This window comes from Primorskyibacter marinus, assembly GCF_003313245.1.
Lineage (GTDB): Bacteria > Pseudomonadota > Alphaproteobacteria > Rhodobacterales > Rhodobacteraceae > Primorskyibacter > Primorskyibacter marinus.
Map to the genome: position 1 here is coordinate 55,468 of NZ_QJSD01000002.1, position 455,733 is coordinate 511,200.

Genomic DNA, 455,733 nt, shown 5'->3' on the forward strand with positions numbered 1-455,733 from the left:
GCCTCCGGACTTTGCATCGCGGATCGGTGCGAGCGCAAAATCCGGCTGCTTGCCCCCGATGAGTTCCAGATAGACCTCTGCCAGGATCTCGCTGTCCAGCAACGCGCCGTGAAGCGTACGGCTGGCATTGTCGATGCCAAACCGCCGACAAAGGGCATCCAGCGACGCCGGCGAGCCTGGGAATTTCTTTCGAGCAATCGCCAGCGTGTCTATCGCCTGCTCCCAGGGAAGCTGTGGCTTCTTGAGCCAGCGAAGCTCTGCGTTGAGAAACTTCATGTCAAAGCTGGCATTGTGGATCACCAGTTTGGAATCGCCCACAAATTCCAGAAACTCGTCTGCAATCTTCGCGAAGACCGGTTTGTCCCGCAAAAATTCGTCGCCAAGCCCATGCACTTCGAACGCGTCTTGCGGCATGCCCCGTTCGGGATTGATATACTGGTGATAGGTCCGTCCCGTTGGAACATGGTTCAACAGCTCCACGCCGCCAATCTCGACAATGCGGTCGCCGGTTTCGGGATCGAAACCGGTGGTTTCAGTGTCCATCACGATTTCACGCATCACGCATCCGCCTTTTGATGTCAGTGACCACATGCTGCACGTCCGCGCGAGCCTGGTCCATGGTCATCGTATCAACGACATAATCCGCGCGCGCAAGCTTGTCAGCGATCGGCAACTGTTGTGCCAGGATCATCTCAAACTGGCTGACGCTCATCGTCCCTCTGTCCAGCACACGCTGCCGCTGGGTCTCTGGCGAAACAGTCACGCAAGCCACGGCGTCAAATTCCGCCTGGCTGTTCGTTTCAAACAGCAAAGGGATGTCGAACACGCAAATCGTCGCTTTCGTGTCGGTGGAAAATTGTAACCGGTCTTCGCGCACAAGCGGATGGATGATGGATTCGATGCGTTTCAGCGCGGTGTTGTCGGCCGAGATAATCCGTTTCAACGCCTCTCGGGAAACTTCGCCGTTGATGATCGCATCAGGGAATTCTGCTTGCATCAACGGGACGGCCGCACCGGAATAGAGACGATGTACGGCAGCGTCGGCGTCCCATATATCACAGCCTTCCTCCGCGAACAGTCGCGCGGTGGTGGATTTACCCATCCCGATTGAGCCTGTCAGGCCAAGCCGAAAGGTCATGACCTGCCCAAAGTTTCACATGCGATCATTCTTCCACGACCCCGCTGATCGTCAGATACCCCAACAATTCCAGCAGCGGCAGCCCAAGGATCGTGAAATAGTCGCCCTCGACCCGCGCAAACAGACGTACCCCTTCTTCTTCCAACTTATATCCCCCTACGGAATGCTGAATGCTCTGCCAGTTTCGGTCGATGTAGCCATCAATATAGCTTTCGGAAAATGCGCGCATCGTCAGCCGGGCGGTCGATACATGACGCCATGTCGGCTTTCCGTCCTTATATATGACCGCCGCAGACAAAAGCTGATGCTTGCGATCCCGCAACAACATCAACTGGTCGCGCGCCTCCTGGGGTGTTGCGGGCTTGGAGATGATCTTTCGATCAACCGCCAGGACTTGATCACATCCCAGAACAAGGTGGTCAGGCGCCTTGCTGCTGGCTTTCTTTGCTTTCATTTCTGCCAAGGTATCCGCGACATCGCGTGGTGGCGCGCCTTCGGCCTCCAACGCGCGTCGTACGGAAATTTCATCAATTACCGCTGGCGCCACACGGATCTGTACGCCCGCGTTGCGTAAAAGCTGTGCCCGGATCGCAGAGCCTGACGCAAGAACCAGCTCAGTAGTCATGTGGATAAATCCGTGGGTTTGTTACGGGGTTTGTTAAGGAACATTACTGGGGAAAATCGATCCGCATTGCAAGCTGGGGAGATCTAGCAAGGTTTGGGATCTACGCAGCACAGTTGCACACGGTGGAAAAGCATAAGCGGCGCCTTGTGGATGCTCATGCCTGGTAAAGTACATGCCAGAACAATACCGAGTTTATCCACTTCTCGTAAATTTCTTAAATCATTGATTAATAATGATTAAGTTTCGCATAGGCATGTTCTTCCAACATCAATTGGGTCTCGTGACGACGACACTTATCCCATGCGGATAACTGCCGGCACAGATCATTGATCCACAGCAAAACGTGGCCCTACTTCTTAATCATCTTTTCTATATCTCTTTATTTAATTAAGAACTCTGCACCGTCCGAAGGAGATTGAGATGTCTGATATGCTCAGCTTGGCCTACCCATGGATCAAAGCCATTCATATCATGGCCGTGATCTCCTGGATGGCTGGTCTGTTCTACCTGCCCAGGTTGTTCGTCTATCACGCCGAGCGGACCAAGACAGGTGACGCGACAGACGCCACCTTTCAGATCATGGAGGTGAAGCTACTTCGCGCGATCATGCTGCCGTCAATGATCACGACATGGCTTTTTGGACTTGCGTTGGTTTTGACGCCTGGAATCGTCGACTGGACACAGGTTTGGCCGTGGAGCAAAGCGGCTGCTGTGCTTGGGATGACGTGGTTTCATCATTGGCTGGGTATGCGCCGCAAGAACTTCATGCGCGGCGAGAATGTTCTGTCCGGTCGACAATTTCGATTGATGAACGAGGTTCCCACGCTTTTGATGATCGTGATTGTGTTCTCCGTCGTAGTGAAATTCTGACGGGAATTGACTTCAATGTATAGTCTGCCTATGTAGCGTCAAACCGCCTCGTCCGAGGTGCGTATTCTCTGACACATTGCAGGATCGGTCGCTCGTTGGGGCGCGATCAAGGATATTCCCATGACCCAAGAATCACTGAACCTCGCGGATCTTAAAGCCAAGAGCCCCAAGGATCTTCTGGCGATGGCCGAAGAACTGGAGATCGAAAACGCCTCGACCATGCGGAAAGGTGAAATGATGTTCCAGATCTTGCGCGAGCGCGCGGATGAAGGGTGGGAAATCAGCGGTGATGGCGTCCTCGAAGTACTCCAGGACGGTTTTGGTTTCTTGCGCTCGCCAGAGGCGAACTATCTGCCGGGTCCGGACGACATCTATGTATCGCCAGATATGACCCGCAAGTTTTCTTTGCGTACAGGGGATACGATCGAAGGTACGATCAAGGCGCCCGAGGATTCCGAACGTTACTTTGCGTTGATGGATGTCTTGAAAATTAACTTTCAAGAACCGGAGAAGGCGCGACATAAAATTGCGTTTGATAACCTCACTCCGTTATATCCTGATGAACGGATGAAGATGGAAGTTGAAGATCCGACCATCAAGGACAAGTCTGCACGGATCATCGACCTTGTGGCGCCGATCGGCAAAGGTCAGAGATCTCTCATCGTCGCGCCGCCACGGACAGGTAAAACGGTTCTGTTGCAGAACATTGCCCGCTCGATCGAAGTGAATCATCCCGACGCTTACTTGATTGTTCTGCTGATCGACGAACGGCCCGAGGAGGTCACCGACATGCAGCGTTCCGTGAAAGGCGAGGTTATTTCTTCGACCTTTGATGAGCCTGCAACCCGGCACGTTGCCGTGTCCGAAATGGTGATTGAGAAAGCCAAGCGTCTGGTCGAGCATAAACGAGATGTTGTTATACTTCTTGACTCGATCACAAGACTTGGTAGGGCGTTCAACACCGTGGTGCCGTCGTCTGGTAAAGTCCTAACGGGTGGTGTGGATGCAAACGCCTTGCAACGGCCTAAGCGTTTCTTTGGCGCCGCGCGTAATATTGAAGAGGGCGGGTCCTTGACGATTATCGCCACGGCCCTGATCGACACAGGAAGTCGGATGGACGAAGTGATTTTTGAGGAATTCAAAGGAACAGGGAATTCCGAAATCGTCCTTGATCGGAAAGTTGCCGACAAACGTGTTTTCCCGTCTATGGATATCCTCAAGTCCGGAACCCGGAAAGAAGAGCTTCTGGTGGACAAGATTGATCTGCAAAAGACGTTTGTTCTGCGCCGTATCTTGAACCCGATGGGAACGACCGACGCGATTGAATTTCTGATTTCGAAGTTGAAGCAAACCAAGAGTAATTCAGAGTTCTTCGATTCCATGAACACCTGACGTTCCAGCTGAGAGGGTGTGTCATGGATACGATTTACGCTCTGGCCTCGGCTCAGGGAAAAGCGGGCGTCGCCGTTGTAAGAATTTCCGGTCCAGAAGCATTTGATGCTGCCACATCCCTGTGTGGTAGTTTGCCAGCCCCGCGACAGCACGCTGTTCGACGCATAAAGACCGCGTCTGGTGAATATCTCGACGAGGCGCTGGTTTTGGTTTTTCCAGAAGGCGCCAGCTTTACCGGCGAAGCCGTTGTTGAGCTTCATCTACATGGTAGTATTGCCGTGGTTTCAGCAGTGTTGCGGGAACTGTCCGAACTTCGTGGGCTGCGCTTGGCTGACCCAGGTGAGTTCACGCGGCGGGCGTTGGAAAACGGTCGCTTGGATTTAGCCCAGGTCGAAGGACTTGCAGATCTGATCGAAGCGGAAACCGAGGCGCAACGCGTTCAGGCGTTGAAGTCACTCTCGGGGGATCTTGGGCAGGTAGTTTCGGATTGGAGAACAAAGCTTATCCGAGCTTCAGCATTGCTCGAAGCTGTTATTGATTTTGCTGATGAAGACGTGCCCGAAGATGTCGGACCTGAAGTTCTAAGCTTGATAGCCGATATTACTCATTCACTCCAGATACAATTGGATGGCTTCAAATCAGCAGAACGCATTAGATCGGGCTTTGAGGTTGCAATAATTGGGGCGCCAAACGTCGGAAAGTCGACGCTTCTTAATGCCCTTGCCGGCCGAGACGCTGCAATTACATCAGAAGTCGCAGGCACAACGCGTGATGTTATTGAAGTTAGAATGGAGCTCGACGGGCTGCCTGTGACGCTATTGGACACAGCTGGTTTGCGCGAAACTGATGACATTGTCGAAAGCTTGGGAATTGAGCGTGCAATTCAAAGGGCCAGCGCCGCAGATCTGCGTGTTCTTTTGTTTGAAGACAGTGAGCCTTCGGATGTTGCGCTGAAAGATGATGATATTTCTGTTGCCTCTAAGGCTGACCACGATGGAGTCGGCGTTTCTGGACTCACGGGGCGTGGCGTTGATGCTCTTATCAAACGAATAACATCTATTTTGACGTTGCGCTCTAAGAGTGCTGGCCTTGCGACACGGGAACGACATCGCGTGGCAATGCGAGAGACGCTATCGGCTTTGAATTATGCTGAAACTCTGGTTAGCCAAAATAGTGAGCAATATGATATTGCAGCAGAAGAACTTCGTGTAGCGATTCGACATCTCGAAAAACTAATAGGTCGCGTTGATGTCGAAATGCTGCTAGACGAAATTTTCTCAAGTTTCTGCCTTGGTAAGTAGCGGAGTGTTTCACGTGAAACATCGGACCTTTGATGTTATTGTCATCGGCGGCGGGCATGCTGGAACAGAAGCCGCGCATGTGTCAGCCCGAATGGGTGCAAAAACTGCGCTCGTCACGTTAAAGCGTGAGGGAATCGGGGTGATGTCCTGTAATCCAGCGATCGGAGGGCTTGGAAAAGGCCATCTTGTTCGTGAAATTGATGCCTTTGATGGCGTCATGGGGCGTGTTGCCGACAAAGCGGGAATTCAATTCAGGCTATTGAACAAACGTAAGGGACCGGCGGTTCAAGGTCCTCGCGCACAAGCCGATCGTAAAGTCTACCGTCTTGCGATGCTTCAAGAAATGGAATTGGCCGAGAATCTCCAAATTATCGAAGGAGAAGCAACGGACTTTGTTATGCATTCCGGCGCAGTTCAAGGTATCACTCTTGAGGATGGATCAAAACTTTCCGCGGCGTCTGTTATCCTTACAACTGGAACGTTTTTGCGCGGCGTAATCCATATAGGCGATACTTCGCATCCCGGCGGCAGGATGGGGGATAAGCCTTCAGTACGACTTGCTGAACGCATTGATGAGTTTAATTTGCCGTTGGGGAGGTTGAAGACCGGAACTCCACCACGGCTGGATGCGCGGAGCATAAATTGGGATATTCTGGACGCCCAACTGGGGGATGAAGACCCGACGCTATTTTCGTTCATGTCTAAATCCGCTTCGTTGCGGCAAGTGACATGTGGCATTACGCATACGAACGCTGAAACTCACGAGATTATTCGAGATAATCTTGATAAATCTGCGATGTACGGCGGACGGATTGATGGCGTTGGTCCTCGCTATTGCCCTTCAATCGAAGACAAGGTTGTACGGTTTGCGGACAAGGAATCTCATCAAATATTTCTTGAGCCAGAAGGCCTTGATTCTAATACTATATATCCGAACGGTATATCGACATCTATGCCGCGCAAGGTACAGAACAGATATGTAAATTCCATTGTTGGCCTTGAGGCTGCGGAGATCGTACAGCCAGGTTACGCCATAGAATATGATTATGTAGATCCTCGATCTCTAAGCTCTACATTGCAGGTGAAAACTGTACCTGGTTTGTATTTGGCTGGTCAAATCAACGGGACCACGGGCTATGAAGAAGCTGCCGCGCAAGGATTGGTAGCCGGACTTAACGCCGCTGCCGCTTGTCGAGGTCAAGATCCAGTACATTTCAGTCGGTCTAATAGTTATATTGGGGTAATGATTGATGATTTAACGTCGAAGGGCGTGCAAGAGCCCTACCGCATGTTCACATCAAGGGCGGAGTTCAGGCTTTCCTTGAGGGCTGATAATGCGGATCAAAGATTAACACCGAAGGCGATCGATCTTGGGTGTGTTTCCGAAAAGCGAAAGCAGGCGTTTGAAACCAAATTGGACCGGCTCACATCCGCCAAGACATCTCTGTCGTCAAAAACTTTTACAACCCGTGATGTTGAAGCGGTTGGGATCACCATCAACCATGACGGTGCGCGCAGGACGGGTTACGAATTGCTCGCATTTGCAAATATAGATTTCGAGACGCTGATTAAGCTTGCTCCGGAATTTTCGATAATTGACAGGGTTTCTCGCGAACAGTTGGCGCGCGACGCGCTATATGTGCACTACATTGAACGACAAAAGCGAGATGTGGAGATGGTTCGGCGCGATGAAGCTCAGGTTATTCCTGAAGATTTTGCCTATGTAGACATTGATGGCCTTTCAAATGAGCTAAAATCAAAACTCTCTGCGGCGCGGCCTAAAAATCTTGCTGAAGCTGCAAAAATCGAAAGCATGACCCCCGCCGCACTTGTTCTGCTATTGGCAAAAATTCGTCAGTTAAAGCGGAGATCAGCTTGACTATGATGCGAGGCTTGAATGTTTCACGTGAAACATATGAAAAGCTGCAACGATACGTCGATCTCTTGTTGGTATGGACAACAAAGATCAACTTGATTTCGAAGAAATCTGTATCAGATGTATGGAACCGCCATATCATTGATTCAATACAGGTTTTTCAATCAATTGACCATCCTAACCGAACTTGGCTTGATCTGGGTAGCGGGGGCGGCCTTCCTGGTCTTGTCGTAGCGATTCTTGCTACGGAAGCGTCGCCTGAAATGAAGACAGTGCTTGTCGAATCTGATCTAAGAAAGGCCGCATTTCTCAGAACTATCATTCGAGAGCTTGATCTGCATGCGACCGTAATTTCAGCGCGAATTGAAAACTTGGATCCTTTGAATGCAGATATCATCAGCGCCAGGGCTCTTGCAGATCTGGATACGTTGCTGTCCTTCGCAGATTTGCATCTCGCATACCACGGCACTGCCATCTTTTCCAAAGGTGGAAACTGGCAAAAAGAGGTGGATAAGGCACGCGAGTCATGGCGATTTGATCTGGATGTGATACAAAGCAAAACAGACCCTATGGCCGCTATACTAAAAATCGGAGGCATCTCTCGTGTCTGATCTTGCCAGACCCGCTGGTCCAAAAATCATAGCCGTCGCCAATCAAAAGGGCGGGGTAGGGAAGACCACCACCACGATCAATCTGGGTGCCGCTCTGGCAGAACTTGGCTGTCGTGTGCTGGTCGTTGATCTCGATCCGCAGGGGAATGCGTCTACGGGGCTGGGAATAGAACCCGAAGACCGTGACCTCACCACCTACGAATTGCTTCTGGATGATACAGAGCTTCATGCAGTCGTTCAGAAAACCAGTGTCGAGCGCTTGATGATCATTCCTGCGACTGTAGATCTAAGCTCTGCCGATATAGAACTTATTGCTAACGAAAAACGTAGTTATTTGCTGCATGACGCTCTGCGGCAAGCTGCGATGGACGATTTTGCGCTGGACTTTATCCTGATTGATTGTCCTCCGTCGTTGAATCTTCTTACCGTAAACGCAATGGTCGCATCGCATTCAGTGCTGGTGCCACTCCAAAGTGAATTTTTTGCGCTCGAAGGCCTAAGCCAACTAATGCTTACAATTCGTGAGGTTCGTCAGACGGCAAACCCACATCTACGGATCGAAGGTGTGGTCATGACAATGTATGACGCACGAAATAACCTCTCACAGCAGGTGGAAAGTGACGCACGGGACAATCTTGGCGAACTGGTGTTCAACGCCGTCATACCGCGAAATGTTAGGGTCAGCGAAGCACCGTCCTATGCTCTGCCAGTCCTACAATATGATGGAAGTTCCAAAGGCGCTGCGGCCTATCGAGAGCTTGCGCGGGAACTGTTACATAAAAACGCAAAGATGGCCGCTTAAGCTATCGGAGGAAAGAAATGACAGAGAGTAAAGAGCGTCGTCGCGGATTGGGCCGTGGCCTGACCGCCCTGATGGCAGATGTGGACCCAACAGGGGAGCAGGGTGCCGACACATCGCCCAGGGCGGATCGCTCTATTCCGATTGAGCGGATTGTCCCAAATCCTGACCAGCCAAGGCGGCACTTTACGCCGGAACAGTTGGACGAGTTGGCGGCGTCCATACGAACGCGCGGCGTTATCCAGCCTTTGATCGTTCGTCCGAAACCTGGAGATAGCAATCTATACGAGATCGTTGCGGGGGAGCGGCGTTGGCGGGCTGCACAAATGGCCCAGCTTCACGAATTGCCGGTATTGGTGCGTGAGTTTTCCGACATCGAGGTGTTGGAAGTTGCGATTATCGAAAACATTCAACGCGCCGATCTCAATGCGATCGAAGAAGCTGCGGGATATCGGCAGCTGATGGACCGCTTTGGCCATACCCAGGAAAAGATGGCAGAGGCCCTTGGCAAAAGTCGCAGCCATATCGCCAATCTTCTCAGGCTTCTGAATTTGCCGGACGATGTGCAGAAGATGGTTGTGGGTGGCGATCTTTCAGCCGGGCATGCAAGGGCGCTTATTACCTCCGATAAATCTCTGGAGTTGGCCAAGCAGGCTGTTTCGGCCGGATGGTCGGTTCGTGATATTGAAAAAGCCGTCAAGAAAGCTGCACAGACTGATACTGCGTCCACTTCGGGGGCGAAGCCGAAGGGAGGTCGGGCTGAAAAGGACGCGGATACAAAAGCCCTTGAAGGCGATATTTCTGCTGCTCTGGGAATGTCGGTGAGTGTGGATCACAAGGCAGGCGGGGAATCCGGCCAATTGGTTATCCGCTACACGAATCTGGAGCAGTTGGACGATTTGTGCCGGATTTTAAGCGGCAATTGATCAGCCCAGTGGCATCAGCTCTTCAATAACGGCATTCAGGACAAGGCGCCCCCGCGCAGTGGCCCGCAACTTATGACCTCGGCGTTCAACCATGCCGAGGTCAATTAACCCGTCGATTTTAGCTTGATCAACAAATGATCCACCAAATCTAGCTAACCGATCAATACCTATACCTTCGTCTATTCGTAGACCCAACAGAAGGTATTCCTGCGCCTGTTCGAGCGCAGGCAAAACGTCCCGCTCTTTTGTTCCGTTGCCTTGCTCCGCAGTCGAAAGCCATTTGTCTGGCATTGACCATGCAACCGTTGCGTGACGGCGCCCATCCAGCGTCACGCGGCCATGAGCGCCAGGGCCAATTCCGATATAGTCACCGTATCTCCAGTAGATCAAGTTATGCCGTGATTCAGAACCTGCCCGGGCGTGGTTTGACACTTCGTAGGCGGCCATGCCGTACTCGCCACAAACGTCTTGGGTAATCTGGTACATATCCGCCGACAGGTCATCATTGGGTAGCCCGCGCAGGCCCCCTGCATTGAAGCGGTCGCCAAAAGCGGTCCCATTCTCGATGGTGAGTTGATAGAGTGACAAGTGATCCACGCTCATATCCAGCGCTTCGCGTAATTCGGCCTTCCACGCATTCAGTTGCTGATCCTGTCTTGCGTAGATCAAGTCAAAACTGACGCGGTCAAATTGATTTCGGGCAATATCGAAGGCCGCGCGGGCCTCCTTGACCGTGTGAATGCGGCCGAGCCGGCGCAGGTCCACATCGTTCAGCGCCTGAATGCCCATCGAGATGCGGTTTACGCCGGCCTGTGCATAGGCCTTGAAGTTCCCGGCATCGACAGAGCCGGGATTCGCTTCCAGGGTGATCTCAGGATCGTTCACCATCGGCCATGTGGCGCGTACACGGTCAAGAATTGCTGCGACGGTGTCCGGCGCCATCAGGGACGGCGTGCCGCCGCCAAAAAACACCGTATTCAGGATGCGGCCCTGCGTTTGCGCACCGGCGCGGTCGATCTCTGACAGGTAAGCGCGCGCCCAGCGGGCGTGGTCGATCTGCCGCGAGACATGGCTGTTGAAGTCGCAATAGGGGCATTTGGCGGCGCAGAACGGCCAATGGATATAAAGGCCGAAGCCGCCGTTCTGCCAGTCTTCAGTCAAAGCAGGCCGTGACAAACTTCCGGAAGGCATCTGCACGATGGCTTATCCTGTTCTTTTCCCAGCGATCCATCTCACCAAACGTGATCTCGTAGCCGTTAGGCTGAAAAATCGGGTCGTATCCATGACCTTGATCGCCACGCATTGGCCAAACGACCTGGCCGGGCATTTCGCCGGGGAATACCTCGTCATGTCCGTCGGGCCAGGCAAGGACCAGCGTGCAACAAAAACGGGCGGTGCGCGGGTAGGGCGCATTCCGCGCCTCAAGCGCGTCGTGGGCCTTGGTCATGGCCATAACAAAGTCCCGACCAGTCTCTGTTTCTGCCCAATCCGCGGTGTAGACGCCGGGCGCGCCATCCAATGCGTCAATCTCGATACCGCTGTCATCTGACAGGGCGGGCAACCCGGTCGCCTTAGCGGCTGCGTGGGCTTTGATACGGGCATTGCCTGCGAAAGTGGTCTCGGTTTCCTCCGGTTCAGGCAGATTCATCTCGGCGGCACCGACAACCTTTACGCCAAAGGGCGCGAGAAGATTTGTGATCTCCTCGAGTTTGCCTTTGTTGTGGGTGGCGACCAAAAGAGTGTCGCCAGAGAATTTACGGATCATGTGGTTGCGGCCTTTTGTGCTGCCATCAACTCGGCCGTGCCTTTTTCGGCAAGATCCATGAGTTGGTTCATCTGATCACGCGAGAATGTGGCACCTTCGGCCGACATCTGCACCTCGATGAGCCGACCATCGCCATGGATGATAAAGTTGCCGTCGACTCCGGCCTCGCTATCCTCGGGGTAATCCAGATCAAGAACGGCCTGACCTGCATAGATGCCGCAGGATACAGCGGCCACAGGGTCAACAAGCGGATCAGAGGTGACGTCACCCGCCTTCATCAGTTTGTTGACAGCCAAACGCAGCGCGACCCAGCCGCCGGTGATGGATGCGCAGCGCGTACCGCCGTCAGCCTGAATAACGTCACAATCAACGGTGATCTGTCGTTCGCCCAGTGCAACGCGGTCCACGCCGGCGCGCAGGCTGCGTCCGATCAAACGCTGAATCTCGACTGTGCGGCCGCCCTGTTTGCCGGCAGTCGCTTCACGACGCATCCGCGTGTTGGTTGCACGCGGCAGCATACCGTATTCGGCAGTGACCCAGCCCAACCCGGACCCCTTGATGAACGGTGGCACGCGGTCTTCGATGGTGGCCGTACATAACACATGAGTGTTGCCCATACGGATCAGGCACGATCCTTCTGCATGCATTGTGACGCCGGTTTCGATTGAAACTGTGCGCATTTCGCTTAGATCTCGTCCTGACGGTCGCATTCTGTATCCTTCCCAGATTTGCAGTCGGGATACAGGGCCAAAAGGGGCATGCGCAAGTCCGATTGACCTTTCCGCCCCAGCGTCTTTAATGGCCGTCCGCAGAATAGGTGCTGATCATGAATGACGGTCAGAAAATTCTAGGTGAGATGAATGAACGCTCGCGGGAGGTGTTCCGACGGGTTGTCGAAGGCTATCTGGACAGCGGAGAGCCTGTCGGCTCGCGCACCTTGACGCGCACGCTCAGTGAAAAGGTCAGCGCCGCGACAATCCGCAACGTCATGCAGGATCTCGAATTCCTTGGCCTTCTGGACAGTCCGCATGTCAGCGCCGGAAGAATCCCGACGCAAATCGGGTTAAGGATGTTCGTCGATGGCCTTTTGGAGGTCGGCGATCTTGGTGACGATGATCGTCAAAAACTGGACGCCACACTCACCAGTAACACCGATGATGTATCGAACGCGCTGGACCGCGTCAGCGCGGCCTTGTCCGGTGTAACGCGCGGCGCTTCGCTGGTCCTGACGCCGAAGCACGAAGCGCCGATCAAGCATATAGAGTTTGTCAGCCTTGGCCATGACCGCGCTTTGGTTGTTCTGGTTTTTGGCGATGGTCATGTCGAAAACCGCCTGTTCAGCCCGCCGCCGGGGCAAACGCCAAGCTCGATGCGCGAGGCGGCGAATTTCCTTAACGCCCTGATCGAAGGCAGAACGCTGTCGGATTTGCAGCGTGAAATGAAAACCGAAATTGATGCCCGCAGACAAGAGATTGATTCCCTTGCCCGTGAAATGGTCGATAGCGGTATCGCCGTCTGGACAGATGAGGGCCATCACCATGAACGTTTGATCGTCCGCGGGCGATCAAACCTGCTGGGCGGCGAGGCTGACGAAGCCGAACTTGATCGCATCCGATCGCTTTTCGATGATCTGGAACGCAAGCGTGACATCGCAGAGTTTCTGGAATTGGCAGAAGCGGGCGATGGTGTGCGTATTTTTATTGGCTCAGAGAACAAACTTTTCTCACTTTCGGGTTCCTCTCTGGTGGTCTCTCCATATATGAACTCGGATCGAAAGATAATTGGTGCGGTTGGCGTCATCGGACCCACGCGCCTGAACTATGGACGGATTGTCCCGATTGTGGACTACACGGCACAACTGGTCGGGAAGTTGATCTCGGACCGGAGCTAGAGGTGAAGAATGGCAGACCCGAAGGAAGAAGACTTCCTGGATGACATCGATTCGACTGAAGAAGACGAATATGCAGATGTGATGGCGGAAGATGATGACGAGGCGATAGAGCTGGACGCATTGCGGGCCGAGCGCGATGAGTTGCGCGACCGGTTCATGCGTGCGTTGGCCGATGCTGAAAATTCGCGCAAACGCTCCGAAAAGGACCGGCGCGAGGCAGAGCGGTACGGTGGCTCGAAACTGGCGCGCGACTTGTTGTCGGTTTACGACAACCTTCAGCGGGCCTTGGGCACATCCGAAGAGACGGCGGAAAAAAACACCGCTCTGATCGAAGGTGTTGAATTGACGCTCCGAGAGCTTCGCAACGTGTTCAAGAAGCACGGAATAGAGGTTGTCTCGCCAGAGGTTGGCGAGAAATTCGATCCCAAACTGCATGAGGCGATGTTTGAAGCACCTCTGCCGGGCACAAAATCCGGCGAGATCATTCAGGTCTCCGCAGAAGGGTTCCTTCTATACGACCGGCTATTGCGGCCGGCTCAGGTCGGCGTGTCGTCCTTCGCTGGATAACAGCGCCATGTGATAAAAAATGCCCCCGGATTGCCGGGGGCATTTTTCGTTCGGGGCATGACTGATATGGTTCAGTCCTTCTCCAGAAGATCCCGAAGTTCGTACAGAGCTTGCAGCGCGTCTCGTGGGCTTAACTCGTCTGGCATGATCTCTGCCAAACGCGCCTCGACCGCAGAGGTTTTTGTAACCTGTCTGGGGGCGGGCGATGCGGCGGCAAATAGTGGAAGATCGTCGATCAACGCTTTGGGGGAACTGCGTTCCCGCTCGCCTTTTTCCAAAGCGTCAAGAACTGTCCGCGCCCGGTCGATCACAGCACCCGGCAAACCCGCAAGCTGCGCAACCTGCACGCCGTAAGATCTGTCAGCGGCACCTTTGCGCACCTCGTGCAGGAAGATCACATCGCCTTTCCATTCCCTGACGGCAACGGTCGTGTTTCCCACGCCGGGAAGTTTTCCCGCCAACGCCGTAAGCTCGTGGTAATGCGTTGCGAACAGGGCACGCACTCGGTTCACGTCATGCAGGTATTCCAGCGTCGCCCAGGCAATGGACAGCCCGTCATAGGTCGCAGTCCCGCGCCCGATCTCGTCGAGGATCACCAGCGCCCGGTCGTCAGCCTGATTGAGGATTGCGGCCGTTTCGACCATCTCGACCATAAAGGTTGACCGTCCGCGCGCCAGATCATCCGAAGCACCCACCCGACTGAATATTTGGCTGACGATGCCAATTTGCGCCCGTTCCGCCGGAACATAGCTGCCCATCTGTGCGATAAGCGCGATCAGTGCATTTTGTCGTAGATAGGTGGATTTACCTGCCATGTTGGGGCCGGTCAGCAATTGGATCGACGGTGCCTCTGCCTCTGCCAGTAGCGCACAGTCATTGGCAACAAACGTATCGCCTTGCCGCGCGAGCGCGGCCTCCACCACCGGATGCCGGCCGCCGTCTATTTCAAACAGTCTTGAATTATCGACCGTTGGCCGGGTCCAGTTCTGCGCGGTTGCCAGATCGGCAAGTCCACAGGCCAGATCGAATTCTGCCAACGCCCGCGCGGTTGCGCTGATCTGTGCGGCACGCCCAAGAATTGCCTGTTTCAGGGTTTCATAGAGCCGCTTTTCAATCTCGATCGCCTGCCCGCCGGCGTTCAGAATGCGCGTTTCCAACTCGCTCAATTCGACCGTGGTGAAACGCACCTGATTTGCCGTGGTCTGGCGATGGATGAACTTATCCGACAGCGGGGCGGATAGCATCTTTTCTGCATGCGTTGCGGGTGTTTCAATGAAATAGCCAAGCACGTTGTTATGCTTGATCTTCAGGGCAGTAATGCCGGTCTGGGTCGCGTATTCCTGTTGCATGGCGGCAATCACGCTGCGCCCTTCGTCGCGCAGGGTGCGGGCCTCGTCCAGCTCTGGCGCATAGCCTTCTGCGATGAATCCGCCGTCACGAGACAGCAGCGGCGGTTCTGCGATCAATGCCTCATCAAGCAACTGCAAAAGATCCTGGTGGCCACCCAGATCACGCGCAGCATCGGTCAGTAGGTCAGGCAAACCGGCGGCCAAACTGTCTGCAATGGTATCGGCTTGCGTAAGGCCGTTTCGAATGGCGGCCAGATCTCTTGGGCCACCACGATCCAGCGCAAGCCGCGAAAGTGCGCGGTCCAGATCCGGAACACTCCGAAGCGTTTCGCGCAGGAACAGTCTCTGTTCTTCTGCTTCAACCGCCCAATCGACAGCATCCAGCCGATTGTGGATCGAGGTCAGGTCGCGCGAGGGGCTGGAGATCCGCCGTTCCAGCAATCGCGCCCCCGCAGCGGTCACAGTGCGGTCCATCACAGACAACAATGATCCGGCGCGCCCGCCAGACAGGGCATGGGTCAATTCCAGATTGCGGCGCGTGGCGGCATCAATCTGCATCAGGCCGGACAGGGCCTCGCGTTGTGGTGGCCGCAGCAGTGGCAGCCGACCCTTCTGGGTAATATCCAGATAATCGACCAGCGCCCCCATCGCTGACAGTTCCGCACGATCGAAATTGCCATAGGATTCCAGCGTTTTCACACCGAACAGTGCGCAAAGACGGCTTTCGGCCCCGGTGCTGTCAAAGCTGGCGCGCGACAGTTCTGTCGCGGGGATGCCAAGATCCTCGAACACAGACAGATCAGCACCGTCGCTCACCAACACCTCGGACGGCAACAGGCGCGCCATTTCAGGACCAATGCGGCTCTGTTCCAGCGGCATTACGTTAAACGCGCCGGTGGAAATGTCCGCCCAGGCCAAAGCCGCGCTTTCACGGATGATCGCCACGGCTGCGAGGTAATTGTGCCGCCGCGCCTCCAGCAGGCTTTCTTCGGTCAGCGTTCCGGGCGTCACAAGCCGCACGACATCGCGTTTGACCACCGATTTATAGCCGCGTTTCTTTGCCTCTGCCGGGCTTTCCATCTGCTCGCAAACGGCGACGCGAAACCCCTTGCGGATCAGCGTCAGCAAATAGCCTTCGGCGGCATGGACCGGAACGCCGCACATGGGGATGTCGTCACCCGCGTGCTTGCCGCGTTTGGTCAGCGCAATATCCAGTGCTTCGGCCGCCTGCTTGGCGTCCTCGAAGAACATCTCGTAAAAGTCGCCCATCCTGTAGAACAGCAGCGCATCCGGATATTGCGCCTTGATCTCCAGAAACTGTGCCATCATTGGCGTGACGGTGGCTTCGGCCGCACCCATGCGAACCCCCTTGATTTGAGACCGCGACCTTACAAAGCACGCCTTGCGGGTAAAAGCCGAAAACGAGGACAGTTGAGGCATGCTGCATGCTGCGTTAAGCACGAATAATCGTCCAGCAGGAGAGACAGGCGCATGGCCAAACAGAAATACACCCGCGAAGAGGCACTTGCATTCCATCTGGAACCCTCGCCCGGCAAGTTTGAGATCACTGCGACCGTACCGATGACCACGCAGCGTGACCTCAGCCTTGCCTATTCGCCGGGCGTCGCCGTTCCCTGTCTGGAAATCGCCGCCAATCCCGAAACGGCCTATGATTACACCAACAAGGGCAATCTGGTTGCCGTGATCTCCAACGGTACGGCGGTTCTGGGGCTGGGCAATCTTGGCGCGCTTGGTTCCAAGCCGGTGATGGAAGGCAAGGCGGTGCTGTTCAAGCGCTTCGCTGATGTCAATTCCATCGACATCGAGCTGGATACCGAAGACGCAGACGCGTTTTGCAATGCTGTTCGGCTGATGGGGCCGACATTTGGCGGCATCAACCTTGAGGACATAAAGGCGCCCGAATGTTTCATCATCGAGCAGCGCCTCAAGGAAGAAATGGACATCCCCGTCTTCCATGACGACCAACACGGGACTGCGGTGATCTGCGCGGCAGGCTTGATCAACGCGCTGCATATTTCCGGCAAGAAGATCGAAGACTGCAAGATCGTTTTGAACGGCGCCGGTGCTGCGGGGATTGCCTGCCTGGAGCTGGTCAAGTCGATGGGTGCCAAACACGAAAACTGCATCATGTGCGACACCAAGGGCGTGATCTATCAGGGCCGCACCGAAGGCATGAACCAGTGGAAATCTGCTCATGCGGTCAAGACAGAGGCGCGGTCTCTGGAAGAGGCGATGAAAGGCGCGGATGTGTTTCTCGGCGTGTCCGCCAAGGGTGCTGTAACGCAGGATATGGTTGCCGCGATGGCCGATGATCCGGTGATCTTTGCGATGGCCAACCCTGACCCAGAAATCACCCCCGAAGAGGCGCATGAGGTCCGTGCCGATGCCATCGTGGCAACGGGCCGGTCGGACTATCCCAATCAGGTGAACAATGTCCTGGGCTTTCCGTATCTGTTTCGCGGGGCGCTGGACATCCATGCGCGTGCGATCAATGACGAGATGAAGATCGCCTGCGCGCAGGCATTGGCCGAACTGGCCCGCGAGGATGTGCCCGACGAGGTCGCGATGGCCTATGGGCGCAACCTGTCTTTCGGGCGGGATTATATCATCCCGACGCCGTTCGATCCCCGGTTGATCCACCGGATTCCCCCTGCCGTTGCGCGTGCCGGAATGGACACCGGTGCCGCGCGGCGCCCCATTATCGACATGGATGCCTACGAGGCGTCGCTCAAGGCGCGGATGGATCCGACCTCTAACATCTTGCGGGGCATCAATGCGCGCGCCCGCGCCGCTCAGGCCCGTATGATCTTTGCCGAAGGGGATGATCCGCGCGTTTTGCGTGCTGCGGTCATGTATCAACGCAATGGGCTGGGCAAGGCGCTGGTTGTCGGCAGGCAAGATGACGTCAAGGCCAAGCTGGAGGCCGCCGGAATGGGCGACGCGGTGCGCGAGCTGGAAATCGTCAACGCGGCGAACACGCGCCACTTGCAGGCCTATAAGGAGTTTCTTTACGACAGGCTGCAACGCAAAGGCCATGACCGGCAGGACATACACCGCCTTGCCACGCGCGACCGGCATGTCTTTGCCGCGCTGATGCTGGCACATGGCCACGGCGACGGGCTGATCACCGGCGCGACCCGCAAATCTGCGCATGTGATGGAGTTGATAAACCACGTCTTTGACGCGGACGCACAGCACGGTGCGGTTGGCGTGACCGCGCTGCTTCACAAGGGCCGGATCGTGATGATCTCTGACACGTTGGTGCATGAATGGCCGGATGAAGAGGATCTTGCCACGATTGCCGAACGCAGTGCCGATGTTGCCCGGCATCTGGGGCTGGAGCCGCGCGTGGCATTTGTCAGCTTCTCGACCTTTGGCTATCCGGTGTCCGAGCGTGCCGAAAAGATGCATAAGGCGCCCAAAGTGCTTGATCGGCGCGGCGTCAGCTTTGAATACGAAGGCGAGATGACCGTGGATGTGGCGCTTAATACCCGGTCGCAAGAGAATTACCCGTTCTCGCGGCTGACCGGCCCTGCCAATATTCTGATCGTTCCGGCGCGGCACTCGGCGTCGATCTCGACAAAACTGATGCAGGAAATGGCGGGTGCCACTGTCATCGGGCCAATTCTGGCAGGGATCGGCGAGTCGATTCAGATCTGTTCGTCAGTATCAACCGCCAACGACATCTTGAACATGGCTGTACTGGCCGCCTGCAAAGTCGGATGAACCGCGCAGGTCTGACGACCAAAGCAGAAGGAGCGCGCCTGTGACGATTTTCAACTTGGGTTCTATCAACGCCGATATTGTCTATCGTGTGCCGCATCTGCCCAGCCCCGGCGAAACGCTGTCCTGCGGTTCGATGAGCCGCGGCCTGGGCGGCAAGGGCACGAACATGTCGGTGGCCGCGGCCCGCGCGGCGGCGCATGTGGTGCATATCGGTGCTGTCGGTCAGGATGGGGTCTGGGCGCGGGATCGCTTGCTGGAATACGGCGTCGACACGCGGGGCATTTCGGTTCTGGATCAGGACGCATCGGGCCACGCGATCATCTATGTCGATGATGCCGGCGAGAACACGATCATTCTGTATGCAGGCACAAACCGGCTGATTTCGACGCAGATGTTGGCGGACTCACTGGCCAAGGCAGGCCCCGACGACACGCTGTTGATGCAGAATGAAACCAATGCCCAGGTAGAGGCCGCAAGGCTTGCTGCGGACAAGGGCATGAAGGTCGCCTATGCCGCAGCGCCTTTTCAGGCGGAGGCGGTCGAAGCAGTGCTGAGCTTTTGTGACTTTCTCATTCTGAACGAGGTAGAGGCCGCCCAACTGCAAGACGCCACCGGGCTTGCCCCGGAAAGCTTGCCCGTGCGCGATGTGATCGTGACATTGGGTGCCAAGGGCAGCCGATGGCACCAGACCGAAACCGGCGAGTGCCGGGACTTTCCGGCGCTGCCCGTCGAGGTCGTCGATACAACAGGCGCTGGCGATACGTTTACCGGCTATGTTCTGGCGGGGCTGGACCGTGGCTTGCCAATGGCGCAGGCCATTTCTCAGGCAACCCGCGCCGCCGCGCTGCAAGTCACAAGGCTTGGCGCGGCGGATGTCATTCCAGACCTGAAGGATATTCAGGACGACGTGTCCTAGCGGCTATCCTGCAAATGGCGCAGCATCGCCCCAAAGCTGTTTGACACGCTCATCGCGCCCGCAGGCGTCGCGGTAGCGCTTATATGCCTTGGCTTGGCTCAACGGACCAAAGCGGGTCAGAACCAGGCTGGTCCCTTCGTAATAGCCCTGATGATAATCCTCGGCCTTGTAGAACGGCTTTGCATTCAGGATCGGCGTCACGATCTTCTTGCCAAGGACTGCCTGTGCGTCTGATTTAGCCTTTTTGGCAGCCGTGTTTTCGGCCTTGTCAGAGACGAAAATCGCGGTGCGATAGCTTTCGCCCCGGTCACAGAACTGCCCGCCTGCATCGGTGGGATCGATGCTGCGGAAGAACGCGGAAAGCAGGCTGTCCAGACTGACGCGGCCCGCATCATAGGTGATCTGCACGGCCTCGTAATGGCCGGTGCCACCGCGTGTGACCTGCTTGTAGGTCGGGTTTTTCACCGTACCGCCGGTATAGCCGGACACGGCGGAAATCACGCCGGGCACTTTTTCGAAATCAGCCTCGACGCACCAGAAGCAACCTCCGGCAAGGGTGATCGTCTTGTTCGGGCCAGCCTGCGCCTCTTGGCTTTGCAGGGTCAGGCCCGCAATGATCAGGATGGACAATAGCAAGGGTTTGAATTTTAAAAATAGGCTCATGGCAACGTACCTCCGTTGCACATAACCGTGCCAGCAGGGTGCCCCTCGCGTCCAGTCATTGTCATGGCTTGTCACGCATTGGTGACGCGACTTTACTGTCTTGGCTTTGCGCCCGCCCGCATCTAGCGTGGCCGCAAACAGCCGTTGGAGGTGTCATGAAAATTGCAATGTGGTCGGGGCCGCGCAACCTGTCGACGGCGATGATGTATGCGTTCGGGAACCGGTCCGATTTTGCCGCGGTGGACGAGCCGTTTTATGCGGCCTATCTGGCGCAGACCGGTCTGGCCCATCCGATGCGCGAGCATATCATCGCGTCGCAATCGACAGATCCGGCCAATGTCGTGCAGGGCTTGCTTGGGCCGAACCCGCACCATGCCCCTCATGTCTATCACAAGCATATGGCCCAGCACATGATTGAAGGCGTGCCGCGTGACTGGCTGGGCAAGGTCGCCAATGTCTTTCTGATCCGCCATCCGGCACGCGTTGTTGCCAGTTTTGCCGCGAAATACGAAAATCCAACTCTGGATGACATCGGTTTTGTCCAGCAGGCAGAATTGTTCGACGAAATCACCGCCATTGGACATCAGCCGCTGGTTTTGGACAGTGCCGATATTCGGGACAATCCCGAAGGCATGTTGCGCAAGCTTTGCGCCGAACTGGGGCTGAGCTTTGACCCCGCGATGCTGGAATGGCCGGCCGGGGCAAAACCCTTTGACGGCGTCTGGGCACCGGTCTGGTACGGCGCGGTACATGAATCAGTCGGTTTCGCGGGGCCCGAAGGGCCGCTTCCAGAGGTCACAGGCAGATTGGCCGCTTTGGTCGAGGCCGCCTTGCCCGCCTATGAAAAGATGCGCCGATACGCTTTGTAGGGATTTTTTTCAGCGGCGTGAAACTAATTGCGTGTCTGTCCGTGTCTAAGCCATACGCCGCAGCGTATTGCGGCGAAAACCAGACACGGAGTTAAAAATGAACAAGTTTCTGATCCTCGCCCCTGCCGCTATGCTTGCCGCCAGCACAGCCTTTGCCGCGTCGCATTCCATGGCGCCAATGGTTGAAGCGTCTGACCAAAGCGTTGCCAACGGCATCGTAAGCGCCGATATGGTTCAGGCCGCCGAAAACGGATGGCTGGTTGTTCACCGCACCGATGCCGACATGAAGCCCGGTCCGGTTGTGGGCCATGCGCCCCTGCGTGGCGGCGAGAATGTCGATGTGGCCGCGATTCTGACAGAGGACGTCAAATCAGGCGAGATGTTGATGCTTATGGTCCATTCCGAAGCGGGCGGAATGTCGACTGGCGTTTTTGAATACACTTTGGGCGCGACGGAAGATGGACCGATCAAGCCGGACGGAAACTTGGTAATGACGGTCGTCACGGCCGAATAAGCCAAATCGCGTTGATAACGAGTACACTTTGTAACCAGTAGAAACGAAGATGGCCGGCCCCGAAAGGGTCGGCCATGCTCGTTTCAACATGCGGGCTTTGTTAGCCCTTAAATCGCTTGTTCCGCGCCGCGAGCAGTTTCAGGCGCAGCGCATTCAGTTGAATGAACCCGGCCGCGTCCTTTTGATCGTAGGCTCCGGCATCATCCTCGAATGTCACATGCGCCTCGGAATACAGCGAATGATCGGACCAGCGGCCAACCGTGCGCGCAAGACCCTTGTACAGCTTCAGCCGGACGGTGCCGGTGACATGTTCCTGGCTCTTGTCGATCAGCGCCTGCAGCATTTCGCGTTCGGGCGAGAACCAGAAACCGTTATAGATGATCTCGGCATAGCGCGGCATCAACTCGTCTTTCAGATGCGCCGCGCCGCGGTCCAGCGTGATCTGTTCGATGCCGCGATGCGCCTCCAGCAGGATAGTGCCGCCGGGCGTTTCGTAGATGCCGCGCGACTTCATGCCCACGAAACGACCCTCGACCAGATCAAGACGGCCAATGCCATACTTGCCGCCATATTCGTTCAGCTTCGTCAGGATGGTCGCGGGCGACATCGCCTCACCATTGATCGCAACCGGATCGCCCTTTTCGAAGGTGATTTCGATGAATTCGGGCGTGTTGGGCGCATCCTCTGGATTGACGGTGCGCTGGTAGACGTAATCGGGCGCGTCCTGCGCGGGATCTTCCAGCACCTTGCCTTCGGACGAGGTGTGCAGCAGGTTCGCATCAACCGAGAACGGCGCCTCGCCGCGCTTGTCCTTGGCGATCGGGATTTGGTTTTCCTCGGCAAAGGCCAGCAGCTTGGTGCGCGAGCTGAGGTCCCATTCCCGCCAGGGTGCAATCACCTTGATGTCGGGGTTCAGCGCATAGGCGCAAAGCTCGAACCGGACCTGGTCGTTGCCCTTGCCGGTCGCACCATGGGCCACCGCATCGGCACCGGTGGCTTCTGCAATCTCGACCAGCCGCTTGGAAATCAGCGGCCGCGCAATCGACGTGCCCAGCAGGTACAGACCCTCATAAACCGCGTTGGCGCGGAACATCGGGAAGACGAAATCGCGCACGAATTCCTCGCGCACATCCTCGATAAAGATGTTTTCGGGCTTGATGCCCATCATCTCGGCCTTCTTGCGGGCGGGTTCCAGCTCTTCTCCCTGACCCAGATCGGCGGTGAAGGTGACAACCTCGCAGCCGTATTCGGTCTGCAACCATTTCAGGATGATCGAGGTATCGAGGCCACCGGAATAGGCCAGAACAACTTTCTTGGGCGCGGACATGGGCAGCACTTCCTTGTTCAGTATCGCGGGGCGGATAGCGGGTTTTGTTGCGCAGCACAAGATGGTGGCATTGGCGGCGGCAGGCTCGCGTGCTAGCACAAGCGCAAATGGTGCAGGAGTTTTCGATGTTGGGTTGGCAGATTTTCGTCCATTCGGTCCGCTTGGTGTTCAACAACCTTGGCGCAGCGTTCCGAATTTCCATGGTTCTGTACCTCGTGTCGGTCGCGGCCCAGGTGTATGGCTATCTCAATGCCGATATGGCCAGCGCGATCAACGACGGCACTTTCCCGACCGGGGCGGGGCAATTTGCTGTGATGACGATGGTCCTCAACATGCTCGGCCTCGTGGCAAGTCTTTGGATCGCTGTCGCCTGGCACCGTTTTGTCCTGGCAGAGGACTATCCCGAGGGGTATCTGCCCCGGATGCATGGCGGCAAGATGCTTGGCTATTTCGGGCGTTCGATATTGATCGGGATCATCGTCGCCGTCGGGGTTCTCATTGCCTCGATGCCACTTGCCATGATCGGTGCCATCGCACCGCCATTGACGGTGCTGATTATTCCGGTGGCCATTGGTCTTGCTTCGGTCCTGTTTTTCCGGTTCGGGTCGATCCTGCCGGCCTGCGCAATCGGCAAAAACCTGACCCTGGGCGAGGCATGGGCCGCGACGCGGGATCAGGCCCCGACCTTCGTGGTTCTGGGCGTTGTCGTCAGCGTCGCAACGCTGATCGTGGTGCTGCCAAGCCTGCTGAACAGTGATCCGGGGTCGACCATCAATTTGATCTATATTCTGGTGGTGAACTGGTTTGTGACAATCATCGGTATCTCGCTGCTGACCACAGTCTACGGTCATTTCATCGAAGGCCGCAGCATCGACTAGGCTTGCCTCGTTTGCCATCATGGGACACTGAACGAAGATGACTGATTTCATCAAAAAGGCGCGTGACGCCACCAGCGCAATGCGCGATGTCTTTCCGCCAACCCCGTTGTTGCTGAACGCGCATCTGTCGGAAACCTACGGGTGCGAGGTCTGGCTGAAACGCGAGGATCTGTCGCCGGTGCGCAGCTACAAGTTGCGCGGGGCGTTCAACGCGATGCGCAAGCAACCCGATGCGCCGGTTTTTGTCTGCGCCAGTGCCGGCAATCATGCGCAGGGTGTCGCGTTCATGTGTCGCCACTTTGGCAAGCGCGGTGTGATCTTCATGCCGGTGACGACGCCGCAACAGAAGATCCAGAAGACGCGGATGTTTGGTGGCGAAAACATCGAGATCCAGTTGACCGGCGATTATTTCGACGACACGCTTCGCGCCGCGCAAACCTATTGCACGGAGACCAACGGTCATTTCCTGTCGCCGTTTGACGATGAGGACGTGATCGAGGGTCAGGCCTCTGTCGCCGTCGAGATCGAGGAGCAGTTAGGCGGCAAGCCCGATCATCTGATGTTGCCGGTTGGCGGCGGCGGGCTGTCTTCCGGCGTGCTCAGCTATTTCGGAACGGATGTGCAATATACGTTTGTGGAACCGGCGGGCGGTGCCTGTTTGCATGCGGCCTTGCAGATGGGGCGGCCGGTAAAGCTCGACTCCGTCAATACCTTTGCAGATGGTGCCGCTGTCGGACAGATTGGCGAACGGACATTCGCCCGCCTGAAGGGTGTCGGTCTGGCCAATTCGCTGACCATCCCGGAAGACCGGCTTTGCGTCACCATGTTGGAAATGCTGAACGTCGAGGGGATCGTGCTGGAACCGGCAGGCGCTTTGGCCGTCGATGCGTTGCGCGATCTGGGCCATGCAATCCGCGGGCGTCGCGTGGTGTGCGTCACCTCCGGCGGAAATTTCGATTTCGAGCGTCTGCCCGAGGTCAAGGAGCGGGCACAGCGCCATCAGGGGTTGAAGAAATACTTTATCCTGCGCATGCCACAACGGCCCGGAGCGTTGAAAGAATTTCTGAACTTCCTTGGTCCCGAAGATGACATTGCCCGGTTCGAATATCTCAAGAAGTCTGCGCGGAATTTCGGCTCCGTTCTGATCGGGATCGAAACTCGCGATGCATCGAGTTTTGGCGCCTTTCTGGCCAAGCTGGACGCCGCAGGCTTCACCTATACGGACATCACCAACGACGAGACATTGGCACAATTCGTCATTTGATCCTGCGTTGAGCGGGCCGGATGCGATGGCGAAGGCAGCAAGCGGGCAGAGGTCACAGCAGATCAGGCCGTGACCTGTTGCAGAAACGCGTGGCGCGAGGCGTCATATAGCTGTCTGATCGCGTCGCGGTCTATCTCTTCCGGCCTGTCGGCGCGCGCTGCGGCTTCGCCTTCAAGACACCGGGTCGCAAATGCCTGAAACCCCAGGTTCAACGCGCTCCCCTTGAGCAGATGCAACATGGCCTCAAGCTCGGAATTTTGTGCGTTTGGCAAAGCCTCAAGCGTCTCTTCTACCTCTGCCAGAAACAGGTCGACCACCTCATCGAAATCGTCTGCGCCGATTTCGTCGCGTAGCTCAGATATGCGTTGCCAATCTATCATCGCGGCCTCCTGCCAGAACGGTATCGGACAAATACTAAGAAATTGTTGCGGGTTTTTAGGGGTGGGGATTCACTAAAGTTTAATCAGCGCTGGCCTAAACCCGAACGAATGAAATCGAACACGCAGATGAAGGGCGCTCCTGTGACCACGGCGGTGGATAATTCACTCAAGGCAATGGTGGGCAGTGCAACGCTGCGCATGGCTTTGGTGGTCGATGACAGCAGGCTCCAGCGAAAAATTATCACCAGCCTGTTGCGAAAATGGGGGCTGGAGGTGATCGAGGCCGCATCGGGGGATGAGGCAATCGTCCTGTGCGAGAACCACCAGCCAGACCTTGTATTGTCCGACTGGATGATGCCCGGCATGGATGGGCTGGAATTTTGTCGTCGATTCAGACAGATGGCGCGCGACAGCTATGGGTATTTCATCCTTCTGACATCCAAGGGCGAAAAAGATGAAATCGCACGGGGGCTGGATGCTGGTGCCGACGATTTTCTGACCAAGCCCGTGAATGCGGCAGAGTTTCGCGCCCGGATCACCGCCGGCGCGCGGATTATGCAGATGGAACGCGAGTTGAACCAGAAGAACCGCGTGATTTCGGAAACATTGGGGACATTGCAGACCCTGTATGACGCCATCGACAAGGATCTCAAACAGGCCCGCAAGATCCAGGACTCTCTGATGCCGGAAACCGTGCGCGATTTCGGGGCGTCGCGTGTCAGCCTTCTGCTCAAACCCTGTGGACATGTGGGCGGCGATCTTGTCGGCATGTTCAGCCCCGATGACATGCAGTTGGGATTCTACAGTATCGATGTGTCCGGTCACGGCATTACCTCTGCGATGATGACGGCGCGGGTGGCGGGCTATCTCAACAGTTCCTTTCCGGACCAGAACATCGCCATGGAGCGCGATACCGATGGCCATCTTAAACTGCGCCCACCCGAGGTTGTCGCCCGCATGTTGAACGACCGATTGAATGCGGATGCGGGCGTCGAGGAATATCTGACACTTCTCTACGTCGTGGTCGACCTTCGCACAGGTGTCGCGAAACTTGTTCAGGCCGGACATCCGCACCCATTGGTCATGCGGGCGGATGGCAGTGCTGAATTCATCGGATGCGGTGGTGTGCCCGTGGGGCTCGTAAATAACGTGACATATGACCAATCCGAGATCCGGCTTGCCCCCGGTGATCGGCTATTGCTTTATTCTGACGGGTTTTCGGAATGCGTGATGAAAAACGGGCAGATGCTGGATGATGACGGGCTGCACCGACTGGCAACTTCGACGCCGCACACTGGCAGTGGCGCCGACTATTTGCAGGATATGTTCTGGCGGCTTGCCGAAGATATGGCAACGCCGGGGCAGTTGACTGACGACGTGTCAGCCGCATTGCTTGAATTTGGATGCCCAGAGGTCAATCAGATCTCAGCGCAATCCTAGCATCCGGCGGACAAAATGCCGATCTCCGGCATTTGCCAGCTCGACCATCGCATCGCGTGGTTTCATCCAACAGGCCGTGTGATCCGGCTCTACAGGGTTCCCGCAACTGCGAACCGGGATCGCGAGATAGACGGTGCAGATCTTCTCTGCCCAGATATCGTAGTCCGGCATGAAGGTAAAACGCCGGAATACGCCCAGCCTGCGGGGCCGTGCAATCGTCCAGCCAGTCTCTTCCCAAACCTCGCGATGCAGCGCGCGCAATGGCGATTCGCCCGGATCAATGCCACCACCGGGCAGCTGAAACTCTGGTTCCGGTTGCGATTGAAAGGTCAATAACAAGCCGCGCTTGCCGGGCAGGATGGCGTAGACTCCGGGCCGGGCTACATAGTTTTGACCGGGCAGGGGGCTGTTGCCAAACCGTCTTGTCATTTGCCGCCCCCTTGGCCGATTGCTTGCCGTCCCTATATTGTCGCTGTATGCCAAGACGCCACGGCCAAGGAAACCCCCATGACACTCGGTTCTAAACTCGCCTGGGACGACACCGTCCTGCCCTTTCAACTTGACCGCTCGGATATTCGCGGCCGGGTCGCGCGGCTGGACGGCGTTCTGGACGGCATCCTGAAACAGCATGACTACCCGCCCCAGGTCGAGGCACTGGTGGCGGAGATGGCGTTGTTGACCGCGCTGATCGGGCAGACGATCAAGCTGCGCTGGAAACTGTCCTTGCAGGTTCAGTCCAAAGGCCCGGTGCGCATGATCGCGACCGATTTCTACGGCCCCACGAAAGAAGGCGAACCTGCCAAGATCCGCGCCTATGCCAGCTATGATGCCGACCGCCTGACAGACGGCCCGGCGCGTGACAATGTGGGCGAAGGCTATTTCGCGATCATGATCGACCAGGGCAAGGGCATGACGCCGTATCAGGGCATCACGCCGCTGACAGATGCCACGCTTTCCAACTGCGCAGAGACGTATTTCGCCCAGTCAGAGCAGTTGCCGACCCGGTTCGCGCTCAGCTTCGGACGGTCCACCGAACCGGGCGTGCCGGAACATTGGCGTGCCGGCGGGATCATGTTGCAGACGATGCCAAAGGCGTCCCCGGCAGCGGGCGGCGAAGGCGGCTCCGGCGAGGGTGGCCTGTTGGCGGCGGACGATATTCTGGATGACGACGCCAGCGAAAACTGGAACCGCGCCAATCTGCTGCTGGATACGGTTGAGGACATCGAACTGATCGGCCCCAGCCTGCCTGCGACCGATCTGCTGGTGCGGCTGTTTCACGAAGAAAACCCGCGCGTGTTCGATACACAGCCGGTTCGGTTCGGCTGCACCTGCTCGGAGGACCGCGTGCGTCAAAGCCTGTCGATCTATTCCGCCAGGGATATTGAGAAGATGACGACGGATCAGGGGACGGTCACGGCAGATTGCCAATTCTGTGGCGCGCATTATGTGCTCGATCCGTCGACTGTCGGTTTTGAAGCAAAGGGTGACGAGGGTGACAACTGACACCCTCAAACTGCTGCGTCGCGCGGTTGAGCCGTCGGGATCCGCTTCCTCGGATTTCGACCTCAATCCCGGCGTGGTTCTGCCTGAGGGCCGAAGGCTGCGGCCTGCCGGCGTACTTGTCCCGGTGCTTGAGGGGCCGGACGGGCCAGAAGTCATCCTTACGAAACGGTCCTCGGCGCTGAAGCATCATCCGGGTCAGATTTCCTTTCCCGGTGGCAAGCAGGATGACACCGATGCCGATGTCATCGCCGCCGCCCTGCGCGAGGCGCGCGAAGAGATCGGGCTGCCAACCGAACTGGTTGATGTGGTCGGCACATTGCCCACGCACGAAACAGTCACGTCCTTCACCATTACGCCGGTCATCGGGATCATTTCCCGACCCTTCGATCTGATCCCGGAACCCGGCGAGGTCGCCGAAGTCTTTCGCGTGCCGTTGCACCACCTTTTGGTGCCGGAAAACTACACTATTCAGGGGCGCCGCTGGCGCGGCCAGACCCGTCATTATTATATCGTGCCATTCGGACCCTACTATATCTGGGGGGCCACCGCGCGCATCCTGCGAGGTCTGGCAGAGCGGTTGTCGCGATGACCCGCCTCATCGGCACCTGGTTTCTTGCGCCCGAAACGCAGGCAGTCATGCAGATGCTGGAGGCAGGTGGCTATCTGGCCTATTTCGTTGGCGGTTGCGTGCGCAATGACCTGCTGGGCGTGGCGGTCAGTGATATGGATATTTCCACCAATGCCCTGCCACAGCAGGTGATGGCCCTCGCCGAAGGCGCTGGGCTGAAGACGGTCCCCACCGGCATTGAACATGGCACAGTTACGGTCATCTCGAACGGCGTCCCGCATGAAATCACCACGTTTCGCGCTGATGTAGAGACGGATGGCCGCCGCGCCGTGGTCGCCTTTTCGGGCGATATTGCCGAAGACGCCGTGCGCCGCGACCTGACGATGAACGCGCTTTATGCGGACCGGACCGGAGAAGTCATTGATCCGCTGGGCGGCCTGCCGGATTTACGCGCGCGGCGCGTCCGGTTCATCCTGAATGCGACTGACCGGATCCGCGAGGATTATCTGCGGTCGCTGCGCTTTTTCCGCTTTGCGGCATGGTATGGTGATCCCGATCAGGGCTTTGACGCCGAGGCGCTCTCGGCGATCGCGACAAATCTGGACGGTCTGCAAACATTGTCGAAAGAGCGTGTCGGGTCGGAAATGCTCAAGCTGCTGGCGGCCCCGGACCCGGCCCCGGCGATTGCGGCAATGGACCATACGGGCGTTTTGCGGGTGATCCTTCCCGGCGCGGTCTCAACGGCGCTGGCACCGCTTGTGCATCACGAAGACAGCCTGAACATTCCACCCGATCCTCTGCGCCGCCTCGCCGTTCTGGGGGTCCGCGACGGTGAATCCCTGCGCCTGTCAAAGGCACAACAAAAGCAACTTACGTTGCTGGGGGATCTGATCGGCAACATGGATAGCCCCGAAGCCCTGGGCTACCTTTATGGCGCCGACACTGCCCTTTCGGTTCTGATCTTGCGGGCGGCGTTGTTTGACTCTGTCCTTGACCCGCAATGGCTGCACACCGTCCCCGATGCAGCCGCCCAGAAATTTCCTATCAATGCCAGGGACTTGATGCCGGAATTGACCGGCCCTGCGCTGGGCGAAAAGCTGAAGGCGCTTGAAACGAAATGGATCGCATCTGGCTTCACCCTTGACCGCGATGCCCTGCTTGGCGACACCTGACTGGCCACAGAACCCAAGGCATGGTCTTTGGGCGTGAAATCGGTGACAGTGCGCCAACCCGATCAGATCAGAGCCTCGCCCGTGTTTCGTTTTTTTGAACGCCTTGTAGATCCCTATTGCGACTATCCGCGTCAGGACAGGCCGCCGACGAAGCTGTGGCCGTTCCTGCGCGGCTATTCCGTGCCGTTCAAACGCGTCTTTGCACTGACCGCGCTGGCTTCGGTCGTCGTGGCCACGGTCGAGATCGCATTGATCTGGGCGATGGGCTGGATTGTCGATGTGCTGAACGGCGACCCCGCGCAGGTCTGGGCGGACCATGGGACAAAGTTCATCCTGCTCGCGCTGTTCATCCTGTTCCTGCGGCCCGTGTTGCAGATGCTGGATGTGTTGTTGCTGAACAACGCGATCATGCCGAATTTCGGGACATTGATCCGCTGGCGCGCGCATGGGCATGTGCTGCGCCAGTCGGTCGGCTGGTTCGAGAATGACTTTGCCGGGCGCATCGCCAACCGCATCATGCAGACACCCCCCGCGGCGGGCGAGGCGGTGTTTCAGGTCTTTGACGCGATCACCTTTGCGCTTGCCTATGCTGTCGGCGCGCTGGTCATGCTGGGGCAGGGCGATGTGCGCCTGATGATCCCGCTGGTTCTGTGGCTTGCGCTATATGCCCTGCTGATGCGGTGGACCATCAAACGCGTCGGCCCCGCGTCCAAGGCGGCGTCGGACGCGCGCAGCCTTGTCACCGGGCGCGTCGTGGACAGCTATTCCAACATCCATTCGGTCAAGATGTTCGCCCATCACGACCGCGAGTTGGAGTTTGCCCGCGAAGCGATTGAAAAAGCGCGCCAAACTTTTGCCGCCGAGATGCGGATCTTCACGATCATGGATGTGACGCTTGTGGCGCTGAATGGTCTGCTGATCGTCGGGGTTGTTGGCTGGGGCTTGCTGCTCTGGACGCAGGGGCAGGCCTCGGTTGGTGTCGTGGCGGCCGCGACCGCGCTGACCTTGCGGCTGAACGCGATGACAGGCTGGATCATGTGGGCGCTGACCAGCCTGTTCCGAGAGCTTGGCGTCGTTGCCGAAGGGATGGAGACGATTGCCCAGCCGATTGATCTGGTGGATGGCCCGGATGCGCCGCCGCTTGTGCTGTCGGATGGGCGCATCTCGATTCAAAACTTGTCGCATCATTACGGCCGCGACGCTGGCGGGCTGGACGGGGTCACGCTGGACATCCGGCCGGGCGAAAAGGTCGGGCTTATCGGTCGTTCCGGCGCGGGCAAATCCACCCTGGTCAAGCTGCTCTTGCGGTTTTACGACGTCGAACAGGGCCGCATCCTGATCGACGGGCAGGACATCTGTGCCGTGACGCAGGACAGCCTGCGCAGCCAGATCGGGATGGTGCAGCAGGACAGCGCCTTGTTGCATCGCTCGGTCCGCGACAACATCCTCTACGGGCGGCCCGACGCAAGTGAGGCAGAGATGATCGCCGCCGCGCAAAAGGCCGAGGCGCATGAATTTATTCTCGATCTCAGGGATCCGCAGGGGCGCACGGGCTATGACGTGCAGGTCGGCGAACGCGGGGTGAAGCTGTCGGGTGGCCAGCGCCAGCGCGTCACACTGGCCCGCGTCATTCTGAAGGACGCGCCCATCCTGCTGCTGGACGAAGCGACAAGCGCCCTGGATTCCGAGGTCGAGGCCGCGATCCAGACAACCCTTTATGGCATGATGGAGGGCAAAACCGTGATCGCCATTGCGCATCGGCTGTCCACCATCGCGCATATGGACCGGATTCTGGTGATGGATCAGGGCCGGATTGTCGAGGAAGGCACCCATGACGCGCTTTTGGCGCAAGGCGGACTATATGCCGGGTTCTGGGCGCGCCAATCCGGCGGCTTCCTGACAACCGACGATGCTGACGAAACCGAGGCGACCGCATGAAACTTGCCGACTGGATCAACCATTTCGCACCCGCCGATGGCCCGCCGCCACGCACCCTGCTGGCGTTCTTTCGCTGGGGTCTGCGCGGGACCGGACGGGTGTTGGCTCTTGCCGGGGCGGTTTCCATCATCGCCGGCATAACCGAGGTGATCGCCGCATTGCTGCTGGGCCGGGTGATTGACGCGGCGCTGTCCTCGGACGCGCAATCGGTCTTTGCCGACCAAAGCGGCATCCTTTTATGGTCGCTCTTGTTCTTCATCCTTCTGCGCCCGGCTATTCTGGGCGTCGCGTCGGTGACGCAATCGGTCATGGTGCAGCCCAACGTGCTGAACCTGATCCTGTCGCGCCTGCACCGCTATACGCTGGGGCACGCCGTTACGTTCTTCGACAACGATTTTGCGGGCCGTATCGCGCAAAAGGAATGGCAAACCGCCCGCGCGATGAACGATTCCGTGGTCGAGATCCTGCATACGGTGCTGTTTGCGCTCGCCTCGGTGGTGGGCGCGGTGCTGATGCTGGGCACGGTGGATCTGCGCATCGCCGCCGGACTGGTGGTGTGGATGCTGGGCTATGGTTTTCTGATCCGTCATTTCATGCCCCGCATCCGCCAGCGGTCCAAGGCGCGGGCCGGCGCGCGGGCAATGACCACCGGCCAGATCGTCGATACCGTCACCAATATCAAAACCGTCAAGCTGTTCGCCCATGCCGATTACGAGGATCGCGCGGCTTTGGGCGCGATGCAGACCTATCGCGACCGGTCGGTGGAGTTTGGCTACATCTCTGTGGCGTTCCGGTTCTGGCTGATGGCGCTGGCGGGCATTCTGCCGGTGCTTCTGGTGGGCGGCGCGCTGTTTTACTGGAACCTTGGCCTTGTAAGCGCAGGCGACATCGCCGCAACGGGCGCCGTGGCGCTGCGGCTGGCGCAAATGACCGGCTGGGTCAGCTTCACCCTGATGGCGCTTTACGCCAATATCGGCGAGGTCGAGGACGGGATGCGCACGCTTACCCCGCCTCATACGCTGGTGGACAAGCCGGATGCGCAGGATCTGCAAGTGACGGATGCGCAGGTCGATTTCAAGGATGTCAGCTTTGCCTATGGGCGGCGCACTGGCGGGATCGAGAACGTGTCCCTGACCATTCATCCGGACGAAAAGCTGGGCATTGTCGGCGCGTCCGGGGCCGGCAAATCGACCCTCGTGGCGCTGCTCTTGCGGCTCTATGACACCGAAGGCGGCACCATCCGGATTGACGGGCAGGACATTGGCGGCGTGACGCAGGAATCCTTGCGGCGAAAAATCGGCATGGTCACGCAGGAAACCGCCATGTTCAACCGCTCGGCGCTGGACAACATTCGCTATGGCAGGCCCGAAGCCACCAAGGAAGAGGTGATTGCCGCCGCCAAACAGGCCGAGGCGCATGAGTTCATCCTGAAGATGCAGGACCATATGGGCCGCGAAGGCTATGGCGCGCATCTGGGCGAGCGTGGCGTCAAGCTGTCCGGCGGTCAGCGTCAACGGATCGCCCTGGCCCGTGCCATTCTGAAAGATGCGCCGATTCTGGTGTTGGACGAGGCGACAAGCGCGCTGGATTCCGAGGTCGAAGCCTCGATTCAAGAGGCGCTGGACCGGGTGATGCAAGGCAAGACCGTGCTGGCCATCGCGCACCGCCTGTCCACGATCTCCAGCATGGACCGGATCATCGTCATGGATGACGGTCGCATCGTCGAGACCGGCACGCATACGCAGCTTCTGGCGCGGGGTGGGCTTTACGCGCGCTACTGGGACCGGCAGTCGGGCGGCTTTATCGGATCGCAGGATGCCGCCGAATAGGCTGGATCGCGGCGCAGACTCGGGGTAGGGCCAGCCCATGACAATAGTGACAATAGAACGGCTGGGACATCACGGCGACGGCATTGCAGCCGGTCCGATCTACGTCCCGCGCACTCTGCCCGGCGAGGTGGTCGAAGGCGAGATCACGGGCGACGCAATGCCATTGCCCAGAATCGTGACGCCCTCGCCTGACCGGGTAAAAGCGCCCTGTCGGCATGCCGCGTCCTGTGGCGGGTGTCAGTTGCAGCATGTGTCGGACAGGTTTGTCGCGTATTGGAAGCTGGGCATCGTGACACACGCGCTGGCTGCACACGGGTTGGAGGTTCAGCCCCGCCGGATCCTGACCTCTCCGCCCTCTACCCGCCGCCGTGCCGGGTTTTCCGCGCGCCGCACCAAGAAGGGGGCGATGGCCGGGTTCCACAAACGCGGCGCCGATGTGATCGTCGAGGTGCCGGATTGCCTGTTGGTCGATCCCGCGATTGCCGCCGCCCTGCCCATGGTCGAGGCGCTGGCGATTGCCGGCACCAGCCGCAAGGCAGAGCTTTCGGTCATGGTCACCACCTCGCTTGGCGGGCTGGATGTCGCCGTGTCGGGCGGCAAGGAGGTCGATCCGCAACTGCAAATGCAGCTTGCCGCGATTGCCGAAAAGTTCGATCTGGCGCGCCTGACCTGGGAGGCGGACCTTGCCTTGACCCGCCGCATGCCGGAACAGCAGTTCGGGCTTGCGCGCGTAACGCCCCCCGCCGGTGCGTTCCTGCAAGCCACGCCCGAAGGCGAAGCGGCGCTTTTGTCTGCCGTGACCGAAGCCGTCGGAAGTGCTAGCCGCATCGTGGATCTTTTTGCCGGATGCGGCACGTTCGCCTTGCCGCTTGCGCAGGCGGCGGCGGTGCATGCGGTCGAAGGGGATGCGGCGATGATGCAGGCACTGGATGCCGGTTGGCGCAAGACGCCGCTGCTGCACGCCGTTACCCATGCCACGCGCGACCTGTTCCGCGCGCCGCTGGATGTCTCTGACCTGAAGGGGTTTGACGCCGCAGTGATCGACCCGCCCCGTGCCGGGGCACAGGCGCAGATCGCCGAGCTTGCCAAAAGCGGCATTCCGGTCATCGCGCATGTGTCATGCAATCCGGTGACATTTGCGCGGGATGCAAAGGTGCTGGTCGATGCCGGATACAGGATTGACTGGATTGACGTTGTCGATCAGTTCCGCTGGTCCACGCATGTCGAACTGGTCGCGGGCTTCACGTTGAACGCCTGAGGCGGATCGCCGCCGCAATCGGCGGTTCGTGTTGATAATCCCCCTACCTTCGTTGCCCGAAAAAATGTACCCTGTCACCTGAGGCAAATACAAAAACAGGCAGAAAAATGCGGGTATTCAGGTTTCTTGCAGTCGCCATGCTGATGATCGGCGTGTCGGGCTGCGCGAGCAAGTTCAAGACATATAATGGCCCCGAAGTGACTCAGGTGATCGTCAACAAGGGCGAGCGGCGGATGTATCTGCTGCACAACACCGAAGTGCTGGAGGCCTACGATATTGGCCTTGGCTTTGCGCCATCCGGTGACAAGAAGATCAGCGGCGACGGGCGCACACCCGAGGGCAACTATCTGATCGACCGGCGCAATCCGAACAGCGAATTCCACTTGTCGGTCGGAATCGATTATCCCAATGAGGCCGATCTCGCCGAGGCGATCGCGATGGGTGAATCGCCCGGAGGCGACATCTTCATTCACGGCAGGCCGCGGAAATACCGGGACGGCAAGCGTGACTGGACAGCAGGGTGCATCGCCGTGACGGACCGCGAGATCGAACAGATCTACGCCATGGTGAAAAACGGGACACCGATTTCAATCCAGCCTTAGGCGTGAGCGCAAGGCCCCGGATCAAGTCCGGGGCAGGTTGTGGTGGGGCGGGCCTAGTTGCCCATCACCATGGTCCACCAGATTTTGCCATTGTTTTCCTGGTGCCACGAAAACCCCATATTGCGGGCTTCGGCGCCGACGATCACGTTGCGGGTGGCGGGCGTTTCCATCCATGCGGCCAGGGTTTCGAGCTCTGTCTCGTAGGTTTCCGAGATGTTTTCGCCCATGAGTTCACCCGAATACCCGGCGCGGCGGACCCGGTCCAGCGGCGAAGAACCGTCGGACCCGAAATGCCACGGACGGTTCTGCGCCGCCATATCGCGCGAATGCGTGGCCGCCGCTGCGGTAAGCTGCGCATTCAGCTGGACCGGGGACACGCCTGCGGCCTGGCGCAGCGCGTTGACCGAATCGAGCATTCTGAACTGGATGCGCGACTCAGAGCCCGCGCTGATTCGGTAGACCTTTGGCGCCGGCCTGCCATCTGCCAGAACCGGGGTTGTGACCACGGGTGCAGGCGCACATGCCGAAAGCGCCAGCAGGGTCGAAATGGTCAAGAATATGGCACGCATCATGTGTCTGTCATCCGTTCATTGCACTGCATCAGGCATAACGGTGCTTAGGTTGCTATTCAAACCCACATCCGCGTGAGTCGGCCCAATGACGCCGGATTGAATTGCGACTGAGGCATTCCCGCAATAAATATGTTACCATAATTTCTGTTTTCATTATGGAGTTCCAAGATGACAAAGCCGATACCTCGGATTTTTGACCGTCGTGGCTTTTTGGCTGCTGGCGCTGCGTTCGCTGCAACGCCCGCCTTGGCACAGGATGTCAACGGTGCCGACACGGTCGAGATTGAACGTGACCTGTCGCAGGTTGTCCGCCGCAATATCTCCAGCTTTCGGGCGCTGGACTGGCAACCCTATTTCAGCTCTCTGGCCAATGGTGCGGTCCTCGTCGACATCACGTCGCGGGCCTTGCATTACTGGTCAGAGGATGGCGCGACCTACAAGCTTTATCCGTCCTCGGTGCCTTTGACAGAGGATCTGACCCGCCGTGGCCGCACCAGCGTGATCCGCAAGGTCGAGGGCCCCAGCTGGGCACCGACGCCCGCGATGAAAAAGCGCAATCCGGAATGGCCGGACTTTGTTGGTCCCGGCCCGGACAACCCGCTTGGCACGCATGCGCTGTATCTCAGCTGGCAGTATTACCGCATCCACGGCACCCATGACACCCGCAAGATCGGCCGTCGTTCTTCCAATGGTTGCATCGGTTTGTACAACGAACACATCCAGGAGCTGTTCAGGCTGACGAAGGTCGGAACACAAGTGTTGCTAATTTGACGACATTGGATCGGGGCTGCCTCGAAAGCGTCAAGGTTGCGTTTGCATTAGGCGAAAATAGCTGCTTAGAAAGAGTTACGAGGTAAGTCTTGGGTGCTTGCTGTTAGCCCTGCGTGGGAAACTGCAAGCGTATTACTGGAGGTATACAATGAAGAAACTCGCACTCGCCGCTGTCCTGACAGCCGCCGCTTCGACCGCAATGGCCGGTTCGTATGCAAAAGACGACGTAGTAATGGAGCCGGTTGTGGTTGTTGAAGAAGCAGCGACAAGCTCTTCTTCCGCTGGCCTGATCATTCCGCTGGTTCTGCTGGCAGTTATCGCAGCAGCCGCGTCCAACTAATTCCCCTACGGAATTAAAGAATTCGAAAAGGGCGGTGCGAAAGCGCCGCCCTTTTTACATGCGTGCTGGGTTTACACGCGTGCCGGCCGGGCCGGGGTCAGACCCAGCCCTGAAGATTCTGGTCAATGACGCCTGCCAGCGCCGCCACATGCGCCGGATCGTCGTTCAGGCAGGGGATATAGGTGAACTGTTCGCCGCCCGCCTCTTCAAAGCTTTCGCGGATCTCTTCGTTGATTTCTTCCAGCGTTTCGATGCAATCGGCGGAAAACGCGGGCGCAATCACCGCGATCTTCTTCTTGCCTTCTTCCTTTGCAAGCCGGGCGACCTCTTCCACCGTATAGGGTTTCAGCCATTCCTCGGGGCCAAAGACCGACTGGAACGTGGTGCGAATCTCTGTGTCGGCCCAGCCCAGCCGTTCCGTCAGCAGCCGGGTCGTTTTCTGGCATTGGCAATGATAGGGATCGCCCTGCATCAGATAGCGTTTCGGCATCCCGTGATAGGAACAGACCAGAATATCGGGCTTCTCGCTTAGCGCCGCATAGCCACGTTCCACCGATTGCGCCAACGCCTCGATATAAAGCGGCTGGTCGAAATACGGGTCGACCACACGCGCGGTAGGTTGCCAGGTTTCCTTCATCAGCGCGCGGAAGAACTGATCGTTCGCGGTGGCAGAGGTGGCACCGGCGTAATGCGGATAAAGCGGAAAAAACAGGATCTTGCGGCACCCGGCCTCGACCATCGCGCGGAGTTTCGATTCGGTTGAAGGGTTGCCGTAGCGCATACAGAAATCGACCATCACCTGATCGCCATGCCGCGCCTGCACCTCTGCCGCGATTGCCGCGGTCTGGTCGCGGGTGATCGTCATCAGCGGGCTTTCGTCCTTTTGTGTGTTCCAGATCGACCGATAGGCCGCGCCGGAACTGAAGGGACGCTTGCTCAGGATGATAAGCTGCAACAGCGGCTGCCATTTCCAGCGCGGGTAGTCGATCACCCGCTTGTCGGACAGAAATTCGTTCAGATAGCGCCGCATCGACCAGTAATCATGCCCGTCGGGCGTGCCCAGATTGGCAAGCAGTACGCCGATCTTCGGTTTGGCGATTTCCGGGTGGTCAGCAGGCGCATTTTCGGGACGGCTGGCAGAATGAGAAGCATCAAGCATGGGCGGGCATCCGTTCAGTAAGGTTAGATCCGACATATCGTGAATGACGCATAGGTCAATCTTTCAGCGGGGTTTCGCGCGTGCCAAGCGCGTCGGCAAGACGATGCGCCGCAGATCCGGGGCGCAAAGGTTTGGGCTGGCTGTCATGGGCCGCCCATCCGGTCAGAAAGATCATCTCGAATGTCGCGGGGATGCGCCCGTCGGCAGCGCCCCAGGTCTCGACATAGATCCGCGCGGCTTCTGCGATCACGTCGCGCCGGGTGAAACGGCGTAGGCGCGCGTCCAATGCGTTGCCCTCGCCCATCGCACGCAGGTCCTGCATCAGATGCAGCGGCGTGGCATAGCTGACCGTCAGGGGCAGGCTGTCCGCGACCGGCAGCGCAAACCCCGCCCGCTGTAACAGCGCCCCCAGATCGCGGATTTCGGCCATGGGCGCGACACGCGGCGACAGCCCGCCGGTGACGCTGCTTTCCGCCTGTGCCAGCGCGCTGCGCAACTGGTGCAGCGTCTGCCCGCCAAATGCCACCGACAGGTGCAGCCCGTCGGGGCGCAATGCGTGGCGACACTGGATCAACTGCCCCACCGGATCATTCGCCCAATGCAGGGCAAGCGCGTGGATCACCAGATCATGCGCGCCTTCGTTCAGCGCCAGCACATCGGTATCGGCCACGATCTTCGCACCGGGCAGGACATTTTCCCAGATTTCGGGGAAAGGCGTGACAATGGCGGGGTTGGTAAACTGCCTGTTAACCATCGAGAGACGATCCTCGACCTCGTCCCGCGCCGACTGGTGCAGGAACAGGGCAGGCGCACGGGTCGCACGGGCGCGGTTGCGGGCAAGCGCCGCAAGATCGGTCAGGGGCACAGCAGTCATGGGGCAGAGACATAAGGTGGCTTGGGCAGGTTTGCAAACGGCGCTCCAGTTGATCTATCCGCCGCGCTGCCTGACCTGCGGGGGCATGGTCGAAAGCGATTTCGGCCTTTGCGGACCTTGCTGGCGCGACACGCCTTTCATCGGCGGTCTGGTTTGCGATCTCTGCGGCACGCCTTTGCCGGGCGTGGATGACGGCGTGCCGGTACATTGCGATGATTGCATGACCACCGAACGCCCGTGGCAACAGGGGCGCGCCGCGCTGATCTACCGCGATGCCGGGCGCAGGCTGGTGCTGTCGCTCAAGCATGGGGACCGGCATGATGTGGTCCGCCCTGCCGCAAAGTGGATGGCGCAGGCCGCCAGACCCATGCTGCGCGAGGACTCGCTGATCGCCCCGGTGCCGCTGCATTGGTCGCGCATGGCGCGGCGCCGCTTCAACCAATCTGCCCTGCTGGCCGCCGCTTTGGCGCGTGAAACGGGGCGCAGGACCTGCCCGGACCTGTTGCTGCGGAGCACCCGGACCCGCTCGCTGGACGGGCTGACCCGCGACGCGCGCTTTGCCATGCTGAGCGGCAGCATCCGCGCCCACCCCCAGCGCACCGCCTTGATGGAGGGGCGCTCGGTGCTGCTGGTCGATGACGTGATGACCTCTGGTGCGACCTTGGCGGCGGCGGCAGAGGCCTGCCATGCGTCGCGGGCGCGTGAAGTTTGTGTCATCGCACTGGCGCGCGTTGCAAACCAGCCTTAAATCCCTGACAAACACGCCTGTCAGAAGGGACCAGACATGCAAGACGTTGAAATCTACACCTCGCCGCTTTGCGGCTTTTGTCACGCGGCCAAGCGGTTGCTGACCGAGAAAAATGTCACATTCACCGAGATTGACGTGCTGGCCAATCCAGCCCGCAAGCCGGAAATGATCCAACGCGCCAGTGGCGGACGTACCGTGCCACAGATCTTTGTCGGCGAAACCCATGTCGGCGGCTGTGACGAGCTTTATGCATTGGAGCGCGCCGGCAAGCTGGATCCGCTTTTGGCCGGCTGATGCGCACCGCCCTGCTGCAAATGACCTCGTCGGACGATCCGGTGCAGAACCTCGGCCATGTCCGGGGTCTTCTGCACGAGGCTGCCGCAGCAGGCGCAGGCTTTGCCTTGACGCCCGAGGTTACCAATTGCGTGTCGCTCAGCAGGACGCATCAGGCACAGGTGCTGCGCAATGAGGCACAGGATGCAACCCTCGCGGGCCTGCGCGACACCGCGGCAAAGCTTGGTATCTGGCTGCTGATCGGATCGCTTGCCGTAAAGTCCGACCCGCCGGAGGACCGCTTTGCCAACCGGTCTTTCCTGATTGCACCGGATGGCGAGATCCGCGCGCGTTATGACAAGATCCACATGTTCGACGTGGATGTGTCAGAAACCGAAAGCTACCGCGAATCCTCGGGCTACGCACCCGGAGACCGCGCCGTGGTCGCGCCGACGCCCTTCGGCACGCTTGGCCTCAGCATCTGCTACGACATCCGCTTCCCGCATCTTTACCGGGCATTGGCGCAGGCGGGCGCGCAAATCCTGACGGTGCCCTCGGCCTTTTCGCCTGTCACGGGGGCGGCCCATTGGGAAAGCCTGCTGCGCGCCCGCGCGATCGAGACCGGTGCCTGGGTCCTGGCCCCTGCGCAAACCGGCACGCACCCCGCCAGCACCGGCAAAAGCCGCAGCACCTACGGGCATTCGATGGTCATCTCACCCTGGGGAGAGGTCATCGCAGATGCGGGCACCGAACCGGGGCTGACCCTTGTCGATCTTGACCTGAATGCCGTAAGCAAAGCGCGGGCGCGGATTCCGTCCCTGACCCATACGCGCAGCTTTGAAAGCCCCTGATGTCGGATTCGATCAACGCCACCGCCGCCTTGTTGTTCAGCGAATTGCTGACCGCCGATCAGCTATTGCGCAACCGGTTGAACAAGGTGCTGCCGAACAAGATGGAGATTTCGCATTTCTCGGTGCTGAACCACCTTGCGCGTGCGACGGGCGAACGCAGCCCCGCGCAGCTTGCCCGCGCGTTTCACCTGACACGCGGTGCGATGACAAACACCCTGACCAAGCTGGAGAATGCGGGCTATGTCCATATCCGCCCGGATTGGGAGGATGCCCGCCGCAAGATGGTCGCGATCAGCCCCGCAGGCCTTGCCGCGCGCAACGCCGCCGTTGCAGCCATCACCCCGATGATCGCCGACCTTGTCGTCGATCTCGGCGATACCCGCGTCAAATCCGTCCTGCCGGTCCTGCGCGAACTGCGGCTGAAGCTGGAAACCGATCCTTAGCACGGGCCAGGGGCAGCAGTCCGACGCAACGCAGCTATCCCGCCACGCGACACATATCTGCTGACCCGGCCTATCGATAAAACAGGCACGGCTTGCCAGATTCGGATCGCGTCAGGACGCCCCCATGACCACCGTGATCAGGAACAGGATCGTTCCCGACAATATGGCAGCGGCCGGAACGGTGATGACCCAGGCCGCAATGATCGTCATGAAATGGGACCGGCGCACCAGCTTTCGCCGCCGCCGTTCAGCGGCGGGGTATGTGGGGCGGTCGGGCATGGTCAGGCGCGCCTTCTTGATGCGCCTTTCCGTATCCCATTCCCTGAAAAACCCAACGCCGAACACGCCGCCCACCGCGATATGGGTGGAACTGACCGGAATCCCCAGCCAGCTTGCCAGAATGACCGTGATGGCCGCGGACAGGGCAACGCAATAGGCCCGCATCGGGTTCAGCTTGGTGATCTGGCTTCCGACCATCCGGATCAGCTTTGGTCCGAACAGAAGCAGCCCGAAGGAAATGCCGAACGCCCCCAGCACCATGACCCAGAACGGAATGCTGACAGCATCGGTGAAGTTGCCCGATTGCGAGGCCTGCACGATCGCCGCAAGCGGTCCAACCGCGTTTGCGACATCATTCGCACCATGCGCAAAACTCAGCAGCGCGGCGGACACGACCAGCGGGATGCCGAACAGGGTCTTGAGCGATTTGTTGCGGTTCTCCAGCCCTTCGGATTTTCGCCGGATCACCGGGATCATCACGATCCAGGACAGGACACCCGCCACCGCACCGATCAGCAAGGTGGTTGTCAGATCGAACTGGATAACCTTCTTGAAGCCTTTCAGTGCCAGATAGGCAGAAAAGGCACCGGCCATGATGCCCACAAGAACCGGCACCCATTTGCGCGCGGCCGCGATCTTGTCGTCCCGGTAGATGATCCTGGATTTGATGAACCACAGGAACAGCGCCGCAATCGCACCGCCAAGAATCGGGGAAATCACCCAACTGGCGGCGATCTTGCTCATGGTGATCCAGTTCACGGCACCGAACCCTGCGGCGACGATGCCTGCGCCCATGACGCCGCCCACAACCGAATGCGTTGTCGATACCGGTGCCCCGACCCATGTCGCCAGATTGACCCAAAGTGCAGCGGACAAAAGCGCGGCCATCATTGCCCAGATGAACATTTCCGCCGTGGCCATGCTTTCCGGCGCGATGATCCCCTTGGCAATGGTCGAGACGACATCGCCCCCCGCAAGCAACGCACCCGCGCTTTCAAAGATGACAGCGATGGCAATCGCGCCGCCCATGCTCAGCGCGTTGGCCCCGACCGCCGGACCCATATTGTTGGCAACATCATTCGCGCCGATATTCAGCGCCATATAGGCACCAAGACAGGCGGCCACGATCACGATCAGCGAATTGTTGGTCTGTCCGAAGAAAAGTGCTGCGGTCAGGCCCGCCATAACGACAAAGACCAGCGAAATTGCGGGTCCGACCATCGGGCGCCCGACATAGCTTGTTGCGATCTCCAGACTGGAGAACCGCGCCAGATCGCGATCCAGAGTCTCAAGGTGGCGGGGATCGCCGTGCTCTTGTGTCATGTTATTCCCTCGGGACATTTGCCCCTCTCTAGACTCCAACTGCGGGAAAGATCAATCGGCGCATTGTCAGGATTGCGGGGTCGCCCCGACGGCAGAGGGCTTATGTACCGATCATCGGCACAAAAAGCACAAAAGGCCTCAAACGGACGGCCCCGGTTTCAGGCTGGCGGTGACGTAGTTCACGCTCAGGTCGCGGTCGGACAGGCGCCATTGCCAGGTGATCGGGTTGAAGACGAACCCCTTGCGATCCACCGGATCAAGCCCCGCCTTGCGCAACAGCTCGAACAGCTCTTCCGGTGTGATGAACTTGGCCCATTCATGCGTCCCCTTCGGCAGCCAGCGCATCACATATTCCGCGCCGACAATCGCCATGGCAAAGCTTTTGGGGTTGCGGTTGATCGTCGAACAGATGTGTAACCCGTTGGGTTTCAACAAGTCTTTGCAGGCCGTGAGATAGGCAAGCGGGTCGGCCACATGCTCGACCACTTCCATGTTCAGCACCACGTCGAACTGTTCTTCGGCTGCTGCCATCGCCTCGGCCGTGGTGTGGCGATAATCGATCTCCAGTCCCGATTGCTGCGCGTGAACCTGCGCGACGGGGATGTTACCTTCTGCCGCATCCGCACCGACCACCGTTGCGCCCAGCCGTGCCATCGGTTCGCATAAAAGCCCGCCACCACAGCCGATGTCCAGAATGCGCAGGCCTTCAAACGGCCTCAAGTCATTGAGATCGCGATCAAATTCTCCCGCGATCTGGTTGGTGATGTAATCCAGCCTGCACGGATTAAGCATGTGCAGCGGTTTGAATTTGCCGTTCGGATCCCACCATTCGGCGGCCATCGCTTCGAATTTGGCAATTTCCGACGGGTCGACCGTGGTCTGAGTTGCCTGCATCGCGAAGTTCCTGTGTTTTTTGTCAGCTTGTCCATATATAGATCGGTCATGGACAAATTCTCGGGCCAAAAGCGCGCAGTGCAGCATCTTTATCCACCCCTCGATCCGTTCGACCAACGCATGATGGAGGTCGGAGGCGGACACACGATCTATGTCGAGCAATGCGGCAATCCGGACGGGATTCCGGTGATCGTGCTGCATGGCGGTCCCGGCGGCGGGTGCAGCCCGACGATGCGGCGTTATTTCGACCCCAGGGTCTATCGTGTGGTGCTTTTCGATCAGCGCGGATGTGGTCGGTCGCGGCCTCATGCCAGCGTCATCAACAACACGACATGGGATCTGGTCGCCGATATTGAACAGATCCGCGAGGATTTGGGGGTCGAGAAATTCATCGTCTTCGGCGGCAGCTGGGGCGCGACGCTGGCGCTGATCTATGCCGAAACGCATCCCCGGCATGTCAGCAATCTGGTGCTGCGCGGCGTCTTCATGATGACGCAGGCGGAACTGGACTGGTTCTATGGTGGCGGTGCGGGATTGTTCTGGCCCGAACCCTGGGCGCGCTTCTCTGACCTGATCCCGGAAGAAGAACGGCACGACATGATCGGCGCCTATCACAAGCGATTGTTTTCGAATGATCTGCGGATCGAGACGCAATATGCAAAGGCTTGGTCTGCATGGGAAAATGCGTTGGCTTCGGTCTATTCCAGCGGATCGGGTGGCGATGCGCCGGGGGAATATGCGCGGGCCTTTGCGCGGTTGGAAAACCACTATTTCACCAATGCGGGCTTTCTGGATTTTGACGGTCAGATCCTCGCCCATGTTGACCGGATCGCGCATATTCCCGGCGTGATCGTGCAGGGCCGCTACGATATGATCTGCCCGCCGGAACGTGCCTGGCAACTGGCGAATGCGTGGCCAAATGCGGAACTGCGCATGATCCGCAACGCTGGTCACGCGTTGTCCGAACCCGGCATCAGCGCAGAGCTGGTCAAAATCATGGATCAACTCACCGGCCGCTAAAGCCGGACGCAACGTTCCTCGGCGCAGGGGTTTACTTAGATCCGTCAGCGGGTACGCTTAGCGCCGCCAGCAGAAACAACTGAAAGAGGTCAGGTGTCATCAGTCTTTCGCATCATCTTGCAGCGCATTGCGCTGGGTGTGCTGACCCTGTTCATCGTATCAATTGTTATCTTCACGGCGGTAAACATGCTGCCCGGCGATTTTGCGCAGGCGATCCTGGGGCAGGCCGCCACACCAGAGGCGATCGCCGCGATCCGGCAGGACCTTGGATTGGATCAACCTCCGGTAAGCCGCTATATCACCTGGCTTGCTGGCGCGGTGCAGGGGGATCTGGGGTCGTCCTTCGCGCAGGCAAACTTTGCCAGCTTCGTCGGCGAAAGCACCGGTGGCGGCGAAGTCACGGTTGCCACGCAGATCGCGCCACGATTTGCCAACACGATGTTTCTTGCCGGCGTCACGGCCTGCATTGCGGTGCCGTTTTCGATCTTTCTGGGCGTTCTGGCGGCGCTTTATCGCAATTCGGCTTTCGACAAGGCGGCGAATGTCTTCACGCTCAGTTCAATTTCCAGCCCCGAGTTTTTTCTGGCCTATGTGCTGATCCTGTTCCTTGCTGTGCTCAACCCGGTGCTGCCGTCCCTGTCAAATATCTATGAGGGCATGGGCTTTGGTGAACGTCTGCAAAAGACGCTGTTGCCCGCGTTGACGCTGACGCTGGTGGTCACGGCGCATATGATGCGCATGACGCGCGCGGCCATCATCAACCTGCTCGCCTCGCCCTATATCGAGATGGCGCGGCTGAAGGGCATCTCGCCCCTGCGGGTGATCGTCAGGCACGCTTTGCCCAATGCGCTGGCGCCGATCATCAACGTCGTCGCGCTGAACCTTGCCTATCTCATCACTGGCGTGGTCGTGGTGGAGGTGGTCTTTGTCTATCCCGGCATTGGGCAGTTGTTCGTGGACGGGGTCAAGAACCGCGACATCCCGCTTGTGCAGGCCTGCTGCCTGATTTTCGCGGCGGCCTATATCCTGCTGAACCTGACGGCGGATATCATGTCGCTCCTGTCCAATCCGCGCCTGAGGCACCCCAAATGAGCGTGATACCTTGGATCCTGCTGGTGGTGCTGGCGCTTGGATTTGCCGGGTGGGTATTCCGTCTGGCCGGGCAGCGGGTCACGCACAACAAGCCCGATTTCCGCGACATGCCGTTCGGCGTCGCTTTTGGCTATGCTCTGGCGGCAGGGGCGTTGCTTGGCGGGATTTGGCTGTGGTTTCAGCCCGGCGCGGCGTTCTTTCGCTGGGCGATCCAGGGTGTCGTGGCCCTCGCAATCGTCGCTTGGCTTTTCCGCCTGCTGGGCCGCGCGGTGGGGACGTTCGGCACACGCAAGCTGTTTCGCGAGATGCCTTTGACCGCCAGTTTCGGTATCCTCGTCATCCTGATCTATGCGGTCCTTGCGATTTTTGCCGGGGCCATCGCGCCGCATGGGCAGGAAGAGGTCTTCGCCCGCGTCAATATCCTGCCCGGTGGCAACCCTGAAACCGGGGGCGATCCGGCCTTTCCGCTTGGCACCGATCAGATCGGACGCGACCTGCTGTCCCGCCTGATTTACGGCGCGCAGAATACCGTGGGCATTGCGTTCGTCACGACCTGCCTTGCGTTCCTGCTTGGCGGGACGCTGGGGTTTTTGGCGGCGACTTTGCAAGGTTGGCTGGATCAGGTGCTCAGCCGCGCGGTGGATGTGCTGATGGCGATCCCATCGCTGATCTTTGCGTTGCTTCTGATGACCATTGCCAGCGCATGGGCGGGGTCCGAGAAATGGCTGCTGACCGTCTATATGATCGTCATCATTGCGGTGATCGATTCCACCCGCGTGTTCCGTCTGGCGCGCGCTGTCGGGCTGAACATCGTGGTGATGGATTACATCGAAGCGGCGAAACTGCGCGGCGAGGGGCTGGGATACCTGATCTTCAAGGAGATCCTGCCAAACGCCTACGCGCCCTTGCTGGCAGAGTTCGGGCTGCGGTTCTGTTTCGTCTTCCTGACCATTGCCTCGCTCAGCTTTCTGGGCGTCGGGATCCAGCCGCCGCTTGCAGATTGGGGCACAATGGTGCGGGATCTGTCGCAGTTCATCAATTTCGCCGCATTTTCGCCGCTGACTGCCGCGCTGCCGCTTCTGGCCGCGGGTGCGATTGCGCTGCTGACGGTCGCGGTGAACTTCGTGGTGGACTGGATGCTGCACCGGACCTCGGGGCTGAAGGATTGAACCGATGACAGACCTTCTGTTGAAAATTCGCGGCTTGAAGATCGAAGGCCGGGCGGACGAGATGTGGCAGCCGATCATCAACGGCGTGGATCTGGACCTGCACAAGGGCGAGGTTCTGGGCCTGATCGGTGAAAGCGGCGCGGGCAAATCCACCATCGGACTGGCCGGGATGGGCTTTACCCGCGACGGCGTGCGCATTTCCAGTGGTTCGGTTGAATTTGACGGCATTGATCTGGTCAAGGCGTCCGCCGAGACCAAGCGCAAGCTGCGGGGCACCCGCATCGCCTATGTCGCGCAATCGGCGGCTGCCAGCTTTAACCCCGCGCATAAGCTGATCGACCAACATACAGAGGCTCCGGTTCAGCATGGCGTCATGTCGCGCGGCGAAGGCGCTGCCGACGCGGTGGATCTGTATCGTCGCTTGCGTCTGCCCAACCCCGAGGAAATCGGCTTTCGCTACCCGCATCAGGTGTCCGGCGGACAGTTGCAGCGCGCGATGACGGCGATGGCGATGTCCTGCCGCCCGGATCTGATCATCTTTGACGAGCCGACGACAGCGCTGGATGTCACAACCCAGATCGAGGTTCTGGCTGCGATCCGAGATATCGTCGAGCAATTCGATACTGCCGCGATCTACATCACCCATGATCTGGCGGTGGTGGCGCAGATGGCCGACCGCATCAAGGTGCTGTTGCAGGGGGACGAGGTCGAAGAGGCCGAAACCCGCGAGATGCTGTCCCACCCGAAAGAGGACTACACCAAAAGCCTTTGGGCAGTGCGCGAATTCAAGCGCCCGCAAAAGCCTGCGGTGGATTCCGGCGCTGTGCCGGTTGTCTCTGTCCGCAAGGTGACCGCCGCTTACGGGCCAGTAAAGGTGCTGCGGAACGTCAGTTTCGACATCCATGAGGGGCGCACCGTGGCAGTTGTGGGCGAAAGCGGCTCTGGCAAATCCACTGCGGCGCGCTGCATCACCGGGTTGCTGCCGCCGCTGGCTGGGTCGATCATGGTCGACGGGGTCGAGATGCCCGCCGATTACCGTAAACGCAGCAAGGATCAGTTGCGTCAGGTGCAGATGATCTACCAGATGGCGGACACCGCGCTGAACCCGCGCAAGACCATCGGCGAGATCATCGGCCGGCCCGTGCAATTCTACATGGGTCTGCGCGGGCGTGATCGGCGCCGCCGCGTCGAACAGTTGCTGGATGAGATTGAACTGCCCGCCGATCAGTATTTCGACCGCCTGCCGTCAGAACTGTCTGGCGGTCAAAAGCAACGCATCGGCATTGCTCGTGCGCTTGCCGCCGAACCGCGGTTCATCATTTGTGACGAGGTCACGAGCGCGCTGGATCAATTGGTTGCCGAAGGCATCCTTAAACTGCTGGCGCGCCTTCAGGACGAATTGAAACTCAGCTATATGTTCATAACCCATGATCTTGCGACGGTGCGATCCATCGCCGACGAGGTGGTTGTGATGAAAGAGGGGCAGGTGATCGAACAGGGGCCAAAGGACGAGATGTTCCGCCCGCCGCATCACGCCTATACCGATCTGCTGCTCAGTTCCGTGCCGGAAATGGACCCGGATTGGCTGACAAACCTTCTTGCGGAACGTGGAGTTGATAACGTTGGCGACGCCGCAGTTGATAAGATGGGATGAGAATCACCAACGCCTCGGGGAGGGGTGAGGTGCAGGATTTGCGGAAGTTCCGCAAAAAACAAAAGTACAGGGAGACGACAAAATGGTACAGATTAGCAGACGAAGCCTGCTGAAAACCGGTGCAGCCGCCAGCGTTCTTGCAGCGACGGGCCTGCCTTTGCGCGCCGAGGCCAAGCGCGGCGGAACGCTGCGTCTGGGACTTGCGGGTGCCAACACATCTGACACCTGGGACGGCCGGACGCATTCAGATACCTACATGATCATGTGTGCCTTCGGTGCCGTGTTTGATTGCATGACCGAAGTGTCGGCCAGCGGTGAATTGATCGGCGAACTGGCCGAAAGCTGGGAAGCGTCGGCAGATGCAAAGACCTGGACGTTCAAGCTGCGTCAGGGCGTGACCTTCCACAACGGCAAGGCCTTTGGCGCAGATGACGTGATTGAATCGCTGAACATGCACACGGCAGAAGGGTCTAAATCAGCGGCCAAGCCGATTGTAGCGGCGATTTCGGAAATCAAGAAGGTCAGCGATCACGAGGTTGTCTTCACGCTTGAATCGGGCAATGCCGACTTCCCGTTCCTCTTGGCGGATTACCACCTGCTGATGTACCCGGCGGGCCAGATCGACGAAGCCATTGCCAAAGGCATCGGGACCGGCATGTATAAGGTCGAAGCGTTCGATCCGGGCGTGCGGACATTGCTGAGCCGCGTTGACAGCCATTACAAGGACGGCAAGGCGGGATGGTTCGACCAGATCGAAGTTATTGCGATCAATGATGCGTCGGCCCGAATGAACGCGCTGATGACGGGCCAGGTCGATGCCGTCAACCGTGTCGATTACAAGACCGAAGCGCTGCTGAAGGCAAATCCCAACGTCAACATCTTCGAGGTGACAGGCAACCGGCACTTCACCTTCCCGATGCTGACGGCGCTGGATCCGTTCAGCAATCTCAAGGTGCGGCAGGCGCTGAAACACGCGATCAACCGCGAAGAGATGGTCCAGAAAATCCTGTTGGGTCACGGGTCTGTTGCGAATGACCACCCGATCGGTCCCGCAAATCAGTATTATGCAGCCGATCTGCCGCAGAACAGCTATGATCCGGACAAGGCAAAGGCGCTGTTGAAAGAGGCGGGGCTTGAGGGGCTGAGCGTTGACTTGTCGGCCTCCAGCGCGGCATTTGCCGGTGCGGTTGACGCTGCACAGCTTTATCAGGCATCGGCCAAGGCCGCGGGCGTAAACATCAACGTGGTACAGGAGCCTGCGGATGGCTACTGGTCCAATGTCTGGCTGAAAAAACCGTGGTGCGCGTCCTATTGGTCGGGTCGTGCGACCGAGGACTGGATGTTCTCATCGGCTTACGCGTCCGGCGCGCCGTGGAACGACACTGGCTGGGAAAATGCCCGTTTTCAGGAATTGCTTCTGACCGCACGGGCAGAGTTGGACAGCAGCAAGCGTCGCGACATGTATACCGAGATGCAGATGCTGTGTTCGACGAATGGCGGCTCTGTCATTCCGATGTATGCCAACTATGTTGACGCACATTCCACCAAGTTGACGAATTCGGGAACGATCGGCAATTCCTTCCAGATGGACGGCAGCCGCTTTATCGAACGGTGGTGGTTCGCGTAATCTTCGTCATATCCAAACGACAAAAGCCCCGCAATTTGCGGGGCTTTTTATTGGCGAGAGCGCGGAAATGGTCGCGCCCACAGGTCGGTCAGGATTTCCCGAGCGTCACAGGACGTAGCGGCTGAGGTCGGTGGATTTTGTCAACTCACCCAGATGCTTGTCTACAAACTCCGCGTCAACGGTGACATCACTTCCGGATTGATCGGGGGCGTCAAAGCTGAGATCTTCGAAAACGCGTTCCATCACCGTGTACAGACGCCGCGCGCCGATATTTTCAACCGATTGGTTCACGTCGGCGGCAATCTTGGCCAAGGCCGCGATGCCGTCCTCGGTAAAGGTCACTTTGACCTCTTCGGTGGCCATCAGGGCGGTGTATTGCAGGGTCAGCGCATTGTCCGTCTCGGTGAGGATCCGCACGAAATCCGCCTCTGTCAGCGCGCGCAGGTTCACGCGGATCGGCAAGCGGCCCTGAAGTTCCGGCAACAGGTCCGAGGGTTTGGCAATGTGAAACGCGCCGCTCGCGATAAACAGGATATGGTCGGTCTTCACCGGGCCATGTTTGGTGCTGACGGTCGTACCCTCAATTAGCGGCAACAGATCGCGCTGCACGCCTTCGCGGCTGACATCGCCGCCGCGCGCATCGCTGCGGGCACAAACCTTGTCAATCTCGTCAAGGAACACGATGCCGTTCTGCTCTACCGCCTCGATCGCAGCGGTTTTTACGGTTTCGTCGTCCAAAAGCTTGTCCGCCTCTTCCGAGATCAGCGCCTCGTAGCTTTCGGCCACGGTCATGCGCTTGCGGGTCGTGCGGCCCTGAAATGCCTTTCCGAACAGATCGCCCAGATTCATCATGCCCATATTCGCACCCGGCTGTCCGGGAATGTCGAATGTCGGCATCGGGTTGGAGGTGTCGGCCAGGTCCAGTTCAATCTCCGTGCTGTCCAACTCTCCGGCCTTCAACTTCTTGCGGAACATCTCGCGCGTGCCTGCGCGGGCATCCTCGCCGGCGATGGCGGTGATGACGCGTTCCTCTGCGGCATGGTGCGCTGCGGATTTCACGTCCTCACGCATGTATTCGCGGGTCATGACGATGGCGGCATCGACAAGGTCACGCACGATCTGTTCCACATCGCGACCGACATAGCCGACTTCGGTGAATTTCGTGGCTTCCACCTTGATGAAGGGTGCGCGGGCAAGCTTGGCCAGACGGCGGCTGATCTCGGTCTTGCCGACACCTGTCGGGCCGATCATCAGAATGTTCTTGGGGTAAACCTCGTCGCGCAGATCATCTGCCAGTTGCTTGCGGCGCCAGCGGTTGCGCAGGGCAACGGCGACAGCACGTTTGGCATCTTTCTGGCCGATAATGAACCGGTCAAGCTCTGATACGATCTCGCGGGGGGTCAGGTCAGTCATAGCGGGTCCTTATGCAACGGTCACGTCGGGCGCACATCTTGAGGAAAAAGTTGGCAAGCCACTCAGGAGGCGTCGTTGCCGTCGATGGTTTCGACCGTGAGGTTTCCATTGGTGTAGACGCAAATATCCGCAGCAATGGCCATTGCCCGGCGCGCAATACTTTCAGCGTCAAGTTCGGTATCCATCAGCGCCCGGCCAGCGGCGAGCGCGTAATTGCCGCCAGAGCCGATCGCCGTGACATCATGTTCGGGCTCCAGCACGTCGCCCGCGCCGGTGATCACATACAGATCCGTGCCGTCGGTGACGATCAGCATCGCTTCGAGTTTTTGCAGGTATTTGTCGGTGCGCCAATCCTTGGCAAGTTCGACACTGGCGCGCTGAAGCTGGCCGGGCGTTGCCTCAAGTTTGGTTTCCAGTCGTTCCAGCAGCGTAAAGGCGTCGGCGGTGGATCCGGCAAAGCCGGCAACCACATCGTAGCCGCCCGGCGAAATCCGGCGCACCTTGCGGGCGGTGCCCTTGATCACTGTCTGGCCCAGGCTGACCTGTCCGTCGCCTGCAATCACCACGCGGCCGCCTTTGCGCACACCGATAATTGTGGTGCCGTGCCAACCGGGAAAGTCGTTTTCTGCCATGTGGTGCCTCCGTTTCCTTCCCGGCGTATATGGCGGGCGGGGTGGCGGGGTGCAAGGGCAGGCGCGTTTGCGCAGCTTGCAACCCCCAGCAAAAAGGGCACCGCGAGGGGTGCCCTTTCGATGTCTGTGGGTCGGACCGGCGCTTAGATCGATTCCTTGATCCAGCTTTCCAGCGCAGCTTTCGGCGCGGCACCTGCGCGGTTGGACACCACCTGACCGTCCTTGAAAATGAACAGCGCAGGGATGCCGCGCACGCCCATCGCTGCTGCGGAATTGGGGTTCTGGTCGACATCGACCTTGGCCACCTTGATCTGTCCATCCATCTCGGCGGACAGCTCTTCAAGGGCCGGGCCGATCTGCTTGCAAGGACCGCACCATTCGGCCCAGAAATCGACCACAACGGGGATATTGGAATTTTTCACTTCGGCGTCGAACGTGTCGTCGGTCACTGCCACGGTAGCCATTGGGGTTCTCCTAAAGAGATTCGAGGGGGGTTCATCTTGGGCATGAAACCTAGGAAGCCCGGCGCACGCCGTCAAGATGTGGCGGTCATGGACAGGGCGACACTCACCATATCGTTAGGTAACGCCATGTAGTGGGGCACCGCCGTCCATAATATGCCGGTTTCAATCTGGTGGTTGGGGTAGATCTCTTCAAGGGCTGCCGCGTAGGCACCCATCTGTCGTAGCAGGCCATCGGGGCAGTTTTCCGGGCTGTCGGGAACGGTGCGGTTGGTCTTGAAATCCACGGCGGTGATCTTTTGCGGGGTGATAATCAGCCTGTCGATGACTCCGTGGATGCGCCGACCGCCAAGCGCGTGCAGGGTTGCGGTGATCGGCACTTCGGCAAGCGTGCCCTCGCCGAAAAAATGCGCCAGTTCGGGGGTGTCCAGCAGGTACAGCGCCTCTTGCACCAGCCGACTGCGCTGTTCGGGCAAGAGAACCTCACCGGTGCGCGCCAGCAACCTGTCGGCGCGGGCAGCACGAAGATCCCTAGCCACGACCGGCAGGTGTTCCAGCAACAAATGCAAGGCGGACCCCAGCGCCTTGGCCGTTTCCTCGTCCAGCCCAGCCTCACCGGGCAGCGCCTTGGCACCGCCCAGATCAGACGGGCTAAGGGTTTCGGCGGGGGGGGTGACCAGCGGGGCCGGCTGGGACATGAATGAAGGCAGTGCCGCCGTTTCACTGACGGCGGGTGCCGGCGAAATCGGCGGAGGGCTTTCCCAATCGCCGGTCTGCATGCGCAATCCCGGTCCGGAGCCCAGTTCGCCAAAATCAAACCCGTGCGGGTCTGCGCCTGCATTCTCCATGCCGACGCGCACCCGGTCATGCCACGCTTCGCCATCCTTGCCCAATGCGCCGGCCGCAGCGACGATCAGCCACTTTTCGGCACGGGTCATGGCGACATACAGCAACCGGTCGCGTTCGTTGCGTTGCGCGGCGCGCTCTGCCTCCTGCGCTTCGGATTGCACGGCCGGGCTTTGTGCCGCAATCGCGGGCCAGATCACCGTATCGGCACATTTCAGCAAGCCTCGGGATGCTTTCTGGATACGCTGGCCGCTATCGGGCAGCATCACTATGGGGGCTTCCAGCCCTTTTGCGCCATGCACGGTCATCACCCGGATGCGTTTGCCCGCGCTGTCGGCCTGCCGCTTGATGACGAAATCGTCGGTCTGCATCCATTGCAGGAACCCGGTCAGGCTGGGAATATCCGACTGCTCATAGCCAAGCGCCTGGGACAGCAGCGCGTTGATACCATCCTCGGCCTCTTCCCCCAGCCGGGCCAAAAGTTTGCGGCGGCCGTCATGCCGGGTCAGGATACGTTCGATAAGGTCGTAGGGCCGCAGGAAATCGGTCTTGCCCATAAGGTCGTTCAGAACGGTCCAGACCTGCGGGAATTCATCACGGCGCTTGCGCAATGCGGCCCACAGAAACGGGCCGTCGCGACGATGCGCCAGATCAAAGACCTGCTGTTCCGTCCAGCCGAACAGCGGGGATTTCAGCGCCTCTGCAAGCGATAGGCTGTCCTCGGGCGTTGCCAGAACCTTGAGCACGGCCGCCAGATCGCGCACCGCCAATTCCGCCCCGACCTTGAGCCTGTCGGCACCGGCAATCGGCAGACCGCCGGCCTTGCAGGCGCGGATGATCTCCTGGAACAACGGCCCGCGCCGCTGCACAAGGATCAGAAAGTCGCCGGCATGGATCTGGCGCGTCTGATATTGCCCGGTATTGCCGATTTCTTCCGCGATGGGCTGGCCGATCTGGTCACGGATGAAGCCGGCAATGCGCCCTGCCAGCGTTACGGTGTGGTGCCGCGTGCCGGGACGGTCCAGCGGTTCATACCAAGGCGTTTCGTCCTTTTCGCTGTTGCGTTCGACCACCGGCCACAAATCCACCCGCCCTGGCATGTTGGACTTGAACGCGCGGTGCGCGGCCTCTTCGTCAAAGCCTGCGTCGTTGCGAGTTTCGAAGGTTTTGTCCACCAACTCAAGCACCGGGGTGGCGGAGCGGAAAGAGTATTGCAGGGTCAGGTTTTGCAGCGGCGTGGGCGACGTGGCAAGGCGCTCTTCGAACTCGTCGCGCATCCGGTCGAATTCGCGCGGGTCAGCGCCCTGGAACGAATAGATGGATTGCTTGCGATCGCCCACCACGAAAACGGTGCGGATGTGATCCGACCGCGCGCTGACGCCTGCGGTAAATTCCTGTGCCAATCGTTCGATGATCTGCCACTGCACCGGGCTGGTATCCTGCGCCTCATCGACAAGGATATGGTCGATGCCGCCATCCAGCTTGTACAGCACCCATGCCGCTACTTTCGGGTCGTTCAGAAGGGCACGGGCCTTGAAGATCAGATCGTCAAAGTCGAGCCAGCCCTTGCGTTGTTTTGCAGCGTCGAATTTGGGCAGGAACAGTGCCGCAAACCGGTGCAATGCATGCGTTTTTTCCGCTGCGAGCAGGGCAAGACGTTCTTCGCGGGCGCTTTCGACCCGGCGCATCAGATCCTCCAGCCAGGGCATCAGATGAGGGATGGATTTTTGCAGCCCCTTGGTCGGAAAGGTGCCGATCTTTGCCGTGAAGGGTTCTTTGGCTGTGGCACCGGTCAGGAACGCCGATTCCAGTGCCGGCAATGCGTCAAATTCCGGACGGTCGATCGCGGCAAGCGGCCCGACGGCCCGAAGATCCTGCGGGCCGCTGCCCCGGAGTGCAGGCACCAGTTCCGCCAGCAATTCCACCTCGCCGCCCAGAAAAACCGTTTGCGCGATACTACTGCGCGACGTTTCGGGAACAAGACCGTAAAGCGCCTTGATCTCGGGTTCGGCAAGTGGGTGCGACAAGGCCGTTCGGTGCTGCAAAATGTCCTTTGTCAGACTTTCCAGATCATCATCGGAGGAAAAATGCCAGGCGGCGGCGGTGACTTCGGCAGGATGAGAAAGCGCCAGCGCATCGACCACTTCGGCCTGAAGCAGGACGGCGGCGCGATCCTCCATTTCCTTGAATTGCGGGCTGATGCCGGCCTCCAGCGGGAACCGCCGCAAAAGCGCCGCGCAGAAGGAATGAATGGTCTGGATGCGCAACCCACCCGGCGTTTCGATCGCGCGGGCAAACAAGGTCCGCGCCTGTTGCAGAAACTCTTCGTCCAGCGCGGATTCGACGCCAAGCTGGTCCAGTTCGGAACTTAGCGCCGCATCGTCCAGCATCGCCCATTCACCCAGCCGCCGAAACAGCCGGTTCTGCATCTCGCTTGCGGCCGCTTTGGTGTAGGTCAGGCACAGAATATGCGAGGGCGACACTTTGTTGAGCAGCAACCGTGCTACACGGTCGGTCAGCACGCGGGTCTTGCCCGACCCTGCATTGGCCGAAAGCCAGGTGGATTGCGAAGGATGCGCGGCGCGGACCTGCGCCTCTGTCGCGTCGTCCCGGATCATTCCAGCACCTCGCGGGCGGCATCATCCGCGCCGTCCCATTCGCCAAACCGCGAAAGCTGATCATAGTTTGAAACGTGCTTGTCCTCCTGCATCGCGCGGCGGGCGGTAAATCCTTGCTCGGCCTGCTGATATGCGGCGATAAGCGCGGTGAACTCCTCCCAAATCTTTTCGGGCGGTTCCTTGTCCAGTGGGGCGGGAACCTCTTTGGGTGGGGCGGTCAGCCCGATATAAAGCGCCTGCGCGACCTCTGCGGCGGGCAGGCCCTCGAACGCGCCCTGAGTGGCCATCGCGGCCTCCAGCAGCAGTTGTTTGTCGAATTTCGCCTGTTCAGACGGGCTGGGCGGCGTGCCGGTCTTATAGTCGAAAATGTGCAATCTTCCCTCATCGTCGCGATCAATGCGGTCGGCCATGGCCGTCAGGGTGAACCCCAGCATCGGGATCTCTGCCCGCGCACGCGTCTCATGCGCGACCGGCGTTGCGGCACCTTGCCTGAGTGCCTCATTCGACACGAAACCACCTGCGGCCTTGTCAAGCCGCGCCTGCCAGATCCGTCTGGTCGAGGGCCAGGGCACATCGCCATCCAGCCTTTCGCGCGCAATGGCGGACAGGTGCTGCGGGGTCAGCAGCGACGGGTTCGCGGTGACGTCGCGCACAAAATGTTCGATCACGCTGTGTAACAGGATGCCGCGCAGCAAAGCATCCGGCGCGCGCTGCAAAGGATCAAGCGGTCGCAGCCGCAAGACATGACGGGCATAGATCGCATAAGGATCGCGGATAAGCCGTTTGATCTCGGTGACGGAGAGCTGTTTCGGGCGCGCCTCAACCGGAGGGCAGGGCGACGGGCGCAGGGCCGGGGCAACGGGTTCGGTCGCCTCCAATGCGCGCGCATGGGCCAGCCATTCTGCGCCACGGCCCTGCATTTGGCGCAGCGCTTTTGGCCCGTTGCGGCCCGGCAGGCCGTTCATCAGGTTGGTCAGTCGGTTCAGCCATCGACCGGCCACCGTTTCGGCGTCATCCGATCGCAAGGAGCGGGTCATCCAGACCTCGGGTGCGGCAACAGCCTGCTGGAAATCATGCGCGGCAAGGCCGATCCGCCTTTCGGGCAGCAACAGTCCCGCATCATGCCGCATCTTGCGGTTCAGCCACGGATCAGCGCCGGGCAGTTCCGGCCAACTGCCTTCGTTCAGCCCGCCAAGGATCATCAGATCCGCGCCTTGCACCCGCGCCTCCAGCGTGCCCCAGATCAGGATATGCGGATGCGGCGCATCCCGATCGCGCAACGGTTCCGCCGAAACCAGCACGCCGGAAACAAGCGAGTCGTAATCGGCCGCGTCCATCTCGCCGCCATGGGTCGCCTCGGCGGCGATCTGCTGCATCGCGGCTTTTGCAGAACGGCCGGCCGCCTGATCCCACAGGATGCCGCTGCCGGTGACGTTCGGCCCGGCACAGATCGCCTCGGCCCGCGCGAGATGGGTGTCTGCCCAGTCCGACAGGGGGCGCTTACCCTTTAGTGGATCGACCATGAAGCAGGCAGCCATCCAGCCAAGCCATTCCGCAGCGTCCTGTTTGTCTGCCCAACCCTGCAATGCCTCGACCGTCGGGAAAGGGATGCCCTGCCGACGGATGTAAAGCTCCAGCTCGCGGGTCAGGATCAGGTGCCGATTGCGGTCCTGCCCGCTATGGGTCAGCGGATGTTTCAGAAGTGTCAAAAGAGTTTCGGCGGTGCAGGGACGCTGAAAAAGGTCCAGCACATGCCGCAGGAAGCGGCCCGGCGGGGTCAGTTGCAAAGGCGTGCCCGCGCTGTCATCCGGCACGATGTCCCAGCGATCCAAGGCCGAAGTCACTTGACGGGTCAGCATCCGATCCGGCGTGATCAGTGCTGCGGTTTGACCGTCCTCTGCTGCCCTTCGCAGACGCATGGCGATGGCCAGCGCCTCATCGCGGCGGGTTGGTGCCTCCAGCAAGGTCACATCTTTGGTGGCGACCGTAAGATCCGGCAGGTTCGGCCCGTCCGTCAGCCATTGATCGGTGACCGGCGCAGGCCGCAGCGCAAGCGATACCAGACGATTTCGGTCCGTTGAGGGGGGCGGCGTGTCCGACCAGGGCTGCACTTGCGCGGGGTGCAGCTCCATCTGCTGCATCAACCGGGCGAAGCGATATTGGGGGTGATCCTCGCTGGTCAGCCCGTCGGTCAGCGCGTCCCAGACATGATCCGGCGTGTCATAGTCGAAGCCCGGCAGAACCACCGCGCCTTGCGGGAGCCGCGCCACGGCCCGCATCAACAGTGCCGTGGTGCCACGCGACCCGGTGGAGCCTGCAAGGATCACCGGATGATCGGGCGGCGACAGTTCCCAATCGCGGATCAGCCGAAGCGTTGCCAGCCGTTGCCAGGCCGCAGTGTCTGGCGACTCTGCATCCTCGTCGAAATAGGCTTGCACGATGCTGATAAAGCTTTGCGCGCGCTCCCAATGGCCGCTGAGATCAGACACATCCAGCGCGGAGATGGCGGATGGTGGCACGCCCTCGCCCTGCATCTCATCCATCAGCGCGGCAAGGCTGTCGGCAAGGTCGAACAGGGCCGTGCGCGGCGCAAGATCGGGTTGCTGGTCCAGCAGTCGGGCGATGAGTTGCGACAGCTCCAGCCTGCGCCGCAGGGCGGGCACTGGATCGGGCAGGTCGGGCATGTCCGCGGCGCTTGCCAGCGATGTCAGAAGACGCACGCGCGGCAAAAGCCGTGGGGGACCAGCATCAAAAATATCCCGGATCCGGCGGGACATGCGGCGGGTGTTTACGATCAGCTCGACCTGCGCCCAAGCCTCTGGCGGGGCATCAGCCATCCGCGTGCTCAGCCCGTCGATCAGGGCCGCCGGGAAGTCCACGCCGGGCGCAAGGCCAAAGAGACGTGGGGCAGGTGTGTCGCTAAACATGCAGCATATCCTCGGCCAGGGTGATGCCTTCGGGGTGGCCGACATCGCACCATTTACCATCATAGGGCAGCCCGTAAAGCCGCCCGTCAGCCGCGATCCGGTTCCACAGAAGGTTCAGCGAAAAGGCCGGATCTGGAATGTCCTGAAGCCCGTCCGTCCGGATAATCTGTACCCCGCTATAGACCAGCCCCGGACCGCGTTGCAGGCGGCCATCCGGTGCAATTGTGAAATCTCCATCGCCCTTGTGCCCGACAGCATTTTGCAATGGCACACACAGCAGCAGCGCATCCATGACCTTGGGTCGCCAGGCGTTTGCCAGCAACTGAAACGGATTCGGGCCGCGCCAGACCGCATCGGTATTCGTGGTGAAAACCGGATTGGATTGCAGCAACGGCAGCGCCTGCCGCAACCCGCCGCCCGTGTCGAGGATAGCGGGCGTCTCTTCGCTGAACAGAACATCGGTTGATGCCAGATGCGCGCGCAGAAGCTCTGACAGGTAGTGCAGGTTGACGACGCGGCGCAGATCCGGAAACGGCTTGGTCAGGTCCAGCGCATGGTCGATCAGCGCGCGACCTGCGACCTTGATCAGCGGTTTCGGGCGGTTTCGGGTCAAGTCCTTCATCCGCGTGCCAAAGCCCGCGGCGAAGATCATCACGGCTTGCGGGTCGGACACTGCGATTTCAGCCTTTCCAGAACGGCGGTTTCAGGAGGCGGCAGAAGCGGCGCAAGATGCCGCGCCAGATCTGCAAGCGCCGGATGCGCGAGGTTGGTTTGCAAATGTCCCCAGACGCGGGGGATCAGGTCGATGTAATGCGGCTTGCCCGTACCGATGCAAAGCCTCGTAAACACGCCAAGAATACGCAGGTTTCTTTGCGCACCCAGAACAGCGGCGGCGGCGGTGAATTGATCCGGGTCATGGCCGGTAAGTTCTAGGAAATAGGTTGTCGTGTCAGCGACGACAGAGGCAGGCACATCCCGGCGCGCGTCCTGTAAAAGTGACATGAGATCATAGGGTGCATGGCCCAGCATGGCGTCCTGAAAATCCAGAAGGCCGGCGCGTGCGCTACCCATGCGGTCCGGCAACCAAAGCAGATTTTCGGCGTGATAGTCCCGCAGGATCATCGCCGAGGGTGCGCCTGCATGGGCGTGCAACGCCTCCCTCATGGCATTGATCGCCGCAGATTTCGCATCAACCGCCACGGCTCGACCCGCATGTGCGGCATACCAATCGAAGGCGAGGTCGGTGGCCTGCGCCAGCATATCCGGCGTGGCGCCCGGCAGGTTGGCCGGAGGGGACAGGCGGTGGATCTGTGCCAAGACTTCGGCGGCGGTGCGGTATAGAAGCGGTTCCAGCGATGGGTTGTCTTCTGCCAGACGCGCAAACAGCGCATCGCCGAGATCTTCCAGCAGAAGCAAACCATTATCCGTGTCGGCGGCCAAGATGCGCGGTGCGCTCAGACCATTTTCGACCAGAAATTCCGAGAGGGTCTGAAACAGCAGCGTGTCACCCGCCGGGTCAATCATCAAGACTGCACTGCGCGCGCCATCGGTCAGACGCATGTAAGTGCGCGACGAGGCGTCACCGGCCAGCGGCACCCGGTCAGCGTCAGCCCAGCCCGACCGTGACAGAAAGTCATCCGGCGAAGTCATCCGGCTATTCCCTCAAGCCGGGATTGCCATTTCGCGTCGTGCCAATTCAATGACACTTCGCGGGCGTCTTCCAGAGCGGATTCGGAGAACCGGATGGTCAGCGCGTTTTCCGGCGTCAGCGAACCAAGCCTGTCGGGCCATTCGATCAGGCAGATCGCGGTTTCAAAAGCCTCTTCAAGACCCAGCTCGATGCTCTGCGCGGGGTCGGATAGACGGTACAGGTCGCAGTGCCAGATTTCGCCGGACATGCTGTCATAAACCTGCACAAGCGTGAATGTGGGCGAGGGAATGTCTTCAGGCTCTGTCAGCAACGACTGGATCAGCTGGCGCGCGAAAAAGGTCTTGCCTGCGCCGATACCACCTTCCAGCAGCACGCTGTCACCGGGTTGCAGCCGGGTGCCAAGAGCCTGCGCAAAGGCACAGGTCGCCTGTTCAGAATTTATGTGAAAGGTCGTTGATCCGCGTGACATGCGGCGACATTAACGCCCGTGCCTGCGGCTGCAAGCTGGTTCAGGCGCTCTGGGTGTCCAATTGCCGTATGGGCAGCGTCGGCGTTTCGCAGGCAAAGCTGACAAGCGTTGATCCGCCCGATACAGGGGTTATCTGACAAAGAATCTGACCGCCATTCCTGTGCGTTACTCGCATTTCCCAGGCCGCCCTGTCATGGCCCTGCACCACAAAATCCCTCAATTCGCCCCACATGGGTGATGGTTGACAAAGCTCTTGCCAATGACGCGTAGCATCGACGACCGTCATCTCGGCAAAGCTGCTATCGGGATCGGATTGCCAAAGCGTTCGGTACGCAGCATTGGAGAAGGTCAGGACGCCATTTTGTGAAAAGATCGCGATCGCGTCGTCCAGCGTGTCGATCACACATTGGCTGAGCTCAAGCTCTGACCGGAACCGGCGCGTCAACGAAATCTCGGCACTGATATCTTCGAACAAAAAGGCAATCGCGCCGTCGGGATGCGGCCGTCCGGTGACTTTGTAGGTCAGCCCCGAGGCAAGCGACCAGGTTTCGGAATAGCGGTCATCACTGGCGGCTGCGACAAGGTCCGCCATCTGCTCGCGCCAGCTGTTGTAGTTCTTGGGCTCCGGCATCATCCGGCCTTCGCGAAGCCGGTCGAAGAACGACAGCAGGTTTGGTCGGCCGGAAAGAAATTCTGCCGAAAGCTGCGTCAGGTCGATCAATGCCGGGTTGAAAAGCGCAAGCTGGCGATTGCGGTCGAAAATGGCGAGACCGATGGGCAGGTAGGCAAAGGTCTTTGTCAGGGTCTGGACAAAGTTGCGCTGTGCGATCTCTGCGCGCACCACAGCCGTTACGTCGATCCCGAAATGCAGCCATGACGCCCCGTGCTGCGCAGATGTGATATCGAACCACCGTTGTGCATCGCCGCGCGCGGATGTCAGGCAGGTGCGCCGGGTGCGCATATGCTCTAACCCGTTGGACGGCATCTCGAAAATAGGCGCGCCGGGCTGATAGCTTTCGACGCTCGCGGTCAGGGTGTCATAGGCTTTGTTGCTCCAGTCCGTGCGATTGGTGCTGTCGCTTTTCCAAATTGGATTGGGTGCCGTCCCCAAGGCGACACGCAGCAGGTCCAGTTCGGACTGAGCGCTGCGTAATTGATGCAGATCGGCCGAGCTGGCCGGTCGGTCGCACAGCGTCAGGCGCATCCGGCTGCCGATTTTATCAACCTCGATATAGCCGTCATCGTCGGGCTTGGCTGAGGAAAAAAGCTGCCGTTCACGGGGTACATGATCGGGCAGCGAAGGAAAGCGTGCCCGCAAACTGGCGACAAGACCCTGCCAAGTGACGTTTTTGCCCGCCATCAGATCTCGAGTCTCGGCCGTTGCGTCGACGATCATGCCGTCTTTGAGCAAGACCGAAATGGCGGGTTCAACATCCTGACGGGGATGGGGTCGTCCAGCCGGGCGATCGCTGCCGCGCGCCAAAACGAATAGCAGAATGATCGCGGCAATCGCTGCGGCAGTACACACCACCAGGAAGTCATACGTTTCGATCATGCCGGTCCAGCTTTGCTGTCAGATTCGGATATGCCGAGATTTCCTTAACAGCGTTAATAACCCCTTAATCGGAACAGTGCCCTAAACTTCAATCAAGGTGTTTTCGCCGATCGGGTGTCCTGACTTTCCCAGTTCCGTGACAATCTTGTTGCGGGGCCAAACCACCTCGACGATGGCACCGCACCTTTCGGACGTCATTGATTTCGGTAAAAACCCGTCCGACCCGTTGGCAAAATTCAGCTGCGCGCCGGTACGCTCCAGCAGAGTCTTGGCGATGAACAAGCCCAACCCCATGCCTTCGTATTCCGGACGCGCCTTGCGGTCACGATCCGTCCGGCGGTTGCGCACAAAAGGATCACCGATCCGCCCGAGTAGGTTCGGAGGATACCCGCGCCCGTCGTCGATGATCCGAATGGTGATTTTTGCTTCCGTCCATGTCGACTCGATCCAGACGGTAGTGCGGGAAAAATCCACGGCGTTCTGCACGAGGTTGCGCAGCCCGTGAATGATTTCCGGACGGCGCAGGATGTTGGGTTGTTCCGCCTCGCCACCCGGTCCGGGGCCTTCCTCGACAATGATTTTCTTACCGCGGTTTTCATGCGGTTCTGCCGCTTCCATGATGACCTGCACCAGCGGTGCCTGGCGCATGTGCAAATCTTCTTTGCCAGCGCGTCCCATCGAACGAAGGATGTCGCGACAGCGGTCGGCCTGCTCGCGGATCAGGCGGGCGTCTTCCTGCAACTCGGGTTGGTCATGCAGGTCTTCCATCAGCTCTGCCGAGGTCAGTTTTATCGTGGCCAGCGGTGTGCCAAGCTCATGCGCGGCCGCCGCGACCACGCCGCCAAGGTCGTTCAATTTCTGCGCGCGGGACAAGGCCATTTGCGTCGCGGCCAAAGCGTCGTCCATGGAGTGCATTTCGTTGGCGATACGGCGGGAATAGATCGACAGAAACAGCAGCGCGATGGTGATTGCGACCCAGTTTCCGTACAGAAACGTGTCCGGAACGCGCAGGATGAAGCCTTCTTCGGTCCGCAGCGGCAGGTGAAACCGGATCAGCAGCGACATCAGCACAAACGCGGTGATCCCCAGCAATGCAGTGGATCGCAGAGTCAGCACGGAGGCCGAAACCGTGACCGGCCCCAACACAAGCAGGGAGAACGGATTGTTCAGTCCGCCGGTCAGATACAGCAGAAAGGACAGTTGCAGCACATCAAACAGCACCATCAGAAAGTTCTCGGTCTCGCTGAGGCGCTTGTTTTCCGGAAAGACAAAAACCGCGATCAGGTTGCCGATAACAGAGACACCGACCGCCATAAAGCACAGGCCAAGCTCCAGCGTCAGATTGAACATGCGCTGGGCCACGAAGATCGCCACCAACTGCCCGATAATGGCAATCCAGCGGATCAGGATCATCGTGCGCAGACGGATCCAGTTGCCCCGGTTGCGGCCGCCGGCAAAAGGGGATTCAGAGGTGTTCATCTGCGGCCATTCGTTCCCTTGCAATCAATAAGCCAATTGTTAGGTGTGACCGGGTTCCGGATCAACTGGGTTCGGCGTAAAACACCTTGGTCCCCGGAGTACATAAAATGAAGAAGACCACTGTCCTTGCCGCTACTGCCGTAGGCGTCTTGTTGCTTGCCGGCGGGGTTTATTTCGCGACTACCAGCGGGTCTGATGATCGCTTTGCGCAGTGCCGTGCCTCCCAGGTTGCCGGCGGCGCGGGTCAGCTTGGCGGTCCGTTCACTCTGGTCGACGACACGGGCGCAACAGTCAGCGACACGGATGTGATCACAGAGCCGTCCTTGCTGTATTTCGGATATACATTCTGCCCGGATGTCTGTCCGCTGGATGTTGCGCGTAACGCCGAAGCGGTGGATATCCTGCAAGAACGTGGCGAGTCTGTGACGCCGGTCTTCATCTCGATTGACCCCAAGCGCGACACACCCGAAGTCGTTGGCGAGTTCGCGTCGAACATGCATGAGCGGATGATCGGGCTGACGGGATCCGAAGAGCAGGTCAAAGCCGCAAGCCAAGCCTACCGCACTTACTACAAGGCGCATGAGGACGGCAGCGACTATTACCTCGTGGATCACTCCACCTTCAGCTACCTGGTCTTGCCGGAATATGGATTTGTCGAATATTTCCGCCGCGATCTTGGCCCCGAGGATATGGCCGACCGGATTGCCTGCTTTGTGAACAACGCGTAATTGCATATGGTTTGACCGCCCCTTGACCTCGGGATAGGTATATTCGGACAACCGCACATCGTCCGAAGGAGAGTCGAGTGGCAGAACGCAAGCTACAGGATTTGGGAGAGGACAAGAGCCTCCTTCTTCTGGATGATGACGAGGCGTTTCTCAGGCGTCTGGCAAAGGCGATGGAAAAACGCGGGTTCGAGGTTGAGATCGCCGGTTCTGTAGCAGCGGGCAAGGCCATCGCGACGGCCCGCCCGCCCGCCTATGCGGTTTGCGATCTGCGGCTTGAGGACGGCAACGGGCTGGACGTGGTCGAGGTGCTGCGCGAGAAGCGGCCCGATTGCAAGGTCGTGGTGTTGACCGGCTATGGCGCGATTGCGACGGCGGTGGCCGCGGTGAAGATCGGGGCGACGGACTATCTGTCAAAGCCCGCCGATGCGACCGACATCACAAATGCACTGCTGGCCAATGACGACGACCTGCCACCCCCACCGGAAAACCCGATGAGCGCGGACCGGGTGCGTTGGGAGCATATCCAGCGTGTCTATGAGCTGTGCGACCGAAATGTTTCTGAAACGGCGCGCCGGTTGAACATGCACCGCCGGACTTTGCAGCGGATCCTTGCAAAGCGGTCCCCACGCTGAACCGGGTGTGGTCTGCCGCGTACGGTTGCGGCCCGACTGATCAGAGCGTGAAGCGTTTCATAATGCGCGGCGCGACGGGCGCGTCGTCCCAGGTTTTCCAATCCTCGAAACCCCGACTGCCGTAATAGGCCAATCCGCCAGTATTGTCGGCGCGAATGACCGCCGCGATATAGCGGTATCCCAGACCCCGCGCCGCGTGTTCGGTTGCGGAAAACAGCGCCGAACCGATGCCTGTGCCGCTCAGGCCTGTGCGAACAAAGGTGGCAATGTCGCAGGTGTCGGCCGGAAGCCCTGAATGCGGCTCGATCCACTGAAAGCCAAGCAGGCCGGTGTCATCTTCTGCGACGTGCCATGCATTGCGCCCGATATGCCGCGACCGCCAGTCGCACAGATCGCGCGAGGTCACTTCGGTGGTCAAGGCCGTGCTGTCGCCGGCGTGGATCAAAGGGTTGAGAATGGCGACCATTCCGGCCTCGTCCCCGTCGCGGGCGGCGCGAACAGCCGTCATGTCATCGCCCCGAGCAACGTCGCATGGCGATGCATGAACTCTGCCCGCGTCACTGCCGGTGGACGCAGCCGAATGGACAGATCGCGGATCAACCCCGGCTCAGGAGCGCCGAACAGGCGGTCCGCCTCGCTGCGCGAGAACCCGGCAATCTGAATGGCCTCCATCCACGCGCTGACCTTGTCGGCCTTCTTGATCAGTTTCTTGACCTTCACCGGGATCGTGGCGGGCAGGCCAAAGCGGATATGGATAGCCCCGGCCAACCGTTCGTCCAACGCACCGTAGCCCGGCCCGACCGCAGCCTTTACCGGCGAGATCATGTCCCCGATTACATATTCCGGCGCATCATGCAGCAGCGCGGCAAGCTGCCATTTCGCAGGCTCGTCCGGACAGATGCGGGTGAACAGCGTCTCGACCAGCAGCGAATGTTCGGCGACCGAATAGGCATGATCGCCACGCGTCTGGCCGTTCCAGCGGGCAACAAAGGCAAGCCCGTGTGCGATGTCCTCGATCTCGATATCGACGGGGGTGGGGTCCAGCAAGTCGAGCCTGCGCCCCGATAGCATTCGTTGCCATGCGCGTGGTTGTTTGGCCATCTCGCTTTCCTGATAAATCTGTGGCCCCTGAGTATGACGTCCGGTTTTCTGTGTAAATGCCGGGAACGTCGCGCAGGCCGCCGGAGTTTCCGGGGCCAGAGCCTAATTCAGGGTGACCGGTGTTGTCGCGTAGACAAAATTGCCGTGCAACTTTCCGATCTGTGTATAGTTCAAACCGCGAAATGTTCGGCTGATCCACTGCGCTTGGCCAAGATATTCGAGGATCAGGATCGGTTGCCAGCGGTGGATCAGGTGCCACGCGCCTTTCAGCGCCTGTTTCTCATGACCTTCGACATCCAGTTGCAGGATCGACAGCTTGCGGTCCAGCGGCACGACGTAGTCCAGCATCACCGCCTTGACCGGCTCGACGCCCGGACCATCCTCGGTCACGCATTTGCTCATCCCGCCCAATGAGCGCCCGTCCGCATCGCAGGTCTGAAACAAGACTTCGCCGTCACGACTGGAAAGTGCGGCATTGGTCAGCGTGACATTCGACAATCCGTTCATCGCCACGGTCTGGCGGGCGCAATGATGGTTGGCAGGGTTGGGTTCAAACGCCCATAGCCGCGATTCAGGGGCCAGAGCGGTGGACAGCGCCGGAATGAAGTCGCCGAAAAACGCGCCGGCATGGATGATGTCGCCATCACCTGCATGTTTGCGCATGAAGCGCAGCGTGTCGGGCTCATACAACTCGCCGGACAGGACGGCGCGTGATGCGGGGCGATGCTCCAGCCCGTCGGGGACGCAATAACAGCCAAATTCATTCCGGGGGACATCATTGACAGAGGCCGAAGCCTGATCGTTTGACATGTTTGAATTCCTGCCCTGACGTGGCCGCGTCACGCGGGCCTTGATCGTCGGAACCCTGATCTACGTTGCCCGAGAAATCAAGGGATGCTAGGGGCGTGGCAAACCTATCGGGAATTTCTGGAGAGCTGGCATGGCCACCGACTATATTGTCAAAGACATCAATCTTGCTGACTACGGGCGCAAGGAACTGAACATCGCCGAGACCGAGATGCCGGGCCTGATGGCGTTGCGCAAGGAATATGGCGAGTCCAAGCCGCTGAAAGGCGCGCGGATTGCCGGCAGCCTGCACATGACCATCCAGACCGCTGTACTGATCGAAACGCTGGTGGCGCTGGGCGCGGATGTGCGCTGGGCGTCCTGCAACATCTTCTCGACGCAGGATCACGCGGCAGCCGCCATTGCGCAAACCGGCACGCCGGTATTCGCCATCAAGGGCGAAACGCTGGAGGAATACTGGGACTACGCCGATCGCATCTTTATGTTCGAAGAGGGCGGGGCCAACCTGATCCTCGACGATGGCGGCGATGCCACGTTGTATATCCTGATCGGTGCGCGTGTCGAAGAAGGCGAAGAAGACCTGATCGCGACCCCGACATCCGAGGAAGAAGTCGCGCTGTTTGCCCAGATCCGCAAGCGGATCAAGGAAAGCCCCGGCTGGTTCGTCAAGCAGCGCCACATGTTGAAAGGTGTCAGCGAAGAGACCACAACAGGCGTGCATCGTCTGTACAAGATGATGGAGAAGGGTCACCTGCCTTTCCCGGCGATCAACGTCAATGACAGCGTTACAAAGTCGAAATTCGACAACAAATATGGCTGCAAGGAATCGCTGGTTGACGGTATCCGCCGCGCCACCGACACGATGATGGCCGGCAAGGTTGCCGTGGTCTGCGGCTACGGCGATGTGGGCAAAGGCTCTGCCGCCAGCCTGCGCGGCGCGGGCGCGCGCGTGAAGGTGACCGAGGTAGACCCGATCTGCGCGCTTCAGGCCGCGATGGACGGGTTCGAGGTTGTGTTGCTGGAAGACGAGGTCGCCAAGGCCGATATTTTCATCACCACCACCGGCAACAAGGACGTGATCCGCATCGAGCATATGCGCGAGATGAAGGACATGGCGATCGTCGGCAACATCGGCCATTTCGACAACGAGATCCAGATTGCCAACCTGAAAAACCACAAATGGACCAACATCAAGGATCAGGTCGATATGATCGAGATGCCCTCGGGCAACCGCATCATCCTGCTGTCCGAAGGCCGTTTGCTGAACCTTGGCAACGCCACCGGCCACCCGTCCTTCGTGATGTCGGCAAGCTTCACCAATCAGGTTCTGGCGCAGATCGAATTGTGGACCAGGGGCGACGCCTACAAGAACGAAGTCTATGTACTGCCCAAGCATCTGGACGAAAAGGTGGCGCGTCTGCATCTCGACCGGATTGGCGTGAAGCTGACAAAGCTGGATGACGAGCAGGCCGCCTATATCGGTGTAGGAGCTGACGGTCCGTTCAAGCCCGACCATTACCGCTACTGATCCGGAGCCGCGCCTTGTCGCAATTGGGGGATGTTCGGCCTTCGATTTGCGGAGCAAGAATTGCGGGCATTGCCCGTGGCGCACGGTTGCAGGCCATCGACCAGGGTGGCCTGCTACTGTTGTCCCTGCATGGGAATTCGGCTGTTTCGGTGGTCCGGCGTGGTGCCAGCCGAAGCCTGTTGTCCTATTGGCGGGGTCGTCTATCGCCGTTGCTTGCTTGGGGCCTCGTGTCTTTGAGCATCAGCGCGCGACAACAAGCGTGTAAAGGCGCAAAGCCGTGGCAAATGTCGCCGGATCATCTGACGCGGCCCCGTTTACCTGCGAGGTGACGCAAGGGTGACTTTCCGCTCAGGGGAAAATCCGTCCGGCTTTGCCATTGTCATACCAACATTTCCCGTTAACCTGTCGCCTGTGCTGAAACTGGGACAAGTCAAGCCAGGCACGAGACCTGACATTATTGGGAGAATACTATGGGACGACGCGACGAATTGATCGAGAAATATGCTGACGATCTGAGGACCAAATGCGGCATGGATCCTGATATGGACCTGCTTCGCAAAGTGACGATTGCCTGCGGACCGGCCATTTACAACGCCGACGCGTCGACAGTGGCGGGAAGCCAGCCAGACGAGCTTGAGACCGTCAAGAAGAATTTTCTGATGAAGAAGTTGGGCTTGCCTGATGGGGCGGAACTGGACGATGCGATCAAGTCTGTGATTGAGACGTACGGGCAGTCCGAGCGCAACAAGTATCGCGCCGTGATTTATTACATGCTGACCAAACATTTCCGCAAGGAATCCGTTTACGGCTGAGGCCGACTGGGGGCATGGCATCATGTCCCCGACTGATAAAGTACGCCAAAACGAGCTAAATTTTAGCTACAAGACGTTTGCCCCAAGCCGACGCTTGGGGTAGTCTCTATTTGTCTGGCTAGTATGGCTGGAACCTAATTCAGTTCGCGTGTGGTGTGTAGGGAGCACGTGGGGTGACGGAGGGTTCTGGCGCTATGTCCTGAACCCTCCGTTTTTATTTGTGGTACATCTTTTGGTGTCCGTCGCCTGTTGCATGCGTCATCGGAGTCACCACTTGCGTTGCCCGATCTAAAGTCGCGAAATGACCGTGTTGCATCCGCGCTGGGGACCGTTGACGCCGAAGCCTCCGATACCCGGTGCCGGTGAACATTATTGCCACAGAGCGGCTGGGTTCCCTCATGTGGCGACATGACATCTTTAAATTTGCCTCACTGGCGGCAGAAATATCCCTTATCCTGTTGTCGCGGCTTTGGTCGCCGCGCTGCGTTTTCCTTAAAAGGCCCCTGTCATGAGCCAGACCCGAAGCCACATTTTTCCCCGCCATTGCCACGCCAGCCTGCCAACGGCCGTAGGAGGTGACGGATGTTATCTGATCGACGCTGACGGCAAGCGTTACTTTGACGGGTCGGGTGGCGCGGCGGTGTCCTGTCTCGGCCACTCAAACGCGCGGGTGCGCGACGCGATCAAGGCGCAGGTCGATCAGTTGGCTTTTGCGCATACCGGCTTTTTCACCTCTGATCCGGCAGAGCAGTTGGCCGACCTGTTGATCGCAAACGCGCCGGGCGAGTTGGACCGGGTCTATTTCGTCTCGGGCGGTTCGGAGGCCGTGGAAAGTGCGATCAAGTTGGCCCGGCAGTATCATGTCGAGAATGGCGAACCTCAGCGGCGGCACCTGATTGCCCGGCGGCAAAGCTATCACGGCAATACCATTGGCGCGCTCTCCGCCGGCGGCAACGCGTGGCGGCGTCAGCAGTTTGCGCCGCTGCTGCTTGATATGAGCCATATCGCGCCCTGCTACGAATATGCCGAAGCCGCCGAAGGCGAAACGCCCGAGGCCTACGGCCAGCGCGTCGCCAACGAGCTTGAGGCCGAGATCCAGCGGCTTGGCGAAGACAGTGTCATTGCTTTCATCGCCGAACCGGTCGTCGGCGCGACGCTGGGCGCGGTGCCGTCGGTGCCGGGCTATTTCAAACGGGTGAGAGAGATTTGTGACCGCTATGGCGTCTTGCTGATCCTGGACGAGGTGATGTGCGGCATGGGCCGCACCGGGCATCTTTTTGCCTGTGATGCAGATGATGTTGCGCCCGATATTCTGTGTATCGCCAAAGGGCTGGGCGCGGGGTATCAGCCGATCGGCGCGATGCTGTGCTCTCGCGAGATCTACGACACGATCGCGCAAGGCACGGGGTTTTTCCAGCACGGACACACTTATATCGGTCATCCGGTCGCGGCAGCGGCGGGGCTTGCGGTTGTCTCGGAGCTGCTGGAGCGTGACTTGGTGCCACAGGTGCAGGCACGCGGCGCTTATCTGCAATCCGCGCTGACAGCGCGGTTCGCCCAACACGTCCATATTGGTGACATTCGCGGTCGTGGGCTGTTTCGGGGGCTGGAATTTGTCGCGGAGCGAGAGACAAAGGCACCTTTTGATCCGGCCTTGGGCCTCGCGGGCAAGCTCAAGAAAGCGGCCTTTGCCGAAGGTCTGATCTGCTATCCGATGCCGGGCACGCGGGACGGACGCCATGGCGATCACGTCCTTCTTGCGCCTCCCTTCATCGCGACCGAGGCCGAGCTGGACGAAATGGTGGATCGCCTGTCGCGTGCCGTTGACACAGTGATGGCTGACATTTGATCTGCGATGATGCGGCGGTGTGGCGTGAGGTCAGCGGAGGGACGACGTACGCCGCTCGGGCTGTCGCCCATCGCCCCGCCCGCCATCCCGCAAAAGGGCGCGCAGATTGAAGAATACCATGAGGGGGCCGCTTGGGCCCAGGGCACTTTGGCCGGGTTGAGCTGATTTTGAGTGCCGAATCGTTCGAGTGACCACGGTCGCTCTGCGGTAGAAGGCATGCCCGGTTTTTCGTATTGTGCGCGCCGCAGGCTGTATGGAAGGCAGTGTTGAGGAGAGGGGGGTTCAAAACTCCGAATCCGCGGTTTTGGCTGCAAGCCGATGATACAATTAATAAAATTTATAGACCTTAGATGATTGTCACGAAAACTTGAGTGCGATGCGCCGTTTCTATTGACTGGCGTCACCGCATCGCGTGGTTTTGTGAGGCTATAAAAAAAGAAAATCAGCATCTCGGGAGGAGACCACATGAAAAGATTTCTGGTGAGCGCGGCGATTGCGACCGCTTTGACAGCCACGGCGCAAACAGCGGTTGCAGCCTGTGATGATGGCGAGATTGTCATCAAGTTCAGCCATGTCACCAATTCTGACAAGCACCCCAAGGGGATTGCAGCCAGTCTGTTGATGGAGCGCGTGAACGAAGAGATGGATGGCAAGGCCTGCATGGAGGTCTTCCCGAACTCGACGCTTTATAATGACGATCAGGTGCTTGAGGCGATGCTTCAGGGCGACGTGCAGTTGGCCGCACCGTCGCTGTCGAAATTCGAACAGTTCACCAAAGTGTTCCGGATTTTCGATCTGCCTTTCATGTTCAAGAACATCAACGCCGTGGACGAGTTTCAGAACTCTGAAACAGGGCAGGCGATGAAGGAATCGATGTCTCGTCGTGGGTTGGTGGGTCTTGGATTCTGGCATAACGGCATGAAGCAGATGTCTGCGAGCAAGCCTTTGATCTTGCCCGGCGATGCGGCCGGGCTGAAATTCCGCGTGCAGCAATCGGACGTGTTGAAGGCGCAATTCGAGGCGCTGGACGCCAGCCCGCAACCGATGGCGTTTTCCGAAGTGTATGGTGCGCTGCAAACCGGTGTTGTCGATGGGCAGGAAAACACCTGGTCGAATATCTATGGGCAGAAGTTCTTTGAGGTACAGGACGGCACCACCGAGACCAATCACGGAGTGCTTGACTATATGCTCGTGACATCCATCGATTGGTGGGAAAGCCTGCCGGATGACGTCCGTGATCAGCTTGCGACCATCGTTGATGAGGTAACAACGGAACGGAACGCGGCCGTGAACGAAGTCGACATGGAGGCCCGTCAGGCCGTGGTTGATGCGGGCGGTGTCATCCGCGAGTTGGATGAGGATCAGCGCCAGGCCTGGGTCGATGCGATGAAGCCGGTCTGGGAGCAGTTCACAGCCGATGTCGGGCAGGAGAACATCGACGCTGCGCAAGAGATCAACGCCAAGCATTGATCCATCGTCACGACCTGTCCCCGCATATGACGTGCAGGGGCAGGCACCTTCAAGCGATAGGGGCGGAAAGGGCAGCTTTCCGGTCTGCGGCCCTTCAGGGGTGGTGGAGCCCGACTCCAACCAGACATATTTCGGAAGGGGAAACATGTCCGCTCACTATCAACCGCAAACGGCGCTTGGCCGTTTCGTGAACGAGATCGAGGAGACCGCGATTGCGCTTATCCTTGGCATAATGACGATCATCACATTCGTTAACGTCGTGCTGCGCTACGGCTTCAACACCGGGTTGGTCTGGGGGTTGGAGGCCGTGACGTTCCTGTTTGCATGGCTGGTGCTTTTCGGGGTCAGTTACGCCGTGAAGGTGACGGCCCATCTGGGCGTGGATGCGGTGATTAACCTGTTATCGCCCGCCACCCGCCTTGTTCTGGCGCTGCTCGCTGGTGCGCTTTGTGTTATCTACGCGGCGCTGCTGATGAAAGGTGCCTGGGATTACTGGGCCAATTTTGCCAACCTGCCACAGACCACGGGGCGCTGGTTCCCGACCGGGCTGGAGGAAATGAAGCGCACATCCTATCGCGGCTGGTACGAGGTGGTGGACATACGCTTTCCCGAATGGCTTCGCTGGATTGAGCCGATCATGAACGAGGGGGAGCATTACGAGAAACTGCCCCGCTTCATCCCCTATGTCATGCTGCCCTTCGGCATGGCGCTGCTGTTGTTTCGGTACATACAAGCCACCATTCGCCTTGCGACCGGCCGCTCCAAAAGCCTGATTGTCAGCCATGAGGCCGAAGACGCCATCGACGACGTCGCCCACATGAACCGCGAGGGCTGATCGCCATGGAAGTTATCTCACTTTTTGTCATGGTTATCGGTCTGATGCTGATCGGCGTGCCGATTGCCGTCAGTCTCGGCCTGTCATCCATCGTCTTCCTGCTGGTATTAAGCGATACGTCGCTGGCGTCCATCGCACAGACCTTCTTTCAGGCGATGGCCGGGCATTACACCCTGCTGGCGATCCCGTTTTTTATTCTTGCCTCCAGCTTCATGTCCACTGGCGGCGTGGCGAAGCGCATCATCCGGTTTTCCATTGCAATCGTCGGGCATCTGCCCGGCGGTCTGGCCATCGCCGGGGTTTTTGCCTGCATGCTTTTCGCGGCTTTGTCGGGGTCTTCGCCGGCGACGGTTGTGGCCATCGGGTCGATCGTGATCGCGGGCATGCGGCAGGTGGGCTATTCCAAGGACTTTGCCGCCGGTGTCATCGCCAATGCGGGCACGCTGGGCATCCTGATTCCGCCCTCCATCGTGATGGTGGTTTATGCGTCGGCCACGGATGTCTCTGTCGGGCGCATGTTTCTGGCCGGGGTGATACCGGGGCTGATGGCGGGCACGATGCTGATGCTGACGATTTTCATCATCGCGGTCGTCAGGAAACTGCCGAAAGGCGAATGGAAAGGCTGGGGAGAGGTGTTCCGCGCGGGTCGCGAAGCAGGCTGGGGTCTGTTCCTGATCGTCATCATCCTTGGCGGCATCTATGGGGGTATCTTCACCCCGACCGAGGCGGCGGCGGTGGCGGCCGTTTATGCGTTCTTCATTGCCAGTTTCGTTTACCGGGACATGGGGCCGCTGTCGCGCCCCGAGGGTCAGCGCAACCTGACCCTATTGGACAGGCCGATTGCGCTGATCACAGTGTTCTTCCACCGCGACACCCGTGATACGCTGTTCGAGGCTGGCAAACTGACGGTGATGTTGATGTTCATCATCGCCAACGCCCTGATCCTGAAACACGTCCTGACCGACGAGCAGATTCCGCAACAAATTGCCGGGGCGATGCTGTCTGCGGGCTTCGGCGCGGTGATGTTTCTGGTGATCGTGAACGTGATCCTGCTGATTGGCGGCCAGTTCATGGAGCCGTCGGGCCTGATCGTCATCGTCGCCCCGCTGGTCTTTCCCATTGCGATTCAGTTGGGCATCGACCCGATCCATCTGGGCATCATCATGGTGGTCAACATGGAGATCGGGATGATCACGCCGCCTGTCGGTCTGAACCTGTTCGTCACATCCGGCGTGGCCGGGATGCCGATGATGCGGGTCGTGCGTGCGTCGCTTCCGTTTCTGGCGGTGCTGTTCGTCTTCCTGATCATGGTGACCTACATCCCGATCCTGTCGACTTGGTTGCCGACAACCTTCATGGGGCCGGAGATCATCACCAACTAGATGCGACAAACCCGAACGCATCATTCGGTTTAAGAAGCATATCGGCCTTCCGGCTTTTCGAGCCGAGAGGGGCCGGACGCCAACGCAGATATATCGTGTCAAAACTGGCTGCATTTCATCGTCTGCTTGGACGAAACTTGTTTTGGAGTGCATGTTGAGCGGCGTGATGCTGAAAGGCCTTAACGGACTGACGGTTGTGCATCTCACTGGAAGGTGAGGAACTGTGTCAGAAAGGCGTGCCCCCTGGACCAGATACTGGCAATGTCCGAAGGCAGTGCCACCTGCGAACAAAGCTCTGCCATGGATTTCCCGGCTGCGTTCGTAGTGGGATTTTGTGCGATCATTTTGTCAGCGCATATCAACAATTCCTGCGGATCAAGGTAATATTCGAACAAGTTGTCCGCCGCGATCGCCAGCTTGCTGGATGTGCCGGGGCTGAACGCAACACCCTCGGCATTGCCCGAATAGCCTGTGATCGATTGTCGAACCCCGCCTTCATGTGCGTCCTGAACCTGTACGCCGCTTTGGGTGATGACAGCTATCCATTTCTCATTGGTTGCGCCGCGGTTGAACTGCCGTACGTCCAGCCCGCTTTTCCAGTCATATTGGTCAGTCCGGTCGGTCAGTTTGGACAGCTTGATCGTGGAATCGTCGCTGGCGCTGGCAAGTCGGCTGGCATCCTCGTTGAAGCTCAGGGCATTCACCGGCTGTTGGTGATGGGCCACGATCTTTGAGGTCGCGGTCGTCTTTGCGCCCTTGTCCAGCGTCCAAAGATAGACCCGGCCACTCCAATCACCGGTGGCAATACGAAGCGCGCCTGTCTTCGGGACACTGGCCGATTTGGGCGCGACTGCAAGCGACACGACAGGAGCGGTGTGTTCCAGCGTGTGCAGCGCACGTCCCATGGTGACGTCCCATAGCCGAACGGTCTTGTCCCAACTGGCGCTTGCCAAGATGTAATCGCCGTCGCTATCGGGTACAAATGCGAGGGCAGAGATGGCCGCATCATGTGCGTAGCGATGTATCAGCTTGCCCGACGATACGTCCCAGATCTTGACCATCTTGTCCCATCCGCCGCTGGCCAGCATGCCATCCTTGAACGCGAGCGCCGTGACGCCTTCGGTGTGACTTTCAAGCCGGTGAAGCAGCACGCCAGTGGCGGCATCCCAAAGCGCAAGCGTGCCGTCCCAACCCGCCGTAGCAAGCACGCGGGCATCCTCGCTGAAGGCAAGCTGAGTGACGCGACCATCTTGCCGTGGCAAGGCAATCCCGTTTGCCGTCCAGGACTTTCCAGAAATCGGTGTGACCACCACGGACCCATCGCGGCCCGCAACCGCTGTGCGGCTGCCATCGGGGGCCACGGAAATGGCCGTCACTTCGACCTGTTGTGGCATGACCGCTGACAGTTTCGGGCGGCCCGCAGGATTGGATATGTCATATAGGTCGACATTGCCGCCGGCCACCGCCGCGATGAAAAAGCCGCCGGACGGGCTGACTGCAAACTGCCGGACCCTGTCAGAAGCCAAATTGGGTGCGGGTGTTGCGCTGCACTGGCGCGTTGTGTCGTCCGGCACATTCCACGTCAGCACCGAGCGGTTTCGATCCCGCGAGATCATGCGCTGCATTGCGGTGTCGCCGTCGCCTGGCGGCGGAAGGAAGTGAACGTCGGTCACGGCATGTTTGTGACCTTTCAAGGTTTGCTGCCTCTGCGCAGCCTGCACCGCGCGGTTCAGCGCGCTCTGCGCGGCGGGCAGCACCAGCCCATCATGGGTTTGGGTCACGCAAACGGCTGTGCGCGCCGTGACCATGCTTTGCACCGGGTCCGTGCCCAGCTGGCCAAGCGCAGTCAGCGCCTGCTGCCGTGCCCAAGACATGCGTTCGGACATCTTGGCCTCGTGTTCCTTGACCAAAGCATATCCGAGAAACCCCAGAAGCACCGCAGTGACTGCCATCACGATATTGCGGCGCCTGCGGCCTTGGCGTTTTCGCATCGCCTCGCTTGCCTGCACAAACGCTTTGCCGGTCTTGTGTTCCGGCGTTCGCCCGTCAAAACCGCCGCGTTTGAGAAGTTCGACCGCCTGTTCGAGCCGTGACCCACGCCAGAGATGATCGGCGGGACGCCCGGCCTTGTCCCATGCGACAGAGGCTTGCCTGACCTGTTGTCGCAGCAGAAATTCCGCCCGGTGATCCTCGATCCAACTGCGCAGCGGTTTCCAAGTCCGAAACAGCGATTCATGCGCGACCTCCAGCACGCGTGTGCCACCCTCGGCGCGCGAAACCAGTAGCCGTCGCTCGACAAAACTATCAAGCAGGTCTTCCACGGGCCGCAAGTCCGGCGCATCCCAAGGCACGGGCTGGCGTGCAAACTGGCCGTCATCCGCAAGTCGCACCATTTGCAGAAACGCGCGGCGCAAGGCGGGTTCCTGATCGTTTTGGCGGGCGCGGGCAAGGATGGCGTCCGCCTCGCCTGCGATGGCACCGTCAAGACCGCCCAACGCCTTGTAGGCGTCCAGCGTCATTATCCCGGACTGATGACAATCGCGCCACATCAGCCAAAGGGTGAAGGACAGAAGCGGCAGCGCATCGGCCGTGCTGGCATCCTCAAGCAGCCGGTCGGCCAGTCCGGGCTCCAACTCTATCGCGCCCAGCTTGGCCGGCGCTTCGATCACCTGCCGCATGCCTTCCACCGCCATGGGACCAAGCGACAGCGTCTCGAAATCCATGCCAAGCTGCGCGTTCGCGTGCTGAAAGGATTCCAGAAAATCCGACCGCATCGTGACAAGCACGGTAATCGGTGAATCCTCGACATCCAGCGACGCGGCCAGAAGGTTCAGGAAATGCGCGGTCTGAGCATTGGTCCCGAGTTGGCCAAGAAGTTCCTCGAACTGGTCGATAACCACCAGCAGCTGCGCTTCGGGTTGACCAGCGCCGCGACGCAACTGATAGGCAAAATCAACGAGAGGGGTGGATCCGGGACGCATCGGCGCATCCTCGGGCTCTTGATTGCAGATCCGACGGAGGTCATCGAGGCTCCAGTCCAGAAATTCAAGCAGCGAGGCGTTTGCGTCGGAGGGCGGTTCGTGGCGCAGGGCCTCAAGCCTTGCCAGAAGATTGTGAAGACGTTCGTCTTCCTGTGGCTTTGTCTCTGCTGTCGGGGAATTTGGCTCCATTTGATGCGTCAGCAGCAGGGGCGGGGCTTCATGCCATGCCTGCAACCGGCGCTGGATGTTTTCGGGCTTGCGCGCATCGGGTGGTGCGTTGGGGGCGTAGCGCCGGAACGAATTACTGAGCGATTGCGCCAGTTCCGCAAACGGGTCGCGACCGGGGCGAAACGGATCGACGATCACCCAGTGTTTCGGTTCGCGTCGCAAGCGCGGCAGAATACCGGCGCGCGCGAGCGAGGATTTGCCGCTGCCGGATGCGCCCAGCACCATGATCAGCCCTGGTGCGCCACGGTCCAGCAATTCAACGCCTGCGCGCACCTCGTTTCCGCGGCCGAAAAATACCGGCGCATGTTCTTCGTGATACGCGTTCAGTCCAAGATAGGGCGATGATCTGGGGTCCCAATCGCCAACCGCGCCCAGCAGATCAAGCTCTGACAGCCCGTGCCACAGCCGCCTGTATCCGTCCTCCGGGTTCGCGCGCAGGTCAATGAATTGTTTTTCGGTGATGATCGAGGGCAGCTTGGCATCCGGCGCCAACGGATCGGCCAGAAGCGCCATGATCGGCTTGCCTTCCATCCGGGCCAGGGCAATTTCGGCAAAGCACCAATGCGATTGCAGATAGGATTCCGTGCAGATCGCAATCACAACCCGGCAGGCCCGTAATTTGCGGTAGAGTGTCCTTTCCCAACTGCGCCCCGCAACGATGCCCTTGGTCGGATCAAGATCAAGAAACACGCAGACATGGTTCTGCTGCCGCAGCCGCGCTTCAAGCTGCTTGGCCAGCGCGTTGTCGGCAGAACTGTGACTGATGAAGATCGTGCTCATACGGCGTCTGTTTCAATTTGCCGCCAGCTGCGTTTTGCCGGGACGGCCACGTTAACAATCTCCCGTGTAGAAGTTGCCTGTGGCGCGGGCAAAGGCCTCGTGGATGAAGGGGACGATCAGGCCGCGCCGCTCCAGCGCCGGTTGACATATATGGACCAGAAACTGCTTTGACGTCATCGTGCCCATCGGCGCGGCCCCGTCCAGGACCGACAAGGCTTCGCGGGCTGCGACCTCGCCCTGTTCGTAGGGTGACGCCGATACGCTGAGCATCGCGCCGTCCTGGCTGTTGGTCCAGCCCATGCCGACGATCGGCACGGTGGCGTTTGCCTCGGCCCATTTCATGACCTGACTGGCCGGACGAATGAAGGGTCCGCCCTCGCCGCCGCGGATCTGTTGATAGTTGGTCACGAGGATGAGGTCCGCATCCTGCCCGGCGCGCTGCACCGCCTGTTTCCATTCGTCGAACGTGTCCACTTGTACCGGGTCCAGCCACTCGAACGGTGCCCAGTCGATGCTGGTAAAATGCGGAATGTCGGCAGTGATGGATGCCGACCTGTCACCGATGAACACGATGCGCGGCTTGGCGATTGGTGCCTCGCCCTCGGCGACCTGCACCTGAAGTAGTGTAAGCGAAATGTCGCGGATCACCTCCATCGGTTTGCGTTCGAGGATGCCGCTGACATTTTCGCTATCGCCGTAATAGGCGGTGGGATCGCCATTGACCCCGCCAAACACCACTTTGATCGCCGGCTGCCCGTCATCGCGGTCCTTGAAAAACTTCTGACCCACCAACGTTTGCGCGGGGTCGTCGAACAGGATCAGCACGTCTGGCTGGGATTCCTCGACCACCCTGTTGGCCAGCTTTGCGGCTGTGCGCCGAAAGTCCTCACCCGTGTGGTTCTTCAGGTCCATGTAATGATAGCGGACCAAGATGCCGGGATGATCCTCTGTCGCGCGTTCGATGCCTTCGTTGATCGCCTCCACCCATGAGTAATCCGTATTGTAGCTGTGGATAATCAGGATCTGCTGGGCGCGGCTTTTCTGCCAGTAGACCAGCGCAAAAAACAGCCCCATGAAGACCAGCATGACAGCGATGCGCAGAGAGTTTCTGTTCATCAGATCAAGTCCAGCTTTTGCCAGTATATCAGCGAGCCGTAAATCGCGCCGATCCGCAGGGCCAGCATGACAATATTCGCGGTGATGATGCGCTGCTCGTCACAAACTTCGGCCATGCCGCGCGCTGCAAGATCGTTGCGAAGCTTCAGGAAATACGAGCTTTGATACGGAAAGATGAACGTATCGGCGACGGCAAGGATGACAAAGCCAATCAACCACAGTGACGTGCCCTGCGCGATGGCCAGCGGAAACAGCGCGGTCGCGAACAGCACCACGGTGACCCCGGTGGGCAAAGCCAGCCGGACCAGCAGGATCATGGCCGATAACATCAGGATAAAGAGCGGGAAGTCACTGCGCATATAGGCACCGAGCCATCCCAGATGGCTGACAATGAACGTGTCCAGCCCGATGCTGGCGGCGATGGGCACCCAGCCCACGATCGCCCCGATATAGACCAGCACCGGCCAGTCGATCTGGTTGCGCAACGCTTCGCGCTGAAGCGAACCGAACAGCATGAGCGTCACGAAAATGGCCAGCGCAACCCATGGCACGTCGATCCCGTGCAGTGCCTCTGTCAGGATGCCGAGGGTCATGGCGGATACCGCCAGAATTGCGATCCATTCCAGCCGTGCGATCGGGCCGAGGATGCGGCGTTGTTCCAGGATGGTCTGCCGCGGGATGGAGAACTGTCGGGCACCGCGGAAAAGCACCACAGAGACTGCGAAGTAGGACACCAGCACAAGCAGACCGAAAACCGAGGCTGCGTTGAACCATGACAGCCAGTCAAACGCGAATTGCGTTTGCGGATCAAGAAGTCCGTAGATCACCAGGTTGGGCACCGATGCCGTCAGAAACAGCGGCACGAAAATCGACACACCCGCCGTCAGGCTAAAGATCAGCCGGTTAGCAAAAACGTCTTTACGCCCGGCCTTGGAGATCTCGACCAGATCGACGAGAAAGGGCGAGATGATGGTCATGCGCCCCACCACCGACGGGATGATCGGCGACAGCAGCGATCCAAGGCCAAACAGGCTGAGGCTGTAACCCAAAGGTGTCGAAGGGACACGCGACAAGACCCACAATGAAAATCGGTAGGTCACGCCCGATGCAACCATCAACGCCCCGATGCCGAAGATGCTGAGACAGATGAAGAAGCTTTCGGAACGAAAGCCGGACAGCGCCTGTTCGGGCGGTGCGACATCCAACAAGATCACCGCAAGCGCGGCAAATAGCGGCGGCACATATTCCGGCACCAAGCCGAACAGCCACATGCAGACAGTGACAGAGATTATGGCAAGGAAATCGGTCGCGGCGTCGCTTAGGCCGATGGCGGGGCCGATGAAATACACCGCAACCGGCCAGACGATGGCTTGAAGCCAGCCGGCAATTGCAAGGAGTGTTGCATCGCCTGTTAGCGTCGTGGGGATCTGCGACGTCGCGGCATTGCCCGGATCATCGTAGCGGCTGGCGTAGGATTTGAAGAAAAGCTCACGCAGGGATCGGCTGATCGCGGCAATGTCTGCCAGGGCTACGGCCGGGATCGCCAGCACGTCGGAATCTTCCACCGCGATGGCGGCATCCGTATGGGTATCGATGCCCAGCAAGGCCTCTTCGCCAGCATAGCCTTCACTCCGCGTGACAAAGCGGCCGCTCGCGCATTCCAGGCGGATCGTGCCGCGCTGGATCATATAGACGGTCCGGGCGGCGTCGCCGGTCTGGTACAGATAAGCCCCCGCCGAGATCACGCGCGTCTCGATATGCGGCAACAGTTTTGATAGCTGGATCGCCGATAATTGCCCGAGGATCGGGTCGGACAGCAAACTGTCAGCAGAGAGGGCATTGGTCGCCATTGCTCAGGATGTCCCGCCGCCATTTTTGCGCGAAACGCGGTACAGCGGCCGGGGAAGCGGCCCGACATGAGTGACGAAGTGGCCAATCAGCTGAATATCAAGCGCGCCACAGGTCTCAAAAATTGCCAACTCTTCGTCCGGCAGATAAGTGTCCCATGTATAGCCGGGGGGCGGGATTTCGGATTTCAGCGCCAATTCGACAAACAGAACCGGAATGCGCTCCGTCAGCATCTGCATCATGCCCTGAACATGCTTTAACCCCTTGTTCTGCACGATGTGGTGGAGAATGCTGAAGAAAAACGCATAGTCGAAGTCTCCGGGCGCTATTTGCGCGCAGGTTTCAGCCGACAGCTCTTCTTGCGCGAATGTGGCGCTGCCGGGCGTGTAGCGCTGGATTTCCTGACACAGGCTGACATTGCGCGGGTCAATATCGGTGCCGTGCCCGATCATGCCGCGATCCACGAAATACAGCGTGTTATAGCCCAGTGAACAGCCCGCATCCCACAGCTTGCGTCCCTCTATATTGTCACGCATCGCCGCCTCGACCGCGCGGCAACGGTCCAAGCAGGGGCGCAGCGGCCCAATCGCGGGCTTGTGGGGGTAGTTGTAAAGCGGCTGATACACGTTTTTGCCTTGCACCAGCAGGGCGTCTACGCGCGCCTGTTTCTCTGCCTCGTTTGTCACGGTCATATAGTCTCTGCCTCTGTTCTGGCCTGCGATTGTGGCCGACGGACCCCCAGAAGATTTCTGTCAGGCCCGATTTCCAGCACCACATCGGCGATGCGTGCATTTGGCATGACCCATTGGGTGATGCTGGGTTGCAGGGCTTCGTTCCAGAACGCTTGCATTTGCTCTTCGGTGAACCCGGCCTGCCCATGTGTCTGCTTGCGGATTTTGCGCTCTCGGCCAAAACGCCATTGTTGCAATTGGGCTATCGGAGCGTCGAGGTAGATGAAGAAATCGCACCGATCTGCCAGTGTGTCATAGCCGGGGCAGCGCGCGCCGACCATCGCCCCGTCGAAAATGCAGATGTCGGGCGTGTCCGGCAGAACCTCGTCCGCCGCTGGCGTGTCGCGGCCCAGATCGTAGCGTGGAACGGTCAACGTCCCGCCCCGGCGATCAAGTGCCGAGACAAACGCGCAAAGCCGTTCGGTGTCATGTGATCCAGGCAGGGTCCGCCATTTGTGTCCCCGGCGCAAACGTTCTTCTTTCGGGAAATAGAAGTCGTCCAGCGAGAGGCTGAGACAGCGTTGCTTGGCAGACGCCATCATCGGCAGGCAGGCGGACAGGATCTTGGATTGCGTCGTTTTGCCCACCCCCGGCCCCCCGCCGATGCCAACCAGAAAGGTGCCAGCCGTTTCGGTCGCGCGTTGGCCCAGATACTGCGTAAGCGGCACGATGATCTCGAACAGGAAAGTCGCGCTGGGGTCAGGAATGCCCAAGCCTGCCATCGCCCGTTCATATTCCGGCGTCAGATCGCGGAACAGTCGCAAGCGGCGCTCGACGTGTTCTCCGTTCCATTTACCGCCGAACAAGGCAGTCTCCAGCGGGTTTCGGGACAGACGTTTCGCGATCAAGCGATACGCCTCTGTATCGCTTTGCAACGCGGCGGTTGCCAGCCGATCGACAGTCGGGTCGTTCAATTCGCGCGCCTCCATTCATCGAGTATTGTCAGGGCCGGGCGCGTCCAAACACTCTTTGAAATGGCTGATACTATCGAAAAAGAACGCTTCTGCCTGTTTTCTGGAGCAGTAGCTGCTGATGATGTCCGGGTCAGTATACAGGACATCCATATAGTGTGTGCGATTGAATTTCTGGAAACTCTCGGAATTGAAGGCTTGCTGGAACAACCAGTCCAGAAACTGTCGTCGTTCGGGCGGTATGCCCTGCTGCACGAAAAAACCCCGGAACCGGTAATAGGCGTGGCATTGTTCCCGGTCTGGCGTGGCGAAAGACGTGGTCGGCCCAAGGCGCGTGGTCAGCGCCTGGGTGACGTCCTCCTTTGGCAGCAACGTGAATATCGGCTTCAGAAAGCCGCCTTCGATCAGCCGCGCGATGTCGCCAGGCTGTTCGATCAGGGCATCGGCATAGCCATCCTTTCTGTCCGTCTTGTTGAACAGCGAAAAGTACCTTTCGGACCCGCTTTCATAGGCTTGGGACACAAAGGCGGGCGGGGTGGCAGGATCGTTGGGCGTGGTCGAAACCTCTTCGATCGCCGGTGCTTCGGCAGTCGTGTCGAGCGGGATCAAAAAGGTCTGCTCGAACTTCTCCAACAGGAAATTCTCAAGCCCAAGGTCGGTGTCATCGCCGCCGAAAATCGCGATTTTCAAGATCGAGGTGTCACCCGACGATGCGTGATCGACAAACCCGCCAAGATCCGAAAACCGGGCATCGTCCGTGCGGATGTAAAGCTGACTGAAGGTGATCTGCGCAATGTTCAGGGGGGTCAGGAATACGTCCTGATCGGGGGATGTGGCAAGCAGGCTGGCATAGGTGTCGTTAAGCTGTATGACGTTATAGCCGTTTGGCGGCAGCTCCGAGAAATACTCCAGCGCGACGTCCAGATTGCCACCGAACTTGAACAGAAGGTTCACCTCGATGTTCAGATCGTTGCCATCGGCGTCCTTGAGATTGCGGATGGCTTTTGCGATCTCGTCACTCAGCGGCAGCGATCCGGATGCGGTGCTGCGCGGAATGAAGATATTGATCGGCTGGTCCGGGAAGCCGGCGGGCATCGGCACAGGGTCAACATCACAGGTCTGGGCCAATGCGGGCATTGTTGCAATGACACCCATTATGGCCAGAAAAACCCATGCACGCAGACAACCAAAGACCGAACCCGCGGCGTGAAGAATGGTTCTGGCCAAGGTAATGCGTTTCCTGCGGTTCAGTTTCATCAGGTGTTCGTCAGGGGCAAGCGTATTCCAGCAGGCATGGTCCGGCCAAAATCTGTTGCCTTGGATACGCTGCCGTTAAAGATGTACGCATGTTTCCGTAATAGTAGTGCTACGTCAAGAGACATCGCCTTGTCAGCCACGCGACACAACCCTTGGGGTCGGGCAAGTTTACACTTATTTGCCATTGTTTTAAGGCTTATCGCCTGCAGCCTGATGTAGAGGAATGGTGTGTGTGACCGAAAATCCACATCTTATGATTTGCGAACTGGCGGTGCCAAGCAATGTTATCGGGGTTTACCTGATACAGTCTAAGGTTGCATAAGTAGCATATGTATAGGTGTACGCCGTGGTTGGCGCTGCTGTCTTTTTTCGGCAGGTATCCAAGCCATTCAGATTTGCCTTAGGTCGGGATCACATCCGACCGGCGGTTTCCAGAGCGTAATTTTTCCAGTTCCCAGCAAAGCAAGGCCATAGGGGCGCTTGCGCATATTGCCGATGACCGATCATTAACGGGCCACGGCGTCACGCAGAGGACAAGCGTCATGCTCTTGAAAAGACATTTATCAACGGTGACCCTGATGGTGGCGCTGGCATTTCCGATTTCGGCGATGGCCAATGGCTACCAGAACCTGCATCAAAGCGCGATGGGGCTGGGAACAGCCTATGCCGCGAATGGTGCGGGCATTGACGACGTATCGGCGATGTTTTCCAACCCTGCATCGCTGAGCCGGTTTCCGGGATGGAATGCGTCTGCCGGTGTGACGCTGATCCTGCCAACCGACACGTTTGAAGGGCTGTCTGCTACCACATCCGGCGGCGTGCCGATCACGGATGGCGACCCGTCAGAGCCGTCGCAATTCCTCGACACGACCTTTTCGGGGTTCTGGTATGTGAGCAAGCAACTGACGGACAAGCTGCATTTCGGGCTGGCGTTCAACGCGCCTTGGGCGACGGAATCGGACTACACTGACACAGCCGCCTCCCGATACACCGCGACCACGACAGAGCTGACAGCCTATAACCTCAGCCCGATCCTGTCTTATCAGGTCAATGAACAGCTTAGCGTCGGTGCCGGACTCAACATCCAGTATTATACCTCGAAATTCGCGACCAATATTTCGACAACGCCCGCTGCTCCGGCGCGCGCGACTGATGCCTTGGCAACGTTCGAGGGTGACAAACTGGCATTCGGGGCCACGGTCGGTCTGGAATATCAGGCCACGGATCAATGGCGGTTCGGCGTGTCCTACCGGTCAGCGATCAACCATGAATTCGACGGCGATGTTAAGATCGACGGTTCGACGGCAGCACTGGCCGCGCTGCCCGGCTTTGGCATATCGGACTCGGGGTCGGCAAAATACGATATTGCCACGCCCTGGATGTTGCAGCTTGGTGCGCATGGTCAGATCAACGACAGGCTGGAGGTTTACGGATCGGCCACACTCACCGGGTGGAGCAAGTTCAAAGACACGATCATCGAAACGTCGAACGGTCTGGGGACGCTCGAAGTCAAGAACGGCTGGCATGATGCGGTCTATGTCGCCGTCGGCGCAGGCTATCAGATCACCCCGAAAACCAAGATTTTCGGGGGGCTTGCCTATGATGAAACCCCCACGCCGACCAAGGTTCGCAACCCGCGCGCGCCCAATGCGCATCGCTACTATGTCGGCCTTGGCCTGTCACATGCGTTCTCACCGTCGCGGTCCATCAAGTTCGGCTATGCGCACACCTTCTTTGACGACGCACCGATCCGCCTGACCGAAGCCACCAATCCCGGACGAGGTTCGCTGAATGGCGACATCAAGATCGATGCGGATATTGTCATGGTTCAATATGTGCACAGCTTCTGACGCTTGGGCCGTCATGCCATGACCAGCGCCGAAACCGACTATCTGGAGCAGCGCCTAGATGGGCAGATTGAGTGGTACGACCGCAAAAGCGTGTTCAATCAGACCGCCTACAAGAAACTGCGGCTGATCGAGATTATCGCCGCCGCGTCAATCCCGCTTTTGGCCGGATATATCGACAAACACGTCTATGTCGGCATGGTGATCGGTGCTTTGGGGCTGATCGTGGCGGTCCTCGCCGGAGTCATCGGGCTGTACCGGTTCCAGGAAAACTGGGGCGAATACCGGGCTGTGTCAGAGTCTTTAAAGCAGGAGAAATTCCTCTTTCTCGCGCGGGCGGCACCGTATGACGATGAAAAGCCCTTTGAGCTGTTGGTCACGCGGGTTGAAACCATGCTGCGAAAGGAAACATCGGGCTGGACCCAGTCGATCCGGAAAGCAACCCAGTCCGATCAGGCAGAACGCGCGGGAACGGAGAAATCCTCGCCAGAAGACGGGTAGACCCGGATCAATGCAGTTCGGTCGGATCAATGATCGCCACCTTTGCCGCGATGCCCTCGACCCGGTGCGCGACATCGGCGGTGCCGCCGCCGCCGTCGCCGCCCTGTCCATTCCACAACAGCAGCAGATGAATCGGGCCGCCATCGGCACAGCTCTTTGCCGCAGAAATCATGCGGGAGTTATTCTTTGCAAACGGATTTTCAGATGCATCGTCGGCGCTGTCCGGCTCCGGCCACACCGCCGTGGACTGTCCAAGGATTTCTGCAAACCGGTCCTCCCAGCCAGAGTCGCAAGCGGGCGGAAGCCTGACCGACGCATCAAGAAATGCTTCTTGCTCCAACGGGAGGAACACCCACACCTGTGCGCCGCGGTCAAGACCGTGTTCCGCGAAAAGAATGTCCCCCCCGCGTGCGCCGCCACAGATGCAAATGTCGTTCTTGCCGACCCGCCAGCCTTCAAGAATTGCCGCGATCCGCGCGCTTGCCGCATCTTCCATCGATGCCGGAAAGCGCGGTGTGTCCCTGTCCGGGCTGTCGATCATATGGCCGCTGAACAAAATCACGCGTTGCATATCTTTACCCATCCTTCACAGATCAACGGCAGATAAGGGTCATCCGCCTTCGTGTCAGCCAGCTTCGTTCGTAATGGGTTTGTCGCCGGCGTCCTGCAAGCCGTAAAGAGCGACGAATTCGGCCTCTAAAACCGCGCTCAAGCCCGCGTGACTGTTGACTTATACATAGGGAAACGGCTCCAATAGACATGCGGTTCCGCAGCCTTCGCAATCAAAATGAAAACAAGCGTTTTTCCACTTGGCCCGTATCGACTTTGGTCCACCAATCCGCCGAAGTTGCGTGTCTGTCCCCTTTGTACCCTTCCGGACAGACCAATTTTTTCAAACACATGAATACATATCGGAGAGTTCCATCTCGCGATGCAAAGAAAGGTTAGCCAAATGTCAAAAGACCTGAACGCTCATTTGTTCGGACCAGGCCCAAAGCGAATTCTGGCATTGGACGGGGGCGGCATCCGCGGAATTCTGACCCTGCAAATGCTGGCCCGGATCGAAAAAATCCTGCGCAAACGGACCGGTGACGAAAACACGGTTCTATCGGATTATTTCGACCTGATTGGCGGTACGTCGACCGGCGCGATCATCGCGTCGGCGCTGGCACTTGGCTGGCCGGTCAGCCGGATCAACAAGCTGTACCTGGAATTTGGGAACGACATTTTCCAATCGTCTTTCTTCCGGATGGGGCTTTTGCGGCCGAAATTTTCCGCCAAGGCGGTCCGCGAAGGATTGAAGCGTGAATACGGAGATATCTGCCTTGGTGGGCCAGAGGTGAAAACCGGGCTGGGGATTGTCGTCAAACGCATCGACACCGGCAGCCCGTGGATTATCCATAACAACCCCAAGGGCATGTATTTCAACGAGATCGCAGGCAGCCGGTCAACGGCCAACAAGGATTATCTGCTGCGCCAGGTTGTTCGGGCAAGCTCGGCTGCGCCGACGTATTTTGAACCCGAATTGATCAACGTGACTTCCGACATGCAGGGTGCTTTCGTGGATGGCGGGGTCAGCCCCTACAACAACCCGGCGCTGCAACTGTTGATGCTCGCGGCGCTGAAAAACCACGGGCTGAACTGGCCGGTGGGCAGCGACAAGATTCAAATCGTGTCATTGGGCACCGGGACCAAGACACTGGCGATGGAGCAGGAAAAGGTCATGAAAATGTCCGCCGCAGAACTGGGCGTGCGCGGTTTGTCCTCGCTGATGGACGATAATGCCGCGTTGAACGAACAGTTGCTGCAATGGATGTCGGACAGCCCGACGGCGCGATCGATCGACAGCGAGGTGGGCGATCTAAGCTCCGACTTTCTGGGCGGCGGCACGCCACTTCTGACCTATCTGCGCTACAACGTCGAATTCGACACCGCATGGCTGAAAGACCACCTGAATGTCGACTACTCGATGGAACAACTGGAATCGATCGCGGAGATGGACAAGCCCCAAAACATGGACGATCTGACCGATATAGGTAAGGCGGCCTGTATCCTGATCAAGGAAGAGCATTTCGGTAAACAGTTCGATATCGGATGACGGATCCCAGGGACGGAGGGACATAAAATGCAGCAGGATGGGAATGAATCGTCAGACGCGAAGGGCGGGTCAGACCGGCAGCTGACATGCTTTGTGGTAACGGGTTTTGGCAAAAAGACCGACTATGTAACGGGCCGCGTGCTGAACCTTGACCAGACCTTTGAACAGTTGGTCCAGCCGGCCTGTGACAAGGTCAACGTCAATTGTTTTCGCGCCATTGATGCCAACCTGACCGGTCAGATTGATTCCATCATGTATCGCTGGCTGTTTGAGGCGGATCTGGTGATCGCGGATCTGTCGACTTTGAATGCCAACGTTTTTTATGAATTAGGCGTCAGACACGCGCAGCGCCCGAATACCACGGTTCTGATCGCCGAGGCGCTGTTGCTGGAACGTATTCCCTTTGATCTCAGCTCTTTCGTAATCCATCAATACGAACATGGCGGCGAAGACATCAGTGTCGATGAACAGGATCGGTTTATCGCGTATCTGTCCGATCTTCTGGCCAAGATCATCGACATCGAAAGGATCCGACAGGAAACTTCACCCGATGTGCCTGCGGAGGCCGATAGCCCGATTTACCGAAACCTGAAAAGCATGAGGCCGCCGGATTATACCCCTGAATCGTTCCTTGTGCCGCCCGCGTATATTGCGCCGGAAGCGCGGAACACTGCCGTGCCAGATGATGGCGCATCGCTTGCGAAGATGCTGCAAGCAGCTGAGGACGCGATGGCGGCGAAAGACTTCGAGACAGCCATGGATCTGCTGCGGCGGGCGATAGAGTTGCAAACAAAGGGGCGGCCCGACAGCAAACCGGACGTGTACATTGTGCAAAGGCTTGCACTTGCGACCTACAAGGCCGGCGAAAAGCGCGACATGAATGGCAAGATTGATCCCGATCTGGCAATGTCTTCGCTTTATCAGGCCGAGGACATCCTGGAGACATATTGCGCGCCGTTCATCACCAACGATCCCGAAACGCTTGGTCTGGCAGGGGCGATCAACAAACGCTTGTTCGATCTGACCGACCATGCGGAATATCTTGATCGCGCAATCCGGTTTTACGAACGCGGTTTCTACATCAAGCAGGATTATTACAACGGGATCAACGCCGCTTTCATGTACTCATTGCGGGCCACGCGGCTGGAAACGCGGTTTGACGCGATCGTCAATTTCGGACATGCCAACATGATCCGCGAAAAGGTTGCCCGGATCTGCGAGGATCTTATCAGTGACGAAGATGGCTTTGCCGGGCGTGGTGACCGAGAGTGGGTCTATCTAACGCTGGCCGAGGCCTATCATGGCTTGGGCCGTACTGCCGAAGCAGGCCGCCTGGAGCGCAAGATCGACACATATGCCAGTGATTTTGCGAAGAGCAGTTATAGTGAACAGAAAGCCAAACTGTCAGCGATCATAGCTGCCTTTGAAAACGGCGCGGACGCCGGCGAAGCAGTGCAATCGCGGCCCGTCCCTCAGGCGAATGCACAGCAGTCACCGGCACAGATGGATGCCGATGGGCAGATCACGTTTCGCCCGGATGTCGCGCCCGGCAGGAACGTCCGGTCCTTGGAAGTCACTTACCGCATTGAATACGACTAGACCCCGCCGCACTCAGGTGTCGAATTCAAGGTGGAAATGCTGCGGATGGGGCGTTGGCCCGGTGTCGATCTGACCGGCCGGTCCGGGGGCACGTCGCAGATTTTTCTGGGCCAGCAAAGGTTTCAGAATTGCCGGGATCACCGCCTTGTTGATCGCTGCGCCGAAACAGATATGCATCCCGTAACCCCAGATGATGTAGGTCTCGAACGGGCGGTTGACGCGAAATTCCTGCGGTGCCTCCACGGCGTAGCGGTCAAACATCGCCGAAACGGTCGCGGCAAAGACCATCTGGCCTTTCTTGACGTTCACTTGCCGGAACGAGGACCGCGCGACAACCGTATCGCGCGTCGCGCGGCGATAGATGACCGGGTTGTGGGGATAGAACCGCAGCGCTTCCCAGATGTAATTCTCGTAGGATGCGTCGTTCGTCAAAGCCGCACGATGCGCGCGCTCAAGCTCCTCCGGACGGTTCAGCAATTCGTCCATCGCGTAGCAACATGCCTTTGAGATTGTCGGAATCGCGCCGATCAACAGGCCAAGGATATTGTTGCGGATGCCAAGATCGCTCATCCCCGGCGTGTCGGCGCGTTGCAGGGCAAGGCAACGGTTCAGGATATCCTCGCCATCGGTCGGGTTGGCCTTGCGGTCAGCAATGGCCGCGTCAAGATAGTCGCGCAGCCCTGCGGCACAGGCCATCGCCTTGGCGTCCAGTTCGGGATCGGCGGGCAGATCCTCGAACAGATACCAGAACAGGGTGCTGGTCCAATCTTTCATGGTGGCCGCATCCGGCCCGCCGGTGCCGAAATAGGTGTTGGTCATATCCCACGGCACTTGCAAGGAAAGCTGCGCGGGCAGATCAATCTTGCCATGGCTGCGTTCGACAATATCGTTCGCCATCAACTGCGCGCGCGGCAGCACAATTTCAGGAACGTCGGTATGCCGTGCCGCCAACCGCATCGCAGAGGTATCGCGGGTGTAGTCCCAGCCCGGCTGCATTCCCAGAAAGAAGTTGTCGCCATCGGTCAGCTTGCGCATCCGGCTGCCATAGACGACTTCGAAATCCTCGTTGCGGGCCAGCACATCCAGACAATCGTTACTGCGGGTGACAATGACAGTGCCGGTATTGTCGTAGCTCTTCACCAGCTTTCGTTTTAGCGACGGGTTCGGCAGGAATGCCCGCAAAACCTCGAACACCTTGCGCTGGCCGGAAACAGTTTTCAGCTCTGCGCCAATATTCTGTTTCAGCCCGCCCTCGGCGCGGGATGCCTTGAAGGCGATCCCGGCCAACTGGCCTGCCGCTCGCACCCCTTCGCCCCATACCATCAGGACGGCGAGAATGGTTCCGCCAACATTGCGAACCGCTGAAATCATTGCCTGTCCTTTCGGCATTTTTGTGTCACGTCGCGTCGACAGTGCCCATGGCCATCATCCGCAAGGCGGTCATCGAGGGTATGAAAAAATAATCCCCGCCACGGCATTCGACAAAAGTCTTTAGCTTGCTCATCACATAGGGGTTCTTGCCGGATTTCGGGTCGGACGTGATCGTAAAGCGTTTGTGGCGGTCGTGATTGCCAAGCATCGGGCAGGTGTCATTGCCCTGATGGAAATCCAGCCCATATTGTATCCACTGCTGCTGCACGAACTCGAACTGACGCGACAGGCTGGCACACATGATGATCATGGTGACGCCCTGTTCGGTTTCGTCGGTCTTGGCTTCGCCGACACGCGGCCCGTAGGGCAGGCCACGCCGCAGGATACGGCGGCGTTTGTTCAAGGCCGAGGTCGCATTCTTATTCTTATACTGTTCGCCAGTCTCGGGATCGATCCCGATCTTGTTGAGCGGGTCGAGGTAGTCGCGCGTATTCATGCGCCGCAGATGAGATCCCACCGGGTTCTTGTACCCCATCATATCGTCGGCATAGACAAAGTTCGACGAGGCCGGCGACCGGAGATAAGCCACCTGATTTTGCAAGGCTTTCACGGGGTCCGCGTCGTTGAACCCCAACTTGTCGCCAAACGCGACCCATTCGTCATAGGTGGGCACGACCGAGATCGGAACACCGTCGGACCAACGCCCACACATCTTGGCATGCAGGGTTTCTCGGGCTTCGATTTCCGAGACGCCCTGATGCGCGGCGAATGTCTTGGCCTCCTCGCGCATCACCTCATCGAAGGTGCCGACGTTTTCGTGCAGCTTGCGATAGGCCATGAAGGTAGAGTTGTGCGTGAACTCCGGCGGGGCGGCGGCGGGGGGCAGCTCCTGGCTTTCATCGGGATGGCCCAGAATGAACTCGCCGGCCTCGATCGGTTCCCATCCGGCTTCGGGGCTCATGCGTTTGCCGCGACCGATCACGTTCTGCTTTTCGATCTCCGGAGGATACTGGCCCTTGTAGACCGGATCGCCGATGCCATCGGAAAAGCCGAAATGTTCCTTGGGGGTGGGCAGTTTGACGCCGTTCTTTTCCTGAAAGACGGCAGAGGAGGCCTGATATTCCTGATCGCCGTTCTTGCCGTTATTGGTCAGGATCCGGACGCCCTGATCCAGATCCTTGCAAAGATCCCTCAGCCATTGGGTCTGCTCTTCCAGGTCAGCGACGGGTTCATCCTGCCCCAGGGTCTGAAGCTGCGCATTCATCGAGATCCAGATATGAACGTTGTCGGTATCGTCGCCGTCGCCAACCCGGTTGCCTTGCCAGATCGGATCCCAGTGCCTGTCCCAGCCGACAGATTCCGCCTCTGTCTTGGTCACGTCGCGGTCGCCAAGGATGAACGCGCGGTTCTTCATGCCAGAGATGAAGTCCTCGGGCATGCCGCGCAGGGTCCGTTCGGGGATCTGCATTTTCAGAAGCCCCAGAAAGGTAAAGCCGATATTCATCGTCACCAGCGGCTTGCCGCCCTCGGGCCAGGTGGCCCCGGTGGTCACTTTCTGGCGCACCGCCTCGATGAATTTCCGTCCCTTGCCGCAATCAGAAATGTTGAGAAAGAAATAGCGTGCGAAAGGAAAGGAGTAGCGTCCATAGGCGCGGATCACATTGCCTTGTATGTCGTCCAGATTCAGGCTGCGTGTCATGTTTGAATTTCAATCCTAGCTTGAAAGGCCGCCCTCGGCCGCGATCGAGATTACACCGGGGTTTTGTGTCGGTGACATCTTGTCTTCCGGTTTGTGGGTTTTCAGAAAGGCCCCGAAATCCTCGTAAATCTTGTCCGCATCCGCGCCCTGATGGTCGATGGCGAAATCGGCAAAGGTCTGCTGGACGTAAAGCGCCTTCAGGACCGATGGCAGATCGTCATATTCGCCGGGCGGCAGGGGTTTGGCCCCATTGTTCAGCGCGTATCTGGCGCTTAGTACCGCAGCCACTGCGGCGATGATGAAACCAAGGACGAACAATAGCAGCGTGCTGATGCCCAACACGCTGGACATGCCGAACAGCCAAAGCACCAGCGCGAGCAGCCCGATCCCGGCTGGCACCAGGATCCCGGCCAGAAGTTTGGGGATCGACAGCTCGTTGAATTTTGGCAGTTTCAGATAATAGTCGTGGAAGGGCATCGTCGTTTCGACATGGCATCGATCGAGGTACTCAGCAAACCCATCGGCCGAGTTGACGCCATCGAACCCCACGCAATTGCGATAGATCTCTTCCAGTTCCGGACCCATCGTATCCCACAGTTTGCGGGCGTAGGATTTGCGTACTTCGGTCTGTTCTTCGGGGGTCAGGTTGTGAGGCAGCGCGGCACCGTCTTCCGTGACGGCATCAATATCGGCGCAAAACACCAGATAGGCCGCGTTCAGCTTGTCGATTTCCTGCGGTTCGACCGGATTGATCCCCATCGCCGTGGCCACGACCGGGTTTTGCGCGTTGCGCCCGTTATAAACGACATCGCTCAGTACAAACATGCGCGCCAGATGTGTGCGTTTGTTGCGCGAAAAGGGGCTGTTCAGCCCGGTATTCTGCGTCGCCGGCGACTGCAATGCTGCGGGCAGCATCGCCAGCGTTGCCCTGACCTTCTGCTCGCAAGAGGTGTTCGATCCGTCCCCGGCCTTTCCGGCCTTGATCGGTGCGAGGGTCGTCAGGAACAGGTGGCCTGTATCAAGATCCGGCATGAGGCAATCCTCGGGTGGTTTATGTTCGTTCACTATCGAAGGTTTGCTGGGCATTCCTGACATAAGCACCGCGATTGATATCCGCGCGCTCTGTATCAAGGCTGGCAACAGGGCCTATCCCCGGATCGCCAAGACAGCTTTGGACCTTGAACATCGTTTCTTTGTACGCTTTGGCAAACTCTTCGGGTGTTTGCGATCCGTGTGACTTGGCCAGTTGCAGGACGGCGTCATAGACACGCAGGCTGGATTTGATGTCACGCTGCGCCGATCCGGGCGTCGCGTTGTAATAGTAATCCGTATTGATCTGATTATAGGTGATGTATGTCTTGAACGTCGTCACCGGGATGGATTGCGGGTATTTCGTTGCCGAATACCAAAACAGGTTCAGGCCCTTCGGGATACCGTCTGAAAACGCATCAATATACTGGTCCCAGGTTCCGTTGAAATTGGAACAGAACAGCATGTAGTCGTTTTTTACGGTTTGCTTTCCTTGGCCAAGGTCGGGCCATTCGTTTGGTCGGATGATCACCCAGCGGGCAAAATGAATGATCGAGAGGCCAAGCAAGCCCATCAGGTTTTTCGGTAATCCACGAGATGCCATGAACAGCAGCCGATTGACCCAGGTAATTTTGGGATTGCTCGGCGTGACCACATTCATCGCATAGGCTTTGCCGCCTATGTTCGACATTAATGTATCCTTTTCGCAACGAAACTGCACCAAAAAGTGTAATCAGAAAATCGTAGAAGACCCCTGCGTTGTATTTGAACTGTCTGCACCCGTCAACGCTCATGCCGCGTCTTGTGACATGGTTGAACGCCACGGTGGTTAAAATTCGATCAAGCAGATCAGGGCCTTGACGCCTGAACATCGCGCTTTCAGGCGCGCTCATCGTCCGGATTGCGGCCTCTGGCCTCCGGCACCGCCGCGACGAAGGCACCCCCCTGTGACAAAGCGCGGAACGACCGACGCAAACGCCAATATGCTGAAGGCCAGCGCGCAGCGCGGCGTGACACCATCGCGACGCCGGCCATGGTGCCCGCTGCGTTTGTTTTACAATCAGGCGGCGGGGGCAGTCAGGTTCGCCATCAGTCGGAACGCGCCCGGCACCAGTCGGGCCATCTGATGCTGCAGGATAAGCGAGGTATGGGTGTGCCGACCCTTGCCGACCTCGGCGCTCAGCAATGCGCCTTTCAGCGCGGCTTCGCCGGGATCGTTCATCTCCAGCGGGGTGGCATAGGCCGGGTCCCAGCTTTTGGCGAAATATAGCCCCCGCTCCTTGTGCCAGCCTTTCCAATCCTCCGGGCCGATTTTGTTCGGGGACGACAAAAGCGGGTGATCCTGCGCCTGCGTAACGGGTGCTGCCTCGTCCGTGACACGCCAGCGCAGCGACGGCTGTCCGATCTCCAGCCGAAGCGGGGGCGTGGTTTCGGGCGCCCAGTTGTCCCAAGGCCGGTGGTACAGCGTCACCAGATGGCCGCCGGCCCGCACCCAGGCATGAAGGCGCGGCATCGCTTCCAGCAGACCGGGGCGAAAGCGCAGGGCAAAGATACCGATCACCACCGTATCAAATGGCGCGAGGGCGGCGTCACTGTCCAGATCGGTATCCGACAGGTCCGTCACATCCACGCCAAGCGCCTTCAGCCAATGCGCCACACGGTCATGGCCGCTGCCGATATAGGCGACACGAGCAGGTGGCAGATCGGCGTGCAGAACCCGGACCGACAGCGCGGCAGGACGGCTTTGCATCGTGGGGTCGATATGCGGGTGATCTATGCGCGTTTCGCTGGTTGCGGGCTGTCCGTCCAGAAGCAGCGGCAGGTGATAGAGGCCCTGGGGCGCGGTATTCGGCAGGCGGAGTGTCAGGCCGGTATCGCTGCGCTCGGCCTGCCAGCCGGTTGGCAGATCCAGCGATGGCTTGGCCTCCGATGGGTGTAAATCTGACAGGGCCACCGCGATCTGACGCCGTTGGGTGGCAAGGTTGACCACCTCTGTCTCCGGGTTCAGAGTGGCGGCGCGCGCGCTTAGAACCACCGCTGGCCGCTCGAACGGAACACGGATGCTGGCCCCGCCAATGTCCAGACGCAGTGCCGGGGCAGGCGGGTCGGCAGGGTCATATTCTGCGCGATGCCCATCGCTCGGCCTTGCTGCCGCGTCGATATGCAGGCTGTGACCATCCGCGTGCCAGCCATCGGGCAGATCGGGGGTGGCGGTCAAATCTGCGGCATCGCCGGGATCACATTCTACTTCCAGCTTCGTTTGCGCGCCGGGCCGCAGCCAGGTGCCTTCGGTGCGCGCGCGCGCCTCGATCCCCAAGGCCAGACGCAGGACGTGGCCAAGCTGCACACGTTTGGCGGCAAGCCTGTGCGCGATCAGCGGGGCAGCGTCCGGCGGACAGGCATGTTCGGCGGCTGCCACATGGTCATAGGCGGCGCGTGCCTTCACGGCGATTGTGGCAAAGTCCGGAAATCCGGCGATGGCCGCATCAATCGCCTTCTGCGCAGTGTGCAGGTCTGGACCGATTGCAGGTGCCAGCGACGCGAGATCCGCCAGGTTTTGTGGCAATCCGTCAGTGACGGCCAGATCGGGGCCAGAGACGTGGCTTTCCGCCAGATGCAGCGGCCAATCCTGTCCTGCACCGGCAGGCATCCAGCGCCCCATCCCCTGTGTCCGGTGCATTGCACGCGACATCTGTCCGATCCGGGCATAGGGCCAGCCGCTGACCGGATCGCGCCCTGTCGCGGGCACCTCCAGCGTGGCGGGGGGCGGCGGTTCGTCATCGTCATAAGCCTGCCCCGCGCCGGACCACGCGGGCAGGTAAAGCTTGGAGATCTGCCACGGGGGCAGTTCGCAGGCGAATTCCGGATCAGCGGCGGCCTGCATCACCTGATGCGCGGCGGCGGTCATGGCGCGGTGGTGGCCATGCTGACCGGGAATGTCGAGGAAGGTCGGGATCAGGATGTCAGGTCGCTCGGTTCGCACGATCTGGACGAACCGCGCCATCAGCGCGTCTTTGCCCCAGCGCCCCAGGGTTTCTTCGCCGCTTTTGGAAAAGCCGAAATCGGTGATCGGATCATCGGCAGTGACCCCATGCCAATACATCCGCATATTGAGGATATCGCAGGCGCGCTCCATCTCGCGGGTGCGCAGGGCACCAAGATCGCCCCCCGCTTCGATGCCGATGTCGTTCTGACCGCCTTCGCCCCGGGTCGAGCAGGCATAGGACAGGTTGACGCCGTCGCGCAGCCCAAGGGCGGCCAGCATTGACGACGTTTCGTCATCCGGGTGGGCCCCGGAATTCATCAGGCGCACCACGTTGGTCAGCGGGCGCAGCGCGAACCACAGATCAAGAATGCGCGGGTGCGCGCGGGCAGCGTCCAGGCGGGTCTGGTCTGGTGTGGGCATGGGGGCCTACCGGCTTGCGGCGATCATCGGGGTGAACGCCTGGTTGAGGACAAGGGCCGCGGCGCCAAGCGTGGCAGTCATCCGCCCCGACGTGCCGCGCATCAGCCGGGGCTGCGTGCGGTCGGCCCGGTTGGACACGGACCGGTCGGGCAGGCGCACCGCGTTGATTAGATGGTCGAGCAACGCATCGGGCATGGCGCCGCCAAGGATCACGACCTGTGGATCAAAGAGATTTTCGATAATGCCGATGGCGGCAGAAAAAGGCTGCGCAGCGGTATCGAGCCATTGCAACAGCGGCGGTGCGGATTGCGCGTAGAGCCGGCTCAGATCATCCATATCGCGCGCGTCGATCCCGTGGGCGCACAGATGTGCCTGCACCGACAGCCGACTGACACAGCTTTCCAGCGCGACGGGTACGCCCTGTGCGATCACCGGGATATGGCCGATCTCGCCCGCATTGCCAAACGCGCCAGAGACCAGCCTTCCGCCTTGCAGCAACCCCAGGCCCAGCCCCTGCCCGAAATAAAGGAAGGCAAACGTTTCCAACCCCTGCGCGACGCCCGAGATCCGTTCCGCCATGGCGCTGGCATTGGCGTCGTTTTCGACGAAAACCGGCAGGTGAAGCGCGTCCTCCAGCAAACCTTGCGGATCTATATCCTGCCAGCCCGGCAGGTCCGAGCCGCTGTTCTGGATACCCGTCGCGCCAAAGGGTCCGGGCATGACGACGCCCGCGCCCAGTACCGACGTCTCGCGCACGCCCGTGTCATGCAGCGCACGGACCTTATGTGCCGCGACCTCTGCCAGCACGGTTTTCGGCTGATTGTTTGTAAGTTCCGTCCGATGGCTGTGTTTGGTTGCTCCGGTCAGGTCGATCAGCGCCGAAAAGACAGCGTTGGGCCGGATCTCGATCCCCAGCCCGTATCCGCCCGTGGGGTTGATCGCATATTGCTGCACCGGCAGGCCGCGCCCGCCCGTGCGGCGGCCGTGTTCGCGCAGCATTCCGTCTGCCAACATATCGGCAATGATGTTGGACACTGCCTGTGTGGACAGGCCCGAAGCGCGCGCAATCTCTGCCCGTCCAATCGCACCGGCGGCGCGGACGCTTCCCAACACCATCTGCCGGTTGTGACTGCGGGTGCGTTCGGCGTTGACGCCCGGAATTTGGCGGTGAGATGCGCTCATGGGACTCAATTAACTCAATCTTCTTGAATACTCAAGCTAGTTGAGTTAAACGAAGGGAATGTCCGGACCTACGCCAGGCGCGGGTCACGGCCACGATAAAAACAGGGAGACTCCGATGGCATTTCCGACATTGAAGGCCTGGGCCGTGGCAACTGCCGCCGGTGCCGCGTCGCTGATCACCACCCCGGCTCAGGCGGTCGAGATCGAATATTGGCAGTACTTCTTCGACGCCCGCGTCGCTGCAATGGACCAGTTGATCGAGAAGTTCGAGGCCGCCAATCCCGACATCACCGTCACGATGACGCATTTTCCCTACGCGGATTATCGCACCAAGGTCGCTGCCGCGATTCCGGCGGGTGAAGGCCCGGATGTTGTGCAGCTGTTCTACGGATGGCTGAACGATTATGTCGATGCCGACCTGATCCAGCCGCTGCCCGGTGATGCGTTCCCGGTAGAGGCTATCGACGCAGAATTCTTCCCGATGGTGCAGGCGATGAAGGGCGATGGCCAGTATTGGGCACTGCCGACCGCCGTCCGCAGCCTTGCGCTGTTCTACAATGAACGCCTGATGGAAGAGGCCGGTGTCGAGCCGCCCACCAATCTCGACGAGCTGATCGCGGCGGCGCAGGCCATGACCAAGGTTGATGGCGCTGGCAACATCACTCAGGTGGGTCTGACAGCCGGGATGACGGCGCAGGATCACCACTGGTGGCGCGAAGTTCTGGTGCGTCAGTTCGGCGGAGAGCCTTACCTTGATGACTACAAGACAGTGAATTACGACACCGAGGCCGGACGCAAGGCGCTGGATTTTTATGTCGGACTGGCAACGGATGAAAACCCGGTCACCGCATTCAACTTCATGGATGAGCCGCAGGCCGCGTTCAAGGCTGGCCGCGCAGGCATGCATATCGACGGCTCGTTCCGGATCGGCGCGCTGGAAAGCACACGGGGCCTGAAATGGGGCGTGACCGAACTGCCCGCCAATGCGGATGGGATGCGGTCCAACTATTCGTCCTATTGGGTCAACGCGATCACAACCAAGGCCGAGGGCGAAAAATACGATGCCGCGGTCAAGTTCATGCAATACGTCACCTCGGACGAGGCGATGCAGGTCTGGTTGGACGTGGTCGGTGAACTGCCCGCCAAGCCGTCTGTCGGCATGACAGACGCCAATGCGAATGACCCGGTTTTTGGCCCGTTCATCCGTGGTCTGGAATATGCGCATACCACAAAGTTTGCGGATGAAAGCGGTCAGCGGCAGGCGATGGTGGAAATGGTCGAACGCATCACGCTTGAAGGCATGGACCCGGGCGAAAGCCTGACACTTGCCGCCGAAGCCGAGCAAAAAATCCTCGACGATTACTATAGCGGGAACTGAGCCTGTGTCTTCGGTCCCGGCGTGCCCTTGCGCGCCGGGATCAACCCGCCCGGCAAGTCCGGGGCGTAATTCCGGGGTCGTCCTGTCATGTATCGAAACCTGACCATCAAGCAAAAACAGATCGTCTGGGCCTGGGCATTTCTGGCGCTGCCGGTGCTGTTCTATTCGGTCATCCGGTTCTACCCGACCGGCAACGCGATGCTGATCAGCTTTCAGGACTGGAACCTGCTGGGCACGCGGACATGGACGGGACTGGACAATTACACCACGCTGCTGTCCGATCCGGTCTTCTGGCAGGTGTTCCGCAACACCTTCATCTATCTGCTGTTGGGCACGCCCGTCAGCCTGGTGGTGGCCTTTGCCATTGCCTACCATCTCGACAAGGTCCGGTTCATGCACGGCTTCCTGCGGATGCTGTATTTCCTGCCGTTTATGACCAGCGCGGTCGCCATGGCCTGGGTCTGGCGCTGGTTCTATCAGCCGGTGCCGGTGGGGCTGTTCAACAATGCGCTGGCCAGCCTGGGCATCCCGCAGGTCAACTTTCTGAACTCGACGACCAACGCGCTGCCCGCGATCCTTGCCCCCGCCGTCTGGGCCGGGCTGGGCTTTCAGGTGATCATCTTCATGGCCGGGCTGCGCGCCATTCCGCGCAGCTATTACGAGGCTGCCCGCATCGACGGTGTTTCAACCTGGACGGTGTTGTGGGAGATCACACTGCCGCTCTTGCGGCCGACAATCGTGTTTCTGGTGGTGTTCTCGTCCATCGGTTTCCTGCGGATCTTCGATCATGTCTTCAACATGACGACAAACAATCCCGGCGGGCCGCTCAATTCAACCAAGCCGTTGGTGCTGATGATCTATCAGACCGCGTTCAGTTCCTTCGATATGGGCTATGCGGCGGCGCAGACCGTGGTGCTGTTCATCGTGCTGTTGCTGGTCAGCCTGTTGCAACTCTGGATCATGAGGGACCGCTGAGCATGGGGACTCAAGCCGCTATTTCTTCCGCGAACAGCGTGTTTTTTCAAACCCGAAGGGGCACGTTCTAGATGGCCGTGACCGAAGAGATCCGCCCCAACGCAGATGCGCTGCTGCATGCCGCCCCTCCGCGACGACCCGCCAATATGGGCCAGATCCTGCGTTGGACGCTGCTGTTTCTGGGCGGCATCGCGATGGTCATGCCGATCGCCTACATGATCTCGACCTCGCTCAAATGGCCGCATGAGGTCTATAATCTGCAACTGATCCCCGACGAGCCGCATCTGGAAAACTACACCTATGTGCTGGAGGACGGGCGGTTCTACGGCTGGTTCATCAACTCCATCGTCATCGCCGTGGTCACCACCGTGTCGAATGTGCTGTTTGACAGTCTGGTCGGTTACACCCTGTGCAAATTCCGGTTTCCTGGCCGTTACATCGTGTTCATCGCGATCCTGTCCACGCTGATGATCCCGACCGAGATGCTGGTGATCCCGTGGTATCTGATGAGCCAGCAACTGGGTTGGCTGGACACCTATTGGGGCATCATGTTCCCCGGCCTGATGACCGCCTTCGGCACCTTCCTGATGAAACAGTTCTTTGAAACCGTGCCCGATGACTTCATCGAAGCCGCGCGCATCGACGGGCTGAACGAGTTGCAAATCTGGTGGACGGTGGCCATGCCGCTGGTCAAACCGGCGCTGGCCGCCTTGGCGATCTTTGTGTTCCTCGGCAACTGGACGGCCTTCATCTGGCCGCTGATCGTGACCAACTCGGTCGAGATGTACACGCTGCCGGTCGGGCTGTCCTCCTTCGGAGATGAGGCGGACGTCGCGTGGGAGCTGATCATGACGGGTGCCGCGATCTCGACCATTCCAACGCTGGTCGTGTTCCTGATCTTCCAACGCTACATCATCCAGGGCGTCGTCATGGCGGGGTTGAAGGGATGACGGATACCTCGCGTTTTCCCGATCCTGTCTATCGCGACACGGTGCTGGCACCGTTGTTCGAAGGGGTCAAAACCCATTACGCGGGCCATATGGGGGCGCTCAACCGGGCGCATCTGGTGATGCTGGCGGAAACCGGCATCCTGTCCGCCCCAGACGCCCGCGCCATCGCGGAGACTCTGACCACCATTGAGGCCGATACGGACATCGCGTCGCTGACCTATACCGGCGAACATGAGGATTACTTTTTCCTGGTCGAGGCAGAGTTGCGCGAACGGCTGGGCGATCTGGGCGGCGCGCTGCACACCGCACGGTCGCGCAATGACATGGACCACACCTTGTTCAAGCTGGCCCTGCGCAGCCGCACGGCGCATCTGATAGGGCGGGCGCTGGACCTGTCCGATGCGCTGATTGCCAAGGCACGGACCGAGGCCGCCACGCCGATTGTTGCCTATACCCACGGCCAGCCGGCCCAGCCCACCACCTTCGGCCATTACCTTGGCGCGGTGATAGAGGTCTTGCAGCGCGACATTGCCCGGCTTGACGCTGCCGCCGACGGGCTGGAGCATTGCCCGATGGGCGCGGCCGCGATCACCACCAGCGGTTTCCCCATCGACCGGCAGCGGGTTGCCGAGCTTCTGGGTTTCGAAGGCCCGCTGCTCAATTCCTACGGCTGCATCGCGGCGGTGGATTATGTGACCGGGCTGTATTCCGCGATCCGGCTGATGTTCCTGCATCTGGGCCGCGTCATTCAGGACATGCAGTTCTGGACGGCCTTCGAGGTCGGGCAGCTATATGTGCCCAACAGCCTTGTGCAGATCAGTTCCATCATGCCGCAAAAGCGCAACCCGGTGCCGATTGAGCATTTGCGCCACCTGTCCAGCGTCACCTGCGGGCAGTGCGAGGCCGTCATCAACACGATGCACAACACGCCGTTCACCGACATGAACGATTCCGAAGGCGAGGTGCAGGCCGCAGGCTATGCCGCGTTCGACCGGGGCGGGCGGGTGCTGTCGCTGCTGGGCACGCTGATCCCGGCGGTCTCGGTCAATGCGGACCGGGTGCGCGCCACCACGGATGCGGCCTGCATCACCATCACCGAACTGGCCGACACGCTGGTGCGCGACGAAGGGCTGAGTTTCCGGCAGGCGCATGAGATCGCCGCCGCCACGGCGCGGGCGGTGATCGCGGCGGGCGTTCCACTTGGGCAAGGGTTCGACGCCTTTTCCGACGCATTTGAACACGCCGCCGGACGAGCGCCGCAACTGGACAGTGCGGCATTTACCCATGCCGTCGCGCCTGAAACCTTCATCGCGCGGCGTGACCGTCCCGGCGGGCCTGCGCCTGCCGCTTTGAACGCAGCTTTGGACGGCTACGCCCAGACCGCGACCGCCCAACGCGCCGCGATGGATGCCCGCGCCACACGCCACAGAAATGCCAAGGCACGCCTTCAGGCCGCCTTCACGACGATCCTTGAGGGGTAAAGAATGGCCGATCTGTCGATCCGCGATCTGGTGAAACGCTATGACAAGACGCAAGTGCTGCACGGTATCAGCCTTGATGTGCAGGATGGCGAATTCGTGGTTTTTGTCGGGCCGTCAGGCTGTGGCAAGTCCACCACCTTGCGGATGATAGCGGGGCTTGAAGAGATCACCTCGGGCGAGGTGTCCATCGCGGGACGTGTGGTCAACAACCTCGAACCCAAAGAGCGCGACATCGCCATGGTGTTCCAGAATTACGCGATCTATCCGCATATGACGGTGCGCAAGAATATCGGCTTCGGGCTGCGGACCGCCAAGATGCCGCGCGCCGACAAGGAACGGCGGATCGACGAGGTTGCCGTGATCCTTGGCATGACCGACCTTCTGGACCGCAAACCCAGTCAGTTGTCAGGCGGTCAGCGCCAGCGCGTCGCCATCGGGCGGGCCATGGTGCGCGACCCGGCGGTGTTCCTGTTTGACGAACCGCTCAGCAATCTGGACGCACAACTGCGCACGCAGATGCGACTGGAGATCAAGAAGCTGCACCAGCGGGTCGGCAATACGATCATCTTCGTGACCCACGATCAGGTCGAGGCGATGACCATGGCCGACCGGATCGTCATCATGAAGGACGGGCATATCCAGCAGGTCGGCACGCCGTCGGACGTCTATCACCAACCGGCGAACACCTTTGTCGCGCGCTTCATCGGTGCGCCGTCGATGAACATGCTGCCCGGTGTGGTCGGCAATGGCGGTAAAATCCGGTTGGACAGCGGTGCCGAGGTCACGCTGGACACAGGTGCCACGCCGGGTCAGGCCGTGGTGGTTGGGGTGCGGCCAGAAGATCTTTACCCCAATGACGGCCCTGCGCTGGTGCGTGGTCCGGTGCTAGTGCGTGAGCCGCTTGGGGCCGAAACGCTGATCTATGTCGGGCGCGAAGGCGAAGAGGTGATCGCAAAGGCGGATGGGCGCACCCCGCCCGAGGTGGGCGAAGAGGTTACGCTGACAGCGGCATTGGGAAACCTGCATATTTTTGACGCCGAAACCGGCGAGGCTCTGCGGTGAGCCTTGAGGGCGCGGTGATCTGTGCAGGTCGTCTGTATTGCGACCTGATCTTCACCGGCGTGCCGCGCCTGCCCAGCCTGGGGACAGAGATCTACGCCGCTGGTCTGGGCCTTCACGCGGGCGGCGGAGCGTTCATCACAGCGGCGCATTTCGGGGCTTTGGGGCGACGCGCGGCGCTGGCGGCGACCTTGCCCGGCGCGCCGTTTGACACGATCGTTTCCGGTGATCTGGCACATGCCGGGTTGGACCTGAGCCTGTGCCGCGCAGCGCCCGACGGCAATGATCCGCAAATTACCGTGGTGTTGACCGGGGCCGAGGATCGCGCCTTTGTCACCCGCCGGTCCGGTCCCGCCCTGCCGCGCCTGACGGCCGGTGATCTGCGCGGGGGCCGGCATCTGCATATCGGAGAGTTGGCGACGCTTGTGGAATGCCCCTGGCTGATCGACGCCGCCCGCGATGCCGGGCTGACCCTGTCACTTGACTGCGCGTGGGACGAAACGCTGGACGCCAAAGGCGCGGTGCCGCTGATCGCACAGGTCGATGTTTTCCTGCCCAATGCTGTCGAGGCGCAACGCCTTGTCGCCGCAGGGCTGCCGCCGCCCTGGTCAAACCTTGACGTGATAAAGCGCGGGGCTGAAGGCGCGACTGCCGGGCATGGTGATACCGAAATTGCCGCGCCCGCCATCGCCGTGACTCCGGTTGACACGACCGGCGCGGGAGACGCGTTCAATGCCGGTTTTCTGAATGCCTGGCTTGACGGGGCAGGAACCGAGGCATCGCTTCGGCTGGGCAACGACCGTGCCGCGCGGGCGATTTCAGGGCGGGGCGGGTTCAACCCCGCAGAAACCGTGGCCGTGACGTGATTTCATCGCGGCCGACGTAAAACCGGCCTTGCAGCCACATCATACAACGTTCCGAGCAAGACTTGCGACCTCCACTGTGTCCAGGACAGTCAGGCGCGACATGACCGGTTCCGTCGCCAGTGTGGAAGTTCGGCCAAATCCCGCTAAACTCTGGCTATGCGAGGCAGTCCTATCCTTTCTGTTGCGGTGGCTCTGGTCCTTCTGTTCGCGGGGCAGGGGCGCGCTGCGGATCGGCAGAGCTTTCTTGAGCTGGCGCGCAGCGGCTGGAACTATCAGCTGCGTTCGACAATGCTGGGTCGGGATATGTCAATCCCGGTCCATATCAACGGGCGCGACCTGTCGGGCGCGGCGCTGTGCCTTGTCGGCGACCCGCCCACCGCGCAAACGCTGGCAGTGCTGGACACGTTCCGCGCGCTGGCCCGCCATGTCTTTGGCAAGCCGCTGCCGATGCGCTACGCAGGCAGGCACGCGCGGTCATGCGGGTCAGGACGGACCGCCATTCTGCGGCTTTATTCAGGGTTCCCCCCAAATCAGGCGCTGACGCAGGATATTGACTGGATGAATGACGCCTACGGGCTGGGACTGCTGCCCGGACGATTTTACGCGGCAAATTCCCCGGCCATGGCGCAGACCTTCTTTGGCAGGCGCGGGGCCACGACGCATCTGATGGTCCAGCAGGCCGTGTCCCCGCCGGGATCGCTGGAAGAGACCTATTATCGGTCCATCCTGATCGAGGAGTTGTTTCAAAGCTTCACCTTCGGAATGGATGTGCTGCTGTTGCGGCGCGACCCTGTTTTCCTGTCCAAACTTCAGGAAGTGCCGCTGAATACGCATCGCCTTCCCTGGGGGTCAAAAGCGTTCATGTCGGCACTGCTCCGGTCCAACCCGTCAAAGCTGTGCGAGTTTGACGTGTTTATGATGCATGCGGTTGCAAGCTCTGCCGTGGATCAGACGACAGAGCCCGCATTCATCGACTATATCGACGCCGAATTCGACAGGCTGGAAGCGTTGACAGCGGCCACGCGCGCCGATCCGCGGTTCTCGCTTATTCTTGATCCGGACTGCCGCGCCGCCACGCCATGATGCGACTTACGATGGTATAGTGCTGCATCAACCGATGTCCTAACATCACCGTAAAATGGCGCTGAAAAGGCGACGGGAGAGACGAAATGGACGCATTGCCAGACAGCCCGCCAGAGAAGATGCGATCTCTGCTTGGATACCTTGCGCAGGGCCTTGTCGGGCATGAACGGCTGATCGAGCGGCTGATGATTTCTTTGCTGACGGGCGGACATCTTTTGCTGGAAGGCCCGCCGGGCCTGGCCAAGACGCGGGCGGTCAAGTGGCTGTCAAATGCGGTCGAGGGCAGTTTTGCCCGGATCCAGTGTACGCCTGATCTGATGCCTGCTGACCTGACGGGGACGCCGGTGTTTCGTCCGCAAACCGGCACGTTTGAATTTGTGCCCGGTCCGGTCTTTCACAATCTGGTGCTGGTGGATGAAATCAACCGCGCGCCACCCAAGGTGCAATCGGCGCTTCTGGAGGCGATGGCCGAAGGGCAGGTAACGGCTGGCAACCAGACTCATGCCCTGCCGGACCCGTTTCTGGTCGTCGCAACGCAGAACCCGATTGAGCATGACGGCACGTTTCCATTGCCAGAGGCGCAGTTGGACCGGTTCCTGCTTTACGTCAATCTGGACCTGCCTGACGCACAGACCGAACGGCAGATCCTTGATCTGGTCGAAACCGAGGCTGCCCAGCCGCCCGTCGCAGCGGGGCAGATGCCGCTGGCGGCCCTGCAAGAGGCGCGGCGGCAGGCCATGGCGGTGCATCTGTCACCGGAACTGCGCGACTATATCGTCCGCCTTGTGACCGCGACGCGTCAGGGGGATCTCGCCGCCGAGATCGAACATGCTGTCTCGCCGCGCGGATCGCTGGCGTTGGCTGCGGCCTCCAAGGCGCGGGCCTATCTGCGGGGGCGGGATTATGCCTTGCCGGAGGATGTCGCCGATCTTGCCGGGGACACGATGGCGCACAGGATGGTTCTGTCATGGCGCGCCGTCGCCGAAGGCCGCAGCCAGCGCGACGTGGTTGCCACCATCCTTGGCGCGGTCGAGGCGCTGTGACCGCCGCGTTGAAGGCACCGGGCGTCACGCTGTCCGCGACAGAGCTGATCGCCTTGCGCCAAGTGGCCTTGCGTCCATTGGACGAACCGGTGCTCGCCGCGCTACCGGGCGGCTTTGCCATAAGGCGCAAGGGCCATGGTCAAGAGGTGGCCGATGTGCGCGAATATGTGGCGGGCGACGATATACGGCATCTCGACAAGGGTACAACGGCGCGCACCGGCGCATTGCATGTTCGCCAATTCCACGAGGAGCGCGACCGCGTATCGCTGCTGGTGGCGGATTTTCGACCTTCGATGCTGTGGGGAATTTCGCGCGCCTTCCGATCCGTCGCCGCGGCAGAGGCGCTGTGCCTGATTGGATGGCGCATCGTGGTCGAAGGCGGGCGCGTGGGATTGCTGGCCATGTTGCCGGATGGTCAGGTTGTCGTGGCACCGCGTGGCCGGGCGCGGGGAATGCTGGATGTCATAGGTGGTTTGGTGCGCGCGCATGACATGGCGCTGCAATCGGTGATAGACGGACATTCCGAAGATCGCACGCTGGACGAGGCCCTGTCGCGGACAGAGCGGCTTGTGTCCGCCGGGGCAGAGGTGCTTATCGCGTCCGGTTTTGACCATATGGGCGAGGGATTGGCCGCTAGGCTGTCATCTCTGGCGCGGCGTCGGGTGCCGCGTCTGATACGGGTGGTCGAGGGGGCCACCGACAACCTGCCAGCGGGGCGCTACCCTATTCGGTTGCCTGATGGTCTGCGGATACGCGTCGCGATGCACGATAAATCCGCGACGCCACTAGAGGTGGAAACCATTGCCGGGCGCCCCGCGCTGCTCGTGAATGCAGGCGCTGAAATCGTAGAAACCGCGCGCCGGCTGGCGACATCCCTGCCATCGGATCGCATACCATGAACGAAAGGGCGCTAAGCGAACACGCCTTGCAGGCCGGGCTGCGCGACATCCGGCTTCCGGCGGAAGCGGCGGGCGGGATGGGCGCAGAGCTTGCCGCCGCAATTGCTTTAGCGGCAATTGCGGCTTTGATGATTGGCCTGATCGCCCGGCAGTTTCTTGGTCGAAAGCCGCGCCCCGCCCCCGCCCGGCCCAATCTTGCCCGACGACTTGGCGAACTCGACGTATTGCCTGACGCCGAGCGGCGGATTGCCTTGCTTCATTTACTGAAATCATACGACCCTTCGCAGTTTTCCGCGCTGTGTGACGGCCTGTACCGTCCTGATGGCGGGCCGGACATCGCGACCCTGCGTGCGGCGTTGGCGCGCCATGCTTGAGCTGGCAACCCCCTGGGCCTTGGCCTTGCTGCCCTTGCCATTGCTGGCGGTGCGGTTCCTGCCACCGATCCTTGCGGGTGGCACGGCGCTGGCCGTGCCTGAACGCATCGGGGCGGCATTGATCAGGCGGTCCCGCGGGGCAGGATCAGACATGCCTGCGCGCCTGCAACGCGCCTTGCCGTGGCTGATCTGGGTTTTGACGGTGCTGGCCCTTTGCGGCCCCCGGATGCCAGAGCCGGTGGCTGCGCTGAAGGTCTCGGGCCGCGATCTGGCGATTGCGCTGGACCTGTCCGGATCGATGGTGCGGGACGACTTCTATCTCGACGGCGCACCAGTGACCCGGCTGGAGGCCGTCACCGCCGTCGGGTCCGCTTTCGCCCGTCGTCGGGCCGGGGACAGGGTGGCGCTGATCGTTTTCGGGTCCGAGGCGTATTACGCCACGCCGTTTACCTTCGACACCGAAGCGGTTGCCCGCCGGATCGCGGAGGCGACCATAGGCATTTCCGGCCGTGCGACCAATATTTCCGACGCGCTGGGGCTGGCCCTGAAGCGGCTGGAAGCGTCTGAGGCCGCCACGCGCGTGGTCATTCTGCTGTCGGACGGGGCCAATAATGCGGGTGCCACAAATCCGCAGGGTGTCGCGCAACTGGCCGCCGATATGGGTGTCCGTGTGCATACGATCGCGCTTGGCCCAAAGGATGAAACGACCGCAGAGGAAGGCGAACGCGGCGTGGTCGATGCGACGACCCTGCGGGCCATTTCGGACGTGTCGGGCGGGCAGAGCTTTCGCGTGCGGACGACCGAAGACCTTGTCGCCGTCACCGAAGCGCTGGACCGGCTGGAGGCGACGGATAGCGACGGGCTGTCGGCGGAAGTCTATGCCGAATACTGGATCTGGCCCGCAGCCTTGGCCATGCTGGGCTGCCTTGGCCTTGCATGGCGGGAACAGGCAGCATGATCGGCGATCTGACATTGCTGCGGCCGCTGTGGCTTCTGGCCTTGCCCGTCATCGCAGTGCTGGCGGTGTGGCTTTACCGGCATCAGGGCGGTATCGGTGGGTGGGAACGCGCCGTTCGGCCAGAGCTTTTGCGGGCAATGGCCGCGCTTGGGCGGGTTGAAACCCGGCGCGACAGATTGCCTTTGATGGCAGCACTCGGGGCGGCTTTCATCGCGGTGCTGGCCCTGTCCGGTCCGGCGGTGGAAAGACGCGATGCGGTGTCCTTTAGAAATCTCGACGGGGTTGTTCTTGTCGTTGACGCCTCGCCCAGTGTGACGGAAAGCCCCCGCTGGCAGGATCTGGTCACGATGGGCCGGTTTGGGATTGCGTCGCTCGGCTCGCGCCCCGGCGGGATGGTGGTGTTTGCCGGCGATGCCTATGTCGCCACGGACCTGACGGCGGACCACAAACAGTTGGGCCAGACCCTTTCGCTGATAGATCCCGAGACGGTGCCGGATCCCGGATCGCGCCCCGAACGGGGCCTGGACCTTGCAGATGTGTTGCTGACGGAGGCAGAGGTGCTTGCTGGCGACGTGGTCCTTTTCACCGATGGCGCAGGGCTGGGCCCTGACAGTCTGACCGTGGCAGAGCGGATCGCGGCGCAGGGCGCGCGGCTGTCGATTGTCGCTTTCGGCCCGTCAACGCCCGAAATGGAGGCACATGCCGCGATTGGTGGCGGCACGCTGATGTCGCTGGACGCGCCGGACGAACTATCCGATTGGGTGACGGGACAGGCGCGTGACCGGCTGGAGCAACAGTCCTATCCGCTTTTGTTCTGGCGCGACCTCGGGCGGGCGCTGTTGGCATTCGCACTGGTCCCGCTGTTGCTGTTGTTTCGCAGGCAGATGACATGAAGGCGCTGGCCTTAATTGCTGTCGTCGCGACCGCGTTGGCCTTGGTCTTGGGCGGGGCGTCAGGCTTTGGCCGCGTGCTATTGTCGGCAGGGATGCCTGCATTGGCGGCACCTCTGTTTCAGGATGCGCATTGGCGCGGGGTTGCGCTCTATCGCGCCGGGAAGCTGCCCGACGCGGCAGAGGCGTTTGCCGATGCGCGGGCCTTTTACAACCTTGGAACGGCGCAGGCGCGGGATGGCAAATATTCTGCGGCGCTGGAAGCCTATGATCGTGTGATCCCCGGCGGAGACGATGATGCACGGGCCAATTTTGATCTTATCGCCGCCTATTATGCATCGCTTGGGATCGACCCGGAGGTTCTTGGGCTGTTCGGAGAGCAAAAAGAAGGCGTAATAGAGGAATCCTTTGTCGCACAAGGCAGGGCGCGTGCCGCCGGAACAGGCGACGAGGTGACGAACGCCTCTGCCATGCTTGGCAATGTCGAGTTGCGCAGCAACGCGGCACAACAGGTGCGGCGCGTGTTCGACGATCGTTTCATGATGGCGGATGAACGCTGGCTACGGCAATTGGCAGATGTGCCGGGTGAATACCTCGCCGCGCGGATCTCGCAGGAACGCAAGCGGCGCAACGCCCTGGGGCTGGAGCCACCCACGCCGGAGGATCCGCGATGAGGATGGTCTGTCTGCTGATCACGATGCTTTTTGCGGGTCCGGTATTGGCACAATCGCGCAACGTCGATCCGCAGGATCTGCAACTGACAGTCACTGTTCTGGAGCAGGACGCGCAACCTTATGCCCGCGAGATGATCCCGATCCTGATCCGCGGGGTCTACCGTCGCCACATCACCCTTGAGAAACTGGAACAACCGGCGTTGGAGGGGTTCAACTGGACCCAGCTGGGCCCCGATAAATGGAGCGAGGAGCGCCTGAACGGCAAGACCGTCAAGGTGATGGAGCGCCGGATGGCGCTTTATCCCGAGGATGCAGGCACATTGACCATCGGGTCTTTCACCCATCACCTGACCTTGACCGACGAAGGCGACGACTGGTTTGCGCATGACATCACCTCGCCCCCCGTGACGGTAGAGGTTGCTGCCCCGCCGGACCTGCCGGAGGACAGTTGGTGGTTTCCCGCCAAGCGTGTCGAGATATCGGACCAGTGGTCAAACGCGCCGGACCGCTTGAAAGCGGGCGAAGGTGTCTTGCGGATCGTCCGCATCAAGGCGATCGGTGTGACACCGGAAATGGTGCCGCCGATGCCAGAGCTTCATTCGCCCTCGGGCATGGTTTTCGCCCATCCCGAAAAGCGCCTGATCGAACTTTCGCCGGAAGGCCCGGTCACTTTCGTTTTCTGGCGCTGGACGATCCGGCCGGGCAATGCCTATTCCACCATCGTGGAGCCGCTGAATTTACAGTTTTTCGATACTGATGCGCGGGTGATGCGCGATGTCACGATCTCGGCCCAGCGGGTCGCCTATGACGAAACGGCGCTGCCTCCGGTGCCACCGCCCGCGCAACCGTCTGTCCTGCCCGGTTGGCCGGTCGCCTTTGTCGCGCTGCTGATCTTCGGTGCCGGTCTGGGCTGGATGGTGTCTGGCAGACGCCCCGACGCCACGGCACTAAGGCGGCGGTTCAGGATCCTCGATCCGTTGGCGCGACAGATGGCGCGGGCGGCGCGTGCGGATGCGCCCGCGCAGGTCAGGCGCGCGGCATATGCCTTGGTGGGTCGGGACGGGGCCGGGCCGGAAGACGTCCGCCTTTTGGACGGGTTGGACCGGGCGATATTCGCGCCTGACTCCGACACCCCCGATTTGCGCGGCTTTGTCCGGTCCTTCCTGCAATCCCATGCCAGAGTTAAGACTAAGCGCTGAATTGCCAGACACGCCCGACAGGCAGAGGCTTGCGCACAGCGTTCGACACTGGACGCACTGCCTAAGGGAGGACACGACCATGGGATTATTGGACAATCTGTTCGGGGGTGGAAGCAATGACACTGCTGACACCACGCCCAAATACACGCATGTGAAAATTCATCCACAAGTTGACAGTGGCATTCCGCCGGAAAACCCGAATTTCGGCGGCGGTACGCTGCGGTGCCAATGCCAGTCCAATCCGGTGGTCGTGGAAATCTCTGGCCAGACTGCGCATAACCACGTTTGCGGCTGCACCAAATGCTGGAAGCCGAATGGCGCGATCTTCAGTCAGGTCGCCGTGACGCCGCGCAGCAATGTCAAAGTTACCGAAAATGCGGACAAACTGGGGATTGTTGACGAAAGCGCCGCGATCCAACGCCATGCCTGCCGGGATTGCGGAACGCATATGGTGGGGCGGATAGAGGATACCGGGCACCCGTTCCATGGGTTGGATTTCGTGCATACCGAACTGTCCGCGCAAAAGGGCTGGGCGGCGCCGACCTTCGCGGCGTTTGTCTCGTCGATCATCGAATCCGGGGTGGACCCGTCCCGCATGGACGAGATCCGCGGTCGCCTGACGGAACTGGGGCTTGAGCCATATGATTGCCTGTCCCCGCCCCTGATGGACCTGATTGCGACCCATGTCGCGAAACAAAAGGCCTGATGGCTGCGGACACGGGCGGAAAGTGATCTTAGATGCGTTGAAACGGTTGCAAAAAATCGCCGCTAAGCTAGCTTCTTGAACTGGGAGGCTACTGCTATGCAACACTTTGACGTTGCGGTTCCGGAAGAGGCGATCTCTTCGGTGCTGATTGTTGACGACCATCCGCTATACAGCGATGCGCTTGCGTCGGCCTTGGGCGGGGTCTTTGCGGACTGTCAGGTAGAAAAGGCCGGATCCTTGAAAGCGGCGCTCGCATTGCTGGAATCGGGATTTCACCCGGATCTGGTGATGTTTGATCTGGTCTTGCCGGATGTGAATGGCATCTCGGGGTTCATTTCGCTGCGGGCGCATGTGCCGGATATTCCGATTCTGGTCATCTCGTCGATGACCTCGCATGTGCTGGTAACCTCGTTGATGAACGAAGGTGCCGCCGGTTTTTTGCCGAAGGACACGCCTGCAAACGTGATCCAGACCGTGCTGGCAGAGATCGCGGCGGGGCGTAAATATGTGCCGAAGGATTATCGCCAGGCCCGGCCCGCCGAAACGCCCGAGGATTTGCTGGAGAATATTCACCCCAAGCTGGCCGCGTTGACGCCGCAGCAGCAGAGGGTGATGAAGCTGATATGCGAAGGCAAGCCGAACAAGCAGATCGCCTATGAGCTTGATCTGGCCGAGGCGACGGTCAAGGCGCATATCACGGCGTTGCTGCGTCGCCTTGGTGTCAGCAACCGCACACAGGCCGCCCTGCTGGTCGAGGCGGCACATGCCCAGGCTTTGGAATCGGTCGAGGAACCGGAGGCGCTTTCGTTCCTCTGCCGTTAGTAGGACAGATATGCGAGACACCGACCCCTGCTCTGGTCCGGAATTTGTGACGGTGGCGCAATCCACCGCCCCTGATGCCCGCGACGCCGTCGAGGAGGCCGCGACGGGTATCGACCTTGCGCAGACGTGTTTTGTGCTGGTGTTGGCACCGTCCGGATTGGACCCGGGCGTTCTGGCCGATGCTTTGGCTGACAGGCTGGACGGTGTACCGGTGTTTGGCTGCACCACGGCGGGACAGATCACGCCTGCTGGCTACGAGACAGACGCGTTGCTTCTGATCGCCTTTCACAAAGAGAATTTCCGCTGTTCCTCGATCCTGTTCAAGCCGCTGAAACCTCTGACCATTGCGCCGATTATCAGTCAGGTCAAACGTCAGAACAGCCAGTTTCTGCGCACGCCGGGCTGGAACCGGCTTGCCTTGGTTTTTGCCGACGGGCTGTCGAAACAAGAGGATCTGCTGGCCTCGGTTCTGGAAACCGTGCTGGAGGGTATTCCGGTTTTTGGCGGCTCTGCCGGGGACGGTCTGGCCTTTGGCGAAACGTTTATCCTGCATAACGGCACGTTCCACGGCAACGCGGCACTGCTGCTGATGGTCGAGACCAACCTGCAATTTCAGGGCCTCAGCTTTGACCACTTCCTGCCAAACGGCAAGCAACTGGTCATCACCGATGCCAACACCGAAGAGCGTCTTGTCCACGAGATCAACGGTGCCCCTGCGGCAAAGGAATATGCGCGATTGGTCGGCTGCGCAGTCGAGGATCTGTCGCCGCAGGTTTTTGCCGAAAATCCGATGCTGGTCTGCCATAACGAAAACCACTATGTCCGCGCGGTCTTTGCCCTGACGGATGGCCAGTCTCTGTCGTTTCTTGCCGCGATCGACGACGGGCTGGTGATGATGCTGGGCCGTGGCAAGAATATCATTGAGACATTGGAAGCAGAGCTGGATGTACGCGACCCGGCGGGGCAGGCACCGGATTTCATCCTTGCCTTCGATTGCGTGTTGCGAAAGCTGGAATTCGAAGAAAAACAGCTCGACAGGCAGGTCTCCAAACTCTTTCGTCGGCATCGCGTTCTCGGCTTCAACACCTATGGCGAGCAGCATTGCGGGCTGCATATGAACCAGACCTTTGTCGGTGTCGCGTTCTTTGAAAGCGACGGGGGGCACGGCCAATGGACCTGATCGACCCGTCCGAAGCACCAGATATTCAGGTTGCGCGTCAATCCAAGATCATCGCGGCACTGGTCAGGCGGGCGACCCGGCAGAACGAGGTCGGCACGACGGCTTACAGCGCCTTTCAATCGGCCATCGAGTTGCAGGCGCAGGTCGCCGCCAAGACCCGCGATCTGGAACGCGCGGCGACAGAGTTGGAAAGCGTCCAGTATGACCGCGAACGCACCCGTCGCAATCTGGACGAGGCGCTGTCGGCGATGGGTGACGGGCTGGCGCTGTTCACCGACAAGCAGCTGGATATTTGCAACGACCTTTTTCAGCACCTCTTGCAGGATGTTTCGGATCAGGTTGTTCCGGGGCTTGGCCTGACGGGATATTTCAGCCTTCTGACACAAAGCGCGCATGTCCTGTCACTGGATCGGCGGATCACGTCGGCGGATGTGGCCGCGCCTGCGCTGTCGGTCGTGATCGAGTTGACAGAGGACCGCTGGTATCGGCTGAACATGGAGCGGACCTCTGCCGGAACTCGCATTCTTTTGCTCACGGAGATCACGTCGATCGTGCGGCAAAACCGGATCGAGAAAGAGCGGCTGATCGACCGGCAGGCCGACTACCTTCAGGCGGTGTTCGAGAACATGACGTCGGGCGTGTGCACCTTTTCTTCGACGGGTCGGGTTATGATGCATAACCTTCCGTTCCGGCAATTGCTGGGCCTGCCCTACGGGGCTGTGGAAAAGGGCATGTCGCTTCACAGCCTGCTGGCCTTTCTCACGCGACGTGGGGTGATCGAAGGGGCCACGATTTCGATGGTCGAACAATGGCAGGCGCGACTGCTGCGCAGCGGGCGGTTCCGGCAGCGGGTGCGCAGTGTCACCGACAGGGTCTTCGATCTTCAGGCCAATATGCTGCCGGATGGCGGCTTTCTGGTCGAATTGAAGGACGTCACGCTGGAAGCGCGCGCAACCGAGATGCTGGAAAACCGTGTGCAGGAGCGCACCGCAGAGCTGACCCGCGCAAATGCGCGTCTGACGGAGCAATATGATGAAAAGGCGCGCGTCGAAGAAGAACTGCGCTTTGCCAAGGAACGCGCCGAGGCTGCGGTATCTTCCAAGACCCGTTTTCTGGCGGCTGCCAGCCATGACCTGTTGCAGCCCATCAACGCCGCCAAGCTGTTGATTGCGACATTGCAGCAAAACACTTTGGGGTCGCCGCATGCCGCCCTGACAGAGCGGCTAAAAGGGGCTTTCACGTCCATTGAGCAATTGTTGCATGCCCTGCTGGATATTTCTCGTCTGGACAGTATCGAGCAGGATGCGGTGACGGCGCGCACGTTGAACCTCGGCAATATCTTGCAGGGCGTCTACGAGGATCAGACCCCGTTGGCCGAACAAAAGGGCGCGAAGCTGGTGATGGTGCCGTGCAATCATCATGTCCGGTCCGATCCGGTCTATCTGCTGCGATCCATCCAGAACCTTGTGGTGAACGCGATCCAATATACAGAGCCGGGCGGGAAGGTTCTGTTCGGGTGCAGGCGGCGCGGTGACAAGGTCGAATTGCAGGTCTGGGACACCGGCATCGGTATCGGCGAAGAGGATCAAACCCGCATCTTCGAAGAATTTGCCCGCGCGGGAAATGTGCCTGTCGGTTCAGGCGTCGGGTTGGGCCTGTCGATTGTCGAACGGACGTGCCGCCATCTTGGGCACCGGCTGTGGATGTCGTCGGAACTGGGGGTCGGATCGGTCTTTTGTATAGAAATGGACCGCGTGGGCGATTCCATTGGTGAATCCGAACCCGTCAAGGCGGCGTTGAGCTTCGGTGACGTGCCACTGGATCATATCGCCTTGGTGGTAGAGAACGACGCGGATGTGCTGTTTGCCACGACACAGACCTTGCAGGGCTGGGGCGCAAGTGTCCTGCCGGCTGCCTCCACCGAAGAAGCCGTGAACTTTGTTCGGGATTTGGGAATGCCACCGGACATCATGCTGGTGGATTATCAATTGGACGGCGCGGATACCGGCCTGCGCACGATAGAGGCCATTCGCCGGGAAACCGGCACGAATGTGCCCGCAATCATGATCACCGCCGATCGGCGCGAAAGTCTGCTGCGGGCCGGGAAGCGGATGGATTTCACGGTCATGACCAAACCATTGCAGTTGTCGCGCCTGCGTCCACTGATCGAATGGAAGGTCCAGGAACACGCTGCCGGAGTGCAGCCGAAAGTCGGGCATGACACCGCCGGACAGGGGAATACTCTCGGCTGAGGGAGGAATCTTGATGATGCTGAAACAACTGGCCTTGGCGATTGCACTATTGGCGGCACCAGCCGTCGCGAATTCGGCGGACGGGACCAAAACCTACGACCTGCTGTTCCGCAATGGAACATTGGACGAGATCAGTCGGGACAAGACGCTGGTCTATCACCGCGAGGTCACCAACGCCCTGAAACCAGAAGCGGGCGAGCGAGACACCGGAGACATCGCGCTGAACTTTTCCGGCGACGAGGATGGAATGCTGAAAATCTCGTTCCACAAAGAGGACAAGATGCGCGGTATGGGGCAATTTCCGGCCAGCGTCGGTAATCCGATGATCATGGTCTTTTATGAATCGGTCATTCGCGACATGGCGGAATCGGCGGGTGGCAGCCCGTTTTACATCCGCAATCGGGTCAAGGACGCGCTGGTTCAGACCTCGGAGGTGATCGAGGGCGAGGCGCAGGTCGGCGGCCGCACGGTGGCCACCAAGACGGTCAGCCTTTTCCCGTTCAAGGACGATCCGAACCGCGACCGGATGCAAGGCTTCGGCGATCTGGAAATGCAGGTGGTGATGTCCGAGGATGTGCCCGGCTGGTATCTTAGCATGACGGCAGATGCGCCCGGTGCGGGCGACGGTCCGGTTTACCATTCGGAGATCACGTTTGATACGCTGGGGGAAACGAAATGAAGGGTTTGGCCTGCGCCCTCATTCTGGCAGTTGCACCGCTGGGGGCCAGCGCGCAAAGCGTTGCACAGCAATATAACGACTACCCGACAGCCGCTCGCGCGGATTATGTCTTTGCCTGCATGGCCACGAATGGGCGCAGCCGCGAGGTGCTGCAACAATGCGCCTGCTCAATAGATGAGATTGCCACGATCCTGCCCTATGAAAAATACGTTCAGGCGGAAACGGTCCTTTCGATGCGGCGCACGGGGGGCGAGCGCATGGCCGTTTTCAACAGCGCCGTCGTGGCCGAGACTTTGGTGGCCGACCTGCGCCGCGCGCAGGCCGAAGCAGAGATTATCTGTTTCTGAGGTTTCGGGCGGGGCCGATCAGCCCTGCGCCGCCTTGGGCAGGTCATGCGCAAAGCTGTTGCCTTCGGTATCCGTGGCTTTGACCGTCAGCATTTCAGAGCCGTTATCGGTATAGGCAAACCGAAAGACCGGGTTTTCGGAAATCGAGATGCCGCCATCGACAGTGAACAGCAGATCCTCGCCCTGCCAGACCTCCATATGGTCGATGAAATGTGCGGGAATGAAGAGTTGTGTCACCTGATCGCGTTGCAGACCGGAATAGTTCGGATGCCGGATCATGATTTGCGCTTCGCGGCGTGGGGTCGACATGGCCGGTTCGCCAAACTGGCGCAGTTTCATCTTGCCGATCCCGGCCAGTGCCTGTTCCGGATCCTTGGTTGCGGGGGCGGAACAACCGCCAGAGGCTTTCACATACCGGCCCGACATGGACAGACCTTGGGCGGTTTCTGCGATCACCCGGAGATTGGAGTATTGGTTCACCCGCACGCGCAGTTCGAAATCGAGCGGTGCCATTGCGTCGGAAAATTTCATGACAGCGGCCACGGGTGCCGGGTTTTCGTCAATCACCAGAGTCGCCTCTGTGATCGGTAGCGACGGGTCAAGCTGGCGCAGCACCACCGGAACTGTCGCGGCATCATGCGCGCGGTAAGGCGCATCGACGCTGAGGATGGCGGCCCCATCGGCAAGCGGGGCGTCCCCCAGAATATCCGGGCGCAGGTCGTTCCATGTTGCGCTTTCGGTCAACGGGTTGGTGATCGGGTCATCGGCGAAAGCGGGCGATGCGAACAAAGCAACAACGACCGCCGTGATAAAGGCTGGATTGGCCATGCCTCCTCCTCTTGCATGGGTACAAGGCGAATTATGACATAAATTCAGGTTTTCTGATATAGAGCGTTTGGTCGGTGCCGCACACGTTTCCGCGCGCGACCTGTGACCTGTCAGGAGGGGGGGGTGATGTTCGAAGCTGTCGTGTTGATCTGTCTGAATGCGGGACCGTGCCGCGAGATGCTGTTGCCGGGATTCGAGGCCGACAATCAACAGGCCTGCGAGGCGGCGCTGGCCGAGGCCCCGCCGAAAACGCCTGCGGGAACGGTCGCTTTTTGCCAACCGAAGGGCGCTGCACTGGCGGTGGAAGAGATCGCCGAAGGCGTTTTCGTCCATTCGGGTCTGATCGAGGAACCCGACGAGGCCAATCTTGGGGACGTGTCCAATCTGGGCTTTGTCATTGGCGACGCTTCTGTCGCGGTGATCGACAGCGGCTCTGCCCGCTGGATGGGCGAGGCGCTGTGGCGCAGCATCCGGCAGCGTACAGACAAGCCGGTAAGCCATGTGATCCTGACGCATATGCACCCCGACCATGTGTTCGGCGCGTCGCTCTTCGCGGATGCGGGGGCAGAGGTGGTCGGTCACGAACGGCTGCCGCGCGCGCTTGCCGACCGGCAGGCGAACTACCTTGAAAGCCTGCGGCGGTTGATTGGGGAAGAGGCGATGATCGGAACGGTCGCGCCGGACGTGACACACAGCGTTGAAGCCGATACCCGGATCGACCTTGGGAACCGGCGGCTGACTTTGACGGCCTGGCCCACAGCCCATACGCCCGCGGATCTCACGGTGTTCGATACAAAAAGCGGAACGCTATTCGCCGGCGACCTTGTGTTCGATCAGCACACGCCTGCGCTGGATGGCAGCGTTCTTGGCTGGCAGGATGTGATGGCGCGGATGACAGCGCAAGCGGCCCTGCGAGTCGTGCCCGGACATGGCGCAGTCTCTCTGCCCTGGCCGGAGGGTGCGGCACCTTTGGAACGCTACTTGCGCGCACTGGTCGCGGACACCCGCGCCGCGATTGCCGACGGCACGCGGCTGGGCAATGCGGTGCAGACCATCGCGGCCGATGAGGCAGAGCATTGGCACCTGTTCGAGGCGTATAATCCGCGCAACGCCACCGTTGCCTTTACAGAGCTTGAGTGGGAATAGGGCTCAGCTGTCCTTGACCTCTGCCTGAAGCATCTGGGCAATCCCGAACAGACGTTTTTCCAGCAGTGTCGGCGTTTCGCACAGATAGGTGATGTTCTTCTGCCTGTCCGAATAGATCAGCTGATCCCAGTCAAGTTGCTCTTCCAGCGCGTCCACCCTGTCAAAATCCGGGTCTTCGGTCGCCAGTTGCGTTGTCATCTCGCTCCGCGCGGCCTCGATCTTGTCGCTCAGCCCGATCTGGCTAAGCGAAAATTCCTCGATCCCGTGGATGATCCGGCCACGTCGGCGGGACAAACGGTCGAACACTTGCTTGAACACCAGACCCAAAGCGTCAGGATCGCCCTCAACCTGCGCACCAAAGGCGGCAATATCGGGGCGCAATGTCTCAAGCTCGATCCGCCTGACGGCCAATGTGTCGGCAAGCGTTTTCACGTCGTCCTGTATCGCATCCGGCACGCTGTCCGGGACCGGATGCGCCCACATCAGGCCAACGGACAATTGCCCCACCTTGCGCTGCACGCAGGGCCATGTCGGATCCGAAAAATCGGTGGCCAGGGCCGGGGTCGCAAGACACAGCCCGGCGAGCACTAGAATTCTGGCGTGAACCATCTGAAAATCCTCCCGGATAAAAGATGCCCGAGGGCGCAGGGCAAGTCTACGCTTCCCAATGCCCACCATAGTCTGCATTGTTTGGTATACTGCCCCCTACCATAATCCGTTAAAAATGCGTGGCCGGTAAAACGTGTCGGCGCGCAAAGGAAGGAAGAATACATATGCGAACTCGTGCTGCCGTGGCCGTTGAGGCAGGTAAACCACTGGAAATCATGGAAGTCGAACTGGACGGGCCCCGCAAGGGCGAAGTGCTGGTCGAGATCAAGGCCACGGGCCTGTGCCATACGGATGAATTTACCCGTTCCGGTGACGACCCCGAAGGCATCTTCCCGGCGATTCTGGGCCATGAGGGTGCGGGCGTCGTGATCGAGGTTGGCGAAGGCGTGACCTCACTTGAGGTGGGCGATCATGTGATTCCCCTTTACACGCCTGAATGCCGCGAATGCGAATACTGTCTGAACCCCAAGACCAACCTGTGCCAGAAGGTGCGCTCGACTCAAGGTCAGGGTCTTCTGCCCGATGGCACAACGCGCTTCAGGATGCTGGATGGCACGCCGATCCATCACTACATGGGCTGTTCGACCTTCGCCAACCACACGGTTGTGCCGGAAATCGCGCTGGCCAAGATCCGGAAGGACGCGCCGTTCGACAAGGTCTGCTATATCGGGTGCGGTGTTACCACCGGCATCGGGGCGGTCATCAACACCGCCAAGGTCGAGATTGGCAGCCGCGCGGTCGTCTTTGGTCTGGGCGGTATCGGCCTGAACGTGTTGCAGGGTCTGCGACTGGCGGGCTGCGATCAGATCGTTGGCGTGGATCTGAACGACGACAAGATTGAAATGGCCGAGCATTTCGGCATGACCGATTTCGTGAACCCCTCGAAGGTCGAGGGCGATCTGGTGGCGCATCTGGTCGAGCTGACGAAGGGTGGCGCGGATTACACCTTTGACGCGACCGGCAATGTGAACGTGATGCGCACGGCGCTGGAATGCGCGCATAAAGGCTGGGGCGAATCGATCATCATCGGCGTGGCACCTGCGGGGGCTGAAATCAGCACGCGACCTTTCCAACTGGTGACAGGACGTGTCTGGCGCGGAACCGCGTTTGGCGGGGCCAAGGGCCGGACGGATGTGCCGAAAATCGTCGACTGGTACATGGATGGCAAGATCGAGATCGACCCGATGATCACGCATAAGCTGACGCTGGACGAGATCAATCACGGCTTTGACCTGATGCATGAAGGCAAGTCGATCCGCGCCGTGGTGGAGTTCTGACCCGTTATGGAAACCCTTTCTGAAAACCGCAGCTTCGAAGGCGTACAGGGCGTTTACAAACACGCCTCGACCGCCTGCGGATGCGACATGACCTTCGCGGTCTATCTGCCGCCACAGGCAAAGATCCGGAAGGTGCCGGTTCTGTGGTATCTGTCGGGTCTGACCTGCACGCATGAAAACGCGATGGTGAAAGCCGGACTTCAAGAACATGCGGCAGAGCATGGGCTTGCGATCGTCTTTCCCGACACCTCGCCGCGCGGCGATGACGTGGCGGATGACGATGCCTATGATCTGGGGCAGGGGGCCGGCTTTTACGTCAATGCGACGCGCAACCCCTGGCGTCCGCATTTCCAGATGTATGACTACATCACCAGCGAATTGCGTGATCTGGTGCTGGCGAATTTCGCCATCCTCGACCGGCACGGGATAACCGGGCATTCGATGGGCGGGCATGGCGCGTTGACCATCGCGATGCGCAATCCTGACATGTACGATTCACTGTCCGCTTTCGCGCCGATTGCGAACCCCACCCAAAGCGATTGGGGACGAAAGCAGCTTAGCGCCTATCTTGGAGATGACGAATCAAGCTGGTGTCAGCACGACTCCGTGCTACTTATGGACGACAAGGGATGGAAAGGCGACCTGCTGATCGATCAAGGTGGTTCTGATCAGTTTCTGAACCTGCTCAAGCCGGAAACACTTGCCGAGGCCATGATGCGCAATCGGCAGCCAGGGGTGTTCCGGATGCAGGAAGGCTACGACCATTCGTATTTCTTTGTGAACTCCTTCGCAGGCGATCACGTTGCTTGGCACGCAGATCGTTTGCTTCAAGACCAGTAAGATAGAGGCTTAAAATGTTCAAAACAGTAATCTGCACAGCTTTTGCGACACTTCTTCCGCTTGCCGCCATGGCCGAAAGCCATTCGATGGCAGGTGATGCGGAAAAAGGCGAGAAAGTGTTCCGCAAATGCCAAGCTTGCCACGATGTGGGCGAGGACGCCAAAAGCAAGGTTGGGCCGATCCTGAACAACATTATGGGGCGGCAGATAGCCAGCGTGGAAGACTTCAAATACTCCAAGGTTCTGACGGAAATGGGCGAGGCAGGGGATGTCTGGACGCCCGAAGCACTGGCTGCCTTTCTGGAAAAGCCGCGCGATTTCGCAAAGGGCACGAAGATGTCCTTTGCCGGGCTTCGTAAAGAAGATGACCGCGCAGATGTGATTGCGTTTCTCGCGAGCCATTCTGACGAAACTGAGGAGGCTGAAGAAGGTTCGTGACATAAGAAATGTCTGCCCCGCCGGGAGGAGAGAGCTGGCGGGGCAGGCATAGCGGCAGATGGGCAATGCCCCGTTTTGCCATGAGGCGGCGAAAGCCGTGTATTTCGGGAGGACTGAAATGAAGACCGTTAGAATGTTAACCTCGGGCATCGCCCTTTGCTGCGCCAGTATGGCGATGGCGAATGACGATCTCATGACGCTGATGGACAACCCGACACAATGGGCGATCCAGACGGGCGATTACAAAAACCAGAGATATTCCAAACTCGATCAGATCAACGCCGAAAACGTCGGCGACCTTCAGGTTGCATGGACATTCTCCACCGGCGTGCTGCGCGGCCACGAAGGCTCGCCGCTGGTGATCGACAACATGATGTATGTTCACACGCCGTTCCCGAACATTGTCTATGCGCTTGATCTGGCACAGGACGGCAAGATCGTCTGGAAATACGAGCCAAAACAGGATCCGGATGTCATTCCGGTGATGTGCTGCGATACCGTGAACCGCGGTGTGGCATATGCCAATGGCAAGATCTTCCTTCATCAGGCCGACACGAAAGTGGTCGCGCTGGACGCCATGAGCGGCGAAGTGAAGTGGGAAGCACAGAACGGCGACGCGTCGATAGGCGAGACGAACACCGCGACGGTTCTACCGGTGAAAGACAAGATCATTGTCGGTATCTCGGGCGGTGAATTCGGTGTTCAGGGCCATGTCACGGCCTACAACATGGAAACCGGCGAACTTGAGTGGCGCGCCTATTCTGTCGGCACCGACGATCAACTGTTGGTGGACCCGGAAAAGACAACCCATCTGGGCGAGCCGATCGGCAAGGACAGCTCTATCAAGACATGGGAAGGCGATCAGTGGAAGATCGGCGGTGCCACGACGTGGGGCTGGTATTCCTACGACGAGGAGCTTGACCTCTTTTACTACGGCTCCGCCAACCCTTCGACCTGGAACCCTTCGCAACGTCCGGGCGACAACCGCTGGTCGATGACCATCATGGCGCGCGACCCCGATGACGGCATGGCCAAGTGGTTCTACCAGATGACCCCGCATGACGAGTGGGATTATGACGGCGTCAATGAAATGATCCTGACGGAGCAGGAAATTGATGGTGAAGAGCGCAAGCTGCTGACCCATTTCGACCGGAACGGTCTGGGCTACACGCTGGATCGGGAAACCGGCGAATTGCTGGTGGCGGAAAAGTTCGATCCTGCTGTGAACTGGACGACCGGTGTCGATATGGACCCCGAGTCCGAGACATATGGCCGTCCGGAAGTGGTCGCGCAGTACTCGACCGAGCAGAATGGCGAAGACGTCAACTCCACCGGCATCTGTCCGGCGGCGCTTGGGTCCAAGGACCAGCAGCCTGCGGCCTACTCGCCGAAGACAGAGCTGATGTATGTCCCGACCAACCACGTCTGCATGGACTACGAACCGTTCCGCGTGGCCTACACCGCTGGACAGCCCTATGTCGGCGCGACGCTGGCAATGTATCCGGCGCCCGACAGCCATGGCGGCATGGGTAACTTCATCGCCTGGGACAACACAGTGGGTGAGATCAAGTGGTCCATCCCCGAGCAGTTCTCGGTTTGGTCCGGCGCATTGGCAACCGCGGGAGACATCGTCTTCTACGGCACGCTTGAGGGGTATCTGAAGGCGATTGATGCGACAACAGGTGACGAATTGTACCGCTTCAAAACCCCTTCGGGCATCATCGGTAACGTGATGACCTACGAGTTTGAAGGCAAACAGTATGTCGGCATCTTGTCAGGTATTGGCGGCTGGGCCGGGATCGGTCTTGCGGCTGGTCTGACCAATCCGAATGATGGTCTGGGTGCCGTGGGTGGCTATGCCGCTCTGAGCGACTACACCGCGCTGGGTGGTCAGCTGACCGTGTTCGCACTGCCGGATTAAGGCACGATAACACTTCAAGAGCTGGGTCCGGCGCATCCGTGTGCCGGTCCTCCCCTAACGACTGTCCGAAAGGTGAACAGCCATGATGCGCACCGCATCCCGATTTTTCTTTGCCGCCGCCATATCGACGCTGCTTCCCCTTGCAGCCTTTGCCCAAGCCTCGAGCGATCAGCCGGTAAAGCCCGAAGAACACACTGATGAAGTCGCTGTCGCCTATGAGGACGATGGCATGTACTTCACCGAAGATGATATTCCTACCTACAAGGTGGCCGAGGATGGGACCGTCGATTGGATGACCTTCTCCGGCTTCCGTCGTTATCATTCGGAATGCCACGTCTGTCACGGCCCGGATGGCGAAGGGTCCACCTATGCACCAAAGATCAAGAATTCGGCCGTGCATATGGATTATTACGATTTTTATGATGTCGTGGTGAATGGGCGTCAGAATGGCAACTCGGTCATGCCGCATTTTGGCGATAATCCGAACGTAATGTGCTATCTCAATGACATCTATGTCTACCTCAAGGCGCGTGGCATGGATGCGGTGCCGCGCGGGCGCCCGGCCAAGAAAGAAGCCAAGTCCGATCTGATCCGCGAGATGGAAAATGGTTGCATGGGCTGATACGATGCGCACAGTCGCGTCAGGGTTTTTGGGATTGTTGCTTTGCGCCGGTCTGGCGCAGGCGCAGACCTCTGATCTTGTCTCGACGCACGCATTGAGGGTTTGCGCAGATCCAGCCAATGCCCCGATGTCCATGCAAGACGGATCTGGCTATGAAAACGCGCTGGCAGAACTGGTCGGCGAAAAGCTGGATCTGCCCGTTCGATATACCTGGTATCCGATGGCGACCGGATTTGTCCGCAACACGCTTAAAATCAAGAAATGCGACGTGATCATTGGTTATGCACAGGGCCATGAACTTGTGCTGAACACCAATCACTATCTGACATCGACATATGTGCTGATCGTTCCGAAGGACGGCCCTTTGACCGACGTCACCGTGCTGTCGGATGAGCGCTTGCAGGGGTTGAAGATCGGGGTCATCGCCGGAAGCCCGCCTGCAACCCATATGGCGCGCAACGGCTTGATAGCGAAGGCAAAAGCGTACCATCTGTTCGTGGACAGACGGTACGAAAGCCCTTCAGAGGACATGCTGGCCGATCTTGACAGCGGAGAGATCGACGCTGCCATCATTTGGGGGCCGATCGGCGGTCCTTTGGTCAAACAATTCCATCCGGGCATGAAAGTCATTCCGCTGATCAAGGAAACCCTGCCGCCCAAGCTTTACTACCGGATCACGATGGGCGTCCGACAGGGTGAAAAAGTTTGGCAGCGCAAGCTGAACTCGCTCATTCGACGCAATCAGGATGAAATCAACGCTCTGCTTGCTGATGCGGGCGTGCCTTTGGTCTCGGACCTTGGGGATATGGTTCTGGATCTGTCCCAATGATCCGGATGCTGGCGATCCTGTTTTTTGTGGGACTGCCGGTCAGTGTGGTGGCTGAAGCCGAACCCGTGGATTACCGGATGGACCGCTACCGGGGGCCGGTTCCGTCTACCCTGTCAGGTGGTACGGTCGTCGGGCCGGAGGCTGCGCATGACCTGTGGCAAGCGGGCCAGACCGCATTCATTGATGTTCTGCCGCAAGCCCCGAAACCCGCCAACCTGCCCGAAGGCACGATCTGGCGCGACAAACCGCGAGATTCCATCCCCGGTGCGATCTGGCTGCCCAATGTCGGCTACGGGGCGATTGCGGAGGTCACAGAAGGGTATTTCCGACGCGGCTTGGCCGATGTCACGAAAAATGACCGCACGCATCCCGTCCTGTTCTTCTGCCTTGCAGATTGCTGGATGAGCTGGAACGCCGCCAAACGCGCAATCGAATGGGGGTATAGCAATGTCTACTGGTTGCCCGAAGGGACTGATGGATGGCAGTTCTGGGACTATCCGCTGGAACGGATCACTCCGGAAGAACCGCAGCCCGGCGTTGAATAGTCAGACCGCCCAAAACCATAGAAAAGTTGAAACCCCGGCACAGTGATGTCCGGACCAGAGTGTCCCATGGCGATTGACGCCGCATCAAGGCTTGCCTAATGTCGCTTTCGCCGGGGGCGCTGCAAAGCTGAGACGTACCCTTTGAACCTGAACCGGATAATGCTGGCGGAGGGAGGTCACAGTCGCATTATACTTGCTGACAAAGTGCTCTTTTTCGCCAGAACCTGAAAGAGCCGCAATGACTGTGACAGATATTCTGACTCCGCTTCGTGCGCAAAGCCCGCTTGTACACTGCATCACCAACTATGTGGCGATGAACATCGCCGCCAACGTTGTATTGGCTGCCGGCGCGTCGCCTGCCATGCTTCATGCCGTTGAAGAAATCACGGATTTCACGCCGATTTCCGGTGCGTTGACAATTAACATCGGAACATTGTCTGCCCCTTGGGTCGTGGGCATGATGTCCGCAGCCGATACGGCAAACACTCACAATATTCCGTGGGTCTTCGACCCGGTTGCGCATTTCGTCAGCAACTACCGCAAGGGGGTCGCGCAGGACGTTCTGGCCTTGCGCCCGACGATCCTGCGGGGAAACGCCTCAGAGATCCTGGCGCTTGCTGGAGAGGCGGGATCCGGCAAGGGGGCCGACAGCGGCGATGCTGTAAAAGCGGCTGAAGCTGTGGGTGTAGCATTGGCACGGCAATTCGGCTCTGTTGTCGCGATCACCGGTCCTGTGGATTTTGTCACTGACGGCACGCGGTCGGCACGGGTCGCAGGCGGGTCGGAGATCATGCCGCAGGTGACCGCTTTGGGCTGTTCGCTGACAGCATTGATGGGGGCCTACGCAGCCGTCGGTCCGGCGTTTGACGCGGCCTTGGGCGCGTTGGCACATTTTAAAGTGGCCGGCGGCATGGCGGCCAGGCAGGCAAGTGGCCCCGGTAGCTTCCAAGTGCATTTCCTCGACGCATTGGCGGCGGTACAGCCCGACGACCTGCACAAGGTGGTTGTCGCATGACGGCCCTGCGCAAAAGCCTGCGGCTTTACCTTGTCACCGATCCGAAGCTTTGCGCTTCGCGTGGTGTTGTCGATACGGTGCGTTGCGCGGTATCGGGCGGTGTCAGCATGGTGCAGTTGCGTGACAAGTCCGCACAGACCCACGAACGGGTAGAGCTGGCCCGCGCGATCAAAAAGGCTCTCACGGGCAGTGGCGTGCCCTTGGTGATCAACGATGACGTGGATGCCGCCGTCGCCGCCGATGTCGATGGGGCGCATATCGGGCAGGGGGATCTGACGCCCGCGCAGGCCCGCGCGCGACTTGGCCCGGACAAGATTCTGGGGCTGTCTTGCGAGACGGTGCAGACTGTGCAGGGGGCTGACCCCTCCATGGTCGACTATCTCGGTCTTGGCCCGGTTTTCGGCACAGCAACCAAAACCGACCATGCCGCACCTATCGGGTTTGATGGGTTGGCGCGTCTTGTCGCGCTCTCGTCGCTTCCCGTTGTCGCCATAGGTGGGCTGAAAGCGGAACACGCAAGTGCCGTGCTGAAAAGCGGTGCGGATGGTCTGGCTGTCGTGTCCGCCATTTGTGGGCAGGCCGATGTCGCGGCGGCGGCGCGTGCTTTTCGTTTTCAAGGGGATCGGACATGATCGCAAACGTGCTTAGCATTGCCGGGTCGGACCCATCAGGGGGCGCGGGCATACAGGCAGATCTCAAGGCGATTTCGGCTAATGGGGCCTACGCCATGGCTGCGATCACGGCACTCACGGCGCAAAATACGCAAGGCGTCAGTGATATTCATCTGGTGCCGCCCGATTTCGTTCAAGCGCAGATCAAAACGGTGTTCGAGGACATCAGAGTGGATGCGGTTAAGATTGGCATGATTGCCAATGCGGAAATTGCCGACGCTGTCGCAGAGGCGCTGCAAGACTGTACCGTTCCGATCGTGCTGGACCCCGTGATGATCGCCAAGGGCGGCGCACCCTTGTTACAGCCCGATGCTGTCTCTGTGCTGCGGACACGGCTTTTACCGCTAGCCACGCTTCTGACGCCCAATCTGCCCGAAGCTGCGCATCTTCTGGGGGCTTCGATTGCCGCAGATCGGACCGCCATGCAAGAACAAGGCCGCGCGCTTATCGCCAAGGGGCCAGCCGCCATCCTCATGAAGGGCGGGCATCTGGAGACGGCGGATAGCCCGGACTGCCTTGTCACGCGGGATGGTGTGACCTGGTTTGAAGGGCAACGAACCAAGACCCGCAATACCCATGGCACGGGGTGTACACTGTCTGCCGCCCTGGCGGCACAACTCGCGCAGGGACTGGACCTGCGTGACGCCGTCACTGCCGCCAAGGCTTATGTCGCGTCCGCTCTTGCCCATGCGGATGACCTGACCGTCGGAACGGGCCACGGCCCAACCCATCACTTTGCAAAATTCAAAGGACTGCACCCATGAGAACACTGTCAGACACCACCATCGACGTGACGCTCTAATGAGTGGATTGGAACATGGTCGCACCGTTGCCCTGTTGCGGGGCGGATGCGCGGATGATTGGCGTAGCTATACGCATCACCCTTTTGTCGAAGGCCTGCGCGACGGCACATTGCCGCGCGCGGCTTTCCTGCATTACCTGATACAGGACTACGTCTTTCTTGTGCATTTTTCGCGCGCCTGGTCGCTCGGGGTGGTCAAGGCCGAAACACTGGAAGAGATGAAGGTCTGCGCTGGATCGGTCAATGGGTTCGTCAATCACGAAATGGCCCTGCATATTGAGACCTGTGCCGCAGAAGGCATTGACGAGGTCACCCTGTTCAACGCGGTGGAAGAGTTCGAGAACATCGCCTATACGCGCTACGTCATGGATGCAGGGCTACAGGGCGATTTTCTGGATCTGCTGGCGTCACTGGCACCGTGTTGCTTTGGGTACGCCGTAATCGGCGCGCGGCTTGGCGTAGAGGCGGCACCCGATACGCCCTATCGCGCATGGATCGACACCTATAACGGCAGTGAATATCAAACCGCGATGACGCGGCTTGGCCAGATGATCGACGGCGCGATGACGCGGCGGCTGGGCCCCGCGCCCGAGACCTCTCCCCGGTGGGCGCAGTTGCAAAAACGGTTCACAACCGCAACACAACTGGAGGCCGCATTCTGGGGTATGGGGCTGCGCAAAGCGTAAAAACCTGGCCTCCCGATATCACTGTTCAAGGGCACCATTTGTTAGAAGCGGTGTCCTTGTGCTTTTCCGATGCAAGCTGTCACCACCACGTTCAGTGCCGTTGTGCTCGGGTTGCTGTTTGGTGTTTGCCGACTGCCAGCGCACTCTATAACAGTTTGATATGCCACCAAGAAGCTATGGCTGATTTGGCCGCGCCGATGCGAGGTGGTGATGGATTGGCCAATATTTAAGAAAAATCCATGTAAATTCGACCGCCATGAGCACAAGAGACACCGCGAAGAAGGACTATCTTAACAACCGTCGTTCTAACGTCTCCGGTATCCAGAAGCAGGAGCTTATCGCGTGTTTGGTATCATCGGCATCATCACGATTTTCGCTATGGTCTTTGGTGGCTACCTTGCCGCCGGTGGTAAGATGGCGATCATTCTGAAAACTCTCCCGTTCGAAATGATGATGATCGGGGGGGCAGCGGTTGGTGCATTTCTGATCAGCAATGACGGGGCAGCGGTCAAGCATACACTCAGGGACATCACGAAGGTCTTCAAAGGCCGGAAGTGGAAGCCCGAGGATTACCGTGATCTTCTGTGCCTGCTTTATGAGTTGATCCGCTTGGCGAGGAGCAATCCTGTCGCCATCGAAGAACATGTGGAAGATCCGCAATCTTCGACGATCTTCGGAAAATATGAAAAGATACTTGCTGACAAGGAAGCGGTGAACCTTATCTGTGATACGTTGCGCTCGGCTTCGATGAACTACGACGACCCGCATCAGGTGGAAGAGGTGCTGGACAAACGCATGGAAGCTTCGCAACATCACGCGTTGCACTCCAGCCATGCTTTGCAAACCGTGGCTGATGGTCTTCCAGCGTTGGGTATCGTCGCTGCGGTTCTCGGGGTGATCAAGACCATGGGGTCGATTGACCAGCCGCCCGAGGTGCTGGGACGATTGATCGGTGGGGCTTTGGTTGGGACATTTCTTGGGGTGTTTCTTGCTTATGGTCTTGTCGCGCCTTTCGCGTCGAAAGTAAAAGCTGTGGTCGAAGAAGACAGCCATTTCTATCATCTCATCCGCGAAGTCTTGATTGCCAACCTCCACAATCATTCGACGGTCAACTGCATCGAGGTCGGACGCCAGAATGCGCCCGATCATATCCGGCCCAGCTACAATGAACTGGAAGAAGCCCTGCGCGGCCTGAAGGACGCTGCATGAAGTACCTGTTTGTGATATTCTGGCTTTGTGTTTTTGCAGCACCTTCCAGCGCAGAAACCATAACCATCAAATCGGGTGAGCACGGAACGTTCACCCGGCTTGTCCTGTATTTGCCTGAAAAATCCGGCTGGCAATTGGAGCAAGACAAACGCAAAGTTTCAATCGTGTTTCCTGGGAAAAGATACGAGGCAGTTCTTGATCAGGTTTTTCTCAAGATTACGCGCGAGAGGATCGGCGAGGTCAATGTGCTGCCGTCTGAAGACCGCATAGAGTTACTGCTGAACTGCGATTGCGTGGCAACAGCTTTCGAGTACAGGCCTCGGATTATTGTCGTGGATGTTGCTCCAGAGGATCCGTCAAGTACTGAAGTAAAAACCGTCAATCGTGGTTTTCTCAATGATTTCTGGATAGATACTATTTTGAAACATGAGAGTGGCGGCCAAGCAGTACCTGTAGAAACGTCGTCTGAACGTGACCTTGTTGAGGCTGGCGATAGCGCATTTTCTGGAATCGTTGATGCGATAATGCAGAAAGCGTCGCAAGGATATCTTACGGCGAGCGCCGGGACATATTCGGAAAACACCAGGTCAGCGCAGATTGTCCCGCACCTCTCGACAGGGCCGCATGGCTCTGAAGCTGTCGGGGCACCTTTTTCCGTGGTGCCGCACATCACAAAAACCAATAAGGAAGAACGTTTTGATTGCGGTGCTCAGCTCCGCCCCATGCTGGAGTCCAGTGGGTTTGGCACTGAAATAGCATCTCTTCAGTCGAAGCTCATAGGCGACGATGGCGAGGTGTCGCACGATGTAGCAGAACAAATGGCCCGTTCTTACATCTACTTCGGATTGCCTCAGGAAGCGCGACTAATACTCAATCTCGCGGATGCGACGGTTCGCGAAAAATATGCGGGCACGCTTGAATTTCTGGACGTTGATAACTGGGAAGGTGGGCTTCCGCCGAAAACCACCGTCGGCTGCGACGCGTTGGCCGAGTTGGCGTTCGTGGCCATTTCCGGGGATCAGCCTGAAGCCCTGGTTTCGCCTGAAGGGTTTCTCAAGCAATTCAAGTCACTTTCGCCTCATCTTCGGGAATTGGTTGGGCCGCGACTGTCGGCAGCACTGCGCGTAAACAACAGAAATAATATCGCCGAAAAGCTAGATGGGCTTTTGTCAAAGGCACAGCCGAAGCCTGAATCCTTGGCCGAAGTGTTAAAGAAAAATAATTACGAAACGGTGAGCTTGGAGATTGAAGCAGTCGCAGCCGACTCAACTAGACATCAGGATTATGGAGCCGAGGCATCAAGCCCTCAGGAAGTTCAGGAAGATCGTGGATATGAGGAAGTGACCGACCCATCGCTTATGGAAACGTTCTTAAAAGAATATGATGGCTCACTTCCGGATGAAACATTGGCCAAACTCCTTGTATCATTACGGACCGATGAGGGTGAATTCAAATCAGCAGTCGCGGAGATCCGCAATTCTGAGGTCTTGTCAGTCTCAGATAAAGAGGCACTTCTCTCTCAAGTCGTCGGCAATGCGACAACAACTGGTAGCACTCGCAATTTCCTGGAGATGGCGTTTTTTCTGCAAGAGCAAGAGATAGCTCGTCTGTCCGAAAGTCGCCGGTCAGAGATTAGAGCACGCCTGCTGGAGCTAGGTTTCGACGAAAAAGCGGAAGCTCTTGTTCCGCAAGCCAGTTTGCCGGCAGATCAAACTGGCTTTCTTGAACGTGAAGTCCTGTAACTTGTGACAGCGCAAGACCGGTTGGCTGGTCGCTACGTCAGTAATGGGGCGTGGTAGCCCACCATGAACCTATCCACTCTTGGTTGGAAGGTGCAGAATTTCGCGTGCTTGTTGCCAAGTTGCGACTGGCCGTTCGTATTTTGCGCAAAGCTTGGCGGCCCGTTCGACCAGCGCGGCGTTTGATGGCGCGAGTGTATCCCGGTCCAGACGCATATTGTCTTCCAGACCCGTTCGCGTGTGGCCGCCCGCGGCGATTGCCCATTCGTTGACGCGTATCTGATTTGGGCCAATTCCCGCAGCACACCAGTTTGCGTCCGGACAGCGCGATTTCATCGTTTGAACATAAAAATCGAACACCTCTTTGTCGGCAGGCATAGCATTTTTCACCCCCATAACGAATTGGACATAGAGGTTTCCGAAAAGCAGGCCTTCATCGTGCATACGGATGGCGTGCAGAATGTGGCTAAGATCAAATGCCTCAATTTCCGGGGTGACCTCATACCGAATCATTTCAGAGGCCAGCCAAGCGACGAGATCCGGTGCATTTTCGTAGACCCGTGTGGGGAAGTTGTTAGATCCCACAGATAGCGACGCCATGTCAGGCGACAGTGACAGCATGCCGCCGCGCTCGCGGCCCGTGCCGGACCTGCCGCCGGTGGATAGCTGCACGATCATCCCCGGACAGTGTTCGCGCAACCCCTCAAGAAGCCGCCCAAAGCGTTCGGGATCAGAGGACGGTGTCTGGTCATCATTGCGTACATGGCAATGGGCGATAGACGCGCCTGACTCGAAGGCGGCATGGGTGCTTTCCACCTGCTCGGAAATCGTGATTGGAACGGCGGGATTGTTTTTCTTGGTCGGCACTGATCCGGTGATCGCGACGCAGATGATGCAGGGGTTGGTCATTTTTAATCCCGTGGTTGATGATGGCCCGCCGGCAAGGGACGGGACCGAATATGTCAGATATCGAAGAAGACGGTTTCGTTCTGGCCCTGGATCTGCACGTCGAAACGATAGACGGCCTTGCCGTCCGGTTCGCTGCGCCGTGCGATCAGCGTTTGGCGCCTGTGTTCCCACTCGATGATATTCATCACCGGGTCGGCCGTATTCGCCGTTTCCTCGTCCGAAAAGTAGATCCGCGTGTTCAGCCCGATATTGATGCCGCGCGCGACAATCCAAAGGTTGATATGCGGTGCCATCATTTGACCGTTCCGGCCCATGACAGCACCGGGCTTTACGGTGTCAAACCCCCATTCGCCGGTATTGAAATCGGTGATGACACGCCCCCAGCCGCGAAAGCCATCCTCGACCGCTCCAGGATGTTCGGGATGGGCATAGATGCCATCCGCATTCGCCTGCCATGTCTCCAGAAGTACATCCTTGATCGGACTTCCGGTACCGTCAATGACCAACCCCTCGACTCGAATGCGTTCGCCCTTGGCGTTCGGCCCGGCAATGTCGTGGCCAAGTTCTTCGCGGTAGATGTCAAAGCCTGCGGATCCCGGCGCAAGGCCGATATGGACATAGGGCCCAGCGGTTTGTGACGGCGTTTCGCGCAGATAATTCAATTGCTGGGGCATGGGTCAGTTCCCCTCCAGTCGGTTTTCAAACAGGGTGGACCGTCGTCCGCGCAAGACAATGTCGAATTTGTAGGCGATGCTGTCCAGCGGAATGGTGGCATTCAGGTCCAATTTGGCGATCAGGGCATCGACCGCGCCGGCGTCGGGGATCGATTTGACCATAGGGCAGGTCTGGATAAGGGGGTCGCACTCAAAGTAGATCTGGCTGATCAGGCGCTGGGCAAACCCGGTGCCAAACACCGACACATGGATATGCGCAGGCCGCCAGCTGTTGACAAAATTGCGCCACGGATAGGCACCGGGTTTGACGGTGCGAAAGTAGTAATACCCGTCCTCGTCCGTCATGGTCCGCCCGCAGCCGCCGAAATTCGGGTCGATGGGCGCAAGATAGGTGTCTTTCTTGTGCCGGTAGCGCCCGCCCGCATTGGCTTGCCATATCTCGACCAGCGTATTGGGAACCGGGCGGGCGTTTTCATCCAGAACACGACCGTGCAGGATGATACGCTCGCCAATCGGCATCTCGCCGGGCTGCGCGTAATTCAGGATCAGATCGTTGTCGATCGGGTCGATGTCGTTATGCCCGAACACAGGCCCAGTGATTTCTGACGCCGAGTTTTGCAGGCTGATCAACGGATATTGCGGTGAGCGGGCCACGCTGGTCTTGTAGATCGGGGCATAGGCCGGGGGGTGACGCCCAAGGTCGCGCTGGTAGAACTCTGCGGGTTTCTTCATCTGTCGTTTTCCTTCTGCAATCAGGCTGTTCGGCGCGGCCTGAAGCTAGTCCCGTTCCATCTCTGCGTAGGTTTGCTTGGCAAGTTTCAGAGCGTGGTTGGCGCGCGGGACGCCGGCATAGATTGCCACATGCTGAAACGCTTCCAAAACGTCGGTCTTACTGGCACCCGTGCGAGCCGTCGCGCGGATATGCATGGGGATCTCCTCGAAATTGCCCAATGCTGCCAACAAAGCCAAGGTCAGCATAGATCGTTCCCGGTCTCCGATCCCGTCGCTGGCCCAGACGGTGCCCCAGGCACCTTCGGTGATAAGCGTCTGGAACGCCTCGTCAAAGGGGGTCTTTGCCGCCTCGGCCCGATCGACATGCGCCTCGCCCAGCACTGATCTGCGCACCTTCATGCCCGTTTCGTAGCGATTTACCATGTTCAGTTCCCTTCAGTAAGGCAAGCCTACATAATTCTGCGCCATCACGCTTTGTGCTTCGCGGTTGGACCGCAGAAATTCCAAGTCGGCGCGCTGGATCTTGAGGTCAAATGCGGTCTGGTCGGGGAACCGGTGCAGCAGCGTGGTCATCCACCAACTGAACCGTTCGGCCTTCCAGACCCGCGCAAGCGCCCGTTCGGAGTAACGGTCAATCCCTTCCGGGTCGCTCTCTTCGTAATGCTGCATCAATCCCTGATAAAGATAATGCACGTCGGATGCTGCGGTGTTGAGCCCTTTGGCACCCGTGGGGGGGACGATATGCGCGGCGTCCCCACACAGGAACAGCCGCCCCCAGCGCATCGGTTCGGTGACGAAGGATCGCAGCGGTGCGATGGATTTCTCGATCGACGGTCCGGTGACCAACGTGTCGGCATATTTCGCGGGAATACGGCTTCGCAATTCGTCCCAGAACCGCTGATCTGTCCAGTCGTCGGGTGAATCCTCCAATTGGCATTGAACGTAATATCGGCTGAGATTTGCATTTCGCATCGAACACAGCGCAAAGCCACGCGCCGAATTGGCGTAGATCAATTCGTCATTGACCGGGGGCGTCTCCGACAGGATGCCCAGCCATCCGAAGGGATAGACCTTTTCATAGTCGCGCCGCACGTCATGCGGAATGGTCCGGCGGCTGACCCCGTGAAACCCGTCGCAGCCTGCCACGAAATCGCACTCAATCCGTTCGGACTTGCCGCCCACATCGTAGGTGACAAAGGGTTTTTCGGTGTCGGCGTCGTTGATGACCACATTCTCGACATTGTAGACGATCTTGCCGCCTGCCGCCTCGCGCGCATCATACAGGTCGCGTGTGACTTCGGTTTGGCCATAGATCATCACATGCGTGCCGGTATGTTCGGTGAAGTTGACCTCGAACACTTTGTCATCAAAGGACAGCAAAGTGCCTTCGTGAATGATCCCTTCCTTGTCCATCCGGTCGGCAATGCCTGCCTCGTGCATCAGGCCGACCATGCCCGTTTCCAGGACACCCGCGCGGATGCGGCCCAGGACGTATTCGCGGGTTTTGCGTTCCAGCACGACCGTGTCGATGCCCCGGCGCAGCAGCAGTTGTGACAGCAGAAGGCCCGAAGGACCGCCCCCAATGATGGCAACTTGCGTGCGCATGTTTCATCCTCCCCGGCCTGACTCGCATGCTGACATTTTAATGATTGATTGAAGTATGTAAAATGACGCTCTGTGTACTTTGATTGTCAAAAATGGAAACCAAATGCTCGACCGTCGCATCAAGATCCGCCACCTTCAGTGTTTTGTCGAAATTTGTCGCGAACGCAGCATGAAGAGCGCGGCGGAAAAGTTGAACCTGACACAACCCGCGATTTCCAAGACCCTGAAAGAACTGGAAGAGATCTTGAAGGTTCCACTTCTGACGCGCAGCCGTGCTGGCGTTTCGTTGACCCGGCATGGGGACGTGTTTCTGCATTTTGCAGAGATGTCCCTTGCGTCGTTGCAGCAGGCCGTGGCAGGGGTCGAGGATTTGGCCGGGCAGGGCCGGGCCCGGTTGGCGGTCGGCGCTTTACCGTCTGTCGCGGCAGGGCTTATGCCGGCAGTGGCGGCTCAGTTCACGGAGCTGTCTTCCGGCGCAACGTTACAGATCATGGACGGTCCGCACGGCTATTTGATCGACCGCTTGCGGCGTGGTGATCTGGACATTGTCATCGGCCGGCTCGGTCCGTCGGATTCGATGCAGAACATCTCTTTCACGCAGCTGTATAATGAAGAGGTCCGCTTCATCGTGCGCGCCGGACATCCGCTTCTTGCGGCACCAGAACTGCCACGGCTTCCCGAATATCAGGTGATCTATCCCTCACAGGGATCGGCCATTCGTCCGCTGGTGGAACGATTTCTGATCAGTCACGGGATCGGGCGGATCGACAAGCGGCTAGAGACGGTCTCTGGCGCATTCGGGCGCGTTTTTACCCGACGGTCGGATGCCATCTGGATCATCTCGGCCGGGGTGGTCGCGAACGAGATTGCCGATGGTCATCTTGTGGCGCTGCCTTGGGACACGTCGATGATGCGCGGGCCTGTCGGCCTGATGCGACGCCCCGAGACCGCGCAATCGCCACAAGATCAGGTGTTCCAGATCGCTTTACGCAACGCGATGGACAGTTTGGGCCTGAGCGGGTGAGTGCAAGACCTTCACCAGTGTGCTATTTAGTTGATAAGAAAAACTAATTCTTGCGGAATAGTTTCTACCCTGCCACGATACTAATCCAGCGCCCGAATTCAAGATATTCAGGTCAACGATGAGACAGCATTCCTCTCCGATCCTCAGGGGGCATCGCCCGGATGGCCAAGGAACAAAGAGAACGCAGCAGACGAACTATTTTGGATGCGATCCGTCGTGCGGACCGTGTTGCCCGTATTGATCTGGCGCGCAGCACTGGCATCAGTCAGGCCACCGTGACGACAATCACGGCAGAGCTTCTGCATCAGGGGATGATCTGCGAAGTGGCAGGCACCGACGACCAGCGCGATGCGCGACGCGGCCGTCCCCGTGTTGATCTGGCCTTGCGTGGTGCCGCGCATCTGGTGGCGGGGGTGAAGGTCGCCAACAGAACGCTGTCCATCGTATTGATGGATTTTGCAGGAAAGAACTTGGGCGAACATACAGAACGTCTTGCCGTCGGCAGAATGGCCGCAACTGAATTGGCCGTCATCCTGAAGCATGCGTTAGAACATACGCTGGATGCATCAGGTCTGTCGTTCGCTGACCTCTCGGCTGTCGGGTTGGGTATGGCCGGTGTGGTCGATGCGTCGCGCGGGTTTGTGTATTGGTCGCCGTCTTTGGCCGAACGCAATCAGCCGATCAGCGCGATTGTGTCGGCAGAGCTTGGCTTGCCGGTTTTTGCCGATAACGATGCCAATCTGGTTGCCGTGGCCGAGATGTATTTCGGGCCGGGCGCGGCTTACCGCGATTTCATCGTTGTCACGATCGAAGCGGGCGTGGGCATGGGCATTGTTCTGGATGGGAAACTCTATCGCGGGACGCGGGGCTGCGGGGCAGAGTTCGGCCACACCAAGGTGCAGCTGAACGGGGCGGAGTGTCGCTGTGGGCAGCGGGGCTGTCTGGAGGCTTACGTCGCGGATTACGCCTTGATGCGAGAGGCGGAGTCCGCCGGGCTTGTCTTTTCTCAAACGGATGCCGACGACACCGTCGGCCCGCTGTTGGATGCGGCGCGTGACGGCAATGCAACGGCGCGTCGTATTGTCGATCATGCCGGACGTGTGTTTGCCATGGGGTTGGCAAATCTCATCAACATCTTTGACCCGCAGCTCATCATTCTGGCGGGCGAACGCATGCAATTCGACCACCTGTTCGCAGAGGATGTGCTGGCAGATGCCCGCCGGTCCATCGTGCAGATAGATCAGCCGCCGCCCGAGATCCTCTCGCATAAATGGGGTGATTTGATGTGGGCGCGCGGGGCTGCGACCTATGCCATCGACAAGGTCGCGGATATGTCGTTGCGCGAGATTGCAGCGCAAAGCGCGGTTTAGGTTGCCGCGTCGTGGGGTGCAATCTCTATTTCCGTGTGCTGATGGTAGGGCTTGTCCGGGCTGCACAGGATGGATGGAAACTCCGGCACGTTGGGCGCATTGGGAAAGCCCTGCGCTTCCAGGCAAAGCCCGGTGTAGCGCAAGTGTTCCTGACCGGGCAGCGGTGTGCTATGCGAAGCGAGTGTCACGCTGTTATAGACCTGCATGCAAGGCTGATCTGTCCACATCCGAAGGCGTAGCCCGTTCGGTGCCGTGACTTCCGCCGCAGGCCCATGGCCGCCATCCAGAACAACATTACCGTCAAGATCGGCCATGCCAACGGGGCGCGCATCGCGGAAATCATACCTCGTATCTTCGACAGGCGCGGTATGGCCCAAAGCCACCAGGTCCGGCCCGTTTGGCGTGTGATTTGAACCGTTGATCCGCAGCAGGTGGTCTTTGACTGGGCCGCCACCCAGCAGGTTGTAATAGCTGTGATGCGCCAGATTGATGGGTGTTTCCCGGTCTGGACGCGCATGCATGTCATAGGTCAGGCGGTGCCCGTCGAGCGAGATCGTGATCTCGAAATCGACCGCACCGGGATAGCCTTGATCCAGATGCGGCGAGTGCAATCTCAGACGGACGGCGCGTGTGCCATCGGCCTCTGTCGTCCAGTTGCAACGGCTCAGCCCGCCCGGCCCACCATGCAACTGGAATGCCGGATCGGGGGAGGTCAGCCGCCAGTCTTCACCGTTCAAGGTGAACTTTGCACCTGCTATCCGGTTGGCGACACGTCCAACGACAAAGCCCATCGCATTGGCACCGGCCCGGTAATCAGCGGGATCGGTATAGCCCAGCACAACGGGCACTTCGCCGCTGTCATGGTTCACCCGCCAATCCTGCACGGCACAGCCAAGCGACAACACGGACACCTGCGCACCGTCGCTTTCCAGAACGTGGCGGCGAATTTGGTCTGCGGGGATGTCCAGCCCTGTTGCCATCAGACGAACCTGTTGACGTAATTTTCAAGGATCTCCTGTCGGCCAGAGTGTGGCTGCGGGTTGATGTCTTCCGCCAGCACCCGGTCAAAGATCGTCTCCAGATCGCTGTTCAGCATCTCTTGCGCGCTTTCGGTCTGCCATCCGGCATAGCGCGTGGTCAGCGCGTCCTCCAGCCCGCCATCGTCCAGCATGGCTGCTGCGGCTTTCAGGCCGCGCGCGCATATATCCATGCCGCCAATATGCCCGGCAATCAGATCCTCGGCGTCCAGCGATTGACGCCGAAGCTTGGCATCGAAATTGGTGCCGCCCGTGGTGAAGCCGCCGGATTTCAGGATATGGTAGTAGGCAAGGGCCACTTCGGGCACGTTGTTGGGGAACTGATCCGTATCCCACCCCGACTGATAATCGTTGCGGTTCATGTCGATCGACCCCAGCATCCCCTCAGAGGCTGCCACCGCGATCTCGTGTTCAAAGCTATGCCCGGCAAGGATTGCGTGCCCCTGTTCAAGGTTCAGCTTCACCTCATTTTCCAGCCCGTATTTGCGCAGAAATCCGATGCAGGTTGCCGCGTCATAGTCGTATTGATGCTTGGAGGGTTCCTGCGGTTTGGGTTCCAGCAGGATCGTGCCCTTGAAGCCGATCTTGTGCTTGTAATCCACGACCATGTTCAGGAACCGGCCCATATGGTCCATCTCTTGACCCAGATCGGTGTTAAGCAATGTCTCATAGCCTTCGCGCCCGCCCCACAGGACGTAATTCTGCCCACCCAGCTTTTGCGTGGCATCCATGCAGCTTTTGACCGTGGCGGCGGCAAACGCAAAAACGTCCGGGTCCGGATTGGTCGAGGCCCCTGACATCCAGCGCCGGTGGCTGAACATATTGGCCGTGCCCCAAAGCAGCTTTGTGCCCGTCTCTTCCATCTTCTGGCCGAAATAGTCGGTGATCTCTTCCAGCCCTTTCAGGTTCTCGGCAAAGCTGTTGCCCTCGGGTCGGACATCGGCGTCGTGAAAGCAGAAATACGGCTGACCGAGGATGCGAAACATCTCGAACGCGACATCCGCCTTGACCTTGGCGTTGGCCATCGAATCCTGTGGATGCCAGGGCCGGATAAACGTTTGCCCGCCAAAGGGATCGCCGCCTTCCCATGCAAAGCTGTGCCAATAGGCGACCGCAAAGCGCAGGTGATCTTCCATCCGTTTGCCCATCACCACCTCGTCAGGGTTGTAGTGATGAAAGGCCATCGGGTTGGTGCTGTCAGGCCCTTCGTAGGTAACGGGGGCGATGGCGTCGAAAAAGCCGGTGGTCATGGCAGATCCTTCAGGGCTGGATAGGTGGCGCAAAAGGCTTGATAGGCCTCCTCATAGGCGGCTTTCAGATCGCTTCGCGGCGCAATGGTGCGCGCGACATCGGGTGCCGACATCACATCCTGGGCACGCGCGCCGGTGGCGGCGCATTGTGCAAGCCGTGCAGCGCCCATCGCTGCACCGAATTCGCCTTTCGCGGGCAGGTCAATGGGCAGGTCCAGCAGTGTCGCGCAAAGCTCTACCCAGTAGGGGGATTGCGCGCCGCCGCCGATGGCCAGAACCCGTTCAAGCCTGGTGCCGGTGGTCTTTAGCGCCTCAAGATTGTCCCGCAGGGCAAAGCCGACGCCTTCCATCACGGCCTGCGTCAGTTCCTTTGGCCCGTGCGAGATGTCGAGGTTCAGCAGAGCGCCCCGGATGGTGCTGTCATTATGCGGCGTGCGCTCGCCCGACAGGTAGGGCAGGAAACGCGTCTTGCCGGGGCCTTCGATCCGGTCGCCAAGCGCCTTTGACAATGTCGCTGCGTCCTGCCCCAGATTGCGCGCCAACCAGTTCAGACTGTCGGTCGCTGCAAGGATCACTCCCATCTGATACCAGGTATCCGGGATCGCGTGACAGAAGGTATGAACTGCGGTTTCCGGCATCGGGGAAAAGCTGTCCTTCGCAGCCAGAAGAACGCCGGACGTCCCAAGCGAGACAAACCCGTCGCCTTCGGACAGTGCGCCGACACCGCAAGCGGCCACCGCATTGTCGCCGCCGCCGCCCGCCACGGCAACGGGATGCGAGATCCCCCATTCCCGCGCAAGCGACCCGCGCAAAGCGCCGGCCATTTCAGAACCTTCGACCAGTCGGGGCATCTGGTCCTTGCGCATGTCTGAGGCGTCCAGAAGATCCTGCGACCAAGCGCGCTTTCCCACGTCGAGCCAAGCTGTGCCGGCTGCGTCGGACATTTCGGAAACATGCTCTCCGGTCAGCCAGAAGGTCAGGTAATCCTTGGGCAGAAGCACCTTGGCGATGCGGGCGAAAATGTCCGGCTCATTGCGCGCGACCCAAAGCAATTTCGGTGCGGTGAAGCCGGGAAAGACGATATTGCCGGACAGCGTACGGACGTTGGCCTGTGCATCCAACTCGGCGGCCTCGGCAAAGCTGCGGGTGTCGTTCCACAGGATGCAAGGCCTCAACACGGCATCATCGGCACCAAGCAGCGTTGCGCCGTGCATCTGGCCTGCCACCGCAATGCCCTTGAGGTCCGCCCAGTCATCGGGATGTGCGGCGCGCAGGTCGGCCACGACGTTTTTGCAGGCCGTCACCCAGTCGGCGGGGTTTTGTTCGGACCAGCCACGCTGAGGATGCGAGACCGGGTAGGTCGCTTCCGCAGAACCTGTGACGCTGCCATCCGCACGGACCAGAAGCGCCCGAATTCCGGACGTGCCCAAATCAAGACCTAGATACATCATGCCCCTCCCGGCGTCTGACCGGGATAGTCGGTCAGTTTAATTCAGGTGTAAAATTAAAACTTCATTCGTTCAAGACCTGCCGTTATCCAGCAGTCTCCCGGCCAACATTATGCCATGACGCCCTGTCGCGTCCATGACGGCCGCCAAGCGTTTGTGTCATCGGGCAACCAAAGATTGTACGGAAAAGGGGAATGCGATGCGTGTGTTCGGGGCATGAATTGCCGACCTGCGCGTTCAGACGTTGTTCTCGCCGCCCAGATGGGTTTCACCGCGCGTCCGCGCCAGTTCGATCTGTTTTTGCCGCTCGCGGAAGCGGGCCTTGTCGTCGTCCGAGGTCTCGTCCGCACAATGGTGGCAGGCGACGCCGTGTTCGTATTCCGGACGCGTGCGATCTTCGGGCAGTATCGGGCGACGACAGGCATGGCACAGTTCATGCGGGCCTTCACGCAGGCCGTGCCCGACCGAAACCCGTCCGTCGAACACAAAGCACTCGCCCTGCCAGGTGCTGTCCACCTCCGGCACCTCTTCGAGGTATTTCAGAATGCCGCCCTTGAGGTGAAACACCTCTGGTACGCCTTGTCCCAACAAATAATTGGTGGACTTCTCGCAGCGGATGCCACCGGTGCAGAACATCGCGATGCGCTTGTTGTGAAACCGCTCTTTGTTCTTTTCCCACCACGCAGGGAAGTCCCGAAAGCTGGCCGTTTCCGGATCAACCGCGCCTTCAAATGTGCCGATCGCAACCTCATAATCGTTGCGGGTGTCGATCACGGCCACATCCGGGCTTTGGATCAATTCGTTCCAATCCTCTGGGCACACATAATGGCCAACCCTTGCTTTCGGATCGACATCGGGCTGGCCCATTGTCACGATCTCGCGCTTCAGCCGGACCTTCATTCGCGCAAAAGGCTGCTTGGTCGCGGTCGAGAGTTTCCATTCCAGATCGGCACAGCCGGGCAGGGCGCGCAGATGCGTCAAGACCGCGTCGATACCCTGTGCAGGCCCGGCGATTGTGCCGTTGATGCCTTCATGTGCCAACAGCAAGGTGCCTGTGATCCGCTCTGCACGGCACAGGTCCAGCAATGGCCCCTGTATACCGGCGGGGTCATCGAAGCGAGTGAAGTGATAAAGGGCGGCAACAGTGAACATGGCGGCGATTTACGCCTGCCGCGCGCCGCTATCAAGAGGCACAAATGGCGCAGCCCGTTGACCGCCCGCCGCGCGCGGCCTACCCATGGGGCAATCCCAAACAAAGGTGACCAACATGCACGCGCTTATAGTCATTGATGTCCAGAACGATTTTTGCCCCGGCGGTGCCTTGGCCGTTGATGGCGGCGATCAAGTTGTTGCGCCGATCAATGCAATGATGGACGATTTCGACACCGTCGTGCTGACGCAGGACTGGCACCCGGCTGACCATTCATCCTTTGCCAGCCAGCATCCGGGGAAAAAGCCGCTGGACCTGATCCAGATGCCATATGGCCCACAAGTGCTGTGGCCCGATCACTGCATACAGGGCACAGATGGCGCTGCATTCCATGCCGATTTGAATGTCGACCGGGCCGACCTTATCATTCGCAAAGGGTTTCGCCGCAAGATTGACAGCTATTCGGCCCTGTTTGAAAATGACCATGAGACTTCAACCGGGCTTGAGGGGTATCTGCGTTCGCGCGGGATAGAGCAGTTGACGCTTGTCGGGCTTGCGCTGGATTTCTGCGTGAACTTCTCGGCGGTCGATGCGGCGAGGCGAGGGTTTGATGTCGTCGTGGCCAAGTCGGCCTGTCGCGGCATTGATCTGGATGGCTCTCTGGATGCGGCGCTTGCGGGCATGACCGCCGCTGGAGTGACCTTACGGTAACATCGTTCTTGCCGTTTTCTTAACTTGCTGGGCGTTAGCTGTTTCTGAGCGTCAGAAACAGGAGCGGATGCTGCAATGTCTCAACCCGTTCTGCACACGGAACGGCAACTCGCCGCCTTCGACGCGCGCAACAGTCCGGCTGGGCTGCTCGCGCGTTATGCCCGAGGGCGCGTCAGCCATTTTGTCACCCGTCATTGGTTGACTCTGTCCGGTGCGGCAACGCTGGTCGTGCTTAGCGATTGGCGCATAGGACTGCTGGCAATCTTCCTCGCCCTGATGGGAGAGGCAGTGGACTGCCTGTATCTTCGCAAGCTGCCAGATCGGCTTGTTGATAAATCCGCCTACGAGCTTGCCTATCGACGATCAAGCGTGACCGCAGGGTTTCAGGCCGTAACGATCGCGTCCTGTGTCACCCTGGCGGACTTTGCGGCCACTCCCGGTCAGGCCAGTCTGGTCGCATTGTCATATCTGACTGGTGCGGCAATCAATGCCGGGATGGTCTACCCGTTTCATCCGGGGGCCGCCAAAGTACGCCTGACCGTCTACGCCCTTACATTGCTTGGCCATTTCGCGATTGATATTGCGCGGATGGGGGGGTGGGTGCCGCGTCATGGATATGACATTCTGGCGGCGATCATGCTGCTATACACCGTGCGCAGCTATATCGGCTTTATCGTGGCCGGGCATGACCGCGAAGCGTCGCACAGTCGCGCGTTGCTGTTGGGAAAACTGGCCGAAGAGCGCGTTGGCCACGATCTGGCGTTCAAGGAACGCGAGGCAAGCCAATTGTCTCTGGTGGCTCGGCATGCCAACGATTCGGTGATCTTGTCTGACGCTGACTCAAGGATTCTCTGGGTGAATGAGGCGTTCACGCGGATCACCGGCTACACGCTTGAGGATGCAGTTGGCAAAACGCCGGCAGATGTGTTGAACGCACCCGGCACCGATCCCGATACCTGCCAACGCATTGCACAGGCACGGGCCGCCGGCTTGCCATGCCGTGAAGAGGTGCTGAACGCGACGAAAGACGGTCGGCTGATCTGGGTCGAGGCGAACATCGTGCCGGTTCTCAACGCCGAGGGCGGCGTGGAAACGATCGTTGCGATCGAACGTGATATAACTGCCGCGAAAGAACAGGAACGATTACTGGCGGAAGCCAAACTTGCAGCCGAGGATGGTGCACGCGCCAAGGCGGATTTTCTTGCAACCATGAGCCATGAGATCCGCACGCCAATGAATGGCATCATCGGCATGGCAGAGCTTTTGGCTGAAACGAGCATGTCAAAGGACCAGAAACTTTTCGCGGAAACGATCCGTTCGTCCGCCGCTTCGCTGTTGTAGATCGTCAACGATGTGCTCGATTTTTCGCGGCTGGATGCCGACCGGATGAGCATTTGCGCTGAACAGTTTTCGCTCGCGACCTGCATCCGCGAGGCAACGGACCTGATGCGTGTGCAGGCGCGGGAAAAAGAGCTGTTCCTGGATATCTGCCACGACGTTCCCTTGCCCCAGACCGTGCTGGGAGACAGAGGCCGCGTCCGGCAGATTCTGGTCAATCTGCTGGGAAATGCGCTGAAGTTCACCTCGAAAGGCGGTGTTACGATCCGGACGTCATGGAAAACCGTCGAGAATCGCATATTGTTGACCGTGAGTGTAACCGATACCGGCATCGGCGTGGACCCGGCGAATGCGGAACATATTTTCGGCCAGTTTGCACAGGCTGACGCGGCCACGACGCGGCGCTTTGGCGGGACGGGGTTGGGTCTGTCGATCTCAAGGTTGCTGGCGCGGCGCATGGGCGGCGACCTTGTGCTTTCGCCCCGGCCCCCGCCGGGTGCGCAGTTTGACCTGACGCTTCTGCTCGATCACGCTGACGATACTGCTGTGACCGCACCCTTGCAGGCTATCACGGCGATACATCCCGGATTGCGCCTGCTCGTTGCCGAGGACAACGGGACCAACAGATTGTTGATTCAAAAATATCTCTTGCATCAACCTATCGACCTTCGCTTTGCCAATGATGGCGTGCAGGCGGTGAACCTGGTCCGGGAAACAATGCCGGACGTGATTCTGATGGACATGTCTATGCCAGAGATGGACGGGCTTGCCGCGACACGGGAAATCCGGATGATCGGGGGTGTTCAGCCGCATATCATCGCATTGACCGCCAATGCATTCGAGTCTGACCGTGAGGCGTGCTTTGAGGCTGGCATGGATGATTTTCTTGCCAAGCCTTTACGCAAGGCACAATTGTTTCAGGCGCTGTCGCGGGCGTCGAAACCGTGAGAAACCAGTTGGACCCCGTGGTCACCATCGCATATCAAAGTTGTAATTCCCGAATGAGGACAGCATCTTGGACATTGCCACACGCGTCTGGAACCATAAATGGAAAATCGACCCGATCATCCGATCCTTGATTGATACGGATTTTTACAAGCTGTTGATGTGTCAGTCAGTTTTCCGCAACAAACCCGATACGCAGGTTGTGTTCAGCCTCATCAACCGCTCCACGCAGGTTCCGCTTGCGAAGCTTATTGACGAAGGAGAGTTGCGCGAACAGCTGGATCATGTGCGCTCGCTTTCATTGTCGCGCGGTGAAAGCACCTGGCTGCGCGGCAACACGTTTTACGGCAAAAGGCAGATGTTCCGCCCCGATTTCATGGAATGGTTTGAAGGCATGCGCCTGCCGCCCTACCATCTGGAGCGTGTGGACGACCAATACGAACTGACATTCGAGGGCAGTTGGCCGGAGGTCATGCTGTGGGAAATCCCGGCGCTTGCCATCCTGATGGAATTGCGGGGCCGGGCGGTGCTGAACACGATGGGCCGGTTCGAACTTCAGATCCTCTACGCCCGCGCGATGACCAAGCTGTGGGAAAAGGTCGAGCGATTGCGCTCTGTTCCAAGTGCGCGCATTGCTGATTTCGGCACACGGCGCAGGCACAGCTTCTTGTGGCAGGACTGGTGTGTGCAGGCGATGACGGAAGGGCTGGGCGCAGGCTTTGTCGGGACGTCGAATTGCCTGATCGCCAAAAACCGGGATCTGGAGGCGATCGGCACCAACGCGCATGAATTGCCGATGGTTTATGCGGCCTTGGCAGAGAGTGACACAGCCTTGGCCAATGCGCCCTATGATGTGCTTGCCGATTGGCATGAGGAACATGACGGCAATTTGCGGATCATTTTGCCAGATACTTATGGGACCGAAGGTTTTTTGCGCAACGCGCCCGATTGGCTGGCCGGTTGGACCGGTATTCGCATCGATTCCGGCGATCCCGCCACCGGTGCCGAAAGCGCGATCCGTTGGTGGAAAGAGCGTGGCGAAGATCCAACGCAGAAATTGGTGATCTTCTCGGACGGGCTGAATGAAGAGAAAATTCTGGAATTGCATGCCCAGTTTGCGGGCCGGGTGCGCGTGTCCTTCGGTTGGGGCACTTTGCTGACCAATGATTTCCGTGGCTTGACCAAGGACGACCGGCTCGCGCCCTTCAGTCTTGTGTGCAAGGCAATCAGTGCCGAAGGCCGCCCGACCGTGAAGCTGTCAGACAATCCAAACAAGGCGATGGGACCGGCGGAAGAGATCGCCCGATACAAGCGCGTGTTCGGCGTGGGCGATCAGACCCGGATGGATGTCGTGGTCTGACGGGGCCGCCTAACTGTCATCGACACGGCCACGCAGGGCCTTGACCTCACTTCTGGCTTTCTTGGCCTCGACGCGTTTACGCTTTTGATTGAGGGATACCTTGGTGGGTATGCGCCGCTTGGGTTTTTCCAGCGCCTTGCGGATCAACTCCGCCAGCCGGTCGCGGGCAATCTCGCGGTTGCGTGTCTGTGACCGGGTTTCTTCCACCTGTAGGATCAGCGCCCCCTCTTTCGTCCAGCGACGCCCAGCCAGCCGCCGCAAGCGCCGCTTCACGGGGTCGGGTAAGTTGGGCGAGCGTTCCGCCTCGAACCGCAACTCAACTGCGCTGGACACCTTGTTGACGTTCTGCCCACCCGGCCCGGACGCGCGGATGAACTGCTCTGTCAGCTCCCAGTCTTCGATGGTGATCTGTTCATTGATGCGCAACATCGGGTTTCTTTAGCAGGCAAAAAGCGGAATGTCCCGACCGGCGGAACAATACAAAAAGGGCCGCCCAAATACGGACGGCCCTTCGAGAACTCGGGAGGCGGGGGTCGGTTCAGACTCTCGCCAATTCGGATTTTGGTTCTGCCAAGGGCTGCCCTAGCAGGTCATCCTCCAAACTGTTCCGACACCTCTCTCCAACATCTCTCTCGACACTGGATCACCTCCTTTCAGCTGTTTCAAAACGCAACTTCAAGGTGGCACGGAAAGTGCCGGACGCAAAATGTTTTTTTTGTGATGGCGTCAGGCTGTGGCGCGTTTGCCTTCCAAGTAGACCGTGATCGCCCGGAACGGCACCAGTGCGATCAGCGCGAGGCACAGTTTCACAAGCCAGTCGGCACAGGCAAGCGAGACCCAAAGCGGCACCATCGGACCCACCCCCAGAAGGGGCAACGGCTCGGCAGCCCAGGATACGTCATTGGATGGCTCAAGGACGGTCAGCGCGCCGGAAAACGCAATGGTGAAGAACAACGCTGTGTCTATCGACGACCCTACCAGCGTCGAGGCCAACGGCGCGCGCCACCAGCGACCTTGCCGCAAACGATCAAAGAGTGCGACATCCAGAAGCTGCGCGGTCAGGAAGGCCGCGCCGGACCCGATCGCGATCCGCAGTGTGACCAGCGGGCCGAATTCGCCCATGATCTGCGTGCCGATCAGTGAACAGATCACCCCCACGACGAAACCGGCGATCACGACCTTTCGGGCGGGGCCTGCGCCGTAAACGCGGTTCATCACATCGGTGACAAGAAAGGCCAGCGGGTAGGTGAATGCACCCCATGTCAGCCATTGGCCGAACAGGAATTGCACCAGAATATTGGAGGCCACAACAATGGCGGCCATGGCAAGAATGCCGGGAAGATGTCTGCGGGTCATGAAACTGGTCCGTTTTTGCAAGGTAGCGGAGACTTGGCCCCCGAATCCCCGAGGACTGGGTCTGATACCCAGCGCCTGCGAGCAAATCAAGTCAGTCGGTGACGATGTATTCCACCAGTTCCGTACGCTGAAAGAATTTGAAGTTGTCGTCAGAGATCATCGTCAGCCGTATGCCCTGTGCGTCCTGCCAGACGGCGATCCCTTCAAGGTTGTCATGTTTCCAGGTTATCGTCTCTAGCAGCGTTTCGGTTTCGGTGATCCTGTCGCCGTCCAGCGTGAAACGGCGCACGCGGTTTCGAAACCCAAAGCCCGAAAATTCGCGTTCCAGCAGGTAGAGCCGCCCTTCAGGGCCGAAATCCGCCCCTACGGGCAAGAAACCACCCGAGCGCGGAATTGTGAAAGGGATGGACCATGCGCTGCCGTCAAACCGGTATACGGGAAAGGAGCGGGTCAATTGGCCCGATCGTTCCGGGATGGCATAGACCCGTCCCGCTTCGTCTACCGCCAGCGCTTCCAGTCCGGCATTGTGCTGCAAGCTGGGGAAATCTTCAGCAATCGGCACCCAGGTCGCCTTGTCGAAGCTGGGATAGGCAACAACCCGGTGGAACGCTTCGAGCGAGACATACCGGCATCCGTCAGGGGCAATGGCCAGTCCTTCGGCGTCGCCACCGCCACCGATCAACGTGCCGTCATAGTCGCGCAATGCGGCGATGGGATTGGCCACTATGCCTGTGATCCGTCCATCCGTTCGCTCAAGTCGGGCCGTTACATAGCTGCCGCGGTCGCTGATTGCGTAAAGCGTTTGCCCGTCATCCGAAACTTCCAGACCCGAGAAGCCGCCAAACCGTTCGCCCTCGCCTTGCCAGACGTAAGACCCGATCAGCCGCGCGTTTTGACCCGGATCTGCGAAAGCGTTCAGCGTTGACAAAAGCCCGAGGGCACCGGCTAGCGCGCCGACAATACGGCGGCGCATTGACGGGGAAGGTCAGCCAAGGTCAGTTCGCGTTTCGGCTTGGGCTTGGGCGCGTTGGGATCCGGCGGTGGCGGGTTGAGGATGTTGTTCACCCAGCTTTTGGCATCTGCGCAGCCATCGCCAGCAGGCGGCGGCGTTTGGTCAACGCAGCCCGTCGCGCCACGGGGGCAGCGCAGGCGTACATGGAAATGGTAGTGATGCCCGTACCAGGGCCGGATCTTGTTCAGCCAGGCCCGGTCGCCGGTTTCGTCATTGCACATCTGCACCTTGGCACCGGGGAAGATGAAGATCCGGGCCACGCGCGGATCCTGTGCCGCTGCTTTGACGATCTCGTGGTGGGCGCGGGTCCAGTTGCTGTTGGTATACGCACCGCGCTCTCGCCGCATGGAGATTGACGAGATGTTTTCACGGGCGGAAACGCTGAGGTTCAGGTTATCCGCCGGGCGCAGCCATACATCGGCGTCAAGACCGACCTGATGGCTGGCATGGCCGGACAGCATGGGCCCGCCGCGCGGCTGGCTGAAATCGCCGAAATACAGACCGTTCCAACCCGGCTGCTGCGCGGCTTTCCGGCTGAGGCTCTTGGCGAAATCCACCAGTTCCGGGTGGCCCCAGTTGCGGTTTCTGGACAGGCGCATTGCCTGCCAGGTCGGACCGCTTTCTGCCAGTTGCTCACCGCCGGCAAGGCACCCTTTGGCGTAACTGCCATAGGGCGCAGGCGATTGCCCGGACCCTCCGGCCTCGTTCCCGAAAAGCTGCTTGGCGCTTTTCGAACTGAGCACACCGGCTGAACTTCCGACAGTCTCTATGGTCTTTTCTGTTTTGCCTCCACCGCAGGCGGCAAGGCCCAGGGCCAGTGCAAGGCCGGTCAAAATGCGGATCATGCTGCTCGATCTCCGTCGCTTTTGACATAGAATAGCAGAAAAAGCCCCAGAAGAAACAGCGCGATCAGCGGCGTCACGCCAAGTTGCTGCGATCCGGTCAGTTGGGTCGCGACGGCGACGCTTGCCGGGGCGATGAAACTGGTCGCTTTCCCGGCCAGAGCAAACAGGCCAAACCCCTCTGCCATATGGCCGGGCCGGGCTTGCCGGACCATCATCGTGCGGCTGGCCGACTGGATGACACCGCCCGCCGCGCCAATGATCGCGCCAAGCGTCAGGAATGTGATGTCAGGCAACCGAGAGCCTTCGGCAACCACGATCCCGAACAACGTTTCGCGGCTGACAAGGGTGATCGCGATCGCGACGAAGGTCAGGACGATGATGCAGGTGGTAATTACCGGCTTGGGGCCGAATATCGCATCTGCTCGCCCGCCGATCCAGGCAAAGATTGCACCCGCGATGATGGCGATGATCCCGAACATTCCGGTATCCACAACGCCCCAACCCAACACGCCCGCCGCGTAGATGCCGCCAAACGCGTACATTCCGTTCAACGCGTCGCGATAGAGCATCGACGAGCCGAGATAGGCGAAAAGCGACGGCGTGCGCGGCAGGTTCCGAATGGTCGAGCCCAACTGACGCATCGCCTTGCCGAATGCGCCTGTGGGCCGGGCCATGCGGCGTGGTTCGCGCACAAACAGGAAGAACGGCACCATGAATAGCGCGTACCAAAGGGCGGTCAATGGCCCGACAAACCGGGTTCCCTCGCGCTGTACGGGGTCGAAACCAAGGATCGGCTCGATCCCCAGAATTGTGCGCCCGGTGTCGGCGCTGTCTGCAAACAGCGTCAGCATGATGACAAGCGCCAGCAAGCCGCCGACATAGCCAAAGGCCCAGCCATTGCCGGAAAGTTTGCCGATGTCCTCGCGGGGGCCAAGGTCTGGCAACATGGAGTTGGTGAAGATCGTCGCCATCTCCATTCCGACCAGCCCGATGGCAAAAAACATCAGCGTGAAAAGCAGGTTGAAATCATCCGGGGCGGCGAACCAAAGCATGCCCGCGCCGATGACATACATGGCCGAGAACAGCCAAATCCACCTGATGCGGTTGCCCGAGATGTCGGCCAATGCGCCAAGAACCGGGGCAAGAACCGCTATCGCCAACCCCGCGACGGTGATGCCGTAGCCCCAAGCGGCCTGCGCGCCCGCGCCGTCATCGAGCAATTCCTTGACATATGGTCCGAAGATGAAAGTGATAAGCAACGTGTTGTAGGGCTGGCTTGCCCAGTCAAAGAAGAACCAGCCCCAGATCCGCTTGCGCAGAGATAACGTTGCCACAGTGACGGTCCCCCGGACTTGAAAGTTGCGCGACCCTGCCCCTGTGCGACTGGAAGTGTCAATCCTGCTTCGGTGGCCAGGGGCGTTGATCCTCGGCGGCGATCCAGGCCCGGATCCAGTCGGGCAGGGGCGGCGATGTGGGATTGGTGCCCAATGCCGCGGCCACCTGAGCCGGGGGGACAATTCCGTCAGGGCCGGTTACCGCCGTCCGGTAAAGGCTCTGATTGGCGCAAGCGCCGTCCTTGCGCCACATTGACTGGTCCAGATAAATGAACCTTTCGTCCCAGCCCACAAGCCGACTGCGCATCTCGACCACGTCGAACATACGGATGCGGCGGCGATAGCGCACCGAAACGCCGGCAACCGTCAAGCCCCAGCGCTGGCGTCGCAACACCCCGATCAATCCGGTGCGCTGCGCCAGAGGAATGCGTCCCAGATCATAGATCGTCAGCGTCCGGCCGTTGTTCAGTTCGGCCCAAAGGTCGATGTCCCAAGGCAGACACATATGGCGCGATACATGGGTGCCGGTGGGCGCAAGCCTGGACGCCTTGCGATTGATCACCAACTCTTTGGCCATGCGAATGAACGGGTACATCGGCAGTCTCCTTTTGCCGCACTACCTGAGCAGGGCTGCCGCGCGCGTCAATTGCAACCTTGCGGCACTCTTGCCCTTTGGGCCCTGCGCCATTACCTGTGCCAGCGGTACAGACCGTAAGGATATCCCGTATGCAATCGCTCTTTCAGATCCTAATGCTGCTGCTGGACATCGTCTGGTTCATCATCATCGCGCATGTCATCATGAGTTGGCTGATCAGTTTTCAGGTGCTCAATCTGCGGCAGCCGCTGGTGGCACAGATCTGGGACGGTCTCAACCGTCTGCTTGAACCGATCTATGGCCGCATTCGCCAGATCCTGCCGGCGATGGGCGGATTGGACTTGGCACCGCTGGTGGCGCTGGTCGCGGTTTACGCAATTCGCATCATTCTGGCGAATAACGCGGCACTGTTCTACAGCTACTGAACCCATGTCCTTTTGGGCGTTCGCTGGAATTGCCTTACGAACCCGGCGGCGCGGCCTTGTTTCACGAGACTTGGTATGTGATTGTCGGCATCAGAGCAGATGTAGATAATAAAGCAGGTTTTCATGCCCCGCGACTCCGCCAGCGCCGACGTGCTGCTAAGCGATGTATTTGGTTTTGGTGCCTTCCGTCCAGGCCAGGAAGAGATCGTTCGCGCCGTCGCTGATGGCAGCAATGTGTTGGCGATCATGCCGACTGGCGGAGGCAAGTCCCTGTGTTTCCAACTGCCCGCGCTGATGCGCGACGGCGTGACGGTGGTGATCTCGCCGCTGATCGCGCTGATGCGGGATCAGGTGCGCGGATTGCGCGAGTCGGGCGTTGCCGCCGGTGCGCTGACCTCTGGCAATACGCCGGAAGAAACGGAAACCGTCTGGCAAGAGCTTGAATCCGGCGCGCTGAAGCTGCTGTATCTCGCGCCTGAACGGCTGGCGGCAGGTGGGACCATCTCGATGTTGCGCCGCATCGGCGTGTCGATGATCGCGGTGGACGAGGCGCATTGCGTCAGTCAATGGGGCCATGATTTCCGGCCCGACTACCTGCGCATCGGCGAGTTGCGTGAATTGCTGGACGTGCCGGTTGCCGCCTTCACCGCCACGGCCGATGCGGAAACGCAGGACGAGATCGTCACGCGCCTCTTTGCCGGGGTAGAGCCTCAACGCTTCTTGCGCGGGTTTGACCGGCCCAATATCCACCTGGCCTTTGCCGGCAAGGATGGTCCCCGGCGGCAGATCCTTGATTTTGCCGAGGCGCGCAAGGGACAGTCCGGCATCGTCTATTGCGGCACACGCGCGAAGACCGAAGGCCTGTCCGGTGCCCTTCGTCAGGTCGGGCACAACGCGTGTTTCTACCATGGCGGAATGGATGCCGAGGATCGCCGCGCGGTCGAGTCGCGCTTTGCCCGAGAGGATGGGTTGATCGTTGTGGCGACTGTTGCCTTCGGGATGGGCGTCGACAAGCCCGACATCCGCTGGGTCGCCCATGCCGATCTGCCCAAAAGCATCGAGGCCTATTATCAGGAAATCGGGCGCGCCGGGCGCGATGGTGGCCCGGCCGAAACGTTGACCCTGTTCGGCCCCGAAGATATTCGCCTGCGCCGCAGCCAGATTGACGAAGGGCTGGCCCCGCCCGAACGCCGCGCTGCCGATCACGGGCGGCTGAACGCCTTGCTGGGTCTGGCCGAGGCGCTGCACTGTCGCCGTCAAACGTTGCTGGGCTATTTTGGCGAGACCGACGTATCCTGCGGGAATTGCGATCTTTGCGACCAGCCTGCCGAAGTGTTCGACGGAACAGAGGCCGTGCGAAAGGCGCTGTCGGCTGCATTGCGTACTGGCGAATATTTCGGCGCGGGCCATCTGATCGATATTCTCACCGGGAATCTGACCGAGAAGGTTCGCGACAAGGGGCATGATCGCCTGCCCACTTTCGGGGTAGGACGCGAATTTGACAAGCGCGGCTGGCAGGCGCTGTTCCGGCAGATGATGGGACACGATCTGCTGCGCCCCGATCCCGAACGCCACGGTGCGCTGCGCATGACGGATGCGGCCCTGCCACTCTTGCGCGGCGAGGCGCAGATCGACCTTCGGCGCGACAGTATTCGCGCGGCGTCGTCCAGTCGCAGACCCGCCGTCAAGGCGATGGTCAGCGAAGAGGACGCGCCGCTTCTGTCGGCGCTGAAGGCCAAACGCCGCGCCCTGGCAGAGGCAGCGCGGGTGCCTGCCTACATTATCTTCAACGATCGGACGCTGGTGGAAATGGCCGAGACACGGCCCGGAACGCTTGACCAGATGGCGCGTATCGGTGGGGTCGGCGCGAAAAAGCTGGAAAGCTACGGCGTTGCATTTCTGGAGGTCATCACAGGGGCCCAAGAAGACATGCACCCGGTGCGGCGCAAGATGGCCGGCCGCCCGTCAGCAGGCCTGTTTGACCGGTTGCAAGAAGCACAGGCGCGACTGTCTCGTGGCGAGGACGGAACCGAGAAATATCTAAGTTGCACTACGGCCACCTTGCGGCACATCGCCGAGCGGCGCCCCGGCACGGCATCGGACCTTGAGGCAATTCAGGGCATGGGCGCGCAAAAGGTGGCGCGGTTCGGCCCGGCATTTCTGGACGCGATCCACGAAGCGGGCTAAGTCCATGGATGGATTTTGAAAGGGGTTGATATGCTGATAGTGATTTCACCGGCAAAGCGGTTGGATTGGGAGGAACGGCCCGAGCACACCATGACCACGCCATCCCTTTTGGACGACGCCAACAGGCTGGCCAAAACCATGCGCAATCAGACGCTTGGCAGCTTGCAAAAGCTTATGGATCTCAGCCCGGACCTGGCGCGTCTGAACCGTGACCGCTTTCGCGCCTTTTCCGAGGAACCGCAGGCGGATGCGCTGCGCCCTGCCGCGCTGGCCTTTGCCGGTGACACCTATATGGGGCTTGAAGCGGCGTCTTTGGATGCCGACGAAATGGGTTGGGCGCAGGACCATCTGCGCATTCTGTCCGGCCTTTACGGGGTATTGCGGCCTTGCGATGCGATACAGCCGTATCGGCTGGAAATGGGCAGCAGGCTGAAGACGCGCCGCGGGAGCAACCTGTATGACTACTGGCGCGATGACCTGTCCAAAGCACTTAACGCACAGGCAGATGAGCTGGGCACCGACGTATTGGTGAATTGCGCGAGCCAGGAATATTTCGGGGCGGTTGCGCCCAAGGCACTGAAGCTGCGCGTGATTACGCCGGTCTTCATGGAGGAAAAGCCGGGCGGCCCGAAGATTGTTAGTTTCTTCGCCAAGCGCGCGCGGGGAGCGATGGCGCGGTTCATCATTCAGCACCGCCTGACTGATCCCGCCAGCCTGGCAGAGTTCGATACCGGCGGCTATGCCTTGCGTCCGGATCTCAGCACTCCGGACCGCCCGGTCTTTGTGCGCAGCGAGGCCGCGCAGGCGGCTTGACGGCTATTGCGACGGGCTGACGGATCTGGTGTCCTTGGGGCGATACCTTTCGATCATTTCCGTCAGTTCGGCCTTGCGCAGAGGCTTGGTCATGTAATCATCCAACCCGCAGGCGATGATGGCCTCGCGGTCGCCTGCCATTGCATGAGCAGTCAGCGCGACGATGGGGACGTGCTGGCCGTCTGGTTCGGCCGCACGAATGTGACCGGTGGCTTCCTTCCCGTCCATTTTCGGCATCGAGATGTCCATGAAAATCAGGTCGGGACGGTCCTCTGCCACGGCGGCGACCGCCTCTATCCCGTTTTGCGCAAAGCGCAGCGACAGATCCAAGCTGCACACCATTTTCTTGAACACCAGCTGGTTGGTCTTGTTATCCTCTGCCACCAGCAACTTCATCTGGCGCGCGCTGCCCGGAGACGTGACCGGGGCTTCCATGATGGGCGCGGGGGCGGGCCGGGGACGCGCTTTGGGTGGCGCTGCCTTCGCCAATGTTTCCAACTCGTCAAACAGCGAACGCCGAGATAACGGTTTTTGCAAGACGGCGTGAACGCATTCACGCGCGGGGTCCGCCACGGTTTCGCCGGGGATGTTTGAAAGCAACAGGATCGGCACCAAAAGCCCACGATCACGCATTTCCTGTGCAAGAGCGAGTCCGGTCGTGTCGGGTAGCTGCTGTTCGAGAATGACAACATCCGGTGCCGAGTGCAGTTTTTCCAGCGCAGCTTGCGCAGATGTGCAGATCAGGGTTTCGATGCCCAGAACGGTCAGTTGTTTTTGCATGATCATGCTGTTGACCGGCTGGTCGTCTACCACCATGACCCGGCGCAGGTTTTTCGGCAGAACCGGGTTCTGATTGGTCAATGCTTCTGCGATTGGTAGGGTGATACGAAACCCGAAGCAGGATCCGCGGCCTACTTCGGAATCCACCCAGATATTGCCACCCATCAAGTGAATAAGCCGTTTGGTGATCGCCAAGCCAAGCCCGGTGCCTTCAAACTGGCGATTGCGCTCATCCTCGACTTGATTGAACTCTCCAAAGATATGTTCGGCCTTGTCGGGGGGCAGGCCGATACCGGTATCTTCGACCGTGACATGGATCGCGGCATCCTTCTGGTCCGTGCACATGCCCACGACACGGATCAGCACATGCCCGGTTTGGGTAAATTTCAGTGCGTTGCCCATCAGATTTGTCAGAACTTGCCGCAAGCGGCCGGGATCGCCGACAAACCGGGTGGGCAGGAACATGTCGTAATCGATCATCATTTCCAGGTTCTTGTCGCGCGCCGTCGGCTGAAACAGCATCGCGACTTCGTGCAGGCTTCGTTCCAGATCAAAGGGTTCGGGATGCAGGACCAGCTTGTCTGCCTCGATTTTGGAATAGTCGAGCACGTCGTTGATGATGACCAGCAAAGCCTCGCCCGAATTCTTGATCGTCTCGGCATACAGGCGTTGTTCTTCGCTCAGATCGGTGTCTGACAGCAGATCGGCCATGCCGATGACGCCATTCATCGGGGTTCTGATCTCGTGGCTCATATTGGCGAGGAAGGTGGATTTCGCGCGGTTCGCGGCCTCTGCGCGTCGCTGCGCCTCCTTCAGTCTCTTTTCATAGCGAACGGTTTCCGTGATATTCAGCGCGATGCTGACGACGTCACCGCATTGGCCGCGCTGATCGACCAGTTTGACATATTGATCGTTCCAAAGGCGCAGCGTGATCGGCTCTGGATTGTCTGTTTCCCAACGGTCGGCCATCATGGCGCGCCATTCGGCGGACGGCTGATCGCCGATGTTCACGATCCCCTCTTCGGTGATGAGTTGCAGAATGCGGGGATAAAAAATGCCGGGCCGCACCTCTTCCAGCCCGTCGAACACCGACAGATAGGCTTGGTTGGCACCAATCATCATGTTGTCGGCATCGAAAAAGGCGAACCCGTCCTGAATCGTCCGGATGGATTGCCACAGGCGACGCTCTGCAATTTCGATCTTCTGGTTGGCAACGCTCAGGTCGGATTTCACCCGTTGGTTTTCTGTCCGCACGGTCAGCACCTCGGCGCGAGTTTCCGTGATCTCGTTCGACAGGGCGCGGGCGTGTTTGCCCAGTTTGCGATTGGCCGCAAACAGTTCCGCCTGTTTGAGTTCCAGCAGGCGTTCTGCCGCCAGCCGGGCGCGGCGTTCTTCTGACAATTTGGTTGCAAAGCTCATGCCTTGTTCCGGCTCGGTTGGTCCTGTGCCAGACGATGCGTCATTGATATGAAAAACTTCTTAAACGCCCTGATCCGCAGACTCCTTGCTAGGCTGTGTCATGTCGTGTCACCATTCAACTGATCCGGGTGAGGATCTCAGGCATCTGAAGCGCGCGTCTGGCGGTTATCAGGGCCGGGCCCCCGGTATACGGAGTTGGAGGTGTCCATGACTGCCGAAACTGTTGCCACAGCGGAATGGCGCGCGCTTGACCGGGAAGGGCGGGATCGCTGTCGTCTTGTTCGATCTGGCGCAGGGTGGATGTTGATTGGACATGCGCGATTTGCCGACGGTCAGGGGCGGTCGTATCTGGACTATGTGATCCGCTGCGACGGCGATTGGTTCACGCAAAGTGCTGACGTCACCGGCACGTTCCGCGAGCAACCGGTTGCCCTGCGTCTGCTACGAAAGGGAGATGACTGGACGCTGAACGATGTGCCTCAACCAGCGGTGGAAGGGGCGGTAGATGTCGATCTGGGTTTCACACCCGCCACCAACTTGATGCCGCTTCGCCGCTTGTGCGAGGTGGGCCGGATGCAGGCGCGTGCGGCGTGGTTGTGCGCGCCTGACGGTGCGTTGCGGCCCCTGTGTCAGGCCTATACGCGCGAGCGCGGCGGGTTGGTGAGCTACGCCGCCGAACAGACGGAATTCCAGACAGAGCTGAAGGTGTCGGATGACGGGTTCGTGGCGCTTTATCCCGGCTTTTGGGAGCGGCAAGCGACAGGCTAAATGTTGTGTGATGCGCCCTGCGACCGAACTCTTCTTGTGGGTGTCGGGTTTGCAAGAATTGATTTATCTCAGGGTGTTAGATGCGCCCGCCAGCAAGGGCGGGCGCATAGGTTCAGGTGCGTTCGATTGCCAAGGCAATGCCCTGACCGCCGCCGATGCACATTGTAATCAGGGCGCGCTTTCCGCCGATCCGTTCCAGCTCGTACAGGGCTTTGACGGTGATGATGGCACCCGTTGCACCCACCGGATGGCCAAGCGCGATGGCCCCGCCATTGGGGTTCACTTTTGCCGGATCAAGCCCCAGCCCCTTGTTGACGGCCAGCGCCTGCGCCGCAAAGGCCTCGTTGGATTCGATCACGTCGAAATCGCTGGCTTTCAGGCCCGTCCGTTCCAGAAGCGCCTCGACGGCCGGAACCGGACCGATGCCCATGACGTCCGGCCGCACACCGGCATGGGCATAGCCCAGCACCCGCGCGCGGGGCTTCAGGCCTGCCTTCTCTGCGGCACTGGCGCGCGCCAGAACCAGCGCCGCCGCACCGTCATTGATACCCGAAGCGTTGCCCGCCGTGACGGTTCCGTCCTTCTGGAAAGCCGGCCGCAGCCCGGCCAGAATTTCCGCCGTGGTCGACGCCTTGGGATGTTCATCCGTGTCAAAGGCCACCATGTCACGCTTTACCCGGACTTCTACGGGCACGATCTGGTCCTTGAAGCGTCCCTCGCTGATCGCAGCGGCTGTGCGTTTCTGGCTTTCCAGCGCAAAGGCGTCCTGTGCGTCGCGTGTGATGCCATGTTCTGCCGCGACATTCTCGGCGGTCACGCCCATATGACCGGTGCCGAAGGGGCAGTTCAACGCGCCCAGCATCATATCCAGCGTGCGGATGTCGCCCATCTTGGCACCCCAACGCTGAGCCGGCACGATATACGGACTGCGCGACATGTTCTCGGCACCGCCCGCGAGGCCGAAATCCGCATCCCCCAGCATCAGTGATTGCACGACCGAGACGATGGCCTGCGCGCCGGAGCCGCAAAGCCGGTTCACGTTCATGGCAGGCGTGGTTTCAGGGACGCCCGCCTGCATGGCGGCAACTCGGCTAAGATACATATCGCGCGGTTCGGTGTTGATGACATGGCCAAAGGTGACATGGCCGATCTGCCCACCGTCGACGCCCGCACGTTCCAGAGCAGCGCGCGCGGCAACTGTGCCAAGGTCAATGGGGGGTGTCCCGGCAAGCGCGCCGCCGAACGTGCCGACGGCGGTGCGTGCGCCGCTGAGAATAACGATATCATCTGACATGATAGGTTCCTTTACCAGTTGTTGCTGAAGTTATGACGCGGACAGCGTTATGTGGTAGCCTGCCGGAACGTCACGGGCTGCGCCACCACTTTCTGTCCCCGGTCGCATCAATCGGCGGCCCTATCCTTGTTGCGATTGTTCGGGGTCTGGTCGGCATCAAGAACGACACCAGAGGTGCGCTGCACATGCTGGCCGATATGGAAGGTTCTGTCTGGTGATTGACAGAACGTCGCCAAGCAGGGCATCACGTCCTATATGACGGATGAACATGACGATATTTTGTTGCGCCTTCCCGCACGTCTGAAAGAGGCCCGGCGCGCGCAGGACCTGTCGCTGGAGGCGGTGTCGAAACTGTCGGGCGTCTCGCGCTCTATGGTCAGCCAGATCGAGCGCGGGGAATCCTCGCCCACGATTGCAACCTTGTGGAACCTGACGCGGGCGCTTCAGGTGGATTTCGCGGGGCTGCTTGAGACCGCCGAAGTGATGCAGACCGTCGAGGTGCTGCGCGCCGATCAGGTGCCGACCATCGACAATATGGGTGAAGGGTGCCGGATTCGTATCCTGTCGCCCCCGGAAGAGGCTGGTCGGCATGAGATATACGAACTGTTGCTTCGATCAGGTGGCGTACTGGACAGCCAGCCCCATACGCGAGGTGCCCGTGAGCAACTGACAGTGGTCTCTGGCGCGGTCATGGTCCGGTCAGGGGACGCGGTAGCACGGCTTGGGCCGGGAGATACCGCACGTTATGCGGCTGACATACCTCATAAGATCGCGGCCGAAGGCGGCGAAGTTCAGGCATTCCTGATCGTGATGGGCGGCTAATCCGAAATAGGGGAAAATATCCGTGATTACGGATTTCTTCTATTTCGGAACTTGATCCGCTATGGTAGAGTTGGCTGACAAAGGAGACTCATCCCCATGACCCAGGCTTTTTTGACCCATCTGCAAGACGAACTGCGCGGTATTGAGGCTGACGGCCTGATGAAGCGCGAACGATTGATCACCTCACCGCAAGGCGCGCGTATCGATGTTGGCGGGCGCGAAGTCTTGAACCTGTGTGCCAACAACTATCTCGGGCTTGCGGATCATCCCGATCTGATTGCCGCCGCCAAAAAGGCGATGGACAATCACGGCTACGGTATGGCCTCCGTGCGGTTCATCTGCGGGACGCAGGATCTGCATACGCAACTGGAGGAGCGGCTGGCGGCCTTCCTTGGCACGGATGATGCGATCCTGTTCGCCGCATGTTTTGATGCGAATGCCGCCGTGTTCGAGCCGCTGTTGGGACCGGAAGACGCAGTCATTTCAGACAGCCTGAACCACGCGTCGATCATCGACGGCATTCGTCTGTGCAAGGCAAAACGCTATCGCTTCGCCAATTCCGACATGGACGATCTGGAGGCGCAGTTGAAAGCCGCCCGCGACGCTGGCGCGCGCCATGTGATGATCGCCACCGACGGCGTGTTCAGCATGGATGGCTATCTGGCCAAGCTGCCGGAAATCCGCGCGCTGGCCGACAGGTATGACGCGCTGCTGATGGTCGATGATTGTCACGCCACCGGCTTCATGGGGCCGAAAGGCGCAGGTACGCCCGCGCATTTCGGTATCAGCGCCGACATTCTGACCGGCACGCTGGGCAAGGCGCTTGGCGGAGCGATCGGCGGCTATATCGCCGGGCCGCAGGCGGTGGTGGATCTGTTGCGCCAACGCGCGCGGCCCTACCTCTTTTCCAACGCGCTGCCACCCGCGGTCGTGGCTGCCGGGATCGAGGCGATCCGTCTGGTCGAAGAAGGCGATGCCCTGCGCACGCAACTGTTCGAGAATGCAAAATACTGGCGCGCGGGGCTGACCCGTCTGGGGTTTGACCTGCTTCCCGGAGAGCATCCGATCATTCCGGTGATGCTGGGCGAGGCGCAATTGGCACAGAATATGGCCGCGCGGCTGTTCGAAGAAGGCGTCTATGTCTCGGGCTTTTTCTTCCCGGTGGTGCCGAAGGGCAAGGCCCGCATTCGCACGCAGATGAACGCCGCCCTGACACGCGAAGATCTGGACACAGCGCTCGCCGCCTTTGAGGTCGCGGGCAAAGCCACGGGGGTGATCTGATGGCCGAGACAATGAAAGCACTGGTCAAGGCGCAGCCCGCCGAAGGTTTGTGGCTGGAAGAGCGACCCATTCCCGAGATCGGCGCGGATGATGTATTGATCCGCGTCCACAAGACCGGGATTTGCGGCACCGATGTGCATATCTGGAACTGGGACGAGTGGGCGCAGAAAACCGTGCCGGTGCCTTTGGTGACAGGGCATGAGTTTGCGGGAGAGATCGTTGCGTTGGGACGCGATGTCGAGGATCTGAAAATTGGGCAGCGTTGTTCGGGCGAGGGCCATCTGATCGGCAAGCATAGCCGCCAGAGCCGCGCCGGTAAATTCCATCTGGATCCCGAAACGCGCGGGATCGGTGTCAATGAACAGGGTGCCTTTGCCGAATATCTGCGCCTGCCCGCGTTCAACGTGGTGCCGCTGCCGGACAGTATCCCCGACGACATTGGTGCGATCCTCGATCCACTGGGCAATGCGGTGCATACCGCGCTCAGCTTTGATCTGGTGGGCGAGGATGTGCTGATTACCGGCGCAGGCCCCATCGGCATCATGGCGGCGGCCGTTGCCCGCCATGTCGGGGCGCGCCATGTGGTCATCACGGATGTGAATGCCGACCGTTTGGCGCTGGCCGAAAGGGTCACTGACGTGGTGCCGGTGAACGTCGCCGAGCAGGATTTGGCCGAGGTCATTCCCCGCCTGAAGATGCGTCAGGGCTTTGACGTCGGGCTGGAGATGTCGGGCAATGCCCGCGCCTTCGATCAGATGGTCGATAGCCTTGTGATGGGCGGACGGATCGCGATGCTGGGCATCCCGCCGGGCAAGACACCCGTGGACTGGAGCCGCATCGTCTTCAAGGCGCTGACCATCAAGGGCGTCTATGGCCGCGAGATTTTCGAGACATGGTACAAGATGATCGCCATGCTGGAAAACGGTCTGGACGTGTCCGGCATCATCACCCATCGCTTTCCCGCCGCGGAGTTTGAAACAGGCTTCGCCGAGATGCGCGGCGGATCCAGCGGCAAGGTCGTGCTGGACTGGCGTTAACGGCCGGGCAAGCATCGGGAAGGGGGCGCTGCCCCTCTTGCCCCTTTCCGTGCCCTTGCCCAGCCCTAGCGGGCGCAAACCGTTCACAAAGCGCCTGATACCTGTGCCTCAGGCGCCGTAAGGCACCCAGACCGTTTTTATTTCGGTCGCGGCGTCCAGGAATGTCTGGCCTTCGCCTTTTTCGCCCATCCAGTCACGCGATTGGCGGTTATTCACCCAGGTGCGTTTCAGGTTGCCAGCGGCGCCGCGTTCAACCGTGGCGGCAACGTCGGTGGACGAAAAGCTCCAGACCGCGTTCACATCGGCATGCGTGGCGAGGGTCGGGGCCAGCTCTGCATGGTTGCCGGTCAGGATGTTGACGACGCCCGCAGGCACGTCAGAGGTTTCGAGCACCTGATAGAAATCCGTGGCCGCCAGCGGGAAGGGGTCCGACGCGGCCAGAACCACCCGGTTGCCCATCGCGATGGCGGGCGCCATGATCGATACCAGCCCCAGCAACGGTGCCTCGTCCGGGCAAAGCGCGCCGATCACGCCCACCGGTTCGCGCATCGCCAGCGCCACGCCGCGCAGCGGCACCGACCGCACGTCGCCGTCCAGCTTGTCCGCCCATGCGGCATAGGTGAACAGGCGGTCCACGGCGGCGTCGACCTCTTTCGCGCCCGTGCGCGTGCCGGTCATCTGGTTCAGGCGGTTGGTGAACTCCTCGGCCCGTGCTGACAGGTTCTCACCCAGATAATACAGCACCTGCGCGCGCAGATGGGCCGTCGCGGCGGGCCAGCCTTTCGCGGCCTGGGCCGCCTCGACCGCGTTGCGAATGTCCTTGCGGTTGGCGATCGGCGCCTGTCCCAGCAGCGTGCCGGATTTGCTATAGACACCGCGCGAATAGCCGCCATCGGGCCGCGCCTGCTTGCCCCCGATATAAAGCTTGGCCGTCCGGTCTATACCGTCCTCCGGCCCCTTGTCGCCTGTGAAGGCTTCGATCTTGGTCAGGGGCTTCGGCTTGCCTATGGGTTTCGTATAGGCGGTCAGCCCTTCCCAGCCGCCTTCGCGGCCAAAGCCGCTCTCGCGCATGCCGCCAAACCCTGCTGCGGCGTCGAGCATATTGGTGCCATTTATCCAGACCACGCCGGCGACCAGCTTGGGGGCCATGTCCAGCGCCACGTTGATGTTCTCGCTCCACACGCTTGCGGCAAGGCCGTAGCGGGTGTTGTTGGCCAGTTCCACCGCCTCTGACGGGGTGCGGAAGGTGGTGCCAACCAGCACGGGACCGAAGATTTCGTCCTGCATCAACGTGCTGGCGGGGCTAAGCCCGGTGATCAGCGTTGGCGGATAGTAGCAGCCTTTCGCAGGCAAGGTGGCGGCAGAGCGGTATGTTTCACCTTCGGTATTGCCATCGACCATGCGGGCGATGCTGTCGCGCTGCACCGGATCCACGATGGCACCGATGTCGATGCATTTGTCCAACGGGTCGCCCACGCGCAGCCCGTCCATGCGGCGGCGCAGACGGCGGTAGAAATCCTCTGCCACGCCTTCTTGGACCAGCAGGCGCGAACCCGCACAGCAGACCTGACCGCCATTGAACCAGATCGCATCGACCAGCCCTTCGACGGCGGAGTCCAGATCGGCATCCTCGAACACGATGTATGGGGATTTGCCGCCCAGCTCCAGCGTCAGGGATTTACCCGATCCGGCAGTGGTTTCGCGGATGGCGCGCCCCACCTCTGTCGATCCGGTGAAGGCGATCTTGTCCACATCTGCATCGACGATCATCCGGCCCACATCGCCATCGCCGGTCACGATGTTCACGACGCCCTTGGGCAGCCCGGCCTGACGGCAGATATCGGCAAAAAGCAACGCGGTCAGCGAGGTGTATTCCGCGGGCTTCAGCACAACCGTGTTGCCCATCGCCAGCGCGGGCGCGATCTTCCATGACAGCATCAGCAGCGGAAAGTTCCACGGGATGATCTGGCCACAAACCCCCAAAGCTTCGCGCCCCGCTTGGGTCTTTTCCATAAGTTGCGCCATGCCGGCGTGATAGTAGAAATGCCGCTGTGCCAAAGGCACGTCGATGTCGCGGCTTTCGCGGATCGGCTTGCCGTTATCCAGCGTCTCCAGCACCGCAAACAGTCGCGCGTGCTTTTGTAGAAGGCGTGCCAAGGCGTACAGGTGCCGCGCCCGGCCGGGTCCGCCAAGCTGCGCCCATTTGCCCTGCGCGGCCCGCGCGGCGGCCACGGCGCTGTCCACATCTGCCTGCGTGGCCTGGGTGAGCGTGGCCAGAACATTGCCATTCGCGGGGTTGCGACTATCAAACCCTGCGCCGGGCTTGGTAAATCTGCCATCAATGAAATGACCAAATCCATCGCTGTGTTCCGCGAGCCAGGCCAAAGCCTCGGCAGCGCTTTCAGGGGCAGGTCCATAATCCATGGTCTCAAAGATCTCTTTTACGGTCATGACGGAGTGCCTTTCAGCAGAAGAAACACGATCAGCGCGGCGTAAAGCGCGGCAATGGCCCAGCAGGCATAGTTGATAAGGCGCGTGCGCTTGTGCAGCGCCGCATAGCTGCGCAATCCGTCGGGCAGGTCGTCGTCCGGGGGCGGGCTGAATAACGGTTCCGGACCGAGCAGCCGTTGCATGCGCGTCGGCAGATCGCGCACAGCACGGCGCAAACGGCGGCGGCGCCACATGGTCGACAACACGACCAGCATGGTGAAAACAGCGAAAAGCGCGTGGTTGCTGGACATTGGCATGGCGGCTTAACTCATCGCATGTCGCCACGACGCCGAATAGGCACCGGTGACGTGATGTTCCAACTGCCGCTCTATATCGCCCAGCAGCGACGATGCGCCAAAGCGGAACAGGTCCGGCTGCACCCACTGGTGGCCCAGCTCGTCCTTCATCAGCGCCAGATAGGTCAGCGCGTCCTTGGCCTTGGATATGCCGCCAGCGGGTTTGTACCCGACGCGGTAGCCGGTTTCGTCGAAAAACGCGCGGATCGCGCGCACCATGACCAGCGTCACTGGCAGCGTGGCGTTCACGCTTTCCTTGCCGGTGGAGGTCTTGATGAAATCGGCTCCCGCCATCATGCAGATCAACGAGGCGCGGGCGACATTCTGCAACGTCCCCAGCTCTCCGGTGGCGAGGATCGCCTTGACATGGGCATCCCCGCAGGCGGCGCGAAAGGCGCGCATCTCGTCGTAAAGCGCCTGCCAGTTGCCGGTCAGGACATGCCGCCGAGAGATCACGATGTCGATCTCGGACGCACCGGCGCGCACGCTTTCCTCGATCTCGGCGACGCGCAGATGAAAGGGCGACAGCCCGGCGGGAAAGCCTGTGGACACGGCGGCGACCGGAATGCCGGACCCTTGCAGCGCCTGCACCGCGCATTCCACCATGTCGTGATACACGCAGACCGCGCCCGTGGTCAGGCCCTCCACGCCCAATGCGGCCAGCAGATCGGCGCGCACCGGCTGGCGGGCCTTGGCGCACAGGCGGCGCACGCGGCCTTCGGTGTCGTCACCCGAAAGGGTGGTCAGGTCAATGCAACTGATCGCCTTGAGCAGCCAGGCGGCCTGATGGTCCTTCTTGACAGAACGCCGCCCCGGCAGCGATGCCGCGCGTCGTTCGATGGCGGACCGGTTGGCCCGCGCTCGCGCCACCCAGTCAAGGTCAAGCTCCATCCCCGGATTGCGCGGTTTCAGCGCTTGCGGAAGCTGATGCGTGGCGGTTGTTGTCTTGCTGTCCATCTTCATGCCCCGACTGCTGCACAGGGATCAAACGTGACACGGTGCCGACCCGCTGGCAAGCTTGCGCGTCGCGTCAGCCCCAGTAGCGGGCGATCTGTTCGCCAAACCACGTCTTGAACCGGGTTTTCTGCGGTCGCAGGATCGGCAGATGCACGATGCGCGGCTTGGGCTGATCTGACCAGATCACCTCGGACGGCTCGAAGATGCGCTTGTTGTATTGCGGCGGGAAAACGTAAAAGCGCAGGTCCGATTCCCACAGCAGTTCGCGGAACGTCACCTGATCGACACGGAATCCGGCCACGGCAAAAGCGCGGCTCCATTCCCGAAAGAAGTCAAACACACGGTCGGAGGATCGATACAGCAACACGCCGCAATTGATCTCGGGGAAGGCGTCTGGCGGCTCTTTGCGCCAGACCTTGCGATGCCGGGGACGATGCCACAGCATGACATGCGCGCCGCACAGTTCGAATTTCTGCAACAGGTCGAACAGGCTGTCCAGATCGGCGCGGATGATCGTGTCATTATCAAGGTAAAGCGTTTCGTCGAAGGGCGTGTCGGGCAACAGATCGACCTTGGGGCGTTTCAACCCTTCGGGGATCACGAAGCTGAGGTCAAAGCCGGTGGTGTCATCGCCTTCGGCGCACCAGATACAGGTCTGAAGACCGGGATTCGACTTCTTGACGCTGGCCGCTGATCGCCGGGCCACATCCACATGGGCACTGCCCCATGCAATATACATCACCCCGCGTCCGCCTGTTCGGTCCATTACCCGGCCTTTCCTGCCAATTCCTGCCCAGTTTGTCATAGCGCGGGGTCAGGCTGGGGTAAATCGGCGCTTTAGTTGCGAATAATTCTCAATATCATTGACTTTGTGAGAATGACTCGCATATGCATGCCATATGAAACGTCGCAATCTCCTTTTGGGCCTGGCTGGGGCCACTGCCGTCACTACGCTTCCGCGCATCGCGGCGGCGCAGGACACCCTCACAATTGTCGCAACCACCGGCATGATTGCCGACACCGCGCGCCGCATTGCCGGTCCGCTGGCAGAGGTGCGCGGGTTGATGGGGCCGGGGGTCGACCCGCATTCATATCGTCAGACGCGCTCTGACATCGTGGCGATTACCCGCGCCGATCTGGTGTTGTGGCACGGGCTTTATCTTGAGGCGCAGATGGAGGAATTCTTCAAGCGACTTGAGACATCCCGCAACGTCGTCGCAGTGGGCGAGGCGGTTCCGTCCGACTTGCTGCTGCGTCACGCCGACTATGAGAACAAGGCCGATCCGCATGTCTGGATGGCACCAGAGCTGTGGCGCCCGGTGGCTTTGCGTGTCCGTGATGCCTTGATTGACGCTCGCCCCGAACACGCGGAAATATTCACCGCCAATGCCGAGGTTTTCGTGGCCGAGATCGACGCGCTGGTCGCCTATGCGCACGAAACGCTTGCCAAGGTGCCCGAACCTGCCCGCGTTCTTGTCACGGCGCATGACGCATTCGGTTATTTCGGCCGGGCCTACGGGTTTGAGGTTCTGGGCATCCAGGGCATCTCGACCGAGAGCGAAGCGGGGCTGCAACGGATCCGGATGCTGGTAGATACGCTGGTGACGCGCGACATAAAGGCGGTGTTCGTCGAAAGCTCTGTCTCTGATCGCAACATTCGTGCGCTGGTCGAAGGTGCCGCCGCACAGGGCCATGACGTTCGCATCGGCGGAGAGCTTTTCTCGGATGCGATGGGCCAGGCCGATACATATGAAGGCACCTATATCGGGATGCTGGATCACAATATCACCGTGATTGCCCGCGCGCTTGGGGCCGATGTGCCTGCGCAGGGCATGTCCGGCAAGCTGTCGGCAGGGATTTGATATGAAAGACGCAATGCCACAATTGGCAACCGATGAAGGCCGCCCCGTCGCGGACACCCTTGCGCAAAGCCCGCTGGCGATTCGTGGGATGACGGTTTCATATGGCGAGGAGCCAGCGATATTCTCCATCGACCTGACGGCAGAGCCCGGTGCGATGACGGCCATTATCGGCCCGAACGGCGCAGGTAAGTCGACGCTTCTGAAAGCCGCACTTGGGATCGTCCGCCCCCTGTCCGGGAGAGCGACGGTCTTTGGCAAACCGTTGGCGAAACAGCGCGCCCGCATCGCCTATGTGCCGCAGCGCGCCAGCGTCGATTGGGATTTTCCGACCACGGTGATGGATGTCGCCCTGATGGGGTTAAGCCGCGAGCTTGGCCTGTTGCGCCCCGTCCGGGCACGGCATGTGACGCGCGCGCTGGCCTGTCTTGACCGCGTCGGCATGGCCGATTTCGCGGATCGTCAGATCGGCCAGCTATCGGGCGGGCAGCAGCAGCGCGTGTTTCTTGCCCGCGCGTTGGCGCAGGATGCAGAGCTTTACCTGCTGGACGAACCTTTCGCCGGTGTTGATGCCGCGACAGAGCGCGCGATCATCGTCGTTCTGAAAGAATTGCGCGCAGAGGGGCGCACGGTTGTCGCTGTGCATCACGACCTGTCAACGGTGGCGCAGTATTTCGACAATGTCTTCCTGATCAACCGTCGCAAGATTGCCGAAGGGTCGGTCGAGACCGCCTTTACCGCCGCCAACCTGCAAGAGGCCTATGGCGGACGTCTGGCGACCGGGCAGATTGACCAATTGGTTCTGGGGACGGTCTAAGCCATGCTGCGTGACGCGCTTCTTCTTCAAATGGGCTATAACGCAACGCTGGTGGCGTTGGGGGCGGCCAGTCTTGGCGTCGCGGCGGGGGCGACCGGCACGTTTCTGTTCCTGCGCAAACGCTCGCTTGTGTCGGACGCGATAAGCCATGCGACCCTTCCCGGTATCGGTCTGGCCTTTCTGGTGATGGTGGCGCTTGGCGGCGATGGCCGCTGGCTGCCGGGATTGCTGGCGGGTTCGGCACTGTCGGCGCTGGCGGGGTTGCTGTGCGTCACATGGCTGACACGGCATACCAGACTGGCCGAAGACGCCGCGATCGGCGCGGTTTTGTCGGTATTCTTCGGCGCGGGGATCGTCATCCTGACGGTCATTCAAACACTGTCCAGCGGACGGCAAGCGGGGCTGGAAACCTTCCTTCTGGGATCCACGGCGGGAATGTTGTTCAGTGACGCGCTGACGCTGGCGATTGGCGGGACATTGGTTCTGGCACTGGCGCTGTTGCTGCGGCGGCCGATGATCCAGGTCGCTTTTGATCCGGGATATGCCGAGACTGCGGGCACCTCTGTCAGCCGGACCGACTTTTTGACCATGGCGCTGGTGATGGCGATTACCGTGGTAGGGCTGAAGATCGTCGGGCTGATCATGATCGTGGCCTTGCTGATTATCCCCGCTGTCACCGCGCGTTTCTGGACCAACCGGGCGGAATATGTGGTGGCGCTGGCAGGGCTGTTCGGCGGTCTGGCGGGTTATCTCGGCGCTGCGATCTCTGCCACCGCCCCCGCCTTGCCGACGGGGCCAATTATTGTGCTGATCGGCTTTGCGCTGTTCGTGGTGTCGTTGCTTGTTGCACCGGGGCGGGGGGTACTGGCTGCTGCGCTGCGATACCGGCGATTTCAGCGACGCGTGCATCTGCGGCAGGGGTTGATTTCATTGGCGCAAGGCCAGCCGGTCTATGAACGTCTGACCCGCAGGCTTTTGCGGCGCGAGGGGTTTCTGAGGGCCGATAACGTGATCACCGATGCGGGCCGCGCACGCGCTGCAAAAATCCTGCGCGACGAGACCCGATGGCAAGCGGTGCGGCGCAGCGACAGCCTGGCACCGTTGGCGATGCAGGACAACGGTATGACCGATATCGCGTCGGTCCTGACCGCCGACCAACTGGCCGAGATCGATCGCCGCATCGGCGGGCCAAAGGGGGTGACACCATGATCGGCGCAGAGTTCATGGCGCTTTCGCTGCCGCCCCTGCTGATCGGCACATTCGCGGCCATTGCCTGCGCGTTGCCCGGCAACTTCCTTGTGCTGCGCAGGCAGGCGCTGATCGGGGATGCAATCAGTCATGTGGTGCTTCCGGGGATCGTGGTGGCATTCCTTGTGACCGGGCGGATTGGCACTTGGCCGATGATGCTGGGGGCGGCAGGGGCCGCGCTGATTGCCGTTGGGTTGATAGAGCTGATCCGGCGGCTGGGCCGCGTGGATGCGGGCGCGGCGATGGGCGTAACCTTTACGGCGATGTTTGCGGGCGGGGTGCTGCTGCTGGAGCAATCCGACACATCGTCGGTGCATCTGGACGTACAACATGCGCTTTACGGCAATCTCGAAAGCCTGATCTGGCTTGAAGCGGCGGGGTGGGAATCCCTTCTCGACCCCGTGGCGCTGGCCTCCCTGCCGCCGGAACTGACCCGGATCACGGTGACCTTGGTGGCGGTTGTGGCATTCATTCGGCTGCTGTGGCGGCCGCTGAAGATCTCGACCTTCGATGAGGGGTTTGCGCGCGCACAGGGTGTTCCTGCGACGATACTTGGTTTGGCGCTGGTGGTAACGGCGGCATCAGCGGCGGTTGCGGCGTTTGATGCGGTGGGGTCGATCATCGTGATTGCGATGTTCATCTGCCCGCCCGCCGCGGCGCGCCTGATGACCGAACGGCTGGAAGCGCAAATCTGGTGGAGTGTGGCGTTTGCCTGCCTGTCAGCGGTGCTGGGCTATGTGCTGGCCGGATATGGCCCGCTATGGCTGGGTGGACAAAATTCCGTCAGCGCGGCTGGGATGATCGCGACGGTGTCGGGGATGATCCTTGCGGCAACGGCCCTGTTCGCGCCGCACCGCAAGGCGTCTTAGGTCGGCACCCTATGACGCGGGTTTGATCCCATTGAGTGCCTGCGGCACGCAGGTTTCTGGTGCGTGTTGCGACGTGAGCCCGCGCCCGATCTGTCTTGGACAGTTTTCGAGCGCGGGTTGTGTCACGGTAGTCAGATGCCGGAGTCGATGATCGCCTTGGCGAGGATCGGCACCGTGGTCTTGTTCAGCCCCGCAATGTTGAGGCGGCTGTCACCGACCAGATAGATGCCGTGATCTCTGCGCAGGGTGTCGACCTGATCAGGCGTGCAGCCGAGGCGAGAGAACATGCCACGATGCTGCGCGATGAAGCCGAAGCGGTCCGAGCCTGAAAGGCGTTGCAGCTCGCCCGCCAACTGTTCGCGCAGGTCAAGCAGGCCTTTGCGGATGTCTTCCACTTCTGATGCCCAGTCGGCGCGCAGGGCCTCGTCTGTCAGGACCATGGTTACCAGTCGCGCGCCATGATCAGGTGGGAAGGAAAAGTTCTGACGGTTGAGATAGGCCAGCGAGTCCTGGTTAAGCTTGCGTGCAGAGGCGTCCTGCGACACGGCCATCAGAAGGCCGGCACGCTCCCGGTACACGCCAAAGTTTTTCGAGCAGCTTGCCGCGATCAGGCATTCGGGTACGGAAGACGCGACCAGACGTGTGCCTGCTGCGTCTTCTTCCAGCCCGTCGCCAAAACCCTGATAGGCGATGTCGATCATCGGCGTCGCGCCGGTCTTGAGCAGCAGGTCAACAACCGCCTGCCACTGTGTCAGGTTCAGGTTTGCGCCGGACGGGTTGTGGCAGCAACCATGCAGCAGCACGAGGTCGCCCTTCTTGATCTGCGCCAGATCTTCCATCATGCCGTCGAAATCAACGGCACCGGTGTCGTTGTCGAAATAACGGTAGGAGATCGTCGGCAGGCCCATGAACTTCAGGATCGACAGGTGGTTCGGCCATGTCGGATCAGACACGAAGACGCGGACATCGGGGTTGGCCATTCGGGCCATTTCGAACGCGTGACGTACGGCACCCGTGCCGCCGGGGGTTGCGGCAGCGGCGACGTTTTCACGCTCTACCGCATCGCCCAGAACAAGCGCGATCAGCGCGTCGGAAAAGGCCGGATCGCCAGCAAGGGCGACGTAGCTCTTGGTGGTTTCTTCTTCCCACAGACGCTTTTCCGCCGCCTTGACGGCGCGCATCACAGGCGTCACCCCTTCGGGGTTCTTGTAGACACCGACGCCCAGGTCGATCTTGGTCTCGCGCGGATCTTCCTTATAGGCCTGCATCAGCGCAAGGATCTTGTCGGCGGGTTGGGCTTTGAGGTTTTCGAACATCAGGCGTCTCCGGTGGCGACGGGAACCGTTGGGAACATGCCCCATTCGGCCCAGGATCCGTCGTAAAGTGCGTGGTCGGTCTTGCCCATACGCTCCAGCGCGAGGGACAGGATCGCGGCTGTGACACCCGATCCGCAAGTGGTGATGGCAGGCTGGGCAAGATCGACGCCCGCCTCCTCGAATATCGTGCGCAACTGCTGTGGTGGCTTCATCGTGCCGTCGTCGTTCAGCAATGTTGCGTAGTGGACGTTGCGCGCGCCGGGAATGTGGCCCGCGCGCAATCCTTCGCGTGGTTCGGGCTCTGCTCCGGCAAATCGGCTGGGCGCGCGCGCGTCGATGATTTCATGGTTGCGCAGCTTGGAGGCCGAGGCCACCTGTGTGACATCCTTGACCATATGGTTCTGGCGGCGCACCGTCATGTGGCGGTCGCGCACGATCGGGGGCATATCTTCGGTCGGACGATCCTCGGCCAGCCATTTTGGCAGCCCGCCATCCAGAACGGCGATGTTGAACTGGCCCATCAGGCGGAACAGCCACCAGACGCGCGCGGCAGAGAAGATCCCCATGCCGTCATAGACCACCACCTGATGCCCGTCGCCGACGCCCATCGCCCGCAGGCGTGACATGAACTTCTCGACCGGCGGCACCATATGCGGCAGGTCCGAGCGATTGTCCGCGATTTCGGCGATGTCGAAAAAGCGGGCACCGGGAATATGCGCCGCGTCATACTCGCTGCGTGGATTGCGGCCCGTATCGGGCAAGTACCACGACGCGTCAAGGATGCGCAGGTCAGGATCCTTGAGATGCGCCGCGAGCCAGTCCGTCGAGACCAGTGTCCTGGGATCGTCTTGTGCCATGTTTCCCCCGAGATCAGTTGCGTCTTTGCATACGGTCTGTGGGGCATAGTGGCAAGTGTCAGACGGCCTCGCAGGGCGGTCTGCGTGCCGATCGTCGCTTATTTTTCCATCCTGTTGCGGACATAATCGAGAACGACCAGAGCCACGCAGCCCGACAATGTCGGCAGGATGGTTTCGTCAAGGCGGCCTTTGGTCCCGACGCGAGCGGTGGTCAACCTGCCGTGGGCGAGGGGCTTCAGCCGCGCGCCGTCACGGTGCGGCCAGCCGGGCAAGGTCAAAAGCCGATAATGAGGTGCGTAATGGGTGCTCTTCCGGCAAAGGCCGGAAATCGCGCCAATTGCGCACGGGCCATGGTCCGGTCAGGTGCGTTTGCGAACAAAATCTCGAAGCTTTTTGTTTGGACGCTCAGTGGTTCTGACGCAGCAGGCGCTGTTTCTGGCGGCCCCAGTCGCGCTTTGCCTCTGTGGCGCGCTTGTCGTGGTTTTTCTTGCCCTTGGCGATGCCGATCTTCAGCTTCACGATGCCCCGATGGTTGAAATACATCACCAGCGGCACAAGGGTCATGCCCTTGCGCCGGGTTTCGTTCCACAGCCGGGCAAGTTCCCTGCGGCTGGCAAGAAGCTTGCGGCGCCGGCGATCCTCGTGCCCGAACATGGCCTGATCGTAGGGGGCGATGTACGCGTTCACCAACCACAGCTCGCCGTCGTCGACAGTGGCATAGCTTTCAGCAATGTTGGACTGCCCGGTGCGCAGGGATTTCACCTCTGATCCCATCAGAATGATGCCCACTTCGAGATCATCCTCGATGGCATAATCGTAGCGCGCGCGCCGGTTCTCGGCGATCACCTTGTAGTTCGGGTCTGATATTGTCTTGGCCATGATGGGTGTGATTACACGGCCACGCGCCGGCTGTCACGCGGGTTTCGTTCGCGACATCTCTGGGCTGTCTGCGAGGTGCCATTTTAGCGTGGGATCAAGCCCGCGCGGCGCAGGTGATCCTGTCGGCACAAGGAGCAGGGCAGAGGCCCCGGATCAAGTCCGGGGCGGGTGGCGCAAAAAAAGGGGCCGCCCGTGGGCAGCCCCTTTCCTGGTCTGGTCGCGAGATTAGGACTTGTAGCGCTTGATTTCGCCAGTCTTGAGCCGAGCAAGATAGCTTTCAAGTTCGCGCTTGACGACCGGCATCAGGACGTAAAGACCGATGATGTTGACCACCGCCATCGAGAAGATCGCGGCATCGGAGAAGTCGATGACCGGTCCAAGGCTTGCGGCGGCACCGATCACGACAAAGATGCAGAAGATCACCTTGAAGGTCAGTTCCTTACTCTTGCCTTCGCCGAACAGGTAGGTCCAGGCCTTCAGCCCGTAATACGACCACGAGATCATCGTCGAGAAGGCAAACAGCACAACTGCGATGGCCAGCACATACTTGAACCAGCCAAAGGCCTGGCTGAAGGCCGCCGATGTCAGGGCCACGCCGGAATTCCCGTCGACTGTCTGGATTGCGCTGCCTGCTTCGTTCAGGATGTAAAGGCCGGTGTCAGGATTGACCATCAACTGACCGGTGATGATGATCACCAGCGCGGTCATGGTGCAGATCACCACGGTGTCGATGAACGGCTCCAGCAACGACACGAAACCCTCGGTAATTGGCTCTTTCGTCCGCACGGCCGAATGGGCGATCGCGGCAGAACCAACGCCCGCTTCGTTCGAGAAGGCCGCACGTTTGAAGCCTTGGATCAGCGCCCCGACCATGCCGCCCGCGACACCAAGACCGGTGAAGGCACCGCCAAAGATCTGGCCGAAAGCCCAGCCGATCTTGTCATAGTTCACCAGAAGGATGATCAGCGCGGTCACGACGTAGAGTATGCCCATGAACGGCACGATTTTCTCTGTTACCTTGGCGATGGATTGCAGGCCGCCGACGATGACGGCAAACACGATCCCCGCGAAGATGACACCCGTGATCCAACCGGGATAATCGCCGACCACATTGGTGATCTGCGCATGTGCCTGGTTGGACTGGAACATGTTGCCGCCACCAAGGGCACCCAGGATACAGAAGATGGAGAACAGGATCGCAAGGAAGCGACCGCCGGGAAGGCCGCGCTCTGCAAAGCCCTTGGTCAGATAATACATCGGGCCACCTGAAACGGTGCCGTCTGCATATTCATTGCGGTATTTCACGCCCAACGTACATTCGGTGAACTTCGAGGCCATGCCCATGAGGCCCGCCAGAATCATCCAGAACGTGGCACCGGGGCCACCGATGCCCACGGCAACCGCCACACCGGCAATGTTGCCCAGACCGACAGTGCCCGAAAGGGCTGTCGCAAGCGCCTGAAAGTGGCTGACTTCGCCGGCGTCTTCAGGGTCTGAATAGTCGCCCTTTACCAAGGCGATGGAATGCGGAACTGCGCGAAACTGAATCACGCCGAAATAAATCGTAAAGATGGTGGCGGCGACCACCAGCCAGGCGACGATCCAGGGAAAGGATGTGCCGGGAAACGGACTGAAAATGAAATTCACAAACCAGCCGGTAGAGCTGGCGAAGATCTGATTGACTTTCTCGTCGATGGATTGGGCCATCGCCGGACCGGCGAAGCTGCCCAGCGTGGTGACGATGATCGCCAGCAAAAATGGAAAACGTGACATTGTATATCCCTGTTCTTGATTGCTGTTCTTGTGCGGCAATTTTACGGTACGATTGTGCACGGTACCGGGGCGATCTGGACAAGCGACCCGGCGACAGAGCCGAACACGCGCGCAGACAGGGCACCATGACCGTCGCGACCGACAAACATCTGCGTCGCGCCTTTGTCTTTCACCACCTCGCACAGCGTGTCTGAAATATGGCCGTACTTAATGACTGTCTCGATTGTGAGACCCTTGCTGGACAACTCCTCGACCACCGGGGCCATCAGCGCCTTTTCGGCGCGCTCAAGCTCTTGGCGGCGACGCACATGACGTTCCTCGATCTCGGTCGGCGTGAGGAAGGAATAGGGCGACCATTCCAGCACATGCACAACCACCAGCGTCGTGCTTTGTGCCGCGGCACGGTCGGCCGCGAAATCAAGCGCCCGTCTGGACGCCGGGCTGCCGTCATATGCGACGACGAATTTTCCTGACATTGCGATACTCCCGGTGATTTGCCGCGGCCCGATGCCGCGACAGATCAGCAAAGCATAGCAGCATCAGATGTACCGCTCTTCCCTTAATTCTGACATAAATCGACAAAATGCCCGAAATTCGCTCGGTCTACAGGTCAAATGGGCACAATAAGGCACGTTGTCGATACATGCGACTGTTTGCATCTATGAGTTGTGGGTCGCCTCTAGCTTTCGCCCCAGCCGCCGCCGCCCGGCGTCTGCATCACAAAAACGCCGCCCGCCGGCAGGTCGATTTCATCGTTGCCGTTCAGGTCCACGCGCTGGCCATCAGACAGCTCCGCCCAGTTTTGCCCGACCGCGCCGTCACCCCCACCGTCAACGCCGAAAGGGGGCACGATGCGGTGCGAACACAGCGTTGTCACCGTCACCGGCTCCAGAAACCGCATGCGACGTAGCGCCCCGTTGCCGCCCCGCCATTTCCCGACCCCGCCAGAGCCTTCTTGGATGCCGAACGCCTCCAGCCGCACGGGAAAGCGTTTCTCCAGCGTTTCGGGGTCGGTCATGCGGGTATTGGTCATGTGGCTTTGCACCGCGTCGCAGCCATTGAACCCCGGCCCGGCGCCGGTGCCGCCCGCAATCGTTTCGTAGTTCTGGAAGGTGTCGTTGCCCCAGACGAAATTGTTCATGGTGGCCTGTGAGCAGGCAATGACGTGCAGCGCACCGTAAAGGGCGTTGCAGGTGGCTTGGCTGACCTCGGTATTGCCGGCAATCACCGCCGCCGGATAGACCGGGTGCAGCATGGACCCTTCGGGCACGATGATCTTCAGCGGTTTCAGGCAGCCCTGATTCAGCGGGATCTCTGCCCCTACCATGGTGCGGAAGACATACAGAACCACCGCATGGGCAATCGCCAGCGGGGCGTTGTAATTGCCCGAATGCTGCGGTGAGGTGCCGGTGAAATCCACGGTTGCTGTCCGGTTGGCACGGTCGACGCTGACTTTGACCTCGATCACCGCGCCATGATCCATCGGATAGCTGAACGCGCCATCCGTCAGCTTGTCGATCACCCGGCGCACGCTTTCCTCGGCATTGTCCTGCACATGACCCATATAGGCGCGCACCACGTCCAACCCGTAGGTCTGCACGACTTTCAGCAATTCCTGACGGCCGGTTTCATTCGCGGCGACCTGCGCCTTGAGGTCGGCCATGTTCTGATCGACATTGCGGCAGGGGTAGCGACCGGACAGAAGAACCTGGCGTGCGGTGTCCTCTTGCAGCGTGCCTTTGGCGACAAGGCGGACATTGTCGATCAGCACACCTTCTTCTTCGATCCGGGTGCTGTCGGGCGGGGCCGATCCGGGGGTGCGCCCGCCAATATCCGCGTGATGCCCGCGCGAGCCCAGCCAGAAGACCGGCTTGCCGTCCACAAAGACCGGCGTGACCACCGTGACATCCGGCAGGTGAGTGCCGCCATTATAGGGCGAATTCAGCATGTAGGCATCGCCCTCGGCCACATCCGGATTGTCGCGCATCACCGTCTTGATGCTGTCGGACATGGACCCCAGATGCACCGGCACATGCGGCGCGTTGGCGACCAGATCGCCCGCCTCGTCAAAGATCGCGCAGGAGAAATCCAGCCGTTCCTTGATGTTTACCGACCATGATGTGTTGGCCAGCGTGGCCCCCATCTGATCGGCCACGGACATGAACAGATTGTTGAACACTTCCAGCATCACCGGATCGGCTTGCGTTCCGGCGGCACCCGCGCGGTCAGCCTTGGATGTGCGATCTAGGATCAGGTTGCCCATCGCATCCAGTTGCGCGGACCAGCCCGGTTCGATCACGTTGGTGCCGGTCGGTTCGGTGATGATCGCGGGGCCGTCAATCGCGGTTTCGGCGTTCAGCGCATCGCGCAGGTAAAGCGGGACGTCTTGCACATCTCCGGCCAGATGAACGGGGATCTGGGCCTTGGGTGCGCCGTCACCCTCCGGCAAAACGGCCGAGGGCACCTGACCGGTATCGCCGACGGCCTCTGCACTGACCATTTCGAACAGCACATCGCGCTCTGGCGAGGCAAAGCCGAAGCGTTGGCGGTGCGCGTCCTCGAAATCCGCGCGCATCTTGTCCGGCGCGCCAAAAGCCACCTCAAGCGGCTGGTGCGAGCCGTCATAGCGCAAATGCGCACGCTGCCGGACGTCGATTTGTGAGACGCCCTGATTGGCAACCTCGGCGCGGGCGTCTTCGGAAATGCGGTCCAGCGCCTGTTTTGCGGTGTCGATCTCCGCCAATGGCGCGTCCACCTGCGTTTCGCGCATCGCACGGATCTCGGCCAGGCCCATGCCATAAGCGGACAGAACGCCTGCGTGCGGATGAATGAACACCCGCTTCATGCCCAACGCGTCGGCCACAAGACAGGCATGCTGCCCGCCCGCGCCGCCAAAGCATTGCAGCGTATAGCGGGTGACGTCATGCCCGCGCTGGACGCTGATCTTCTTGATCGCATTGGCCATATTGTCGACGGCGATGCGCAGGAATCCTTCGGCCATATCTTCGGGCGAGCGGGGGGCGTCATCGGTGCCCTCTGCGACCTGCTCCGCTAGGGCGGCAAACTTCTCGCGCACCACCGCCAGATCGAGCGGCTGATCGCCCTCCGGCCCAAAGACGGCGGGGAAATGATCGGGGTTCAGTTTGCCCAGCATGACGTTGCAATCGGTCACGGTCAGCGGCCCGCCACGGCGATAGCAGGCCGGGCCGGGATCGGCGCCCGCACTTTCCGGGCCGACCTGAAAACGGCCATCCTCGAACTTGCAGACCGATCCGCCGCCAGCGGCCACGGTATGGATGTCCATCATCGGTGCCCGCATCCGGACGCCTGCGACCTCGGTCTCAAAGCTGCGTTCATAATCGCCCGCATAGTGGCTGACATCGGTTGAGGTGCCGCCCATGTCAAAACCGATCAGCCGATCATGGCCCGCGGCCTCTGCCGTCTTGACCATGCCGACGATGCCGCCCGCTGGGCCGGACAGGATTGCGTCCTTGCCCTGAAACAGCCGCGCATCGGTCAACCCGCCAGAGCTTTGCATGAACAGCAGGCTGCGACAGGCGCGGCCCAGATCCAGCGCGCCCGCCACCTGATCGACATAGCGGCGCAGGATCGGCGACAGGTAGGCATCCACCACGGTGGTATCGCCCCGGCTGACGAGTTTCGACAGTTGGCTGACCTCGGCGCTGGTCGAGATCTGGGTGAACCCGATCTCGCGCGCGATCTGGGCCGCCCGTGCCTCGTGCGTGTCGTTGAGATACGCGTGCAGACCCGCAATGGCCACGGCGCGGATGCCCTCATCATAGGCGGATTGCAGGGCGGCGCGGCTGGCGTCTTCATCCAGCGGGGTCAGAACGGTGCCCTCGGCATCCAATCGTTCCACCATCTCCTCGACCCGATCATAGAGCAGATCCGGGCGCGTGATTTCCAGATCGAACAGGCGAGGGCGGGTTTGGTAGCCGATCTTGAGAAGATCACGGAAGCCTTGCGTGATCAGCAGCAATACCCGCTCGCCCTTACGCTCCAGCAGGGCATTTGTGGCTACGGTTGTGCCCATCTTTACCGCGTGGATGGCATTGTCGGCCAACGTGCCGTGACAGCCCGTCATCTCGCGGATGCCCTGCACGGCAGCGTCGCGGTAGCGTTCGGGGTTCTCGGAGAGCAGTTTGTGCGTCACCACCTGACCGTCCGGCGACAGTGCCACGATGTCGGTGAAGGTTCCGCCCCGGTCAATCCAGAATTCCCAAGCTCCGCTCATGTCTGCTCTCCGTGCTGCATGCGCCCAGCCTTTCCTGTTGCCTTGCGGGTTGTCAACGCGATGGGCGGCGAGGCTGGCAACCATGCCGGATGCAGGTTTCAGCTGCGCGCCTTCGACATCTGCACCTCGCGGGCCTTTACATATTCGACGATGTGAATATATAGCGACTTAGCCATCGCATCGCCTGCACGGTTGGGCATGGGTTTCCACAGGGACTGAACAGACTGATGACACCACCAAAACTCACCCGCGCCGCGCTGGAGCGGCACCTGCCTATCCTTACATGGTCCAAGACCTATGGGCGCGATACGCTGACCTCGGATCTGGTGGCGGCGGTGATCGTCACGATCATGCTGATCCCGCAATCGCTCGCCTACGCGCTTCTGGCCGGCCTGCCTGCCGAGATGGGGCTTTATGCCTCTATCCTGCCGCTGGTGGCCTATGCGATCTTTGGCACCAGCCGGGTGTTGGCTGTGGGGCCGGTGGCGGTGGTGTCGTTGATGACGGCGGCCGCAGTGGGCAATATGGTGCTGCAAGGCACGGCGGAATACGCGGCGGCGGCGGTCACGCTGGCCTTCCTGTCAGGGCTGATCCTTGTCGTAATGGGTGTGTTCCGGTTGGGGTTTCTGGCGAATTTTCTGTCGCACCCGGTGATTGCTGGCTTTATCACCGCATCGGGTGTGTTGATCGCCACCTCGCAGCTCAAGCATATCCTGGGGATCGACGCTGGCGGGCACAATCTGATCGAACTTGTGTCTTCGATGGTCGCCAATCTTGGCCAGACCAATGTCATCACGCTGATGATCGGAGGATCCACGATCGCTTTCCTGTTCTGGGTCCGCAAGGGGTTGAAGCCGCTGCTGTTGAGCGCTGGGCTGAATCCCCGGCTTTCCGATATTGTGGCCAAGGCCGGACCGGTGGCGGCGGTTGCTGCCACGACAATTGCCGTCTGGCTGTTCGGACTGGGTGACAGGGGCGTGAAAATCGTGGGCGAGGTGCCGAAAGGCCTGCCGCCCCTGACCATGCCCAGCTGGGATATGGATATGTGGGGCACGCTGTTTGTCTCGGCGCTGCTGATCTCGGTCATCGGGTTTGTCGAATCCGTCTCGGTCGCGCAAACGCTTGCCGCGAAGCGGCGCCAGCGGATTGTTCCGGATCAGGAACTTGTGGGGCTGGGTGCGTCCAACATCGCTGCGGCAATTTCCGGCGGCTACCCGGTGACGGGCGGCTTTGCCCGTTCGGTGGTAAATTTCGACGCGGGCGCAGAGACGCCGGCGGCGGGTGCCTTTACCGCAATTGGCATCGCGCTGGCCGCGCTGCTGCTGACGCCACTGTTGTTCTTCCTGCCCAAGGCCACGCTTGCCGCGACGATCATCGTGGCGGTTCTCAGTCTCGTGGATTTCTCGATTCTCAAGAAGACCTGGGGCTATTCCAAAGTCGATTTCACCGCCGTCGCCGCGACCATCCTGTTGACGCTGGGCTTCGGGGTGGAGGTTGGTGTCTCGGCGGGCGTGTTGCTGTCAATCGGGTTGTTTCTTTACAAGACGTCGCGCCCGCATGTCGCCGAAGTGGGTCTGGTGCCCGGCACGCAGCATTTCCGCAACATCAACCGGCATGAGGTGGAAACCCGGCCTTCGTTGGTGACGTTGCGCATCGATGAAAACCTGTATTTCGCCAATGCGCGCTTTCTGGAGGATTACGTGACCGACCGCGTGGTCTGCGACGAGCCGATCACCGATGTCGTGCTGATGTGCTCTGCCGTGAACGAGATCGACATGAGCGCGCTGGAAAGCCTAGAGGCTGTCATGCACCGGCTGGCCGATATGGGCATCCGCCTGCACCTGTCAGAGGTCAAAGGGCCGGTGACGGACAGGCTTAAACGCAGCCATTTTCTGGACGAGCTGACTGGCGAGCTGTTCCTGTCGCAATATGACGCGTGGGTTGCACTTGCAGGTGCGTCCACGCAGCCTCGCGCAGCGTCATAGGCTGATGCGCTGGCGTCCCGAGAGCAGGCTGACCTTGTTACCCTCGATCAGCGCTGGGTAAAGTGGACGACCGTAGCCCGCGCCGCCATCAAGGTTGACGCGGTTGGTGTAATGTTGCGGGACCTGTAGCGCCGTGTGCCCGTGGACAACCAGACGGCCGTGATCGCGCTCGTCTTCCAGAAACCCTTTCCGGATCCAGATCAGGTCTTCTTCGACCTGATCCTCCAGCGGCACGCCGGGCCTGATCCCCGCATGCACGAAGATATGCGCGTCGGTCACATGCATCAGCGGCAGCTTGCGGATGAACTCGATATGGGCCTTCGGGATTGCGGCCAGAGCATCGGCATGTATTTCCTCTGGCGACCGGTCGCTGCCCGTATTGATACCATATGAAGCCAATGTCGTCCGTCCGCCGATGCGGTCATCAAGCCAGTCGAGCAGGTCGCGGGTGTTTGGGTCCCGGTAGCGGGGATCTTCGAGGAAGTTCAGCATGTAGCGGTCATGGTTGCCCAACAATGCAATCCAATCCCGTCCTTCATCCATCCCGTCGATCAAGCACTGGATGACTTTTTTGGCCTGCGGCCCACGGTCAAGATAGTCGCCCAGAAAGACTACCCGAGCGGGAAAGGCCGGGTCCGCCTCGATGTGATCCAGCGCGCGCTGCATGGCGTCGTATTGGCCGTGAATGTCTCCGATGGCAAAAATCGGCTGGGTCATGAAAGCGTCCTCTCGTTACAACGTGATCTAGCGCGTTTGGAGTGAGTTCTAAACCCTGCCCGTCAGGGCAAACGCAAACGCCGCCACGGATGCGTGGCGGCGCTTCGTATCATGTATCTAAGGGCGCGTCAGGCGACGTCAAATTCCAGCGTCTTGACCTGCTGGAACATGCCGGTGCTCTTCAACTTGTCCAGAACCGCTGCGGGCACCGCTTCATCGACATAGAGCAGGGCAATTGCTTCGCCTTTTGCGGCGGAACGACCGAGGGTAAAGTTGGCGATGTTGACGTTATTCTCGCCCATGGTCTGCCCCAATGTGCCGATGATGCCCGGCACGTCTTCGTTGGTGGTATACAGCATGTGGTTGCCGATCTCGGCGTCGATATTGATGCCCTTGATCTGGATGAACCGAGGCTTGCCGTCCGAAAAGACCGTCCCGGCAATGCTGCGCTCGAACTTTGAGGTGACTACGGTGACTTTCACATAGCCTTCGAAAACGCCGGACTGTTCCTGATTGGTGGTCGAGATCTGAATGCCCCGCTCTGCCGCGATGACCGGGGCGGACACCATGTTCACATCCGGGTTGGCGCGTTTCATGATACCCGAGATGACAGCGCAGTTGAGCGCGGCCAGGTTCATTTCCGAAACAATGCCATCATAAAGGATGTTGATCGCCTTGATCGGCTCGTCCGTCATCTGCCCGATGAAGCTGCCAAGATGTTCCGAAAGCTTGATCCACGGTCCCATGACCTTGGCTTCTTCGGCGGTAACCGATGGCATGTTGAGCGCGTTGGTCACAGCACCGGTCAGCAGGTAGTCCGACATCTGCTCGGCCACCTGAAGGGCCACGTTTTCCTGTGCCTCGCTGGTGGCGGCCCCCAGATGCGGGGTGCAGACCACGTTGGGCAGGTTGAAAAGCGGGTTCTCGGTTGCCGGTTCCTGCGCGAAGACGTCAAAAGCGGCACCCGCAACATGGCCGGATTTCAGCAGATCGGCCAGCGCTTCCTCGTCCACCAGACCGCCGCGGGCGCAGTTGATGATCCGCACGCCTTTCCTGGTTTTTTCAAGGTTCTCACGGCTGAGGATATTGCGGGTCTGGTCGGTCAGCGGCACATGCAAAGTGATGAAGTCGGCGCGTTGCAGCAGCTCGTCCAGTTCGACCTTCGCCACGCCCATCTTGTCGGCCTTTTCATGGCTGAGGAACGGGTCGTAGGCGACAACCTTCATCTTCAACCCGCGTGCACGGTCGCAAACGATGCCGCCGATATTGCCCGCGCCGATCACGCCAAGGGTCTTGCCGGTCAGCTCTACCCCCATGAATTTGGACTTTTCCCATTTGCCGGCATGGGTGGAGGCAGAGGCCTCGGGGATCTGGCGGGCCACCGCGAACATCATGGCGATGGCGTGCTCGGCCGTGGTGATCATGTTGCCGAAAGGGGTGTTCATCACGATCACACCCTTCTTGGACGCGGCATCGCGATCGACATTGTCGACACCGATCCCGGCGCGGCCAATGACCTTGAGGTTGGTGGCATTCGCAAGGATCTTTTCGGTGACCTTGGTGGCGGAGCGGATCGCCAGGCCATCATACTGGCCGATGACTTCGGCAAGCTTGTCCTTGTCTTTGCCAAGGTCGGGCTGGAAATCCACGTCGATGCCACGATCCTTGAAGATCTGGACGGCGGCGGCGGAGAGTTTGTCGGAAATAAGTACTTTGGGCATGGTATGTCTCTGCGTGCCTCGGACTTGATCCGAGGCCTCCTGCTTAAAGGGGAAGGGGTAAGGTCCCGGGTCAAGCCCGGGACGCGTGTCGCTATGTGAAGGTCAGGCCGCTTCGGTCTGCTCTGCCAAGACTTCCTCGAAGGCCCATTTCAGCCAGAGGGTCAGCTTTTCGACATCTGCCGTTTCGATGGTGGCGCCGCACCAGATACGAAGTCCCGCAGGGGCATCGCGATAGGCACCGATGTCATAGGCTGCGTTATGGTCGGCCAGCTTTTTCGCGACGGCCTTGGCAAAGGCTGCCCCATCCGTGATGCGCTCGTCCGTGAACTTCAGGCAGACAGAGGTATTGGACCGCGTGGCCGGATCATCGGCAAGATTTGCGATCCAGTCATTTCGGTCACAGAAATCCCACAGCACCTTGGCGTTTGCGTCGGCCCGCGCCATCAGGCCTTTCAACCCGCCAACGGATTTCGCCCATTCCAGCGCGACGAGGTAATCCTCTACCGCCAGCATTGACGGTGTATTGATCGTCTCGCCGACAAAGATACCTTCGATCAGCTTGCCGCCCTTGGTCAGGCGAAAAATTTTCGGCAGGGGCCATGCAGGGGTGTAGCTTTCCAGACGCTCGACTGCGCGCGGGCTGAGGATCAGCATGCCATGCGCCGCTTCGCCGCCCATGACCTTCTGCCAGGAGAAGGTCGTCACATCCAGCTTGTCCCATGGCAGATCCTGCGCAAATGCGGCCGATGTCGCGTCGCAGATCGTCAAGCCTTCGCGGTTCGTCAGGATCGCGTCACCATTGGGAACGCGCGCGCCCGAAGTGGTGCCGTTCCATGTAAAGACAACGTCATTGTCAAAATCGACTGTCGCGAAATCGACAATCTGGCCATAGTCGGCGGTCTTGATCTCTGCGTCGATTTTCAGTTGCTTGACCACATCTGTGACCCACCCCGCGCCGAAGCTTTCCCAAGCCAGCATTTCGGCTTTGCGCGCGCCCAGCAGCGACCACATCGCCATTTCCATGGCGCCGGTGTCGGATGCGGGTACGATGCCGATACGGTAGTCGGCAGGCACGCCCAGAATGGCGCGGGTTTCGTCGATCGCGGCCTTCAGCTTGGCCTTGCCAACAGCAGCGCGGTGCGATCGGCCCAATGCGGCGTCCGACAGCTTTGACAGTTCGAATGTAGGGGGTTTGGCACAAGGGCCAGAAGAAAAACGCGGATTGTCCGGCCGCGTGGCCGGTTTGGTCATAGCCATGTAGCTATCCTTCCAGATAAGCGCCCTTCGTTGGGGAAGGGTGTCCCACCGCCGGACATACATATCCCCCACAAAGACAGCAATAGACAAAGCTGCTTGCTTTGCGGGTAAATGTCGCTTTTTGCAGAAGGATGCAGGAACGCATGTTTCCTACCGTCGCAAATCCGATACAAGGAAATCTGGGTTTGTTCCCCGCGAAGTCAGCCAAGAGTAGAGGGGGCTCACGTCGTCGAGATCGGCGATGTGGGGATGCCGGGCAAAGAAAAGCCGGCAAGAGATCTGGCACGCGCCTCAACCGCCAGTTCGAGAAATCTCCCTCCGCACTACAAAGCGCAAATTTTCCATCTCTGGCAAGGCACCCGGTCCAGAATTTTCGACATCTTCGGAACCGGTAGCGCGCTTTGTTATTCCGAAGCGCGGGCTTCGCGGACCCAGGCCACGATGGTCTTGCGGGCTTCATCGTCCATCTGGATCGCATTCGGCGGAGGCATCGCATGGCTCAGGCCAGCCTGAAGGTAGATTTGGCCGGCGTGGCGCGCGACATCTCCGGGCGTTTCAAGATAGACGCCTTTGGGGGCCCATTTCATGGTGCCCCAGACCGGCTCTCTTGCGTGACACATCGAACAATTGCCGACCACGGTATCATACGCGTCTTCGAAGCCGGCAGCAGACGCATATTTCTGCTCATACGGGGTCAGGTCGCGGGCTTCGGCGTCCTCCCATGTTTCGCCGGTGCTGACCGTCGAAAGCCACGCAATCAGGACCATCAGGAGGACAGTGACTGCCCATGTCCAGTGCGGGCCGCTGCCTGTGGCATGCATCGTGTTGAAGTAATGCCGGATCGTGACACCGGTCAGGAAAATCAGGCTTGCGATGATCCACGCATATTCCGTTCCGAAAGCCAGCGGGTAGTGGTTGCTGAGCATCAGGAACACAACGGGCAGCGTCAGATAGTTGTTGTGGGTAGAGCGCAGCTTGGCGATCTTGCCATATTTCGCGTCAGGTGTGCGCCCGGCCTTGAGGTCATCTACCACGATCCGCTGATTGGGCATGATCTGGAAAAAGACGTTCGCCGTCATGATCGTTGCGGTGAACGCACCGAGATGAAGTAGGGCGGCCCGGCCGGTGAAGATCTGGTTATAGCCCCAGGACATCACCACAAGAATGATGAACAGCAGCAACATCAGAAGCGTGGAATGTTCCCCCAGCTTGGATTTGCACATGTAATCATAGGCCAGCCAACCGATGGTCAGGGAACCAGCAGAGATCAGAATGCCTTGCCACAGCGCCAGTTCGGCTTTTGTCGGGTCAAGCAGGAACAGCTCTCCGCCTACCCAATAGACGATCATCAGCAATGCCGCACCCGATACCCAGGTGATGTAGCTTTGCCATTTGTGCCAGATCAGATGCTCTGGCATGTTTTCAGGCGCAACAAGGTATTTCTGGATGTGGTAGAACCCACCGCCATGCACCTGCCACTCTTCGCCATGCGCACCAACGGGCATGTTCGGGGCCTTTCGAAGACCCAGATCAAGCGCAATGAAGTAGAAGGATGCGCCGATCCACGCCATCGCTGTAATGACATGCAGCCACCGGACCGAAAACGCGATCCAGTCCCACATGATTGCCAAGTCGTACATGCTGACCTCCCTAGATTCGAACTTGTCGTCACACTAGGCGACTTCAAATTAGTCTGGTATCGGTCTGTATTACCAAGCTGCATCAAAAAAAGCAGAATAATGTCTTATCTTGATAACATCCGAACCTTTGTGCGCGTCTATGAACTGGGCAGCATGTCTGCGGCTGGGCGGGACCTGAGGATTTCTCCGGCGGTCACCTCGTCGCGGATTTCCCAGCTTGAAGAGTATCTTGGCGTTCGATTGTTTCAGCGGACCACGCGCAATCTGAACGCGACAGAACAAGGCAAGGCGTTTTATCGCGGCGCATGTGAAGTGCTGGAATCAGTGGAGGCAGCCGAGGCGCAAGTGATCGAGATCACGGATCGTCCGAAAGGATCGCTATATGTCGCGGCCCCCCTTGGGGTTGGGCGACGGTTGATCGCCCCTCAGGTGCCAGCATTTCTGGCAGAGTATCCGGATGTCAGTTTGCGCCTAAGACTGACAGACCGCAAAGTCGATCTGACGACCGAAGGCCTGGATCTTGCGTATTTTCTTGGCCAACCCGAGGACAGCAATCTGCGGATCAAGAAGATTGCCGATGTGCAGCGGGTGCTTTGTGCATCCCCGGATTATGTTCACAAACGCGGGCATCCCCGTTCCGGCGACGAGATCGTCAACGGCAAGCACGAATGTCTCAATCTACGCTTTCCCGGCGCAACGGAGTTCCAATGGCCCCTGATGACCGAGGCCGGACCGAAACGGTTCAGGGCGTCCGGACGCTACGAATGTGATGACGGCGACATCCTTGTCGATTGGGCGCTTGCCGGTCATGGCATAACACTGAAGCCCGTCTTTGAAGTGGCAGATTATCTAAAGTCAGGTGCCTTGGTGGTGGTAGGTGAGGAAACGCCGCCCGAACCTATTCAGATGGCGTGTCTTTTCACACATCGGCGTCATCAGGATCCAAAGACCCGCCTGTTCATGGAGTTCATATCCGACCGCATCGGCGATGCGATCAAGCATACGAAACTGCCCGATCAACTGCCGCGATAGGTTGCGTAGCTGAATGGCGAAAGCAGCAGGGGCACATGATAATGTTGGGCTTCGGACATGCCGAACCGAATCGGGATCACGTCCAGAAATCTGGGCTCTTCGGGTGGCGTGCCGGTCCGGTCGAGGTATTCGCCAGCATAAAATACCAGTTCGTAGACCCCGGTTTCGAACTCTGCGCTTGGCAGGATTTGCGCGTCCGTCCGGCCATCGTCATTGGTAACGACGGTTTTCAGAAACTCACGGTCTGGCCCGACAAGACGAAACAGGTCGATCTTCATCCCTTCAGCCGGGCAGCCTCGGGCTGTGTCAAGGACATGGGTGGTCAGATATCCGGACATGAAACGCTCCTTTGTTTTGTACATTCTGGCAAAACCGGCGATTTTTCACAAACCTCGCAGCACTGAATACTGCTTCGTGTTTATTTTGAAAAACAAATGCATTGTTCTGATCTACAAGTACATCACCAAGGAGGGCATGTAGTGACACAATATCCACGCGACATGACAGGCTATGGCGCGACACCGCCTGCCGCAAACTGGCCCAACGGCGCAAAGATCGCGGTACAGATCGTTCTGAACTATGAAGAGGGCGGCGAGAACAACATTCTGCATGGCGATGCGGCATCAGAGGCGTTCCTGTCGGAAATCACGGGTGCGCAACCCTGGCCCGGCCAGCGTCACTGGAACATGGAGACGATCTACGAATACGGGTCGCGTGCCGGGTTCTGGCGTATCCACCGTATGCTGGGCGACCTGCCGATCACCGTATACGGCGTAACCTCTGCTCTGGCCCGCGCGCCGGAACAGGTGGCAGCCATGAAGGCCTCGGGCTGGGAAATCGCCAGTCACGGCCTGAAATGGATCGAGCATAAGGATATGTCCGAAGAAGAAGAGCGCGAAACCATTGCCGAGGCTATCCGCCTGCATACCGAAGTCACCGGTGAGGCACCGCGCGGCTGGTATACGGGCCGGTGTTCCAACAACACCGTCCGGCTTGCCGCGGAAACCGGTCAATTCGCCTATGTTGCGGACAGCTATGCCGATGATCTGCCTTACTGGATGCAATTCGACGGGCGCGACCAGTTGATCGTGCCCTACACGATGGATTGCAACGACATGCGGTTCGCCATTCAGGCAGGCTTTACCTCCGGGGATCAGTTCGAAGCCTATCTCAAGGACAGTTTCGATGTCCTTTACGAAGAAGGCTGTGCCGGCGCCCCCAAAATGCTGTCGATCGGCCTGCATTGCCGTCTGATCGGGCGTCCCGGCCGCGCTGCCGCTTTGCGGCGTGCTCTCGAACATTTCAAATCACACGAAGGCGTCTGGTTCGCGACCCGCCTGGAGATTGCCGAACACTGGGCAAAGGAGAATCCGCCAATGCATCGTACCCGCCCCTCCGAGATGGACCGCGAGACATTCGTCTCGGAATTTGGTGGCATTTTCGAACACAGCCCATGGATCGCAGAGGGTGCCTATGAGCTTGAGTTCGGCCAGACCCATGACACCGCCGCAGGTGTGCATCAGTTGCTGGCGCGTGTGTTCCGCAGCGCCTCCGAAGACAAGCGGCTTGGCGTGTTGACAGCGCACCCGGATCTGGCGGGCAAGCTGGCAGAAGCCAAGCGTCTGACAGCAGAATCCACGGCCGAGCAAGCCTCTGTCGGGCTGGATTCGCTGACCGACGAAGAACGCGCCACGCTGACCGAGATGAACGAGACCTATACGGGAAAATTCGGCTTTCCGTTCATCATCGCCGTTCGGGACAACACCAAGGCGTCGATCATCGAGGCGTTCCGCCGCCGGATCGACAACGACCGCGCCACCGAGTTTGCCCAGGCCTGCCGTCAGGTCGAACGCATTGCCGAGCTTCGCTTGCAGGAGAAGTTGGGAAAATGACACATCGTATCAAAGCCGCGCCGCTCACCGCCGAGGCATTCGCCCCCTATGGCGATCTGATGGACGCGTCGGGCAGCCCGGATAAAATGATCAACCAGGGCAAATGCGGACGATTCCACGACAAAGCCCTGCTTGATTTTTCTGACGGGCGCGCCGGGATCAGCATTTTCAAAGGCGAAAAGGAAAGCTTGCCCTTGTCGCTTCAGCTGGTCGAACGGCATCCGCTCGGCAGCCAGGCCTTCGTGCCGATGTCCGCCGATGCCTTCCTTGTGGTTGTCGCGCGTGACGAGGACGGTGTTCCCAAAGACCCCAAAGCCTTTCTGACGGCACCGGGACAAGCGATCAATTTTCACAAAGGCACATGGCATGGCGTTCTGACGCCCTTGTCCGAACCGGGCCTGTTCGCCGTCATCGACCGCATCGGTGACGGCGCAAATCTTGAAGAGCATTGGTTCAAAGAGGAATTCATCATCGAGGAATGACAAAGGCGGTTGGCAGAAAGCCAGCGCCGAACAACTCTCAGGGGAGTAAATAAAGAATGGCAGACACATCCATAGGGACGCCGGAACAGCTTCGGGATCCGAATTACACGCCGGCGCTTCACCGCGCCATTCCGCTGGGCATCCAGCACGTTTTGGCCATGTTCGTCTCGAACGTGACGCCGGCGATCATCATCGCAGGTGCCGCCGGTTTCGGCTTTGGCTCTGATGCTGGGGCGCAGGGCTTTCCCGACATGACCTATCTGATCCAGATGTCGATGCTGTTCGCAGGTATCGCCACGCTGTTTCAGACCATCGGCATGGGACCGGTCGGCGCGCGCCTGCCCATCGTTCAGGGCACGTCGTTTGCATTCATCCCGATCATGATCCCACTGGTCGCAGGCAAGGGGGTCGAGGCACTGCCCGCCCTGTTCGGTGGTGTCGTCATCGGCGGCCTGTTCCACACCTTCATCGCGACGTTCATTGGCAAGATCCGCTTTGCCCTGCCGCCGCTGGTCACGGGCCTTGTGGTCACGATGATCGGTCTGGCGCTGGTCAAGGTCGGCATCGAATATTCCGCGGGCGGCGTGCCTGCCAAGGCGTCCGATCTGCCGGAATACGGCTCTTTGCTGAACTGGTCGGCGGCGCTGGTCGTGGTCTTCGTGACACTGGCGCTAAAGTTCTACGCCAAGGGGATGCTGGCCGTGTCGGCGGTCGTCATCGGTATCATCGTTGGCTATTTCTACGCCATGGCGATGGGCATGGTCACGTTTGAGGGTATCGCGCAAAGCTGGGAACGGGCCGCGCCGGTCGCACTTCCGATCCCGTTCAAATACGGGTTCGAGTTGAGCTTTGCCGCGATCGTCGGGTTCTGCCTGATGGCGTTCGTGTCGGCGGTCGAAACCGTGGGTGACGTTTCGGGCATCACCAAGGGCGGTGCCGGCCGGGAAGCGACCGAAGCAGAAATCTCCGGTGCGACCTATGCCGACGGTGTCGGTTCGGCGGTTGCGGGCGTGTTCGGCGGGTTTCCCAACACATCGTTCAGCCAGAATGTCGGTCTGATCGCCATGACCGGCGTCATGAGCCGCCACGTTGTGACCATCGGCGCAATCTTTCTGATCGTCTGCGGTCTGATCCCCAAGGTCGGTGCGGTTATTCGCACGGTTCCGATCGAGGTTCTCGGCGGCGGTGTTGTCGTGATGTTCGGCATGGTCGTGGCTGCCGGCATCTCGATGCTGTCGGACGTGAACTGGAACCGTCGCAACATGGTGATTTTCGCAATCTCACTGTCCGTCGGTCTGGGTCTGCAACTTGACCCGAAAGCGGTTCAGTATCTGCCGGACACTTTGCGGATCCTGATGACATCTGGTCTGCTTCCGGCTGCGCTGATCGCCATCGTCCTGAACCTGATCTTGCCGGAACAACTGTCTGACGAATCGACCGATGAGGTGTCCGGCGGTTGGTCCGGGCATGGCGAAGGATCGCTTGGCGGGGAATAACTGCACTATCAACGGCCTCATCGCTCGCAGAGCGATGAGGCACCTCAACAAGAGGCGTTCCGACTTTGAACCATGTCTACATGGCGCTCACAGGTGAACTAGGAATTTTCGCTGTTCAGCGCGCTCGGTTTCGGTCCGCCGGTTGCCCAGTCCAAAAGCTCGACCGTGTGTACAATCGGCACACCGGTGCCTGATCCGATCTGCATCATGCAGCCAATATTGCCGGCTGCGATGATGTCAGGTGCCAACTTTTCCAAAGTCTCGACCTTGCGGGTCTTCAACTGCCCCGAGATTTCTGGCTGCATAAGGTTATAGGTGCCCGCAGAACCGCAGCACAGGTGCGAATCCACAGGCTCGACCACCTTGAACCCGGCCCGTTTCAACAGCGTTTTGGGATGCGTCTTGACCTTCTGGCCGTGCTGCAAGGAACACGCCGCGTGATAGGCAACGGTTACGCCCTTTGCACTGCCTTCGGGCATGTCCAGCTTCATCAAAAGCTCGCTGACATCCATGGCAATCCCAGAGATGCGCGCGGCATCATCGGCCAGTGGTCCGTTGCGGAACATGTGATCGTAGTCCTTTACGGTCGTGCCGCAGCCCGAGGTATTGATGACGATTGCATCCAGCCCGGCGCCGTCCATCTCATTCACCCAAGCGCGGATATTCGCGGCGGCAGAGCCATGCGCCTCTTCCTCGCGGCCCATGTGATGGGTCAGCGCGCCGCAGCAGCCTGCACCCTTGGCGACAACGACCTCACATCCCAGCCGACGCAGCAGGCGGATGGTGGCGTCATTGATGTCCGTGTTCAGTGCCTTCTGTGCGCAGCCGGTCATCAGCGCCACACGCATTTTGCGCGCAACGGTCGGTGCGAAACTCTGAGGGTCGTCGTTACGGCTGACCGGCGGGATATGTTTCGGTGCCATCTTCAGCATCGCTTGCAAGCGCGGGTCCGGGATCAGCCGGGCAAAGGGACGCCCCATCTTTGCGGCGAGCAGCGCCAGCCGGAAACGGCCCGGATAGGGCAGGATCTTGGCCAGCGTCCAGCGCAGCGCCCGGTCGTGCCAGGGCCGCTTGTAATGCTGTTCGATATAGGCGCGCGCGTGATCCACAAGATGCATGTAATGCACACCCGAGGGGCAGGTGGTCATGCAGGCCAGACAGGACAGGCAGCGGTCGATATGGCGAACGGTCTTTTCGTCCGGCACACGTTCGTTTTCCAGCATGTCCTTGATCAGGTAGATACGGCCACGCGGGCTGTCCAATTCGTCGCCCAGCACCTGATAGGTCGGGCAGGTCGCCGTACAGAACCCGCAATGCACGCAGGACCGCAGGATCTCGTTGGACCGGGCGGTGTCGGGATCTGTCAGCTGCTCGGGTGTAAACGTCGTCTGCATCGCGTTATCCCATCAGTCCGGGGTTCAGAATGCCGCGCGGATCGAACTTCGCGCGCAGGCCATCGGAAATCTTCGCAAGGGGGGCAGGTTCCGGGTGGAACACACCCAGCCGCGTTTTGGTCTCGTCCGCCGCGCGGATCAGCGTGGCATGGCCCGCGAACCGCCCAAGATCGGCGCGCAGGTCGGTGCCTTCGGTGACGCGCAGCCACACCAGCCCGCCGCCCCAGTCGAACAGCGCATCCAAAGGGTCGGCCAGCGCCACCAATCCCGGCGCGTCGCTGGGTTTGACCGAAAGCCGCCAGACATCGCTCGGCTGGCCAACAAAAGGTGCTACATCGCGAAACCTGGACCAGTCAACTTCGGCCACCTGCCAGTCGCCATATGGCTTCAGCAGCTCGCACAGGGCGTTCGCCCGGTAGGCCACCGACTCCGAGAAGCCTTCGATCCGCAAGAGTGTCACAGCTTGATCTGCGTGCCGGTCACTGTGATGCGCCGCGCCGTTGACCTCGAAAGGGGATCCCAATGCAGCAGACATCGCCCGCACGGCGGTGGCTTCGTCAAGCCCGTTGGCGCGGATCGTCGCGGTAGCACCCGGCGCAGGCAGTACCTTGAACGCGACTTCGGTCAGCACACCCAATGTGCCGTAGCTGCCCGCCATCAGCTTTACCAGGTCATAGCCGGTGACGTTTTTCATCACGCGGCCACCATTTTTGATCGCAGTGCCCATGCCATCGACATAACGCACCCCGATCAGGGAATCCCGACACGCCCCGGCCTGCACCCGGCGCGGCCCCGAGACATTGGCTGCCACCACGCCGCCAATCGTGGGGGTGCCCTTTGTTCCTAACAGCGCACGGTGATCCATCGGCTCAAACGGCAGGCGCTGGCCTTCGTCGGCCAACACAGCCTCGACTTCGGCCAAGGGGGTGCCGGCCTTGACCACCAGCGTCAGCGCCCCCGGCTCGTACAGGCTGACACCAGTCAACCCGGCCACGGACAGCGCCTCGCCCGCGGGCGGCGTGCCAATCGGGCGTGTCCCGCCACCACGGATTGCCAATGGGCCGGGGGCCGCCCTGATCATCTCGGCAAGTTCGGTCTCTGTCTGGGGTTGCATCGTCACCGGTTCCTGATTTCCTGACGGAGGGCGTGCGGCCATCACTCTGCCGCCATCCGCGTCGCGCGCCGCGCCTCGGAAGACGCCAGCGGAAACACTTTGGCAGGGTTCAGCAGCCAGTCTGGGTCGAATACATCCTTCACCGCCATCTGCGCTTCCATGTCCAAGGGGTCGAACTGATCGACCATAAGGTCACGCTTTTCAATGCCAACGCCGTGTTCGCCTGTCAGGCAGCCACCGACCTCGACACAGAGCCGCAGAATTTCGGCACCCATCGCCTCGCACAGCTCCAGATCGCCGGGTTTGTTGGCGTCGAACAGGATCAGCGGATGCATATTGCCGTCGCCTGCGTGAAACACATTCGCCACGCCAAGCCCGTATTGCTTCGACAATTCACCGATGCGGCGCAGAACCAACGGCAGCGAAGTCACCGGGATCGTGCCGTCGAGACACATATAATCGTTGATTTGCCCCATCGCACCGAAGGCCGATTTGCGCCCCAGCCAGATCCGCGCGCTTTCTTCTTCGGATTGGCTTTCGCGTAGCTCCACCGGGTCGTGCCGCCGCGCAATTTGCAGAATCAGGCCAAGCTGTTCGTCAATCTCGGCGGGCGAGCCTTCGACTTCGACAATCAACAACGCCTCGCACATCGGATAGCCGGCATGGGCGAAGGCCTCGCAGGCCTCGATGCAGGGCCGATCCATGAATTCGATGGCAACGGGCAAAACGCCCGCCTTGATGATGTCTGACACACATTCGCCCGCGACCTCGTTCGAGGCAAAGCCCATCAGCACGGGCCGCGCGCCTTCGGGTTTGGGAAGGATGCGCAGCGTGGCTTCTGTCACCACCCCCAACTGGCCTTCGGATCCGCAGATCACGCCCAGCAGGTCCAGACCGCCCGCGTCCAGATAGGCACCGCCCATTTCGACCACCGTGCCATCCATCAGCACGACGGTCGCACCCAGCAGATTGTTCGTCGTCACCCCGTATTTCAGGCAATGCGCCCCGCCGGAATTCATCGCGATGTTCCCGGCAATCGCGCAGGCGAGCTGCGAGGATGGATCGGGCGCATAGAAGAACCCGTTTTCCTCAACAGCACCCGTGACCGACAGGTTGGTGCGCCCGGTCTGTACGCGGATGAAGCGGTTGTCGTAATCGGTCTCCAGCACTGCATTCATTTTCGCCACGCCCAGGATCACGCAATCCGCCGTGGGCAGCGCGCCGCCCGCCAGCGACGTACCAGAACCGCGCGGCACCACCGGCACGCCCTCTTCGTGGCAGATGCGCAGAACGGCCGAGACTTCCTGGGTGGTCGAAGGCAACACAGCCGCCAGTGGTGGACAACGATACGCGGTCAGAGCGTCGCATTCATAGGCGCGCGTTTCCGATTCTTCTGAAATCACCGCCGCCTTGGGAAGCACCTCTTGCAATCGCGCCACGATCCGGCCCTTGCTTGCCAGGATCGACGTGTTCGGTTCTGGCATCTGCATGTCGTCCCTCCTTTTCGAAACTGGTAAATAAATATAACCAATTTTTCCATCTGGCAACCCAAAGCACAGGGATTTAAGGTCGCAAGCATGGACTGGACCGAACCTTTCTTGCTGTTTTCGCCACTGGATTTATTGGCTCTCGTGCTGCTGTTCCTTGCATGGGCGTCAATCAGTGTGTTGACGGAACACCCACCGGCGTCGCGGCCCTCTGTGTCGGTTCTCATGGCAGAATATCGACGTGACTGGATGAAGCAATTCGTAACTCGGGATCCGCGGGTCTTTGATGCCCAGATCATCTCGAACCTGCGGCAGGGCACGGCATTCTTCGCGTCGGCCAGCATGATTGCCATCGGCGGTGGTCTGGCACTGATCGGCAATGCGGAACGGCTGACCGGCGTTGCAGAGAATCTGACACAGACCAACGCGCCGGAGGTGTTCTGGGAAATCAAACTGGTTGTGATCCTGTTGTTTGTCTCCAATGCCTTTCTGAAGTTTGTCTGGTCGCACAGGTTGTTTGGCTATTGTTCGGTCCTGATGGCCGCCGTTCCGAACGACATCTCGGATCCAAACGCCTATACCCTGGCGGCGAAGGCGGCAGAGATCAACATCACCGCCGCGCGCGGCTATAATCGCGGACTGCGCAGCGTCTATTTCGGCATCGGTGCGTCTGCTTGGTTGCTGGGTGCCGTACCGCTGTTGCTGGCGATCTTTGCGACATTGATCGTGATCGTCCGCCGGGAATTCGCGTCGGACTCGCGGCTTGTGTTGCTGGATAGTCCCGGCAACAAAGCTCACACGCAGACGTGAGTGCGCCCGCCTGCGCGGAATGTTAGCCTGTTCGGTATGAAAACAGCCGCTCTTCTTTTTGTCCTCCTGCCGTTTGGGTCACTGGCGCAAGCGGACTCGCCCCGGATCGACGCCGTGGAGGCCGTGAAATCCGGTATGGGGTGGCGGTTTTCCGTTACCATCTCGCATCCCGATAGCGGTTGGGATCATTATGCCGATGGGTGGGAGGTTGTGGATGCCGACGGCAACGTGCTGGGCTACAGAGAATTGATGCATCCACATAAGAATGAGCAGCCATTTACCCGGTCACTCAATATGGTCATCGTGCCTGATGGCGTCCGCGAGGTCTACGTCCGCGCCAGATGCTCGGCCGAAGGGTGGTCAGGCGACCCGACGCCGGTGACGCTGTCGCCCGGTGGATGAATGGCCCGTGCCTAGGCAGGTATCCTCGTTGCCGGCGCATTGTGATCCAATGGCCTAGCTTCGTCCCTCGCGCAGCCAAGCACCAACAATCAACGCTGACGCCAGAAGCAACACCAGCCACGCAGGCAGCAGCGGCGTTTGCATGACATCCTGTGTCCGGAACGCATCGCGCGGGGTCAACCCGATCCAGCCGCGCCCGGCCGCAGGGCGGCCTTCGCGCACGTCGCGCAGGACAGGCAGACCCGCCTCAAGCCGGGGCGCACCACCGCGCATCGTGTCGATCACCGGCTGCAACAGATCTGCCGTCGCGATGGTCTGCTCAAACTCGCGCGGGGCTGCGGGGCCAAGGCCGATGACGCTTTCGATCTCGCCATCTGTCAGCCGATACAGACCGATTTCCGGCCCTTCATACATGGCTTCGAAGCGCCCCGGTGACACCTCTTCCAGCGGCAGGACTTCTGTCTCGCCATCCGGGCGGGTGATGGTGACGGGCCCTGCGGTTTCTTCCAGGGTGCGGCGGACAATACGCATGGTCTGGCCGGTCGGGTCGGCCCAGAGCGCCTCTTCCTCCAGCTCGGGTTCCTTCATCATCCAGTGGGCAAGACGGCGCAGAAGCTCCAGTTGCGGCCCGCCTCCTTCAAACCCCCGGTTCCACAGCCACGCATGATCCGAGGCCAGCAGCGCCACGCGCCCCTCGCCAACCCGGTCAAGCACCAGCAGCGGGCGGTCCTCCACGCCGGACATGACAACCTTGCCGTCTGTCGTGGTGATGTCGATCTGGCGCAGCCAGCGGCCCCAGCTTTCGGGATCGCCCAGCCCGTCTGTCACCGGGTGGCGCTGGCCGAGTTCGGTCACTTGCGGACGGTAGCCTTCTTCGATCACGCGCGCCGTCGGCTCCGCAGGAAGGATTGTTCCAAGCGGCGACCTGTAAAGGCTGTCCGCACTGGCGAAATCCGGCCCGGCGGCGACCAGAACGGCCCCGCCACCCGCCACATAATTGCGCACGTTATCAAGGTAGAGCGACGGCAGGATGCCGCGCCGCTTGTAGCGGTCAAAGATGATGAGGTCGAAATCCTCGATCTTCTCAAGGAACAGTTCGCGCGTCGGAAAGGCGATCAGGGACAATTCCGTGACCGGCACGCCATCCTGTTTTTCAGGCGGTCGCAGGATGGTGAAATGCACCAGATCCACCGACGAGTCCGATTTCAGCAGGTTGCGCCATGTCCGCCCGCCGGCATGCGGCTCGCCCGAGACCAGCAGCACACGCAGACGGTCGCGCACGCCGTTGATCTGCACAAGGGCGGTATTGTTGCGATCGGTCAACTCGCCCTCCGCTTCCGGCACGGAAAAGCGGATGACGTTGCGCCCGCCATGGGGCAGGGTGACGGGCAGTTCGATGTCCTGACCCAGCGGCACCTGAAAGCGCTGCGCCTCCCCGCCGTCGATGGAAATGTCCAGCGGGGTCAGCCCGGCGGCACCGGGCACCGCGCCGCTATCCTCGATCTTCAGGGTCAGCGTCACAGGCTCGCCAAGAATGGCAAAGGCAGGCGCATTTCGCACGATCAAGCGGCGGTCCCAGTCGGTTTCTTTGCCGGTCAGCAGCAGATGCAGCGGCGCAGGCAGATCGGGGCTGCGTTCCAGATCGTGCAACCGCCCGTCCGACAATAGCAGAATCCCTGCGATCCGGGCGCGCGGTTCTTCCGCCAAGGCAGCATTCAACGCGGTCATGATCTGGGTGCCAGCGTCTTCCGCGCCGTCGCCCACGTCAATCCGGCGCAATTCGGTGTTGGGACGCGCCTCGATCCGGGCGGCAAGCGTGTCGGCGGCCTCTTGCGTGACCCCGGCACGGTCGGCCAGCGTCTGGCTGGCGCTTTTGTCGACCAGCATCAGGACAATATCGGACAGGGGCGCGCGATCCTCCACCTGCCAACTGGGCTGCGCGATGGCCCCGATCAGCGCCAGGGCCGCCAAGGCCCGCAGCGCCCAGCCCGACAAGCCGCGCCAGACCGCCAGAAAGACGCCAAACGCGGCAACGGTCGCGAGAACGGCCAGGACAGGCCAGGGCAGAAGCGGGTCAAAGAGGATGTTGCCGGTCATTGGCCCAACCTGTCCAGAAGTGCGGGGACATGCACCTGATCGGATTTGTAGTTGCCGGTCAGCACATGCATCACAAGGTTAACGCCGAAGCGATAGGAAAGCTCTCGCTGCCGTTCCCCGGCATAGCCACGCCCCACCGGAAACAGCGGCGCACCGCGCGCGTCCATCGCCCAGGCTGCGGCCCAGTCATTGCCGCCGATCACCACAGGCGTCACGTTGTCGTTGAGGTTGCGGAACGGCATCCCCTCGACCAGTTCGGCATCTGGGGGGGCGGCCTCGACCCAGACATCGCGGATATTATAGCGGCCGGGGAAATCCTGAAGCAGATAGAACGTGCGCGTCAGCACATGATCGGCAGGCACAGGTTCCAGTGGCGGAATGTCCAAAGGCGCAGCCAGCGCCTGTAGCTTGCGGCCATTCGGGCTGCTGGCACCAAAGCGGGCCACATCGGCATCGCGCGTATCGAACAGGATCATGCCGCCCGAGCGCAGATAGGCATTGAGCTTTGCATATGCCTCGTCCGAGGGGGTTGGCTGATCGGGCGTAATCGGCCAGTAGAGCATTGGAAAGAACGCCAGCTCGTCGGTTTCGAGGTTCACGCCGATCGGATCGGCGGGCTCGACCGAGGTGCGGAAAAACAGCGTTTCCGACAGGCCGAACAGCCCGGCCTGTGCCATGTCATCCAGCGCGGTGTCGCCGGTCAGCACATGCGCCAGCGTGACTTCGGATGCGGCGCGGATCGCGAACGCCTCTTCACTGGTGGATTGCGCGGGCGCGTCCTGTGGCATCAGCATGAGGGCCAGCCCCGCAACGGTTGGTCCCGCGCCGCGCAATCGCCCAGACAGCGCAAGGCTGGCGATCACATCGGCCACCAACAGCAGTGTCGCCAGGGCCAGCAAATATCCCGCGAGCGGGGTCTCTTTGGGACGCACCAGCCCGCCGACCGCGATCCGCGCAGGCCATGCCATCGCGGCAAGCTGAGTATCCGCGCCGATCACGTTGCGCGCAAGGCTGCGATCCTCGCCTTTGTACAGACCCGGTTGCAGATCCGATCCCAGCGGTGCCCCGGCCAGATCTTCGCCTGCCACGCCGGGCAGATTGTCAGCCTTTTCCAGCTTGCCAAACCCATCGAGCACAGAGACCGGTTGCCAGATTGTGCCTGCCAGATCTTCGGCATCCGGCGACTCGCTCGCTGACGAGACCGAGAGCCGTTCCAGCATCCGCACGAAGAGACCGGAAAGCGGCAGGCTCGACCATTCGGCATTGGCGGTGACATGCACCAGCACGACCTGTCCGGCACCGATGCGCTTGCGCGTCACCAGCGGCGTGCCGTCCGTGAGCGCCGCGATAACGCGGTCGGCCAGCGTCGGGTCCGGCTGGGCCATGACCTGAGCAGACACAGTCACTTCGCCTGTCACCGGCAGGCCGAAAAACGGGCTGTCTTGTGGAAAATCGGCGAGTTCCTTGGGTTCGCCCCAACTCATTGCCCCGCCGACCGTGCGGCCACCGGCGCGCAGGCGCACGGGCATCAGCGGGTCTTCGGCCGCGCGGCTGACATCGCTTGCGGCCAGCCGCGGCCCGGCAAAGCGGAGCAGCATGCCGCCCTTGTCCACCCATTCCAGCACGGCGGTTTCCTCGGCCTCTGACAGGGTTGCGACATCGGCCAGGACGATCACATCGGGGTTGGCGGGCAAGACGTCCAGCAGCGCGCCATCCAGCAGGTCGGCGGTGGGGGCCAGCGCCTTGGTCAGGTAGTGCAGGGGCGACAGCAGCTCCAGCCCTTCGCGGTTCTCCCGCCCGGCGATCAGCGCAACTTCGCGCCGCCGCAAACTGTCATCGGGCAATGTCACGGCACCCGCGCTGCGCTGGCCTTCGATTTCAAACCGGTCCACGCGCGCGCGCAGTTCCGAAGGCAAGGAAAGCTCGACAGTCGCGGTAGTTTCGTCAGCGGCGAATGTTGCAGGGACCCGCGCCAGAACCGCCGGGCGGCCCGCAGGATCAAGGCCATGCGCTGCGATCGAGATTGTACGCTCGCCACTGGCACCGAGGCGCTGCGCCGTCAGCACCACATTGCCTGCGTCAAACCCTGCCGGATGCAAGGCGATCAAGCTGCGCGGGCTTTCGACCACCCGAACCTCGCCCCGGTCTTTCAGCGCGGTCAGCAATTCCGAACGGCTTTCGCGCGCCAACCCGTCGGACAGCCAGAGCGTATCAAACGCCCCTTCGGGCAGAATCTCTGTGCTGCGGGTCATATCGGCCTCTGTCGGTTCCCATGCGGCGGGAAGGATCCCGCCGAGGCGCGCACGGACCGTATCGGCGCTTTGAAACGCGGTCTGCTCGGGCGCAGTCAGGCGGATCAGCGCAACCGGACGGCTTTCCCGTGTGGCCTGCGCAAGGGCTGCGTCCAGCGCGTCTTGCCGGGCGGTCCAGTCGGCGGCGCTGGCCCAGCTTGCATCCATGACAATCAGAAGTGGGCCGCTGCCGGCCTGGTCCTCGGTTTCGGGGTTCAGCACGGGACCAGCCAGTCCGACGATCACCGCCGCCACGGCCAGCATGCGCAGCAGCAACAACCACCACGGCGTCCGGTCGCTGACCTGTTCGTCATCCTTCAGCCCAAGCAAAAGAACCACGCCGGGAAACAGCCGCCGCACCGGGGCGGGCGGCACCGCGCGCAGGATCAGCCAGAGGATCGGCAGCGCCAGCAAACCCAGCAGCAACCACGGCGCGGTGAAACCCAAAGAGCCCAGCGTCAGCATCTAGCGGCCCCCATCAATGGCGCGCCACATCCACAAAAGCGCCGATTGCGCGCTGTCGCTGGTGTGGTGGGTGTGGAATTGCCAGCCGGTCAGGCGGCACAGTTGCGACAGCTCTGCCTTGCGGCGCGCCAGCCGTTCCAGATAGCGGTCCCGCAATTCGGCGGCCTTCAGCGTTTCATGCCGGACGGTGTGTCCGACGCTTTCAAAGATCGTCCGACCCTTGAAGGGAAAGCTTTCCTCCAGAGGATCGAGCACCTGAAGCAACACCCCGCGCACCCCGCGATCCGCCGCCTTTGTCAATGCGTGGGTGATCGGGTCGATATTGCCAAGGAAATCCGAGGCAAAAACGGCGCGCGAATGCGGCAGCATCCCGCGGGCTTCGGGCGCAGCAAAATCTTCATCCGTATCATGGCTGAACGCCTCTGCCAGCCGGGCGATCTGCACCTCGCCACTGCGCGGCGGCAGGTGGCCACCGGTCAGGCCGACACGTTCGCCTCCCCGCAACAGCATGATTGCACAGGCCAGCGTCAGCAGCCGCGCCCGGTCAGCCTTGCTGGGCAGGTTCTTGTCGGACTGGAACCGCATGGAGGCCCCCTGATCGACCCAGAGCATCACGCTTTGCGCGATTTGCCATTCCCGCTCGCGGACGAATTGGCTGTCGCCACGGGCAGAGCGTCGCCAGTCGATCATGCGCAGACTGTCGCCGGCTTGCACGGGCCGGTATTGCCAGAAATCATCCCCCAGCCCGGCGCGGCGCCTGCCGTGTTCGCCCAGCAGCACGGTGCCGGCCAGATGCTCTGCCCGCGCCAGAAGCGGTGGCAGGTGGCTGGCTTCTTCCTCGGCGCTTTGGCGCAGGGGGATGACTTGGCTCACGCGGCAGCCTCGGCACCGATAAGACCGGTTGCCACGCTGTTGATAAGATCCGGCAGGCTTTCGCCCCGTGCGCGCGCCGAAAAGCCAAGCGCCATGCGATGCGTCAGCACCGGCTGCGCAAGGTTCAGCACATCTTCGGGCGATGGCGCAAGTCGCCCCTGAAGCATTGCGCGGGCGCGAACGGTCAGCATCAGTGCCTGCGCCGCACGCGGGCCGGGGCCCCAGGCAACGGTGTCGCGCACACGCTCGCTTGCGGTGGGGTCTTCGGGGCGGAAGGCGCGGACCAGATCAAGGATTATCTCGACCACGGCATCCCCGACAGGCATCCGGCGCAGAAGCGTTTGGGCCGCGACAAGCTCTGCCGCTGTGAAGACCTCATGCGCGTCTTCTTCTGTCACGCCCGTGGTGGCCAGCAGAATGTCGCGTTCGGTGTCGCGGTCGGGATATTCCACGTCGATCTGTACCAGAAAGCGGTCAAGCTGCGCCTCGGGCAGTGGATAGGTGCCTTCCTGTTCAATCGGGTTCTGGGTGGCCAGCACATGAAACGGCGCATCAAGGGGCCGGTTTTCGCCCGCGACTGTGACCATGCGTTCCTGCATCGCCTGCAACAGCGCCGACTGGGTGCGCGGACTGGCGCGGTTGATCTCATCCGCCATCAAAAGCTGGCAGAAGATCGGACCCTGGATGAACCGGAAGGCGCGGCTGCCATCGGCGGCGGTATCCAGCACTTCAGAGCCCAGAATATCGGCAGGCATCAAATCCGGCGTGAACTGCACCCGGTTGCCTTTCAGCCCCATCACCGTCGAAAGCGTCTCGACCAGCCGGGTCTTGCCCAGCCCCGGCAGGCCGATCAACAGCCCGTGCCCGCCGCACAGAAGCGCCGCCAGAACCAGCTCCACCACCCGTTCCTGACCGATGAAGCGGCGGGTGATCGCTTGCTTGGCAAGGGCCAGCTTTTCCTCCAGCGCCTCGATTTCGGCGACCAGATTTTCGGCATCGGCCATGACAGAACTCCCTTGAACACTAGCTTATATGCCATGAGTGTATCTCGCAGCACGGAAATGGCAAAAGCAATGAGCGGACAAAATATCGTGACACCGACGGCAGAGACATTGGCCAGCGCAGCAAAGGCCGCGAAAAAGGGCAAAGGCCTGCCACCCGTACACCTGTGGAACCCGCCGTTTTGCGGCGATCTGGACATGCGCATCGCGCGGGACGGGACGTGGTTTTACCTTGGCACACCGATTGGCCGGAAGGAACTGGTGCGTTTGTTCTCGACCATTCTGCGCCGGGACGGCGACGATTATTTTCTTGTCACGCCGGTCGAAAAGGTCGGGATTACCGTCGATGACGCGCCGTTCGTGGCGGTGGACTTCACCGTCGAGGGGCAGGGCGAGGCGCAAACCCTGACATTCGAGACGAATGTCGGCGATTTTGCGCAGGCCGGAGCAGAACATCCGATTCGCGTGGTTCGGGATGCCGAAACAGGCGAACCGTCGCCCTATGTGATGATCCGCGCCGGGCTGGAGGCGCTGATCGACCGCAAAAGCTTTTACCGGTTGGTGGATATCGGCGCGCATCACGACGTCGACGGCCAAAGCTGGTTCGGCCTCTGGTCCGGCGACACGTTCTTTCGGGTCATACCGTCGGCGGATCTGCCCGGCTGACGGCGCAGCTTAATGCGCTTCAGCCCAGCTTGCACCTTGTCCCGCATCGACCACCAGTGGAACGTCCAGATGCACGACCGGGTCGGCTGCACCCTCCATCACCTTGCGGGCCGCATCAATCAGCGGTTCGGCGGCGTCCTTGTCGACCTCGAACAGCAATTCGTCATGGACCTGTAACAGCATTTTTGCGGGCAGATCGGCAATCGCGTCCGGCATGCGGATCATCGCGCGGCGGATGATGTCGGCGGCAGTGCCCTGGATCGGCGCGTTGATCGCAGCGCGTTTGGCAAAACCCGCGCGCGGGCCTTTGGCGTTGATCTCGGGCGTATGGATCACGCGGCCGAACATCGTCTCTACCCGGTCATGTTCGCGGGCAAAGGCGATGGTCTGATCCATATAAGTGCGGATGCCGGGGAAGCGTTCGAAATAGCGGTCAATAAAACCCTGCGCCTCGGCCCGCGGGATGCGCAGATTGCGCGCGAGACCAAAGCCGGAAATGCCGTAGATCACGCCAAAGTTGATCGCCTTGGCCTGACGGCGCACCTCCGGTGTCATTTCGTCCATCGGGACGTTGAACATTTCAGACGCGGTCATGGCGTGAATGTCCTGCCCGTCGCGGAACGCCTGTTTCAGCGCGTCGATACCCGCCATATGGGCCAGAATGCGCAGTTCGATCTGGCTGTAATCGAGGCTGACCATTACCTTGCCCTCTTCGGCGACAAAGGCTTCGCGGATGCGACGGCCTTCCTCGCTGCGCACGGGGATGTTTTGCAGGTTGGGATCGGTCGAGGCGAGCCGTCCGGTCGCCGCACCCGAGATCACATAGGATGTATGCACGCGCCCGGTTTCGGCATTGATATGTTCCTGCAACGCATCTGTGTAGGTCGATTTCAGCTTCGACAACTGCCGCCAGTCCAGCACCCGGCGCGGCAATTCATGCTCTGTCGCCAGATCCTCCAGCACGTCGGCACCGGTGGCATAGGCCCCGGTCTTGCCCTTCTTGCCGCCCTCCAGTCCCATCTTGTCGAACAGGATCTCGCCCAGTTGCTTGGGGCTGCCGACATTGAATGTCTCGCCCGAAAGCTCGTGGATTTCGGCCTCCAGCCCGGCCATCTTCTGGCTGAACGCGTTGGACATGCGGCTGAGTGTGTCGCGGGCAACCTTGATACCCGCCATCTCCATCTCTGCCAGCACCGGCACCAGGGGCCGCTCCATCCGTTCATACACCCGCGTCACGCGCGCCTTGTGCAATTGCGGCTTGAAGATCTGCCACAGGCGCAGCGTGATGTCGGCATCTTCGGCGGCGTATTTTGTGGCCTCGTCAATCGGCACAAGATCAAAGGTTTTCTGGCTTTTGCCGGTGCCCAGCAATGTCTTGATCGGGATCGGCGCGTGGTTGAGGTAGCGTTCCGACAGCGTGTCCATGCCATGCCCGTGCAGGCCCGCATTCATCGCGTAGGACATCAGCATCGTGTCGTCGATCGGTGCGATCTTCACGCCGTGACGCGCAAGGATCTTGGCGTCGTATTTCATGTTCTGGCCGATTTTCATCACCGCCGAATCTTCCAGCAGGGGGCGCAGCGCATCCAGCACCTCGTTGACGCCCATCTGCCCCTCGGCCAGCGCGTCAGAGCCAAACAGATCACCGCCGCCAGCGTCCTTGTGGATCAGCGGAATATAGCAGGCCTCACCTGCCTCAACACAAAGCGAGATGCCCACCAGATCAACGCGCATCTCGTTCAGGCCGGTGGTTTCGGTATCTACCGCGACCCAGCCATGCGTCCGCGCCTTTTCGATCCAACGGGCCAGCGCGGCCATGTCGCGCACGCATTCATAGGTGGAGGAGTCGAATGGCGGCGCTTCGGCGGCGTTCTCGGGCGGGTTGGCACCCTCGGGGGACGTGTCGGGGATGACCGGCGGTTCGACATCCAATGCGTCGGCAATGCGCTTGGTCAGGGTGCGGAATTCCATCTCCGTCAGGAAGCTTAACAGGGTCTCGGGGTCGGGTTCCTTGACCTCCAGATCGTCGAGCGTGAAATCCAGCGGCGTTTCGCAGTCCAGTTGCACCAGCTTCTTGGACAGTTCGATCTGCGCGCGGTTGTCCAGCAAGGTCTGCCGCCGCTTGGGTTGCTTGATCTCCTCGGCGCGGTCCAGCAAATCCTCCAGCGTGCCGTATTCGTTGATCAGCAAGGCGGCTGTCTTGATCCCGATCCCCGGCGCGCCCGGCACGTTATCAACGGAATCCCCGGCCAGCGCCTGCACATCCACCACGCGATCCGGCCAGACGCCGAATTTCTCGAACACGCCATCGCGGTCAATGCGCTTGTTCTTCATCGCATCCAGCATCTCGACGCCGTCGCCGACCAGCTGCATCAGATCCTTGTCCGAACTGATGATCGTCACCCGGCCGCCTGCTTCGCGCGCTTGACAGGCAAGGGTCGCGATCATGTCGTCGGCCTCGAACCCTTCCAGCTCTTTACAGGCGATGTTGAACGCCTCGGTCGCTTGCCGGGTAAGCGGGATTTGCGGGCGCAGGTCTTCGGGCATCGCCTCGCGGTTGGCCTTGTACTGGTCGTACATGTCGTTGCGGAACGTGTGACTGCCCTTGTCGAAGATCACCGCGATATGGGTGACATCGCCGCCTGCGTTGCCTTCGACATACTTTTGCAACATGTTGCAAAAGCCCGATACTGCGCCGATCGGCAATCCGTCCGATTTCCGCGTCAGCGGCGGCAGCGCATGATACGCCCGAAAGATGAAGGCCGATCCGTCGATCAGATGCAGATGACAGCCCTTGCCGAATGCCATGTCGCGCTCTCCCATTCATTTTCTACGGGCATCGAATTCTGCCAGTCTGGCCGGACACGGCCCGACATCCGAAACGTGCCGTGACGGCCCTTGCGATGCCCGGTCACGGCTGCTGCGCCGGACCGAAACGGCCTAGACCTTGTCTTCGAAATCCTTGTGGACGTATTTTGCGTCGCAATAGGGGCATTCGACAAAGCCGGTCTCATGCGGGATCTGAAGCCAGACACGCGGATGCCCGGTTGCAGCACCACCACCGTCACAGGCGACGCGAAAGGTGTCGACGATCTTGATTTCCGGGGCTTGCGTTGTCATGTGCTGCGTTCCCTTTTCGCTGGCGATGCACTAGGTGCGTTATGGGCGATTGCGGGTAGAGGAGCAAGACCGAGCAATGACACAAGACGCGATCCGCATTGAAGGCCTGCGCAAAACCTATGGCGGTACGGGGCGTACCCCTGCCAAAGAGGCGCTGAAAGGCGTTGACCTGACCATACCCGCCGGATCGGTGTTCGGATTGCTGGGGCCGAACGGCGCGGGCAAGTCCACACTGATCAACATCATGGCCGGGCTGGTCATCAAAACGGCGGGCAAGGTGACGATCTGGGGCTTTGATCAGGACCGCAATCCGCGCCAGTCGCGGGCGGCCATCGGTGTGATGCCGCAAGAGCTGAACCTTGATCCGTTTTTTACCCCGCGCGGCGCGCTGGAGGTTCAGGCCGGGCTTTACGGCGTGCCGAAATCGCAGCGGCGCTCTGACGAAATCCTGAAGATGATCGGGCTGGAGGACAAGGCCGAGGCTTATGCCCGCACCCTGTCCGGCGGGATGCGGCGCAGGCTGTTGCTGGGCAAGGCGCTGGTGCATGAGCCGCAAGTGCTGGTGCTGGACGAACCCACCGCAGGCGTCGATATCGAGTTGCGCCAGATGTTGTGGAACAATGTCCGCCGCCTGAACCGCGAGCGCGGCATGACGATTATCCTGACCACGCATTACCTCGAAGAAGCCGAAGAGATGTGTGACGAGATCGCCATCATCAACAAGGGCGAGGTCGTGGCCCGTGACAGCACCGACAATCTGCTCAACCATCTGGACGCGCGCACGATGATCATCCAGCCCGACGGTGATGCGGCAGGGCTGCCGCAGGCACCCGGCGTCGAAGTGCAGCGCCGTGAGGACGGGACGCTGGCGCTGAATTACCGGTCTGGGCAGATCGCGGCCGATGACGTGTTGCAGGCGGTGCGGGATGCAGGCATCCGCATTCGCGATGTGCGCACCGAACAGGCGGATCTGGAGGATGTGTTTCTGGAACTGACGCGCAGCCGTTAACGGCGCTCGCGAGAGTCCTTCAGCAGCGTCTCGATTTCAAGCAGCCGGGTCAGCACCTCGTCGCGATAGCTGTCGGTCCGCTCGTCATTTTCGGCTTGATGGGCGTCCTGCATCGAGTTCACGATCAGGCCGACGACAAGGTTCACCACGGTGAAGGTCGTCACCAGAATGAACGGCACGAAAAAGGCCCAGGCGTAGGGGTAAACCTCCATCACCGGGCGCACGATGCCCATCGACCAGGATTCCAGCGTCATGATCTGAAACAGCGAATAGGCCGATTTCGCCAATGTGCCGAACCATTCGGGGAAGATCGCCCCGAACAGCTTGGTCGCCATGACCGCGCCGATATAGAAGATCAATCCGGTCAGCAGAAAGACCGACCCCATGCCGGGCAGGGCGCTCATCAACCCTTCGACGACACGGCGCAGCGACGGTGTGACCGACAGGACGCGCAGCAGCCGCAGGATCCGCAGCGCGCGCAGAACGGACAGGCCTTGCGCGGCCGGGATCAATGAGATGCCGACGATGGTGAAATCGAAGACATTCCAGCCATTGCGGAAAAAGGCCGGGCCGCGGGCAAACAGCTTCATCGCGATTTCGATCACGAAAATCGACAGGCAGATCTGATCCAGCGCGTGAATCAGCCCGCCAAAGCGAGCCATGACCGGCGCTGACGTCTCAAGCCCCAGAATGACCGCGTTGAACAGGATCACCCCAAGGATGAAATTCTGCACCGAGGTGCGATCAATCATTATCCCAACGCGCGCGCGTATGGTCATAAGTCTGCTGCTCCGTCGTTTCCGTGTCGCCGATCATGCGTTTGGCCCATATGGGGGCACAGGATGGCCCGCACAAGATGCCGTTCAGGTGCCGTCGGCGGGTGCCAGCATCCGGCCCAGCGGCCGTCCGCCGAGAATGTGGACATGCAGATGCGGCACTTCCTGAACCCCGGCCTGCCCGGCGTTCGAGATCGTGCGGTATCCGCCGTCCTGAAGGCTTTCCATTTCGACAATACGTCCGATCGTGCGGTTGAAATCGACAATCTCGGCATCCGAGGCATCGCGCGCGAAATGATCGTAACAGACATACGCGCCCTTCGGGATCACCAGCACATGCACGGGTGCCTGCGGATAAAGATCCCGAAAGGCCAGCGTATGTTCGGTCTCCAGCACTGTTGTATTGGGGATCTCGCCGCGCAGGATTTTCGCAAAGATATTCTGGTCGTCATAGATGTAGGGCATGTTGTGTCCTTGGTCGTTGGTTCAATCGGCAAACAGGTGTTCTGTCTGTGCAATCTCCATCGCCTTATCCTGCGGCAAAGACAGGAATTCCGCCAGCACGCGGGCATTCGTCCTGGGCGCATCCGTTTCCCGCATGCGGCCAAGGTTGGCGAAGCCCGCATCGCGGATGCGGTCGGATTCGTGTTCGATATCCAGTCGGATGGTGGGCAGGATGGCGTTTAGTGTCTCTGTTGGCGTGTGATCGCCGGCCAACCCGACGCGCGCGGCATGGCCGATCAGATAGTCGTCACTGAACTGGCATTCGACATCCAGCAAGCGTGTGACAGACCGATCGCGGCAGAAGTCTTCGAGAAGGTCGATATTGGCCGGATCGATGCAAACGATCAGGCGGTCCGTATCAAAATAATCGAACAGCATCCGCATCAGCGACCGTCTATGACGGTGTCGTTTGCCAAGCGACGTCTGAATATTGCCAAGTTCGGGCAGCCAGGCCCCCTCTTCGTTGAACAGGTATTCGATCACGGGAATGTTCGTCGTTTGGCGGATGCGCTCCAGCAGACGTTTGGCGACGTGCCATTTCTTGCACACGACGATCAGAAGTTCCCGCTCGCGCCCAAAGCTTGCTTCCTTTTCCCAAAAGCGCGGGGCAAAACGTCGCCCGATCCGCCCGCGCCCCGTCAGAAACCTGAAAAGCGACTGACCTTCGTTGGAAATCGCGAATTCTGTGCCCTTGGACGCATAAAGCGCGCCAAGCCTGCGTTTCAGCTCTGTCGCTTCGGTACTGATCTTGCGGGCGAACAGAAAGTCCTGCCCCAGAAGAAGATCATAGTGATCGTTGTAGAACGTCACCGGCATGCCATAATCCGAAAACATCAGAAATGTCAGCGACCGGTTGTTGATCTCGGTTTCCGGCACCAGATGGCGCACGAGCGTCTGAAAGAAAGTCTCGTCCGGGATCCAGGTGGTCGAAAAGAACCGCGTCACGTCACGTCGTTCGGAGATGAAGCCGAGGATCATTTCCACCGTCCGGCGGCGCAGGCACCACCACTGGCTGCCGATCATAACGTCGATGTCATGCGGAATCCTGCGTTTCAGCCCCAACCGCTTCTGCAAAGCGAACATGGTGTAGAATCTTCGCTTCTGCGTACGTTCGTTGAACCAGTGGCGATAGATCAGCCGTTCTTCCTTCCAGCCGGTCTTGATCCAGTCGGACTGAAAATAGTCATAGCTTTCGATATAATCGACTTCGTGACGATCCAGGAATTCATGCGCGTATTCCGCAGACTTGATGGCCATGCAATCGCCTGACAGCATGTAGAAATGCGTGGCGCGCGGAAACGCCTCGACCGCGGCGCTGACGGCGTTCAGTGTCGCCCGCACCAAAGACCATTCCCCCCAACCGCATTTCACGCGTTTCCGGGCGAATGTGACATTCGGGTTGTCATCCAGCGCCGCACGGATCTGCCGGTACGCTTCCGGCGTGGCGCGTGCGTCGAAATGGATCGCCATGTAATCGCCTGCGGCGGTCAGGCTTTGTGCCTGCCGGATGATGGCGTCAGGATCTTTGTGACACAACAATATGAAGGCAATTCTTGCCATTCAGAGAACCATCTTACCCATCTTTGGCCATTGTTTATGTTACTAGAGGTGAACGGACGTTGAATAAACCGGATTTCTTTGCTTTTTTGTCGCAAAGAAGCGTCCGAACACACGGGCGGCGCGCGGTAGGGGGCGGTAGGTATGGGTTTTCCGGGCGTTTGGATGACCGAGAGCGAAAGCATGGTGTATCGGGTTGTCCCGAAATGCGCCTGCTCGACCATTGGTCAGATCCTCTATTATTCGGATCACGGCGCGTTTTTTGACGGGGACATTCACGACGCCACCCAGGGCCTGCACAAATGGGCGCGTGAGGACAGTCAGGATCTGATCGAGGCCAATGTCCGGGCGCACGGTTCCTTCGCCTTTACCTGCGTGCGCAACCCCTACACGCGCATCCTGTCGTCATTCTTTGACAAGATTTGCGGGATTCAGCGCAATGGCCGCCGCTACCGGGGCAACTTTGTGCCCATGCTGACCCAGAAATACGGGATTGAGGTTGGTGGCGACGACGGCAAGGAGGAGTTCGACCAGATCAAGAGCTTCCGCCGTTTTTTGCTGTTTGCCCGCGATTCCATCCGGTGGCGAAAACCGATGGAGCCTGACATCCACTGGTCTGCCATGTCCGGACATATCAGCACGTTCATCGTCAATGGCGGGCGTTACGACCGGATCTTCTGGACCGAGAAATTCGACGAAGGCATGCAGGCGGTGCTGGATGCGGTGGAGTTGCCCCATGCCGTGGATCTGGCCGCGATCCCAAGGTTCAACGAATCCGAAGGCCATGGCCCCAAGCGCGCGCATCCGGTCGAAGACTATTTCGACGACCTGTCGATGCATCTGGTCTATGAAATCTACAAGCGCGATTTCCAATTGTTCAAATACGACTTTGACAACCCCGCCAACAAGCTGCCAACCGGCGAGATTGATCTGGACGAGGTCCACGCCAAGCTGGGCGATTAGGCCGCGAAACCACACAAGGCGCTTCGCGGCCCTGATGCGCTAGTTCATCGCTGCCGACGGTGCCTGAACCAGCCCTTGCCCCCGGTCCATCAAATCCGTACCCGGCGCAAAGCCGGACGTCACGGCAGTGGCCAGCAGTCGCGAGTCCACTGCGCGGGCGGTCAGCGGCACGCCTGACTGCGCCAATGCCTGCCACCAAAGCGCGGTGATCCCCGCAACATGCGGCGTTGCCATGGATGTGCCGTTGAGGGACCGCAAACCCCCGCCTGACCGGGCTGAAACGATGCCGACCCCCGGTGCGCTGACCACCGGATTGGTGTTGGAAAACGGTGCCACGGTCAGTCCGCTGCCGCTTTGCCCCAAGGCCCCCACCGAAACCACGCCCTCTGCGGCGGCAGGAACACTGACCGACACTTCGAAATCGGGCGAGATCTGGCGGCGGCTTTCATTCCCGGCGGCGGCCACAACGACCGTGCCGCCATTGAAATCGGCCTGCCGACGGATCATCGACATCAGCGCGTCGAACATTCGCAGGTTCATCCGGTAGCCTTCAAGCGCGACAGAGGTGGCCAGCAGCACCGGAAGATTGTTTTGCTGAACCAGCCTTTCGGCGAAGCCCGGAAAGTCGAAACCAAGCGACATGGAAATCACCCGCGCGGGTTTTTCCTGTCCCGACACCCAGCGCATCGCGTTGAACAGCATCTCGGACGATCCGCTTCCGTTATCGTCCAGCACCTTGCCGATCAAGGCATCGGTGACGCCGGGTGCCACGCCGATCCGGGTGCCGTCCACGGCGCGGCCAAAGATCGTGCCGGCGCAATGTGTGCCGTGGCCGTTGGCATCGTGATCGCCAGAGCCTGAAAAGTCCTTTTGCGTCAGGGTGACGCCTGCAAATGCCGGGTGGGCAGCGTCAATCCCGGTATCCAGCACCGCCACGCGCACGCCGCGGCCATCAAAGGGCGAGTTGTCCGCCCCGACGCTGGTGATCCCCCAGGCAGGCACAGCATCTGCGTCGCTGACATTTTCCAGCGGTTCCGGTTCGATCAACCGCGTCGGCATGGACCGGGCCATGCTCAGGATTGAAGGATCACGCGCGGCATCGCGCATGTCATTGGCCGACAGATCGACAGTTTCGATCATCGGCGAAGGCGGCGCGCGAAACATCCCTTCGGTGCCGGAGATACCAGCGGTCGGTCCGCTGAAGGTGCCGCCGCGCAAATGAGAAAGGGCAGAAGCGTTTTCGTCGCGTAGAAGAATATACTGGGCCATGAGACAAGTCCTTTGATGCAAAAATAACAGCGATAAATTCATTCTGTCCCGCGCGGGACAGCGTCTTTAAATGCCGCCAGTATACACTCAAAGGTTGAGTCGCGCAAAGCCCTCGCGCAGATTCGACGTGAAATCCGGTGAATCCCCGGTGCTGACCGGGGCTGAATAGGCTCAGGTCAGGTTGCTGCGACGGAACAATTGCAACAGGTTTGCCTCTGGTCGTGCGCCCATATGGCTGATCACTTCGCCCGCAGCGACACAGCCCATGCGCCCGGCGGTGGCCATGTCAGCGCCCGTGGCCAATCCGTAAAGGAACCCGGCGGCAAACTGATCGCCCGCGCCGGTTGCATCCACGGGCACGACCCTGTCGACGGGAACATCGGTGCGCGCGCCGTCGCGGATGATCGTCACGCCGTCTCCGGACCGTGTGCAGACCACAAGCGGACAGATGGCCGAAACGCGCGCCAGATCGGCATCCAGATCGTTGTTCTGAAACAACGAGCGGATCTCGGCCTCGTTGCCAATGACGAAATCCATCTCATTCTCGATCAGATTCAGGAAATCGTCGCGGTGGCGTTCAACGCAGAACGGGTCAGAGATCGAGATGCCGGCCTTGCCCCCCGCCGCGCGGCAGGTCCGGGCAAGACGGATGAACGCCTCTTTGCCCTTGTCCTTGTCAAAGAGATACCCTTCGAGAAAGACGATTTCCGCATCCGAGGCAACGTCTTCGGGCACGTCACCGGGGCCAAGCTCTGCCGAGATGCCCAGATAGGTGTTCATCGACCGCTCGCCATCGGGCGTGACAAAAATCATGCTGCGCGAGGTTGGCAATTCGCCGCCCGGAACCGGGGCATTCACGAAATCCGTGCCATCATCGGTCATCGCCTGCGCATAGAACCGCCCGAGCGCGTCGTCATGCACGCGCCCGATGAACCCGGTGCGCAGGCCAAGACTGCCCAGCCCCGCCAGCGTATTGGCCACCGATCCGCCGGGTGCCTGCACCCGGTCCTTCATCGAGGCATACAGCAGTTGCGCGCGCTCTGTCTCGATCAGCTGCATGATGCCCTTGTCGATGCCCATCTGTTCCAGAAAGCTGTCATCGCATTGGGTGATGACATCGACGACGGCGTTGCCGATCCCGACAACCTGATATTTCTTCATGGGGTCTTGTCCTCGTACTCGCACAGATCACGGATCAGGCAGGCATTGCATTTCGGTTTGCGCGCGACGCAGGTATAGCGTCCGTGCAGGATCATCCAGTGATGCGCATGCTGCTGGAAATCCACGGGAATATGGTCTTCTATGGCGCGCTCGACCGCGACGACATCCTTGCCCAGACAGACGCCCGAACGGTTGCCGAAGCGAAAGATATGCGTGTCCACGGCCTGCGCCGGGTAATGCCACCACATGTTCAGCACCACATTGGCGGTCTTGCGGCCCACGCCGGGCAGCGATTCCAGCGCCGCCCGCGAACAGGGCACCTGGCCACCGTACTCCTCGACAAGGATACGGCTTAGCTTGATGACATTCCGGGCCTTGTTGCGATACAGGCCGATGGTCTTGATATGCTCGGTCACGGCTTCCTCGCCAAGCGCCAGCATCTTTTCGGGCGTGTCGGCGATCTGGAACAATTTGGCCGTTGCCTTGTTCACGCCCGCATCCGTCGCCTGCGCAGACAGGGCCACCGCCACGACCAGCGTATAGGCGTTGACATGATCCAGCTCGCCCTTTGGTTCGGGTTCCGCCGTCTGGAAGCGGGTAAAGATCTCGCGGATCGTATGATAATCTAGCTGCTTTGCCATGGCAGGCCGTATGCACCGCTTTGCCAACTTGCGCAATATTCGGGTCGCGGGACGATGCGCCCGCGCGGTAGGATGGTCAAAACGAAAGGACGCGACATGCCAGAGGATTTTGCCGAAGGGGGCTATCATTTCCACGTCATGCGCCGGGCGATTGACCTGATCGACGCTGCCAAAGACCCGTTGTCACTGGAAGATCTCGCCGCCGCGATGGATATGAGTCCCGCGCATTTCCAGCGTCTGTTTTCGCGATGGGTGGGTGTTTCGCCCAAGCGTTACCAGCAATATCTGACGTTGGGCCACGCGAAGACCCTGCTGCGCGACCGGTTCACCACGCTGGAGGCCGCGCATTCCACAGGGCTGTCAGGGGGCGGGCGCTTGCATGACCTCTTCCTGCGGTGGGAGGCGATGAGTCCGGGTGAATTTGCGCGCGGCGGTGCCGGGCTGGTGATCTATTGGGGCTGGTATGAAAGCCCCTTTGGTCCCGCGCTGGTCATGGGCACGGACAAGGGTATCTGCGGCATCGCCTTTGCCGCCGAATCCGGTCAGGCTGCGGCGATGGAGGATCTGACCGCGCGCTGGCCGAGGGCCTCCTTCGTCGAGGATGCAGAGCGTTTGCGTCCCTGGGCGCAGTCAGCCTTCGGTGCAGGGGACGCGCCAGCCAAGCCGACGCCGCTTTACCTGATCGGCGCGCCGTTTCAGATCAAGGTTTGGGAGGCATTGTTGCGAATCCCGTCGGGCCACGTTACCACCTATTCCGAAATCGCGCAGGCCGTGGGCCACCCCAAGGCCGTCCGGGCGGTGGGTACGGCGGTGGGGCGCAACCCGATCAGCCTGCTTATTCCCTGTCACCGTGCGTTGCGCAAATCTGGCGGGCTTGGCGGTTATCACTGGGGGCTTCCGGTAAAGCGTGCAATTCTCGCCTATGAGGGGGCCCGCGCGGACGCCTGAGCGCGCGATTTGTTCACGATGCGCGGAACATTGCCGATTTCCTCTTGTTGTATGGTTGGGCAGAGATAGAACATTCCCTATAATGCTCAACGCAAAACGGACGCGCAGACACGCGCGCAATTCAGACGAGGCAATAAGACATGAGCTTAACTTTCCGCCCCACCATTCTGGCGACCGCCGGCCTTATGGCCCTGACCGCCTGCACCACTGCTGATTATCAGAACGATCCCAACCGCCAGGCAAAACAAGGCGCGTTGTTGGGTGCCTTGGGTGGTGCCGTTGCAGGCCGTGTTATCGGCGGCAACAATGATGACCGCGTCAAGAACACCGTTGCAGGCGCTGCTGCCGGTGCTGCGATTGGCGGCCTGATCGGCAACCGACTGGACAAGCAGGAAGCAGCACTTCGCCAGTCGATGGGCAACAATGTCGATATCGTGAACACCGGCGACCGTCTGATCGTGACGCTGCCGCAGGATATCCTGTTCGCCACCGACAGCACCGCAGTCCGGCCTGACCTGCAAGGCGATCTGCGCGCGCTGGCCAACAACCTGCAATCCTACCCGAACACCAGCATTCAGGTCATCGGCCACACGGACAACACGGGCGAAGCCTCCTATAACCAAGGGCTGTCGTCGCGCCGTGCGCAGGCGGTTTCGGGCATTCTGATTTCCAATGGTGTCTCTTCCGGTCGCATTCAGTCCTTCGGCCGCGGCGAGGATCAGCCGATCGCGTCGAACCTGACGCCACAGGGCCGTCAGCAGAACCGCCGGGTGGAAATTGTGATCCTGCCGAACGCGGCCTGATCCAAATCTGCCGCTCAGGCTGCAATCTTCCAAACGCCCCGCAAGTCACTTGCGGGGCGTTTGCTTTGCAGTAGGGCGCAAAAAGCAAACGCCCCGCGAATGGTTTGCCCTTGGCGCAAGTAGATCAGTCGGCTTTTTTGGTCAGCACCAGAAACGTCATCACGCCAAGCGGTGGCAATGCGCGTTGCTCCTCGATCTCCAACTCGGGTTCTTGCAGCACTGTCTCGATCTCGAAATCCGAGTGCCAGCCCAGCAGGTTGGCAAAGGGCGAGGCGAGGCTGGCGACCGCCCCCATCACGCCCTTGCTGCGCGCGAAATGGTTGGTGATGACAACCTTGCCTCCGGGGCGGCAGACGCGGGCGATCTCGGACATGACCTTTTCAGGATCTGGCACGACCGACAGCACATGCATCGCCGCCACGATGTCAAAAGAGTTGTCCGGAAAGTCGAGGGCGCGCGCATCCATCTGGCGCAGCGATTCGACGTGGCGCAACCGCATCAGCGCCACCTTGGCGCGGGCCTTGCGCAGCATCTCCTTGGAAAAGTCGATGCCGGTGACTCGGGTTTGATCGCTGTAATGCTCCAGCGACAGTCCGGTGCCGACGCCGACCTCCAGAACCTTGCCGCCCTGCGCGCTGATATAGGTCACGGCGCGTCGTCGTCCGGCTTTGGTGATCGCGCCGAAGGTGTTGTCGTAAATCGGTGCCCAGCGGGCATAGGAACTTTCGACCGCCTTGATGTCCATCAAGTCTACCCTTTGCGAATGCGTTTCCGACGATGCACCAGAAGTGCCCAGGCTACCGTTCCGATATAAGCCAGACACAGTACGATCAAGGCGATCCATGCATAAGTCAGCACCGCAGCGCCGACAAAAGCCACTGCGACAAGGAAATATTTGACGTTTTCACGCGACACACGCGTGGTCTTGAACGACCAGGTCGGGATGCGGCTAATCATCAAAAGACCGATCGCCACCATGTAAAGAGAGATCAGCGCATCCGGCACCAGTGGCCGGTCGGTGAAAGCAAAGGACAGGTACATCGGCAGCATCACCAGCATTGCGCCTGCGGGTGACGGGACGCCGACAAAATAGGCCCGGCTGATCGTTGGCTCTGTGGATTTCGTACTGACATTGAACCGGGCAAGGCGGACGACGCAGCAGACAGTGTAGATCAGGACGGAAAGCCAGCCCGCGCTGCGCGTGTCCTGCAATGCCCAGAAATACAGCAGCAATGGCGGGGCGACGCCGAAATTCAGGAAATCGGCCAGCGAATCCAGCTCCGCCCCCATCTTGCTGTCGACTTTCAGCGCGCGGGCCAGTCGGCCATCCAGCCCGTCAAGAACACAGGCGGCAAAAATCAGCAGGACCGCGGTCAGGAAATCGCCCTGGGTGCCGGCCCGGATGGCTGTCAGGCCCGCGCAGATCGACCCGATGGTCAGCATGTTGGGCAGCAGATGGATCAGCGCGAAATCCTTGCGGGGTGGCTTTGTCTGTGACGACATTGCTCAGCCAGCCCGTGCGGGAACATCGGACAGGTCAGCGATGACGGTCTCTCCTGCCACCATCGTCTGACCTATGCTGACCATGGGTGCCACACCATCGGGCAGGTACACATCCAGCCGCGAGCCGAAGCGGATCAGGCCGAACCGTTCGCCCGTGGCCAGGGTCGTGCCGGGATTTGTCCAGCACACGATCCGGCGCGCCACCAGCCCGGCAATCTGCACCACGGCGATGGACCGCCCATCCGCCATGTCGATCCGCAGGCTGTTGCGCTCATTGTCAACGCTGGCCTTGTCGAGCGAGGCGTTGAGGAACTTGCCCGGACGATACGCCACCTGTGACACCGTGCCCGCAATGGGCGCGCGGTTCACATGGCAGTTGAACACGTTCATGAAAACGCTGACGCGGGTCAGGGCACGCTCGCCCATCCCCAGCTCTTTTGGCGGGATGGCGGGTTCGATCAGCGAGATGACGCCATCTGCGGGGCTGACCAGAACGCCTTTGCGTTTCGGCGTGACGCGTTCGGGGTCGCGGAAGAAATAGTAGCACCACACCGTGGCACCAACGCCGATCCAGCCCAGAACCTCCCAGACGAAGAACAGCACCAGGGTGATCGCGGCGAAGATCGCAACGAATTTGCGTCCCTCCGGATGCATCGGTTTGATGAAAGTATCCAGCATCTTCATGGGCGGGTGTCCTGATCCGGTAAGAATGACTTGCCTATGCCTAGTCGCCTTGCGCGCAAGTTTGAAGGGGATGTAACGCCCTGTGGGTGGAAAACGGCGCATTGACCCGGCGGATTTACCTCAAAACCCGCTTCGCTTCATTCGAGCGTTGGGGTAGACAGCCGATAGAAGAAACACGGAGACGCCCTTGATGAGACATCCCAAACCCGTTGTTCTGTGTATTCTCGACGGCTGGGGCCTGTCCGACCGGCAAGAGGCGAATGCGCCTGCCTTGGCCGACACCCCGACAATGGACCATCTTGCGCAGACCTGCCCGCATGCACAGCTTGTCACGCATGGACCGGATGTCGGCCTGCCGACCGGTCAGATGGGCAATTCCGAAGTTGGCCATACCAATATCGGCGCGGGGCGTGTTGTGGCGATGGATCTGGGCCAGATCGACCTTGCCATCGAGGATGGGTCGTTTTTCAGCAATGAAGCGATCAACGCCTTTATCGCAAAGCTGAAAGATACCGGCGGCGCGGCGCATCTGATGGGCGTCGTGTCGGATGGCGGTGTGCATGGCCATATCAGCCATATCAAGGCCGCCATGGCGATGATCGCGGATGCGGGCGTGCCGGTTTATCTGCACGCCATCACCGATGGGCGCGACGTGGCCCCGGATTCGGCAAAAGGCTTTGTCCAGGAACTGGTGGGTTGGGCGGCAGGACGCTCGGGCGCACCCATCACGATTGCAACGGTCATCGGGCGGTATTACGCGATGGATCGCGACAACCGCTGGGACCGGGTGCAGACCGCCTATGCGGCGATGATCGAGGGCAACGGCGCGGCCGCAGCGGCCGATCCCGTCACGGCCGTGGTGCAATCCTACGCCAATGGCAAGAATGACGAATTCATCCCTGCGACGGTGATCGGCGATTATGCCGGCATGGCCGAAGGCGATGGGTTTTTCTGCCTGAACTTCCGCGCCGATCGTGCGCGCGAAATTCTGGCCTCAATCGGGGCACCCGATTTCGACGGGTTCGACCGGCGCGCAAAGCCTGCATTCGCCCGGATGCTGGGCATGGTGGAATATTCCGACGCGCATAATGCCTATATGCAGACGGCCTATCCAAAACGGGTGATCGTCAACACGCTGGGCGAATGGGTGTCACAGCACGGCAAGACCCAATTCCGGCTCGCAGAGACCGAAAAATACCCGCATGTGACCTTTTTCCTCAACGGCGGCCGCGAAAAGCCCGAGGAACACGAGGATCGGTTCATGCCGTCCTCGCCCAAGGTGGCGACATATGACTTGCAGCCCGAAATGTCCTCGGTCGAGGTGACGGACAAGTTTGTGGAGGCGATCAAGCAGGGCTACGATCTGATCGTGACCAACTATGCCAATCCCGATATGGTCGGACATACCGGCGATCTGCAAGCCGCGATGAAGGCGTGTGCCGCGGTGGACGAAGGCCTTGGCCGCGTTGTCGAAGCGTTGAACAAAGCGGGCGGCGCGATGATCGTCACCGCCGATCACGGCAATTGCGAAACCATGGTGGACCCTGAAACCGGCGGGCCGCATACGGCGCACACCACCAATCCCGTGCCTGTGCTGCTGGTCGGCGGGCCGGAAGGTGCCACACTTCGCAACGGTCGGTTGGCGGATCTCGCCCCGACGCTGCTGGAACTGATGGGGCTGGACAAGCCTGCCGAAATGACCGGGGAAAGCCTGATCCGGCGATGAAATACATTGCACTGTTCCTGGTCTTTCTGGCGGCACCCGCGCTTGCGCAGGACGATCCCGCAGTTGCGGCCCGCGCGGCGTCAAAGGCGCTGGAGCAGGCGTCAGAGCAGTTGGACGATGCCGACAGCGCGCGCGACCGTGTCAAGGCGTTGACCACGACGGTGCGTGCCTATGAGGACGGGCTTTCGGCCATGCGCGTGGGATTGCGGCGGGTGTCGCTGCGCGAAATGGACCTGCGCGCCGATCTGGCGGAACGAGAGGCCGAGATTTCCGATCTTCTGGGCGCACTGATGACCATCGGCAATTCCGACGCGCCGGTGCTTGCCCTGCATCCGTCCGGGCCGACCGGAACCGCGCGGGCGGGGATGCTTTTGGCCGATGTCACCCCGGCGCTTGCCGCGCGTGCAACCGCGCTGAAGGAAGACCTGAAAGAAGTGTCCGACCTGCGGCAATTGCAACAAGAGGCAGAGCAGCGCCTGACCGAAGGGCTGCAAGGCGTGCAACTGGCGCGGACCGAGTTGAGCCAGGCCATAGACAGCCGCACGGACCTGCCGCGTCGCTTCACCGAAGATCCGGTGCGCACCGCGATCCTGATTGCCGGAACCGATACGCTGAACGAGTTTGCCGCCGGGCTGGACGAAATTACGCAGGACGAAGAGCCGGGCAGCCTGACCGCGATTTCGGACCGCAAAGGCTATCTGGAGCTGCCAGTGCCCGGCAAGATCCTGCGCGGAGCTGGAGAAGAAGACGCGGCGGGCGTCGAACGCCCCGGCATCGTCGTGGGCACCCAGCCCCGTGCGCTTGTCACCACGCCGACAGCGGCAACGATCCGCTATGTCGGGCCGCTTCTGGATTACGGGTTGGTCACAATCCTTGAACCGCAGGCCGATTTGCTGTTCGTTCTGGCAGGGCTGGATCAGGTTTACGGCCGCGCCGGGCAGGTTCTGCCCGCCGGCAGCCCCGTCGGCCTGATGGGGGGAGAGATGCCGGCGGCAGATGAGGGGCTGTCACAGTCAGGTGAGGGGGGTGGCGCCCAATGGACAGAAACGCTCTATATGGAAGTCAGAGAGGGAGACGATCCCGTCGACCCCCTGACGTGGTTTTCAACCGACAAGGGATGACGCATGAAGAAGTTTGTGATGGCCGCATTGGGCGGCACGCTGGCAGGCATCGTCGCGACGACGCAGTTCGTTGGGCCGCTGCTGGCGCAAGAGCAGAACAAATCGGGCAATGTCTATGAACAGCTCGATCTTTTCGGCGACATCTTCGAGAGGATCCGCGCGCAATATGTCGAGGAAGTAGACGAGGGCGACCTGATCGAGGCCGCGATCAACGGCATGCTGACCTCGCTTGATCCGCATTCCAGCTATCTGTCGCCCGATGATGCTGACGCCATGCGGGTGCAGACCCGTGGCGAATTTGGCGGGCTCGGGATCGAGGTCACGCAGGAAGAAGGCTTCGTCAAGGTGGTCTCGCCAATCGATGGCACCCCCGCTGACGAGGCCGGGATGGAATCGGGCGACTTCATCACCCATGTCGATGGCGAGTCGGTGCTTGGTCTGACGCTGGATCAGGCCGTGGACCTGATGCGCGGTCCCGTCGGGTCCGAGATCATCGTCACCGTGGTGCGCGAAGACAGCCCGGAACCCTTCGATGTCTCGATCATCCGCGACACGATCAAGTTGACGGCTGTGCGCACGCGCCTTGAGGGCGAAACCGTCGTGCTGCGCGTGACCACCTTCAACGACCAGACCTTCCCCAATCTGCAAGAAGGACTGGCCGAACAGGTCAAAGCCGCAGGCGGCATGGACAAGGTGAACGGCATCGTTCTTGACCTGCGCAACAACCCCGGCGGGTTGCTGACACAGGCGATCAAGGTGTCGGACGCATTTCTTGAACAGGGCGAGATCGTCTCGACCCGTGGCCGTGATCTGGTGGATGGTGATCGCTACAACGCCGAAAGCTATGTCGAGGGCGACCTGTCGCAGGGCAAGCCGCTTGTGGTGCTGATCAATGGCGGATCTGCTTCTGCCTCTGAAATCGTGGCCGGCGCGCTTCAGGATCACCGCCGTGCCATCGTTGTGGGCACAAAGAGCTTTGGCAAAGGTTCTGTCCAGACGGTCATGCCGTTGCGCGGCGATGGCGCGATGCGTCTGACCACGGCGCGCTATTACACGCCGTCGGGCCGGTCGATTCAGGCGCTGGGCGTGTCCCCGGACATTGTTGTTGAACAACCCCGCCGCACGCCGAATGAAGAGACCGAAGAAGAAGAGGGCGCGAACCAGTTGCTCCGTTCCGAAGCGGACCTGCGCGGGAGTCTGGATAATGACAGCCTGACCGAGGATGAGATCCGCCAGATCGAGGAAGAGCGCGCCAAGGCAGAAGCGGCGGCCAAGCGGCGCGAGGATGACTACCAACTGGCATATGCCATCGACATTCTCAAAGGCCTGTCAGCCCTTGGCCCCAAGGATTGATCCCCGGACAGGCCCGGTGAAGCACATCTTTACCGGGCCTCGCCAGACGGAGAGACGGGACATGACCCCCGAAGATATTGCCAAACTGCCTTACCGCCCCTGCGTCGGCGTCATGCTGATCAATGCGGCGGGTCACGTTTTTGTCGGGCAACGCATTGATAACGACGCCCCCGCCTGGCAGATGCCCCAAGGCGGTGTGGACAAGGGCGAAGCGCCCCGCGACGCCGCCCTGCGCGAGTTATGGGAAGAGACGGGCGTGCCTGCCGATCTGGTGACGGTCGAGGCGGAATCCAAAACCTGGCTGCCCTATGATCTGCCGCATGATCTTGTCCCGCGTATCTGGAAAGGCCGGTTTCGCGGACAGAAGCAGAAATGGTTCCTGCTGCGCTTTCATGGCACGGACGAGCAGGTCAATATTGCCACCGACCATCCGGAGTTTTCCGAATGGCGCTGGCTGCCCACGTCAGAGCTGGTCGAAAATATCGTTCCCTTCAAGCGCGAGGTCTATGCCCGCGTGCTGGCCGATTTCGAAGGGCGTCTTTGAACTGTCAGTGGACATGCAGGCGCGCGTTCCAAGGACTGTACAAACGGCGATTGCGCGGCAAAACATGCGCCCGTGCCCCTAGCGCAACCGGTTGAGCAGGCTTAGCGAGGCATAACCGTCCGGGATCATCCCGACGGATTTCTGAAACGCCTGCAGCGCGGCCATGGTTTTCGGTCCGACTCTGCCATCCACGCCGCCCGTATTGAACCCCGCTGCCGTCAGCCGCTGCTGCATTTCCTTGCGCTCTGCATATTTCAGCGTCCGGTCGCCTGTCGGCCAAGCCGCCTGAATTGGGGCACCGCCGCGCAGACGGTCGCTGAGGTGGCCGACACCGATGACATAGGCATCGGCGGCGTTGTACCGCTCGATTGCCTTGAAGTTGGAAAAGATCAGGAACGCCGCACCCCGAGCGCCCGCAGGCAGCATCACAGAGGCTTGCCCGAAATCCCGAACCGGGTTTCCACGCATATCCGTGATGCCAAGCCGCGCCCATTCGCTGGGCATCTTTGTCAGGGTGCGGCGCGCCTGTGAATAGTCAAAGCCGCGCGGAATGCGGACCTCTACCCCCCAGGGCTGGCCCTTTTTCCAGCCGCTTTTGGCCAGATAATTCGCGGTCGAGGCCAATGCGTCGGTGGGATCATCCGACCAGATGTCGCGCTTTCCATCGCCGGTGAAATCCACAGCCAGCGCAAGGTAAGACGTGGGGATGAACTGGGTGTGGCCCATCGCCCCGGCCCAGCTTCCGGTCATGTTGTCGGGTGTGGTGTCCCTTGATTGCAGGATTTCCAGCGCCGCGACCAACTGTTGCTCAAAGAATTTTCCGCGACGTCCGTCAAAGGCCAGTGTCGCCAGCGAGCTGATCACCGGGTCTTCGCCGCGCCGTGTGCCATAGGCGCTTTCCATGCCCCAGACCGCTGCGACGACCTCTTTTTCGACGCCGTAGCGCGCCTCTATCGCCTCCAGCGCGCGGCCATGTTCACGCAATGCGGCTTTGCCATTCTCCACGCGCGAGTCCGAGGCAGCGGAGGCAAGGTAATCGCCGATGGATTTGGTGAATTCCGCTTGGTTGCGGTCGCGGCGGATTGCCTCCGGGTCATAGCGCACGTTGCGGAATGCCGCATCGAAGACCGAAGGCTTGATGCCTGCCCCCAAAGCCCGGCCGCGAAACCCCGCGACCCAGCGCATCAGTTCGTTTTGCGAGGCCGGGTCCACCACCGGTGTGACGGTCGCGGTAACGGAGCGTGATTTTGGTCGCATTATCGGACGGATCGAGGATGCTGGCGCGACCAGTTGAACGACCTGCGTCACCAGAGGATCTGACGGGCGGGATACGGGCCGGACAGAGCTGTCGACGGGATTCGCGCCCGCGCCTGACGTCATCAATATCAGCGATAGAAATGCGGGGGCGGAGCAGCGAAACATTGGAGACCTCGAATGCGAAAACTACAGGAATTATAGCCAATTTGCGTCTCTTACGAAAGCGCCCCGCGTCCGGTTCGCGAGGTTTCGCCCATCGCCGGGTCGTCGCCGCGCAACAGGGCCAGATGCGCGCGCAGCAATGACGTCCGATGAGGGCGAAAGCTGGGGCCGGTGACGTCCAGTTCGGCGATGCGGTCCAGCCGGAAAGCGCGGAAATCCCGCCGCAGACAGCACCAGGCCAGCAGGCAATGGCTGTCCTGAAAGAACACGATTTGCAGCGGGCGTACCTGACGGGTGGTCGCACATGCGTTCTTGTCGCGATAAGCGATGCGGATTTCCATCTCGTCCCAGGCGGCCTTGCGCAGACTGCGCAGGTCCACCGTTGCTTGCGGCGGCGGCGCAAAGCGGTGCGCGGTCAGCACGGCATGTTGCAACCTGTGGGCCTGTCGTTCGGGCAGACGACCGCGCAGCTTGGAAAGTGCGGCGGTCGCGGCTGCGGCCAGATGCGGATCGGCCACGGCTTCGACCTCTCGCAAGCCCAGCACCAGCGCCTCCAGCTCTTCGTCGTCGAAGGCCAGCGGCGGCAGGCTGGCATCTTCGGTCACGGTATATCCGAACCCCGCCGCGCCATCGATCACGGCCCCCAACCCGCGCAGCGTGGCAATGTCGCGGTAGATCGTGCGTTCGGTGACGTCCAATTCGCGCGCCAACCGGGCGGCAGTCACCGGCGGGTCGAGGCTGCGCAGCCCCTGCATCAGGTGCAATAATCGGTCGGTTCGGCTCATATCGCGATCATGCTGCCAGATGCTGACAGAAATTGACAGGAGGCCGACGTTCCACCCCAGAATTGCGGAGAAACCCCATTTTCACGGTTGCTTAGCGTCGGCGGGTGCTTTTGCGTTTGACGCTTGCCGCCTTTTTCTTGGCTTTTGCGGATTTACGACGGGGTGGGGCACCGCGTTTGCCGGATCGGCCCCGTCCGGTCGGCATGGCCTGACCGTCCAGCGCGAGCAATTCCAGCGCAATGCCCCCCGTTACCGGCACAGCTTCGGTCAGACGCACGGTCACGCGCTGGCCAAGGCCAATCTCCATACCGGAATCCGCCCCCATCAGCGTGGCCGTTTCGGCGTCAAAATGGAAATACTCCGACCCGATATTGCGCATCGGGATCAGCCCGTCCGCCCCGGTTTCGTCCAGCTTCACAAAGGCACCGAACCGGGCAATGCCCGAGATCCGCCCGCCCATTTCCGCGCCGACCCGTTCGGACAGATACGAGGCCAGATACCGATCCGTGGTGTCGCGCTCGGCCATCATCGACCGGCGTTCGGTGTCCGAGATATGCTGCGCCGTGGTCTCCAGCCCCTCGATTTCCTGAGGCGACAATCCGTCATCGCCCCAGCCATGCGCGGTGATCAACGCACGATGCACGATCAGGTCGGCGTAGCGCCGAATGGGCGAGGTGAAATGTGCGTAGGATTTCAGCGCCAGCCCGAAATGGCCGAAATTCTCTGCGTTGTAATAGGCCTGCGTCATCGAGCGGAGCGTGGAAATGTTGATCAGTTCCGCCTCATCCGTGCCAGCCGCGTCATGCAGCAGCTTGTTGAGATGCGCGGTTTTCAGCACCTGCCCCTTGGCAAGCGTCAGCCCGGCCGCCTGTGCCGTCTCGCGCAGCGCATCCAGCTTTTCGGGCGGCGGTTCCTCATGCACCCGGAACAGCAGCGGCGTGCGTTTGGCGATCAGGGTTTCGGCGGCGGCGACATTGGCCAGCACCATGAATTCCTCGATCAGGCGGTGTGCGTCAAAGCGTTCCGAAAAGTTCACCGAGGTGACGTTGCCTTTTTCATCCAGCACGATCTTGCGTTCGGGCAGGTCAAGGTCCAGCGGCTGGCGCGCATTCCGGGCGTCGCGCAACGCGTAATAGGCGTCAAACAGCGGGCGGATCACATCGTCCATCAACGGCGCAACCTTGTCGCTTGGCGTGCCGTCCATGCCGTCCTGCACCTCGCGGTAGCTTAGCGCGGCGGGCGAGCGCATCATGCCCCGCACGAAGCGGTGATCCAGCTTCTGGCCATGCGCGTCAATCCGCATCCGCACGGCCATACAGGCGCGCGGAACGCCTTCGTGCAGCGAACACAGATCCCCCGACAGCCGGTCCGGCAGCATCGGCACAACGCGGTCGGGAAAATAGCTGGAATTACCGCGTTTGCGGGCCTCACGGTCAAGCGCGGAACCGGGGCGGACATAATGCGCCACATCGGCGATGGCGACCCAGACGATATGGCCGCCGTCATTCTTGGGGTCGTCATCGGGTTGGGCAAAGCAGGCGTCATCGCGGTCGCGCGCATCCACGGGGTCGATGGTGATCAAGGGCAGGTCGCGCAGATCCTCGCGGCCCTTGAGGCCTGCGGGCTTCATCGCGTCGGCCTCTGCGATGACCTCGTCGGGAAAGCTGTCGGGGATGCCGTGCTGATGGATGGCAATCAGCGACACGGCCCTGGGGGCGGACGGGTCGCCCAGCCGTTCTACGATGCGGGCGCGTGGCAGACCCATGCGGCCCTTGGGCCCTGCCTGTTCCGCCTCGACCAACTCGCCGTCCTTTGCGCCGTGGGCCGCGTTGTCAGGCACGCTCCATTCCTTGTCGGAGCCTTTGTCGATACTCACAATGCGCCCGCCCTCGGCACCCTTGCGGAAGATGCCGACAACGCGCTGCGGATTGGTGCCGATCCGGCGGATCACGCGGGCCTCGTAATTGTGGTCCTCTTCATGCACGACCTGAAGCTTGCCAAGGATCCGGTCGCCCTCGCCCAGGGCGGGATCGCTGGCGCGGGTGACGATCAGGACAATCGGTTCCACCCCTTCGCCATGCCATTCCAGAGGGCGCGCAAACAGATCGCCATCGGCGGTTGGTGCCTTGACCTGCAAGACGCTGACGGGCGGAAGGCGGTCCGGGTCACGATAGGTCTTCTTGCGCTTTTCAAGATGCCCTTCGGCCTCCAGCTCCTTTAACAGGCGCTTGAGGTCGATACGCGCGGCACCTTTGATGCCAAAAGCTTTGGCAATGTCGCGTTTGGCGCTGAGGGTCGGGTTGGCGGCGATCCAATCCAGGATCTCCGCCTTTGTGGGCAGTGTTTTCATATTCAACGGCGTATCACGCCGCATGACGCGCGTCATTGCGAAAAAACGCGCGGGTTTCTTCGGTGCCGTGCGGTTTCGTGCGTTCCGAAAATATCAGGCGAAGTAGTCTTGCAGCATCCGGGTGTAGATGCGTTTCAGCTGATGGATCTGTGCGACCTCGACACGCTCGTCAACCTGATGCATCGTCCGTCCGACCAGCCCGAATTCGACAACCGGGCAGTGGTTCTTGACGAACCGCGCATCCGAGGTGCCGCCGCTCGTCGAAGCCTCTGGCACGGTGCCGGTTTCTGCCTCGACGGCGCGCGCAACAAGATCGGACAGTGGACCGGGCGGGGTGAGGAAGCTTTCGCCCGAAATCTTGATGGTCAGATCGGTCGTTGTGCCAAATTCCGCGTCTGCTTTGGCGGCCTCTGCGCGCAGCCACTCCGACAGGCTGGCACCGGAATGCGCGTCGTTGAAGCGGATGTTGAGCGTCGCGCGCGCCTCTGCCGGGATCACGTTTGTGGCCGGGTTGCCGGTGTCGATGGTGACGACAGCGAGGGTTGAGGCGTCGAAATGGTCCGTTCCCGCGTCAAGATCGTGGCTGGCCAGCCGATCCATCAGCCGGACAAGCGCATGCAGCGGATTGATGGCGCGGTGCGGATAGGCGGAATGGCCCTGGACGCCCTTGACCGTGACATGGGCATTGAGCGAGCCGCGTCGGCCGATTTTCATCATCTGGCCCATGTGGTCCGGGCAGGTGGGTTCACCGACAAGGCAGACGGACATCGTCTCGTCTGCCTTTTCCATCCAGTCCAGCAGCGCCACGGTGCCGTCCACGGCGTCGCCTTCCTCGTCCCCGGTGATGGTCAGGATGATCGCGCCGTCCGGGGGCGTTTGGGTAACGAAATCCACCGCGGCGGCGGCAAAGGCGGCGACGCCGGATTTCATGTCAGTCGCGCCACGACCGTAGAGAAAACCGTCCTTCACCTTTGCGCCGAATGGCGGCATGGTCCAGTCCGCCGGATCGCCCAAAGGCACCACGTCCGTGTGTCCATTGAAGCCGAATGTGCGGGCATGCCCCTTGTCGCCCCAACGGGCAAAAAGGTTCGAGACGCCGCCACGGTCCACGCGTGTGCAGATGAAACCGGCATCTTCGAGAAGGTCTTGCAACAAGACAAGCGCACCGCCTTCGTCCGGGGTGACAGAGGCGCAGCGGACCAGCGCCGCGGTCAGGGTTTCTGGATTGATCTGGGGCATGTGCCCTCCTGCGTCTTGACGGCTGTTCTTGCTCGCGCTGCGGATTTGGACGGGCGGCACGGGTTTGCGGTTTTTAAACCAATCACTTTGTGCGGGGCAAGCGGGGGCAAAGCGTCACTGCGGTGTCAGTCCTTCGGGGCGCAGCGTGATCCAAATGAGCGCTTCCGCGCACTCTTTATTCAGCCAGTGGAGAGGTGACACGTCATTCCTGACGTTTCGGCAGTTCGGGATCAGGGTTTGCCCTTGTCGAAGAATGGCGTGACCTGCGCCACGATCACAGAATTTTCTTTAAGCGCGCGGTCCATGAGGGCGGCTTCATCCTCGTCCATCTCGTGGCCTTGTGCAGCACGTTCCTCGGCAGTGCCGTAGCCTGTGACGTCGAGCGGTGCCATGTCGGCCTGTTTAAGGATCGCTACGGTTTCGCGCACGGCTTCGGCCTCGTCAATGCCGGATGCAAAGCAAATCAGCCCGGCACCGCTGGCACCTTTCGGCAGCCCGTCGCCGGTCTTGCGACCGACCTCGACCAGAAGCGTATAGACCTGCTGTGGTTTCTTCTTTTTTTCGGTCATGTCCGCCAAGTTCCTTGCTCGCAAAATGCGAAGCCCCGCGCGGGAATGCGCGGGGCTGTCCTAGACGTTAATTCCGGTGATGGAAAGCGTCAGCTCTTGATGGCGCGGTAGCCCCATATGAGAATACAGGCACCGACGATCCCGACGATCAATTGCGGCAGCCAGGTTCCTGCTGCAAAAATGCCGAGAATGCCAAGGATGGCATTGGCGATAATCGCGCCGACGATGCCGAGAATGATGTTCAGGAAAATCCCTGTATCGGCTTTCATAATCATGCTTGCGATCCACCCGGCGAGGCCGCCGACAATGATCGCTGCAATCCAACCTATTCCTTGCATGTCATTCCTTCCCGCTATTGCAAAACTGTCCTGATCGATCAACGCCGGGACGGGCGGGAAGGTTCCGACAAAAAAGGTTTAGTCGCGCAGCAGCTCGTTGATGCCGGTCTTGGAACGGGTGCGCTCGTCGACGCGTTTCACGATGACGGCGCAATAAAGGTTGATGCCGTTCTTCGATGGCATGGAGCCTGCAACGACCACCGAATAAGGCGGAACCTCGCCATACATGACGTCACCGGTTTCGCGATCGACGATCTTAGTCGACTGGCCGATGAAGACACCCATGCCAAGGACAGAGCCTTCGCGCACGATGCAACCTTCGACCACCTCGGAGCGGGCACCGATGAAGCAGTTATCCTCGATGATGGTGGGGCCGGCCTGCATGGGTTCCAGAACGCCGCCGATGCCGACGCCGCCAGACAGATGCACGCCCTTGCCGATCTGCGCGCAGGATCCGACGGTCGCCCATGTGTCGACCATTGTGCCTTCGTCGACATAGGCACCCAGGTTCACGAAGGACGGCATCAGCACCACGCCGGGCGCGATATAGGCGGATTTGCGGACGACGCAGTTGGGCACGGCGCGAAAGCCTGCGGCCTTCCACTGGTTGTCGCCCCAGCCCTTGAACTTGCTGTCGACCTTGTCCCACCAGCCGGACCCTTGCGGGCCGTTATCCTGCATCTCCATGTCCTTGATGCGAAACCCGAGCAGGACCGCTTTCTTGGCCCATTGATTGACATGCCAATCGCCATTGTCCTGACGTTCGGCCACACGCAGTTTTCCGGAATCGAGCGCGCTCAGCGTATCTTCGATGGCTTCGCGGGTCTCGCCACCGGTCGAGGGCGAGATGGTGTCGCGCGCCTCCCAGGCGGCTTCGATGGCGGTTTCAAGCTGTGCGTTGGACATTGGGATCTCCGTTTGGGCGAATTATCGTTGCCGCCCTATACCCGTGTCGGGGAGGTGCGGCAATCACAGATGGCGACGCAGCGTCAAGCCATCGGATCGGGGGCGAGGTTCCCGCCGCAGATCAAAACCGCGATCCGCTCGCCGGGTGCGGGCCGATAAGCGCCCGACATCAATGCCGCGAGGGCCGTAGCACCCGCAGGTTCGACCAACTGCCGCGTCTCGTGCCAAAGCGCCTGCTGCGCCTGTGCGATGGCGGTGTCGTTGACCAGTACCGACTGCACGCTGTGCCGGGACAGGTCAAAACAGATCTGGCCGATCCGTCGGGCACCAAGCGCATTGGCGGCGATGCCCGAAACCTCGACATCGACAGGGGTGCCGGCCTTCAGCGCGGCATGTAGAGTGCAGGCAGTGTCAGGCTCGACGGCGACGACCTTGCGGCGGCCGCCCAGCCAGGCCAGCGCGCCCGCGATCAGCCCGCCGCCGCCCACAGCGATCAACACGGTGTCAGCCTCCAGGCCCTGTTCTTCCCATTCGCGCATCACCGTGCCTTGACCGGCCACAGTGGCGGGGGCGTCATAGGCGTGGATCTGCATCGCGCCGGTTCTGGTTTCGTGATCGCGCGCGGCATCCAGCGCGTTCGAATAGGCACCGGACACCACCGTCAGGTCCGCACTGGTCCGTTGGATCAGGGCGATCTTCGCAGGGCCGGCCATCTCGGGCACAAAGATCCGGGCCGGGTGACCCAGACGCGACGCGGCAAAGCCCACCGCCGCGCCGTGATTGCCGCCAGAAGCTGCGACGACACCCGCCTTGGGTACGTCTGACGACAGCAGCGTGTTGAACGCACCGCGCGCCTTGAAACTGCCGGTGTGTTGTACCTGCTCCAGCTTCAGCTCAACCGGGCAGGACAGGTAGAAGCCTTCCGCGCGCAGGGTAGGTGTCTTGCGAAGAAAAGGCCTTATACGCTGCGCCGCGGCCTCGATCTCATCCTGCCAATTCACCTGCCGTCTCCTGCTTGCTGGTATCGTCCTGCCGAAGGCTATAGGCATGCAAACACGCGAACAAGGACACATGCCCATGCAAGATGACCGCCACAGCCCCTTCCGCGATGCGGGCCTTGACCGACGCACCGCCGATGAGGTGCCCGACACGCCGCAGACGCGGGCGCCTTCCTATCGGTTGGCCTTTGACGATCACGAATTCATGTGCCGCGAGGAGTTGCGCCCCGTCCGCTTGCAGTTGGAGCTTCTCAAGCCGCAGATGATATTGGACGAGCGTGGCGTGGAATCGACCATCGTGCTGTTCGGCGGTGCCCGCATTCCCGCGCCTGCCAACAAAGACACGGCCCGGACCAAGACGCTCGCCGATCTGTCGCATTTCTATGATGAGGCTCGGACATTCGCCCGGCTGATGACAGAGAAAAGCATGACCGGCAAAAGGCTGGAAAATGTCATCGTGACCGGAGGCGGACCGGGTGTGATGGAAGCAGGCAACCGCGGCGCACAGGACGCAGGTGGGCAGTCGATCGGTCTTAACATCGTGCTGCCGCACGAGCAGGCACCCAACGAATACGTCACGCCGGATCTGTGTTTCAATTTCCATTATTTCGCGATCCGGAAAATGCACTTCCTGATGCGTGCACGCGCGATCTGCGTGTTTCCTGGTGGGTTCGGCACGCTGGATGAAATGTTCGAAACACTGACATTGATCCAGACGGGGCGGATGCAACGGGTGCCGTTCTTGCTGTTTGGCCGCGCGTTCTGGGAGCGCATCATCAACTGGGAAGCACTGGCAGATGCCGGGACAATCTCGGATGAAGATCTTGATCTGTTTCGATACGCCGAAACCGCACAGGAGGCTGTAGAGCTTATTGAGGCTTGGGAACCCGCGCCTGCGCGCGCAGATATTCCGGGCCGCTAACCTGTATTGCCAGAATGCGCATTCTGGCAATAAATGGTTGTTAAGCAGATAAAAGTTCGCCCTTGGGTTGGTTTTGAAACTCTTGGGCAAATCTGCCGTGACTCTGTCAAGTCGAGTTGGTATCACGCGGGCAAATTTAGACAGCAAGGAAAGTTGTTCTTGGACATAGAGCAGACAGCGCTTGATGGCGTTCTGATTTTAACGCCAAAGCGGTTCAGTGACGCGCGAGGAAGCTTTTCCGAAGTTTGGAATCGCAACACGATGCGTGACGCCGGATTGGATCACGATTTCGTGCAAGACAACCAGTCGATCAGCGAAGCGGTCGGCACGGTGCGTGGTCTGCACTATCAGGCACCGCCCCATGCCCAGGACAAACTGGTGCGCACCGGGCGCGGTTGCGTGTTGGATGTTGTGGTGGATGTGCGCCGTGGATCGCCGACCTACCTGAAATGGCTGGGGGTGGAACTGTCAGAGGACAATGGGCGGCAATTGTTCGTGCCCAAAGGATTCCTGCACGGGTTCGTGACGCGCGCGCCGGATTCGATGCTGCTGTACAAGACAACCGATGTTTATGCGCCGGCCTGTGACGGGACCGTGCATTTCGCCGATCCGGAAATTGGCATCGACTGGGGTATCGACCCCGCAAGCGCTGTCTTGTCCGACAAGGATGCCAAGGCGCCGATGCTGGCGGATTGGACATCCCCGTTTGAATATGAGGGCTGACTCATGAAAATTCTCGTTACCGGCGGTGCTGGGTTCATCGGTTCTGCCGTGGTGCGGCAGGCCATTCGTGACGGCCATGCGGTCGTCAATCTGGATGCGCTGACCTACGCGGCCTGTCTGGAAAATGTCGCCTCGGTTGAGGACCATGATTTTTATGCGTTTGAAAAAGCGGATATCTGCGACGCCTCGGCGCTGAAATGGATCTTCAGGGTGCATCAGCCCGACGCTGTCATGCATCTGGCCGCCGAAAGCCATGTCGACCGGTCGATTGACGGTCCGGGCGATTTCATTCGCACCAATGTCGAGGGCACCTACACGCTGCTGGAAGCGGCGCGGCAGTATTGGCTGGATATGGGCAAGCCGATGCATTTCCGGTTCCACCATATCTCGACCGACGAGGTTTACGGCACGCTTGGCGACACGGGCCTGTTTACCGAAGACACGCCCTATGCGCCGAACTCACCCTATTCCGCATCGAAAGCGTCCAGCGATCATCTGGTGCGCGCCTGGGGCGAAACCTACGGGTTGCCCTTTGTCCTGACCAACTGCTCGAACAATTACGGTCCCTATCATTTTCCGGAAAAGCTGATCCCCGTGGTGATCCTGAAGGCGCTGGCCGGAGAGCCGATCCCGGTTTACGGCGCGGGCGAGAATATCCGCGACTGGCTGTATGTCGAGGATCACGCCGATGCGCTTTTGACCGTGTTGCAGCACGGGGTGAACGGGCGCACATATAATATCGGTGGCGAGAACGAAGCCAAGAATATCGATCTTGTGCGAATGATCTGCGCCATTCTGGACGAGAAGCGGCCCAAGGATGCGGGTTATGCCCAGCAGATTACCTTCGTGACGGACCGGCCTGGCCATGATCTGCGCTATGCCATCGACCCGACCCGCATTCGCAAGGAACTGGGCTGGCGTCCTTCGGTGACGCTGGAAGAAGGCCTGCGCAAGACGGTGGACTGGTATCTTGAGAACGAGGATTGGTGGCGCGCGCTTCAGGCGCGTCAGGGCGTGGGGGTCCGTCTGGGCACCAACGCATGACGATCCTCGTTTTCGGTAAATCCGGGCAGGTTGCGACAGAATTGCAGCGTCAGACAGAGGTCACGGCTCTGGGCCGTGACGCGGCGGATCTGACGGACCCTGAGGCTTGCGCCAAGGCGATCCTTGCCAGCGACGCAACAGTGGTCATCAACGCGGCGGCCTATACGGCGGTGGACAATGCCGAAGACGAGCCTGATCTGGCCAATGTGATAAACGGCGATGCGCCGGGCACAATGGCGCGGGCCTGCGCGGAAAAGGGCATTCCCTTCATCCATATCTCGACCGATTATGTCTTCGACGGTGGCGGCACACGCCCTTGGAACGTCGACGACGAAGTGGCACCATTGGGCGCTTACGGTGCCAGCAAACTGCGCGGCGAAGAGGCCGTTCGCGCGGCGGGTGGCACATCTGTCATCCTGCGCACCAGTTGGGTGTTTTCCGCGCATGGTGCCAATTTCGTGAAAACCATGCTGCGCCTCGGTGCAGAGCGTGATCGGCTGACCATCGTCGCCGATCAGATCGGCGGGCCTACGGCGGCTGCTGACATCGCGGCGTGCTGCCTGACCATCGCAAAGGCCCTAAACAATGACGCGAGCCTGTCCGGAACCTATCACTTCAGTGGCGCGCCGGATGTCAGTTGGGCCGATTTCGCCCGCGAGATCTTTCGCCAGTCCGGGCTGACCCCGGAGGTTTTCGATATTCCCAGTTCCGACTTTCCCACCAAGGCCGTCCGCCCCGCCAATTCGCGGCTGGACTGTTCCAGCCTTTTGGCAGCCTTTGACATTCATCGTCCGGACTGGCGCAACAGCCTGACCGACGTATTGACCGACCTGAAAGGAATCTCACAATGACCAATCGCAAGGGCATTATCCTCGCAGGGGGATCCGGCACACGTCTGTATCCGATCACCATTGGCGTCTCAAAGCAGCTGATGCCGATCTATGACAAGCCGATGATCTACTATCCGCTCAGCGTGCTGATGCTGGCCGGTATTCGCGAGATCGCGATGATCACCACGCCGCAGGACCAGGATCAGTTCAAGCGCGTGTTGGGCGATGGCAGCCAGTGGGGCATCAAACTGACCTATGTGGTGCAACCCGATCCGGGCGGGTTGGCGCAGGCCTATACGCTGACCGAGGATTTTCTGGATGGCGCGCCGTCTTGCATGGTTCTGGGCGACAACATCTTCTTTGGCCACGGTCTGCCGGAACTGCTGGAAGAAGCCGATGCCAAGACGACGGGCGGCACCGTCTTTGGCTATCACGTCGCCGATCCCGAACGCTATGGCGTGGTGGCAATGGATGACCAGGGCAACGTCACCGAGATCATCGAGAAGCCAGAGGTGCCGCCATCGTCATATGCGGTCACGGGTCTGTATTTCCTGGATGGCAAAGCGTCCGAGCGCGCGCATCAGGTCAAACCGTCCGCACGCGGCGAGGTGGAAATAACGTCGCTGCTGGAAATGTACCTCCACGAGGGCTCGCTATCGGTCAAGCGCATGGGGCGGGGCTTTGCCTGGCTGGATACCGGAACGCACGGGTCGCTTCTGGATGCGGGCAACTTCGTGCGTACCTTGCAAAAACGTCAGGGCATGCAGACCGGGTGTCTTGAGGAAATCGCCTACGCTTCGGGCTGGATAGATGCCAAGATGCTGGAAGAACACGCCGATACACTGAAAAAGAACGATTATGGTCACTATCTGCGCGGCTTGCTGCACGAATAGGGCTTAACCTTCGGCGCATATCTCATCGTAGACTTTCAGGATCGCCGTTTTCCAGACGGGCGATGAAAATCGTTCTTGCCATTTGGCATGGATCTTGCCGCCGAGGTCGGCCCGGTTTGCGCGAAAGCGCCCTGTGACCCTGACGATCTGGCCTGCCGTGCGTTTGGGGTGCAACGCGTCGATGATGTGCATTTCCGGGTGGTGGCGACTTAGCAAAGCCGTGCCGCCCACAGGGGTCGAAAAAATCGGCAACCCGTATTCGAACGCCTCCAGCATGCCGATCGACAAGCCCTCGTAAAGCGAGGTCATCAGATATCCGTCAGCCTGTGACAGAAGCGGGCGTACGTCGTTGACCGGACCGACAAAATTGACCCGTTTCATCGCCGGGGCCGGAAGGATGCGCCTGAACCGTCTGTGCAGCCCTGGCCCATCCGTGTGCATCCCCGCGACGGTCAGGCGAAAGTCCTGCGGCAATTGCGCAAATATCCGCGCCGCCGCGCTAAGGTTCTTTTGACGTGCGTATCTGGTGGTCATCACCAGATGCCGTGGGCCGCCTGCGGATGCGGCAGGGACAAAACCGCCAAGGTCAGAGCAGTTCGGCACGATATGACTGCTGTGCTGTGACAGCATGTCCGGCGCGAATGCGGCATGATCCTCTTCGGTCAGAAAAATCAGGTGATGTTGCGGCGTGACGCCGAGGAAATGCCGCTCTAACCGTCGAAAGAACGTGGCGGCAGCGCGACGGTGGCCGGGGCCAAACGGCACACCGTGATAGGTGCAGGACAGCCGCAGGTGGGGTCGCTTGCGCACGACGATCCGTGCCAGCGGCAAGGTCAGCCGGGCATGCGCCCACAGGATGTCCGGCTGCACTGCTGCCACGACCCGGTCGAGCTGTGCCGCTGCCGCGCGAATCCGGGCTGGCTGAAGCGAGGATGCAAGACCGGGAATTTCCAGATGGGTCCGGCCGTTTTCGCGCGCAAAGCCATATCCACCCGTATCGGCATCGGACGCGATGACCACCTCGGCCCGGTCGCTCAACGCATTGGCAAGTTGGTGGATATGCCGCGGCACGCCCGAACGACCGCCGTCGCCACCCAGAAGCATCACCTTTAACCGTTGCTCGGTCATTTCAAATACGTCCCATCAACGCAGCACACCACAACGCCAACGTGCCGGAGCGGCCTTGCCGGTAGACACCCAGTGCGCGCAGTCGTTGCAGACGGGTTAAAGGACGTTCTGCCTGGGCGGCTACGAAGCTTGCAAGCAGGGTGTGGTTTTCTGCCGTCAGCCTGTGGGACGACCGCAACAAGGCATTCGCATGGGCCGCGCTGACCTTTGCATAGCGCCCGGACAGGACCCTGAATGGCCGCGTAAGAAAGCCACGCAACGTGCGGTGGCCGGAACCGACTTCGTTGTGCCGATGTTGTCGATATTTCAACGACGGTACGTCGTCGGTCAAGACGGTGCCGCCTGCCCCCGCGATCAGTTGGTAGATCCACCAGTCATGGTAGGGGATCTTGCCCACCTCCGCCAATGCTGACTGGATCAGGTCGGTCGCGGCACGGTTCATCACCATGCAGTTGCCGCCCGCGATGTTCTGCACCATGGCGTGACGAAACCCCGGTGCCCGGCTGGGCATCGGTGCGATGCGGCAGGTGGTAAGGTCCGCAGAGCAGATCAACGGGCGAGCACAATATAATGCGGGGATCGCGGCCGGGATCGCCCCAAGGGCATCGGCCGCCCGTTCCAGCTTTTGCGGCAGCCAGACGTCATCCTGATCCGAAAGGGCCACCAGATCTGCCTGAGAGGGCATTGCGAGCAATTGCAGGAAATTGGCCGAAGCGCCTTCGCAAGGACCGTCCATCACAGTCAGATCCTGTCTTTCTGCGTAGCGCTGCAAAATGGCCCGCGTGCCGTCCTGCGATCCGTCATCGCTGACGATCAGCCTGCGCGGTGAAAGCGTCTGGCCAAGAATGCTGTCAATCTGTTCGCAAAGCGTCGCCGCGCCCTCATGCGTCGCCATGAGCACTGTCACCGAAAGAGTTTGCGCGTCGTCATTCATCGGCCCGTCATATACCCGCTTTGCCGTCTCCTTCTAGCCGAAACTCACGGCAATACAGCAGAGCGAGGCTACCGGGGCGCGAAGAAGAGCATTAAGGCAATTTCCAGTGGACAAAACGAATTCATCAAGAGGTTATATCGGATTTTACCCGGACCTATCGGGTGGTTTGCGGGCCAAAAACAGTTTTCTGCACGCTCGGGCGTGGATCTCTGCCGGAGCGCGCGTAAAATCTACCTGAAACGGTATTTGACCGTCCACAGGCGTCCGGCGACTGTTCCTCTGCCATGGATCGGAAACGGCAGGTTAGGTTCCATGCCGTTTCCCGGTGGTGTCCTGATGGCCTATACGACCTGATTGTCTGACATTTTCCGCCAAATCGTGCCGTCGCTATAGGCCGGCTGTGCTCCTCCGGCGGCGTTTGAAACAAAGGCGATTCCGCCTGCGCCGACGGCTGACGCCTCAGGCAAAGCCGACTTGGTCAAAGGCTTGAGCCGCGCAATGCCTTCAATATCCAATTTTGCCGCGCCGGGCGCTTTGCCGATGCCGACGTGGCTGTTCTTGTCGATATATAGCGCGTTGTTCATTGATGCAGAGCCGGGAAATTCCAGCACGACGGGGCTGCCCTTCCAGACACCAGCCGCGTCATAGGCGGTAATGTTGAACTGCTCGAATCCGGCATGCACAAGGCACGCGTAGCGCCGCACGCCGCCGAACCCCATCTGGATTGACGATGCCACCGGATTGGCATGGCTGTTGTTCAATGTCATGGTCAGGTAGTTGTGCTTGTGCGTGGACGAGATCAACCGATCCGCGGCGACATCCTCATCCACGATTACCGGTGTGCCAAACTGTGTTGCCGAGCCATCGGCTGCCATCACCATGACGTCGGTCCAGCTCGACCCGTCGGCGCTGACCTTGACTGCGAAGTCGTCGCTGCCGGTTGTGCCCATCTCGGCGCGGCCACCCCAGGATGTCTGAAAAAGCAGGCTGGCCGTGTCCGCAGCCATGGCCTTGTTGATCTTTAGCTGGTGTCCATTGCCCGCATGGGTCAGCAAGGTGGCGTCGGAGGCAACGGCCAATCGGTTGGTCTCATCCGCGCCGGTCGCGACGCCAAGCTGTGGCACATTCTGCAACGGCTGGTTGGCATACAGGCCCAACGGTTGCCAATCGCTGCCATCAAAGGCGCACAGAGTGTTTTCGTCGCGCACATGCACGACCCAGCCATGTTTGGCTGCGAAAAAGCTCCACCCCAGACCTTCTTCGAATATTGCCAAATCGCCGGCATGCGCCGCCCAGAGGCCAGAGGCCGATGACCCCACGATATAGCGATCGCCATGCATAGGTGAAGGCGGCGGATCGCCCGCTGTGCGGCTCGCCACAGTAGGCTGCACAAGGGCATCCAACACCCGCAATGCCTCATTATGGGTGACGTGTTTCTGCGCCTGAGCCGGCGCAATGTAGGGTAGTGACAGAACTGGCGAAACCTCAGACATGGATTGCTCCCCGTTAACGATGTTGACGGGAAAGCTGTCATGGCTGGGTTACGGTTTGCTGATCTGACCGCGCGTACCCCGTTGCGTACTTATTTTCGCATCCATTTGGGGCGCGTGCCGCGCATCGTATGCCTGTGGTGTTCAATCGCGTGTTTGACGTTCGGATAATAGGTGATTTGGCCGTTATCCATAACTGCGCCGCTGGTGCACATACGCTGCAACAAATCCAGCGAATGGGAGACGATTACCGCCCCGCTGGTTTCCAGCCGGGCTTTCAGGATTGCTTCGCTTTTGCTGCGGAACGCCGCATCGCCAACCGAGGTGACTTCGTCAATCAGGTAGGTGTCGAACTGGATTGCCATCGAAAGACCAAAGGCCAGACGCGACCGCATCCCCGAAGAATATGTCCGGACCGGCAGTTGGAAATGCGCGCCCAGCTCTGAGAACTCCTTGACGAAATCGCACATCTCATCCGTGTCGACGCCGTAGATCCGCGCCACGAATTTGCAGTTCTGCGAGCCGGACAGATCGGGATGAAAGCTCCCCGCAAAGCCCACCGGCCAGGACACTGTTCCTGTCGACAGGATTTCGCCCTTATCGGGGTCCATCGTGCCTGCGATCATTTTCAGAAGACTAGACTTTCCTGCGCCGTTTCGGCCCAGAAGTCCGACGCATTCGCCTGTTGGAAAGGTGAAATTAATGTCGCGGGCGACATGTTTGGTAACACCGTTGACCGTGTAGTATTTGGAAAGGTTGCGAAGCTCGATCATCTCCGGCTCAACGCCTGTCGCGCACGCTGTAATAGATGAGAACGACGATCGCCCAGGTCAGGAATGCGAAAACGCCCGTCAACAACGTCAGCAGCCATCTCTGTGGGTAGCCGGAACTCTCTGCCAGAGTCGGCCGGGTATATGCGGCAAGATACCTGCTTTGGCGACGCGCTTCGGCCTGCGCTCCGTCGAATGCCGACAGTGCCGATACATAGGCTTTTTCGGCAAATTCACGGTCCACAACGAGGCGCTCGTATTCGCCCACCAATGTCGAATAGTCCTGCCTGCCGGTTGCGTTGCCCGCGCCGACACCGAATTTCGTGCGCTCTTTTTCGATCAACTGTTCGATGACGGCAATGCGCCGCTCGCTTTGTTCGATGCGCGGGTCGGCGGCGCGGGTCGTTTCGCGCAGCAGGTTCATCTCGATGATGGCCTCGGCAAGTTGTGCTTCCAGCGAATTGAGCAAGCCCATCTGACCCTGAATATCGGCAGAGGGATCGACGAGCTGCGTTTCAGACCGGAACCGTGTCAGCGCCTGTCGTGCAACTTTCAGCCGTTCTTCGGCCTTTACCAGTTCTTCTTCTGCATAGCCGGTGGCGTCGTCGCGGGCGATCGCGGACAGCTGGTTGATCATCGCAGACGATTCCTGAAAGATCTCCGTTGCAATATCCTGTGCGTCCTGCGGCTCGAATGCGTGGACACGCAATTCGATCAGACCGGTGCCACTGTCATAGAAAATCCGCACCATGCGTCGCCAGTAAGCCACCAGATCCTCGATTGATCCGGCCTCGTCGTAGGCGAAAATCGGGTCGAAATCGGGTTTCGAATAGATCTCGCGCAAATCAAGCCTTTCATCAAGGCGCTTGACGAGGTCCTGACTCTGGATGAATTCATACAGGATGTCGGTATCAGACGAACTGGTGCCGGATAGGCTGTTCAATCCGCTCAGCAAGTCGAGCGAAGAATTCAATTCTTCTGACCGAACGGAAAATCCGACCGTCGAGGTATATTGGTCCTCTGCAATCACGAAAAGATAATAGGCGGCAACAATCAGCGGCGCGACCACGATCACCAGGAATGCCGCTAACAACCCGAAATGACGTGGTTTCACGTCTGCGGCGGTAACAGCTTGCGGGATCGTTCGGTCTGATGAAGCCTTAGGCTGGGGGGCGGGTTTGGCCTCGCCTGCCGGTTGCTGGCTTTTGGTGTTGTCGCTGTGTGCCGTATCCGCCGCAGGATTTGTCGCGGCCTGCGCAGGCGCTGCCGGGGCTTCGCCACTGTTTGCCTGTTGCGCATTGGCATTGACGCGTTGCCTCGCCGCAGCGCGCTGCTTCGCCGCTGCCCGCTGTTTCGGAGTAAGGCGCGGTTGATCGGGTTGCGCGGATGTCTGAGGTTGTGTCGGCTTTTCGGCGGCCTGCGACGGATGCGTCTGCGTCACAGCTTCCTTGGCTGCCGAAGCGCTCGCTTTCGGCTTTGATGGGGCGTCGCCCTTGGATGCTGCGGAAGATGGTGGCGTCTTTGAAATGGTCAACTCGCTCGATACTGGTTGCCCGTGGCCGGGGTAGGGTTGGTTTACACCTTCACACGCCGGGTGCAATACGGCAAACCTTAACATGCCCACAGTTGGGCAGGGAACACCGGCGATGCCGGGGAAGGAGTTCGAAAGCGATGTCAAGCAAGCTACTGGCGCGAAAAACCCGGAGGTTCCCCGGATTGCGGGCAATCTTTGCGCTGTTGCTGCGCGAGATGTCCACAACCTATGGCAAATCACCCGGCGGGTATCTCTGGGCGATCGCAGAGCCGATCGCTGCGGTTACCCTTCTTTCAATCGTGTTCTCCTTCGCGTTCCGCAAACCACCGCTCGGAAATGATTTTGCGCTGTTTTACGGCACGGGCTTCATACCGTTCATGCTCTACAACGATGTTACACGGAAAATCGGGGTGTCGATCCGGTTTTCCAAGCAGCTTTTGGCTTATCCCAGCGTGACATTCGTTGATGCGGTCCTGAGCCGGTTCATCCTCAACTATCTGACGCAAGCCATGGTCGCTCTGCTGTTCATGTCCGGGCTTATCGTGGCGCTTGGTGTGAACGCCATTCTGGATTGGGGGGCGATTGCGCAGGCGATGGGAATGGCCGCGGCAATCGCATTGGGATTGGGCATGTTGAATTGTTTCCTGATCCACATGTTCCCGGTCTGGGACCAGATCTGGGGCATCATCAACCGTCCTGCGTTCATCCTGTCGGGAGTTCTGTTCGTGGTCGACGAGATCAGCGAACCGTACCGGACGATCCTGCTGTTTAACCCGATCGCGCATATCATCATGGAATTTCGGGCAGGGTTCTTCGTAACCTATGATGCGGTCTTTGTATCGCCGGCCTACGTTTACATGATTTCGGCAATTTGCCTGTTTTTCGGGCTGTTGCTGTTGTCGCGTTACAATCGCTATATACTGAATGAGGCGCCATGACGCCGTCGCTTCACATTCCCATTTGCAGGGGGGTGTCCGGATTGGTAAGGGATCGTGAAGCCGCATCCAGGACCGTCAATGTCACTTTTTTCGAAGTTTACCGCCCAACGTATCGCCCGTTTTGCGCGCCTTTTCCTCCTGAAGCCCAGCGAGCAGCGCTATCTGACCGAGGCGTCAAAAAGCGGTCTCTTTGACCCGATCTACTATCGCGGAGCCTATCCGCACATCCATCCGTTCTATCACAGGCTGCCGCTTCGCCATTATATCGTATACGGCGAGAGAATGGGCTTTCGACCAAACCCTGATTTTTCACCCTCCGCCTATCTGCGTTACAATCCCGATGTGGCGGCGATTGGCGTTCCGGCCTTCGAGCATTGGGTCAGGGGGGGGCACAAGGAAACCCGTGTCCACAAGGAACTGCCAGAGGTGGTGGAAGTCCCGCAGACAAAAATGCCGGTTTTGCGCGGTCACGATACGGGCGGAACCGCGCCCTACGCCATCGTCATTCACATTTATTACCCCGACCTGTGGGAGGAGTTCCGCGAGACGCTCGAACAGGTAAAGATCGATCACGATCTTTACATCACAATCACCTATCGCGGTGACGAAACTGACGACTTGGCCAGCAAGATCAAGAAACAGTTTCCAAACGCGCTGGTGGCGTCAATGCCCAACCGTGGCCGGGACATCCTGCCATTCGTGCATCTGGTGAATTCCGGCATGCTGGACAGCTACAAAGCTGTTGCCAAGTTTCACACCAAGAAATCCCCGCATCGCGAAGATGGCGATAAATGGCGTCGTCATCTGATTGACGGGATCCTGCCAAAGCAGGGCCTGCAAGAAAAGCTTGATGCCTTCGTTGCGGATGACAGTGCTGGCTTCTGGGTGGCGGATGGTCAACACTTCACTGGTGAGGAATGGTGGGGTTCGAACTTTGAGACGACGCGCAGCCTGATGCGGCGGATCGAGGTCACCGTCGACCATGACAAGCTGTCGTTTCCCGCCGGGTCGATCTACTGGGTCAAACCCCTGCTGCTGGGCATGATCAAAAGCCTGAAGCTTAATGAAAATATCTTTGAACCGGAACAGGTTCAGGTTGATGGCACGCTGGCCCATTCGATCGAACGCGCATTGGGCTTTTTATGTGCCGCCACCGGGCAAAAGGTGGTGCAGGCCAGCCAGATTGACCCGAAGGCGCAGGTCAAGCGACCCGAGCCGCCGGAATATGTCAGCGCCTTCTACCTGCCGCAATTCCATCCTATCCCGGAAAACAATGCATGGTGGGGCAAGGGTTTTACCGAATGGCGGTCCACCGTATCGGCCCTATCGCTGTTTCCGGGACATCTGCAACCAATGCTGCCCTCTGATCTGGGTTATTACGATCTGCGCGCGACCGAAGTGATGGGCGAACAGACAGAGTTGGCCCGAGACGCAGGCATCGACGCGTTCTGCGTCTATCATTACTGGTTTGACGGCAAGCGGGTGCTGGAGGCACCCCTCGACAAGCTTTTGGAACAGCCAGAGATCGACTTTCCTTTCTATCTATGCTGGGCAAATGAAAGCTGGCGTCGCAACTGGGATGGGTTGTCCGGCACCGTGCTTCTGGAACAAACCTATGCCAAGGGTTTTGAACAGCAACTGGTTGAGGACAGCCTGCCCTATATGCGCGATCCGCGCTACCAACGTCCCGATGGCACCCGGCCCCGGTTTGTCATCTACCGTCCCGAAGATATGCCAGACCCGGCTGCAAGCATCGCCGCGATGCGCGACGCGTGGCGCGAGGCGGGTATCGGCGAGGTCGAGCTGGGGGCTGTCTGTTTCCACGTCTCCGGCGAAAATCAGGTCGCGGACGATCTGTTCGACTTCTGGATCGAGATGGCCCCGCATGGCATGGTCTCGGGAAGCGATTACCTGTTCGGCGGTCCCGACGGCAACAAGCTGGGCTTTGAGCCAGCCGAAGGTTTCGAGGGCTTGATCTACGACTATAACGCGGTGGCTAATAACTCTACCACGCCAGCCTATTACAAGAAGTTGCCGAAAAACACGATCTGCGGTGCGATGCCAAGCTGGGACAATACGGCCCGGCGCGGCCGCATGGCCCATATCGCCTATGGTGCGAATCCTGGCTCGTTCAACCGTTGGCTACCCCAACTTCTGGAGAAGCGCGTCCCGAATTCCTACCGGAAAGAGCTGTTTCTGAATGCTTGGAATGAGTGGGCCGAAAAGGCCGTTCTGGAGCCTAGTCAAACCTTCGGGACACTGTATCTGGACGTTTTGAAGCGTCATATCGGGGAGTAAAAGGATTGTAGTCTCGTCCTGCAAAGCGACAAGCGTAAGCTAACGCACATCACTGTGCAGGGCGTGCGGGCGATATGATGTCAGGCCAGTCGCCCCAGCGCGAGCCAGACATCATCCGTGTCGTGGCGTTCGATCTTTATTGTTTGCCGGTGCCAGAGAAGCTCGACATTCCGCCTGTCCAGTCGGATCAGCGTTTCGGCAGGGATTGCACGCAACACGGTCAGGATCGGCGTATCGGTCAGCTTTGCCACAACTTCCAGAACGGTCCACGCCCGCAAAGCTGACTCTGGGGACAGCGTTGGCAAGGCGCGCAGGATCACGTCAGGGAGGTGTCCGCCGCGCGGTTCTGCGTCAATCGCGACCGCGTCGCCTGAGTCGGTGTCAGGCACAAAAACCAGCCGGGTTCCGCAGGGCAGATAGGTGGCGGGGCCGGGGGTGGCGGCCGCAATGATGCGCCCGCCCGCGACTTTCAAAGATAGATCAGCTGGTGATCCCGCCATCGACGAACACCACCTGACCCTGCATGTTGGTCGTTCCAGAAATCACCATATCAACGACCTTGAAGATGTTCTCGTCATTGGACAACGATCCCGACGGCGTCCGACGCTTGATCGTGTTCAACTGTTCGGGGCGCAGGACAGACGACATCTCGGATTCGAAGAAACCGGGGGCCACGCAGTTGATGAAGATGCCTGCCTCGCCCACTTCACGCGCCAGCGCGCGGGTCATCGCGTCCAGATAGCCCTTGGAGCCGGCATAAACCGACAGGCCCGCATAACCGCGAGAGCCACAGATCGACGAGATGTTGCAGATATTGCCGCCGCCCTGAAGCATCATGCGCTTGATCGCCGCGCGGATCAGAATGGTGGGGCCGACAATGTTGATGTTCACGATTTGCTGGATGGTGTCCAGATCCGTGTGCATCAGCAGTTGGTCCTGACCAATCGCCGCGTTGTTCACGATGCTGTCCAGCCGCCCGCCGAACCTGTCGCAGACCTCGGCCACGAAACCGTTGACCTTGTCGGCATCCACGGCATCGACCGAAGCAAAATGAAAGCTGTCACCGTACTCCTTGTCCAAGGCGTCCATTTCCGGAGTACGCGTCCGGGCAAAGGTCGCGACCTTGTTGCCGTTCTTCAGAAGCTGGCTGACCAGATGCAGGCCCAGCCCGCGAGAGCCGCCGCTGACGATGATGTTCTGTCCGTTGGTATGCATGTTTTCGTTCCTTGGTTCAGCTCTTCAGACTTGCGCGCATGGGAACGCTGTCAAGAAACTCCCACATGCGCGGCACGGCGTATTCGGCCAGCCCTTTGCTACAGTATTCGGTCAGGTCGCGCTCGGCAGTTGTCGTGTCGGCACCTTTCGTCAACACCACTTTCGCCACCGGCAAGTTGCCCATCAAAGGCGCGCGGCGCGCAGTGACCTGCGACCAGACCACATTTGGGTGTGCGTTGAGATAGGCCTCGATATCCGGAGGAAAGGCTTTTTGGCCGCCCACGTTTATCATCGTGTTGCCTGCACGACCGCAAAACAGAAACCGGTCGCCACGACGTTCGACAAGGTCGCCAGTATCAACCCAACCGGAAGCGTCGGCCTTGTTGGAATAGGGCGAGCGGATATAGAGCCGATCTTCTTCGACCTTCACACCGATGGCGCGGGCGGGATCGGTCAGCTTTGCGTCAAACCCGGCCTTGCCATCCGTCACGACAATCGCCGCGCCAGCCTCGGAACTGGCATAGATGTGGCGGATCTTGGCCTGCGGGAAAATGCCGCCCAATTCGTCCAGAATGGCCTGATCGACAATCTCACCACCCATGGAGATTGACGTCAGCGGGGCGGATTGTATCAGGTCGAAGCCGATATTCATCAGCGCATGGCGCCAGAATGTCGGGGTAGAGGAGATCGCGGTGATCTGCCCGCTGCGCAGCGCGGTCTCAAAGCTGGCGGCAAGGTCGTTGAAATCACCGCAAACCAGGTTCTGGCCGGGCTTGAACAGCCCAAGTGCCACCATCTGGAACCACGCGTAGCTGCCGATCTGGTAGGGCAGAAACCATGTGTTCGCGGGCAGTTCAGCCACCCGGTCGAAAGTGTTGAGCGTATCCCAACTATGCGGGATCAGCTTCAGCAACCCGGTGGTGCCGGAGGTCAGCACCGTGACGCGACCCGGCTCCAGCGTGTCGCCCGCGTGTTGTGCATCGCCCATGACAGTGACGGCCGCCCAATCGAACAGGGCCACGCCGTTCTCGGCAAAGCGTCCCGCCACCTCGGGCGAGACGCGGTGGCGTTCCACCACGCCGTAATCCAAGCCATGCGTCAGCCCGTAGATGATCGCGCCGAACGCCTGTTGCATCGAGTCGACCACAAAGACCACGCGCTGCCCATCGAACCGGTCAGGTGCACCGATCCGGGCATCGGCATTTTTCAGCAGGGCGGTCCAGCTGGACTGACCATCTGGAAAGGTGATCGTGTTGTTATGGGCGACGTCGGGCATGGTTCAGGCCGTGGCTTTCTCGAAGAAATCCAGCACGTCCTTGACCGTGTCGATGTTGCGCATAGCCGCGGCATCGAAGGTCAGTTCGCGGCCCAGCTTGGTTTCGATCCGCAGGGCAACTTCGGAAAAGTCGAGGCTGCGGAAATTGGCGTCGCGGGTGGCAACGGTTTCGTCTGTAATCGGCTCGCGCCCCTTGTTGGTCATCACAAGGTTCATCGTGTCGAGGATTTCCTGGCGTTCCATTTACTCAGTCCTTTGGAATGGTTTGCTTACATGGCCGCCAGCAGTGCGGCCTCGATTTCGGTGCCAAGCGCCTTGATCCGGTCCTGTGCGTGGTCCGGATAAGCGTCGGCGAAATGCTTGTGCCACGGGTGGCGCGTACGGGTGGCCATATGCATGGCAAAGTTCACCGGCCCCTCGATTCCGTTGCGGCCAAGGATCTGGCCGTCGGGAATTTCGCCCTCGGCCAGCGCCCCCGCTGCGATCAGGCAGCCCCGGCCAATCCGCGTTCCGGGCATGCATTGCGCGTTGACGCAGACGGTGACCATGTCCCCGATCGTCACCGGGTCGTGGATATGACTGGGCGGGAGCGGATCGTTCATTGTTGTGGTCAGTGAGAACAACCAGACAAAATCCCCAATCTGCGTGCCCTTGCCGACATGGGCGTAGCCGTGCAGCCGGGTGAAATCGCCGATCCGGCAGGTGCCTTCGATGTCCGAGAAATTGCCCACCCGCAGGTTCTCGCCAATCTGGCTTTTCTCACGGATGACGATGTGATGCCCGGTTTCCAGCTTCGGCCCGATGGTCGAGCCTTCGTAGAGCACGGAATGTGACCGTATCGTTGCCCCGGCGCCAAGGCGCAGCGGGTCGTTTTCGCCCGGTCCGGGATGCCCGAGGATGCAGAAATCACCAATCGTGCAATCATCGCCAATCTCGGCATTGGCGTAGACACGGACGCCTGCGCCGAAGCGCACGTTTGCGCCGATGCTGGCCTTGGGATCAATCATTGCATCCATATTTTCTTCGTCCTTAGAAGCGTCTTTTGCGTCGGATTGGTCTGGCCACCCATTACCGCAGGGCCGGACCTTTGACAAATCCCGTTTCACTGCATGTCAATTGCGATCCCAGACGTCGAGCAGCAGTTGTTGAAACCGGGTCGAGTAGTTATCGACGTCAAAGAACGGCATCTTGCCGTCGTAATTGCTTAGCCGGTCGCCAATTGCGGTGCGCGTTTCCGCTGAGCGCCCCAAATCGGCGGCGATGCGGATGAAATCATCTTCATCCTTTGCCACCAATTCATTCAGCCCGACAGATCCAACCAGGAACTGGTCAATGGACCGGGACGACACACGTTTCGTCACCACCACGGGTTTGGCCTTGTCCAGCGCCAGTGTCACGGTCGTCGCCCCGCCATGCGGCCAGGTGGTCAGATAGACATCGCAGATCTGCACAAGGTTGCGGGCCTCTGCCAGCGTCAATTCGTTGGTGATGACGATATCTTCGAGGCTGAAATCTTCTTCGGCCGCCACGCGCCGCAGACGTTCCCAGAAGATGTTGGAATGCAGGTTGCCGGACCACCCCGAGTTGAACGGAGCCAGCACCAGCTTGCCATTTGGCACCTGCGCCACAGCGCGCATATAGGCGCGCAGGCAGGGCGCGCGCAGACGGTCGACCGAGCTGCCATTGTAGAACATCACATCATCGTCGCGCAGTCCGATTGTTGCACGGTCCAGCACCGTGCGCGTCTCCTTTCCGAGACCGAACGGATAGCAGATCGACGTCGGATCCAGGAAAATCGGTGGCTCCATGATGTCGGAATAGGAAATTTCGTCGGATGTGTCGGGACAGCTTGACGTCAGAAAATGATCGAACGCGCCGACAGAGGTTGGCAACGGGTTCACCGTATTAGAGGAAATCTGGATCGGTGCCACCCGGTGCGAGATCAGCAGATCCGCCGTTCCAACCCCGAAATGCGTGGAGTTGGCGAGGATGAAAATGTCCAATTCGTCGCTGCGAAGCTTGTCCACGATATGCGCCGTGCCTTGAACATAGCGCAGCAGACGGCGTCCGGACAGCACTTTGTCAAAAGCTTCGTCAAACGCCTTGTCGGCTTTCACAACGCGGTCGAAATGGTCGATCGTGTAGGCGTAAATCTCGAACCGATCAGTATCGAAATCACGAAACAGCGCGTAAAGCGACTCGCTGTCCGGGCCTTTCTTCAACGTCCGCGCCAAAAATCCGACACGGATTTTGCGAGTTGGATCATTGGCACGGGCCGGGGGTTGATAGGGCGGGATTTTGCGAAGTGTGGGATCAAGCCTGCGGATCAGGTCGATCATTTTCTTGCGCTTCTCAAGAAGTGGCGGCGCATCAATTTCGGCCACATAATATTCGCCCAGATTGATTTTCTGCACAAGATCCAGAAGACTTTTCTGGATTGGCGCGATTTGCGGGTCTTCAAGCAGCTCGCAAATCCAGTCGATCAGATCCGGGGTGAATTTGCCATATCGGGCCTCGTCCTCTTCGGTCAGCAGAACCGGACGGTTGAGCAGGATGCCGAGATAAAATCCCAGTTCATAACGCGGCATTTTCGCGATCTGCGCAGGCGAGAGCAACGGCAATTCATGCGGCGAAAGATACATCGTCAGCACTGCGATGTCCCGGAATACAGTCACGCCCTCGGCTGTGGTCAGCGATTTCAGACAGGTGTCAATCAACGCTTTGTCGGCTTCGTCACGTTCCAGCACCGGATAGCCCAGCCAGATCCGGAAATGCGGTTGCGCCATGAAAACCGTTCGGCAGATCGTCTCGCTATCCGGCGCGGCGTTTTGCGGGTGATCCCCCTTGCCCTCGCCCGTCTTGGCGGGGCTGAGGTAATCGAACAGCATGCGTGCGACATTGCTGCGCGATTTCCGGATGGCAGTGATTTGCGACGCCCCAACGGCATGCGCAACGATGCCGAATGTCGACAGGGCGGTCTGATAAAGTTGCAGGTCCTCGATCAGTCGGCTGTTGAGGCAATCAATCAGCTTTGCTCGTATCGGCATCGGAAGCGTCTCCGCTGGTAAACACACAGAAAAACAGAGGTATATGGCTCAGCTTTGGCAAGGCTTAGCTAAACCGGTGGTTGATGACAGCCTTGTAAAGGATAGGGGGCAGGGTCGCAGTGCCGCTGGTGGGGTTGATAAGCGCTGCGCATGGAATCCATTGCAGATCCAGCCCGAACAGGGTGGCGATGTTGTGCCAACTGTTATGGTCCTGCGAGTCGTCAAGATTGCTGATCAGGTAAATTCGCGTTCCCAGCCGCGCCAGCATCAGGGCCAGCCCGGCCAGTTCGGCTTCACCGATGACAAGGGTGCGCGCATCCCCGATCAATTGCGCGGTGTCGGCAATGCTGCGATGGGCAAGGGATTCGGTGTCGAACCCGGACGCCCCGAAAAGTGTGCTCACGTCGTGCCAGTTGGTGATCCAGTTCGGTGCCCCACTTTTGCTGAGAACAAGATCAGACGGGCGCTTGGATTGCGGCCTGTTTATATAGGTCGCTTGCAGGACGTCGCGGGCGGCTTGCAGTGCATCCATGTTCAGGAAGCTGTCGGTTTCTTCCCCCTTGCCCTTGTCAGGCGCGTTTACATAGGCAACAGGCGGGGTGACGATGGTCAGACGCGTGACGTTGGTGACATGCCCACGCCGAAGGATCGTGATACGGTTATCGCACAACCTGCGAAGCACCTCGATGCAACGCGAATCCATGGTCTCATCAACCAAAAGGCGGGCGCGCGGGGGCAGGCCGGTCTCAAGCAGGGCCATCAAGGGCCCGATCACATCAATCGCCCAGTTGCCCTGCGGCTCATTTGTCGTACGCAAAAGCACGCCATGGGCAATCGTCTCGGTCCCGACATCCGCATAAGACCACCGCACGCAGTCGCCTTGAGCTTCCACGCCAGTCAGATCTTCGGGCCACGGGGTCTTTTGGCTTTGGTTGGGGGCCTGGGGTAGCAGGACCTCGTTGGTTTCAAGATCGATCATGCCAGGATAACCGCCGACAACGGCCACTTTGCTCATTTCATGGACATGGATGGGCTGGCTTTGGTTGCGAGTCGTGTGGGTCGCAAAATGTGCCCAGCCCAAAGACCGGGGCTTGTCGAAAAACGCAGGCTGCGGTGCCGTGGAAATCTCTGATGGATAGATTCGGGACGGTGCGGGCGTGTATGTTCTCCAGCGGGTCAGCAGGGTATTGGCAAAGTGGTTCGTTGCGCCTTTCGCAAATGGAAATCGCGTGTGTGCGCCGGTGATCGCGTCGGCCATCGCACTGTCGCCTTCGCTGATCGCGCGGGACAGTTGCAACTCTACCGCGTCGCGCAGCGGATGGGTGTCTGGCAGGCATAACCGGTGCTGAAAACCATCGCGGGCGAAGGATTCCATTGTCGAGCGACCTTCAGTCTCCCATTGGGCGCGAGTCTTGATGGCAGAGGCGACAAAGTCGTCGCGCGGCTTGTCGCCGCCACGGCCGGCCAGATAGTAGGTGAGCGGGTGCAATGGTTCCTGCCACAAATGCGGATATTGCTGAAGTACAAACTCGGTATCGAAAAGCGGATGCGGATTGATATGCTCGCCCATGGTCTTCCATTCGTGGAAGAAGATGTTCAGCGCCGCGGACGAATTGATACGGAACCCGTGTTGCCGCGACAGGAAGTCATTGGACACCATTGCATGAAAATCCAAACCCTCGGGCATGCCATGACGGTAGTAGTGCAACAACGCCTTGGCGTTGGCGGGAGGGCGCGCGATATGCCGATAAAAAATGGGATCAAAGGCGGTATGCGTCTTTTGGGCAGCGTCGGGCGAATAAAGATAATATAGCAGGTCGGGCACCTGCGTCAGCGTCTGGCCGCAATTGTGGGAAAACAAGGCCCGATCAATCAGCGTGCAATAAATGCGGCTGCCTCGAATCTCGGCATAGCCATATTCAAGATAGTGACGCAGCGGATCAACCGCGGCATCGCGCACATCCGGCGAGCTTTCGAAATAGCGCGCCCCGTCAAAAAGAGGATGTGTATGTGCAGGGTCCGCGTGATTGCGCTCTGCATACCATGTCAGAAGGTCGGTGCCTTCGGGGGGGAGGCCGCTGTCGGCAAGCCAGTCTGTGTCCAGAAGTGGGTGAGGCTGCAATCCGCGCAACTGTCCGACCCGTAGGTAATGCAGCAACGGCACGTTCCAGTAACTATCGTCTTCCAGAACGAACAAACGATAGAAATCGTCGTCAAAATACACCGAGAGATTGTCACCGGGGACGCACGCCTCTTCGGTGATTGTGGTCAGAGTTGCCTTGATGTCCTGTTTGTGGAACTTGGGCGAACAACTGCGCTTGACCAGATTTACAAGCCAGTCCACTTCCGCTTGTTGCAGCTTGTGGTCCGGTTCGGATGGGATGTCAGGGCTGTGATGGTCGGCTTTGACCGCATTGGCCAAGGCCGTCCTGAACACATCGTAGCCAAACTCTTTGGCGAAGTGCTCTTTCGCCTGGACCCGAAGCGTTTTCAGCCGCGTTTCGTCCAGATTGGCAACAAGCTGCCCCAACTCATCGGGCGTATCCCAGATCATGACGCCGGGCGGGCAATAGACCAGTTCACTGAAAGCTTCGAAGGGCTGGTTATGCGCCGCGACGGCGATACCGTGGGACAGGGCCTCGATCAGGGACATGCCGCCGCCAATCGGAAAGGTGCAGACAAACAGGTCGGCCGCGTATTTTTTCAGGAAAGTGGCCAGAGAAGGATAGAATGCGATGTGCAGGAAGCGATCTTCGTCGATTGTGTGGCGGCGCAGTTCCTCGCGGATCGCAATCAGATCGGCGGGGTAAAGATCGCCGATATGGACATGTACCGCATCGTCGCGCAACAGCAACTGGCTGACGATTTCCTTGTACTTCACCGGATAGCTGAACGGCGGGAAAAACTTTATCCGGTTGCCGATCGAGACGGAGATGAACCCGGCATCATCAAGCGCGGTTTCCTGAGCTGCCGTCAGCGCGGGCACGTCGTCGGTAAATTTCGCGGGAGACAGCGGAATGTAGTGTTTTCCCCGGGATCCCGGCACCGCGAAATCATCCACCATCGAACGTTTATGCGCGAGGTAGATGCAGCCGGCTTGAGCAAGCCCCAAAGTCGGCCGAATGTCCGCATGGTGGTAGAAAAACACATCCGGACAGGTGCGGCGCTGCATGCGCTTGAGCAGCGTTTTTTTGGGGTCTTTGCGGCCCCGGTTGATCGCGGCGACGGCTGTTACGGCTGCCACGTCGTGCGGATGGTTGAACAGGTGAATTTCTGACGGACGATTTTCCCTGGCGACCCAAAGCACATCGCCGATGGCCTCTGGCAGGGTTTTCGTCGGGTCCAGAAGGATCACCTCGACGTTGCTGTCCGTCAGGCCGGGATATTTCCAGTTGACTGTATTCAGGTCAGTTTCGCCGCCATCAAACTGGGTCACCAGAATGATCACACGGCGGCCCCTGTTGGCGCGCACGAAATTGGACACAAGTGCGGTGTGCCCGCCGGTCGGGTAAAGTTGCGTCGCAAGCAACATCACTGTTTTGTTGTCTGTGCGCTGCTCTGGCAGGATGTAGGCGTCACGTTTGGACAGGCGGCGACACAGCTGATCGCCGAAACTTGCCAGCCGGTTGACCTGATCGCCCTCGACGTATTCAGGATCGGGCGTCATCGTCCGCATCGCGCGGGCGATACATCGCGCGGCTGCGTCGTCATGGCCGTAACGTTCGTATAGCGCGGCCAGGTAAAGCAGGTCGCGCTGTTGTTTCAAATTCGGTGCCATTGGGGGCCGGTCCGTCGTCAGCTTTTGCTCAGCACATGTTCCATGTCGGCGAAGTCCGCCGCATAGATCTGCCGTACCAGTTGTTCAGTTTGGGGCGTGACAAATTTCTCGAAACCCGGAAATTCCTTGTGGTCGATGCAGGCGAACTTGTGGTCGGCATAGTTTTCGCCGTCAAACGCGTCGCCGTCATAGCTGGCGTGATGCAGCGCGCTGATATGGGTAAGGTTATGCGCCACGCGGGCCTTTAGTTCTGCATCTTCATCTGTCGACGTGTCGACATTTCCGGCATCACCAAGACGCTGATCCAAGTGGTCGATCAACTCGCCTTCCATTGCGTCCAGCAGGATGTAGTCGATGCGTTCACGTCCGACGACATCCTCGACGGGGTGGTGTTGCTGGCGGAAATGGATGTCGCAGTTGCGAATATCCAGTTGGCTGAGAAAGTTCAGGAACGTGTTGTAGGAAAACCCTTCCGACGCGTCGATGCCCATCTTCTGTTCCACCTGCACCCGAGTGTCATCGAAGCGCAGCGCATGACGATAAGAGCTGACAGACCGCCGGAACGGATCGCGCATCACCTTGACGTATTTATACTCTAGGTAGTTGGCAGCGGCGTCGGCGAGCCACGCTTTGTATGTTTGCGATTTGACCAATACGTCGCCGCGAAACCTGTGCGACCACTCGCTGTAGAAGTTCGCAGCGTAAAGCAGGCCAATGTCGCGCAAATACCACGTCAGAACGATGTTGCTGGCAACCTTCGGTGTCCAGATGATGGCATAGCGCTTGGTGCCATTGATCATCGGCAACGGGGGATGCAGGAACAGGTTGCGGTTCTGTGACATTGGCGGAATGTTTCCTCGTATTTTCTCGTGCCAACTGCGGCCTGCTACGCAGCGCTTACCAGTAGTGGCTCTTGTTTTCGCGGTAATAATCAAAGGTACGGCTGAGCCCATCCAGCAACGTTGTCTGCGGTGCCCAGCCGGAGATCCGCTTGATCTTTTCAAGGCTGGGGTAGAAGTCGCCGGGTTCCTGGATCTTGCGCTCTTTCGAGAATTCGGCAGGCTCCCAGCGGCCAGTCCCACCGGCTTCGACGATCGTGTCGGCAAGCTGGCCAAAGCTGAACGGCCTGTCGCCGCCAAGGTTGAACGCCTCGCCATATGCGGCTTCGGTCTGGGCGCATTGCATGATCGCGTCCACGCAATCGCCGACATAGAGAAAGTCGCGCAGGATCGAGGGGCCGAAAATCTTGACGGTATCGCCGTCGATGATCTGGCGCACGAACCAGTTCACAACGCCGTAGCGCGGATGTTTCATCTGCGCCCGTTCGCCGTACAGGTTCGAGATCCGCAGCATGATCGACTTTACGCCGTAATTGTCATTGTAGATCGAGGCGAGCTTTTCTGCCGTCAGGTTGGTCAGCTCATAGACGCCCTTGGGATTGGTCGGCGCATCTTCGGTCACGGGCAGGTTGGTGACCGATCCGTATTGCCCGCGCGTGCCGGTATAGACGAACCGGGCTTCGGGGTTGAACTTGCGCACGGCCTCCAGCACCACGGTGGTGCCGACGACGTTGAAATCAATGTCGATAAACGGGTTGGTCTGGCTCAGAATATGATCAACCTGGCCAGCCAGGTGAAAGACGAAATCCTGCCCTTGCACCAACTGGTTCATCGCCTCTGCATTGGTGACAGACGTCTTGTGGATTTCGACCTTGTCCTCGATGCCCTTGAGATTGAACAGGTTGGCACCATAGTCGGGCAGCATGTTATCGACTGCCGTGACCTGCACGCCTGCATTGACCAGCCCGTGCACAAGATTGCTTCCCGTGAAGCCAAGTCCGCCCGTGACGAGCGCTTTTTTGCCGTCCCAGTTACTCATGAGCTTGCAACGACCTCGTTCACCATATCGGCCACATATTTGATGTCATCATCGTCTAGCGAGAAGTGCAGGGGCAGCGACAGGACCTGATTGGCGGCGCGCTCGGTCTCGGGCAGGTCGCCTTCCTTAAGGCCGAGGAATTCAAAGCTTTCTTGCATGTGAACCGGCAGCGGGTAATGCACCAGCGTGCCGACGCCGCGTTCTGCCATCTGTTCCTTCAACCAATCGCGGCGCTCGGAGCGGACCACAAACAGGTGGTAGACGTGGCTGCAATTGTCACGCGTGACGGGCAGGGCCAAACCGTTGATATTGGCCTTGTAGCTGGCACCGATGCGCTGACGATATTCCGTCATGTCATCCAGACGCTTGACCTTTTCGCGCAGGATCGCGGCCTGGATCTCGTCCATCCGGCTGTTGCGGCCCATCATCACCGAATAATAGGTGGCACGCTGTCCATAGTTGCGGGTCTTGATGCACTTGTCCGCCAGATCGCTATCGTCCGTGGTGATCACGCCCGCATCGCCATAAGCGCCAAGGTTCTTGGTTGGATACAGGCTGAATACCGCGACATCGCCATGCGTTCCGACTTTGCGCCCATCGAACAGAGCACCATGGGCCTGGCTGCAATCCTCGACCAGCGCCAGCCCGTGCTTGGTGCAGATCGCCTTCATCGCGGTCAGGTCAACCGGATGGCCATACAGATGCACGGGCATGATCGCGCGCGTGCGGGGCGTCACCAGGCTTTCGACATGTGCAGGATCGATGAGGTACGTCTCGGGATCGATATCGGCGAAGACCGGTGTGGCACCTGACTGACACACGCCGACCGCCGATGCGATGGCCGTATGCGCGACGGTGATGACCTCATCCCCCTGACCGATTCCAAGCGCATTCAGGGCAATCTCTATCGCGTCCGTACCGTTGGCCACGCCGATGGCGTGTTTGTTGCCGTTGAATTTGGCAAATTCTTGCTCAAACCCTTCCAGCTCTGGGCCCAGGATATACCAGCCCGACTCCAGAACCCGTTTTACGGCGTCCTCTATGCTTTGGCCAAAATACGCATGTTGGCCCTTCAGCTCATTAAACTTGATGTTTTTCAAGGCGGCCTCGCAGCGTAGATAGTTGATTACGTCCCAGTGTGGTCGCGTTATCGCAGGTTGAGCCATCTTTGCAACGCGATATTCTGCTGTCTGAGAGCGCCCGCAAAAGAGCATCAAGGACTTTGCACCACAACCATAGGCACAGTGCTGGCCGAGAGCCGTGGCCAAGAGGGCGGCAAGTCGGAAGGTAAGTAATTCATTACTGTGATCGGTTGCCTATGTGGTGTAGCATTCTGTCAGAATAGATGCTGTCCGGATCGGGCCAGTTTTTTAACAAAATTTCGCGCTCGGCTCATTTTGGGCAGTAATTTTTTTTGAGGCCCTGACTTAAGGGCGGCGCAACTTTGAAAGGAACCAGATTATGGTCACCACTCCACTTGAATGGCTCTCCGAGTTTCAGGTCAACAATGGCTTCACGACCGATCAGTATTACGACAGCGACATTACGCAGCTAAGCAACGGAAACGTTCTGATCACCTGGACGACCGGCGACGATGCCGGTGCCGGCTCGCCGAACGGGACCGACATTGTTGGCCAGATATTCGACCCGCTGGGCAATGAGGTCGGCGGCGAATTTCGCGTCAACACGCTTCGCAACGCCGACAATGAAGGCAGTCCCTCGATCACGGCAATCGACGGTGGCGGTTTCGTCATCACCTATCTCGATGCCGAAGTCATCGGTGGGCCGCCAGTCGTCTTCAACTACGATATCATCGCCGAAACCTACAACGCCACCGGCGGCTATGTGCGCGGTACCACCGTGCACAACAACACCAACAACGAGTTCCAGTTGACGCCGCAGATTGCCTCTCTGTCGGCCACCAATTCCATGGTGACCTGGCTGAACACGACCAATGGCGACATCATGGGGCGCACCTACAACCCGTCCACCGGCGCTTTGGGCACTGAATACGTCGTCGCGAACCTGGCGACCGGCAGCGGCGAAGGCGTGACCGGGGTCGAGATCGCCGCGCTGGAGCAAAGCAGCCGCTATGCCGTCAGTTATGTCGATGTCGATTCGGGCAACGATCAGGTCTACCTGCAAACCCGCTCCGCTTCCGGGGCACCTATTTCTACCGTTTTGGTCGATAGTGGGCTGGCCGCGGCGCGTGACACCCATGTGACAGAGCTGTCGAATGGCAACCTTGTGGTCAGCTGGACGACCGACGGGTCCGGTGGCAGCAATTCAGGTGTTCGCGCGCGTATCTATACCTCGACATTGGCACCCGTCACCGGTGCCTTCACGCCGGCCACCAGCGTCGCCGGCAACCAGGAAAACACGGCCATCGCGGCGGTGGGCGACAATGGTTTTGTCGTGTTCTGGTCTGACGACGAAACCTTCGACCTGCACGGTCAACGCTATTCCAATACCGGCGCGCGGATCGGCGTGGAATTCGACGTCGAGAACTTTGGCGGTACCACCCTTGACCACCTCGCCGCCGTCGGGCTGGAGGATGGCCGGGTGCAGATCACCTGGACTGCGGAATTCTCCAACGGCAGCGCCGATGATGTTTTCAGCGCGATCTGGGATCCGCGCGACAGCAACGAGACCAACGATCCCGCAGATGCCAATGGCTATCAGGTTGGAACGCAAGAAGCGAACACCATCACCACGACGGCAGACACCCTGTACGTTGTGGGGCATGGCGGAAATGATCGGATTATCGTCAGCCCGGCCGAGGTGAACCCGGCGGTCCTGTTTGACGGAGGTGCCGGGACCGATGCATTGGTGCTTGAGGCCGTGTCCGGCAGTTGGGACTTCCGCGGCGAGACGGTCCAGAACTTCGAAGAACTGGAATTTGCCACCGCGTCGAACCCGACGATCAACCGATACGCGTATTTCTACGACACCCAGATTACGCAGTTCGGCAGGTTCGATTTCGATTCCGACAGCAACACGTTTGAGCGTCTCTTCGTTGATATGTCGTCGATGACCACGCTCAACCTGTCCGGGGTGATCATTCAGGATCAGGGCGCGCAGGACTACACCTATATTTATGGCGACTCGTCGAACGAGAACATCACCGGCACCACGGGCCAGGATTCGATTTGGGGCGGCACTGGCGATGACACGCTGAACGGTGGCAGTGGGGATGACACCATCCTCGGTGGCACAGGTGCTGATTCCATGAGTGGCGGGGCTGGCACCGACACGCTCTACCTTGCCAGTGACGCCTACGCGAGTGGCATCACTGTCAATCTGGGGAGCAACTTCATCTCGGGCCCCGACACGATTAGCAGTTTCGAGAACGTCACCGGGACCAATATTTCCGCGTCGGGCGACAATCTGATCGGCTCTACCGGAGCCAACCACATCATCGGCCTTTCCGGCAACGATACGCTCACTGGGCTTGCCGGCGTCGACACATTGGAAGGTGGGGCAGGCAACGATCTTCTGATCGTATCGACCTCTGCGGATGTCAGCGGTGCCAATGTCTTTGACGGTGGCTCTGGCACGGACACATTGGATTGGCAGGGGCTGGGCCTCATTCAACTCTATGATGACAGTCTGCGGTCGATTGAAGAGGTGGAGTTCGGCAATTTCGACACCACGAACATTCAACAGGTTCGCGTCAACGCCGATCAGTTTGGTGTCGCCGGGCTTAGCACCACGCTTCGGATTGACGGTTCGAACGGGGGCGGGGATGACTGGTTTGTCATCTACACCAACGGCACGAGCGGCTTTGATGCGTCCGGCTTCACGTTCCAGGACTGGCAACTCGCCGACGACGACCGTCTCTTCATCATTGAAAGCGGTGCCAGCGGCGATGTGACACTTACAGGATCGACCGGTGACGACTCGATCGTTTCGTATGCTGGTGACGATACGCAGTTTGGCGGGCTTGGTGACGACACCTTGAGCGGCGGCAATGACAATGACGTATTGAACGGGCAAGAGGGCAACGACCTGTTGCTCGGCGGGTTTGGCAACGACGCGTTGTTTGGTGGCAATGACCACGACACCTTGCGCGGCGGCAGTGATGACGACACGCTGACAGGTGGCGAAGGCAATGACTTGATCGTCGGCGACAGTGGCAACGATTCAGCCAGCTACTACAACGCCGATGGCGCTGTCACGGTCAGCCTGGCGAACCTTGGTGCACAGTTTACCGGAGCTTGGGGCACCGACACCCTGTCGGGTATCGAGAACCTGCTGGGTAGTGCAACCTACGGTGACAATCTGACCGGCGATTCCAACGCCAACATGATCTACGGCTATGGTGGCAATGACACCATGAACGCGGGCAGCGGCAACGACTCGCTGTTTGGCGGTAACGGCATGGATCAGCTTTACGGCGGTCTGGGCAACGATTCGATCCTTGGGTCGGGTGGCAACGACACCGTGTCCGGTCAGGGCGGCAATGACTGGCTTGAAGGCGGTGCGGCCAATGACGGCGTCTATGGCGGTGCCGACAACGACACCCTGCTTGGTGGCACTGGCAACGACACGCTGGCCGGTGGTGCCGGATTTGACGTGGCCCATTACGCCACCTCGTCGGACGGTGTTCAGGTGCGCTTGGCCGTGACCACGGCCCAGTTCATTTCGTCAAATCAGGGAGCGGACACGATCTTCGGTATTGAAGGTGTGATCGGCTCTGATCACGATGACCGGTTGTTCGGCAACAATGCCGCAAACTATTTCGCCGCGGGTGATGGCGAGGACCGGGTCTACGGTGGTGGCGGCAACGACACGATGGATGGTGGCGCAGGCAATAATGACTTCCTGAACTACTACTTCTCGTCCGATGCCGTTAACTTCAGCCTCGCAAATCAAGGCGCGTTTCAGTTTGTCAGCGCAAGCCAGGGCACGGATTATGCCACTAATTTCGAAAACCTCCTGGGGTCTTCGAATGGTGACAACCTGGACGGCGACGGCAATGCCAACGTCATTCAAGGCTATGCCGGTGCCGACAATATCGACGGCGCGGGCGGTGACGATTACCTGAATGGCGGAGGTTGGAACGATACCGTGCTTGGCGGTGACGGCGACGATACCGTGCTTGGTGACTACGGCAATGACTTGCTTGGCGGCGGTAACGACAATGACAACCTTGCCGGCGGGGCCGGTGACGACTCGATCTACGGTGGCGCAGGTGCCGACCGGCTCAATGGTGGCACCGGGGCGGACATGCTTTACGGTGGAACGCAGGCGGACGTGTTCATCTATACGAATACCAACCAGTCAACGATCGCGACCCGCGACATCATTCAGGACTTCGTCAGCGGTGTTGACGAACTGAATCTTGCGGGCATCGACGCCAACACCACGGCTGGCGGAAACCAGGCGTTTACCTATATCGGGAACGGCGCGTTCAGCGGTATAGCTGGCCAGTTGAACTGGGTCACGTTCGGATCCACGACCTGGGTGCAGGGCGACACTGACGGCGACTCGAATGTCGATTTCAGCATCCAGCTGAACGGCGTGACGTCGCTGGTTGCAGGCGACTTTGTGCTCTGATCCAAGTCAGGTATCAATAGTGAAAGGGGCGCGGGGGACCGCGCCTTTTTTATGTCAGGCGCCACGCGTGATCTGACTGGTACGACCGGTTTCTCAAGTGACCATTCCGAAGTTTAGCTAAAAGCCAAGCATTTGAAGATGGCTGATTCACTCTAGGCTAATGCCCAGCACTCATCTTGCTGGCAGGTCTGGAGTGAGGGTGCGAAAATGCCGGTATTCGGAAGCGGTAAGGTCGTGCGTGGGCTTGGTGGCTCCGCCGGGTTTGGGGAAATGGAAATGCAGCGCGGGGACGACTTGGCGCTGCGGTTGAATTTGTCGAGCGTCTTCCCGGACGGATTGAATTATTTCGGAACGCGGTACGGCGTTTGGGGTCTGTTTGTGAACACGAATGGTACGCTTTCCTTTGGAACGCCATTCGCGTCTTATCCTGACGTCGGCAATCGCAGCGTCGCTCGGGACTTGATTGCCCCGCTATGGTCGGATGTGGACACACGGATTGACGGCGAAGGCACTGAAAGTGGCAGCATATGGATCGACCTGGATGCAGTTCGTGATGTGGTGACGATCACCTGGGCCGATGTTGGTGCTTACCGAAGGAATGCGGATCAGACAAACCTGTTCCAAGTGCAGCTTTTTGACAGAGGCGGCGGCGATTTCGATCTGGCGATGCGTTATGAAAGGATCGAGTGGACGCAGGGAACCGGCACTTATGATGATGGCGGCCGAGCGCTTCTCGCGGCGCGAAATTTGACGAAACCAGAGTGGCTGTCGCCTTTTGGCAGCAGCGCCGCCTTGATGGACCTGCCGGATACCGTGGGAAACACCGGTGTTCGCGGGCTTTGGGTCTATGAAATGCGAGACGGCAACGTGACTGATCTGGGAACCGTTGATGGGGTCGAGCGCACCGGAACAGTTCGGGACGATGTTTTGGAAGGCACCGCGTTTGATGACAAGCTGACCGCGCTGGGTGGGGATGACGTGCTGTTTGGTGAAGGCGGGTCCGACTATCTGTACGGCGGTGACGGGTCGGACACGCTGGTTGGTGGCGGCGGAGATGATTTCATTTTCGCCGGTGACACCTCTGCCGATCTTCACGACGTGGTTTTTGGAGGCGACGGCAATGATCTGGTAGAGGCAGGCTATGGAAATGACCTCGTCTACGGGGGAAATGGCGATGACGATCTCAGGGGGAGCTACGCCATTGACACGCTGATCGGGCAAGACGGCAACGATACGTTAACCGGGGGCGCATTATCTGACTATCTGTACGGTGGCGCAGGCGACGATTTCATCAATGGCGGTGTCGGCTATGACCGGCTCAGAGGGAATGCCGGTGCCGATCGTTTCTACCATGGTGGTGTCAAGGAGCATCGCTGCGACTGGATCCGCGATTACTCCCAAGCGGAAGGCGACATGCTGGTTTTTGGCTTAAAGAACAGGTCGCCGCTGTTGTTCCGGGTGAATGTCGGCGAAACACCCGGTGCCGGTGAGGACGGTGTACCCGAGGCATTTGTCGTCTATCGCCCGACCGGCCAGATTCTCTGGGCCCTGATCGATGGTGGAACACAAAGCAGTGTGACCTTGTTCATGACCGGGCAGGAATACGAGCTGTTCCTGTGAACGATCGCGCATTGGTGGGTATTGCATCCTGAGCGCGTAGAAACTGCACCTATAGAATGGCCTGCCAATGACTGTTTTCGCGACCTTGTTGCCAAGTATAGACCTGAGCCGCAAGTTCCCTTCACGCCAACCGGTCAGATCCTTTGGATTCTGGTGGGTGACGAAGATCAGGACGAGATCAATCTACAGACCGACGGAATGCGTTTGACCTGATGGGCGAGTATGGCAACTCTTGTGTGTTTGGCCCAGGAGGTCGGCGTCAGAAAATGAAATCACTGTCGACCCAAGTATCCGGATCGATGGGCTGGCCGTCCATGCTGTGCACGCGCAAATGCTGATCCTGCCAATGGATGTCGACGCCATAGGGCCGTTCGCGCAGGTACAGATCCGATATGTCGTATATCATGCCCCAGTCATCCAGATTGATAATGTCGCGACCGTGTTCGAAATCCGTGATCGTGTTGCGCACGCCATCGCGCGTCAGAACAAATGTATCCGCGCCTGCGCCACCTGTCAGACGGTCTTCGCCGGTTCCGGCGATCAGCACGTCATCACCCGCGCCGCCATCAAGCCAATCCATGCCACCGTTTCCGATCAGCAAATCGTCGCGTGCGGAGCCTGTGATCCTGTCTCGGCCATCGGTGCCGATATACCGTCCGCCGATTTCGGACCGATCCAGCGTCAGTTGAGTGATGCCTTCGCTCCCGGCCCCCGCGACAAAGATCTGCTGGTCGTTGCCAACCTGCGCGGTCCCGATAGCCGTAACATTTTTGATCGTCCAGCCGTTGTGGTTTTCCAACGCGTGATGGTGAAACAATTCTCCGCCCGGCAGGACCTCCAACAGGCTGATACCATCATCAGAACCTCCCGCCAGCACAAAGCCGCGCTGGCCGACCTCGAAACTGGCCAGCGCGTCCGTATCGGCGAAACGGGTAAGAGGGGTGTCGATCATGTGGTCGGCGATAAAGAACACCCCCATGTCGTTCACCCGGACCGATGTCAGGGAGTTGCTGGTCGTGGACGCGGTGATGACGAAGGTTTGACCTTCCACGCTGACGCTGGCGATTGAATCTATGCCAGTGACCCAAAGCCCGTCTTTGACACCCAGCGTATCGACAAAGCGGCTGACCCCGTTCCCGGCGACGCTGTAGCTGGACAGCCCGTTATCAGAAACCGAAGCCGAGATGAGATAGGTGTTGCCGCCAGCGGTTACAGGCAGCAGATCGACCACATCTTTGGCTGTGGATTTGGGGGTATCCGTATGGGTGGACCGGTGCAAAACAGTGCCGCTCTTTGCGACTTCCCATAGCTGAATGCCATTATCGTCATGCGCGGCAGTTGCGAAAAACTGGCGCGCACCGATATCGAAGGCGGTGATGCGGCTGATCTCGGACACGTCTTCCGGCAGACGTAATGCCCCTGCCGAAGACATCTGTGCGGTCGGGCTGAGCGCCTGAAGGTCGACGCGCGCCCCGCTATGCGCGACAGACAGCATACTGGTCTGGTTCCCATGTGACATGATCGTCATGTCGCTGGTGGCAAATGTCTGCCCCAGACCATTGATGACCGTATCGCCGCGCCGCACCGCGCCTTGATCCTCGCGCAGTTCGAACACAGTCGTTGTGCCGGTGGCAGATGAGGCGGCATAAAGCCACGTTCGCCCGGCGTTTTCCAATACTTCGAAGGCGGAAACCAATGCCATCTGATGTGCTGACCCAAAGGCCATCACCTTTTCAAATCCGAGCTTCATTATAGCCACCCACCTAAAACGTGCTTCCACGAGCGGTCAGGGTGGCGCAGCAAGGGTGTTGTGTGCGGGCGAAATTCCGGCAAAGTTGTGAAGCATCGTTAAAATGCAACGGGCCCCCGGTTGTGAGGGCTGGTTGCTGTAGCAACGCTATTTATATCAACTGATCTGCGCGTCCTCGACGCGGTCATCGTCGGCAGAGCGTTCCACCCAACGCCCGATCACAGCTTTGGCGGCCTCTTCATCCAGACTGTCGATGGCGCGGCGCAGATCCTTCATGGCGTTTGCCATTTCGATTTCCGACAGATAGCTTTCCTGAGCGCGCAGGATCTTGTGATGTGGCGTGGTCAGCATGTCAGGAGAGATCAGCAACTCTTCATGCAGCTTTTCGCCCGGACGCAGTCCAGTGATCATAATTTCGATCTCGCCATCCGGATGCGCGGCGTCGCGCACGGTGTGACCGGCCCCTTCGATCATCTGGCGCGCCAGTTTGTGGATCGGCACAGGGTCCCCCATATCGAGCACGAAAACATCGCCACCGCGTGCAAATGACCCGGCGAGCAGGACCAGACGCGCAGCCTCTGCGATGGTCATAAAGTAGCGGGTCACAGACCCGTGCGTCAGCGTCACGGGACCGCCGCGTCCGATCTGTTCTTCGAACAGTGGTATGACAGACCCGGAAGAGCCAAGAACATTGCCAAAGCGCACCATGGAAAAACGCGTATTGGCAGATCGTGTTGCAAGGTCCTGCACCACAAGTTCGGCCAGCCGTTTCGACGCGCCCATGACATTTGTTGGACGCACGGCTTTGTCTGACGACACAAGGATGAACCGCTCCACGCCGACGTCGCGCGCAGCGTCGGCGATGACTTTCGTGCCGATCACGTTGTTGCGCAGGCCTGCGATCGCATTGCATTCCACCAGTGGAAGGTGCTTGTAGGCCGCCGCGTGCAGCACGACGTCGATTTTGTATTTGGTCAAGACCTGACGCACGGTGTCGTCATCGCAAATGCTGCCAAGCACCGGCACAAGTGTGAGATCGCCCGCCAGATCCCGCATTTCCTTTTCGATGTTGTAAAGCGCCAGCTCTGAATGATCCAACAACACGATACAATGCGGACGGCAGGCAGTCAGCTGTCGGCACAGTTCTGACCCAATGGACCCGCCGGCGCCGGTGATCAGAATGCGGCGGTCGGAATAGGCGTGGCTGACGCCCGGCAATTCTGTCTCCAGCCGATTGCGCCCAAGAAGGTCGTCCAGTGAAACCGGCGTCACTTGCTTGCTCATCTCGCCTTGGCCGACCAGCTCGGCAAAGGAGGGCAACGCGTGGACCTCGCAGCCCAGTTCGCGAAGATCCAGGGCGATGCGCGACTGACGCGCCTGTGGCAAGGACGGCATCGCCAAAACCACCCGATCAATGGCCAAACGGGTGATCAGCTCCTTGATTTGGCTTGGTGCGTGGACTTGAAGCCCCGCAACCACATTGGTTTGCAATGTCGGGTTATCGTCCACGAAGACAACCGGCAAGATCGCTTCGTCTGTTCGCAAAGCTGCGACAAGCTGCTGACCTGTGCGTCCCGCGCCATAAACCAGCACGCGCATCCGTCGTTGACCCTTGCGGTAGACGTAATTCAACAAGAATTGTCGCAAAGCGATGCGCCAGCTGGCGCTTGCCACCAGGTAGAACAGCGAGAAAATGAAGAAGACCTCGCCGGGAATGGAGGGCGTGAACAGCATGTTCACAACCGCGCCGATAATCCCCAGTGCTGTGCCGTGCAGCGCTGTTCGGATAATGCCGCGCGTTTCGTAGGCATTCAATTTTATTCGCGGAATGGAAAGGTAGATCGAAACCCCGGTGCCAAGCACTGCCATCGCGCCCATCAAGGGCACCAGGTTCGTCAGAAGCGAAAGCTGTACTTCGGTGGAGCCGTTGAGCAAGAGGGCGGCAAACAATGCCAGCGGAATCATCAGAATGTCGAGAATTACGAAAATGGCTCTCTTCTGAAGGCGTGTTAATGTGGTTGCCAAGTAGTAAAACACCGGTCCAACCCTTCTAAACATTCCACCAGCAGTCATATGCGGTCATGTACCTGTCGCGTTAAAATTGTAAAGCTTATCCGAGGCACAGATGTCAATCCCGCCCGAACTGAGAAACACTGACTCTTCTATGCCCCTGCCGGATTGTTAGACAAGTGTTCATTTGCTGCGGCTGCGAAAACAGGCGATAATCCACCGAGATTGTTGATATTCGTGTCGTTTTGCGCGTCTTCGATCAAATGTCGCCACCCCATGATCCGAAAGAACTTTTCGGAAGTTGCGCGACATTGCCGGCTCATTGCCCGTTTCCATGGTGCCCCAGAGGTGTGATGAATAACGGCGTCTGACAAAAATTGGAGTCGTTCTAGGGTTGAACGCAACGGTGCCGGACAGGTCGGCTGCACGTCAGGCGGGAATTGGGCCTTTCACCCATCTTGCCTGTGCGATATGACCCGGCCGATCCGGACCGGCACTGCCGGTTCGTCGAAAACCGAAAGGAGAGCCTCATGGGCTACAAGATCGTAGTCGTTGGCGCCACCGGGAACGTGGGCCGCGAGATGCTGAACATACTGGAAGAACGCCAGTTCCCTGTTGATGAGATCGCCGTTCTGGCCAGCCGCAGATCGCTGGGCACAGAGGTCAGCTTTGGCGAACGGACGCTCAAGACGCAGGATCTCGATGCCTTTGATTTTGCGGGCTGGGACATGGCGCTGTTCGCTGTCGGTTCCGAAGCGACCCAGAAATATGCGCCGCTCGCTGCCAAGGCAGGCTGCGTCGTGATCGATAACTCGTCACTTTATCGGTATGATCGCGATATTCCGCTGATCGTGCCTGAAGTGAACCCGCAAGCCATCCACGATTACGCCAAGAAGAACATCATCGCCAACCCGAACTGCTCGACCGCGCAGATGGTTGTAGCGCTCAAACCCCTGCATGAGCGCGCGAGGATCAAGCGCGTGGTGGTGTCGACCTATCAGTCGGTGTCGGGCGCGGGCAAGGATGGCATGGACGAGCTTTGGGATCAGACCAAGAGCATCTTCAACCCGGTCGATGACAAGCCAGCCGAGAAGTTCACCAAGCAGATCGCCTTCAACGTGATCCCGCATATCGACGTTTTCCTGGACGACGGGTCCACCAAGGAAGAATGGAAGATGGTTGCTGAGACCAAGAAGATCATTGATCCGTCGATCAAGGTCACGGCAACCTGCGTCCGCGTGCCTGTCTTTGTCGGCCATGCCGAGGCGATCAATATCGAGTTCGAGGACTTCCTTGATGAAGACGAGGCCCGCGATATTCTGCGCGAAGCCCCCGGCATCATGGTGATCGACAAGCGCGAAGACGGCGGCTATGTCACGCCGGTGGAATGTGTTGGTGATTTCGCCACGTTTATCAGCCGTATCCGTCAGGATTCGACCATCGACAACGGCCTGAACCTTTGGTGCGTGTCAGACAACCTGCGCAAGGGTGCGGCATTGAACGCGATACAGATCGCCGAATTGCTGGGCCGTGAGGTTCTCAAGAAGGGCTGAGTCGCCTTCCATCTGTATTGCTATGAGGGCGTCCGTGACCGCGGGCGCCCGTTTTGGTTGTAATTTGTGTCGTTGTGGCCATTAAATTCGTCAAATTTACCACATTTACGTTACGTCTTTGTCAGGAATGCCGACGACTTGTATATTATGAAACTTATTGCGTGTTGTTTAACTATAGCTTGGCAGATTGTGAGTAAGCCTATGTCCCAATTTGAAAGTCATCTTCCCATTCAACCAGATAGCGAGACTGTCTCGCTTTTGCGGTCATTCCTGTGCCCCATTCTCGAGCAGGCGAAAGATTGGCACCACCTGCGCGGCACCCTGACACAGCGGGGCTATTCGCTCGCGTTTCAGGAGGGCCACATGGTCATCGTGGAATCGGACACCAACCGCGTGATGTGTACCGGTCAGCATATCGGCACACCGCTGCGGTCGCTTGTCGAACGGTTTGGTCGGCCGTGCGTTGCGGTGCACCGGGGTGGTACATCGGGCGAACTAAGCGCCTAGACCGGTTGGAAACTACGGTCGGACGGGCAGAGATATTCCAGCCCGCCCTCGCCGATTTCGGTCCATAGCCCGTGCAGGGACAGGCTTCCCTGCTCGACTGCTTCGCGCACGAAGGGAAAGGTCATCAGATTCTCAAGCGAGACGATGACCGCCTCTTTTTCAAGCATTTGCAGACGCAATTCTGCGTTGCTCTCGTCTTTGACCCGGTCATAGCCGGGGCGCAGGATGTCCATCCAGCGTCCGACGAAGCTGGATTTTTCTTCCAGTTCCGGGGCCTCGCCGCTGCACATGCTCATGCAGCCCTGAACCCCGCCGCAATTGGAATGCCCAAGCACGATCAGATGCGCGACCTTCAGCGCGGTCACGGCATATTCGACGGTCGCAGACGTGCCGTGATGATCCCCATCGGGTTCGTAGGGCGGAACAAGGTTGGCGATATTGCGGTGAATGAAGAATTCACCCTGATCCGCGCCGAAAATCGAGGTCACATGCACACGACTGTCACAGCAGGAGATCACCATCGCGCGTGGGCGCTGCCCGTCCGTCGCCAGGCGTTTGTACCAGGCGCGGTTCTCGGTATAGGTCGTTGCCTTCCAGCCCTGGTAGCGCTGTACAAGGTAGCTTGGCAAAGGTTTGGCGTGTTCCATGCCTGTCTCTCCGAGATTATTTCGACGCAGGAATAGTTGCATTTCGTCTCGAATTCGAGAGGAAAATGACTTTCGCCTCAACCTTTTGAGAACGCCTCCAAGGCAAGCTGCGCGTGCCGTGGGGGTTTAAGTTGGAAGGGTGATTTTGTGGAACGGGTGACTTTGCTTGCATATTCCGAGCCAGTTCGGATGGAATCGGAACAATTGGACGGGCTGTATTCGCAGCTTGGTGTTTCGGGGGCCGAAGATGTGGTCTGCCGGGCGATGGAAGAGATTGCGTTGCGGATGAACAAGGCAGTTCGGCAATTTGACGATGGGGAGTTTGAAGATCTGCGCAAGAATGCGCGGTCTCTGGTGTCGATTGCGGACCAGATCGGGCTGAGCGGGCTGTCAAATACCGCAAGGGACGTGACGCACTGCATTGATGATGGCGATCATGTCGCCTTGTCTGCGGTGCTGAACCGGTTTTTGCGGGTGGGAGAGCGATCCATGACCGCAATCTGGGATCTTCGGGATATTTCGATCTGACCCCTTGCAGGCGGGGTGTGCGCAGGTACTTTGTCGCCAAACCGCCGCATCAGGAAAGGTCCGACCCATGAAGCCGAGTTTCGCTGACCATAGCGCCAAGGCGTTGCCCCTTACCTTGTTGGAGCCGGGGGAATTGCCTGTTTGGATCGAGACGCAGGACGCGAGGACCCGCGCCTGGGTGGAGGCCAGCAGCTTTGCCGGAGCGATCGGGCAGGCGCTTGTGATCCCCGGTCCGGACGGCGCGCCGGTGGCGGCCTTGGCCGGGTATGGCACGCAGGCGCAGCGGCAGCGGGGACGGTATGCGCTGGCCGCGTCAGTAGCTGCGCTTGGCAATGCCACCTACCGGATCGTAGCGGGACTGCCCGACGATCACGCCGAGGAAGAAGCGCTGGGATGGTTGCTCGCCGGATATGTTTTCGACCGTTACAAGGCGCAGACCCCCGCCAAGGCACGGCTGATTGCCCCGGACGGTGTCGATGCAAGACGGGTAGAGGTTCTGGCCGCTGCCGAGGCGTTTACCCGCGATCTGATCAACACACCCGCTGCCGATATGGGGCCGGAAGATCTGGAAGCCGCGGCGCGTGGATTGGCCGAGGAGTTCGGCGCGCAGTGCGATGTCACCGTAGGCGAGGCTTTGCTGGAGCAGAACTTTCCAATGATCCACGCCGTTGGTCGCGCGGCGTCGCAAGCGCCCCGGCTGATTGATTTCTCTTGGGGACAAAGCGGCCCACAGTTGGTTCTGGTTGGCAAGGGGGTTTGCTTTGACACCGGGGGGCTGAACCTCAAACCCGGTGCCTCGATGGGGCTGATGAAGAAAGACATGGGCGGGGCTGCGAATGTGCTGGGACTGGCCCGGATGATCATGGCGCTGGATCTGCCCCTGCGGCTGCGGGTGCTGATCCCGGCTGTGGAAAACGCAATCGACGGGAAAGCGTTTCGCCCGCAGGACATCCTGACCAGCCGCAAGGGGCTGACTGTCGAGATCAACAATACCGATGCAGAGGGCCGGCTGGTGCTGGCCGATGCGCTGGCGCTTGCGGATGAGGGCGCGCCTGAACTGATTATCAGCATGGCGACGCTGACCGGGGCTGCCCGAGTGGCGGTGGGGCCGGATCTGGCGCCGTTTTATTCAACCCGGCCGGGACTTGCGAATGCCTTGCGAACCTCTGGCAAGACGACTGCGGATCCGGTTTGGGAACTGCCATTCTGGGACGCCTATGAGCCGATGATCGAACCGGGCATCGCCGATCTGGACAATGCGCCATCTGGCGGGCAGGCAGGGTCGATTACCGCCGCCCTGTTCCTGCGCCGCTTTGTCGACGCCGCGCCTTACGTTCATTTTGACATTTACGGCTGGAACCCCAGTGCCGCGCCTGCCCGGCCCAAAGGCGGTGCCATGCAGGGCGCGCGCGCCATTCTGGATGCGCTGCCGGAAATGCTGGACCTATGACAGACCGCCGCCGCCTGATGTGCAACGCTCGCGTGGCGCATGTGTCGCTGCAAGGGCAGGTTACGGCAGAACGCTTTACCGAGGGCGAGTGGCGTCAGGTCTGCATCCCCCGACTGGATTTGCTGAGCGCGGCCGACGGGGGGCGCGACAGACAGGTATTGCTGGGCGAGGCGGTTCTTGTGTTGGAGGAGCTTGACGGCATGGCCTTCGTCAGCCTGCAACGGGACGGGCATGTCGGATATGTCGCAAGCAGCGCGCTGGCAGCGCCCCCGTGGACGCCCACGCATTACGTCAGCGCGGCGCGCAGCCATGCCAAGGCGACCCCCGATTTCAAGGCGTTCGAACCGATCATGGATATTTCGTTCGGCAGCTTGCTGAGCGTCACCGGACAAGACGGACGTTGGTCGGAAATCGCCTTGCGCGGCCCGAACTATCCGGAGGGTCGGCGCGTCTTTGTGCCAACCGCGCATCTTCAGCCCGTCGATATGCTTCCCGACGACCCGGTTGGCGTGGCCGAACTGTTTCTGGGCACGCCCTATCTGTGGGGCGGCAATTCCGCTTTCGGGATAGATTGTTCCGGACTTGTGCAGATGAGCCTTTTGGCTTGCGGCATCGCCTGCCCCGGTGACAGCGACATGCAGGCGGCGGAACTGGGCGAAGGTGAAGCCTATGACAGTTACCGGCGTGGGGATCTGTTGTTCTGGAAAGGGCATGTCGCCTGGGTGGCTGATCCTCAGACGATCCTGCATGCAAATGCGCATCACATGGCCGTGGCATTCGAGCCACTGACCGATGCGATTGCCCGTATCGAAGCACAGGGCGAGGGGCCGGTCACCCGGCACGCCAGGCTTTCTCAGAACATCTGACAGCGGCATTCGCCTGCATCGTGGGCGGATCGGTCGCGGTCAGTCTACCGAACGAATGAGCTTACGCTCCAGCACCCGCAGCACGGCGCGCAGGTCGTGGCCCCGCTTCAGGATCTGCCCGTCCATGCCGATCACCGCATACTGGCCCTGTCGATTGCGCAGTTTCGGGCGTTTCTCGATCCGGTATAGCGGGTGTTCCGCGGTGCGGCGAAAGACCGAAAAAACCGCCACGTCACGAAGGCTGGAAATGCCGTAGTCGCGCCATTCTCCGGCGGCGACCATGCGGCCGTAAAGCGACAGGATCACCCCCAGCTCCGTGCGGTGAAAGGATATCTGAGCCGAGGCCTGATTGCCCGGAAATGGCGTGAGACTGTTCATGCCCCGACAGTTGCCCTGCGCGCCCGGCAAAGCAAGCGTTTTGAGCACGGATTTGACCACCCTTCAGAAAACAATGCCGTAATCCAGCGGTATCGGCTTCGCCGATGCTCGATTCCTGATTGGCGCTGCGTGGCAACTGGACCAACCGGACCCAAGCGCAGTGTGTTTGGCCGCCCATGAATGGTCTGACGGCATCCACCCCAAGGCGCGTTGCAACCAAGGCCATGATCGCACAATGTGGGGGACAGGCCGTCGAAACGGGGCTGACAAAGGATACCGCTCGGACGGCCTGTTGGCGGGGGCAGGTGGCTTGATCCAGTCGCGGACCGGCGCGCCGGATGCATTTGCGAGGAGGCGGGATGGTCAAGTCCTGGTTGCGAGATCTGTACGAAGGCGAGAGTGATCGCGCCCATACCTTCCGTTATGCCCTGTTGGCGTTCGATCTTTTTACAGTCGCCTATGTGATAACAACGTCTTTTGGCGACCATGGCGGGGTGGTCGAGGTCATCGACACGGTCTTTGGGGTCGTCTTCCTGGCGGATTTCATCGCCAGACTGACGCTGGCAGACCGGCGTTTGAAATTTCTGATTCTGCCCGTGACCTTGGCGGATATTGTGGCGATTGTCTCTTTTCTGGCCCCGCTTGCCGGAGAAGGCCTTGGCTTCCTTCGTATCCTGCGTACCTTGCGGCTGTTGCACACTTACCAATTGCTCAGACGGCTCCGGCAGGATTTTCGTCTGTTTCGGCAGAACGAAGAGCTTCTGGTCGCGGCGATAAATCTGGGGGTATTCCTGTTCGTGATGACGGGTCTGGTCTATGCCACGCAATATCGAAGCAATTCGCAGATCGGAAATTATGCCGATGCGATGTATTTCACCGTGACGGCGCTGACCACGACCGGGTTCGGGGATATTACTCTGAACGGGACGTGGGGGCGGCTGATCTCGGTCGTGGTGATGATCTGCGGCGTTACATTGTTCCTGCGGCTTGCCCAAGTCCTGTTTCGGCCCAGAAAGGTGCGCCAGCCCTGCAAGGTTTGCGGGCTGTTGCTGCATGATGCGGATGCGGTGCATTGCAAACATTGCGGCGAACCGGTGCGGATAGAGACCGAAGGTATGAAATGAGCGATCTTGTTTTTCGGGTGGCCGAACCTGCCGATGCAGGCGTGCTTTGGGCAATGCTGAAACCAGTGTTCCGGGCGGGCGATACCTATGCGATCGACCCGCAGATCTCGCGCCGGGATGCACTGGCCTATTGGACGGGCATTGGGCGCGAAGCATGGATCGTCGAGGAAGACGGCGTGCCACTGGGCAGCTACTATCTGAAAGCCAACCAGCAGGGCGGTGGCGCGCATGTCTGCAATTGCGGTTTCGTCACGTCACGCGAGGCACAGGGCCGCGGCGTGGCGCGTAGGATGCTGGAACATGCGCTGGACCGGGCCGCTACGGTGGGTTTTGCCGCGATGCAGTTCAACTTTGTCGTGGCCAGCAACACCCGCGCCATCGACATCTGGCAGCGCGCGGGGTTCGCCGTGGTGGGCCGGTTGCCGGGGGCTTTTCGCCATCCGGATGACGGGTTTGTCGATGCGCTGGTGATGTACCGTCATCTGTGACAGGCTAGGGGCAAATTAGCGTTTCCCATTCACAAGGAGCCCTCCGTGGCAGACAAGGCCCAAACCCCGCTTCTTGCGGTGCTGATCGACGGCGACAACACGTCCCCGAAACATGCCAAGGCGATCTTTGAAGAGATCGCAGCGCTGGGGGAGGCAAGTGTGCGGCGCTGCTATGGTGATTTTTCCAGCCCGCAAATGAATGGCTGGTCCAAGGTCCAGTCGGAATTCGGCATGGTGCCGCATCACCAGCCCGCCAATACCGTCGGCAAGAATGCCAGCGACATCGCGCTGGTTATTGACGCGATGGACCTGCTGCATTCAGGCCGGTTCGACGGGTTTGTGCTGGTGTCCTCGGACAGCGATTTTACCCGGCTGGCCAGCCGTATCCGCGAACAGGGGCTGGATGTGTTCGGGATTGGTCAGGCCAAGACGCCCGAAGCGTTTCGCAAGGCCTGCAAAAGGTTCATCTTTGTCGAGAACCTTGGCGGCAACGAGGCGCGCGCTGAAAATGCGCCGCGCGCAAGTTCCGGCAAGTTGGACGAGGCGCGCCGTCTGATCGCAACAGCGATGGATTCGATTGAGCAGGAGGATGATTGGTACACGCTGGGTCAGCTTGGGCAGTTCATCGTCGCCTCCAATCCCGATTTTGACACCCGAACATATGGCAAACGCAAACTCAGCGACCTTGTGGCCGATCTGAAAGTGTTCGAGACCAAGCGCGGGGCGGGCAATCAGATCATGGTGCGGCGACTGGACTAGCGCAGCGGGTGCAAAAGCGGCGCTGTTTCAGGTGCCGTAGCGCGCCATGAACGTGTCCACGGCCCCGGTGATTACCCGGTCAATATCCGCATCCGAATGTTCCTGCGCGATGCCAAACACAAGCTGTGTCCACAGATCGGCCTTGCAAAGCTCTGCAAACTGACTGGCGGCGAGGTCCAGGTCGTCAATCCGCAATTCGCCGCGTGCGATGGCTTGACGAAAATAATCGGTAATCATGCGCTGCATCGTCATGGGGCCGGATTCGTAGAATGCGTGGGCCAGATCGGGAAACCGGTCGCCTTCCGCCACGCAAAGCCGAAAGATCTGCTGACCGAATTTTGACGTGATGAAGCGCAGGAAGGTGCGCCCGACCCGGTCCAGAACAAGCTGCGGTGGCCCGGACATGTCGATGTCCTGGGGGGCCTGATCCGATTGCCGACAGCATTCGGTCGTGGCCACCTCCATGAACAGCAGCCGTTTGTCCGGGAAATAGCTGTAAAGCGTCGCCTTCGACACCCCGGCCGCACGGGCGATGTCGTCGACGCTTGCGCCTTCGAACCCGTCAGCCATGAAAACCGTGCGCGCACCTTCGAGCACTTGATCGAATTTCCGACCCTTGCGGATCGAAGTTTGCGTATTCATTCCCAATCTCCCGTGATCGTCTGGACTATAGACCGGACAGTTCAGTTCAGGCAAGAGACGGCGTCACTTGCACACTGCGTCAAACGTCGTCAGACACCCTGTCGGCACCGGGTGCGTCGGGCTTGTCGTCTTGGGGCAAAGCCGCCACTGGTGGATCGACGGGCACCCGCGATGCCTGCGCGACAACCGGCAATGTCAGACGCCCTGTCAGCAGAAATGTCGCGCGGATCATCGGAACGGCCTTTCAGGTCTGTCATCTAAACAAGGTGGTTCAGCTCACAAGAAGTGTGGCAAACGGTTTCGTTTGCGTTTTGGGCTTGCGGCCTTCTGAGAAGAAGTTACATTAGAACCATTCTAAGCGGAGTCAGTGATGCGGTATTTCACTCAGAGGCGACATTTCAAAGACCTGAGCGAGCAGGAAGTGCTGGCGCTTGCCATTTCGTCGGAAGAGGATGATGCGCGGATTTATCGAAGCTATGCAGAGCGGCTGCGCGCGGATTTTCCGGATTCGGCCAAGGTCTTCGACGGTATGGCCGTCGAGGAGGACGGCCATCGCGCGTCTTTGATTGCGTTGCATCGGAAACGGTTTGGCGACGTCATTCCCTTGATCCGTCGCGAACATGTCGCGGGTTATTACGCGCGCCGTCCGGTCTGGCTGATCGAGAACCTTGGCCTGGACCGGATCCGTGATGAAGCCGCCGCGATGGAAGCAGACGCGGAACAATTCTACCTTACCGCCGCAAAGCGCAGCACCGATGCCGAGACCCGCAAGTTGCTGGGCGATCTTGCCGCGGCCGAAGCCGGACACCAGCACGCGGCCGATCGGCTGGTGGAACAACATCTGAATGATGATGCCCGCGCCGAAGAGGATCGTGGCGCGCATCGAAAATTCATTCTGACCTGGGTGCAGCCGGGCCTTGCGGGGCTGATGGATGGCTCTGTCTCGACGCTTGCGCCGATCTTCGCGGTTGCCTTTGCGACCCATGACACCTGGACCACGTTCCTTGTCGGGCTTGCGGCGTCTGTGGGGGCAGGGATCTCGATGGGCTTTACCGAAGCGGCCTCGGACGATGGAGAATTGTCGGGGCGCGGATCACCGATAAAACGCGGCGTGGCGTCAGGGGTGATGACAACGCTGGGCGGCTTGGGCCACGCGTTGCCCTATCTCATTCCTTCCTTCTGGACCGCGACGACCATCGCCATCATCATCGTTTTTGTAGAGCTTTGGGCCATCGCCTGGATCCAGAACCGCTATATGCAAACGCCGTTCTTTCGCGCTGCATTTCAGGTGGTGCTGGGCGGGGCGTTGGTGTTTGCCGCCGGTGTGCTGATCGGCAGCGGCTAAGGCGCGTCATCGTCCGATTTCCGGCCAACCGCCGGATTTGTACCGACCCCAAAGGTGCCGGGCGCAAGGCGCAGGGTGTCGCGCCCCGCGCCAATCACCGATTGACGGCGCCGGGGAGCGTGCTACCAAATCCAAATGGTCGAGATCTTCTTCAGAACGCTCCCTTTCTTTGCACTGATTGCATTGGGTTATGGTGCCGGCCGGATGAAGTTTTTTTCCGCCGAGGCGACAGCGTATCTGACAAAGTTTGTTTTCTACTTTGCCCTGTCGGCGATGCTGTTCCGGTTTTCGGCCAATCTATCATTGGCCGAGATCTACGACGCGCGGCTTGCGGCGGCCTATCTTTGGGGCACGGCCTTTGTCTATGGCATCGCCTCCGTCGTGGGGTTCCTGCGCGGGCAGGACGTTCAGACAACTGCGGTAGAGGCACAATGCGCATGCATCGGAAATACCGGGTTTCTGGGCGTGCCGATGTTGGCTGTGTTGCTGGGCCAGGACGCGGTCGGCCCGATCATCCTGGTGTTGTCGATTGACCTGATCGTGTTCTCCTCCCTGATCGTGATCCTGATAACCGGGTCGCGCGATGGGCGGATGTCGTTGGGCATCTTGCGGACCGTCGGGCTGGGATTGCTGAAAAACCCGATGATCGTGTCGATGGTTCTGGGGCTGGGATGGTCCTCTACCGGCGTCGCGCTGCCCGCACCCGTCAACGATTTCCTGACTATTCTGGGGGCGGCCGCGACGCCGGGTGCCCTGTTTGCGATCGGCGCTTCACTGGCCACGAAATCTGCTGAAAGGCTGAGCATCGCGGTCTGGATCAGCTTCTGCAAACTGATCCTGCATCCGGCCTTTGTGGCCATTGGCGCGCTGTTTCTGTTCCCGGTGGAGCCGTATAAAGCTGCCGTCGTGATCAGTGCCGCGTCGCTGCCGGTGGCGGGCAATGTCTTTATCCTTGCGCAGCATTACGGGGTGGCACCGCAGCGCGTATCCGCCGCGATCCTGATATCGACGGCGGCGAGCATCCTGACAGTCTCGGCCGTGATTGCCTGGGTGACGGTGGCCTGATGGTGCTTGCCCTTGCGGTGCGATCCGGTCTAGCCCTTGGTGATATTGGACAACTGGAAGGCTGCCGTGGAACTCGGTCCAAATTATAGATGGTGCGCGCGTGACGGTCTACGTTGATGCAGATGCCTGCCCGGTCAAGGCCGAGGCGGAACAAGTCGCCAGCCGTCACCGCGTTGCGATGAAGCTGGTCTGCAACGGTGGTCTGCGCCCGCCCGCCAATCCGCTGGTCGAACTCGTCGTGGTCCCCGAAGGCCCCGATATTGCAGATATGTGGATCGCCGACCGGGCGGGCAAAGGTGATGTGGTGGTGACGGGCGACATACCACTGGCCGCCAAATGTGTGGCCAACGGCGCGCGTGTATTGCGCCATAATGGCGATGCGCTGACCGAGGCAAATATCGGCGCACAGCTTGCCATGCGCGATTTGATGACGGATCTCAGAGCCGCCGATCCGTTCCGGCAGGGTGGCGGCAAAGGGTTCAGCAAGGCCGACCGGTCCCGCTTTCTGAATGCGCTGGAGCGGGAGCTGCGCGCCGTCAAATCCTGACCCTGAGATCACAAGCCAACGCTCAGAGGGTTTGCAAATGCCTTGGCGGCGCGCGCCGCCCGCCCCGGCCCTGAGCCGGGGCCTCTGCGCCGACGCAGCCCTCTGACATTTAAAGCATCTACACATCCGTGCGCAGGCGCGCTATGCCGAACCATGGCCAGTGTGAGCACGATATACGAACGCCGCGTCGCGGATGGTGAGCTGACAGAGGATGCCTCTCAGCGCTCTGTCCTTGCGGAATTTGAACGCATTCAGAACAGACTTGAGAATGCGCCGAAGCGCGGGTTGTTCCGGCGGGCACCTGAGCCGCCAAAGGGTCTTTATCTTTGGGGGGGCGTCGGGCGTGGCAAATCGATGCTCATGGACCTGTTTGTCGAGGCGCTGGACGATATTCCCGTTCGGCGGGTGCATTTTCACGCTTTCATGCAGGAAATTCACACGGCACTGCACAAGGCTCGTCAAGACGGTGTCGAAGACGCACTAAAGCCCGTTGCACAATCCGTGGCCGACAGCGTCAAAGTGCTGGCTTTTGACGAAATGCAGATCACCGATATTACCGATGCGATGCTGGTTGGCCGGCTGTTCGAAATGCTGTTTCAGGCCGGCGTCGTGGTCGTGACGACATCAAACCGGGTGCCGAATGACCTTTACAAGGATGGCTTGAACCGCCAGCTTTTCCTGCCGTTCATAAAGCTCTTGAATGACCGGATGGTGGTGCATGAATTGCGCTCGGACACGGATTACCGGCAGGATCGGTTGAGCGGATCAAAAGTGTACTTCACCCCACCGGATGCGGCCGCGAGGCAAGAGATTGAAACAATCTGGCAGGATCTGACAGGTGGTCGCTCTGAAGAGCTGGAGATTGTTGTCAAAGGCCGCCGGATCGAATTGCCACGGTATCACAACGGTGTCGCGAGGGTTTCGTTCTACCAGCTTTGCGGACATATGCTGGGTCCGGCGGATTATCTGGCGATTGCCGACGCGGTGCGGGTCCTGATTGTCGAGGATATTCCGCGTCTTTCACGACAGAATTTCAACGAGGCGAAACGCTTCGTCACCCTGATAGATGCGCTTTACGAGGCAAAAGTGCGCTTGATTGCCAGCGCCGCCGCAGAGCCGGAAATGCTGTATGTCGAAGGTGAGGGCACTTTCGAGTTCGAGCGCACGGCAAGCCGGTTGCGCGAAATGCAATCCGACGGCTGGGGGCAGGCCGGTTGATTTCAGCCGCCGCCTGAACCCTTGTTCTGGTCACGACTGGCGGCAAAAAGTGGGGCCCCGAAGGGCCCCCAAGATCTGCTCTTGTTATCGTTGGTTCTTGCCTTTTTTGTTCGGTCCAGACGCGCGGCCCGTTCAGATCGTTACGCGGTCCTTGCGCAAACTGTTCGCACCAGGCGCAGCGCGGTATGTCGGGCGTGGCCCGCGGATCAGTCGGAAAAATCCTGCCTGCGTGCCCGACCGCAACAGGTCAGACACGGTGTTGCGCCGGTCGATCATTCATCTAGCTTCCAAGAGCCGGGCTGTGTGTTTTGCACCGGTCTCTTGGATCTATTTATAGGCGTAGTTTTGCGAATCAGTCAACATCTTGTGATTCGCCATTTTGGGGGAGGCGAGCAGTCAGCCGTTCTCGCGCAGGACATGCCCCGCAAGGTAGAGCGAGCCGCAGATCAGAACCCGGGCCCGAGGGTCGCGCGCGGCGATGGCATGCAGGGCCTCTGACACACTGCCCGCGCTTGACGTAGTGAACCCGGCTGTGTGCGCAATTTCGGCTGTGGTCTCGGCAGGCAGCGTGTTGGCCTCGCCGGGGATCGATACGGCGGTCAGGCTATCTGCGACGCGCGCGAGAGGGTGCAGATAGCCGATGACATCCTTGGTGTTCAGCATGCCGCAGATCAGATGTGTCGGCCGCTCGGGCAGGCTGCGCAGATGCGCCGCCAATGCCTCGCCCGCGGCGGGGTTGTGCCCGCCATCCAGCCACAACTCGATCTGTGGAGCAGACGATACCAGCAGGCCCTTGCGCAGGCGTTGCATGCGGGCGGGCCAGTTGGCGGCCGTGACTGCGGCCTCGGCGTCGCCGGTGCCAAGCTGTCGCAGAGCAGCGAGCGCCGCGCCCGCGTTTTCGATCTGATGCGCGCCAGGCAGATTGGGCAGAGGCAGATCCAGCAGGCCGGTCTCGTCCTGGTAAACCATGCGGCCATGTTCCGGGTAGGCGTGCCAATGCTGGCCGTGGGCCAATACAGGCGCGCCCAGACGGGCGGCGGTCGCTTCGATGACCTCCATCGCGGCTTCGGGCTGCGGACCCACGATGCAAGGCGCGTGCCGCTTCAGGATGCCGGCCTTCTCGGCGGCGATCTTTGGCAGCGTGTCGCCCAGAAAACCTTCGTGATCCATGGACACCGGTGTGATGACCGTCAGCGCCGGGGAGGCGACGACATTGGTCGCATCCAATCTGCCGCCCAGCCCGACCTCAAGCAGCGTGTAATCAGCCGGCGTCCGCGCCATCGCCAGCAGGGCGGCGCAGGTGGTGATCTCGAAATAGGTGATGCTTTCGCCATTATTGGCGGCGTAGCATTCGTCAAGATATGCCGTCAGGGCGGTTTCGGAAATCAGCGTGCCCGCCAGGCGGATGCGTTCGTGGAACCGTGCCAGATGCGGCGAAGTATAGGCGTGAACCCTGTGGCCCGATGCCTCCAGCCCGGCGCGGATCATCGCCTGAGTGGACCCTTTGCCATTGGTGCCCGCGATGTGGATCACAGGCGGCAGCGCGTCCTGAGGATTGCCAAGCGCGTCCAACAATCGCCAGACACGATCAAGTGTCAGGTCGATGATTTTCGGGTGCAGCGCCATCATCCGGTCAAGGATGACGTCAGAACCGGCGGTCATTTTGCGTCAACCGCTTCGGTTTCAGGGGGCGTCGTGCCGTCTGGCGCTGGCAGGTCGCCCATGACGGCAGGCGGCAGGCCCATCAGCATCCGGGTGATTGTGATCAGCTCTTCGCGCATCTTTGTGCGGTTGGTGACGCGGTCAAGCATCCCGTGTTCCAGCAGGTATTCCGCGCGCTGAAAGCCGTCGGGCAGTTTTTCACGAATTGTCTGTTCGATGACCCGCGCCCCGGCAAAGCCGATCAGCGCATTGGGCTCGGCTATGTGGACGTCGCCCAGCATGGCGTAGGATGCGGTCACGCCGCCGGTTGTCGGGTGGGTCAGCACGACGATATAGGGCAGCCCGGCCTCTTTCAGCATCTGCACGGCGACGGTGGTGCGGGGCATCTGCATCAGGGACAGGATCCCTTCTTGCATGCGCGCGCCACCCGCTGCGGAAAACAGGACCAGCGGCCGGTTCAGCGCGACCGCGCGTTCGGCGGCGGCGATAATGGCGTTGCCGACATACATGCCCATCGATCCGCCCATGAAGCGAAAGTCCTGCGCTGCGGCGACGATCGGCGTGCGTCCGATGTCGCCTTCGACAACCAGCATCGCCTCTTTTTCGCCGGTGGCTTTCTGCGCCGCCTTCATCCGGTCGGGATAGCGTTTCTGGTCCCGAAATTGCAGCGGATCGGGGATAGGATCAGGCACGGCAATCTCGGTGAAGATGCCCGCGTCAAACAGCGCCTCAAAGCGCGTGCGCGGTGAAATTGCCATATGGTGGTTGCAATTTGTGCAGACGTTCAGATTGTCCGACAATTCGCGGTGAAACAGCATGGTCCCGCATTCGTCGCATTTCGTCCACAGGTTCTCGGGGATTTCACGACGCGAAAAGATAGAGTTTATGCGCGGTCGGACGTAGTTCGTGATCCAGTTCATCTGCAATTTCCCGAAGCCTGTGTGCACCGTGAAATAGTCGTCGGCGAAGGGAATTGCAATCCGCCCGTTCCGATCAGGCGCGCGCTGGGAGTGCGAAGCGCGCGCCTTGTCCGGAGTGGTGTTGCGCCTGGCCGGGGAGTGAGGGGCACCGGCGCAGATCGCCGGACTATCGGCGAGGGGAAGCCTATGTCTGTTGTGACGAGACTATACCTAGGGTTGTATTCTTATTGTAGACTTCTGTCAAAGGTTTATTTTGTGACGTTCCAATCATTTGAAACATCGTGTGAGAAGGATCGCCGTCCAATTCGGGCTTGTGGCAATGGGATCGCAAAGGTCAGGTAAAGGCCATCCCAGAAGGCCAAACTCGACGGCGCGGACTTCGGCCTGCTGATCGCAGCGCTCGGCGCGCGCAACAAATAGGAAGATCCTTGTGAAGGCACAACGCGTTGGGTATTCCGTCTGCAACGCATTTATCAAGGGAGGCCAGCGCCATGCTCAAGCGCCAGTTCGACAAAACCAAGTTGCCAAGCCGTCATGTCACCGAAGGTGCGGCGCGCGCGCCGCATCGGTCCTATTACTATGCGATGGGAATGACCGAAGAGGAAATTCATCAACCGCTTGTTGGCGTTGCGACCTGCTGGAACGAGGCCGCCCCGTGCAACATCGCGCTGAACCGTCAGGCGCAGTCGGTCAAGATGGGGGTCAAATCGGGCAGCGGCACCCCGCGAGAGTTCACAACGATCACCGTGACTGACGGGATTGCAATGGGCCATGAAGGCATGCGGTCCTCGCTGGCGTCGCGTGAAGCGATTGCCGATACGGTTGAACTGACGATGCGCGGCCATTGCTATGACGCCCTTGTCGGGTTGGCGGGCTGCGACAAATCCTTGCCGGGCATGATGATGGCGATGATTCGTCTGAACGTGCCGTCTGTGTTCCTGTATGGTGGGTCGATCCTGCCGGGCCGTCTGAACGGCAAGGATGTGACGGTTCAGGACGTGTTCGAGGCTGTGGGCCAGCATCAAGCCGGCAATATGACCACATGCGAGTTGGAAAAGCTCGAAGCGGTGGCTTGTCCTTCGGCGGGGGCCTGTGGTGGTCAGTTTACCGCCAACACCATGGCTTGCGTGTCCGAGGCGATCGGCCTTGCGCTGATGAACTCGTCCGGTGCGCCTGCACCTTACGAGTCGCGCGATGCCTATGCCGAGGCGTCCGGCGTTGCGGTGATGAACCTGATCGAAAAGAACATCCGGGCGCGCGATATCGTGACGCGCAAATCGCTGGAAAACGCCGCGCGTGTCGTGGCCTGCACGGGTGGGTCGACAAATGCCGGACTTCACCTGCCAGCCATGGCGCATGAGGCGGGAATTGATTTCTACCTTGATGATGTTTGCGATATTTTCCGCGACACGCCGTATTTCGTCGATCTGAAACCGGGCGGGCAGTTTGTGGCCAAGGACCTCTATGAGGTTGGTGGCGTCCCGGTCGTGATGAAAGAGCTGCGCAAGGCGGGCCTGCTGCACGAGGATTGCATCACCGCCGATGGCTGTTCGATGGGCGAGGCGCTGGACAAGATCACGCGTGAGGCCGATGGCCGTGTGATCTATCCGATTGAAACGCCTTTGACGAAAACCGGCGGTGTTGTCGGGCTGAAGGGCAACCTTGCCCCCGAAGGTGCGATTGTGAAAGTCGCGGGCATGGAAGCGCAGCATCAGCTGTTCACCGGCCCGGCGCGGGTGTTCGAATGCGAACAGGATGCGTTCGAGGCCGTGCAAAGCCGTGGCTACAAAGAAGGCGACGTGTTCGTGATCCGCAACGAAGGCCCCGCAGGCGGTCCGGGGATGCGCGAGATGCTGGCGACCACGGCGGCGCTGTCGGGGCAAGGGATGGGCAAGAAGGTGGCACTGATCACCGATGGCCGTTTCTCTGGCGCGACACGCGGTTTCTGTGTCGGGCATGTTGGCCCGGAGGCCGCGCATGGCGGGCCGATTGCATTGCTGCAAGACGGCGACGTGATCACGCTGAACGCAATCGAGGGCACAATCGACGTCGCACTGACCGATGAAGAGCTGGCAGAGCGCAAGGCCAACTGGAAAGGCCCGCGCGAGACGATCTATGCCTCTGGTGCGCTGTGGAAATATTCACAGCTGGTCGGTGAAATCTACAAGGGCGCTGTCACCCATCCGGGCGGCAAGGCTGAAAAGCATGCCTACATGGATCTATGATCGCATGATGATGCGCCCGGCATTTCTGCTGGGCGCAATCGTGTCGTTGTTGGCCGGATGTGAAGCGGGGCCAAATGGTCAGCGCGGCTTGCTGGCGTCAGCGCGCGGAAGCGGTTCGGTTGACGCCAAACCGATCACGACCTTATCTGTTGTCGGTGGCGAGGTCGTCCTGAGAGCCCCTGACGATTATTGCATTGATCTGGAAACTGTCGAAAGCCAGCGCACGCGAGCCTTTGCGGTCATCGCAAGCTGTCAGATTCTGACCGGCGATACGTCAGGTGCGCTCGTGCCTCCGGTGGTTGTCACCGTGACGGTCGGCGGTAAGGATCCGGGCGCGCAGCTCCCCTCACCAGAGCAGATTGCCGCCAGTGCCGGGGGTGGTTTGTTGCGAAGTGGCGCGCGGAATGGTGTTTCTGTGGTGCAACTCGCCAAAGGCGGAACCGGCGTGTTGCCGAATGGCGATCAGCGGTATTGGCGGGGCGCTTTTCTGGTCGCGGGACGACAGGTCGGCCTTGCACTTTATGCGCCGAAGGGCAGCGAAATGGCGTCTGCCAACGGCGGAGCGTTTCTACAGGCCACAGCACGGGCCATTCGTTCCGCCAGTCCGGATGTGGACGACACGGCGCAACAAGAAGCGCTGCCCGTCGGAACCGATGCTGCCAACGCGGCAACCGCGCCGCGCCGTACGGCGATGCTTCGGGGTGCCGACGAAGCGGGCAAAGCGGCTGCCGAGGCCGGCGCGGGATCACCGCCGAGGCAGCAGGGACTTGGTGCGGCAATCGGCAGTTTGTTCAAAGGCGATGCCTTGCGTTAACGGTCTCGCAGCGGCCGGCTTTGGCGGTTTGGTCACGCGTCGTGATGTGCGGTAAGAGGGATGGCATGGCAGAGCAAAACCGATTTCTCGACCGGCTGACCAATCGCGCTGCGTTGCGTCGGTGGGCGCGTGCCGCCCGGCGCGCGGATGCGACGGATCTGACAGAATTGCGGGTGCAGCGTCAGCATGCGCGCCGCCTACGCCATCACCTCGACAAACTTATTCAGGCTGCCGATAGTCGGCTGGCATTGCCGCGGATCGGCTCTACGCGTTTTCCCAAACCAAACGATACCGATTGGGCCTATCGGCCAGAGCTGTGGCGCGGCCCGCTGCGAAATCCCGGCCTGTCCTGCGTCGCGTCGAACGCGCTGCTGGGCGAAGAGGTGAAGGTCTTTCACGATTGTACCCGGTCGGAACTGACGCTGCGCCAGTTGCGCAATACCCGCGTGGCCGACCTAGCCCCATTTGGCCTGCAAATGGATGTGTTCGGTTTTGACGGCAGCTACCTGTCGCTTGCGATTGATCTGCCGGACAGTGCGGTGAAAGACCTCCGGCGGCGTCACCTGCTGCGCATGGAGGCGATCGTCGAACTGGAAAGCCCGCTCCGCATCTTTGCGCGCCTGAACATAAAACACGGGCCCAATGTCGAACAGCTGGTCATGGAACTGCCGTTGACGGACAAGGCGGCCCTTGTCGAGTTTGATCTGGCCTATTCAAACCTGAACGAAAGGCGCGTAGAGCGTCTATGGCTTGACCTGATCTTCGAAGAGCCAGCTATGAACCAGGTCATTTTGAGGGACCTGACGTTCAGCCGCAGACCACGGGCGGAACTCTAATGAAAAGGCCATACAGAGCATGAGCGACTATCACATTGCCAAGCGGCGCTTTGTCGAGGGTGTGTGGGAGGGGATCGTGACCCGCAAGCGCGCCGATTCACCCGCGCCGAAGATAGAGGTTACGCATCAGGGGCGGCCGCTTGCGGATGTAACGGTGACGGACGACCCTGATGGCAGGCATTGGGATCTGACGGTCCCGGTCCCGGCAAATGCGCTGGGCGATGGCGCGCAGGTGTTCCTGATAACCGATGCCGCCTCGGGCGATTTGCTGGACAGCTTCGCCATTGTTGCAGGCGAGGTGCTGGCAGACGATCTGCACGCCGAGATGCAGCTTCTGCGCGAAGAGCTGGACATGCTCAAACGCGCCTTCCGGCGGCATTGCCTGGGCACAGGCTGACGCTTTGGCGTCAGCGCGATTGACCTTTCGGGCGCTCGGGTCCAATGTCGCCGGATACTGAACTTTCCCGAGGTTTGAATGTCTCCCGCTCGTGGCATGGCGCTGAAGCTGTTTGCGCTTTTTCTGTTCATGGCCATGGCCTCGCTGATCAAGGCAAGCTCGGCCGAAGTGCCCAGCTTTCAGGCGGTGTTCTTCCGGTCCTTCTTTGCCCTGCCGATCATTGTGATCTGGCTTGCCGCCCGCAAGGAGCTTTCGACAGGTCTGCGCACCCAAAACCCGGCGGCGCATTTCTGGCGCGGGATCATCGGCACTTCGGCGATGGGCTGCGGATTCGCGGCGCTGGGCCTGCTGCCATTGCCGGAGGTTACAGCGATCGGTTTTGCCTCGCCCCTGATGACGGTGCTGCTTGCGGCGGTCTTGCTGGGCGAACGGGTGCGCGCCTTTCGCCTGACGGCGGTTGGGGTCGGCTTGGTGGGGGTGTTGGTGATCCTCTGGCCGCGGTTGTCGATCTCGCCAAAGGATATGGAAATGGCCGCGACCCTGGGCGTGGTTCTGGTGCTGACGGGTGCCGCATTGCGGTCGGTGGCCCAGATCCATATTCGCCGCATGGTGCAGTCTGAACAGACCTCTGCCGTTGTGTTCTATTTCTCGCTGACCGCGACAGTGCTTTCGCTGTTCACCATTCCGTTCGGCTGGGTGATGCCGTCGACCCCGGTGTTGTGGATGCTGATCAGCGCGGGGCTGATCGGCGGGGTCGGCCAGATCTTCCTGACATCCTCTTACCGATTTGCCGAAGCATCGGTGCTGGCGCCTTTCGACTATGCCTCGATGCTCTTCGCGTTGATTTTCGGCTATGTGCTGTTTGGTGAAGTGCCGACCGGCATCATGATGATCGGCGTGGCCATCGTGATGTCCGCAGGCGCGCTGATCATCTGGCGGGAACGGCAGTTGGGGCTGGAACGCGGCAAGGCCCGCCGAAGCCTGACACCGCAGGGCTGAGGGTTTAGTCGGTCAGCCGCGCCCAGGCATATTCTGCCGCCAGAAAGCCCCGCCGGTAACGGCCCAGCGGGAAACGCGGAGGCGGTGCCGCAAAAGCGCGTGGGCGCAGGTGACGGGGTGGCTTGCCCTGTGCCAGATCGGCAAGGAGCGTGCCGCAATAGCTGCCCATGGCCACCCCGTTGCCGTGATAGCCGAACGCCGTGAAAGCGCCGGGCATATCCGGGATCTCGCCGCAATATGGTGTCAAAGAGGCTGTCAGGCAGACCATCCCTGACCAGTAAAAAGGTGTCGGAACATGCGCCCAGGCCGGAAAGACCCTTTCGAAATCCGCACGAACGCGGGCGCGAATGCGTGTTTCATTGGCGGCGGAGCTGACCAGACCGCCGCGCATGCCAAAGACCATGCGGTTATCCGGCGTCAGGTGGAAATAATGCAGCAGCCGCCGGTCCTCATACGCCATCTGATGGCTTGTCCATCCCTGCGCGGCCAGCGTCTTCGCGTCCATCGGTTCCGTGGCGATGACAGAGCTTTGCGCGGGCAGGGTGCGCCCCCGCAGCCAGGGGATCAGATCCTCGGTCGTGTAGCCATTGGTGGCCACGATCAGCCTGTCCGCCTTGATGCGGGCCTTGGGCGTGGTCACGACAATGCCATTGCCATCCCGCGCGACGCCAAGTGCAGGGCTGTTGCCGTAGAGCGCCACCCCTGCCGGTGTCGCCGCTTGCGCGAGGCCCGACAGGTATTTACGCGGGTGCAGCGCGAAGCCAACCGGCAAGGTCAGCCCGCCGTGATGGGATGACGCCATGCCGAGCGATTTCAACTGGTTCGTGTCATGCAACTGCGTTTTGGCCGAATAGGCGTTGTCCAACTCCGGCTGCTGGGTGCGCAGATGTTTTTGGGCAGTGCGTGAATGGGCGAGGATCGTTTCGCCATCAGAATGCCGGTCGATATCGATGCCCAGACGGCTCGTCAGGCGGGCCACATGGTCGATGGCGGCGCGCTCTGCGTCGTGGACCTCTTGCGCCGCGCCCGCCCTCGCCAAAACGGCGCGTCAGGACAGTGTCGGGCGCACGCGTGCCACCTGCGCAGCAAAAGCCGCCATTGCGTCCCGATGCGCCCCAGCCGGGGTGGCGCGCGTCAATCAGGCAGACAGAAACGGCATCTTCGGCCAGATGCAGGGCCGCGTTCAACCCGGTATACCCGCCGCCGATAACAAGCACGTCCGTGGATATATTGCCCTTTGCCGAAGCGGCAGCCAGATCAGTTTCGGGCACGTCACGCGCCCAAAAGTTCAGCCGGTTCGGCTCGTCAGAAAGGGCATAGGCTCCGTAAATATGCCTCATATGCGTTCGGCGGCGCGGGTTTCTGTCTCTTGCCGGACGGCAGAGCGTTTGGAGATCAGCGAGGCAGAAATCACCCCGACCGTGACAATGGCGATCATGATGGTCGACAGTGCGTTGATCTCGGGCGAGACGCCAAGCCGCACGGCCGAGAATATCTTGATCGGCAAGGTGGTAGAGGACGGCCCGGCGGCAAAGGACGCGATCACCAGATCGTCCAGCGATAGGGTGAAGGCCAGAAGCCATCCGGAAATCACCGCAGGCGCAATGATCGGCAGGGTGACAAGGCGGAAAGCCTCGAACGGCGAACAGCCCAGATCCAGCGCCGCCTCTTCAAGAGAAATGTCAAAACTTGCCAGCCTGGATGACACGACGACCGAGACGTAGCACATTGAAAACGTGGTATGGGCCAGCACAATGGTCAGAATGCCCCGGTCCAGACCGATACCGATGAACAGTAACAGTAGCGACAGACCGGTGATGACCTCTGGCATGACAAGTGGCGCATAGATCATGCCCGAAAACAATGTCCGCCCCGGAAAGCGGTTGGCGCGGACAAGCACATAGGCCGCCAATGTCCCGAGGATCGCGGCCAAGGTCGAACTGAAAAACGCCACGCGCAGGGTGACCCAGGCGGCATCCAGAAACGCCTCGTTCCGGATCAATTCACCATACCATTGGGTCGAGAAGCCGGCCCAGACGGTGACGAGCTTTGACGCGTTGAAGCTGTAGATCACCAGAATGACCATCGGAAGGTATAAAAACGCGAAGCCAAGTGTCAGCGATGTGGCGTTGAACCAGGTGAACCGTCTCATATGTCCGCCTCCGGCCTGAACGCACGAAGCCAGGTGGCGTTACAGACCCTCTGCCGACGGGCGTGTGAAGATGTTTGCGCGCTCATCCTTCGGCCTCGCGTTGTTTCTGCTGGTTGCGCTGGAACAGGATGATGGGGACGATCAGGATCAGCAGCAGGATGATCGCCACGGCAGAGGCAACCGGCCAGTCGCGATTGGAAAAGAACTCTTCCCAGAGCACCTTGCCGATCATCAGCGTCTGCGACCCGCCCAGAAGCGACGGGATCACGAATTCGCCCAAAGCCGGAATGAAGACCAGAAAACACCCGGCCACGATGCCCGACCTGGACAGTGGCACGGTCACCAGCCAGAAGGCAGAAATGCGCGAACAGCCAAGATCCTCGGCGGCTTCCAGCAGGCTGTCGTCCAGCTTTTCCAGCGCAGCATAGATCGGCAGGATCATAAAGGGCAGGTAGGTGTAGACGATGCCGATATAGACGGCGGTGTTGGTGTTGAGGATGGTCAACGGTTCCGAGATCAAACCAAGCGCCAGAAGCAACTGATTCAGCAATCCTTCGGTGTTCAGAATGCCCATCCACGCGTAGACGCGGATCAGAAAGCTTGTCCAGAACGGCAGGATCACCAGCATCAGCAGCGTCGGGCGCCATTCTCGCGGCGCGCGGGCCAGCGCGTAAGCAATGGGAAAACCGGTGGCCAGCGTCATCAGCGTCGATAGCAGCGCGATCTGAAACGAACTGAGATAGGCTTTCCAGTAAAGATCATCCGTCGTCAGAAAGGTGAAATTCTCGAAATCCAGCGCGGCCAAAAAGGCGCGAAAACCCGCCCACCCCTCGGACAGGTCAAGCTGCGGCGTGTAGGGCGGGATCGACAGCGCAATATCGGACAGCGAGATCTTCAGGACGATCAGGAATGGCACCAGAAACAGCGCCAGTAGCCACAGATAGGGCAGACCGATGAGGATCAGGCGCCGCATGTCATTTCTCCAGCACCACGCCGGCCGTGTTGGTCCAGCTTAGCCAAACAGTGTCCTCCCATGTGAAGGACCGGCGGGCGATGCGGCGCGTATTGGCAGATTGGGCCTTGAGAACCTGCCCGGAGGGAAGTTCGACGTGATAGGTCGAGATGTTACCAAGATAGGCGATGTCCAACACCTTGCCAGTCATCGCATTGGCCGCATCATCAGGACGCTCGGCAGAAATTGTCAGCTTTTCGGGTCGGATCGCGAAATGCACCTTTTGTCCCGGCGACAGGCTGAGCGTACTGCGCGCGTTGATCGGTGGCTGGCCTTCTGCCCAAGTGATCGTGACAGCATCGCCTTCTTGGGCGGCGGCACCTTCGATGATGTTCACATCGCCGATGAAATCCGCGACATAGACGGAATTGGGTGCCTCGTAGATCACATCCGGGGTGGAAACCTGTATCAACCTGCCTTCATCCATCACCGCGACGCGGCTGGCGACGGTCATCGCCTCTTCCTGATCATGGGTGACGATCACGAAAGTGGTGCCGGTCTTTTCCTGAATGTCCATCAATTCGAACTGGGTGTCCTGCCGCAGTTTCTTGTCCAGCGCGCCCAGAGGTTCATCCAGCAGCAGCAGTTTCGGTGCCTTGGCAAGGCTACGCGCAAGGGCCACGCGCTGCCTTTGACCGCCGGAAATCTGATGCGGTTTGCGCCGGGCGAACTTGGTCAGGCGCGTCAGCCGCAGCATTTCCTCGACCCGTGCGGCGATTTCCTCTTTCGAGCCGCCGCCGCGACGCAGGCCGAAGGCGATATTGTCCCAGACCGACAGATGCGGAAACAGCGCGTAGCTTTGGAACATCATGTTCACCGCGCGCTTGTTCGGCGGCACCGGGGCGATGTCCTTGCCCGCCAGAAGGATGCTGCCTGAACTGGGCGATTCGAACCCCGCCAGCATCCGCATCATCGTGGTCTTGCCGCAGCCGGATGGCCCCAGCAATGCAAAGAATTCCTGTTCGAAAATATCCAGCGACAGCGCGTCGATCGCGACAAACTCCCCGAATTTCTTTGTCACCTGCTTGAACTGAATCAAAGGTTTCGCTTCGGGGTCGTTCCAAGGGGCAAAGACCGTCTGGTTCATGCATTCGTCCAGAAAATTGTCAGGGTAAGGCCCGCACGCAACAGACGCGCGGGCCGTAAAAAGGCCTAGGTGCCCGACTTGATCTTGGTCCATAGCCGCGTGACCGTCCGCTGCACGCGCGGATCGAAGGGCGTGGTGGTGAACAGGTTGTTCAACGCATCCTCGGACGGATAGATCGCCGGATCGCCGATCACATCCTCGTTGAGAAACTCTTGCGACGCCTTATTGCCATTGGCGTAATAAACGTAGTTCGACGCCGCCGCCGCGTTCTGCGCATCCATGATGAAGTTCAGGAAAGTGTGAGCCGCGTCCACATTGGGGGCATCCACCGGGATCGCCATCTGGTCAAACCACATCTGGGCGCCTTCCTTGGGCGCATTGAACGCAACCTCAACCCCGTTTTCGGCCTCGGCCGCACGGTCACGCGATTGCAGGATGTCACCGGACCAGCCCACGGCCACGCAGATGTCGCCATTGGCCAGCGCATTGATGTATTCGGACGAATGGAATTTCTGGATATAGGGGCGCACGGCGGCATAGATCGGTTCTACCTTGGCGATCACGTCGGGGTCGTGGCTGTCGGGATCCTCGCCGATAAATTTCAGCGCGGCGGGAATCATCTCGGCCGGGGCGTCAAGGAAATGCACACCGCATCCGGCCAGCTTTTCCATATTCTCCGGCTTGAAAACCAGATCCCAGGAATCAATCGGTGCATCGGGCCCCAGTGCCTCCTGAACCTTGGCGACATTCACGCCGATACCTGTGGTGCCCCACATGTAGTTGATCGAATATTCGTTACCGGGGTCGTATTTCGCGGTCCTGTCGGAGATCACGCTCCACATGTTCTCAAGATTGGGCAGCTTGGATTTGTCGAGCTTCTGAAACGCGCCTGCCACGATCTGGCGTTGCAGGAATGTGCCGGTCGGCACCACAACGTCATAGCCCGATCCGCCGGACAGCATCTTGGTTTCCAGCAACTCGTTGCTGTCGAATACGTCGTAGATCAGGTCGATCCCGGTCTCTTCCTCAAATTTTGTCAGAAGGTCCTCGTCGATATAGTCGGACCAGTTGTAGACACGCACCTCTTGCGCCTGCGCCGCAGCGGTCAGGGCGAGGGTTGCGGTGAAACTCAGCAGCGCTGTCTTCATGAATTTGCTCCTGTTGGATCTGGGGTGCCTTTTGTTGGCATCCTCTGCAGCGATTTGATCAAGTTTTCTACCGTCTGGCAACAACTGGATGTTTCCATGGCGGGGAAATCAACGCAAGGTACGGCCCAAGATCCGAAAACTGCGCATAGGAGGGATGTCGTGATGAACAATCATGCAAGTCAGTGTCAGAGCAAGCTGCCCGCGCATGAAATTGTCTATCGCGAGCTTCGCGCGCGTGTCCTGTTCGGAGAGATGGCACCGGGCGAGGCCGTGACCATTCAGGGCATCGCCGAGACTTTGAATGCCGGGATCACCCCGGTCCGCGAGGCCATTCGGCGGCTGATCGCCGAAAGCGCGCTGGTGTTTCAGGACAATCGCCGGGTTATCGTGCCGCAACTGGATGCGGCTGCGATTGAAGAGCTTGTGACCGCCCGGAATGCGTTGGAGCCAGAGCTCGCCAGACGTGCGGCATTGCGGGCGGATGCCGCGGCGGTGCGCCAGCTTGAAGCGATTGACGCGCAGTTGGACAGGGCAATCGCCGGGGGGGATGTGCGCGGCTATCTGGAACAGAATTACCGTTTTCACGATGCGCTTTACGCGCAGGCTGCCGCGCCGATCCTGCGGTCGCTGGCGGATGGGTTGTGGCTGCGATTCGGCCCGTCCCTGCGGGTGGTGTGCGGACAGTTCGGCACGCTCAACCTGCCGGACCGGCATAAAGAGCTGATCGAGGCGCTGAAAACAGGCGATGCCGATTCCGCCGCACGGGCGATCAAGCGCGATGTCGAACAGGGAATGAACCAGGTCCGTGCCGCCTTGCAGGCTTGATTCGATTGACAGTGCAGAATTTGATCATATTTTACGGCCAGCCAACCTTTCCTTTATCCGCAGGTGTCCCATGCCCCAGATTTCCAACCATATGCCGACCGCAGAATTGCAGGCGCTGGACGCCGCGCATCACATGCATCCTTTCACCACCAATGACGAGCTGACGCAGAAGGGCGCGCGCATCATCACCCGCGCCGATGGCGTCTGGCTGACCGATAGCGACGGCAACCGCATCCTTGACGGGATGGCGGGGCTTTGGTGCATGAATATCGGCTATGGCCGCAGCGAACTGGCCGATGCTGCCGCGCGCCAGATGCGGGAATTGCCCTATTACAACACGTTCTTTCAGACGACGCATGTGCCGGCCATCGCGCTGGCGCAGCGGCTGGCGGATCTCGCGCCGGGGGATCTGAACCACGTCTTTTTTGCCGGATCGGGGTCCGAGGCCAACGATACCAATATCCGCATGGCGCGAACCTATTGGCAGATCAAAGGTCAGCCGCAGAAGAATATCATCATTTCGCGCTGGAACGGCTATCACGGGTCATCCGTCGGGTCGGGCAGCCTTGGCGGGATGAAGGGCATGCACGCGCAGGGTGGCTTGCCGATTCCGGACATTCACCACATCAACCAGCCCGACTGGTGGTCCGAGGGTGGCGCGCAAAGCCCCGAAGAGTTCGGCCTCGCCCGCGCACGCGAGCTGGAACAAACCATCGAAACGCTGGGCGCCGACCGGGTTGCCGCCTTTATCGCCGAACCGGTGCAGGGCGCGGGCGGCGTCATCATCCCGCCCGCGACTTACTGGCCCGAGATTCAGCGCATCTGTGACGACCATGACATCCTGCTGATCGCGGATGAGGTGATCTGCGGATTTGGTCGCACCGGCAACTGGTTCGGCTCGCAAACCGCCGGATGGCGGCCGCATATCATGACCATCGCCAAGGGGCTGTCCTCTGGCTATCAACCGATCGGCGGGTCGATTGTCTGTGACGAGGTTGCGTCTGTCATTGGCCGCGAAGAGTTCAACCACGGCTACACCTATTCCGGCCATCCTGTCGCCGCGGCAGTCGCGTTGGAGAATCTGCGCATCCTTGATGAGGAAGGCATCGTCACCCGCGTGGCCGAGGACATCGGCCCCCATCTGCGCGCTGCCTGGGAATCACTGGCCGACCATCCATTGGTGGGCGAGGCGAAGATCATCGGCATGATGGCCTCTATCGCGCTGACACCGGACAAATCCGCCCGTGCGCCCTTTGCCGCCGAGGCCGGAACGGTGGGCTATATCTGCCGCGAACGGTGCTTTGCCAACAATCTGGTGATGCGCCATGTCGGGGACCGGATGATCATCTCGCCGCCGCTGGTGATCTCGAAAGAGGAAATCGACACGCTGGTGGACCGCGCGCGCAAGTCGCTGGGTGAAACCCATGCGGCGCTGAAGGATCAGGGGCTGATGAAGGCAGGCACCCGAGACTGAGCCTCGCAACGACAACGGCCCGCAGATTTGCGGGCCGATTCGTGGCGTCGTGAAATGTCGTGGCGGTCCTAAAGGCGGCTGTCGCGCCCGCGCAACTGGCGCGCACGGGTCAGGATGGCATCCTCTACCGCGCGCACGGTGGATGCGCTGGCCGGACCGGACCGCGTCATCAGCGCCACGTTCAGCGACCGCGCATCAAGTGCGGGATCGCTGACATAGATCGTCGCGCGATAGGCACGCCCGCCACCCGGCGGTGTGCCATACCCCGTTGAGATCACCCCGGTGAACGGATCGACCGATTGCACCGGCAGGAAGTTCAGCACCTCCAGCGAGGCATTCCAGATGTATTTGTTGACTGCCCCAACCTGACCCACATCGTCACGGCCCCTGAAAATATCCCAGATGGTCGAGCGTGGCCGCCCGCGATCCCCATAGATGTTCTGATCCAGGATCTCATCTGCCGGAGGCGTGTCGACAGTGGTGCGGCTGCCAGATCGGCTGCACGCGCTTGTCATAACAAGCGTGGCGATAAGGCCGATGGCCAGTCCGTAGCGCGTGAATGCCATATAGTGTGCTCCTGCCCGCGTGGCGTCTTGTACCTTTCCATACCTGCCGCCGCCCGTCACGACAAGGCGCAGATTGTTTATAAGGCGGGGGGGCTTGGACGGCCTTTGCCGAGCCGGACCGACGGTCGGTGCAATTCTTGTGACAAAAGCGCATCACTGACACGCTTGTTGGTACTGCCCCAGCCGGATGTCTTGCAAACAAGCGCCCGTCGGGAGCATAGATCATCCATCGAGACCGGAAAGCCGGTTTGATGCGTGCCTTTCGAACACATGAGGGAAAACTATGAAATCTATTCTTTTCGCTACCACGGCACTGGTCGCAACTGCCGGCATCGCCGCTGCAGACGTCAACCTGACCGGTTCCGCTGAAATGGGCATCATGGGCGGCGACGGTATCGCTGACCAGTTCCACACAGATATCGACGTGACTTTCGGCATGTCCGGCGAAGCAGACAACGGTCTGTCCTTCGGTGCATCCGTTGATCTGGACGAAGAAATCGGCGACAACAACGCCACAACTGGTGGTGCCGAATCCGGCGCAACTCGTGACGACACCGCCCACGGCGGCGCGACAATGTTTGTTGCATATGGCGGCGCCAAGCTGACCATGGGCGACACCGACGGTGCGTTCGACGCAGCAATGAACGAAGCCATCATCGGCGACTCGCTGGGCGACAACCACGAGCACGGCGGCTATAACGGCAACTCCGGCCTCGACGGCATGTATGACGGCCAGATCGCACGTTTCGATTACAGCTTCGACGCCTTCACCGGTTACCTGTCGGCCGAAGTCGACGATTCCGGCAACAACGATCCTGTCTGGGGTCTGGGTGTCAAGTATTCGGGTGAGCTTGCTGGCCTGACACTGGGTGTTGGTCTTGGTTACCAGACCACAGACGAAGACAACCCTGCTGACGAAGTTTGGGGTATCAGCCTCGACACCACATTCGCCAACGGCATCGTTGCCATCGCCAACTACTCGTCGATGAACTTCACAGCACCTGGCGCGAAAGACATGGAGCACTGGGGTGTTGCGTTCGGCTACACAATGAACGCTCTGACCGTTGCTGTGAACTACGGTGAGTTCGACAACGTCGCTGGCGTTGACGGCGACACATCCAAAGGCTGGGGCCTGATCGCCAACTACGACCTGGGCGGCGGTATCGAAGCTCAGTTCGGCTATGGTGACTCCGAAGCCGAAATCGGTGGCGTTGACTTCGACGCAGACACCTACTCGCTGGGTCTGGCAATGAGCTTCTAAGCTCAAGCCAATCTTGGTTACGGAAAGAGCGGGCCTTGGTGCCCGCTCTTTTCTTTTGTGTCGCAGCGCAGTAGCACATGGGCCAGCAAAAGAGGCCCCGATGTTCCCGATCAACCGCGCGCAGATTTCCGAACAGTACAAGCGGGCCAAGCAGTTTCACGCGGCCGGGCGGTTGGCAGAGGCCAAGGCGCTGTACCAGTCCTTGCGCGCAGCCGCGCCGAAGATGGCGGAACTGCCGTTTCAACTGGCCCGGATCGCCGAAGCGGCGGGCAGTCATGCACAAGCCGTGACCCTGTATGCCCAGGCCGATGCGCTGAAACCGGGTGAGCCGATGATCCTGCAAGCGCTGGCACAGACCAGTCAGGCAGCGGGCCACCGGGCCGCTGCGCTGTCAGCGCTGGACAGGCTGATCGCGCTGACCCCCAAAGCGGTAAAGCCGCAGGCCGAAAAGGCCGCCTATCTGCAACGCCTGGGGGAATTCGACGCGGCAGAGAAAATCTATCGCCGCCTGCTGAAAGCGCATCCGCTGGATGGCGAACTGTACCGCGTGTTCCTTGGCACCAAAAAGCTGACCCGTGGCGACACGCTGCTGCGGGATATGCAAAAAGCGTGGAAACATGCTGGCCAAAGCGACGAAAGCCGGATGCATCTGGGCTTTGCCTTGGGCAAGGCGCTGTCAGAGGCAGGCGAGCCCGACAGAGTTTTCGGCTATCTGGACGCAGCCAACGCGCTGCAACGCAAGTATTTTCCCTACAGCCCCGCCGAATATACCAAAGACGTCGATGCGTTGCTGTCTGCGCAGGACGGGGCGGATCTGTCAGCGCCGGAGGGCACATCGACCTTGCGGCCGATTTTCGTGATCGGCATGCCGCGCTCTGGCACAACACTGGTCGAACAGATCATCGCCAGCCATTCGGATGTGATCGCAGGGGGCGAGCTGACGCTGTTCCCACGTCTGGCCTTTCAGGCGTTCGGCGGTCCGCGCGACATGACCCCGCTGCGCGACATCGCGCCGGACAAACTGGCCGCGCTGGCCCGGACATATGCCGATGCGGTGACGCGCATGGTGGGCGTGGATCGTGGCATTGTCACCGACAAGTCGATCCAGCCCTATCTGGTGCTGGGTCTGCTGCGCCGCGCCCTTCCCGGCGCGCGGTTTGTCATCGTGCATCGTGATCCGCGTGATGCGGCGCTGTCGATCTACCGCAACTACTTTGAAAATGGCGTGCATCGCTATTCCAATTCGCTGCCGGACATCGCGCATTATGTGAAGACTTTTCACCGGGTGATCGCCTTCTGGCGCGACCGGATGCCGGGGGCGTTCCATGAGGTGCGATACGAGGATCTTGTCGCCGATCCAGAAACCCAGTCGCGCGCATTGATCGGTGCGGTCGGGCTGGACTGGCAGGATGCCTGCCTTGAGTTTCACAAACACGCGGGCGATATTCGCACGCTCAGCCTGCATCAGGTGCGCCAGCCGATCTACCAGACATCAGCGGCCGCCTGGAAACGCTACGAGGCCGAACTGGCCCCGTTCATCGACGCAATGAAGGAGCCGTGATGGGACTGTCGGAAATCAAGGAGCACATCGCCAAGGCCGAGGCGAATGCAGGACGAGAGGCCGGCTCGGTCAAGCTGATCGCCGTGTCCAAGGTACAGCCTGACGACCGGGTGCGCGCTGTGTTGGATGAAGGGCACCGTCTGTTTGGCGAGAACAAGGTGCAGGAAGCCGCGGGCAAATGGCCGGGGTTCCGTGAGGCGTTTGACGGTGTTCAGGTGCATCTGATCGGGCCGTTGCAAAGCAACAAGACCCGGCAGGCGATGGAGCTGTTCGAGGCGATCCATTCGGTCGACCGGCCCAAGCTGGCCAAAACGATCGCCCGGATCGCGCAGGAAATCGGGCGCTGCCCGGATCTGTTCCTTCAGGTCAACACCGGCGAAGAGCCGCAAAAGGCCGGTGTGCTGCCCGCCGACGCGGACGCGTTCATCGACGAGTGCCGCGGTCTGGATCTGCCGGTGCGTGGGTTGATGTGCATCCCGCCGGTTGACGAGGCACCGTCGCTGCATTTTTCATTGCTGGCGAAGATCGCCGCGCGCAACGGGCTTGATGGCCTGTCGATGGGGATGAGCGAGGATTTCGAGCAGGCAATCGCGTTGGGGGCAACCCATATCCGGGTCGGTTCGGCCATCTTTGGCGAACGTGTGCCGGGCTGACGGGACTTATCGCGCCCGAACGATCAGCCGGGTTGCTGGCGTGATCCGGCGTGCGATCTGCCACAGGTGGTCGGGCCGGAACGCAACGCAACCTTCTGTCGGATAACCGGGGCGACGCCATCTGTGCAGGAAAATCGCGGATCCGGCACCGGGTTTTGCATCCGGCCAGTTCCAATCGGTCAGCAGGATCAGGTCATAAAGCGGGTCGGCGCGGCGCAGGTTTTCGTGGCTGTGGGGATAAGGCGCACGCACGAGCCTGTTATACTCGGGCCGGTCCGGGTCATCGGACCAAAGATCGCCGGGCCGTATCGGACGCGCCCAGGGCGATGGCGGTGCAGTCCGGTCAGGACGATAGAGGATCCCGGTGATCCTGTGGGTGCCCACGGGTGTGGCCCCGTCACCTTCGCGCTTGTCCGCGCGGATGCCGCCACGGCCTATTGTGCAGGGCCACATCCTGCCGATGAAACGAACACCCTGCGGAGTCAGGACAAGATCGTTCGCGGTCAAAACAGATGCCCGGATTTTGTTGCCTTGGTTGCGAGGTAGGCTTCGTTATGTGCGGTTTTTCCGACCTGTAGCGGTACCCGTTCGGCCACATGGATGCCGTGCTTTTCCATTATTGCAATCTTCGCCGGGTTGTTGGTCAGCAGCCGGACAGAGGAAAACCCCAGCTTTTTCAGAATATCCGCGCCGATGCGAAAATCGCGTTCGTCATCCTCGAACCCCAGCCGGTGATTGGCCTCGACCGTGTCGAAACCCTGATCCTGAAGCGAATAGGCGCGCATCTTGTTGGCCAGACCAATGCCGCGCCCCTCCTGGTTGAGATACAGCAGAACACCCGCGCCGTTAGTGCCCATCTGGGCAAGGGCGGCGTGCAATTGCGGCCCGCAATCGCATTTCAGACTGCCCATCAGGTCGCCCGTGAAGCAGGCCGAGTGCAGACGCGCAAGCACAGGCGCATTGCGGGCGGGTTTGCCGATCTCCATCGCGTAATGTTCCTCGCCGCCATCTTCGGGGCGGAAGACATGCAGGCGGCCAGCCTCTGACACAGCGATCGGCAAGCGGGCGGCGACAACCTCTGACAAGGGGCTGAGGCTTTGCAGCAGCGGCGCGACGCTTGCGGCCTGAAGCCGTGTCAGCCCGTGCTGTTGCGCAAAGCCACCCGCGTCATCCAAGGACAGGACCAGCGCGGCCGGCAGCAACTGCGCGGATTTTATCAGCAACACAGCCAGCCGGTGGGGGCTGGCGTCGCCATCCCGGCGGGTCACAAGCGGCCCCTTCATCGGCTTGCGCAGATCATCCGCCGGATCGGCAAGTCCGCGCACCCAGCCCAGCGTCGCATTGTTCGGCAAAGCCACCCGCGCCACATCCCCGTCATAGGCACGCGCCTTGAGTGTGGCCGCACGTCGCCCCGTCAGCGCCAGATCAACCGGCCCCAGCGTTTGCGCAAAGGCCAGTCTTTCGGGTGTCAGCGTTTCGGTCGCCAGAATCAATGCGGGTGCCGGCCCGTCCATAACGACCGGCACGCCCATCCGCAGATCTGCGCGGGCGCGGGCCAACATCTCCTTTGGGTCGGGGGCGAAGGGCATGGGGGATCTCGATTGTTGCAATATGGCTTTGGCATGTAATGAATTTACCCCGGAATTGAAACATATTCGCGGACTTGGCCCTTCCTTTACACGAGGACGTGAGGCGGTTGCAGCAAATCTTGCCCTGCGCCGGGGCGGCACACATCTTGAAATCAGAACACGGAGGACGCCAAGTGGCACAACTCAAGAACATTTTGCTGGTCGATGATGACGAAGATCTGCGCGAGGCGCTGTCTGAACAACTTGTGATGACAGAGGATTTCGAGGTTTTCGAAGCCGGTAATGGCGCGGATGCGATGATCCGTGTCAAAGAGCAACTATATGATCTGATCGTGCTCGACGTGGGCCTTCCGGATACTGACGGGCGCGAGCTGTGCCGCCTGATGCGCAAGCAAGGCGTGAAGGCACCGATCCTGATGCTGACCGGCCATGACAGCGACTCTGACACCATCCTCGGGCTGGACGCGGGTGCCAATGACTACGTTTCCAAGCCATTCAAGTTTCCGGTGCTTCTGGCCCGTATTCGCGCCCAGTTGCGGCAGCACGAGCAATCCGAAGATGCGGTTTTCCAGCTTGGGCCGTATACGTTCAAACCGTCGATGAAGATGCTTATCACGGATGAAGACCGCAAGATCAGACTGACCGAGAAAGAGACCAATATCCTCAAGTTCCTCTACCGTTCCAACGATGGGGTGGTGGCGCGCGACACGTTGCTTCACGAAGTCTGGGGATATAATGCCGGCGTGACGACACACACGCTTGAGACACACATCTACCGGTTGCGCCAGAAAATCGAGCCGGAGCCCTCCAATGCGCGCCTTCTGGTGACTGAATCAGGCGGTTATAGATTGATTGCGTAGGGAAAAAGAGTATATTAATATCAGCCGTTGTGTCGGGTTCGACACAACCATAGAGAATAAGACCTCCCGTTGCATGTGCGGGTTATCGCATGCACCTCCCTGTTGGACTGACCCGGGCTTCGGCCTGGGTCTTTTTTGTTCGGGGGCATCGGCATTCACTGTTGTATCTTGTGGCGGAACCTACATGATTTGATAACGAATTTTGGTCGCCATTGGGCTGCGTAGAATGGACCATGCAAAGGCTATTGATAGGATCGTTGACGCGATCAAAGACGCTCCGGGTATTCGGGCACTGTTTCTGAGCGGCAGTTATGCGACCGGAATGGCTGACGCCTACAGCGATCTCGATTTTGTGCTGGTCGCCGATGAGGGGGCGACTGACGCTGTTGCCTCTGTCTGGCGGGATGCCATTGAAAAGACCGGAAATATTGTTTTGTGGTGGGATCGGATGACAGTCCCGGTGCTGATCAATGCCATCACCGAAGACTGGACGCGCACCGATGTCATCATCCTCAAGCCTGACCAGATGCGCGCGCATACCCAAAGCAATCTGAAGCCGCTTTTTGATCCCGGTCAGCTCTATGATGGGTTGCCCGAGACGGCGGCGAATACAGGTCCGGATCCGCGTAAAGTCAGATACCAGATCGAGGAGTTCATCCGCATTCTGGGCCTCTTGCATCTGGCGGAGGGTCGCCGCGAATATATCAACGGCGTGCTTGGGATCTTTCACTTGCGCAACCTCCTGGTCGATCTGCTGATCGCGGAAACCAACGCGCCGCATCGCGGCGGTGTGCTGCATCTCAACCGCCTGATCACCGATGAGCAGAAGGCGCTTTTGACATCATTGCCGCCGGCGATTCCAAACCGCGAGGCGATGATCGCGGGCCATCTGGCCTATGCGAAGGCCTATTTGCCGCGGGCGCGCAGATGGGCGCGGCACTTGGGCGTGGAATGGCCGGAACAGTTCGAAGCCGCCACCTGGGCGAAGCTGAATGAAACCTTGTCGATCAAGTGTCCCTACGATCCCGAGTGACGGGCGCAATCGGGCTTTGGGCCGGATGGGTCAGGTGGCCCCTTTGCGCAGGTGACACGGCGTGGCGCGCGGTAGACTGGCTTGCACCCCGGCGTTGATGCAGGCAAGGTCGCGCTTCCTGACCTGCCGCGATTGCCGCCCAAACCGGAGCTTGCCGATGACCTTCACCCTGGCCACATGGAACATCAACTCCGTCCGCCTGCGCGAACCCATCGTCTGCAAGCTGTTGGCGGAAGAAGCGCCGGACGTGCTGTGCCTGCAAGAGTGCAAAAGCCCGGTCGAGAAGATCCCGCTGGAGGGCTTTCGCGCCCTTGGATACGAGCATATCGTGGCGCGTGGGCAGAAGGGCTATAACGGCGTCGCGATCCTGTCGAAGCTGCCGATCGAAGATGTGGGCGGGCATGATTTTGTCGGGCTGGGCCATGCGCGCCATGTTTCGGCAAAGCTGGAAAACGGCGTGACGATCCACAACTTTTATGTGCCGGCCGGTGGCGACGTGCCGGACCGCGAGGTGAACCTGAAATTCGGCCAGAAGCTGGATTACCTCACCGAGATGCGCGACTGGTTCCACGGTGACCGCCCGGAAAAGTCGATCCTTGTGGGCGATCTGAACATCGCCCCGCGCGAAGATGATGTCTGGAGCCACAAGCAGCTTCTGAAGATCGTCAGCCATACACCGGTGGAGGTCGAACATCTGGCGCAGGCACAGGACGCGGGCAATTGGGTGGACATCACCCGGCAGGACATCCCCGAGGGTCAGCTTTACAGTTGGTGGTCCTACCGCGCCAAGGATTGGGATGCCGCCGACAAGGGCCGCCGACTGGATCACGTCTGGGCCACGTCCGACATTGCCAATGCCGGCCATTCCAGCCGTGTGCTGCGCCATGTGCGCGGGTGGGAAAAGCCCTCGGATCACGCGCCGGTCTTTGCCACTTTCGATCTGTGATCGCGCCGGGCGCGGGGCGCTGTTCGCAGGTAATGGCTCGGGTCAGGCTGCTCCGGACAGGGCGCGCCCCTTGCAACATGGGTCGGCATGGGCCATCTAGACCGCAACGCAAGCGATAGATATGGAACTTGGGAAATGATCGAACTTGGTGCCGCTCCGCAAGCTGATGCAACGCTGATCGAGGACGTGACCGAAGCCGACTTCATGGCAAAGGTTGTCGAGGCCAGCCAGACCACACCGGTGATCGTCGATTTCTGGGCACCTTGGTGTGGCCCCTGTAAAACGATGGGGCCGCAGCTGGAAGCCGCGGTGACAGCCGCCAAGGGTGCCGTGCGGATGGCCAAGGTCAATGTCGACGAGGCGCAGGGCATCGCCGGTCAGATGCGCATTCAGTCGATCCCCACAGTCTACGCGTTCTGGCAGGGTCAGCCCATTGACGGATTTCAGGGCGCGGTCGCTGAATCCGAAATCAAGGCATTTGTCGAACGTGTCGTGCAGGCAGGCGGCGGCGATGCGTCCGGAGGGCTGGACGAGGCGCTGACCGCCGCAGAGGAAATGCTGGAACAAGGCGCGGCTGCCGATGCCGCGCAGATATTCGGAGCAATTCTCGGCGAAGACCCCAACCACGCCGCGGCCTATGGCGGCATGGTCCGTTCGCATATCGCGGCGGGGGATCTGGAACAGGCAGAGGCCGTGCTGAACGGCGCGCCTGCCGAGATCAGCAAGGCACCGGAACTTGAGGCGGCCCATGCACAGCTTGAACTGGCGAAACAGGCCGAGAATGCTGGCTCGGTGTCGGAATTGCGCGCGCAGGTCGATGCAAACCCGGACGATCATCAGGCGCGGTTTGATCTCGCCCTGGCGTTGCACGCCAATGGCGATGCGGAAGCGGCGGTTGCCGAATTGCTGGACATTTTCCGCCGGGACCGCGAATGGAATGACGGCGCTGCCAAGACGCAACTCTTCACCATCTTCGAGGCACTGAAGCCCAACGATCCGGTTGTTTTGAACGGACGCCGCAAGCTGAGCTCGATGATATTTGCCTGATCGTGTCGCAACGCTAGTTTCAGCGACATGAGTTGCAAAGTCGATCTTCCGGACACCATTCCGATTTTTCCGCTTCCGGGCGCGCTTTTGCTGCCGCGTGCGAGATTGCCCCTGCACATCTTCGAGCCGCGTTACCTGCAAATGCTGGAAGATTCGCTCAAGACCCCGTCGCGGCTGATCGGGATGGTGCAACCGTTCGACACGCCAAACGGCGACGACGCGCTGCACAGTATTGGCTGCGCGGGGCGGGTGACGCAGTTTTCGGAAACAGAGGACGGGCGCTACATGGTCACGCTGGCGGGCGTGTCTCGCTACCGCATAAAGCGCGAGTTGGACGGGTTTTCCCCGTATCGTCGCTGTGAGGTGTCCTGGGACGGTTTCGAGCAGGACCGGACCGCCCATGCGGTGCCGGACGACACGTTTTGCCGCGACAGCTTTCTCAAAGTGTTGGGTCGGTATTTTGATACGCGGGACTTGTCCGCCGATTGGGACACGCTGGCCGAGGCCGATGACGAACTGCTGATCAACTCTTTGTCGATGCTGCTGGAATTTGCCCCCGAAGATAAACAGGCCCTTTTGGAAGCGCCCTCGCTGACCACGCGCCGCGAGACATTGGTAACGCTTCTGGAATATGCCCTGCGCGGCGGCGGAGAGGATCTGATGCAATGAATGCGACACCTGAATTTGATCGCCGGATGCTGGAGGCGCTGGTCTGTCCGCACACCCACGCCGTGCTGGTCTATGATCCGGACGCGCAAGAATTGATCTCCCGCAATGCCGGTCTTGCCTATCCGGTTCGCAACGGTATCCCGGTGATGTTGCTGGACGAAGCCCGCAAGCTGGACGATTAGGCCGGGGCGAGCGGTGTATCCGTCGCGTGTGCCGGGCGCATCTTCGTCAATTCAGGTCCGTTTACAAGGCGATTTGAGCAGATCTCATCTGCATCACCTGAAGGTGATTTTTGCTGTGACAGGGACTAAGCTAAGCTCTGCGCGAAAAGGAGGGCTGCCCGATGTATCGACCTATTATTTCTGCTCTTTTCGGCGCTCTCGCAGTCATCCTGACGGTTTGGTTGGGCCTTGGAGAGGTATTGGGCGCACATCCGTTCTGGGATGTGCAGGTGGCGCTGGTCGGTGCTCCGATCGGTGCGCTGATCGCGATGCTTCTGGGCTGGCTAGAACGCAGCGGTGCCGCCTTGTTGGCTGGGGTTGCAATCCTGATCGTGGGTCTTGTGATGGCAATACGCGGCAAGATGGCGTTTGCCGCCTCTTATGCCGAAGATCTGTTTTCCGGTGCGTTATGGTATTACGGTTGGATCACGATTTTCATCGGGGCTGCACTCGCGATAGCGGCGCTGTTCAGCCGCGCATCAGGTCTGGCAGGTCGCCCGTCAGCCCCGCCGCCTCTCGGATAAAGCCGCGGCGCAGGGCAGGGACGGACTGGACCGCCTTCATGCCCAGATCCCGGCCCGCACGCAGCAGCGGGTTGTCGTTTGAAAACAACCTGTTGAAGATGTCCGTGGCTCCGGCGAGCGTGGCTGTGTCGAAACGACGCCACTGCTGATACCGCGCCAGAACGTCGGATTGCGCGACGTCCTCACCACGCCGTTGCGCGTGGGTCAGCACATGCGCCAGCGCGGCCACGTCACGAAAGCCCGCGTTCAAGCCCTGGCCCGCAATCGGATGCACGCCATGCGCCGCATCGCCCACCAGTGCCAGCCGGTCAGCGACAAAGCTGTTCGCAAGGCTCAGCGACAGCGGGTAGGTAAACCGGTCCCCGGCAAGGCTGATTGCGCCCAGAAAATCCCCGAACCGGGGGCGCAGGGCGGTCAGATAATCCTCATCCGGCAGGGCGTTGATCCGGGCTGCGGCATCGTCGCTCTCGCTCCAGACGATCGAGGACCGGTTGCCTGTCAGCGGCAGGATCGCCAGCGGCCCAGAGGGCATGAAAAGCTGATGCGCGATGCCGTGATGCGGAAGGTCGTGGGCGATGGCGCAGACCAGCGCGGTTTGCCCGTAACGCCAACCGGTACGCCGGATGCCCGCGCGCCGGGCCGTCCCGCTTTGCCTGCCATCGGCGCCGATCAGGATGCGTCCGCGCAAGACCTCGCCGCCCTCCAGCGTCACCGAAACGCCCGTCGCATCGGTTTTCTGTCCGGCCACCCTGGTGTCGGGCAAGTGGCGGATCAGGTCCGTCGCTTCCATGGCCTGCATCAACGCGCGGCGCAGGTAGCGATCCTCGACCATGTAGCCCATCGGGCCTTCTTCAATCTCGGAATGGTCGAAATGCAGCCCGAGGAAGGCGGCACCTTCGCCCGCGCGCCCGTCGCTGACCTTGATCTCCAGCATCGGCTGGACATCATCCTTCAGCATGTCCCACAGCCCAAGCCGCGCCAGCATTCGTTGCGAGGCCAGCGCCAGAGCGTAGGATCGCCCGTCAAAGTCATGCGCCGTGGCCGTATCGACCGGCATCGCGTCGATGACGGTGGAGGACAGGCCGGCCTGCCCGGCAGCAAGCGCAAGTGCCGGGCCGTTCAGCCCGCCGCCCACGATGAGAAGATCGGATATAGCGTTCATGCCTGCCAATATGGCCGGCGGCGCGGGATTGTCCATGCGCCGCGCTGCCGCTACCCTCGCGGAGAAAAATCAGAGGAAGCAGACATGCAGCAATGGTCGGAACAAACTGCGGCGGAACTGGGGCGCGGCATCGGCGCGGGCGAGATTGATCCGATGGCACTGGCAGAGTTTTTTCTGGACCGCATTGCCGCGCATCCGCTGAAGGACCGGATCTATGCGCGGCTGACCCCGGATCGGGCGATGGCCGAGGCGGGTGCGGCGTCTGCCCGTGCCAAGGCAGGCCGACGCCTGTCGCCGCTGGATGGGGTGCCGTGCAGTTGGAAAGACCTGTTTGATACGGCAGGCGTGGCGACAGAGGCAGGCTCCAGATTGCTGGAAGGGCGGGTGCCCGACCGCGATGCAGAGGTGCTGCGCATTGCGACCGCGATGGGGTTGGTCTGTCTGGGCAAAACCCATCAGTCGGAATTGGCGTTTTCCGGCCTTGGGCTGAACCCCATGACGCAGACACCGCCTTGCGTGAATGACGAAAGCGCGGTGTCAGGCGGATCATCCTCGGGCGCCGCCACGTCTGTCGCCTTTGGGCTTGCCCCCTTGGCCATCGGGTCCGACACGGGCGGCTCCGTGCGTGTCCCTGCGGCGTGGAACGATCTTGTCGGGCTGAAGACCACCTCGGGGCGGCTGTCTCTGTCGGGCGCAGTGCCGCTTTGCACCCGTTTCGATACGGTCGGTCCGTTGACCCGCACGGTCGAGGATGCCGCACTGGCGCTGGCGGTGCTGGAGGGCAGGGGGCCTGCCGATCTGCGCGGTGCCTCGCTGAAGGGCGTCCGTCTTGCTGATCTGCGCACCATCGCCAGCGAGGATCTGCGCGACGCGCCCGCCGCCGCCTACCGCACCGCCGTCGAAAAATTGCAAGCCGCAGGCGCAGAGGTCGTCCAGATCGACGCGCCGGAAGTTGCCGAGGCAATGGCCGACACGCCCACGCTTTATGCTGGCGAGGCTTATGGCCATTGGCGTGACACGATCGAGGCGGCACCTGACAAGATGTTTGCCCGTATTCTGGACAGGTTTCGCGCCGGGGCAGAGGTCACGGGGTCCGAATTTGTCGCGGCCTGGCTTCGGCTGGAGGCGCATCGCGCGACATGGGCGGCGCGCACTGCCGGGTTTGATGCGGTCATCTGCGCCACCGCACCGAACCTGCCGCCGAATGTTGACCGGCTGATGAACGATCCGGATTACTATGTCTCCGAGAACCTGATGACATTGCGCAACACGCGAATCGGAAACCTGATGGGTGGCGCGGGTTTGACCCTGCCGACCGGCGTGCCAAGCTGCGGCATTCTCTTCATGGGCAAGGCTTACGGAGAGGAGCGTCTGTTGCGTCTGGGCAGCGCAGCGGAGGCCGTCTTGCGCTGATTGCCCCCGCGCGGCGCGCCAATAGCGCGTGATCCCTTGTCAAGGCCCTCAGGGCCGGTGGCAGAGCCGTCCACAGCCATTGCGCCCTTACTGCCACAGCGTTGATTTTCCCCCGGCTTTCTGTGGACGGCCCGCGGGGGCTTGGCTATTCTGGCACAAAGTGGGGCGTTAATGACCCCGCACCTTGAGGCAATTGAATATGTTTCCCGAGCGGTTCTCGAACCTTCCGGCCTACGCGTTTCCGCGCTTGCGGGCGCTTTTGGACCATCACGCGCCCGGTGGCGACGTGGTGCATATGACCATTGGCGAACCCAAGCACGACTTCCCGGCATGGGTTGCCCAGATCATCGCGGAAAATGCCGCCGAATTCCGGCGCTATCCTGCAAATGACGGCACGCCGGAACTGCTGGAAGCGATTGCGGGTTTCGTGGGGCGCCGCTACGGCGTGACGCTGGATGCTGCCAGTCAGGTGATGGCACTCAATGGTACACGCGAGGGGCTGTACAACGCCGCGATGGCGCTGTGCCCCGAAACGGTGCGCGGCAAGCGGCCCGTCGTTCTGATCCCCAACCCGTTTTATCAGGTCTACATGATCGCGGCGATTTCGGTGGGGGCAGAGCCGGTCTTTGTGCCTGCCACCGAAGCGACCGGCCACCTGCCGGACTATACACAGCTTGCGCCCGAGGTGCTGGACCGTGTGGCGCTGGCCTATGTCTGTTCGCCCTCCAATCCGCAGGGGGCTGTGGCGAGCGAGGCCTATTGGCGCGATTTGATCGCGCTGGCTGAAAAGCACGATTTTCGCATCATGGCCGACGAATGCTATTGCGAGATCTACCGCGATGCGCCGCCTTCCGGTGCGTTGCAGATCGCGCAAGCCATGGGTGCCGATCCGGAGCGCGTGGTGATCTTCCACTCGCTGTCCAAACGATCCAACCTGCCGGGGCTGCGGTCAGGCTTTGTTGCCGGTGGGCCGCAATGCATCGCCCGCATCCGTCAGTTGCGCGCCTATTCCGGGGCACCTTTGCCGCTGCCCATTCAGGCCGCCTCGGCCCGTGTTTGGGCAGATGACGCGCATGTTGTGGAGAACCGGACGCTCTACCAGGAGAAATACGCGCTTGCGGACGAGATCTTTGCGAATGTGCCCGGCTACGCAGGACCGGAGGCAGGGTTCTTTCTGTGGCTGCGTGTCGGCAATGGCGAAGAGGCGGCCCTGAAGGCGTGGACCCAGACCGGCGTCCGGGTTCTGCCGGGTGCCTATCTGGGCCGCGAAGTGGACGGGGTGAACCCCGCACATGAGTTTATCAGGGTCGCCATGGTGGCCCCAAAAGCAGAGATGCAGCGCGGGCTGATCCGGCTCCGTGACTGTCTGTACGATTGAGGCGAGGGAAAATGGCATATCAGGCACGGGGGCGTGATCCCCTTTTCGACAGCAACATGCAGGCGGCGATCGAAAAGCGCGGAAAAGAACTGATCGGCGTGCTGCTGGTCGTTCTGGGTTGCGCAGCGGCGGCGATGATTGCCAGCTACACGCCGGACGATCCCAGCTGGTTGTCGGCCACGGATGCCCCGGTGCAGAACTGGCTGGGGCGGCTGGGGGCCTCTGTCGCCGCGCCATTGTTCATGATCGTGGGCTGGGGCAGTTGGGGGCTGGCGCTGGTTCTGGTCACCTGGGGCGTGCGGTTTACGCTGCACAGGGGGGACGAGCGCGTATCGGCCCGCGTGATCTTTGCGCCGATCTGGATTGCACTGGCAGCGGTCTATGCCGCTGGTCAGAATATCGGCCCTGAATGGACCCACAGCTTTGGCCTAGGTGGCCTGTTCGGCGACATGATGATGGGCACATTGCTGAACATCCTGCCCGTCGGTGCGACCTTCGGTCTGAAGCTGGTGCAGCTCTTGCTGGGGGTGGGCCTTTTGGCACTGGGTGCCTTCGTGCTGGGCTTCACCATGCCAGAGCTGCGCAGTATCGGTCGTTTCCTGATAGTGGGAATCGTGATGACCTATGCAACGATCCTGACACTTCTTGGACGTGGGGCCGGTGCCTCGGTCCGTGCGGCTCAGGCGACACAGACTCGTCTTGCGGAACGTCGTGCCCGGAGCAAGGCAGAGGCTGCCGAGGCCGCTGAATGGGCCTATGCGCAGACCTCCGTTCCCGCGCCGGATTTCGATCCCGAAGAATCGGCAGAGAAATCCAGCTTCCTCGCGCGGATGCCTGCGCTCATCAAGCGTCCGCTTGACCAGATGCCGGAACCCGAACTGATCGAGACTGAATCCGATGCCGATGTGGGCGACGGGCCCAGCGATGACCGGATCAAGGCAAAGATCGCCGATGTCATCAAGGCGCGCGTGCGCCGAAATCCCGCCATGCAGGTCAAAAGCGCCGCACCGCTGACCAAGGGGCGCGGCCGCGGGCCGGATCCGTTGATCATCACGCCGCGGCCTGGTCTGCCGCCGGAACCGCCGCTGACCTCCGGCACGCCGCGCCTTCCGGTAGAACCTCCGTTGACCGGCACCGGCGCAGACGCTTCCGGGGCACCAGAGGCAACCTCCCCTTCCGCTGACATGCCAACCCCGCAGCAAACCGGTCGGATCATCACGCCACGTCGGCGTACAGATATACCCGCTGCGGCCCCCGAGCCGCAGCCTCTGCCGCAAGAGGATGCAGATTTTGACGAGGCGGAAATGCTGGACGATCACTACCAGTTCGAGCCACCAATGCAGACTCAACCGCTGCCCATTCCGGATGCAAAGAAAGTCGTGCAACAACCGGTGCGCAAGCCGATGCAGCCCTCGCGCCGCGCAAAGCAAGAGGCGCAACCCAGCCTGAAATTCGAGGACAATCCCGAAGAATACGAACTTCCGCCGCTCAACCTGCTGATGAGCCCCGACAAGATCCAGCGTCATGTTCTGGCCGACGAGGCGCTGGAGGAAAATGCCCGGATGCTGGAATCCGTGCTCGACGACTATGGCGTGAAGGGCGAAATCGTCTCGGTCCGTCCCGGCCCGGTCGTTACCATGTACGAACTGGAACCGGCCGCGGGCCTCAAGGCCAGCCGTGTGATCGGGCTGGCAGATGACATTGCGCGCAGCATGTCGGCCCTGTCGGCGCGCGTGTCCACCGTTCCGGGGCGCAGCGTGATCGGCATCGAATTGCCGAATGAGAACCGCGAGATGGTGTCCTTTCGCGAAATCCTGTCAACGCGCGACTATGGCGATGGCAATCACAAGCTGCCGCTGGCACTGGGCAAGGATATCGGCGGCGATCCCGTGGTGGCGAACTTGGCGAAGATGCCTCACTTGCTGATCGCCGGGACCACCGGCTCGGGTAAGTCGGTGGCGATCAACACCATGATCCTGTCACTGCTCTACAAGCTGACGCCGGACGAATGCCGCCTGATCATGATTGATCCCAAAATGCTGGAATTGTCGGTCTATGACGGCATCCCGCATCTGCTGTCCCCGGTTGTGACCGACCCGAAAAAAGCCGTGGTCGCGCTGAAATGGACCGTCGGCGAGATGGAAGAGCGCTATCGCAAGATGTCCAAGATGGGCGTGCGCAACATCGACGGCTATAATGGCCGTGTCGCCGAGGCGCTGTCCAAGGGCGAGATGTTTGAACGCACGGTCCAGACAGGCTTTGACGATGAAACCGGCGAGCCGATCTTCGAGACGGAAGAGATCGAACCCAAGAAAATGCCCTATATCGTCGTGATCGTCGACGAGATGGCCGACCTGATGATGGTCGCGGGCAAAGAGATCGAGGCCTGCATTCAGCGTCTGGCACAGATGGCGCGGGCGAGCGGAATTCATCTGATCATGGCCACGCAGCGCCCCTCCGTGGACGTCATCACCGGCACGATCAAGGCGAACTTCCCGACGCGGATTTCTTTTCAGGTCACGTCGAAAATCGACAGCCGCACCATTCTGGGCGAGATGGGGGCCGAGCAGCTTCTGGGTATGGGCGACATGCTTTACATGGCAGGCGGTGCCAGGATCACCCGCTGCCACGGGCCGTTCTGTTCGGATGAAGAGGTCGAGGAAATCGTCAATCACCTCAAGGCTTACGGCCCGCCAAGCTATATCGGCGGCGTGGTCGAAGGCCCGGATGATGAGAAGGCCGACAATATCAACGCTGTTCTGGGGCTCAATACCGGCGGCAACACCGATGGCGAGGACGCGCTATACGATCAGGCCGTGGGTATCGTGGTTCGGGACCGGAAATGTTCAACATCCTACATCCAGCGGAAACTGGCGATCGGCTATAACAAGGCCGCGCGTCTGGTCGAGCAGATGGAGGATCAGGGTGTCGTGTCTTCGGCCAACCATGTCGGCAAGCGTGAAATTCTGGTTCCGGAACAGGGCTGATACGGCTTCGGGCAACAAAAATCATTCGGCACGGCGCAGGGGCTTGGACGTTCCGACACTGCCTTGCCCTGTCGGATGAAACCGCGCCTGCCGGGGGCTGAATTATACGATATGCCCCCTCCCCTGCCGGAACCAACTGTCCGCTGACGGCGTTTTGATGCCTGCGGCGTCCGGCTCCCCTTGATATGCGGCGACGGCGAGGTGATATCTCTGACACACCGGCCGTTATCGCATATCACCGGGTTCGTGCCCTAGATACGCTGTACAGAAACGACGATTGAGGACGACATATGACCTTTCTTCGCACCTTGGCCGCGGCCAGTGCCGTTGCCTTTCTGGCGATGCCCGCAGCGGCGGAAAAGCTATCTCTGAATGCGATTTCCAATTACCTGAATGGTCTGACATCGGCCAAGGGGGCGTTCACCCAGATCAACGATGACGGTACGATCTCGACCGGTACGATCTATATCAAGCGGCCCGGAAAGGTGCGATTTGAATACAATCCGCCCGAACAGGCGCTGGTTTTGGCCTATGCCGGCGAGGTGGCGATTTTCGACAAAAAGACGGGCCAGGGGCCTGACCGCTACCCGCTGGCCCGCACCCCGCTCAGCATCATTCTGGATCGCAATGTCAATCTGGCACGCGCCAATATGGTGACGGGGCAGGGCTATGACGGCACTGCCACTACGGTGACAGCGCAGGATCCCGACCATCCAGAATACGGAAACATTCAGTTGAAATTCACCGGCCCCCCGGTGCAACTGCGTCAGTGGATCATCCGCGATGACAGCGGCAGCACCACGACGGTTGTTCTGGGAGATCTTGAAGAAGCCTCGGACCTGTCCAACCGGATCTTCGACATCAACGCCGAAGTCGCCAAGATGAGCCGCTAGGACAATCCCGCGGCACCGATCCGCCGCGGGAAGCCGCCGCCCGTCAGCGGGCGGCGCGGCAGTTGACCAGTTGCGCCTGATAGGTGTTCGAACGGCTGCCAACCTCGCTTGCGACCCGCACCAGCCACGCCTTGGAATTATAGCTGCCACGGGCAAAGCCGGTATGGCCTTCGTGATAGGCAAGATACTGGTTGCGCGCGTCCCAAAGCTGCACCCCATTCCGAGACCGGGTCTGGTTCATGTACCAACCCATGAAATCGGTGGCATCGCGGATATTGTCCCGCTTGGCGCTCATTTTGCCGTTGGCGCGACGATATTCATCCCAGGTCGCATCAAGTGCCTGTGAATACCCGTAGGCAGAACTTTGCCGGCCAATGGGAATCACCCCCAGCGAATAGCGCAGCGGGGTGCGGGCGTTGCCGACAAATTTGCTTTCCTGGTAGATTGTGGCCATCTGGACATGGACCGGAACACCCCAACGGCGTTCAGCGGCACGCATGGCGCGAATATATTTTGGGCGCTGGGTGAGGATTGAACAGGCGTTGTCCAGATCACGGGGCGCGGTATAGTTGCCGCCGCCGCAGGACGCGACCAAAATCAGTATCACCATCGCGCGAAGAGTTCTGCTCATCTGCCTCTCGCTTTTTTGTAGTATTTTGAGGGCATGTTAGCTGATCCGGGCGTCTGAGGAAATCACAATCCCGTCGGTCGTGCCGGGCAGATCAAAATTGTCGCCGCGCAAGCTTTGTCGCCAGAAGGGCGATTTTGACACAAACGTGACTGTAATGGAAAGGTTCACAGTCTGTTTCTATTGGATTCTCGGCCGATATTGGACATTGGGGGGGTGAACAGGGTAAGACTATCTTAAGGAAAACAGGGTTCCATGCATACGCAACGCGCCAAATACCATCTCGGGCAGGTCGTCCGTCATCGGAAGCATCCGTTTCGCGGTGTGGTTTTTGACGTCGATCCAGAGTTTTCCAATACCGAGGAATGGTATGAAGCCATCCCCGAAGACAGCCGCCCTGTAAAGGATCAGCCGTTTTATCACCTGTTGGCTGAAAACGATCAAAGTTTCTATGTGGCCTATGTGTCAGAGCAGAACCTTGTCGCGGATTATTCCGGTGACCCGGTCGATCACCCCGATATTTCCGATCTGTTCGGCGCTTTTCAGAACGGCAGCTACGAGCTTCATTTTCAGATGAACTGAGGCAGGTGTCAGCCGAGTGCGTTTAGGTGTCTGAGCGTTCGGCGAGACGAGATCACCCCGGTCACTCGACACGCCCCGCGATTGGCCTTGCGGTTCGTCATTGATTTTATGCGTTCCCCCCGCGCTTTACAGGGGGCACGGCCGTTGCCTGCCGGGGTCTTACCGTCGATTTCGGAAAGTACCTTGACGTCACGCACTGGTGGGGGCTGTAAACGCGTGACGCCAAGGGAAGCTATTTGCAGCTACCCTTTTGTTTTGTCCAATATTCCTGACCGAAATACGGAGCAAATCAGGCCTCTTTGGGGCATGATCCGTTTTGCTTCGCGTCAATGGTAATGGCCGGGTGCAGTCCAGGATGACCGGCACCGAACCGGATGCGCCGTGCCGTGACGGCATGTAGATCGGTGCGCTGACGATCTTCATCTGGCCGGATGTCTGGAAAAGCGCAGCACCAATTCGTTCCAGTTCTCCCGGTGACTATATGTGGCATCAATAATCAGGGAACGGATCAGAAACCAGCCAAAACCACCCTCGGGCAGATTGGCGATTTCATTCCCGATCGTGGCAGGTTTGCCTGCGGGCAGGCGCAACCCCGGCATCGGGGTTCCATCGTGACGGATGCTGATGCGAAAACTGTCCTCCAGCAACATGATGGATAGCAGAATTTGCCCGTTTTCCCTGTCTCGAAAAGAATGTTCAACGACGTTGTTCAACGCTTCTGCCATTGCCAGTTCAATATTGTTGGTGGCGGTCGGATTTTGTCCGGCATCGGCGACGGCCTGCGCGATACGCCCCAATGTCTTGCGCACGGCATCGGACGTACTTTGAAACGACAGGCTCAATAAGGATCGCGGGATCGAGTCGCACATCTTCGTCACTGCTTCCAATGCGTTGAAACTGCGGTGGCGTTCAGCTGTTACTTTGGGCCACGGCATCATCGACGGAGTCAAAAATGCCGAAGATTGTATCCATCCGGGTCAACCGAAAAACCTTGTCGACATTCGGCGTCAGGGCACACAGGTCCAGAGTGCGGCCGTCTTCTAGCTGTTTCATTGCGGCAACAATTGCGCCAAGCCCGCTTGAATCGATGAAATCCACATTGCGCAGGTTCAGGACAATGCGTGCGGGGCCGCCATCACTGACCTCTCGCATCCGGTCCTTGAACTGGATCGCCACGGCGGCATCAATGCGGGCTTCTTCTACGGTGATGATCTGCGTGGCACCAACACTGCTGCTTGACAGGTTCATGTCGTGTCTTCCTGCTTTGTTCCTTGTCAGGTGACACTAGATTCCATTCCTTACTATTCTGTATGCAGGTGTCAGTCACATCATTCATGGAGGATCGCATGCACGAAGTCGTCATTACGGGTGCCGCCCGCACGGCCATGGGCGGGTTTCAGGGCGCGTTTTCCGCCGTCAGCGCCGCTGACCTTGGTGGGGCTGCGCTGCGCGCCGCTTTGGGACAGTCCGGCGCAAGCACGGTGGACGAGATCCTCATGGGATGTGTGCTGCCCGCAGGGCAGGGGCAGGCCCCGGCGCGGCAGGCAGGGTTCGCGGCGGGTCTGGGCGAAGAGGTGCCTGCGACGACACTCAACAAGATGTGTGGCTCTGGCATGAAGGCGGCGATGCTGTGCTTTGACCAGATTGCCCTGGGGCAGTCGCAGGTCATGGCCGCCGGCGGGATGGAAAGCATGACGAACGCGCCCTACCTGCTGCCCAAGATGCGCGATGGGGCGCGGATCGGGCATCAGCAGGTCGTGGATCACATGTTTCTTGACGGGCTGGAAGACGCCTATGACAAGGGCCGCCTGATGGGCACGTTTGCCGAGGATTGCGCCGAGGCGTTTCAGTTCACCCGCGAGGGGCAGGATCAATACGCGCTGGCCTCTTTGTCGAACGCCTTGGATGCCGAACGCAGCGGGGCGTTCGACAAAGAGATCACGCCGGTCACGGTCCATGCCCGCACCGGTGAAGAGGTCATCACCAAGGACGAACAACCCGGCAAGGCCCGGCCTGAGAAGATCCCGCAACTGAAACCTGCCTTTCGCAAGGATGGCACGGTGACGGCGGCAAATTCCTCGTCAATTTCGGATGGGGCGGCGGCGCTGATTCTGGCGGACAGGGCCACGGCAGAGGCGCAGGATATGCCGATCCGCGCGCGCATCCTTGGCCATGCCAGTCATGCTCAGGCACCGGCCCTGTTCCCCACGGCCCCGGTGCCTGCCGCGAAGAAACTGATGGAGCGCTTGGGCTGGCGGGTGTCGGATGTAGACCTGTGGGAGGTGAACGAGGCGTTTGCCGTTGTTCCGATGGCCTTCATGCATGAATTGGGCTTGCCGCGCGATATTGTGAACGTCAACGGGGGGGCGTGCGCGTTGGGCCATCCGATCGGTGCCAGCGGAGCGCGGATCATGGTGACGCTGCTCAACGCACTGGAGACACGCGGTCTGAAGCGCGGCATCGCGGCGATTTGTATCGGGGGTGGCGAGGGCACGGCGATTGCCATCGAGCGTCCATAGCGGCGCTGCTTTCATCCTGCGCCAGATTTCAGCCCTGACGCCAGACAACATCCCCCAGAAAGATGTAGCCCGCGCCGTAGATCGTCTTGATCAGGCGCGGGTTCCTGGGGTCTTCGCGCAGCTTGGTGCGCAGACGGGAGATGCGGACATCCATCGCCCGGTCAAAACTTTCGCCAGCCGCGCCGCCAAGGCTTTCCTGCATATGGGTGCGGGTGATCAAACGGTTGGGGCTGTCCAGAAACAGCCGCAGAACCTCTCCTTCGGCATGGGAAAACGGCGTCTCGGTGCCGCTGGCATCCTCCAGTACATACCGGTCGAAATGGGCGGTCCAGCCGCTGAACCCGGCGGTATTGGCCGAGGTGCGGGCAGGTTTCGCGCCGCGCAGCCGGGCACGGATCCGCGCCACGACCTCTGCCGGATCGAATGGCTTGATGATGTAGTCGTCAGCCCCCAGTTCCAGCCCGGTGACCCGGTCCTGAACCTGCGCGCGCCCCGAGATGATGATCACGATCGCCCCACGTTCCAGCGCCAGCCGGTGCACAAGGCCCAGCCCGTCACGATCCGGCAACCCCAGATCAACAAGGCAGACATCGGGTGTGCAACGTTGCAAGGCAGCCTCGAATTCTGTCGCGCGGCCAAAGCTCAGGGTGCGGAACCCGGCCTCTTCCAATGCATCCGCAAGCATCTGGCGGATCGCCGGTTCGTCGTCGAGGATGGAAACAAGCGCCGTCATGCGGCGGATCTTTGCAGCATCAGGAACCCCATCAGTTGCGCCTGTGTGAAGGGTTTGGCCAGCACCGGGACACGGTCCAAAGCCTCGCGGTGAAGCGGATTGTCAGTCGGCAGCGATGTCATCAGGCTGACGCGGTGATCGGGCAGAAGGTCAAGCAGTGCAAGCCCGGTTTCGGGGCCTTCCAGCGAAACGTCCGACAGCACCAAGGCAATGTCGGGTAGCCCCTTGGCCAGCAGCACGGCCTCAGCGACCGACGCGGCCTCGACCACTGCATGCCCCATATCGGTCAGCATTTCGCGAACGTCTGCCCGCAGGTCGGGACTGTCCTCGACCAGCAGCACAAGGCCGGGTGCGGGTGTGGTTTCAGCCCTCCGCAGTGGCAGACGCAAGGTGACGCGCGCGCCGGTGTCGGAATTGCCCAGACGGACCTCACCGCCCGCCAGCTTTGTCATGTCGTAGACCATCGCCAGACCCAGCCCCATGCCTTCGCCACCCTTGGTGCTGAAAAATGGGTCCAGCGCGTGGGTCAGAGCCTGATCCGAAAATCCCGGCCCGGTGTCGCTGACGATAAACTCTGCCCATGTGTCCATATGGGGGTGGGCGTGAAGTGTGATCTGGCCGGTCCCGCCGCAGGCATCGCGGGCGTTCAGGATCAGATTGAGGATCGAATCCTGCAACATCCCCGGATCCAGCAGCAAAGCGCCGGAAAATGCGTTGTCTACAGCCAGCGACAGCCCGTCGGACAAGGAGGGCGTGACAAGGGTTTGCAGGTCGCGCAGGAACTGCGGCATGCAAGTCGGTTCGGGCGAAAAGGCGCGGTGGCCGGTCATGTCGGCAATCCGGTGCAGCAGCGCGCCGCCGCGCCGTGCCGCCTGAACCGTGCCGGTGATAAGCGGTTCTGCCGTTTCCGGCAGGTCCAGCCGTTGCAGGCGCGATTGCATGCCAAGGATGATCGTCAAAAGGTTGGAAAAATCATGCGCGAGCCCGGATGTCAGTTGCGCGCCCAGCTCTCGCTTGCGGGTCTGTTGCAGGGCGGCCCGCGCTTGGGTTTCCTCGGTGACGTCCATCGACAGGATATAGACGCCATTGTCCGACTGATCGGGGTTAAAGGCCGCGCGAATCCGCCGGGAACTTCGGATATCGGTAAATTCGAACGTCGATTGCTGCCCCTCAAGAGCAGCCGTCAGGTACGGCTCGACCGTCGCGAAAGCCTCTGGCCCCAGCGTGTCCGAGATATGCAGACCAAGGATCTCCGACGGGCGTCCCGGAATCACCGTGCTGAGGCGTCGGTTCGAATAGGTGTAGCGTCCATCCGCATCGAGATGCGCGATATGCGCGGGCATCATCTCTGTCACCAGCCGGGTGCGGGCCTCCATTTCAGTCAATTCGCGCTTGGCCTCCTCCAACGCCGTGACAGTGGCGGCGAGTTTGCGGTTCATCGCCGAAAGCTCTTCGGAACGGGCCAGAACCTGATCGGACAGATGTTCGGAATGGGTGCGCAGAAGCTCTTCCTGCCTGCGGGTCTGGGTGATGTCGGTATAGACCGTGACCCAGCCCCCCTGTGGCAGCGGCGCGCCCTCGACGCTTATGACGCGCCCATTCGCGCGGGTGCGTTCCATGTAATGGGGCTCGAACGCCAGCGCCTGTTCGACACGAATGCGCACGAAGCCAGCGGCATCGTCGACTTCGCCATATTCGCCGCACATCACCAGATGGCGGACCGTATCTTCAAACTCGGCACCAATTGTACACAGCGCCTGCGGCAGGTTGAACATTTCCTGAAACCGCCGATTGCAGACAACGAGCCGCAGATCGCTGTCGTAAATCGTCAATGCTTGCTGAATCAGGTTCAGCCCAGCGCGGGTCATCGCAACTGACTTTTGCATGGTGCGTCCTCTTTGCCTTTATGGCTAGCACCGGGGGCGGGCATCGCAAAGCCCGACATGGCGGCTGTTACAATTCGTAAGAATTGGGAAATGTTCAGGAAAAAGTTGACCGGCAGCGTGGGCACTGTCCAAATGGACATCAGAACCGCATCAAGTGGTCTTGTTCGGCAAAGCCCGGACGTTGGGAGGAATGAATTTGGCACATCTCACCGAGGGTGTAGAGGGTTTGCGCTCGATTCCTGCGCTGCTTGGGCGCAATGCCAAGATCCATGCCGATTCGCCTGCATATCGCGAAAAGGAATACGGCATCTGGCAAAGCTGGACATGGTCCGAGGCAGAGCGCGAGATCGAGGCGCTGGCACTGGGTCTGTTGAAGTTGGGTGTGAACGAAGGCGACTTTATCGCCGTCATAGGCCGCAATCGGCCCTATCTTTACTGGTCAATCGTTGCGGCGCAGATGGTGGGGGCGGTCCCGGTGCCGCTGTATCAGGACGCCAGCGCCGAAGAGATGGCCTATGTGCTGGGCCATTGTGGCGCGCGCTTTGTGATCGTCGCCGATCAGGAGCAGGTCGACAAGGTGATCGAGGTGCAGGAAGGGCTGCACCAGTTCGAGCACATGATCTATCTCGACCCGCGCGGTCTGCGCAAATACGACCACAGCCATTTGCACCAGTTCAGCCAGGTTCAGGATCAGGGGCGCGCCGCGCGTGACGAGTTCAGCGCCGATCTGGAGCGCCGCCAGGCAGGCAAGAATTACGACGACATTTGCGTCATGCTGTATACCTCGGGCACGACCGGAAAGCCCAAGGGCGTGGTATTGTCGAACCGCAACATCATCGAGACCGCCAAGAATTCTGCCGAGTTCGATCATCTGAAGACGGATGACGAGGTTCTGGCCTATCTGCCGATGGCCTGGGTGGGCGATTTCATCTTCTCGATCGGGCAGGCCTATTGGACGGGGTTCTGCGTGAACTGCCCCGAAAGCCCCGAGACGATGATGACCGACCTGCGCGAGATCGCGCCCAGCTATTATTTTGCGCCGCCGCGCGTGTTCGAGACGCAACTCACCAGCATCATGATCCGGATGGAGGATGCCAGCCCGTTGAAAAAACGGCTGTTTCATCACTTCATGGCCCATGCCCGCAAGGTCGGCCCGAAGATCCTGGACGGCGAGCCGGTGGGGATGCTGGGCCGCCTGCGTTACAGGCTGGGCGAGGTGCTGGTCTTCGGTCCGCTGAAAAACACGCTTGGGTTTTCCAAGGTGCGTGTGGGCTATACGGCAGGTGAGGCGATCGGTCCGGAGATCTTTGATTTCTACCGGGCGCTTGGCATCAATCTCAAGCAGCTTTACGGGCAGACGGAAGCCTCGGTTTTCATCACGCAGCAGCCCGATGGGCAGGTGCGGTCCGATACCGTGGGAGTGCCGTCGCCCGGTGTGGAGATCCGTATCGCCGAGAATGGCGAGGTTTTCTATCGCAGCCCCGGCGTGTTCGTGGAGTATTTCAAGAACGCGGACTCAACTGCCGATACCAAGAACCCCGAGGGGTGGGTGGCGACCGGCGATGCGGGCTTTATCGAGGAAAGCACGGGGCATTTGCGGATTATCGACCGCGCCAAGGATGTGGGCGCGATGGCGGACGGTGCCATGTTCGCGCCGAAATATGTTGAGAACAAGCTGAAGTTCTACCCCAACATCCTTGAGGCGGTGGTGATGGGGGCGGGGCGTGACCGGTGCTGCGCCTTCATCAACATTGACCTGACGGCGGTGGGCAACTGGGCCGAGCGCAACAATATTGCCTATGCCTCCTATCAGGAACTGGCCGGGCATAGCCGCGTTCTGGATATGATCCAGGCGCATGTCGAGGAAGTGAATGCAAGCGTTGCGCAGGACGAGATGCTGTCGGGCTGTCAGGTGCATCGGTTTCTGGTCCTGCATAAGGAGTTGGACGCCGATGACGGTGAATTGACGCGGACCCGCAAGGTGCGGCGCAAGATCATCGGCGAGAAGTTCGGCGATCTGGTGGAAGCTTTGTATGACGGGTCAGACAGCATCTATACCGAGACGGAAGTGACCTATGAGGACGGCCGGAAGGGCAAGATCAAGGCGACGCTGGAGATCCGCGATGCCAAGGTCATGCCGGTGGCACCGAAAGCGATGGCGGCAGAATGACGTGTGACGTGCGCCTGCGGCGACACCCCACCCGCCATCCCGCGAACGCGCTTGGCAGACAGTTTGACGTGAACAAGGGGGACGGGCGGTGAAAGATCTCAAAGGATACGTCACCGCCGATGGTCGCCAGATTGGCGGCGTGCTGATGGAAATGCGGAACATTACGCTGAAATTCGGCGGTGTGGTGGCGATCAAGGATATTTCTTTTGACGTTCGCGAAGGTGAGGTTCGGGCGATCATCGGGCCGAACGGGGCGGGTAAATCGTCAATGCTGAACATCATCTCTGGCTTCTATACGCCGTCCGAGGGCGAGGTCTGGTACAAGGGTGAAAAACGCCCGCCGATGAAACCCTATGAGGTCGCGCGACAAGGCGTGGCGCGGACTTTTCAAAATATCGCTCTGTTCGAGGGGATGACGGTTCTGGACAATATCATGACCGGGCGGCTGACGCATATGAATGCGGGGCTTGTCTCGCAGGCGATGTGGTGGGGCAAGGCACGCGACGAAGAGATCGCCAATCGCGAAAAGGTCGAGGAGGTCATCGACTTTCTTGAAATCCAGAACATTCGCAAGACCCCCGTGGGGCGTCTTCCATACGGGTTGAAGAAACGTGTGGAACTGGCGCGGGCGCTGGCGGCGGAGCCGTCGATTCTGCTCTTGGATGAACCGATGGCCGGGATGAATGTCGAGGAGAAAGAGGACATGAGCCGCTTCATCCTTGATGTGAATGATGAATTCGGAACCACGATCGCGCTGATCGAGCATGACATGGGGGTGGTCATGGATATTTCGGACCGTGTCGTGGTGATGGATTACGGCAAGAAGATCGGTGACGGCACGCCCGACGAGGTGCGCAACAATCAGGACGTGATCGACGCATATCTGGGAGTGCAACATTGAAACATCGCAGACCACCTGTCCCGGGCTTGACCCGGGACCTTGCGGTTCAAGCCGAGAGGCCCCGGGTCAAGCCCGGGACGGGAAGTGATACATATGCTCAATGACATCTTTGTAGCGCCGTTCGTGGATATGTTCGCGGCACCGGACTTTCTGATGCAAGTGCTGTGGGAGGGGCTGGTTTCGGGCATCCTGTATGCGCTGATCGCGCTGGGCTTTGTGCTGATCTACCGCTCCAGCCGGATCTTCAACTTCGCGCAGGGCATCATGGTGGTCTTTGCTGCGCTGACGCTTGTTGGCCTGCACGCAATGGGCGTGCCTGCGTGGATCTGCATATTGCTGACTTTGGGCGTGATGTTCGTTCTGGCGGTGGTGATCGAGCGGGTGGTGCTGCGGCCCTTGGTCGGGCAGCCGGATATCATCCTGTTCATGGCGACGATCGGAATCACGCTGTTCCTGATCGGGCTGGGCGAGATCATCTTTGGCGGCGAAAACAAGGTGATGATCACAGAAGAGCTGGGGATTCCAACGGGTTCGGTCCTTCTGGAACCGTTTGGCGGGCTGCTGATCCTTGAGCAGAAGGATATCACTGCGGTTATTGTCGCGGCTTTGCTGGTCGTCGGGTTGCTGATCTTTCTCAACAAGACCCGCATGGGCCGTGCGATCCGGGCGCTTGGCGATGATCATCAGGCGGCCCTGTCGGTCGGGATTTCCTTGCAGACGATCTGGGTTCTGGTCTGGTTCATTGCCGGCATCATCGCGCTGGTCACCGGCATTGCATGGGGGGCGCGGGCCGGTGTCAGCTTTGCCTTGGAGGTGATTGCCTATAAGGCGCTGCCGGTTCTGATGCTGGGTGGTCTGGAATCGATCACCGGGGCAATCATCGGCGGGTTGATGATCGGGATGCTCGAAAAGCTGTTCGAGATCTATTGGGGCCAGCCGCTGCTAGGGGGGAATACCGAGACATGGTTCGCCTTTGTACTGGCGCTGATTGTTTTGCTGTTCCGTCCGCAGGGTCTGTTTGGCGAACGAATTATCGAGAGGGTTTAGCGACCGCCGGAGGCACTTTCGGGAGCCTCCGGCGGGAGTATTTGGAACCAAGAAGAAGTATGGGCGCGCAGGTGCAAGTGGACGGCAGGTCGGAACGCAACTGTCCGAGGCTTTTGAAAGATCCCGACTTGCCTGCGGATATGGTGACAGCGGTTCTGGTGGCCGCTGCGCGGCGCGGATCAAAGGCTGACGCGCTAACCTGAAGAACGAATGGCCGCGATGGCAGCAGTCGCGCTGACGGAGAAAGAGACCAACGGATGCTTTACAGAACAGCCGGACAATTCAAGACCAGCTATACTGCGGATCAGGCGCTGTTCCCGATCCGGCAGGATGCCTATCTGCTGGGGATCATCCTGATCTTTGCCTGGGTGGTTTTCCCGTTGACCGCCTCGGAGTTCACCTTTCAGACGCTGCTGATTCCGATCCTGATCTATTCGCTGGCGGCGATGGGGCTGAACATCCTGACCGGCTATGCAGGACAGCTGAGCCTTGGGACGGCGGCCTTCATGGGCGTGGGGGCCTATGCCTGCTACAAGATGGTCACGATCATGCCGTGGATGAACCCGGTGGTGGCGATCCTGCTGTCTGGTGTCTTCAGCGCGGGCGTTGGCGTGGCCTTTGGCATCCCCAGCCTGCGGATCAAGGGATTCTACCTCGCCATCGCCACGCTTGCGGCGCAGTTCTTTCTGGTCTGGCTGTTTGAGAAATGGGCGTGGTTGTACAATTACAACGCCTCCGGCGCGATCCAGGTGCCCAATCTGAAGATGTTCGGTGTTTATATCGCCGGGCCGCAGGCAGATTCGATGATCCAGTATTTCGTCGTTCTCGGCATCGTGACGTTGCTGACCTTGCTGTGCATCAACCTGACCCGTGGCAATCTTGGGCGGACCTGGAAAGCGACGCGCGACATGGACATCGCGGCAGAGCTTATCGGGATCAACCTGATGAAATCCAAGCTGACGGCCTTCATGGTGTCGTCCTATGTGGTCGGTGTGGCGGGCGCGCTGTTTGTCTTCATGTGGCGCGGCGCGGCAGAGCCGAACCTTTTTGACATTCCGCTGAGCTTTCGGATCCTGTTCATCGCCATCATCGGTGGGCTGGGGTCCATCATGGGGAATTACCTTGGCGCGATCCTGATCGTGGGACTGCCGGTTATGCTCAACACCTTGCCGCAAACTCTGGGCATCCCGATCTCATCTGCCATGGTCGAGCATCTCAACATCATGATCATCGGCTCGCTCATCATCTTCTTTCTGATCATCGAGCCGCACGGACTGGCCCGGCTTTGGGCGCTGATCCGCGAAAAACTGATCATCTGGCCGTTCCCCTACTAAGCGGGCGGCCCAAGAAACCAAAAAAACCAAAATTGTCGAAATCCAATGGGAGGAATATAGATGAAACAGTTTGCCAGACTGGCCGCCGCTGCGGTGGTTGCGTCGCTTGGTGCGGGCGCTGCAATTGCCGAAGGGCTTTACACGCCGAACCTGAGTTACCGGACCGGGCCTTTCGCGGCCACGGGCATTCCGCTGATGAACGGGCAGGCCGACTATATGGCGATGCTCAACGCGCGCGATGGTGGCATCGGCGGTGCAATGATCGACTTTGAGGAATGCGAGACCGGCTATTCGACCGAGAAAGGTGTCGAATGCTACGAAAAGACCAAGGGCAAGGCGATCGTGACGCAGCCTTGGTCGACCGGTATCACGCTTCAGGTTTTGCCCAAGACCAATGTTGACGAAATTCCCATCCTCGCACCCGGTTATGGATTTTCGCCGATGGCCGATGGCAAGGTTTTTCAGTGGGCCTTCAACATTCCGGCGGGATACTGGGACGCTGCCGACATGATCGTTCAGTATATCGAGGGGCAAGGCTCGCTGGATGGCAAGAAGATCGTCTTCCTGCATCTTGACCACCCCTTCGGTAAAGAGCCGCTGCCCCTGATGGAGTCGCTGGCCGAGCAGAAAGGCTTTGAACTGGTGCCGGTTCCGGTCGGCCTGAAGGAAATGCAGAACCAGTCGGCACAGTGGTTGCAGATCCGCCGCGAACGTCCCGACTATGTGGTGATGTGGGGCTGGGGCGCGATGAATGCCGGCGCCATCACCGAGGCCGTGAAGACCAAGTTCCCGATGGAGAACATGCTGGGCGTCTGGTGGGCCGGGCATGACGCTGACCTGAAGATCGTGGGCGAAGACGGCAAGGGCTACAAATCGATCAGCTGGTCCTTCCCCAACGCCGATGCGCCAGTCATGGCCGACATCAAGACGCACGTCGTGGATGCCGGAAACAGCCAGTCCAACGAAGAGGAAATGTCCGGTGTGTTCTATTCGCGCGGGATCATCATCTCTGCCATTCTGGGTGAGGGCATCGCCACTGCGCAGAAACATTTCGACACCGCCGAGATCGACCCCGGACAGCTGCGTTGGGGGCTGGAAAACATCAACATGACCGAAGAACGGATTTCCGAGCTTGGTCTTGATGGCATGGTTCCGCCGTTCTCGACCTCGTGTTCCAACCACACCGGGCATTCCGGCGGCTGGATGCTGGAATGGGACGGCGAGAAGTTCGTGAAAGTGTCGGATCTGCTGACCGCGAATGTCGACAATTACGCCGAACTGATCGCGTCGAGCGCCTCTGAATATGCGGATGCCAACGCGCCCTGGCCGGTCAACGAAGACTGCGAGGGCTAAATGCCCTGTCCCGGCGGCGGCGCGTGCCGCCGTCGGGAAATCTGGAACTCCTGCAAGAGAAGTAAACCCATGCCGGACGCCGAAAACACGCAAGAGACGCTTCTTGAGGTCAACAATATCGAGGTGATCTACAATCATGTGATCCTCGTTCTGAAAGGTGTGTCGCTGTCGGTTCCAAAAGGCGGGATCACCGCGTTGCTGGGTGGCAATGGCGCGGGCAAGACGACGACGCTCAAGGCGATCTCCAACCTTTTGCATTCCGAACGGGGCGAGGTCACGAAGGGATCCATCATCTACCGCGGCGAAAGCGTGCAGGACCGTGACCCGGCCGAGCTTGTCCGCAAGGGTGTCATTCAGGTGATGGAGGGGCGGCATTGTTTCCAGCATCTGACGGTCGAGGAAAACCTGATGACCGGTGCCTATACGCGGCGCGACGGCAGGGCGGCGGTCGAACGGGATCTGGAAATGGTCTACGACTATTTCCCGCGCCTCAAGGAGCGCCGCAAATCTCAGGCCGGCTATACCTCGGGTGGCGAGCAGCAGATGTGTGCCATCGGGCGCGCGTTGATGAGCAGACCCGAGACGATCCTGCTGGACGAGCCGTCGATGGGGCTGGCACCGCAACTGGTCGAACAGATTTTCGGCATCGTCAAATCCGTGAACGAGAACGAGGGTGTCAGCTTTCTTCTGGCCGAACAGAACACCAACGTGGCGCTGCGCTTTGCCCATTACGGCTATATTCTGGAAAGCGGGCGGGTGGTGATGGACGGCCCCGCCGCAGAGCTGCGCGAGAACCCGGACGTCAAGGAATTCTACCTGGGCATGTCGGATGAGGGCCGCAAATCCTTTCGCGATGTGCGCAGCTATCGCCGTCGGAAGCGGTGGCTGGCATGAGCGGTCTTTGGTGAACCACATGACCTGTCCACTTCAATCCGGCCTTGGGATGTCTGCCAGCCTTGGCGCTGCAAGTCTTGATGTCAATTTACGGCCCATCAGCGGAGACGCGGCATGACCACTTATTTCGACGAATTGGAAACCCGCAGTCAGGATGCGCGTGAGGCGGCGCAGTTGCAGGGATTGAACGCACAGCTTCAGCGCAACGGGTATGATCCGGTCACGGATCTGGGCGGATTGGCGGCGTTGCCAGTGCTTCGCAAATCCGAACTTGCCGCGCGGCAGGCAGAGAATCCGCCTTTCGGCGGATTGGCAGCGTCGGGTTTCGCGCATGTGTTTCAATCGCCGGGGCCGATTTACGAACCGGGCGGCGTGGGCCATGACTGGTGGCGCATGGGGCGGTTCCTGCATGCCTGCGGCATCGGTGCGGATGACGTGGTGCAGAATTGCTTTGGCTATCACCTGACCCCTGCAGGCATGATATTCGAGAATGGCGCGCGCGCCGTGGGGGCCACCGTGCTGCCCGCTGGCACCGGCCAGACAGAGCTTCAGGTGCAGGCCGCGCAGGCGGTGGGCACCACCGCTTATGCAGGCACGCCGGATTATCTGAAGCTGATCCTCGACAAGGCCGATGAGATGGGCGTGTCGCTGAAAATCACCCGCGCTGCGGTCGGGGGCGGGGCGCTTTTCCCGTCATTGCGACAGGAATATGCCGACCGGGGGATCGCCTGCCTGCAATGTTATGCCACTGCCGATCTGGGGCATGTTGCCTATGAAAGCCCCGCGATGGAGGGCATGATTCTGGACGAACACGTCATCGTGGAAATCGTCACGCCCGGCACCGGAACGCCGGTTCGGCCCGGCGATGTGGGCGAGCTTGTCGTCACCACGCTCAACCCCGATTATCCGCTGATCCGCTTTGCCACGGGCGACCTGTCTGCCGTGATGCCGGGCCGCAGCCCCTGCGGCCGTACCAACACAAGGATCAAGGGCTGGATGGGGCGTGCCGACCAGACCACCAAGATCAAGGGCATGTTCGTGCGTCCCGAACAGGTGGCGGCCCTTGTTGCGAAACATGGCGAAATAAGCCGCGCCCGCGTCATCGCCACCCGCGACGGCGAGATGGATGTGATGACCGTGCAGTTGGAAAGCGACGCGCCCGCCGTAGAGGATTATGAGAAATCGGTGGCCGAGGTGCTGAAACTGAAAGGCCAGATAGAGGTTGTCGCCAAGGGCACCCTTCCCAATGACGGCAAGGTCATCGACGATCAGCGGGTCTATGAATAATCTGACGCCCGCGTTTCTAAGGCAGCGGCCGCAAAGTTGATCTGAAAGTATGCGCGACAAGACGCGGAAACATACAAATTCAGGGTGAGGTTGGTATTTGCGAACGTATTTGACCAAACAGTCCGGCTGTGCCGCCATCTGAAAGCCTGTCCAAGCAGCCTGACAACACGAAAAAGGCCGCCCGATTTGGGCGGCCTTTTCGCTTGTCCCCGCGAGGGGGCCGCAAAACGGTCTTCAGCCCTGGCGGGCTTTGAACCGTCGCTGGGTCTTGTTGATAACGTACACGCGGCCCTTGCGACGCACCACACGGCAATCCCGGTGGCGGTTCTTGAGCGAGCGGAGCGAGTTTCTGACCTTCATGGGCCTCTCCTGACGTCGCGGCGCGCAAGCGCCATTGGTTGCGGGTGCCGCCGTTTGCACGGTGGCGGTGAATTCATGGTGGGCGGTACTGGGATCGAACCAGTGACCCCTACGATGTCAACGTAGTGCTCTACCGCTGAGCTAACCGCCCATGAAACCGATGCAATATCCGTGCCCCAACATGAATGGGGCGCGGAAACCCGCGCCGGTAGAGGGGTCTTTAAAAGGAGTCGCAGACAAGATCAAGGGGCTTTTGGCGCAGTATGAAACCGGGCTATGCTAATGCGCAGAGGAGAACCGATGCCGAAGGTCGCTTATCACGTCATGCACCCCGACGCACGCACGTCCTGCGTGGTCTTTGCCTCGCCGCATAGCGGTCGGGATTACCCTTGGTCGTTTCTGCGCAGCACCCAGCTGGATGAACATTCGATCCGCACCTCAGAGGATGCCTTTGTCGATGTGCTGTTCGAAGATGCACCACTTTTCGGCGCACCATTTCTGAAGGCCGGCGCACCGCGTGCGTTCATCGACTACAATCGCAGCGCGGAAGAGCTTGATCCGGCGCTGATCGAGGGCGTCCGGCGTTCGATCCATAATCCGCGCGTCGCGTCGGGGCTTGGCGTGGTGCCGCGCGTGGTGGCCAATGGCCGGGCCATTTATCGTGGCAAGCTGCCGCTGTCAGAGGCGCATCGCCGCCTGACCCGTTACTGGCAGCCCTATCACGATCAAATGCAGACGCTGTTAGATCAGGCACATCAGCAGTTCGGACGCTCGATTCTGGTGGATTGTCATTCCATGCCGCATGAGGCGGTAGACGGCATCACCCGGTTTGGCGCGCGTCGCCCGGATATTGTGCTGGGCGACCGGTTTGGGGCCTCCGCCGATGGCGACGTGGTCGATAGGGTAGAGGCCGCCTTTACCGCCGCCGGGCTGTGCGTGGTGCGCAATGCGCCCTTCGCAGGCGCGTTCATCACCCAGCATTACGGGCGGCCGAATCGTGGACAACATGCCATTCAGATCGAGATTGATCGCGCGATCTATCTTGATGAAAAGGCAATCCGGCCCAACAGCGATTTCCACGAGTTCCGAAAACTTCTGCGTGGCGTGATTGCCGATATTGCCCTGATCGGCCAGCCTGCGATTGAATTGCCCACCGACAGACCGCTCGCGGCGGAATAAACGGCGATCTGCCCGGACGCCTGTTGCGCCGCAAAGGTTGCCGGATGGTAGAAGAGATGAGGCACATTTCCCTACGCCGAATGGCGCGTCAGGTGCCGGGTGATGGTTCCAGAACACGGTCAAGCGCCCGGTCCAGAAACGTCCAGTCGGGGATCTCCAGCCGGACGGGCAGCGTCACGACCTTTTGCCGGAAGTTCGCGGGCAGGCGGACGGCGTCTTTCTCTGTGGTCACAAGCTCGGCCCCCAGCAAGCGCGCCTCGGTCTCCAGCCGGGCCATCAAGGCAGACGTCAGTGGCTGATGATCGCTGAGCGCCTCTGCCCGCATCACCTCGGTGCCCAGGCTGCGCAGGGTTGCAAAGAATTTCTCGGGGTGGCCGATGCCGGCAAAGGCCAGCGCGCGGGTGTCGGCCCAATCCATGCCGGTGGGCAGCGGCTCCAGCGCGGCTGCTACTTGCGGGACGGTGATCGCGGTGCCCCAGGTCTCTGTAAAACGCTGCTGCGCGGATGCCGCGCCGATGGACAGCACAAGATCTGCCCGAGCGATGCCTGCGCCTACCGGTTCGCGCAGGGGGCCTGCGGGCATACAACGCCCGTTGCCAAAGCCGCGGGCGGCATCCACGACGACAATGCTGAGATCCTTCTCGATGGCAGGGTTCTGAAACCCGTCATCCAGCACGATCACATCTGCGCCATCCGCAATTGCCGCATGGGCACCAGCGGCGCGGTCCCGCGCGACCCAGGCCGGGCAGAACGCCGCCAGCAGCAATGGTTCATCCCCAACCTGCGCTGCGGTATGCGCGAGGGGATCCACCCGCAGCGGCCCCGGTTCCGACCCGCCATACCCGCGGGACACGACATGCGGTTGGTGGCCTTTTTCCATCAGGCGTTGCACCAGCGCGATGGCAGTCGGGGTCTTGCCAGTCCCGCCGGCATTGATGTTGCCAATGCAGATCACCGGCACCGACAGGCGTTCTCCCGTTTTTGCCACGCGCCGTGCCGTGACCGCCGCAGTGATCCGCGACAGCGGTGTCAGCAGGCGCGCGCGCCAGCCCGGCGCGTCGGGCGATTTATCCCAGAACAGCGGCGCCTGCATCAATCCTCCTCCGCCGCGTCCAGCGCCTCGTTGAGAAACGCGATCGCCTGATTGGTCAGTTCTGCCCCTTCCGACACCACCTCCCACCCGGCATGGGCCATCTGGGCGGCGCGGTCCGGGGCAATAAGCTGTGCCACGGCTGCGGCCAGCGTTTCAGCGTCCTGGACGACGCGCGCTGCCCCGGCCTTGGCAAGCCGCGCGTAGCTTGGCAAATAAGATCCCACGTCGGGGCCGTGCAGGACCGCAGATCCCAAAGATGCCGCCTCGAACGGATTGCGCCCTTTCTGGCCCGTCAACAGCGACGATCCGACCAGGCTGACCGGTGCCAGCCTGTACCACAGGCCCAGATCGGCGATGTCCGCGACCAGCAGGATCTCTGTCGCTTCGTCGGGCTGTTCGCCGATATCCCAGCAGGCGTGACGCAACGCACGTTCTTCAATTTTTTCGAGGATAATTCCGGCATCGACACCCACTTCGGGGACGATCACCAGAAGCAGCCGGTGCGCCAGCCGTCTGATCTGGCGAAAGGCGTTCAGCACGATGTCCACTTCGTCCGCCTGGACCCTTGCGGCCAGCCAGACCGGACGCCCGGACAGCATCGCGGCCGCGTCGGAATGGTCGACATCGTCACAAGGCAGCGGCAACGGCGTTTCCAGAAGTGGGCCTGCGACACGGATCGAATTGCCGCCCAATCCAAGCCGCCTTAGGCGTCGCAGGGCGTTGCCATTGACCGCGAAATGTCTGTCGAACAGCCGCAATGTCGAGATCACGGTGTCAGGCAGCCATCGCAGCGCAGGGGTGGAAAACGCTTTGTCCTGAATATCAAGAAGCGCCAGCGCGCAGCCGCGTTCCGCCGTGGCCCGCAACAGGGCAGGGCGCAATTCCGATCCGGTCCACAGGCAGACAGCCGGGGCCCAATGCGCAAGAAATGCGGCTGAATCCGCTACGGTGTCGGGGGGCAGACGCAGGCAGATCGTGCCGGCCAGATCGTGTTTTGGCGGCAGACCGTTGCAATAGGTCAGCAGGCAGAAGAACCCGTTGCGTTGCTGCCCCAGCCGCTGGCAGATATGCGACAGCGCCGGCAGCTGGCTTGCATCCTCGGCATGTGCCCAGACCAGCGCCCCTGCCGGGCGGCTTGGCATTGGCGCGCTGCTGATCTCGGACGCGCGGCCACGCGACAGGGCAAGATAGGCGGCAAGGCTGAGCGGACGGCGGACCAATGTCAGCCAAGTTCTTCGGTCGAGGATGCTTCCGTTTCCTCGTCGCGCAGCCGGTGCAGATGCGCGATGAAATAGCGCATATGGGCGTTGTCGACGGTGCGCTGTGCCTCTGATTTCCAGGCATTATAGGCGGTTTCGTAATTCGGAAACATGCCGACGATGTGAATATCGTCCATATTCTTGAACTCGGATTTTGTCGGATCGACCAGTTCGCCTCCGAAGACGAGATGCAGGCGCTGGGTCATGTCATGTCCTTTCAGGCGGGGCTGGCTACAGGGTACGGGTTGGCCGGGCAGGGTCAAGCCACAGTCGTGCCGGGGCGGCAGGTCACCGCCGCAAGGCGCTTAGAAACGCGTCGTGCAGCGGCGGAGCGGCGACAAGTGCGCCCGGTGTCTGCGGATGCGCCGCGTTGAAGCGCAACGGATCGCCGAAGCGGTCCGAGACACGCGCGCCGGCTTCGGCGCAGATCACCGCACCGGCCGCAATATCCCATTCCCAACTGGCACGCAGGGTCACCATGGCGTCAAAGCGGCCTTGCGCGACCAATGCCATCCGGTAGGCCAGCGACGGACGATGGTGCCGGTTCAGCTTTGGCGGCGTGCCGATCCAGTTATGATCCAACATCGTCGGGCGGGCCACCAGCACGTCTGCACCGCTAAGCTGCCGGGCATCGGTGACATGGATCGGCGCATCGTTCAGGAACGCCCCGCCGCCCTGCGCCGCTGCATAAAGCTTGTCCATCATGGGCAGGTGGATCACGCCGGCGGTCACGCGCCCATCCTCCACCACGGCGATGGAAAGCGCCCAGGCGACATCGCCCTTGATAAAGCTGCGGGTGCCGTCGATCGGATCTATGACGAAGGTGCGGCGCGCGGACAGGCGGGCCGGGCTGTCCACGTCTTCTTCGCTGAGCCAGCCATAATCCGGGCGGGCACCTTGCAGGATCTGTTTCAGCGTTTCATTGACGGCAAGGTCGGCCTCTGTCACCGGGCCGGCACCGTCAGGTTTTTCCCAGACCCGCGCCGTCGGCCCCGTGAAGGCCAGTGCGGTCTGGCCTGCCGCGCGGGCCGCGTGGATCAGCAAGGACAGGTCCTGCGCGGGCAATCTATCCACGGGTGCGTCCACCCCGTTCAGCTCCCGGCGAGGGTCAGCCCCTCGACCAGCAGTGACGGTACGACACGCGACAACCACGGACGCGCGTCATTGGCCGGGCGCAGCCCGCGCAGCATGTCGCGCAGGTTGCCCGCAACGGTGCATTCGTTGACCGCCCCTGCGATCTGGCCGTTCTCGATCCACAGGCCAGAGGCCCCGCGCGAATAGTCACCGGTATTGGGGTTGATGGTCGAGCCGATCATCGACGTCACCAGCAGGCCCGTCCCCATATCGCGGATCAGCTCTTCGCGGGTCTGCTGGCCTTGTGTCATGGTGACGTTTCCCGGACTGGGCGAAGGGGCAGAGCCTGTTCCGCGCACGGCATTGCCGGTGCTTTGCATCCCCAGCTTGCGGGCGGTGGCAAGGTCCAGCGTCCAGCCTTGCAGCACGCCGTTCTTGACGATGTCGCGCGGCCGGGTGGCCAGTCCTTCGGCATCGAAGGGGCGCGAACCCGTGACACGGGGCCGGTGCGGGTTCTCGAACAGGTCGATCCCGTCGGGCAAGACCTGTTCGCCCATCGCGTCGCGCAGCCAACTGGCCCCGCGGGAAATGGCGCTGCCGTTGATGGCCGCCAGCAAATGCCCGATCAGTGACGCGGAGATACGTTCGTCAAACAGCACCGGATAGCTGCCGGTCGGGGGTTTGGTGGCACCCATCCGCGCGAGCGTGCGTTCGGCGGCGCTGGTGCCTATATCTTCGGCACTGCGCAGATCGGACTGAAAGATCCGGCTGTCGCCGTCATGGTCGCGCTCCATCCCGGCCCCCGTCCCGGCGATGGCCACACAATAAAGCGAGCGGTCGGTGCGCCGGTAGCCGCCGGAAAACCCGTTGCTGGCCGCCAGATGCATCTGGCGGTTGGAATAGGCGGCCGCAGCCGATTGCACCTGGCTGATACCGGTCACGGCCAGTGCCGCAGCTTCGGCGCGTTCGGCGTCTTCCTGCAATATGGCGGGGGATGGCTCTGGCGTGTCATCGGCCAGCTCCAGCGCGGCCACGTCCCAGGATTGTGCAAGCTGATCGGGATCGGCAATCCCGGCATAGGGGTCTTCGGGTGCCTCGCGCGCCATCAGCACAGCGCGCTCTGCCATCTCTGTGATCGTGTGCCGGGACATGTCAGAGGCCGAGACATTCGCCTGACGCTGCCCCACGAACACCCGCAATCCGATATCGGTGCCTTCCGAGCGTTCCGCCTGTTCCAGCGTCCCGTTACGGACGTCGATGGAAACAGACGCGCCTGACAGGGCAATCGCATCTGCGCAGTCTGCCCCGGCCTGTTTCGCGGCGTCCAGAAGGGACTGTGTCAGGGTTTCCAGATCATGCGTCATCGGATCTCCGGGGGTTGGTTGGCTTGCAACTATTGCGTGACGTGCGGCTTCGCAAGGGGAGCGAGCGTCATGGGCGCTGTCAAGCAAAAGAGGCCAGCCGTAGCCAGCCTCGTTCACAGGGGGTGGCAGCGGGGCTATTTGATGCGCTGGCCGTTGGCCAGAACATGGCCCTGCTCGGTGATCTCGATGGTTGATTTCAACTCATCCTCACCGCCCGCTGGCACCGAGAACATGCTCAGCATCATCCGGGCACCCATCGCATCCTCTTCCTTGAGGAAACCCATCTGGATCAGCTTGTCGATGACCCCGTTCGCGCCGTTTACAGTGACGTTCAACGACCCTTCGGGGCGCGGCATACCGTCAAAGGTTGCCAGATCCGAGTTGTCGAAGGTGAAGGCACCGTCACCTGTCACACGCGCGCCGATCGCTTCGATCAGAAGCCCGCTCAGCGTCAGCGATTGCGGCTCTGCGGGTGTGATCTCACCCCTGTCGGCGGCGGCCATCTGCTCGGCGTCCATGAGGTCCACCAGCATCTTGACCTTCCCGGTCAGATCAAACGCCACGGTCGCCGGATCGCGCGGCAACACCTGGTTCGAATCGAAGATGTCCCAAAGCATGTCCGACATGGTGAACCCGGCAAGGTTCACGCCCAAGGCGACGTCGCTGGCCTCTTCGCTCTTGGAGACCGGCATCGTCAGGTTGACCGAGGCTTCCGACATCGCGGATTCAATTGGGAAGGGCAATTCGTTGCCCGAGAAACTTGTGGTAAGGTCGGTTGCGCCTGCTGCGTAGCTGATGGAATCGGCGTCCATCTGTAGCCGAAGATTGCCGCCACCCGAGCTGGTCTTGCCAGTTGTCGCCTCGCCGTCCTCGCTCGCGGCGAAGGTGCCTGATCCGCCAGTGTGGGTGATCATGCCATTGGCGGCAAAGCCTGCGGCCAGCATGGCGGGCATGTCTTCGGGATCCATATCCAGCGGGATCGTGGTGTCGCCTTCGAATGACACCTCGGAAACAGTCCCGGTGAACTCCACCGCATTTCCGGTTTCCGGATCTTTGAACGCGGCGTCATACTCCAGGCCGCCCGTGGTCATCGACTGCGAAATCTCGCGCAGCTCACCCACAGAGACGCGCGCGGTGCCGGTGATGTCTTTCAAGTTGAAATCGGCGCGTGCGGCATCGCGGCCCAGCGTTTCGCCATCCACGTTGAGTTCCGACAGGCGCATTCCCAGACTGTCGGCGGTGTAATCGTAAACCATGTCGCCGGGTTCGCCGGACACGACCATCTGCAACCCCTGTTGGGCATAGTCGATGGTCAGATCGAAAGGCTCGCCATCAGGGACGTCGTTCATCTTCAGCTGGATCGGCATATTTTCGGGAAAGGTCACGCGCACGCTTCCGTCGCCCAGATCTTCGAACGTGACCTCGGACGCGGAAAAGGCCATGGTGCCACCGCCTTCGGGGATGTCCATCGACAGGCCCATATCGGTGATGGTCAGGGCGTTGCCGGATGTCGATTCGGTGCCTGTCACGCTATAGCCGAAACTGGTCATATAGGCTTCCAGATCGTCCCAGACCTGCTGTGGGGTCACATCCGCCCAGGCGGGCTGTGCGGCGATCACGGCGACCGAGGCGACGGCGGAATACATCAACTTTGAACGGCGGAACATTACGGGCTTCTCCAATTTCTTAATCCCCTTCAACTTCGGTTGCGCAGCGGGCAGGGTCAAGGTCAGGGAATCCGGAAGTCGGATTTCGGTGCCCATCCCGGCCATTTGCAGCGCATGCAGCATATGGACCTTTACGGCACCGCTGCGCTAGCAATGGTCGGTAGAACGAAATACAGGGAGAGTGGCAATGCAAAATCTTGATGGCAAGGTCGTGATGATCACCGGTGCCAGCCGCGGGATCGGGGCGGCCGCAGCCCGGACATTCGCCGATGCGGGCGCAAAGGTGGCCCTGGTTGCGCGCAGTGAAGACGCGGTTGCGGATCTGGCCGGTGAAATCGGTCCGCAGGCCATTGCTATTCCCTGCGATGTCAGCCGTTTCTGGGAGGTCGAGGCCGCAGTGAATGCCTGCCTGGATGCGTTCGGCAGGCTTGACGTGTTGATTGGCAATGCCGGTGTGATCGAGCCGATTTCCCTGCTGGCCGAGGCCGATCCCGAAGGCTGGGGGCATGCCATCGACATCAACCTGAAAGGCGTGTTTTACGGCATGCGGGCGGCGATGCCGGTGATGATGAAGGCCGGTGGCGGCACGATCCTGACGATCAGCTCCGGGGCTGCGCATGGCCCTGTCGAGGCATGGTCACATTACTGTGCGTCCAAGGCGGGCGCTGCAATGCTGACCCGTTGCGCCGACAAGGAAGGCCGCGAGGCCGGCATTCGCGCCATCGGTCTCAGCCCCGGCACGGTGGCCACGCAGATGCAGCGCGAGATCAAGGCCAGCGGCGTGAACCCGGTCAGCAAGCTGGACTGGTCCGATCACATCCCGCCCGATTGGCCCGCGCAGACCTTGCTATGGATGTGCAGCCCCGAGGCAGACGCATGGCTGGGCGACGAAATTTCGCTGCGGGACGAGGACATCCGCAAGCGGGTCGGGCTGACGTGATCGTTGTTGAAAAAGACGGCGGGCTGTGGATCGCGCGGATCAACCGCCCCGACAAGGCAAACTCGTTGACGCCCGAGATGCTGGAAGAGCTGGCAGAGATCGCCGAGGCGGCGCAGGACGCAAAGGCTCTCATCCTGACGGGCACGGGCAAGGTGTTCTCTGCCGGTGCCGATCTGGAGGCCGCGCGCGCTGGGATGGCCACCAGCCCGCTATGGGAGCGGTTGTCCAGCGCCATCGCAGCCTTGCCGGGGCTTAGCATTGCCGCACTGAACGGGACAATCGCCGGTGGTTCGATGGGGATGGCGCTGGCTTGCGACATCCGGATCGCGGTGCCATCGGCAAAGGTGTTCTACCCGGTGATGAAACTGGGCTTCTTGCCGCAGCCCTCGGACCCGCGCCGCATGATAGACCTGATCGGGCGGTCGCGGACGGCGATGATCCTGATGGCGGGACAAAAAATCGAAGCGTCCGAGGCGCAGACATGGGGGCTGATAGACCGTCTGGTCGCGCCCGAAAGTTTGATCGACGAAGCGCGCGCGCTTACCGTTGACAGTCTGGCGGCTGACCCCGCCATTGCCCGAGGGATCAAGGATGTGCTCCGCTGAAGGGGCACGCCAGAAATCGCGCAAGTCGCTTTCCATCAACGTGGCAATACGGGTGTTGATGATCTTCAACATTCCATCACGCTGGACATGACAACCGCATGACGCCGAACCGCGCCCGTCGGCACAATTTGGCGGAGGCAGGATCAGAAGCCTTGGAAACGCAAAATCTTTCTTGTGGCCGAGGCGGCTGTTTGGCTACACGGTGACCGGGTAGGGGTGGCGTCAGGGGCTTGAACATGGACTGGGATCTGTCGCAACAGCCGGAACTGGTGCAGACCGCCGCTGCCTATGCGTTGCAGGGCTGGCAGATCGCGCTTGCATGGATCGTGCAGCCGGCCTCGTGGTCGCAGCTGGCCTTGCTCGCCCTTGCCTATGTTCTGGCGGTGCTGGTGTCGCGGCGTTTGGCCCCGTTCCTGAGCAATTTTCTGACCCCGGCACCGGCACAGCGCAATATCATCGCAAGCGCGCGTCGTTTTGCACTGCTGTTCCTGCCGCTTTTGCTGCCCCTGCTCGCCTATGCCTTCACTGCGATTGGCGAGGCAATCACCCTGTCGGCCTTTGGTGCCACGGCCGTCATCGCCTTTGGCAAGCGGGTGTTCCTGTTCCTTGCCGCGCGCGTCCTTGTCAACGAGACCATCCGCGATCCGTTCCTGAAGCTGCTTGGCCGGTATGTCCTGCTGCCGGTGATGGCGCTTTACACATTGGGCCTTCTCGATGCGGCCTCTGCGCAGTTGAACGCGATGACCATCCAGATGGGCAATATCACCTTTTCGGTCATGGCGCTGGTGCGGGGGCTGATCGCGGGCGCGTTGCTGTTCTGGCTGGGGCGCTGGTCCAACGATCAATCCTCCGCCTACCTGCAAAAGCAGGAAGAGCTGCGCCCCGCGACACGACAGCTTGCCGCGAAAGCCGCCGAGATTGCCATTTTCGGGGCCGCCTTTCTGCTGTTGATGAACATCATGGGCATCTCGCTGACCTCGCTCGCCGTGCTGGGCGGGGCGATCGGCGTGGGGCTTGGGTTCGGCCTGCAAAAGATCGCCGCGAACTTCATCTCGGGCGTGATCCTGCTGATCGAAGGGCAGGCCACGGTCGGCGATTTTGTCGAGCTTGATGACGGCCAGGCCGGCACCATCGTCAAGACCACCGCCCGTGCAATGATCCTTGAGACTTTTGATGGCCGCTGGGTCGTGGTGCCGAACGAGGATTTCATCACCACCCGCGTCGTCAACTATTCCGACAGCGGCTCGGCAAACCGCTACGAGGCGCCGTTCAGTGTTTCCTACGACACCGATATCAACGCCGTGCCCGCGATCATCGAGGCGGCTGTCGCCACCCATCCGGGCATCCTGCAAGCGCCCTACCCACCGGATTGCGAATTGCGCGGGTTTGGCGAGTCCGGCATCGATTTTGCCGTCGAGTTCTGGGTCAACGGGCTGGATGACGGGCCGAACAAATTCACCTCGGACGTGCTGTTCCTGATCTGGAACGCGCTCAAGGACAATGGCATCGAGATCCCCTATCCGCACCGCGTGATCGAGTTGAAAGGCACGCAGCCTCCAGTACCGCAGGCAGCGACATGAGTGACGCGCTGGTCATCGGGGGCGGCCCGGCCGGGCTGATGGCGGCCGAGGCACTGGCCGATGCCGGGTGCCAGGTTACTGTGGCCGACGCCAAGCCCTCTTTCGGGCGCAAGTTCCTGATGGCGGGCAAGTCCGGGCTGAACCTGACACGGGATGAGCAGTTCGACAGATTTCTGGCATCTTACCCCGACATGCCGCCGCAACTGCGTGCGGCGCTGGATGCGTTCGGGCCCGAAGACGTGCAGGCGTGGGCCCGTGATCTTGGGCAAGAGATTTTCACCGGATCCACCGCCCGCGTTTTTCCCAAGGCGATGAAGGCCTCACCCCTGCTGCGCGCTTGGTTGGCGCGGCTCACGGAAAAGGGCGTCACGTTGCAACGACGATGGCGCTGGACCGGTTGGCGGGGCGACACCGCGATGTTCGACACGCCTGACGGCCCGCAGACGATCGCCCCGCAGGTCACCGTGTTGGCACTTGGCGGCGCAAGCTGGGCGCGGCTTGGCTCTGACGGTCAGTGGGCCGCGATGCTTGCCGGTCAGGGGATCGACCTTGCGCCGTTCCTGCCGTCCAATACGGGCCTTCGCGTCGACTGGACGCCGCATATGACCCGGCACTTCGGCGCACCTTTGAAGAATATCCGACTGACCGCCGGTGCCGAGGCCCTGCGCGGCGAGGCGATGATTTCTGCGCGCGGTCTTGAAGGCGGGGGCATCTACGCGCTGACACCGTCGCTGCGGGGCGGCGCAGACCTGATCCTCGACCTTGCCCCTGACCGCGACGCGAACGACATCGCAAGCCGCATCGCACGTCCGCGCGGCAAGACCAGCTACACCAACCACCTGCGCAAGGTGCTTAAACTGGAGCCGCAGAAAATCGCGCTGCTGATGGAATTTGCCGGTCCGCTGTCAAATTTCCCCGAAGTGCTGGCCCAGCAGATCAAGGCCCTGCCGATCCGTCATTCCGGCCTGCGCCCGCTGGACGAGGCGATCTCTACCGCCGGTGGCGTGCCGTTCAGCGCGTTGGACGATGGGCTTATGCTTCGAGCGATGCCGGGCGTTTTCGCTGCGGGCGAGATGCTGGATTGGGACGCGCCCACCGGCGGCTATCTGCTGACCGCCTGCCTTGCCACCGGACTGCACGCGGGCCGCGCTGCGGCTGCGTATGGCTGACGCCGCACTGGCCCGGATCTTAGTGGTTCGGGGCCACGCCCACCGACGGGTCAGGCACCGTAGGCAACGGTGCGTTGAAACGCTTCACGTCCGCGCAGGCGTTTGAGGTAGTCTACAAACTCTGCCGAGGCATCGGGGAATTTCGCGGTGCGCGACCAGCCGCCGCAATGGCCAAGAATGATGTCCGGGATCGTCAGATCCTCGCCCATCAGGAACGGCCCACGGATTTCACCGGTCAGACGTTCCAGATTGCGCGAAAACTCCAGCTTCAGACTGTCCTTGATCGCGGGAACCCGCTCTTCCTTCGGCAGGATGAAACTGTGCCGCGCCGCTGCCCACAGGACCGAGTCGATTTCGTCGAGGATGCGGAAGGTCAGCGCATCCTGACGCGCCCGGTCCAGCGTGCCGGCGGGGCAGGTCAGCGCGCCGTGCTTGTCCGCCAGATACGTCAAAATCGCGGTCGAATCAGGGATCACCGCGTCACCTTCCAGCAAGACCGGGATCTTGCCCAGCGGGCTGACAGCGGTCACCTCGTCAGATCGGGGCGCGGCGGGACGGTGTTCAAACGGCACGCCCAGTTCTTCCAGACACCACAGAACCCTGAACGTGCGGCTCTGAACGCCACCGATAACCGTATACATATTATCGCCTCCCCCGTTTCTCACGGCCAGACTGCGCGCTGCGTCTTGCCGTGACAAGCCCACAAACGGGCCGCTTCGCACGTTGTGGGATAACCGATTGCCCCAGGTTCGCAAAGCTGCCGTCGCCATAGCAAGCGCAAATCCGGTGTTAGCGCCGCGCCAACATCGACAGCCGAATCAGAACCCGTTCGACAAGCGCCATGGTCGGAGCGTGCTGACCGGCAGAGCGCAGTTGAAGTTCCGTATCCGTCAGCATCGTCATGGCTTGTTCCAGCCGCGCTGTGCCCCAGTTCTGCGCCTGCCGCATCACCCGGTCGCGCCGCGGGCCGAACACCGGCGGGCGCAGCTTGCCGATGCCCGATCCAGCACCGCCGGGGTCCGATGCGACCTTGTGCAGGATCTTGAAATGCCGCGTCGCGCCGATCATCAGGGCAACCGCGTTGGTGCCTTGTGACTGCAACCGCGCCATGACCGGGCCAATCTCGCCGGTGCGCGCCTCTGCGACGATATTGAGGATGTCGTCGACCTCTGCCTCCGTCGAACTGGGGGCGCAGGCCGCCACATCCTCTGCCGTGGCGGGCGCATCCTGACCCAGCATATACAGCGCCAGCTTTTCGACGGTCTGACGAAAATCACCGGGGTCGAGATGCCGCGACAGCATGGTCAAGGCCTCCATCGCGTCCACTGACGGCGCGGGCAGGCCAGAGCGCTTGAGATCTGCCTCGATCTCGGCCCGGCTGGGCGGGTCATCGTAAATGCCGACGGCATAGGCGTTGGGGTGGCTTTCGAACAGCTTGCGCAAGGCGGATTTCGCGGTCAGCTGCCCGGCGGTCACGATCACCTGCGCATCGCCCGGCTGCCAATCCTGAAGCGCCGCCGTCACCACCTTGGCGATCCCGTCCGTGGCCTCTTCGAGAAAGGCGACACGCGGACCGGGAAAAAAGCTTTGCGCCTTGATCGCGTCGGACAGGGCTGCGGGGTCCTTGCGCAGATCGGCGGCGGGCAGGCGCGTCAGCCGCATTTCCTCTTCGCCCTCGGGCCCGATCAGGGCGGCAATCACCTGCTGACGTTTCAGCGCGACGCGCATCGCGTCGGGACCAAAGATCAGCAGGCCGGTCTTGGCCGGGTCGGGCTTTGCAAAATAGCCCGCCGCATCGCGCGCGGACAGTTTCATGCGGGCAGGTCCGGGGCCTGAAGAAGCAGCTGATCGACCAGTTGATCGGCGAGAATGATCATCAGCCTTGCGGCGGCGTCGCGTTGCGATGCCTGCGTGGCGACGGTGGATCCAGTGGGCGAATAGGACGAAAAGCTGTCAACCTTGCCGGAGGCCACAACGCGGTCATCGGTATCGGTCAGCGACCATGTCGCCGACCCCGACATATGATAGCGCGAGGTCACGCCTTCCGACGTTGTCCCAAGATCGTCCCGTCCGGTCTTGAGCGCATAGCTCAGTAAAAACCGGCCAGACGGCGCATGGCCAAGACGCTCTTCCAGACGCTGGTTGAGAAGATAATCGTTTCGGCCATCGGGTGCATCCAGACGCACCTGCCCCTGCAACGCCGATGCGCCGCCGCGCGGCCCGTAGGCAGGCGTAAAGCCGCAGGCCCCGAGGGCCAGCGCAGACAGCAGGAAAAGGCGGCGATCAGACGACAAGGTTGATGATCCGTCCCGGAACCACGATGACTTTCTTCGGTTGGGCACCATCCAGCACCCGCAGCACGGCCTCATGCGCCAGTGCCATTTTCTCAACTTCGGCCTTGTCGGCGTCCTTGGCAACGGTAATCTCGCCGCGACGCTTGCCATTGACCTGAATAGGCAGGGTTACGCTGTCCTCGACCCGCATCGCGTCATCCGCGACGGGCCATGGCGCATTGGCGATCAGACCTTCGCCGCCCAGTAACTGCCAGACTTCCTCGGCCAGATGCGGGGTCATTGGTGACATCAACTGCGCCAGCGCCCGCATCGCCTCGCGTTTCGCCGCTGCCCCGGCTTTGGCCTTGGACAGGACGTTGGTGAACGCATAGAGCCGCGCGATAGAGGCGTTGAAGCCGAAGCTTTCCACGCCCATCGTCACATCGTGGATGGCCTTGTGCATCTCTCGCAAGAGGGCTTCGTCCCCGTCCTGCGGACCGGTCTGGTCCGCGGCAATCTCCGCGGCGATGCGGTAGACGCGGGCAAGGTGCTTGCTGGCGGCCTCGGCACCGCTTGCGGTCCATTCCACGTCGCGTTCGGGCGGGCTGTCGGACAGAACGAACCAGCGCGCGGTGTCAGCACCATATTGTGCGATAATCTGTTCCGGATCGACAACGTTGTTCTTGGACTTGGACATCTTGGCCGAAGGGATGATCTCTACTTCGGTGCCGTCCTTCAGAATCCCTTTGCCGTCACGCAGATCCACATCTTCGGGGTAGTGATAGACCGGGCGACCGTTTTCGTCGCGCGTCTGATAGATCGCATGTGTGACCATGCCTTGCGTGAACAGCGCGTTGAACGGCTCGGCGCATTTTTCGGGCAGGTGGCCGGTCTGGATCATCGCGCGGGCGAAGAAACGCGAATACAGCAGGTGCAGGATCGCGTGTTCGATGCCGCCGATATACTGGTCGACATTCATCCAGTATTCGGCCTCGGCCATATCCGTGGGCGTGGTGGCACGCGGTGCGGTGAAGCGCGCGAAATACCACGAACTGTCCACGAATGTGTCCATCGTATCGGTTTCGCGCTGCGCCGCCGCGCCACATTTCGGGCAGGTGCAATCGCGCCAGGTCGGGTGACGATCCAAAGGGTTGCCCGGCACGTCAAAGCTGACATCATCGGGCAGTTTGATCGGCAGGTTTTCCTTGGCTTCGGGCACGACGCCGCAAGCCTCGCAATGCACGACGGGGATCGGGCAACCCCAATAGCGTTGACGGCTGAGACCCCAGTCGCGCAGCCGGAACTTGGTGACGCCCTGGCCCACGCCATTGGCTTCGCAGAAATCAACCGCCGCATCCACGGCTTCGTCGCCGGTCTGCACCTCTTTGCCCGCGATCAGACGGGTATAGCGAACCTGTTCGGTCTTTGCGGGCACGAACGGTTCTGCCTGAATGTCATGCGCGCCGTCGAGCGGCAGGAACGTGTCCAGGATGGGAAGATCGTATTTCACGCAGAAATCATGGTCGCGCTGGTCATGGCCGGGACAGCCGAAAATTGCGCCGGTGCCGTAATCCATCAGGATGAAGTTGGCGATATAGACCGGCAGTTCCCAGCCGTTATCAAAGGGATGCATGACCTTGAGGCCAGTGTCATAACCTTTCTTCTCGGCCGTCTCCAATGCCTCGGCGGTGGTGCCGCCGCGGCGCGCATCGGCGCAGAAGGCGGCAACCTCGGGATTGTCCCGCTCCAACTGCTTGGCCAGCGGATGATCGGGCGAGACACCAACGAAAGAGGCCCCCATCAACGTGTCGGGGCGTGTGGTGTAAACCTCGACCCGGTCCATGCCATGCGGGCCGTCGATCAGGCTGAAGCTGAACTGAAGCCCGCGCGATTTGCCGATCCAGTTGGCCTGCATCAGCTTGACCTTGGCGGGCCAGTCATCCAGCCCGTCCAGCGCGTCCAGAAGTTCTTCCGACATGTCGGAGATCTTGAAGAACCACTGCGTCAATTCGCGGCGTTCCACTTCGGCACCCGACCGCCAGCCCTTGCCGTCGATCACCTGTTCATTGGCCAGCACCGTCATGTCCACCGGATCCCAGTTGACCACGGCGTTCTTGCGGTAGACCAGCCCGGTATCCAGCATATCGATGAACAGCGCCTGCTGCTGACCGTAATATTCCGGGTCGCAGGTTGCGAACATCCGGGACCAGTCAAGACCGAAGCCCAGCGGCTTCATCTGTTCAACCATCGTGTCGATGTTGGAATAGGTCCAGTCCTTGGGGTGGCCGCCGATCGCCATGGCGGCGTTTTCGGCTGGCATTCCGAACGCGTCAAACCCCATCGGGTGCAGAACGTTATGACCGGTGGACAGCTTGTACCGCGCGATCACGTCGCCCATCGTGTAATTGCGCACATGGCCGATATGGATGCGCCCGGACGGGTAGGGGAACATTTCGAGCACATAGTATTTCGGCTTGTCGCCCTCCCGCGTGGCGGTGAAGGTTCCGGCCTCTTCCCAGGCCTGTTGCCATTTCGGCTCGATTTCGGCGGGGGTATAGCGGGGCATGTGGGGTTTCCTTTGGGCAGGCGGGCGTCTTTGCAGTCGCAGGGGTGATAGGACCATGGGGCGTCCGGGTAAAGTGCCTCTGGGCAAATCGGACCCGCCCGGCGCGTAGAGTTTGCCTCTTTCCGGCAGCCGGATATAACAGGGCGGTGTCCGTTTGCAGGAAATCATTGCCATGAAGATATTGCTGATCCACCAGAATTTCCCCGGTCAGTACAAGCATATCGCGCCGGTTCTGGTGCAGATGGGCCATCAGATCGTGGCGCTGACGCCGAAGGTGGACAAACCTGTCAAATGGCAGGGGGTGCAGGTTATCCCCTACAAAATCAGCGGGGCGTCGTCGCGCGATATTCATCCCTGGCTGTCTGATTTCGAGACAAAGCTCTTGCGCGGGCACAGTTGTTACACTGCCGCAATGGCGCTGAAGGCGCAGGGGTTCGAGCCTGACATGATCCTGGCCCATCACGGCTGGGGCGAAAGCCTGTTTCTCAAAGATGTGTGGCCGGGTGCACGTCTGGGTCTGTATTGCGAGCTTTACCACCTGTCCGCGCAACCGTTCCTGGGGTTCGATCCGGAATTCCCGACGCCTGCTGCCGAACAGGACGCGCTGCGGATCCGGCTGAAAAACCTCAACAACCGGTTGCATTCCGAAGTGATAGATCTGGGTATCAGCCCGACGCGGTTTCAGGCCGATACCTTCCCCGACCATTACCGCAAGCGTATCACGGTGGTGCATGACGGGGTGAATACCGAGGATGTAAAGCCCGACCCGGCGGCAAGGCTGGAAGTGACGGGCGGTCGCGTGCTGACCCGTGACGACGAGGTTGTGACCTTCATCAACCGCAATCTGGAACCCTATCGCGGCTATCACATCTTCATGCGCGCGCTGCCGCAGATCTTGAAACGGCGGCCAGAGGCGCAGGTGGTGATGCTGGGTGGCGATGAGGTCAGCTATGGCGCGCGCGCGCCTGCGGGCAAGACATGGAAGCAGATCTATATTGACGAGGTGCGCGGGCAGATTTCAGATGAGGACTGGGCGCGGGTGCATTTTCTGGGGCGCGTGCCCTATGACCGCTTCCTGTCGATGATGCAGGTCAGCCGGGCGCATGTTTACCTGACCTATCCGTTTGTCCTGTCCTGGTCGCTGCTGGAATCGATGGCCTGTGAAAGCGCAATTTTGGCGAGCGATACGGCACCGGTGAAAGAGGTCCTGACAGAGGGAGAAACCGGCTGGATGGTTGATTTCTTCGACAAGGACGCGTTGGTCGACAGGCTCTGCGATCTGCTGGATGATCCGGACACGCGGGCGCGTATGGGCAAGGCCGCGCGAGAATTCGTGGTAAAGCACTACGATCTGCGCAAAGTCTGCCTGCCGAAGCAGTTGGCATGGGTCGAGGCACTTTCCCGCACCGAGCCGCGCGCGCCAATGGACTGATGTGCTTTCTGCCTGAAACAGACCGGGTTTGCAGCCATGCCATAAGCACCGCTGCCAGAGGTGACGCGATCACAAAGCCCACCGGTTGATTTGCCAAGCCGGGATGCGCCGGGGTCAGGTGCGGCTTTGTTCGTGTTCAAAGCGCTGGCGGGCGATTTCTTCATTGCGTTCGGCCTTGCGATGCTCGGTCAAGGCGCTCTCGACGTAATTCAGATGGTCTTCTACCGCCTTGCGCGCCGCGTCAGGATCGCGGGCCTGTAGGGCGTTGTTGATCTGACGATGCTGGTCCAGCAGCGTTTCACGCGTGGTCCGTTGTTGGAACATGATCCGGCGATTGTAGAACACGCCTTCGCGCAACAACTGATACATCGACCGCATCATATGCAACATGATTACGTTGTGACTGGATTCGATGATGGCAAGGTGGAAATCCGCATCAAGGCTTGCCTCGTCACTCGGATCGCGCTTGGCATGGGCGGCCTGCATTTTGTTGAAAACCGATTGGATGACTTTCAGATCGGTGTCCGATGCCAGGCGCGCGGCGCGCTCTGCCGCCAATCCTTCCATGTCGCGGCGGAAGGACAGGTAATCGAATACCGCCTCATCATGTGTCGCAAAGAGCTTTATCAGCGCATCCGAGAAGGCAGAGCCCAGCACGTCGGCCACATAAATACCGGCACCGGCGCGGCTGGCCAGAAGACCACGGTTTTGCAGGTCCGCCGCCGCCTCGCGCAGCGACGGCCGTGACACGCCAAGCCGCTCCGACAACTCGCGCTCGGGGGGCAAGCGTTCGCCGGGGCGCAGGACGCCGCGCAGGATCAGCTTTTCGATCTGTCGCGCGACCGACGTTGATAGCTTTTCTGGCTGAACCTTCTGGAATGGCATTTGCTGACCTCTTCGGGAATTGGTTAAACAATATGACCGCTGACAGTTGCGCGCAAGCGGGTCGCACCGCCGTATTCCAGGAGGGTTTGGGCGTTCCATGGCCGTTGCGCCGCATCTGTTGCGCCCCGGCCCCTCTGCGGTTCATCTTGGTCGCGCCTGGCTTATAGCGTCGCAAGATCGCGCAGCCCCCATGATTTTGGGGTACTGCGGCACGTCGCGGCGGCGTCAGTAGCTGTATTGGGCGTAAACGCGCGTCAGATCGCCGTCCCAGTCCCCTGCATAATGTTCAAGCAACTCGTCAGCGGGGGTTTTGCCAGATTCGACGCTTTCCTTCAGAGCATTCAGGAAATGGGTTTCGTCAGGCACCAGCCCACCTGCGCCGGGCCGCGCGCGGGCTTTCAGCCCGGCTTCGGCAATTTCAACGGTCTGGCGGGCCAGATCATGCATGTCGATCCCCCCGACCTTGGCCTGAAGCGCGTCCTGCGACGCGGCAACGCGCAACGCCTCGCGGGTTTCGGCGTCCCAATCCTTGGCAAGATCCCAGGCGGCATCCAGTGCGGTCTGGTCATATAGCAGGCCGACCCAATAGGCGGGCAGCGCACACAGCCTGCGCCACGGGCCGCCATCGGCACCGCGCATCTCAAGGAATTTCTTCACCCGCGCTTCGGGGAAAATCGTCGTCAGGTGGTCTGCCCAATCCGACAGGGTCGGGATCTCGCCGGGCAGGGCGGGCAGTTCGCCTTTCAGGAAATCGCGGAAGGACTGGCCAAGCGCGTCGATATACTTGCCATCGCGGTAGACGAAATACATCGGCACATCGAGCGCGTATTCCACCCAGGTCTCGAACCCGAAACCATCGTCGAAAACAAACGGCAGCGTGCCGGTGCGGTCCGGGTCAAGATCGCGCCAGATCCGGCTGCGCCAGCTTTTGTGGCCGTTGGGGCGGCCCTCGAAGAACGGCGAATTGGCAAAAAGCGCCGTCGCCACCGGTTGCAGGGCGAGGGCCACGCGCATCTTCTTGACCATGTCCGCCTCGGACGAAAAGTCCAGGTTCACCTGAACGGTGCAGGTCCGGTACATCATGGATTTGCCCATGGTGCCGACGCGGTCCATGTATTCGTTCATCAGCCGATACCGGCCCTTGGGCATCATCGGCATTTCGTCATGCGTCCAGATCGGGGCGGCACCCAGACCGATGAACCCCACCCCGACCTCATCGGCGATGTCTTTCACGTCGCGCAGATGGGCGTTCACCTCGTCGCAGGTCTCGTGGATCGTTTCCAGCGGCGCGCCGGACAGTTCCAACTGCCCGCCGGGTTCCAGACTGACATTGGCACCGTCCTTTTCCAGCCCGATCAGCTTGCCTGCTTCTTCGACAGGGGCCCAGCCATGACGGTCACGCAGACCCTCCAGCATCGCCAGAATGGACCGCTCGCCTTCGTAGGGCAGGGGCTTCAGCGTGTCCTTGCAATAGCCGAATTTCTCGTGCTCGGTGCCGATGCGCCAGTCCTCTTTCGGCTTGCAGCCGGAGGCAAGGTAGTCTGTCAGCTGATCTATGTGTTCAACGGGGCCGCCGCCGGACTGTGGAATGGACATGTGGCAAGGCTCCGAATTGCAGGGTCTGTTCGTGTCAGTTCACAGGGATGGGGCGAAATGGCGGGGCTGTCAATGCAGCCGGGCGGATGGGCGGGGCATGTCGGTGCGGTGCCAGATCACGATCCGTTCAGTGCCACCGGCCTGCATCTGGCGCAACATGTGTTCGGTGCGGATGCCGGGAAGGGCGGCAAATGCATCGAATAACGCATCGGCACCGGCAGCGCCCAGCGGGATTTGCAGGTCAGGTTCGCCGCGCCGCGACAAGACCCAATGCGGCGGTTTCGAGCCCGGATCTATGGCCAGCGCGCGCAGATCCGCCAGATCGGCAATGCCGCCCGACAATGGCCCGAAATACGCAATCCGGCCCTCGTCGATCTGCACCACGCCCGGCGCGGTGTCTTCGGTGCGAAATCGCGCACGCTGCACACCCATGACGGTCAGGGCGATGCCGATCAGCAGCACCGGATAGCCCATCCAGTTGAGGATGCCCCAGAGGTTGATGACCCAATGTAGGCCAAGTGCGGCCACCGCCAGCCCGACGATGGTTTCGCGCCAGCGCCAAAGCGCGGCCTTGGCCTCGCGGCGCAGCAAGGTCATGCCGCAGCCCCGGCGCGCGGGGTCATTGCCAGTCTCCCAGCGCCATCTGCCACAGCGTCATCGCCGCCACGGCGGCGGTGTCGGCCCGCAGGATGCGGGGACCAAGGCTGACGACATGCGCTTGCGGCAGAGCCGTCAGGCGTGTGCGTTCTGCTTCGGAAAAGCCGCCCTCTGGACCGATGAGAATCGCCCACGGACCGGGCGTCGCATTGGCGAGGCGGGTGGCGGACCCGGCTTCTGCCTCATTGCAGAACATCAGCTGGCGATCCGCATGCCAGTTGTCCAGCACGGCGTCCAGCTTGGTCAGGTCCGCCACCTCGGGCACGAATGTCCCGCCGCATTGTTCGGCGGCCTCGACAGAGTGCGCTTGCAGGCGGTCCTGGCGGATACGCTCGGAATTGGTGAACCGGGTCTGGACGGGCATGATCCGCGCGGCACCCATTTCCGCTGCCTTTTCAACGATGAAATCGGTGCGGGCCTTCTTGATCGGGGCAAAAAGCAGCCACAGGTCCGGCGGGTTGCGCTGCGGCGCGGTCTGCGCGCGGCAGACCAGCACGCCGTTGCGCTTGTTGGCGACGGCCACATCGGTGCGCCATTCGCCGTCCCGCCCGTTGAACACAAGCACACCGTCGCCCACGGCAAGCCGCATCACCGCAAAAAGGTAATGCGCCTGGTCGCGCGTCAGGGCGAGCGATTGCCCTTCCCCCAGCGGGTGATCTACATAGAGCCGTATCTTTGCTGTCATGGAGCGTAACATATGCCCGACCAACCGCCGATGCCAGAGGCCGATGGACAGGTTTCCGACGCCGTGCGCGGCAACTGGGTGGACAGGCTCGCCCCCGCCCCCGCGCGCCCCTATTTCCGGCTGAGCCGTCTGGACCGCCCGATCGGCACATGGCTGCTGCTTTTGCCGTGCTGGTGGGGGCTGTTGCTGGCGATGCTGTCGGACGGGCAGGCGCGGTGGGAGGATCTGTGGATCTTTGCGGGCTGCGGGATTGGCGCGATCCTGATGCGCGGCGCGGGCTGCACATGGAATGACATCACCGACCGGCATATCGACGGATCGGTGGCGCGTACGGCGTCGCGGCCGATCCCGTCGGGGCAGGTCAGCGTCGGCCAAGCGCTGGTATGGCTGGCAGCGCAGGCGCTGGTGGCCTTTGCCATCCTGCTCAGCTTTCATCCGATGGCGATCCTGCTTGGCGTGATCGCCTTGGCACCTGTGGCGATCTACCCGTTCGCCAAGCGGTTCACTTGGTGGCCGCAGATTTTTCTGGGCATCGCCTTCAACTGGGGCGCGTTGCTGGCCTGGACCGCGCATCGCGGTGTGCTGGAATGGCCTGCGGTGATCCTGTACCTGTCGGGGATGGCGTGGACGCTGTTTTATGATACGATCTATGCCCATCAGGATACCGAGGATGATGCGCTGATCGGGGTGAAATCCACCGCCCGTCTGTTCGGCGAGGCCAGCCCGAAATGGCTGGCGCGCTTCATGAAGGTCAGCGTTGCCTTGATGGTGCTGGCTATTCTCGCCGCGATTCCGCGCGCCGAGACCCTGACACTGGTCGTGGCCATCGCCGGCGCGCTTGGCTTTGTGGGCCACATGCTGTGGCAGTTGCGCCTTTTCGACCCTGATGACAATGACCGGCTGCTGATGCTGTTCCGGTCCAACCGAAATGCCGGCCTGCTGCCTGTGCTGTTTTTCGCCGTAGCGCTTTTCGCGTGATTGCACCCCTGCGGCGCTGACTGTATCAGAAGCCAACTCCACGCTGCTTGGAATGCCCATGCGTTTGTCAAAGTTGTTCATTTCGCTATTGGCCTTTGGCCTCGCGGCGCTGCTTTGTCTGGTCGCGGCCTACTTTTCTGTCCGTGTCATCGAAAACAATTCCATCAAAGAAGTGCGTCAGGAACTCGACAAGGCTGCGCTGACCTGGGCGGATGTGGATTCCGACGGGTTGCAGATTTTCCTGATCGGAACCGCCCCGACCGAGGCCGCCCGCTTTGATGCGCTTAGCGCTGCCGGGCGGGTTGTGGATGCCTCCCGCGTGCTGGATCAGATGAACGTCGCCGACACTGCCGATCTGGTGCCGCCCCGCTTCTCGGTCGAGATTCTGCGCAACGATGCCGGTATCTCGTTGATCGGTCTGGTCCCGGCCAGCACTGACCGGGAGGCCCTGCTTGCCCAGGTCCGCGATATTGCCGGTGATCCGGATCAGGTGTCCGACCTTCTGGAAGTTGCCAGCTTCGATGCGCCGGACGGATGGGCCGACGCGCTGCGTTTCAGCTTGTGGGCGTTGGAAGATCTGCCACGCTCAAAAATCTCTGTCGGGGCGGATCAGGTGCAGATTACCGCGATGACCGACAGCGATGCCACGCGTCGCAAGATGGAAAGCGATCTGGTGCGCCGGGCGGGTGACAAGGTTGCCTTGTCGCTGGACCTGTCCGCGCCGCGCCCGGTGATCAGCCCCTTCACGCTGCGCTTCCTGATCGAAGACGGCAAAGCCAAATTCGATGCCTGCTCTGCCGGGACCGAAGAGGGGCGTGACCGTATCCTTGCCGCGGCAAATGCTGCCGGGCTGAACGACAAGGCCAGTTGCACCATCGGGCTGGGCATCCCGTCCAAGACCTGGCCACAGGCCGCCGAACTGGCGATTGGCGCGCTGGCAGAGGTCGGCGGCGGCAGCGTCACCTTCTCGGACGCCGATATCTCGCTGCTTGTGCCCGAAGGCACTGATCGCGGGGTGTTCGATCATGTCGTCGGAGAGTTGGAGAACGCGCTGCCCGAGGTTTTCGCGCTGACGGCAGTGCTGCCCGAAACGCCGGAGGAGGGCGAACAGGGACCGCCTGAGTTCATTGCCACCCTCAGCCCCGAAGGTGCCGTGCAGATGCGCGGCCGGGTTGCGGGTGCGTTGGAACGCCAGACCGCCGAAAGCTATGCCAAGGCGCGGTTCGGCAGCGGCGCGTCCCGCATGTCCGCGCGTATCGACGAATCCCTTCCTGCCTCTTGGTCGGTGCGCGTTCTGGCCGGGCTGGAAGCGCTGGCGCAACTGAAAAACGGCGCGGTCACGATCACGCCCGACACATTCGAGGTTGCGGGCGATACCGGACTGGTCGACGCCAATGCGACGATTGCGCAATTGTTGTCGCAAAAGTTGGGTGAAGGTGCCGATTTCGACATCAAAGTGACCTATCTTGAAAAGCTTGATCCGACGCTGGGTATACCTACCCCCGATGAATGCGAGGCGGGCATCGTCGAGATTATCGGCAACCGCAAGATTAGCTTTGAGCCCGGCGCGTCGACCTTTGACAGTGCGGCCAAGGACATTCTGGACGATATTGCCGAACTGTTGAAGAAATGCGGTGACATCCCGCTTGAGATCGGCGGACATACCGATAGTCAGGGCCGCGAATCGATGAACCAGCAGCTAAGCCAGGAACGCGCGCAAGCGGTGCTGGATGCGCTGCGCAATCGCCGGGTTCTGACCGCGTCATACCGGGCGGTGGGCTACGGCGAAGACCAGCCGATCGCCGATAATGGCAGTGCAGACGGACGCGAAGTCAACCGCCGGATCGAGTTCAAGCTGGTGCGGCCGGACGTGACAGAAGAAGATGCCGAAGCTCCGGATGAAACCGAAGCCGAAACCGAGGCAGAGGCCGAAGCGGCCGCAGACCAGAACGAGGAGACCCAAGGGGATGAACAGAACTGAATTTGTGGTGGCGACGGCCATCATTCTGTTCGTGGCATTTTGCATGGGTTGGTTTGCCAATTGGTTGCTGCATCGCTTCACCCGCGTTTCCAAAACGGATGTCGACGAGCTGGAACGGATGAGCCAGGAGCTGCATGACGCGGAAGAGACCCGCGATCAGGCGATCACCTATCTGCAACAGCGCGAAGCTGAACTGACCAACCAGTTGGCCCAGTCAGAGGCAGAGCGCAGCGCCGCAATGGAAGGCCTGCGTGATGCGCGCTACGAATCCGAAGAGCTTCGCGCCTATGTCGAACGGATGAGCCAAGGCAAAAGCTGAGGCGCGGCTACCAGCGGGTCAGCGCGTCCTCATCGGCATCCTTGGCCGCGACCCAGGCGGACCCGTCCTTGCCGATCTCTTTTTTCCAGAAAGGTGCCCGTGATTTCAGGTAATCCATCAAGAATTCCGCCGCCTCAAACGCGTCGGCGCGGTGGGGGGCGGCCGTTGCAACCATCATGATCATCTCGCCCGGCACCATGCGCCCGTGGCGGTGAATGACCAGCGCATCGCCCAGTGACCAGCGGGAGGCCGCCTCTGCCGCGATCTTTTCCAGCGCCTTCGCGGTCATGCCGGGGTAGTGCTCGATCTCCATGGCAGACAGATCACCGGAGATGTCACGCACGATGCCGGTAAATGTGACCACAGCCCCCATATCGTGCCGATTCGTCGCAAATGCAGCGGCCTCTGCACCGAAATCGAATGGCTGTTCCTGCACAACGATGCGCATTGCCTAGCCTCCGGTCATCGGGGGAAAAAACGCGACCTCGCGCACGCCGGTCAGCGAGGCATCGAAATCCGACAGTTCCTGATCCAACGCCACCCGCAGCGCCGATGTGTCGGCAAAGGCCGCGGCATAGCGGTCTTCCCGCGCGGCCAGTTCCGCGACGAGGTCGGCCACGGTGCCTGCCTGCGTGTCGACGGTTTCCTTTGGAATGCCGATGCGTTCGCGCACCCATGCAAAATACAGCACGTCCATGTCATCAATCCTTCAGAAAGGGGACCGCCTTGCGGAAATAGTCCCAGCCGGTGATCAGCGTCAGGGTTGCAGCAACCCAAAGCAACGCGACCCCGAGATTTCCGGCCCAGATCATCCCCTGATATTTCCAGCGCAGTCCCAGCACATCCTCTTCGCGGCCGGCCATGATCTCTTCGAACAGCGGTTGGTCCAGTCCGAAAGTCGACATGCCCAAGTAATGCTCGAACACGCCTTGCGCGAACAGCACCGAGATCGCCACCATCTGCGCGGTGGTTTTCCACTTGGCCAGCTTTGTCACCTTCAGTGTGCCCGCCGTGTCGCCCAGAAACTCGCGCAGCCCCGAAACAAAGACCTCGCGGAACAGGATCACCGTCGCAGGCAACACCAGCCAGGGCGACATCGAGGAATAGCCCACGATCACCATCAGAGCGATCACCACCATGGCCTTGTCGGCGATCGGGTCCAGCATGGTGCCAAGCTTTGTGATCTGTTTCCATGTCCGCGCCAGATGCCCGTCGAACCAGTCTGTCACGGCGGCCGCAATGAACAGCACCAGCGCGAACCAGTCGGCATAGGGCCGCGTGAAGAACAGAAACATCACGGCAATGCCGGGCGCTGCCAGCAGGCGCAAAACGGTCAGAATATTGGGCAACGTCCATTTCATGTCATAGCTCTAGCGCGGTTGACCGGGACAGGGAAGGGTGCGCCGGAATTGCATGCCCGAAAGAATCGGATAACGTGCCTGATATGCCCAAACTCCTGCTTGTCCCCCTTCTGGCACTGGCGGCCTGTGATCGGGACGAAACGCTTGTGTCCTATGGCGGCGCTGGCACATGGCAGCTGTCCGCGCTGGACGGCGCAGACTACAGCGCCAAGGCGACGATGACCCTTGGCAAAGGCGGCGCGATCACCGGCACGGCCCCCTGCAACAGCTGGAGCGCAATGCAATCCGCGCCCTATCCATGGTTTGACCTGTCACCGATCATATCGACCCGCCGCGCCTGCCCTGACCTTCAGGCCGAAACCGCCTTTTTCACGGTACTGTCGCAGATGACCCTGTCCGAGGTTGCGGGCGACACATTGCTTCTGACCAATGATGCCGGGCGCGAAATGATCTTCACCTTTGTCGTGCCCGACGCTCAAGCGCCTCGATGAAGCGCGCCCGCGCGGCGGGCAACGGCTTGTGCAGCATATCGGCCGCGATACGATGCGTCAGGAAATGCCCTGTCGTGCCAAGCGCCAGAGCCACCTCGCCATCCTCCGCACTGCCTTCCCCCCGCAAAACCGGCGGCAATGGCAACATGCGGTCCGCCCATTCGCCCGCACCTTTGGCCGATACAGCCCGGCCCGACCGCGGCGAGACATGGACCAGCCCCTCGGTTGTCCCCGTCACCGCGCACACCCGCAGATCAAGACCAAAGCCCAACTCCTCCAGCAGCGACATCTCCCACTGCATATAGGCCAATGGCCAGATCTCGGGCTGGTCCAGCAGATCCAGCAAGGTCTCGGTGTCGCGGTAAAGCGCCGGATGCGCCTCGCGCTCGGGCAGGCAGAACAGCAACAGCGCCGTCACGCTATTCAGCCCTGCCAGCATCAACCGATCCGACATCGCCGCATACGCGCGCCCGCGCACCGGCTCGACTGTAAAGCTGCCCAACTGGTCCTCCAGCCGTGCGCGCCATGCAAGATCAAGCTGCGCGCCGGGTTGCAGCAGCGGGGCCATCTTGCGGCTCGCCGCGCCGCGCAAGACACCTGAATGCCGCCCCCGCGTCGGAGTGAAGACCTCCAGAATGGCGCTTGTTTCGCCATGCTTGCGGGCCGAAAGCAATATGCCTGTGTCGCGCCAATCCATACCAGCGAATGTGCTGCAATCCGCGCCACCTGCAAGCGGATTTTCCGGATCGCCGCCTGCACGGGATCCCAATTCGGGCCCGAGATCCGTTTCGACAGGCGGCTTGCATTCTTCCTGCCTTCTTCTTGGTCAAAATACTCCGGGGAGCGCGAGGGGCTGGCCCCTCGCTCCGTCCTCGCCTGCGCAAACTAAACTCAGTCGGACAGCCCTTCCTCATCCAGCAGATGGCGGCCTTCCCGGTCCTCGACCTCGATCACCCAAAGGTCGGGATCGAATTGCCGCTGCCGGGTGATCGCGGCATCAACCTCCGCCTCATCACCTTCGGCCAGCGTGACCCAGGCCCGCGCGCCGCTCATCAGATCAAAGCTGCGTTGAAAAACACGCGCTTGCCCGTCCAGCGTGTTGAGTTTGATCAGAACCGCGCCCGCGGTGTCATCGCCATGGGCCGTCACAAAGGCCGGGATATTTTGAAACCGCAGACGCGCCAGATAGGCATGGACCCAGAATTCGGCGGTCAAGCGGGCCATGGATCAGGCGTTGCCGTCGCGGAAATTCAGCCCCATCTCGGAATAGCGCTCGGCCTCTTCCAGCCACTTCTCGCGTACCTTGACTTGCAGAAACAGGTGAACACGGCGGCCGAGGAATTCTTCCAGCTCTTCGCGCGACGCCTTGGATACTGCCTTGATGGTTTCGCCCTTGTGGCCCAGCAGGATGCCCTTGTGACCGTCGCGGGCGACATAGATCATCTGGTCGATCCGCGCGGTCCCGTCGGGGCGCTCTTCCCAATTTTCGGTTTCGACGGTCAACTGATAGGGCAATTCCTGATGCATCCGAAGCGTCAGCTTTTCGCGGGTAATCTCGGCCGCGATCATGCGCATCGGCAGATCCGCGATCTGATCTTCGGGGTAGAACCAGGTGCCTTCGGGCAGCTCCGCACCCAGCCAGGCCTTCAGATCGGCACAGCCAAAACCCTTTTCGGCGGAAATCATAAAGGTGTTGGCAAAGGCAAATCGGTCGTTCAGATCCTTCGAAAGCGCCAGAAGAACGTCGGATTTGACCCGGTCGATCTTGTTGATCGCCAGCGCAATGTGGCCGTCTTGTCCGATCTCTGCCAGACGTTCCAGAATGGCTTCGACGCCGGGTGTGATGCCCCGGTGTGCCTCGACCAGAAGCACAACAATATCGGCATCCGCAGCACCGCCCCAGGCGGCGGCAACCATGGCACGGTCCAGCCGCCTGCGCGGACGGAACATGCCGGGCGTATCGACCAGCACGATCTGGGCGTCCCCTTCCATCGCAACGCCGCGAATGCGGGCGCGTGTGGTCTGGACCTTGTGGGTCACGATGCTGACCTTGGCGCCGACCAGTTGGTTGGTCAGCGTCGATTTGCCCGCATTGGGCTCTCCGATCAGGGCGACGAATCCGGCGCGTGTGGTCATGGGGGTTCCTTGGCTGTCAAGACTGGCGATGTAGCGCAGAGTCGGGCTTCGCGCCAGCCCTGCGATCACGCAACAGCGAAAAGATCCCGGCACCGACAATCAGTGCAGCCCCCGAAAGGGTCATCGCGTCCGGGCGTTCGCCGAACAGCGTGTAGGCCAGGATCAGCGCGACGATCAGGCGGGAATAGCGGAAGGGCGCGATCACGCCGACCTCTCCAGTGCGCATGGCGTAGGTCATGGCGGTGTAGCCAAGCACGCCCGACACAGCCGTGCCGCAGATCAAAAAAGCAGCGCCCGGCGCGGGCAGCGCCGGCATTCCGGGCTCGAAGCACAGGATGACCACCCCCGCCAGCGAAACGACTGCAAATCCCAGCACCCCAAGCTGTGCCGCGTGAACGGTTGTGGGCGCGGTGCGGGTGGCCAGATCGCGGCCCGCAAAGCCGACCATGCCAAGCAAGGCGAAGATCGCGTTTGCCTCAATCCCGGAAGGCGAGGGGCGCACGATCAGCAAAACCCCGACGAAGCCAACCGCCATGGCGGCCCAGCGACGCGGGCCGATGCGTTCACCCAGCACGAATACAGCGCCAAGCATCACCACAAGCGGGGCCGCCTGGAGGATGGCAGAGGTCGTCGAAAGCGGCGTGTAAGCCAGGCTGAGCGCAAAGAACAAGCGGCCGACGATCTCGAACCCGGTGCGGATCATCAGGCCGGGTTTCAGATAGGCGGAGGTCCAGACCGGCACACCCTGCGCCTTGGCATATATCGCGTAGAGCACCATCGCCAGAAGGCCGAATTGCAGCGTTGCCATGCCAGCGCTGATCCCGCCCGTTCCGGTCGCCGCCTTGAAAAATGCGTCCTCGATGCCGAATCCCAGCATCGCGAAGATCATCAACAGGCTGCCGCGCAGGTTGTCACTCATGGCTGCGCCGCAAGAGGCAGGTGGCACTCACACCAGTTGTTCCAGCAGCGTTCGGGCCGCGGCCTGTTCGGCCTGCCGCTTTGACGGTGCCGTCGCTTCGGCGCTGGTGCCATCGGCCAGCGACGCGCGGATGGTGAATTCCGGTGCGTGATCGGGACCGGTGCGGGCGGTTTCCTCGTAGCGGGGCGGGGGCATGCCGCGCGCCTGTGCCCATTCTTGAAGCGAGGTTTTGGGGTCGCGTGCGTCTTCTTCGACCGTTTCGATGCGGTCGCCCCAAAGCCGCAGGATCATTGCGCGTGCCGCCTCGATCCCGGCATCCAGATAGACAGCCGCGATCACCGCTTCCATCGCATCCCCCAGCAGCGCCTGTTTGCGCCGCCCACCTGACAGCTGTTCCGAACGCCCCAGTTTCAGCGCGGCCCCCAGGTCGACCTGTCGCGCCACGTCTGCGCAGGCCTCCTTGCGCACCAGCGCATTATAGCGCGGCGCAAGCTGGCCCTCGCTGGCGGTTTTGTCGCCGGCCAGCAGGGTTTCGGCCATCACCAGACCCAGCACCCGGTCGCCGAGAAATTCCAGCCGCTGATTGTCGCCGCGCGCAGACGAGATAGAGCCATGGGTGACCGCGCGGATCAGCAGCTCCGGGTCGGAAAACTCATGCCCGAGACGGCCTTGAAGGGCCTTCAGATCGGCTGACAGTTTCACTCGACCCTCTTGAAGTAACGATCGCTGCGCCATGTCCAGAAAAACAGCATCGACCGCCCGGAGGACGAGAACATGATGCGATCAGCGCGGCCGACGATGTTTTCATAAGGCACAAAGCCAACGCCACCGACCTGTTGCGGCACGCGGCTGTCAGAGGAATTGTCGCGGTTGTCGCCCATGAAGAAATAAAATCCCTCGGGGACAGTGTAGACCGGCGTATTATCGGAATTCTGCATGGCGATATTCAGGATGTCGTGGCTGACGCCGTTGGGCAGCGTCTCGGTAAAGCGCGATTTGGTGCACAGCCCACCCGTGCCAACGGGGCCGTTTTCGCAGCGCGGGCGCAGCCGCTGCGGGCCTTGCGGCTCTGCGATTTCCTCAAACGTGCCTGCGGGTTCCAGTTTCACCGGCTCGCCGTTGATCTGCAACACGCCTGCCTTGACCTGGATCTTGTCGCCCGGCAGGCCGGTCAGCCGCTTGATGAAATCGCGACCTGTCACCGGGTGACGGAAAACCACCACATCGCCGCGTTCCGGCGCGCCGGCCATGAACCGTTCGCCGCCCTTGGACGGATCGCCGGATTTCATCCAACCGCAAATATCCTCGGCGTCGATATTGATGCCGATGGCGGGGATCAGGACCGTCGGGCAGGACGCGTAGGAATAGCCGTAAGCCATCTTGTTGACGAACAGAAAGTCGCCGATCAGAAGCGTGTCTTTCATCGACCCGGACGGAATCCAGAAGGGCTGAAAGAACAGGGTGCGAAAGACACCGGCTATCAGCAGGGCATAGACGATGGTCTTGATCGTCTCGATAATGGAATTACCCTGTTTGGCTTCGGCCATGATGGTCTCCGATCTAGGTGGGTCTGGCGCTACATGAGGGGGCAGGCGAAGGGTGTCAAGCGGCCAAGCCCTGTCGGGAGGGGGCTTGCGCGCCGTGTGGTCATGGCTTGGGCGGTGGCGCGCTGATGTAATCTCCGGCTGGCAGCGGTCGCGCCTCGATCACCACAAAAGCCTGCGCCCAAGGGTGATCGTCGGTCAGGGTGACGTGAATGATCGCCTCATGTTCCGCAGGGGTCATCTGCGCCAGCCGTTCGGCGGCCCAGCCGGTGACTTGCATGACAGGCTGGCCGGTCGCGAGGTTGCTGACCGCCATGTCCTTCCACGCGATTCCCATGCGCAATCCGGTGCCAAGCGCCTTCGAGCACGCCTCTTTCGCGGCCCAGCGTTTGGCATAGGTGCCCGCCGTATCGGCCCGCCGCTCGGCCTTGCGCTGTTCTGTCTCGGTGAAGACGCGATTGCGAAACCGGTCACCGAACCGGTCCAGCGTGCCCTGTATGCGGTCGATATTTGCGAGGTCTGTGCCGATGCCAAGGATCATCCGGCACGCACGAGCCTGACATCAGGGCTTGCTGAGCGGACTTGCCAAAGGCCGACAAGGAAACTCCCGGCATTTTTCACTTGCGCGCCTCGTCCATGAGGCGGCGCATTTCGGCAATAGCCGGGGTCAGGCCGCGAAAGATTGCCTCGCCGATCAGGAAGTGACCGATATTCAACTCCATCACTTCCGGAAAGGCCGCGACGGGTTTGACCGTGTCATAGGTCAACCCGTGCCCGGCGTGGACCTCTAGGCCCAGCGAATGCGCCAGGGTGGACATTTCGCGCATACGCTCCAACTCCGTTGTGCAATCGTCCATGCGTCCCTCTGCATGGGCATCGCAATACGCACCTGTATGCAATTCGATCACCTGAGCGCCGATCCGGTGCGCGGCCTCGATCTGGCGCTGGTCGGCGGCGATGAAGATGGACACGCGGCAACCGGCCTCGCGCAGAGGAGCAATGAAATGCGCCAGCCGGTTTTCCTCACGCGCGACTTCCAGCCCGCCCTCGGTGGTCTTTTCCTCGCGCTTTTCCGGCACGATGCAAACGGCATGAGGGCGGTGGCGCAGGGCGATGCGCTGCATTTCGTCCGTGGCGGCCATTTCAAAGTTCAGCGGCACGGTCAGCACGTCCATCAGCCCGTCGATATCGGCGTCTGAAATGTGTCGACGATCCTCGCGCAGATGCGCCGTAATGCCGTCGGCACCTGCGTCTTCTGCCAGTTTCGCCGCCCGAAGCGGGTCGGGATAGTCGCCGCCGCGCGCATTCCGAACGGTCGCGACATGATCAATATTCACGCCAAGACGGAGTTTGTCCAATTGCGGCATGACAGAGTTCCTTTCAGGTGCTTTTCGTCGGACCTTATTCGCCTTTTGCAGCTTCGTCAGCCTTGGCCGCCGCTTTTTTTCGCAAGCTCTCCAACTTGGCGCGCAGTTTGCTGGTGCGGCGTTTCTGATAGGCCCGGATCACCGGAACGGACAGGTAATAGGCCACCAACCCGGCGCAGATACCCGGCAGGATGCCCCCGATCAGGTAGGGAAAGAAAATGTCATCGTAGAATCGCGACAGGTTGTGCCAGTCGGCAGTCTTGTCGCTGAACACGGCCACCAGATTGTTCTTTAGGTCCGCTGCGGCACCCACGAATTTACGGCCCAGCCATTCGTGATCTGCGCTGGCCGGATGATGGCGGTTGCCAAGCAGAAAGTTGCCGGTCTTCAATGAAATCACGGCGATCGGCAGATAGGTCAGCGGATTGCCGAAAAACGTGCCAAGCAAAGCGGCAAGGATATTGCCGCGCACGGTCAGGGCCAGCAGGGTCGCGACGACAAAATGCATCCCGTAAAATGGCGTGAATGTTGTCAATACCCCGGCAAAAATGCCGCGTGCGATCTTTTCAGGGGAATCTGGCAGACGGCGCAGGCGATGCTTGACATATTGGGCGGCACGGCCCCACCCGCCACGAGGCCAAAGACCTTCGAGAGCGATCTTCCAGATCGGCCGTCTGTCGCGCCGCTTGAAGACCAAGCCTTATCCTTTCGTTCACTCCGCCGCGCTGTCCTGCGCAATGCTCAGGGCTGTCTCCCGACGTCGCGAAATCGCCGCGACATCGCTTTCCGCCGCCAAAGCGGTGACGACGGAATGCAGATGTTCTGCATCGCGCAGATCCACACCAATCAGAAGACGGTAAAAATCCGGTTTGCGATCGACAAATTGCATGTCCGAGATATTGGCCTTCTGTTCGCCGATCAATGTGCAAATCCGGCCGAGCACACCCGCGTCATTGCCGATCGTCAGTTCCAGCGTCGCCGAGTAGGCCGCCGGATGGCTGCCAGAGTGCCAATGCAGGTCAAGCCAGCGGTCAGGCTGATCTTCGTAAGAGGCCAGCGTCGGGCAATCAATGGAGTGCACGACCACCCCTTTGCCGCGTTGGGTCAATCCGACAATCCGTTCGCCGGGCAGGGGTTGGCAACAGGGCGCACGTTCAAAACTCTGGCCCGGCGCAAGGCCGATGACGGCACGCTTCGGCTCGATGCTTTCGCCTTCTTTGGGGGCCAGGTCGGGATAAACGGCCTGAACCACGGCCCGCACCGACAGTTCCGCGCTGCCCAAGCGGGCCAACAAGGTCTGCCGGTCCTCAAGCCGCAATGTGCGCGCGGCGGTTTCCAGTACCTTGTCATTGGCCTTCTTGCCGACATGCTCAAACCCCGAGCGAGCCAGTTCGCGCCCCAGCTTGATGAACCGCTCCCGGTCAACCTCGCGCAGCGCCCGGCGAATCGCCGATTTGGCCTTGCCGGTGATGGCAATCTCCAGCCAGGTGGCTTGCGGCACCTGGCCTTCGGCGGTGATGATCTCGACCGACTGGCCGTTTTTCAGCCGCGTCCACATCGGCACCCGCAACCCGTCCACCTTGGCACCCACGCAGGCAGAGCCGATGCGGGTGTGGATCGCATAGGCGAAATCCAGAGGCGTGGCACCGCGGGGCAGTTTGACCACGTCGCCCTTGGGCGTGAAACAGAACACCTGGTCGGAATACATCTCCAGCTTCACGGCTTCGAGAAACTCGTCGTGATCCTCTTCGGCGTTGAACTGTTCGGTGAGCGAGGAAATCCATTTCGCCGGGTCCACGGCAAACGGGTTTTCCGAACGCACGCCGTCGCGGTAGGACCAATGCGCCGCCACCCCGGTTTCGGCCACATCATGCATCTGCCGGGTGCGGATCTGCACCTCGACGCGCTTGCCGTCGCGCCCTGACACCGTGGTGTGGATCGACCGATAGCCGTTGGTCTTGGGCTGACTGATATAGTCCTTGAACCGTCCCGGCACCGCACGCCAGCGCTGATGGATCGCGCCAAGCGCGCCGTAGCAGTCGGACTCAGAGCGTGTGATGATGCGAAAACCGTAGATGTCCGAGAGGCGGGAAAAGCCCATCTCTTTCTCCTGCATCTTGCGCCAGATCGAATAGGGCTTTTTCGCGCGACCATAAACCGTGGCATCAATGCCGGCTTTTTCCAGCTCCTTGCGCATGTCGCCGGTGATGCGGTGCACGACGTCGCCGGTTTCCCTTTGCAGGGTGATGAAGCGGCGGATGATGCTGGCGCGGCCTTCGGGGTTGAGCACACGGAACGCCAGATCTTCAAGCTCTTCGCGCATCCATTGCATGCCCATCCGACCTGCCAGCGGCGCATAGATGTCCATGGTCTCGCGCGCCTTTTGAACCTGCTTTTCCTGGCGCATCGCCTTTATCGTGCGCATATTGTGCAAACGGTCGGCCAGCTTGACCAGGATGACCCGCAGATCCTTGGACATCGCCATGAACAATTTGCGAAAATTCTCGGCCTGCTGGGTCTCTGTCGAAGACAGTTGCAGATTGGTCAGCTTGGTCACGCCATCCACCAACATCGCGATTTCGTCGCCGAACTGCTGCGAGATTTCGGAATAGGTGGATTTGGTGTCCTCGATCGTATCATGCAGCAGGGCTGTGATGATCGTGGCGTCGTCGAGTTGCTGCTCTGTCAGAATGGCGGCAACGGCGACGGGATGGGTGAAATACGGCTCGCCAGAGCGGCGCATCTGCCCCTCATGCATCCGGCGGCCATAGTCATAGGCCGCCCGGATCAGGTTTTCATTGGTCTTGGGGTTGTAGTTATGAACCAGCGCGATCAGGTCTTCTGCCGGGATCATTCCCCTATCCTCATCCCCGGGTCGCTTGCGCGAGATCAGCCCTGACCTTGGGCTTCCATCAATGCGCGCAACAACTTTTCTTCGGACAGATCGTCCTCGGCCGGTTTGTCGGCTTCGGCACCCATCAGAAGCGCCATCGCGTCATCTTCAGGCTCATCGACCTCGATCTGGGTCTGGTTGGATTCGATCAGACGCTCGCGCAATTCGTCAGCTGATTGTGTCTCGTCCGCGATCTCGCGCAGCGCCACAACCGGGTTCTTGTCGTTGTCGCGGTCCACGGTTATCGCCCCGCCAGAGGAAATCTCGCGCGCCCGGTGGGATGCAAGCATCACCAGCTCGAAACGGTTCGGTACCTTGTCTACGCAGTCTTCGACGGTCACGCGGGCCATTAAACTCTCCGTGGTTTTTCATATCACCTAGGCAAGCGATGTATGTAATAGGGCAAATCGCGATTGACAAGCCGGGATTCAAAGCGCGACCACCTCGCGTCGCATGTTTTCCGGCAGATCCGCGCAAAGCTGTGCGACGGATCGTCCCAGAACGGGGTGTTCCCAGTCGGGTGCCACGTCGCAAAGCGGGACGAGTACGAATGCACGATCCTGAAGGCGCGGATGCGGGAGAATCAGGGTGTCAGGCGCGTCGCGCCGCTGTGCGGCTTCGTCCAGATTGCGCCACTGATCAAAAACCGCGCGGTTTGGCCGAATAATAGCGCCTGCGGCCAGCAGGTCCAGATCCAGGGTGCGCATTCCCCAGCGCGTCTCGCGCGATCGGCCAAATTCCGCCTCAATCGCGTGTAGGTTGTGCAACTCTCCGCTTATGGAGTTTCCGGCCGCGCGCAGTACCAAAGCGGCATTCACATAGTCCGGCCCGGCACCTTTTGGAAAGCAGGGCGTTGCATAAAAGCGACTGATAGCCCTGATCTGCCTTCCCGAATTTGCGATCGCCTTTACAGAGGCGGCGACGGTTTCCGTAGCGTTACCGTATTGCGAACCCAGGTTTGACCCTACGGCAATTAGCAATTCTTGATCGGTTTCATATATTTTGCTATTATTAACGTTAGGTCTTCGGGCTTGAAGCATTCGTATAAATCCTTATTTCTAGGTTATCCGGGTTTGTCTGGAATTCCACTCACACTCCACCATGCAGGCAAGGCCCATTATTATCGGAAGGACATTTTATGTTTTACAAGGACGAACGGCTCGCGCTGTTCATCGATGGCTCGAACCTGTACGCTGCGGCAAAGGCGCTTGGGTTCGACATCGATTACAAGCTCTTGCGACAAGAGTTCGTGCGTCGGGGAAAGATGCTTCGGGCATTCTACTATACTGCGCTTCTGGAGAATGACGAATACTCGCCCATTCGCCCTCTGGTTGATTGGCTTCACTACAACGGCTTCACGATGGTGACCAAGTCCGCCAAGGAATATACTGACAGTCAGGGCCGTCGGAAAGTCAAAGGTAATATGGATGTCGAGCTTGCAGTCGACGCCATGGAACTTGCCCCGCGTGTCGATCACATTGTGTTGTTCTCTGGCGATGGTGATTTCCGCCCGCTCATTGAAAGCCTGCAACGTCAGGGCGTTCGCGTTTCGGTCGTTTCGACGATTCGCAGCCAGCCGCCGATGATCGCCGATGAATTGCGCCGGCAGGCCGACAACTTCATCGAACTCGATGAGTTGAAAGAGGTTATTGGGCGTCCGCCTCGTGAACACCCGGCCGAACGCAGCTTTGAAGTTGCCAGCAGCAGCTGATCAGCGGAATTTTCGCTGATTGAATTGGCAAATTTGCGACGCAAGCGGCGACCGGGCGGTCGCCGTCTTGCATTTGCGGCGTTGCAGGCTCTGGACGATGTGGCTTGCGCGCCTTACCTGTTGCGATGACAGGAGACGCACATGACCAAACCGACACTCACCTTATGTCTGGCCGCCCCTCGCGGATTTTGCGCCGGTGTTGATCGGGCGATCAAGATTGTCGAGATGGCGCTGGAGAAATGGGGCGCGCCGGTCTTCGTTCGCCATGAAATCGTGCACAACAAGTTTGTCGTCGACGGATTGCGTGCCAAGGGCGCGGTGTTTGTCGAAGAGCTGGACCAATGCCCCGGCGATCGGCCGGTGATCTTTTCCGCGCATGGCGTGCCAAAGGCCGTACCGGCAGAGGCCGCGCGCCGCGAGATGGTTTACGTTGATGCCACCTGTCCGCTGGTCTCGAAGGTGCATATCGAGGCGCAACGCCATGCCGATAACGGCCTTCAGATGATCATGATCGGCCATGACGGCCATCCGGAAACCGTGGGCACGATCGGGCAGTTGCCTGCCGGAGAGGTCTTGCTGGTCGAGACCGAGGACGATGCCGCCCATGTCGAGGTGCGCGATCCCGACCGGTTGGCCTTTGTCACGCAAACCACGCTGTCCGTCGATGACACGGCGGGGATTGTCGCGGCGCTGAAGGCGCGGTTTCCGAATATCGTCGGCCCGCACAAGGAAGACATCTGCTACGCCACGACCAACCGGCAAGAGGCGGTCAAGGCCATGGCCCCTCAGGTCGATGCGATCCTCGTGGTCGGCGCGCCGAATTCATCAAACTCGCAGCGTCTGGTCGAGGTTGGTCGCAAGGCGGGGTGCGGCTATTCGCAACTGGTCCAGCGTGCTACGGATATTGACTGGCGCGCGTTGGATGGGGCGCAGGCTGTTGGAATCACGGCCGGCGCCTCTGCCCCCGAAGTGCTGATCGACGAGGTTATCAACGCCTTCCACGACCGGTTTGATGTATCGTTGCGCACAATTGAAACCGCGACGGAAAATGTCGAGTTCAAAGTCCCGCGCGTCCTGCGGGAACCGGCATAAACCCACGTCGGAGCCATCAATGCCCGCCCCTGACAACAGCCGATCAATCCCCATCTCCGCGCTGGCCGTCATCGCCTGCCTTGCGGTCGCGGCAATCTTGTGACCGACGACAAGACCCTCGGCGTATATGATGAGAAGGCGGGCGATTACGCGCGACTGATGGATCACGAGGCCATACCGCCGACCGCGCTGAACAAGTTCCTTTCGGCTTTGCCCGAGCGTGGTACTGTCCTGGATCTGGGCTGCGGCCCGGGCAGCTGGGCGCGCTACATGGTCAAGGCGGGCTTTCGGGTGGACGCGATAGATGCAAGCGCCGGAATGGTCCGGAAAGCCTCTGCAATAGAGGGGTTGAACGTCTGGCAAGCGGATTTCAGCGATATTCAGGCCGTCGCGAAATATGATGGGATCTGGGCGAACTTCAGCCTCCTGCACGCCCGGCGCGCGGAAATGCCCGCGCATCTGGCTCGGTTGAAAACGGCCCTCAGGTCCGACGGTCGGCTACATCTGGGCCTGAAGGAAGGCACCGGTGAGGCGCGCGACAGTCTTGGCCGTTTCTACACATACTACACCGTCGCCGAAATCCGCGACTTGCTTGCGCAAATCGGGCTTTCGGTCAGCGATCTACGAACCGGGGCCGATAAAGGGCTTGACGGCACGGTCGCGGCTTGGTTCACCCTGACCGCTCATGGCTGAGCTTTTTGCATATACCGACGGCGCGTGCAGCGGAAACCCCGGACCGGGCGGCTGGGGTGTGTTGATGCGCGCCATGGCGGGCGACGAGATCGTCAAGGAACGCGAGTTGCAAGGCGGCGAGGGCGACACCACCAACAACCGGATGGAGCTTTTGGCCGCGATCAACGCGCTCGAAGCCCTGGGGCGTCCAAGCGCCATCACCATTGTCACCGACTCTGCCTATGTGAAAAACGGTGTCACAACCTGGATTCACGGCTGGAAGCGCAATGGCTGGAAGACGGCGGCGAAGAAACCCGTGAAGAATGTCGAACTGTGGCAGCGGCTGGACGCGGCACAGGCCCGGCATGACGTGATCTGGAAATGGGTCAAGGGCCATGCGGGCCATCCGGAAAACGAGCGCGCAGACGAATTGGCCCGCGCCGGAATGGCCCCCTTCAAGGCGTCACGCTCTGGCAAAGCGGGCGCATGAGCTTGCTTGCCCTGCTTGACTACGCCTCTGTGCTGGTCTTTGCCCTGACCGGTGCGCTGGTTGCCAGCCGGGCGCAGCTCGACATCGTAGGCTTTGCCTTTCTCGCCTGCCTGACGGCGGTCGGGGGCGGGACGATCCGCGATGTTCTTCTGCTTCGCGACCCGGTGTTCTGGATCGGTGCCCCGGCCTATATCGGCATCGCGGTGCTGGCCGCGGTCGTGGTGTTTTTTGGCGCGCATCTTCTTGAAAGCCGCTATCGCGCCTTGCTGTGGCTGGATGCCTGCGCTCTGGCAATCGCGGTGGCGGCGGGCACCGGTGTGGCACTGGCCACGGGGCAAACCCCGCTGGTTGTGGTGCTGATGGGCATGATCACCGGCTGCATGGGCGGGCTGATGCGCGATGTGGTCTGCAACGAGGTGCCGTTGGTTCTGAAAGCGGGCGAGCTTTACGTCACCGCGGCTTTCGCCGGATCCATTGCCGCAGTGGTTGCCGAGCGCATGGTCGGAACCGAATGGATGGTGTTGGCCGCTTGTTCAGGGCTGACACTGGCTTTGCGGGCAGGTTCGCTTGCGTTCGGCTGGCAATTGCCGGTCTATCGCAGTCGCCCTCCGCGCGTGTAGCAGCGCCGCCACATAGCGGGCATATAGCCAGCGCCTATCTGCGCCAATGTGTCGGAACGATGACCAGCGCCCCGATAGAGGACGCGAACGCATTCAGCCCCGGTGACCCGAACCCGATACCGAACATCAGCCGGATGAAATAGGCAAGGAACGCACCGCCGATGCAGATGATGATGCTTTGCAGGATGCCATTGCGGGTAAAGCCCGTGCGCTCGGACAGATAGCCGACGATGCCTGCAATCACCACCGTACCAATGAGGGTTGGAAACATGCGGGTCAGCCTCCTAATTGTGTACCTTTGGGGATGGGATTGCCGCGCAGAAAGGTCTCGGCATCCTGCGCCCCCTTGCCAGCCCGCTGCGCGCGGGTGATGCGCACCGCGCCTGTGCCGCAGGCCACGGTCAGCGCGTCGTCAAGCGCGGTTCCAGCAGGGCCGTTGTCAGGTGCCAGCGCAGCGCCCAACAGCTTGATCCGCGCGCCCTCTGCCAGGGTCCAGGCACCGGGAAAGGGCGACAACCCTCTGATCTGACGGCTGACATCGGCGGCTGTGCGCGTCCAATCAACAGCGGCCTCCGCCTTGTCGATCTTGGGCGCATAGGTCACCCCCTCATCAGGTTGTGCCTGCGGCGTCAGGCTTGGCAGCACGTCCAGCGTCTCGATGACTGCCGCCGCCCCGAGGGCCGACAGGCGATCATGTAGCGCGCCCGTGGTTTCCTCATCCCCAATGGCGGTTCTGCGTCGCAGCAGCACAGGTCCGGTATCCAGCCCGGCCTCCATCTGCATGATGCAAACCCCGGTTTCCGTATCCCCCGCCATGATCGCGCGGTGGATCGGCGCGGCCCCGCGCCAGCGCGGCAAAAGCGACGCGTGGATGTTCAGACAGCCAAGCCGGGGCGCGTCCAGTACCGCCTGCGGCAAGATCAGACCATAGGCCACCACCACCGCAATATCTGCGTCAAGCGCGGCAAAGGCCGCCTGCGCCTCCTCGGACTTCAGACTGACCGGATGGCGTATTTTCAGGCCCATCGTCTCTGCACGGGCCTGCACCGGTGTCGGACGGTCCTTCTTGCCGCGCCCGGCAGGGCGGGGCGGCTGGCAGTAGACGCAAACGATCTCATGCCCGGCAGAAACCAATGCCTCCAGCGCCGGCACCGAAAACTCGGGCGAGCCCATGAATACGATCCGCAACCTGATCCCTCCTTCTTTTCGGCAAAAATACTCCGGGGGTGCGGGGGCTGGCCCCCGCTCTGGGTTCGTCTTTATAGACTAACGCCCGAATTTGCGCGCCTTTCGCAACAAAACGTCCCGCTTCACCTTGCTCAGGTGATCGAAATACATACGCCCGTTCAGATGGTCGATCTGGTGCTGTACGGATGTTGCCCAAAGCCCGACGAAATCCTTTTCCTCGATCTCGCCATCTGCATTCAGATACCGCACGGTCACCGCACGCGGCCGGGTGATCCTGGCCGAAACGCCCGGCAGATTCGGGCTGGCCTCCTCGTGATCGCGCGGTTGGGCGGATGCGTGCAACACTTCGGGATTTGCCATGCGCACGGTCTGACCGCGCGCCTCGGACGCATCAACCACCGCCAGCCGCAACATGACGCCGATCTGCGGCGCGCCAAGGCCCACACCGGGCATTGCTTCCATCGTGTCGATCATGTCCTGCCAATGGGCGCGGATCTCGTCCGTGATGGCATCCACAGGGGCGGCCGGGGTCCGCAAACGCTTGTCAGGCCAGGGCAGGCAGCGCCGAACGGTCACGCCCGCGCCTTCTCTCGCTTCAGCTTCTGCATCTTGCGGGTGATCATCTGGCGTCGCAGCGGTTTGAGATAATCAATGAACAGCTTGCCGTTGAGGTGATCGATCTCATGCTGCACGCATGTCGCCCAGAGCCCGTCGAAATCCTGCTCTTGCGGATTGCCGTCACGGTCCAGCCAGCCAATCCGCACCTCGCGCGGGCGCTCGACTTCGGCATATTGGTCGGGGATCGACAAACAGCCTTCCTCATAGACGTTCAACTCGTCCGAAACCGCCAGCACTTCGGGATTGAACATCACCATGGGTTGCGCAGGCGCGGCCTCGTCCTTGACGCAGTCCAGCACGATAAGCCGGTCCAGCACACCGACCTGTGGCGCCGCAAGGCCGATGCCGGGAGCGTCATACATGGTTTCCAGCATGTCATCGGCAAGCGCACGCAGCTCGTCCGAAATATCGGCAACGGGCGGGCAGACCTTCTTCAGGCGCGGGTCGGGATGGATGAGAATGGGCCTTTTCATGGCAATCATTTAGGCGATGAGTCGCAAAGGCGCAATAACCGGTGCTTGCACTTGGTCAGCAATAAGGTAGCGTCCCCGACGTTGCGCGCAGCACAGATACCGGTACATGCAAGACAGGAGACGTCCATGACGTTCGATTTCGACCGCCTTATTGATCGTCGCGGAACCCATTCTTCAAAGTGGGATGCGATGGAGCCGCTTTTCGGCGTCTCTCCGAAAGACGGTCTGGCAATGTGGACGGCAGATTCCGACTATCCGACAGCCCCTTGCGTCATTGATGCGGTTCGCGCCGCTGCTGATCTGGGCATTTTCGGCTATTTCGCGGATCCCAGCGCGTATGACGCGGCGATCTGTTGGTGGATGGCGACGCGCCACAACTGGCAGATAGAGCCGGATTGGATTCTGACGTCCGCCGGACTGGGCAATGCGATCGGGCTTTGCCTTGATGTCTACACAGACCCCGGTGACGGGGTGGTGATCTTCTCGCCGGTCTATCACGAATTTTCCGGCAAGATCCGCAGGGCGGGGCGCGAAGTCGTCGAAATTCCGCTGATCCTTGACGGGGACCGCTACCAGATTGATCTGGATGCGGCGCAGGCCCGGTTGACCGGTGCCGAGAAGATGCTGATCTGGTGCTCGCCGCAAAACCCCTCTGGCCGGATCTGGACCGGGGATGAACTGCGTACCGTGGCGGAATTTGCCCGCGCCAATGATCTGGTGCTTGTCTCGGATGAGGTGCATCACGATCTGATCATGCCGGGCAATAGCTTTGTGCCGATGGATGTCGCGGTGCCAGAGATCCGCGACCGCCTGATCGTGCTGACGGCGTCCTCCAAGACATTCAACATTGCCGGGCAGAAGACCGGCAACATGATCATCCCCGATGCGACGCTGCGCGCGGCAATGGAAAACCGGATGCGGGCGCTGGATCTGGGCCCCAACCGTCTGGGGCTGGAGATGGTCACCGCCGCCTATACGCCCGCTGGGGCCGAATGGGTCGACGCGCAAGTGGCGCATATTGATCGCAACCGACAGGCTTTTGACGAGGCGATCAATGCCATCCCCGGTGTGCGGTCGCTGCCGCTGCAATCAACCTATCTGGCTTGGGTGGATTTTTCCGGCACCGGCATGACCTATGCCGAGGTTGAGGCCCGCGTGAAAGGCACCGCCCGTATCGCCGCCAGCCCCGGTCCGGATTTCGGTCAAGGCGGCGAGAGTTTCATGCGCTTTAACCTCGCGACCCAGCACGCCCGCGTGTCCGAAGCAGCCGCGCGCTTGCAGGAGGCGTTTTCAGACCTTCAGTAGTTATCGAAACGCGACAGCATAATGTCCAAGACGTGCGATCATGTGATAATCGCCGCGCTGATATGCGAGTTCCGTTCACCTGCGCACATGCGTTGCGCGTCATTTGCTCTTCATGCGAGCTGCGAAAGCTCTATCTGATGGACAGAGAGTTGAATGGATAGGGAGTAGGCAAAATGGGTTTGCTGGTTGACGGTTCATGGCAAGACAAGTGGTACGATACGCAATCCACTGGAGGCAAATTCGAACGATCAGAGGCCAGTTTCCGAAACTGGATCACCACCGACGGAAGCGCCGGACCTTCGGGTGAAGGTGGGTTCAAGGCCGAATCCGGGCGGTATCATCTATATGTCTCTTATGCCTGCCCTTGGGCGCATCGCGCGTTGATTTTCCGCGCGATCAAGGACTTGACGGATCACATCGGTGTCAGCGTCGTACATCCCGAAATGCTTTCGGAAGGCTGGGAGCTGAAGACCGGTTTCGCGGGCACCACAGGTGACAAGCTGTACGGGCTGCCGTTTTTGCGCGACGTTTACCTGAAGGCAGAGCCAGATATGACCGGGCGCGTGACCGTACCGCTTTTGTGGGACAAACAGCGCGACACAATTGTCTCGAACGAAAGCGCCGAAATCATCCGCATGTTCAACAGCGCCTTCAACGATATGACCGGCAACCACGATGACTACTGGCCCGAAAACCTGCGCGACGCGATAGAACCGGTGAATGCGCGCATCTACGATACGGTCAATAACGGCGTCTACAAGGCCGGTTTCGCGACCAGCCAAGAGGCGTATGACGAGGCCGTGCATCCGCTTTTCGACAGTCTGGACTGGATCGAGGACATCCTGACCCGCAACCGCTATCTGATGGGCGACCGTCTTACCGAAGCGGACTGGCGGCTGTTCACCACGATGGTGCGGTTTGACAAGGTCTACCACACGCATTTCAAATGCAATTTGCGGCAGATCGTCGATTACCCAAACCTGTGGGCCTATGTCAGAGAACTCTACCAGTGGCCGGGTGTCGCAGAGACCGTCCATTTCGATCATATCGTGCGGCATTACTATTACAGTCACGACACCATCAATCCGCACCGGATCGTGCCGATCACGCCGGACCCGGATTTTATGGCACCGCAAGATCGCGACAGACTGAACGCCGCTTAGGTCGGCTCGTGACGGGCGTAATGCTCGACCATCGCCGCCAGATCATCTGGCGGCGTTTCGCTCTGAACGAAGGCGCAGGCATTCGAGCAGTGTTGGAAAATGGATCCGTCCGAAAAGAAAGATGTGTTGGTCACAAAAATCGCCTTTGCCCCCGGCTGGCGATAGCTTGCAAAATCGGCGATTGCCATGGCGCTGCCATTTTTCAGCACCAGATCCAGCACAAGCACGTCAAAAATAGTGGTCCGCAACAATGACACAGCTTCGTCTTGTGACGTCACCAGCCAGACCTGTGCACCCAATCGTTCAAGATGGCTTTTCCAGATTTTACCAAGCTCTGCCCGGCTCTCAACAATAAGAACATTCATTCACAATCTCCGGCACAATGCCCGCGCCGCCTTTGCGGGTAATCTGAAAGGTTTGATCATAACAAAAAGTTAACGTCTGCGTAATCTTAATGGAGGAAGCGTAAATCCGCCTAATGACACTCTAGTAATACAGCATTATGTAAATTGGCACGACCTCGCATTTGTATCAACATACCCGTTGCATCTGTCTGCAACGGGCCGACAGCATGCTTAATGACAGCTTAAAGGCATAAATTTCGGTGCGGATGCGATTCTCGCCCGCAGATCCAACGTCGGATTATTGCCGGCCCCAGGTCACACCAGTGTCCGCCGCCGATAGGTTCGCAAGGCGCGTCGCCGCATTTTCAGTCGTGGAGAACAGTATGTCAGCCGTGAGCGAAATTCCGCGCGTCTATTAATGAAACAGCGAGAACGAGGCGGAAATGTTGTGCGCCCCAGAAGCGATTGACTGGTGACTGCCTGTCAAGATGTGGTTAACATATTGATATTAAATCTAAAAACAGATGATTTTTCAGGGATTTATCGTCGCCTCGGTGTTGCCAATAAAACGAAAATCAGCTTCGAACAGCGTGCGAATAATGCTTGGTCGTCGCTTCGCAATAGTCGGGTGGTGCCCCACTTCAAGCCCCGCTGATGCAAACTTTTTGGCAAACCGCCGAGGAACATTCCCGCCGCCAACCGTGTTCATCCTCCATAGCCGGGCAGCAAACACATCCTGCTCAGGACGAAATGAATCTGGAGGACATGAAACATGAAAACTCTTCTCGCTACAACAGCCATCGTGATGGCCGGGACATTCCCCGCCTTTGCCGAACAACACAGCATGAGTGGCCCGTTCGTCGACAGTTCTGCCATGGAAACTACGGCTGATCTGCGCGCCTCGCGCCTGATCGGTATGAGCGTCTATTCCACCGAAGAAGAAGTCGGTGATGAGGGCATGGTCGATGCTGGAGACAACTGGGAACGCATCGGTGAGATCAACGACGTGATCCTGTCCAGATCCGGCGATATGGAAGCCGTGCTTCTCGACATTGGTGGTTTCCTGGGCATTGGTGAGCGCACCGTTGCGGTTAACCTGTCGGATCTGAAACTCGTTTCTGACACCGACGCGGCTGGTGACTTCTTTGTCGTGGTGACCAGTAACCGTGAAACACTGGAGAATGCGCCAGAATTCGACACCGACCTAATTGGTGCGTGGAATTCGGCCGAGCGTTCCAGTGAGAATCCGAGCGATATGGCTGAAAAAACGACAGAAAAAACGGCCGCTGCCGTTGAAGGCGCAGCAACTGAAGCTGGAGAAAATGCTGAAGGTGCGGTCGTGGCCACAGGTGCCGCGTTGAACGAGGCGGGCGATGAAGTTGCCGAAGCTGGTGACGAGGTTGCCGAATCGGCCGAGGCCGCCGGTCAAGAGATGGAGCAGGAAGCCAACGAGATGGCTGTTGAGACAGACACCGAGATGGCCGCTGAAACAGATGGCGAGATCGTCGACGGCATGACCTACTCGCCCGAAGGCTACATGGCCGTCGATGCGACGACGATGACCGCCGAACAGATTGACGGTGCAGCAGTCTATGACGGCCGCGACGAACGGGTCGGCGAGATCTCGGAAGTGATCGTTTCGGAAGATGGCAAGATCAGCAACGTGATCCTTGACGTAGGCGGTTTCCTTGGGATTGGCGAAAAGCACGTCTCGATGCCGTTCGACCAACTGAACCTGCAACAGGAAGATGGCGGTGATGATCTGCGTGTCTATGTTTCAGCGACCAAGGAAGAGCTGGAAGGCATGCAAGACTACGAGAAGTAAATCGCTTACGCAGATAATCAGTATCCCGTTTCAAGAGTGCCGGCCCCGGAGGAAACTCCGGGGCCCTTTTTTGTCACGCGACCAGTGTTGTTGCCCGCTTCAGATCGACCGACACCAGCTGGCTGACGCCCTGTTCCTGCATGGTTACACCGAACAACCTGTCCATGCGGCTCATCGTGACGGCGTGGTGGGTGATGATCAGAAAACGCGTATCGGTCTGGCGGCACATCTCGTCCAGCAAATCGCAGAACCGGGTGACGTTGGCATCGTCCAGCGGCGCGTCTACCTCATCCAGCACACAGATCGGCGCGGGGTTCGCCAGGAATACCGCAAAGATCAGTGCCATAGCGGTCAAGGTCTGTTCGCCGCCTGACAAAAGCGAAAGCGTCGACAGTTTCTTGCCCGGCGGTTGGCACATGATCTCCAGCCCGGCATCCAGTGGATCATCCGATTCAACCATCACCAGATTGGCCTCGCCACCGTTGAACAGGTGGGTAAAGAGCAGCCGGAAGTTGCTGTTGACCTGCTCGAAAGCGGTCAGCAGGCGTTCACGCCCTTCGCGGTTCAGGCTGGCAATGCCGTTGCGCAAGGTTCGCACGGCTTCTTCCAGATCAGCCTTTTCGTTGACCAGCGTGTCATGTTCTTCGCGGACTTCGCGGGCGTCCTCTTCAGCGCGGAGATTCACCGCCCCCAGCGCATCGCGCTGGCGTTTCAAACGGTTCACATCCGCTTCTATACTGTCTGAATCCGCCATTTTTTCGGGATTGGCATCCAGCCGGTCCAGTAGCTTTTGCGGCGTGGTTTCCTGCTCGTCCTCTATGCGGTCCGCGGCGGCAGTGACGGTTTCGCGCGCGGCCTCGGCGCGGGCGTCTGCGCGGGCTCTGGATTCGCGGGCTTCTGACGCAGCGCGCTCGGCATCGCGTTCGGCGGTTTCGGCTTCGCGCAAGGCACCTTCGGCCGTACTGAGCGCAACGGACGCATTCGCCCGGCGCGCCTCCGCCTCGGAAATCGCTTGCGTCAACTCGTCGCGCTTTATGGCGATTTCTTCGGGTGCCGCGCTGGCCTCTTGCAGCTTCTCTTCGGCGGCTTGCTTACGGTCCAGCAATTCCTGACTGCGCGTCTTGGCGGTCTCCAGCCGGTGCCGCCAGCCGCTCAGATCCTTCGTGACCTGTTGGCTGCGCGCACGCCGGGCCTCGCCCTCACGGCGTATTTCATCATGGGCAGAGCGTCGCGCCATCATGGTCATGCGTGCGGCCTCGACCGTCATCTTGATATCTTCGACCTCGGCGCGGGCGCTTTCCAGATCTTCCAGACCCTGTGCGCCGCGTTCGGCCTCGGTCAATTGCTTGCGCGCAGCAATCGCCTCTTCTTCGTAGCGGGTCACCGCCATGGCGAGGCTTTCCACCTTGCCCTGCGACAGATCGCGATCCGCTTCGGCGCGGCTCAGGGCGCGGCTGGCCTCATTGACCTGCGCGTCAGCCTCGCGCCGCGCCTTGCGGGCCTCTTGGTCGGCGGTGGACAGTTCTGCCATGCGGGCAGTCAGCGTTTCATGGGCTGCGCGTGCCCCGTCAACGCGGGCCTCGGCATGGGCGTTTTCCTGTTTCAGTGCCTCAAGCCGGTTCAGCTGCTCCAAACGCAAAGCCGCCGCCGAGGGTGCATCTGCCGCCCAAGCGCGGAAGCCGTCCCAACGCCAAAGGTCGCCTTCAAGGCTGACAAGGCGCTGGCCGGGCTTCAGCAGCTTTTGCAGGCGCTGGCCGTCGCCGTCACCCACCAGCCCGATTTGCGCCATTCTGCGTTGCAGAACCTCGGGCACCGAGACGTGGTTGGTTAATGGCGTCACACCTTCGGGCAGGGTCTGTCGCGCATCATAGTCCGGCAGGGTCGCCCAGCCCGACGGGCCATCGGCGTCAACCTCGGGCGCACGCAGATCGTCGGCAAGCGCCGCGCCAAGCGCCTTTTCAAACCCTTGCTCAACCTGCAACCGGTCAAGCACTTGGCCGCCTTCGGCCGTGTCACGTTCCAGCAGACGCGTCAAAGCTGTGACCTCGGCGCGCAACGCGTTTGCCTCGCCCTCTGCCTCGGACCGTTCGGCGCGGGCATCCGCCTCTCGTGATTGCGTCTCGGAACGGGCCTCTTCGGCGAGGGTCAGCGCAGTCTCTGCACGCTCGGCGTTTTCGCGGGCAAGGTCTTCGGCATGGGCGGCGCGTTCCATCGTTTCGTTCGCGGCTTCCATGGCTTCTTTGGCGGCGGTCATGGCGTCACGCGCACGCGTCGCCTCGCCCTCGTTCTTGTCCAGCGTCTTGCGGCTGTCTTCCAGCAAACGCATGGCGGAATGATGCCGCGCCGCCAGGCGGGCCACGTCTTCGGTGCGCTGCGACAGATCGGATTCGCGGGCTTGCAGGATTTCTGCCGCTTCATGCGAGGCGGCAGAGGCTTCCTCCAGTCGCGTGTCATGGCCGTCTCCGGCCTTGTCCAGTTCGCGGGCTTCCCATTCCAGTTGCGCGATGGTTTCGCCCGCGTCGTGGTTCAGGCCGGTCTCGCGCTCCATGTCCATCATCATCTGGGTGATGCTTCGTTTCAGGGTTTCGATGGCATCCAAAGCCCGCTTTTCCTGATCGGCAAGCGTGTCGCGCTGGACCTCCAGCCGTTGCAGGACAGCCGCGGCGATCGCCGCTTCCTCGCGCAGAGCGGGCAGCTGGGTATCGCGTTCTGCGCGGATCTTCGCGGCCTGACGCGCCGCAGTTTCCGATTGCGCCGCCGTGCTGGTGCGGTCGCGCAGAACGGTCTCCGCCTCGGCGCGGGCGGTATCCGCCTCTTTCCAGCGACGGTACAGCAATAAGCCCTCGGCGCGGCGCAGATCTTCGCCGATGGTCCGGTACCGTGCGGCCTGTTTGGCCTGTCGCTCCAACTGTGCCAAATGCGTGGCAAGCTGTTCGACCACGTCATCGACGCGGGTCAGATTGGTTTCGGTATTCTTCAGCTTCAGTTCGGCCTCGTGGCGGCGCGCATACAGCCCCGAAATCCCTGCGGCTTCTTCCAGAATGCGGCGGCGCGCCTTTGGCTTGGCGTTGATCAATTCGCTGATCTGACCCTGCCGGACCAGCGCGGGCGAGTGCGACCCGGTCGACGCATCGGCAAACAGCATTTGAATATCGCGTGCGCGCACGTCCTTGCTGTTGGTCTTGTAGGCGGACCCGACATCGCGGGTGATCCGACGCACGATTTCCAGCATGTCGCTGTCGTTGAACCCGGCGGGTGCCAGCCTGTCGGAATTGTCGATGCTCAGGGAAACTTCGGCAAAGTTGCGCGCCGGACGTGTCGCGGCACCGGCAAAGATCACATCCTCCATTCCACCACCGCGCATGGCAGTCGGACGATTTTCGCCCATGACCCAGCGCAGTGCTTCAAGCAGGTTGGATTTGCCACAGCCGTTCGGCCCCACAACCCCTGTCAGCCCATCGGCGATGATCAGGTCGGTGGGGTCGACAAAGCTTTTGAAGCCGGTGAGTCTGAGTTTTGAAAAGCGCAAGACAACGGGTTCCGTGATTCCCTCGTGTCGATCGAGAGTGACGGTTGAGCCGGGGGTGAGTCAAGTGTTGCGCGCTGCATATGGCGTCATTTTTCATTTTGTCCACAAGATATAGATTTCTTGAAATAACAGCACATCTTGACGGGTGAAATTTTTTATCTTCAAATCCAATAACTTGTTGAGTGTAGGATAATGCCCTTCAGGATCAGAGTCGGATCACCGCATGAACCCCAGGCAACCGCGTTGCTGGAAAGCAGTCAGCGGCTTATGCAAGATTTGTTTACAGCCGAAGAGAATTACTATCTGTCAGTCGAGGCTCTGTGTGCAGAAAGCGTCGTCTTTCTGGTCGCTGAAGAAGACGAGCGCATCCTGGGCTGTGTCGCGATGAGACGTATGGACGGCTATGGCGAGATCAAGTCCCTGTTCACCCTGCCAGAAGCCCGTGGGCGTGGCATAGCCGCCGGTCTGATCAACCGTCTTGAAGAGATCGCCCGCGAAAGCGGCTATCCGTTGCTGCGGCTGGAAACCGGCGATCTGTTGCACGAAGCGCATCGGCTATATGCCCGGCAAGGATTTGATCTATGTGAACCTTTCGGCGACTATGCGGACACTTCGGCGAGCATTTTCATGGAAAAACAGCTGGCCTGACCGCCGTCAACTGCGGCGGCATTCCAGTTCCAACTCTGATACGCCGCGCCGCCTGGAAAGATACCCGCCCGTCACATCGCAGACATAGCTTCGCCGCTTGCGTGGTTTTGGCGGGGCACGCCCACCGTTGCAGGACAGGCCCGCGATCATCATGGCGGGGTCGCCCACGAACCAACGGCTTTCGCAGCCGGTATGTATCAGGATCGCCTCTGCCGCGTGGGATGCGATCACCGGAAAGCGTGGAAGAAAGGCGCGAGAGGTGCGTGTGACCTCTACCATCCCGTCGCTATAGCGCAGTAGAAAATGGCTGCCCCCGGCCTCTGCCCGCGTGGTCGGGGCACCGCGAAAGCCGGGACCGGCCATGTTGCAGGCACTCAGCAGAACGAACAGGGCAAGCAGAACACGCATGATCCAATTCTGGCGCATCCGGAATTAATATCGCGTTAAGCCGGGTTGGCTCTGCGTCGTGTGGGCCGCCGCATGCTTTTGCGAAAACGAGGGCTGCGAAACCGCTGGCCGCAGCGCGGCCCGGCCCGCGTCAGACCACCTTGATCACCGCTTTGTCGATCGTCAGCATATAGCCGCGGCGGGCGATGTTCTTGACCAGCAGCTCGCTGACCAGTTGGTTGCCCAGCCCGTCGCGCAACCGTTTTATCCTTGTGGCACCGGCGGCTTCCTCGCAATCTGCGGCATCACGGCCCGAGATCACCGCCTCTATCTCTGCTCCGGTCATCACATCGTCATCCATCCGCGCCTCTGCCAGCACGCTCAGCGTTTCCATCGCCGCCTCGGTCAGTTTGAATCCCATATTGTTGAGGTAAACGGTCTTTTCCTCGCGGCTGATAAGAAGCGACGACACCTGTATGCCTGACCGTTCGATCTGCGCCATGCGACGGTTCAGCGTGACCAACATCACCAGAAATACCAGCGCGGCCACAAGCAGGGCCGTGGCGAAAATCAGCAACACGAAGATCACCATGCGGTAACTGGCAAGCGTTTCTGCAAAGGAGGTGCCGGATTGCGCGAGGATTTCCAGCAGTTTGATCTCTGCCTGCGCGGTCAGGTCGTCATTGGCAACGAACAGTTGTTCCACCCGTTCATTGAACGCGCCCGCATCTGGCAGGGACGCAAACAGCCAGACCGCCGCGCCAAGCAGCAGGATGACGATAGCAGCAATACCGCCGGTAACGATGCGGGTGCCAGACCGCCGCGCGTCAGTAGCGGAGGTAATACTGTCCGGCACTGTCTCTCCTTTCGGCAAGCCCGACATCGTCAAATACGGACAGGATCGTCAAAAGCGTCCAGCCATCAGCGGCAAGACGCGGTGTCAGTTGGGCTTGGGCGGCAGATTGCGAACAAGCCCCTGTAATCCGGGCCACACCGTAGTGCAGGCGCAGGGGCGCGTCGCGTTTGGCCTTGTAATCGGCGTAGCAGTCGGCCTGCGCGACGGCGGGCAGGGCCAGCAGCAGCGTCAGGATCAATGCGTGAAGAGGGCGCGTATATGTCATGCAATGAACTTTGCGCAAACACCGGCGGCAATTCAATAACCAAGCGGCAAAAGCAAGGTGTTATCCGATAGCAAGAGGGCGCTATTGCCTGACTTTCGACCACGGGGCGAGGGTGAGTTCACAAGCGGAGCCATGCAGGCCACGCCAGATTGGACTCAAGGACTCGCACGATCCAACCACAAGGACCCCCGTTCATGTCACGCAAATTCATTTCTACCATTTTGGCCGCCACTTTGGCCGTTACGGCCTTTGCCTCCAAACCGGCACGGGCGGCCAGCGAGGAAGATATAGCCCGCATTCTCGCAGGTGCCGCCACAATCTTCATTATCGGCAAAGCGATCCAGAGCAGCCGCGATAATGACAAGGACGACAAGAAGAGCAAATCGCACAAGGACCGCAAAGATCGTGATCGTTACAAACCGCAGAAACACACGTCGCGGAAACACCACCGCTATGATCGCCATGACCATGGCCGCCCGTATTATGGCACCCGGCCCACACCGCTGCCGCAACACTGTCGGGTGACTGCCCGCACCCGTAACGGCCATGAAACCCTGTTCGGTGCACGGTGCCTTGACCGCAGCTATCAAAGCGCAAGACGTCTGCCCGGCGAATGCTTGCGGGATGTGCGTTGGTTCCGGGGTGAACGTCAGGCCTATAGCGGGAATTGCCTGCGTGCGCACGGCTACACCACGGCGGGTCGCCAAGTTTGGCACCGCTCGGAATAGGGCGGCGTCGAGCAGGTGCGCGGCCGCACCCCAGCGCCGCGTTCCAAGGGGAAGGGGACAGGCTCTGGCCCCTTCTTCCGTTTTCCGCTTGGCAAAAACGGCTCCGTGGGGTTCAACAAGCCATGACAAAATCACTTCTATCCCCCGATTATTCCCTTGAGACCGACGCGCTGAAACGCGGTGCGCGGCTGATTGCTGGCGTGGACGAGGTCGGGCGCGGTCCCCTTGCCGGGCCGGTGACGGCGGCGGCCGTCATTCTCGATCCCGCGCGCATCCCGCAAGGGCTGAACGATTCCAAGAAACTGTCGGCAAAACGTCGTGCAGAGCTTGCCGCAGAGCTGGCGGAGGTCGCGCAGGTTTCCATCGCCCATGCCACGGTGGAAGAAATTGACGCGCTCAACATCCTGCGCGCAAGCCATCTTGCAATGGAGCGCGCCATTCTGGGCCTGGCGGTTGCCCCCGATCATGTCCTGATCGATGGCAACATGGTTCCGCGTGGGGTGAGTATTTCGGCACAAACTGTGGTGCGTGGCGATGCGCGTTCCGTCAGCATTGCGGCGGCCTCGATCGTGGCGAAAACCTGTCGCGACCGGATCATGTGGGATTTGGCGCAACACTATCCCGGCTATGGTTGGGAGACGAATATGGGATATCCGTCAAAATGTCACAAATCGGCATTGGAAAATATTGGTGTCACCCCACACCATAGACGTTCGTTTAAACCAGTACACAATATCTTGTATCAAGATGAAATGATAAGTGACTGATTCAAAAAAGAAATTGACCACGAATCAGCTTTGACTCATCTTCATAGCCAACCAACGAGCGTAAAAAGCGCCGGGGACAGAGGCAGAGATGAGCACCATGACAAAGAAAAAGGGCGCTTCGGCGCTCCCTCTCAATACGATTCTGGCCGGGGACTGCATCGAGGCGATGAACAGTCTTCCGGAGGCATCCGTGGATCTGATTTTTGCCGATCCGCCCTACAACCTTCAGCTGAAGGGCGATCTGCACCGGCCTGACAATTCCCGTGTCGACGCGGTTGATGACCATTGGGACCAGTTTTCGTCCTTTGCGGTCTATGATGCGTTCACCAAAGCGTGGCTGAAGGCGGCGCGGCGTTTGCTGAAACCGGATGGCGCGATCTGGGTGATCGGATCGTATCACAACATTTTCCGCGTGGGGGCTACCCTTCAGGACGAGGGCTACTGGATCCTGAACGACGTGGTTTGGCGCAAGTCCAACCCGATGCCGAATTTCCGCGGCAAACGTTTCACCAACGCGCATGAAACGATGATCTGGGCGTCGAAATCCGAAGGTGCCAAATACACGTTCAACTACGAGGCGCTGAAGGCGCTGAACGAAGGCATCCAGATGCGATCCGACTGGGTGCTGCCGATTTGCAATGGCGGCGAACGGTTGAAGGATTCCAATGGCGACAAGGCGCACCCGACGCAAAAACCCGAAGGTCTGCTGCACCGGGTTCTGGTCGGGTCGACCAATCCGGGCGATGTGGTGCTGGACCCGTTTTTCGGCACGGGAACGACGGGTGCCGTCGCCAAGATGCTGGGCCGCGACTGGATCGGGATCGAGCGGGAAGAGGCCTACCGCGAGGTTGCCACCCGCCGCATCGCTTCGGTGCGCAAATACGACCGCGAGGCCCTTCAGGTCAGCACGTCGAAACGCGCCGAGCCGCGCGTTCCCTTCGGCCAATTGGTCGAGCGTGGGATGCTGCGCCCCGGCGAGACGTTGACCTCGCCATCCGGCAAGATCGCCAAGGTGCGCGCCGATGGCACGCTGATCGGCGATGACGTCAAGGGATCGATCCATCAGGTCGGGGCCCATCTGGAAGGCGCGCCAAGCTGCAACGGCTGGACTTATTGGCACTTCCGTCGCGAAGGCAAGATCGTGTCGATCGATGTGCTGCGCCAACAGGTCCGGGCCGAGATGGTCGAACGCCCTCATTAGAATTGAACACCGCCGGTGCCTGTGTTTAACACAAGGCACTCGACTTGACCCCGCCGGTCTGGCGGGGTCTTTTTTCGTTTTCACGTCATGGGGCTGAACATGGATCTGCGCGCGATTCTGATGGGTCTGGCCTTTGTGTTCATGTGGTCGTCGGCCTTCACATCGGCACGGATCATCGTGGAATACGCCCCGCCGCTCGCGTCTTTGTCGCTGCGTTTTTTCGTGTCAGGTGTGATTGGGGTGCTGATCGCAAAAGCCATGGGGCAGAGCTTTCGTCTTAGCCGCAACCAATGGCGCGCGACGATCATCTTCGGCGTTTGCCAGAACGCGCTGTATCTGGGGCTGAATTTCGTGGCGATGCAAACGGTGGAGGCATCGCTGGCCTCGATCATTGCGTCAAGCATGCCGCTGATGGTGGCCTTGGCGGGCTGGATCATCTTCCGGGACCGGCTGCGTTGGCTTGCGGTTGCCGGGTTGATCGCAGGGATGCTGGGTGTGGCGCTGATCATGGGCGCGCGTCTGCAAGCGGGTGGCGACCTTTGGGGCATCGCGCTTTGTGTCATCGGGGCGGCGGCCCTGACCATTGCCACGTTGTCGGTGCGCGGCGCATCCTCTGGTGGCAACGTGATGATGATCGTCGGATTGCAGATGTTCGTGGGGGCCATCGTGCTGGCGGTGGCTTCGGCGCTGCTGGAATGGCCGATGACTGTCGAGATGACAACGCCGCTGATCCTTGCCTTCATCTACACCACGCTGGTGCCGGGTTTGTTGGCAACTGTGGTCTGGTTCTCGCTGGTCAACCATATCGGCGCTGTGAAGGCCGCGACATTCCATTTCCTCAATCCGTTCTTTGGTGTCGCCACCGCCGCCGTGCTGCTGGGAGAGGCAATCGGCCCGCTGGACGTTCTGGGGGTGGCGATCATCGCGGCCGGTATTCTGGCCGTTCAGATCGCCAAGCAGCATCCCGGCAAGCCATAGGGCGCGTCACGTCAGCAAGATCAAAAGCCCGTTCAACGTCAAAAACGCGCCAACAGTCGCCGCCAGCAACGCGAGCGAGGCCAACCCTTCATGGCCATAATCCTGCGCAATGATCGTGTAGATGCCGATCATCGGTACGGCGGCGGAAATCACCACCGCCGTGGCCAGATCCGATGACAGGGCAGGTAGGCCGAGCAAAGGAACGGCCAGCACGCATAGTGCCGTCATCGCCGGATGGAGGACCAGCTTGCCAAGGACGATCTGACCGGCAAGCAGACGATTGCCCACAATCGGCAATCCGGCCAATGTTCCCCCAATGACGAAAAGCGCGATGGCACTGGTAGAGGCTGCCGTCATCTCCAAGACGCGGCTAAGGGCGGCGGGAATGGAAATCCCCAGAACCGAGACAACCATACCCGCCAGAAGCCCGATGACCAGCGGTCGTCTCAGAACCGATTGCAATGTCTGCCAGCCGCTTGACCACAGCGACATGCCCTGGCGTGGTCGTGACAGCTCCAGCAGGGCAAAACTGATCGGGACCAGCACGAAATTCTCAACCACCAGGTTCATCGCCAGGATCAGTCCCGCGAGATCCGGAAAGACCAGCATCATCATCGGAAAGCCGATATAGGCGGAGTTGGGGCAGGCAGAGCCCATCACGGCAATGGCACGGCGGGCAGGTCCGGTGCCTTGCAGCGTTGCGATCGTGTAGGCAATTGCAATCGTCGTCAGCCCGCCAAGCGCGAAAACCGCGATGTATGACGGCACGATCACCTCGGCGATCTTGCGCGTCGCCACGGCATTGAACAGCAGCGCGGGCAGGGCGATCATCAGGACATACTGACCCAGAACCCGCATGTCCGACGGTTTGAAAACCCCCGCCCTGACGCAGCCATAGCCCAGTGCCACCAACGCAAAGATCGGGAAGGTGATCGCAAAGATGTCAGCCAAGCGCAGGTCCGATCTTGCCGCGCGTCTCACCGACCTCGCCGCCGATCTGGCCCCGGTGCAGCAGGATGTGATCCAGGATCACGCAGGCCATCATCGCCTCGCCCACCGGTACGGCGCGGATGCCCACGCAGGGATCATGGCGGCCCTTGGTGATGATCTCGGCAGCGTCACCGGATTTAGTGATCGTCTGGCGGGTCTTCAGGATGGAGGATGTCGGCTTGACTGCAAAACGCACCACGACATCCTGCCCGGTGGAGATGCCGCCAAGGATACCGCCGGCGTGGTTCGAGGAATAAACCGGCTTGCCGTCATTGCCCATGAAGATCTCGTCGGCATTTTCTTCGCCGGTCAGCATCGCCGCCGCCATGCCTTCGCCGATCTCCACGCCTTTGACCGCATTGATGCTCATCATTGCGGCGGCCAGATCGGTATCCAGCTTGGCATAGACCGGCGCGCCCAGCCCGGCGGGCACGCCCTGCGCCACGACCTCGACCATCGCACCCACGGAATTGCCGGATTTGCGCAACCCGTTCAGGTAGTCAGCCCATGTTTCGGCCGTCTCTGCCGATGGCACCCAGAACGGGTTCTGGTCGATCTGGGACATATCGCGCGGGCCAGTGATTTCATGCGGACCGATCTGCACCATGTAGCCGGTGATCTTCACGCCGGGCGCAAGCGCGTCGATAGCGGCACGCGCAATGCCGCCTGCCGCCACCCGCGCCGCCGTTTCGCGCGCCGAGGACCGCCCGCCGCCGCGATAGTCGCGGATGCCGTATTTCTGCCAATAGGTAATGTCCGCATGTCCGGGGCGGAATTTCTCGACGATGTCGCCGTAATCCTTGCTGCGCTGATCGGTGTTCTCGATCATCAGTTGGATCGGTGTGCCTGTGGTCGTCCCCTCGAACACGCCGGACAGGATGCGCACCTGATCGGGTTCCTGCCGCTGGGTGGTGAATTTGTTCTGCCCCGGCTTGCGCTTGTCCAGCCAGTGTTGAAGCATCGCCTCATTCACCTTTACCCCCGGTGGGCAACCATCCACGGTGGTGCCAAGTGCCGGTCCGTGGCTTTCGCCCCAGGTGGTCACGCGGAAAAGATGGCCAAACGAATTCATGCTCATGGGACGGCTCCTTTGGGCGATGGTGTTAGGCCAGAGCCGCCGGACCCTCAAGGGATTTCGCTTGAAACCGGGGCATCGGAGCCTTACCAATCGTTGAGCCTCGGGGTGCCTGCAAGGGCTGAGATGCATGTTGCGAACCCGTTGAACCTGACCCGGTTAACACCGGCGGAGGGAAGGTATCGGACACACGCTCCTTATCTTGCCCATCTGCCGCAATAAGGAGGATGCCGATGAAAAAGGCCCTGACATTTGCTGCGGGAATGATGATTGCCAGCACGGCCGGCGCACAGGCGCCCGTGCTGACGGTCTATGCCCCGGATTACTTCACATCCGAATGGGGTCCTGGCCCCTCGATCGAGAAAGGCTTCGAGGCGCGCTGCGGCTGTGACCTGCAATACAAGCCCGGCGATCTGCTGCCACGCATCATGCTGGAAGGCGACCAGACCCGCGCCGATGTGGTGATCGGGCTGAACACTGACGTGACCGCCAAGGCGCGCGAGAGTGGTCTGTTCGGGCCCCACGGGCAAGACCTGTCGCCTTTGACATTGCCGGTCGAGTGGACGGATGCGACCTTCCTGCCGTTCAACTACAGCCAGACGGCCTTTGTCTATGACAAGACGCGCGTGCAAAACCCGCCCGAGAGTTTCGAGGCGCTTCTTTCCGCGCCGGATGACCTGAAGATCGTGATTCAGGATCCGCGCAGCTCGATCTCTGGTCTTGCGATGGTGCTATGGGTCAAGGCGATCTACGGCGACGAGGCGGAAAGCGTGTGGGCGCAGCTTGCGCCGAAGATCCTGACCGTCACGAAGGGCTGGTCGGAAAGCTACGGCCTGTTCACCGATGGCGAGGCAGACATGGTGCTCAGCTACACGACCTCGCCCGCCTATCACATCATCGCTGAAGGTGACGACACCAAGGCCGCCGCGATCTTTCCCGAAGGCCACTATTTCATGGTCGAGCTGGTCGGCAAGATCGCCGCGACACAGCAGCCGGAGCTGGCCGATCAGTTCATGGAATATGTGCTGAGCGCAGAGTTCCAGCGCATGATCGCCACCGGCAACTGGTCGCTGCCCGCCGCCCTGCCACGGTCCGAATGGCCCGAAGGGTTTGACACGTTGCCGCTGCCGGAAAAGACGTTGTTCTTTGACGAGGCGGAGGCCGCCACAGTGCAGAAAGAAGCGGTCGAGGAATGGCGACGCGCCCTGTCGCGCTGATCGCCGGGACACTGGTTGCCGGGCTGACGCTCGGGCCAGTGGCGGCGGTGGCGTGGCGCGCAGGCGTATTGACGGGGCTGGAGCCCGCCGATTGGGCCGCGTTGCGTTTTACGCTGATGCAGGCGCTGCTGTCGGCGGCGCTAAGCGTGGCTTTCGCGATTCCTGTCGCGCGGGCGCTGGCACGGCGCGCCTTTCCCGGTCGCGGCGTGCTGATCGCTTTGCTGGGCGCCCCGTTCATCCTGCCGGTGATCGTGGCCATTCTTGGCTTGCTGGCCGTGTTCGGACGGGCGGGGGTGTTGAACCGTGTGCTTGAGGCGTTTGGGCTGCCCGAAGTCTCGATCTATGGACTTCATGGCGTGGTTCTGGCGCATGTCTTCTTCAACCTGCCGCTGGCGACGCGGCTGATCCTGCAAGGGTGGCTGGCGATCCCCGGCGAGCGCTTCCGACTGGCAGCGACGCTTGGATTCTCCTCGCGCGATGTCTTTCGCGTGCTTGAGCGGCCGATGCTGGCCTCGATTCTGCCCGGTGCCTTCGCGGTGATCTTCGTCATTTGCCTGTCGAGCTTTGCCGTGGCGCTGACACTGGGCGGGGGACCGCGCGCGACGACGCTGGAACTTGCGATCTATCAGGCGGTGCGGTTCGATTTCGACCTCGCCCATGCGGCCTCGCTTGCGCTGGTGCAGCTTGGGCTGGCACTTGTCGCCGGACTGGTTGCGCTGCGGCTGTCAGGTGCCGGGCTGGGGGCCGAAGGGCTGGACCGGGTCGTGCCACGCTGGGATGCGGGCGGCGTCGGTTTACGGCTGCTGGATGCGCTGTGGCTGGCGCTGGTGGCGCTGTTCCTGCTGACGCCGCTGGGATTGGTGGCTGCGCGCGGCGCGTTGGGCGTGTTCAGCCTGCCCGGCCCGGTATGGACGGCGGCGGCGCATTCGCTGGCGGTGGCGCTGGGGTCCACGGCCTTGTGCATTCTCTGGGCCATCCCGCTGGCCACACGTCGCGGAGAGTTGCTGGGCCTTGCGGGCATCGCGCTGTCCCCGCTGGTGCTGGGCACCGGGTTGTTCCTGATCCTGCGCGCATTCGTCAACCCGTTCTCGCTGGCCCTGCCGGTGACAGCCGTGGTCAATGCGTTGCTGTCGTTGCCCTTCGTCCTGCGCATCCTGCGCCCCGAGGCAGAGGCGTTGCAGCAGGATTTCGGTCGCCTTGGCGGCGCGCTGGGTTTAAGACCTTTCGCGTGGCTGCGCTGGGTCTATCTGCCCCGGATGCGCCGCCCATTGGGGTTCTCTGCGGGCCTGTGCGCGGCGCTTTCGATGGGGGATCTGGGCGTGATTGCGCTGTTTGCCGATCCGGACCGCGCAACGCTGCCCTTGCAGATCTACCGTCTGATGGGCGCCTACCGGATGGAGCAGGCAGCGGCGGCGGCGGTCCTGCTTTTGGCGCTCAGCCTTGGGCTGTTCTGGATTTTTGACCGAGGAGGGCGCGCGAATGCTGGTTCTTGAAGATCTGGTGATCGGGGCAGGGGCGTTCCGCGTCACCGCCGACCTAAGCCTGAATGCAGGCGCGACCATTGCCATCATCGGGCCGTCGGGTGCCGGGAAATCCACGCTTCTGGATGCGATTGCCGGCTTCCGCAGTCCGCTTTCGGGCCGTATTCTTTGGGACGGGCAGGACATCACCCGCGACGCGCCGGGCAAGAGGCCCGTGGGGATGCTGTTTCAGGACAATAACCTTTTTCCGCACCTCACTGTAACGCAGAACCTCGCGCTTGCGCTGCGTCCGAACGGGCGGCTTGGCAGCGCCGACCACGCAGCGATTGCCGCAGCGTTGGACCGTGTCGGGCTGGCAGGGATGGAAAACCGTCGCCCCTCTGGTCTGTCCGGTGGGCAGATCAGTCGCGTGGCGCTGGCGCGGGTGCTGTTGCAGGCGCGGCCCATCATGGCGCTGGATGAACCTTTCGCGGCACTCGGGCCTGCGTTGAAGATCGAGATGCTTGATGTCGTCGCTCAGGTCGCCGCAGAAATCGACGCGCTTGTGTTGATGGTCAGCCATGATCCACAGGACGCGATGCGCTTTGCCGGACAGACAGTCTTTGTCAATGCAGGTGTGGCGCAGGGACCGTTTGAAACCGACGCCCTGTTTTCCGACCCGCCAAAGGCGCTGCGCGCCTATCTGGGACGCTGAAACAACCGGGTCAGCCGAAAAATGGCAGGCGGTACACGGCGCAGGTTTGCGACCCCTTACCGGCACCCGAATGTAAAAAGGCCCCGCGTCAGCAGGGCCTTTCAAACTTTGCATTTCCGGAGAGGGGGTCAGGCTTCGGGCTTGTGCTTGCCTTTGAGCGGTGCCCAGATGCGTTTGTTGGTGAGATAGAGCAGCACCGACAGAAGGGTCAGAAACAGAACGGCAACAAAACCCGCCTCCTTGCGCGCCATCATTTTCGGCTCTGCCGTCCACATCAGAAAGGCCGCGACGTCCTGTGACATGTTATGAACGGTGTTGTCGTGGCCGTCGTCAAACTCGACAATCTCGTCCGACAGCGGTGGGGCCATCGAAATCCAGCCGCCGGGAAAGGCGGTGTTTTCGTAAAAGATTGTGCCCGCTTCTTCCTTTTCCTCGCCGGTATAACCGTCAAGCAGCGACGCGATGTATTCTGCGCCGCCGATGCCACGGAAGAACTGGTTGATACCAGAGCCATAAGGCCCGTGGAAACCGGCGCGCCCCTTGGCCATCAGCGACAGGTCCGGCGCACCGGCTGCTGTGTTGGCTGGGAATTTGTCAACCGGACCCGCGGGGCGGTAATCGTCCAGCTCGGGGTCGAAAACTTCGAAGTTCGCCGCAGCGTAGGCGCGGACCTGCTCTTCAGAAAAGCCGGGTCCACCCTCGTCACCGAGGGTCCGCAGCGGGACGAATTTCAGCCCGTGGCAGGCCGAACAGACCTCGGTATAGACCTTGAGGCCACGCTGGAGCTGGTTCTGGTCATAGCTGCCGAAGGGCCCCTCGAACGAGAAGGCGAAGTCTTCGACATGGCCCTCGTCGCCGGCAGCAAAGGCGCTGCCGGAGGTGAGACCCAGGACCGTGACAGCCGCGATGGTGAGTTTCTTGAACATGCCTGTCAGTCCCCTGTTCATTCCGCCGGTGCCGTGTCGGACGGCTTGGCGTAGTGGGCGTTGAAGTCTTCCTCGATCGTCGCGGGCTGGGCGCGCGGCTTTTCGATCACGCCAAGCAGCGGCAGGATGACAAGGAAATAGCCGAACCAATAGGCCGATGCGATCAGCGAGAAGGACGCATAGGGTTCTTCCGCGGGCATCGCCCCCAGCCACATCAGCGCGAAGAAGTCGATGACCAGCAGGACGAACCACCACTTGAACATCGGCCGGTAGCGGCCGGACCGCACCGAGGATGTGTCAAGCCAAGGTGCCAGCGCCATGACGGCAATCGCACCGAACATCGCCAGAACACCGAAGAATTTCGCGTCGATCAGGCCGCCGGTGATGAACGAGGCGATCTGCACGACCCAAACCTCGGACGTGAACGCACGCAGGATCGCGTAGAACGGCAGGAAGTACCATTCCGGAACGATATGCGCAGGCGTTACCAGCGGGTTGGCTTCGATGTAGTTGTCCGGGTGGCCAAGATAGTTCGGCATGAAGCCGACAATGGCGAAGAAGATCACCATGATCACGGCCAGCGCGAACAGGTCCTTCATCACGAAATAGGGCCAGAACGGAACCGTGTCCTTTTCCGCCTCGGCCTTCGATGCGCGGCGCACCTCGACCCCGGTGGGGTTGTTGTTGCCGGTCGAGTGGAAGGCCCAGATATGCACCGCCACAAGTGCCGCGATCACGAAGGGCAGCAGATAGTGCAGCGAGAAAAAGCGGTTCAGCGTCGCGTTATCCACCGCCGGTCCGCCCAGAAGCCATGTCTGGATCGGCTCGCCGATGAACGGGATCGCGCCAAACAGGCCGGTGATGACCGTCGCACCCCAGAAAGACATCTGACCCCAGGGCAGAACGTAGCCCATGAACGCCGTGCCCATCATGCACAGGTAGATCAGCATGCCGATGATCCATGTGATCTCACGCGGGGATTTATAAGATCCGTAATACAGACCGCGGAAGATATGCGCATAGACGGCCACAAAGAACAGCGACGCGCCATTGGCGTGCAGGTAGCGCAGCATATAGCCGCCATTGACGTCGCGCATGATATGCTCGACCGAGGCAAAGGCCATATCGACATGCGGTGTGTAATGCATTGCCAGAACGATGCCCGTGGCGATCTGCAACACAAGGCAGAACGTCAGAACGATGCCCCAGATCCACATCCAGTTCAGGTTCTTGGGGGTGGGGATCATCAGCGTGTCATAAAGCAGGCCAACAATGGGAAGCCGTGAGTGAACCCACTTCTCGGCCCCGGTGCGCGGCTCGTAATGGTCGTGAGGAATTCCTGACATGGATCTCTCCTTAACCCAGTTTGATCGTGGTTTCGTCGACAAATTCGGCGACCGGGACATGGAGGTTCTGCGGGGCCGGACCTTTACGAATGCGACCGGCGCTATCGTAGTGGGAACCGTGGCACGGGCAGAACCAGCCGTCGAACTCACCCGAGCCGTTGCCGATCGGCACACAGCCCAGATGCGTGCAAACACCGATCATGACCAGCCATTTGCCGTCCTCGTCCAGGGCGCGGTTCTGGTCGGTCGCGGGTACGGGCGCACCGTTGCCCAGGTTCGGGTTTTGCGCGGTCGGGTCGATCAGCGTGTCCACGTCAACCGCGCGGGCCTCTTCGATCTCTTTGGCAGTGCGGTGACGGAAAAAGACCGGTTTGCCCAGCCATTTCACCGTCAATTGTGTGCCCTCTTCGACACCGCTGATATCGACTTGTATCGAGGCCAGCGCGCGCACGTCGGCGGCAGGGTTCATCTGATTGACCATAGGCCAGACTGCGGCACCAGTGGCAACCGCTCCGGCGCCCGCCGTGGCGTAGTAGAGGAAATCCCTACGGGTGCCTTCGTGATCTTCTGCGTGGGACACGAGGTTAACTCCATTCGTTGGGCCTTGAGTGCGGCCAATACGGGTTCTGGCCGCAGCCAAAGGCCGCAGCGTTTCCGAGGGCGTATTTAACGGGGCTAACTAGGGCCGTCCAGAACACAAAATGGGCGGAAGTCGATTAGCGCGGATGTGTCGCGGTTGAGCCGACGCGAAACAGCCTATATGAATGGGTTGATAATCTCCCTCGGAAGGACAGGGTCCATATATGAAACTGGTGATTCTCTCGGCCGTGGCGGCCCTGTGCCTGGGCGTTGCGCCTGCTTCGGCAGAGATGGAGGTCAGTCTTTATTCCGGCTGGCAAACTGCGCCGCATAGCCGCGCATCGGGGGATCACCCTGATGGCGGTAGCTATAATGCGCTTATCGGCTGGGAAGGCCGCTCCTTCGAGGCACCGCCCTATTACGGTGTTCGCGGCACCTGGTGGCGGGATGAGAAGCTGGGATTCGGTCTGGAATTCACCCATGCCAAGGTCTACGCGCCTGATTCTGAGAAAGAAGCAATCGGCTTCAACCGGATGGAATTCACCGACGGGATCAACCTGATTACCGTGAATGCCTATCGTCGCTGGCAGAATCAGTGGCGCGATATCACACCGTATGTCGGCGGCGGCATCGGCCTGTCCATTCCGCATGTGGATGTCGAATCGGCGGGCGGCGAAAAAACTTTCGGCTATCAGGTGACGGGTCCGGCGGTGCGGTTGCTGGCCGGCGTCAACTATGACCTGAGCGAACGGTTTGCCGTGTTTGGCGAATATCAGTTCACCTATTCCAACAACGAGGCCGATCTTGAGGGCGGCGGGTCGCTGGAGACCGAAATCAAGACCAATGCGCTCAATTTCGGTGTGACGCTGAAATTCTGATCGTCGCTGCGGCGATGCGCATCTCTTGTGATGTCGCGCGACAGATCGCATTCAGGCACAACGCGCGCCGCGCTTGACGCGGTGCCTTTCGGTCCGCTGCCCGTGTTACGCTGGCGGGGCTGTCGCCCGCATCGACTCGCGCTCGGCAAAACCCGCATACCACGCCGCCAATGCGTCATTGCCATTGCGCCAGCCGCGCGCTTCGTGACGGAAATCCACATAGGCCAGCGCACAGCCCACAGCGATTTGACCGGTATCGAGCGGCCCGGACAGGTGACTGATCCAACGCGCATTCAAGGCCGCGCAGGCATTTTCGATCTTCGCCCATTGCGCATCGACAAACGCATCCATGCGCTGGCCCTCCGGCCGCAGCCGTGCCTCATAGGTCATCAGCAGCGCGGCATCGGTAATGCCGTCGCCCGTCGCCTCCAGCGTCAGGGTTTCCCAACCGCGCGCGCCTTGTGGATACAACCCGGCCTTGGCGCGGGCATCCAGAAAACGACAGATCACCCGGCTGTCATATAGCGTGCAACCATCAGGACGCTCCAGCGCCGGCACCTTGGTCAGCGGGTTTTTCGCCACAAACCCGGCTGCCGGCGCAAGAGGTGTGCCGGACGTGGCTTCCAGCGTGACATCTTCCAGCTGTCCGGTCTCATACAGAACCACCATGACCTTGCGGACATAGGGCGATGTCGGACTGTGATAGAGCTTCATCGGATGGACCTCGCTGCTCGGCGTTTGCTATAGACATCAGCCTAGGCGGGAATCCGGGCGGTGGAAACCGGGGCGTATGGATTTCGGGCACGCAGAAACGGGCACACTCCGCAGGATCGTTGGAAAGAGGACGTTAGTGCGCCTTGGGGTGGGCCTTGTTATAGGCGGTCATTAGATGCACAGAATCGACCGATGTATAGGCTTGGGTGGTGGACAGCGACGCATGGCCCAAAAGCTCCTGGATTGCGCGCAGATCACCGCCTGCGGCCAGAAGATGCGTGGCAAAACTGTGGCGCAGCGCGTGGGGTGTGGCCGTGGCGGGCAGACCAAGCTGCAACCGCAATCCGGCCATAAGCTGTTGCATGCTGCGCGGATTCAGTGCGCCACCCCGAACGCCGCGAAAAACGGGGGCATCCTCGGTCAGGTCGAACGGGCACAAGCGCAAATATGCCTCTACCGCGTCGCGCGCGGGGCCAATCACCGGAACGATACGCTCTTTGTTCCCCTTCCCGATGATCCGCAGCACATCGCCAATCGGCAAATGTGCAGGCGTAAGGCCAAGCGCTTCGGAAATCCGCAACCCGCATCCGTAAAGCAGTGTCACCACGGCCACATCCCGCGCCGCGACCCAGGGCGTTTGCGCCTGTGCCTCGACCGAGGCGATCAGATTGCGCGCCGCATCAACACTTAACGGGCGCGGCAGCTTCTTTTCAAACTTCGGGGCACGGGTGGACAGGACAGCCGTGGGCTCAAAGCCTTCGCGCTCGCCCAGCCAGCGGTAGAAGGATTTGACCGCCGACAGTTTGCGCGCCACCGACCGTGCGCCGACATCCTCGGCGCGCAAACCCGCCATCCAGGAGCGCATTTCCGAAATGCTGATTCGCGTCAGCGGTGCCAGCCCCTGCGGGCCACCCTGATGAAATGTCAGGAACACCAGAAAATCGCGCACATCCGCAGCGTAGGCCGTCAGCGTGTTGGCCGCAGCGCCTTGCAGCGATTTCTGCGCGGTCAACCAATCCTCCAACGCGTCACGCGCGGCGGGGGACAGGGCCAGTGTCATGCCAGCCAGCGCCGCATGGCGCGTTCGAATACGCCGGCAAAGAAGGCCAGTAGATCCGTGCCTTGCTGCGACGTGAATTGGGCCGCGTCCGTGGCCCCCATGACCAGCAGGCCGGGCAGGCGCTCCTCTCCGAGATCAAGCCGCAGGCAGGCCTCGGACCGGATGGACGCTGCGACGTCTCCGTAAATGCGTGCATCGCCTGACTGAATGGCGCGCAATGTGACCTGACGCGGGGTGCCGCCGCGTGCGCGGGTCAGATAGTGGTCAATATATCCGGGCGCACAGACCGACAGCACGTCGCCAAGACGTTTGACCGCCGCGTCCTCTTCCTCTTGCGCTGTTTCCAGCACCAGCGTGACCCGGTCCACTTGCAGGATGTCGGCCACCGGCCCGCCAAGATCGCGCAGGAAGCTTTCAAACCCGGTCGGGTCCAGCATCCGCAAAATGGCGCGATGCACCTGATTAGTGCTGGCCAGATTGTCATAGGCCGCCGCGATCACTGACCGGTGCGTATCCTCCAGCCGGGAAAGCTGCGCCTCCAGCCGTTCCATGGCAATGCCGCGCAGATCGACAATATTGCCGCCCATGCTGCGGTCATTCGCACCGATCAGCGCCTGCATGACATGTTGATCGTCAAGGATCACGTCAGGGCGCGAGATAATCGTCTCCCGGAGGGAGTCGTCGTTTTGGGGGCTGCTGCTCATGCGGGCCTCTGTTTTATGGGGTCCCGAAGCGGCGCGAAGACCAGCCTGCGAGATGCCGATTTTTTCGGCTTGTCCCTCTGGTTTCCCCGCAATGCGCTTGTCTGTCAACTGCGGGCGCTGGTTTCGGCCCATGTCCGCCCGAAAGCGGCGCGCCTGAGTCACACTTGTCGGAATGACAACGAACAAGCGCCGCGACGATAAAACCGCGCGGCGCCGATAGGTCAGTCCCGTTGATCGGATCAGACGATCTTGATGCCTGCTTCCTTGGCGTCCTTGACGAACTGGTCCAGTCCTTTGTCGGTCAGCAGGTGATTGGCCATCGCCTTGATCACGCCCGGAGGCGCGGTCGCCACATCGGCACCGATCTTGGCACATTCGCTCATGTGGTTGGCCGACCGGATCGAGGCGGCAAGGATATTGGTCTCAAACCCGTAATTGTCATAGATCTCGCGGATGTCAGAGATCAGGTCCAGCCCGTCGATGTTCAGATCGTCCAGACGGCCGATAAAGGGGCTGATGAATGTCGCCCCCGCCTTGGCCGCCAGAAGCGCCTGATTGGCCGAGAAGCACAGCGTGACGTTGACCATCTTGCCTTCGTCGGTCAGCACCTTGCAGGCCTTGAGGCCGTCCCATGTCAGCGGGACTTTCACGGCGATGTTGTCGGCGATTTCCGCCAGTTTACGGCCTTCGGCGATCATGTCATCGGCCTTCAGCGCGATGACTTCGGCCGAAACCGGGCCGGAAACCATGTCGCAAATCTCTTTGGTGACTTCGTGGATGTCACGCCCGGATTTCAGGATCAGCGAAGGGTTGGTGGTGACGCCGTCAACCATGCCCAGGTCGTTCAGCTCGGCGATGGCTTTGGTGTCGGCGGTGTCTACGAAGAATTTCATGGCAGCACATCCTTGGTTGGCTTGGCTTTCGATTGCGCCTGTCATACCCCAAGCAGGGGGCAGAGCAAAACCCCTTTCGGTCAGCGCTAACAGCAAGGATGGTCATGGAGGCTGGGTATTTCGACGAAGGCGCACTGATCGGCGTGCTGACGGCACAACCGCTCGACCGGGTTCTGGACTACCGTGCGCCCGAAGGCGGCTGCCAATTGGGCGCGTTTGTCGAGGTGCCGCTGGGGCCACGCAAGGTGCTGGGTGTGGTCTGGGGGCCGGGCAGGGGCGACTGGGACATCGCCAAGGTGCGCCAAGTCATCCGCGTGCTGGATGCCGCCCCGATGCGCGACGAGCTGCGCGCTTTTCTGGAAAAAGCCGGGGATTACACGTTGACGCCGATGTCGGCGATGCTGCGGCTGGCAACGCGCGCGCCGGGGCTGGGCGATCCGCCGTCGATGCGCAAGGTCTACCGGCTGGGCCATGCAGAGCCGGAGCGCATGACCGATGCGCGCCGCCGTGTGCTGGAGGTGTTGCGCGACTATGGCGGGCTGTCCTTCACGCTCAAGGAACTGGCAGAGATGGCGGGTGTCACGACCAGCGTGGTCAAGGGGCTGGTCAAGCACGGGGCCGTGGCCGAAGAAAACAGCCCCCGCGATCTGCCTTTCCCGCGGCTGGATCCGGATCTGGGCAGCAAGGACCTGACCGGCGATCAGGCGGCGGCGGCTGAAACGCTGCGCGCAGGCGTGGCGTCGGGCCGTTACGGCACGGTCCTGCTGAAAGGTGTCACCGGGTCCGGCAAGACCGAAGTGTATCTGGAGGCCGTCGCCGAATGTCTGCGCCGGGGGCGTCAGGCGCTGGTCCTGCTGCCGGAAATCGCGCTGACGGCGGAGTTCCTGACACGCGTGCAGGCGCGATTCGGCGTACAACCGGCCGAGTGGCATTCTGGTGTGACCATGACCGAACGGCGCCGGGTCTGGAAGATGATCGGGCAGGGCGGTGCGCAGCTTGTCGTTGGCGCGCGCTCTGCCCTGTTCCTGCCGTTCCGCGATCTGGGGCTGGTGGTGGTCGATGAGGAACACGACACGTCCTACAAACAGGAAGAGGGTGTGCTGTATAACGCCCGTGACATGGCCGTGCTTCGGGCCTCGCTTTGCGGGGCGCGGGTGGTGCTGGCCTCGGCCACGCCGTCGCTGGAAAGTTGGGCCAATGCCGATGCGGGCAAGTATGACAAGGTGGAACTGACCTCGCGCTACGGACCTGCCGTGATGCCGGAAATGCGCAGCCTGGACATGCGGGCGGAAAAGCTGCCCTCGGATCGCTGGATTTCCACCGCGCTGCAATCGGCGGTAAATGCGCGGATCGAGAACGGCGAACAGGCGCTGTTGTTCATCAACCGCCGTGGCTATGCGCCTGTCACGATCTGCCGGGCTTGCGGGCATCAGATCGGCTGTGATCATTGCGACGCGCGGATGGTCGAGCACCGCTTTCTGAAACGGCTTGTCTGTCATCAATGCGGTGAAACCAAGCCGATGCCGGAGGCCTGCCCCTCCTGCGAGGCAGAGGGGCGGTTGGCAGCGGTCGGACCGGGTGTCGAGCGGCTGACCGAAGAGGCGGTAAAGCTGTTTCCGGACGCGCGTGTGGCAACGCTGTCCTCGGATATGTTCGGGTCGGCCCGCGCGCTGAAGGCCGAGATCGAGGGCATCGCCCAAGGCTCTGCCGACATCATCATCGGCACTCAATTGGTGGCCAAGGGGCACAATTTTCCGCTTTTGACGCTTGTGGGCGTGATTGATGCGGATCTTGGCCTACAGGGGTCGGACCTGCGGGCGGCGGAACGTACCTTCCAACTGATGCGGCAGGTTGCGGGGCGGGCCGGGCGTGCCGAAAAGTCCGGCGTGGCCCTATTGCAGACCTACCAGCCCGAACACCCTGTGATCCGTGCGATCCTGTCGGGTGACGAGGAAGGTTTCTGGAAAGCCGAGGCAGGCGAGCGTCGTCATGCGGGCGTGCCGCCTTACGGGCGGATGGCGGGGATTATCCTGTCCTCGTCGGATGTGCAGGAGGCGTTCGACCTTGGCAATGCATTGGCCCGGCAGGATGCGCCCCTGCGCCGTATCGGCGCGCAGATCTTCGGCCCGGCCCCGGCCCCCATCGCGCGGGTCCGTGGGCGTCACCGGGTGCGGTTGCTGGTCAAGGTCGACCGCGGCACGCCGCTGCAAACAGCCTTGCGGCAATGGGTGGGGCAGTTCCGCCTGAAAGGCGACATGCGGCTGGCGGTGGATATTGATCCGCAGAGTTTTTATTGAAACCTCTGCTTTTCAGCCGATGAAATCGGGCAAGCGCGCCACTTCGCGCGGGATTATATGCCCGCCACCTTGTTTGTCGGGCGGCGGCAATCTACATCCAAATCCATGAAACAATGGATCCCCTATCTGAACAAGGCCCCGACCGTGGCGGTTGTCCGGCTGACGGGCGCTATCGGCACGTCCGGGCGCGTCAGCCTGAACGACGAATCCATCGGGCCGGTTCTGGAAAAGGCCTTTCGGCGCGGCAAGCCCGCGGCCGTGGCGTTGCAGATCAACTCACCGGGCGGGTCTCCGGTGCAATCCTCGTTGATCGGCGCGCGCATTCGGCGGCTTGCCGAGGAAAAAAACGTGCCGGTTCTGGCCTTCGTCGAGGATGTCGCGGCCAGCGGTGGCTATTGGCTGGCAGCGGCGGCGGATGAGATCTTTGCCGATGAAAGCTCTATCGTAGGGTCGATCGGGGTCATCTCTGCCGGGTTTGGCGCGCATGTGTTTCTTGCGCGACAAGGGATCGAGCGACGCGTGCACACGGCGGGCAAGTCGAAATCCATGATGGACCCGTTTCGCCCGGAGGAAGAGGAAGACGTTGCCCGTCTGACCCGCCTGCTGGGCCAGATTCACGATAATTTCATCTCGCATGTCCAGATACGACGCGGGCCCAAGCTGGCGCAGGATCCGGATCTTTTCACCGGAGAAATCTGGGTCGGCAAATCCGCGGTCGATGTCGGACTGGCGGATGCGGTTGGCCACATGATGCCGGAGCTGAAAAAACGTTTTGGCGACAAGGTCCGCCTGCGCCGCTACGGCATAAAGCGGCCCTTCCTGTCGCGGTTCGGCATGTCGCTGGCGCAAGACGCGCTGTCCGGTATCGAAGAACGCGCCCATTACGCGCGGTTCGGCCTTTGACGTGGTTGTAAAGGTCGTCATCCTGTTTCTGGTCGGCATGGGCGTGATGGCCATGTTCGGCAAGTTGCGGTTTCCGGGCAGCAAGCGACTGGCGTCGGCAAAATGTCCAAAATGCGGACGTTACAAGATTGGACGCGGGCCTTGTGCCTGCGGGCACGGAAAGGGCTGACATCGTGGTTTGGTTGATGTGCGGGCTGGGACTGGTGATCCTGCTGCTGGCCGGGGATGCGCTGGTGAAAGGGGCTGTGAACCTCAGCCTGCGGGTCGGTATCCCCGCGTTGATCGTCAGCCTGACGGTGGTGGCGTTCGGCACCTCGGCACCCGAGCTTCTGATTTCGATCAGTGCCGTGATGGACAACGCGCCGGGGTTGGCGCTTGGGAATGTCGTGGGGTCGAACACCGCCAACATTCTGTTGGTGCTGGGTGTGCCCGCGCTGATATCGACGCTGGACACTTCTGAATGCAAAACGCGCAAGACCTATGTCTTCATGCTGATCGCATCCGTGTTGTTCATAGGGCTGGCCTTTATTGGGACGTTCGACTGGAAGGCCGGGCTTATCCTGCTTGCGGCGCTGGCCCTGATGTTGGCAGATGCCATGCGAGAGGCGATGTCTCACCGTCGTGCGTCAAAGGCCACGGCGGCGGAGACCCTTGACGAGGTAGAGGGCGCTGATCCGGATATGCCCTGGTGGCGGATTGGCGGTTTCCTTGTCCTGGGTCTTGTCGGACTACCTTTGGGGGCGGATATGCTGGTCGACAATGCGTCGATCATCGCACGGACATATGGTGTCAGCGATACCGTGATCGGGCTGACGCTGGTTGCGGTCGGCACGTCGCTGCCGGAACTGGCGACAACCGTGATGGCGGCGCTGCGGCGGCAGGCGGACGTGGCGCTTGGCAACGTGATCGGGTCGAACATGTTCAACCTGCTTGCGATCATCGGGATTGCCTCGTTTGTCGGGCCAATCCCGGTCGACCCGGAGTTCCTTCGCTTTGATCTTTGGGTCATGCTGGCCGCGTCGCTGATCCTGTTCCCGTTCGTGTGGCTGGGGTGGAACATGTCGCGCATCTGGGGCAGCGTGTTCACCGCCCTTTACGTCATCTATGTGGTGGCAATTCTGTTCTGAGGCCCGCAGAGGCCAAATGGAGGCAAGTCATGTCGATCGCACTTGTGACCGGCGCTGGAAAACGGCTGGGCCGCGCGATGGCGCTTTACCTTGCGGGGCGCGGGTATGACGTGGGCGTGCATTACGGCACATCCGCTGATGCCGCACAGGCCGTCGCGGAAGAGGTTCGCGCGATGGGTCGCCGGGCAGTGCCCCTGCAAGCCGACCTGCTGGACGAGGCGCAGGTGCAAGCCCTGCTGCCCGCCTGCCGGGACGCGTTGGGCGGCCCCGTAGCCTGTCTGGTCAACAGCGCGTCGATTTTCGACTATGACCGGATTGAAACGGCCACGCGAGAAGGTTGGGACCGGCATCTGGAAAGTAACCTGCGCGCGCCCTTCGTGTTGACTCAGGCGATGGCGGCAGAAATTCCCGATCCTGTCGCGGACGAAAATGGCGAACCGGTGGCACAGGGGCTTATCGTCAATATGGTCGATCAGCGGGTGCGCAAGCTGACCCCGGAATTCATGACCTACACCATCGCCAAGATGGGCCTGTGGGCCTTTACCCAGACCGCGGCCCAAGGGCTTGCGCCGCGTATCCGGGTCAATGCCATCGGACCCGGTCCGACCATGCAAGGCGCGCGGCAAAGCGACGAACATTTTGCAAGACAACGGGCCGCAACTGTTCTGAAGCGGGGGGCGAACCGGTCCGATATAACCGCCGCACTCGGGTTTTTCCTCGATTCACCGGGGGTGACGGGCCAATTGATCTGCGTTGATGGTGGCCAGCATCTGGGCTGGAAAACACCCGATATTCTGGGCGTCGAAGGTTGACTCTTGGAAAGTTGTACACGCCGCTCTTGCCGGTCGCAAATCTGTTACAAAAACTGTAATGTTTTCAATAATTTGGAACTCGTTAAAAATAAAACCATTTGATTACAGTGGCTTACAGAAGCGCCTAAAAAACAGGCAAATGCAGGAAGCGGGCCGAAATCAAGGGAAATTTCCGTGTGAACGAAACTTGTACGCAGAGTTATCCACAAGAACCGTGGATGTCTTAACTCTTGCCTCCGCTGCCTAGGCATGTAGCAAAATGCAAGAATCAGCCAAGGGACACGATGACCGACGACACCCAGCATACAGCCGCCGATGAGAAGACCGGACACGCCCTGATCCAGTCCTATCTCAAGACGCTTGACAGCTCTCCGGGGGTGTACCGGATGCTGGATGTGCAGGCGCGCGTGCTTTATGTCGGCAAGGCGCGCAACCTCAAGGCGCGGGTGTCGAACTACGCGCGGCCGTCGGGGCATTCGGGGCGGATTGCGCGAATGATCCGTGAAACAGCCTCGATGATGTTTCTGACGACACGGACCGAGACAGAGGCGCTGCTGCTGGAGCAGAACCTGATCAAGCAGCTGAAACCGCGCTATAACGTGCTGTTGCGCGACGACAAGTCCTTTCCGAATATTCTGGTTTCCAAGGACCACGCCTTTCCGCAGATCAAGAAGCATCGCGGCGCGAAGAAAGAGAAGGGCGCCTATTACGGGCCATTCGCCAGCGCGGGCGCGGTAAACCGGACGCTGAACCAGTTGCAGAAGGTGTTCTTGCTGCGCAATTGCTCGGATGCGATGTTCGAAAGCCGCACGCGACCCTGCCTGTTACACCAGATTCGGCGGTGTTCCGCCCCTTGCGTCGGCAAGATCGCAGAGCCCGACTATCTTGAAAGCGTGGCCGAGGCGGAACGTTATCTTTCCGGTAAATCGACCCAGATTCAGGAAACGCTGGCGCGGCAGATGCAAGAGGCCTCTGAAGCGATGGAGTTTGAACGCGCGGCGGCGCTGCGCGACCGTATCCGCGCGCTGACGCAGGTGCAGACGGCGCAAGGCATAAACCCGCGCGGCGTCGCAGAGGCCGACATTATTGCGCTGCATATGGATGGCGGGCAGGCCTGTGTTCAGGTGTTTTTCATCCGAGGCAATCAGAACTGGGGCAACCGCGATTTCTATCCGCGCATCGGCGCGGATGTCGAAGAGGCCGAAGTGCTGGAAGCGTTCATCGGCCAGTTCTATGACAGCAAGGAGCCGCCGCGCATGTTGCTTCTGTCCCATGCGATCGAGAATACCGACCTGATGGAAGAGGCATTGTCTGGCAAACTGGGCCGCAAGGTCGAAATTCTTGTGCCGCAGCGGGGCGAAAAGGCAGAGCTGATCGAGAGTGCCGCGCGCAACGCCCGCGAAAGTCTGGCCCGCAAGCTGGCAGAGACCGCAAGTCAGGCAAGATTGCTGAAAGGGCTGGCAGAGGCCTTTGCACTGGACGCGCCACCGCAGCGGATCGAGGTTTACGACAACAGCCATATTCAGGGCACCAATGCGGTTGGGGGCATGATTGTCGCCGGGCCGGAAGGATTCATGAAAGGCCAGTACCGGAAATTCAACATTCGCGGCGATGATCTGACGCCGGGCGATGATTTCGGGATGATGAAAGAGGTGCTGACCCGCCGCTTCAAGCGATTGCTGAAAGAGGACCCGGATCGCGACAAGGGGATGTGGCCGGATCTGTTGTTGATCGATGGCGGGGCGGGACAGGTTTCTGCCGTCGCAGAGATCATGCGCGAACATGGTGTCGAGGACATTCCGATGGTCGGTGTGGCCAAGGGCATTGATCGCGATGCGGGTAAGGAAGAATTCCACCGCGTCGGCAAGCGACCGTTTGCGCTGCGCCATAATGATCCGGTGCTGTATTTCGTGCAGCGCCTGCGCGACGAGGCGCATCGGTTTGCCATCGGAACGCATCGTGCCAAACGGTCCAAAGCCGTCGGGGCGACGCCGTTGGATGACGTGCCCGGAGTTGGGGCGGCCCGGAAACGCGCGCTTCTGGCGCATTTCGGATCGGCCAAGGCGGTGAGCCGCGCCAACCTGTCGGATCTGAAGGCCGTGGAGGGCGTGTCGGACGCGCTGGCCGAACGGATTTATGCCTTCTTTCACGAACACGGTTAGCATCGTTTCGGCAGAGCCGAACCGACCGAATTGAGCGCTTTCGCGCACTCTGTTTTTAGGGGGCGTGTTGCGAGGTGATACGACGTTCCGCACGCGCGCCGTTAGGCGGGCGGCGCGCAGTGAGTATTTTTGCCAAGAAGAAGCGTTAGGGTGGGGTCAGGCGACGCTTTGCGCGGCTGCCCGGATGGCAAGCATGTTGTCGCCGTAGATCTGTGGGGCATCGACCGAGCCGCCTTTGAAGACCGCTGATCCAGCGACCAGAACATCGGCCCCTGCCGCGGCGACCAGGGGGGCGGTTGTCGGATCGACACCGCCGTCGATCTGGATGTGAATCTCGCGGTCGCCGATCATGTTGCGGATGGTCTTGATCTTTTCCACCTGGTTGTGGATGAATTTCTGCCCACCGAAGCCGGGGTTCACGGTCATCACCAGCACCATATCGGCGAGGTCCAGAAGGGTTTCCACCGCTGAGGCCGGCGTGCCGGGATTGAGCGCAACGCCGGCTTTCTTGCCGGTTGCGCGGATCGCTTGCAGGGTGCGGTGAATATGCGGGCTGGCCTCGACATGGGCGGTGATCATATCTGCACCCGCCTCGGCATAGGCGTCGATATAGGGATCGACCGGCGCGATCATCAGGTGGACATCCATGAAGGTTTTGACATGCGGGCGGAAGGCTTTGACGGCGGGGGGGCCGAAGGTGAGGTTCGGCACGAAATGCCCGTCCATCACATCGACATGCACCCAATCGGCACCCTGATCTTCGATGGCGCGGATCTCGCGTCCGAAATCGGCGAAATCGGCGGAGAGGATGGACGGGGCGATCTTGATCGAACGGTCGAAGGTCATGGCGGTCTCCTGCGCTGGTTGGGGGCGCTTTATCAGTAGCCGCGGGCCCGGTCCACAAGATGCTTCAGGGGCTGGCCGTCTTCGGCACGGCGGATATTCTCTGCGATTGTACGAGCGGCCGTTCGGGGGCGCGTTTCCGACGCGACATGGGGCGTTACGGTCACGTTCGGGAGGGACCAGAAGGCGTGATCCTTGGGCAGGGGTTCGGTGCGGAAGACGTCGAGCGTGGCGTGGGAGATCTGGCCGCTGGTCAGCGCGTCGATCAGGGCACCATCGTCGATCAGGGCACCGCGACCGGGGTTGACCAGGACGGCACCTTTGGGAAGGCGGGCGAGTGACGTCGCATCCAGCAGGTTTTCCGTATCCCCGGTGAGCGGCAGAAGCAGGACGAGGATTTCGGCCGTTTCAAGCGCCTGGATCAGGCCGTCCGCGCCGTGCAGGCGGCGGATGCCCGGCGCATCGCCGGGGCGCCTGCTCCATCCGGTGACGGGAAAGCCGAGGCTGCGCAGCATCTCTCCGCAAGCGGCACCAAGGGCACCGTAGCCCAGAATTGTCACGGGGCGATCCTGGGCGAGAGGCGGGGCGCAGTGATGCCAGCTATGGTCGGGGTTCACGATATGGGCATCCATGCCAAGGTGATGGCGCAGGACGTGGCCCGTGACCCATTCCACCATGCCTTGCGTCAGACTGGGATCGACCATGCGTGCCAAAGGCACGTTCAAGGTTTCGTTTCCGGTGACGCCTTCAACGCCCGCCCAGAGGTTCAGAACGGCCTTGAGCCGCGTATAGGGCGCAAAATCCTTCACCTCGCTGCTGGGCGCATAAACCATGTAGTCGACCAGTTCGGGCGCGAAAGAGGTCCGCAGGTCGGCATCCAGCCCTTCGGCCTCTAACGCGTCGCGCAGAGGCGTTTCATAGTCGGGCCAGTCCGCCTGAGCGGCGGCGAATAATATATTGAGTGTCATGTGAACCCTTTAGCGCGGTCTGTGAATATGGGCGCTTTGCACCATACCGAAAGCGACCATCAATACCAGCATGGCCGAGCCACCATAGCTGACAAGCGGCAATGGCACGCCGACCACGGGTGCCAAGCCCATGACCATCGACATGTTGACCGCAAAGAACAGGAAAAAGGTCAGCCCGACACCCAGGATCAGCAGTGATGAGAACCTGTCGCGGTTCTGCATCGCCGAGAAAATGCAGAACAACAGCACCAGAACATAGAGGATCAGCAGCGAGAATCCACCGATGAAGCCAAATTCTTCGGCCAGCGTGTTGAAGATGAAGTCGGTGTGCTTTTCCGGCAGGAAGTTCAGGCGGCTTTGCGTCCCCTGCATGAAGCCGCGCCCGGTCCAGCCGCCGGACCCCATGGCGATCTTGGCCTGAGTGATGTGGTACCCCGCACCCAGCGGATCGGTGGAGGGGTCGATAAATGTGTCGATGCGGCGGAACTGATAGTCCTGAAGCAACTGCCAACTTGTTCCGCGGCTTTGAAACACGGCGGCGATTGCGCCACCGGCAAGTGCCAGGACCACACCGAAATAGATCCAGTGAACGCCCGCGATAAACATCATCAGGCCGCCGGCGGTGATCAGCAGGATGGCGGTACCAAGGTCCGGTTGTTTCAGTACCAGGAATGTTGGCAGCAGGATGATCAGAAGCGGCAACAGCACCCAGAGCGGCCGGGACGTATTGCGCATGGGCAGCCAGTCATAATAGGCCGCCAGGAACATCACCAGCGTGATCTTGGTCAGTTCGGACGGTTGCAGCCGCATGAAGCCAATATCAATCCAGCGCTGCGCACCCATGCCGACCGTCCCGAAAAGCTCGACAAAGACCAGCAGCAGGATCGAGACGAGATAAGCCAGTGTCGCCATGTTGCGCCAGAACCAGATCGGCACCAGCGCGACCAGACACATAGCGACAAACCCCAGCGCAAAACGTTTCATCTGGGGTTCGGCCCAGGGGGTGAACGACCCGCCCGCGACCGAATAGAGCATCAGAAACCCGATACTGGCCACCGCTGTCAGCAGCAGTGCAAGTGGCCAGTTCAGGTACAACACCTTGCGAAGCCCCGTCGGGACCGATTTGACGGTATATTCAAGATAACTCATGCGCGGCTGCTCTCTTCGCCGTCGGGCGCGCGGCGTTCGCGTGCCAGCCGTTCCTGCTGGGTCTTGATGCGCCCGCGATCCTTTTTGGGATAAGCGTCCAGCGGCGGATCGCGCCCATACAATGCCTGAAGCGCCACGTCGCGCGCGATTGGTGTCGCGGCGCTGGAGCCGCCGCCATGTTCAACCACAACGGAAACGGCGATCTTGGGCGCATCATAGGGCGCGAAGGCGACAAACAACCCGTGATCGCGCCGGTTCCATGGCAGGTCGTCATTGCTGGTGACACCGCGCGCGCGTTCGGCAGCGGTGATGTTGCGGACCTGACTGGTGCCGGTCTTGCCCGCCATGCGGAAGGCGTCCTCGGCGATGCGGGTTCTATAGGCCGTGCCGCGCCGGTTGTTGGACACGGCAAACATCGCTTTGCGGATCCAACGCAGGTGATTTTCGTTGAAGCCCAGGTTTTCGCCGCTGTGACTTGGGGATGTTCTGCCTTCGACCGACTTGATCAATCGTGGCGTGACGGCGCGCCCGGTGGCCAGCCGCGCTGTCATCACCGCCAGTTGCAGTGGCGAGGTCAGCACGAAGCCCTGGCCGATAGAGGCGTTGACCGTGTCGCCAATCACCCAGGAAGAGCCGCGCTCGCGCTCTTTCCAGGCCTTTGTGGGGGTCAGGCCTTCGGTGACGGCGGACATGGGGATGTCATGCGACATGCCCAACCCCAAACGCAGCGCGGTATCGGTGATCTTTTCGATCCCGACCTTCAGGGCAAGATCATAGTAGTAGACGTCGCAGCTCTCGCGCAGCGACTTTTCTAGGTCCATATGGCCATGGCCGCCGCCTTTCCAGCAGTGAAAGCGGCGCCCGCCGACCTCCATGTAGCCGGGGCACCACACGGTTTCCTCGGGCGAGATGACGCCCGCGTCCAGGGCCGCAAGCACCGTCACCATCTTGAAGGTAGAGCCGGGCGGATAGGCGTCCTGCACGGTCTTTGACGCCAATGGTCGGCGATCATTGTCGCGCAGAACCGCGTAATCGTCGAACGAGATGCCGCGCACGAATTTGTTGGGATCGTAGGATGGCGAGGATGAAATCGCCAGCAAGTCGCCATCGGTCACGTCCATGACGACGACGGACGCGCTTTCAGTGCCCAGCCGGGCCTTGATGTAGTTTTGCAGGCCATTGTCTACGGTCAGTTGCAGATCGGCACCTGCTTCGCCCTCGCGGCGGTCAAGTTCGCGCATCACGCGGCCAACGGCGTTGACCTCGACCCGTTTGGCACCTGCACGGCCGCGCAGCATCTCTTCGTACTTGGCCTCGACCCCGACCTTGCCGATCTGGAACCGCGGGATGCGCAACACCGGTTCGGGGTCGGCATAGCGGGCAAGGTCGCGTTCGCTGACCGGGCCGACATAGCCTGCCACATGGGCAAAGTCATCGCCCATCGGGTAGTGCCGCGACAGGCCCACCTCTGGCGTGACGCCGGGCAGGGCAGGGGCGTTGACCGCAACGCGGCTGATATCGTCCCATCCCACGCGATCGGCGATGGTGATCGGCAGAAACGGGGCGGAGCGTTCCATCTCGGCAAGTGCGCGGTTCAGTTCGTCCTCGTCCAGTTCGACAAGGGCGGACAGGCGCGCGATGACCTCTTCGACATTGCCGGCATCCTCGCGGACCATGGTGATCCGGTACGACGGGGCATTTTCGGCAATCACAGCGCCATTGCGGTCGAAAATCTGGCCGCGCGCGGGTGGGATCAGGCGGATATTGACCCGGTTTTCCTCGGCCAGAAGACGAAACTGATCGGCCTGATCGACCTGCATATAGCGCATCCGCAGGCCCAGCAGCCCGGCAAAGCCCAGCTGCATTCCGCCAAGGATCAACCCGCGACGCGAAACGCGGCGGTAGCTGTCCATCGAATCCCTTGGCGAACGTCTCATATCCTGCGTCCCAATGTGTCGACCTCTCCGGGGCTGGCGTGGCGCACCCCAAACAGAAACCGCGATACCATGACGACAAACGGATAGGCCATGGCGGTCATCGCCAATTGCATCAGAGCGAGATACAGCGATCCCGGCGCGTACATGACCGACAGCAACGCCAGCCGGTTGGCAAGTGTTGCAACGGTCAGAGCCGATACTACCGTAAGCCATTCCATTGCGAAAGACGCGTCGCGTTGGCGCCTTTGGCGGCGTTTGAGCCATTCAACCGTGATCACCATCAGTGCCGCCCACAACCCCGGCGGGCGCTGGAACATCAGATCGGCCAACAGCATCACCCCAGCAATTGACACGGCGGGCACATATTCGGGGCGTCGTATCGCCCATGCGAGGCTGAGTGCCACCATCAGGTCCGGTGCGGCCCAGCGGCGCGGTGCCGTTTCCAGCGGCAACAGGTGGAAGAAAATCACCACAAGGCACAGTGCTATGTAGGCCGCGCGCATGGTCCAGACGCGTGATAGGCTTTGCTCAACCATCGCTCTCGCGCTCGGTTGCTGGCTGTGTTGCCTGATCTGCCGGCGGCAAGGTCTGACCCGGCAGTTCTTCCGGCGCGATCAACGCGCTGGGATTGCTGACCTTCTGGCTGCCGTGATCCCGCAACACCCGCAGAAACTCAAGACGTTCGTAATCGGCCGACAGGCGCGCCCGCAGCCGCCCGCCCGGATCCTTCGCCACTTGTCCGATCAGCAGGCCCGGAGGAAAAACCTCGCCGTCGCCACTGGTCACGATCCGGTCACCGGGCCGCACCTGATCGGGGTCTTCCAGAAAATCGACAGGTGGAGCGGTGGAATTGTCGCCCACGATCAACGCCCGCTGGCCCGAGGGCTGGATCGTCGCGGGAATGCGGCTGGACGTGTCCGTCAGCAGGATCACCCGGCTGGTGCTGTCGCCCACGCCCGAGATGCGCCCGACAAGGCCGATCCCGTCCATCGTGGCCCAGCCGTCCACGATGCCGTCGCGCTCTCCGACGTTCAGCAGCACGGATTGCCGGAACGGTGACCCGCTATCGGCAAGCACCACGCCGGTTACGAAGGTCAGGCGCGGGTCCAGCCGCACATTGTTGAGATCGAGCAGTCGCGCGTTTTCCTGCTCCAGCTGCAAGGCCGCCTCTTTCCAGGATTTCATTTGCTGTAGCTCGCGCCGCAGCTCCTGATTCTGCTCGTAAATGGCTTGATAGCTTTGGAAGTCCCGCATCAGGTTGACGGTTGCCGTAACCGGCACCATTGCCCATTCAAAGCCCGGCATGACCCTGTCGATGACCTGCGCGCGGAACCGTTCGACGCGCGGGCTGTCGATCCGCCAGACCAGAAACAACCCGATCAGGCACAGCACCAGAAACGACACAAGCAGCCGCCGAAGCGGGCCGGTATAGTCTTCGCTTTGTGAACGATCTCTGGCCAATGGACCCCCTTTACGGCAAAGGTGGGCAGCTTAACTGTCGTAGTCAATCGCGTGGCGCAGCTGTTTTTCGTATTCCAATGCCTTGCCAGTGCCCATCGCGACGCAGTTCAGGCACTCATCCGCGATCGAGACCGCAAGCCCGGTCTGTTCGCGCAACGCCAGATCCAGATCGCCAAGCAACGCACCGCCGCCGGTCAGCATCACGCCCCGGTCGACAATATCGGCCGCAAGATCGGGCGGGGTAGCTTCCAGTGCGGTCATCACCGCCTCGCAGATTTGCTGGACGGGTTCGGAAAGCGCCTCAGCGACCTGCGCCTGGCTGATTTCGGTTTCCTTCGGCACACCGTTGAGCAGATCGCGCCCCCGGATCAGCATCGACGCGCCGCGCCCGTCATCGGGCATCCGGGCGGTTCCGATGGAGGTCTTGATGCGTTCGGCGGTTGATTCGCCCACCAGCAGGTTTTGCTGACGTCGCAGATAGTTGATGATCGCCTCGTCCATGCGATCACCGCCGACGCGGACGGAACGGGCGTAAACGATGTCACCAAGGCTGAGAACCGCCACTTCGACCGTACCGCCGCCGATATCCACAACCATGTTACCCGTCGGATCGGTGATCGGCATGCCTGCGCCGATGGCGGCTGCGATGGGTTCTGCGATCAGCCCAGCCTTGCGTGCGCCCGCCGACAGAACCGACTGGCGAATCGCGCGTTTCTCGACCGGGGTGGCACCATGCGGCACGCACACGATGATCTTCGGCTTGGAGAAGGTCGACCGCTTGTGCACCTTGCGGATGAAATGCTTGATCATTTCTTCGGCGACGTCGAAATCGGCAATCACGCCTTCGCGCATTGGCCGGATCGCTTCGATGCTGCCGGGCGTTCGGCCCAGCATCAGCTTGGCATCTTCCCCCACGGCCAGCACTTTCTTGATGCCGTCCTTGACGTGATAGGCGACCACCGAAGGCTCGGACAGGATCACGCCGCGACCTTTGACGTAGACCAGCGTGTTTGCCGTCCCAAGGTCGATTGCCATATCTGACGAGAACATGCCCATCAGTTTCTCTAGTCCCAGCATTCTGCGTCGTGCCCCAAGAAATGTTAATGGGCCCGCGACTCTTCAGGTGCAGGCCGGATGCTCTTATAGGCCCGGAAGGGCGGTAGCGAAAGGGGCGTCTCCTGTCAGGACAGGCGTTAACTTGCCGGCGGGCTCAGAAATCACGCGCCGCGCATGTGAAGTGATGTCGCAGGCCGACCATGAATGGCACTGTGGTTGCCCTTTTCCGCGAGGTCCAGTCTGTTCGCCCCGAACGCGTCCATCCCGGATGCATGGCGCAGCGGGCGCATGCAAACCGGTATCTGTCTGGGCGAAGGCGGTTCTATCCGATATGAAGTCTCTAAACCTGTGGCACCTTGTGTCGACCACCGCCGCGCGGCCCTTGCAACTGCGGCCCGGTCGTCGCATTAGCGAGGGACCACAAGACTAGAGGTGGAAACGTGGCGCCAGCCGAGACCATCGTGAAGACCGGCCAGCGCGTTCTGCGCACCGAAGCGGCTGCGCTTGCCACATTGGCCGACGCTTTGCCCACCGACTTTCCAGCCGCTGTTGAAATGATCCTCGGCGCAAAAGGCCGCGTTGTGGTGTCGGGCATCGGCAAGTCCGGCCATATCGGCAACAAGATCGCGGCGACACTGGCCTCTACCGGGACGCCCGCGCAATTCGTTCATGCGTCAGAGGCCAGCCATGGCGATCTGGGCATGCTGACCACGGATGATGTCTGCCTGTTGCTGTCCAACAGCGGCGAGACTACTGAATTGGGCGATATTATCGCCCATACCCGCCGTTTTGGCATCCCGCTGATCGGGATCTCCAGCCGCGAAGGCAGTACCTTGATGCGGGCCGCCGATTTGCGTCTGACCTTGCCCGCAGCACCCGAGGCCTGCGCGATTGGCATGGCACCCACGACATCAACCACGATGATGCTGGCACTTGGCGACGCGCTGGCCGTGGCGTTGATGGAGGAGCGCGGCTTTCAGGCAGCGCATTTTCACGTTTTCCACCCCGGCGGCAAACTGGGGGCGCAAATGGCCAGCGTGGCGGATTTCATGCATGGTGGTGCCGAATTGCCCCTTGTGGATGCCGGCGCGGATATGAGCGAAACGCTGCTGCAAATGACGTCCAAAGGGTTCGGCATCGCGGCGGTTGTCACAGATGGCAAGCTGTCCGGCGTGGTGTCGGACGGGGATTTGCGCCGCAATATGGCCGATTTGATGAGCCGCAAGGCAGGCCAGGTGGCTACGCCGGACCCTGTGACCATCGCGCCGGACTGTCTGGCCGCCGTCGCCCTGAAAACCCTGAACGAGCGCAAGATCGGCGCGCTTGTCGTCGTCTCGGAGGATAAGACACCCTTGGGCATCCTGCATATTCACGACCTTCTGCGCGCCGGTGTGGCATGAGCGCCGTCATCCTGATCCCCGCCCGCTACGCCTCGCAGCGCTATCCGGGCAAGCCTCTGGCAGAGTTGCGCCAACCCGATGGTAGCCGCAAATCGCTGATCCGCATGAGCTGGGAAGCCGCCTGCCAGGTGCCGGGCGTCGATGCGGTGCATGTTGTCACCGATGACGACCGTATCGCCGATGCCGCCAAGGCGTTCGGTGCCAGCGTCATCATGACCTCCGAAGAATGCGAAAACGGGACTGCGCGCTGCGCCGATGCGCTGACCCGCGCCACGCTGGACGCCGATATTATCGTCAACCTTCAAGGCGATGCGCCGCTGACGCCGCCCTGGTTCATCGAGGCCTTGATCGACGAGATGCGGCGAAATCCGACGGTGGGGATGGCGACACCCGTCTTGCGGCTTGACCGCGAGACCTATGGCCATTTCGTTGACGATCGTAAAAACGACCGTGTTGGCGGGACAACGGCTGTCTTCGACAAGCATATGAATGCGCTCTATTTCTCGAAGGAGATCGTGCCCTATCTTGATCCGTCCAAACTTCCTGACGGGCCACTGCCGGTGTTCCACCATGTCGGCGTCTACGCTTACACGCCTGACGCGCTGACGGCCTATGGCAGTTGGCCGCAAGGTCCGCTGGAAGGCGTCGAGGGGCTGGAACAGCTCCGTTTTCTCGAAAACGGCCACAAGATCCGCTGCGTTGAGGTTGACGGCCGTGGGCGCGTGTTCTGGGAGTTGAACAATCCCACCGATATCGACCGCATTGAAGCTGTACTGAGGACGCTGGCATGACCCCGATGGACGGACGCACGGTAAGGGTTGGCGATATCGAGGTGGGCGGCAACGCGCCTTTCATGCTGATCACCGGGCCATGTCAGCTTGAAAGCCTCGATCACGCCCGGATGATGGCAACCCGGATCGCCGAGGCCTGCGCACCGACCGACACGCGGTTCGTGTTCAAGGCAAGCTATGACAAGGCCAACCGATCCTCCATCGGCACCCAGCGCGGGCTGGGCATGGAGAAGGGGCTCGAAATTCTGGGTCGGATCGCGGAAGAGTTCAACTGCCCGGTGCTGACCGATGTGCATGAACCCGGCCATTGTGCGGTCGCGGCAGAGGTTTGCGACATTCTGCAAATCCCGGCCTTTCTGTGTCGTCAGACCGATCTGTTGCTCGCTGCGGGCGAAACCGGGCGGGTGATCAACGTGAAAAAGGGTCAGTTTCTGGCACCTTGGGACATGGGCAATGTCGCCGCCAAGATCGCCAGCACCGGAAATGAGAACATACTGTTATGCGAACGCGGCACCAGCTTTGGCTACAACACATTGGTGACGGATTTTCGCGGGCTCCCGACGATGGGGCAGAACGGCTATCCGGTTGTGTTCGACGCCACCCATTCGGTGCAGCAGCCGGGTGGGCAGGGCGCATCCAGCGGCGGACAGCGCGAATTTGCACCGGTTCTGGCGCGGGCGGCCTGTGCTGTTGGGGTATCGGCGCTGTTTATCGAGACCCATGAAGACCCGGACAACGCGCCCAGCGACGGGCCGAACATGATCCCTGTGGATCAGATGTCCGGCCTCATCGCGGAACTCAGAGCGTTTGATGCGCTGCGCAAGGGACTATCCACGTCCGCTTGAGCGGCGTCGCGCTCACAGGTGCATTACGTCGGCAAAGACGTGATGCACGATCCGGTCGCGCGGGATCCCCAGCTTTGCCAGTTGCTCGTCCGAGAGAGCTTGCAAACGTGCGACCCTTTCGAGGCGACGGTTATGTGGCGAAGCTTCGATCAACGCTGTGCCGATGCGTTTCAGGACGCCCATCAAGCCGTTGGTTTTTCCGTGTGCGCCCGTGGCGCTGAATGTGGCAATATCTGCCATTGTTCTGCTTCCTTGCATTAACGTGATTTGTTGATTGCAAAGATAGGCGCGCATCACGGGTTTTCCTACGGCCAATGCTGCATAGCGGCATTGGCCGTAGCGCAACGCATTCATTAGAAAAAACGGCAAGTTTTGATTCGAGATCCAGAAAGTAATGCTGCGACGCAGCGTCATTTTTGCTGCATAATGTATAAATTTTACCAGTTGATAAAAAAATAAACCTGTGAGAGCCTTTTCTCCAAACCAACGAATGCGGAGGGATGGAATGGATCCGAAAATGCTGACCGAAGGGATTGTCGCGGGGCGACGCGAGGCCGGACAACTGGCCGATGCCTTCGAGGATCTCCACCCGCCGCTGTCAGAGCATGAGGCGCTGGTCGCCGCTGACCGGTGCTATTTTTGCCATGACGCACCCTGCACGGTGGCGTGCCCCACAGATATTGATATCCCGCTGTTCATCCGGCAGATCGCAACCGGCACGCCAGAGGCTGCGGCCCGCACGATTCTGTCTCAGAACATTCTTGGCGGCATGTGCGCGCGTGTCTGTCCGACCGAAACGCTGTGCGAAGAGGTCTGCGTGCGTGAAACCGCCGAAGGCAAGCCCGTCGTCATCGGTCAGTTACAGCGCTTTGCCACCGATACGTTGATGGCTGCGGATGAACATCCGTTCGAACGCGCACCATCCACCGGCAAACGCATCGCCGTTGTCGGGGCCGGGCCTGCCGGGCTGGCCTGTGCGCACAGATTGGCGATGAAAGGCCATGACGTCGTTGTATATGATGCGCGCCCCAAAGCGGGGGGGCTGAACGAATATGGCATCGCTGCCTACAAGACCGTCGATGGGTTCGCGCAGGCAGAGGTCAATTGGCTGATGAAAATCGGCGGCATCACTTTGCAGAACGGCAAAGCCCTGGGCGCTGACCTGAGTTTGGATGATCTGAAAGCCGAGCATGACGCAGTGTTCCTTGGTGTGGGACTTGGCGGCGTCAACGCTCTGGGCGTTCCGGGGGACGACAAGGACGGGGTGCGCGACGCAGTGGATTTCATTGCAGAGCTGCGCCAAGTGTCGGATCTGGCCGCACTGCCCGTCGGACGTGATGTGGTGGTGATCGGTGGTGGCATGACAGCGGTGGACGCGGCCGTGCAGGCAAAACTGCTGGGCGCGCTCAACGTGATAATGGTGTATCGGCGCGGCAAGGACCGGCTGAGCGCCAGCGACTTCGAGCAGGATCTGGCGGCGTCGCGCGGGGTGCGGATCATCACCAATGCCCAGCCGGTCGCTGTGCATGGCAACGGGGCCGTCCGCGAGGTCGAGTTCGCCTTTACCGATGACGATCTGAAACCCACCGGGCAAAACTTCCGTCTGCCAGCCGATCAATTGTTCCGCGCTATTGGGCAAACATTGATAGCAGACGGATTGCCCGATCTCGACGGTCGAAAAATCGCCGTCACGGGGGCGGGACGCACCAGTGTCAGTGGCGTTTGGGCAGGTGGTGACTGTGCTGCGGGTGGTGACGATCTGACCGTGACGGCCGTGGCCGAGGGGCGCGATGCGGCCGAGGATATTCATGCCCGGTTGATGGGATAAGGCTGCGTGCCCCGGACTTGATCCGGGGCCTTCTGCCAGCCGACCGAAAGGCCCCGGATCAAGTCCGGGGCGGGTGGTGACAACAAAAGGATGATCGCAAAATGGCTGATCTGACAACCGATTTCGTAGGGATAAAATCCCCAAACCCGTTCTGGCTGGCCTCCGCGCCGCCCACCGACAAGGAATACAACGTCCGACGTGCCTTTGAGGCAGGTTGGGGCGGTGTCGTGTGGAAGACGCTGGGTGAGGACCCACCCATCGTGAACGTCAACGGCCCGCGTTACGGCGCAATCTGGGGCGCGGACCGACGCTTGCTGGGTCTCAACAACATCGAATTGATCACCGATCGCCCGTTGGAGGTGAACCTGCGAGAGATCAAGGCGGTCAAGCGCGACTATCCGGATCGCGCTGTTGTCGTCTCGCTGATGGTACCTTGCGAGGAGGAGGCCTGGAAGAAGATCCTGCCTCTGGTCGAGGAAACAGGCGCTGACGGGGTAGAGTTGAACTTTGGCTGCCCTCACGGGATGAGCGAGCGCGGCATGGGGTCAGCCGTGGGGCAGGTGCCGGAATATATCGAGATGGTGACCCGCTGGGTCAAGCAATACACACGCATGCCCTGCATCGTGAAGCTGACGCCCAACATCACCGATGTGCGCAAGCCTGCCGCCGCGGCCCATGCCGGGGGCGCGGATGCGGTCAGCCTGATCAACACGATCAACTCCATCACCGGGGTTGATCTGGACATATTCGCGCCCGAACCCACGATTGACGGTAAGGGCGCGCATGGGGGCTATTGCGGTCCGGCGGTCAAGCCCATCGCCCTGAACATGGTCGCCGAGATTGCGCGTTCGCCCGAAATGAAGGGCCTGCCGATCAGCGGCATTGGGGGTGTAACCACTTGGAAAGACGCCGCCGAATTCATGGTGCTGGGCGCGGGCAATGTGCAGGTCTGTACCGCCGCGATGACTTACGGTTTCAAGGTCGTGCAGGAGATGATCTCTGGCCTGTCGCAGTTCATGGATGAAAAGGGCCTCACGGATACGTCAGAGCTGATAGGTCGCGCGGTGCCAAACATCAGTGACTGGCAGCATCTCAACCTCAACTATGTCACCAAGGCCGAAATTGATCAGGACCTGTGCATCAGTTGCGGGCGCTGCTACGCTGCCTGCGAGGATACCAGCCATCAGGCCATCGCCATGTCCGACGACCGGGTCTTTACGGTCAAGGATGAAGAATGCGTGGCCTGCAACCTGTGCGTCAATGTCTGCCCGGTCGAGGACTGCATCACCATGGTCGAGATGCAGCCCGGCCAGACAGATCCGCGCACCGGGCAAAAGGTGGTCAAGGACTATGCCAACTGGACGACCCATCCCAATAATCCCGGCGCGGTGAAAGCCGCCGAATGAACTGCTTTTTCTGACGCGGTCTTCGCTGTGAACATAAACGACATGCCGCCTCGGTCTCTGCCCGTGGGCGGCATTCGCTTTTGCAGGCGCAGCCCTCTTCCGAGTTCAATCAATCGCTTTTTCAAAACCAGCGATACGACGAACACATTTCCGGCCACGACCGTTTGATACCTTTATTGCGACTATTGCGACGATGACGTGAGAAACGAGGGCGCGGCCACAAGGCTGGAAAGCACGCTGTGCAGCCCTGTGGTTTTCGGCGCGGTGGCGTGCCCGTGTACCGGCCTATCTTGGACTGATCCAAAGCAGCCCTGGCATTCTGGCGGGTGGTCGTTGCTGCGCGGTCAGGCGCTGCTGGTCATGATCCGGTCCAGCGGATCGTGCTCGGCCACCAGATGGCCTTCGGACACTTCATCAAGTTGCGGGACATACTCATCCTCGCCCGCCGCCAGTTTCGAGGGCAGAAAGCGCAGCGATGCGCGGGTATCCAGCGGTGAGGGCAACTCGCCCGGCAGGCGGATGCGTTCGCGCGCACGTTCCACCGCCGGGTCCGGGACCGGCACGGCAGAGATCAGCGATTGCGTGTAGGGGTGGCGCGGCCTTGCGCAGATTGTGTCGGCGTCGGCCAGTTCCACGATACGACCCAGATAAAGCACCATGATCCGATTGGAAATCGCGCGCACCACAGACAGATCGTGACTGATGAACAGCATCGACATGCCGAATTCGTCCTGTAGATCGCGCAGAAGCTGCACGATCTGCGCCTGAATGGATACATCCAGCGCGGACACGGCCTCGTCGCAGATAATCAGGCGCGGCTTGTTGATCATCGCGCGGGCGATGCCGACGCGCTGGTTCTGTCCGCCCGACAATTCGTGCGGATAGCGGTTGTACATGGCTGCCTCCAGCCCGACACGTTCCATCATCGCCTGCACCTCCGCACGGCGTTCGCGCTTGGTCAGGTCAGGGCGATAGGTGCGCAGCGGCTCGGCGATGGAATCGGCGATGGTCATGCGCGGATCGAGGCTGGCAAGCGGATCCTGAAACACGATCTGCAAATCCTTGCGCTCGCGTTTCATGCCTGCCCGGTCCAGATCCGTAAGCGGTGTGCCCAGCCAGCTGACGCTGCCAGCCGAGGGTTCGATCAGGCGCAACACGGCGCGGGCCAGGGTGGACTTGCCGCAACCGGATTCGCCGACGATGCCCAGCGTTTCGCCCGCTCGCAGGGAAAAGCTGACCCCGTTCACGGCTTTCAGCGGCACCGTGCGTCCGAAAACCCCGCCGGAAACGTGGATCGGGAAATGCACCTTCAGGTCATCGACCTTCAGCAAGGTATCGGACGCCGCGGCGGCCTTGGGTGCCTCGCCCTTGTCGATGCGCGGCATCGCATCCAGAAGTTTGCGAGTATAGTCATGTCTGGGCGCGCTGAAGATCTGATCCGCCGGGCCTTCCTCGACAAAGGTGCCCTTGCGCATCACTTTCACCCGGTCGCACATCCGTGCGACGACACCCATGTCATGCGTGATCAGCGCGATCGCGGTCTGCAACTCGTCCTGCAAACCCGCCATAAGGTCCAGCACATCGGCCTGCACCGTCACATCCAGCGCCGTCGTAGGTTCGTCCGCGATCAGCAGCTTTGGCTCGCACAGCATGGCCTGGGCGATCATCACCCGTTGGCGCATGCCGCCTGACAGTTCGTGCGGGTATTGGTCCAGCCGCCGCGCGGCCTCGGGGATGCGGACACGATCCAGCCAGTCAAGGCAATGTTTGCGTGCGGCAGAGCGCGACATGCCGCGATGCACCTTCAGCACCTCTGCCATCTGTGCGCCCACCTTCATATGGGGCGTCAGCGCGGTCAGCGGATCCTGAAAGATCATGCCCACATCCGCACCGCGAATACGGTTCAGCTTGCCGGGTGACAGGTTTAGGATCTCGTTCCCGCCCAGTTTGACGGATCCGGACGCATGGCCATTGGGCGGCAGCAGCCCCATCGCGGCCATGAAACTTTGGCTTTTGCCGGACCCGCTTTCGCCGACAATGCCAAGGCATTCGCCCGCGGTGATGTCGAAAGAGACGCCCTTTACCGCCTGCACGCGGCCATCAGGCGTCTCAAAGCCAACTGTCAGATCGGAGACGGAAAGAATGGTCATGTCAGTGATCCTTCGGGTCTAGCGCGTCACGCAGCCCATCACCGATGAAGAACATGGTGATGATGATGGTGACGTAGAAGAATAGCGGGAAGGCCAGTTGCCACAGCGTCCCGTAGGCCATCGTGCCGGCCCCTTCGGCGATGAGACGACCCAGTGACGTATTGGGTTCCGAAATCCCCAGCCCAAGGAAAGAGATGAAGGATTCCGCAAGGATCATCTCGGGCACCAGAAGGGACGCGTAGACGATGACGACCCCTATCAGGTTGGGCAAGACATGGCGAAAGATGATCGCTGTCTCGGAGACACCGCCGGCCCGAGCGGCCTCGATGAATTCGCGTGTTTTCAGGGTCAGGGTCTGACCGCGCACGATCCGGCTCATCGTCAGCCAACTGACCGCGCCAAGGGCGACGAACAGCGTGACGAAGCTGCGTCCGGCGATGACAAGGATGAGGATCAGGATCAGCGTCAGCGGGATGGCCAGCAGAATATCGACAAAGCGCATCATCACGCTGTCCAGCTTGCCGCCAAAATAGCCCGCGATGACGCCCCAGGCCGTGCCCACGATCAGCGCCATGCCTGCACCGATCAGACCGACCAGAAGCGAGGTTCGCGTTGCCTGAATGGTGCGCGAATACAGATCGCGGCCCAGATCGTCGGCACCGAAGAAGTGGCCTGATTCCAGCGAAGGCGCGCCAAGGGCAAGCACATCGCCCATCACGACCCAGTCGATTTCCTCGTTCGACCAGACCGCGAAAAGCGGGCCGAACAGCACGAACAAGACGATCAGGCCCAGCACCAGAACGCTGGCCATTGCGGCCTTGTTGCGCAGAAACCGGCGCATGGCGTCATTCCACAGCGACCGGCCGCGCACGGCCTTGAAATCGGTGATGTCGGCGGCAAGCGCCTCGGCTTTTTTGGATGTTCCGAACATGCGCGCCTCCTCAATACCGGATTTTCGGGTCAAACCACGCATAGGCGAGGTCGGTCAGCAGGTTCACCACGACAGTGAGCGCGCCGTAGAGGATCGTGATTCCCAGCAGCACGGCGTAGTCGCGTGTCAGGGCAGAGCTGACATAGGATTGCCCCAGACCACCGGTCGAGAAATAGATGTCCACGAAGACCGACCCGGTCAGGACGTAGACAAAAACCGGGCCCAGATAGGACACCACCGGCAGAAGCGTCGGCTTCATCGCGTGGCGCCAGATGATCGTGCGTTCCGGCAGACCCTTGGCGCGTGCCGTGCGAATGAAGTTGGAATTCATCACCTCCAGCATCGAGGACCGGGTGATCCGCGCGATGTTGCCCATGTAGGACGTGGAGAGGGCGATCACCGGCATGATCAGATATTCCCACTGCCCACCGTTCCAGCCGCCGCCGGGCAAAAGGCCCAGCCACAGTGTGAAGGTCAGGATCAGGATCGGACCCATGATGAAGTTGGGCAACGCCTGTGCCGCGATCCCGAGGCTGACCGCGAAATAGTCCAGCCATGTATTGTGCCGGATGGCCGCCGCAATCCCCAGTGCGATGCCCACGATGGATGCCGCCAGAAACGCCAGCGACCCATAGGTCAGTGAGATCGGAAACCCCTGCGCAATGATATCGTTCACATCGCGATCCTTGTAGCGGAAGGACGGGCCGAAATCGAAATGCAGGAAGATATTGGTGAAGTAGTCCCACAACTGCTTCCAGAGCGGTTGGTCCAGACCGTAGCGCGCTTCGATATTGGCCAGCACTTCGGGCGGCAGCGGACGCTCTGACGTGAACGGTCCGCCGGGGGCGAAATGCATCATGAAGAAGGCTGCGATGACAAGCAGCATGATGGTCGGGACGGCGACCAGCAGCCGCCTGATGACATAGGAGATCATTGCAGGACTACCCGAATGTTGAGAGAACCCGTGCCCCGGACTTGATCCGGGGCCTCTGCGTTTGATGCGCGCCGCTGGAGAGGCCCCGGCTCAGGGCCGGGGCGCGGCGCGCTACAGATCATTCCGCGATCTTGTAAAGATCCTTGGAGTACCAGTTCTGCTCGACATTCTCGACGGGCCAGTTGCCCACATCGCTGTCCATCATATAGACGCCGGCATAGTGGTAGATCGGGATCACCGGCGTCTCTTCGGCGAGGATCTGTTCGATCTCGGTGTAGATCGGCGTGGTGTCACTGGCGGATTTTGCCTCTACCAGTAATTCGTCGACACGAGGATTGCTGTACTTGCCGTCATTGTAGCCGGATTCACTGTCCAGCAGGTCGAGGAAGGTCGAGGCCTCGTTATAGTCACCGCACCATGCGCCACGCGCCAGATCGAAATCCTGATTGCCGCGAGTCTCAAGGAAGACCTTCCATTCCATATTGGCAAGGTTCGGCACCACTCCCAGTTTCTGTTTCCACATCTGGCTGAGCACCACAGCGATCTTCTCGTGGCTTTCATCGGTGTTGTAGATCATGTCGAAGGTCAACGGGTTGTCGGGGCCGTAGCCTGCCTCTGCCAGCAATTCCTTGGCTTTTGCGTCGCGCTCGGTCTGGCTCATTTCCGACATCTCGGTTTGCGGAGGGGTAAAGCCCGCCACGGCTTCGGGCGTGAACGTGTAGGCTTCGGGTTCGCCTCCGGCCTTGATGTTCTGGGTGATGATCTTGCGGTCCACGGCCAGTGACAGGGCTTGCCGCACGCGCACGTCCTTGAACGCCTCGGGTCCGGTGTCGCTTTGGTTGAACGTGTAATAATAGTTGCACAGCCGCGGGAAGCTGATCGCTTCTTCGGGGTGTTCCTTCTTCAGGCGGGGGAACTGTCCGGCGGGAACTTCGGTGCGGTCCAGTTCGCCTGCCATGAACCGGGTGAGGGCCACGTTTTCATCGTTGATGACCAGCGCAACGGTCTTGTCGATGATCGTGTTGTCGTTGTCCCAGTACATCTCGTTCCGCTCGCGCACGGAGCGTTCGTTGGGCAGATGCTCTGTCAGCACATAGGCACCGTTGGACACGATGTTTTCGGGTTTGGTCCATTCCTCGCCAAATTCCTCGACTACTTTTTGCGGCGCGGGGAAAGTGGTGGAATGAGTTGTCATCTGCGGGAAATAGCTGAGCGGCTGTGACAGGCGCACCTCCAGCGTGTGATCGTCGATGGCCGTTACGCCAAGTTCCTCGGGGGGCATCTCACCGGCGACGATCTCCGACGCGTTCTCCAATGACATCAGCTTGACATACCATTGGTAGGGCGAGGCAAGTTCAGGCGACGCGGCGCGGCGCCAGGCGAAGACAAAATCACCCGCGGTTACAGGATCGCCGTTCGACCATTTCGCATTGTCACGCAGGTGGAACGTATAGGTCTTGGTGTCATCCGAGACATCATAATCGGTGGCAACGCCGGGAATCAGCTTGCCCTGAGCATCCTGATTCATCAGCCCTTCGAAGAGATCGCGCACGATTTCGGCACCGATCGTGTCCTCGACCACTTGCGGATCGACAGAGCTGTGCTCGTCCCCCACGCGGTAGGTAAAGGTCTGATCCTCGGCCAGCGGTTCGCCTGTGGCAGGGTGCGTGTCCTGAGCAAGCGCAGTCCCGGCCAACAGTGTGGAACACAGGAAGGTGGACAGCGTCAGCTTTGCATGATGTTTCAAGATAGTTCTCCCATATTACATCGACGATCCAAGGCTTCTGGTGACGAATCCTTTGATGGCGGAAGTGTAGGCTGCTGTGATGCTTCCGCAAGAGTCCTGGCGCAATTACTCGCCTTGCCTGCCGCGCCGTAAGGAAATTTTCTCGATTGGTCAAATTCTGGATCAATTTATGTATCCCATGGCCGCAGATTGAGTGTCGTGCGGACGCGCTGAGCCGGATTTTGAATAGTCGAGGGGGCGAAAGCTGCCGGATCAAGTCCGGCAGGGGAGCGCTTCAAATGTCCGGCAATCTGCGTGGCACACGTTCCGCGCACCCGAGTGAACAATAGGAGAGCGTGGAGGCCTGATCCGCACCACCGGAATGGCGATAAGGCAAGAAGAGGAAATCAGGAAGGTGACGCCGGGTGCGATCGAACATCCAAAACGCTTATCGAAAACCATGGCGTCTGGATGTGCATTTGGGGCAGGGGATGTTTCTGACGGGGTGTGCCAAACCCGATGTGTTGGAGTTTGTCTAGATCAACGGACGTTTGCGCAACGATTCGTCCCGGCAAAGCCCCACCTCTTCCAACGCCTCGATATCCGGCACGGTCAGTTTGCCATCGCTCCAAAAGGCGAGGTCGGCATTCCGTAATTTTGCCAAGGTCTTGTTGGTGTGAACCAGTGAAAGCCCCATCGCATCTGCCAGATCTTGCTGCCGATAGGGCAAGGGAGCAACCGTTCCTGATGTCATGTCCAACGCGTCGAGTTTGCGCCAGATCCGGGCGAGCGCCCATGCCAAAAGCTCGTAGGCCTCGCGTTGGCCCAGTGCTGCAAGGGCTTCGCCCAGAAACCTTTCTTCATTGGCGGCAAGCCAGGTCAGATCAAAGGCGCGCGCGGGCTGATTCCGGAACAGGCTCCACAATTCGGAGCGATCAAAGACACACAGGGTCATGGCGGTCGTGGCCTCGACCGAATGGGTCATCTGGTTCAGAACGCCGGCCTGAAGCCCGATGAAATCACCGGGCAGAACCAGACTGATTACATGGCGGCGTCCATCTTCCAACAGCTTGTACCGCAGCCCCATGCCGCTGAGCGCCGTGTAAAGCTGGGGTGTGTTGGCTCCCTCTGCAAGGATCGGGGCACCGGGTTCGATGTTCATCTCGCCGACTTTGAATTTTTCCATGAATTCGATCTCTGTCGAAGACATCGGATCGAACAACGGCAACTGTCTGATCGGGCAGTTGCGGCACTTGATACCCATATTTTCACTCCACCTATGTCATAGTTAAATGCAGAGTTTCCAAAGATGTTCCATGATTTGTCTTTGATGAACGGGAACCGTTATGCTGATGACAGCCGAGAAGCCGACCACCGACACCCGCCAGTTTGGCGTGGTTTGCCAAGAGCCGGTCGTACAGCTTGATGCGGCTCAAACATTTCGAGAGGTTTTCCCCGGTGCCGCGGTTCACATGTTCCACGATCTTTCTGCGACCGCGACAGAGCTTGATGCCCTTGCCTCTTGCACGGTTTTGCTGGTTATCGGCCCCGGATTGCACTTCACCGATAATTCACTGCCCCGCCGCTTGGCCGCTCGGGGCGCTGGGCTGGTGCTGGTTGATTGCGATTCTGCCGAAGTCGAGGGGTTTGGCATAAAGCCTGTCGTGATACAGCAACCTTTTACCTCGGAAACTTTGGCTGAAGCATTGCGAAAGGTTTGATTTTTTAGGACGAATGCCGGGATTGGCTTGTCGGACCATTCTTCGCGACCATCGTATCGCCGATATAGGGTGAAGGCTCTTGGGGAGGGAGCCTGAACTTCTTCGGCGGGTGGCCGGGGTCGCCACAAAAGCGACCCCGGCTTCGGTTTATGCGATGCCAGACCTATCGCAGGTCCTTGGCGCGGGCCTCGGCCAGGTCTGCCTCTGCCGAGGCAACCGCATCGGTCAGCGCGGTAAAGATCGCTTCGCCGCCTTCTACATTGGATTTGAACCAGTCATAAACCGGCGCTGCGGCCTCCTTGAACGCGGCCTTTTCCTCGGGAGTGGGTACATACAGATCGCCGCCACCGGCTACGAAATCCTCATAGGCCTGGATCGATTTGCGCTTGGGCGATGCAAAGGTGGCTTGCTGCAATTGGTAGAAGCCGTCCACCACCACCCTGCGCAGATCTTCCGGCATGGACATGAACTTGTCGTTGTTCATCCACCAGAGCGCGCCCATGTAGGCATGGCCGTCCAGCGTGACATATTGCAAACCGGCATCGGGAAACTTCATGCCCATGATGTCGGTGATGCCGTTCTTGGACCCTTCGACAACGCCGGTCTGGAAGCTGGTGAACAGTTCCGGCCACGGGATCGGGGTGGGCGATGCGCCAAGCGCCTTGACCAGTTCCTGCGGCAGATCGGCGACCACGGTACGGATCTTCAGCCCCTCCAGATCGGCGGGCATCTGCACCCGGCGTTTGGTATTGGCAAAGTTGCGCCAGCCACCGGTATTTCCAACCGTCATCAGGCGGATCATGCCGTTCGAGTCGTCCAGCGCCATGTCCCGCATGGTGCGCACGAAATCCCCCTGAAGCACTGTTTCGGCAACCCGGTCGTCGGCCATCAGGTAAGGCAGGTCCAGAACCTGCACATACGGAAAGATCCCCGCAGCACCGCCAGAGGTCGAGATATAGACGTCGATCGACCCGTCAGCGATGCCCTGAAGGCACTCGGTCCCGTTGGAGCAAAGCTGCGTGCCGATGAACATCTCGACTCCGATCTGACCGTTGGATGCCGCCTCGACATAGTTCTTGAAGACCACGAGCCCGTCGTAATCCTCGTCGTTTTCATTGGAATTGGCCGTGGCGCGGATGGTGTATTCCTGCGCGCTTGCGGCGAACGTGCCACCCGCGAAAACTGCGGCTGTCACTGCCGCTACTGTAAGACCCCTGAGCATGTAAGACCTCCCTTATGCTTTCTTTCGGTCGATGATCGGGCAATGCGCCCGGCTTAGTTAACAAATCCCGTCAGGCGCGGAATTGTCATGGAAATCGCGGGGATGTAGGTGATCAGGAAGATCACCACCACCTCGATGGCAAGGAATGGCAGAATCGCGCGGGCGATCTTTTCGACCCGTTCGCCGGATACGGACGAGGCGACAAATAGCACCAGCCCCATCGGCGGTGTCGCCAGCCCCACGGTCAGGTTGACCGACATGATGATCGCGAAATGCACCGGGTCCACGCCCAGGCTGACGAAGATCGGCCCGAGGATGGGGCCGAGGATGATGATCGCCGGACCTGCGTCCAGAAACATGCCGACGACGAACAGCAACAGGTTTATCAGGAACAGCAGGATCAGCGGGTTTTCCGACAGCGCAAGGATGAACGCGGCCAGTTGTTCGGGGGCGTGGCTGAGGCTGACAACCGTCTTGAACGCCATGGCCGCGCCGACCAGCAACAGCACGACCGCGCTGGTCATGGCGGAGTTTGACAGAACCTCTGGCAAATCGCGCAGTCGCAGCGTGCCCAGAATGAACAGGCCGACGATGGTGGCATAGGCCACGGCGACGGCTGCGGCCTCGGTCGGGGTGAAAATGCCGCCAAGGATACCGCCAAGGATGATGACGGGCGTCATAAGCGGAAAAAATGCCTTGAGACTGGCCTGCCCGCGCTCTGGCCAGGTGTGTTTGCGGGTGGCCACGGGAAAGTCGTATTTGTTCGCCATGACCTTGACCATCACCATCAACCCGAACCCGACGAGGATGCCCGGCACGATGCCCGCGAGAAACAGCGCGGCGACGCTTTCGCCCATGACATAGGCATAGATGATCATAATGCCCGATGGCGGAATGATCGGGCCGATCACGGAACTGGCCGCGGTGATGGCGGCGGCGAATTTGCGGGAATACCCCTGTTTTTCCATCGCGGGGATCAACATCGACCCCAGCGCCGAAGTGTCCGCCACGGCAGAGCCGGACAGGCCCGCGAAAAGCATCGAACTGAGGACGTTCACATGCGCCAGCCCGCCGCGCATGTGGCCCATCATCGCCTGACTGAACTCGACCAGCCGCATGGTGATGCCGCCCCTGTTCATCAACTCTCCGGCCAGCATGAAGAACGGGATCGCCATCAGCGGAAAACTGTCCATACCGTTATAGACATTGCGGTACAGCAGGGCGACATCGCGTTCCTGCCCGTTCATCCAAAGCAGGATGCCTGGGGCGGCAAGCAGGCCGAAAAACACTGGCAGGCCGATCATCAGGAACACAAGGAACAGCGGCAGGAACCATATCAGCATCTATTCGGCCCCCGGTGTGGCAAGCGTTGGCAGCGGTGCCAGTCTGCTTCCGCCACCGGTCAGCCGCACGAGTTCCCGCAGCAGCAATTCCACCGTGACAGAGATCAGCAGGATGACACCCACGAACAGCGACAGGAACATCCAGGCGAGCTTCAGCTTCACCGCCTGCATGCCGATCAGATCAAGCGGCAACCGAAGCGACGAAGAGCTGAACAGCCAGCCGGAATTCACATGTTTCCACCCCAGTTGCAGGGCCACGACAAGAACCAGCAGCGCCATTGTCAAAAGAATGAAATTCAAGATCGCCGCCGCACCTTTCGGCAGCAGGATCGTGAGCGTATCTATGGCGACGAAACCACCCCGGCGATAGGCAGCAGGGGCGACCAGTCCGGTCATCCATAACATGCAGAACCGTGCCAGTTCCTCGGACCAGTTGGGGGCGGCATTGAAGCCATAGCGCATCACGACCTGATAGAGGATCGACAGCACCATCACGGCCATGGCGAAGACGGCAATTGCCCGGCCCAGACGCAACACATGCGTGTTGACGAATTGCAGCGGGACAAGAAAGCCCATCAATATCGCCATTCGGTCTCCTCCCAGTGCGTGCTTTTTTGTTATGGCGGCAAATTATGACGGTTTTTGAATTGCTCCGTATTTTCCCGCAAAGAAAGTCAGCGGTTTGCCCGGACGCGTCGTTACGCGGGTGACGCGCCCGATGATGATGGAATGATCGCCGCCATCGTGCCGGGCGGTTCGGGTACATTCAAAGCGCGACAGGCAGCCGCTGATCAGCGGCACACCCTGTCCGCTGATTTCCCAGTCGAGAAGATCGAAGGCGTTGCCGTCGCGAGCGAAGCCATTGCTGATCTCGGCTTGTTCGGCCCCCATCACATGGATCGCGAAATGCTCGGCGGCCATGTAGAAGGGATAACGCTGAGAGCTTTTTGCAGGTGCCCAAAGCACCAGTGGAGGGTCCAGCGACAGGCTGGCAAAGCTGTTGGCGGTGATGCCGATCGGGCCTGTGCCAGAGTCGCAGGTGATAACGGTAACACCCGTCATGAATTTCCCCAACGCCGACCGAAACGCACGCGGATCTTCGGTTTCGGGATCGAAGCTGTAAGGCTGTGATGTCATCAGCGACATGCCTCAGGCCACTTCGCTGCCAAGGGCGTGGGTGTAGATCTCAAACCATGTCTCCCGGTCCATCGTGAACTTTGCAGCATCGCTGATACGGGCGATGCGGTCCAGATTATTGGTGCCAAGGACAGGTAGAATTCGTGCGGGGTGTGCCAAGAGCCACGCCACGGCAACTGCGGCGGCGTCAATGCCACGGGCCGCCCCGAACGCCTCCAGCGCCCGGCGCAACTCCGCGCGGCTGCTGGCGAACAGAGTGCCACCGCCCAGCGGCGACCATGCCATCGGTGGAATGCCGCGTTCCTGCAAGAAGGCAATGTCACCGTTGGTAAAGGCGTCATGCGTCATCAGGCTTAGTTCTATCTGGTTCGTGGCAAGCGGCGTCTTCATCGCCGATTGCAGCAGGGTCCAGTCCCAGGGCCGAAAGTTTGACACACCGACGGCGCGGACCTTGCCCGCGGCCACAACCTCGTCCAATGCCGGGCCGGTTTCATGGGGATTCATGAAAGGATCAGGCCGGTGGATCAACAGCATGTCGATGCGGTCGGTTTTCATCAAGCGTAGAGAGTGATCGACAGAGGCCAGAATATGCGCGCGGCTGCTATCGTAATGCTTGACCCGTGCATTGGCGTACCGGCCTGCGGGGGCCACGATGCCGCATTTTGTGACGATCTCGATCTTGTTGCGCAGTGCCGGCGTCAGAGCGTTGCCAAGGATCTCTTCGGCCATGTAACCGCCATAGATATCGGCCTGATCCATTGTTGTGATGCCCTGATCCAGACAAGTCGAAATCTTGCCCTGGACATATTCCGGGGCAGTGTTTTCGTCATCGCCAAGCCGCCACATCCCATAGACGATACGGCTGAGGTCGAGTTGGTCAGTCAGTCGGATGCGATCCATCGGGTCTTCCTTCAATTCCAGTGCTCACCCGCCCCGGGCTTGACCCGGGGCCTTTGGGGGAAGGTCCCGGGTCAAGCCCGGGACGGGTCTTTCTAGCGACGTAGACCAGCGCCAAGCGGCGTCATCGGTGTCGACGCGGGCAAGCGGCCATAGGCACTGTTCAACTGCGTGGTCTTCATCTGCGGCAATACCTTTTGGCCGAAATGACGGCATTCGTCGAGATGCGGATAGCCGGACAGGATGAAGGCGCGAATGCCCATCTTCTGATAGTGTTCCAGCTCTGACAGCACCTGATCGGTGGATCCGACCAAAGCGGCCCCGCATCCCGACCGCGCCCGGCCAACGCCTGTCCACAAATGTGGTTCAACAAAGCCTTCCATATCCGCCAGTTCGCGGTTTCTGGCCTGATGCGACACGCCAAGACTGGTGGCGTCCAGAGACCGTTCGCGGATTGCACGGCCTTGTTCGTCATCCAGCTTGCTGACGATATGCTCGGCCCATTCGCGGGCCTCTGCCTCTGTGTCGCGAACGACGACATGCACACGCAGCCCGTAATCCAGCGTGCGGCCATATTGCTCGGCCACGGCATGCACGGCTTTCATCCGCGCTGCCAGCGCATCCTTGGCTTCTGGCCACATCAGGTAAACATCGCAATGTTGGCCACATAGATCCAGCGCGGCGGGCGAGTAGCCACCGAAATACAGCAGTGGCCCTCCGGTCTGATAAGGCTTGGCCGGATCGGTCCAGAGCTTGTCGAAGTCATAGACCTCGCCCTTGTAGGTGATCTCGTCCTGCGTCCAGGCCTGTTTCAGGATCTCGACCACCTCACGCGACCGCTGGTAGCGAAAGGCGCTGTCGGCTTTCTCGCCGGGGAAGTCGGACGAGATGATGTTCACCGTCAGCCGCCCCTCCAGCATGTGATCCAGCGTGGCGATGGTGCGGGCCAGCATGATCGGCTGCATCTCTCCGCAGCGCACGGCGGCCAGCATGTTGATCTTGTCGGTAATTGGCGCGCAACCCGCGACAAAGCTGAGCGTGTCCTGACCCACCTGATAGGACGACGGGCACAGAATGTTGCGAAAGCCCTGGGTCTCGGCCTCTTTCACGATCGACGAACAATGCGCCCAGGATGACCGCAACCGGCCCTCGGGCACACCGAGATATTCGTAATCGTCAGAGCAAAGCGCCGCGAACCACGAAACCTCTGCCGCGTCCAAGTCGGGGGAGGTGATGGGGACCACGGTCATCAGGATTCTCCGGCTGCGTCATTTTGTCTTGCGTAGCATCGGATTTAATGTAGATCAATAGTGTATCAATTATTTCGCGCACCCGGACGCATCAATGCCAGACCAGTCTTCCTTGCCGCTATATATCCAGATCAGCGAGATGCTGATCCGCGAGATAAATGCGGGCCGCTATCTGGACGGCGAGCGTTTGCCCCCGGAACGTGACATGTCCGCAGAGCTTGGCATCTCTGTAGGGACATTGCGCAAGGCGCTGGCGGACCTGACCTTGAAGGGCATGTTGGAGCGTGTGCAGGGGTCGGGCAATTACATCCGTGCGCAAGCGGATACGAAAAGCGTTTACGCGTTCTTCCGGGTGGAGTTGCTGCGCGGGGGCGGTTTGCCGACGGCAGATGTGCTGGATGTGACGCGTCTTGCGAAACCCGTCGGTCTGCCGGATTTCGGTGCCTCGTCGGATGCGCATCGCATCCGGCGGTTGCGCAAGCTGGATGGTACGCCAGCAGTGCTTGAGGAAATCTGGCTGGACGCCAGCTTTGCCGAGCGGATCGCGGCGCGGGATCTGTCCGAGTCTCTCTATCACTACTATCGCCAGCGTTTGGGACTGTGGATCACCCGCGCCGAAGACAAGTTGCGCTTGGGCGGCGTGCCTGAATGGGCCCCGCAGGATTTCGGCACACCGCAGGGGAGCCCCTGTCTGTTGGCAGAGCGCATCAGTTGGGGACAGAACGGCGTGCGGGCAGAGGTCTCGCGCAGTTGGATCGACACGAATGTGGCGCGCTATGTCGCGCGGCTCAAATGAAAGCAGGACATATGAGCGACACCGTCACCTACGGCATCATCGGCTGCGGCATGATGGGTCAGGAGCATCTGCGCAATATCGCCCTTTTGTCCGGCGCGCGCGTCGGTGCCGTATTCGAACCGGACCGCGCCATGCGAGAGGTCGCTGCCCTGTTGGCACCAAGTGCAGTGTTCCCCGAAACGCTTGAGGACTTGCTCGCCGTGGGGGGTGTGGACTGCCTTCTGATCGCGTCGCCCAACCATCTTCACGTCCCGCAGCTGGAATTGATCGCGGCCAAGCGCCCGCTGCCGCTGTTGATCGAAAAGCCGCTTTTCACCAATCCCGCCGACGCGGAGCGCGTGACCGAGATCTGCGCGGCCTATCCCGCTCCGGTCTGGGTGGCGATGGAATACCGCTACATGCCGCCCATCGCGGCGCTGCTAAAGCAGGTGGATGCGGCGACCGGCGGCGTCAGGATGCTGACCATCCGCGAACACCGCTTCGCCTTTCTCAAGAAGGTCGGCGACTGGAACCGGTTCAACCGCTATTCCGGCGGGACACTGGTCGAAAAATGCTGCCACTTCTTTGATCTGATGCGGCTGGTGATCCCGTCTGATCCCGTCCGTGTGATGGCCAGCGCCGGGCAGGCGACCAATCATCTGGACGAGACCTATGGCGGTGAGACACCTGATATTTGGGACCATGGCTATGTCATCGTCGAATTCGCCAACGGTGCCCGCGCCATGCTGGAGCTGTGCATGTTCGCCGAAGGCAGCCGCTATCAAGAGGAGATCTCTGCCGTTGGCCCCGCGGGCAAGATCGAATGCCTCGTGCCGGGGCCGGGAAGGTTCTGGCCTGCCGATTTGGGCGCGCCGCCCGTGCCGCAACTGATCGTCAGCCCGCGTAGCCCCAAGGGTCCGATGACGCTTGATATTCCGGTTGATCCACAGCTCCTGGAGGCAGGCGATCACAACGGTTCGACTTATTATCAACACCAGAAATTCCGCGAGGCCGTGCTGGGCAACGCGCCGCCGGAAGTAACCGTGAAGGATGGCCACATGGCGGTGCGTCTTGGTCTGGCTGCGCAGCTATCCGCCAGTACGGGCCAATCGGTCGATCTTTAGCGCTGTGCCCCTCAAGAACGGGGCGGGATTGCCGAAGGGGATGGATTGGTGCGTGCGGGGGCTGTTCGCTGACAATGCAGGCGATCGCAGGTGCGCACGGTTCCACGGGTACAATTTCTCAACAAGACCATCGACTCAGACGGCAGTATCAATCCAGATCGTCACCGGACCATCGTTCACAAGGCTGATCTTCATGTCGGCGCCGAACTGACCGCGCGCCGTCGGGATGCCCAGCTTTGCCATTGCGTCGGCAAAGGCCTCGTAGGCGGGTGCGCCCTCTGACGGCGGTGCGGCGGTTGAAAAGCCGGGGCGGTTGCCGCGGGACGTGTCGGCGGCCAGCGTGAACTGGCTGACCACCAGCGCCGCGCCGCCCGTATCGGACAGCGACCGGTTCATTTTGCCATCGTCATCCGCGAAAATGCGCAGCTTGGCGATCTTCGCCGCCAGCTTCGACGGGGCATCTGCTGGGTCATCCCGCATCGCGCAGATAAAGATCAGCAGACCCGGCCCGATCTCGGCTAAAACAGCGCCATCGACCCGCACCGCAGCCTCTGTCACGCGCTGGACAAGCGCCCTCATGCCAGTTCCTCGGCCCAGGGCGGGTTTGCGCCTGCGCGGCTGACAGTCACGGCCGCTGCGCGCGCGCCCAGTTCGATGGCCGGGCTCAACATGTCAGGGCTGGCCTCGGCGATGGCCGCTTTTGACAACAGCCCTTCGCGCGACAAGCCCGCCAGCAGGCCCGCATTGAATGTATCGCCCGCGCCGACAGTGTCGACGACCAGTGCCTTTTGCGCTGGCACTTCGAAACTGCCAGCGCCGATATGCGCCTCGACCCCCTGTGCGCCGCGTGTCAGCAAGACCAGCTTTGGCCCGCCACTGGCCAGAAGGCCCTGAGGCGTGGTGCCGAGCCAGTGCAGGTCTTCGTCGGAAATTTTGACGATGTCCGAAACCGCCAGCATTGTGTCCAGCCGGGCGCGATACCGCGCCTCGTCGGTGATGAAGCCGGGTCGGATATTGGGGTCGATCATAACCGGCAGGCGCGACGCCTCGCGCAGGGCGAGCGCCTTGTAGGCATCCGCCGCCGGTTCGCCAACAAGGCTGATGCCGCCGAAAAAGAGCGCGCTGACCTCGTCGGTCAGGGTTGGGAGGTCCTCGGCGCGCAGCATTCGGCCGGCGGTGTTCTCATCGTAGAAGGCGTATTGCGCCTGTCCGTCGGTCAGCGTCACGAAGGCGAGCGTCGTCGGCCTGTCGGACCGTGGCGCAAGACGACTGTCGACATTGCTGGCTGCCAGATTGGTTTCCAGAAGCTGCCCGAACAGGTCATGCGACAGACCGCCAAAATACCCTGTCGGCGTGCCAAGCCGCCCCAAGGCGATCGCCGTATTGAACACAGCGCCGCCCGCATGCGGCGCAAACGCGCCTTCGCCTCCGGTCGTGGTACGGGGCAACATATCGATCAACGCTTCGCCACAGCAGAGTATCATGGACACCTCCCAATTGCATTGTTTGCGCTAACATGAGCAGCGTTTCCCCGCAAGACCAAGCCTTACGATCACGCCGGATCAGGTTGGTCAGTAAGGTTCGAGGCTAGACGTCGACACAGCTCCTGACAACTTCGACGCAGCGAAATAAGAAAAGACGGTCAGGATCACGCGCTCTTGCGCGGCAGATGCAGGCCCGAAAAGATGTAGGTTGGTTCGCAATTTGGCATATGCAATCAACCATAATAACCAACGTATCCGGCAAAAGACCTCGCCCCGGACTTGATCCGGGGCCTCTGGGTTGTGGGCCGCAAGGCCCCGGATCAAGTCCGGGGCGGGTGACGCCCTTATTGATTCGTCGCTATGACAAAGCCGATACAGCCGGCCACAATCAGGCCCAGGATCACAGCAACGGCGATCTTCCAGCGCGACCACGGACGTTCGCCCTGCACCCGGCCGGTGCGGCCGTTGACGACAAAGCGGTAGGTCTTGCCGCGAAATTTATAGGCGGCCAGCCAGATAGGCAGCAGGACATGTTTGAAGGTTACGTCATCGACGTCTGTCGCAACGCTGTGGATGCGCTGCCGGTCGCCCCCGATGTCAAAGCGGATGTCGCGGGCGATCTGCCGATCCATGATCTGCCGCGCCTCGCCAAAGCCGTCTTCCAGTTGCACGCCGTAGCCCTCGGCCCGAAAACCCGCCAGAAATTCCGGCTGATAGGTTTCCAGTTCCGACAAATCCCAGGGTTCCAGCGCATCGGTGAACTTTTTGGGTAGGGAGGTGGAGGCCAGCACCAGTATATCGTCAAAGAACCGCGCGACGCGCCCGGATACGGCGCGCCAACGGACCTTCTGCACGCGGACCTGTTCAGTCTTGCCGTCGCGGATGACAGTGCGTGTTTCGTAGTAGACGGTTCCGCGTTCGCCTTGGTACTGCGATTTCGTGTCGGCGTCGAAGGTCCAGTAAGGCACATAGATGCCGTTCATCTTCCGCCCCTTGCGGGCATAGTCCTGTAGGCCGCCGGGCGCAAACCACAGGCTGCCCAGCCAGTCATTCATCGCGCTGCGCGCCTCTTCCTGGCTGAGACGGAAAGGTAGCAATCCGCGCGGCTTGATATGCCGATGCGCGCCGGTATCGGTGACAACAGGGGTGGCGCAGAACGGACATTCTGTCGCGTGGATATCCGCGTCGAATTCCACCGACGCCCCGCAATTGGGGCATTTCGTGACGCGGGTTTCCTCGATCTCGGCCTCTGACATGTCGCCCCGGATGGCGCGATCAAAGTCGATCTCGCGGATGCCGCCGCTCCAGGGTCCGGCTTGCGCCACCTCTGCCGAATTGCCGCAATGGTCGCAGACAAGTTGGCCCGCGTCGGGATCAAACCGCATATCCGCGCCGCATTGGTCGCAGGGAAAACGATGTTCAGCCTGTGCAAAGGGCGCGATTTGGTCGGGCATCTGATCCTCTTGCCTGTTCATGGACCGCGTCCTGGCGCACCGTTTTGCGGGCCGGGAACGCGGTCGGGCCGGCCGCTGTACAACCGCAGACACGCTCCGACGCTTTGGCCGGGCGCTGGTGTGGCGGTCGTCAGACCCCCGGCGGCGGGGGCGGCGGCATCACGGTGAAAAGCTGTGCGAGTTCGGCCACATCTTCGGCGGGTTTCCAGCCATCCTGGCCAGCGGTCCAGACATAGGTCTTGCGGGTCAGATCGCCATCGCGGGCCATGCGACCCAGTTGCGCCTTGGAGTAGGGGCCTTCGGTGGCACCGTTCTTGGCCAGGTGCCAGACATGTTCTACCGGCGGCGGGGGCGGGGGTGTACTTGCCGAAGATGCAGGCACAGCGCCCCACGGGCCGCGTTGGCCGCCCATCATCTGGCCTGCCATCGCCATGCCCATGCCAGCCCCCATACCGGCCCCCATCGCGCCAGAGGCATCGCCGCCCTGACGCAGCGCTTCGGCCGTGGAATATTTCAGATGCTGGTCCAGATCGCCCGACAACCCGCGCGAGGTGCGGGTGTCCAGCGCCTTTTCCACCGCAGGCGGAAGCGAGATATTCTCGATGTAAAGTTCCGGGATCGTCAGGCCGTATTGTTCCAACGTCGGGGTGATCGCGCGGGCAAGAACCTGACCCAGATCGGCGGTGTTCGCGGCCATATCCAACACCGGGATGCCCGACGACGCGATCACGCGGCTGAATTCCTGCACGATGATGTTGCGGATCTGAAAGCTGATCTCGTCCATGGTGAATTCGCCGTCCGTGCCGACGATTTCCGACATGAAGCGCGCAGGCTCTCCCACCCGGACCGAATAGGTGCCGAAGGCGCGAATGCGGGTCGGGCCGAATTCGGGATCGCGCAGCATGATCGGGTTCTTCGTTCCCCATTTCAGGTCGTTGAACCGTGTCGTGTTGACGAAATAGATCTCTGATTTGAACGGGCTTTTGAAACCATGATCCCAATGCTGAAGCGAGGTCATGATCGGCATGTTGTTCGTTTCAAGCATATACAGGCCCGGCGTGAACACATCCGCCAACTGACCCTCATGCACAAAGACCGCGGCTTGCCCTTCGCGGACGGTCAGCTTGGCGCCGTACTTGATCTCGTGGCCCTCACGCTCGAACCGCCAGACCATTGTGTCGCGGGTGTCGTCGGTCCAGTGGATCACGTCGATGAACTGGCCGCTCAGAAAGTCGAAAATGCCCATGGGTGTGTCTCCTCGGGGTTAACTGGAGCCGCCGGTCAGCCGGGCGGCAAGCTCTCGTACGACGGGGCGGACCTGCGCGGCGGTCATGCCGGGTTTCAGCCGGGGGTCATACAGGATCTTAAGCAGCATCTCGTCATGCGTGGTCAGCAGCGCGAATTCGTCGTCGTCGTTGAAGATGGACGGGCGCGCCTCAGGGCTGTCATTGCCCAGACCAAGACCCTGCGCCACTTCTTCGTGAATGCAGGACCGGCGCAGCAGATCCGGGTGTTCATCGCGGATCAGAGCGACGGCGCGCGCATAGTCATAGCCGCCCTGACTGCCCGAAAATGCCAGCACAAGACAGTGAATGCCGCGCGGCAGATTGTCGAAGATCGCCAGAGACGAGGCGCTGATTTCAGGCACCAGCGCACGGATACGAGGCTTGATCTGCGCGCTGTCATCTTCGCCCATGAACAGCACATGGAAATTGGCATTGGACTGGCTGACGCTGATCGGGTGACCGGTGACGCGCGCCAGCCTGCGGGCGTAATTCGTAACCTCACGCGTGTCCGTCGCCCGGCGATCGGCGTCAACCGATGCACCAAACTCGACAGAGATCCGCACCGGGCTGGTCCATTTCTTGATCCGGCCCAATTCGCCGCTGCTGCGGGTGAAACCCGCGCCGCGGGCGTATTCCTCTTCCAGCGCCACGCGTTCGAAATTGCGTGCCAGCATTGTGTCGGTAAAGGGCGTATCAGGGCCGCCGCCATTGGTGCGGAGCAAGCCCTGTACCAACAGATCTTGCTGCAACCGACCATAATACGCGGCCAATTCCCGGCTGGCCGGGGATGGCGGCGTCGCGCTGGGGCTGGGCGAGACGGGTTTTGTCGGGGGCGGCGTGTCGGCGGGCTGCGCGGGGATTGCAAGCGTTTCCGATGGGGGCGTGGGCTCGTTAGGCAACATCTCACAGCCCGCCAGCGCGACACCTGCGAAACTGGCCAGCAAAAGCCAGCGTATCTGACGGCCCGGTTCCACGATCAGCCTTTCGGCACAGAGGTAGAGGCCGTGTCGCCCAGACCGGTTTTCTTTGCCTTGGCGGAGGCCAGCGTATCGCGTAGCTCGGCCTCCATCTTCTTCAGCTCGGTCTCGGCGGCGGCGCGCCGAGCCTTGCCTTCGTCGGCGATCTGAAGCGATTCCTGAATGGTTCCGATCAGATCGGCATTGGCCTGCTTGACGGCCTCAATGTCGAATACGCCGCGCTCCATCTCCTGGCGGATCATCTTGTTGCTGTCGCGCAGGTTCTTGGCGTTCGAGGTCAAAAGCTCGTTGGTCAGATCGTTGGCATCGCGCACCGCAGCGGCAGCCTCGGCCGAACGCTGGATCGTCACCGCCTGCGCCAGTTGGGTTTCCCAAAGCGGCACGGTGTTGACGAGGGTAGAGTTGATCTTGGTCACAAGGCTCTTGTCGTTTTCCTGCACCAGACGGATCGAGGGCAGCGACTGCATGGTCACCTGACGCGTCAGTTTCAGATCGTGGACCCGGCGTTCCAGATCGTCGCGCGCGGCACGCAGATCGCGCAATTCCTGCGCCGCCATCACCTGTTCGTCCTCTGGCGTGGCCTGAACCTCGGCTTCTTTCGCGGGAATGATCTGTTCGTCCAGTTCGCGCAGCTTTTCCTCGCCTGCGGCGTTGTAAAGCGCCAGCTCGTCATAGAAGGCCAGCGTCTTCTCATACAGCAGGTCGAGCGATTTGATGTCTTTCAAAAGCGTGTGCTCGTGGCGCAGAAGATCATCGGTGACCCTGTCGATCTGGCCCTGCACATCCTCGAACTTGGCGGTGAACTTGGCAAATGGCGCGGCACGGCCGATCAGTTTTTCCCACCAACTGCGGTCACGGCGCACGTCAAGCTCGGACACCGAAAAGCCGCGGATCGTGGTGACGATGTTACGAAGGGAATCGCCCGCAGGCCCGACATCCTTGTTGCGCACATCCTGCAACATCGCCTGGCTGATTTCCTGCAATTCGGCCTGTGCAGCGGACCCGAACGAGACGATGGAGTTGGTATCCCCCATGTCGATCTCGTCCATCCGGCTGCGGATTTCCTCGCCTACAGGCGCGTCCGCCTCGGACAGGGACACCACCGCGCCTGCATCTGCCGGTTCGGGCAGCACAACGGCGTTCACTTCGTCGACCAGAGCGACCGTCTGCTCTGCCTTTTCCCTTACATTCTCAGACATCGGTGTACCTCTTTACTGTAAATCTATTTCAGGCGAATGCCTTCGCGCTGTAGTCGGTCGCGCAGAACCTCGATCTCGACCGTCAGGTCGGAATTGTCGTCGAGCAGCAGTTTGCGTTTCTTGGCGTTAAAGCTTTCCTCCAGGTCGGTCAGCAGCATCATATAGTCGGACCGGGCACCTGCATCCTGCGTGCGACTGTAGATGTCGGCGAATTTCACCGACGCATCGCGTGCGCCCATCAGATAGACACCCATATATTTACGCGCGGCGGTCAAATCGCGAGGATCTTCTTCGACGGTGCGCAAAAGTTCGCGCACTTCGGCCTGAAACCGTTCAACCCGCTGCTCGACTTGGCGGTCTTGCGCACGACGCACGGCGTCCGACATCGCGGCAAGGTGCTTTTCGGCCTCGTCAACCGCTCTGGCGACGCGGTTCTGCTGGAAGGTATCGATGCCTTCCATACCCTTGTCGCGCAGCGGGTCAAACCCGAAGGCCGCCAGATGAAGCCCGCCTGCCGCTGCGGCGTAAAGCACCGGGGCTATGATCCCCGGTTCGTTGCGCCATGCGGCCAGCGCCACCCCCGCGCCGGTCAGCACGGCAGCGGCAATCTTGCGCGGAATTCCGGGGCGGCGGGCAACCTTGCGGGCGTTGTACGCCGCTTCGGCGCGCAACCCGTCGCGCAGCAGCCACGCGCCAAGCGTCAGCAATGCCGCCCCCAGAAGGCCCGCGACCAGAGTCGTGGCCCCGCCCGTGATAGACGTGAAAGCCAGCACAACCGGCGGGAGGAACAGCAGGTTGCTGCGTGCGCCCACGGGGTCAACCGTCGCCCCGCGAAACGCGCCGCGCTCCTCTGGCGTCTCATCAGGACCGGTGCCGTCAGGGCTGAATTTGCCGCCGAACCTTTGCGCCATGATCAAAGCCCCCCAAGCCAGCCGGAAGAGACGCCCAACAGCACAACCAGCAGCAGGATGTAAGCGATTTTCTGAAGGGCGGTGCCGGCCATGCTACCTCGGGGTTCTGGGCGAATTGTGTTGTCGCGGAACTTACGGGAAGCGCCCGTCGGGGGCTAGGGGGAGAATTGCCTTCGCATTCCACCTGTTTTCGGCGGCCCGGAATGCAGGCCGCCGGTTTTGACTTGCAGTGATTTTCAGCGCCTTGAGGCTGTGCGTCGCTCGGCGTTCAGCTTGCGGGTATAGCGCGATTGGATGACCTCGACCGCGACCAGCACCAGCACGCTGAAATAGAAGGTAGTCTTGGACATCGGCACGACCTCATATCCGAAGAAATGCAGCGCCAAGGTGTCGTCATGCACGGCATGTGCCGCCGCTTGACCGGCTTCTCCCAGCAGAACAACGCCGACGATCAGCAGGATGAAGAGGCCCAGCACCTCATACATGCGGTTCTTTTCCAGAAACTCCGTCACGGTGTCGGCCAAAACAAGCATGGCCAGTCCCGACAGGATGATCGCAGTCGCCAGAATGAGGAACACATCGGTGATCGCCAGCGCCGAAAGCACCGAATCGAACGAGAAGATCAGGTTCATCATCACGATCAAAAGTACGACCTGAGTGGCGCTTTTGCCGGATTTCGCATCCACATCGGTGTTGAGATCCTCAATCGCCATCATGTGGCTGATCTCTTTGACGGCTGTATAGATGATGAACACGCCGCCGATGATAAAGACGCAAGTGGCGAAATTGACCCCGCCTTCGATCACGCCCGGCCAGTTGAAGATGTAAAATGGCTCTGCCATCGCATCGATCAACTGGATCATCACGAACAGCAGTACCACGCGCAGCGCGACGGCGATGATGATGCCCCAATACCTGACGGCTTTTTGCTGCGCGACAGGCGCGCGTTGCGACTCGATGGAAATGTAGAGCAGGTTGTCGAACCCGAGAACGGCTTGCAGGAAACACAGCATCAGCAGGTTCCCAAGGTTCTCGATGGTCAGAAGATCAGCCATGAATGCATCCTCGTAGAGTGGTCGGTTCGCGCCAGAATTTACGAAACCCGGCGGACGAACAAGGGGAGTTGGTGTCTAAATGCAGCACGATGGGCACCAACACCGCCGCCTTTGCCCGTTTCAGGCAGGCAAGATGCGTTCTACCACAGGTCGTCAGCGTCAGGCCGCGCGGATGGCTCGCCGGTCCGGAAGCTGCGGCTTTGGGGGCTAGCGACGTCTGCGCGTGACTCTGGGCTTTCCGGTTTTGCTCGGCTTTTCGGTTTTGGGACTTTCCAGCCCTAATTGGTCGCGCAGTACCTTGGGGCGGATTTCCTCGACTGCGCCGATCTTCAGTTCGCCCAGTTGGAATGGCCCGTACGACACCCGGATCAATCTGTTCACGGCCAGTCCCAGATCCATCATCGCGCGCCGGACTTCGCGGTTTTTGCCTTCACGCAGGCCGACCGTGACCCAGGCGTTTGCGCCCTGTTGCCGGTCAAGGCTGACGATCATCGGCTGGAACTTTTCTCCGTCTATGACCAGCCCCTTGCGCAGCGGTGCGAACGTCTCGTCCGTGGGTCTGCCGTTGACGCGAACGCGGTAGCGCCGCAGCCAGCCAGTCGAAGGCAGCTCCATCCGACGTTTCAGCGCGCCGTCATTGGTCAGCAGCAGCAGGCCTTCGGAATTCAGGTCCAACCGTCCGACGGACATCACCCTGGGCAGGTCTTCGGGCAGGTGGTCGAAGATGGTTTCGCGCCCCTTTTCGTCACTGTTGCTTGTCACCAGCCCGCTGGGCTTGTGATACAGCCACAGGCGCGGCGGTTCGGGTGCCTTGATCGGCTTGCCGTCCACCGCGATCTTGTCCGCATCGGTGACGTTCAGCGCGGGGCTGTCGATCTTGCGGCCATTCACGCTGACCCGGCCCAGTTCGATCATGCGTTCCGCCTCGCGGCGGCTGGCGACACCGGCGCGGGACAGCACTTTCGCGATACGGTCGCCGGGAGGCGTTGCCGGGGGCGACGATGGGGGCGGGGTCTGGCTCATGCGGCGCACCTTTGATCTGTCTGGTTTCGGGAGAGGACCGATTTCTTGCCGCATAGACCCAAGGCGGGCCGTCGCGACACGGACCAATCCGGCCGGACTTAGAGGAATTTTCGCTCTTGGGAAAGCGCCAAGGGCAATTTATGAGGGGCGAATGACCTTCAAAAGCCACATGGACGCCGCGATGACAGAAGCCCGCGCCGCCGCCGACCGAGGCGAAGTGCCGGTCGGTGCCGTACTGATCGGGCCGGACGGGGAAATCGTGGCACGGGCCGGCAACCGCACCCGAGAGATGAACGATCCCACCGCCCATGCCGAGGTTCTGGCGATCCGGGCCGCCTGTGCCGCGCTTGGATCAGAGCGGCTGACAGGTCATGATCTTTATGTGACGCTGGAGCCGTGCCCGATGTGCGCGGCCGCGATCTCATTCGCGCGCATCCGCAGGCTGTATTACGCGGCGTCCGATCCGAAATCGGGCGGCGTGGCACAGGGGGCCCGCATCTTTGCGCATCCGCAATGCCACCACGCGCCAGAGGTGTATGACGGCATCTCCGCGCCCGAGGCCGAGGACTTGCTGAAGGCGTTTTTCAACGCTCGGCGGGGCTGACGCCGATGGCCAAACCCCGCAAGCCGCGCTTGGTCAGAAACCGCGCAACCCGCCCCGCTGGTCCGTCGCGGGTTATCCTGCTTAACAAACCATGGGGGGTGTTGTCGCAATTCACTGACAAGGGCACGGAAGGATCGGCGCGCGAGACGCTGTCCAGCTATGTGAATGTGCCGCAGGTCTACCCCGCCGGCCGTCTGGACCGCGACAGCGAGGGCCTGCTGATCCTGACCAATGACGGGCGTCTGCAACATCGCATCGCGCATCCCGACACCAAGCTGCCCAAGACCTATCTGGCGCAGGTCGAGGGAGAGATCACCGAAGAGGCGCTGGCGCTGTTGCGCAAAGGCGTGACGTTGAAGGATGGCATCACGCGCCCCGCCAAGGCGCGGCGGATCGACCCGCCGGATTGGCTTTGGCCGCGTGATCCGCCGGTGCGCTACCGCAAATCCGTGCCAGACGGTTGGTTGGAACTGACCCTCACCGAAGGGCGCAACCGGCAGGTGCGCCGCATGACGGCGGCGGTTGGTTTGCCCACCCTGCGGCTGATCCGCTGGCAGATCGGCGGTTGGACGCTTGGGGGCTTGCAGCCCGGTCAATGGCGCGACGCCTGAGCATCAGAAGATCCGCATTGGCCGCTGTCAGACCCACTTGGCCATGGGCGGCAGGCTCATCAGCACGGCATTTGCGTCATGCCCGGTCGCCAAGCCGAATTTCGTGCCCCGGTCGTAGACCAGATTATATTCGGCATAGAGACCACGATGGACCAACTGGGCGTCCTTGTCCGTGTCGGACCAGTCTTGCACCCGGCGTTTTTCCACCAGCGGAACAAAGGCAGGCAGGAAGGCCCGTCCGATATCCTGCGTCAGCGCGAAATCGGCCTGCCAATCGCCGGTGCAGCGGTCGTCCATGAAGATACCGCCGACACCGCGCGCCCGTCCCCGGTGGGGAATGTAGAAATACTCGTCCGCCCAGTCTTTCAGACTTGGGTACAGATCCGCACCGTGCGGATCCAGATGCGCCTGCTGAACGGAATGAAAATGCGCTGTGTCCTCGGCATATTCGATGCAGGGGTTCAGGTCCGACCCGCCGCCGAACCACCATGCATGGGGCGTCCAGAACATCCGTGTGTTCATATGCACTGCCGGAACATGCGGGTTCTGCATATGCGCGACAAGGCTGATGCCGGAGGCCCAGAACCGGGGGTCATCCGCCATCCCGTCCAACCCCGTCCGGGCCATCATCGACGCCTGCGCAGCCTCGCCCAAGGTGCCGTAGACGGTCGAGACGTTCACGCCGACCTTTTCGAACACGCGGCCGCCGCGCATCACGCTCATCAGGCCGCCGCCCGCGTCAGTACCGTCATCAGAGCCACGCCGCGTTTCGGTCACGTCGAATGTGCCGGCAGGCTCGTTGGTGAGCGGGCCTTCGGAATGGCTGGCTTCCAAACCCTCGAACGCTGTCACGATCTCGTCGCGCAACTGCCGGAACCATGCCGATGCCTGTTGCTTTTCGGTCAGAAAATCATCGCTCATGCCGCACCCCAAAATTTTTCAGAATACCCGTATCGCAGACCAGCATAGGTCGGCAAGCGCCTGGACGATCTGTCGCGCGTCCGGGCGGGGCAGGGGGGTTAATGCGCGGGACAAGCCGCCGGGTCAATCAGGGAACGTCCGCCATCCACAGTCAGGATTTGGCCGGTCACGAAACCTGCACCTTCGGATGCCAGATACTGAACGGTCTCTGCCAGTTCCGTCGGAGACGCGATGCGCCCCAAAGGCGTGTGGCGTTCAATGGCGGAGCGGTAATCAGCGTTTTCCTTCAGTGCGCCCTTCAGGCTGGCCGACATGACCGAACCGAACGCAACCGCATTCACGCGCACCCGGTGCGGTGCCAGAGTAACCGCCAGCGAGCGGGTCATCTGGTCGAGAGCGGCGGTTGAAACAGAATAGGCCAACAGGTCCGGATGCGTGCGCCGCGCCGCAATGGATGACAGGTTGACGATGGACCCGGCTTGACCCTCTTCGCGGTCTTCGGCCTGTTTGATCATGCGTTTGGCGACCAGTTGCGACAGCCGCAGGCTTGCCAGAAGATTTTGTTCCAGCAGCGTCTCAACGCTGTTGTCTTCAAGGTCGAAGGCATCGGTCGGAAGGATCTGCCGCGCGCCGTTGACCAGAATATCAACCCGGTCAAACGCGTCCAGCGTGGCCGACAGCAGATTGGCGATGGTCAGCCTTTCGCGCAGATCGCCCGCAAAATAGTTAAAATTGCTCTCGTCGGCGAGGTTGCCGACCTCTTCCTGCAAGCGCGCCTCGTCAATATCGGCGAGCATGACATTCGCGCCCTTGTCGGAAAAATGTCGCGCCAGGGCAAGGCCAACCCCGTTTGCAGCGCCGGTCACGATTGCGGTCTTGCCTTCGATCGAGAAACTCATCCGGTTCCTTTCCCTGCTACCGCCAAGGCGGGCTGGTGAATGTCATCTGTCCCGACGCAATGGGCGTTGGGCGTGGAGTATCTTGAAACGGTTGTCGCCGCCAACCTCGGAATACGCGGTGAAATGCTGCGCGAGCGTCGCCTCATAGGGCAAATGCCGGTTGGCCACCATCCATAACTGACCTGACGGTTTCAGGCAGGCCGCCGCTGCCGCAACAAATGCCTGTCCCAATGACGGGTCAGGCGCGCGTCCGGTATGGAAGGGCGGGTTCATCACCACGCTGTCGGCGCGGGTTTCCGGGCGCCAGCTTGTGGCATCGTCCCAGTGCAACGCTGCGCGTGGATCGCTGATGTTGCGGCGCGCGCAGTCCAGCGCGGTGTGGTCCGCTTCCACCAGATCAACGCGGGCGACATTTTCACGCTCCAGCACCCGATGCGCCAGATAGCCCCACCCCGCGCCTAGATCGACAACATGCGCGCCAAGTTTGGCAGGCAGTGCCGCGGCAAGCGCTTCGGAGCCCGGATCGATCCCGTCAGCAGAAAATACCCCCGGTGCCGTGGCAAAACCGGCAATCTGCGGTTGCGGGTTTTGTGTCCAGTCATCCCCGATGTCGTCGGCAGAGAACCAGAACAGCTTGCCATGCGCACGGGTGTCCAGCCCGTCAAGTGTGACCAGCTTGCGGATCTTGCGCAGGGCTGCCTCTATCCCGTCGGTCTTGAAGCCATCAACCGCAACAATCCCACCGGCGGCAGCCGTCACGGCCTGCGCAATCAGCGCCTCTGCCAATGCACGGGTGCGGGGCAGAAACACGATGGCGGCGGCATAGGTGCCGTCAGGCTC

428 protein-coding genes, 1 tRNA gene and 2 riboswitches (2 of these 431 cut by a window edge) are annotated in these 455,733 nt (G+C 60.3%); of the genes, 207 read left to right on the top strand and 222 right to left on the bottom strand.

Going from position 1 to position 455,733, the window contains the following annotated elements:
• The 3 genes in view from dnaQ to DMZ65_RS04230 are tightly spaced (at most 25 nt apart) and all read right to left on the bottom strand, a layout consistent with a single transcriptional unit that may run on beyond the window.
• Positions 1-558 carry the 5' portion of a DNA polymerase III subunit epsilon gene (dnaQ, locus tag DMZ65_RS04220; RefSeq protein ID WP_116597674.1) on the bottom strand. 129 nt of this gene lie to the left of the window's left edge, so only the first 558 of its 687 coding nucleotides appear in the window; it begins with the start codon at positions 556-558; its stop codon lies off the left edge, out of view.
• On the bottom strand, positions 551-1,138 hold the full coding sequence (gene coaE / locus DMZ65_RS04225) for a dephospho-CoA kinase (protein ID WP_116597675.1): 588 nt from the start codon (positions 1,136-1,138) through the stop codon (positions 551-553). Before coaE ends, dnaQ begins: the two co-directional genes overlap by 8 nt.
• A 25-nt stretch (positions 1,139-1,163) precedes the next feature.
• The gene (locus DMZ65_RS04230) at positions 1,164-1,763 is read right to left on the bottom strand and encodes a Maf family protein (protein ID WP_116597676.1); all 600 of its coding nucleotides are present in this window, start codon (positions 1,761-1,763) and stop codon (positions 1,164-1,166) included.
• Positions 1,764-2,183: 420 nt separating this feature from the next.
• Between DMZ65_RS04230 and hemJ the strand changes: the two genes are divergently transcribed.
• The 7 genes from hemJ (at position 2,184) to DMZ65_RS04265 (ending at position 9,538) form a co-directional block, all read left to right on the top strand.
• Positions 2,184-2,633 carry a protoporphyrinogen oxidase HemJ gene (gene hemJ / locus DMZ65_RS04235; RefSeq protein ID WP_116597677.1) on the top strand — a complete coding sequence of 150 codons (450 nt, stop codon included), beginning with the start codon at positions 2,184-2,186 and terminating at the stop codon, positions 2,631-2,633.
• A gap of 120 nt (positions 2,634-2,753) precedes the next feature.
• Entirely contained in the window at positions 2,754-4,025 is a 1,272-nt protein-coding gene (rho, locus tag DMZ65_RS04240) for a transcription termination factor Rho (protein ID WP_116597678.1), read from the top strand.
• Between the two features lie 23 nt (positions 4,026-4,048).
• The gene (gene mnmE / locus DMZ65_RS04245) at positions 4,049-5,326 is read left to right on the top strand and encodes a tRNA uridine-5-carboxymethylaminomethyl(34) synthesis GTPase MnmE (RefSeq protein WP_116597679.1); all 1,278 of its coding nucleotides are present in this window, start codon (positions 4,049-4,051) and stop codon (positions 5,324-5,326) included.
• 4 nt (positions 5,327-5,330) lie between these two features.
• Complete coding sequence (mnmG, locus tag DMZ65_RS04250) at positions 5,331-7,205, top strand: tRNA uridine-5-carboxymethylaminomethyl(34) synthesis enzyme MnmG (RefSeq protein ID WP_116597680.1); 1,875 nt, start codon at positions 5,331-5,333, stop codon at positions 7,203-7,205.
• Positions 7,206-7,210: 5 nt separating this feature from the next.
• The gene (rsmG, locus tag DMZ65_RS04255; RefSeq protein WP_438942700.1) at positions 7,211-7,813 is read left to right on the top strand and encodes a 16S rRNA (guanine(527)-N(7))-methyltransferase RsmG; all 603 of its coding nucleotides are present in this window, start codon (positions 7,211-7,213) and stop codon (positions 7,811-7,813) included.
• Positions 7,806-8,615, top strand: a complete 810-nt coding sequence (locus DMZ65_RS04260) for a ParA family protein (protein WP_116597682.1) — start codon at positions 7,806-7,808, stop codon at positions 8,613-8,615. Before rsmG ends, DMZ65_RS04260 begins: the two co-directional genes overlap by 8 nt.
• A 17-nt stretch (positions 8,616-8,632) precedes the next feature.
• Positions 8,633-9,538 (top strand): ParB/RepB/Spo0J family partition protein, encoded by a 906-nt coding sequence (locus DMZ65_RS04265; protein WP_116597683.1) that lies wholly within the window; start codon positions 8,633-8,635, stop codon positions 9,536-9,538.
• Here DMZ65_RS04265 and hemW read toward each other — a convergent pair whose 3' ends face one another.
• Genes hemW through rph form a run of 3 tightly spaced genes read right to left on the bottom strand, consistent with a single transcriptional unit; the run spans position 9,539 to position 12,013 of the window.
• Complete coding sequence (gene hemW / locus DMZ65_RS04270; protein WP_232824887.1) at positions 9,539-10,699, bottom strand: radical SAM family heme chaperone HemW; 1,161 nt, start codon at positions 10,697-10,699, stop codon at positions 9,539-9,541.
• Complete coding sequence (rdgB, locus tag DMZ65_RS04275) at positions 10,692-11,303, bottom strand: RdgB/HAM1 family non-canonical purine NTP pyrophosphatase (protein ID WP_116597685.1); 612 nt, start codon at positions 11,301-11,303, stop codon at positions 10,692-10,694. The genes hemW and rdgB overlap by 8 nt, the downstream gene beginning before the upstream one ends.
• Complete coding sequence (rph, locus tag DMZ65_RS04280; RefSeq protein WP_116597686.1) at positions 11,300-12,013, bottom strand: ribonuclease PH; 714 nt, start codon at positions 12,011-12,013, stop codon at positions 11,300-11,302. Before rph ends, rdgB begins: the two co-directional genes overlap by 4 nt.
• Positions 12,014-12,129: 116 nt before the next feature.
• Between rph and hrcA the strand changes: the two genes are divergently transcribed.
• Complete coding sequence (hrcA, locus tag DMZ65_RS04285) at positions 12,130-13,194, top strand: heat-inducible transcriptional repressor HrcA (protein WP_116598115.1); 1,065 nt, start codon at positions 12,130-12,132, stop codon at positions 13,192-13,194.
• 9 nt (positions 13,195-13,203) lie between these two features.
• On the top strand, positions 13,204-13,761 hold the full coding sequence (locus DMZ65_RS04290) for a nucleotide exchange factor GrpE (RefSeq protein WP_116597687.1): 558 nt from the start codon (positions 13,204-13,206) through the stop codon (positions 13,759-13,761).
• 71 nt (positions 13,762-13,832) lie between these two features.
• Here the strand turns inward: DMZ65_RS04290 and mutS are convergent, their stop codons facing one another.
• The gene (mutS, locus tag DMZ65_RS04295; protein WP_232824888.1) at positions 13,833-16,469 is read right to left on the bottom strand and encodes a DNA mismatch repair protein MutS; all 2,637 of its coding nucleotides are present in this window, start codon (positions 16,467-16,469) and stop codon (positions 13,833-13,835) included.
• A gap of 132 nt (positions 16,470-16,601) precedes the next feature.
• On the opposite strand from mutS, the gene DMZ65_RS04300 reads away from it, so the two are divergent.
• Complete coding sequence (locus DMZ65_RS04300) at positions 16,602-18,857, top strand: NADP-dependent malic enzyme (RefSeq protein ID WP_116597688.1); 2,256 nt, start codon at positions 16,602-16,604, stop codon at positions 18,855-18,857.
• A gap of 40 nt (positions 18,858-18,897) precedes the next feature.
• Entirely contained in the window at positions 18,898-19,773 is an 876-nt protein-coding gene (locus DMZ65_RS04305) for a ribokinase (RefSeq protein ID WP_116597689.1), read from the top strand.
• A gap of 3 nt (positions 19,774-19,776) precedes the next feature.
• Here the strand turns inward: DMZ65_RS04305 and msrA are convergent, their stop codons facing one another.
• Positions 19,777-20,436 (bottom strand): peptide-methionine (S)-S-oxide reductase MsrA, encoded by a 660-nt coding sequence (msrA, locus tag DMZ65_RS04310; protein WP_116597690.1) that lies wholly within the window; start codon positions 20,434-20,436, stop codon positions 19,777-19,779.
• 155 nt (positions 20,437-20,591) lie between these two features.
• Here msrA and DMZ65_RS04315 point away from each other — a divergent pair, with 155 nt between their 5' ends.
• Positions 20,592-21,305, top strand: a complete 714-nt coding sequence (locus DMZ65_RS04315) for a sulfotransferase-like domain-containing protein (RefSeq protein WP_116597691.1) — start codon at positions 20,592-20,594, stop codon at positions 21,303-21,305.
• 97 nt (positions 21,306-21,402) lie between these two features.
• Positions 21,403-21,819, top strand: coding sequence for a DUF7282 domain-containing protein (locus DMZ65_RS04320; protein WP_116597692.1), 417 nt, complete (start codon positions 21,403-21,405; stop codon positions 21,817-21,819).
• Between the two features lie 100 nt (positions 21,820-21,919).
• Here DMZ65_RS04320 and DMZ65_RS04325 read toward each other — a convergent pair whose 3' ends face one another.
• Positions 21,920-23,146 carry an argininosuccinate synthase gene (locus DMZ65_RS04325; protein WP_116598117.1) on the bottom strand — a complete coding sequence of 409 codons (1,227 nt, stop codon included), beginning with the start codon at positions 23,144-23,146 and terminating at the stop codon, positions 21,920-21,922.
• A 107-nt stretch (positions 23,147-23,253) separates the two neighbouring features.
• Here DMZ65_RS04325 and DMZ65_RS04330 point away from each other — a divergent pair, with 107 nt between their 5' ends.
• Positions 23,254-24,024, top strand: a complete 771-nt coding sequence (locus tag DMZ65_RS04330; protein WP_116597693.1) for a hypothetical protein — start codon at positions 23,254-23,256, stop codon at positions 24,022-24,024.
• A 37-nt stretch (positions 24,025-24,061) separates the two neighbouring features.
• On the top strand, positions 24,062-25,288 hold the full coding sequence (ilvA, locus tag DMZ65_RS04335) for a threonine ammonia-lyase IlvA (protein WP_116597694.1): 1,227 nt from the start codon (positions 24,062-24,064) through the stop codon (positions 25,286-25,288).
• Positions 25,289-25,350: 62 nt separating this feature from the next.
• Here ilvA and DMZ65_RS04340 read toward each other — a convergent pair whose 3' ends face one another.
• Entirely contained in the window at positions 25,351-25,668 is a 318-nt protein-coding gene (locus DMZ65_RS04340; RefSeq protein ID WP_116597695.1) for an Hpt domain-containing protein, read from the bottom strand.
• A 126-nt stretch (positions 25,669-25,794) separates the two neighbouring features.
• Between DMZ65_RS04340 and DMZ65_RS04345 the strand changes: the two genes are divergently transcribed.
• On the top strand, positions 25,795-27,108 hold the full coding sequence (locus DMZ65_RS04345; protein WP_198662626.1) for a PP2C family protein-serine/threonine phosphatase: 1,314 nt from the start codon (positions 25,795-25,797) through the stop codon (positions 27,106-27,108).
• Here DMZ65_RS04345 and DMZ65_RS04350 read toward each other — a convergent pair.
• On the bottom strand, positions 27,094-27,537 hold the full coding sequence (locus DMZ65_RS04350; RefSeq protein WP_116597696.1) for an NUDIX hydrolase: 444 nt from the start codon (positions 27,535-27,537) through the stop codon (positions 27,094-27,096). The two genes, DMZ65_RS04345 and DMZ65_RS04350, sit on opposite strands and share 15 nt — an antisense overlap.
• Before the next feature lie 78 nt (positions 27,538-27,615).
• Here DMZ65_RS04350 and hslO point away from each other — a divergent pair, with 78 nt between their 5' ends.
• The 7 genes from hslO (at position 27,616) to DMZ65_RS04385 (ending at position 35,978) form a co-directional block, all read left to right on the top strand.
• Positions 27,616-28,611: an Hsp33 family molecular chaperone HslO gene (hslO, locus tag DMZ65_RS04355; protein WP_116597697.1), complete on the top strand. Its 996-nt coding sequence runs from the start codon at positions 27,616-27,618 to the stop codon at positions 28,609-28,611.
• Complete coding sequence (locus DMZ65_RS04360; RefSeq protein ID WP_438942699.1) at positions 28,601-29,200, top strand: CoA pyrophosphatase; 600 nt, start codon at positions 28,601-28,603, stop codon at positions 29,198-29,200. The genes hslO and DMZ65_RS04360 overlap by 11 nt, the downstream gene beginning before the upstream one ends.
• Positions 29,197-30,351, top strand: a complete 1,155-nt coding sequence (locus DMZ65_RS04365) for a CCA tRNA nucleotidyltransferase (protein WP_116597699.1) — start codon at positions 29,197-29,199, stop codon at positions 30,349-30,351. The genes DMZ65_RS04360 and DMZ65_RS04365 overlap by 4 nt, the downstream gene beginning before the upstream one ends.
• Before the next feature lie 81 nt (positions 30,352-30,432).
• Entirely contained in the window at positions 30,433-32,289 is a 1,857-nt protein-coding gene (locus DMZ65_RS04370; RefSeq protein ID WP_116598119.1) for an ABC transporter ATP-binding protein, read from the top strand.
• A complete protein-coding gene (locus tag DMZ65_RS04375; protein ID WP_116597700.1) occupies positions 32,286-34,118 on the top strand; it encodes an ABC transporter ATP-binding protein in 1,833 nt (610 codons plus the stop codon). Before DMZ65_RS04370 ends, DMZ65_RS04375 begins: the two co-directional genes overlap by 4 nt.
• Before the next feature lie 37 nt (positions 34,119-34,155).
• Positions 34,156-35,376, top strand: a complete 1,221-nt coding sequence (locus tag DMZ65_RS04380; protein WP_116597701.1) for a class I SAM-dependent RNA methyltransferase — start codon at positions 34,156-34,158, stop codon at positions 35,374-35,376.
• A 107-nt stretch (positions 35,377-35,483) separates the two neighbouring features.
• Positions 35,484-35,978, top strand: coding sequence for a L,D-transpeptidase family protein (locus tag DMZ65_RS04385; protein ID WP_116597702.1), 495 nt, complete (start codon positions 35,484-35,486; stop codon positions 35,976-35,978).
• A 53-nt stretch (positions 35,979-36,031) separates the two neighbouring features.
• Here the strand turns inward: DMZ65_RS04385 and dalA are convergent, their stop codons facing one another.
• The gene (gene dalA / locus DMZ65_RS04390) at positions 36,032-36,550 is read right to left on the bottom strand and encodes a divisome-associated lipoprotein DalA (RefSeq protein WP_116597703.1); all 519 of its coding nucleotides are present in this window, start codon (positions 36,548-36,550) and stop codon (positions 36,032-36,034) included.
• Between the two features lie 168 nt (positions 36,551-36,718).
• Here dalA and DMZ65_RS04395 point away from each other — a divergent pair, with 168 nt between their 5' ends.
• Both DMZ65_RS04395 and DMZ65_RS04400 read left to right on the top strand, forming a co-directional pair.
• Complete coding sequence (locus DMZ65_RS04395; protein WP_116597704.1) at positions 36,719-37,321, top strand: L,D-transpeptidase; 603 nt, start codon at positions 36,719-36,721, stop codon at positions 37,319-37,321.
• A gap of 148 nt (positions 37,322-37,469) precedes the next feature.
• Entirely contained in the window at positions 37,470-37,661 is a 192-nt protein-coding gene (locus DMZ65_RS04400) for a ferrochelatase (protein ID WP_084350953.1), read from the top strand.
• Between the two features lie 97 nt (positions 37,662-37,758).
• Here the strand turns inward: DMZ65_RS04400 and hemH are convergent, their stop codons facing one another.
• Entirely contained in the window at positions 37,759-38,820 is a 1,062-nt protein-coding gene (gene hemH / locus DMZ65_RS04405) for a ferrochelatase (RefSeq protein WP_116597705.1), read from the bottom strand.
• Positions 38,821-38,875: 55 nt separating this feature from the next.
• Complete coding sequence (locus tag DMZ65_RS04410) at positions 38,876-39,694, bottom strand: class I SAM-dependent methyltransferase (RefSeq protein WP_116597706.1); 819 nt, start codon at positions 39,692-39,694, stop codon at positions 38,876-38,878.
• Between DMZ65_RS04410 and DMZ65_RS04415 the strand changes: the two genes are divergently transcribed.
• From DMZ65_RS04415 to DMZ65_RS04430, 4 genes are read left to right on the top strand one after another with little or no spacing between them, the layout of a single operon-like run.
• Positions 39,693-40,442, top strand: coding sequence for a double zinc ribbon domain-containing protein (locus DMZ65_RS04415; protein WP_116597707.1), 750 nt, complete (start codon positions 39,693-39,695; stop codon positions 40,440-40,442). The two genes, DMZ65_RS04410 and DMZ65_RS04415, sit on opposite strands and share 2 nt — an antisense overlap.
• A gap of 36 nt (positions 40,443-40,478) precedes the next feature.
• Positions 40,479-40,736 (top strand): glutaredoxin 3, encoded by a 258-nt coding sequence (gene grxC / locus DMZ65_RS04420; protein WP_116597708.1) that lies wholly within the window; start codon positions 40,479-40,481, stop codon positions 40,734-40,736.
• Positions 40,736-41,566 carry a carbon-nitrogen hydrolase family protein gene (locus tag DMZ65_RS04425; RefSeq protein ID WP_116597709.1) on the top strand — a complete coding sequence of 277 codons (831 nt, stop codon included), beginning with the start codon at positions 40,736-40,738 and terminating at the stop codon, positions 41,564-41,566. Before grxC ends, DMZ65_RS04425 begins: the two co-directional genes overlap by 1 nt.
• The gene (locus DMZ65_RS04430) at positions 41,566-42,009 is read left to right on the top strand and encodes a MarR family winged helix-turn-helix transcriptional regulator (RefSeq protein WP_116597710.1); all 444 of its coding nucleotides are present in this window, start codon (positions 41,566-41,568) and stop codon (positions 42,007-42,009) included. Before DMZ65_RS04425 ends, DMZ65_RS04430 begins: the two co-directional genes overlap by 1 nt.
• Before the next feature lie 111 nt (positions 42,010-42,120).
• On the opposite strand, the gene DMZ65_RS04435 is transcribed toward DMZ65_RS04430, so the two are convergent.
• Positions 42,121-43,611: an inorganic phosphate transporter gene (locus tag DMZ65_RS04435; protein ID WP_116597711.1), complete on the bottom strand. Its 1,491-nt coding sequence runs from the start codon at positions 43,609-43,611 to the stop codon at positions 42,121-42,123.
• 138 nt (positions 43,612-43,749) lie between these two features.
• A complete protein-coding gene (gene ubiG, locus DMZ65_RS04440; RefSeq protein ID WP_116597712.1) occupies positions 43,750-44,505 on the bottom strand; it encodes a bifunctional 2-polyprenyl-6-hydroxyphenol methylase/3-demethylubiquinol 3-O-methyltransferase UbiG in 756 nt (251 codons plus the stop codon).
• A gap of 48 nt (positions 44,506-44,553) precedes the next feature.
• On the opposite strand from ubiG, the gene pip reads away from it, so the two are divergent.
• The 5 genes from pip to DMZ65_RS04465 all read left to right on the top strand — a co-directional run bounded on the left by pip (position 44,554) and on the right by DMZ65_RS04465 (position 51,067).
• Complete coding sequence (gene pip, locus DMZ65_RS04445; RefSeq protein WP_116597713.1) at positions 44,554-45,525, top strand: prolyl aminopeptidase; 972 nt, start codon at positions 44,554-44,556, stop codon at positions 45,523-45,525.
• A gap of 93 nt (positions 45,526-45,618) precedes the next feature.
• Positions 45,619-46,617: an ABC transporter permease gene (locus DMZ65_RS04450; protein WP_116597714.1), complete on the top strand. Its 999-nt coding sequence runs from the start codon at positions 45,619-45,621 to the stop codon at positions 46,615-46,617.
• Entirely contained in the window at positions 46,614-47,786 is a 1,173-nt protein-coding gene (locus DMZ65_RS04455) for an ABC transporter permease (RefSeq protein WP_116597715.1), read from the top strand. The genes DMZ65_RS04450 and DMZ65_RS04455 overlap by 4 nt, the downstream gene beginning before the upstream one ends.
• Before the next feature lie 4 nt (positions 47,787-47,790).
• The gene (locus tag DMZ65_RS04460; protein ID WP_116597716.1) at positions 47,791-49,440 is read left to right on the top strand and encodes an ABC transporter ATP-binding protein; all 1,650 of its coding nucleotides are present in this window, start codon (positions 47,791-47,793) and stop codon (positions 49,438-49,440) included.
• A gap of 82 nt (positions 49,441-49,522) precedes the next feature.
• Complete coding sequence (locus tag DMZ65_RS04465) at positions 49,523-51,067, top strand: ABC transporter substrate-binding protein (protein ID WP_116597717.1); 1,545 nt, start codon at positions 49,523-49,525, stop codon at positions 51,065-51,067.
• A gap of 105 nt (positions 51,068-51,172) precedes the next feature.
• Here the strand turns inward: DMZ65_RS04465 and hslU are convergent, their stop codons facing one another.
• The 10 genes from hslU to regB all read right to left on the bottom strand — a co-directional run bounded on the left by hslU (position 51,173) and on the right by regB (position 65,118).
• Positions 51,173-52,480, bottom strand: coding sequence for an ATP-dependent protease ATPase subunit HslU (gene hslU, locus DMZ65_RS04470; RefSeq protein WP_116597718.1), 1,308 nt, complete (start codon positions 52,478-52,480; stop codon positions 51,173-51,175).
• A 62-nt stretch (positions 52,481-52,542) separates the two neighbouring features.
• Entirely contained in the window at positions 52,543-53,112 is a 570-nt protein-coding gene (hslV, locus tag DMZ65_RS04475; protein ID WP_116597719.1) for an ATP-dependent protease subunit HslV, read from the bottom strand.
• A 143-nt stretch (positions 53,113-53,255) separates the two neighbouring features.
• Positions 53,256-53,576 (bottom strand): thioredoxin, encoded by a 321-nt coding sequence (gene trxA / locus DMZ65_RS04480; protein WP_116597720.1) that lies wholly within the window; start codon positions 53,574-53,576, stop codon positions 53,256-53,258.
• A 71-nt stretch (positions 53,577-53,647) separates the two neighbouring features.
• Entirely contained in the window at positions 53,648-57,037 is a 3,390-nt protein-coding gene (gene addA, locus DMZ65_RS04485; protein ID WP_116597721.1) for a double-strand break repair helicase AddA, read from the bottom strand.
• A complete protein-coding gene (gene addB / locus DMZ65_RS04490; protein WP_116597722.1) occupies positions 57,034-59,964 on the bottom strand; it encodes a double-strand break repair protein AddB in 2,931 nt (976 codons plus the stop codon). Before addB ends, addA begins: the two co-directional genes overlap by 4 nt.
• On the bottom strand, positions 59,957-60,616 hold the full coding sequence (locus tag DMZ65_RS04495) for a nucleotidyltransferase family protein (RefSeq protein WP_116597723.1): 660 nt from the start codon (positions 60,614-60,616) through the stop codon (positions 59,957-59,959). The genes addB and DMZ65_RS04495 overlap by 8 nt, the downstream gene beginning before the upstream one ends.
• The gene (locus DMZ65_RS04500) at positions 60,616-61,614 is read right to left on the bottom strand and encodes an aminoglycoside phosphotransferase family protein (RefSeq protein WP_116597724.1); all 999 of its coding nucleotides are present in this window, start codon (positions 61,612-61,614) and stop codon (positions 60,616-60,618) included. Before DMZ65_RS04500 ends, DMZ65_RS04495 begins: the two co-directional genes overlap by 1 nt.
• Entirely contained in the window at positions 61,611-62,084 is a 474-nt protein-coding gene (gene tsaE / locus DMZ65_RS04505; protein ID WP_116597725.1) for a tRNA (adenosine(37)-N6)-threonylcarbamoyltransferase complex ATPase subunit type 1 TsaE, read from the bottom strand. The genes DMZ65_RS04500 and tsaE overlap by 4 nt, the downstream gene beginning before the upstream one ends.
• Before the next feature lie 40 nt (positions 62,085-62,124).
• The gene (locus tag DMZ65_RS04510) at positions 62,125-63,639 is read right to left on the bottom strand and encodes a PAS-domain containing protein (RefSeq protein ID WP_116597726.1); all 1,515 of its coding nucleotides are present in this window, start codon (positions 63,637-63,639) and stop codon (positions 62,125-62,127) included.
• 81 nt (positions 63,640-63,720) lie between these two features.
• On the bottom strand, positions 63,721-65,118 hold the full coding sequence (gene regB, locus DMZ65_RS04515) for a sensor histidine kinase RegB (RefSeq protein WP_116597727.1): 1,398 nt from the start codon (positions 65,116-65,118) through the stop codon (positions 63,721-63,723).
• Between the two features lie 107 nt (positions 65,119-65,225).
• Between regB and DMZ65_RS04520 the strand changes: the two genes are divergently transcribed.
• Positions 65,226-65,846 (top strand): SCO family protein, encoded by a 621-nt coding sequence (locus DMZ65_RS04520; RefSeq protein WP_116597728.1) that lies wholly within the window; start codon positions 65,226-65,228, stop codon positions 65,844-65,846.
• A gap of 77 nt (positions 65,847-65,923) precedes the next feature.
• On the top strand, positions 65,924-66,478 hold the full coding sequence (locus DMZ65_RS04525; protein WP_116597729.1) for an ActR/PrrA/RegA family redox response regulator transcription factor: 555 nt from the start codon (positions 65,924-65,926) through the stop codon (positions 66,476-66,478).
• Between the two features lie 40 nt (positions 66,479-66,518).
• On the opposite strand, the gene DMZ65_RS04530 is transcribed toward DMZ65_RS04525, so the two are convergent.
• From DMZ65_RS04530 to DMZ65_RS04540, 3 genes are all read right to left on the bottom strand, one after another.
• Positions 66,519-66,986 (bottom strand): GNAT family N-acetyltransferase, encoded by a 468-nt coding sequence (locus DMZ65_RS04530; RefSeq protein WP_116597730.1) that lies wholly within the window; start codon positions 66,984-66,986, stop codon positions 66,519-66,521.
• On the bottom strand, positions 66,983-67,579 hold the full coding sequence (locus DMZ65_RS04535; RefSeq protein WP_116597731.1) for an HD domain-containing protein: 597 nt from the start codon (positions 67,577-67,579) through the stop codon (positions 66,983-66,985). The genes DMZ65_RS04530 and DMZ65_RS04535 overlap by 4 nt, the downstream gene beginning before the upstream one ends.
• A gap of 102 nt (positions 67,580-67,681) precedes the next feature.
• Positions 67,682-68,389, bottom strand: a complete 708-nt coding sequence (locus DMZ65_RS04540; protein WP_116597732.1) for an FkbM family methyltransferase — start codon at positions 68,387-68,389, stop codon at positions 67,682-67,684.
• 130 nt (positions 68,390-68,519) lie between these two features.
• Between DMZ65_RS04540 and ahcY the strand changes: the two genes are divergently transcribed.
• The 6 genes from ahcY to DMZ65_RS04570 all read left to right on the top strand — a co-directional run bounded on the left by ahcY (position 68,520) and on the right by DMZ65_RS04570 (position 76,262).
• Positions 68,520-69,914: an adenosylhomocysteinase gene (gene ahcY, locus DMZ65_RS04545; RefSeq protein WP_116597733.1), complete on the top strand. Its 1,395-nt coding sequence runs from the start codon at positions 68,520-68,522 to the stop codon at positions 69,912-69,914.
• Positions 69,915-70,384: 470 nt separating this feature from the next.
• The gene (locus DMZ65_RS04550; RefSeq protein WP_116597734.1) at positions 70,385-70,726 is read left to right on the top strand and encodes a DUF2853 family protein; all 342 of its coding nucleotides are present in this window, start codon (positions 70,385-70,387) and stop codon (positions 70,724-70,726) included.
• 508 nt (positions 70,727-71,234) lie between these two features.
• A complete protein-coding gene (locus DMZ65_RS04555) occupies positions 71,235-72,575 on the top strand; it encodes an aspartate aminotransferase family protein (protein ID WP_116597735.1) in 1,341 nt (446 codons plus the stop codon).
• 465 nt (positions 72,576-73,040) lie between these two features.
• Positions 73,041-74,045, top strand: coding sequence for a DctP family TRAP transporter solute-binding subunit (locus DMZ65_RS04560; RefSeq protein ID WP_116597736.1), 1,005 nt, complete (start codon positions 73,041-73,043; stop codon positions 74,043-74,045).
• Between the two features lie 145 nt (positions 74,046-74,190).
• A complete protein-coding gene (locus DMZ65_RS04565) occupies positions 74,191-74,880 on the top strand; it encodes a TRAP transporter small permease (RefSeq protein WP_116597737.1) in 690 nt (229 codons plus the stop codon).
• A 5-nt stretch (positions 74,881-74,885) separates the two neighbouring features.
• Positions 74,886-76,262, top strand: coding sequence for a TRAP transporter large permease (locus DMZ65_RS04570; RefSeq protein ID WP_116597738.1), 1,377 nt, complete (start codon positions 74,886-74,888; stop codon positions 76,260-76,262).
• 203 nt (positions 76,263-76,465) lie between these two features.
• On the opposite strand, the gene DMZ65_RS04575 is transcribed toward DMZ65_RS04570, so the two are convergent.
• Genes DMZ65_RS04575 through DMZ65_RS04600 form a run of 6 tightly spaced genes read right to left on the bottom strand, consistent with a single transcriptional unit; the run spans position 76,466 to position 85,994 of the window.
• Entirely contained in the window at positions 76,466-80,251 is a 3,786-nt protein-coding gene (locus tag DMZ65_RS04575) for an nSTAND1 domain-containing NTPase (protein ID WP_116597739.1), read from the bottom strand.
• A gap of 51 nt (positions 80,252-80,302) precedes the next feature.
• The gene (locus DMZ65_RS04580; RefSeq protein WP_116597740.1) at positions 80,303-81,367 is read right to left on the bottom strand and encodes an ABC transporter substrate-binding protein; all 1,065 of its coding nucleotides are present in this window, start codon (positions 81,365-81,367) and stop codon (positions 80,303-80,305) included.
• Positions 81,367-83,217, bottom strand: coding sequence for an SLC13 family permease (locus tag DMZ65_RS04585; protein WP_116597741.1), 1,851 nt, complete (start codon positions 83,215-83,217; stop codon positions 81,367-81,369). The genes DMZ65_RS04580 and DMZ65_RS04585 overlap by 1 nt, the downstream gene beginning before the upstream one ends.
• A 3-nt stretch (positions 83,218-83,220) precedes the next feature.
• A complete protein-coding gene (locus DMZ65_RS04590; RefSeq protein WP_116597742.1) occupies positions 83,221-83,907 on the bottom strand; it encodes a class I SAM-dependent methyltransferase in 687 nt (228 codons plus the stop codon).
• A complete protein-coding gene (locus tag DMZ65_RS04595; protein ID WP_157960557.1) occupies positions 83,904-84,860 on the bottom strand; it encodes a nucleoside/nucleotide kinase family protein in 957 nt (318 codons plus the stop codon). Before DMZ65_RS04595 ends, DMZ65_RS04590 begins: the two co-directional genes overlap by 4 nt.
• A gap of 15 nt (positions 84,861-84,875) precedes the next feature.
• Positions 84,876-85,994 carry a type 2 periplasmic-binding domain-containing protein gene (locus DMZ65_RS04600; protein ID WP_157960558.1) on the bottom strand — a complete coding sequence of 373 codons (1,119 nt, stop codon included), beginning with the start codon at positions 85,992-85,994 and terminating at the stop codon, positions 84,876-84,878.
• Between the two features lie 698 nt (positions 85,995-86,692).
• Here DMZ65_RS04600 and DMZ65_RS04605 point away from each other — a divergent pair.
• Together DMZ65_RS04605 and DMZ65_RS04610 are read left to right on the top strand one after the other, a co-directional pair.
• The gene (locus tag DMZ65_RS04605) at positions 86,693-87,964 is read left to right on the top strand and encodes an OmpP1/FadL family transporter (protein WP_232824907.1); all 1,272 of its coding nucleotides are present in this window, start codon (positions 86,693-86,695) and stop codon (positions 87,962-87,964) included.
• Between the two features lie 18 nt (positions 87,965-87,982).
• Positions 87,983-88,462 (top strand): DUF4231 domain-containing protein, encoded by a 480-nt coding sequence (locus DMZ65_RS04610; protein ID WP_157960560.1) that lies wholly within the window; start codon positions 87,983-87,985, stop codon positions 88,460-88,462.
• Positions 88,463-88,469: 7 nt separating this feature from the next.
• Here DMZ65_RS04610 and DMZ65_RS04615 read toward each other — a convergent pair whose 3' ends face one another.
• Positions 88,470-89,033, bottom strand: coding sequence for a hypothetical protein (locus DMZ65_RS04615; RefSeq protein WP_157960561.1), 564 nt, complete (start codon positions 89,031-89,033; stop codon positions 88,470-88,472).
• 381 nt (positions 89,034-89,414) lie between these two features.
• On the opposite strand from DMZ65_RS04615, the gene DMZ65_RS04620 reads away from it, so the two are divergent.
• Positions 89,415-90,560, top strand: coding sequence for a patatin-like phospholipase family protein (locus DMZ65_RS04620; protein ID WP_116597748.1), 1,146 nt, complete (start codon positions 89,415-89,417; stop codon positions 90,558-90,560).
• A gap of 27 nt (positions 90,561-90,587) precedes the next feature.
• Positions 90,588-92,159, top strand: a complete 1,572-nt coding sequence (locus DMZ65_RS04625; protein ID WP_116597749.1) for a tetratricopeptide repeat-containing protein — start codon at positions 90,588-90,590, stop codon at positions 92,157-92,159.
• Between the two features lie 12 nt (positions 92,160-92,171).
• Here DMZ65_RS04625 and DMZ65_RS04630 read toward each other — a convergent pair whose 3' ends face one another.
• From DMZ65_RS04630 to DMZ65_RS04655, 6 genes are all read right to left on the bottom strand, one after another.
• Positions 92,172-93,548, bottom strand: coding sequence for a cytochrome P450 (locus DMZ65_RS04630; protein WP_232824890.1), 1,377 nt, complete (start codon positions 93,546-93,548; stop codon positions 92,172-92,174).
• Positions 93,549-93,555: 7 nt separating this feature from the next.
• Positions 93,556-95,229 (bottom strand): Dyp-type peroxidase, encoded by a 1,674-nt coding sequence (locus DMZ65_RS04635; RefSeq protein WP_116597751.1) that lies wholly within the window; start codon positions 95,227-95,229, stop codon positions 93,556-93,558.
• Positions 95,230-95,244: 15 nt separating this feature from the next.
• The gene (locus DMZ65_RS04640; RefSeq protein WP_116597752.1) at positions 95,245-96,261 is read right to left on the bottom strand and encodes a hypothetical protein; all 1,017 of its coding nucleotides are present in this window, start codon (positions 96,259-96,261) and stop codon (positions 95,245-95,247) included.
• A 19-nt stretch (positions 96,262-96,280) separates the two neighbouring features.
• On the bottom strand, positions 96,281-96,979 hold the full coding sequence (locus DMZ65_RS04645) for a hypothetical protein (protein WP_232824908.1): 699 nt from the start codon (positions 96,977-96,979) through the stop codon (positions 96,281-96,283).
• 339 nt (positions 96,980-97,318) lie between these two features.
• Positions 97,319-99,664 carry a PIG-L family deacetylase gene (locus tag DMZ65_RS04650; protein ID WP_116597754.1) on the bottom strand — a complete coding sequence of 782 codons (2,346 nt, stop codon included), beginning with the start codon at positions 99,662-99,664 and terminating at the stop codon, positions 97,319-97,321.
• A gap of 6 nt (positions 99,665-99,670) precedes the next feature.
• On the bottom strand, positions 99,671-100,846 hold the full coding sequence (locus DMZ65_RS04655) for an ROK family transcriptional regulator (RefSeq protein ID WP_116597755.1): 1,176 nt from the start codon (positions 100,844-100,846) through the stop codon (positions 99,671-99,673).
• Positions 100,847-100,961: 115 nt separating this feature from the next.
• Between DMZ65_RS04655 and DMZ65_RS04660 the strand changes: the two genes are divergently transcribed.
• From DMZ65_RS04660 to DMZ65_RS04755, 20 genes are all read left to right on the top strand, one after another.
• Positions 100,962-102,224 (top strand): extracellular solute-binding protein, encoded by a 1,263-nt coding sequence (locus DMZ65_RS04660; protein ID WP_116597756.1) that lies wholly within the window; start codon positions 100,962-100,964, stop codon positions 102,222-102,224.
• 87 nt (positions 102,225-102,311) lie between these two features.
• Positions 102,312-103,199: a carbohydrate ABC transporter permease gene (locus tag DMZ65_RS04665; RefSeq protein ID WP_116597757.1), complete on the top strand. Its 888-nt coding sequence runs from the start codon at positions 102,312-102,314 to the stop codon at positions 103,197-103,199.
• 71 nt (positions 103,200-103,270) lie between these two features.
• Entirely contained in the window at positions 103,271-104,149 is an 879-nt protein-coding gene (locus DMZ65_RS04670) for a carbohydrate ABC transporter permease (RefSeq protein WP_116597758.1), read from the top strand.
• The gene (argH, locus tag DMZ65_RS04675; RefSeq protein WP_116597759.1) at positions 104,146-105,630 is read left to right on the top strand and encodes an argininosuccinate lyase; all 1,485 of its coding nucleotides are present in this window, start codon (positions 104,146-104,148) and stop codon (positions 105,628-105,630) included. Before DMZ65_RS04670 ends, argH begins: the two co-directional genes overlap by 4 nt.
• 3 nt (positions 105,631-105,633) lie before the next feature.
• Positions 105,634-106,692: an ABC transporter ATP-binding protein gene (locus DMZ65_RS04680; protein ID WP_116597760.1), complete on the top strand. Its 1,059-nt coding sequence runs from the start codon at positions 105,634-105,636 to the stop codon at positions 106,690-106,692.
• A complete protein-coding gene (locus DMZ65_RS04685) occupies positions 106,689-107,555 on the top strand; it encodes a carbohydrate kinase family protein (RefSeq protein WP_116597761.1) in 867 nt (288 codons plus the stop codon). The genes DMZ65_RS04680 and DMZ65_RS04685 overlap by 4 nt, the downstream gene beginning before the upstream one ends.
• A gap of 186 nt (positions 107,556-107,741) precedes the next feature.
• Entirely contained in the window at positions 107,742-108,638 is an 897-nt protein-coding gene (locus DMZ65_RS04690) for a hypothetical protein (protein ID WP_232824891.1), read from the top strand.
• A gap of 86 nt (positions 108,639-108,724) precedes the next feature.
• Positions 108,725-109,681, top strand: a complete 957-nt coding sequence (locus DMZ65_RS04695; RefSeq protein ID WP_116597763.1) for an AAA family ATPase — start codon at positions 108,725-108,727, stop codon at positions 109,679-109,681.
• A complete protein-coding gene (locus DMZ65_RS04700) occupies positions 109,678-110,580 on the top strand; it encodes a DUF58 domain-containing protein (protein WP_116597764.1) in 903 nt (300 codons plus the stop codon). Before DMZ65_RS04695 ends, DMZ65_RS04700 begins: the two co-directional genes overlap by 4 nt.
• Positions 110,577-110,954, top strand: a complete 378-nt coding sequence (locus DMZ65_RS04705; RefSeq protein ID WP_116597765.1) for a hypothetical protein — start codon at positions 110,577-110,579, stop codon at positions 110,952-110,954. Before DMZ65_RS04700 ends, DMZ65_RS04705 begins: the two co-directional genes overlap by 4 nt.
• Positions 110,947-111,912, top strand: coding sequence for a VWA domain-containing protein (locus DMZ65_RS04710; protein WP_116597766.1), 966 nt, complete (start codon positions 110,947-110,949; stop codon positions 111,910-111,912). The genes DMZ65_RS04705 and DMZ65_RS04710 overlap by 8 nt, the downstream gene beginning before the upstream one ends.
• Entirely contained in the window at positions 111,891-112,805 is a 915-nt protein-coding gene (locus tag DMZ65_RS04715) for a vWA domain-containing protein (RefSeq protein WP_232824892.1), read from the top strand. The genes DMZ65_RS04710 and DMZ65_RS04715 overlap by 22 nt, the downstream gene beginning before the upstream one ends.
• Positions 112,802-113,476 carry a hypothetical protein gene (locus DMZ65_RS04720; RefSeq protein WP_116597767.1) on the top strand — a complete coding sequence of 225 codons (675 nt, stop codon included), beginning with the start codon at positions 112,802-112,804 and terminating at the stop codon, positions 113,474-113,476. Before DMZ65_RS04715 ends, DMZ65_RS04720 begins: the two co-directional genes overlap by 4 nt.
• Positions 113,473-114,675 carry a BatD family protein gene (locus tag DMZ65_RS04725; protein ID WP_116597768.1) on the top strand — a complete coding sequence of 401 codons (1,203 nt, stop codon included), beginning with the start codon at positions 113,473-113,475 and terminating at the stop codon, positions 114,673-114,675. The genes DMZ65_RS04720 and DMZ65_RS04725 overlap by 4 nt, the downstream gene beginning before the upstream one ends.
• Positions 114,676-114,754: 79 nt before the next feature.
• Positions 114,755-115,381, top strand: coding sequence for an S-(hydroxymethyl)glutathione synthase (gene gfa / locus DMZ65_RS04730; RefSeq protein ID WP_116597769.1), 627 nt, complete (start codon positions 114,755-114,757; stop codon positions 115,379-115,381).
• Between the two features lie 96 nt (positions 115,382-115,477).
• Positions 115,478-116,203, top strand: a complete 726-nt coding sequence (locus DMZ65_RS04735; protein WP_116597770.1) for a LuxR C-terminal-related transcriptional regulator — start codon at positions 115,478-115,480, stop codon at positions 116,201-116,203.
• 10 nt (positions 116,204-116,213) lie between these two features.
• Positions 116,214-117,383, top strand: coding sequence for an FIST N-terminal domain-containing protein (locus tag DMZ65_RS04740; protein ID WP_116597771.1), 1,170 nt, complete (start codon positions 116,214-116,216; stop codon positions 117,381-117,383).
• Positions 117,374-119,635, top strand: coding sequence for an ATP-binding response regulator (locus tag DMZ65_RS04745; RefSeq protein ID WP_116597772.1), 2,262 nt, complete (start codon positions 117,374-117,376; stop codon positions 119,633-119,635). Before DMZ65_RS04740 ends, DMZ65_RS04745 begins: the two co-directional genes overlap by 10 nt.
• 13 nt (positions 119,636-119,648) lie before the next feature.
• Positions 119,649-120,314 (top strand): hypothetical protein, encoded by a 666-nt coding sequence (locus DMZ65_RS04750; protein ID WP_332871562.1) that lies wholly within the window; start codon positions 119,649-119,651, stop codon positions 120,312-120,314.
• Positions 120,311-120,661 carry a hypothetical protein gene (locus DMZ65_RS04755; protein WP_116597774.1) on the top strand — a complete coding sequence of 117 codons (351 nt, stop codon included), beginning with the start codon at positions 120,311-120,313 and terminating at the stop codon, positions 120,659-120,661. Before DMZ65_RS04750 ends, DMZ65_RS04755 begins: the two co-directional genes overlap by 4 nt.
• An 18-nt stretch (positions 120,662-120,679) precedes the next feature.
• Here DMZ65_RS04755 and DMZ65_RS04760 read toward each other — a convergent pair whose 3' ends face one another.
• On the bottom strand, positions 120,680-121,489 hold the full coding sequence (locus tag DMZ65_RS04760) for a quinoprotein dehydrogenase-associated SoxYZ-like carrier (RefSeq protein WP_116597775.1): 810 nt from the start codon (positions 121,487-121,489) through the stop codon (positions 120,680-120,682).
• A 126-nt stretch (positions 121,490-121,615) separates the two neighbouring features.
• Here DMZ65_RS04760 and DMZ65_RS04765 point away from each other — a divergent pair, with 126 nt between their 5' ends.
• On the top strand, positions 121,616-122,635 hold the full coding sequence (locus tag DMZ65_RS04765; protein ID WP_116598121.1) for a quinoprotein relay system zinc metallohydrolase 2: 1,020 nt from the start codon (positions 121,616-121,618) through the stop codon (positions 122,633-122,635).
• Between the two features lie 3 nt (positions 122,636-122,638).
• Here DMZ65_RS04765 and DMZ65_RS04770 read toward each other — a convergent pair whose 3' ends face one another.
• Positions 122,639-123,244: a hypothetical protein gene (locus DMZ65_RS04770; RefSeq protein WP_116597776.1), complete on the bottom strand. Its 606-nt coding sequence runs from the start codon at positions 123,242-123,244 to the stop codon at positions 122,639-122,641.
• Between the two features lie 164 nt (positions 123,245-123,408).
• On the opposite strand from DMZ65_RS04770, the gene DMZ65_RS04775 reads away from it, so the two are divergent.
• The 13 genes from DMZ65_RS04775 (at position 123,409) to DMZ65_RS04835 (ending at position 135,840) form a co-directional block, all read left to right on the top strand.
• Complete coding sequence (locus DMZ65_RS04775; protein ID WP_116597777.1) at positions 123,409-124,521, top strand: S-(hydroxymethyl)glutathione dehydrogenase/class III alcohol dehydrogenase; 1,113 nt, start codon at positions 123,409-123,411, stop codon at positions 124,519-124,521.
• Positions 124,522-124,527: 6 nt separating this feature from the next.
• Positions 124,528-125,361, top strand: a complete 834-nt coding sequence (gene fghA, locus DMZ65_RS04780) for an S-formylglutathione hydrolase (protein WP_116597778.1) — start codon at positions 124,528-124,530, stop codon at positions 125,359-125,361.
• A 14-nt stretch (positions 125,362-125,375) separates the two neighbouring features.
• On the top strand, positions 125,376-125,798 hold the full coding sequence (locus DMZ65_RS04785; RefSeq protein WP_116597779.1) for a c-type cytochrome: 423 nt from the start codon (positions 125,376-125,378) through the stop codon (positions 125,796-125,798).
• Between the two features lie 169 nt (positions 125,799-125,967).
• Positions 125,968-127,719: a methanol/ethanol family PQQ-dependent dehydrogenase gene (locus DMZ65_RS04790; RefSeq protein WP_438942701.1), complete on the top strand. Its 1,752-nt coding sequence runs from the start codon at positions 125,968-125,970 to the stop codon at positions 127,717-127,719.
• Positions 127,720-127,804: 85 nt separating this feature from the next.
• The gene (locus DMZ65_RS04795; protein ID WP_438942702.1) at positions 127,805-128,341 is read left to right on the top strand and encodes a c-type cytochrome, methanol metabolism-related; all 537 of its coding nucleotides are present in this window, start codon (positions 127,805-127,807) and stop codon (positions 128,339-128,341) included.
• A 4-nt stretch (positions 128,342-128,345) separates the two neighbouring features.
• Positions 128,346-129,170 (top strand): substrate-binding domain-containing protein, encoded by an 825-nt coding sequence (locus DMZ65_RS04800; RefSeq protein WP_232824893.1) that lies wholly within the window; start codon positions 128,346-128,348, stop codon positions 129,168-129,170.
• The gene (locus DMZ65_RS04805) at positions 129,167-129,715 is read left to right on the top strand and encodes a PQQ-dependent catabolism-associated CXXCW motif protein (RefSeq protein ID WP_116597783.1); all 549 of its coding nucleotides are present in this window, start codon (positions 129,167-129,169) and stop codon (positions 129,713-129,715) included. The genes DMZ65_RS04800 and DMZ65_RS04805 overlap by 4 nt, the downstream gene beginning before the upstream one ends.
• A 102-nt stretch (positions 129,716-129,817) precedes the next feature.
• Positions 129,818-129,906, top strand: a riboswitch (TPP riboswitch).
• A 47-nt stretch (positions 129,907-129,953) separates the two neighbouring features.
• Positions 129,954-130,730 carry a hydroxyethylthiazole kinase gene (gene thiM, locus DMZ65_RS04810; RefSeq protein WP_116597784.1) on the top strand — a complete coding sequence of 259 codons (777 nt, stop codon included), beginning with the start codon at positions 129,954-129,956 and terminating at the stop codon, positions 130,728-130,730.
• Entirely contained in the window at positions 130,727-131,362 is a 636-nt protein-coding gene (thiE, locus tag DMZ65_RS04815; protein WP_116597785.1) for a thiamine phosphate synthase, read from the top strand. Before thiM ends, thiE begins: the two co-directional genes overlap by 4 nt.
• The gene (thiD, locus tag DMZ65_RS04820) at positions 131,359-132,165 is read left to right on the top strand and encodes a bifunctional hydroxymethylpyrimidine kinase/phosphomethylpyrimidine kinase (RefSeq protein WP_116597786.1); all 807 of its coding nucleotides are present in this window, start codon (positions 131,359-131,361) and stop codon (positions 132,163-132,165) included. The genes thiE and thiD overlap by 4 nt, the downstream gene beginning before the upstream one ends.
• A gap of 37 nt (positions 132,166-132,202) precedes the next feature.
• Positions 132,203-132,889: a thiaminase II gene (tenA, locus tag DMZ65_RS04825; protein WP_116597787.1), complete on the top strand. Its 687-nt coding sequence runs from the start codon at positions 132,203-132,205 to the stop codon at positions 132,887-132,889.
• Between the two features lie 342 nt (positions 132,890-133,231).
• Positions 133,232-134,098 (top strand): flagellar motor stator protein MotA, encoded by an 867-nt coding sequence (gene motA / locus DMZ65_RS04830; protein ID WP_116597788.1) that lies wholly within the window; start codon positions 133,232-133,234, stop codon positions 134,096-134,098.
• On the top strand, positions 134,095-135,840 hold the full coding sequence (locus DMZ65_RS04835) for a hypothetical protein (protein ID WP_116597789.1): 1,746 nt from the start codon (positions 134,095-134,097) through the stop codon (positions 135,838-135,840). Before motA ends, DMZ65_RS04835 begins: the two co-directional genes overlap by 4 nt.
• A gap of 69 nt (positions 135,841-135,909) precedes the next feature.
• On the opposite strand, the gene DMZ65_RS04840 is transcribed toward DMZ65_RS04835, so the two are convergent.
• The 5 genes from DMZ65_RS04840 to pobA are packed head-to-tail and all read right to left on the bottom strand — an operon-like array spanning position 135,910 to position 139,757.
• Positions 135,910-136,746, bottom strand: a complete 837-nt coding sequence (locus DMZ65_RS04840; RefSeq protein ID WP_116597790.1) for a 3-oxoadipate:acetyl-CoA acetyltransferase — start codon at positions 136,744-136,746, stop codon at positions 135,910-135,912.
• Between the two features lie 53 nt (positions 136,747-136,799).
• Positions 136,800-137,420, bottom strand: a complete 621-nt coding sequence (gene pcaG / locus DMZ65_RS04845; RefSeq protein ID WP_116597791.1) for a protocatechuate 3,4-dioxygenase subunit alpha — start codon at positions 137,418-137,420, stop codon at positions 136,800-136,802.
• Between the two features lie 3 nt (positions 137,421-137,423).
• Positions 137,424-138,152: a protocatechuate 3,4-dioxygenase subunit beta gene (pcaH, locus tag DMZ65_RS04850; RefSeq protein WP_116597792.1), complete on the bottom strand. Its 729-nt coding sequence runs from the start codon at positions 138,150-138,152 to the stop codon at positions 137,424-137,426.
• Positions 138,153-138,197: 45 nt separating this feature from the next.
• Positions 138,198-138,575 carry a 4-carboxymuconolactone decarboxylase gene (gene pcaC, locus DMZ65_RS04855; RefSeq protein ID WP_116597793.1) on the bottom strand — a complete coding sequence of 126 codons (378 nt, stop codon included), beginning with the start codon at positions 138,573-138,575 and terminating at the stop codon, positions 138,198-138,200.
• A 12-nt stretch (positions 138,576-138,587) separates the two neighbouring features.
• Entirely contained in the window at positions 138,588-139,757 is a 1,170-nt protein-coding gene (pobA, locus tag DMZ65_RS04860; RefSeq protein ID WP_116597794.1) for a 4-hydroxybenzoate 3-monooxygenase, read from the bottom strand.
• Positions 139,758-139,860: 103 nt separating this feature from the next.
• Between pobA and pcaQ the strand changes: the two genes are divergently transcribed.
• The gene (pcaQ, locus tag DMZ65_RS04865; protein ID WP_116597795.1) at positions 139,861-140,781 is read left to right on the top strand and encodes a pca operon transcription factor PcaQ; all 921 of its coding nucleotides are present in this window, start codon (positions 139,861-139,863) and stop codon (positions 140,779-140,781) included.
• Between the two features lie 200 nt (positions 140,782-140,981).
• Entirely contained in the window at positions 140,982-142,151 is a 1,170-nt protein-coding gene (locus tag DMZ65_RS04870) for an ROK family transcriptional regulator (protein ID WP_232824894.1), read from the top strand.
• On the opposite strand, the gene DMZ65_RS04875 is transcribed toward DMZ65_RS04870, so the two are convergent.
• The 4 genes from DMZ65_RS04875 to trhO form a co-directional block, all read right to left on the bottom strand.
• A complete protein-coding gene (locus DMZ65_RS04875) occupies positions 142,148-143,131 on the bottom strand; it encodes an aldose epimerase family protein (RefSeq protein ID WP_116597797.1) in 984 nt (327 codons plus the stop codon). The two genes, DMZ65_RS04870 and DMZ65_RS04875, sit on opposite strands and share 4 nt — an antisense overlap.
• Positions 143,131-144,438, bottom strand: coding sequence for a xylose isomerase (xylA, locus tag DMZ65_RS04880; RefSeq protein ID WP_116597798.1), 1,308 nt, complete (start codon positions 144,436-144,438; stop codon positions 143,131-143,133). Before xylA ends, DMZ65_RS04875 begins: the two co-directional genes overlap by 1 nt.
• The gene (gene xylB / locus DMZ65_RS04885) at positions 144,435-145,886 is read right to left on the bottom strand and encodes a xylulokinase (RefSeq protein ID WP_116597799.1); all 1,452 of its coding nucleotides are present in this window, start codon (positions 145,884-145,886) and stop codon (positions 144,435-144,437) included. Before xylB ends, xylA begins: the two co-directional genes overlap by 4 nt.
• A gap of 237 nt (positions 145,887-146,123) precedes the next feature.
• On the bottom strand, positions 146,124-147,038 hold the full coding sequence (gene trhO, locus DMZ65_RS04890; protein WP_116597800.1) for an oxygen-dependent tRNA uridine(34) hydroxylase TrhO: 915 nt from the start codon (positions 147,036-147,038) through the stop codon (positions 146,124-146,126).
• Positions 147,039-147,153: 115 nt separating this feature from the next.
• Here trhO and pncA point away from each other — a divergent pair, with 115 nt between their 5' ends.
• From pncA to pncB, 4 genes are all read left to right on the top strand, one after another.
• Positions 147,154-147,747 carry a bifunctional nicotinamidase/pyrazinamidase gene (pncA, locus tag DMZ65_RS04895; protein ID WP_116598122.1) on the top strand — a complete coding sequence of 198 codons (594 nt, stop codon included), beginning with the start codon at positions 147,154-147,156 and terminating at the stop codon, positions 147,745-147,747.
• Between the two features lie 75 nt (positions 147,748-147,822).
• Complete coding sequence (locus DMZ65_RS04900; protein WP_116597801.1) at positions 147,823-149,088, top strand: PAS domain-containing protein; 1,266 nt, start codon at positions 147,823-147,825, stop codon at positions 149,086-149,088.
• A 12-nt stretch (positions 149,089-149,100) separates the two neighbouring features.
• A complete protein-coding gene (locus DMZ65_RS04905; protein ID WP_157960562.1) occupies positions 149,101-150,033 on the top strand; it encodes a response regulator in 933 nt (310 codons plus the stop codon).
• Positions 150,034-150,100: 67 nt separating this feature from the next.
• Entirely contained in the window at positions 150,101-151,390 is a 1,290-nt protein-coding gene (gene pncB, locus DMZ65_RS04910) for a nicotinate phosphoribosyltransferase (RefSeq protein ID WP_116597803.1), read from the top strand.
• Between the two features lie 9 nt (positions 151,391-151,399).
• Here the strand turns inward: pncB and arfB are convergent, their stop codons facing one another.
• From arfB to DMZ65_RS04940, 6 genes are all read right to left on the bottom strand, one after another.
• Positions 151,400-151,819: an alternative ribosome rescue aminoacyl-tRNA hydrolase ArfB gene (gene arfB, locus DMZ65_RS04915; protein WP_116597804.1), complete on the bottom strand. Its 420-nt coding sequence runs from the start codon at positions 151,817-151,819 to the stop codon at positions 151,400-151,402.
• A gap of 297 nt (positions 151,820-152,116) precedes the next feature.
• The gene (locus DMZ65_RS04920; RefSeq protein ID WP_116597805.1) at positions 152,117-152,746 is read right to left on the bottom strand and encodes a queuosine precursor transporter; all 630 of its coding nucleotides are present in this window, start codon (positions 152,744-152,746) and stop codon (positions 152,117-152,119) included.
• A gap of 91 nt (positions 152,747-152,837) precedes the next feature.
• Positions 152,838-153,719: an esterase-like activity of phytase family protein gene (locus DMZ65_RS04925; RefSeq protein WP_116597806.1), complete on the bottom strand. Its 882-nt coding sequence runs from the start codon at positions 153,717-153,719 to the stop codon at positions 152,838-152,840.
• On the bottom strand, positions 153,692-154,603 hold the full coding sequence (gene mepA / locus DMZ65_RS04930) for a penicillin-insensitive murein endopeptidase (protein ID WP_116597807.1): 912 nt from the start codon (positions 154,601-154,603) through the stop codon (positions 153,692-153,694). The genes DMZ65_RS04925 and mepA overlap by 28 nt, the downstream gene beginning before the upstream one ends.
• Positions 154,600-155,937 carry an MFS transporter gene (locus tag DMZ65_RS04935; protein WP_116597808.1) on the bottom strand — a complete coding sequence of 446 codons (1,338 nt, stop codon included), beginning with the start codon at positions 155,935-155,937 and terminating at the stop codon, positions 154,600-154,602. Before DMZ65_RS04935 ends, mepA begins: the two co-directional genes overlap by 4 nt.
• A gap of 58 nt (positions 155,938-155,995) precedes the next feature.
• On the bottom strand, positions 155,996-156,532 hold the full coding sequence (locus DMZ65_RS04940; RefSeq protein WP_116597809.1) for an acyl-CoA thioesterase: 537 nt from the start codon (positions 156,530-156,532) through the stop codon (positions 155,996-155,998).
• Positions 156,533-156,663: 131 nt separating this feature from the next.
• On the opposite strand from DMZ65_RS04940, the gene DMZ65_RS04945 reads away from it, so the two are divergent.
• From DMZ65_RS04945 to yaaA, 3 genes are all read left to right on the top strand, one after another.
• A complete protein-coding gene (locus tag DMZ65_RS04945; RefSeq protein WP_116597810.1) occupies positions 156,664-156,957 on the top strand; it encodes a YggT family protein in 294 nt (97 codons plus the stop codon).
• Positions 156,958-157,080: 123 nt separating this feature from the next.
• Positions 157,081-159,144, top strand: a complete 2,064-nt coding sequence (gene recQ / locus DMZ65_RS04950; protein WP_116597811.1) for a DNA helicase RecQ — start codon at positions 157,081-157,083, stop codon at positions 159,142-159,144.
• Positions 159,145-159,174: 30 nt separating this feature from the next.
• Positions 159,175-159,957 (top strand): peroxide stress protein YaaA, encoded by a 783-nt coding sequence (gene yaaA, locus DMZ65_RS04955; protein ID WP_116597812.1) that lies wholly within the window; start codon positions 159,175-159,177, stop codon positions 159,955-159,957.
• Between the two features lie 3 nt (positions 159,958-159,960).
• On the opposite strand, the gene DMZ65_RS04960 is transcribed toward yaaA, so the two are convergent.
• A complete protein-coding gene (locus DMZ65_RS04960; protein ID WP_116597813.1) occupies positions 159,961-162,156 on the bottom strand; it encodes a response regulator in 2,196 nt (731 codons plus the stop codon).
• A 207-nt stretch (positions 162,157-162,363) separates the two neighbouring features.
• On the opposite strand from DMZ65_RS04960, the gene DMZ65_RS04965 reads away from it, so the two are divergent.
• A complete protein-coding gene (locus tag DMZ65_RS04965; RefSeq protein ID WP_116598123.1) occupies positions 162,364-162,924 on the top strand; it encodes a putative glycolipid-binding domain-containing protein in 561 nt (186 codons plus the stop codon).
• 112 nt (positions 162,925-163,036) lie between these two features.
• On the opposite strand, the gene DMZ65_RS04970 is transcribed toward DMZ65_RS04965, so the two are convergent.
• Entirely contained in the window at positions 163,037-164,218 is a 1,182-nt protein-coding gene (locus DMZ65_RS04970) for an acetyl-CoA C-acyltransferase family protein (protein WP_116597814.1), read from the bottom strand.
• Positions 164,219-164,250: 32 nt separating this feature from the next.
• Between DMZ65_RS04970 and DMZ65_RS04975 the strand changes: the two genes are divergently transcribed.
• The 4 genes from DMZ65_RS04975 to tdh all read left to right on the top strand — a co-directional run bounded on the left by DMZ65_RS04975 (position 164,251) and on the right by tdh (position 167,358).
• Positions 164,251-164,436: a hypothetical protein gene (locus tag DMZ65_RS04975; protein WP_116597815.1), complete on the top strand. Its 186-nt coding sequence runs from the start codon at positions 164,251-164,253 to the stop codon at positions 164,434-164,436.
• 37 nt (positions 164,437-164,473) lie between these two features.
• The gene (locus tag DMZ65_RS04980) at positions 164,474-165,040 is read left to right on the top strand and encodes a helix-turn-helix domain-containing protein (protein ID WP_116597816.1); all 567 of its coding nucleotides are present in this window, start codon (positions 164,474-164,476) and stop codon (positions 165,038-165,040) included.
• Between the two features lie 96 nt (positions 165,041-165,136).
• Positions 165,137-166,321, top strand: a complete 1,185-nt coding sequence (locus DMZ65_RS04985; protein ID WP_116597817.1) for a glycine C-acetyltransferase — start codon at positions 165,137-165,139, stop codon at positions 166,319-166,321.
• Positions 166,322-166,332: 11 nt separating this feature from the next.
• Positions 166,333-167,358, top strand: coding sequence for an L-threonine 3-dehydrogenase (gene tdh / locus DMZ65_RS04990; protein ID WP_116598124.1), 1,026 nt, complete (start codon positions 166,333-166,335; stop codon positions 167,356-167,358).
• A 108-nt stretch (positions 167,359-167,466) separates the two neighbouring features.
• Here the strand turns inward: tdh and DMZ65_RS04995 are convergent, their stop codons facing one another.
• The 4 genes from DMZ65_RS04995 to DMZ65_RS05010 all read right to left on the bottom strand — a co-directional run bounded on the left by DMZ65_RS04995 (position 167,467) and on the right by DMZ65_RS05010 (position 171,867).
• A complete protein-coding gene (locus DMZ65_RS04995; RefSeq protein WP_116597818.1) occupies positions 167,467-169,809 on the bottom strand; it encodes an aldehyde dehydrogenase family protein in 2,343 nt (780 codons plus the stop codon).
• The gene (locus DMZ65_RS05000; RefSeq protein WP_116597819.1) at positions 169,806-170,099 is read right to left on the bottom strand and encodes a hypothetical protein; all 294 of its coding nucleotides are present in this window, start codon (positions 170,097-170,099) and stop codon (positions 169,806-169,808) included. The genes DMZ65_RS04995 and DMZ65_RS05000 overlap by 4 nt, the downstream gene beginning before the upstream one ends.
• Positions 170,100-170,111: 12 nt before the next feature.
• Complete coding sequence (gene deoC, locus DMZ65_RS05005) at positions 170,112-171,101, bottom strand: deoxyribose-phosphate aldolase (RefSeq protein WP_116598125.1); 990 nt, start codon at positions 171,099-171,101, stop codon at positions 170,112-170,114.
• Positions 171,102-171,174: 73 nt separating this feature from the next.
• Positions 171,175-171,867, bottom strand: coding sequence for a glycosyltransferase family protein (locus tag DMZ65_RS05010; RefSeq protein ID WP_116597820.1), 693 nt, complete (start codon positions 171,865-171,867; stop codon positions 171,175-171,177).
• Between the two features lie 133 nt (positions 171,868-172,000).
• Between DMZ65_RS05010 and DMZ65_RS05015 the strand changes: the two genes are divergently transcribed.
• From DMZ65_RS05015 to DMZ65_RS05030, 4 genes are read left to right on the top strand one after another with little or no spacing between them, the layout of a single operon-like run.
• Positions 172,001-172,963 carry a metal ABC transporter solute-binding protein, Zn/Mn family gene (locus tag DMZ65_RS05015; protein ID WP_116597821.1) on the top strand — a complete coding sequence of 321 codons (963 nt, stop codon included), beginning with the start codon at positions 172,001-172,003 and terminating at the stop codon, positions 172,961-172,963.
• A gap of 13 nt (positions 172,964-172,976) precedes the next feature.
• Positions 172,977-173,777 (top strand): metal ABC transporter ATP-binding protein, encoded by an 801-nt coding sequence (locus DMZ65_RS05020; protein WP_116598126.1) that lies wholly within the window; start codon positions 172,977-172,979, stop codon positions 173,775-173,777.
• A 3-nt stretch (positions 173,778-173,780) separates the two neighbouring features.
• Positions 173,781-174,986 carry a metal ABC transporter permease gene (locus DMZ65_RS05025; protein WP_116597822.1) on the top strand — a complete coding sequence of 402 codons (1,206 nt, stop codon included), beginning with the start codon at positions 173,781-173,783 and terminating at the stop codon, positions 174,984-174,986.
• Entirely contained in the window at positions 174,983-175,894 is a 912-nt protein-coding gene (locus tag DMZ65_RS05030; RefSeq protein ID WP_116597823.1) for a metal ABC transporter permease, read from the top strand. The genes DMZ65_RS05025 and DMZ65_RS05030 overlap by 4 nt, the downstream gene beginning before the upstream one ends.
• A 131-nt stretch (positions 175,895-176,025) precedes the next feature.
• Here DMZ65_RS05030 and DMZ65_RS05035 read toward each other — a convergent pair whose 3' ends face one another.
• The 7 genes from DMZ65_RS05035 to DMZ65_RS05060 form a co-directional block, all read right to left on the bottom strand.
• Positions 176,026-177,210, bottom strand: coding sequence for an amino acid aminotransferase (locus DMZ65_RS05035; RefSeq protein ID WP_116597824.1), 1,185 nt, complete (start codon positions 177,208-177,210; stop codon positions 176,026-176,028).
• The gene (gene sseA, locus DMZ65_RS05040) at positions 177,210-178,067 is read right to left on the bottom strand and encodes a 3-mercaptopyruvate sulfurtransferase (RefSeq protein ID WP_116597825.1); all 858 of its coding nucleotides are present in this window, start codon (positions 178,065-178,067) and stop codon (positions 177,210-177,212) included. The genes DMZ65_RS05035 and sseA overlap by 1 nt, the downstream gene beginning before the upstream one ends.
• A gap of 98 nt (positions 178,068-178,165) precedes the next feature.
• Positions 178,166-178,345: a hypothetical protein gene (locus tag DMZ65_RS19645; RefSeq protein WP_198662627.1), complete on the bottom strand. Its 180-nt coding sequence runs from the start codon at positions 178,343-178,345 to the stop codon at positions 178,166-178,168.
• A gap of 127 nt (positions 178,346-178,472) precedes the next feature.
• A complete protein-coding gene (smpB, locus tag DMZ65_RS05045; RefSeq protein WP_116597826.1) occupies positions 178,473-178,946 on the bottom strand; it encodes an SsrA-binding protein SmpB in 474 nt (157 codons plus the stop codon).
• 225 nt (positions 178,947-179,171) lie between these two features.
• Positions 179,172-180,719, bottom strand: a complete 1,548-nt coding sequence (locus DMZ65_RS05050) for an alanine/glycine:cation symporter family protein (protein WP_116598127.1) — start codon at positions 180,717-180,719, stop codon at positions 179,172-179,174.
• Between the two features lie 41 nt (positions 180,720-180,760).
• Positions 180,761-181,195 (bottom strand): universal stress protein, encoded by a 435-nt coding sequence (locus tag DMZ65_RS05055; protein ID WP_116598128.1) that lies wholly within the window; start codon positions 181,193-181,195, stop codon positions 180,761-180,763.
• Between the two features lie 203 nt (positions 181,196-181,398).
• Positions 181,399-184,974: a hydantoinase B/oxoprolinase family protein gene (locus DMZ65_RS05060; RefSeq protein ID WP_116597827.1), complete on the bottom strand. Its 3,576-nt coding sequence runs from the start codon at positions 184,972-184,974 to the stop codon at positions 181,399-181,401.
• A 227-nt stretch (positions 184,975-185,201) separates the two neighbouring features.
• Here DMZ65_RS05060 and DMZ65_RS05065 point away from each other — a divergent pair, with 227 nt between their 5' ends.
• Complete coding sequence (locus DMZ65_RS05065) at positions 185,202-186,959, top strand: SulP family inorganic anion transporter (protein WP_116597828.1); 1,758 nt, start codon at positions 185,202-185,204, stop codon at positions 186,957-186,959.
• Here the strand turns inward: DMZ65_RS05065 and DMZ65_RS05070 are convergent.
• The 4 genes from DMZ65_RS05070 to DMZ65_RS05085 all read right to left on the bottom strand — a co-directional run bounded on the left by DMZ65_RS05070 (position 186,954) and on the right by DMZ65_RS05085 (position 192,294).
• Positions 186,954-187,676 carry a metallophosphoesterase family protein gene (locus DMZ65_RS05070; protein ID WP_116597829.1) on the bottom strand — a complete coding sequence of 241 codons (723 nt, stop codon included), beginning with the start codon at positions 187,674-187,676 and terminating at the stop codon, positions 186,954-186,956. The genes DMZ65_RS05065 and DMZ65_RS05070 overlap by 6 nt on opposite strands.
• 128 nt (positions 187,677-187,804) lie before the next feature.
• Positions 187,805-189,397, bottom strand: coding sequence for a phosphoglycerate dehydrogenase (gene serA / locus DMZ65_RS05075; RefSeq protein WP_116597830.1), 1,593 nt, complete (start codon positions 189,395-189,397; stop codon positions 187,805-187,807).
• Between the two features lie 102 nt (positions 189,398-189,499).
• Positions 189,500-190,654, bottom strand: a complete 1,155-nt coding sequence (locus DMZ65_RS05080) for a phosphoserine transaminase (protein WP_116598129.1) — start codon at positions 190,652-190,654, stop codon at positions 189,500-189,502.
• A 404-nt stretch (positions 190,655-191,058) separates the two neighbouring features.
• Complete coding sequence (locus DMZ65_RS05085) at positions 191,059-192,294, bottom strand: urate hydroxylase PuuD (RefSeq protein ID WP_116597831.1); 1,236 nt, start codon at positions 192,292-192,294, stop codon at positions 191,059-191,061.
• Between the two features lie 99 nt (positions 192,295-192,393).
• On the opposite strand from DMZ65_RS05085, the gene DMZ65_RS05090 reads away from it, so the two are divergent.
• The gene (locus DMZ65_RS05090; protein WP_116597832.1) at positions 192,394-193,326 is read left to right on the top strand and encodes a LysR family transcriptional regulator; all 933 of its coding nucleotides are present in this window, start codon (positions 192,394-192,396) and stop codon (positions 193,324-193,326) included.
• On the opposite strand, the gene uraH is transcribed toward DMZ65_RS05090, so the two are convergent.
• Entirely contained in the window at positions 193,311-193,664 is a 354-nt protein-coding gene (gene uraH, locus DMZ65_RS05095) for a hydroxyisourate hydrolase (protein WP_116598130.1), read from the bottom strand. The two genes, DMZ65_RS05090 and uraH, sit on opposite strands and share 16 nt — an antisense overlap.
• 141 nt (positions 193,665-193,805) lie before the next feature.
• Here uraH and puuE point away from each other — a divergent pair, with 141 nt between their 5' ends.
• Genes puuE through DMZ65_RS05110 form a run of 3 tightly spaced genes read left to right on the top strand, consistent with a single transcriptional unit; the run spans position 193,806 to position 197,196 of the window.
• Positions 193,806-195,218 carry an allantoinase PuuE gene (gene puuE / locus DMZ65_RS05100; protein ID WP_232824895.1) on the top strand — a complete coding sequence of 471 codons (1,413 nt, stop codon included), beginning with the start codon at positions 193,806-193,808 and terminating at the stop codon, positions 195,216-195,218.
• Positions 195,215-195,700 carry an ureidoglycolate lyase gene (locus tag DMZ65_RS05105; RefSeq protein ID WP_116597834.1) on the top strand — a complete coding sequence of 162 codons (486 nt, stop codon included), beginning with the start codon at positions 195,215-195,217 and terminating at the stop codon, positions 195,698-195,700. Before puuE ends, DMZ65_RS05105 begins: the two co-directional genes overlap by 4 nt.
• 56 nt (positions 195,701-195,756) lie before the next feature.
• Positions 195,757-197,196, top strand: coding sequence for a uracil-xanthine permease family protein (locus DMZ65_RS05110; protein ID WP_116597835.1), 1,440 nt, complete (start codon positions 195,757-195,759; stop codon positions 197,194-197,196).
• 98 nt (positions 197,197-197,294) lie between these two features.
• On the opposite strand, the gene glcF is transcribed toward DMZ65_RS05110, so the two are convergent.
• The 3 genes from glcF to DMZ65_RS05125 are packed head-to-tail and all read right to left on the bottom strand — an operon-like array spanning position 197,295 to position 201,194.
• A complete protein-coding gene (gene glcF, locus DMZ65_RS05115; RefSeq protein ID WP_116597836.1) occupies positions 197,295-198,590 on the bottom strand; it encodes a glycolate oxidase subunit GlcF in 1,296 nt (431 codons plus the stop codon).
• Positions 198,591-198,594: 4 nt separating this feature from the next.
• Positions 198,595-199,704, bottom strand: a complete 1,110-nt coding sequence (gene glcE / locus DMZ65_RS05120; RefSeq protein ID WP_116598131.1) for a glycolate oxidase subunit GlcE — start codon at positions 199,702-199,704, stop codon at positions 198,595-198,597.
• Between the two features lie 41 nt (positions 199,705-199,745).
• A complete protein-coding gene (locus DMZ65_RS05125) occupies positions 199,746-201,194 on the bottom strand; it encodes an FAD-linked oxidase C-terminal domain-containing protein (protein WP_116597837.1) in 1,449 nt (482 codons plus the stop codon).
• 87 nt (positions 201,195-201,281) lie between these two features.
• On the opposite strand from DMZ65_RS05125, the gene DMZ65_RS05130 reads away from it, so the two are divergent.
• A complete protein-coding gene (locus DMZ65_RS05130; RefSeq protein WP_116597838.1) occupies positions 201,282-202,001 on the top strand; it encodes a DUF599 domain-containing protein in 720 nt (239 codons plus the stop codon).
• A gap of 36 nt (positions 202,002-202,037) precedes the next feature.
• Entirely contained in the window at positions 202,038-202,403 is a 366-nt protein-coding gene (locus DMZ65_RS05135) for a hypothetical protein (RefSeq protein WP_116597839.1), read from the top strand.
• A 54-nt stretch (positions 202,404-202,457) separates the two neighbouring features.
• Here the strand turns inward: DMZ65_RS05135 and DMZ65_RS05140 are convergent, their stop codons facing one another.
• The 4 genes from DMZ65_RS05140 to DMZ65_RS05155 are packed head-to-tail and all read right to left on the bottom strand — an operon-like array spanning position 202,458 to position 209,133.
• Positions 202,458-204,500, bottom strand: a complete 2,043-nt coding sequence (locus DMZ65_RS05140; RefSeq protein ID WP_116597840.1) for a glutamine amidotransferase — start codon at positions 204,498-204,500, stop codon at positions 202,458-202,460.
• A complete protein-coding gene (locus DMZ65_RS05145; protein ID WP_116597841.1) occupies positions 204,497-207,256 on the bottom strand; it encodes a DUF4159 domain-containing protein in 2,760 nt (919 codons plus the stop codon). The genes DMZ65_RS05140 and DMZ65_RS05145 overlap by 4 nt, the downstream gene beginning before the upstream one ends.
• On the bottom strand, positions 207,257-208,129 hold the full coding sequence (locus tag DMZ65_RS05150; RefSeq protein WP_116597842.1) for a DUF58 domain-containing protein: 873 nt from the start codon (positions 208,127-208,129) through the stop codon (positions 207,257-207,259).
• On the bottom strand, positions 208,126-209,133 hold the full coding sequence (locus DMZ65_RS05155; protein WP_116597843.1) for an AAA family ATPase: 1,008 nt from the start codon (positions 209,131-209,133) through the stop codon (positions 208,126-208,128). Before DMZ65_RS05155 ends, DMZ65_RS05150 begins: the two co-directional genes overlap by 4 nt.
• A 69-nt stretch (positions 209,134-209,202) precedes the next feature.
• Between DMZ65_RS05155 and DMZ65_RS05160 the strand changes: the two genes are divergently transcribed.
• A complete protein-coding gene (locus DMZ65_RS05160) occupies positions 209,203-209,796 on the top strand; it encodes a DUF1285 domain-containing protein (RefSeq protein WP_116598132.1) in 594 nt (197 codons plus the stop codon).
• Positions 209,797-209,805: 9 nt separating this feature from the next.
• Here DMZ65_RS05160 and polA read toward each other — a convergent pair whose 3' ends face one another.
• A complete protein-coding gene (gene polA / locus DMZ65_RS05165) occupies positions 209,806-212,604 on the bottom strand; it encodes a DNA polymerase I (protein ID WP_116598133.1) in 2,799 nt (932 codons plus the stop codon).
• Between the two features lie 132 nt (positions 212,605-212,736).
• Positions 212,737-212,916 (bottom strand): zinc-finger domain-containing protein, encoded by a 180-nt coding sequence (locus tag DMZ65_RS05170; protein WP_084350663.1) that lies wholly within the window; start codon positions 212,914-212,916, stop codon positions 212,737-212,739.
• A 76-nt stretch (positions 212,917-212,992) separates the two neighbouring features.
• Here DMZ65_RS05170 and DMZ65_RS05175 point away from each other — a divergent pair, with 76 nt between their 5' ends.
• Positions 212,993-213,925, top strand: coding sequence for an ABC transporter ATP-binding protein (locus tag DMZ65_RS05175; RefSeq protein WP_116597844.1), 933 nt, complete (start codon positions 212,993-212,995; stop codon positions 213,923-213,925).
• Here DMZ65_RS05175 and DMZ65_RS05180 read toward each other — a convergent pair.
• From DMZ65_RS05180 to DMZ65_RS05190, 3 genes are all read right to left on the bottom strand, one after another.
• Complete coding sequence (locus tag DMZ65_RS05180; RefSeq protein WP_116597845.1) at positions 213,922-214,704, bottom strand: ion transporter; 783 nt, start codon at positions 214,702-214,704, stop codon at positions 213,922-213,924. The two genes, DMZ65_RS05175 and DMZ65_RS05180, sit on opposite strands and share 4 nt — an antisense overlap.
• Positions 214,705-214,788: 84 nt before the next feature.
• A complete protein-coding gene (locus DMZ65_RS05185; protein WP_116597846.1) occupies positions 214,789-215,166 on the bottom strand; it encodes an HIT domain-containing protein in 378 nt (125 codons plus the stop codon).
• A 21-nt stretch (positions 215,167-215,187) separates the two neighbouring features.
• Positions 215,188-216,765 (bottom strand): DUF5928 domain-containing protein, encoded by a 1,578-nt coding sequence (locus DMZ65_RS05190; protein ID WP_116597847.1) that lies wholly within the window; start codon positions 216,763-216,765, stop codon positions 215,188-215,190.
• Positions 216,766-216,906: 141 nt separating this feature from the next.
• Between DMZ65_RS05190 and DMZ65_RS05195 the strand changes: the two genes are divergently transcribed.
• Positions 216,907-217,725 carry a sulfotransferase family protein gene (locus DMZ65_RS05195; RefSeq protein ID WP_116597848.1) on the top strand — a complete coding sequence of 273 codons (819 nt, stop codon included), beginning with the start codon at positions 216,907-216,909 and terminating at the stop codon, positions 217,723-217,725.
• Between the two features lie 39 nt (positions 217,726-217,764).
• Here the strand turns inward: DMZ65_RS05195 and DMZ65_RS05200 are convergent, their stop codons facing one another.
• The 3 genes from DMZ65_RS05200 to nth all read right to left on the bottom strand — a co-directional run bounded on the left by DMZ65_RS05200 (position 217,765) and on the right by nth (position 220,796).
• Positions 217,765-218,994, bottom strand: a complete 1,230-nt coding sequence (locus DMZ65_RS05200) for a S8 family peptidase (protein WP_116597849.1) — start codon at positions 218,992-218,994, stop codon at positions 217,765-217,767.
• A 171-nt stretch (positions 218,995-219,165) separates the two neighbouring features.
• The gene (locus DMZ65_RS05205) at positions 219,166-220,155 is read right to left on the bottom strand and encodes an adenosine kinase (protein WP_116597850.1); all 990 of its coding nucleotides are present in this window, start codon (positions 220,153-220,155) and stop codon (positions 219,166-219,168) included.
• Complete coding sequence (nth, locus tag DMZ65_RS05210) at positions 220,152-220,796, bottom strand: endonuclease III (RefSeq protein WP_116597851.1); 645 nt, start codon at positions 220,794-220,796, stop codon at positions 220,152-220,154. Before nth ends, DMZ65_RS05205 begins: the two co-directional genes overlap by 4 nt.
• A 96-nt stretch (positions 220,797-220,892) precedes the next feature.
• On the opposite strand from nth, the gene DMZ65_RS05215 reads away from it, so the two are divergent.
• Positions 220,893-221,744 carry a methylated-DNA--[protein]-cysteine S-methyltransferase gene (locus tag DMZ65_RS05215; protein ID WP_116598134.1) on the top strand — a complete coding sequence of 284 codons (852 nt, stop codon included), beginning with the start codon at positions 220,893-220,895 and terminating at the stop codon, positions 221,742-221,744.
• A 140-nt stretch (positions 221,745-221,884) separates the two neighbouring features.
• Positions 221,885-222,547 (top strand): YiaD family glycine zipper/OmpA-like lipoprotein, encoded by a 663-nt coding sequence (locus DMZ65_RS05220; protein WP_116597852.1) that lies wholly within the window; start codon positions 221,885-221,887, stop codon positions 222,545-222,547.
• 124 nt (positions 222,548-222,671) lie between these two features.
• Here the strand turns inward: DMZ65_RS05220 and DMZ65_RS05225 are convergent, their stop codons facing one another.
• Genes DMZ65_RS05225 through DMZ65_RS05235 form a run of 3 tightly spaced genes read right to left on the bottom strand, consistent with a single transcriptional unit; the run spans position 222,672 to position 224,734 of the window.
• A complete protein-coding gene (locus DMZ65_RS05225) occupies positions 222,672-223,292 on the bottom strand; it encodes a class I SAM-dependent methyltransferase (protein ID WP_116597853.1) in 621 nt (206 codons plus the stop codon).
• Positions 223,293-223,297: 5 nt separating this feature from the next.
• Positions 223,298-224,050 carry a CDP-diacylglycerol--serine O-phosphatidyltransferase gene (gene pssA / locus DMZ65_RS05230; protein ID WP_116597854.1) on the bottom strand — a complete coding sequence of 251 codons (753 nt, stop codon included), beginning with the start codon at positions 224,048-224,050 and terminating at the stop codon, positions 223,298-223,300.
• Positions 224,051-224,053: 3 nt separating this feature from the next.
• Entirely contained in the window at positions 224,054-224,734 is a 681-nt protein-coding gene (locus DMZ65_RS05235) for a phosphatidylserine decarboxylase (protein WP_116597855.1), read from the bottom strand.
• Between the two features lie 190 nt (positions 224,735-224,924).
• Here DMZ65_RS05235 and gpmI point away from each other — a divergent pair, with 190 nt between their 5' ends.
• The 4 genes from gpmI (at position 224,925) to DMZ65_RS05255 (ending at position 229,478) form a co-directional block, all read left to right on the top strand.
• Positions 224,925-226,460, top strand: a complete 1,536-nt coding sequence (gene gpmI, locus DMZ65_RS05240; protein ID WP_116597856.1) for a 2,3-bisphosphoglycerate-independent phosphoglycerate mutase — start codon at positions 224,925-224,927, stop codon at positions 226,458-226,460.
• Positions 226,457-227,581, top strand: coding sequence for a murein hydrolase activator EnvC family protein (locus DMZ65_RS05245; protein ID WP_116597857.1), 1,125 nt, complete (start codon positions 226,457-226,459; stop codon positions 227,579-227,581). The genes gpmI and DMZ65_RS05245 overlap by 4 nt, the downstream gene beginning before the upstream one ends.
• Before the next feature lie 3 nt (positions 227,582-227,584).
• Positions 227,585-228,934: a S41 family peptidase gene (locus tag DMZ65_RS05250; RefSeq protein ID WP_116597858.1), complete on the top strand. Its 1,350-nt coding sequence runs from the start codon at positions 227,585-227,587 to the stop codon at positions 228,932-228,934.
• Positions 228,935-228,995: 61 nt separating this feature from the next.
• The gene (locus DMZ65_RS05255) at positions 228,996-229,478 is read left to right on the top strand and encodes an RNA pyrophosphohydrolase (protein WP_116597859.1); all 483 of its coding nucleotides are present in this window, start codon (positions 228,996-228,998) and stop codon (positions 229,476-229,478) included.
• 78 nt (positions 229,479-229,556) lie between these two features.
• Here the strand turns inward: DMZ65_RS05255 and DMZ65_RS05260 are convergent, their stop codons facing one another.
• The 8 genes from DMZ65_RS05260 to DMZ65_RS05295 form a co-directional block, all read right to left on the bottom strand.
• On the bottom strand, positions 229,557-230,900 hold the full coding sequence (locus DMZ65_RS05260; RefSeq protein ID WP_116597860.1) for a lytic murein transglycosylase: 1,344 nt from the start codon (positions 230,898-230,900) through the stop codon (positions 229,557-229,559).
• 50 nt (positions 230,901-230,950) lie between these two features.
• Positions 230,951-231,682 (bottom strand): helix-turn-helix transcriptional regulator, encoded by a 732-nt coding sequence (locus DMZ65_RS05265; protein ID WP_116597861.1) that lies wholly within the window; start codon positions 231,680-231,682, stop codon positions 230,951-230,953.
• A 91-nt stretch (positions 231,683-231,773) separates the two neighbouring features.
• Positions 231,774-234,032 carry a ribonuclease R gene (gene rnr / locus DMZ65_RS05270; RefSeq protein WP_116598135.1) on the bottom strand — a complete coding sequence of 753 codons (2,259 nt, stop codon included), beginning with the start codon at positions 234,030-234,032 and terminating at the stop codon, positions 231,774-231,776.
• Between the two features lie 93 nt (positions 234,033-234,125).
• Positions 234,126-235,271, bottom strand: coding sequence for a succinyl-diaminopimelate desuccinylase (gene dapE / locus DMZ65_RS05275; RefSeq protein WP_116597862.1), 1,146 nt, complete (start codon positions 235,269-235,271; stop codon positions 234,126-234,128).
• A gap of 230 nt (positions 235,272-235,501) precedes the next feature.
• Positions 235,502-235,840, bottom strand: coding sequence for a DUF8846 family protein (locus DMZ65_RS05280; protein ID WP_116597863.1), 339 nt, complete (start codon positions 235,838-235,840; stop codon positions 235,502-235,504).
• Positions 235,841-235,929: 89 nt separating this feature from the next.
• Positions 235,930-236,178 (bottom strand): GlsB/YeaQ/YmgE family stress response membrane protein, encoded by a 249-nt coding sequence (locus DMZ65_RS05285; protein ID WP_116597864.1) that lies wholly within the window; start codon positions 236,176-236,178, stop codon positions 235,930-235,932.
• A 78-nt stretch (positions 236,179-236,256) separates the two neighbouring features.
• Positions 236,257-237,084 (bottom strand): 2,3,4,5-tetrahydropyridine-2,6-dicarboxylate N-succinyltransferase, encoded by an 828-nt coding sequence (dapD, locus tag DMZ65_RS05290; protein ID WP_116597865.1) that lies wholly within the window; start codon positions 237,082-237,084, stop codon positions 236,257-236,259.
• Positions 237,085-237,167: 83 nt separating this feature from the next.
• A complete protein-coding gene (locus DMZ65_RS05295) occupies positions 237,168-238,085 on the bottom strand; it encodes a threonine/serine dehydratase (protein WP_116597866.1) in 918 nt (305 codons plus the stop codon).
• Between the two features lie 76 nt (positions 238,086-238,161).
• Between DMZ65_RS05295 and DMZ65_RS05300 the strand changes: the two genes are divergently transcribed.
• From DMZ65_RS05300 to rfbA, 5 genes are all read left to right on the top strand, one after another.
• On the top strand, positions 238,162-239,004 hold the full coding sequence (locus DMZ65_RS05300) for an LOG family protein (protein WP_116598136.1): 843 nt from the start codon (positions 238,162-238,164) through the stop codon (positions 239,002-239,004).
• Between the two features lie 159 nt (positions 239,005-239,163).
• Positions 239,164-239,727, top strand: a complete 564-nt coding sequence (gene rfbC / locus DMZ65_RS05305) for a dTDP-4-dehydrorhamnose 3,5-epimerase (RefSeq protein WP_116598137.1) — start codon at positions 239,164-239,166, stop codon at positions 239,725-239,727.
• Positions 239,728-239,730: 3 nt separating this feature from the next.
• The gene (gene rfbB, locus DMZ65_RS05310; RefSeq protein WP_116597867.1) at positions 239,731-240,771 is read left to right on the top strand and encodes a dTDP-glucose 4,6-dehydratase; all 1,041 of its coding nucleotides are present in this window, start codon (positions 239,731-239,733) and stop codon (positions 240,769-240,771) included.
• Positions 240,768-241,622 (top strand): dTDP-4-dehydrorhamnose reductase, encoded by an 855-nt coding sequence (gene rfbD / locus DMZ65_RS05315; RefSeq protein WP_116597868.1) that lies wholly within the window; start codon positions 240,768-240,770, stop codon positions 241,620-241,622. Before rfbB ends, rfbD begins: the two co-directional genes overlap by 4 nt.
• Positions 241,619-242,494: a glucose-1-phosphate thymidylyltransferase RfbA gene (rfbA, locus tag DMZ65_RS05320; protein WP_116597869.1), complete on the top strand. Its 876-nt coding sequence runs from the start codon at positions 241,619-241,621 to the stop codon at positions 242,492-242,494. Before rfbD ends, rfbA begins: the two co-directional genes overlap by 4 nt.
• Before the next feature lie 3 nt (positions 242,495-242,497).
• Here the strand turns inward: rfbA and DMZ65_RS05325 are convergent, their stop codons facing one another.
• The 5 genes from DMZ65_RS05325 to DMZ65_RS05345 all read right to left on the bottom strand — a co-directional run bounded on the left by DMZ65_RS05325 (position 242,498) and on the right by DMZ65_RS05345 (position 247,957).
• Positions 242,498-243,622 carry a glycosyltransferase family 4 protein gene (locus DMZ65_RS05325; protein ID WP_116597870.1) on the bottom strand — a complete coding sequence of 375 codons (1,125 nt, stop codon included), beginning with the start codon at positions 243,620-243,622 and terminating at the stop codon, positions 242,498-242,500.
• A 1-nt stretch (position 243,623) separates the two neighbouring features.
• Positions 243,624-244,517 (bottom strand): glycosyltransferase, encoded by an 894-nt coding sequence (locus tag DMZ65_RS05330; protein ID WP_157960563.1) that lies wholly within the window; start codon positions 244,515-244,517, stop codon positions 243,624-243,626.
• A gap of 380 nt (positions 244,518-244,897) precedes the next feature.
• Positions 244,898-246,049: a DUF2793 domain-containing protein gene (locus DMZ65_RS19650; RefSeq protein WP_198662628.1), complete on the bottom strand. Its 1,152-nt coding sequence runs from the start codon at positions 246,047-246,049 to the stop codon at positions 244,898-244,900.
• 89 nt (positions 246,050-246,138) lie between these two features.
• Positions 246,139-246,819, bottom strand: a complete 681-nt coding sequence (locus DMZ65_RS05340) for an ABC transporter ATP-binding protein (protein WP_116597872.1) — start codon at positions 246,817-246,819, stop codon at positions 246,139-246,141.
• Between the two features lie 7 nt (positions 246,820-246,826).
• A complete protein-coding gene (locus DMZ65_RS05345; RefSeq protein ID WP_198662638.1) occupies positions 246,827-247,957 on the bottom strand; it encodes a KpsE/RkpR family capsule polysaccharide export protein in 1,131 nt (376 codons plus the stop codon).
• Between the two features lie 530 nt (positions 247,958-248,487).
• Between DMZ65_RS05345 and DMZ65_RS05350 the strand changes: the two genes are divergently transcribed.
• Together DMZ65_RS05350 and DMZ65_RS05355 are read left to right on the top strand one after the other, a co-directional pair.
• Positions 248,488-249,288 carry an ABC transporter permease gene (locus DMZ65_RS05350; RefSeq protein ID WP_084350595.1) on the top strand — a complete coding sequence of 267 codons (801 nt, stop codon included), beginning with the start codon at positions 248,488-248,490 and terminating at the stop codon, positions 249,286-249,288.
• Between the two features lie 78 nt (positions 249,289-249,366).
• Positions 249,367-251,586, top strand: a complete 2,220-nt coding sequence (locus tag DMZ65_RS05355) for a glycoside hydrolase family 99-like domain-containing protein (protein ID WP_116597873.1) — start codon at positions 249,367-249,369, stop codon at positions 251,584-251,586.
• 80 nt (positions 251,587-251,666) lie between these two features.
• On the opposite strand, the gene DMZ65_RS05360 is transcribed toward DMZ65_RS05355, so the two are convergent.
• From DMZ65_RS05360 to DMZ65_RS05405, 10 genes are all read right to left on the bottom strand, one after another.
• Positions 251,667-252,086 (bottom strand): hypothetical protein, encoded by a 420-nt coding sequence (locus DMZ65_RS05360; protein WP_116597874.1) that lies wholly within the window; start codon positions 252,084-252,086, stop codon positions 251,667-251,669.
• The gene (locus DMZ65_RS05365; RefSeq protein WP_116597875.1) at positions 252,067-252,801 is read right to left on the bottom strand and encodes an SDR family NAD(P)-dependent oxidoreductase; all 735 of its coding nucleotides are present in this window, start codon (positions 252,799-252,801) and stop codon (positions 252,067-252,069) included. Before DMZ65_RS05365 ends, DMZ65_RS05360 begins: the two co-directional genes overlap by 20 nt.
• Positions 252,802-252,817: 16 nt before the next feature.
• Complete coding sequence (locus DMZ65_RS05370; protein ID WP_116597876.1) at positions 252,818-254,077, bottom strand: AMP-binding enzyme; 1,260 nt, start codon at positions 254,075-254,077, stop codon at positions 252,818-252,820.
• A gap of 3 nt (positions 254,078-254,080) precedes the next feature.
• Positions 254,081-254,320 carry a hypothetical protein gene (locus tag DMZ65_RS05375; RefSeq protein ID WP_198662629.1) on the bottom strand — a complete coding sequence of 80 codons (240 nt, stop codon included), beginning with the start codon at positions 254,318-254,320 and terminating at the stop codon, positions 254,081-254,083.
• A 26-nt stretch (positions 254,321-254,346) separates the two neighbouring features.
• Positions 254,347-255,093, bottom strand: coding sequence for a hypothetical protein (locus DMZ65_RS05380; RefSeq protein ID WP_084350585.1), 747 nt, complete (start codon positions 255,091-255,093; stop codon positions 254,347-254,349).
• Between the two features lie 96 nt (positions 255,094-255,189).
• On the bottom strand, positions 255,190-257,124 hold the full coding sequence (locus tag DMZ65_RS05385; protein ID WP_116597877.1) for an O-linked N-acetylglucosamine transferase family protein: 1,935 nt from the start codon (positions 257,122-257,124) through the stop codon (positions 255,190-255,192).
• A gap of 64 nt (positions 257,125-257,188) precedes the next feature.
• Positions 257,189-260,902: a glycosyltransferase family protein gene (locus DMZ65_RS05390; RefSeq protein ID WP_116597878.1), complete on the bottom strand. Its 3,714-nt coding sequence runs from the start codon at positions 260,900-260,902 to the stop codon at positions 257,189-257,191.
• Positions 260,903-260,919: 17 nt separating this feature from the next.
• Positions 260,920-261,744 carry a sulfotransferase family 2 domain-containing protein gene (locus DMZ65_RS05395; RefSeq protein WP_157960564.1) on the bottom strand — a complete coding sequence of 275 codons (825 nt, stop codon included), beginning with the start codon at positions 261,742-261,744 and terminating at the stop codon, positions 260,920-260,922.
• A 55-nt stretch (positions 261,745-261,799) separates the two neighbouring features.
• Complete coding sequence (locus DMZ65_RS05400; protein ID WP_116597880.1) at positions 261,800-262,780, bottom strand: NAD-dependent epimerase/dehydratase family protein; 981 nt, start codon at positions 262,778-262,780, stop codon at positions 261,800-261,802.
• A complete protein-coding gene (locus tag DMZ65_RS05405; RefSeq protein ID WP_198662630.1) occupies positions 262,777-263,880 on the bottom strand; it encodes a DegT/DnrJ/EryC1/StrS family aminotransferase in 1,104 nt (367 codons plus the stop codon). The genes DMZ65_RS05400 and DMZ65_RS05405 overlap by 4 nt, the downstream gene beginning before the upstream one ends.
• A 361-nt stretch (positions 263,881-264,241) precedes the next feature.
• Here DMZ65_RS05405 and DMZ65_RS05410 point away from each other — a divergent pair, with 361 nt between their 5' ends.
• Positions 264,242-268,339 (top strand): beta strand repeat-containing protein, encoded by a 4,098-nt coding sequence (locus DMZ65_RS05410; RefSeq protein WP_116597881.1) that lies wholly within the window; start codon positions 264,242-264,244, stop codon positions 268,337-268,339.
• Positions 268,340-268,546: 207 nt separating this feature from the next.
• Positions 268,547-269,959 carry a nidogen-like domain-containing protein gene (locus DMZ65_RS05415; RefSeq protein WP_116597882.1) on the top strand — a complete coding sequence of 471 codons (1,413 nt, stop codon included), beginning with the start codon at positions 268,547-268,549 and terminating at the stop codon, positions 269,957-269,959.
• Positions 269,960-270,218: 259 nt separating this feature from the next.
• On the opposite strand, the gene DMZ65_RS20000 is transcribed toward DMZ65_RS05415, so the two are convergent.
• Positions 270,219-271,661: a calcium-binding protein gene (locus DMZ65_RS20000; protein ID WP_157960565.1), complete on the bottom strand. Its 1,443-nt coding sequence runs from the start codon at positions 271,659-271,661 to the stop codon at positions 270,219-270,221.
• A 204-nt stretch (positions 271,662-271,865) separates the two neighbouring features.
• Positions 271,866-273,674 (bottom strand): polysaccharide biosynthesis protein, encoded by a 1,809-nt coding sequence (locus DMZ65_RS05425; RefSeq protein WP_332871563.1) that lies wholly within the window; start codon positions 273,672-273,674, stop codon positions 271,866-271,868.
• A gap of 575 nt (positions 273,675-274,249) precedes the next feature.
• On the opposite strand from DMZ65_RS05425, the gene DMZ65_RS05430 reads away from it, so the two are divergent.
• Both DMZ65_RS05430 and DMZ65_RS05435 read left to right on the top strand, forming a co-directional pair.
• Positions 274,250-275,272: an aspartate-semialdehyde dehydrogenase gene (locus DMZ65_RS05430; protein WP_116598140.1), complete on the top strand. Its 1,023-nt coding sequence runs from the start codon at positions 274,250-274,252 to the stop codon at positions 275,270-275,272.
• Positions 275,273-275,473: 201 nt separating this feature from the next.
• Positions 275,474-275,779, top strand: coding sequence for a hypothetical protein (locus tag DMZ65_RS05435; RefSeq protein ID WP_116597885.1), 306 nt, complete (start codon positions 275,474-275,476; stop codon positions 275,777-275,779).
• Here DMZ65_RS05435 and DMZ65_RS05440 read toward each other — a convergent pair.
• Complete coding sequence (locus tag DMZ65_RS05440; protein WP_084350563.1) at positions 275,776-276,426, bottom strand: carbonic anhydrase; 651 nt, start codon at positions 276,424-276,426, stop codon at positions 275,776-275,778. The genes DMZ65_RS05435 and DMZ65_RS05440 overlap by 4 nt on opposite strands.
• 189 nt (positions 276,427-276,615) lie before the next feature.
• Between DMZ65_RS05440 and DMZ65_RS05445 the strand changes: the two genes are divergently transcribed.
• From DMZ65_RS05445 to DMZ65_RS05455, 3 genes are all read left to right on the top strand, one after another.
• Entirely contained in the window at positions 276,616-276,954 is a 339-nt protein-coding gene (locus DMZ65_RS05445; protein ID WP_116597886.1) for a hypothetical protein, read from the top strand.
• 67 nt (positions 276,955-277,021) lie between these two features.
• Positions 277,022-278,404, top strand: coding sequence for a leucyl aminopeptidase family protein (locus DMZ65_RS05450; protein ID WP_116597887.1), 1,383 nt, complete (start codon positions 277,022-277,024; stop codon positions 278,402-278,404).
• The gene (locus tag DMZ65_RS05455; protein WP_116597888.1) at positions 278,401-279,270 is read left to right on the top strand and encodes a C40 family peptidase; all 870 of its coding nucleotides are present in this window, start codon (positions 278,401-278,403) and stop codon (positions 279,268-279,270) included. The genes DMZ65_RS05450 and DMZ65_RS05455 overlap by 4 nt, the downstream gene beginning before the upstream one ends.
• A 39-nt stretch (positions 279,271-279,309) precedes the next feature.
• Here DMZ65_RS05455 and DMZ65_RS05460 read toward each other — a convergent pair whose 3' ends face one another.
• A complete protein-coding gene (locus DMZ65_RS05460; RefSeq protein ID WP_116598141.1) occupies positions 279,310-279,648 on the bottom strand; it encodes a DUF2794 domain-containing protein in 339 nt (112 codons plus the stop codon).
• A 359-nt stretch (positions 279,649-280,007) separates the two neighbouring features.
• Here DMZ65_RS05460 and DMZ65_RS05465 point away from each other — a divergent pair, with 359 nt between their 5' ends.
• From DMZ65_RS05465 to DMZ65_RS05475, 3 genes are read left to right on the top strand one after another with little or no spacing between them, the layout of a single operon-like run.
• Positions 280,008-280,772, top strand: a complete 765-nt coding sequence (locus DMZ65_RS05465; RefSeq protein WP_116597889.1) for a potassium channel family protein — start codon at positions 280,008-280,010, stop codon at positions 280,770-280,772.
• Positions 280,769-281,260: a GNAT family N-acetyltransferase gene (locus DMZ65_RS05470; RefSeq protein ID WP_116597890.1), complete on the top strand. Its 492-nt coding sequence runs from the start codon at positions 280,769-280,771 to the stop codon at positions 281,258-281,260. Before DMZ65_RS05465 ends, DMZ65_RS05470 begins: the two co-directional genes overlap by 4 nt.
• Before the next feature lie 45 nt (positions 281,261-281,305).
• Positions 281,306-282,019, top strand: a complete 714-nt coding sequence (locus tag DMZ65_RS05475) for an NYN domain-containing protein (RefSeq protein WP_116597891.1) — start codon at positions 281,306-281,308, stop codon at positions 282,017-282,019.
• Between the two features lie 27 nt (positions 282,020-282,046).
• Here the strand turns inward: DMZ65_RS05475 and DMZ65_RS05480 are convergent, their stop codons facing one another.
• Both DMZ65_RS05480 and DMZ65_RS19420 read right to left on the bottom strand, forming a co-directional pair.
• Positions 282,047-282,661 carry a TetR/AcrR family transcriptional regulator gene (locus DMZ65_RS05480; protein ID WP_116597892.1) on the bottom strand — a complete coding sequence of 205 codons (615 nt, stop codon included), beginning with the start codon at positions 282,659-282,661 and terminating at the stop codon, positions 282,047-282,049.
• 79 nt (positions 282,662-282,740) lie between these two features.
• Complete coding sequence (locus DMZ65_RS19420) at positions 282,741-282,893, bottom strand: hypothetical protein (RefSeq protein ID WP_157960566.1); 153 nt, start codon at positions 282,891-282,893, stop codon at positions 282,741-282,743.
• Between the two features lie 138 nt (positions 282,894-283,031).
• Here DMZ65_RS19420 and mbfA point away from each other — a divergent pair, with 138 nt between their 5' ends.
• From mbfA to zapE, 4 genes are all read left to right on the top strand, one after another.
• Positions 283,032-284,006, top strand: coding sequence for an iron exporter MbfA (gene mbfA / locus DMZ65_RS05485; RefSeq protein ID WP_116597893.1), 975 nt, complete (start codon positions 283,032-283,034; stop codon positions 284,004-284,006).
• 135 nt (positions 284,007-284,141) lie between these two features.
• Positions 284,142-285,071 (top strand): AEC family transporter, encoded by a 930-nt coding sequence (locus DMZ65_RS05490; protein WP_116597894.1) that lies wholly within the window; start codon positions 284,142-284,144, stop codon positions 285,069-285,071.
• 100 nt (positions 285,072-285,171) lie between these two features.
• Positions 285,172-285,618 carry a YaiI/YqxD family protein gene (locus DMZ65_RS05495; protein ID WP_116597895.1) on the top strand — a complete coding sequence of 149 codons (447 nt, stop codon included), beginning with the start codon at positions 285,172-285,174 and terminating at the stop codon, positions 285,616-285,618.
• Between the two features lie 153 nt (positions 285,619-285,771).
• Positions 285,772-286,836, top strand: a complete 1,065-nt coding sequence (gene zapE, locus DMZ65_RS05500; RefSeq protein ID WP_116597896.1) for a cell division protein ZapE — start codon at positions 285,772-285,774, stop codon at positions 286,834-286,836.
• 396 nt (positions 286,837-287,232) lie between these two features.
• Here zapE and DMZ65_RS05505 read toward each other — a convergent pair whose 3' ends face one another.
• Together DMZ65_RS05505 and accD are read right to left on the bottom strand one after the other, a co-directional pair.
• On the bottom strand, positions 287,233-288,498 hold the full coding sequence (locus DMZ65_RS05505) for a bifunctional folylpolyglutamate synthase/dihydrofolate synthase (protein WP_116597897.1): 1,266 nt from the start codon (positions 288,496-288,498) through the stop codon (positions 287,233-287,235).
• Positions 288,495-289,418, bottom strand: a complete 924-nt coding sequence (accD, locus tag DMZ65_RS05510) for an acetyl-CoA carboxylase, carboxyltransferase subunit beta (protein WP_116597898.1) — start codon at positions 289,416-289,418, stop codon at positions 288,495-288,497. Before accD ends, DMZ65_RS05505 begins: the two co-directional genes overlap by 4 nt.
• Positions 289,419-289,909: 491 nt before the next feature.
• Between accD and ilvD the strand changes: the two genes are divergently transcribed.
• The 5 genes from ilvD (at position 289,910) to DMZ65_RS05535 (ending at position 294,689) form a co-directional block, all read left to right on the top strand.
• Positions 289,910-291,643 (top strand): dihydroxy-acid dehydratase, encoded by a 1,734-nt coding sequence (gene ilvD, locus DMZ65_RS05515; protein ID WP_116597899.1) that lies wholly within the window; start codon positions 289,910-289,912, stop codon positions 291,641-291,643.
• On the top strand, positions 291,624-292,457 hold the full coding sequence (locus tag DMZ65_RS05520; RefSeq protein ID WP_157960567.1) for a hypothetical protein: 834 nt from the start codon (positions 291,624-291,626) through the stop codon (positions 292,455-292,457). Before ilvD ends, DMZ65_RS05520 begins: the two co-directional genes overlap by 20 nt.
• Before the next feature lie 65 nt (positions 292,458-292,522).
• A complete protein-coding gene (locus DMZ65_RS05525; RefSeq protein WP_116597901.1) occupies positions 292,523-293,293 on the top strand; it encodes a DUF6478 family protein in 771 nt (256 codons plus the stop codon).
• A gap of 19 nt (positions 293,294-293,312) precedes the next feature.
• Positions 293,313-293,690, top strand: a complete 378-nt coding sequence (locus DMZ65_RS05530; RefSeq protein ID WP_116597902.1) for a hypothetical protein — start codon at positions 293,313-293,315, stop codon at positions 293,688-293,690.
• A 78-nt stretch (positions 293,691-293,768) separates the two neighbouring features.
• Positions 293,769-294,689: a DMT family transporter gene (locus DMZ65_RS05535; protein ID WP_116597903.1), complete on the top strand. Its 921-nt coding sequence runs from the start codon at positions 293,769-293,771 to the stop codon at positions 294,687-294,689.
• 4 nt (positions 294,690-294,693) lie between these two features.
• On the opposite strand, the gene DMZ65_RS05540 is transcribed toward DMZ65_RS05535, so the two are convergent.
• The 6 genes from DMZ65_RS05540 to DMZ65_RS05560 form a co-directional block, all read right to left on the bottom strand.
• The gene (locus DMZ65_RS05540) at positions 294,694-295,728 is read right to left on the bottom strand and encodes an NAD(P)/FAD-dependent oxidoreductase (protein ID WP_269801536.1); all 1,035 of its coding nucleotides are present in this window, start codon (positions 295,726-295,728) and stop codon (positions 294,694-294,696) included.
• Positions 295,619-296,029, bottom strand: coding sequence for an NAD(P)/FAD-dependent oxidoreductase (locus DMZ65_RS20005; RefSeq protein ID WP_269801537.1), 411 nt, complete (start codon positions 296,027-296,029; stop codon positions 295,619-295,621). The genes DMZ65_RS05540 and DMZ65_RS20005 overlap by 110 nt, the downstream gene beginning before the upstream one ends.
• The gene (locus DMZ65_RS05545) at positions 296,026-296,841 is read right to left on the bottom strand and encodes an ABC transporter permease (RefSeq protein WP_116597904.1); all 816 of its coding nucleotides are present in this window, start codon (positions 296,839-296,841) and stop codon (positions 296,026-296,028) included. The genes DMZ65_RS20005 and DMZ65_RS05545 overlap by 4 nt, the downstream gene beginning before the upstream one ends.
• Positions 296,842-296,923: 82 nt before the next feature.
• Positions 296,924-297,814, bottom strand: coding sequence for an ABC transporter permease subunit (locus tag DMZ65_RS05550; RefSeq protein WP_116597905.1), 891 nt, complete (start codon positions 297,812-297,814; stop codon positions 296,924-296,926).
• 1 nt (position 297,815) lies between these two features.
• Positions 297,816-298,940 carry an ABC transporter ATP-binding protein gene (locus tag DMZ65_RS05555; RefSeq protein ID WP_116597906.1) on the bottom strand — a complete coding sequence of 375 codons (1,125 nt, stop codon included), beginning with the start codon at positions 298,938-298,940 and terminating at the stop codon, positions 297,816-297,818.
• A gap of 65 nt (positions 298,941-299,005) precedes the next feature.
• Entirely contained in the window at positions 299,006-300,088 is a 1,083-nt protein-coding gene (locus DMZ65_RS05560) for a polyamine ABC transporter substrate-binding protein (protein ID WP_116597907.1), read from the bottom strand.
• A gap of 162 nt (positions 300,089-300,250) precedes the next feature.
• On the opposite strand from DMZ65_RS05560, the gene DMZ65_RS05565 reads away from it, so the two are divergent.
• Positions 300,251-300,913: a GntR family transcriptional regulator gene (locus DMZ65_RS05565; RefSeq protein ID WP_198662631.1), complete on the top strand. Its 663-nt coding sequence runs from the start codon at positions 300,251-300,253 to the stop codon at positions 300,911-300,913.
• 70 nt (positions 300,914-300,983) lie between these two features.
• Complete coding sequence (locus DMZ65_RS05570) at positions 300,984-302,387, top strand: aspartate aminotransferase family protein (RefSeq protein WP_116597908.1); 1,404 nt, start codon at positions 300,984-300,986, stop codon at positions 302,385-302,387.
• Between the two features lie 68 nt (positions 302,388-302,455).
• Here DMZ65_RS05570 and DMZ65_RS05575 read toward each other — a convergent pair whose 3' ends face one another.
• Positions 302,456-302,953, bottom strand: coding sequence for a DUF3576 domain-containing protein (locus DMZ65_RS05575; RefSeq protein ID WP_084350511.1), 498 nt, complete (start codon positions 302,951-302,953; stop codon positions 302,456-302,458).
• Between the two features lie 283 nt (positions 302,954-303,236).
• On the opposite strand from DMZ65_RS05575, the gene DMZ65_RS05580 reads away from it, so the two are divergent.
• From DMZ65_RS05580 to DMZ65_RS05590, 3 genes are all read left to right on the top strand, one after another.
• Positions 303,237-304,214, top strand: coding sequence for a porin (locus tag DMZ65_RS05580; protein WP_116597909.1), 978 nt, complete (start codon positions 303,237-303,239; stop codon positions 304,212-304,214).
• 100 nt (positions 304,215-304,314) lie between these two features.
• Positions 304,315-305,775: a tetratricopeptide repeat-containing sulfotransferase family protein gene (locus DMZ65_RS05585; RefSeq protein ID WP_116597910.1), complete on the top strand. Its 1,461-nt coding sequence runs from the start codon at positions 304,315-304,317 to the stop codon at positions 305,773-305,775.
• Positions 305,775-306,428: a YggS family pyridoxal phosphate-dependent enzyme gene (locus tag DMZ65_RS05590; RefSeq protein WP_116597911.1), complete on the top strand. Its 654-nt coding sequence runs from the start codon at positions 305,775-305,777 to the stop codon at positions 306,426-306,428. The genes DMZ65_RS05585 and DMZ65_RS05590 overlap by 1 nt, the downstream gene beginning before the upstream one ends.
• Positions 306,429-306,434: 6 nt before the next feature.
• Here the strand turns inward: DMZ65_RS05590 and DMZ65_RS05595 are convergent, their stop codons facing one another.
• On the bottom strand, positions 306,435-306,935 hold the full coding sequence (locus DMZ65_RS05595; RefSeq protein WP_116597912.1) for a L,D-transpeptidase family protein: 501 nt from the start codon (positions 306,933-306,935) through the stop codon (positions 306,435-306,437).
• Positions 306,932-308,017 carry a GTP cyclohydrolase II gene (gene ribA, locus DMZ65_RS05600; RefSeq protein ID WP_116597913.1) on the bottom strand — a complete coding sequence of 362 codons (1,086 nt, stop codon included), beginning with the start codon at positions 308,015-308,017 and terminating at the stop codon, positions 306,932-306,934. Before ribA ends, DMZ65_RS05595 begins: the two co-directional genes overlap by 4 nt.
• Positions 308,018-308,190: 173 nt before the next feature.
• Between ribA and DMZ65_RS05605 the strand changes: the two genes are divergently transcribed.
• From DMZ65_RS05605 to DMZ65_RS05635, 7 genes are all read left to right on the top strand, one after another.
• Positions 308,191-308,877, top strand: a complete 687-nt coding sequence (locus DMZ65_RS05605) for a response regulator transcription factor (RefSeq protein ID WP_116597914.1) — start codon at positions 308,191-308,193, stop codon at positions 308,875-308,877.
• 226 nt (positions 308,878-309,103) lie between these two features.
• A complete protein-coding gene (locus DMZ65_RS05610; RefSeq protein ID WP_116597915.1) occupies positions 309,104-309,910 on the top strand; it encodes a nucleotidyltransferase family protein in 807 nt (268 codons plus the stop codon).
• A 157-nt stretch (positions 309,911-310,067) separates the two neighbouring features.
• Positions 310,068-310,856, top strand: a complete 789-nt coding sequence (locus DMZ65_RS05615) for an exodeoxyribonuclease III (RefSeq protein WP_116597916.1) — start codon at positions 310,068-310,070, stop codon at positions 310,854-310,856.
• A gap of 135 nt (positions 310,857-310,991) precedes the next feature.
• Complete coding sequence (locus DMZ65_RS05620; RefSeq protein WP_116598143.1) at positions 310,992-311,903, top strand: thioredoxin family protein; 912 nt, start codon at positions 310,992-310,994, stop codon at positions 311,901-311,903.
• A gap of 27 nt (positions 311,904-311,930) precedes the next feature.
• Positions 311,931-312,572, top strand: a complete 642-nt coding sequence (locus tag DMZ65_RS05625; protein WP_116597917.1) for an LON peptidase substrate-binding domain-containing protein — start codon at positions 311,931-311,933, stop codon at positions 312,570-312,572.
• Positions 312,569-312,754, top strand: a complete 186-nt coding sequence (locus DMZ65_RS05630; protein ID WP_116597918.1) for a Trm112 family protein — start codon at positions 312,569-312,571, stop codon at positions 312,752-312,754. Before DMZ65_RS05625 ends, DMZ65_RS05630 begins: the two co-directional genes overlap by 4 nt.
• A 161-nt stretch (positions 312,755-312,915) precedes the next feature.
• Positions 312,916-313,317, top strand: coding sequence for a hypothetical protein (locus DMZ65_RS05635; RefSeq protein WP_157960568.1), 402 nt, complete (start codon positions 312,916-312,918; stop codon positions 313,315-313,317).
• On the opposite strand, the gene DMZ65_RS05640 is transcribed toward DMZ65_RS05635, so the two are convergent.
• Positions 313,262-314,515, bottom strand: coding sequence for a UbiH/UbiF/VisC/COQ6 family ubiquinone biosynthesis hydroxylase (locus tag DMZ65_RS05640; protein WP_116597920.1), 1,254 nt, complete (start codon positions 314,513-314,515; stop codon positions 313,262-313,264). The genes DMZ65_RS05635 and DMZ65_RS05640 overlap by 56 nt on opposite strands.
• A gap of 48 nt (positions 314,516-314,563) precedes the next feature.
• On the opposite strand from DMZ65_RS05640, the gene DMZ65_RS05645 reads away from it, so the two are divergent.
• The 4 genes from DMZ65_RS05645 (at position 314,564) to DMZ65_RS05660 (ending at position 321,150) form a co-directional block, all read left to right on the top strand.
• Positions 314,564-315,892, top strand: coding sequence for an amidase (locus DMZ65_RS05645; protein WP_116597921.1), 1,329 nt, complete (start codon positions 314,564-314,566; stop codon positions 315,890-315,892).
• Between the two features lie 199 nt (positions 315,893-316,091).
• Positions 316,092-317,270, top strand: coding sequence for an aminotransferase class I/II-fold pyridoxal phosphate-dependent enzyme (locus tag DMZ65_RS05650; RefSeq protein ID WP_116597922.1), 1,179 nt, complete (start codon positions 316,092-316,094; stop codon positions 317,268-317,270).
• Between the two features lie 11 nt (positions 317,271-317,281).
• Positions 317,282-320,257 (top strand): DNA translocase FtsK, encoded by a 2,976-nt coding sequence (locus DMZ65_RS05655; RefSeq protein WP_116597923.1) that lies wholly within the window; start codon positions 317,282-317,284, stop codon positions 320,255-320,257.
• Between the two features lie 290 nt (positions 320,258-320,547).
• Positions 320,548-321,150 carry a LolA family protein gene (locus DMZ65_RS05660; RefSeq protein WP_116597924.1) on the top strand — a complete coding sequence of 201 codons (603 nt, stop codon included), beginning with the start codon at positions 320,548-320,550 and terminating at the stop codon, positions 321,148-321,150.
• A gap of 43 nt (positions 321,151-321,193) precedes the next feature.
• Here the strand turns inward: DMZ65_RS05660 and DMZ65_RS05665 are convergent, their stop codons facing one another.
• On the bottom strand, positions 321,194-321,781 hold the full coding sequence (locus DMZ65_RS05665; RefSeq protein WP_116597925.1) for a transglycosylase SLT domain-containing protein: 588 nt from the start codon (positions 321,779-321,781) through the stop codon (positions 321,194-321,196).
• Between the two features lie 252 nt (positions 321,782-322,033).
• Between DMZ65_RS05665 and hspQ the strand changes: the two genes are divergently transcribed.
• Positions 322,034-322,360, top strand: coding sequence for a heat shock protein HspQ (gene hspQ / locus DMZ65_RS05670; RefSeq protein WP_116597926.1), 327 nt, complete (start codon positions 322,034-322,036; stop codon positions 322,358-322,360).
• 419 nt (positions 322,361-322,779) lie between these two features.
• Here hspQ and DMZ65_RS05675 read toward each other — a convergent pair whose 3' ends face one another.
• Together DMZ65_RS05675 and DMZ65_RS05680 are read right to left on the bottom strand one after the other, a co-directional pair.
• Positions 322,780-323,295: an ATP-binding protein gene (locus DMZ65_RS05675; RefSeq protein WP_157960569.1), complete on the bottom strand. Its 516-nt coding sequence runs from the start codon at positions 323,293-323,295 to the stop codon at positions 322,780-322,782.
• Positions 323,270-323,608, bottom strand: coding sequence for an STAS domain-containing protein (locus tag DMZ65_RS05680; RefSeq protein ID WP_116597928.1), 339 nt, complete (start codon positions 323,606-323,608; stop codon positions 323,270-323,272). The genes DMZ65_RS05675 and DMZ65_RS05680 overlap by 26 nt, the downstream gene beginning before the upstream one ends.
• Positions 323,609-323,706: 98 nt before the next feature.
• Between DMZ65_RS05680 and DMZ65_RS05685 the strand changes: the two genes are divergently transcribed.
• Positions 323,707-324,879 carry a thiolase family protein gene (locus DMZ65_RS05685; protein WP_116598144.1) on the top strand — a complete coding sequence of 391 codons (1,173 nt, stop codon included), beginning with the start codon at positions 323,707-323,709 and terminating at the stop codon, positions 324,877-324,879.
• A 28-nt stretch (positions 324,880-324,907) separates the two neighbouring features.
• On the opposite strand, the gene DMZ65_RS05690 is transcribed toward DMZ65_RS05685, so the two are convergent.
• Both DMZ65_RS05690 and DMZ65_RS05695 read right to left on the bottom strand, forming a co-directional pair.
• A complete protein-coding gene (locus DMZ65_RS05690) occupies positions 324,908-325,612 on the bottom strand; it encodes a response regulator transcription factor (RefSeq protein WP_116597929.1) in 705 nt (234 codons plus the stop codon).
• The gene (locus DMZ65_RS05695) at positions 325,609-327,498 is read right to left on the bottom strand and encodes a PAS-domain containing protein (RefSeq protein ID WP_116597930.1); all 1,890 of its coding nucleotides are present in this window, start codon (positions 327,496-327,498) and stop codon (positions 325,609-325,611) included. The genes DMZ65_RS05690 and DMZ65_RS05695 overlap by 4 nt, the downstream gene beginning before the upstream one ends.
• A 190-nt stretch (positions 327,499-327,688) precedes the next feature.
• Between DMZ65_RS05695 and DMZ65_RS05700 the strand changes: the two genes are divergently transcribed.
• The 7 genes from DMZ65_RS05700 (at position 327,689) to DMZ65_RS05730 (ending at position 336,484) form a co-directional block, all read left to right on the top strand.
• Entirely contained in the window at positions 327,689-329,668 is a 1,980-nt protein-coding gene (locus tag DMZ65_RS05700) for an AMP-binding protein (RefSeq protein WP_116597931.1), read from the top strand.
• A 145-nt stretch (positions 329,669-329,813) separates the two neighbouring features.
• Positions 329,814-330,569 carry an ABC transporter ATP-binding protein gene (locus DMZ65_RS05705; RefSeq protein ID WP_438942703.1) on the top strand — a complete coding sequence of 252 codons (756 nt, stop codon included), beginning with the start codon at positions 329,814-329,816 and terminating at the stop codon, positions 330,567-330,569.
• 93 nt (positions 330,570-330,662) lie between these two features.
• A complete protein-coding gene (locus DMZ65_RS05710; RefSeq protein ID WP_116597933.1) occupies positions 330,663-331,616 on the top strand; it encodes a branched-chain amino acid ABC transporter permease in 954 nt (317 codons plus the stop codon).
• A 257-nt stretch (positions 331,617-331,873) separates the two neighbouring features.
• Positions 331,874-332,950, top strand: coding sequence for a branched-chain amino acid ABC transporter permease (locus DMZ65_RS05715; protein ID WP_116597934.1), 1,077 nt, complete (start codon positions 331,874-331,876; stop codon positions 332,948-332,950).
• A gap of 60 nt (positions 332,951-333,010) precedes the next feature.
• Positions 333,011-334,303 (top strand): ABC transporter substrate-binding protein, encoded by a 1,293-nt coding sequence (locus tag DMZ65_RS05720; protein ID WP_116597935.1) that lies wholly within the window; start codon positions 333,011-333,013, stop codon positions 334,301-334,303.
• Between the two features lie 69 nt (positions 334,304-334,372).
• Entirely contained in the window at positions 334,373-335,197 is an 825-nt protein-coding gene (locus tag DMZ65_RS05725; protein ID WP_116597936.1) for an ABC transporter ATP-binding protein, read from the top strand.
• A 114-nt stretch (positions 335,198-335,311) separates the two neighbouring features.
• Entirely contained in the window at positions 335,312-336,484 is a 1,173-nt protein-coding gene (locus tag DMZ65_RS05730; protein ID WP_116597937.1) for a phenylacetate--CoA ligase family protein, read from the top strand.
• Positions 336,485-336,718: 234 nt separating this feature from the next.
• Here the strand turns inward: DMZ65_RS05730 and ykgO are convergent, their stop codons facing one another.
• Both ykgO and DMZ65_RS05740 read right to left on the bottom strand, forming a co-directional pair.
• Positions 336,719-336,844, bottom strand: a complete 126-nt coding sequence (gene ykgO, locus DMZ65_RS05735; RefSeq protein WP_005850168.1) for a type B 50S ribosomal protein L36 — start codon at positions 336,842-336,844, stop codon at positions 336,719-336,721.
• A 76-nt stretch (positions 336,845-336,920) separates the two neighbouring features.
• Positions 336,921-336,995, bottom strand: a tRNA-Val gene (locus DMZ65_RS05740).
• Between the two features lie 149 nt (positions 336,996-337,144).
• Here DMZ65_RS05740 and DMZ65_RS05745 point away from each other — a divergent pair.
• Entirely contained in the window at positions 337,145-338,023 is an 879-nt protein-coding gene (locus tag DMZ65_RS05745; protein WP_116597938.1) for an N-formylglutamate amidohydrolase, read from the top strand.
• Between the two features lie 88 nt (positions 338,024-338,111).
• Here the strand turns inward: DMZ65_RS05745 and lpxK are convergent, their stop codons facing one another.
• The 6 genes from lpxK to DMZ65_RS05775 form a co-directional block, all read right to left on the bottom strand.
• Complete coding sequence (gene lpxK / locus DMZ65_RS05750) at positions 338,112-339,116, bottom strand: tetraacyldisaccharide 4'-kinase (protein WP_116597939.1); 1,005 nt, start codon at positions 339,114-339,116, stop codon at positions 338,112-338,114.
• Positions 339,116-340,336: a 3-deoxy-D-manno-octulosonic acid transferase gene (locus DMZ65_RS05755; protein WP_232824896.1), complete on the bottom strand. Its 1,221-nt coding sequence runs from the start codon at positions 340,334-340,336 to the stop codon at positions 339,116-339,118. The genes lpxK and DMZ65_RS05755 overlap by 1 nt, the downstream gene beginning before the upstream one ends.
• A 2-nt stretch (positions 340,337-340,338) precedes the next feature.
• The gene (locus DMZ65_RS05760) at positions 340,339-340,581 is read right to left on the bottom strand and encodes a DUF4170 domain-containing protein (RefSeq protein ID WP_116597940.1); all 243 of its coding nucleotides are present in this window, start codon (positions 340,579-340,581) and stop codon (positions 340,339-340,341) included.
• 82 nt (positions 340,582-340,663) lie between these two features.
• Positions 340,664-341,440: a 3'(2'),5'-bisphosphate nucleotidase CysQ gene (locus DMZ65_RS05765; RefSeq protein WP_116597941.1), complete on the bottom strand. Its 777-nt coding sequence runs from the start codon at positions 341,438-341,440 to the stop codon at positions 340,664-340,666.
• Positions 341,441-341,466: 26 nt separating this feature from the next.
• Positions 341,467-342,813, bottom strand: coding sequence for a TldD/PmbA family protein (locus DMZ65_RS05770; RefSeq protein ID WP_116597942.1), 1,347 nt, complete (start codon positions 342,811-342,813; stop codon positions 341,467-341,469).
• A 134-nt stretch (positions 342,814-342,947) separates the two neighbouring features.
• Positions 342,948-344,480, bottom strand: a complete 1,533-nt coding sequence (locus DMZ65_RS05775) for a DUF2125 domain-containing protein (protein WP_157960570.1) — start codon at positions 344,478-344,480, stop codon at positions 342,948-342,950.
• A 187-nt stretch (positions 344,481-344,667) separates the two neighbouring features.
• Between DMZ65_RS05775 and DMZ65_RS05780 the strand changes: the two genes are divergently transcribed.
• The 4 genes from DMZ65_RS05780 to DMZ65_RS05795 all read left to right on the top strand — a co-directional run bounded on the left by DMZ65_RS05780 (position 344,668) and on the right by DMZ65_RS05795 (position 348,774).
• Entirely contained in the window at positions 344,668-345,420 is a 753-nt protein-coding gene (locus DMZ65_RS05780; RefSeq protein WP_116597944.1) for an SDR family oxidoreductase, read from the top strand.
• A complete protein-coding gene (locus tag DMZ65_RS05785; protein WP_116597945.1) occupies positions 345,417-346,025 on the top strand; it encodes an enoyl-CoA hydratase/isomerase family protein in 609 nt (202 codons plus the stop codon). Before DMZ65_RS05780 ends, DMZ65_RS05785 begins: the two co-directional genes overlap by 4 nt.
• 236 nt (positions 346,026-346,261) lie before the next feature.
• The gene (locus DMZ65_RS05790; protein WP_116597946.1) at positions 346,262-347,605 is read left to right on the top strand and encodes a mechanosensitive ion channel family protein; all 1,344 of its coding nucleotides are present in this window, start codon (positions 346,262-346,264) and stop codon (positions 347,603-347,605) included.
• A complete protein-coding gene (locus DMZ65_RS05795) occupies positions 347,602-348,774 on the top strand; it encodes a TIGR03862 family flavoprotein (RefSeq protein ID WP_116597947.1) in 1,173 nt (390 codons plus the stop codon). The genes DMZ65_RS05790 and DMZ65_RS05795 overlap by 4 nt, the downstream gene beginning before the upstream one ends.
• A gap of 50 nt (positions 348,775-348,824) precedes the next feature.
• Here DMZ65_RS05795 and DMZ65_RS05800 read toward each other — a convergent pair whose 3' ends face one another.
• The 4 genes from DMZ65_RS05800 to leuS all read right to left on the bottom strand — a co-directional run bounded on the left by DMZ65_RS05800 (position 348,825) and on the right by leuS (position 353,613).
• A complete protein-coding gene (locus DMZ65_RS05800) occupies positions 348,825-349,415 on the bottom strand; it encodes a glutathione S-transferase family protein (RefSeq protein ID WP_116597948.1) in 591 nt (196 codons plus the stop codon).
• A 148-nt stretch (positions 349,416-349,563) separates the two neighbouring features.
• Complete coding sequence (gene holA / locus DMZ65_RS05805) at positions 349,564-350,589, bottom strand: DNA polymerase III subunit delta (RefSeq protein ID WP_116597949.1); 1,026 nt, start codon at positions 350,587-350,589, stop codon at positions 349,564-349,566.
• Positions 350,586-351,068, bottom strand: coding sequence for an LPS assembly lipoprotein LptE (gene lptE, locus DMZ65_RS05810; protein ID WP_232824897.1), 483 nt, complete (start codon positions 351,066-351,068; stop codon positions 350,586-350,588). The genes holA and lptE overlap by 4 nt, the downstream gene beginning before the upstream one ends.
• Positions 351,058-353,613, bottom strand: coding sequence for a leucine--tRNA ligase (leuS, locus tag DMZ65_RS05815; RefSeq protein WP_116597951.1), 2,556 nt, complete (start codon positions 353,611-353,613; stop codon positions 351,058-351,060). The genes lptE and leuS overlap by 11 nt, the downstream gene beginning before the upstream one ends.
• 172 nt (positions 353,614-353,785) lie before the next feature.
• Between leuS and DMZ65_RS05820 the strand changes: the two genes are divergently transcribed.
• A complete protein-coding gene (locus DMZ65_RS05820; protein WP_116598146.1) occupies positions 353,786-355,045 on the top strand; it encodes a glycosyltransferase family 4 protein in 1,260 nt (419 codons plus the stop codon).
• 114 nt (positions 355,046-355,159) lie between these two features.
• Here the strand turns inward: DMZ65_RS05820 and DMZ65_RS05825 are convergent, their stop codons facing one another.
• The 4 genes from DMZ65_RS05825 to DMZ65_RS05840 all read right to left on the bottom strand — a co-directional run bounded on the left by DMZ65_RS05825 (position 355,160) and on the right by DMZ65_RS05840 (position 358,868).
• The gene (locus DMZ65_RS05825; RefSeq protein ID WP_116597952.1) at positions 355,160-355,930 is read right to left on the bottom strand and encodes a FadR/GntR family transcriptional regulator; all 771 of its coding nucleotides are present in this window, start codon (positions 355,928-355,930) and stop codon (positions 355,160-355,162) included.
• A gap of 225 nt (positions 355,931-356,155) precedes the next feature.
• The gene (locus DMZ65_RS05830; protein ID WP_116597953.1) at positions 356,156-357,526 is read right to left on the bottom strand and encodes a glutamate--cysteine ligase; all 1,371 of its coding nucleotides are present in this window, start codon (positions 357,524-357,526) and stop codon (positions 356,156-356,158) included.
• Positions 357,527-357,595: 69 nt separating this feature from the next.
• Positions 357,596-358,123 (bottom strand): hypothetical protein, encoded by a 528-nt coding sequence (locus tag DMZ65_RS05835; protein WP_116597954.1) that lies wholly within the window; start codon positions 358,121-358,123, stop codon positions 357,596-357,598.
• 22 nt (positions 358,124-358,145) lie between these two features.
• The gene (locus tag DMZ65_RS05840) at positions 358,146-358,868 is read right to left on the bottom strand and encodes a 16S rRNA (uracil(1498)-N(3))-methyltransferase (RefSeq protein ID WP_116597955.1); all 723 of its coding nucleotides are present in this window, start codon (positions 358,866-358,868) and stop codon (positions 358,146-358,148) included.
• Positions 358,869-358,880: 12 nt separating this feature from the next.
• Here DMZ65_RS05840 and ubiA point away from each other — a divergent pair, with 12 nt between their 5' ends.
• Genes ubiA through DMZ65_RS05855 form a run of 3 tightly spaced genes read left to right on the top strand, consistent with a single transcriptional unit; the run spans position 358,881 to position 362,146 of the window.
• Positions 358,881-359,846 carry a 4-hydroxybenzoate octaprenyltransferase gene (ubiA, locus tag DMZ65_RS05845; protein ID WP_116597956.1) on the top strand — a complete coding sequence of 322 codons (966 nt, stop codon included), beginning with the start codon at positions 358,881-358,883 and terminating at the stop codon, positions 359,844-359,846.
• 58 nt (positions 359,847-359,904) lie between these two features.
• Positions 359,905-361,827: an OmpA family protein gene (locus tag DMZ65_RS05850; protein ID WP_116597957.1), complete on the top strand. Its 1,923-nt coding sequence runs from the start codon at positions 359,905-359,907 to the stop codon at positions 361,825-361,827.
• Entirely contained in the window at positions 361,814-362,146 is a 333-nt protein-coding gene (locus tag DMZ65_RS05855; protein ID WP_116597958.1) for a hypothetical protein, read from the top strand. The genes DMZ65_RS05850 and DMZ65_RS05855 overlap by 14 nt, the downstream gene beginning before the upstream one ends.
• A gap of 7 nt (positions 362,147-362,153) precedes the next feature.
• Here the strand turns inward: DMZ65_RS05855 and DMZ65_RS05860 are convergent, their stop codons facing one another.
• The 3 genes from DMZ65_RS05860 to pgsA are packed head-to-tail and all read right to left on the bottom strand — an operon-like array spanning position 362,154 to position 363,507.
• A complete protein-coding gene (locus tag DMZ65_RS05860; protein WP_116597959.1) occupies positions 362,154-362,594 on the bottom strand; it encodes a molybdenum cofactor biosynthesis protein MoaE in 441 nt (146 codons plus the stop codon).
• 3 nt (positions 362,595-362,597) lie between these two features.
• The gene (gene moaD, locus DMZ65_RS05865) at positions 362,598-362,843 is read right to left on the bottom strand and encodes a molybdopterin converting factor subunit 1 (RefSeq protein ID WP_116597960.1); all 246 of its coding nucleotides are present in this window, start codon (positions 362,841-362,843) and stop codon (positions 362,598-362,600) included.
• A gap of 4 nt (positions 362,844-362,847) precedes the next feature.
• Positions 362,848-363,507 carry a CDP-diacylglycerol--glycerol-3-phosphate 3-phosphatidyltransferase gene (gene pgsA, locus DMZ65_RS05870; protein WP_116597961.1) on the bottom strand — a complete coding sequence of 220 codons (660 nt, stop codon included), beginning with the start codon at positions 363,505-363,507 and terminating at the stop codon, positions 362,848-362,850.
• Between the two features lie 83 nt (positions 363,508-363,590).
• On the opposite strand from pgsA, the gene DMZ65_RS05875 reads away from it, so the two are divergent.
• On the top strand, positions 363,591-363,998 hold the full coding sequence (locus tag DMZ65_RS05875; protein ID WP_116597962.1) for an META domain-containing protein: 408 nt from the start codon (positions 363,591-363,593) through the stop codon (positions 363,996-363,998).
• On the opposite strand, the gene recO is transcribed toward DMZ65_RS05875, so the two are convergent.
• From recO to folK, 12 genes are all read right to left on the bottom strand, one after another.
• Positions 363,961-364,695, bottom strand: a complete 735-nt coding sequence (recO, locus tag DMZ65_RS05880) for a DNA repair protein RecO (protein ID WP_116598147.1) — start codon at positions 364,693-364,695, stop codon at positions 363,961-363,963. The two genes, DMZ65_RS05875 and recO, sit on opposite strands and share 38 nt — an antisense overlap.
• A gap of 194 nt (positions 364,696-364,889) precedes the next feature.
• Entirely contained in the window at positions 364,890-365,222 is a 333-nt protein-coding gene (locus DMZ65_RS05885) for a DUF1491 family protein (protein ID WP_116597963.1), read from the bottom strand.
• A 3-nt stretch (positions 365,223-365,225) separates the two neighbouring features.
• Positions 365,226-366,134, bottom strand: coding sequence for a GTPase Era (era, locus tag DMZ65_RS05890; RefSeq protein ID WP_116597964.1), 909 nt, complete (start codon positions 366,132-366,134; stop codon positions 365,226-365,228).
• 16 nt (positions 366,135-366,150) lie between these two features.
• Positions 366,151-367,053 (bottom strand): DMT family transporter, encoded by a 903-nt coding sequence (locus DMZ65_RS05895; RefSeq protein ID WP_116597965.1) that lies wholly within the window; start codon positions 367,051-367,053, stop codon positions 366,151-366,153.
• A 27-nt stretch (positions 367,054-367,080) separates the two neighbouring features.
• Positions 367,081-367,755: a ribonuclease III gene (rnc, locus tag DMZ65_RS05900; protein ID WP_116597966.1), complete on the bottom strand. Its 675-nt coding sequence runs from the start codon at positions 367,753-367,755 to the stop codon at positions 367,081-367,083.
• A complete protein-coding gene (gene lepB, locus DMZ65_RS05905) occupies positions 367,752-368,600 on the bottom strand; it encodes a signal peptidase I (RefSeq protein ID WP_084350454.1) in 849 nt (282 codons plus the stop codon). The genes rnc and lepB overlap by 4 nt, the downstream gene beginning before the upstream one ends.
• A gap of 100 nt (positions 368,601-368,700) precedes the next feature.
• On the bottom strand, positions 368,701-369,138 hold the full coding sequence (acpS, locus tag DMZ65_RS05910) for a holo-ACP synthase (protein ID WP_116597968.1): 438 nt from the start codon (positions 369,136-369,138) through the stop codon (positions 368,701-368,703).
• 76 nt (positions 369,139-369,214) lie between these two features.
• Positions 369,215-369,964 (bottom strand): pyridoxine 5'-phosphate synthase, encoded by a 750-nt coding sequence (locus tag DMZ65_RS05915; RefSeq protein WP_116597969.1) that lies wholly within the window; start codon positions 369,962-369,964, stop codon positions 369,215-369,217.
• Positions 369,965-369,998: 34 nt separating this feature from the next.
• Positions 369,999-370,661: a DUF2062 domain-containing protein gene (locus DMZ65_RS05920; protein ID WP_116597970.1), complete on the bottom strand. Its 663-nt coding sequence runs from the start codon at positions 370,659-370,661 to the stop codon at positions 369,999-370,001.
• A gap of 15 nt (positions 370,662-370,676) precedes the next feature.
• Positions 370,677-372,818, bottom strand: coding sequence for a RelA/SpoT family protein (locus tag DMZ65_RS05925; protein WP_116597971.1), 2,142 nt, complete (start codon positions 372,816-372,818; stop codon positions 370,677-370,679).
• 35 nt (positions 372,819-372,853) lie between these two features.
• On the bottom strand, positions 372,854-373,207 hold the full coding sequence (rpoZ, locus tag DMZ65_RS05930; RefSeq protein WP_116597972.1) for a DNA-directed RNA polymerase subunit omega: 354 nt from the start codon (positions 373,205-373,207) through the stop codon (positions 372,854-372,856).
• A 78-nt stretch (positions 373,208-373,285) separates the two neighbouring features.
• Entirely contained in the window at positions 373,286-373,897 is a 612-nt protein-coding gene (gene folK / locus DMZ65_RS05935) for a 2-amino-4-hydroxy-6-hydroxymethyldihydropteridine diphosphokinase (protein ID WP_116597973.1), read from the bottom strand.
• A 98-nt stretch (positions 373,898-373,995) separates the two neighbouring features.
• Between folK and DMZ65_RS05940 the strand changes: the two genes are divergently transcribed.
• The 5 genes from DMZ65_RS05940 (at position 373,996) to DMZ65_RS05960 (ending at position 377,442) form a co-directional block, all read left to right on the top strand.
• A complete protein-coding gene (locus tag DMZ65_RS05940) occupies positions 373,996-374,568 on the top strand; it encodes a LabA-like NYN domain-containing protein (RefSeq protein ID WP_084350447.1) in 573 nt (190 codons plus the stop codon).
• Between the two features lie 141 nt (positions 374,569-374,709).
• Positions 374,710-375,660: a 4-hydroxy-3-methylbut-2-enyl diphosphate reductase gene (gene ispH / locus DMZ65_RS05945; protein ID WP_116597974.1), complete on the top strand. Its 951-nt coding sequence runs from the start codon at positions 374,710-374,712 to the stop codon at positions 375,658-375,660.
• 99 nt (positions 375,661-375,759) lie between these two features.
• Complete coding sequence (locus DMZ65_RS05950) at positions 375,760-376,353, top strand: class I SAM-dependent DNA methyltransferase (RefSeq protein ID WP_116597975.1); 594 nt, start codon at positions 375,760-375,762, stop codon at positions 376,351-376,353.
• Positions 376,346-376,822, top strand: coding sequence for a ribonuclease HI (rnhA, locus tag DMZ65_RS05955; protein WP_116597976.1), 477 nt, complete (start codon positions 376,346-376,348; stop codon positions 376,820-376,822). The genes DMZ65_RS05950 and rnhA overlap by 8 nt, the downstream gene beginning before the upstream one ends.
• Complete coding sequence (locus tag DMZ65_RS05960) at positions 376,819-377,442, top strand: trimeric intracellular cation channel family protein (RefSeq protein WP_116597977.1); 624 nt, start codon at positions 376,819-376,821, stop codon at positions 377,440-377,442. Before rnhA ends, DMZ65_RS05960 begins: the two co-directional genes overlap by 4 nt.
• A 34-nt stretch (positions 377,443-377,476) precedes the next feature.
• On the opposite strand, the gene DMZ65_RS05965 is transcribed toward DMZ65_RS05960, so the two are convergent.
• From DMZ65_RS05965 to def (DMZ65_RS05980), 4 genes are all read right to left on the bottom strand, one after another.
• On the bottom strand, positions 377,477-377,713 hold the full coding sequence (locus DMZ65_RS05965) for a hypothetical protein (protein WP_116597978.1): 237 nt from the start codon (positions 377,711-377,713) through the stop codon (positions 377,477-377,479).
• 5 nt (positions 377,714-377,718) lie between these two features.
• Complete coding sequence (gene fmt, locus DMZ65_RS05970) at positions 377,719-378,630, bottom strand: methionyl-tRNA formyltransferase (RefSeq protein ID WP_116597979.1); 912 nt, start codon at positions 378,628-378,630, stop codon at positions 377,719-377,721.
• Positions 378,631-378,708: 78 nt separating this feature from the next.
• Positions 378,709-379,206 (bottom strand): peptide deformylase, encoded by a 498-nt coding sequence (def, locus tag DMZ65_RS05975; protein WP_116597980.1) that lies wholly within the window; start codon positions 379,204-379,206, stop codon positions 378,709-378,711.
• Positions 379,203-379,721 (bottom strand): peptide deformylase, encoded by a 519-nt coding sequence (gene def, locus DMZ65_RS05980; protein ID WP_116598148.1) that lies wholly within the window; start codon positions 379,719-379,721, stop codon positions 379,203-379,205. Before def (DMZ65_RS05980) ends, def (DMZ65_RS05975) begins: the two co-directional genes overlap by 4 nt.
• Positions 379,722-379,847: 126 nt before the next feature.
• Here def (DMZ65_RS05980) and DMZ65_RS05985 point away from each other — a divergent pair, with 126 nt between their 5' ends.
• Complete coding sequence (locus DMZ65_RS05985) at positions 379,848-381,026, top strand: MalY/PatB family protein (RefSeq protein ID WP_116597981.1); 1,179 nt, start codon at positions 379,848-379,850, stop codon at positions 381,024-381,026.
• Between the two features lie 173 nt (positions 381,027-381,199).
• Positions 381,200-382,189 (top strand): glutathione S-transferase family protein, encoded by a 990-nt coding sequence (locus DMZ65_RS05990; protein WP_116597982.1) that lies wholly within the window; start codon positions 381,200-381,202, stop codon positions 382,187-382,189.
• Here DMZ65_RS05990 and DMZ65_RS05995 read toward each other — a convergent pair.
• Positions 382,186-382,554 carry a response regulator transcription factor gene (locus tag DMZ65_RS05995; protein ID WP_116597983.1) on the bottom strand — a complete coding sequence of 123 codons (369 nt, stop codon included), beginning with the start codon at positions 382,552-382,554 and terminating at the stop codon, positions 382,186-382,188. The two genes, DMZ65_RS05990 and DMZ65_RS05995, sit on opposite strands and share 4 nt — an antisense overlap.
• Before the next feature lie 511 nt (positions 382,555-383,065).
• Positions 383,066-383,242: a hypothetical protein gene (locus DMZ65_RS19425; RefSeq protein ID WP_157960571.1), complete on the bottom strand. Its 177-nt coding sequence runs from the start codon at positions 383,240-383,242 to the stop codon at positions 383,066-383,068.
• Positions 383,243-383,338: 96 nt separating this feature from the next.
• Between DMZ65_RS19425 and DMZ65_RS06000 the strand changes: the two genes are divergently transcribed.
• Complete coding sequence (locus tag DMZ65_RS06000; RefSeq protein WP_232824912.1) at positions 383,339-384,358, top strand: PRC-barrel domain-containing protein; 1,020 nt, start codon at positions 383,339-383,341, stop codon at positions 384,356-384,358.
• A gap of 73 nt (positions 384,359-384,431) precedes the next feature.
• Here the strand turns inward: DMZ65_RS06000 and smc are convergent, their stop codons facing one another.
• Positions 384,432-387,887 (bottom strand): chromosome segregation protein SMC, encoded by a 3,456-nt coding sequence (gene smc / locus DMZ65_RS06005; protein WP_116597985.1) that lies wholly within the window; start codon positions 387,885-387,887, stop codon positions 384,432-384,434.
• Between the two features lie 267 nt (positions 387,888-388,154).
• Between smc and DMZ65_RS06010 the strand changes: the two genes are divergently transcribed.
• A complete protein-coding gene (locus DMZ65_RS06010; protein ID WP_232824898.1) occupies positions 388,155-388,535 on the top strand; it encodes a GNAT family N-acetyltransferase in 381 nt (126 codons plus the stop codon).
• A 6-nt stretch (positions 388,536-388,541) separates the two neighbouring features.
• Here DMZ65_RS06010 and DMZ65_RS06015 read toward each other — a convergent pair whose 3' ends face one another.
• From DMZ65_RS06015 to DMZ65_RS06025, 3 genes are all read right to left on the bottom strand, one after another.
• Positions 388,542-388,961: a hypothetical protein gene (locus DMZ65_RS06015; protein ID WP_116597987.1), complete on the bottom strand. Its 420-nt coding sequence runs from the start codon at positions 388,959-388,961 to the stop codon at positions 388,542-388,544.
• A 112-nt stretch (positions 388,962-389,073) separates the two neighbouring features.
• On the bottom strand, positions 389,074-389,778 hold the full coding sequence (locus tag DMZ65_RS06020; RefSeq protein WP_232824899.1) for a winged helix-turn-helix domain-containing protein: 705 nt from the start codon (positions 389,776-389,778) through the stop codon (positions 389,074-389,076).
• A complete protein-coding gene (locus DMZ65_RS06025) occupies positions 389,750-390,043 on the bottom strand; it encodes a hypothetical protein (RefSeq protein WP_116597989.1) in 294 nt (97 codons plus the stop codon). The genes DMZ65_RS06020 and DMZ65_RS06025 overlap by 29 nt, the downstream gene beginning before the upstream one ends.
• A 194-nt stretch (positions 390,044-390,237) precedes the next feature.
• On the opposite strand from DMZ65_RS06025, the gene DMZ65_RS06030 reads away from it, so the two are divergent.
• The 4 genes from DMZ65_RS06030 to DMZ65_RS06045 all read left to right on the top strand — a co-directional run bounded on the left by DMZ65_RS06030 (position 390,238) and on the right by DMZ65_RS06045 (position 393,717).
• Positions 390,238-390,771, top strand: coding sequence for a hypothetical protein (locus DMZ65_RS06030; protein WP_157960572.1), 534 nt, complete (start codon positions 390,238-390,240; stop codon positions 390,769-390,771).
• Between the two features lie 122 nt (positions 390,772-390,893).
• On the top strand, positions 390,894-391,538 hold the full coding sequence (gene rnhB / locus DMZ65_RS06035; protein ID WP_116597991.1) for a ribonuclease HII: 645 nt from the start codon (positions 390,894-390,896) through the stop codon (positions 391,536-391,538).
• Positions 391,539-391,626: 88 nt separating this feature from the next.
• Positions 391,627-392,739, top strand: a complete 1,113-nt coding sequence (locus tag DMZ65_RS06040) for a site-specific DNA-methyltransferase (RefSeq protein ID WP_116597992.1) — start codon at positions 391,627-391,629, stop codon at positions 392,737-392,739.
• Positions 392,740-392,838: 99 nt separating this feature from the next.
• Positions 392,839-393,717 carry a DMT family transporter gene (locus DMZ65_RS06045; RefSeq protein WP_116598149.1) on the top strand — a complete coding sequence of 293 codons (879 nt, stop codon included), beginning with the start codon at positions 392,839-392,841 and terminating at the stop codon, positions 393,715-393,717.
• Between the two features lie 6 nt (positions 393,718-393,723).
• On the opposite strand, the gene DMZ65_RS06050 is transcribed toward DMZ65_RS06045, so the two are convergent.
• The gene (locus DMZ65_RS06050) at positions 393,724-394,668 is read right to left on the bottom strand and encodes an AEC family transporter (protein WP_116597993.1); all 945 of its coding nucleotides are present in this window, start codon (positions 394,666-394,668) and stop codon (positions 393,724-393,726) included.
• Positions 394,661-395,785, bottom strand: coding sequence for a chorismate synthase (gene aroC, locus DMZ65_RS06055; protein ID WP_116597994.1), 1,125 nt, complete (start codon positions 395,783-395,785; stop codon positions 394,661-394,663). Before aroC ends, DMZ65_RS06050 begins: the two co-directional genes overlap by 8 nt.
• A 91-nt stretch (positions 395,786-395,876) precedes the next feature.
• A riboswitch (TPP riboswitch) is annotated at positions 395,877-395,976 on the top strand.
• 39 nt (positions 395,977-396,015) lie between these two features.
• Between aroC and thiB the strand changes: the two genes are divergently transcribed.
• Genes thiB through DMZ65_RS06070 form a run of 3 tightly spaced genes read left to right on the top strand, consistent with a single transcriptional unit; the run spans position 396,016 to position 399,174 of the window.
• Entirely contained in the window at positions 396,016-396,999 is a 984-nt protein-coding gene (thiB, locus tag DMZ65_RS06060) for a thiamine ABC transporter substrate binding subunit (RefSeq protein ID WP_116598150.1), read from the top strand.
• Positions 396,975-398,492 (top strand): thiamine/thiamine pyrophosphate ABC transporter permease ThiP, encoded by a 1,518-nt coding sequence (locus DMZ65_RS06065; protein ID WP_116597995.1) that lies wholly within the window; start codon positions 396,975-396,977, stop codon positions 398,490-398,492. The genes thiB and DMZ65_RS06065 overlap by 25 nt, the downstream gene beginning before the upstream one ends.
• On the top strand, positions 398,479-399,174 hold the full coding sequence (locus tag DMZ65_RS06070) for a thiamine ABC transporter ATP-binding protein (RefSeq protein ID WP_116597996.1): 696 nt from the start codon (positions 398,479-398,481) through the stop codon (positions 399,172-399,174). The genes DMZ65_RS06065 and DMZ65_RS06070 overlap by 14 nt, the downstream gene beginning before the upstream one ends.
• A gap of 128 nt (positions 399,175-399,302) precedes the next feature.
• Here the strand turns inward: DMZ65_RS06070 and DMZ65_RS06075 are convergent, their stop codons facing one another.
• From DMZ65_RS06075 to petA, 3 genes are read right to left on the bottom strand one after another with little or no spacing between them, the layout of a single operon-like run.
• On the bottom strand, positions 399,303-400,100 hold the full coding sequence (locus DMZ65_RS06075) for a cytochrome c1 (protein ID WP_116597997.1): 798 nt from the start codon (positions 400,098-400,100) through the stop codon (positions 399,303-399,305).
• Between the two features lie 17 nt (positions 400,101-400,117).
• Positions 400,118-401,446 carry a cytochrome b gene (gene petB / locus DMZ65_RS06080; RefSeq protein ID WP_116597998.1) on the bottom strand — a complete coding sequence of 443 codons (1,329 nt, stop codon included), beginning with the start codon at positions 401,444-401,446 and terminating at the stop codon, positions 400,118-400,120.
• Positions 401,447-401,456: 10 nt separating this feature from the next.
• On the bottom strand, positions 401,457-402,026 hold the full coding sequence (gene petA / locus DMZ65_RS06085; protein ID WP_116597999.1) for a ubiquinol-cytochrome c reductase iron-sulfur subunit: 570 nt from the start codon (positions 402,024-402,026) through the stop codon (positions 401,457-401,459).
• Between the two features lie 223 nt (positions 402,027-402,249).
• On the opposite strand from petA, the gene DMZ65_RS06090 reads away from it, so the two are divergent.
• Positions 402,250-402,903, top strand: coding sequence for an outer membrane protein (locus DMZ65_RS06090; RefSeq protein WP_116598000.1), 654 nt, complete (start codon positions 402,250-402,252; stop codon positions 402,901-402,903).
• Positions 402,904-403,008: 105 nt separating this feature from the next.
• Here the strand turns inward: DMZ65_RS06090 and DMZ65_RS06095 are convergent, their stop codons facing one another.
• From DMZ65_RS06095 to fsa, 4 genes are all read right to left on the bottom strand, one after another.
• Positions 403,009-403,617: a glutathione S-transferase gene (locus DMZ65_RS06095; RefSeq protein ID WP_116598001.1), complete on the bottom strand. Its 609-nt coding sequence runs from the start codon at positions 403,615-403,617 to the stop codon at positions 403,009-403,011.
• A 133-nt stretch (positions 403,618-403,750) separates the two neighbouring features.
• Positions 403,751-404,677 carry a tyrosine recombinase XerC gene (locus DMZ65_RS06100; protein WP_116598002.1) on the bottom strand — a complete coding sequence of 309 codons (927 nt, stop codon included), beginning with the start codon at positions 404,675-404,677 and terminating at the stop codon, positions 403,751-403,753.
• Positions 404,674-405,381, bottom strand: coding sequence for a DUF484 family protein (locus DMZ65_RS06105; RefSeq protein WP_116598151.1), 708 nt, complete (start codon positions 405,379-405,381; stop codon positions 404,674-404,676). Before DMZ65_RS06105 ends, DMZ65_RS06100 begins: the two co-directional genes overlap by 4 nt.
• 239 nt (positions 405,382-405,620) lie before the next feature.
• Entirely contained in the window at positions 405,621-406,274 is a 654-nt protein-coding gene (gene fsa, locus DMZ65_RS06110; protein ID WP_116598152.1) for a fructose-6-phosphate aldolase, read from the bottom strand.
• 104 nt (positions 406,275-406,378) lie between these two features.
• Here fsa and DMZ65_RS06115 point away from each other — a divergent pair, with 104 nt between their 5' ends.
• The 5 genes from DMZ65_RS06115 (at position 406,379) to uvrC (ending at position 413,575) form a co-directional block, all read left to right on the top strand.
• Positions 406,379-408,571, top strand: a complete 2,193-nt coding sequence (locus tag DMZ65_RS06115) for a primosomal protein N' (protein WP_116598153.1) — start codon at positions 406,379-406,381, stop codon at positions 408,569-408,571.
• A gap of 105 nt (positions 408,572-408,676) precedes the next feature.
• A complete protein-coding gene (locus DMZ65_RS06120) occupies positions 408,677-409,474 on the top strand; it encodes a S49 family peptidase (RefSeq protein WP_116598003.1) in 798 nt (265 codons plus the stop codon).
• Positions 409,475-409,659: 185 nt separating this feature from the next.
• A complete protein-coding gene (locus DMZ65_RS06125; RefSeq protein ID WP_438942704.1) occupies positions 409,660-410,601 on the top strand; it encodes a calcium/sodium antiporter in 942 nt (313 codons plus the stop codon).
• Positions 410,602-410,630: 29 nt separating this feature from the next.
• Positions 410,631-411,413 (top strand): SDR family oxidoreductase, encoded by a 783-nt coding sequence (locus tag DMZ65_RS06130; RefSeq protein WP_116598004.1) that lies wholly within the window; start codon positions 410,631-410,633, stop codon positions 411,411-411,413.
• 284 nt (positions 411,414-411,697) lie between these two features.
• Positions 411,698-413,575, top strand: a complete 1,878-nt coding sequence (gene uvrC / locus DMZ65_RS06135) for an excinuclease ABC subunit UvrC (RefSeq protein ID WP_116598005.1) — start codon at positions 411,698-411,700, stop codon at positions 413,573-413,575.
• A 156-nt stretch (positions 413,576-413,731) separates the two neighbouring features.
• Here uvrC and rpe read toward each other — a convergent pair whose 3' ends face one another.
• The 7 genes from rpe to DMZ65_RS06170 are packed head-to-tail and all read right to left on the bottom strand — an operon-like array spanning position 413,732 to position 421,010.
• Positions 413,732-414,421, bottom strand: coding sequence for a ribulose-phosphate 3-epimerase (gene rpe, locus DMZ65_RS06140; RefSeq protein ID WP_116598006.1), 690 nt, complete (start codon positions 414,419-414,421; stop codon positions 413,732-413,734).
• A 32-nt stretch (positions 414,422-414,453) separates the two neighbouring features.
• On the bottom strand, positions 414,454-415,386 hold the full coding sequence (locus DMZ65_RS06145) for a 2-hydroxyacid dehydrogenase (protein ID WP_116598007.1): 933 nt from the start codon (positions 415,384-415,386) through the stop codon (positions 414,454-414,456).
• A gap of 9 nt (positions 415,387-415,395) precedes the next feature.
• Positions 415,396-416,535 carry a rod shape-determining protein RodA gene (rodA, locus tag DMZ65_RS06150; protein WP_116598008.1) on the bottom strand — a complete coding sequence of 380 codons (1,140 nt, stop codon included), beginning with the start codon at positions 416,533-416,535 and terminating at the stop codon, positions 415,396-415,398.
• Positions 416,532-418,472, bottom strand: a complete 1,941-nt coding sequence (mrdA, locus tag DMZ65_RS06155) for a penicillin-binding protein 2 (protein WP_116598009.1) — start codon at positions 418,470-418,472, stop codon at positions 416,532-416,534. Before mrdA ends, rodA begins: the two co-directional genes overlap by 4 nt.
• The gene (locus DMZ65_RS06160) at positions 418,469-419,008 is read right to left on the bottom strand and encodes a rod shape-determining protein MreD (RefSeq protein WP_084350407.1); all 540 of its coding nucleotides are present in this window, start codon (positions 419,006-419,008) and stop codon (positions 418,469-418,471) included. Before DMZ65_RS06160 ends, mrdA begins: the two co-directional genes overlap by 4 nt.
• Positions 419,001-419,933: a rod shape-determining protein MreC gene (gene mreC, locus DMZ65_RS06165; protein WP_116598010.1), complete on the bottom strand. Its 933-nt coding sequence runs from the start codon at positions 419,931-419,933 to the stop codon at positions 419,001-419,003. Before mreC ends, DMZ65_RS06160 begins: the two co-directional genes overlap by 8 nt.
• A gap of 30 nt (positions 419,934-419,963) precedes the next feature.
• Positions 419,964-421,010: a rod shape-determining protein gene (locus DMZ65_RS06170; protein WP_116598011.1), complete on the bottom strand. Its 1,047-nt coding sequence runs from the start codon at positions 421,008-421,010 to the stop codon at positions 419,964-419,966.
• Between the two features lie 419 nt (positions 421,011-421,429).
• On the opposite strand from DMZ65_RS06170, the gene DMZ65_RS06175 reads away from it, so the two are divergent.
• Genes DMZ65_RS06175 through kdsA form a run of 3 tightly spaced genes read left to right on the top strand, consistent with a single transcriptional unit; the run spans position 421,430 to position 424,025 of the window.
• Positions 421,430-422,389, top strand: a complete 960-nt coding sequence (locus DMZ65_RS06175) for a KpsF/GutQ family sugar-phosphate isomerase (RefSeq protein WP_232824900.1) — start codon at positions 421,430-421,432, stop codon at positions 422,387-422,389.
• Complete coding sequence (locus tag DMZ65_RS06180; protein WP_116598012.1) at positions 422,386-423,180, top strand: 3-deoxy-manno-octulosonate cytidylyltransferase; 795 nt, start codon at positions 422,386-422,388, stop codon at positions 423,178-423,180. The genes DMZ65_RS06175 and DMZ65_RS06180 overlap by 4 nt, the downstream gene beginning before the upstream one ends.
• Entirely contained in the window at positions 423,177-424,025 is an 849-nt protein-coding gene (kdsA, locus tag DMZ65_RS06185; protein ID WP_198662633.1) for a 3-deoxy-8-phosphooctulonate synthase, read from the top strand. The genes DMZ65_RS06180 and kdsA overlap by 4 nt, the downstream gene beginning before the upstream one ends.
• 12 nt (positions 424,026-424,037) lie before the next feature.
• Here kdsA and DMZ65_RS19830 read toward each other — a convergent pair whose 3' ends face one another.
• Positions 424,038-424,439, bottom strand: coding sequence for a hypothetical protein (locus tag DMZ65_RS19830; RefSeq protein ID WP_232824901.1), 402 nt, complete (start codon positions 424,437-424,439; stop codon positions 424,038-424,040).
• Positions 424,440-424,530: 91 nt separating this feature from the next.
• On the opposite strand from DMZ65_RS19830, the gene DMZ65_RS06195 reads away from it, so the two are divergent.
• Both DMZ65_RS06195 and preA read left to right on the top strand, forming a co-directional pair.
• Positions 424,531-425,853: an NAD(P)-dependent oxidoreductase gene (locus DMZ65_RS06195; protein WP_116598013.1), complete on the top strand. Its 1,323-nt coding sequence runs from the start codon at positions 424,531-424,533 to the stop codon at positions 425,851-425,853.
• Positions 425,854-425,954: 101 nt separating this feature from the next.
• The gene (preA, locus tag DMZ65_RS06200; RefSeq protein ID WP_116598014.1) at positions 425,955-427,259 is read left to right on the top strand and encodes an NAD-dependent dihydropyrimidine dehydrogenase subunit PreA; all 1,305 of its coding nucleotides are present in this window, start codon (positions 425,955-425,957) and stop codon (positions 427,257-427,259) included.
• 344 nt (positions 427,260-427,603) lie between these two features.
• Here preA and DMZ65_RS06205 read toward each other — a convergent pair whose 3' ends face one another.
• From DMZ65_RS06205 to DMZ65_RS06225, 5 genes are all read right to left on the bottom strand, one after another.
• On the bottom strand, positions 427,604-429,409 hold the full coding sequence (locus DMZ65_RS06205) for an ABC transporter ATP-binding protein (RefSeq protein WP_116598015.1): 1,806 nt from the start codon (positions 429,407-429,409) through the stop codon (positions 427,604-427,606).
• Between the two features lies 1 nt (position 429,410).
• The gene (locus tag DMZ65_RS06210) at positions 429,411-430,340 is read right to left on the bottom strand and encodes an ABC transporter permease subunit (RefSeq protein WP_116598016.1); all 930 of its coding nucleotides are present in this window, start codon (positions 430,338-430,340) and stop codon (positions 429,411-429,413) included.
• Between the two features lie 10 nt (positions 430,341-430,350).
• Positions 430,351-431,274: an oligopeptide ABC transporter permease OppB gene (oppB, locus tag DMZ65_RS06215; protein ID WP_116598017.1), complete on the bottom strand. Its 924-nt coding sequence runs from the start codon at positions 431,272-431,274 to the stop codon at positions 430,351-430,353.
• Between the two features lie 118 nt (positions 431,275-431,392).
• Positions 431,393-433,021, bottom strand: a complete 1,629-nt coding sequence (locus DMZ65_RS06220) for a peptide ABC transporter substrate-binding protein (RefSeq protein ID WP_116598018.1) — start codon at positions 433,019-433,021, stop codon at positions 431,393-431,395.
• Positions 433,022-433,535: 514 nt separating this feature from the next.
• A complete protein-coding gene (locus tag DMZ65_RS06225; RefSeq protein ID WP_116598019.1) occupies positions 433,536-434,264 on the bottom strand; it encodes a Crp/Fnr family transcriptional regulator in 729 nt (242 codons plus the stop codon).
• A gap of 88 nt (positions 434,265-434,352) precedes the next feature.
• Between DMZ65_RS06225 and DMZ65_RS06230 the strand changes: the two genes are divergently transcribed.
• On the top strand, positions 434,353-434,721 hold the full coding sequence (locus DMZ65_RS06230) for a hypothetical protein (RefSeq protein WP_157960574.1): 369 nt from the start codon (positions 434,353-434,355) through the stop codon (positions 434,719-434,721).
• A 163-nt stretch (positions 434,722-434,884) separates the two neighbouring features.
• On the opposite strand, the gene DMZ65_RS06235 is transcribed toward DMZ65_RS06230, so the two are convergent.
• The 6 genes from DMZ65_RS06235 to DMZ65_RS06260 all read right to left on the bottom strand — a co-directional run bounded on the left by DMZ65_RS06235 (position 434,885) and on the right by DMZ65_RS06260 (position 440,570).
• Positions 434,885-435,943 carry a TRAP transporter substrate-binding protein gene (locus DMZ65_RS06235; protein WP_116598021.1) on the bottom strand — a complete coding sequence of 353 codons (1,059 nt, stop codon included), beginning with the start codon at positions 435,941-435,943 and terminating at the stop codon, positions 434,885-434,887.
• A gap of 53 nt (positions 435,944-435,996) precedes the next feature.
• Positions 435,997-437,286, bottom strand: a complete 1,290-nt coding sequence (locus DMZ65_RS06240) for a TRAP transporter large permease (RefSeq protein ID WP_116598022.1) — start codon at positions 437,284-437,286, stop codon at positions 435,997-435,999.
• On the bottom strand, positions 437,287-437,874 hold the full coding sequence (locus DMZ65_RS06245; protein WP_116598023.1) for a TRAP transporter small permease: 588 nt from the start codon (positions 437,872-437,874) through the stop codon (positions 437,287-437,289). It lies immediately after the preceding gene.
• A gap of 42 nt (positions 437,875-437,916) precedes the next feature.
• Complete coding sequence (locus DMZ65_RS06250; RefSeq protein ID WP_198662641.1) at positions 437,917-438,423, bottom strand: flavin reductase family protein; 507 nt, start codon at positions 438,421-438,423, stop codon at positions 437,917-437,919.
• Between the two features lie 12 nt (positions 438,424-438,435).
• Positions 438,436-439,323 carry an aldo/keto reductase gene (locus tag DMZ65_RS06255; RefSeq protein ID WP_116598025.1) on the bottom strand — a complete coding sequence of 296 codons (888 nt, stop codon included), beginning with the start codon at positions 439,321-439,323 and terminating at the stop codon, positions 438,436-438,438.
• Between the two features lie 92 nt (positions 439,324-439,415).
• The gene (locus tag DMZ65_RS06260) at positions 439,416-440,570 is read right to left on the bottom strand and encodes an LLM class flavin-dependent oxidoreductase (protein WP_116598026.1); all 1,155 of its coding nucleotides are present in this window, start codon (positions 440,568-440,570) and stop codon (positions 439,416-439,418) included.
• Between the two features lie 94 nt (positions 440,571-440,664).
• Here DMZ65_RS06260 and DMZ65_RS06265 point away from each other — a divergent pair, with 94 nt between their 5' ends.
• Together DMZ65_RS06265 and DMZ65_RS06270 are read left to right on the top strand one after the other, a co-directional pair.
• Positions 440,665-441,366, top strand: coding sequence for a GntR family transcriptional regulator (locus DMZ65_RS06265; protein WP_116598027.1), 702 nt, complete (start codon positions 440,665-440,667; stop codon positions 441,364-441,366).
• 11 nt (positions 441,367-441,377) lie between these two features.
• A complete protein-coding gene (locus DMZ65_RS06270; RefSeq protein WP_116598158.1) occupies positions 441,378-442,469 on the top strand; it encodes a Gfo/Idh/MocA family protein in 1,092 nt (363 codons plus the stop codon).
• A 135-nt stretch (positions 442,470-442,604) separates the two neighbouring features.
• Here DMZ65_RS06270 and dtd read toward each other — a convergent pair whose 3' ends face one another.
• The 9 genes from dtd to DMZ65_RS06315 form a co-directional block, all read right to left on the bottom strand.
• Entirely contained in the window at positions 442,605-443,048 is a 444-nt protein-coding gene (gene dtd / locus DMZ65_RS06275; RefSeq protein ID WP_116598028.1) for a D-aminoacyl-tRNA deacylase, read from the bottom strand.
• On the bottom strand, positions 443,045-443,953 hold the full coding sequence (locus tag DMZ65_RS06280) for a carbohydrate kinase family protein (protein ID WP_116598029.1): 909 nt from the start codon (positions 443,951-443,953) through the stop codon (positions 443,045-443,047). Before DMZ65_RS06280 ends, dtd begins: the two co-directional genes overlap by 4 nt.
• Positions 443,954-444,297: 344 nt before the next feature.
• Positions 444,298-445,428: a TFIIB-type zinc finger domain-containing protein gene (locus tag DMZ65_RS06285; protein WP_232824902.1), complete on the bottom strand. Its 1,131-nt coding sequence runs from the start codon at positions 445,426-445,428 to the stop codon at positions 444,298-444,300.
• A 109-nt stretch (positions 445,429-445,537) separates the two neighbouring features.
• Complete coding sequence (locus DMZ65_RS06290) at positions 445,538-446,653, bottom strand: SPFH domain-containing protein (protein ID WP_116598030.1); 1,116 nt, start codon at positions 446,651-446,653, stop codon at positions 445,538-445,540.
• Positions 446,654-446,671: 18 nt separating this feature from the next.
• Positions 446,672-447,595, bottom strand: coding sequence for a DUF2927 domain-containing protein (locus DMZ65_RS06295; RefSeq protein WP_116598160.1), 924 nt, complete (start codon positions 447,593-447,595; stop codon positions 446,672-446,674).
• Positions 447,596-447,669: 74 nt separating this feature from the next.
• A complete protein-coding gene (locus tag DMZ65_RS06300; protein ID WP_116598031.1) occupies positions 447,670-448,869 on the bottom strand; it encodes a toxic anion resistance protein in 1,200 nt (399 codons plus the stop codon).
• A gap of 23 nt (positions 448,870-448,892) precedes the next feature.
• A complete protein-coding gene (locus tag DMZ65_RS06305) occupies positions 448,893-449,780 on the bottom strand; it encodes a 5-bromo-4-chloroindolyl phosphate hydrolysis family protein (RefSeq protein ID WP_116598032.1) in 888 nt (295 codons plus the stop codon).
• 236 nt (positions 449,781-450,016) lie between these two features.
• Positions 450,017-450,835 (bottom strand): TerC family protein, encoded by an 819-nt coding sequence (locus DMZ65_RS06310; protein ID WP_116598033.1) that lies wholly within the window; start codon positions 450,833-450,835, stop codon positions 450,017-450,019.
• Positions 450,836-451,042: 207 nt separating this feature from the next.
• Positions 451,043-451,858, bottom strand: coding sequence for a pseudouridine synthase (locus DMZ65_RS06315; RefSeq protein WP_116598161.1), 816 nt, complete (start codon positions 451,856-451,858; stop codon positions 451,043-451,045).
• A 151-nt stretch (positions 451,859-452,009) separates the two neighbouring features.
• Between DMZ65_RS06315 and DMZ65_RS06320 the strand changes: the two genes are divergently transcribed.
• Together DMZ65_RS06320 and DMZ65_RS06325 are read left to right on the top strand one after the other, a co-directional pair.
• The gene (locus DMZ65_RS06320; RefSeq protein ID WP_116598034.1) at positions 452,010-452,462 is read left to right on the top strand and encodes a nucleoside deaminase; all 453 of its coding nucleotides are present in this window, start codon (positions 452,010-452,012) and stop codon (positions 452,460-452,462) included.
• Between the two features lie 5 nt (positions 452,463-452,467).
• Positions 452,468-453,073, top strand: a complete 606-nt coding sequence (locus tag DMZ65_RS06325; protein WP_116598035.1) for a pseudouridine synthase — start codon at positions 452,468-452,470, stop codon at positions 453,071-453,073.
• Positions 453,074-453,100: 27 nt separating this feature from the next.
• On the opposite strand, the gene hemF is transcribed toward DMZ65_RS06325, so the two are convergent.
• From hemF to DMZ65_RS06340, 3 genes are all read right to left on the bottom strand, one after another.
• Complete coding sequence (hemF, locus tag DMZ65_RS06330) at positions 453,101-453,994, bottom strand: oxygen-dependent coproporphyrinogen oxidase (protein ID WP_116598036.1); 894 nt, start codon at positions 453,992-453,994, stop codon at positions 453,101-453,103.
• Positions 453,995-454,092: 98 nt separating this feature from the next.
• On the bottom strand, positions 454,093-454,893 hold the full coding sequence (locus DMZ65_RS06335) for an SDR family NAD(P)-dependent oxidoreductase (protein WP_084350375.1): 801 nt from the start codon (positions 454,891-454,893) through the stop codon (positions 454,093-454,095).
• A 42-nt stretch (positions 454,894-454,935) separates the two neighbouring features.
• Positions 454,936-455,733, bottom strand: the 3' portion of a protein-coding gene (locus DMZ65_RS06340) for a class I SAM-dependent methyltransferase (RefSeq protein ID WP_116598037.1). 192 nt of this gene lie beyond the right edge of the window; the window shows 798 of its 990 coding nt (coding positions 193-990); its start codon lies off the right edge, out of view; its stop codon occupies positions 454,936-454,938.

Coding starts and splice junctions, on each gene's coding strand:
- coaE (WP_116597675.1), bottom strand. CDS start 1,138: ATGACCTTTCGGCTTGGCCTGACAGGCTCAATCGGGATGGGTAAATCC.
- DMZ65_RS04230 (WP_116597676.1), bottom strand. CDS start 1,763: ATGACTACTGAGCTGGTTCTTGCGTCAGGCTCTGCGATCCGGGCACAG.
- hemJ (WP_116597677.1), top strand. CDS start 2,184: ATGTCTGATATGCTCAGCTTGGCCTACCCATGGATCAAAGCCATTCAT.
- rho (WP_116597678.1), top strand. CDS start 2,754: ATGACCCAAGAATCACTGAACCTCGCGGATCTTAAAGCCAAGAGCCCC.
- mnmE (WP_116597679.1), top strand. CDS start 4,049: ATGGATACGATTTACGCTCTGGCCTCGGCTCAGGGAAAAGCGGGCGTC.
- rsmG (WP_438942700.1), top strand. CDS start 7,211: ATGCGAGGCTTGAATGTTTCACGTGAAACATATGAAAAGCTGCAACGA.
- DMZ65_RS04265 (WP_116597683.1), top strand. CDS start 8,633: ATGACAGAGAGTAAAGAGCGTCGTCGCGGATTGGGCCGTGGCCTGACC.
- rdgB (WP_116597685.1), bottom strand. CDS start 11,303: ATGATCCGTAAATTCTCTGGCGACACTCTTTTGGTCGCCACCCACAAC.
- rph (WP_116597686.1), bottom strand. CDS start 12,013: ATGCGACCGTCAGGACGAGATCTAAGCGAAATGCGCACAGTTTCAATC.
- hrcA (WP_116598115.1), top strand. CDS start 12,130: ATGAATGACGGTCAGAAAATTCTAGGTGAGATGAATGAACGCTCGCGG.
- DMZ65_RS04290 (WP_116597687.1), top strand. CDS start 13,204: ATGGCAGACCCGAAGGAAGAAGACTTCCTGGATGACATCGATTCGACT.
- mutS (WP_232824888.1), bottom strand. CDS start 16,469: ATGGGTGCGGCCGAAGCCACCGTCACGCCAATGATGGCACAGTTTCTG.
- DMZ65_RS04300 (WP_116597688.1), top strand. CDS start 16,602: ATGGCCAAACAGAAATACACCCGCGAAGAGGCACTTGCATTCCATCTG.
- msrA (WP_116597690.1), bottom strand. CDS start 20,436: ATGAGCCTATTTTTAAAATTCAAACCCTTGCTATTGTCCATCCTGATC.
- DMZ65_RS04315 (WP_116597691.1), top strand. CDS start 20,592: ATGAAAATTGCAATGTGGTCGGGGCCGCGCAACCTGTCGACGGCGATG.
- DMZ65_RS04320 (WP_116597692.1), top strand. CDS start 21,403: ATGAACAAGTTTCTGATCCTCGCCCCTGCCGCTATGCTTGCCGCCAGC.
- DMZ65_RS04325 (WP_116598117.1), bottom strand. CDS start 23,146: ATGTCCGCGCCCAAGAAAGTTGTTCTGGCCTATTCCGGTGGCCTCGAT.
- DMZ65_RS04330 (WP_116597693.1), top strand. CDS start 23,254: ATGGTGCAGGAGTTTTCGATGTTGGGTTGGCAGATTTTCGTCCATTCG.
- ilvA (WP_116597694.1), top strand. CDS start 24,062: ATGACTGATTTCATCAAAAAGGCGCGTGACGCCACCAGCGCAATGCGC.
- DMZ65_RS04340 (WP_116597695.1), bottom strand. CDS start 25,668: ATGATAGATTGGCAACGCATATCTGAGCTACGCGACGAAATCGGCGCA.
- DMZ65_RS04345 (WP_198662626.1), top strand. CDS start 25,795: ATGAAGGGCGCTCCTGTGACCACGGCGGTGGATAATTCACTCAAGGCA.
- DMZ65_RS04350 (WP_116597696.1), bottom strand. CDS start 27,537: ATGACAAGACGGTTTGGCAACAGCCCCCTGCCCGGTCAAAACTATGTA.
- hslO (WP_116597697.1), top strand. CDS start 27,616: ATGACACTCGGTTCTAAACTCGCCTGGGACGACACCGTCCTGCCCTTT.
- DMZ65_RS04365 (WP_116597699.1), top strand. CDS start 29,197: ATGACCCGCCTCATCGGCACCTGGTTTCTTGCGCCCGAAACGCAGGCA.
- DMZ65_RS04375 (WP_116597700.1), top strand. CDS start 32,286: ATGAAACTTGCCGACTGGATCAACCATTTCGCACCCGCCGATGGCCCG.
- DMZ65_RS04380 (WP_116597701.1), top strand. CDS start 34,156: ATGACAATAGTGACAATAGAACGGCTGGGACATCACGGCGACGGCATT.
- DMZ65_RS04385 (WP_116597702.1), top strand. CDS start 35,484: ATGCGGGTATTCAGGTTTCTTGCAGTCGCCATGCTGATGATCGGCGTG.
- dalA (WP_116597703.1), bottom strand. CDS start 36,550: ATGATGCGTGCCATATTCTTGACCATTTCGACCCTGCTGGCGCTTTCG.
- DMZ65_RS04395 (WP_116597704.1), top strand. CDS start 36,719: ATGACAAAGCCGATACCTCGGATTTTTGACCGTCGTGGCTTTTTGGCT.
- DMZ65_RS04400 (WP_084350953.1), top strand. CDS start 37,470: ATGAAGAAACTCGCACTCGCCGCTGTCCTGACAGCCGCCGCTTCGACC.
- hemH (WP_116597705.1), bottom strand. CDS start 38,820: ATGCTTGATGCTTCTCATTCTGCCAGCCGTCCCGAAAATGCGCCTGCT.
- DMZ65_RS04415 (WP_116597707.1), top strand. CDS start 39,693: ATGGGGCAGAGACATAAGGTGGCTTGGGCAGGTTTGCAAACGGCGCTC.
- DMZ65_RS04410 (WP_116597706.1), bottom strand. CDS start 39,694: ATGACTGCTGTGCCCCTGACCGATCTTGCGGCGCTTGCCCGCAACCGC.
- grxC (WP_116597708.1), top strand. CDS start 40,479: ATGCAAGACGTTGAAATCTACACCTCGCCGCTTTGCGGCTTTTGTCAC.
- DMZ65_RS04425 (WP_116597709.1), top strand. CDS start 40,736: ATGCGCACCGCCCTGCTGCAAATGACCTCGTCGGACGATCCGGTGCAG.
- DMZ65_RS04430 (WP_116597710.1), top strand. CDS start 41,566: ATGTCGGATTCGATCAACGCCACCGCCGCCTTGTTGTTCAGCGAATTG.
- DMZ65_RS04435 (WP_116597711.1), bottom strand. CDS start 43,611: ATGACACAAGAGCACGGCGATCCCCGCCACCTTGAGACTCTGGATCGC.
- ubiG (WP_116597712.1), bottom strand. CDS start 44,505: ATGCAGGCAACTCAGACCACGGTCGACCCGTCGGAAATTGCCAAATTC.
- pip (WP_116597713.1), top strand. CDS start 44,554: ATGGACAAATTCTCGGGCCAAAAGCGCGCAGTGCAGCATCTTTATCCA.
- DMZ65_RS04455 (WP_116597715.1), top strand. CDS start 46,614: ATGAGCGTGATACCTTGGATCCTGCTGGTGGTGCTGGCGCTTGGATTT.
- DMZ65_RS04460 (WP_116597716.1), top strand. CDS start 47,791: ATGACAGACCTTCTGTTGAAAATTCGCGGCTTGAAGATCGAAGGCCGG.
- DMZ65_RS04465 (WP_116597717.1), top strand. CDS start 49,523: ATGGTACAGATTAGCAGACGAAGCCTGCTGAAAACCGGTGCAGCCGCC.
- hslU (WP_116597718.1), bottom strand. CDS start 52,480: ATGACTGACCTGACCCCCCGCGAGATCGTATCAGAGCTTGACCGGTTC.
- hslV (WP_116597719.1), bottom strand. CDS start 53,112: ATGGCAGAAAACGACTTTCCCGGTTGGCACGGCACCACAATTATCGGT.
- trxA (WP_116597720.1), bottom strand. CDS start 53,576: ATGGCTACCGTGGCAGTGACCGACGACACGTTCGACGCCGAAGTGAAA.
- addA (WP_116597721.1), bottom strand. CDS start 57,037: ATGATCCGGGACGACGCGACAGAGGCGCAGGTCCGCGCCGCGCATCCT.
- addB (WP_116597722.1), bottom strand. CDS start 59,964: ATGTTTAGCGACACACCTGCCCCACGTCTCTTTGGCCTTGCGCCCGGC.
- DMZ65_RS04495 (WP_116597723.1), bottom strand. CDS start 60,616: ATGATCTTCGCCGCGGGCTTTGGCACGCGGATGAAGGACTTGACCCGA.
- DMZ65_RS04500 (WP_116597724.1), bottom strand. CDS start 61,614: ATGACTTCGCCGGATGACTTTCTGTCACGGTCGGGCTGGGCTGACGCT.
- tsaE (WP_116597725.1), bottom strand. CDS start 62,084: ATGTCACGCGGATCAACGACCTTTCACATAAATTCTGAACAGGCGACC.
- DMZ65_RS04510 (WP_116597726.1), bottom strand. CDS start 63,639: ATGATCGAAACGTATGACTTCCTGGTGGTGTGTACTGCCGCAGCGATT.
- regB (WP_116597727.1), bottom strand. CDS start 65,118: ATGAACACCTCTGAATCCCCTTTTGCCGGCGGCCGCAACCGGGGCAAC.
- DMZ65_RS04520 (WP_116597728.1), top strand. CDS start 65,226: ATGAAGAAGACCACTGTCCTTGCCGCTACTGCCGTAGGCGTCTTGTTG.
- DMZ65_RS04530 (WP_116597730.1), bottom strand. CDS start 66,986: ATGACGGCTGTTCGCGCCGCCCGCGACGGGGACGAGGCCGGAATGGTC.
- DMZ65_RS04535 (WP_116597731.1), bottom strand. CDS start 67,579: ATGGCCAAACAACCACGCGCATGGCAACGAATGCTATCGGGGCGCAGG.
- DMZ65_RS04540 (WP_116597732.1), bottom strand. CDS start 68,389: ATGTCAAACGATCAGGCTTCGGCCTCTGTCAATGATGTCCCCCGGAAT.
- ahcY (WP_116597733.1), top strand. CDS start 68,520: ATGGCCACCGACTATATTGTCAAAGACATCAATCTTGCTGACTACGGG.
- DMZ65_RS04550 (WP_116597734.1), top strand. CDS start 70,385: ATGGGACGACGCGACGAATTGATCGAGAAATATGCTGACGATCTGAGG.
- DMZ65_RS04555 (WP_116597735.1), top strand. CDS start 71,235: ATGAGCCAGACCCGAAGCCACATTTTTCCCCGCCATTGCCACGCCAGC.
- DMZ65_RS04560 (WP_116597736.1), top strand. CDS start 73,041: ATGAAAAGATTTCTGGTGAGCGCGGCGATTGCGACCGCTTTGACAGCC.
- DMZ65_RS04565 (WP_116597737.1), top strand. CDS start 74,191: ATGTCCGCTCACTATCAACCGCAAACGGCGCTTGGCCGTTTCGTGAAC.
- DMZ65_RS04570 (WP_116597738.1), top strand. CDS start 74,886: ATGGAAGTTATCTCACTTTTTGTCATGGTTATCGGTCTGATGCTGATC.
- DMZ65_RS04575 (WP_116597739.1), bottom strand. CDS start 80,251: ATGAGCACGATCTTCATCAGTCACAGTTCTGCCGACAACGCGCTGGCC.
- DMZ65_RS04580 (WP_116597740.1), bottom strand. CDS start 81,367: ATGAACAGAAACTCTCTGCGCATCGCTGTCATGCTGGTCTTCATGGGG.
- DMZ65_RS04585 (WP_116597741.1), bottom strand. CDS start 83,217: ATGGCGACCAATGCCCTCTCTGCTGACAGTTTGCTGTCCGACCCGATC.
- DMZ65_RS04590 (WP_116597742.1), bottom strand. CDS start 83,907: ATGACCGTGACAAACGAGGCAGAGAAACAGGCGCGCGTAGACGCCCTG.
- DMZ65_RS04600 (WP_157960558.1), bottom strand. CDS start 85,994: ATGCCCGCATTGGCCCAGACCTGTGATGTTGACCCTGTGCCGATGCCC.
- DMZ65_RS04605 (WP_232824907.1), top strand. CDS start 86,693: ATGGTGGCGCTGGCATTTCCGATTTCGGCGATGGCCAATGGCTACCAG.
- DMZ65_RS04610 (WP_157960560.1), top strand. CDS start 87,983: ATGACCAGCGCCGAAACCGACTATCTGGAGCAGCGCCTAGATGGGCAG.
- DMZ65_RS04615 (WP_157960561.1), bottom strand. CDS start 89,033: ATGCAACGCGTGATTTTGTTCAGCGGCCATATGATCGACAGCCCGGAC.
- DMZ65_RS04620 (WP_116597748.1), top strand. CDS start 89,415: ATGTCAAAAGACCTGAACGCTCATTTGTTCGGACCAGGCCCAAAGCGA.
- DMZ65_RS04625 (WP_116597749.1), top strand. CDS start 90,588: ATGCAGCAGGATGGGAATGAATCGTCAGACGCGAAGGGCGGGTCAGAC.
- DMZ65_RS04630 (WP_232824890.1), bottom strand. CDS start 93,548: ATGCCGAAAGGACAGGCAATGATTTCAGCGGTTCGCAATGTTGGCGGA.
- DMZ65_RS04635 (WP_116597751.1), bottom strand. CDS start 95,229: ATGACACGCAGCCTGAATCTGGACGACATACAAGGCAATGTGATCCGC.
- DMZ65_RS04640 (WP_116597752.1), bottom strand. CDS start 96,261: ATGCCGGATCTTGATACAGGCCACCTGTTCCTGACGACCCTCGCACCG.
- DMZ65_RS04650 (WP_116597754.1), bottom strand. CDS start 99,664: ATGCCCACACCAGACCAGACCCGCCTGGACGCTGCCCGCGCGCACCCG.
- DMZ65_RS04655 (WP_116597755.1), bottom strand. CDS start 100,846: ATGAGCGCATCTCACCGCCAAATTCCGGGCGTCAACGCCGAACGCACC.
- DMZ65_RS04660 (WP_116597756.1), top strand. CDS start 100,962: ATGGCATTTCCGACATTGAAGGCCTGGGCCGTGGCAACTGCCGCCGGT.
- DMZ65_RS04665 (WP_116597757.1), top strand. CDS start 102,312: ATGTATCGAAACCTGACCATCAAGCAAAAACAGATCGTCTGGGCCTGG.
- DMZ65_RS04670 (WP_116597758.1), top strand. CDS start 103,271: ATGGCCGTGACCGAAGAGATCCGCCCCAACGCAGATGCGCTGCTGCAT.
- argH (WP_116597759.1), top strand. CDS start 104,146: ATGACGGATACCTCGCGTTTTCCCGATCCTGTCTATCGCGACACGGTG.
- DMZ65_RS04680 (WP_116597760.1), top strand. CDS start 105,634: ATGGCCGATCTGTCGATCCGCGATCTGGTGAAACGCTATGACAAGACG.
- DMZ65_RS04695 (WP_116597763.1), top strand. CDS start 108,725: ATGGACGCATTGCCAGACAGCCCGCCAGAGAAGATGCGATCTCTGCTT.
- DMZ65_RS04705 (WP_116597765.1), top strand. CDS start 110,577: ATGAACGAAAGGGCGCTAAGCGAACACGCCTTGCAGGCCGGGCTGCGC.
- DMZ65_RS04710 (WP_116597766.1), top strand. CDS start 110,947: ATGCTTGAGCTGGCAACCCCCTGGGCCTTGGCCTTGCTGCCCTTGCCA.
- DMZ65_RS04715 (WP_232824892.1), top strand. CDS start 111,891: ATGGCGGGAACAGGCAGCATGATCGGCGATCTGACATTGCTGCGGCCG.
- DMZ65_RS04720 (WP_116597767.1), top strand. CDS start 112,802: ATGAAGGCGCTGGCCTTAATTGCTGTCGTCGCGACCGCGTTGGCCTTG.
- DMZ65_RS04725 (WP_116597768.1), top strand. CDS start 113,473: ATGAGGATGGTCTGTCTGCTGATCACGATGCTTTTTGCGGGTCCGGTA.
- gfa (WP_116597769.1), top strand. CDS start 114,755: ATGGGATTATTGGACAATCTGTTCGGGGGTGGAAGCAATGACACTGCT.
- DMZ65_RS04735 (WP_116597770.1), top strand. CDS start 115,478: ATGCAACACTTTGACGTTGCGGTTCCGGAAGAGGCGATCTCTTCGGTG.
- DMZ65_RS04740 (WP_116597771.1), top strand. CDS start 116,214: ATGCGAGACACCGACCCCTGCTCTGGTCCGGAATTTGTGACGGTGGCG.
- DMZ65_RS04745 (WP_116597772.1), top strand. CDS start 117,374: ATGGACCTGATCGACCCGTCCGAAGCACCAGATATTCAGGTTGCGCGT.
- DMZ65_RS04750 (WP_332871562.1), top strand. CDS start 119,649: ATGATGCTGAAACAACTGGCCTTGGCGATTGCACTATTGGCGGCACCA.
- DMZ65_RS04755 (WP_116597774.1), top strand. CDS start 120,311: ATGAAGGGTTTGGCCTGCGCCCTCATTCTGGCAGTTGCACCGCTGGGG.
- DMZ65_RS04760 (WP_116597775.1), bottom strand. CDS start 121,489: ATGGCCAATCCAGCCTTTATCACGGCGGTCGTTGTTGCTTTGTTCGCA.
- DMZ65_RS04765 (WP_116598121.1), top strand. CDS start 121,616: ATGTTCGAAGCTGTCGTGTTGATCTGTCTGAATGCGGGACCGTGCCGC.
- DMZ65_RS04770 (WP_116597776.1), bottom strand. CDS start 123,244: ATGGTTCACGCCAGAATTCTAGTGCTCGCCGGGCTGTGTCTTGCGACC.
- DMZ65_RS04775 (WP_116597777.1), top strand. CDS start 123,409: ATGCGAACTCGTGCTGCCGTGGCCGTTGAGGCAGGTAAACCACTGGAA.
- fghA (WP_116597778.1), top strand. CDS start 124,528: ATGGAAACCCTTTCTGAAAACCGCAGCTTCGAAGGCGTACAGGGCGTT.
- DMZ65_RS04785 (WP_116597779.1), top strand. CDS start 125,376: ATGTTCAAAACAGTAATCTGCACAGCTTTTGCGACACTTCTTCCGCTT.
- DMZ65_RS04790 (WP_438942701.1), top strand. CDS start 125,968: ATGGCGATGGCGAATGACGATCTCATGACGCTGATGGACAACCCGACA.
- DMZ65_RS04795 (WP_438942702.1), top strand. CDS start 127,805: ATGCGCACCGCATCCCGATTTTTCTTTGCCGCCGCCATATCGACGCTG.
- DMZ65_RS04800 (WP_232824893.1), top strand. CDS start 128,346: ATGCGCACAGTCGCGTCAGGGTTTTTGGGATTGTTGCTTTGCGCCGGT.
- DMZ65_RS04805 (WP_116597783.1), top strand. CDS start 129,167: ATGATCCGGATGCTGGCGATCCTGTTTTTTGTGGGACTGCCGGTCAGT.
- thiM (WP_116597784.1), top strand. CDS start 129,954: ATGACTGTGACAGATATTCTGACTCCGCTTCGTGCGCAAAGCCCGCTT.
- thiE (WP_116597785.1), top strand. CDS start 130,727: ATGACGGCCCTGCGCAAAAGCCTGCGGCTTTACCTTGTCACCGATCCG.
- thiD (WP_116597786.1), top strand. CDS start 131,359: ATGATCGCAAACGTGCTTAGCATTGCCGGGTCGGACCCATCAGGGGGC.
- tenA (WP_116597787.1), top strand. CDS start 132,203: ATGAGTGGATTGGAACATGGTCGCACCGTTGCCCTGTTGCGGGGCGGA.
- DMZ65_RS04835 (WP_116597789.1), top strand. CDS start 134,095: ATGAAGTACCTGTTTGTGATATTCTGGCTTTGTGTTTTTGCAGCACCT.
- DMZ65_RS04840 (WP_116597790.1), bottom strand. CDS start 136,746: ATGACCAACCCCTGCATCATCTGCGTCGCGATCACCGGATCAGTGCCG.
- pcaG (WP_116597791.1), bottom strand. CDS start 137,420: ATGCCCCAGCAATTGAATTATCTGCGCGAAACGCCGTCACAAACCGCT.
- pcaH (WP_116597792.1), bottom strand. CDS start 138,152: ATGAAGAAACCCGCAGAGTTCTACCAGCGCGACCTTGGGCGTCACCCC.
- pcaC (WP_116597793.1), bottom strand. CDS start 138,575: ATGGTAAATCGCTACGAAACGGGCATGAAGGTGCGCAGATCAGTGCTG.
- pobA (WP_116597794.1), bottom strand. CDS start 139,757: ATGCGCACGCAAGTTGCCATCATTGGGGGCGGTCCTTCGGGCCTTCTG.
- pcaQ (WP_116597795.1), top strand. CDS start 139,861: ATGCTCGACCGTCGCATCAAGATCCGCCACCTTCAGTGTTTTGTCGAA.
- DMZ65_RS04875 (WP_116597797.1), bottom strand. CDS start 143,131: ATGGCAACAGGGCTGGACATCCCCGCAGACCAAATTCGCCGCCACGTT.
- xylA (WP_116597798.1), bottom strand. CDS start 144,438: ATGACCACCGGCTTTTTCGACGCCATCGCCCCCGTTACCTACGAAGGG.
- xylB (WP_116597799.1), bottom strand. CDS start 145,886: ATGTATCTAGGTCTTGATTTGGGCACGTCCGGAATTCGGGCGCTTCTG.
- trhO (WP_116597800.1), bottom strand. CDS start 147,038: ATGTTCACTGTTGCCGCCCTTTATCACTTCACTCGCTTCGATGACCCC.
- pncA (WP_116598122.1), top strand. CDS start 147,154: ATGCACGCGCTTATAGTCATTGATGTCCAGAACGATTTTTGCCCCGGC.
- DMZ65_RS04900 (WP_116597801.1), top strand. CDS start 147,823: ATGTCTCAACCCGTTCTGCACACGGAACGGCAACTCGCCGCCTTCGAC.
- arfB (WP_116597804.1), bottom strand. CDS start 151,819: ATGTTGCGCATCAATGAACAGATCACCATCGAAGACTGGGAGCTGACA.
- DMZ65_RS04920 (WP_116597805.1), bottom strand. CDS start 152,746: ATGACCCGCAGACATCTTCCCGGCATTCTTGCCATGGCCGCCATTGTT.
- DMZ65_RS04925 (WP_116597806.1), bottom strand. CDS start 153,719: ATGCGCCGCCGTATTGTCGGCGCGCTAGCCGGTGCCCTCGGGCTTTTG.
- mepA (WP_116597807.1), bottom strand. CDS start 154,603: ATGATCCGCATTTTGACCGGCCTTGCACTGGCCCTGGGCCTTGCCGCC.
- DMZ65_RS04940 (WP_116597809.1), bottom strand. CDS start 156,532: ATGTACCCGTTCATTCGCATGGCCAAAGAGTTGGTGATCAATCGCAAG.
- DMZ65_RS04945 (WP_116597810.1), top strand. CDS start 156,664: ATGCAATCGCTCTTTCAGATCCTAATGCTGCTGCTGGACATCGTCTGG.
- recQ (WP_116597811.1), top strand. CDS start 157,081: ATGCCCCGCGACTCCGCCAGCGCCGACGTGCTGCTAAGCGATGTATTT.
- yaaA (WP_116597812.1), top strand. CDS start 159,175: ATGCTGATAGTGATTTCACCGGCAAAGCGGTTGGATTGGGAGGAACGG.
- DMZ65_RS04960 (WP_116597813.1), bottom strand. CDS start 162,156: ATGAGCTTTGCAACCAAATTGTCAGAAGAACGCCGCGCCCGGCTGGCG.
- DMZ65_RS04965 (WP_116598123.1), top strand. CDS start 162,364: ATGACTGCCGAAACTGTTGCCACAGCGGAATGGCGCGCGCTTGACCGG.
- DMZ65_RS04970 (WP_116597814.1), bottom strand. CDS start 164,218: ATGTCAGATGATATCGTTATTCTCAGCGGCGCACGCACCGCCGTCGGC.
- DMZ65_RS04975 (WP_116597815.1), top strand. CDS start 164,251: ATGACGCGGACAGCGTTATGTGGTAGCCTGCCGGAACGTCACGGGCTG.
- DMZ65_RS04980 (WP_116597816.1), top strand. CDS start 164,474: ATGACGGATGAACATGACGATATTTTGTTGCGCCTTCCCGCACGTCTG.
- DMZ65_RS04985 (WP_116597817.1), top strand. CDS start 165,137: ATGACCCAGGCTTTTTTGACCCATCTGCAAGACGAACTGCGCGGTATT.
- tdh (WP_116598124.1), top strand. CDS start 166,333: ATGAAAGCACTGGTCAAGGCGCAGCCCGCCGAAGGTTTGTGGCTGGAA.
- DMZ65_RS04995 (WP_116597818.1), bottom strand. CDS start 169,809: ATGACCGTAAAAGAGATCTTTGAGACCATGGATTATGGACCTGCCCCT.
- DMZ65_RS05000 (WP_116597819.1), bottom strand. CDS start 170,099: ATGTCCAGCAACCACGCGCTTTTCGCTGTTTTCACCATGCTGGTCGTG.
- deoC (WP_116598125.1), bottom strand. CDS start 171,101: ATGGACAGCAAGACAACAACCGCCACGCATCAGCTTCCGCAAGCGCTG.
- DMZ65_RS05010 (WP_116597820.1), bottom strand. CDS start 171,867: ATGGACCGAACAGGCGGACGCGGGGTGATGTATATTGCATGGGGCAGT.
- DMZ65_RS05015 (WP_116597821.1), top strand. CDS start 172,001: ATGAAACGTCGCAATCTCCTTTTGGGCCTGGCTGGGGCCACTGCCGTC.
- DMZ65_RS05020 (WP_116598126.1), top strand. CDS start 172,977: ATGCCACAATTGGCAACCGATGAAGGCCGCCCCGTCGCGGACACCCTT.
- DMZ65_RS05025 (WP_116597822.1), top strand. CDS start 173,781: ATGCTGCGTGACGCGCTTCTTCTTCAAATGGGCTATAACGCAACGCTG.
- DMZ65_RS05030 (WP_116597823.1), top strand. CDS start 174,983: ATGATCGGCGCAGAGTTCATGGCGCTTTCGCTGCCGCCCCTGCTGATC.
- DMZ65_RS05035 (WP_116597824.1), bottom strand. CDS start 177,210: ATGTTCGAAAACCTCAAAGCCCAACCCGCCGACAAGATCCTTGCGCTG.
- sseA (WP_116597825.1), bottom strand. CDS start 178,067: ATGGCACAAGACGATCCCAGGACACTGGTCTCGACGGACTGGCTCGCG.
- smpB (WP_116597826.1), bottom strand. CDS start 178,946: ATGGCCAAGACAATATCAGACCCGAACTACAAGGTGATCGCCGAGAAC.
- DMZ65_RS05050 (WP_116598127.1), bottom strand. CDS start 180,719: ATGTCACGTTTTCCATTTTTGCTGGCGATCATCGTCACCACGCTGGGC.
- DMZ65_RS05055 (WP_116598128.1), bottom strand. CDS start 181,195: ATGTCAGGAAAATTCGTCGTCGCATATGACGGCAGCCCGGCGTCCAGA.
- DMZ65_RS05060 (WP_116597827.1), bottom strand. CDS start 184,974: ATGAGCGGAGCTTGGGAATTCTGGATTGACCGGGGCGGAACCTTCACC.
- DMZ65_RS05065 (WP_116597828.1), top strand. CDS start 185,202: ATGACACCACCAAAACTCACCCGCGCCGCGCTGGAGCGGCACCTGCCT.
- DMZ65_RS05070 (WP_116597829.1), bottom strand. CDS start 187,676: ATGACCCAGCCGATTTTTGCCATCGGAGACATTCACGGCCAATACGAC.
- serA (WP_116597830.1), bottom strand. CDS start 189,397: ATGCCCAAAGTACTTATTTCCGACAAACTCTCCGCCGCCGCCGTCCAG.
- DMZ65_RS05080 (WP_116598129.1), bottom strand. CDS start 190,654: ATGGCTATGACCAAACCGGCCACGCGGCCGGACAATCCGCGTTTTTCT.
- DMZ65_RS05085 (WP_116597831.1), bottom strand. CDS start 192,294: ATGTACGACTTGGCAATCATGTGGGACTGGATCGCGTTTTCGGTCCGG.
- DMZ65_RS05090 (WP_116597832.1), top strand. CDS start 192,394: ATGTCTTATCTTGATAACATCCGAACCTTTGTGCGCGTCTATGAACTG.
- uraH (WP_116598130.1), bottom strand. CDS start 193,664: ATGTCCGGATATCTGACCACCCATGTCCTTGACACAGCCCGAGGCTGC.
- DMZ65_RS05105 (WP_116597834.1), top strand. CDS start 195,215: ATGACACATCGTATCAAAGCCGCGCCGCTCACCGCCGAGGCATTCGCC.
- DMZ65_RS05110 (WP_116597835.1), top strand. CDS start 195,757: ATGGCAGACACATCCATAGGGACGCCGGAACAGCTTCGGGATCCGAAT.
- glcF (WP_116597836.1), bottom strand. CDS start 198,590: ATGCAGACGACGTTTACACCCGAGCAGCTGACAGATCCCGACACCGCC.
- glcE (WP_116598131.1), bottom strand. CDS start 199,704: ATGCAACCCCAGACAGAGACCGAACTTGCCGAGATGATCAGGGCGGCC.
- DMZ65_RS05125 (WP_116597837.1), bottom strand. CDS start 201,194: ATGCAGATGCCAGAACCGAACACGTCGATCCTGGCAAGCAAGGGCCGG.
- DMZ65_RS05130 (WP_116597838.1), top strand. CDS start 201,282: ATGGACTGGACCGAACCTTTCTTGCTGTTTTCGCCACTGGATTTATTG.
- DMZ65_RS05135 (WP_116597839.1), top strand. CDS start 202,038: ATGAAAACAGCCGCTCTTCTTTTTGTCCTCCTGCCGTTTGGGTCACTG.
- DMZ65_RS05140 (WP_116597840.1), bottom strand. CDS start 204,500: ATGACCGGCAACATCCTCTTTGACCCGCTTCTGCCCTGGCCTGTCCTG.
- DMZ65_RS05145 (WP_116597841.1), bottom strand. CDS start 207,256: ATGCTGACGCTGGGCTCTTTGGGTTTCACCGCGCCGTGGTTGCTGCTG.
- DMZ65_RS05155 (WP_116597843.1), bottom strand. CDS start 209,133: ATGGCCGATGCCGAAAATCTGGTCGCCGAAATCGAGGCGCTGGAGGAA.
- DMZ65_RS05160 (WP_116598132.1), top strand. CDS start 209,203: ATGAGCGGACAAAATATCGTGACACCGACGGCAGAGACATTGGCCAGC.
- polA (WP_116598133.1), bottom strand. CDS start 212,604: ATGGCATTCGGCAAGGGCTGTCATCTGCATCTGATCGACGGATCGGCC.
- DMZ65_RS05170 (WP_084350663.1), bottom strand. CDS start 212,916: ATGACAACGCAAGCCCCGGAAATCAAGATCGTCGACACCTTTCGCGTC.
- DMZ65_RS05175 (WP_116597844.1), top strand. CDS start 212,993: ATGACACAAGACGCGATCCGCATTGAAGGCCTGCGCAAAACCTATGGC.
- DMZ65_RS05180 (WP_116597845.1), bottom strand. CDS start 214,704: ATGACCATACGCGCGCGCGTTGGGATAATGATTGATCGCACCTCGGTG.
- DMZ65_RS05185 (WP_116597846.1), bottom strand. CDS start 215,166: ATGCCCTACATCTATGACGACCAGAATATCTTTGCGAAAATCCTGCGC.
- DMZ65_RS05190 (WP_116597847.1), bottom strand. CDS start 216,765: ATGGCAAGAATTGCCTTCATATTGTTGTGTCACAAAGATCCTGACGCC.
- DMZ65_RS05195 (WP_116597848.1), top strand. CDS start 216,907: ATGGGTTTTCCGGGCGTTTGGATGACCGAGAGCGAAAGCATGGTGTAT.
- DMZ65_RS05200 (WP_116597849.1), bottom strand. CDS start 218,994: ATGGCCCAGTATATTCTTCTACGCGACGAAAACGCTTCTGCCCTTTCT.
- DMZ65_RS05205 (WP_116597850.1), bottom strand. CDS start 220,155: ATGAAGAAATATCAGGTTGTCGGGATCGGCAACGCCGTCGTCGATGTC.
- nth (WP_116597851.1), bottom strand. CDS start 220,796: ATGGCAAAGCAGCTAGATTATCATACGATCCGCGAGATCTTTACCCGC.
- DMZ65_RS05215 (WP_116598134.1), top strand. CDS start 220,893: ATGCCAGAGGATTTTGCCGAAGGGGGCTATCATTTCCACGTCATGCGC.
- DMZ65_RS05220 (WP_116597852.1), top strand. CDS start 221,885: ATGAGCTTAACTTTCCGCCCCACCATTCTGGCGACCGCCGGCCTTATG.
- DMZ65_RS05225 (WP_116597853.1), bottom strand. CDS start 223,292: ATGGACATCAAGGCGGTCGAAAGTTCCTATGCCCGCTGGGCACCGATT.
- pssA (WP_116597854.1), bottom strand. CDS start 224,050: ATGTCGTCACAGACAAAGCCACCCCGCAAGGATTTCGCGCTGATCCAT.
- DMZ65_RS05235 (WP_116597855.1), bottom strand. CDS start 224,734: ATGAAGATGCTGGATACTTTCATCAAACCGATGCATCCGGAGGGACGC.
- gpmI (WP_116597856.1), top strand. CDS start 224,925: ATGAGACATCCCAAACCCGTTGTTCTGTGTATTCTCGACGGCTGGGGC.
- DMZ65_RS05245 (WP_116597857.1), top strand. CDS start 226,457: ATGAAATACATTGCACTGTTCCTGGTCTTTCTGGCGGCACCCGCGCTT.
- DMZ65_RS05250 (WP_116597858.1), top strand. CDS start 227,585: ATGAAGAAGTTTGTGATGGCCGCATTGGGCGGCACGCTGGCAGGCATC.
- DMZ65_RS05255 (WP_116597859.1), top strand. CDS start 228,996: ATGACCCCCGAAGATATTGCCAAACTGCCTTACCGCCCCTGCGTCGGC.
- DMZ65_RS05260 (WP_116597860.1), bottom strand. CDS start 230,900: ATGTTTCGCTGCTCCGCCCCCGCATTTCTATCGCTGATATTGATGACG.
- DMZ65_RS05265 (WP_116597861.1), bottom strand. CDS start 231,682: ATGAGCCGAACCGACCGATTATTGCACCTGATGCAGGGGCTGCGCAGC.
- rnr (WP_116598135.1), bottom strand. CDS start 234,032: ATGAAAACACTGCCCACAAAGGCGGAGATCCTGGATTGGATCGCCGCC.
- dapE (WP_116597862.1), bottom strand. CDS start 235,271: ATGCCCCAGATCAATCCAGAAACCCTGACCGCGGCGCTGGTCCGCTGC.
- DMZ65_RS05280 (WP_116597863.1), bottom strand. CDS start 235,840: ATGACCGAAAAAAAGAAGAAACCACAGCAGGTCTATACGCTTCTGGTC.
- DMZ65_RS05285 (WP_116597864.1), bottom strand. CDS start 236,178: ATGCAAGGAATAGGTTGGATTGCAGCGATCATTGTCGGCGGCCTCGCC.
- dapD (WP_116597865.1), bottom strand. CDS start 237,084: ATGTCCAACGCACAGCTTGAAACCGCCATCGAAGCCGCCTGGGAGGCG.
- DMZ65_RS05300 (WP_116598136.1), top strand. CDS start 238,162: ATGCAAGATGACCGCCACAGCCCCTTCCGCGATGCGGGCCTTGACCGA.
- rfbB (WP_116597867.1), top strand. CDS start 239,731: ATGAAAATTCTCGTTACCGGCGGTGCTGGGTTCATCGGTTCTGCCGTG.
- rfbD (WP_116597868.1), top strand. CDS start 240,768: ATGACGATCCTCGTTTTCGGTAAATCCGGGCAGGTTGCGACAGAATTG.
- rfbA (WP_116597869.1), top strand. CDS start 241,619: ATGACCAATCGCAAGGGCATTATCCTCGCAGGGGGATCCGGCACACGT.
- DMZ65_RS05325 (WP_116597870.1), bottom strand. CDS start 243,622: ATGACCGAGCAACGGTTAAAGGTGATGCTTCTGGGTGGCGACGGCGGT.
- DMZ65_RS05330 (WP_157960563.1), bottom strand. CDS start 244,517: ATGGCGACGCATGAGGGCGCGGCGACGCTTTGCGAACAGATTGACAGC.
- DMZ65_RS19650 (WP_198662628.1), bottom strand. CDS start 246,049: ATGTCTGAGGTTTCGCCAGTTCTGTCACTACCCTACATTGCGCCGGCT.
- DMZ65_RS05340 (WP_116597872.1), bottom strand. CDS start 246,819: ATGATCGAGCTTCGCAACCTTTCCAAATACTACACGGTCAACGGTGTT.
- DMZ65_RS05350 (WP_084350595.1), top strand. CDS start 248,488: ATGTCAAGCAAGCTACTGGCGCGAAAAACCCGGAGGTTCCCCGGATTG.
- DMZ65_RS05355 (WP_116597873.1), top strand. CDS start 249,367: ATGTCACTTTTTTCGAAGTTTACCGCCCAACGTATCGCCCGTTTTGCG.
- DMZ65_RS05360 (WP_116597874.1), bottom strand. CDS start 252,086: ATGGCGGGATCACCAGCTGATCTATCTTTGAAAGTCGCGGGCGGGCGC.
- DMZ65_RS05365 (WP_116597875.1), bottom strand. CDS start 252,801: ATGCATACCAACGGACAGAACATCATCGTCAGCGGCGGCTCTCGCGGG.
- DMZ65_RS05370 (WP_116597876.1), bottom strand. CDS start 254,077: ATGCCCGACGTCGCCCATAACAACACGATCACCTTTCCAGATGGTCAG.
- DMZ65_RS05375 (WP_198662629.1), bottom strand. CDS start 254,320: ATGGAACGCCAGGAAATCCTCGACACGATGAACCTTGTGATGACCAAC.
- DMZ65_RS05380 (WP_084350585.1), bottom strand. CDS start 255,093: ATGGATGCAATGATTGATCCCAAGGCCAGCATCGGCGCAAACGTGCGC.
- DMZ65_RS05385 (WP_116597877.1), bottom strand. CDS start 257,124: ATGCCGATACGAGCAAAGCTGATTGATTGCCTCAACAGCCGACTGATC.
- DMZ65_RS05390 (WP_116597878.1), bottom strand. CDS start 260,902: ATGGCACCGAATTTGAAACAACAGCGCGACCTGCTTTACCTGGCCGCG.
- DMZ65_RS05395 (WP_157960564.1), bottom strand. CDS start 261,744: ATGTCACAGAACCGCAACCTGTTCCTGCATCCCCCGTTGCCGATGATC.
- DMZ65_RS05400 (WP_116597880.1), bottom strand. CDS start 262,780: ATGAGTAACTGGGACGGCAAAAAAGCGCTCGTCACGGGCGGACTTGGC.
- DMZ65_RS05410 (WP_116597881.1), top strand. CDS start 264,242: ATGGTCACCACTCCACTTGAATGGCTCTCCGAGTTTCAGGTCAACAAT.
- DMZ65_RS05415 (WP_116597882.1), top strand. CDS start 268,547: ATGCCGGTATTCGGAAGCGGTAAGGTCGTGCGTGGGCTTGGTGGCTCC.
- DMZ65_RS20000 (WP_157960565.1), bottom strand. CDS start 271,661: ATGGCATTGGTTTCCGCCTTCGAAGTATTGGAAAACGCCGGGCGAACG.
- DMZ65_RS05425 (WP_332871563.1), bottom strand. CDS start 273,674: ATGATTCCGCTGGCATTGTTTGCCGCCCTCTTGCTCAACGGCTCCACC.
- DMZ65_RS05430 (WP_116598140.1), top strand. CDS start 274,250: ATGGGCTACAAGATCGTAGTCGTTGGCGCCACCGGGAACGTGGGCCGC.
- DMZ65_RS05435 (WP_116597885.1), top strand. CDS start 275,474: ATGTCCCAATTTGAAAGTCATCTTCCCATTCAACCAGATAGCGAGACT.
- DMZ65_RS05440 (WP_084350563.1), bottom strand. CDS start 276,426: ATGGAACACGCCAAACCTTTGCCAAGCTACCTTGTACAGCGCTACCAG.
- DMZ65_RS05445 (WP_116597886.1), top strand. CDS start 276,616: ATGGAATCGGAACAATTGGACGGGCTGTATTCGCAGCTTGGTGTTTCG.
- DMZ65_RS05450 (WP_116597887.1), top strand. CDS start 277,022: ATGAAGCCGAGTTTCGCTGACCATAGCGCCAAGGCGTTGCCCCTTACC.
- DMZ65_RS05455 (WP_116597888.1), top strand. CDS start 278,401: ATGACAGACCGCCGCCGCCTGATGTGCAACGCTCGCGTGGCGCATGTG.
- DMZ65_RS05460 (WP_116598141.1), bottom strand. CDS start 279,648: ATGAACAGTCTCACGCCATTTCCGGGCAATCAGGCCTCGGCTCAGATA.
- DMZ65_RS05465 (WP_116597889.1), top strand. CDS start 280,008: ATGGTCAAGTCCTGGTTGCGAGATCTGTACGAAGGCGAGAGTGATCGC.
- DMZ65_RS05470 (WP_116597890.1), top strand. CDS start 280,769: ATGAGCGATCTTGTTTTTCGGGTGGCCGAACCTGCCGATGCAGGCGTG.
- DMZ65_RS05480 (WP_116597892.1), bottom strand. CDS start 282,661: ATGAATACGCAAACTTCGATCCGCAAGGGTCGGAAATTCGATCAAGTG.
- DMZ65_RS19420 (WP_157960566.1), bottom strand. CDS start 282,893: ATGATCCGCGCGACATTTCTGCTGACAGGGCGTCTGACATTGCCGGTT.
- mbfA (WP_116597893.1), top strand. CDS start 283,032: ATGCGGTATTTCACTCAGAGGCGACATTTCAAAGACCTGAGCGAGCAG.
- DMZ65_RS05490 (WP_116597894.1), top strand. CDS start 284,142: ATGGTCGAGATCTTCTTCAGAACGCTCCCTTTCTTTGCACTGATTGCA.
- zapE (WP_116597896.1), top strand. CDS start 285,772: ATGGCCAGTGTGAGCACGATATACGAACGCCGCGTCGCGGATGGTGAG.
- DMZ65_RS05505 (WP_116597897.1), bottom strand. CDS start 288,498: ATGACCGCCGGTTCTGACGTCATCCTTGACCGGATGATGGCGCTGCAC.
- accD (WP_116597898.1), bottom strand. CDS start 289,418: ATGAACTGGATCACGAACTACGTCCGACCGCGCATAAACTCTATCTTT.
- ilvD (WP_116597899.1), top strand. CDS start 289,910: ATGCTCAAGCGCCAGTTCGACAAAACCAAGTTGCCAAGCCGTCATGTC.
- DMZ65_RS05520 (WP_157960567.1), top strand. CDS start 291,624: ATGCCTACATGGATCTATGATCGCATGATGATGCGCCCGGCATTTCTG.
- DMZ65_RS05525 (WP_116597901.1), top strand. CDS start 292,523: ATGGCAGAGCAAAACCGATTTCTCGACCGGCTGACCAATCGCGCTGCG.
- DMZ65_RS05530 (WP_116597902.1), top strand. CDS start 293,313: ATGAGCGACTATCACATTGCCAAGCGGCGCTTTGTCGAGGGTGTGTGG.
- DMZ65_RS05535 (WP_116597903.1), top strand. CDS start 293,769: ATGTCTCCCGCTCGTGGCATGGCGCTGAAGCTGTTTGCGCTTTTTCTG.
- DMZ65_RS20005 (WP_269801537.1), bottom strand. CDS start 296,029: ATGAGGCATATTTACGGAGCCTATGCCCTTTCTGACGAGCCGAACCGG.
- DMZ65_RS05545 (WP_116597904.1), bottom strand. CDS start 296,841: ATGAGACGGTTCACCTGGTTCAACGCCACATCGCTGACACTTGGCTTC.
- DMZ65_RS05550 (WP_116597905.1), bottom strand. CDS start 297,814: ATGCGGCGCCTGATCCTCATCGGTCTGCCCTATCTGTGGCTACTGGCG.
- DMZ65_RS05555 (WP_116597906.1), bottom strand. CDS start 298,940: ATGAACCAGACGGTCTTTGCCCCTTGGAACGACCCCGAAGCGAAACCT.
- DMZ65_RS05560 (WP_116597907.1), bottom strand. CDS start 300,088: ATGAAGACAGCGCTGCTGAGTTTCACCGCAACCCTCGCCCTGACCGCT.
- DMZ65_RS05565 (WP_198662631.1), top strand. CDS start 300,251: ATGAACAATCATGCAAGTCAGTGTCAGAGCAAGCTGCCCGCGCATGAA.
- DMZ65_RS05570 (WP_116597908.1), top strand. CDS start 300,984: ATGCCCCAGATTTCCAACCATATGCCGACCGCAGAATTGCAGGCGCTG.
- DMZ65_RS05575 (WP_084350511.1), bottom strand. CDS start 302,953: ATGGCATTCACGCGCTACGGACTGGCCATCGGCCTTATCGCCACGCTT.
- DMZ65_RS05580 (WP_116597909.1), top strand. CDS start 303,237: ATGAAATCTATTCTTTTCGCTACCACGGCACTGGTCGCAACTGCCGGC.
- DMZ65_RS05585 (WP_116597910.1), top strand. CDS start 304,315: ATGTTCCCGATCAACCGCGCGCAGATTTCCGAACAGTACAAGCGGGCC.
- DMZ65_RS05590 (WP_116597911.1), top strand. CDS start 305,775: ATGGGACTGTCGGAAATCAAGGAGCACATCGCCAAGGCCGAGGCGAAT.
- ribA (WP_116597913.1), bottom strand. CDS start 308,017: ATGCCCTTCGCCCCCGACCCAAAGGAGATGTTGGCCCGCGCCCGCGCA.
- DMZ65_RS05610 (WP_116597915.1), top strand. CDS start 309,104: ATGGACCATGCAAAGGCTATTGATAGGATCGTTGACGCGATCAAAGAC.
- DMZ65_RS05615 (WP_116597916.1), top strand. CDS start 310,068: ATGACCTTCACCCTGGCCACATGGAACATCAACTCCGTCCGCCTGCGC.
- DMZ65_RS05620 (WP_116598143.1), top strand. CDS start 310,992: ATGATCGAACTTGGTGCCGCTCCGCAAGCTGATGCAACGCTGATCGAG.
- DMZ65_RS05625 (WP_116597917.1), top strand. CDS start 311,931: ATGAGTTGCAAAGTCGATCTTCCGGACACCATTCCGATTTTTCCGCTT.
- DMZ65_RS05630 (WP_116597918.1), top strand. CDS start 312,569: ATGAATGCGACACCTGAATTTGATCGCCGGATGCTGGAGGCGCTGGTC.
- DMZ65_RS05635 (WP_157960568.1), top strand. CDS start 312,916: ATGTATCGACCTATTATTTCTGCTCTTTTCGGCGCTCTCGCAGTCATC.
- DMZ65_RS05640 (WP_116597920.1), bottom strand. CDS start 314,515: ATGGACAATCCCGCGCCGCCGGCCATATTGGCAGGCATGAACGCTATA.
- DMZ65_RS05645 (WP_116597921.1), top strand. CDS start 314,564: ATGCAGCAATGGTCGGAACAAACTGCGGCGGAACTGGGGCGCGGCATC.
- DMZ65_RS05650 (WP_116597922.1), top strand. CDS start 316,092: ATGTTTCCCGAGCGGTTCTCGAACCTTCCGGCCTACGCGTTTCCGCGC.
- DMZ65_RS05655 (WP_116597923.1), top strand. CDS start 317,282: ATGGCATATCAGGCACGGGGGCGTGATCCCCTTTTCGACAGCAACATG.
- DMZ65_RS05660 (WP_116597924.1), top strand. CDS start 320,548: ATGACCTTTCTTCGCACCTTGGCCGCGGCCAGTGCCGTTGCCTTTCTG.
- DMZ65_RS05665 (WP_116597925.1), bottom strand. CDS start 321,781: ATGAGCAGAACTCTTCGCGCGATGGTGATACTGATTTTGGTCGCGTCC.
- hspQ (WP_116597926.1), top strand. CDS start 322,034: ATGCATACGCAACGCGCCAAATACCATCTCGGGCAGGTCGTCCGTCAT.
- DMZ65_RS05675 (WP_157960569.1), bottom strand. CDS start 323,295: ATGCCGTGGCCCAAAGTAACAGCTGAACGCCACCGCAGTTTCAACGCA.
- DMZ65_RS05680 (WP_116597928.1), bottom strand. CDS start 323,608: ATGAACCTGTCAAGCAGCAGTGTTGGTGCCACGCAGATCATCACCGTA.
- DMZ65_RS05685 (WP_116598144.1), top strand. CDS start 323,707: ATGCACGAAGTCGTCATTACGGGTGCCGCCCGCACGGCCATGGGCGGG.
- DMZ65_RS05690 (WP_116597929.1), bottom strand. CDS start 325,612: ATGACGGCGCTTGTTTCCATCCTCGACGACGAACCGGCGATCCGCCAG.
- DMZ65_RS05695 (WP_116597930.1), bottom strand. CDS start 327,498: ATGCAAAAGTCAGTTGCGATGACCCGCGCTGGGCTGAACCTGATTCAG.
- DMZ65_RS05700 (WP_116597931.1), top strand. CDS start 327,689: ATGAATTTGGCACATCTCACCGAGGGTGTAGAGGGTTTGCGCTCGATT.
- DMZ65_RS05705 (WP_438942703.1), top strand. CDS start 329,814: ATGGAAATGCGGAACATTACGCTGAAATTCGGCGGTGTGGTGGCGATC.
- DMZ65_RS05710 (WP_116597933.1), top strand. CDS start 330,663: ATGCTCAATGACATCTTTGTAGCGCCGTTCGTGGATATGTTCGCGGCA.
- DMZ65_RS05715 (WP_116597934.1), top strand. CDS start 331,874: ATGCTTTACAGAACAGCCGGACAATTCAAGACCAGCTATACTGCGGAT.
- DMZ65_RS05720 (WP_116597935.1), top strand. CDS start 333,011: ATGAAACAGTTTGCCAGACTGGCCGCCGCTGCGGTGGTTGCGTCGCTT.
- DMZ65_RS05725 (WP_116597936.1), top strand. CDS start 334,373: ATGCCGGACGCCGAAAACACGCAAGAGACGCTTCTTGAGGTCAACAAT.
- DMZ65_RS05730 (WP_116597937.1), top strand. CDS start 335,312: ATGACCACTTATTTCGACGAATTGGAAACCCGCAGTCAGGATGCGCGT.
- ykgO (WP_005850168.1), bottom strand. CDS start 336,844: ATGAAGGTCAGAAACTCGCTCCGCTCGCTCAAGAACCGCCACCGGGAT.
- DMZ65_RS05745 (WP_116597938.1), top strand. CDS start 337,145: ATGCCGAAGGTCGCTTATCACGTCATGCACCCCGACGCACGCACGTCC.
- lpxK (WP_116597939.1), bottom strand. CDS start 339,116: ATGCAGGCGCCGCTGTTCTGGGATAAATCGCCCGACGCGCCGGGCTGG.
- DMZ65_RS05760 (WP_116597940.1), bottom strand. CDS start 340,581: ATGACCCAGCGCCTGCATCTCGTCTTCGGAGGCGAACTGGTCGATCCG.
- DMZ65_RS05770 (WP_116597942.1), bottom strand. CDS start 342,813: ATGACGCATGATCTGGAAACCCTGACACAGTCCCTTCTGGACGCCGCG.
- DMZ65_RS05775 (WP_157960570.1), bottom strand. CDS start 344,480: ATGTTCCGCCGTTCAAAGTTGATGTATTCCGCCGTCGCCTCGGTCGCC.
- DMZ65_RS05780 (WP_116597944.1), top strand. CDS start 344,668: ATGCAAAATCTTGATGGCAAGGTCGTGATGATCACCGGTGCCAGCCGC.
- DMZ65_RS05790 (WP_116597946.1), top strand. CDS start 346,262: ATGGACTGGGATCTGTCGCAACAGCCGGAACTGGTGCAGACCGCCGCT.
- DMZ65_RS05795 (WP_116597947.1), top strand. CDS start 347,602: ATGAGTGACGCGCTGGTCATCGGGGGCGGCCCGGCCGGGCTGATGGCG.
- DMZ65_RS05800 (WP_116597948.1), bottom strand. CDS start 349,415: ATGTATACGGTTATCGGTGGCGTTCAGAGCCGCACGTTCAGGGTTCTG.
- holA (WP_116597949.1), bottom strand. CDS start 350,589: ATGAAACTGTCCGCGCGCGATGCGGCGGGCTATTTTGCAAAGCCCGAC.
- leuS (WP_116597951.1), bottom strand. CDS start 353,613: ATGCCCCGCTATACCCCCGCCGAAATCGAGCCGAAATGGCAACAGGCC.
- DMZ65_RS05820 (WP_116598146.1), top strand. CDS start 353,786: ATGAAGATATTGCTGATCCACCAGAATTTCCCCGGTCAGTACAAGCAT.
- DMZ65_RS05825 (WP_116597952.1), bottom strand. CDS start 355,930: ATGCCATTCCAGAAGGTTCAGCCAGAAAAGCTATCAACGTCGGTCGCG.
- DMZ65_RS05830 (WP_116597953.1), bottom strand. CDS start 357,526: ATGTCCATTCCACAGTCCGGCGGCGGCCCCGTTGAACACATAGATCAG.
- DMZ65_RS05835 (WP_116597954.1), bottom strand. CDS start 358,123: ATGACCTTGCTGCGCCGCGAGGCCAAGGCCGCGCTTTGGCGCTGGCGC.
- DMZ65_RS05840 (WP_116597955.1), bottom strand. CDS start 358,868: ATGACAGCAAAGATACGGCTCTATGTAGATCACCCGCTGGGGGAAGGG.
- ubiA (WP_116597956.1), top strand. CDS start 358,881: ATGCCCGACCAACCGCCGATGCCAGAGGCCGATGGACAGGTTTCCGAC.
- DMZ65_RS05850 (WP_116597957.1), top strand. CDS start 359,905: ATGCGTTTGTCAAAGTTGTTCATTTCGCTATTGGCCTTTGGCCTCGCG.
- DMZ65_RS05855 (WP_116597958.1), top strand. CDS start 361,814: ATGAACAGAACTGAATTTGTGGTGGCGACGGCCATCATTCTGTTCGTG.
- DMZ65_RS05860 (WP_116597959.1), bottom strand. CDS start 362,594: ATGCGCATCGTTGTGCAGGAACAGCCATTCGATTTCGGTGCAGAGGCC.
- moaD (WP_116597960.1), bottom strand. CDS start 362,843: ATGGACGTGCTGTATTTTGCATGGGTGCGCGAACGCATCGGCATTCCA.
- pgsA (WP_116597961.1), bottom strand. CDS start 363,507: ATGAAATGGACGTTGCCCAATATTCTGACCGTTTTGCGCCTGCTGGCA.
- DMZ65_RS05875 (WP_116597962.1), top strand. CDS start 363,591: ATGCCCAAACTCCTGCTTGTCCCCCTTCTGGCACTGGCGGCCTGTGAT.
- recO (WP_116598147.1), bottom strand. CDS start 364,695: ATGGATTGGCGCGACACAGGCATATTGCTTTCGGCCCGCAAGCATGGC.
- DMZ65_RS05885 (WP_116597963.1), bottom strand. CDS start 365,222: ATGGCCCGCTTGACCGCCGAATTCTGGGTCCATGCCTATCTGGCGCGT.
- era (WP_116597964.1), bottom strand. CDS start 366,134: ATGACCACACGCGCCGGATTCGTCGCCCTGATCGGAGAGCCCAATGCG.
- DMZ65_RS05895 (WP_116597965.1), bottom strand. CDS start 367,053: ATGAGTGACAACCTGCGCGGCAGCCTGTTGATGATCTTCGCGATGCTG.
- lepB (WP_084350454.1), bottom strand. CDS start 368,600: ATGGCCGAAGCCAAACAGGGTAATTCCATTATCGAGACGATCAAGACC.
- acpS (WP_116597968.1), bottom strand. CDS start 369,138: ATGATCCTTGGCATCGGCACAGACCTCGCAAATATCGACCGCATACAG.
- DMZ65_RS05915 (WP_116597969.1), bottom strand. CDS start 369,964: ATGCCGCAATTGGACAAACTCCGTCTTGGCGTGAATATTGATCATGTC.
- DMZ65_RS05925 (WP_116597971.1), bottom strand. CDS start 372,818: ATGATCCCGGCAGAAGACCTGATCGCGCTGGTTCATAACTACAACCCC.
- rpoZ (WP_116597972.1), bottom strand. CDS start 373,207: ATGGCCCGCGTGACCGTCGAAGACTGCGTAGACAAGGTACCGAACCGT.
- folK (WP_116597973.1), bottom strand. CDS start 373,897: ATGCTTCAAGCCCGAAGACCTAACGTTAATAATAGCAAAATATATGAA.
- DMZ65_RS05940 (WP_084350447.1), top strand. CDS start 373,996: ATGTTTTACAAGGACGAACGGCTCGCGCTGTTCATCGATGGCTCGAAC.
- ispH (WP_116597974.1), top strand. CDS start 374,710: ATGACCAAACCGACACTCACCTTATGTCTGGCCGCCCCTCGCGGATTT.
- rnhA (WP_116597976.1), top strand. CDS start 376,346: ATGGCTGAGCTTTTTGCATATACCGACGGCGCGTGCAGCGGAAACCCC.
- DMZ65_RS05960 (WP_116597977.1), top strand. CDS start 376,819: ATGAGCTTGCTTGCCCTGCTTGACTACGCCTCTGTGCTGGTCTTTGCC.
- DMZ65_RS05965 (WP_116597978.1), bottom strand. CDS start 377,713: ATGTTTCCAACCCTCATTGGTACGGTGGTGATTGCAGGCATCGTCGGC.
- def (WP_116598148.1), bottom strand. CDS start 379,721: ATGAAAAGGCCCATTCTCATCCATCCCGACCCGCGCCTGAAGAAGGTC.
- DMZ65_RS05985 (WP_116597981.1), top strand. CDS start 379,848: ATGACGTTCGATTTCGACCGCCTTATTGATCGTCGCGGAACCCATTCT.
- DMZ65_RS05990 (WP_116597982.1), top strand. CDS start 381,200: ATGGGTTTGCTGGTTGACGGTTCATGGCAAGACAAGTGGTACGATACG.
- DMZ65_RS05995 (WP_116597983.1), bottom strand. CDS start 382,554: ATGAATGTTCTTATTGTTGAGAGCCGGGCAGAGCTTGGTAAAATCTGG.
- DMZ65_RS19425 (WP_157960571.1), bottom strand. CDS start 383,242: ATGAACACGGTTGGCGGCGGGAATGTTCCTCGGCGGTTTGCCAAAAAG.
- DMZ65_RS06000 (WP_232824912.1), top strand. CDS start 383,339: ATGGCCGGGACATTCCCCGCCTTTGCCGAACAACACAGCATGAGTGGC.
- DMZ65_RS06010 (WP_232824898.1), top strand. CDS start 388,155: ATGCAAGATTTGTTTACAGCCGAAGAGAATTACTATCTGTCAGTCGAG.
- DMZ65_RS06015 (WP_116597987.1), bottom strand. CDS start 388,961: ATGCGCCAGAATTGGATCATGCGTGTTCTGCTTGCCCTGTTCGTTCTG.
- DMZ65_RS06025 (WP_116597989.1), bottom strand. CDS start 390,043: ATGACATATACGCGCCCTCTTCACGCATTGATCCTGACGCTGCTGCTG.
- DMZ65_RS06030 (WP_157960572.1), top strand. CDS start 390,238: ATGTCACGCAAATTCATTTCTACCATTTTGGCCGCCACTTTGGCCGTT.
- rnhB (WP_116597991.1), top strand. CDS start 390,894: ATGACAAAATCACTTCTATCCCCCGATTATTCCCTTGAGACCGACGCG.
- DMZ65_RS06040 (WP_116597992.1), top strand. CDS start 391,627: ATGAGCACCATGACAAAGAAAAAGGGCGCTTCGGCGCTCCCTCTCAAT.
- DMZ65_RS06045 (WP_116598149.1), top strand. CDS start 392,839: ATGGATCTGCGCGCGATTCTGATGGGTCTGGCCTTTGTGTTCATGTGG.
- aroC (WP_116597994.1), bottom strand. CDS start 395,785: ATGAGCATGAATTCGTTTGGCCATCTTTTCCGCGTGACCACCTGGGGC.
- thiB (WP_116598150.1), top strand. CDS start 396,016: ATGAAAAAGGCCCTGACATTTGCTGCGGGAATGATGATTGCCAGCACG.
- DMZ65_RS06065 (WP_116597995.1), top strand. CDS start 396,975: ATGGCGACGCGCCCTGTCGCGCTGATCGCCGGGACACTGGTTGCCGGG.
- DMZ65_RS06070 (WP_116597996.1), top strand. CDS start 398,479: ATGCTGGTTCTTGAAGATCTGGTGATCGGGGCAGGGGCGTTCCGCGTC.
- DMZ65_RS06075 (WP_116597997.1), bottom strand. CDS start 400,100: ATGTTCAAGAAACTCACCATCGCGGCTGTCACGGTCCTGGGTCTCACC.
- petB (WP_116597998.1), bottom strand. CDS start 401,446: ATGTCAGGAATTCCTCACGACCATTACGAGCCGCGCACCGGGGCCGAG.
- DMZ65_RS06090 (WP_116598000.1), top strand. CDS start 402,250: ATGAAACTGGTGATTCTCTCGGCCGTGGCGGCCCTGTGCCTGGGCGTT.
- DMZ65_RS06095 (WP_116598001.1), bottom strand. CDS start 403,617: ATGAAGCTCTATCACAGTCCGACATCGCCCTATGTCCGCAAGGTCATG.
- DMZ65_RS06100 (WP_116598002.1), bottom strand. CDS start 404,677: ATGACACTGGCCCTGTCCCCCGCCGCGCGTGACGCGTTGGAGGATTGG.
- DMZ65_RS06105 (WP_116598151.1), bottom strand. CDS start 405,381: ATGAGCAGCAGCCCCCAAAACGACGACTCCCTCCGGGAGACGATTATC.
- fsa (WP_116598152.1), bottom strand. CDS start 406,274: ATGAAATTCTTCGTAGACACCGCCGACACCAAAGCCATCGCCGAGCTG.
- DMZ65_RS06115 (WP_116598153.1), top strand. CDS start 406,379: ATGGAGGCTGGGTATTTCGACGAAGGCGCACTGATCGGCGTGCTGACG.
- DMZ65_RS06120 (WP_116598003.1), top strand. CDS start 408,677: ATGAAACAATGGATCCCCTATCTGAACAAGGCCCCGACCGTGGCGGTT.
- DMZ65_RS06125 (WP_438942704.1), top strand. CDS start 409,660: ATGTGCGGGCTGGGACTGGTGATCCTGCTGCTGGCCGGGGATGCGCTG.
- DMZ65_RS06130 (WP_116598004.1), top strand. CDS start 410,631: ATGTCGATCGCACTTGTGACCGGCGCTGGAAAACGGCTGGGCCGCGCG.
- uvrC (WP_116598005.1), top strand. CDS start 411,698: ATGACCGACGACACCCAGCATACAGCCGCCGATGAGAAGACCGGACAC.
- rpe (WP_116598006.1), bottom strand. CDS start 414,421: ATGACCTTCGACCGTTCGATCAAGATCGCCCCGTCCATCCTCTCCGCC.
- DMZ65_RS06145 (WP_116598007.1), bottom strand. CDS start 415,386: ATGACACTCAATATATTATTCGCCGCCGCTCAGGCGGACTGGCCCGAC.
- rodA (WP_116598008.1), bottom strand. CDS start 416,535: ATGAGTTATCTTGAATATACCGTCAAATCGGTCCCGACGGGGCTTCGC.
- mrdA (WP_116598009.1), bottom strand. CDS start 418,472: ATGAGACGTTCGCCAAGGGATTCGATGGACAGCTACCGCCGCGTTTCG.
- DMZ65_RS06160 (WP_084350407.1), bottom strand. CDS start 419,008: ATGGTTGAGCAAAGCCTATCACGCGTCTGGACCATGCGCGCGGCCTAC.
- DMZ65_RS06170 (WP_116598011.1), bottom strand. CDS start 421,010: ATGCTGGGACTAGAGAAACTGATGGGCATGTTCTCGTCAGATATGGCA.
- DMZ65_RS06180 (WP_116598012.1), top strand. CDS start 422,386: ATGAGCGCCGTCATCCTGATCCCCGCCCGCTACGCCTCGCAGCGCTAT.
- kdsA (WP_198662633.1), top strand. CDS start 423,177: ATGACCCCGATGGACGGACGCACGGTAAGGGTTGGCGATATCGAGGTG.
- DMZ65_RS19830 (WP_232824901.1), bottom strand. CDS start 424,439: ATGACGCTGCGTCGCAGCATTACTTTCTGGATCTCGAATCAAAACTTG.
- DMZ65_RS06195 (WP_116598013.1), top strand. CDS start 424,531: ATGGATCCGAAAATGCTGACCGAAGGGATTGTCGCGGGGCGACGCGAG.
- preA (WP_116598014.1), top strand. CDS start 425,955: ATGGCTGATCTGACAACCGATTTCGTAGGGATAAAATCCCCAAACCCG.
- DMZ65_RS06205 (WP_116598015.1), bottom strand. CDS start 429,409: ATGACCATTCTTTCCGTCTCCGATCTGACAGTTGGCTTTGAGACGCCT.
- DMZ65_RS06210 (WP_116598016.1), bottom strand. CDS start 430,340: ATGTTCGGAACATCCAAAAAAGCCGAGGCGCTTGCCGCCGACATCACC.
- oppB (WP_116598017.1), bottom strand. CDS start 431,274: ATGATCTCCTATGTCATCAGGCGGCTGCTGGTCGCCGTCCCGACCATC.
- DMZ65_RS06225 (WP_116598019.1), bottom strand. CDS start 434,264: ATGGGTATCAAGTGCCGCAACTGCCCGATCAGACAGTTGCCGTTGTTC.
- DMZ65_RS06230 (WP_157960574.1), top strand. CDS start 434,353: ATGACAGCCGAGAAGCCGACCACCGACACCCGCCAGTTTGGCGTGGTT.
- DMZ65_RS06235 (WP_116598021.1), bottom strand. CDS start 435,943: ATGCTCAGGGGTCTTACAGTAGCGGCAGTGACAGCCGCAGTTTTCGCG.
- DMZ65_RS06240 (WP_116598022.1), bottom strand. CDS start 437,286: ATGCTGATATGGTTCCTGCCGCTGTTCCTTGTGTTCCTGATGATCGGC.
- DMZ65_RS06245 (WP_116598023.1), bottom strand. CDS start 437,874: ATGGCGATATTGATGGGCTTTCTTGTCCCGCTGCAATTCGTCAACACG.
- DMZ65_RS06250 (WP_198662641.1), bottom strand. CDS start 438,423: ATGACATCACAGCCTTACAGCTTCGATCCCGAAACCGAAGATCCGCGT.
- DMZ65_RS06255 (WP_116598025.1), bottom strand. CDS start 439,323: ATGGATCGCATCCGACTGACTGACCAACTCGACCTCAGCCGTATCGTC.
- DMZ65_RS06260 (WP_116598026.1), bottom strand. CDS start 440,570: ATGACCGTGGTCCCCATCACCTCCCCCGACTTGGACGCGGCAGAGGTT.
- DMZ65_RS06265 (WP_116598027.1), top strand. CDS start 440,665: ATGCCAGACCAGTCTTCCTTGCCGCTATATATCCAGATCAGCGAGATG.
- DMZ65_RS06270 (WP_116598158.1), top strand. CDS start 441,378: ATGAGCGACACCGTCACCTACGGCATCATCGGCTGCGGCATGATGGGT.
- dtd (WP_116598028.1), bottom strand. CDS start 443,048: ATGAGGGCGCTTGTCCAGCGCGTGACAGAGGCTGCGGTGCGGGTCGAT.
- DMZ65_RS06280 (WP_116598029.1), bottom strand. CDS start 443,953: ATGATACTCTGCTGTGGCGAAGCGTTGATCGATATGTTGCCCCGTACC.
- DMZ65_RS06285 (WP_232824902.1), bottom strand. CDS start 445,428: ATGAACAGGCAAGAGGATCAGATGCCCGACCAAATCGCGCCCTTTGCA.
- DMZ65_RS06290 (WP_116598030.1), bottom strand. CDS start 446,653: ATGGGCATTTTCGACTTTCTGAGCGGCCAGTTCATCGACGTGATCCAC.
- DMZ65_RS06295 (WP_116598160.1), bottom strand. CDS start 447,595: ATGTTGCCTAACGAGCCCACGCCCCCATCGGAAACGCTTGCAATCCCC.
- DMZ65_RS06300 (WP_116598031.1), bottom strand. CDS start 448,869: ATGTCTGAGAATGTAAGGGAAAAGGCAGAGCAGACGGTCGCTCTGGTC.
- DMZ65_RS06305 (WP_116598032.1), bottom strand. CDS start 449,780: ATGGCGCAAAGGTTCGGCGGCAAATTCAGCCCTGACGGCACCGGTCCT.
- DMZ65_RS06310 (WP_116598033.1), bottom strand. CDS start 450,835: ATGGCTGATCTTCTGACCATCGAGAACCTTGGGAACCTGCTGATGCTG.
- DMZ65_RS06315 (WP_116598161.1), bottom strand. CDS start 451,858: ATGAGCCAGACCCCGCCCCCATCGTCGCCCCCGGCAACGCCTCCCGGC.
- DMZ65_RS06320 (WP_116598034.1), top strand. CDS start 452,010: ATGACCTTCAAAAGCCACATGGACGCCGCGATGACAGAAGCCCGCGCC.
- DMZ65_RS06325 (WP_116598035.1), top strand. CDS start 452,468: ATGGCCAAACCCCGCAAGCCGCGCTTGGTCAGAAACCGCGCAACCCGC.
- hemF (WP_116598036.1), bottom strand. CDS start 453,994: ATGAGCGATGATTTTCTGACCGAAAAGCAACAGGCATCGGCATGGTTC.
- DMZ65_RS06335 (WP_084350375.1), bottom strand. CDS start 454,893: ATGAGTTTCTCGATCGAAGGCAAGACCGCAATCGTGACCGGCGCTGCA.